Origin of the sequence: Micromonospora parathelypteridis (genome assembly GCF_014201145.1) — a bacterium.
Taxonomy (GTDB): domain Bacteria; phylum Actinomycetota; class Actinomycetes; order Mycobacteriales; family Micromonosporaceae; genus Micromonospora; species Micromonospora parathelypteridis.
Genome location: NZ_JACHDP010000001.1, coordinates 3,545,770 through 4,003,443, shown reverse-complemented (window position 1 = coordinate 4,003,443; position 457,674 = coordinate 3,545,770). Strand labels below are relative to the sequence as shown.

General features: G+C 71.3%; 419 protein-coding genes, 4 tRNA genes, 1 pseudogene and 1 riboswitch (2 of these 425 cut by a window edge). Of the genes and pseudogenes, 176 read left to right on the top strand and 248 right to left on the bottom strand.

Going from position 1 to position 457,674, the window contains the following annotated elements; genetic code table 11:
* Window positions 1-229, top strand: partial view of a gamma-glutamylcyclotransferase family protein gene (locus tag HNR20_RS18105; RefSeq protein WP_184181386.1) — the 3' portion only. Its footprint begins 227 nt before the window's first position; the window shows 229 of its 456 coding nt (coding positions 228-456); its start codon lies off the left edge, out of view; it ends in the stop codon at window positions 227-229.
* Window positions 230-304: 75 nt separating this feature from the next.
* Here the strand turns inward: HNR20_RS18105 and HNR20_RS18100 are convergent, their stop codons facing one another.
* From HNR20_RS18100 to HNR20_RS18085, 4 genes are all read right to left on the bottom strand, one after another.
* Window positions 305-1,264 (bottom strand): GNAT family N-acetyltransferase, encoded by a 960-nt coding sequence (locus HNR20_RS18100; protein ID WP_184181384.1) that lies wholly within the window; start codon window positions 1,262-1,264, stop codon window positions 305-307.
* A 71-nt stretch (window positions 1,265-1,335) separates the two neighbouring features.
* Window positions 1,336-2,070, bottom strand: coding sequence for an SCO6745 family protein (locus HNR20_RS18095; RefSeq protein ID WP_184181382.1), 735 nt, complete (start codon window positions 2,068-2,070; stop codon window positions 1,336-1,338).
* Window positions 2,071-2,171: 101 nt separating this feature from the next.
* On the bottom strand, window positions 2,172-3,155 hold the full coding sequence (locus tag HNR20_RS18090) for a hypothetical protein (RefSeq protein WP_184181380.1): 984 nt from the start codon (window positions 3,153-3,155) through the stop codon (window positions 2,172-2,174).
* 4 nt (window positions 3,156-3,159) lie between these two features.
* On the bottom strand, window positions 3,160-3,792 hold the full coding sequence (locus HNR20_RS18085) for an MBL fold metallo-hydrolase (RefSeq protein ID WP_184181378.1): 633 nt from the start codon (window positions 3,790-3,792) through the stop codon (window positions 3,160-3,162).
* A gap of 93 nt (window positions 3,793-3,885) precedes the next feature.
* Between HNR20_RS18085 and HNR20_RS18080 the strand changes: the two genes are divergently transcribed.
* Window positions 3,886-4,911, top strand: a complete 1,026-nt coding sequence (locus HNR20_RS18080) for a DUF4349 domain-containing protein (RefSeq protein WP_184181376.1) — start codon at window positions 3,886-3,888, stop codon at window positions 4,909-4,911.
* On the opposite strand, the gene HNR20_RS18075 is transcribed toward HNR20_RS18080, so the two are convergent.
* Both HNR20_RS18075 and HNR20_RS18070 read right to left on the bottom strand, forming a co-directional pair.
* On the bottom strand, window positions 4,868-6,127 hold the full coding sequence (locus HNR20_RS18075; RefSeq protein ID WP_184181374.1) for an amidohydrolase: 1,260 nt from the start codon (window positions 6,125-6,127) through the stop codon (window positions 4,868-4,870). The two genes, HNR20_RS18080 and HNR20_RS18075, sit on opposite strands and share 44 nt — an antisense overlap.
* A 446-nt stretch (window positions 6,128-6,573) precedes the next feature.
* The gene (locus HNR20_RS18070) at window positions 6,574-8,157 is read right to left on the bottom strand and encodes an acyl-CoA mutase large subunit family protein (protein WP_184181372.1); all 1,584 of its coding nucleotides are present in this window, start codon (window positions 8,155-8,157) and stop codon (window positions 6,574-6,576) included.
* Window positions 8,158-8,363: 206 nt separating this feature from the next.
* On the opposite strand from HNR20_RS18070, the gene HNR20_RS18065 reads away from it, so the two are divergent.
* Both HNR20_RS18065 and HNR20_RS18060 read left to right on the top strand, forming a co-directional pair.
* Complete coding sequence (locus HNR20_RS18065; protein WP_184181370.1) at window positions 8,364-10,424, top strand: serine/threonine-protein kinase; 2,061 nt, start codon at window positions 8,364-8,366, stop codon at window positions 10,422-10,424.
* Between the two features lie 48 nt (window positions 10,425-10,472).
* Window positions 10,473-12,152, top strand: coding sequence for a phospho-sugar mutase (locus HNR20_RS18060; RefSeq protein ID WP_184181368.1), 1,680 nt, complete (start codon window positions 10,473-10,475; stop codon window positions 12,150-12,152).
* 41 nt (window positions 12,153-12,193) lie between these two features.
* Here the strand turns inward: HNR20_RS18060 and HNR20_RS18055 are convergent, their stop codons facing one another.
* Window positions 12,194-12,871 (bottom strand): GOLPH3/VPS74 family protein, encoded by a 678-nt coding sequence (locus HNR20_RS18055; RefSeq protein WP_184181366.1) that lies wholly within the window; start codon window positions 12,869-12,871, stop codon window positions 12,194-12,196.
* A 74-nt stretch (window positions 12,872-12,945) separates the two neighbouring features.
* Window positions 12,946-13,578 (bottom strand): uracil phosphoribosyltransferase, encoded by a 633-nt coding sequence (gene upp / locus HNR20_RS18050; protein ID WP_184181364.1) that lies wholly within the window; start codon window positions 13,576-13,578, stop codon window positions 12,946-12,948.
* A gap of 135 nt (window positions 13,579-13,713) precedes the next feature.
* Here upp and deoC point away from each other — a divergent pair, with 135 nt between their 5' ends.
* The 10 genes from deoC (at window position 13,714) to HNR20_RS18000 (ending at window position 26,109) form a co-directional block, all read left to right on the top strand.
* Window positions 13,714-14,673, top strand: a complete 960-nt coding sequence (deoC, locus tag HNR20_RS18045; RefSeq protein WP_184181362.1) for a deoxyribose-phosphate aldolase — start codon at window positions 13,714-13,716, stop codon at window positions 14,671-14,673.
* A 6-nt stretch (window positions 14,674-14,679) separates the two neighbouring features.
* Window positions 14,680-16,110 carry an aldehyde dehydrogenase family protein gene (locus tag HNR20_RS18040; protein WP_184181360.1) on the top strand — a complete coding sequence of 477 codons (1,431 nt, stop codon included), beginning with the start codon at window positions 14,680-14,682 and terminating at the stop codon, window positions 16,108-16,110.
* Window positions 16,103-16,927 carry an aldehyde dehydrogenase family protein gene (locus HNR20_RS18035; protein ID WP_184181358.1) on the top strand — a complete coding sequence of 275 codons (825 nt, stop codon included), beginning with the start codon at window positions 16,103-16,105 and terminating at the stop codon, window positions 16,925-16,927. Before HNR20_RS18040 ends, HNR20_RS18035 begins: the two co-directional genes overlap by 8 nt.
* Before the next feature lie 924 nt (window positions 16,928-17,851).
* Window positions 17,852-18,349: a BlaI/MecI/CopY family transcriptional regulator gene (locus HNR20_RS18030; protein ID WP_184181355.1), complete on the top strand. Its 498-nt coding sequence runs from the start codon at window positions 17,852-17,854 to the stop codon at window positions 18,347-18,349.
* Between the two features lie 10 nt (window positions 18,350-18,359).
* Window positions 18,360-19,265, top strand: a complete 906-nt coding sequence (locus HNR20_RS18025; protein ID WP_184181354.1) for a M56 family metallopeptidase — start codon at window positions 18,360-18,362, stop codon at window positions 19,263-19,265.
* 378 nt (window positions 19,266-19,643) lie between these two features.
* Window positions 19,644-20,897, top strand: coding sequence for a cytochrome ubiquinol oxidase subunit I (locus HNR20_RS18020; protein WP_184181352.1), 1,254 nt, complete (start codon window positions 19,644-19,646; stop codon window positions 20,895-20,897).
* 18 nt (window positions 20,898-20,915) lie between these two features.
* Window positions 20,916-21,923: a cytochrome d ubiquinol oxidase subunit II gene (locus HNR20_RS18015; RefSeq protein ID WP_184181350.1), complete on the top strand. Its 1,008-nt coding sequence runs from the start codon at window positions 20,916-20,918 to the stop codon at window positions 21,921-21,923.
* On the top strand, window positions 21,920-23,596 hold the full coding sequence (cydD, locus tag HNR20_RS18010) for a thiol reductant ABC exporter subunit CydD (protein ID WP_184181348.1): 1,677 nt from the start codon (window positions 21,920-21,922) through the stop codon (window positions 23,594-23,596). The genes HNR20_RS18015 and cydD overlap by 4 nt, the downstream gene beginning before the upstream one ends.
* A complete protein-coding gene (gene cydC / locus HNR20_RS18005) occupies window positions 23,593-25,365 on the top strand; it encodes a thiol reductant ABC exporter subunit CydC (RefSeq protein WP_184181346.1) in 1,773 nt (590 codons plus the stop codon). Before cydD ends, cydC begins: the two co-directional genes overlap by 4 nt.
* Before the next feature lie 69 nt (window positions 25,366-25,434).
* A complete protein-coding gene (locus tag HNR20_RS18000) occupies window positions 25,435-26,109 on the top strand; it encodes a permease prefix domain 1-containing protein (RefSeq protein ID WP_184181344.1) in 675 nt (224 codons plus the stop codon).
* Window positions 26,110-26,132: 23 nt separating this feature from the next.
* Here HNR20_RS18000 and HNR20_RS17995 read toward each other — a convergent pair whose 3' ends face one another.
* Window positions 26,133-26,474 (bottom strand): PadR family transcriptional regulator, encoded by a 342-nt coding sequence (locus tag HNR20_RS17995; RefSeq protein ID WP_184181341.1) that lies wholly within the window; start codon window positions 26,472-26,474, stop codon window positions 26,133-26,135.
* 160 nt (window positions 26,475-26,634) lie between these two features.
* Here HNR20_RS17995 and HNR20_RS17990 point away from each other — a divergent pair, with 160 nt between their 5' ends.
* Both HNR20_RS17990 and HNR20_RS17985 read left to right on the top strand, forming a co-directional pair.
* Window positions 26,635-27,573, top strand: coding sequence for a SatS C-terminal domain-containing protein (locus HNR20_RS17990; RefSeq protein WP_184181339.1), 939 nt, complete (start codon window positions 26,635-26,637; stop codon window positions 27,571-27,573).
* 39 nt (window positions 27,574-27,612) lie between these two features.
* Complete coding sequence (locus HNR20_RS17985; protein WP_184188625.1) at window positions 27,613-30,054, top strand: transposase; 2,442 nt, start codon at window positions 27,613-27,615, stop codon at window positions 30,052-30,054.
* Between the two features lie 257 nt (window positions 30,055-30,311).
* Here the strand turns inward: HNR20_RS17985 and HNR20_RS17980 are convergent, their stop codons facing one another.
* The 4 genes from HNR20_RS17980 to HNR20_RS17965 all read right to left on the bottom strand — a co-directional run bounded on the left by HNR20_RS17980 (window position 30,312) and on the right by HNR20_RS17965 (window position 35,353).
* The gene (locus tag HNR20_RS17980) at window positions 30,312-30,905 is read right to left on the bottom strand and encodes a GTP-binding protein (RefSeq protein WP_007455465.1); all 594 of its coding nucleotides are present in this window, start codon (window positions 30,903-30,905) and stop codon (window positions 30,312-30,314) included.
* Between the two features lies 1 nt (window position 30,906).
* Complete coding sequence (locus tag HNR20_RS17975; RefSeq protein ID WP_030329021.1) at window positions 30,907-31,284, bottom strand: DUF742 domain-containing protein; 378 nt, start codon at window positions 31,282-31,284, stop codon at window positions 30,907-30,909.
* 98 nt (window positions 31,285-31,382) lie between these two features.
* Complete coding sequence (locus HNR20_RS17970; protein ID WP_030329023.1) at window positions 31,383-31,787, bottom strand: roadblock/LC7 domain-containing protein; 405 nt, start codon at window positions 31,785-31,787, stop codon at window positions 31,383-31,385.
* A complete protein-coding gene (locus HNR20_RS17965) occupies window positions 31,784-35,353 on the bottom strand; it encodes a sensor histidine kinase (RefSeq protein ID WP_184181337.1) in 3,570 nt (1,189 codons plus the stop codon). Before HNR20_RS17965 ends, HNR20_RS17970 begins: the two co-directional genes overlap by 4 nt.
* A gap of 502 nt (window positions 35,354-35,855) precedes the next feature.
* Here HNR20_RS17965 and HNR20_RS32370 point away from each other — a divergent pair.
* Window positions 35,856-36,149: a hypothetical protein gene (locus tag HNR20_RS32370; RefSeq protein WP_229686991.1), complete on the top strand. Its 294-nt coding sequence runs from the start codon at window positions 35,856-35,858 to the stop codon at window positions 36,147-36,149.
* A 3-nt stretch (window positions 36,150-36,152) separates the two neighbouring features.
* On the opposite strand, the gene HNR20_RS17955 is transcribed toward HNR20_RS32370, so the two are convergent.
* On the bottom strand, window positions 36,153-37,226 hold the full coding sequence (locus tag HNR20_RS17955) for an adenosine deaminase (RefSeq protein ID WP_184181333.1): 1,074 nt from the start codon (window positions 37,224-37,226) through the stop codon (window positions 36,153-36,155).
* Between the two features lie 149 nt (window positions 37,227-37,375).
* Between HNR20_RS17955 and HNR20_RS17950 the strand changes: the two genes are divergently transcribed.
* Complete coding sequence (locus HNR20_RS17950) at window positions 37,376-38,242, top strand: putative RNA methyltransferase (protein WP_184181331.1); 867 nt, start codon at window positions 37,376-37,378, stop codon at window positions 38,240-38,242.
* A 2-nt stretch (window positions 38,243-38,244) separates the two neighbouring features.
* On the opposite strand, the gene HNR20_RS17945 is transcribed toward HNR20_RS17950, so the two are convergent.
* From HNR20_RS17945 to HNR20_RS17895, 11 genes are all read right to left on the bottom strand, one after another.
* The gene (locus tag HNR20_RS17945) at window positions 38,245-38,925 is read right to left on the bottom strand and encodes a DUF4272 domain-containing protein (protein WP_184181329.1); all 681 of its coding nucleotides are present in this window, start codon (window positions 38,923-38,925) and stop codon (window positions 38,245-38,247) included.
* 110 nt (window positions 38,926-39,035) lie between these two features.
* Window positions 39,036-40,316 carry a thymidine phosphorylase gene (locus HNR20_RS17940; RefSeq protein ID WP_184181328.1) on the bottom strand — a complete coding sequence of 427 codons (1,281 nt, stop codon included), beginning with the start codon at window positions 40,314-40,316 and terminating at the stop codon, window positions 39,036-39,038.
* A 195-nt stretch (window positions 40,317-40,511) separates the two neighbouring features.
* The gene (locus tag HNR20_RS17935) at window positions 40,512-41,222 is read right to left on the bottom strand and encodes a cytidine deaminase (RefSeq protein WP_184181326.1); all 711 of its coding nucleotides are present in this window, start codon (window positions 41,220-41,222) and stop codon (window positions 40,512-40,514) included.
* Between the two features lie 87 nt (window positions 41,223-41,309).
* Entirely contained in the window at window positions 41,310-42,590 is a 1,281-nt protein-coding gene (locus HNR20_RS17930) for an ABC transporter permease (RefSeq protein WP_184181324.1), read from the bottom strand.
* A 3-nt stretch (window positions 42,591-42,593) separates the two neighbouring features.
* On the bottom strand, window positions 42,594-43,964 hold the full coding sequence (locus tag HNR20_RS17925; protein WP_184181322.1) for an ABC transporter permease: 1,371 nt from the start codon (window positions 43,962-43,964) through the stop codon (window positions 42,594-42,596).
* Window positions 43,965-44,040: 76 nt separating this feature from the next.
* Window positions 44,041-45,588 carry an ABC transporter ATP-binding protein gene (locus HNR20_RS17920; protein ID WP_311736896.1) on the bottom strand — a complete coding sequence of 516 codons (1,548 nt, stop codon included), beginning with the start codon at window positions 45,586-45,588 and terminating at the stop codon, window positions 44,041-44,043.
* A gap of 249 nt (window positions 45,589-45,837) precedes the next feature.
* Window positions 45,838-46,905: a BMP family lipoprotein gene (locus tag HNR20_RS17915; protein ID WP_184188618.1), complete on the bottom strand. Its 1,068-nt coding sequence runs from the start codon at window positions 46,903-46,905 to the stop codon at window positions 45,838-45,840.
* A gap of 276 nt (window positions 46,906-47,181) precedes the next feature.
* Window positions 47,182-47,523, bottom strand: coding sequence for a hypothetical protein (locus HNR20_RS17910; protein ID WP_121675294.1), 342 nt, complete (start codon window positions 47,521-47,523; stop codon window positions 47,182-47,184).
* An 80-nt stretch (window positions 47,524-47,603) separates the two neighbouring features.
* Entirely contained in the window at window positions 47,604-48,491 is an 888-nt protein-coding gene (locus tag HNR20_RS17905) for a sugar ABC transporter permease (RefSeq protein ID WP_184181320.1), read from the bottom strand.
* Window positions 48,488-50,140 carry an ABC transporter permease subunit gene (locus tag HNR20_RS17900; protein ID WP_184181318.1) on the bottom strand — a complete coding sequence of 551 codons (1,653 nt, stop codon included), beginning with the start codon at window positions 50,138-50,140 and terminating at the stop codon, window positions 48,488-48,490. Before HNR20_RS17900 ends, HNR20_RS17905 begins: the two co-directional genes overlap by 4 nt.
* Window positions 50,140-51,387: a sugar ABC transporter substrate-binding protein gene (locus HNR20_RS17895; RefSeq protein WP_184181316.1), complete on the bottom strand. Its 1,248-nt coding sequence runs from the start codon at window positions 51,385-51,387 to the stop codon at window positions 50,140-50,142. The genes HNR20_RS17900 and HNR20_RS17895 overlap by 1 nt, the downstream gene beginning before the upstream one ends.
* Window positions 51,388-51,586: 199 nt before the next feature.
* On the opposite strand from HNR20_RS17895, the gene HNR20_RS17890 reads away from it, so the two are divergent.
* Together HNR20_RS17890 and HNR20_RS17885 are read left to right on the top strand one after the other, a co-directional pair.
* On the top strand, window positions 51,587-52,633 hold the full coding sequence (locus HNR20_RS17890; RefSeq protein WP_184181314.1) for a LacI family DNA-binding transcriptional regulator: 1,047 nt from the start codon (window positions 51,587-51,589) through the stop codon (window positions 52,631-52,633).
* Window positions 52,634-52,665: 32 nt separating this feature from the next.
* On the top strand, window positions 52,666-54,297 hold the full coding sequence (locus HNR20_RS17885; RefSeq protein WP_221309837.1) for a glycoside hydrolase family 13 protein: 1,632 nt from the start codon (window positions 52,666-52,668) through the stop codon (window positions 54,295-54,297).
* A gap of 154 nt (window positions 54,298-54,451) precedes the next feature.
* Here the strand turns inward: HNR20_RS17885 and HNR20_RS17880 are convergent, their stop codons facing one another.
* The 6 genes from HNR20_RS17880 to HNR20_RS17855 form a co-directional block, all read right to left on the bottom strand.
* Window positions 54,452-54,889 (bottom strand): hypothetical protein, encoded by a 438-nt coding sequence (locus tag HNR20_RS17880; protein ID WP_184181312.1) that lies wholly within the window; start codon window positions 54,887-54,889, stop codon window positions 54,452-54,454.
* A gap of 106 nt (window positions 54,890-54,995) precedes the next feature.
* Window positions 54,996-55,364 carry a GntR family transcriptional regulator gene (locus tag HNR20_RS17875; protein WP_184181310.1) on the bottom strand — a complete coding sequence of 123 codons (369 nt, stop codon included), beginning with the start codon at window positions 55,362-55,364 and terminating at the stop codon, window positions 54,996-54,998.
* A gap of 17 nt (window positions 55,365-55,381) precedes the next feature.
* A complete protein-coding gene (locus HNR20_RS17870; RefSeq protein WP_184181308.1) occupies window positions 55,382-56,308 on the bottom strand; it encodes a YhjD/YihY/BrkB family envelope integrity protein in 927 nt (308 codons plus the stop codon).
* A gap of 79 nt (window positions 56,309-56,387) precedes the next feature.
* Complete coding sequence (locus HNR20_RS17865) at window positions 56,388-56,969, bottom strand: 2'-5' RNA ligase family protein (RefSeq protein WP_373290963.1); 582 nt, start codon at window positions 56,967-56,969, stop codon at window positions 56,388-56,390.
* Between the two features lie 13 nt (window positions 56,970-56,982).
* Window positions 56,983-58,008 (bottom strand): tryptophan--tRNA ligase, encoded by a 1,026-nt coding sequence (gene trpS, locus HNR20_RS17860; protein ID WP_184181304.1) that lies wholly within the window; start codon window positions 58,006-58,008, stop codon window positions 56,983-56,985.
* Between the two features lie 33 nt (window positions 58,009-58,041).
* Window positions 58,042-59,115 carry a hemolysin family protein gene (locus HNR20_RS17855; RefSeq protein WP_184181302.1) on the bottom strand — a complete coding sequence of 358 codons (1,074 nt, stop codon included), beginning with the start codon at window positions 59,113-59,115 and terminating at the stop codon, window positions 58,042-58,044.
* 248 nt (window positions 59,116-59,363) lie between these two features.
* On the opposite strand from HNR20_RS17855, the gene galE reads away from it, so the two are divergent.
* Together galE and galK are read left to right on the top strand one after the other, a co-directional pair.
* The gene (gene galE / locus HNR20_RS17850) at window positions 59,364-60,296 is read left to right on the top strand and encodes a UDP-glucose 4-epimerase GalE (RefSeq protein ID WP_229687045.1); all 933 of its coding nucleotides are present in this window, start codon (window positions 59,364-59,366) and stop codon (window positions 60,294-60,296) included.
* Window positions 60,293-61,462: a galactokinase gene (gene galK / locus HNR20_RS17845; RefSeq protein WP_184181298.1), complete on the top strand. Its 1,170-nt coding sequence runs from the start codon at window positions 60,293-60,295 to the stop codon at window positions 61,460-61,462. Before galE ends, galK begins: the two co-directional genes overlap by 4 nt.
* 48 nt (window positions 61,463-61,510) lie before the next feature.
* On the opposite strand, the gene HNR20_RS17840 is transcribed toward galK, so the two are convergent.
* From HNR20_RS17840 to HNR20_RS17805, 8 genes are all read right to left on the bottom strand, one after another.
* A complete protein-coding gene (locus HNR20_RS17840) occupies window positions 61,511-62,764 on the bottom strand; it encodes a sulfate adenylyltransferase subunit 1 (RefSeq protein ID WP_184188613.1) in 1,254 nt (417 codons plus the stop codon).
* A gap of 74 nt (window positions 62,765-62,838) precedes the next feature.
* Window positions 62,839-63,750 (bottom strand): sulfate adenylyltransferase subunit CysD, encoded by a 912-nt coding sequence (cysD, locus tag HNR20_RS17835; protein WP_184181295.1) that lies wholly within the window; start codon window positions 63,748-63,750, stop codon window positions 62,839-62,841.
* Window positions 63,751-63,825: 75 nt separating this feature from the next.
* Window positions 63,826-64,656, bottom strand: coding sequence for an inositol monophosphatase family protein (locus tag HNR20_RS17830; protein ID WP_184181293.1), 831 nt, complete (start codon window positions 64,654-64,656; stop codon window positions 63,826-63,828).
* A 165-nt stretch (window positions 64,657-64,821) separates the two neighbouring features.
* On the bottom strand, window positions 64,822-65,412 hold the full coding sequence (gene pth, locus HNR20_RS17825) for an aminoacyl-tRNA hydrolase (protein WP_184181291.1): 591 nt from the start codon (window positions 65,410-65,412) through the stop codon (window positions 64,822-64,824).
* Between the two features lie 88 nt (window positions 65,413-65,500).
* Window positions 65,501-66,190: a 50S ribosomal protein L25/general stress protein Ctc gene (locus HNR20_RS17820; RefSeq protein ID WP_184181288.1), complete on the bottom strand. Its 690-nt coding sequence runs from the start codon at window positions 66,188-66,190 to the stop codon at window positions 65,501-65,503.
* A gap of 345 nt (window positions 66,191-66,535) precedes the next feature.
* Window positions 66,536-67,516 carry a ribose-phosphate diphosphokinase gene (locus tag HNR20_RS17815; protein ID WP_030329105.1) on the bottom strand — a complete coding sequence of 327 codons (981 nt, stop codon included), beginning with the start codon at window positions 67,514-67,516 and terminating at the stop codon, window positions 66,536-66,538.
* Between the two features lie 58 nt (window positions 67,517-67,574).
* The gene (glmU, locus tag HNR20_RS17810) at window positions 67,575-69,110 is read right to left on the bottom strand and encodes a bifunctional UDP-N-acetylglucosamine diphosphorylase/glucosamine-1-phosphate N-acetyltransferase GlmU (protein ID WP_184181286.1); all 1,536 of its coding nucleotides are present in this window, start codon (window positions 69,108-69,110) and stop codon (window positions 67,575-67,577) included.
* Between the two features lie 110 nt (window positions 69,111-69,220).
* Window positions 69,221-69,292: transfer RNA gene (locus HNR20_RS17805), tRNA-Gln, on the bottom strand.
* 315 nt (window positions 69,293-69,607) lie between these two features.
* On the opposite strand from HNR20_RS17805, the gene HNR20_RS17800 reads away from it, so the two are divergent.
* Both HNR20_RS17800 and HNR20_RS17795 read left to right on the top strand, forming a co-directional pair.
* Window positions 69,608-70,573, top strand: a complete 966-nt coding sequence (locus HNR20_RS17800) for an acyl-CoA desaturase (RefSeq protein ID WP_184181284.1) — start codon at window positions 69,608-69,610, stop codon at window positions 70,571-70,573.
* A 223-nt stretch (window positions 70,574-70,796) separates the two neighbouring features.
* Window positions 70,797-71,498 carry a TetR/AcrR family transcriptional regulator gene (locus HNR20_RS17795; RefSeq protein WP_184181282.1) on the top strand — a complete coding sequence of 234 codons (702 nt, stop codon included), beginning with the start codon at window positions 70,797-70,799 and terminating at the stop codon, window positions 71,496-71,498.
* Between the two features lie 7 nt (window positions 71,499-71,505).
* On the opposite strand, the gene HNR20_RS17790 is transcribed toward HNR20_RS17795, so the two are convergent.
* The 6 genes from HNR20_RS17790 to HNR20_RS17765 all read right to left on the bottom strand — a co-directional run bounded on the left by HNR20_RS17790 (window position 71,506) and on the right by HNR20_RS17765 (window position 77,503).
* Complete coding sequence (locus tag HNR20_RS17790; protein ID WP_184181280.1) at window positions 71,506-71,982, bottom strand: DUF4383 domain-containing protein; 477 nt, start codon at window positions 71,980-71,982, stop codon at window positions 71,506-71,508.
* Between the two features lie 204 nt (window positions 71,983-72,186).
* Window positions 72,187-72,642 carry a DUF4383 domain-containing protein gene (locus HNR20_RS17785; protein ID WP_184181278.1) on the bottom strand — a complete coding sequence of 152 codons (456 nt, stop codon included), beginning with the start codon at window positions 72,640-72,642 and terminating at the stop codon, window positions 72,187-72,189.
* 102 nt (window positions 72,643-72,744) lie between these two features.
* Window positions 72,745-74,550 carry an ABC-F family ATP-binding cassette domain-containing protein gene (locus HNR20_RS17780; RefSeq protein WP_184181276.1) on the bottom strand — a complete coding sequence of 602 codons (1,806 nt, stop codon included), beginning with the start codon at window positions 74,548-74,550 and terminating at the stop codon, window positions 72,745-72,747.
* 112 nt (window positions 74,551-74,662) lie between these two features.
* The gene (locus HNR20_RS17775; protein ID WP_184181274.1) at window positions 74,663-75,613 is read right to left on the bottom strand and encodes a 4-(cytidine 5'-diphospho)-2-C-methyl-D-erythritol kinase; all 951 of its coding nucleotides are present in this window, start codon (window positions 75,611-75,613) and stop codon (window positions 74,663-74,665) included.
* Between the two features lie 74 nt (window positions 75,614-75,687).
* Window positions 75,688-76,557: a 16S rRNA (adenine(1518)-N(6)/adenine(1519)-N(6))-dimethyltransferase RsmA gene (rsmA, locus tag HNR20_RS17770; RefSeq protein WP_184181272.1), complete on the bottom strand. Its 870-nt coding sequence runs from the start codon at window positions 76,555-76,557 to the stop codon at window positions 75,688-75,690.
* 46 nt (window positions 76,558-76,603) lie between these two features.
* On the bottom strand, window positions 76,604-77,503 hold the full coding sequence (locus HNR20_RS17765) for a TatD family hydrolase (protein WP_184181270.1): 900 nt from the start codon (window positions 77,501-77,503) through the stop codon (window positions 76,604-76,606).
* A 234-nt stretch (window positions 77,504-77,737) separates the two neighbouring features.
* Here HNR20_RS17765 and HNR20_RS17760 point away from each other — a divergent pair, with 234 nt between their 5' ends.
* Complete coding sequence (locus HNR20_RS17760; protein ID WP_184181268.1) at window positions 77,738-78,985, top strand: hypothetical protein; 1,248 nt, start codon at window positions 77,738-77,740, stop codon at window positions 78,983-78,985.
* Between the two features lie 44 nt (window positions 78,986-79,029).
* On the opposite strand, the gene metG is transcribed toward HNR20_RS17760, so the two are convergent.
* The gene (metG, locus tag HNR20_RS17755; protein ID WP_184181266.1) at window positions 79,030-80,832 is read right to left on the bottom strand and encodes a methionine--tRNA ligase; all 1,803 of its coding nucleotides are present in this window, start codon (window positions 80,830-80,832) and stop codon (window positions 79,030-79,032) included.
* Between the two features lie 611 nt (window positions 80,833-81,443).
* Here metG and HNR20_RS17750 point away from each other — a divergent pair.
* Window positions 81,444-82,178, top strand: coding sequence for a hypothetical protein (locus tag HNR20_RS17750; protein ID WP_184181264.1), 735 nt, complete (start codon window positions 81,444-81,446; stop codon window positions 82,176-82,178).
* A 54-nt stretch (window positions 82,179-82,232) separates the two neighbouring features.
* Here the strand turns inward: HNR20_RS17750 and rsmI are convergent, their stop codons facing one another.
* Window positions 82,233-83,072, bottom strand: a complete 840-nt coding sequence (rsmI, locus tag HNR20_RS17745) for a 16S rRNA (cytidine(1402)-2'-O)-methyltransferase (protein WP_221310698.1) — start codon at window positions 83,070-83,072, stop codon at window positions 82,233-82,235.
* A 150-nt stretch (window positions 83,073-83,222) separates the two neighbouring features.
* On the opposite strand from rsmI, the gene HNR20_RS17740 reads away from it, so the two are divergent.
* From HNR20_RS17740 to HNR20_RS17730, 3 genes are all read left to right on the top strand, one after another.
* Entirely contained in the window at window positions 83,223-84,875 is a 1,653-nt protein-coding gene (locus HNR20_RS17740; RefSeq protein WP_229687046.1) for a dolichyl-phosphate-mannose--protein mannosyltransferase, read from the top strand.
* A 366-nt stretch (window positions 84,876-85,241) separates the two neighbouring features.
* Window positions 85,242-86,525 (top strand): VWA domain-containing protein, encoded by a 1,284-nt coding sequence (locus tag HNR20_RS17735; RefSeq protein ID WP_184181258.1) that lies wholly within the window; start codon window positions 85,242-85,244, stop codon window positions 86,523-86,525.
* Window positions 86,525-87,307 (top strand): peptidase, encoded by a 783-nt coding sequence (locus HNR20_RS17730; RefSeq protein WP_184181256.1) that lies wholly within the window; start codon window positions 86,525-86,527, stop codon window positions 87,305-87,307. Before HNR20_RS17735 ends, HNR20_RS17730 begins: the two co-directional genes overlap by 1 nt.
* 49 nt (window positions 87,308-87,356) lie before the next feature.
* On the opposite strand, the gene HNR20_RS17725 is transcribed toward HNR20_RS17730, so the two are convergent.
* The gene (locus HNR20_RS17725; protein ID WP_184181254.1) at window positions 87,357-87,626 is read right to left on the bottom strand and encodes a hypothetical protein; all 270 of its coding nucleotides are present in this window, start codon (window positions 87,624-87,626) and stop codon (window positions 87,357-87,359) included.
* A gap of 201 nt (window positions 87,627-87,827) precedes the next feature.
* On the opposite strand from HNR20_RS17725, the gene HNR20_RS17720 reads away from it, so the two are divergent.
* Together HNR20_RS17720 and HNR20_RS17715 are read left to right on the top strand one after the other, a co-directional pair.
* Window positions 87,828-88,484 carry a 4'-phosphopantetheinyl transferase family protein gene (locus HNR20_RS17720; protein ID WP_184181252.1) on the top strand — a complete coding sequence of 219 codons (657 nt, stop codon included), beginning with the start codon at window positions 87,828-87,830 and terminating at the stop codon, window positions 88,482-88,484.
* 203 nt (window positions 88,485-88,687) lie between these two features.
* Window positions 88,688-89,056: a hypothetical protein gene (locus tag HNR20_RS17715; RefSeq protein ID WP_184181250.1), complete on the top strand. Its 369-nt coding sequence runs from the start codon at window positions 88,688-88,690 to the stop codon at window positions 89,054-89,056.
* A 92-nt stretch (window positions 89,057-89,148) separates the two neighbouring features.
* Here HNR20_RS17715 and HNR20_RS17710 read toward each other — a convergent pair whose 3' ends face one another.
* Entirely contained in the window at window positions 89,149-90,165 is a 1,017-nt protein-coding gene (locus HNR20_RS17710) for a hypothetical protein (protein ID WP_184181248.1), read from the bottom strand.
* A 118-nt stretch (window positions 90,166-90,283) separates the two neighbouring features.
* Window positions 90,284-91,369: a Gfo/Idh/MocA family protein gene (locus tag HNR20_RS17705; RefSeq protein ID WP_184181246.1), complete on the bottom strand. Its 1,086-nt coding sequence runs from the start codon at window positions 91,367-91,369 to the stop codon at window positions 90,284-90,286.
* Window positions 91,370-91,428: 59 nt separating this feature from the next.
* Here HNR20_RS17705 and HNR20_RS17700 point away from each other — a divergent pair, with 59 nt between their 5' ends.
* Complete coding sequence (locus HNR20_RS17700; RefSeq protein ID WP_184181244.1) at window positions 91,429-92,175, top strand: hypothetical protein; 747 nt, start codon at window positions 91,429-91,431, stop codon at window positions 92,173-92,175.
* 295 nt (window positions 92,176-92,470) lie between these two features.
* Here the strand turns inward: HNR20_RS17700 and HNR20_RS17695 are convergent, their stop codons facing one another.
* The 7 genes from HNR20_RS17695 to HNR20_RS17665 form a co-directional block, all read right to left on the bottom strand.
* Window positions 92,471-95,776: an RHS repeat domain-containing protein gene (locus HNR20_RS17695; protein WP_184181242.1), complete on the bottom strand. Its 3,306-nt coding sequence runs from the start codon at window positions 95,774-95,776 to the stop codon at window positions 92,471-92,473.
* A 398-nt stretch (window positions 95,777-96,174) separates the two neighbouring features.
* Window positions 96,175-96,248: transfer RNA gene (locus tag HNR20_RS17690), tRNA-Ala, on the bottom strand.
* Window positions 96,249-96,683: 435 nt separating this feature from the next.
* Window positions 96,684-97,466, bottom strand: coding sequence for a divisome protein SepX/GlpR (gene sepX, locus HNR20_RS17685; protein ID WP_184181240.1), 783 nt, complete (start codon window positions 97,464-97,466; stop codon window positions 96,684-96,686).
* 177 nt (window positions 97,467-97,643) lie between these two features.
* Window positions 97,644-98,294 (bottom strand): GNAT family N-acetyltransferase, encoded by a 651-nt coding sequence (locus HNR20_RS17680; protein ID WP_184181238.1) that lies wholly within the window; start codon window positions 98,292-98,294, stop codon window positions 97,644-97,646.
* A gap of 102 nt (window positions 98,295-98,396) precedes the next feature.
* Window positions 98,397-99,710: a molybdopterin molybdotransferase MoeA gene (locus HNR20_RS17675; RefSeq protein ID WP_184181236.1), complete on the bottom strand. Its 1,314-nt coding sequence runs from the start codon at window positions 99,708-99,710 to the stop codon at window positions 98,397-98,399.
* Complete coding sequence (locus HNR20_RS17670) at window positions 99,707-100,669, bottom strand: UTP--glucose-1-phosphate uridylyltransferase (protein ID WP_184181234.1); 963 nt, start codon at window positions 100,667-100,669, stop codon at window positions 99,707-99,709. The genes HNR20_RS17675 and HNR20_RS17670 overlap by 4 nt, the downstream gene beginning before the upstream one ends.
* Window positions 100,670-100,678: 9 nt before the next feature.
* Window positions 100,679-102,985: a GGDEF domain-containing protein gene (locus HNR20_RS17665; protein WP_184181232.1), complete on the bottom strand. Its 2,307-nt coding sequence runs from the start codon at window positions 102,983-102,985 to the stop codon at window positions 100,679-100,681.
* 112 nt (window positions 102,986-103,097) lie between these two features.
* Here HNR20_RS17665 and HNR20_RS17660 point away from each other — a divergent pair, with 112 nt between their 5' ends.
* Window positions 103,098-103,748 (top strand): 5-formyltetrahydrofolate cyclo-ligase, encoded by a 651-nt coding sequence (locus tag HNR20_RS17660; RefSeq protein ID WP_373290964.1) that lies wholly within the window; start codon window positions 103,098-103,100, stop codon window positions 103,746-103,748.
* Window positions 103,745-103,903 (top strand): annotated as a pseudogene (locus tag HNR20_RS32720) (FmdB family zinc ribbon protein); the annotation flags it as partial. The gene HNR20_RS17660 and the pseudogene HNR20_RS32720, both read left to right, overlap by 4 nt.
* A 62-nt stretch (window positions 103,904-103,965) precedes the next feature.
* Here the strand turns inward: HNR20_RS32720 and HNR20_RS32715 are convergent.
* The gene (locus tag HNR20_RS32715) at window positions 103,966-104,247 is read right to left on the bottom strand and encodes a hypothetical protein (protein ID WP_229687062.1); all 282 of its coding nucleotides are present in this window, start codon (window positions 104,245-104,247) and stop codon (window positions 103,966-103,968) included.
* 179 nt (window positions 104,248-104,426) lie between these two features.
* Here HNR20_RS32715 and HNR20_RS17650 point away from each other — a divergent pair, with 179 nt between their 5' ends.
* Window positions 104,427-104,990 carry a flagellar biosynthesis protein FlgA gene (locus tag HNR20_RS17650; protein ID WP_184181226.1) on the top strand — a complete coding sequence of 188 codons (564 nt, stop codon included), beginning with the start codon at window positions 104,427-104,429 and terminating at the stop codon, window positions 104,988-104,990.
* 58 nt (window positions 104,991-105,048) lie between these two features.
* Here HNR20_RS17650 and HNR20_RS17645 read toward each other — a convergent pair whose 3' ends face one another.
* Window positions 105,049-105,231, bottom strand: a complete 183-nt coding sequence (locus HNR20_RS17645) for a hypothetical protein (RefSeq protein ID WP_184181224.1) — start codon at window positions 105,229-105,231, stop codon at window positions 105,049-105,051.
* Between the two features lie 104 nt (window positions 105,232-105,335).
* Between HNR20_RS17645 and HNR20_RS17640 the strand changes: the two genes are divergently transcribed.
* Entirely contained in the window at window positions 105,336-105,668 is a 333-nt protein-coding gene (locus HNR20_RS17640; RefSeq protein WP_184181222.1) for a hypothetical protein, read from the top strand.
* A 19-nt stretch (window positions 105,669-105,687) separates the two neighbouring features.
* Here HNR20_RS17640 and HNR20_RS17635 read toward each other — a convergent pair whose 3' ends face one another.
* Window positions 105,688-106,170, bottom strand: coding sequence for a DUF2231 domain-containing protein (locus HNR20_RS17635; protein WP_184188610.1), 483 nt, complete (start codon window positions 106,168-106,170; stop codon window positions 105,688-105,690).
* A 202-nt stretch (window positions 106,171-106,372) separates the two neighbouring features.
* On the opposite strand from HNR20_RS17635, the gene HNR20_RS17630 reads away from it, so the two are divergent.
* Both HNR20_RS17630 and HNR20_RS17625 read left to right on the top strand, forming a co-directional pair.
* Window positions 106,373-106,801, top strand: a complete 429-nt coding sequence (locus HNR20_RS17630) for a Fur family transcriptional regulator (RefSeq protein ID WP_184181220.1) — start codon at window positions 106,373-106,375, stop codon at window positions 106,799-106,801.
* Window positions 106,802-106,860: 59 nt separating this feature from the next.
* Entirely contained in the window at window positions 106,861-107,724 is an 864-nt protein-coding gene (locus HNR20_RS17625; RefSeq protein ID WP_184181219.1) for an oxygenase MpaB family protein, read from the top strand.
* A 20-nt stretch (window positions 107,725-107,744) separates the two neighbouring features.
* On the opposite strand, the gene HNR20_RS17620 is transcribed toward HNR20_RS17625, so the two are convergent.
* From HNR20_RS17620 to HNR20_RS17570, 11 genes are all read right to left on the bottom strand, one after another.
* The gene (locus HNR20_RS17620) at window positions 107,745-108,695 is read right to left on the bottom strand and encodes a RecB family exonuclease (RefSeq protein WP_221309833.1); all 951 of its coding nucleotides are present in this window, start codon (window positions 108,693-108,695) and stop codon (window positions 107,745-107,747) included.
* A gap of 14 nt (window positions 108,696-108,709) precedes the next feature.
* Window positions 108,710-109,324 (bottom strand): MarC family protein, encoded by a 615-nt coding sequence (locus tag HNR20_RS17615; protein ID WP_184181215.1) that lies wholly within the window; start codon window positions 109,322-109,324, stop codon window positions 108,710-108,712.
* Window positions 109,325-109,364: 40 nt separating this feature from the next.
* On the bottom strand, window positions 109,365-110,237 hold the full coding sequence (locus HNR20_RS17610; protein WP_184181213.1) for a PHP domain-containing protein: 873 nt from the start codon (window positions 110,235-110,237) through the stop codon (window positions 109,365-109,367).
* 61 nt (window positions 110,238-110,298) lie between these two features.
* Window positions 110,299-111,474 carry a hypothetical protein gene (locus tag HNR20_RS17605; RefSeq protein ID WP_184181211.1) on the bottom strand — a complete coding sequence of 392 codons (1,176 nt, stop codon included), beginning with the start codon at window positions 111,472-111,474 and terminating at the stop codon, window positions 110,299-110,301.
* 83 nt (window positions 111,475-111,557) lie between these two features.
* Complete coding sequence (locus HNR20_RS17600) at window positions 111,558-112,343, bottom strand: SigE family RNA polymerase sigma factor (protein WP_184181209.1); 786 nt, start codon at window positions 112,341-112,343, stop codon at window positions 111,558-111,560.
* Window positions 112,344-112,446: 103 nt separating this feature from the next.
* Window positions 112,447-113,322, bottom strand: coding sequence for a PH domain-containing protein (locus HNR20_RS17595; RefSeq protein WP_184181206.1), 876 nt, complete (start codon window positions 113,320-113,322; stop codon window positions 112,447-112,449).
* Window positions 113,323-113,328: 6 nt separating this feature from the next.
* Window positions 113,329-113,487, bottom strand: coding sequence for a hypothetical protein (locus tag HNR20_RS17590; RefSeq protein ID WP_172862153.1), 159 nt, complete (start codon window positions 113,485-113,487; stop codon window positions 113,329-113,331).
* Between the two features lie 116 nt (window positions 113,488-113,603).
* Window positions 113,604-114,281: a DUF6758 family protein gene (locus tag HNR20_RS17585; protein WP_311736873.1), complete on the bottom strand. Its 678-nt coding sequence runs from the start codon at window positions 114,279-114,281 to the stop codon at window positions 113,604-113,606.
* Between the two features lie 79 nt (window positions 114,282-114,360).
* Entirely contained in the window at window positions 114,361-114,984 is a 624-nt protein-coding gene (locus HNR20_RS17580; RefSeq protein WP_184181202.1) for a TrmH family RNA methyltransferase, read from the bottom strand.
* A gap of 52 nt (window positions 114,985-115,036) precedes the next feature.
* Window positions 115,037-115,573, bottom strand: coding sequence for a hypothetical protein (locus HNR20_RS17575; RefSeq protein WP_184181200.1), 537 nt, complete (start codon window positions 115,571-115,573; stop codon window positions 115,037-115,039).
* 91 nt (window positions 115,574-115,664) lie between these two features.
* Entirely contained in the window at window positions 115,665-116,180 is a 516-nt protein-coding gene (locus tag HNR20_RS17570) for a MaoC family dehydratase (RefSeq protein ID WP_184181198.1), read from the bottom strand.
* A 548-nt stretch (window positions 116,181-116,728) separates the two neighbouring features.
* On the opposite strand from HNR20_RS17570, the gene trxA reads away from it, so the two are divergent.
* From trxA to HNR20_RS17555, 3 genes are all read left to right on the top strand, one after another.
* Complete coding sequence (gene trxA / locus HNR20_RS17565; RefSeq protein ID WP_007455291.1) at window positions 116,729-117,091, top strand: thioredoxin; 363 nt, start codon at window positions 116,729-116,731, stop codon at window positions 117,089-117,091.
* Window positions 117,092-117,245: 154 nt separating this feature from the next.
* A complete protein-coding gene (locus HNR20_RS17560) occupies window positions 117,246-117,686 on the top strand; it encodes a hypothetical protein (RefSeq protein WP_184181195.1) in 441 nt (146 codons plus the stop codon).
* The gene (locus tag HNR20_RS17555) at window positions 117,683-118,642 is read left to right on the top strand and encodes an HTTM domain-containing protein (RefSeq protein WP_184181193.1); all 960 of its coding nucleotides are present in this window, start codon (window positions 117,683-117,685) and stop codon (window positions 118,640-118,642) included. The genes HNR20_RS17560 and HNR20_RS17555 overlap by 4 nt, the downstream gene beginning before the upstream one ends.
* Here the strand turns inward: HNR20_RS17555 and HNR20_RS17550 are convergent.
* Window positions 118,606-119,025 (bottom strand): thiol-disulfide oxidoreductase DCC family protein, encoded by a 420-nt coding sequence (locus tag HNR20_RS17550; protein WP_184188607.1) that lies wholly within the window; start codon window positions 119,023-119,025, stop codon window positions 118,606-118,608. The genes HNR20_RS17555 and HNR20_RS17550 overlap by 37 nt on opposite strands.
* A 93-nt stretch (window positions 119,026-119,118) precedes the next feature.
* Between HNR20_RS17550 and HNR20_RS17545 the strand changes: the two genes are divergently transcribed.
* The 5 genes from HNR20_RS17545 to HNR20_RS17525 all read left to right on the top strand — a co-directional run bounded on the left by HNR20_RS17545 (window position 119,119) and on the right by HNR20_RS17525 (window position 123,315).
* Window positions 119,119-120,165 carry an Rv2578c family radical SAM protein gene (locus HNR20_RS17545; protein ID WP_184181191.1) on the top strand — a complete coding sequence of 349 codons (1,047 nt, stop codon included), beginning with the start codon at window positions 119,119-119,121 and terminating at the stop codon, window positions 120,163-120,165.
* A 206-nt stretch (window positions 120,166-120,371) separates the two neighbouring features.
* The gene (locus tag HNR20_RS17540; RefSeq protein ID WP_184181189.1) at window positions 120,372-120,962 is read left to right on the top strand and encodes an RNA polymerase sigma factor; all 591 of its coding nucleotides are present in this window, start codon (window positions 120,372-120,374) and stop codon (window positions 120,960-120,962) included.
* The gene (locus HNR20_RS17535) at window positions 120,959-121,903 is read left to right on the top strand and encodes a DUF2092 domain-containing protein (RefSeq protein ID WP_184181187.1); all 945 of its coding nucleotides are present in this window, start codon (window positions 120,959-120,961) and stop codon (window positions 121,901-121,903) included. The genes HNR20_RS17540 and HNR20_RS17535 overlap by 4 nt, the downstream gene beginning before the upstream one ends.
* A gap of 92 nt (window positions 121,904-121,995) precedes the next feature.
* The gene (locus HNR20_RS17530; protein WP_184181185.1) at window positions 121,996-122,403 is read left to right on the top strand and encodes a CoA-binding protein; all 408 of its coding nucleotides are present in this window, start codon (window positions 121,996-121,998) and stop codon (window positions 122,401-122,403) included.
* A gap of 156 nt (window positions 122,404-122,559) precedes the next feature.
* Window positions 122,560-123,315 (top strand): hypothetical protein, encoded by a 756-nt coding sequence (locus HNR20_RS17525; protein WP_184181183.1) that lies wholly within the window; start codon window positions 122,560-122,562, stop codon window positions 123,313-123,315.
* A 6-nt stretch (window positions 123,316-123,321) separates the two neighbouring features.
* On the opposite strand, the gene HNR20_RS17520 is transcribed toward HNR20_RS17525, so the two are convergent.
* Complete coding sequence (locus HNR20_RS17520; RefSeq protein WP_184188605.1) at window positions 123,322-124,518, bottom strand: acyl-CoA dehydrogenase family protein; 1,197 nt, start codon at window positions 124,516-124,518, stop codon at window positions 123,322-123,324.
* A 176-nt stretch (window positions 124,519-124,694) separates the two neighbouring features.
* On the opposite strand from HNR20_RS17520, the gene HNR20_RS17515 reads away from it, so the two are divergent.
* Window positions 124,695-125,180: a DUF4190 domain-containing protein gene (locus HNR20_RS17515; RefSeq protein ID WP_184181181.1), complete on the top strand. Its 486-nt coding sequence runs from the start codon at window positions 124,695-124,697 to the stop codon at window positions 125,178-125,180.
* A gap of 36 nt (window positions 125,181-125,216) precedes the next feature.
* Here the strand turns inward: HNR20_RS17515 and HNR20_RS17510 are convergent, their stop codons facing one another.
* The gene (locus HNR20_RS17510; RefSeq protein ID WP_184181179.1) at window positions 125,217-126,122 is read right to left on the bottom strand and encodes an SDR family NAD(P)-dependent oxidoreductase; all 906 of its coding nucleotides are present in this window, start codon (window positions 126,120-126,122) and stop codon (window positions 125,217-125,219) included.
* A 117-nt stretch (window positions 126,123-126,239) separates the two neighbouring features.
* Here HNR20_RS17510 and HNR20_RS17505 point away from each other — a divergent pair, with 117 nt between their 5' ends.
* Entirely contained in the window at window positions 126,240-126,776 is a 537-nt protein-coding gene (locus HNR20_RS17505; RefSeq protein WP_184181177.1) for a DUF4190 domain-containing protein, read from the top strand.
* A gap of 75 nt (window positions 126,777-126,851) precedes the next feature.
* Here the strand turns inward: HNR20_RS17505 and HNR20_RS17500 are convergent, their stop codons facing one another.
* Window positions 126,852-127,808 (bottom strand): HpcH/HpaI aldolase/citrate lyase family protein, encoded by a 957-nt coding sequence (locus HNR20_RS17500; protein WP_184181175.1) that lies wholly within the window; start codon window positions 127,806-127,808, stop codon window positions 126,852-126,854.
* A gap of 128 nt (window positions 127,809-127,936) precedes the next feature.
* On the opposite strand from HNR20_RS17500, the gene HNR20_RS17495 reads away from it, so the two are divergent.
* Both HNR20_RS17495 and HNR20_RS17490 read left to right on the top strand, forming a co-directional pair.
* Window positions 127,937-128,761, top strand: a complete 825-nt coding sequence (locus tag HNR20_RS17495) for an SDR family NAD(P)-dependent oxidoreductase (RefSeq protein WP_184188601.1) — start codon at window positions 127,937-127,939, stop codon at window positions 128,759-128,761.
* Window positions 128,762-128,768: 7 nt separating this feature from the next.
* Window positions 128,769-129,044, top strand: a complete 276-nt coding sequence (locus HNR20_RS17490) for a hypothetical protein (RefSeq protein WP_184181173.1) — start codon at window positions 128,769-128,771, stop codon at window positions 129,042-129,044.
* Here HNR20_RS17490 and HNR20_RS17485 read toward each other — a convergent pair.
* The 3 genes from HNR20_RS17485 to HNR20_RS17475 are packed head-to-tail and all read right to left on the bottom strand — an operon-like array spanning window position 129,041 to window position 133,110.
* Window positions 129,041-129,706, bottom strand: a complete 666-nt coding sequence (locus HNR20_RS17485) for a response regulator (protein ID WP_184181171.1) — start codon at window positions 129,704-129,706, stop codon at window positions 129,041-129,043. The two genes, HNR20_RS17490 and HNR20_RS17485, sit on opposite strands and share 4 nt — an antisense overlap.
* A gap of 1 nt (window position 129,707) precedes the next feature.
* Entirely contained in the window at window positions 129,708-130,892 is a 1,185-nt protein-coding gene (locus HNR20_RS17480; RefSeq protein ID WP_184181169.1) for a sensor histidine kinase, read from the bottom strand.
* A gap of 4 nt (window positions 130,893-130,896) precedes the next feature.
* Complete coding sequence (locus HNR20_RS17475; RefSeq protein ID WP_184181167.1) at window positions 130,897-133,110, bottom strand: MMPL family transporter; 2,214 nt, start codon at window positions 133,108-133,110, stop codon at window positions 130,897-130,899.
* A gap of 135 nt (window positions 133,111-133,245) precedes the next feature.
* Between HNR20_RS17475 and HNR20_RS17470 the strand changes: the two genes are divergently transcribed.
* Window positions 133,246-134,046, top strand: coding sequence for an ABC transporter ATP-binding protein (locus tag HNR20_RS17470; RefSeq protein ID WP_184181165.1), 801 nt, complete (start codon window positions 133,246-133,248; stop codon window positions 134,044-134,046).
* Window positions 134,043-136,613, top strand: coding sequence for an ABC transporter permease (locus HNR20_RS17465; protein ID WP_184181163.1), 2,571 nt, complete (start codon window positions 134,043-134,045; stop codon window positions 136,611-136,613). Before HNR20_RS17470 ends, HNR20_RS17465 begins: the two co-directional genes overlap by 4 nt.
* Before the next feature lie 109 nt (window positions 136,614-136,722).
* Here the strand turns inward: HNR20_RS17465 and HNR20_RS17460 are convergent, their stop codons facing one another.
* The 3 genes from HNR20_RS17460 to HNR20_RS17450 form a co-directional block, all read right to left on the bottom strand.
* Window positions 136,723-138,123, bottom strand: a complete 1,401-nt coding sequence (locus HNR20_RS17460) for a TolB-like translocation protein (protein WP_184181161.1) — start codon at window positions 138,121-138,123, stop codon at window positions 136,723-136,725.
* Entirely contained in the window at window positions 138,120-138,644 is a 525-nt protein-coding gene (locus HNR20_RS17455) for a SigE family RNA polymerase sigma factor (RefSeq protein ID WP_229686992.1), read from the bottom strand. The genes HNR20_RS17460 and HNR20_RS17455 overlap by 4 nt, the downstream gene beginning before the upstream one ends.
* Window positions 138,645-138,740: 96 nt before the next feature.
* Window positions 138,741-139,697 carry a DMT family transporter gene (locus HNR20_RS17450; protein ID WP_184181157.1) on the bottom strand — a complete coding sequence of 319 codons (957 nt, stop codon included), beginning with the start codon at window positions 139,695-139,697 and terminating at the stop codon, window positions 138,741-138,743.
* A 106-nt stretch (window positions 139,698-139,803) separates the two neighbouring features.
* Between HNR20_RS17450 and HNR20_RS17445 the strand changes: the two genes are divergently transcribed.
* The gene (locus tag HNR20_RS17445; RefSeq protein WP_184181155.1) at window positions 139,804-140,523 is read left to right on the top strand and encodes an HAD family hydrolase; all 720 of its coding nucleotides are present in this window, start codon (window positions 139,804-139,806) and stop codon (window positions 140,521-140,523) included.
* A gap of 17 nt (window positions 140,524-140,540) precedes the next feature.
* Here HNR20_RS17445 and HNR20_RS17440 read toward each other — a convergent pair whose 3' ends face one another.
* Both HNR20_RS17440 and HNR20_RS17435 read right to left on the bottom strand, forming a co-directional pair.
* On the bottom strand, window positions 140,541-141,005 hold the full coding sequence (locus HNR20_RS17440) for a hypothetical protein (RefSeq protein ID WP_221310684.1): 465 nt from the start codon (window positions 141,003-141,005) through the stop codon (window positions 140,541-140,543).
* A gap of 115 nt (window positions 141,006-141,120) precedes the next feature.
* Window positions 141,121-141,990: a PhzF family protein gene (locus HNR20_RS17435; protein ID WP_184181151.1), complete on the bottom strand. Its 870-nt coding sequence runs from the start codon at window positions 141,988-141,990 to the stop codon at window positions 141,121-141,123.
* Between the two features lie 33 nt (window positions 141,991-142,023).
* Between HNR20_RS17435 and HNR20_RS17430 the strand changes: the two genes are divergently transcribed.
* The 3 genes from HNR20_RS17430 (at window position 142,024) to HNR20_RS17420 (ending at window position 145,188) form a co-directional block, all read left to right on the top strand.
* Window positions 142,024-143,310 carry a magnesium transporter MgtE N-terminal domain-containing protein gene (locus HNR20_RS17430; protein ID WP_184181149.1) on the top strand — a complete coding sequence of 429 codons (1,287 nt, stop codon included), beginning with the start codon at window positions 142,024-142,026 and terminating at the stop codon, window positions 143,308-143,310.
* A complete protein-coding gene (locus HNR20_RS17425; protein WP_184181147.1) occupies window positions 143,303-143,953 on the top strand; it encodes a DUF1003 domain-containing protein in 651 nt (216 codons plus the stop codon). The genes HNR20_RS17430 and HNR20_RS17425 overlap by 8 nt, the downstream gene beginning before the upstream one ends.
* Before the next feature lie 86 nt (window positions 143,954-144,039).
* A complete protein-coding gene (locus HNR20_RS17420) occupies window positions 144,040-145,188 on the top strand; it encodes an Mrp/NBP35 family ATP-binding protein (RefSeq protein WP_184181145.1) in 1,149 nt (382 codons plus the stop codon).
* A 63-nt stretch (window positions 145,189-145,251) separates the two neighbouring features.
* Here HNR20_RS17420 and HNR20_RS17415 read toward each other — a convergent pair whose 3' ends face one another.
* Both HNR20_RS17415 and HNR20_RS17410 read right to left on the bottom strand, forming a co-directional pair.
* Window positions 145,252-145,674: a twin-arginine translocase TatA/TatE family subunit gene (locus HNR20_RS17415; RefSeq protein ID WP_184181143.1), complete on the bottom strand. Its 423-nt coding sequence runs from the start codon at window positions 145,672-145,674 to the stop codon at window positions 145,252-145,254.
* Between the two features lie 76 nt (window positions 145,675-145,750).
* Window positions 145,751-147,034 (bottom strand): S1C family serine protease, encoded by a 1,284-nt coding sequence (locus HNR20_RS17410; protein ID WP_184188598.1) that lies wholly within the window; start codon window positions 147,032-147,034, stop codon window positions 145,751-145,753.
* Window positions 147,035-147,651: 617 nt separating this feature from the next.
* On the opposite strand from HNR20_RS17410, the gene HNR20_RS17405 reads away from it, so the two are divergent.
* Window positions 147,652-148,224, top strand: a complete 573-nt coding sequence (locus HNR20_RS17405) for an O-methyltransferase (protein ID WP_184188595.1) — start codon at window positions 147,652-147,654, stop codon at window positions 148,222-148,224.
* A gap of 5 nt (window positions 148,225-148,229) precedes the next feature.
* On the opposite strand, the gene HNR20_RS17400 is transcribed toward HNR20_RS17405, so the two are convergent.
* Together HNR20_RS17400 and HNR20_RS17395 are read right to left on the bottom strand one after the other, a co-directional pair.
* Window positions 148,230-149,705, bottom strand: coding sequence for a leucyl aminopeptidase family protein (locus HNR20_RS17400; protein ID WP_184181142.1), 1,476 nt, complete (start codon window positions 149,703-149,705; stop codon window positions 148,230-148,232).
* 147 nt (window positions 149,706-149,852) lie between these two features.
* Complete coding sequence (locus HNR20_RS17395; protein ID WP_007455245.1) at window positions 149,853-150,020, bottom strand: DUF3117 domain-containing protein; 168 nt, start codon at window positions 150,018-150,020, stop codon at window positions 149,853-149,855.
* 190 nt (window positions 150,021-150,210) lie between these two features.
* Here HNR20_RS17395 and HNR20_RS17390 point away from each other — a divergent pair, with 190 nt between their 5' ends.
* From HNR20_RS17390 to HNR20_RS17375, 4 genes are read left to right on the top strand one after another with little or no spacing between them, the layout of a single operon-like run.
* A complete protein-coding gene (locus HNR20_RS17390) occupies window positions 150,211-151,029 on the top strand; it encodes a PaaX family transcriptional regulator (RefSeq protein ID WP_184181140.1) in 819 nt (272 codons plus the stop codon).
* Between the two features lie 4 nt (window positions 151,030-151,033).
* A complete protein-coding gene (locus HNR20_RS17385; protein WP_184181138.1) occupies window positions 151,034-151,825 on the top strand; it encodes an enoyl-CoA hydratase-related protein in 792 nt (263 codons plus the stop codon).
* Window positions 151,826-151,884: 59 nt separating this feature from the next.
* On the top strand, window positions 151,885-153,183 hold the full coding sequence (locus tag HNR20_RS17380; protein ID WP_184181136.1) for a DUF1800 domain-containing protein: 1,299 nt from the start codon (window positions 151,885-151,887) through the stop codon (window positions 153,181-153,183).
* Window positions 153,184-153,197: 14 nt separating this feature from the next.
* Window positions 153,198-154,439, top strand: coding sequence for a DUF1501 domain-containing protein (locus HNR20_RS17375; RefSeq protein ID WP_184181134.1), 1,242 nt, complete (start codon window positions 153,198-153,200; stop codon window positions 154,437-154,439).
* Here HNR20_RS17375 and HNR20_RS17370 read toward each other — a convergent pair.
* Entirely contained in the window at window positions 154,436-155,059 is a 624-nt protein-coding gene (locus HNR20_RS17370) for a hypothetical protein (RefSeq protein WP_184181132.1), read from the bottom strand. The genes HNR20_RS17375 and HNR20_RS17370 overlap by 4 nt on opposite strands.
* A gap of 24 nt (window positions 155,060-155,083) precedes the next feature.
* Window positions 155,084-155,653 (bottom strand): DNA-3-methyladenine glycosylase I, encoded by a 570-nt coding sequence (locus tag HNR20_RS17365; protein WP_184181130.1) that lies wholly within the window; start codon window positions 155,651-155,653, stop codon window positions 155,084-155,086.
* Window positions 155,654-155,765: 112 nt separating this feature from the next.
* On the opposite strand from HNR20_RS17365, the gene HNR20_RS17360 reads away from it, so the two are divergent.
* A complete protein-coding gene (locus tag HNR20_RS17360) occupies window positions 155,766-156,683 on the top strand; it encodes a sterol desaturase family protein (protein ID WP_311736872.1) in 918 nt (305 codons plus the stop codon).
* On the opposite strand, the gene HNR20_RS17355 is transcribed toward HNR20_RS17360, so the two are convergent.
* Together HNR20_RS17355 and HNR20_RS17350 are read right to left on the bottom strand one after the other, a co-directional pair.
* Window positions 156,628-157,125 carry an SRPBCC family protein gene (locus HNR20_RS17355; protein ID WP_184181126.1) on the bottom strand — a complete coding sequence of 166 codons (498 nt, stop codon included), beginning with the start codon at window positions 157,123-157,125 and terminating at the stop codon, window positions 156,628-156,630. The genes HNR20_RS17360 and HNR20_RS17355 overlap by 56 nt on opposite strands.
* Window positions 157,122-157,730, bottom strand: coding sequence for a DivIVA domain-containing protein (locus HNR20_RS17350; RefSeq protein WP_184181124.1), 609 nt, complete (start codon window positions 157,728-157,730; stop codon window positions 157,122-157,124). Before HNR20_RS17350 ends, HNR20_RS17355 begins: the two co-directional genes overlap by 4 nt.
* 156 nt (window positions 157,731-157,886) lie before the next feature.
* On the opposite strand from HNR20_RS17350, the gene folP reads away from it, so the two are divergent.
* Window positions 157,887-158,756: a dihydropteroate synthase gene (gene folP / locus HNR20_RS17345; protein WP_184181122.1), complete on the top strand. Its 870-nt coding sequence runs from the start codon at window positions 157,887-157,889 to the stop codon at window positions 158,754-158,756.
* Between the two features lie 67 nt (window positions 158,757-158,823).
* Here the strand turns inward: folP and ndhC are convergent, their stop codons facing one another.
* Complete coding sequence (gene ndhC, locus HNR20_RS17340; protein WP_088986508.1) at window positions 158,824-159,201, bottom strand: NADH-quinone oxidoreductase subunit A; 378 nt, start codon at window positions 159,199-159,201, stop codon at window positions 158,824-158,826.
* Between the two features lie 129 nt (window positions 159,202-159,330).
* On the opposite strand from ndhC, the gene HNR20_RS17335 reads away from it, so the two are divergent.
* From HNR20_RS17335 to HNR20_RS17325, 3 genes are all read left to right on the top strand, one after another.
* Complete coding sequence (locus HNR20_RS17335; RefSeq protein WP_184181120.1) at window positions 159,331-160,782, top strand: hypothetical protein; 1,452 nt, start codon at window positions 159,331-159,333, stop codon at window positions 160,780-160,782.
* A 338-nt stretch (window positions 160,783-161,120) separates the two neighbouring features.
* Window positions 161,121-162,968: a 2-oxoacid:acceptor oxidoreductase subunit alpha gene (locus tag HNR20_RS17330; protein ID WP_184181118.1), complete on the top strand. Its 1,848-nt coding sequence runs from the start codon at window positions 161,121-161,123 to the stop codon at window positions 162,966-162,968.
* Window positions 162,961-163,995, top strand: a complete 1,035-nt coding sequence (locus tag HNR20_RS17325) for a 2-oxoacid:ferredoxin oxidoreductase subunit beta (protein WP_184181116.1) — start codon at window positions 162,961-162,963, stop codon at window positions 163,993-163,995. Before HNR20_RS17330 ends, HNR20_RS17325 begins: the two co-directional genes overlap by 8 nt.
* A gap of 70 nt (window positions 163,996-164,065) precedes the next feature.
* Here HNR20_RS17325 and HNR20_RS17320 read toward each other — a convergent pair whose 3' ends face one another.
* Window positions 164,066-164,710, bottom strand: coding sequence for an FMN-dependent NADH-azoreductase (locus tag HNR20_RS17320; RefSeq protein ID WP_221309829.1), 645 nt, complete (start codon window positions 164,708-164,710; stop codon window positions 164,066-164,068).
* Window positions 164,711-164,792: 82 nt separating this feature from the next.
* On the opposite strand from HNR20_RS17320, the gene HNR20_RS17315 reads away from it, so the two are divergent.
* Window positions 164,793-165,272 (top strand): MarR family winged helix-turn-helix transcriptional regulator, encoded by a 480-nt coding sequence (locus tag HNR20_RS17315; RefSeq protein WP_184181114.1) that lies wholly within the window; start codon window positions 164,793-164,795, stop codon window positions 165,270-165,272.
* 36 nt (window positions 165,273-165,308) lie between these two features.
* Here the strand turns inward: HNR20_RS17315 and HNR20_RS17310 are convergent, their stop codons facing one another.
* On the bottom strand, window positions 165,309-166,322 hold the full coding sequence (locus HNR20_RS17310) for a potassium channel family protein (protein ID WP_112603739.1): 1,014 nt from the start codon (window positions 166,320-166,322) through the stop codon (window positions 165,309-165,311).
* Between the two features lie 193 nt (window positions 166,323-166,515).
* On the opposite strand from HNR20_RS17310, the gene HNR20_RS32710 reads away from it, so the two are divergent.
* The 5 genes from HNR20_RS32710 to HNR20_RS17285 all read left to right on the top strand — a co-directional run bounded on the left by HNR20_RS32710 (window position 166,516) and on the right by HNR20_RS17285 (window position 170,527).
* Window positions 166,516-167,013 (top strand): helix-turn-helix domain-containing protein, encoded by a 498-nt coding sequence (locus HNR20_RS32710; protein WP_184181112.1) that lies wholly within the window; start codon window positions 166,516-166,518, stop codon window positions 167,011-167,013.
* Window positions 167,014-167,149: 136 nt separating this feature from the next.
* Window positions 167,150-167,749: a ClpP family protease gene (locus HNR20_RS17300; RefSeq protein WP_184181110.1), complete on the top strand. Its 600-nt coding sequence runs from the start codon at window positions 167,150-167,152 to the stop codon at window positions 167,747-167,749.
* Between the two features lie 28 nt (window positions 167,750-167,777).
* The gene (locus HNR20_RS17295) at window positions 167,778-168,602 is read left to right on the top strand and encodes a hypothetical protein (RefSeq protein WP_184181108.1); all 825 of its coding nucleotides are present in this window, start codon (window positions 167,778-167,780) and stop codon (window positions 168,600-168,602) included.
* 189 nt (window positions 168,603-168,791) lie between these two features.
* A complete protein-coding gene (locus HNR20_RS17290; protein WP_184181106.1) occupies window positions 168,792-169,139 on the top strand; it encodes a DoxX family protein in 348 nt (115 codons plus the stop codon).
* Between the two features lie 104 nt (window positions 169,140-169,243).
* Window positions 169,244-170,527, top strand: coding sequence for an acyltransferase family protein (locus tag HNR20_RS17285; protein WP_184181104.1), 1,284 nt, complete (start codon window positions 169,244-169,246; stop codon window positions 170,525-170,527).
* A 54-nt stretch (window positions 170,528-170,581) separates the two neighbouring features.
* Here HNR20_RS17285 and HNR20_RS17280 read toward each other — a convergent pair whose 3' ends face one another.
* From HNR20_RS17280 to HNR20_RS17270, 3 genes are all read right to left on the bottom strand, one after another.
* The gene (locus HNR20_RS17280) at window positions 170,582-171,175 is read right to left on the bottom strand and encodes a TIGR03086 family metal-binding protein (protein WP_184181102.1); all 594 of its coding nucleotides are present in this window, start codon (window positions 171,173-171,175) and stop codon (window positions 170,582-170,584) included.
* Between the two features lie 377 nt (window positions 171,176-171,552).
* Window positions 171,553-171,628, bottom strand: a tRNA-Arg gene (locus HNR20_RS17275).
* A 136-nt stretch (window positions 171,629-171,764) separates the two neighbouring features.
* The gene (locus HNR20_RS17270; protein WP_184181100.1) at window positions 171,765-172,946 is read right to left on the bottom strand and encodes a low temperature requirement protein A; all 1,182 of its coding nucleotides are present in this window, start codon (window positions 172,944-172,946) and stop codon (window positions 171,765-171,767) included.
* A 675-nt stretch (window positions 172,947-173,621) separates the two neighbouring features.
* Here HNR20_RS17270 and HNR20_RS17265 point away from each other — a divergent pair.
* The 6 genes from HNR20_RS17265 to HNR20_RS17240 all read left to right on the top strand — a co-directional run bounded on the left by HNR20_RS17265 (window position 173,622) and on the right by HNR20_RS17240 (window position 181,625).
* Complete coding sequence (locus tag HNR20_RS17265; RefSeq protein ID WP_184181098.1) at window positions 173,622-174,053, top strand: YbaB/EbfC family nucleoid-associated protein; 432 nt, start codon at window positions 173,622-173,624, stop codon at window positions 174,051-174,053.
* The gene (locus HNR20_RS17260) at window positions 174,043-174,366 is read left to right on the top strand and encodes a type VII secretion target (protein WP_184181096.1); all 324 of its coding nucleotides are present in this window, start codon (window positions 174,043-174,045) and stop codon (window positions 174,364-174,366) included. Before HNR20_RS17265 ends, HNR20_RS17260 begins: the two co-directional genes overlap by 11 nt.
* Entirely contained in the window at window positions 174,363-176,195 is a 1,833-nt protein-coding gene (locus HNR20_RS17255; RefSeq protein WP_184181094.1) for a WXG100-like domain-containing protein, read from the top strand. The genes HNR20_RS17260 and HNR20_RS17255 overlap by 4 nt, the downstream gene beginning before the upstream one ends.
* A gap of 14 nt (window positions 176,196-176,209) precedes the next feature.
* On the top strand, window positions 176,210-176,530 hold the full coding sequence (locus HNR20_RS17250; RefSeq protein ID WP_184181092.1) for a hypothetical protein: 321 nt from the start codon (window positions 176,210-176,212) through the stop codon (window positions 176,528-176,530).
* A 263-nt stretch (window positions 176,531-176,793) separates the two neighbouring features.
* Window positions 176,794-180,330: a BTAD domain-containing putative transcriptional regulator gene (locus HNR20_RS17245; RefSeq protein WP_311736871.1), complete on the top strand. Its 3,537-nt coding sequence runs from the start codon at window positions 176,794-176,796 to the stop codon at window positions 180,328-180,330.
* A 47-nt stretch (window positions 180,331-180,377) separates the two neighbouring features.
* On the top strand, window positions 180,378-181,625 hold the full coding sequence (locus HNR20_RS17240; protein WP_184181088.1) for a PP2C family protein-serine/threonine phosphatase: 1,248 nt from the start codon (window positions 180,378-180,380) through the stop codon (window positions 181,623-181,625).
* Window positions 181,626-181,631: 6 nt separating this feature from the next.
* On the opposite strand, the gene HNR20_RS17235 is transcribed toward HNR20_RS17240, so the two are convergent.
* The 9 genes from HNR20_RS17235 to HNR20_RS17195 form a co-directional block, all read right to left on the bottom strand.
* On the bottom strand, window positions 181,632-182,105 hold the full coding sequence (locus HNR20_RS17235) for an STAS domain-containing protein (RefSeq protein WP_229686998.1): 474 nt from the start codon (window positions 182,103-182,105) through the stop codon (window positions 181,632-181,634).
* Between the two features lie 106 nt (window positions 182,106-182,211).
* Window positions 182,212-185,064: a hypothetical protein gene (locus HNR20_RS17230; protein WP_184181086.1), complete on the bottom strand. Its 2,853-nt coding sequence runs from the start codon at window positions 185,062-185,064 to the stop codon at window positions 182,212-182,214.
* Between the two features lie 116 nt (window positions 185,065-185,180).
* Window positions 185,181-186,326, bottom strand: a complete 1,146-nt coding sequence (locus tag HNR20_RS17225) for an alanine racemase (protein ID WP_184181083.1) — start codon at window positions 186,324-186,326, stop codon at window positions 185,181-185,183.
* Complete coding sequence (locus HNR20_RS17220) at window positions 186,323-187,921, bottom strand: IucA/IucC family protein (protein WP_184181082.1); 1,599 nt, start codon at window positions 187,919-187,921, stop codon at window positions 186,323-186,325. The genes HNR20_RS17225 and HNR20_RS17220 overlap by 4 nt, the downstream gene beginning before the upstream one ends.
* Window positions 187,918-189,573 carry an IucA/IucC family protein gene (locus HNR20_RS17215; RefSeq protein WP_184181080.1) on the bottom strand — a complete coding sequence of 552 codons (1,656 nt, stop codon included), beginning with the start codon at window positions 189,571-189,573 and terminating at the stop codon, window positions 187,918-187,920. The genes HNR20_RS17220 and HNR20_RS17215 overlap by 4 nt, the downstream gene beginning before the upstream one ends.
* Entirely contained in the window at window positions 189,570-190,739 is a 1,170-nt protein-coding gene (locus HNR20_RS17210) for an ATP-grasp domain-containing protein (RefSeq protein WP_184181078.1), read from the bottom strand. The genes HNR20_RS17215 and HNR20_RS17210 overlap by 4 nt, the downstream gene beginning before the upstream one ends.
* Before the next feature lie 48 nt (window positions 190,740-190,787).
* Window positions 190,788-192,290 (bottom strand): MFS transporter, encoded by a 1,503-nt coding sequence (locus HNR20_RS17205; protein WP_184181076.1) that lies wholly within the window; start codon window positions 192,288-192,290, stop codon window positions 190,788-190,790.
* On the bottom strand, window positions 192,287-193,546 hold the full coding sequence (locus tag HNR20_RS17200; protein WP_184181074.1) for an MFS transporter: 1,260 nt from the start codon (window positions 193,544-193,546) through the stop codon (window positions 192,287-192,289). Before HNR20_RS17200 ends, HNR20_RS17205 begins: the two co-directional genes overlap by 4 nt.
* Window positions 193,543-194,253, bottom strand: coding sequence for a siderophore-interacting protein (locus HNR20_RS17195; RefSeq protein ID WP_184181072.1), 711 nt, complete (start codon window positions 194,251-194,253; stop codon window positions 193,543-193,545). The genes HNR20_RS17200 and HNR20_RS17195 overlap by 4 nt, the downstream gene beginning before the upstream one ends.
* Before the next feature lie 81 nt (window positions 194,254-194,334).
* Here HNR20_RS17195 and HNR20_RS17190 point away from each other — a divergent pair, with 81 nt between their 5' ends.
* Window positions 194,335-194,895, top strand: coding sequence for a GNAT family N-acetyltransferase (locus tag HNR20_RS17190; RefSeq protein ID WP_184181070.1), 561 nt, complete (start codon window positions 194,335-194,337; stop codon window positions 194,893-194,895).
* Between the two features lie 22 nt (window positions 194,896-194,917).
* Here the strand turns inward: HNR20_RS17190 and HNR20_RS17185 are convergent, their stop codons facing one another.
* From HNR20_RS17185 to HNR20_RS17175, 3 genes are read right to left on the bottom strand one after another with little or no spacing between them, the layout of a single operon-like run.
* On the bottom strand, window positions 194,918-195,616 hold the full coding sequence (locus HNR20_RS17185; RefSeq protein WP_184181068.1) for a hypothetical protein: 699 nt from the start codon (window positions 195,614-195,616) through the stop codon (window positions 194,918-194,920).
* Window positions 195,617-195,640: 24 nt separating this feature from the next.
* Window positions 195,641-196,324: a DUF305 domain-containing protein gene (locus tag HNR20_RS17180; RefSeq protein WP_184181066.1), complete on the bottom strand. Its 684-nt coding sequence runs from the start codon at window positions 196,322-196,324 to the stop codon at window positions 195,641-195,643.
* Window positions 196,325-196,338: 14 nt separating this feature from the next.
* Window positions 196,339-198,225 (bottom strand): sigma-70 family RNA polymerase sigma factor, encoded by a 1,887-nt coding sequence (locus HNR20_RS17175; protein WP_184181064.1) that lies wholly within the window; start codon window positions 198,223-198,225, stop codon window positions 196,339-196,341.
* Window positions 198,226-198,541: 316 nt separating this feature from the next.
* On the opposite strand from HNR20_RS17175, the gene HNR20_RS17170 reads away from it, so the two are divergent.
* Both HNR20_RS17170 and HNR20_RS17165 read left to right on the top strand, forming a co-directional pair.
* Complete coding sequence (locus tag HNR20_RS17170) at window positions 198,542-198,727, top strand: hypothetical protein (protein WP_184181062.1); 186 nt, start codon at window positions 198,542-198,544, stop codon at window positions 198,725-198,727.
* Between the two features lie 236 nt (window positions 198,728-198,963).
* Complete coding sequence (locus tag HNR20_RS17165; RefSeq protein ID WP_184181060.1) at window positions 198,964-199,776, top strand: RNA polymerase sigma factor SigF; 813 nt, start codon at window positions 198,964-198,966, stop codon at window positions 199,774-199,776.
* A gap of 11 nt (window positions 199,777-199,787) precedes the next feature.
* Here HNR20_RS17165 and HNR20_RS17160 read toward each other — a convergent pair whose 3' ends face one another.
* On the bottom strand, window positions 199,788-200,855 hold the full coding sequence (locus tag HNR20_RS17160; protein ID WP_184181058.1) for a DUF2855 family protein: 1,068 nt from the start codon (window positions 200,853-200,855) through the stop codon (window positions 199,788-199,790).
* Window positions 200,856-200,924: 69 nt separating this feature from the next.
* Window positions 200,925-202,139 carry a PP2C family protein-serine/threonine phosphatase gene (locus HNR20_RS17155; RefSeq protein ID WP_229687000.1) on the bottom strand — a complete coding sequence of 405 codons (1,215 nt, stop codon included), beginning with the start codon at window positions 202,137-202,139 and terminating at the stop codon, window positions 200,925-200,927.
* A gap of 272 nt (window positions 202,140-202,411) precedes the next feature.
* On the opposite strand from HNR20_RS17155, the gene HNR20_RS17150 reads away from it, so the two are divergent.
* On the top strand, window positions 202,412-203,470 hold the full coding sequence (locus HNR20_RS17150; RefSeq protein ID WP_229687001.1) for an ice-binding family protein: 1,059 nt from the start codon (window positions 202,412-202,414) through the stop codon (window positions 203,468-203,470).
* A 56-nt stretch (window positions 203,471-203,526) separates the two neighbouring features.
* On the opposite strand, the gene HNR20_RS17145 is transcribed toward HNR20_RS17150, so the two are convergent.
* From HNR20_RS17145 to HNR20_RS17125, 5 genes are all read right to left on the bottom strand, one after another.
* Window positions 203,527-205,017, bottom strand: coding sequence for a glycoside hydrolase family 130 protein (locus tag HNR20_RS17145; protein WP_184181056.1), 1,491 nt, complete (start codon window positions 205,015-205,017; stop codon window positions 203,527-203,529).
* Window positions 205,014-206,066 (bottom strand): glycosyltransferase, encoded by a 1,053-nt coding sequence (locus HNR20_RS17140; RefSeq protein ID WP_184181054.1) that lies wholly within the window; start codon window positions 206,064-206,066, stop codon window positions 205,014-205,016. Before HNR20_RS17140 ends, HNR20_RS17145 begins: the two co-directional genes overlap by 4 nt.
* On the bottom strand, window positions 206,063-207,199 hold the full coding sequence (locus HNR20_RS17135) for a glycosyltransferase (protein ID WP_184181052.1): 1,137 nt from the start codon (window positions 207,197-207,199) through the stop codon (window positions 206,063-206,065). Before HNR20_RS17135 ends, HNR20_RS17140 begins: the two co-directional genes overlap by 4 nt.
* A 107-nt stretch (window positions 207,200-207,306) precedes the next feature.
* Window positions 207,307-208,311, bottom strand: coding sequence for a glycosyltransferase family 4 protein (locus tag HNR20_RS17130; RefSeq protein WP_184181050.1), 1,005 nt, complete (start codon window positions 208,309-208,311; stop codon window positions 207,307-207,309).
* Window positions 208,308-208,481 (bottom strand): hypothetical protein, encoded by a 174-nt coding sequence (locus HNR20_RS17125; RefSeq protein ID WP_167517360.1) that lies wholly within the window; start codon window positions 208,479-208,481, stop codon window positions 208,308-208,310. Before HNR20_RS17125 ends, HNR20_RS17130 begins: the two co-directional genes overlap by 4 nt.
* Window positions 208,482-208,919: 438 nt before the next feature.
* Here HNR20_RS17125 and HNR20_RS17120 point away from each other — a divergent pair, with 438 nt between their 5' ends.
* Window positions 208,920-210,098 carry a low temperature requirement protein A gene (locus HNR20_RS17120; RefSeq protein ID WP_184181048.1) on the top strand — a complete coding sequence of 393 codons (1,179 nt, stop codon included), beginning with the start codon at window positions 208,920-208,922 and terminating at the stop codon, window positions 210,096-210,098.
* Between the two features lie 7 nt (window positions 210,099-210,105).
* Here the strand turns inward: HNR20_RS17120 and HNR20_RS17115 are convergent, their stop codons facing one another.
* The 4 genes from HNR20_RS17115 to HNR20_RS17100 form a co-directional block, all read right to left on the bottom strand.
* Window positions 210,106-211,137, bottom strand: a complete 1,032-nt coding sequence (locus tag HNR20_RS17115; protein ID WP_184181046.1) for a zinc-binding dehydrogenase — start codon at window positions 211,135-211,137, stop codon at window positions 210,106-210,108.
* An 89-nt stretch (window positions 211,138-211,226) separates the two neighbouring features.
* Window positions 211,227-211,769, bottom strand: a complete 543-nt coding sequence (locus HNR20_RS17110; protein ID WP_184181044.1) for a TetR/AcrR family transcriptional regulator — start codon at window positions 211,767-211,769, stop codon at window positions 211,227-211,229.
* A 58-nt stretch (window positions 211,770-211,827) separates the two neighbouring features.
* Window positions 211,828-212,160: a nuclear transport factor 2 family protein gene (locus HNR20_RS17105; RefSeq protein ID WP_184181043.1), complete on the bottom strand. Its 333-nt coding sequence runs from the start codon at window positions 212,158-212,160 to the stop codon at window positions 211,828-211,830.
* Between the two features lie 36 nt (window positions 212,161-212,196).
* Window positions 212,197-212,976 carry an SDR family oxidoreductase gene (locus HNR20_RS17100; RefSeq protein ID WP_184181042.1) on the bottom strand — a complete coding sequence of 260 codons (780 nt, stop codon included), beginning with the start codon at window positions 212,974-212,976 and terminating at the stop codon, window positions 212,197-212,199.
* A gap of 114 nt (window positions 212,977-213,090) precedes the next feature.
* On the opposite strand from HNR20_RS17100, the gene HNR20_RS17095 reads away from it, so the two are divergent.
* Entirely contained in the window at window positions 213,091-213,585 is a 495-nt protein-coding gene (locus HNR20_RS17095) for a winged helix-turn-helix transcriptional regulator (protein WP_184181041.1), read from the top strand.
* 13 nt (window positions 213,586-213,598) lie between these two features.
* On the opposite strand, the gene HNR20_RS17090 is transcribed toward HNR20_RS17095, so the two are convergent.
* Window positions 213,599-214,480 carry a helix-turn-helix domain-containing protein gene (locus tag HNR20_RS17090; protein WP_184181040.1) on the bottom strand — a complete coding sequence of 294 codons (882 nt, stop codon included), beginning with the start codon at window positions 214,478-214,480 and terminating at the stop codon, window positions 213,599-213,601.
* A gap of 166 nt (window positions 214,481-214,646) precedes the next feature.
* Here HNR20_RS17090 and HNR20_RS17085 point away from each other — a divergent pair, with 166 nt between their 5' ends.
* The gene (locus tag HNR20_RS17085; protein ID WP_184181039.1) at window positions 214,647-215,513 is read left to right on the top strand and encodes an oxidoreductase; all 867 of its coding nucleotides are present in this window, start codon (window positions 214,647-214,649) and stop codon (window positions 215,511-215,513) included.
* On the opposite strand, the gene HNR20_RS17080 is transcribed toward HNR20_RS17085, so the two are convergent.
* Entirely contained in the window at window positions 215,510-217,057 is a 1,548-nt protein-coding gene (locus tag HNR20_RS17080) for an MFS transporter (protein ID WP_229687002.1), read from the bottom strand. The two genes, HNR20_RS17085 and HNR20_RS17080, sit on opposite strands and share 4 nt — an antisense overlap.
* 105 nt (window positions 217,058-217,162) lie before the next feature.
* Here HNR20_RS17080 and HNR20_RS17075 point away from each other — a divergent pair, with 105 nt between their 5' ends.
* Window positions 217,163-217,642, top strand: a complete 480-nt coding sequence (locus HNR20_RS17075) for a winged helix-turn-helix transcriptional regulator (protein ID WP_184181038.1) — start codon at window positions 217,163-217,165, stop codon at window positions 217,640-217,642.
* Window positions 217,643-217,691: 49 nt separating this feature from the next.
* The gene (locus HNR20_RS17070) at window positions 217,692-219,041 is read left to right on the top strand and encodes an HNH endonuclease signature motif containing protein (protein ID WP_184181037.1); all 1,350 of its coding nucleotides are present in this window, start codon (window positions 217,692-217,694) and stop codon (window positions 219,039-219,041) included.
* 100 nt (window positions 219,042-219,141) lie between these two features.
* On the opposite strand, the gene HNR20_RS17065 is transcribed toward HNR20_RS17070, so the two are convergent.
* Entirely contained in the window at window positions 219,142-219,864 is a 723-nt protein-coding gene (locus HNR20_RS17065; protein ID WP_229687003.1) for a protein kinase family protein, read from the bottom strand.
* 361 nt (window positions 219,865-220,225) lie between these two features.
* On the opposite strand from HNR20_RS17065, the gene HNR20_RS17060 reads away from it, so the two are divergent.
* Window positions 220,226-223,249, top strand: a complete 3,024-nt coding sequence (locus tag HNR20_RS17060) for a S8 family serine peptidase (protein WP_184181036.1) — start codon at window positions 220,226-220,228, stop codon at window positions 223,247-223,249.
* A 98-nt stretch (window positions 223,250-223,347) separates the two neighbouring features.
* Window positions 223,348-225,783 (top strand): ATP-binding protein, encoded by a 2,436-nt coding sequence (locus HNR20_RS17055; protein ID WP_184181035.1) that lies wholly within the window; start codon window positions 223,348-223,350, stop codon window positions 225,781-225,783.
* A gap of 113 nt (window positions 225,784-225,896) precedes the next feature.
* Here the strand turns inward: HNR20_RS17055 and HNR20_RS17050 are convergent, their stop codons facing one another.
* Genes HNR20_RS17050 through HNR20_RS17035 form a run of 4 tightly spaced genes read right to left on the bottom strand, consistent with a single transcriptional unit; the run spans window position 225,897 to window position 231,016 of the window.
* Window positions 225,897-227,984, bottom strand: coding sequence for an alpha-galactosidase (locus HNR20_RS17050; protein ID WP_184181034.1), 2,088 nt, complete (start codon window positions 227,982-227,984; stop codon window positions 225,897-225,899).
* Complete coding sequence (locus tag HNR20_RS17045; RefSeq protein ID WP_184181033.1) at window positions 227,981-228,802, bottom strand: carbohydrate ABC transporter permease; 822 nt, start codon at window positions 228,800-228,802, stop codon at window positions 227,981-227,983. Before HNR20_RS17045 ends, HNR20_RS17050 begins: the two co-directional genes overlap by 4 nt.
* A complete protein-coding gene (locus HNR20_RS17040; RefSeq protein ID WP_229687004.1) occupies window positions 228,802-229,719 on the bottom strand; it encodes a carbohydrate ABC transporter permease in 918 nt (305 codons plus the stop codon). Before HNR20_RS17040 ends, HNR20_RS17045 begins: the two co-directional genes overlap by 1 nt.
* Window position 229,720: 1 nt before the next feature.
* Entirely contained in the window at window positions 229,721-231,016 is a 1,296-nt protein-coding gene (locus tag HNR20_RS17035) for an ABC transporter substrate-binding protein (protein ID WP_184181032.1), read from the bottom strand.
* Window positions 231,017-231,175: 159 nt separating this feature from the next.
* Between HNR20_RS17035 and HNR20_RS17030 the strand changes: the two genes are divergently transcribed.
* The 8 genes from HNR20_RS17030 (at window position 231,176) to HNR20_RS16995 (ending at window position 238,382) form a co-directional block, all read left to right on the top strand.
* Window positions 231,176-231,922, top strand: a complete 747-nt coding sequence (locus tag HNR20_RS17030) for an SDR family NAD(P)-dependent oxidoreductase (protein WP_184181031.1) — start codon at window positions 231,176-231,178, stop codon at window positions 231,920-231,922.
* Between the two features lie 35 nt (window positions 231,923-231,957).
* On the top strand, window positions 231,958-232,665 hold the full coding sequence (locus HNR20_RS17025; protein WP_184181029.1) for a FadR/GntR family transcriptional regulator: 708 nt from the start codon (window positions 231,958-231,960) through the stop codon (window positions 232,663-232,665).
* Window positions 232,665-233,810 (top strand): galactonate dehydratase, encoded by a 1,146-nt coding sequence (gene dgoD / locus HNR20_RS17020; protein ID WP_184181027.1) that lies wholly within the window; start codon window positions 232,665-232,667, stop codon window positions 233,808-233,810. The genes HNR20_RS17025 and dgoD overlap by 1 nt, the downstream gene beginning before the upstream one ends.
* The gene (locus tag HNR20_RS17015) at window positions 233,804-234,643 is read left to right on the top strand and encodes an aldose epimerase family protein (RefSeq protein ID WP_184181025.1); all 840 of its coding nucleotides are present in this window, start codon (window positions 233,804-233,806) and stop codon (window positions 234,641-234,643) included. Before dgoD ends, HNR20_RS17015 begins: the two co-directional genes overlap by 7 nt.
* Before the next feature lie 11 nt (window positions 234,644-234,654).
* Window positions 234,655-235,275 carry a bifunctional 4-hydroxy-2-oxoglutarate aldolase/2-dehydro-3-deoxy-phosphogluconate aldolase gene (locus HNR20_RS17010; protein WP_184181023.1) on the top strand — a complete coding sequence of 207 codons (621 nt, stop codon included), beginning with the start codon at window positions 234,655-234,657 and terminating at the stop codon, window positions 235,273-235,275.
* A complete protein-coding gene (locus HNR20_RS17005) occupies window positions 235,272-236,213 on the top strand; it encodes a sugar kinase (RefSeq protein ID WP_184181021.1) in 942 nt (313 codons plus the stop codon). Before HNR20_RS17010 ends, HNR20_RS17005 begins: the two co-directional genes overlap by 4 nt.
* A 79-nt stretch (window positions 236,214-236,292) precedes the next feature.
* Window positions 236,293-237,177 carry an SMP-30/gluconolactonase/LRE family protein gene (locus tag HNR20_RS17000; RefSeq protein WP_184181019.1) on the top strand — a complete coding sequence of 295 codons (885 nt, stop codon included), beginning with the start codon at window positions 236,293-236,295 and terminating at the stop codon, window positions 237,175-237,177.
* 101 nt (window positions 237,178-237,278) lie between these two features.
* A complete protein-coding gene (locus HNR20_RS16995) occupies window positions 237,279-238,382 on the top strand; it encodes an L-dopachrome tautomerase-related protein (RefSeq protein ID WP_229687005.1) in 1,104 nt (367 codons plus the stop codon).
* Window positions 238,383-238,411: 29 nt separating this feature from the next.
* Here HNR20_RS16995 and HNR20_RS16990 read toward each other — a convergent pair whose 3' ends face one another.
* Window positions 238,412-239,167, bottom strand: a complete 756-nt coding sequence (locus HNR20_RS16990) for a dienelactone hydrolase family protein (protein ID WP_184181017.1) — start codon at window positions 239,165-239,167, stop codon at window positions 238,412-238,414.
* A gap of 150 nt (window positions 239,168-239,317) precedes the next feature.
* Between HNR20_RS16990 and HNR20_RS16985 the strand changes: the two genes are divergently transcribed.
* Entirely contained in the window at window positions 239,318-240,280 is a 963-nt protein-coding gene (locus tag HNR20_RS16985; protein WP_184181015.1) for an SDR family oxidoreductase, read from the top strand.
* Window positions 240,281-240,301: 21 nt separating this feature from the next.
* On the opposite strand, the gene HNR20_RS16980 is transcribed toward HNR20_RS16985, so the two are convergent.
* Complete coding sequence (locus HNR20_RS16980; protein WP_229687006.1) at window positions 240,302-241,582, bottom strand: MFS transporter; 1,281 nt, start codon at window positions 241,580-241,582, stop codon at window positions 240,302-240,304.
* Window positions 241,583-241,654: 72 nt separating this feature from the next.
* Here HNR20_RS16980 and HNR20_RS16975 point away from each other — a divergent pair, with 72 nt between their 5' ends.
* From HNR20_RS16975 to HNR20_RS16955, 5 genes are all read left to right on the top strand, one after another.
* Window positions 241,655-242,527: a LysR family transcriptional regulator gene (locus tag HNR20_RS16975; RefSeq protein ID WP_184181013.1), complete on the top strand. Its 873-nt coding sequence runs from the start codon at window positions 241,655-241,657 to the stop codon at window positions 242,525-242,527.
* A 187-nt stretch (window positions 242,528-242,714) separates the two neighbouring features.
* The gene (locus tag HNR20_RS16970) at window positions 242,715-243,137 is read left to right on the top strand and encodes a hypothetical protein (RefSeq protein ID WP_184181010.1); all 423 of its coding nucleotides are present in this window, start codon (window positions 242,715-242,717) and stop codon (window positions 243,135-243,137) included.
* On the top strand, window positions 243,134-243,637 hold the full coding sequence (locus HNR20_RS16965) for a universal stress protein (RefSeq protein ID WP_184181008.1): 504 nt from the start codon (window positions 243,134-243,136) through the stop codon (window positions 243,635-243,637). The genes HNR20_RS16970 and HNR20_RS16965 overlap by 4 nt, the downstream gene beginning before the upstream one ends.
* Window positions 243,638-243,735: 98 nt before the next feature.
* Complete coding sequence (locus tag HNR20_RS16960) at window positions 243,736-244,095, top strand: SAV_915 family protein (protein WP_184181006.1); 360 nt, start codon at window positions 243,736-243,738, stop codon at window positions 244,093-244,095.
* A gap of 21 nt (window positions 244,096-244,116) precedes the next feature.
* Complete coding sequence (locus tag HNR20_RS16955; RefSeq protein WP_184181004.1) at window positions 244,117-244,725, top strand: winged helix-turn-helix domain-containing protein; 609 nt, start codon at window positions 244,117-244,119, stop codon at window positions 244,723-244,725.
* Between the two features lie 20 nt (window positions 244,726-244,745).
* On the opposite strand, the gene HNR20_RS16950 is transcribed toward HNR20_RS16955, so the two are convergent.
* The 7 genes from HNR20_RS16950 to HNR20_RS16920 form a co-directional block, all read right to left on the bottom strand.
* Complete coding sequence (locus HNR20_RS16950) at window positions 244,746-245,426, bottom strand: response regulator (RefSeq protein ID WP_184181002.1); 681 nt, start codon at window positions 245,424-245,426, stop codon at window positions 244,746-244,748.
* On the bottom strand, window positions 245,423-247,972 hold the full coding sequence (locus HNR20_RS16945) for a sensor histidine kinase (protein WP_184181000.1): 2,550 nt from the start codon (window positions 247,970-247,972) through the stop codon (window positions 245,423-245,425). The genes HNR20_RS16950 and HNR20_RS16945 overlap by 4 nt, the downstream gene beginning before the upstream one ends.
* Window positions 247,973-248,044: 72 nt before the next feature.
* Window positions 248,045-248,929, bottom strand: a complete 885-nt coding sequence (locus HNR20_RS16940; RefSeq protein WP_184180998.1) for a potassium-transporting ATPase subunit C — start codon at window positions 248,927-248,929, stop codon at window positions 248,045-248,047.
* A complete protein-coding gene (gene kdpB / locus HNR20_RS16935; protein WP_184180996.1) occupies window positions 248,929-251,136 on the bottom strand; it encodes a potassium-transporting ATPase subunit KdpB in 2,208 nt (735 codons plus the stop codon). The genes HNR20_RS16940 and kdpB overlap by 1 nt, the downstream gene beginning before the upstream one ends.
* 20 nt (window positions 251,137-251,156) lie before the next feature.
* On the bottom strand, window positions 251,157-252,812 hold the full coding sequence (gene kdpA, locus HNR20_RS16930) for a potassium-transporting ATPase subunit KdpA (protein WP_184180994.1): 1,656 nt from the start codon (window positions 252,810-252,812) through the stop codon (window positions 251,157-251,159).
* Complete coding sequence (gene kdpF, locus HNR20_RS16925) at window positions 252,812-252,901, bottom strand: K(+)-transporting ATPase subunit F (protein ID WP_036390805.1); 90 nt, start codon at window positions 252,899-252,901, stop codon at window positions 252,812-252,814. The genes kdpA and kdpF overlap by 1 nt, the downstream gene beginning before the upstream one ends.
* A gap of 361 nt (window positions 252,902-253,262) precedes the next feature.
* Window positions 253,263-254,303, bottom strand: a complete 1,041-nt coding sequence (locus tag HNR20_RS16920) for a TRM11 family SAM-dependent methyltransferase (protein WP_184180992.1) — start codon at window positions 254,301-254,303, stop codon at window positions 253,263-253,265.
* A 72-nt stretch (window positions 254,304-254,375) separates the two neighbouring features.
* On the opposite strand from HNR20_RS16920, the gene HNR20_RS16915 reads away from it, so the two are divergent.
* Window positions 254,376-255,170 carry a zf-HC2 domain-containing protein gene (locus HNR20_RS16915; protein WP_184180990.1) on the top strand — a complete coding sequence of 265 codons (795 nt, stop codon included), beginning with the start codon at window positions 254,376-254,378 and terminating at the stop codon, window positions 255,168-255,170.
* A gap of 12 nt (window positions 255,171-255,182) precedes the next feature.
* Here HNR20_RS16915 and HNR20_RS16910 read toward each other — a convergent pair whose 3' ends face one another.
* On the bottom strand, window positions 255,183-255,863 hold the full coding sequence (locus HNR20_RS16910) for a TetR/AcrR family transcriptional regulator (protein ID WP_184180988.1): 681 nt from the start codon (window positions 255,861-255,863) through the stop codon (window positions 255,183-255,185).
* A gap of 58 nt (window positions 255,864-255,921) precedes the next feature.
* On the opposite strand from HNR20_RS16910, the gene HNR20_RS16905 reads away from it, so the two are divergent.
* The 7 genes from HNR20_RS16905 (at window position 255,922) to HNR20_RS16875 (ending at window position 264,958) form a co-directional block, all read left to right on the top strand.
* Entirely contained in the window at window positions 255,922-257,082 is a 1,161-nt protein-coding gene (locus tag HNR20_RS16905) for an acyl-CoA dehydrogenase family protein (protein ID WP_184180987.1), read from the top strand.
* A complete protein-coding gene (locus HNR20_RS16900) occupies window positions 257,072-258,286 on the top strand; it encodes an acetyl-CoA C-acetyltransferase (RefSeq protein WP_184180984.1) in 1,215 nt (404 codons plus the stop codon). Before HNR20_RS16905 ends, HNR20_RS16900 begins: the two co-directional genes overlap by 11 nt.
* A gap of 15 nt (window positions 258,287-258,301) precedes the next feature.
* Window positions 258,302-260,461 (top strand): 3-hydroxyacyl-CoA dehydrogenase NAD-binding domain-containing protein, encoded by a 2,160-nt coding sequence (locus HNR20_RS16895; RefSeq protein ID WP_184180982.1) that lies wholly within the window; start codon window positions 258,302-258,304, stop codon window positions 260,459-260,461.
* On the top strand, window positions 260,458-261,627 hold the full coding sequence (locus tag HNR20_RS16890) for a CaiB/BaiF CoA transferase family protein (protein ID WP_229687007.1): 1,170 nt from the start codon (window positions 260,458-260,460) through the stop codon (window positions 261,625-261,627). The genes HNR20_RS16895 and HNR20_RS16890 overlap by 4 nt, the downstream gene beginning before the upstream one ends.
* A gap of 304 nt (window positions 261,628-261,931) precedes the next feature.
* On the top strand, window positions 261,932-263,191 hold the full coding sequence (locus HNR20_RS16885; RefSeq protein ID WP_184180980.1) for a DUF2786 domain-containing protein: 1,260 nt from the start codon (window positions 261,932-261,934) through the stop codon (window positions 263,189-263,191).
* Window positions 263,192-263,354: 163 nt separating this feature from the next.
* Window positions 263,355-263,711, top strand: coding sequence for a YciI family protein (locus HNR20_RS16880; RefSeq protein WP_221310661.1), 357 nt, complete (start codon window positions 263,355-263,357; stop codon window positions 263,709-263,711).
* A 32-nt stretch (window positions 263,712-263,743) separates the two neighbouring features.
* The gene (locus HNR20_RS16875) at window positions 263,744-264,958 is read left to right on the top strand and encodes an RNA polymerase sigma factor (RefSeq protein ID WP_184188563.1); all 1,215 of its coding nucleotides are present in this window, start codon (window positions 263,744-263,746) and stop codon (window positions 264,956-264,958) included.
* A gap of 111 nt (window positions 264,959-265,069) precedes the next feature.
* On the opposite strand, the gene HNR20_RS16870 is transcribed toward HNR20_RS16875, so the two are convergent.
* The 7 genes from HNR20_RS16870 to HNR20_RS16840 all read right to left on the bottom strand — a co-directional run bounded on the left by HNR20_RS16870 (window position 265,070) and on the right by HNR20_RS16840 (window position 271,146).
* Window positions 265,070-266,545 (bottom strand): alpha/beta hydrolase, encoded by a 1,476-nt coding sequence (locus tag HNR20_RS16870; RefSeq protein ID WP_184180976.1) that lies wholly within the window; start codon window positions 266,543-266,545, stop codon window positions 265,070-265,072.
* 122 nt (window positions 266,546-266,667) lie between these two features.
* Window positions 266,668-266,946, bottom strand: a complete 279-nt coding sequence (locus tag HNR20_RS16865; protein WP_221309826.1) for a hypothetical protein — start codon at window positions 266,944-266,946, stop codon at window positions 266,668-266,670.
* Window positions 266,943-267,290 carry an ArsR/SmtB family transcription factor gene (locus tag HNR20_RS16860; protein ID WP_184180975.1) on the bottom strand — a complete coding sequence of 116 codons (348 nt, stop codon included), beginning with the start codon at window positions 267,288-267,290 and terminating at the stop codon, window positions 266,943-266,945. The genes HNR20_RS16865 and HNR20_RS16860 overlap by 4 nt, the downstream gene beginning before the upstream one ends.
* Window positions 267,291-267,453: 163 nt before the next feature.
* Complete coding sequence (locus HNR20_RS16855; RefSeq protein ID WP_036390803.1) at window positions 267,454-267,627, bottom strand: CsbD family protein; 174 nt, start codon at window positions 267,625-267,627, stop codon at window positions 267,454-267,456.
* A gap of 74 nt (window positions 267,628-267,701) precedes the next feature.
* Entirely contained in the window at window positions 267,702-269,954 is a 2,253-nt protein-coding gene (locus HNR20_RS16850) for a heavy metal translocating P-type ATPase (protein ID WP_184180973.1), read from the bottom strand.
* 12 nt (window positions 269,955-269,966) lie between these two features.
* Entirely contained in the window at window positions 269,967-270,923 is a 957-nt protein-coding gene (locus HNR20_RS16845) for a DUF8832 domain-containing protein (RefSeq protein ID WP_184180971.1), read from the bottom strand.
* 13 nt (window positions 270,924-270,936) lie between these two features.
* Window positions 270,937-271,146, bottom strand: a complete 210-nt coding sequence (locus tag HNR20_RS16840; protein WP_184180969.1) for a heavy-metal-associated domain-containing protein — start codon at window positions 271,144-271,146, stop codon at window positions 270,937-270,939.
* A 97-nt stretch (window positions 271,147-271,243) separates the two neighbouring features.
* On the opposite strand from HNR20_RS16840, the gene HNR20_RS16835 reads away from it, so the two are divergent.
* The 3 genes from HNR20_RS16835 to HNR20_RS16825 all read left to right on the top strand — a co-directional run bounded on the left by HNR20_RS16835 (window position 271,244) and on the right by HNR20_RS16825 (window position 274,281).
* On the top strand, window positions 271,244-271,540 hold the full coding sequence (locus HNR20_RS16835; protein WP_184180967.1) for a metal-sensitive transcriptional regulator: 297 nt from the start codon (window positions 271,244-271,246) through the stop codon (window positions 271,538-271,540).
* 47 nt (window positions 271,541-271,587) lie between these two features.
* On the top strand, window positions 271,588-272,958 hold the full coding sequence (locus tag HNR20_RS16830; protein WP_184180965.1) for a YibE/F family protein: 1,371 nt from the start codon (window positions 271,588-271,590) through the stop codon (window positions 272,956-272,958).
* A gap of 165 nt (window positions 272,959-273,123) precedes the next feature.
* Window positions 273,124-273,254, top strand: a riboswitch (cyclic di-AMP (ydaO/yuaA leader).
* Window positions 273,255-273,258: 4 nt separating this feature from the next.
* The gene (locus tag HNR20_RS16825) at window positions 273,259-274,281 is read left to right on the top strand and encodes a coiled-coil domain-containing protein (protein WP_184180963.1); all 1,023 of its coding nucleotides are present in this window, start codon (window positions 273,259-273,261) and stop codon (window positions 274,279-274,281) included.
* A 57-nt stretch (window positions 274,282-274,338) separates the two neighbouring features.
* Here HNR20_RS16825 and HNR20_RS16820 read toward each other — a convergent pair whose 3' ends face one another.
* Entirely contained in the window at window positions 274,339-275,058 is a 720-nt protein-coding gene (locus HNR20_RS16820) for a carbonic anhydrase (RefSeq protein WP_229687008.1), read from the bottom strand.
* A 185-nt stretch (window positions 275,059-275,243) separates the two neighbouring features.
* On the opposite strand from HNR20_RS16820, the gene HNR20_RS16815 reads away from it, so the two are divergent.
* Both HNR20_RS16815 and mycP (HNR20_RS16810) read left to right on the top strand, forming a co-directional pair.
* The gene (locus HNR20_RS16815) at window positions 275,244-275,579 is read left to right on the top strand and encodes a helix-turn-helix transcriptional regulator (protein WP_184180962.1); all 336 of its coding nucleotides are present in this window, start codon (window positions 275,244-275,246) and stop codon (window positions 275,577-275,579) included.
* Window positions 275,580-275,631: 52 nt separating this feature from the next.
* Window positions 275,632-276,873 carry a type VII secretion-associated serine protease mycosin gene (gene mycP / locus HNR20_RS16810; RefSeq protein ID WP_229687009.1) on the top strand — a complete coding sequence of 414 codons (1,242 nt, stop codon included), beginning with the start codon at window positions 275,632-275,634 and terminating at the stop codon, window positions 276,871-276,873.
* A 99-nt stretch (window positions 276,874-276,972) separates the two neighbouring features.
* Here the strand turns inward: mycP (HNR20_RS16810) and HNR20_RS16805 are convergent, their stop codons facing one another.
* The 3 genes from HNR20_RS16805 to eccCa form a co-directional block, all read right to left on the bottom strand.
* The gene (locus tag HNR20_RS16805; protein WP_184180960.1) at window positions 276,973-277,281 is read right to left on the bottom strand and encodes a WXG100 family type VII secretion target; all 309 of its coding nucleotides are present in this window, start codon (window positions 277,279-277,281) and stop codon (window positions 276,973-276,975) included.
* A gap of 25 nt (window positions 277,282-277,306) precedes the next feature.
* On the bottom strand, window positions 277,307-277,615 hold the full coding sequence (locus HNR20_RS16800; protein ID WP_110564615.1) for a WXG100 family type VII secretion target: 309 nt from the start codon (window positions 277,613-277,615) through the stop codon (window positions 277,307-277,309).
* Between the two features lie 205 nt (window positions 277,616-277,820).
* Window positions 277,821-281,786, bottom strand: coding sequence for a type VII secretion protein EccCa (gene eccCa, locus HNR20_RS16795; protein ID WP_184180958.1), 3,966 nt, complete (start codon window positions 281,784-281,786; stop codon window positions 277,821-277,823).
* 166 nt (window positions 281,787-281,952) lie between these two features.
* Between eccCa and eccD the strand changes: the two genes are divergently transcribed.
* The gene (eccD, locus tag HNR20_RS16790; protein ID WP_184180956.1) at window positions 281,953-283,350 is read left to right on the top strand and encodes a type VII secretion integral membrane protein EccD; all 1,398 of its coding nucleotides are present in this window, start codon (window positions 281,953-281,955) and stop codon (window positions 283,348-283,350) included.
* 87 nt (window positions 283,351-283,437) lie between these two features.
* On the opposite strand, the gene HNR20_RS16785 is transcribed toward eccD, so the two are convergent.
* Complete coding sequence (locus HNR20_RS16785) at window positions 283,438-284,514, bottom strand: type VII secretion protein EccE (RefSeq protein ID WP_229687011.1); 1,077 nt, start codon at window positions 284,512-284,514, stop codon at window positions 283,438-283,440.
* Window positions 284,515-284,783: 269 nt separating this feature from the next.
* Between HNR20_RS16785 and eccB the strand changes: the two genes are divergently transcribed.
* From eccB to HNR20_RS16745, 8 genes are all read left to right on the top strand, one after another.
* Window positions 284,784-286,313 carry a type VII secretion protein EccB gene (gene eccB, locus HNR20_RS16780; protein WP_184180952.1) on the top strand — a complete coding sequence of 510 codons (1,530 nt, stop codon included), beginning with the start codon at window positions 284,784-284,786 and terminating at the stop codon, window positions 286,311-286,313.
* An 89-nt stretch (window positions 286,314-286,402) separates the two neighbouring features.
* Window positions 286,403-286,771 (top strand): hypothetical protein, encoded by a 369-nt coding sequence (locus tag HNR20_RS16775; protein ID WP_184180950.1) that lies wholly within the window; start codon window positions 286,403-286,405, stop codon window positions 286,769-286,771.
* A complete protein-coding gene (locus HNR20_RS16770) occupies window positions 286,764-288,077 on the top strand; it encodes a WXG100 family type VII secretion target (RefSeq protein WP_184180948.1) in 1,314 nt (437 codons plus the stop codon). Before HNR20_RS16775 ends, HNR20_RS16770 begins: the two co-directional genes overlap by 8 nt.
* A gap of 206 nt (window positions 288,078-288,283) precedes the next feature.
* A complete protein-coding gene (locus HNR20_RS16765; RefSeq protein WP_184180946.1) occupies window positions 288,284-288,643 on the top strand; it encodes a hypothetical protein in 360 nt (119 codons plus the stop codon).
* 152 nt (window positions 288,644-288,795) lie between these two features.
* On the top strand, window positions 288,796-289,593 hold the full coding sequence (locus HNR20_RS16760) for a hypothetical protein (protein ID WP_184180944.1): 798 nt from the start codon (window positions 288,796-288,798) through the stop codon (window positions 289,591-289,593).
* A 33-nt stretch (window positions 289,594-289,626) separates the two neighbouring features.
* The gene (locus tag HNR20_RS16755) at window positions 289,627-289,968 is read left to right on the top strand and encodes a YkvA family protein (protein ID WP_184180942.1); all 342 of its coding nucleotides are present in this window, start codon (window positions 289,627-289,629) and stop codon (window positions 289,966-289,968) included.
* Window positions 289,969-289,999: 31 nt separating this feature from the next.
* The gene (locus HNR20_RS16750) at window positions 290,000-290,407 is read left to right on the top strand and encodes a pyridoxamine 5'-phosphate oxidase family protein (protein ID WP_184180940.1); all 408 of its coding nucleotides are present in this window, start codon (window positions 290,000-290,002) and stop codon (window positions 290,405-290,407) included.
* Window positions 290,408-290,723: 316 nt separating this feature from the next.
* Entirely contained in the window at window positions 290,724-291,368 is a 645-nt protein-coding gene (locus HNR20_RS16745; protein WP_184180938.1) for a C39 family peptidase, read from the top strand.
* A gap of 10 nt (window positions 291,369-291,378) precedes the next feature.
* On the opposite strand, the gene HNR20_RS16740 is transcribed toward HNR20_RS16745, so the two are convergent.
* Window positions 291,379-292,707 carry an FUSC family protein gene (locus HNR20_RS16740; protein WP_184180936.1) on the bottom strand — a complete coding sequence of 443 codons (1,329 nt, stop codon included), beginning with the start codon at window positions 292,705-292,707 and terminating at the stop codon, window positions 291,379-291,381.
* A gap of 186 nt (window positions 292,708-292,893) precedes the next feature.
* On the opposite strand from HNR20_RS16740, the gene HNR20_RS16735 reads away from it, so the two are divergent.
* A complete protein-coding gene (locus HNR20_RS16735) occupies window positions 292,894-293,997 on the top strand; it encodes an AI-2E family transporter (protein ID WP_184180934.1) in 1,104 nt (367 codons plus the stop codon).
* Here the strand turns inward: HNR20_RS16735 and HNR20_RS16730 are convergent, their stop codons facing one another.
* A complete protein-coding gene (locus HNR20_RS16730) occupies window positions 293,998-294,651 on the bottom strand; it encodes a dienelactone hydrolase family protein (protein WP_184180932.1) in 654 nt (217 codons plus the stop codon).
* A gap of 170 nt (window positions 294,652-294,821) precedes the next feature.
* Here HNR20_RS16730 and HNR20_RS16725 point away from each other — a divergent pair, with 170 nt between their 5' ends.
* Window positions 294,822-295,001, top strand: a complete 180-nt coding sequence (locus HNR20_RS16725; protein WP_184180930.1) for a hypothetical protein — start codon at window positions 294,822-294,824, stop codon at window positions 294,999-295,001.
* Window positions 295,002-295,050: 49 nt separating this feature from the next.
* Here the strand turns inward: HNR20_RS16725 and HNR20_RS16720 are convergent, their stop codons facing one another.
* The 10 genes from HNR20_RS16720 to HNR20_RS16675 all read right to left on the bottom strand — a co-directional run bounded on the left by HNR20_RS16720 (window position 295,051) and on the right by HNR20_RS16675 (window position 308,563).
* Entirely contained in the window at window positions 295,051-297,429 is a 2,379-nt protein-coding gene (locus HNR20_RS16720) for a glycoside hydrolase family 65 protein (protein ID WP_184180928.1), read from the bottom strand.
* Entirely contained in the window at window positions 297,426-298,232 is an 807-nt protein-coding gene (locus HNR20_RS16715; protein WP_184180926.1) for an HAD family hydrolase, read from the bottom strand. Before HNR20_RS16715 ends, HNR20_RS16720 begins: the two co-directional genes overlap by 4 nt.
* A 59-nt stretch (window positions 298,233-298,291) precedes the next feature.
* Window positions 298,292-298,756 carry a DUF4442 domain-containing protein gene (locus HNR20_RS16710; RefSeq protein WP_184180923.1) on the bottom strand — a complete coding sequence of 155 codons (465 nt, stop codon included), beginning with the start codon at window positions 298,754-298,756 and terminating at the stop codon, window positions 298,292-298,294.
* A gap of 64 nt (window positions 298,757-298,820) precedes the next feature.
* Window positions 298,821-299,849, bottom strand: coding sequence for a hypothetical protein (locus HNR20_RS16705; RefSeq protein WP_184180921.1), 1,029 nt, complete (start codon window positions 299,847-299,849; stop codon window positions 298,821-298,823).
* Window positions 299,850-299,942: 93 nt separating this feature from the next.
* Window positions 299,943-301,241: an ABC transporter ATP-binding protein gene (locus tag HNR20_RS16700; protein WP_184180919.1), complete on the bottom strand. Its 1,299-nt coding sequence runs from the start codon at window positions 301,239-301,241 to the stop codon at window positions 299,943-299,945.
* A 122-nt stretch (window positions 301,242-301,363) separates the two neighbouring features.
* A complete protein-coding gene (locus HNR20_RS16695; protein ID WP_184180917.1) occupies window positions 301,364-303,574 on the bottom strand; it encodes a bifunctional glycosyltransferase/CDP-glycerol:glycerophosphate glycerophosphotransferase in 2,211 nt (736 codons plus the stop codon).
* Window positions 303,575-303,589: 15 nt separating this feature from the next.
* The gene (locus HNR20_RS16690) at window positions 303,590-305,548 is read right to left on the bottom strand and encodes a DUF5941 domain-containing protein (RefSeq protein WP_184180915.1); all 1,959 of its coding nucleotides are present in this window, start codon (window positions 305,546-305,548) and stop codon (window positions 303,590-303,592) included.
* The gene (locus HNR20_RS16685; RefSeq protein WP_110564637.1) at window positions 305,545-306,291 is read right to left on the bottom strand and encodes an ABC transporter ATP-binding protein; all 747 of its coding nucleotides are present in this window, start codon (window positions 306,289-306,291) and stop codon (window positions 305,545-305,547) included. The genes HNR20_RS16690 and HNR20_RS16685 overlap by 4 nt, the downstream gene beginning before the upstream one ends.
* A gap of 1 nt (window position 306,292) precedes the next feature.
* On the bottom strand, window positions 306,293-307,120 hold the full coding sequence (locus HNR20_RS16680; protein WP_184180913.1) for an ABC transporter permease: 828 nt from the start codon (window positions 307,118-307,120) through the stop codon (window positions 306,293-306,295).
* Between the two features lie 72 nt (window positions 307,121-307,192).
* Entirely contained in the window at window positions 307,193-308,563 is a 1,371-nt protein-coding gene (locus HNR20_RS16675) for an L-serine ammonia-lyase (protein WP_184180911.1), read from the bottom strand.
* Window positions 308,564-309,042: 479 nt separating this feature from the next.
* Between HNR20_RS16675 and HNR20_RS16670 the strand changes: the two genes are divergently transcribed.
* On the top strand, window positions 309,043-309,252 hold the full coding sequence (locus tag HNR20_RS16670; protein WP_184180909.1) for a PspC domain-containing protein: 210 nt from the start codon (window positions 309,043-309,045) through the stop codon (window positions 309,250-309,252).
* Window positions 309,253-309,634: 382 nt separating this feature from the next.
* Here the strand turns inward: HNR20_RS16670 and HNR20_RS16665 are convergent, their stop codons facing one another.
* From HNR20_RS16665 to pdxH, 7 genes are all read right to left on the bottom strand, one after another.
* Entirely contained in the window at window positions 309,635-310,450 is an 816-nt protein-coding gene (locus tag HNR20_RS16665) for a DUF4230 domain-containing protein (protein ID WP_373290984.1), read from the bottom strand.
* 96 nt (window positions 310,451-310,546) lie between these two features.
* Window positions 310,547-311,710 carry an acyl-CoA dehydrogenase family protein gene (locus HNR20_RS16660; protein ID WP_184180904.1) on the bottom strand — a complete coding sequence of 388 codons (1,164 nt, stop codon included), beginning with the start codon at window positions 311,708-311,710 and terminating at the stop codon, window positions 310,547-310,549.
* A gap of 44 nt (window positions 311,711-311,754) precedes the next feature.
* The gene (locus tag HNR20_RS16655) at window positions 311,755-312,060 is read right to left on the bottom strand and encodes a type II toxin-antitoxin system VapB family antitoxin (protein WP_030329612.1); all 306 of its coding nucleotides are present in this window, start codon (window positions 312,058-312,060) and stop codon (window positions 311,755-311,757) included.
* Window positions 312,061-312,247: 187 nt separating this feature from the next.
* On the bottom strand, window positions 312,248-312,850 hold the full coding sequence (locus HNR20_RS16650; RefSeq protein ID WP_184180902.1) for a nitroreductase family protein: 603 nt from the start codon (window positions 312,848-312,850) through the stop codon (window positions 312,248-312,250).
* Window positions 312,850-313,779 carry an aldose 1-epimerase family protein gene (locus HNR20_RS16645; RefSeq protein WP_184180899.1) on the bottom strand — a complete coding sequence of 310 codons (930 nt, stop codon included), beginning with the start codon at window positions 313,777-313,779 and terminating at the stop codon, window positions 312,850-312,852. Before HNR20_RS16645 ends, HNR20_RS16650 begins: the two co-directional genes overlap by 1 nt.
* A gap of 18 nt (window positions 313,780-313,797) precedes the next feature.
* Window positions 313,798-315,096: an MFS transporter gene (locus HNR20_RS16640; RefSeq protein ID WP_184180897.1), complete on the bottom strand. Its 1,299-nt coding sequence runs from the start codon at window positions 315,094-315,096 to the stop codon at window positions 313,798-313,800.
* On the bottom strand, window positions 315,093-315,722 hold the full coding sequence (pdxH, locus tag HNR20_RS16635; RefSeq protein ID WP_184188550.1) for a pyridoxamine 5'-phosphate oxidase: 630 nt from the start codon (window positions 315,720-315,722) through the stop codon (window positions 315,093-315,095). The genes HNR20_RS16640 and pdxH overlap by 4 nt, the downstream gene beginning before the upstream one ends.
* A 279-nt stretch (window positions 315,723-316,001) precedes the next feature.
* Between pdxH and HNR20_RS16630 the strand changes: the two genes are divergently transcribed.
* The 3 genes from HNR20_RS16630 (at window position 316,002) to sepH (ending at window position 319,704) form a co-directional block, all read left to right on the top strand.
* Complete coding sequence (locus tag HNR20_RS16630) at window positions 316,002-317,108, top strand: citrate synthase 2 (RefSeq protein WP_124774249.1); 1,107 nt, start codon at window positions 316,002-316,004, stop codon at window positions 317,106-317,108.
* A 203-nt stretch (window positions 317,109-317,311) separates the two neighbouring features.
* Entirely contained in the window at window positions 317,312-318,439 is a 1,128-nt protein-coding gene (gene serC, locus HNR20_RS16625; RefSeq protein ID WP_184180895.1) for a phosphoserine transaminase, read from the top strand.
* A gap of 185 nt (window positions 318,440-318,624) precedes the next feature.
* On the top strand, window positions 318,625-319,704 hold the full coding sequence (gene sepH, locus HNR20_RS16620) for a septation protein SepH (RefSeq protein WP_184180893.1): 1,080 nt from the start codon (window positions 318,625-318,627) through the stop codon (window positions 319,702-319,704).
* 54 nt (window positions 319,705-319,758) lie between these two features.
* On the opposite strand, the gene HNR20_RS16615 is transcribed toward sepH, so the two are convergent.
* Window positions 319,759-320,607 (bottom strand): alpha/beta fold hydrolase, encoded by an 849-nt coding sequence (locus HNR20_RS16615; protein ID WP_184180891.1) that lies wholly within the window; start codon window positions 320,605-320,607, stop codon window positions 319,759-319,761.
* A gap of 30 nt (window positions 320,608-320,637) precedes the next feature.
* The gene (locus tag HNR20_RS16610) at window positions 320,638-321,309 is read right to left on the bottom strand and encodes a DUF4097 family beta strand repeat-containing protein (protein ID WP_184180889.1); all 672 of its coding nucleotides are present in this window, start codon (window positions 321,307-321,309) and stop codon (window positions 320,638-320,640) included.
* 239 nt (window positions 321,310-321,548) lie between these two features.
* Between HNR20_RS16610 and HNR20_RS32920 the strand changes: the two genes are divergently transcribed.
* Window positions 321,549-322,274: a helix-turn-helix domain-containing protein gene (locus HNR20_RS32920; protein WP_184180887.1), complete on the top strand. Its 726-nt coding sequence runs from the start codon at window positions 321,549-321,551 to the stop codon at window positions 322,272-322,274.
* A gap of 33 nt (window positions 322,275-322,307) precedes the next feature.
* Here HNR20_RS32920 and HNR20_RS16600 read toward each other — a convergent pair whose 3' ends face one another.
* The 4 genes from HNR20_RS16600 to HNR20_RS16585 all read right to left on the bottom strand — a co-directional run bounded on the left by HNR20_RS16600 (window position 322,308) and on the right by HNR20_RS16585 (window position 326,365).
* Window positions 322,308-322,817, bottom strand: a complete 510-nt coding sequence (locus HNR20_RS16600; protein ID WP_184180885.1) for a hypothetical protein — start codon at window positions 322,815-322,817, stop codon at window positions 322,308-322,310.
* A 151-nt stretch (window positions 322,818-322,968) separates the two neighbouring features.
* Window positions 322,969-324,249, bottom strand: a complete 1,281-nt coding sequence (locus HNR20_RS16595) for an MFS transporter (protein ID WP_184180883.1) — start codon at window positions 324,247-324,249, stop codon at window positions 322,969-322,971.
* A gap of 72 nt (window positions 324,250-324,321) precedes the next feature.
* Window positions 324,322-324,771, bottom strand: coding sequence for a MarR family winged helix-turn-helix transcriptional regulator (locus tag HNR20_RS16590; protein ID WP_184180881.1), 450 nt, complete (start codon window positions 324,769-324,771; stop codon window positions 324,322-324,324).
* 115 nt (window positions 324,772-324,886) lie between these two features.
* A complete protein-coding gene (locus HNR20_RS16585) occupies window positions 324,887-326,365 on the bottom strand; it encodes an NCS2 family permease (RefSeq protein ID WP_184180879.1) in 1,479 nt (492 codons plus the stop codon).
* An 88-nt stretch (window positions 326,366-326,453) separates the two neighbouring features.
* On the opposite strand from HNR20_RS16585, the gene HNR20_RS16580 reads away from it, so the two are divergent.
* Window positions 326,454-326,699 (top strand): DUF2530 domain-containing protein, encoded by a 246-nt coding sequence (locus HNR20_RS16580; RefSeq protein ID WP_184180878.1) that lies wholly within the window; start codon window positions 326,454-326,456, stop codon window positions 326,697-326,699.
* Between the two features lie 36 nt (window positions 326,700-326,735).
* Here the strand turns inward: HNR20_RS16580 and HNR20_RS16575 are convergent, their stop codons facing one another.
* On the bottom strand, window positions 326,736-327,575 hold the full coding sequence (locus HNR20_RS16575) for a DUF3027 domain-containing protein (RefSeq protein ID WP_229687012.1): 840 nt from the start codon (window positions 327,573-327,575) through the stop codon (window positions 326,736-326,738).
* Between the two features lie 88 nt (window positions 327,576-327,663).
* On the opposite strand from HNR20_RS16575, the gene HNR20_RS16570 reads away from it, so the two are divergent.
* On the top strand, window positions 327,664-329,265 hold the full coding sequence (locus tag HNR20_RS16570; protein ID WP_184180874.1) for an MFS transporter: 1,602 nt from the start codon (window positions 327,664-327,666) through the stop codon (window positions 329,263-329,265).
* Window positions 329,262-329,912, top strand: coding sequence for a futalosine hydrolase (locus tag HNR20_RS16565; protein WP_184180872.1), 651 nt, complete (start codon window positions 329,262-329,264; stop codon window positions 329,910-329,912). The genes HNR20_RS16570 and HNR20_RS16565 overlap by 4 nt, the downstream gene beginning before the upstream one ends.
* Here the strand turns inward: HNR20_RS16565 and HNR20_RS16560 are convergent, their stop codons facing one another.
* The gene (locus HNR20_RS16560) at window positions 329,913-330,740 is read right to left on the bottom strand and encodes a GNAT family N-acetyltransferase (protein ID WP_184180869.1); all 828 of its coding nucleotides are present in this window, start codon (window positions 330,738-330,740) and stop codon (window positions 329,913-329,915) included. It lies immediately after the preceding gene.
* A 493-nt stretch (window positions 330,741-331,233) separates the two neighbouring features.
* Here HNR20_RS16560 and HNR20_RS16555 point away from each other — a divergent pair, with 493 nt between their 5' ends.
* On the top strand, window positions 331,234-332,082 hold the full coding sequence (locus tag HNR20_RS16555; protein WP_184180867.1) for a 1,4-dihydroxy-6-naphtoate synthase: 849 nt from the start codon (window positions 331,234-331,236) through the stop codon (window positions 332,080-332,082).
* Here HNR20_RS16555 and HNR20_RS16550 read toward each other — a convergent pair.
* Window positions 332,043-332,429 (bottom strand): cold-shock protein, encoded by a 387-nt coding sequence (locus HNR20_RS16550; RefSeq protein WP_184180865.1) that lies wholly within the window; start codon window positions 332,427-332,429, stop codon window positions 332,043-332,045. The genes HNR20_RS16555 and HNR20_RS16550 overlap by 40 nt on opposite strands.
* A gap of 27 nt (window positions 332,430-332,456) precedes the next feature.
* On the bottom strand, window positions 332,457-333,080 hold the full coding sequence (locus tag HNR20_RS16545; RefSeq protein ID WP_184180863.1) for an HAD family hydrolase: 624 nt from the start codon (window positions 333,078-333,080) through the stop codon (window positions 332,457-332,459).
* A gap of 84 nt (window positions 333,081-333,164) precedes the next feature.
* On the opposite strand from HNR20_RS16545, the gene HNR20_RS16540 reads away from it, so the two are divergent.
* On the top strand, window positions 333,165-335,651 hold the full coding sequence (locus tag HNR20_RS16540; protein WP_184180861.1) for a helicase-associated domain-containing protein: 2,487 nt from the start codon (window positions 333,165-333,167) through the stop codon (window positions 335,649-335,651).
* A 45-nt stretch (window positions 335,652-335,696) separates the two neighbouring features.
* Here HNR20_RS16540 and HNR20_RS16535 read toward each other — a convergent pair whose 3' ends face one another.
* Both HNR20_RS16535 and HNR20_RS16530 read right to left on the bottom strand, forming a co-directional pair.
* A complete protein-coding gene (locus HNR20_RS16535; protein WP_184180859.1) occupies window positions 335,697-335,933 on the bottom strand; it encodes a hypothetical protein in 237 nt (78 codons plus the stop codon).
* A 97-nt stretch (window positions 335,934-336,030) separates the two neighbouring features.
* The gene (locus tag HNR20_RS16530) at window positions 336,031-336,921 is read right to left on the bottom strand and encodes a L,D-transpeptidase family protein (protein ID WP_184180857.1); all 891 of its coding nucleotides are present in this window, start codon (window positions 336,919-336,921) and stop codon (window positions 336,031-336,033) included.
* A 171-nt stretch (window positions 336,922-337,092) separates the two neighbouring features.
* Between HNR20_RS16530 and HNR20_RS16525 the strand changes: the two genes are divergently transcribed.
* Window positions 337,093-338,772, top strand: a complete 1,680-nt coding sequence (locus tag HNR20_RS16525; protein WP_184180855.1) for a DNA repair helicase XPB — start codon at window positions 337,093-337,095, stop codon at window positions 338,770-338,772.
* Between the two features lie 22 nt (window positions 338,773-338,794).
* Here the strand turns inward: HNR20_RS16525 and HNR20_RS16520 are convergent, their stop codons facing one another.
* The 3 genes from HNR20_RS16520 to HNR20_RS16510 all read right to left on the bottom strand — a co-directional run bounded on the left by HNR20_RS16520 (window position 338,795) and on the right by HNR20_RS16510 (window position 345,665).
* A complete protein-coding gene (locus tag HNR20_RS16520) occupies window positions 338,795-339,490 on the bottom strand; it encodes a hypothetical protein (RefSeq protein WP_184180853.1) in 696 nt (231 codons plus the stop codon).
* Window positions 339,491-339,680: 190 nt separating this feature from the next.
* A complete protein-coding gene (locus tag HNR20_RS32705; protein ID WP_184180851.1) occupies window positions 339,681-344,666 on the bottom strand; it encodes a carbohydrate-binding protein in 4,986 nt (1,661 codons plus the stop codon).
* A 246-nt stretch (window positions 344,667-344,912) separates the two neighbouring features.
* Entirely contained in the window at window positions 344,913-345,665 is a 753-nt protein-coding gene (locus tag HNR20_RS16510; RefSeq protein ID WP_184180849.1) for a TIGR03089 family protein, read from the bottom strand.
* 134 nt (window positions 345,666-345,799) lie between these two features.
* Between HNR20_RS16510 and HNR20_RS16505 the strand changes: the two genes are divergently transcribed.
* Both HNR20_RS16505 and HNR20_RS16500 read left to right on the top strand, forming a co-directional pair.
* Window positions 345,800-346,897, top strand: a complete 1,098-nt coding sequence (locus tag HNR20_RS16505; protein WP_184180846.1) for a hypothetical protein — start codon at window positions 345,800-345,802, stop codon at window positions 346,895-346,897.
* 54 nt (window positions 346,898-346,951) lie between these two features.
* Window positions 346,952-349,258, top strand: coding sequence for an esterase-like activity of phytase family protein (locus HNR20_RS16500; RefSeq protein WP_184180844.1), 2,307 nt, complete (start codon window positions 346,952-346,954; stop codon window positions 349,256-349,258).
* 55 nt (window positions 349,259-349,313) lie between these two features.
* On the opposite strand, the gene HNR20_RS16495 is transcribed toward HNR20_RS16500, so the two are convergent.
* The 4 genes from HNR20_RS16495 to ligD (HNR20_RS16480) form a co-directional block, all read right to left on the bottom strand.
* Complete coding sequence (locus tag HNR20_RS16495; RefSeq protein WP_184180842.1) at window positions 349,314-350,198, bottom strand: hypothetical protein; 885 nt, start codon at window positions 350,196-350,198, stop codon at window positions 349,314-349,316.
* 5 nt (window positions 350,199-350,203) lie between these two features.
* Complete coding sequence (locus HNR20_RS16490) at window positions 350,204-350,722, bottom strand: SigE family RNA polymerase sigma factor (RefSeq protein WP_184180840.1); 519 nt, start codon at window positions 350,720-350,722, stop codon at window positions 350,204-350,206.
* Window positions 350,723-350,784: 62 nt separating this feature from the next.
* Window positions 350,785-351,699 carry a non-homologous end-joining DNA ligase gene (gene ligD, locus HNR20_RS16485; RefSeq protein WP_184180838.1) on the bottom strand — a complete coding sequence of 305 codons (915 nt, stop codon included), beginning with the start codon at window positions 351,697-351,699 and terminating at the stop codon, window positions 350,785-350,787.
* A complete protein-coding gene (gene ligD, locus HNR20_RS16480) occupies window positions 351,689-352,630 on the bottom strand; it encodes a non-homologous end-joining DNA ligase (protein ID WP_184180836.1) in 942 nt (313 codons plus the stop codon). The genes ligD (HNR20_RS16485) and ligD (HNR20_RS16480) overlap by 11 nt, the downstream gene beginning before the upstream one ends.
* An 85-nt stretch (window positions 352,631-352,715) precedes the next feature.
* Here ligD (HNR20_RS16480) and ku point away from each other — a divergent pair, with 85 nt between their 5' ends.
* The 6 genes from ku (at window position 352,716) to HNR20_RS16450 (ending at window position 358,025) form a co-directional block, all read left to right on the top strand.
* Window positions 352,716-353,744, top strand: coding sequence for a non-homologous end joining protein Ku (ku, locus tag HNR20_RS16475; RefSeq protein WP_184180834.1), 1,029 nt, complete (start codon window positions 352,716-352,718; stop codon window positions 353,742-353,744).
* Between the two features lie 73 nt (window positions 353,745-353,817).
* The gene (locus tag HNR20_RS16470; RefSeq protein ID WP_184180832.1) at window positions 353,818-354,456 is read left to right on the top strand and encodes a DUF4241 domain-containing protein; all 639 of its coding nucleotides are present in this window, start codon (window positions 353,818-353,820) and stop codon (window positions 354,454-354,456) included.
* A 146-nt stretch (window positions 354,457-354,602) separates the two neighbouring features.
* On the top strand, window positions 354,603-355,283 hold the full coding sequence (locus HNR20_RS16465; RefSeq protein ID WP_184180830.1) for an FKBP-type peptidyl-prolyl cis-trans isomerase: 681 nt from the start codon (window positions 354,603-354,605) through the stop codon (window positions 355,281-355,283).
* Window positions 355,284-355,472: 189 nt separating this feature from the next.
* On the top strand, window positions 355,473-356,300 hold the full coding sequence (locus tag HNR20_RS16460; RefSeq protein WP_184188547.1) for an SCO6745 family protein: 828 nt from the start codon (window positions 355,473-355,475) through the stop codon (window positions 356,298-356,300).
* Window positions 356,301-356,332: 32 nt separating this feature from the next.
* Window positions 356,333-356,986 (top strand): HAD family hydrolase, encoded by a 654-nt coding sequence (locus tag HNR20_RS16455; RefSeq protein WP_184180828.1) that lies wholly within the window; start codon window positions 356,333-356,335, stop codon window positions 356,984-356,986.
* 28 nt (window positions 356,987-357,014) lie between these two features.
* Entirely contained in the window at window positions 357,015-358,025 is a 1,011-nt protein-coding gene (locus HNR20_RS16450; RefSeq protein ID WP_184180826.1) for an NADPH:quinone reductase, read from the top strand.
* Window positions 358,026-358,211: 186 nt separating this feature from the next.
* Here HNR20_RS16450 and HNR20_RS16445 read toward each other — a convergent pair whose 3' ends face one another.
* Complete coding sequence (locus tag HNR20_RS16445; protein WP_229687013.1) at window positions 358,212-359,861, bottom strand: fatty acid--CoA ligase; 1,650 nt, start codon at window positions 359,859-359,861, stop codon at window positions 358,212-358,214.
* A gap of 56 nt (window positions 359,862-359,917) precedes the next feature.
* Between HNR20_RS16445 and HNR20_RS16440 the strand changes: the two genes are divergently transcribed.
* The gene (locus HNR20_RS16440; protein ID WP_184180824.1) at window positions 359,918-360,409 is read left to right on the top strand and encodes an NUDIX domain-containing protein; all 492 of its coding nucleotides are present in this window, start codon (window positions 359,918-359,920) and stop codon (window positions 360,407-360,409) included.
* Between the two features lie 35 nt (window positions 360,410-360,444).
* On the opposite strand, the gene HNR20_RS16435 is transcribed toward HNR20_RS16440, so the two are convergent.
* Window positions 360,445-361,479: an aldo/keto reductase gene (locus tag HNR20_RS16435; protein ID WP_184180822.1), complete on the bottom strand. Its 1,035-nt coding sequence runs from the start codon at window positions 361,477-361,479 to the stop codon at window positions 360,445-360,447.
* Between the two features lie 126 nt (window positions 361,480-361,605).
* On the opposite strand from HNR20_RS16435, the gene HNR20_RS16430 reads away from it, so the two are divergent.
* On the top strand, window positions 361,606-362,238 hold the full coding sequence (locus HNR20_RS16430; protein ID WP_184180820.1) for a TetR/AcrR family transcriptional regulator: 633 nt from the start codon (window positions 361,606-361,608) through the stop codon (window positions 362,236-362,238).
* 184 nt (window positions 362,239-362,422) lie between these two features.
* On the opposite strand, the gene HNR20_RS16425 is transcribed toward HNR20_RS16430, so the two are convergent.
* A complete protein-coding gene (locus HNR20_RS16425) occupies window positions 362,423-363,541 on the bottom strand; it encodes an NAD(P)/FAD-dependent oxidoreductase (RefSeq protein WP_184180818.1) in 1,119 nt (372 codons plus the stop codon).
* A 150-nt stretch (window positions 363,542-363,691) separates the two neighbouring features.
* Here HNR20_RS16425 and HNR20_RS16420 point away from each other — a divergent pair, with 150 nt between their 5' ends.
* The gene (locus HNR20_RS16420; protein WP_221309821.1) at window positions 363,692-364,540 is read left to right on the top strand and encodes a helix-turn-helix domain-containing protein; all 849 of its coding nucleotides are present in this window, start codon (window positions 363,692-363,694) and stop codon (window positions 364,538-364,540) included.
* Between the two features lie 43 nt (window positions 364,541-364,583).
* Here HNR20_RS16420 and HNR20_RS16415 read toward each other — a convergent pair whose 3' ends face one another.
* Window positions 364,584-366,260: an MDR family MFS transporter gene (locus HNR20_RS16415; protein ID WP_184180814.1), complete on the bottom strand. Its 1,677-nt coding sequence runs from the start codon at window positions 366,258-366,260 to the stop codon at window positions 364,584-364,586.
* Between the two features lie 222 nt (window positions 366,261-366,482).
* Between HNR20_RS16415 and rfaE2 the strand changes: the two genes are divergently transcribed.
* Together rfaE2 and HNR20_RS16405 are read left to right on the top strand one after the other, a co-directional pair.
* On the top strand, window positions 366,483-368,372 hold the full coding sequence (gene rfaE2 / locus HNR20_RS16410; RefSeq protein WP_184180812.1) for a D-glycero-beta-D-manno-heptose 1-phosphate adenylyltransferase: 1,890 nt from the start codon (window positions 366,483-366,485) through the stop codon (window positions 368,370-368,372).
* Window positions 368,369-369,247, top strand: a complete 879-nt coding sequence (locus tag HNR20_RS16405; protein ID WP_184180810.1) for a glycosyltransferase family 2 protein — start codon at window positions 368,369-368,371, stop codon at window positions 369,245-369,247. The genes rfaE2 and HNR20_RS16405 overlap by 4 nt, the downstream gene beginning before the upstream one ends.
* A 6-nt stretch (window positions 369,248-369,253) precedes the next feature.
* Here the strand turns inward: HNR20_RS16405 and HNR20_RS16400 are convergent, their stop codons facing one another.
* The 3 genes from HNR20_RS16400 to HNR20_RS16390 are packed head-to-tail and all read right to left on the bottom strand — an operon-like array spanning window position 369,254 to window position 371,426.
* Window positions 369,254-370,363 (bottom strand): glycosyltransferase family 9 protein, encoded by a 1,110-nt coding sequence (locus HNR20_RS16400; RefSeq protein ID WP_184180808.1) that lies wholly within the window; start codon window positions 370,361-370,363, stop codon window positions 369,254-369,256.
* 8 nt (window positions 370,364-370,371) lie between these two features.
* Window positions 370,372-370,923, bottom strand: coding sequence for an Hsp20/alpha crystallin family protein (locus HNR20_RS16395; protein WP_184180806.1), 552 nt, complete (start codon window positions 370,921-370,923; stop codon window positions 370,372-370,374).
* Window positions 370,923-371,426: a DUF2231 domain-containing protein gene (locus HNR20_RS16390; protein WP_184180804.1), complete on the bottom strand. Its 504-nt coding sequence runs from the start codon at window positions 371,424-371,426 to the stop codon at window positions 370,923-370,925. The genes HNR20_RS16395 and HNR20_RS16390 overlap by 1 nt, the downstream gene beginning before the upstream one ends.
* Before the next feature lie 168 nt (window positions 371,427-371,594).
* On the opposite strand from HNR20_RS16390, the gene HNR20_RS16385 reads away from it, so the two are divergent.
* Entirely contained in the window at window positions 371,595-372,212 is a 618-nt protein-coding gene (locus HNR20_RS16385) for a pyridoxamine 5'-phosphate oxidase family protein (protein ID WP_184180802.1), read from the top strand.
* A 47-nt stretch (window positions 372,213-372,259) separates the two neighbouring features.
* On the opposite strand, the gene HNR20_RS16380 is transcribed toward HNR20_RS16385, so the two are convergent.
* Window positions 372,260-372,841, bottom strand: a complete 582-nt coding sequence (locus tag HNR20_RS16380) for a hypothetical protein (RefSeq protein WP_184180800.1) — start codon at window positions 372,839-372,841, stop codon at window positions 372,260-372,262.
* Between the two features lie 342 nt (window positions 372,842-373,183).
* Here HNR20_RS16380 and HNR20_RS16375 point away from each other — a divergent pair, with 342 nt between their 5' ends.
* From HNR20_RS16375 to HNR20_RS32915, 3 genes are all read left to right on the top strand, one after another.
* Window positions 373,184-373,672, top strand: a complete 489-nt coding sequence (locus HNR20_RS16375; protein WP_184180798.1) for a DUF4190 domain-containing protein — start codon at window positions 373,184-373,186, stop codon at window positions 373,670-373,672.
* Between the two features lie 67 nt (window positions 373,673-373,739).
* Window positions 373,740-374,306, top strand: a complete 567-nt coding sequence (locus HNR20_RS16370) for a GNAT family N-acetyltransferase (RefSeq protein ID WP_229687014.1) — start codon at window positions 373,740-373,742, stop codon at window positions 374,304-374,306.
* A complete protein-coding gene (locus tag HNR20_RS32915; protein WP_229687015.1) occupies window positions 374,284-374,799 on the top strand; it encodes a contact-dependent growth inhibition system immunity protein in 516 nt (171 codons plus the stop codon). Before HNR20_RS16370 ends, HNR20_RS32915 begins: the two co-directional genes overlap by 23 nt.
* Here HNR20_RS32915 and HNR20_RS16360 read toward each other — a convergent pair.
* Complete coding sequence (locus HNR20_RS16360) at window positions 374,741-375,031, bottom strand: hypothetical protein (RefSeq protein ID WP_184180796.1); 291 nt, start codon at window positions 375,029-375,031, stop codon at window positions 374,741-374,743. The two genes, HNR20_RS32915 and HNR20_RS16360, sit on opposite strands and share 59 nt — an antisense overlap.
* Window positions 375,032-375,562: 531 nt before the next feature.
* Between HNR20_RS16360 and HNR20_RS16355 the strand changes: the two genes are divergently transcribed.
* Complete coding sequence (locus HNR20_RS16355) at window positions 375,563-376,306, top strand: LPXTG cell wall anchor domain-containing protein (protein WP_184180794.1); 744 nt, start codon at window positions 375,563-375,565, stop codon at window positions 376,304-376,306.
* Window positions 376,307-376,762: 456 nt separating this feature from the next.
* Here the strand turns inward: HNR20_RS16355 and HNR20_RS16350 are convergent, their stop codons facing one another.
* Window positions 376,763-377,032, bottom strand: coding sequence for a hypothetical protein (locus HNR20_RS16350; protein WP_184180792.1), 270 nt, complete (start codon window positions 377,030-377,032; stop codon window positions 376,763-376,765).
* A 632-nt stretch (window positions 377,033-377,664) separates the two neighbouring features.
* Between HNR20_RS16350 and HNR20_RS16345 the strand changes: the two genes are divergently transcribed.
* Entirely contained in the window at window positions 377,665-377,859 is a 195-nt protein-coding gene (locus tag HNR20_RS16345; protein WP_221309820.1) for a hypothetical protein, read from the top strand.
* Between the two features lie 17 nt (window positions 377,860-377,876).
* On the opposite strand, the gene HNR20_RS16340 is transcribed toward HNR20_RS16345, so the two are convergent.
* Window positions 377,877-377,950: transfer RNA gene (locus HNR20_RS16340), tRNA-Thr, on the bottom strand.
* A gap of 133 nt (window positions 377,951-378,083) precedes the next feature.
* On the opposite strand from HNR20_RS16340, the gene HNR20_RS16335 reads away from it, so the two are divergent.
* The gene (locus HNR20_RS16335) at window positions 378,084-379,838 is read left to right on the top strand and encodes a metallophosphoesterase family protein (protein ID WP_184180790.1); all 1,755 of its coding nucleotides are present in this window, start codon (window positions 378,084-378,086) and stop codon (window positions 379,836-379,838) included.
* Window positions 379,839-379,976: 138 nt separating this feature from the next.
* On the opposite strand, the gene HNR20_RS16330 is transcribed toward HNR20_RS16335, so the two are convergent.
* From HNR20_RS16330 to tmk, 6 genes are all read right to left on the bottom strand, one after another.
* Complete coding sequence (locus HNR20_RS16330; RefSeq protein WP_184180788.1) at window positions 379,977-380,816, bottom strand: PSP1 domain-containing protein; 840 nt, start codon at window positions 380,814-380,816, stop codon at window positions 379,977-379,979.
* Between the two features lie 364 nt (window positions 380,817-381,180).
* A complete protein-coding gene (locus HNR20_RS16325) occupies window positions 381,181-381,861 on the bottom strand; it encodes a hypothetical protein (RefSeq protein WP_184180785.1) in 681 nt (226 codons plus the stop codon).
* The gene (locus tag HNR20_RS16320) at window positions 381,861-382,166 is read right to left on the bottom strand and encodes a hypothetical protein (RefSeq protein ID WP_184180783.1); all 306 of its coding nucleotides are present in this window, start codon (window positions 382,164-382,166) and stop codon (window positions 381,861-381,863) included. The genes HNR20_RS16325 and HNR20_RS16320 overlap by 1 nt, the downstream gene beginning before the upstream one ends.
* Before the next feature lies 1 nt (window position 382,167).
* Window positions 382,168-382,497, bottom strand: a complete 330-nt coding sequence (locus HNR20_RS16315) for a YbaB/EbfC family nucleoid-associated protein (RefSeq protein ID WP_053659404.1) — start codon at window positions 382,495-382,497, stop codon at window positions 382,168-382,170.
* A 123-nt stretch (window positions 382,498-382,620) separates the two neighbouring features.
* Window positions 382,621-383,901: a DNA polymerase III subunit delta' gene (locus tag HNR20_RS16310; protein WP_184180781.1), complete on the bottom strand. Its 1,281-nt coding sequence runs from the start codon at window positions 383,899-383,901 to the stop codon at window positions 382,621-382,623.
* Window positions 383,901-385,991 carry a dTMP kinase gene (gene tmk, locus HNR20_RS16305; RefSeq protein WP_268240251.1) on the bottom strand — a complete coding sequence of 697 codons (2,091 nt, stop codon included), beginning with the start codon at window positions 385,989-385,991 and terminating at the stop codon, window positions 383,901-383,903. Before tmk ends, HNR20_RS16310 begins: the two co-directional genes overlap by 1 nt.
* A gap of 317 nt (window positions 385,992-386,308) precedes the next feature.
* Between tmk and HNR20_RS16300 the strand changes: the two genes are divergently transcribed.
* Complete coding sequence (locus HNR20_RS16300) at window positions 386,309-387,517, top strand: amino acid deaminase/aldolase (protein ID WP_184180779.1); 1,209 nt, start codon at window positions 386,309-386,311, stop codon at window positions 387,515-387,517.
* A 33-nt stretch (window positions 387,518-387,550) separates the two neighbouring features.
* Here the strand turns inward: HNR20_RS16300 and HNR20_RS16295 are convergent, their stop codons facing one another.
* Window positions 387,551-388,153 (bottom strand): TetR/AcrR family transcriptional regulator, encoded by a 603-nt coding sequence (locus HNR20_RS16295; protein WP_184188533.1) that lies wholly within the window; start codon window positions 388,151-388,153, stop codon window positions 387,551-387,553.
* A gap of 227 nt (window positions 388,154-388,380) precedes the next feature.
* Between HNR20_RS16295 and HNR20_RS16290 the strand changes: the two genes are divergently transcribed.
* Window positions 388,381-389,697, top strand: coding sequence for a D-arabinono-1,4-lactone oxidase (locus tag HNR20_RS16290; RefSeq protein WP_184180777.1), 1,317 nt, complete (start codon window positions 388,381-388,383; stop codon window positions 389,695-389,697).
* Between the two features lie 7 nt (window positions 389,698-389,704).
* Here the strand turns inward: HNR20_RS16290 and HNR20_RS16285 are convergent, their stop codons facing one another.
* The 10 genes from HNR20_RS16285 to HNR20_RS16240 form a co-directional block, all read right to left on the bottom strand.
* Window positions 389,705-390,805 carry a GDSL-type esterase/lipase family protein gene (locus HNR20_RS16285; protein ID WP_184180775.1) on the bottom strand — a complete coding sequence of 367 codons (1,101 nt, stop codon included), beginning with the start codon at window positions 390,803-390,805 and terminating at the stop codon, window positions 389,705-389,707.
* Window positions 390,802-391,803 carry an NADPH:quinone reductase gene (locus tag HNR20_RS16280; protein ID WP_184180772.1) on the bottom strand — a complete coding sequence of 334 codons (1,002 nt, stop codon included), beginning with the start codon at window positions 391,801-391,803 and terminating at the stop codon, window positions 390,802-390,804. Before HNR20_RS16280 ends, HNR20_RS16285 begins: the two co-directional genes overlap by 4 nt.
* The gene (locus HNR20_RS16275) at window positions 391,803-392,102 is read right to left on the bottom strand and encodes an antibiotic biosynthesis monooxygenase (protein ID WP_184180770.1); all 300 of its coding nucleotides are present in this window, start codon (window positions 392,100-392,102) and stop codon (window positions 391,803-391,805) included. The genes HNR20_RS16280 and HNR20_RS16275 overlap by 1 nt, the downstream gene beginning before the upstream one ends.
* A gap of 5 nt (window positions 392,103-392,107) precedes the next feature.
* Window positions 392,108-392,728 (bottom strand): TetR/AcrR family transcriptional regulator, encoded by a 621-nt coding sequence (locus tag HNR20_RS16270; RefSeq protein WP_229687051.1) that lies wholly within the window; start codon window positions 392,726-392,728, stop codon window positions 392,108-392,110.
* A gap of 176 nt (window positions 392,729-392,904) precedes the next feature.
* The gene (gene topA / locus HNR20_RS16265) at window positions 392,905-395,748 is read right to left on the bottom strand and encodes a type I DNA topoisomerase (protein ID WP_184180766.1); all 2,844 of its coding nucleotides are present in this window, start codon (window positions 395,746-395,748) and stop codon (window positions 392,905-392,907) included.
* Between the two features lie 360 nt (window positions 395,749-396,108).
* Entirely contained in the window at window positions 396,109-396,849 is a 741-nt protein-coding gene (locus HNR20_RS16260; RefSeq protein ID WP_184180764.1) for a hypothetical protein, read from the bottom strand.
* The gene (locus HNR20_RS16255) at window positions 396,840-397,382 is read right to left on the bottom strand and encodes a hypothetical protein (RefSeq protein ID WP_184180762.1); all 543 of its coding nucleotides are present in this window, start codon (window positions 397,380-397,382) and stop codon (window positions 396,840-396,842) included. The genes HNR20_RS16260 and HNR20_RS16255 overlap by 10 nt, the downstream gene beginning before the upstream one ends.
* A 101-nt stretch (window positions 397,383-397,483) precedes the next feature.
* Window positions 397,484-399,841, bottom strand: a complete 2,358-nt coding sequence (locus tag HNR20_RS16250; RefSeq protein ID WP_184180760.1) for a sodium-translocating pyrophosphatase — start codon at window positions 399,839-399,841, stop codon at window positions 397,484-397,486.
* Window positions 399,842-400,158: 317 nt separating this feature from the next.
* Window positions 400,159-400,596, bottom strand: a complete 438-nt coding sequence (locus HNR20_RS16245; protein ID WP_039905274.1) for an ATP-binding protein — start codon at window positions 400,594-400,596, stop codon at window positions 400,159-400,161.
* Entirely contained in the window at window positions 400,593-400,949 is a 357-nt protein-coding gene (locus HNR20_RS16240; RefSeq protein ID WP_088986718.1) for an STAS domain-containing protein, read from the bottom strand. The genes HNR20_RS16245 and HNR20_RS16240 overlap by 4 nt, the downstream gene beginning before the upstream one ends.
* A 187-nt stretch (window positions 400,950-401,136) precedes the next feature.
* Between HNR20_RS16240 and HNR20_RS16235 the strand changes: the two genes are divergently transcribed.
* The 3 genes from HNR20_RS16235 (at window position 401,137) to HNR20_RS16225 (ending at window position 404,492) form a co-directional block, all read left to right on the top strand.
* Window positions 401,137-403,509: a DNA 3'-5' helicase SftH gene (locus HNR20_RS16235; protein WP_229687052.1), complete on the top strand. Its 2,373-nt coding sequence runs from the start codon at window positions 401,137-401,139 to the stop codon at window positions 403,507-403,509.
* 100 nt (window positions 403,510-403,609) lie between these two features.
* Window positions 403,610-403,813 carry a hypothetical protein gene (locus tag HNR20_RS16230; RefSeq protein WP_184180758.1) on the top strand — a complete coding sequence of 68 codons (204 nt, stop codon included), beginning with the start codon at window positions 403,610-403,612 and terminating at the stop codon, window positions 403,811-403,813.
* 100 nt (window positions 403,814-403,913) lie between these two features.
* Window positions 403,914-404,492: an LURP-one-related family protein gene (locus HNR20_RS16225; RefSeq protein ID WP_184180756.1), complete on the top strand. Its 579-nt coding sequence runs from the start codon at window positions 403,914-403,916 to the stop codon at window positions 404,490-404,492.
* A gap of 102 nt (window positions 404,493-404,594) precedes the next feature.
* On the opposite strand, the gene HNR20_RS16220 is transcribed toward HNR20_RS16225, so the two are convergent.
* The 9 genes from HNR20_RS16220 to HNR20_RS16180 form a co-directional block, all read right to left on the bottom strand.
* On the bottom strand, window positions 404,595-405,062 hold the full coding sequence (locus HNR20_RS16220; protein ID WP_184180754.1) for an Rv3654c family TadE-like protein: 468 nt from the start codon (window positions 405,060-405,062) through the stop codon (window positions 404,595-404,597).
* Window positions 405,062-405,457 carry a TadE family type IV pilus minor pilin gene (locus HNR20_RS16215; RefSeq protein WP_184188527.1) on the bottom strand — a complete coding sequence of 132 codons (396 nt, stop codon included), beginning with the start codon at window positions 405,455-405,457 and terminating at the stop codon, window positions 405,062-405,064. The genes HNR20_RS16220 and HNR20_RS16215 overlap by 1 nt, the downstream gene beginning before the upstream one ends.
* Window positions 405,458-405,504: 47 nt before the next feature.
* Window positions 405,505-405,672 carry a DUF4244 domain-containing protein gene (locus HNR20_RS16210; protein ID WP_184180752.1) on the bottom strand — a complete coding sequence of 56 codons (168 nt, stop codon included), beginning with the start codon at window positions 405,670-405,672 and terminating at the stop codon, window positions 405,505-405,507.
* 22 nt (window positions 405,673-405,694) lie between these two features.
* Window positions 405,695-406,336, bottom strand: a complete 642-nt coding sequence (locus tag HNR20_RS16205) for a type II secretion system F family protein (RefSeq protein ID WP_184180750.1) — start codon at window positions 406,334-406,336, stop codon at window positions 405,695-405,697.
* On the bottom strand, window positions 406,333-407,583 hold the full coding sequence (locus HNR20_RS32700) for a hypothetical protein (RefSeq protein WP_308425398.1): 1,251 nt from the start codon (window positions 407,581-407,583) through the stop codon (window positions 406,333-406,335). Before HNR20_RS32700 ends, HNR20_RS16205 begins: the two co-directional genes overlap by 4 nt.
* Entirely contained in the window at window positions 407,580-408,791 is a 1,212-nt protein-coding gene (locus tag HNR20_RS16195) for a TadA family conjugal transfer-associated ATPase (protein ID WP_184180748.1), read from the bottom strand. The genes HNR20_RS32700 and HNR20_RS16195 overlap by 4 nt, the downstream gene beginning before the upstream one ends.
* Complete coding sequence (gene ssd / locus HNR20_RS16190) at window positions 408,788-409,891, bottom strand: septum site-determining protein Ssd (protein ID WP_184180746.1); 1,104 nt, start codon at window positions 409,889-409,891, stop codon at window positions 408,788-408,790. Before ssd ends, HNR20_RS16195 begins: the two co-directional genes overlap by 4 nt.
* A 220-nt stretch (window positions 409,892-410,111) precedes the next feature.
* Window positions 410,112-411,122, bottom strand: a complete 1,011-nt coding sequence (locus HNR20_RS16185; protein WP_184180744.1) for a CU044_5270 family protein — start codon at window positions 411,120-411,122, stop codon at window positions 410,112-410,114.
* Window positions 411,122-411,673: an RNA polymerase sigma factor gene (locus tag HNR20_RS16180; RefSeq protein ID WP_229687016.1), complete on the bottom strand. Its 552-nt coding sequence runs from the start codon at window positions 411,671-411,673 to the stop codon at window positions 411,122-411,124. The genes HNR20_RS16185 and HNR20_RS16180 overlap by 1 nt, the downstream gene beginning before the upstream one ends.
* Window positions 411,674-411,890: 217 nt before the next feature.
* On the opposite strand from HNR20_RS16180, the gene HNR20_RS16175 reads away from it, so the two are divergent.
* Together HNR20_RS16175 and HNR20_RS16170 are read left to right on the top strand one after the other, a co-directional pair.
* Window positions 411,891-413,084: a hypothetical protein gene (locus tag HNR20_RS16175; protein WP_184180742.1), complete on the top strand. Its 1,194-nt coding sequence runs from the start codon at window positions 411,891-411,893 to the stop codon at window positions 413,082-413,084.
* Window positions 413,085-413,426: 342 nt separating this feature from the next.
* The gene (locus tag HNR20_RS16170) at window positions 413,427-414,230 is read left to right on the top strand and encodes an HAD family hydrolase (protein WP_184180740.1); all 804 of its coding nucleotides are present in this window, start codon (window positions 413,427-413,429) and stop codon (window positions 414,228-414,230) included.
* A gap of 9 nt (window positions 414,231-414,239) precedes the next feature.
* Here HNR20_RS16170 and HNR20_RS16165 read toward each other — a convergent pair whose 3' ends face one another.
* A complete protein-coding gene (locus HNR20_RS16165) occupies window positions 414,240-414,986 on the bottom strand; it encodes a Fic family protein (protein WP_184180738.1) in 747 nt (248 codons plus the stop codon).
* A gap of 378 nt (window positions 414,987-415,364) precedes the next feature.
* Here HNR20_RS16165 and acs point away from each other — a divergent pair, with 378 nt between their 5' ends.
* From acs to HNR20_RS16145, 4 genes are all read left to right on the top strand, one after another.
* Window positions 415,365-417,329, top strand: coding sequence for an acetate--CoA ligase (acs, locus tag HNR20_RS16160; protein ID WP_184180736.1), 1,965 nt, complete (start codon window positions 415,365-415,367; stop codon window positions 417,327-417,329).
* Between the two features lie 224 nt (window positions 417,330-417,553).
* Window positions 417,554-420,349: an immune inhibitor A domain-containing protein gene (locus tag HNR20_RS16155; RefSeq protein ID WP_184180734.1), complete on the top strand. Its 2,796-nt coding sequence runs from the start codon at window positions 417,554-417,556 to the stop codon at window positions 420,347-420,349.
* A gap of 343 nt (window positions 420,350-420,692) precedes the next feature.
* Window positions 420,693-423,113: an immune inhibitor A domain-containing protein gene (locus HNR20_RS16150; RefSeq protein WP_184188518.1), complete on the top strand. Its 2,421-nt coding sequence runs from the start codon at window positions 420,693-420,695 to the stop codon at window positions 423,111-423,113.
* Window positions 423,114-423,303: 190 nt separating this feature from the next.
* Window positions 423,304-424,236 carry an alpha/beta fold hydrolase gene (locus tag HNR20_RS16145; protein WP_184180732.1) on the top strand — a complete coding sequence of 311 codons (933 nt, stop codon included), beginning with the start codon at window positions 423,304-423,306 and terminating at the stop codon, window positions 424,234-424,236.
* Window positions 424,237-424,240: 4 nt separating this feature from the next.
* On the opposite strand, the gene HNR20_RS16140 is transcribed toward HNR20_RS16145, so the two are convergent.
* Window positions 424,241-424,606 (bottom strand): UCP033725 family protein, encoded by a 366-nt coding sequence (locus tag HNR20_RS16140; RefSeq protein WP_184180730.1) that lies wholly within the window; start codon window positions 424,604-424,606, stop codon window positions 424,241-424,243.
* Window positions 424,603-427,500, bottom strand: coding sequence for an SseB family protein (locus tag HNR20_RS16135; RefSeq protein ID WP_184180728.1), 2,898 nt, complete (start codon window positions 427,498-427,500; stop codon window positions 424,603-424,605). Before HNR20_RS16135 ends, HNR20_RS16140 begins: the two co-directional genes overlap by 4 nt.
* Window positions 427,501-427,652: 152 nt before the next feature.
* On the opposite strand from HNR20_RS16135, the gene mycP (HNR20_RS16130) reads away from it, so the two are divergent.
* Window positions 427,653-428,876 carry a type VII secretion-associated serine protease mycosin gene (gene mycP / locus HNR20_RS16130; protein ID WP_184180726.1) on the top strand — a complete coding sequence of 408 codons (1,224 nt, stop codon included), beginning with the start codon at window positions 427,653-427,655 and terminating at the stop codon, window positions 428,874-428,876.
* 85 nt (window positions 428,877-428,961) lie between these two features.
* On the opposite strand, the gene HNR20_RS16125 is transcribed toward mycP (HNR20_RS16130), so the two are convergent.
* Both HNR20_RS16125 and HNR20_RS16120 read right to left on the bottom strand, forming a co-directional pair.
* Window positions 428,962-429,255, bottom strand: a complete 294-nt coding sequence (locus HNR20_RS16125; RefSeq protein WP_184180724.1) for a WXG100 family type VII secretion target — start codon at window positions 429,253-429,255, stop codon at window positions 428,962-428,964.
* Between the two features lie 22 nt (window positions 429,256-429,277).
* The gene (locus HNR20_RS16120) at window positions 429,278-429,598 is read right to left on the bottom strand and encodes a WXG100 family type VII secretion target (RefSeq protein WP_184180722.1); all 321 of its coding nucleotides are present in this window, start codon (window positions 429,596-429,598) and stop codon (window positions 429,278-429,280) included.
* A 289-nt stretch (window positions 429,599-429,887) separates the two neighbouring features.
* Between HNR20_RS16120 and eccE the strand changes: the two genes are divergently transcribed.
* The 4 genes from eccE to rarD all read left to right on the top strand — a co-directional run bounded on the left by eccE (window position 429,888) and on the right by rarD (window position 433,796).
* Window positions 429,888-431,810 carry a type VII secretion protein EccE gene (gene eccE / locus HNR20_RS16115; protein ID WP_229687017.1) on the top strand — a complete coding sequence of 641 codons (1,923 nt, stop codon included), beginning with the start codon at window positions 429,888-429,890 and terminating at the stop codon, window positions 431,808-431,810.
* 60 nt (window positions 431,811-431,870) lie between these two features.
* Window positions 431,871-432,257: a phage holin family protein gene (locus HNR20_RS16110; protein WP_184180718.1), complete on the top strand. Its 387-nt coding sequence runs from the start codon at window positions 431,871-431,873 to the stop codon at window positions 432,255-432,257.
* A gap of 127 nt (window positions 432,258-432,384) precedes the next feature.
* Window positions 432,385-432,849, top strand: coding sequence for a GNAT family N-acetyltransferase (locus tag HNR20_RS16105; RefSeq protein WP_184180716.1), 465 nt, complete (start codon window positions 432,385-432,387; stop codon window positions 432,847-432,849).
* A 29-nt stretch (window positions 432,850-432,878) separates the two neighbouring features.
* Window positions 432,879-433,796, top strand: a complete 918-nt coding sequence (gene rarD, locus HNR20_RS16100; RefSeq protein ID WP_184180714.1) for an EamA family transporter RarD — start codon at window positions 432,879-432,881, stop codon at window positions 433,794-433,796.
* A 118-nt stretch (window positions 433,797-433,914) separates the two neighbouring features.
* Here the strand turns inward: rarD and HNR20_RS16095 are convergent, their stop codons facing one another.
* Entirely contained in the window at window positions 433,915-434,634 is a 720-nt protein-coding gene (locus HNR20_RS16095) for an anti-sigma factor family protein (protein WP_184180712.1), read from the bottom strand.
* On the bottom strand, window positions 434,631-435,146 hold the full coding sequence (locus tag HNR20_RS16090) for a sigma-70 family RNA polymerase sigma factor (RefSeq protein WP_051708644.1): 516 nt from the start codon (window positions 435,144-435,146) through the stop codon (window positions 434,631-434,633). Before HNR20_RS16090 ends, HNR20_RS16095 begins: the two co-directional genes overlap by 4 nt.
* A 225-nt stretch (window positions 435,147-435,371) precedes the next feature.
* Here HNR20_RS16090 and HNR20_RS16085 point away from each other — a divergent pair, with 225 nt between their 5' ends.
* Window positions 435,372-437,498 (top strand): PhoX family protein, encoded by a 2,127-nt coding sequence (locus HNR20_RS16085; protein ID WP_184180710.1) that lies wholly within the window; start codon window positions 435,372-435,374, stop codon window positions 437,496-437,498.
* A gap of 110 nt (window positions 437,499-437,608) precedes the next feature.
* Here HNR20_RS16085 and HNR20_RS16080 read toward each other — a convergent pair whose 3' ends face one another.
* Window positions 437,609-438,391 carry an IclR family transcriptional regulator gene (locus tag HNR20_RS16080; protein WP_184180708.1) on the bottom strand — a complete coding sequence of 261 codons (783 nt, stop codon included), beginning with the start codon at window positions 438,389-438,391 and terminating at the stop codon, window positions 437,609-437,611.
* A 154-nt stretch (window positions 438,392-438,545) separates the two neighbouring features.
* On the opposite strand from HNR20_RS16080, the gene HNR20_RS16075 reads away from it, so the two are divergent.
* Complete coding sequence (locus HNR20_RS16075) at window positions 438,546-439,775, top strand: MFS transporter (RefSeq protein WP_184180706.1); 1,230 nt, start codon at window positions 438,546-438,548, stop codon at window positions 439,773-439,775.
* On the opposite strand, the gene HNR20_RS16070 is transcribed toward HNR20_RS16075, so the two are convergent.
* The 16 genes from HNR20_RS16070 to HNR20_RS15995 form a co-directional block, all read right to left on the bottom strand.
* Entirely contained in the window at window positions 439,751-440,836 is a 1,086-nt protein-coding gene (locus tag HNR20_RS16070) for a polyprenyl synthetase family protein (protein WP_184180704.1), read from the bottom strand. The two genes, HNR20_RS16075 and HNR20_RS16070, sit on opposite strands and share 25 nt — an antisense overlap.
* A gap of 90 nt (window positions 440,837-440,926) precedes the next feature.
* A complete protein-coding gene (nuoN, locus tag HNR20_RS16065) occupies window positions 440,927-442,480 on the bottom strand; it encodes an NADH-quinone oxidoreductase subunit NuoN (RefSeq protein WP_184180702.1) in 1,554 nt (517 codons plus the stop codon).
* A gap of 52 nt (window positions 442,481-442,532) precedes the next feature.
* Window positions 442,533-444,068 carry an NADH-quinone oxidoreductase subunit M gene (locus HNR20_RS16060; RefSeq protein ID WP_184180700.1) on the bottom strand — a complete coding sequence of 512 codons (1,536 nt, stop codon included), beginning with the start codon at window positions 444,066-444,068 and terminating at the stop codon, window positions 442,533-442,535.
* A 64-nt stretch (window positions 444,069-444,132) separates the two neighbouring features.
* The gene (nuoL, locus tag HNR20_RS16055) at window positions 444,133-446,061 is read right to left on the bottom strand and encodes an NADH-quinone oxidoreductase subunit L (protein WP_184180698.1); all 1,929 of its coding nucleotides are present in this window, start codon (window positions 446,059-446,061) and stop codon (window positions 444,133-444,135) included.
* A gap of 11 nt (window positions 446,062-446,072) precedes the next feature.
* Window positions 446,073-446,390, bottom strand: a complete 318-nt coding sequence (gene nuoK / locus HNR20_RS16050; protein WP_184180696.1) for an NADH-quinone oxidoreductase subunit NuoK — start codon at window positions 446,388-446,390, stop codon at window positions 446,073-446,075.
* Window positions 446,390-447,160, bottom strand: coding sequence for an NADH-quinone oxidoreductase subunit J (locus tag HNR20_RS16045; RefSeq protein WP_184180694.1), 771 nt, complete (start codon window positions 447,158-447,160; stop codon window positions 446,390-446,392). Before HNR20_RS16045 ends, nuoK begins: the two co-directional genes overlap by 1 nt.
* The gene (gene nuoI / locus HNR20_RS16040) at window positions 447,157-447,798 is read right to left on the bottom strand and encodes an NADH-quinone oxidoreductase subunit NuoI (RefSeq protein WP_184180692.1); all 642 of its coding nucleotides are present in this window, start codon (window positions 447,796-447,798) and stop codon (window positions 447,157-447,159) included. The genes HNR20_RS16045 and nuoI overlap by 4 nt, the downstream gene beginning before the upstream one ends.
* 1 nt (window position 447,799) lies before the next feature.
* Window positions 447,800-449,152, bottom strand: coding sequence for an NADH-quinone oxidoreductase subunit NuoH (gene nuoH / locus HNR20_RS16035; protein ID WP_184180690.1), 1,353 nt, complete (start codon window positions 449,150-449,152; stop codon window positions 447,800-447,802).
* 61 nt (window positions 449,153-449,213) lie between these two features.
* Window positions 449,214-451,721 carry an NADH-quinone oxidoreductase subunit G gene (locus HNR20_RS16030; RefSeq protein ID WP_184180688.1) on the bottom strand — a complete coding sequence of 836 codons (2,508 nt, stop codon included), beginning with the start codon at window positions 451,719-451,721 and terminating at the stop codon, window positions 449,214-449,216.
* Entirely contained in the window at window positions 451,721-453,037 is a 1,317-nt protein-coding gene (gene nuoF / locus HNR20_RS16025) for an NADH-quinone oxidoreductase subunit NuoF (RefSeq protein ID WP_184180686.1), read from the bottom strand. Before nuoF ends, HNR20_RS16030 begins: the two co-directional genes overlap by 1 nt.
* Window positions 453,034-454,032 (bottom strand): NADH-quinone oxidoreductase subunit NuoE, encoded by a 999-nt coding sequence (nuoE, locus tag HNR20_RS16020; protein ID WP_184180684.1) that lies wholly within the window; start codon window positions 454,030-454,032, stop codon window positions 453,034-453,036. The genes nuoF and nuoE overlap by 4 nt, the downstream gene beginning before the upstream one ends.
* A gap of 53 nt (window positions 454,033-454,085) precedes the next feature.
* Window positions 454,086-455,411 (bottom strand): NADH-quinone oxidoreductase subunit D, encoded by a 1,326-nt coding sequence (locus HNR20_RS16015; RefSeq protein WP_184180682.1) that lies wholly within the window; start codon window positions 455,409-455,411, stop codon window positions 454,086-454,088.
* On the bottom strand, window positions 455,408-456,136 hold the full coding sequence (locus tag HNR20_RS16010) for an NADH-quinone oxidoreductase subunit C (protein ID WP_184180680.1): 729 nt from the start codon (window positions 456,134-456,136) through the stop codon (window positions 455,408-455,410). The genes HNR20_RS16015 and HNR20_RS16010 overlap by 4 nt, the downstream gene beginning before the upstream one ends.
* Window positions 456,133-456,810, bottom strand: coding sequence for a NuoB/complex I 20 kDa subunit family protein (locus HNR20_RS16005; RefSeq protein ID WP_088986765.1), 678 nt, complete (start codon window positions 456,808-456,810; stop codon window positions 456,133-456,135). Before HNR20_RS16005 ends, HNR20_RS16010 begins: the two co-directional genes overlap by 4 nt.
* Window positions 456,811-456,824: 14 nt before the next feature.
* On the bottom strand, window positions 456,825-457,190 hold the full coding sequence (locus tag HNR20_RS16000; protein WP_007454588.1) for an NADH-quinone oxidoreductase subunit A: 366 nt from the start codon (window positions 457,188-457,190) through the stop codon (window positions 456,825-456,827).
* 190 nt (window positions 457,191-457,380) lie between these two features.
* Window positions 457,381-457,674: the 3' portion of a geranylgeranyl reductase family protein gene (locus HNR20_RS15995; protein WP_184180678.1), read on the bottom strand. Its footprint extends 984 nt past the window's final position; 294 of the gene's 1,278 nt are visible here — the last part of the coding sequence; its start codon lies beyond the right edge, outside the window — the gene reads right to left on this strand; the stop codon is at window positions 457,381-457,383.

Below are 457,674 nucleotides of genomic sequence, written 5' to 3'. Positions count from 1 at the left end.
CGACGAGATCGAGGGCGTGACCGCCGGCACGTACCGCAAGCTGCACGTCCGGGTCTCCACCCTCGACGGCGACGTGACCGCGTGGATCTACGTCTTCAACGGGTACGAGGGCGGCCTGCCGACCTCGTGGTATCTCTCCGAGATCGCGAACGCCGCCGAGAAGGCCGGCGCTCCGGACGACTATGTCACGGAGCTGCGGTCCCGCCCCACCGGCACCGCGTCGGCGTAGCAGCGCATATCGCACGTCTCCAGTCTGCTACCGCCGTCGACCGGATCGCCGGTCGGGCCCGACCGGGGTCGCCAATCACACACCGGCGGCCGGGACGGAAAGTTCGTACATGTCGGTCCACCGGGTCTCCCGCAGGCCCACCGACTCGTACAGCGACAGCGGCGCGGTCGGGTTGGTGAGGTCGACGCCCAAGCCGGCCGCCTGCCGCCCCTTCTCGGCGTAGCGGGCGAAGGCGCGGCGCAGCAGCGCCGCACCCACACCCCGCCGACGGTACGCGGACAGCACCGCCAGGTTCTTCACGAAGCCTTCCTGCTGGTCAAGCGCCTGATCCGAGGACTGCAACGCGCCTGCCGGCACCCCGTCCACCTCGGCGACGAACCACTCGTCCCAGGCGGTCAGGTCACCGATCCGGGCCCGCCACCGCTCGTACGACAGCGGCTCGTGATCCGGGGTGTCGGCGAACGCGGCCTCGTAGATCCGGTGGAACTCCCGCAGGTCGGCCTCGTCGTCGGGACGTACCGGCCGTACCGTCACGCCGGGCGGCGCTGCGGGCTCGTCGGGCCGGTCGGTCAGCGGCCGGCTCATCCGGACGTACCGCTTGGCCAGGGAGAACCCGGCCTCGACCAGGTCCCGTTTCCATTCGCGTTCGGGCGCGAAGACCGCGCAACGGACGGTGAGCGACGGCACCCCCCGCTCGGCGGCGCGCTCGGCGACCCGGTCCAGTTGTCGGGCCAGCAGTGGCGCCCGGACGGTCGCCGCGCGTACCGGGTCGACGTAGACCTCCACGAACTCCCGGCCGACTCCGGTCGGGTTGTCCATCGTCGCCCAACCGACCACGGTGCCATCCGGGTCGACCGCCAGCCAGGAGTCCCGGGTCGGGTCGAAGTACGGTGCGGCCAGCGACGCGGCGACGTCCTCGGCGTCGAAGTCGGGATGGCCGATGGCGAACGTGTCGGCGGCGTGCACCACCGCGAGGATCGCGGGCACGTCGTCGAGGGTGGGCCTGCGCGTTGTCCAGCCGGCGGGAAGGGTCACGGCAGAAGATCCTGGCAGCCGGGCTCGTCGGCCGCCGCCCATTTTCGAGGGGGCAGCGGGCGGGCGGTGGCTCAGGCGAGGTCGGCCCGGGTGCGGTGCAGCAGCTCCACCAGCTCGGCGCCGCCAGCGGGGCCGAGGGCCGTGAACGCTGGCGCGACGAGACGGTTGGTCACCGCCTCCGCCCACAGCCGCCGACGCACCAACGGCCCGATCGGCGGGTACGGCGGTGACCAGCCACAGGCCACCGCCCCGGCCTCCCCCTCCGGCCCGGCGAGCACAGCCTCCAACGGGGTCATCCCGGCGGCGCGCACCGCCAGCAGGTAGGCGCCGGTGAAGTGTTCGCGGAGCAGTCGCAGCCCGGCGGCGCTCCGGGCACCCGGGGAGAGATCCGGCAGCGGCACGGCCCGCCACGCGGCGAAGAGCGGCATCGCGCTGGCGTCCGCCGCCACCACCGCCCGCTCGACGAGTGCCGCCAGACGCTCGGTGGTGGGCAGGGCGTCGAGCTGCTGCGATCCCCATCGGCAGCACTCGGCGAGGCTGGCGGCGGCCACCTCGAACGGCGGGACGATCCGAGCTGCGGCGTCCCAACCGTCGGCGACCGCGTCCGGGGCGATGAAGCCGAGGGCGGCGGCGGCCGTCTCCGCCCGCACATCGCCGAGCGCGCCGGCCCGGCCACTGATGTAGAACGCCCAGCCGGAGATGCCGAGCAGCCGGGCCCGGCGCAGGGTGGTCGGATCCCGGCTGAACGCGTCGCCCAGGTCGAGCACGACGGGCTTGCTGGCGGCGGCGACCTGTTCCGGTGTCATCCGGGCGCCCTCCTCGGGCAACCCGACCCTTCGGCCACGACGCCCCGATCCAGGGTCACCCGCCGTGGACGGCCCGCACACTCGTCGTCGTCCATCGATGGTCAGTCTGCCGCGCCACCCCCCGCGTCCGCATCCCCCTCTTCGGCCGCCAGCGCCTCGACCGCCGCCTCGACCTCGCCCGCGCGACGCCGAGCCACGGTGACCGCACGCTCGGCGGCACGCCGAGCGAGCTTGGCTCGGCTGAGATCCTGCTCGGCGACCGCCCGCCGCCGCTCCAGCTCGGCCAGTTCGGCCTCGATCCCGTCGAGTACGGAGGCGCCGTCCCGCTCCTGCCCGGTCGCCTCGGTCAGCTCGGCCTCGGCGCGCTCCTGGTCGGCCTGGGCCTTGGTCAGCTCGCGGTCCAGGGCGCGGCGCTGCCGGGCTCGCTCGGCGCGGGCCGCCCGCTGCGCAGCCCGCTCGGCCTGTTCGGCGCGCTCCGCCGCCCGGTCGGTCCGGGGCGCGTCCTCCCGATGCCCTCGCTGGGCACCGGGCCGGCGGGCGGGACGTTCCTCCTCCGGCTCCTCGTCATCATCGGTGACCAGCCGTAGCTGTGGCCGGGGCACCTCACCGAAGCCGGCGTAGCTGGCCGCCCGGAGCAGGCGCCCCGCCCGCACCTGCTCGGCGACCTCGACGTCGGAGAACGCCGCGTTCAGGGTCGCCTCCACCTCGGCCAGGGGCAGCCGGCCGGCCGGTGGCGAGTCCGGCTCCGCCGCGGCGAGCTTGCGGATCTCGGCGACCAGGGCGCCGACCACCGCCCGGCGCTGCGCGGACAGCTCCCGCAGCCGGGGCCCGCGCAGCTCCCGCTGGGCGGCCCGCAGCGCGTCGGCGAGCTGAACCAGGTCGGTCACCAGCTCCGGGCGTCGAATGGCCAGCAGGTTCACCAGCCAGGCGGCCACCGTCGGGCGACGTAGCCGGGCCAACTGTCGGGCGGTGTTCTGGTCGCCGGCACGGCGGGCGTCGGCCACGGCGGCGTCCCGGGCGGCCACGAACCGGTCCGGTGGGATGCGGTAGAGCTGCTGCACCAGCTCCGCTGAGGGGCCGGGCATCGTGTCAGACGTCCACCCGGCTACCGGGCTCCAGCCGCTGGTATTCGGTGCCGGACAGCGCGGTGTACTGCCGGTCGAGCACGCCCAACCCGTTGTCGTTGAGCAGCGCGTCGTGCAGGGCGTACGCGCGCCGTGGCGCGACCGCGCGGATGAAGTCGACCACCTCGGAGAACTTCGACCAGGGGGCGTGGATCGGCGCGAAGAGCGTGTCGACGGGTGTCTCCTCGGGCACCACCAGGGCGTCACCGGGGTGGTAGACCACGTCGTTGATCAGATAACCGAGGTTGTCCACCACCGGGATGTCCGGGTGGATCACCGCGTGCCGCCCCCCGTACGCGCGGACGGCGACCCCGGCGGCGGTGAACGACTCACCGACCGTGACCGGGCTCAACATCTCGGCCGCGTCGCCCAGCGCCCCGGCGAGCGAGGCGGGCCCGTGGATCGGGAACGGCTGCCGGTCGAGCTGCAGGCGCAGCGCCGCCACGTCCAGGTGGTCGGGGTGTTCGTGAGTGATCAGCACTGCGTCCACACCGTCCAACGCCACCGTGGGGTCGCTGAACACCCCCGGGTCGACGACGAGCACTCCCCCGTCGTGTTCCACCCGGAGGCAGGAGTGGGCGTACTTGGTGAGCCGCATCGTGACTCCTCGATTATCGAATCGTGACGTCCTCAGCGCAGTCTGCCGGAACCAGCCGACGCGTGCGCCGCGTCCGAGCTATCGCCACACCGGATGACGACGATGGGAGCGGGGATGGACGGACAGGCGGTACGACGCCGCGGCACACTGCTGGCGGCGACGGCGCTGGCAGCGGCGCTGGTCCTCACGGGCTGCGCGGCCGGCGACAGCGGGTCGAAGGACACCGCGGGCACGGCGGCTGATGGCCCAGCGGCGGCGAACGGCGGCGGCGCGGACAAGGACAGCGTGATCGGGGCGCCCGAGGCCGCCGGCGCCGGAGCGCCCCAGGAGGACAAGGCCGGGGCGCCACAGGAGGGCGGTGCCGCGCCACCGGACCTGCGGATCGACCAGCGGGCGATCATCTACACCGGATCGATGCGGGTGCAGGTGGACGATGTGGACGCGACCGCCCGTGAGGTCACCGCCCTGGTCACTCGGGCCGGCGGCTTCGTCGGCGGCGACCAGCGGCGCAGTGCCCAGGCCGACGCGGTGGCGGAGTTGCAGCTGCGGGTGCCGGCCGCGAAGTTCACCGGCGTGGTGGACGAGATCGCGAAGCTCGGCCGTCAGCAGAGCCGGGAGATCAGCACCGAGGACGCCACGGAGGCGATCGTCGACCTGGACGCGCGCATCATCAGTCAGCGGGCCAGGGTGGAGAGTGCCCGCCAGCTACTGGCTCGCGCCACCTCGATCACCGACCTGGTGTCGTTGGAGAACGAACTGGGCCGCCGCGAGGCCGATCTGGCGTCGCTGGAAGCCAAGAAACGGCGACTGGCCGACCTGACCGCCCTCTCCACGATCACCGTGACGCTCGCGGGGCCGGCGGCGAAGGTCACCCCCGAGAAGGAGGAGAGCGGCTTCCTGGCCGGGCTGACCGGCAGTTGGAAAGCGTTCGTCGCCTCGTTGACCGTTCTGCTCACCGTGCTGGGGGCGCTGTTGCCGTGGCTGGTGGCATTCGGCGTACCGGTGGCGGTGTTGCTGCTGGTGCTGCGCCGGCGCCGCAAGGCCCCGGTCCTGGCGGCACCGGTCACCGCACCGGTCAGCGCACCGCCGCCAGTGCCCGCAGCGCGGTCTGCACCATGACGCGTACGCCAACGGGGATGGCCCGCTCGTCCACGTCGAAGCTTGCGCGGTGCAGGTCGACGTTGGGGCCGGAGCGACCAACACCGAGCCGGGCGAGGGCGCCGGGTACATACTCCAGATACCAGGAGAAGTCCTCGCCGCCCATGCTCTGCGGCGTCTCGGCGATCCCTTCCGGGCCGAGCGCCGCGGCGGTGGCGGCGGTCAGCACCTGGATGGCCCGGGAGTCGTTGCACACCGGCGGCCGGCCGCGCAGGTATTCCAGGTCGACCGTGGCGCCGGTCGGCGCGATCACGTCCCGCACCACCTGAGCGACGATCTTGGGAGCCTGCTCCCACGTGTCGCGATCCATCACCCGCAGGGTGCCGGAGGCGCTCGCCTCCGAGGGGATGACGTTGTAGCGGGTGCCGGCCGAGGCGTGGCCGAAGACCAGCAGCAGGCCGCTGTTGGCCGGCACCCGGCGGCTGACCAGCGCGGGCACCTCGGTGACCAGCCGGCCGAGCGCGTCGACCAGGTCGACGGTCAGGTGCGGCCGGGCGGTGTGCCCGCCCGGTCCGGAGAGCCGGACGGTGACGTTGTCGGCGGCCGCGGTGATCGGGCCGACCCGCAGGCCGACCTGACCCACCGGCAGGTTCGGGTCGCAGTGCAGCGCGAAGATCTGTACCACGTCGTCCAGGCCGCCGGCCTCGATGACCTCGAGCGAGCCGCAGGGCAGGATCTCCTCGGCCGGCTGGAAGATGAGCCGGACCCGTCCGTCCAGCTCGCCCAGGTCGGCGAGCTGGGCGAGCAGCATGCCGACGCCGAGCAGGATCGAGGTGTGCACGTCGTGCCCGCAGGCGTGGCAGACGCCCTCCACGGTCGACCGGTAGGGCACGTCCTTGGGGTCGTCGAGCGGCAGGGCGTCGATATCGGCGCGCAGCGCGACGACCGGGCCGTCCGGCCTGCCGTTGACGTCGCAGATCACACCGTTGCCCTTGGGGAGCAGCCGCGGGGTCAGCCCGGCCAGCGACAGCTCCCGGGCGATCAGCGCGGCCGTCTCGAACTCGTTGCCGGAGAGCTCAGGGTGCGAGTGGAGGTGACGGCGCGTAGCGATCAGCCCCGGTACCCGGAGCGCGAGGAGGTGATCCAACTCGCGGGGCAGAGGCTGGGACCCGGGGGGCGTCTCCGGCCAGGACGACGCCAGCTGGCCACCCGTGGGCAGCGTCAACGCACTCGTCACGTCGAATTCTCGATCACTAGAGATGGATGGATCATCGGGGACAGCAGACAGCCTAGACCTCCGACGGTGACGCTGCGCAACCTCGTTACGGTAATGATCGGACCGCGCAGCGTCACGAATGCCCTGCTGAGGGCGCTCGGAGATGTCTGGGACAGCAGGTAGATCGCGGTCGAACGCCGACATCCGCCCCTCACCTCCTACAACGCGTAACCGATCATGGCGGTCGCGAATCCCATCGGCACTCGCTGAACCCTGTTGCGAATTGTCGCATTAGTCGGGGTGGTGAACTGACACTCCGACAATAAGCCGACCACGCAGCGCAACGAGCCGGATAAGGACGCTCACATGCGTGCGCATGTGACGAGCGCACACGGTGTGCGTTCGCAATCACCCGAGGGGGTACCCGCCAGGACCGGTGGACACACCGCGTCCCCGGCCGGAGACGATCAGAAGCGGTCGGTCGGGCGGTACAGCCCCCACACCTCGCGCAGCGTCCCGCAGACCTCACCCACGGTGGCCCGGGCCCGCAGCGCCTCCTTCATCGGGTAGAGCACGTTGTCCGAGCCCTCGGCGGCGGCCCGCAGGTCGGCGAGCGCCCGCGTCACCGCGTCGGCGTCCCGCTCGGAGCGCAGCCGCGCCAGCCGGTCGGCCTGGGCCGCCTCGATCGTCGGGTCGACCCGCAGCGGCTCGTACGGGTCCTCCTCGTCGACGGTGAACCGGTTGAGCCCGACCACGACCCGCTCACCCGAGTCGATCTCCTGGGCGATCCGGTACGCGGACTGCTCGATCTCCCGCTTCTGGAACCCGGCCTCGATCGCGTCCACCGCCGAGCCGTGGTCGGCCACCCGTTCCATCAGCTCGACGGCGGCGGCTTCCATCTCGGCGGTCATCGCCTCCACCACGTACGAGCCGGCGAACGGGTCGACGGTGGCGGTCAGGTCCGTCTCGTACGCCAGCACCTGCTGGGTACGCAGCGCGAGCCGGGCGGCCTTCTCGGTGGGCAGCGCGATCGCCTCGTCGAAGCTGTTCGTGTGCAGCGACTGGGTGCCGCCGAGCACCGCGCCCAGCCCCTGCACCGCCACCCGGACCAGGTTGACCTCCGGCTGCTGCGCGGTGAGCTGCACACCGGCGGTCTGGGTGTGGAACCGCAGCATCATCGACTTCGGATCCTTGGCGCCGAAGTCGTCGCGCATCAGCCGGGCCCAGATCCGTCGGGCGGCGCGGAACTTCGCCACTTCCTCAAGCAGCGTGGTGCGGGCCACGAAGAAGAACGACAGCCGGGGCGCGAAGTCGTCCACCGCGAGCCCGGCGGCCAGCGCCGCCCGCACGTACTCCACGCCGTTGGCCAGGGTGAACGCGATCTCCTGCGCGGGCGTCGCGCCGGCCTCGGCCATGTGGTAGCCGGAGATGGAGATGGTGTTCCACTTCGGCACCTCCTTGCGGCAGTACGCGAACGTGTCCGCCACCAGGCGCAGCGACGGCTTCGGCGGGAAGATGTACGTCCCGCGGGCGATGTACTCCTTGAGGATGTCGTTCTGGATCGTGCCGTTGAGCGCCGAACCGGGCACTCCGTTCTCCTCGGCGACGAGTTGGTAGAGCAGCAGCAGCACCGAGCCGGGCGCGTTGATGGTCATCGAGGTGGAGACCTTGTCCAGCGGGATGTCGGCGAAGAGCAGCCGCATGTCCTCAATGGAGTCGATGGCGACGCCCACCTTGCCGACCTCGCCGTGCGCGATCGGCTCGTCGGAGTCGTAGCCCATCTGGGTCGGCAGGTCGAAGGCGACCGAGAGGCCCATCGTGCCAGCTCGCAGCAGCTGGTGGTACCGAGCGTTGGACTCGGTGGCGGTGCCGAAGCCGGCGTACTGGCGCATGGTCCACGGGCGCGAGGTGTACATCGTGGGGTAGACCCCCCGGGTGTACGGGAACTCGCCGGGGCTGCCCAGCCGGGTGTCCAGGTCCTCCGGAAGGTCGGCCTCCGTGTAGACGCCGTTGATCGGGAAGCCGGACTCGCTTGACCGCCGTTCGTTCATCCCCGGATGGTAGGACGCCTGACCACATCGCCGGGTGAGGGATACCGCACAGTGCGTCCTGACCGGTCGACACGAGGTGAACGACAGGGCACGTTCTGTCGCTTTCGATAAACGACCGTCGCGTCGGCTTTCGCATCGGGCGTCGGAACCAGCAAGATAGGGGGGTTGTGTCCCAGCCCCCCTCGATTTCCCCCGGTGGCTTTTCTGTGACTCAGATCCCGACGTGGAGCGGCGGACCAGTTAGTCCCGCCAACGGACGAGCAGCACCCGGCACCACCATTGGTGGCCGGTACTCGCTGCGGTCCTCGGTGGGCAACGGCGGCATGGGCACGGTGTGGCGCGCCACAGACACCCTGCTGCGCCGTGATGTGGCGGTGAAGGAGGTCGTCCTGCCTCCGGGGCTGGCCCCCAGCGACCGCGACGCCATGTACGAACGCACCCTGCGCGAGGCCCGCGCCGCCGCCGCCCTCCAGCACCCCGCCGTGGTGCAGGTGTACGACGTGGTCACCGAGGCTGGCCGCCCGTGGATCGTGATGGAGTTGCTGGACGCCCGCAGCCTCGCCGACATGGTGATCGAGGACGGGCCGGTCGCGCCCCGCGCCGTCGCCAAGATCGGCATTGCGCTGCTCGGCGCGTTGGAGGTCGCGCACGCGATCGGCGTGCTGCACCGCGACGTGAAGCCCGCCAACGTGCTGATCTGCTCGGACGGGCGCTGCGTGCTGACCGACTTCGGGGTGGCCCGGATGCCCACCGATGTGCAGCTCACCACCCCCGGCATGGTGCTCGGCTCGCCGCACTTCATCTCGCCCGAACGGGCCATGGGCCAGGAGTTCGGCCCGCCGAGCGACCTTTTCTCGCTGGGTGTGACGCTTTACACCGCGGTGGAGGGGCGGCCCCCGTTCGACAAGGGCGACCCGATCGAGACCATGCACGCCGTGGTCGAGGACCCGCCCGCCCCGCCACAGCGCAGCGGCCCGCTGACCCGCGTGCTGATGGGTCTGCTGGAGAAGGACCCGGCGCGCCGGCTGGACGTGCACACCTCCCGGGCCATGCTGCGCGAGCTGCTCGCCGGCGCGCTGGGCAGCACCGCGACCGCTGTGCACTCGGTCACCGACCCGTACGCCGTGGTGCCGGTGCAGCAGCGCCCGGTGCCCGTCCTTCCACCGCCCCAGCCGGAGCCGAAGCCGGACAACCAGATCGGCGGCCCGGCGATGCTGGCCCCGGGTGAGTCCCTGACCGACCGGCTGGCCGCGTTGCGCCGGGGCGAGCGCCCGCAGCCGCTCGGCACGGCCGGCGCCACCGGGCTCGACGAGACCAGCGCCGACGCGTTGGCCGGCCCGCTGCACACGCCCACCGGCGCGATGCCCGGCCCTGGCCAGTCGGCCATCGGTCGCACCTACGGCGGTAGCGCCGACGCCACCCAGCGGGTGGACGCCGGCGGGCACCCGGACGCCACCCAGCGGGTCAGCTACGGCAGCCCGGCCGACGCCACCCAGCAGGTCGGTTACGGCGGCGCACCGGAGGCCACCCAGCGCATCGGCGGCACCTACGGTGGCGGCAACCAGTGGTCGGTGCCGGGCACCGGCCAGCCCTGGGCCGCCTCGCCCGCCCCTTCCGGGGGCGGCGCTCTGGGCAAGGTCCGCAGCACCGGGGTCCAGCTCGTCGGCACCGTCAAGGGCTGGCCGCGCAAGGTGCAGCTCGCCGCGGCCGGAGGGTTGGCCGTCGTGCTGCTGCTCGGTGTGCTGGCGCTCTCCGGCGGGGACGACCCGCCGCCGACCAGCCCACAGGCACAGCCCGGTCCGTCCGCCTCGGCGGGCGCGGGCGTCGAGATGCAGGAACACGCCGCCCGCGGCATTCAGGTCATGGTGCCGAAGGGCTGGAAGAAGGCCACCGGCGGCTCCTACACCGACTACATCGACCCGGAGGACAGCGGCCGCAAGGTCCGCATCATCACCGAGAAGTGGTCCAGCAGCTCCACCCGGTGGGCAGAGACGGCGGAGAACGGCCTCAAGACCAGGAGCACCTCCTGCGTCAAGCCGTACGCGCAGGTCAGCGCCACCGAAACCGAGCTCGCCAGCAAGCCGGCCGCCGAATTCGAGTACACCTGCGGCGAGGGCGACGCCATGCGGCACGGCGTCTGGCGAGGTGTGGCGGAGGGCGGCAAGGCGTACTCGTTCTACCTCACCTCGACGGACACCAAGTTCGCGGAGAGCAAGCCGATCTTCGACGAGATGGTGCGGACGTTCCAGCTCACCGGGGAAGGCTGAGCCGGAGGGAACCCGCAGCGGTGATCCGCCGCCGTGCTATCAAGAGGCATGGCGGCGGACACCACTGACATCGACGACATTCGCGAGCAAGCCCAGCGTTGGCTGGCCGACGACCCCGACCCGGCCAGCCGGGACGAGCTGACGGCGGTGCTCGACGGGCTGCCGGCGAGCGCACCGGAGCTGGCCGACCGGTTCGCCGGCCCGCTGACCTTCGGCACCGCGGGCCTGCGCGGCCCGCTGCGCGCCGGCCCGAACGGAATGAATCTCGCCGTGGTCACCCAGGCCGCTGCCGGCCTGGTCGGCTGGCTCGCGGCCCAGGGCGGCACCGGTCCCCTGGTGATCGGGTACGACGCGCGGCACGGCTCCCGGCAGTTCGCCGAACGCACCGCCCAGGTGGCCACCGGCGCTGGCCGGCCGGCGCTGCTGCTGCCCCGCCCGCTGCCGACCCCGGTGTTGGCGTACGCGGTGCGGCACCTCGGCGGGGTCGCCGGGGTGATGGTCACGGCCAGCCACAACCCGCCGCAGGACAACGGCTACAAGGTCTACCTCGGTGCGGAGTTGGGCGGTGCGCTGGGCGCCGGCGCGCAGATCGTGCCGCCCGCCGACGCCGGTATCGAGGCGGCCATCCGATCGGTCGGGCCGCTGACCCAGGTGCCGCTGGGCGTACCCGGGCAGGTGCTCGGCGACGACCTGGTCGCCTCGTACGTGGAACGGGCCACCGCGGTGATCGATCCGGACGGGCCACGGGACCTGACGGTGGCGTACACACCGCTGCACGGGGTGGGCGCTGCGGTGCTCACCGCCGCCTTCGCCCGCGCTGGTTTCCCGGTCCCCGGCGTGGTGCCCGACCAGGCCGAGCCGGACCCGGCGTTCCCGACCGTGTCGTTTCCCAACCCGGAGGAGCCGGGGGCGGTGGATCGGCTGATCGCGCTGGCCGACTCCACCGGCGCTGACCTCGCCATCGCCAACGACCCGGACGCCGACCGGTGCGCGGTGGTCGTCCGCGACAGCGCCGGCGACGGCGGGCAGACCTGGCGGATGCTGCGCGGCGACGAGGTGGGCGTGCTGCTCGCCGACCACCTGATGCGCCGCGGGGTGACCGGGCTCTACGCCACCACCATCGTGTCGTCGTCACTGCTGCGGGCGATGTGCGCTGCCCGCGGCCTGGCCTACGACGAGACGTTGACCGGCTTCAAGTGGATCGTGCGGGCCGGTGGTGGAAGCGCGCCGTTGGTCTTCGGCTACGAGGAGGCGCTCGGCTACTGCGTCGCCCCGGAGCACGTCCGGGACAAGGACGGCATCACCGCCGCGCTTACCGTGGCCGAGTTGGCCGCCGGCCTCAAGACGCAGGGCCGCACGTTGATTGACCGGCTGGACGAGTTGGCCGCCGAGTTCGGTGTGCACCACACCGACCAGCTCTCCGCCCGGGTGGACGACCTGCGGGTGATCACCGACGCGATGGCCAGGATCCGGGCGGCCACCCCGACCACCCTGCTCGGGCAGTCGGTCGACAGCGTCCGGGACCTGCTACCCGAGTCGGACGTGGTGATCCTGCGGACCGCGAAGGCCCGGGTGGTGATCCGCCCGTCCGGGACCGAGCCGAAGCTCAAGGCGTACCTCGAGGTGGTGGAGCCGGTGCCCGACGGCGATGTCGCCGCCGCCCGCAACCGCGCGCAGACGGCGATCGCGCAGCTCCGCACCGAGATCGCGACCGCACTCGGCCTGTGACGTCGAGGAAGGGCCCCTTACCGAAGGGGCCCTTCCCGAGCTCAGCGGCGGGGGCCGAGGGCCTGGTCGACGGCCCTGCCCAACGCGGCGACGACCAGGCCAACCGAGGGACGGACCACCGAGTCGTCGGTGCTCACCTCGCCGGAGAAGCCCGCGCCGGTGGCGATCTCCTCCAGCCGGCGACGAGCGTCGGCGGCGGTCTCGCCGCTCACCCCGAGTGCGGACTCCATCCGCAGCACCACGACCAGGGTGGCCAGCGCGGCGGTCCGCTCGTCCGGGGCAGCCGCGCCGGTCAGCGCCTCGGCCAGCCGCTGCCGGGTCTCCGCCTCGATGGAGGTGTCCAGGACCGGGTAGCGGTGCACGTGGATGAAGCCCAGCTCAGTCTCGTCGACGTCGCGGATCACACCCTGGCTGCACAGGTCACCGAGAATGCGGTCACGCAGGCCGTGCCGCAGGCGCTGCACCCAGGAGGCCGGGGTGTGCGGGGTGTCGGCCGCGACCCGGCCCAGCACCTCGTCGGCGACCGGCTCGCCGGTGGGCGTCGGGTCGATCACCGTCAACGACCCGTTGGCGTACGCGACCCGGCCGGCCAGTGCCAGCTCGACCAGCACCGCGGCGGCCATGCCGAGGTCCAGGCTGATCCGCGGCATGGTCGCCTTGCCGGTCGTGTCGTCGTAGGCGAGGAGCAACAACTCGTCGGCAAGCGCAACACCAGTCATGGCCGGACACGGTAGCGGGTCCGCGCACCACCGCGCACGGACCCGCCCGACCCGGCACCGTCCGGGTAACGACCTCAGAAGCGGGGCATGCCACCGAACTGGCGGTCACCGGCGTCGCCGAGCCCGGGGACGATGAACATGCGCTCGTTGAGCCCCTCGTCGATCGAGGCCGTGACCAGGCGCAACGGCAGGCCGGAGCGTTCCAGTCGCTCGATGCCGACCGGCGCGGCGAGCACGCAGAGCACGGTGATGTCGGTGCAGCCACGGTCGGCCAGCAGCCGACAGCAGTGCTCCAGCGAGCCACCGGTGGCCAGCATCGGGTCCAGCACCAGCACCGGCAGCCCGGCCAGGTCCCGGGGCAGCGACTCCATGTACGCGCGCGGCTCGTAGGTCGCCTCGTCGCGGGCCAGACCCACGAAGCCCATCGAGGACTCCGGCAGCAGGCCGAGCGCGGCGTCCGCCATGCCCAGGCCGGCCCGCAGCACCGGCACCAGCAGCGGCGGGTTGGCCAGCCGGGTGCCCTCGGTGCCGGTGACCGGCGTCTGCACCGGGTACCGCTCGACGGGGAAGGTGCGCGCCGCCTCGTACACCAGCATGGTGGTCAGTTCGTGCAGCGCGGCCCGGAACGTCGAGGAATCGGTGCGCGCGTCCCGCATGGCGGTCAACCTGGACTGGGCCAGCGGGTGGTCAATGACGTGTACGTCCACGATCGCTCAACCTACCGGTCCGTCCGGCGTGGCGGTGCGGCTGCGCTCGGACCAGCGACGCCGCTCACGTCGGCGCGGCCCACCAGCCCATCGTGAGCAAGATCACTCGGCACTCCGGTGCGTAGACTTCGGGGCATGACGGCGACAACGACGTCGGCCCGGTCGGAGCTCTCCGAGCTGGGACGATCCGAGACCGCTCTGCGGACCTTCCTGCACGGCCTGCCGGGCGTGGACCAGGTCGGCGCGGAGCAGCGGGCGGCACAGCTCGGCACCCGATCCATCAAGACCACCGCCAAGGCCCAGGCGATCGACCTGGCGATCCGGATGGTCGACCTGACCACCCTGGAAGGCGCGGACACCCCGGGCAAGGTGCGCGCGCTCGCCGCGAAGGCGCTGCGCCCCGACCCGGCCGACCCGTCCTGCCCCCACGTCGGCGCGGTCTGCGTCTACCCGGCGATGGTCCCGTACGTCGCCGAGGTGCTGCGCAACTCCGGCGTGCACCTCGCCAGCGTGGCGACGGCCTTCCCGTCCGGCCAGGCACCGTTGGAGATCAAACTCGCCGACACCCGGGCCGCCGTCGCGGCCGGCGCCGACGAGATCGACATGGTGATCAACCGGGGCGCGTTCCTGGCCGGGCGGTACAAGGAGGTCTACGACGAGATCGTGGCCACCAAGGAAGCCTCCGGTGACGCCCACCTCAAGGTGATCCTCGAGACCGGCGAGCTGGCCACCTACGACAACGTCCGGCGGGCCTCCTGGCTGGCCATGCTGGCCGGCGGCGACTTCATCAAGACCTCCACCGGCAAGGTCCCGGTCGCGGCGACACTGCCGGTGACGCTGGTGATGCTGGAAGCGGTCCGCGACTTCCGCGAAGCGACCGGACGGCAGGTGGGCGTGAAGCCCGCCGGTGGCATCAAGACCACCAAGGACGCGATCAAGTACCTGGTGATGGTCAACGAGACCGTCGGGACGGACTGGCTCGACCCGGACTGGTTCCGCTTCGGCGCGTCCAGCCTGCTCAACGACCTGCTGATGCAGCGCACCAAGCTCACGACCGGCACCTACTCCGGTCCCGACTACTTCACCCTGGACTGATAGCCGATGTTCGAATACGCCCCCGCCCCCGAGTCCCGCTCGGTGGTGGACCTCAAACCCTCGTACGGGCTGTTCATCGACGGCGCGTTCGTCGACCCGACCGACGGTGACAGCTTCAAGTCGATCAACCCCGCCTCGGAGGAGGTGCTGGCCGAGATCGCCGAGGCCGGCGCGCCAGACGTGGAGCGCGCGGTGCGCGCCGCCCGGAAGGCGTACGACAAGGTCTGGGGTCCGATGCCCGGTCGGGACCGAGCGAAGTACCTGTACCGGATCGCCCGGCTGATCCAGGAACGCTCCCGCGAGCTGGCCGTCCTGGAGTCGCTGGACAACGGCAAGCCGATCAAGGAATCCCGCGACGTCGACCTGCCGCTCGTCGCCGCGCACTTCTTCTACTACGCGGGCTGGGCCGACAAGCTGGAGCACGCTGGGTTCGGCTCGAACCCACGGTCCATCGGCGTGGCCGCACAGGTCATCCCGTGGAACTTCCCGCTGCTGATGCTGGCCTGGAAGATCGCCCCCGCCCTCGCGGCGGGCAACACGGTGGTGCTGAAGCCGGCCGAGACCACCTCGCTGACCGCGCTGCTCTTCGCCGAGATCTGCCAGCAGGCCGACCTACCGCCCGGCGTGGTCAACATCGTCACCGGCGCCGGCGACACCGGCCGCGCGCTGGTCGAGCACCCCGGCGTGGACAAGGTCGCCTTCACCGGTTCCACCGACGTCGGCCGGGCCATCGCCCGGTCCGTCGCCGGCACCCGCAAGAAGCTGACCCTGGAGCTGGGCGGCAAGGCCGCCAACATCGTCTTCGACGACGCGCCCATCGACCAGGCCGTCGAGGGCATCGTCAACGGCATCTTCTTCAACCAGGGGCACGTCTGCTGCGCCGGCTCCCGGCTGCTGGTCCAGGAGAACGTGGCCGACCGCGTGCTGGAGTCGCTGAAGCGGCGGATGGCCCAGCTCCGCGTCGGCGACCCGCTGGACAAGAACACCGACGTCGGCGCCATCAACTCGGCCGCCCAACTGGAGCGGATCCGCGAGCTGTCCGACGCCGGCACCGCCGAAGGCGCCGAGCGCTGGTCGCCGCCATGCGAACTGCCCGAGCGGGGCTTCTGGTTCGCGCCGACCATCTTCACCGGCGTCACCCAGGCACACCGCATCGCCCGCGAGGAGATCTTCGGCCCGGTGCTGTCGGTGCTCACCTTCCGCACCCCGGCCGAGGCCGTCGAGAAGGCCAACAACACGCCGTACGGGCTGTCGGCGGGAATCTGGACCGACAAGGGATCCCGGATCCTGTGGATGGCCGACCGGCTGCGCGCCGGCGTCGTCTGGGCCAACACGTTCAACAAGTTCGACCCCACCTCGCCGTTCGGCGGCTACAAGGAGTCGGGCTACGGTCGCGAGGGCGGCCGGCACGGGCTGGAGGCGTACCTCAATGTCTGAGCGGGTCGCGGTACGCAAGACGTACAAGCTCTTCATCGGCGGGAAGTTCCCGCGCAGCGAGTCGGGACGGTCGTATCTCGTGCAGTCCTCGAATGTGTCACTGGCCTCCCGCAAGGACGCCCGGGACGCGGTGGTCGCCGCCCGCACAGCCGTCAAGGGCTGGGCCGGCGCGACCGCGTACAACCGGGGTCAGATCCTCTACCGGGCCGCCGAGATGCTGGAGGGCCGCCGCGAGCAGTTCGTCGCCCTGGGTGTGCCCGGCGACGAGGTGGACGCCGCAGTGGACCGCTGGGTCTGGTACGCCGGCTGGGCCGACAAACTCGCCCAGGTGTACGGCGGCGCCAACCCGGTCGCCGGCCCGTACTTCAACATCTCCGCGCCCGAGCCGACCGGCGTGATCGCGGTGGTCGCCCCGGAGCGCCCGGCGCTGCTCGGCCTGGTCAGCGTGATCGCCCCGGCGATCGTCACCGGCAACACGGTGGTGGTGGCGGCGTCGCCCTCGGAGCCACTGGCGGCGGTGACGCTGGCCGAGGTGCTGGCCACCTCCGACCTGCCCGGCGGGGTGGTCAACATCCTCACCGGCGCGATCACCGAAACCGCACCGGCGTTGGCCGCGCACATGGACGTCAACGCCATCGACCTGACCGGGGTGATCGACCCCGCGCTCGCCACCGACCTGGAGGTCAAGGCCGCGGAGAACCTCAAGCGGGTGCTCCGACCGGCCTCGGCCGACTACGACTGGTTCGCCGACCCGGGCCTGGGGCGGATGACCGCTCTGTTGGAGACGAAGACTGTGTGGCACCCGAAGGGGGTGTGATTCGGTTCTCGGCTTTGGTCTGTCCTGGGCTTGGGTTTTCCGGTGGAGCCTGACGTGGGCCTGGGTTTTCCGGGGGAGCCTGCCCACTCCGGGCGGTCAGGCTTGATCCCTGCGTGGGCAGGCTCCCCCGGAAAACCTGACGTGGGCCGGGTCCGCGTGGGTGTTCGATCTTGCTGGCCGGCGCCCTGGGTTGGGTCGCCGGTCAGCGGCGTTTCGGTGGGCCCTCACGCCATGCCGTGGCGCCGGTCCCGTGGCACCCGGTCCCCTGACGCCCGTGCCCGTGACGCCCGTGCCCGTGCCACCCAGACCCGTGACACCCGGTCCCCTGACCCAGTCCCATGACGTTCAGTCGCGTGACACCCGTGCCCGTGACGCCCAGATCCGTGACGTTCAGTCCCGTGACACCCGCGCCTGTGACGCCCGGCCCTGTGACGCCCGGCCCGTGACGCCTGGGACCTGCGGCGCCTGGGTGCGGGGCAAGATCGATCAGTCCCGTGACACCCGTGCCCGCGACGCCCGGCCCTGTGACGCCCGGCCCGTGACGCCTAAGACCTGCGGCGCCTGGGTGCGGGGCAAGATCGACACGACTTCGGCGATGTTGCTGCTTCTGGCGTGCCTGAGGCAGCAACATCGCCGATCTTGTGTGGATCTTGGCCGGCGCTGGGGCCGGGGGCAGTGATCATGGGCTTGGCAGGGGAATTGATCTCGCTGGGGTCGGTCAACTTCGTGATCGCCGCTGGACGGGGTGGGCGAGGTGGACCGGGGTGGGCGGCGTGGACCGCGGTGCGCGGCGTGGACCGGGTGGACGGCGTGGCGGGGTGCGCGGCGTGGACCGGGGTGGGCGGCGCGGCGGGGTGGGCTGGGTGGATCGGGGGTTGGTTGGCGGGGTGGGGCGGGGTCTACTACCGGGGGTAGGATTGGGGTGTGACTCGGTTGGGCGATCTTGAGCGTGCGGTGATGGACGTGTTGTGGGACGTGGTCCCCGGCACGTCGGATGGCGTGACCGTGCGCGAGGTGGCCGACGCGCTCGACGGCCGCGAGTTGGCGTACACCACGGTGATGACCGTGTTGGACCGGCTCGCCGGCAAGGGCATGGTGCAGCGCGAGCGGGAGGGTCGGGCCTGGCGGTACCGGCCAGCCGCCAGCCGCGAGGCGCACATCGCCCAACTCATGCTCGATGCCCTCGACCTGGGCGGCAGCCGGGACGCCGCGCTGGTGCGCTTCGCCCGCTCGGTCACCGGCACCGAGGCCGAGGTGCTGCGGGCGGCCCTGGGGAGCGAAGCCGGCCTGACCGGGCCGGACACCACCGCCGGTGGCACGGGCGCCGCCGGACCGGGTCGGGCCGAGTCGGGCGCCGAGTTGACCGACCGGGTGGACGGGCCGGCGGGCCGGCGACCTGCCGGCGAGGCAGCGGAGCGGTAGGACACGCGCCATGGCCTATGCCGTGCACTTCGCCGCCACCATGCTGGCCTGCTATCTGACGGCTCAGGTGCTGGCACGCTCCACCTGGACGTGGCAGAGCCCCCGGGTGGCGATCATCTGCTGGCAGGCCGTGGGGTTGGCTCTGGGCCTCTCCGCGATGGGTCTGCCGATGGCGCTCGGGCTGAGCACGTACGGCCTGCCAACCGGGAGCGCGCTGCTCGCCCTGGCCAACGACCTCGGCCATGGCCCCCTGCCGGTCGGGATCAGCACCTTCCACCTGGCCGGAGTCGGGGTGGGCTTCGGCATCGGCGCGGTGCTGGTCACCACGACCGTGCGCAGCATCCACGGCACCGTACGCGCCCAACGTCGGCACCGGGACCTGCTCTCCCTGGTCGCCCGGGACGACCCGGCCGCACCCGGCGCGCTGGTGTTGGATCATCCGAGCGCCGCCGCGTACTGCCTGCCGGGCGTGAAGCCGCAGGTGGTCGTCAGCGCCGGCACGTTGAGTCTGCTGGATCGGGCCGAGTTGGCCGCGGTGCTCAGCCACGAGCGCGCGCACGCCCACGAGCGGCACGACCTGGTGCTGCTGCCGTTCACCGCGCTGTGCCGCGCGTTGCCGTGGTTCGGCTGGGTCCGCGACGCGCACGAGCGGGTCGCCCTGCTGGTCGAGATGCGCGCCGACGACAAGGCCCGTGAGCTGCACGCGGATGCGCCGCTGGCGGGAGCACTGCGCCGGTTCGCCGCCGCTGGTCACCGGGTCACCCCGGCGGGCGCGCTGGGCATGGGCGACCGGGACCTTGACGTACGGGTGCAGCGTCTGCTGGTCAGCGACCGGCCGCCCCGGGTGCTCGGTGCCACCGCCCTCGCGGTCGCCACCATGCTTGTCGCTCTGCCGGTCACCCTCTTCCTGAGCTGACCTGACCTGCCGGCCCACACCGGCTCACCGCGGCCCACACCGCCACGCCCACCACGCCGCGCGCCCGTGCCCGCGCCCACGCCCGTGCCCACGCCCGTGCCCGTGCCCACGCTCCACGCCTGCGCCCACGCTCCACGCCTGCGCCCGCGCCCAACTCCAAGATCGCGCCCAACTCGAAGATCGCGCTCAATCCTGGATCCAGGGGCATCCCCAGGCCCGCGAGGCCACTACATCCAGGATCTAGCGCGATCTCCCCCAGGGCACAGCTACTACGTTACGTAGTAAAGTTTCCTACGACAGGGCGTAGTAGTCTGACATGTAGCCAAGCTACGTGTAGGGTGGCTACGACAAGGCAGCCAACGTTACGGAGGGCCGGCCATGGACACCCTGCTCCTCGCCCGCCTGCAGTTCGCCACCACCACCTCGATCCATTTCCTGTTCGTGGTCGTCACGCTCGGGCTGGTGACTCTGCTGGTCGGGATGCAGACCGCCTGGGTGCTCACCGGTAACCCGAAGTGGGAGCGGCTCACCCGATACTGGGGCCAGCTCTATGTGATCAACTACGTGCTCGGCATCGCCACCGGCATCGTGATGGAGTTCCAGTTCGGGCTGAACTGGAGTGGCCTGTCGCGCTACGTCGGCAACGTCTTCGGCGCACCGCTGGCCATCGAGACGCTTGTGGCGTTCTTCCTCGAGTCCACGTTCCTCGGGATGTGGATCTTCGGCTGGCACCGACTCCGCAAGGGTGTCCACCTCGCGTTGCTCTGGGGTGTGGCGATCACCGCGTACGCGTCGGCGTTCTGGATCATGGTGGCCAACTCCTGGCTGCAGAACCCGGTCGGTTACGAGGTACGCGACGGGATCGCCCACCTCACCGACTTCGGCGCGCTGCTCACCAACCCCAGTCTCGGCATGGCGTTCGGGCACGTGGTCTCGGCGGCGTTGCTGGTCGGCGGGATGGTGATGGCGGCGGTCAGCGCATGGCATCTGATCCGGCGTACCACCGACTTCGCGCTCTTCCGCACCTCGCTGCGGATCGGCGTGGTCACGTCGGCGCTGGCGATCACCATGGTGCAGGGCTTCGGCTTCGCCCAGTTCGGCCCGGTCGGCGGGGTGCAGCCGACCAAGTTCGGCGGCCAGAGCCCGGAGGCCCAGGCGCTGATCGCCGAGTGGACAGCCCGGTTCGGCCCCGGCGACTACACCCCACCGGTGCTGGCCAGCGTCGGGCTGGGCTTCATGATCCTGACCGGCTTCACGCTCGGCTGCGTCTGGCTGCTGCTGCCCCTGCTCTTCCGGGACTGGATCATCCGACTGCGCTTCCCGCTCTGGCTGGTCCTGCTGGCCCTGCCGCTGCCGTTCGTCGCGGTGATCCTCGGCTGGATCTCGCGGGAGGTCGGCCGCCAACCCTGGGTGGCGTACGGGCTGCTCCCCACCGAGCAGGCGGTGTCCCCGGTCGGCGCCCCCGTGATGCTCACCTCGCTGATCGGCTTCAGCCTGCTGCTGGGCACCCTCGCCGTCACCAACTGGGTGCTGCTCGCCCGGCACGCGGCGCGCGGCGCGGCCGACCCGCCGCTCGGCCGCCCTCCGGCGCCGCCCGGTGAGCCGGCCCACCCCGAACCCGCCCTCGTCTGAGGATCTGAGGAGAAGACCGTGGACCTCGCCTGGTACGCCCTGCTCGGCCTCTTCTTCGCCAGCTACCTGGTACTCGCCGGCTACGACTACGGCGTCGGGCTGCTGCTCGCGCGGGGCGGTGGCCCGGCCGAGCGGCGAGCGGCGCTCACCGCGCTCGGCCCGTTCTTCCTCGGCAACGAGGTCTGGCTGGTGGCCACCGTCGGCATCCTGTTCGGCGCGTTCCCGGTGTTAGAGGGTGAGTTGCTCGCCGGCGCCTATCCGGCCGTCGCCGGTGCCCTGGTCGGCGTCGTTCTGGTCACCGCCGGGGTGCAACTGCGCAGCCGGCCCACCGACGAGCGGGCCCGCGCCCGCTGGGACCGTGTCGTGATGATCGGCAGCGCCCTCGCCGCGCTGGGCTGGGGTGTGCTGCTCGCCGCGCTGCTGCAGGGCATGCCCCGCCAGACCGACGGGCACGTCGCCGGAGTGTCGCATCTGGTCACGCCCTTCGCGGCAGCCGTCGGGCTGGCCATGGTGGCCCTGGTCGCGGTGCACGGTGCGACCTTCCTCACTCTGCGACTGCCGAGGGCCGACGCCGCCGTGGTCGGCCGCACGGCCCGTCGGCTGGTGCCGGTGGCGCTCACCGCGGTCGCCCTGGCCACCGTCGTGGGCCTGCTCTCCAGCCGGGTACGCGACGCGGTCCAGCGGCCGGCTGTGGCCGTACTCCTGCCGGTGCTGCTCGTGGCGGCGCTGCTGGCGGCCCGTGCGGCGCTGGCGCGGCGGCGGCCGGGGTGGGCCCTGATCGCCACCGGCGCGGCCCTGGCGCTGCCGGTGGCGCTGGTCGGCGCGGCCCTCTGGCCCTACGTGCTGGTGTCCACGACCGATCCGGGCGCCTCGCTGACGGTGGCCGACGCGGCCGCAAGCGCACCGACACTGCGGCTGCTCGGCTGGGTGGCGCTGCCGCTGCTTCCGGCCCTACTAGGCTTCCAGGCGATGTGCTGGTGGGTTTTCCGAGGACGGACCGACGGTAGGGCACCGGTGTACTGGTGAACCGCCGTCCGTTCGACCCGCGTCTGCTGCGCCGGGTCCCCGCGGCCCGGCGCGATCTTGCCGTGCTCGCGCTGCTGGGCGTGCTCGCCGCCGGGTTGATCGTGGCGCAGGCCACCGCGCTCGCGGCGGTGCTGGCCACCGCCATCGACGGCCGACTGGACCGACCGGCGCTGGCCGGCTTCGTGGTCGCCGTCGCCGCCCGCTCCGCGCTGGTCTGGGCACAGGGCACCGTCTCGGCGCGGGTCGCCGCCACGGTCAAGGCCACGCTGCGGGCCGACCTGCTCGGCGCGGTGGGCCGACACGGCCCCGGCTGGGTGGCCGGGCAGCGAGCCGGTCAGCTCGCCACTCTGGCCGGGCGCGGGTTGGATGCGCTGGACGCGTACTTCACCGGATACCTCCCACAGCTGGTGCTCAGTGTGACGGTGCCGCTGGCGGTGCTGGCCCGGGTCGTCTTCGCCGACTGGAGCTCGGCGGTGATCATCGCGCTGACCCTGCCGCTGATCCCGGTCTTCGGGGCGCTGCTCGGCTGGCAGGCGCAGGCCGCCACCGAACGGCAGTGGCGGCGGCTCGCACTGCTCGGCGGCCACTTCCTGGACATGGTCGCCGGGCTGCCCACGCTGCGCGCGTTTGGGCGGGCCCGGGCGCAGACCGACGTGGTGCGCCGGATGGCCGACGGGCACCGGGTCGCCACCATGAAGACGCTGCGGATCGCGTTCCTCTCCGCGTTGGTGCTGGAGCTGGTCGCCACCCTCTCGGTGGCGCTGGTCGCGGTGCCGGTCGGTATCCGGTTGCTCGGCGGCGGGCTGGCCCTGCAGACCGCGCTGCTGGTGCTGCTACTCACCCCGGAGGCGTACCTGCCGCTGCGGTCCGCTGGCAGCCGCTTCCACGCCAGCATGGAGGGGCTCGCCGCGCTGGACGAGGCGCTGACCATCTCGGCCGCGCCACCGGCACCCCGGGCCGCCGAGGGCGCCGCCATCCCGGACGCGCGGCGCGAGATCCGGTTCGAGGGGGTGACCGTCGCGTACGAGCGGACCACCGCGCTGCGCGACGTGACCCTGACCATCCGGCCCGGCGAACGGATCGCCATCATCGGGCCCAGCGGCGCCGGCAAGAGCACCCTGCTCGGCCTGCTGCTCGGCTTCGTGACGCCGACCAGCGGGCGGATCACCGTGGATGGGATCGACCTCGCCACCGCCGACCCGGACGCCTGGCGCCGACAGCTCGCCTGGGTGCCGCAGCGGGCCCACCTCTTCGCCGCCTCGCTGGCCGACAACATCCGGCTCGGCGCACCGGACACCCGGCCCGACGCACTTGCCGCCGCGGTGCACGATGCCGCCCTGGACGACGTGGTGGTCGGCCTGCCGGACGGCCTGGACACCGTGCTCGGCGAACGCGGCCACGGGCTGTCCAGCGGGCAGCGGCAGCGGGTGGCGCTGGCTCGGGCATTCCTGCGGGCCGCACCGGTGGTGCTGCTCGACGAACCCACCGCCCGACTGGACACCGCCGCCGAGGCGGTGGTGCTCGACGCCACCCGCCGTCTGGTCGCCGGGCGGACCGCGCTGCTGGTCGCGCACCGACCGGCGTTGCTCGCCGACGCCGACCGGATCCTGCGCGTCGAGGACGGTCGGGTCACCGAACTGACGCCCGAGCCGACCGGAAAGGCGCCCCGATGAGCACGGCACACCGGCCAGGTCCGGCCGGGCGGGCCAGCGCCGAACGGACCGTGCTGCGGCTGGCCCGCCCGTACCTGGGCCGGCTGGTCGGTGCCGGGCTGCTCGCGGCCGCCACCGAGTTCGCCGGGCTGGCCCTGATGGCCACCGCCACCTGGCTGTTGATGAGCGCCGCCGGCCAGCCTCCACTGGACCGGCTCACCGTGGCGATCGTCGCGGTCCGGGCGCTGGCGATCAGCCGGGGCGTGTTGCGCTACTCCGAGCGGCTCGCCGGGCACGACGCGGTGCTCCGCATGATCACCGACATCCGGGCCCGGGTCTTCGCCACCCTCGCGGCCCGGCGCAGCGCCCCGCACCGCTCCGGGGACGTGCTGAGCCGGCTGGTCTCCGACGTCGAGGCGGTCCAGGACCTGCTGCTGCGGGTGCTGGTCCCGGGCTCGGCGGCGGCCCTGGTCGGCGTGCTGGCGGTCGGCGTGGCCGCGCTGATCTCGCTGCCGGCCGCCGGAGCGCTAGCCGTCGGGCTACTGGTCGCCGGTGTGGCGCTGCCCGCACTGGCCACCGCGGTCACCCGCCGCAGCGCGGCCGAGGTGGCCCCGCTGCGCGGCGCACTGGCCACCGACGCGATCGACCTCACCCACGGCGCTGCCGACCTGGCCGCGTTCGGCGCCACCGACGCCGCGCTGCGCTCCGCCGAGCAACGCGCCCGCCGGCTGGCCCGACTGGAACGTCGGCTGGCCGCCACCGGGTTCGCGGTGGACGCGGCCGGCGTGCTGACCGCCGGGTTGACCGCCGCGGCGGTGGTGTTGGCCGCGTTGGCCGCCGACGTGCCGGGGGTGCTGGTGGGCGTCCTGGCCGTCGGAGCCCTGGCGGCGGTCGAGGTGACACTGGCGCTGGTCGCGGCGGCCCGGCAGTTGACGCAACTGCGGCCCGGTCTGGCCCGGGTGGCCGCCCTGCTCGACGACGGCACGCCGACTCCGCAGCCCAAGGACGGTGTGACCGACCTGGCCGGCCCGCACGACCTGCGCTTCGCCGACGTGACCGTGCGGTACCGGGCCGGCTCGGCGCCCGCCCTGGACGGCGTCAGCCTGGACCTGCCGGCCGGGCGGAGGATCGCGGTCGTCGGCCCGAGCGGCGCCGGCAAGAGCACCCTGGCCGCCGTGCTGACCGGCACCGTTCGGCCCGTCTCCGGCCGGGTCACCCTGGACGGTCAGGACCTCTCGGCGTACGCCGAGGAGGCGCTGCCCCACGCGGTCGGCGGCCTACTGGCCGAGGCGTACGTCTTCCACGCCACCGTCCGGGAGAACCTGCTGCTCGGGCGGGCCGGGGCCGGCGAGGACGAGCTGACCGCCGCCACCTCCGCCGCCGGTCTGCTGGAGTGGGTACGCGCCCAGCCGGCGGGCTGGGACACACTGGTCGGCGAGGAGGGCGGGCAACTCTCCGGCGGCCAGCGGCAGCGGCTGGCGCTCGCCCGGGCCCTGCTCGCCGCCCCACCGGTGCTGGTGCTCGACGAGCCCACCGAGGGGCTGGACCCGACCGCCGCGGACGCGGTGCTCGCGTCCGCCCTCGCCGCCACCCCCGCCGACCACTCGGTGCTGTTGATCAGCCACCGGCTCAGCGGGCTGGCAGAGCTGGACGAGATCGTCGTCCTCGACGCCGGCCGGGTGATCCAGCGTGGTCGGCACGCCGAACTGGTCGCCGCCGACGGTTGGTACCGGGACCAGTGGCTGCTGCAGGCCGCCGCCGAACGCGGTTACCTGGCTCTCACCCCCTGACCGGCCTCCGGGGCGGACCAGGGGTTCTCCCCGACGTCGGGGCCTTGCGGTCCGTGGCAGGGTGGTGCCATGCCGCGCTGCGAAGACGTGTTGGTCGACGAACACCTGCGGGAGTTGAGCGCCCGGTTGCAGGGGCCGGCGCGACTCAAGTCCGACCTGCTGACCGAAGCCCGGCACGGGCTGTTGGACGCCGTCGAGGCGTACCGCGAGAGCGGTGTGCCGCCCACGGAGGCGCAGCGCCGGGCGGTGGTCGAGTTCGGCTCGCCGGCGCAGCTCCTCCCCTCCTGGCAGGCCGAGCTGGCGGTCGGCGCCCTGCGCGGGCTCTCGCTGCGGATGCTGGCGATCGCCGGCGTGGGGGTGGCTGCCGGCGACCTGACCTGGCGGGGGTCGAGCTGGAGTGACGGCCCACGACCCCCGGCCGGCTATGTGCTGCTCTCCAACTCGGTCGACTGGATCTGGGCCGGTTCGCTGCTGCTCGCGGTCGCCGGTCTGCTGGTCGTCGCGGCGAGCGCCCGTTCCACCCGGCCGGGCCTGGCCGTGGCGCAACGCGCGGTGGGCGCCGGCCTGACCGCCATGCTGGCGCTTGGCATGGTGGCCGGCTGCGCCCTGTTCACCTGGTCACTCAGTCTCTGGGACGCGGCGCTGCACTGGCCGCCAATGATCATCGGTGGGGTGCTGGTGGGCGGTGCCTTCTTCTCGCTGACCCGCGCGACGCGTGGCTGGCTGCTGGCCATCGCCCGCTGACCCGCGCTGCCGCCATTAGCGGGTCAGGCCGGGGTGGTGGGTGGGCTGTCGGGATCGAGGAACCGGCCCACGGTCAGCTGGAACTCGTGCCAACCGGCGCGCTCCCCGGCCAGCGCCCGCCGGCCGGAGTCGGTGAGCTCGTACGTCCGCCGTTCCCGGCCGTTGACCGTGCTCCAGGTGCTCGCCACGTACCCGGCGCGTTCCAGGCGACGTAGCGCCGGATAGATGGTGCCGGTGGGCAGATCGAGGCTGCCCTCACTGCGCGCCCGCAGCGACTCGATGATGGCGTAGCCGTGCAGCGCGCCCTGTTCGAGCACGGCGAGCAGCAGAGCGTCGAGATGGCCGTGCAACTCCTGGGCCTTCATGCGTAGCTACGCTACTTGTCGAGCGGCCGGTTCGCCACCGGCAGCCACCAGCAGGTCGAACCCGTGCGCCAAGCGGCCACCGGGGTGCGGGCATCGGTCACCCAGGGCCGCCGACTAGGGTATGTGCCCAGAGTCACTCGCCGGTCAGAGACCCCGGCGGGTGGGCAACCCGAAGCACACGGAGGTCAGCGTGGCCCGCCAGTCGCCCCAACGGCCCGACGCCGACGAGCCCGAGCTCGACGACACCACCGGCGCAGCCGAGCCAGATCAGGCGTCGGCCTCGGTCGACCGTTCACTCTGGGACGAGCTGCACATCGACCCGGTGGAGATCGCCCTGCCCGCCGGCACCGGCTTCACCCTGCGGGCGTACCGGCCCGCCAGCTCGCTGACGCCGACCGACGTGACCGAACGCGACCAGGACGACCCGTTCCTCGCCCGCCGTCAGGTCATCGAGGAGGAGGACGACGACGAGACCGTCGTCATCCTCGACGAGGAGTTGGCCGAGGAGTTCGCCGACAGCGACGAGGACGAGTCGACCCGCCGCCGCGCCGCAACCGCCGACACCGACGCTGACGACGAGGCGGACGAGGCCGTCGCCGACGAGGCGGACGACGAAGAGGTGCCGGTCTTCCTCAGCCACCGCGGCAAGCTGCTGCTGTTCAAGACCCCCGAGTCGCTTGTCAGTTTCATCCGGTCCGGTGCGCCCAACGATCTGTCCCAACTGGACAGCTGGAATGAATTGTCCGAACGGGTGGAGCCGGCAGATATCGCGCCGCTCGACGAGGACACCTACGAGCTCGACCTGGTCGTGGAGAACCTCCGCGGCGGCCACGACACGTGGGATTCGACCCTGCTGATCGAGGCCGGCGAGGTCGCACGTGACATCTCGTACGCATTGCGGCTGCCTGCGGTGCTCGACATGCTCTCCGCCGGCTCCAGCCTCGACGATCTGGACGAAGGGCTGCGTGCCACCGCCAACGGTGGGATCGGCGCTTTCATGGGTCGCCGACGGCTCAAGAAGATCGGGGCACAGACCGCGAGTTTGGGTTGGCGCACCATTGTCGGCAAGATCTCTGCGGTGGTGGACTGGCGCGACTGACCCGTACCGGGGAGCATCAGTTGCTGGCAGAGGAAACACCTGTCCCGGGAGGAGGACGACGCCGTGGCGCTCGTGCGCGTTTACTGCGGTCTGGCCTCGGCGGATCCAGCTGACCGACCGGCCTCCGCCGGCTCGACGCTGACGTCCGCTGTGGTCGACGACGCAGGCCGTCTGCTGCATGTCTGCGAGATCAGCGATGACGCCGCTGGCTACGCCCAGCTCGTCGCGCTGCTCGTGGAGCGGTCAGGCGGGCCGAGCGGTGCGGCCATCGCGGCCGACAGCGACGACCACACGGTCACCTCGCTGCTGAGCGCGGCGGGTCGACCTTTGGCTATCGCCGACGACGACTCGGTGGACGACTTCGCCGAGCGTTTCGCCGATGACGACTCGCTGGAGGAGATGCAGTCCCCTCCGGCCGAACGACGGGCCGTCGGCCTGGCCCGTGCGCTGCAGGCGGGCGCGCTCTCCGCGGTCACCCTGCCGGCACCCCGGGACCTCGCCGGCTACAAGCAGGTGCTCGCCGCGCACGCCGCGCTGGCCAGTGGCCGACACTCCGCCGCCGTGGCGCTACGCGAGGTTCTGCGTGAGCTCTACCCGGCGGCCCTGCGCGCGTACCCGGACCCGGCCGAACCGGTCTCTCTGGCCGTGCTGGACGCGCTGCCGGAGCCGGGCATGCTCGGGGGCACCGTCGCCCGGGGCCGCGAGGTGTCGGTGGCAGCGGATGCCATCGCCGCGCACCTCGCCGCAGACGGGGTCGCCGACGCCGAAGAAATCAACGAGGCCGTCACCGCCCTGCGGGTCGCCATTTCCGAGACGCCACGCCGCGCCGCGGTCAACCGTGCGCTCACCTCCGCGGTGGCCGAGACGGTCCGCCAGGCCGTCGCCTCCGTGCGCGCCTGCGACGCGGGCTGTGAGGCGCTGGTCAGCGCTCTCAGCTCACGGGTCAGCACGCCCGTGCAGGCACCTGGCCGCCGTGCCGCTGCCCGCCGTGGCGAGTCGGTCGGCGAGTTGAGCGGTCTGGCTGGCACCGGTGCCGGGCTGCGGTCGGTCCGGCCCACCCCGGCCCCCGTCGAACCCGCACCTGTCCTCGGGCGGCGCAGCCGGCCCGAGCCGGTCCCTGGTAACGCGCCGCTGGCGTCGCCCCGCCCGCTCGGACCGCCACCGGTCGCCCCGGCTCCGGTCACGCCGCCGCCGGTCGCACCCGCGCCGATGGCCCCGGCGGCGATGGCTGGTCCGCCGGCGTCCACGCTGCCCGGGCGCACCGAATCGCTCGCCAGTCGGATCGACGGTCCGACCAACCGACCGGTCTCCTCGCCGCCGCCCCCGCCGCCGGGGATCACCCCGATCGCGCCCGCACAGCGCGGCATGGTGCCTCCGGCAGAGGCCGGTGAGCCGTTCCGGCCGACGCTGACCACCGCAGCGATCAACCATGCACGGGCAGAACGGCAGCGCACGGTCATCCCACCCCGCCCCAAGACCAACGGCGACCCCCGGCAGAGCCACCTGCAACGCCCTCCGGTCGACGAGCCACCCACGGGCGGGTTCAGCGCCACCGATCTCAGCATTCCGGTGCCGACCCCCCGGCCTGGCCAGGAGTCCGCACCGCCCGGCTCCCGGGCCAACTGGCCACTGGTCAACAACCCGGAGGACCCGGCCGACAGCTCGCCGAACAACCCGGTGGCCTACTCGTACGGTGGCGGCCGCGGCATCGACGCCCCGACCGATCCTGGTCGGGCCGACGGTCGGGTCACTCCGCCCTGGCTGGCGGACGACCTGCCGCAGGAACCGCCCATGCTTCGACTGGTGGAGCCGCCGCCACTGGCTGACCGGGCGCTGCGAGAGGGGCTCAACCCGCCCGCAGATCCGCACCTGGAGACGCCGCCGCTGCGGCTGGTCGACCGGGAGCAGGCCGCTCGCAACGGCCGAGCGGCCGCTCGCACCGACCGCGCCGCGGAGCACCGCCCGCCGCCCCCGGTGGAGCACCGCCCGCCCGCAATGGAGCGCCGCCCGCCGCCGCCGGTCGAGCACCGGCCGCCGCCGGTCGCGGACGAGGGCGACGGGGACCTGCTGATCTTCGCGCAGGCCAAATCGGCCTGGTTCGTCGGGCAGGCCGAGGAGACCGACCTGGACTGGTCGACCACGGCCGACACCGGCTGGCAGGCCGCTGAGCAGGCGGCCCGCCCCGCGGTGGGCGCCGAGACCAATGCCGGGCTGCCGAAGCGCGTGCCACAGGCCAATCTGGTCCCTGGTTCGCCGCTGCGCGAGGAGCGCCCATTGCGGATAGTGCGCGATGCGGCGAGCCTCGCGGAGAACACCACCGGCTACTTCCGCGGCTGGCGTCGCGGACAGGAGATCGGCGGTTTCGCGGTGGGTGGTCGACCCGGTCGCGAGGCAGCCGGTGGCTGGGACTTCAGCCGCGACCACGGGGACCGCGACGACGACCGGGAGTACGAGTACCGCTCCGCCGGTTACCAGTCCTGACCCTTACCCCTCCGCCATACGCGAATCGCGCCCTCAGTCAGCTGACTGGGGGCGCGATTCGCGTATGGCAGGGCAGCTCCCCGACACGGAAACGCCGCCTCTCGAAGAACTCGGAAGGAACGCACCCCTAAGCGGGGGCGACGACTTCCAGCTCTCAAGAAGGCGGCGAAGGGCCACGCACCGGCGCGAGCGACCCGGCGGGCAGGCCGCGACGCCCGGTGACGGCCGAGGCCACCACCGGGCGTGCGGCGTCCCGATCAGGCCGGGGCGACAGCGCGCGTACGACGCATGGTGAGCACGTACTCGACCAGCGAGATCAGCACGTGCTTCGTCGACTCCCGGTTACGGGCGTCGCAGGCCACCACCGGCACGTCGCTCGAGATCGCCAAGGCGTCCCGAACGTCCTGCGGGTCGTGGTACTGCATCCCGTCGAAGCAGTTGATCGCCACCAGGTACGGCAGGCGTCGGTGCTCGAAGAAGTCGATCGCCGCGAAGCAGTCGGCCAGCCGGCGCGTGTCAACCAGCACGACCGCACCGATGGCGCCCCGAACCAGTTCGTCCCACATGAACCAGAATCGGGTCTGACCCGGCGTACCGAAGAGGTACAGGATCAGGTCACGGTCGATCGAGATCCGGCCGAAGTCCATGGCCACCGTGGTCGTCGTCTTGCCCGGCACCTGCCGGGTGTCGTCGACGCCCACGCCGGCGGAGGTCATGATGGCCTCGGTGGTCAGCGGCGTGATCTCCGAGACCGACCCGACCAGCGTCGTCTTACCGACGCCGAACCCACCGGCGATAACGATCTTCGCCGACGTCACGCGCCCACTCGGGTTAGGCGGGCGGTGCGACATGTCAGAGCCTGCGAAGTCCACTCAGCACCCTCTCCAGCAGTTCAGTGCCCACCGCGTCGTCGGAGTCGTCCAAAATGGTCGGCTCGTGGACTGCGACCAGGCCGTCCGTCGCCATGTCGGCGATGAGCACCCGGGCCACACCGAGCGGGAGCTGCATCCGCGCCGCGATCTCTGCGAGCGATTGCACGCGTCCGTCACACAGCGCGGCGATGTACTGGTGTTCGCGGCCCTGGCCGCCGTTGCCATTGGCAGCGGCCCGGCCGCGCACCGTCGTCTCGACGAGCGCCTCCAGCGCGATGTCGAGCCGAGGACGGGTACGACCACGGGTCACGGCGTATGGACGGACCAACGCTCCGGTCGGCTCGTCACGATCAGCCATCTCGCCGCTCACCTCCTTCGTACCCGCTACCGGCTCCCACCGGTGAAACCCGTCGTTGTCGTCGTTGCAGTCGTGCCGACCTCACGATCGGCGAGACGTCAGCCCAGCATGCCCGCAGCCGCACGCGGCTGCGGGGTCAGTGCGTCGCCCACCCGGTCGACCAGCAGCGCCATCTCGTAGCCGACCTGGCCCACGTCGGAGCTGCGGGCCGCCAGCACGGCGAAGGACGAGCCGTCCGAGATGGACATCAGGAACAGGAAGCCATTGTCCATCTCCACGACGGTCTGCAACACCGCGCCTCCCTCGAAGCAGCGGGCCGCCCCCTGGGTCAGGCTCACCAGACCCGAGGAGATCGCGGCGAGCTGATCGGCCCGGTCGCGCGGCAGATCCCGTGACGACGCGAGGAGTAGGCCGTCCGCCGAGACGGCGACCGCATGCGCGACGCCGGGCACCCGGTCAGCGAAGTTGGCCAGCAGCCAACCAAGATCCTGCGTAGTTGTCATCCTTCTTGCTCCTTCTGCCCGCTCCCGGCCACCGGGCCTGAGCCAGACTGCGAGGATTGCCCTCCCGGAGTCGCCTCCGGGCTGGTCGGGTTGTCCGAGGTGCTACGCCCTCGCTGCACGCCCCGGTGGTAGGCGGAGAGCAGGCCACGGACCGCCTCCGGGGAACGGCGCTGGACCGAGGTGGTGGGCTTCTCCACCGCACCCGGCACGAGCTGCGCCATCGGCTTGCGCTTCGGCAGGCCGGTAGTGGTGGTTTCGCTCACCGGTGCCGCGCCAGCCGCCGCCGAAGCGGCACGCCAGCCATCGTCAGCTGCGGTCTGCCAGCCGTTGGTCTGTGGTTGGGGCCGGCGGTTCGGCAGGCTCTCGGCGACGCTGGGGCGGGTGCCCTCGCTCGCTGTGGAGCCGTTGTCCCGCGGCGCTCCTCCGGCCGTCGGAGTGTCTGCCATCGGTGTGTTACCTGTCGTCCCGGGTGGTGTCTTGTGGACTGTCCGACCGGTGGCCTCGACCGTGGCGAACTGCTGGGTCGCGGAGTCGCCGTTCGTTGCCGGCTGGCCGCCAGCCGCGGGCTCCTCCGAGCCTGGGCGGCGGGTACGGAACCAGGCCGACTCCAGCTCCCGGAAGATCGGCAGCTCCATCGTCTCGTCCGCGTACCGCTGACGGTTCTGCGCCTGCGGTTGCTGCGGCGCCGGCCGACTCTGCTGAGCCGGAGCCGGAGCGGGGGCGGGTGGCCGGGTTGCGGCCGCCGGCTGCTCGCCGGGTCGCGGCACACGCGGCAGCTCCGTCGTCATGTCCAGAGCGGCGGCGAGCCGTTCCGGCACCGGCGGGGTAGCCGCGTCCCGGTCGCCACCCGGCACCGGCGGCCAGGCCGGCGGCGCGGGGACGCTGGGCGCCTGCGCGGGGGGAGCGGATCGGGGCGCGAATCCGCTGAACGACGGACTGGACGCGGGCGGCACCGAATACGGCTGAGCGGAGGCCGGCGACGCCGACACCGGCGACGCGGACACCGGCGGACCGGCGTACGGCTGCCCGGAGGCCGGGGCGGCGGACACCGGCGGACCGGCGTACGGCGCGCCCGAGTAGGGCTGCCCGGAGTACGGCTGGCCCGAGGCCGGCGACGCGGAGACCGGAGCGCCGGAGTAGGGCTGCGCGGAGACCGGCGGCGCCGAGTACGGAGCCTCGGGGCTGCTCGGCAACTGCCGAGGAATGGACGGCTGCTGACCGGTGGTCGGGCCGTCGTCCCCGGCACGGCGCTGCGGCAGCGGGTCGATCGGCTGGCCGTTGGCCGGCCGCGGGGTGAACCCGTCGCCGCCGTTGACACCGTTCGTCCCGGCCGCGCCGGTCAGATCCGACCAGGCCGGCATCGAGCGGTACGCACCGGTGTTGGCGGGGGTGCCGGCACCGTTGCGCGATGCGGGGTCGAACGGACGACCGCCGAGGGTGACCTGGTTGCCGGACTCGCTCGGGCGAGGGCCGTTGCCCAGCGCGGGCAGCGCGCCGAAGACCGGCGCGGGCCCACCGTGCTGGGGGCCGCTGGCCGACGGCAGGGCCGGAGGCTGCTGCACCCGGCCGGAGAGCGCCCGGGGCACCAGCACCGAGGTGGGCAGGGTCACGTCGGCGACCGTGCCTCGGTCGGAGCCGGGGCGCAGCTCGACCCGGACACCGTGCCGGGACGCCAGCCGGGCGACCACGACGAGGCCCATCATCCGGGACACGGCGACGTCCACCTGCGGCGGCGTCGCGAGCCGCTCGTTGAGGTCGTGCAACTGCTCGGCGCTGATGCCGATACCGCGGTCCTCGACGTAGAGCGAGGAGCGGTCGCCGACCCGGCGGGCCTCGACCATCACCTGGGAGTCGGGCGGAGAGAACGCGGTGGCGTTGTCGAACAGCTCGGCGACGAGGTGCACCAGGTCGTTGACCGCGTGCGCGGCGACCTCGATGTCACGGTCGATGACACCGAACTCGATCCGGGTGTAGTGCTCGACCTCGGACTGCGCGGCGCGCAGCACGTCGATGAGGGCGGCCGGCTCACGCTGCACACGGGTGGAGTCGGCACCGGCGAGCACCAGCAGGTTCTCGTCGTTGCGGCGCATCCGGGTGGCGAGGTGGTCGAGCTGGAACAGCTCGGCCAGCCGGTCCGGGTCCTCTTCGCCGCGCTCCAGCCGGTCGAGGTGCCCGATGAGGCGGTCGACCAGGATCTGCGAACGGCGGGCCAGGTTGACGAACATGGTCGCGACGGAGGCGCGCAGTGCGGCCTGCTCGGCGGCCGTACGGACGGCTTCCAGGTGGACGGCGTTGAACGCCTCGGTCACCTGGCCGAACTCGTCCTTGCTGCGGACCGGCAGCGGCTCGGCGATCTGGTTCGCCAGCTGCACCGGGGAGAGTTGCCCGACGACCTGCGGGTCGCGCAGTCGGGCCACTGCCTGGGGCAGGCCGTACTGGGCGACGGACAGGGCACCCTGCCGCAGCTCACGCAGTGAGCGGGCCATGGAGCGGGCGACCAGGTACGCGAAGAGGATGGCCAGCAGCAGCATGCTGAGCAGCAGGCCGGTCTCCAGGAACACCTGGCGCTGGACGTCCGAGCGGAGGTTCTCGGCGCCGGCGACCACTTCGCCGTCGAGCTTCTGCTCAACGGTGCGGATCAGCTTGGCGTTGGCCGTCATGGCGGCCTCCCACTGGTCCGCCTTGAACGGCGCGCCGCGCATGTCGCCGGTGGTGTTGCCGTCGATCCAGCCGGTGTAGTTCTGTGCCTCCCGACGGTCACCGCCCGCGACCGTCTGGTCGTGGAACTTCGCGTCCTCCGGGGTGGCGACGGCCTTGAAGCTCTGCAGCGCCTGCTGCTGACCGGTGCCGCTGGCGATGTAGTCGGTGCGCAGGGCCGGGGTGAGGCGTTGCCCACCCTTGACGCCCAGCGCGCGGTGGACCACGACCCGGCGTGCGGCGAGGAACTCCTTCTCCCGGGCGACCGCCGCGGCGGCGCGCATCCGGTCGCTCAGGTCGTTGTCGCCGGCGAGCTGCGTGGCCGAGTCCCGGATGGCGAGCAGGTCACTGATCAGACCCTCGTACGCCTGGACGGTCTCGGTGAGCGCGAGCTTGCCGTTGAACACCTGACTGCGGATGCCCGACAGGTCCTGCAGGTTCCGGTCGATGCCGTCGAGCAGAGTCTCGAGGCTGCCCGGCAGGTCCTCAACCTCGGCCCGCTGCTGCCGATAGGGGCGCGTCTCCTGGTCCACCCGGGAGTTCACCCGGTTGTAGGCCTCCTGGTACTGCGCCGTCGGCTGCGTCCCGTCCGCCCCCAGCAGCAGCACAGCGGCGGTCCGCTCGTCCTGCAGCGTGTCGACCAGGTTGCCCGAATAGCTCGACAGTCGGGCCAGGTCGCCGGCTCGGTTGGCATTGTTGAGCGTCTCCACGTGGTCGACAAGACCACTGGTGCCCACCACGACCGTGGCGATGGTCGGCACGATCATGATTAGACCGAGCTTGGACCAGATCGGCATGTCCCGGAGCCGGCTGGCCGGCCGGCGCAGCCGCGACAGGAAGGAGCCCGCCGTCTTTGGCCGTTTGCTCACGTCACCGCCCTCGCGATTACAGCTTCAACGCGTTGCCCCGGGCAACGCCCAGCGACCGACCCGGCGGGTCGGACCCCCGAGATTCCATCACGCCGGTCGACAAGAAGAAAGCCCAGGTTGTCACCTACCGAAGGTGTGATGAGATGTTGATGCGATTTGATAGCAGTCCGTCTGGCCGGAGTAACTCAAGGTAATGGAACATCCGCACCGCGTTGTCCTGCTCGCGGGCCCTTCTGGGTCCGGAAAGTCGTACATTGCACAGCAAACCGGCTTGCCGGTGCTCTGCTTGGACGACTTCTACAAGAACGGCGATGACCCTACGTTGCCGCGACGAAACGGCCAGGTGGATTGGGAATCGCCGCAGTCCTGGGATGCCCCCTCAGCAGTCGAAATCATTGCCCGACTAGCTCGTGAGGGCCGGGCTGATGTGCCGGTTTATGCAATCGGCGCAGATCGACGGGTGGCCACCCGGCCATTTGATGTCGCCGGATCGCCACTTTTCGTGGCTGAAGGGATCTTCGCCGCCGAGATCGTCGAGGAGTGCCGTCGCCGGGGACTGCTCGCCGGGGCGTACGCGCTGCGCCGACCGCGCGGGGCAACCTTCCTGCGTCGGCTGGCCCGCGACCTGTCCGAGCAGCGCAAGGCGCCCCGGGTGCTCGTCCGGCGCGGCGTCGCGCTGCTCCGGGCCGAGCCCGCGGTGCTGCGCCGGCAGACCGGGTTGGGCGCGGAGGCGGCCCGTGCCCGGGAGGTGCTGCACCGGGTGGCCGGCCTGCTCGCCGGCCACCCGCACGGCTGACCCTCAGGCCAGCAGCCTGGCGTACGCCGGCTTGATCACCTCATCGATGATCCGCAGTCGTTCGTCGAACGGGATGAAGGCGCTCTTCATCGCGTTGATCGTGAACCACTGCAGCTCCTTCCAGCCGTAGCCGAACGTCTCCACCAACAGCGCCATCTCCCGCGACATCGAGGTGCCGCTCATCAGCCGGTTGTCGGTGTTGACGGTGGCCCGGAAGCGCAGGTCCCGCAGGAGACCGATCGGGTGGTCCGCGATCGAGGCCACCGCACCGGTCTGCACGTTCGAGGAGGGGCACAGCTCCAGCGGGATCCGCTTGTCCCGGACGTACGCGGCCAGCCGGCCGAGCCCACCGTCCGGGGCGATGTCGTCGACGATCCGCACCCCGTGACCGAGCCGGTCCGCTCCGCACCACTGGATCGCCTGCCAGATCGACGGCAGACCGAACGCCTCGCCGGCGTGGATGGTGAAGTGGAAGTTCTCCCGCTGCAGGTACTCGAAGGCGTCCAGGTGCCGGGTGGGCGGAAAGCCCGCCTCGGCGCCGGCGATGTCGAAGCCGACCACCCCGGCGTCCCGGTGCCGAACGGCCAGCTCGGCGATCTCCTGTGAACGGGCGGCGTGGCGCATCGCGGTGAGCAGCGTGCCCACCCGGATGGTCAGGCCCGCCTCGACAGCCTGGGCAGTGCCTTCGGCGAACCCGGCCAGCACCGCCTCGACCACCTCGTCCAGGCTCAGATCCTGCTCCAGGTGCTGCTCCGGGGCGAAGCGCACCTCGGCGTAGACCACTCCGTCGGCGGCCAGGTCCAGCGCACACTCGCGGGCCACCCGACGCAGCGCGGGTGGGGTCTGCATGACCGCCACGGTGTGCGCGAACGTTTCGAGGTAACGCTCCAGCGAGCCGGAGTCCGCCGCGTCCACGAACCAGCGGCCGAGCGCCTCAGGATCGGTGGTGGGCAGCTCGTGGCCAACCTCGGCAGCCAGATCGACGATCGTCGCCGGCCGCAGCCCGCCGTCGAGGTGGTCGTGCAGCAGCGCCTTCGGAACCTTGACGATGTCCTCATACCGGATAGTCGCGACCATGCTCAGACCCTAGTCAGCGCCGTACCCGCAGGGGTGCGGGAGGGCACCGCAGGTCTCGAAGCCGACCCGGACCGGCCCGAACTAGGCTGAGCGGCATGGAAGCACGACGGTGACGGACCGCCCGCGACACCACCCGGCGGCGACCTGACGTGGACCCACGCATCGTCGACCGGTTGCGCTGCCCGGTCTGCGGCGAGCCCCTGGAGCAGGCCCCCGACCTGAGGTCGCTGCGCTGCCCGCGCCGGCACAGCTTCGACGTCGCCCGCCAGGGCTACGTCAACCTGCTCACCGGTCGCACCCCACACGTCGGGGACACGGCCGAGATGGTCGTCGCACGGGCGGACTTCCAGGCCGCCGGGCACTACGACCTCATCTCGGATGCCCTCGCCAGCGCCGCGACGGAGGCCGTCGCCCGGCTGGACACGACCGAGGGCTTCGGGGCGTACCCCCTGGTGGTGGATGCCGGTGCCGGCACCGGCCGGTACCTCGGCGCGGTGCTGGCGGCGCTGCCGGACGCCGTGGGCCTGGCCCTGGACGTGTCCAAGCCGGCGCTGCGCCGCGCGGCCCGCGCGCACCCCCGGGCCGCCGCGGCGCTCGCCGACACCTGGCAGCGGCTGCCGCTCGCGGACGCCTCGACCGCCGTGCTGCTGAACGTCTTCGCCCCACGTAACGGGCCGGAGTTCCACCGGGTGCTCGACCCGGCCGGCTCGCTGCTGGTGGTCACGCCCGACACCGACCACCTCACCGAGCTGGTGGGTGCCCTCGACCTGCTCCGGGTGGATCCGGACAAGGCCGACCGGGTGACCGGCAGCCTGGGCGCGCACTTCACACCGGTCAGCTCGGCGGTGCACCGGGCGGAGCTGACCCTGACCCGGCCAGAGGTCGCCACCCTGGTCGGGATGGGCCCGAACGCGTGGCACACCGAGCCGGGCGCGCTCACCGCCCGCCTGGCCGCGCTGCCCGAGCCGGTCCGGGTGACCGTGGCGGTTCGGGTGGACGCGTACCGACCTCGCTGAGCTCAGGTGGAGAGGTCGACCTCTTCCCAGCCGGGCGGCTCGTCGTGGTACGGCCCGCGCAGGATCACCGCCCACTCCAGCGCCCAGCGCCGCTGCCCGATCGCGTTCGCGTCGATCAGGCCCGGCACCCGCCGGCCGCTGCGCTCGGTCTCCAGATAGGCCCAGTCCAGGCAGTAGTGCAGGTCGAGCAGGGCGGCGGCGTCGGCCGGGTGCTGCGGCGCCGTGAGGATCCGGGAACGCCACCGGGGAAACGTCTCCCCCTCGGCGATGTGCGGCAGCCGCTCGACCAGTCGCTCGTCGACGGCCAGGGTGGGGTCGAGCTGCTTGCTCAGCCCGAGCACCCACGCAAGCGCGAAGAGCGCGTCGTGGTGCAGCACGAACGAGCGGTGATCGCCCTTGCCGCCCATCACGAACTGCCACTCCGGCGGGGTGACCATCTCGACCAGGTGCGAACCGAGCAGCCAGCTCATCGCCGCCTGCGGGGGCATCCCGAAGCAGCGGGCCAGGATCAGATGCAGCACGGCGATCCGTGCCTCGATCTCCGCCGTGGGGCGCAGGTCGATCTCGTCGCCCGGCTCCCAGACCAGCGGAAACTGGGCCGGCGGCAACGGTAGGCCCAGCCGGGACAGCTCGTCCAGGCTCGCCTCGCGCACCTCACGTGGGTCGGGGGCAGCAACGGTCACGGCGGATCTTCCTGTCTGCTCGCGCCGGCGCAAGGCCGGTTATCCCCCCTTGGCCTGCGACAATAGCGCTCCCAGGTGACCGGCACCACGCCAGGGCGGCCCGCGTCCAATCAGCCGATGCGCTCGATGACCAGCGGCGTCGACGCCGGCGCGGTCGACGCGATCCGCACCGCGTTCGCGGCCTCGGCGAGCGCCGCCGGAATCCGCGACGCGTCCTCGGCGCGCAGCTCGTACAGGGGGTCACCGGCCCGCACCGCGTCGCCCGGCCGCTTGTGCAACACCACACCGGCCGGCACGCTGACCGGGTCCTCCTTGCGGGCCCGACCCGCGCCGAGCCGCCACGCCGCAACCCCCATGGCGTACGCGTCGACGGCCGCGACGTGCCCGTCCTGCTCGGCGCGGACCACCTCGACCTCGGCGGCAGCTGGCATCGGCGCGTCCGGGTCGCCGCCCTGCGCCCGGACCATCGCCCGCCAGGAGTCCATGGCCCGGCCGTCGCGCAGCGCGGCAGCCGGATCGGCGTCCGGCAGGCCGGCGGCGTCGAGCATCTCCCGGGCCAGGGCCAGCGTCAGCTCCACCACGTCGGCCGGCCCACCTCCGGCCAGCACCTCGACCGACTCGGTCACCTCGACCGCGTTGCCGATCGCCAGGCCGAGCGGGGTGGACATGTCGGTGAGCAGGGCGACCGTCCGCACACCGTGCGCACCGCCCAACTCGACCATGGTGCGGGCCAGTTCGCGGGCCTGGTCGACGGACTTCATGAAGGCGCCCGAGCCGACCTTGACGTCGAGGACCAGGGCGCCGGTGCCTTCGGCGATCTTCTTGCTCATGATCGAGCTGGCGATCAACGGGATCGCCTCCACGGTGCCGGTCACGTCGCGCAGCGCGTACAGCTTGCGGTCGGCGGGGGCGAGCCCGGCGCCGGCCGCGCAGATCACCGCGCCGACCTCGTCCAGCTGGGCGATGAACTCGTCGTTGCTCACCGTGGCCCGCCAGCCCGGGATGGACTCCAACTTGTCCAATGTGCCGCCGGTGTGCCCGAGACCGCGGCCGCTGAGCTGCGGCACGGCAGCTCCGCACGCCGCCACCAGCGGGGTGAGCGGCAGAGTGATCTTGTCGCCGACGCCACCGGTGGAATGCTTGTCGACCGTCGGCCGGCGTACCGCCGAAAGGTCCAGCCGCTCACCGCTCGCGATCATCGCGGCGGTCCACCGGGCGATCTCCGGCCCGGTCATGCCGTTGAGCAGGATCGCCATCGCCAGCGCGGACATCTGCTCGTCGGCGACGACCCCCCGGGTGTACGCGTCGACCACCCAGTCGATCTGCGCGTCCGACAGCACACCCCCGTCCCGCTTGACCCGAATGACGTCAACAGCAGCAAAAGCACTCACTCTGTGGTTCCTTCTCACGTCGTTGTGAATCCGTCCAGGGCCGTGCCCGCCGCTCGGCGACCCTCATGATCGCGCTCGAACCAGGATGTAGTCCCCTCGTGTCGCGAGGTTGGGACTACTTCCACGATCGAGCACGATCATGGCGGCGCGGGGCGGCCTCGCGGCCTTGAGGTGCCGTCGCTCCCGGAGTTGGGGTCAGCCTGCGGACCAGCGGACCGGAATCTCCAAAGGAGGCTCACCCTCGCCGGCCCAGAAGATGGTGCCGGTGGCGTCGACCACCACCACCCGCGGTGTCCGGGCCAGTCCCCAGGTGATCGCCTCGGCCGGGTCGTCCCAGCTCGGCGCCTCCTCCAGCACCCCGGTCTCGGCACCGGCGTCGTCCCCGGCCGACCGTTCCCAGTACGCCGTCCAGACCTGCTGGCCGGCAGACATGTCCGGGTGCACGAAGACGGTGCCGCGCCCTCGCCAGGCGGCCAGCCGCTCCGGGACCACCGGCACCGGAGTCTCCCCGGTAACGGCCTCCAGGTCCTCCACGCCGAAGGCGTGTGGCAGCAGCTCGGCCATCCGCAACGGGCGGCTCTTGCTCTCGATCAGGCACTCCGGCCCGCCGTGCTCCCAGAGCAGCTGGCGACAGCGGCCGCACGGCATCAGCGGCTCGCCGGTGGCGTCGACGCAGGAGAGCGCGACGATCCGGCCGCCACCGGTGGCGTGCAGGCTGGAGACGACACCGCACTCGGCGCAGAGCGTCACCCCGTACGCGGCGTTCTCCACGTTGCAGCCGACGACCACGCGGCCGTCGTCGACCAGCGCGGCCGCGCCGACCGGGAACGTCGAGTACGGCGCGTACGCGTGCCGCATCGCGTCGGTGGCGGCGGCGCGTAACCGCGCCCAGTCGATGTCGGTCATCCCATCATTCTGCCGAAGCAGCCCAGGTCAGAAGCGGGCAGGGGTACTGATGGGAGCGAACCCTGCCCGCCGGGCACGGCTCAGGCGTCAGCCCTTGATGTACGGCTTGCCGTCGGCGGCCGGCGCCCGGACCCGGCCGACCAGCCCGGCGACCGCCAGGATGGTCGCCAGGTAGGGCAGCATGGCCAGGAACTGGCTGGGGATCGAGCTGCTGATCGCGCCCAGGTACGTGGCGAGCTGGTCGGCGAAACCGAAGAAGAGCGCGGCGAGCAGCGCGCCTGTCGGGTTCCAACGGCCGAAGATCAGCGCGGCCAGTGCGATGAAGCCCTTGCCGCCGATCATGTTCTTGGTGAACGAGTAGAGCGCCAGCGTGTAGGACGCGCCACCGATACCGGCGACCACGCCGGCCAGCAGCACGTTGCGGTAGCGCACCCGCAGCACCTTGACGCCCAGCGTGTCGGCGGCGATCGGGTGTTCGCCGACCGAGCGGGTACGCAGCCCCCAGCGGGTGCGGAACAGCCCGACGTGGATCACCAGCACCAGCAGCAGCCCGACGTAGAGGAAGATGTTGCCGCGGAACAGCGCCGGCCCGAGCACCGGAATGTCCTTCAGCAGCGGGATCTCCCAGTTGCTGAAGCGAGGCGCACTGTTGTATTTCGCCGCGTCGGTCTGCATCAGCCGCTCGTAGAGGAAGCCGGTGACACCGACCGCCAGCAGGTTCAGCACGATGCCGATGACGACCTGGTCGACCAGGTAGCGGATCGCGAAGACGGCCAGCAGCAGCGAGATGAACGCGCCGCCGAGGGCGGCGGCGACCAGACCCACCCAGACGCTGCCGGAGATGCTGCCGAAGAGTGCTCCGCTGAACGCGCCCATCAGCAACTGGCCCTCGATGGCCACGTTGACCACACCGGATCGTTCGCAGAGCACCCCGGCGAGCGCGCCGAAGATCAGCGGCAGGGCCAGGATGAACGTGCCCCGGATGATGTTGACGAGCGGCATGAAGTTCTGCCCGGTCGGCGCGGCGGAAACCTGCCAGCAGAGGAACGACAGCACGAAGCCGACGAGCCCGACGCCGAGCACGGGGAGGAACCACCGTTTCGGCACCCCGGCGAGCAGCGCCGCGCCGGCGGCGATCGCGATGATCCCGAACAGGATCGCCCCGATCGTGCCGTTGATCTCCAGTGCGGCGCCGGCGGCGTCGTCGCTGAGCGTGAACCGGGCCTGCTGGTCGGTGGCGAGCGCGCCGAAGAGCACCGCGGCCAACAGGCCGAGGCCCAGCAGCGTGAGGCCTACCTTGCGGCTCCGGGTCCAGAAGCCCTTGCGGACCGGGGCGACCGCGATCTCGGGGACAGCCATGGTGGACATCAGCTACCAGCCCTTCGCCAGGCTCGTCTGCAACCGGGCGGCGCGCGCGGCCCGGAGCTGGAAGATCGCCTTCACCAGGGCCGGCGCGGCGATGAAGATGACGATCAGCGCCTGGAGCACGGTCACCAGCTCCAGCGAGATCCCGGAGTACGACTGCATCCGGTTGCCACCGGCCTGCAGCGCCCCGAACAGCAGCGCGGCCAGCAGCACCCCCCAGGGCTTCACCCGCCCCAGCAACGCCACCAGGATGCCGTCGAAGCCGATCTGCGCGACCACCAACGGGGTCAACGCGCTGGCGGTGGAGCCCAGCACCATGTTCGAGCCGCCGAGGCCGGCCAGGATGCCGGCGAAGACCATGATCAGGATGTACGTCCGGGTGACGCTGATGCCGGCGGTGCGGGCGGCGTCCGGGTTGGCACCCACAGCCCGCAGCTCGAAGCCGAGCGTCGAACGGTTGAGCAGCCAGGCGACCGCCCAGGTCGCCAGCACGGCGAGCAGGATGCCGGCGTGCACCCGCAGGTTGTCACCGAGAAGTCGGGGCAGCTGGGCGGAGGTGTCCACCGCCTTGCTGATCGCGTCGGTGCGGTTCGGGTCCTGCACGCCGTTCTGCACGATCAACCAGGTGAGGAAGTACGTGGCGACGTAGTTGAGCATGATCGTGTTGATCACCTCGTGCGCGCCGGCACGAGCCTTCAGGATGCCGGGGATGAAACCCCAGATCGCCCCGCCCAATGCACCGGCCAGCACCGCCACCAGCAGGTGCAGCCCGGGCGGCAGGGGCAGTAGGAAACCGGCCAGCGCCGCCATGATCACGCCGATGGTGGCCTGGCCCTGGGCGCCGATGTTGAACAGGCCGCCGCGGAAGGCCAGCGCCACCGACAGGCCGGTGAAGACCAGCGGCGCGGCGTAGGTGAGCGTCTCGGAGATCGGCGCGAGCACGGCCTGCCAATCGCCGGTGCCGTTCACCCAGGCGGAGAACGCCTCGGGGTCGAAGACCGAGCCCTTGAACAGGTTCGCGTACGCCTCGCTGACCAGCGTCCAACTGGAGTTGATCGCGTCGGACGGGCGGGAGGTGATGTACGAGTAGGTGGAGAGCACCGCCGGATCAGAAATGATCATCAGCACCGCGCCGACCACGATCGCCAGCACCAGCGACAGCAGAGTCACCGTGAAGGTGTTGGCCGCCCAGAGGTTGTCGATGAACAACCGGCCCAGGCTGGGCCGCGGCTCCTGCTCCGGCTTTGGCGCCGGAGCCTTCGGCTCGGTTGCCAACTCGGCCCGTTCGGTGTTCCCGAGCGCGTTCTGCGCGGCCTGTGCCTCGCTCGCCGGCTCCTTGTCCGGCGAACCGGACTGCGGGGTGGGGTCGTTGCTCATGCCGCCACTCCGCTTCGCTGCGTGACGCCATGAGGCACCAACAACCTGAAACGGTGATTCGCTCGCTGACGCTCGCTCATGCCTCGTCCTCGTTCGCGGAGCCCGTGTCGCTCGCCGGGCTCCCGTCGGTGGCCGCGCCGTCGGCCGGCACGGCGTCCGTGCTGCGCTCGTGGGCCGCGTCCGGGCTGATGCCCGCCATCAGCAGGCCGATCTCCTCACGCGGAGTGTCCGGGCCGACGATGCCGATGATCCGACCGCGGTACATCACCGCGATCCGGTCGGCCAGCCCGATCACCTCGTCGAGCTCGCTGGAGACCACCATGACGGCGGTGCCGATGTCCCGCTCGCGGATGATCTGGCTGTGGATGAACTCGATCGACCCGACGTCGACGCCGCGGGTCGGCTGGGCGGCGATGAAGAGCTTCAGCGGCCGGGACAGCTCCCGGGCCACGATCACCTTCTGCTGGTTGCCGCCGGAGAGGGTGCCCACCGCCGCGTCGGCCGATGAGGTGCGGACGTCGAACTGCTCGATCCGCTCCTTCGCCGAGCTCGCGATCGCGTCCGGCTTGAGCGCGAGCCCCGCACCGAAGGGTGGCCGGTCGTAGATGTCCAGCACCAGGTTCTCCGCGACGCTGAACTCCTTGACCAGGCCGTCCACGCTGCGGTCCTCGGGCACGTAGCCGACACCCGCGCGGAGCACCTTCTTGGTCGTCCAGCCGTCGATCCGGTCACCGACCAGGTTGACCGTGCCGGCGAGCACCGGACGCAGACCCATGATCGCCTCGATCAGCTCGGTCTGACCGTTGCCCTGCACGCCCGCCACGCCGAGCACCTCACCGGCGCGTACGGTCAGGTCGATGCCGTCGACCGCGCGGATCTGCCGGTCGTCGTCGACGACGAGCCCGGCCACCTCCAGCACCGGCTCGCCCGGCGTGGCCGGGGACTTGTCCACGGTGAGCCGGACGTTGCGCCCGACCATCAGCGCGGCCAACTCGTCCCGGCTGGCCTCCGGTGAGGCGGTGCCGACGGTCTTTCCGCGTCGGATCACCGTGATCCGGTCGGCGATGGCCTTGACCTCGCCAAGTTTGTGGGTGATGAAGACGATCGACTTGCCGGCCGCCTTGAGTGACCGCATGACCGTCAGCAGTTCTTCGGTCTCCTGCGGGGTGAGCACGGCGGTCGGCTCGTCCAGGATGAGCAGGTCGACGTCGCGGGTGAGCGCCTTGACGATCTCGACGCGCTGCTGGATGCCGACCGGCAGGTCCTCGATCACCGCGTCGGGGTCGACCTGCAGGTTGTAGCGCTCGGACACCTCGGTGACCTCGCGCCGGGCACGGCGCCGGTCCAGGAAGCCGGCGATGCCGCCCTTGACCTGCTCGGCGCCGAGCATGATGTTTTCGGCGACGGTGAAGACCGGCACCAGCATGAAGTGCTGGTGCACCATGCCGATCCCGGCGCCGATCGCGTCGGACGGGCCCCTCAGCTTCAACGGCTTGCCGTCGACCAGGATCTCGCCCTCGTCGGGCTGGTAGAGCCCGTAGAGCACGTTCATCAGGGTCGACTTGCCCGCGCCGTTCTCGCCGAGCAGGGCGTGAATCTCTCCAGGCTCCACCGTCAGGTCGATGTGGTCGTTGGCGACCAGATCACCGAAACGCTTGGTGATGCCGCGCAGTTCGAGTCTCAGCGCAACCTCCTGGAGTGCGAGCGATGGTGCAGCCTAGCTGCCGTCAACCCGACCGGACCGGCCCGGCCGCCGTGGTGCGCGATCGGCCGCTCCGACCCCGGGTCACCCACAGGGCCAGAGCGGCCGATCGGTCGTACCTGTCCCCCGCCGACCCCTTCCGATGATCTCACCGGAGAGGCTGGCCGGTTGTCACTTGGTCGGCTGGGCCTTCGAGGTGACGGTGATGGTGCCCGCGGCGATGTCCGCCTTGATCTTGTCGATCTCGGCCTTCAGCTCGGCCGGAACCTTGCTGTCGAAGTCGTGGTACGGGGCGATCGAGACACCGTTGTTGGCCAGGGTGCCGACGAAGCCCGGCTTGGCCGGCAGCTTGTCACCGGCGGCGGCCTTGACGACCGCCTCCTTGACGGCGTCCGGGATGTTCTTGACCACGGTGGTGATGATCGCGGAGCAGTCCGGGGTGCTCTCGCAGCCGTCGACGTCCACCCAGATGGTGCTGTACTTGCCACCCGACGCCTTGGCGGCGGCGGTGGTGCCGAGGCCGGAGCCGCCGGCGACCGGCATGATGATGTCCGCGCCCTGGGCGACCAGCGCGTCGGAGACCTTCTTGCCCTCGTCCTGCTTGGCGAAGTCGTTGGTGAAGGAGCCCTTCTGGGTCTCCTTGTTCCAGCCGAGCGCCTGGACGTTCTTGCCCTTGGCCTGGTTGTAGTACGCCACGCCGTCGACGAAGCCGTCCATGAAGATGGTCACCGGCGGGATCGGCAGACCACCGTAGGTGCCCACCTTGCCGCTCTTGCTCATCCCGGCGGCCAGGTAGCCGGCCTGGAACGCGGCCTGGGCGGTGTCGAACTGCATCGGGTAGATGTTGTCCAACTCGGAGTTGGAGTCGACGATGCCGAACTCCTGGTTCGGGTTCGCCGCCGCGATCTTCTTCGTGGCGTTGCCCATGAGGCCACCGACCGCCAGGATGAAGTTGCACTTCTGGTTGACGTACTGCGTCAGGTTCGGCTCGTAGTCGGCCTCGGCCTTCGACGCGACGAACTTGATGTCGATGTTGTCGTTGGCGGCCTTGGCCTCCTGCAGACCCTTCCAGGCCGAGGTGTTGAACGACTTGTCGTCGATGCCGCCGACGTCGGTCACCATGCAGGCGCTGAACTTCTTGGCGCCACTGCCGGCGTTGTTGTCATCCTTGGGGGCCTCGCCACAAGCGGCGGCGGTGAGCGCGAGCCCACCCACCGCGAAGATCGAGGCGATCCGCATCCCACGCACCGAGCGCAAGACGTCTCCTTCCCATTGCACACCGCGCCTAGTGCGGTGGCAGCCCATCAGCCGACCTGCGGTGTGCCGCCGGCTGTCCCACGTTACGGACGGGAGCGTACGCCCGCGCCCACCCACCGGCCGACAATCGTGCACGACTGTTGAGCGCCTGTTACCCGGGTGTAACCCTTGCGTGGGGCAAGTCACTCTTCGTGCTGGTAACCGAGTGCCGAGGCGTCCGTAACGTCCGGTTTTCCGGGGCCGGTCCCTCCTCGGACGTTACCGCCAAAAGACCGCGACCGCCGCGTTGACCAGGGTCAGGCCGACAATCGCGAGGAAATGACCCCGGTTTACCACATCCCGCTTCCGGGAGAAGAAGACCATGACGAAGATCAGCAGCGCGATCACCAACTTCGTCACAAGTTTTGCTGGCGCCGGCTCGTCACCGTCGCGCAGCGGGGCGGAGAGGCCGAGCCCGGTCAGCAACTGGATCACCGCCCCCCAGAGCATGGCCGAATTGATCCGCAGCCGGCCGCTGACGTACTGGGCGATCGAACCGCCGAGCAGCAGGGCGAAGCCGATCAGGTGTACATAGAGGAGGATCAGTCTCAACGCTTCCACGCCGCCCATCCTCCCCCATCAACGACAGTTTGTAGTAGGGGGTCGGGCGGTCGGCGCGTCGGCATCGCGCCGACCGCTGCTCACCCCTTGACCGCTCCAGCGGTCAGCCCGGAGACGATGTAGCGCTGCAGGAGTTGGAAGACCAACACGGTGGGGATCGCCGTGAGCAGGGTGCCGGCCGCGAAGATGCCGAAGTTGTTGTTGCGCTCGTTGCTCTGCAACAGCCCGTACATGCCGACCGCCAGGGTCTTCGAGTCGGTGCTGGTGAGGAACACGTTGGCCATCAGGAACTCGTTGATGGTGCCGATGAAGGCCAACAGCCCGGCCACCGCCAGGATCGGCGCCACCAGCGGCAGCATGATCCGGAAGAAGACCTGGGCGTGCGACGCTCCGTCGACGGTCGCCGACTCGTCCAACTCCCGAGGCAGGGTGTCGAAGAAGCCCTTCATCAGCCAGGTGTTCACCCCGAGCGCGCCACCCAGGTAGAGCAACAGCAGACCCCACGGGGTGTTGAAGCCGATCGACGGCCACAGGTCGGTGATCGTGCCGAAGATCAGGTAGATCGCCACGATCGCCAGGAACTGCGGAAACATCTGGATCAGCAGCAGCGAGAGCAGCCCCACCCGGCGTCCGCGGAACCGCATCCGGGAGAAGGCGTACGCGGCGAGCGCGGAGAGGAACACCGACGCGAACGACGCCACCCCGGCGATCAGCAGCGAGTTGAGGAACCACCGCCCGAAGGCGGTCCGCTCGAACAGCCCGCCGAAGTTTCCGAGCGACACCCCGCCGGTCGGTACCAGGTCGGTGGTGGACAGCGTGCCGACCGGGTTGAGCGCGGCGGACAGCACGAACACGATCGGGAACAGGCTGAACAGCACGGCGAGCACGGCGACCACATGCCGCCAGCCGACCTGGGCGAACCAACGGCTACGCCGCCGGCCGGTCGTCTTCCGGTTGAGCGTCGTCACGCGTACACCTCCTCCTGTTGGCGGGTCCGCCGGAAGCTGACCGCGGAGACCACCGCGACGATGGCGAAGATGAAGAGCGAGATCGCGGCGGCGAAGCCGAACTGCGCGCCCTGTCCGCCGAAGGCGAGCCGATAGGTGTACGTGATCAACAGGTCGGTCGCGCCGTTGGTCGGGTTGTCTGCCGGGAAGGGCGCACCCTCGGTGGTCAGGTAGATCGCGTTGAAGTTGTTGAAGTTGAACGCGAACGAGGAGATCAGCAGCGGCGAGAGCGCGACCAGCAGCAGCGGCAGGGTGACCGCCCGGAAGGACTGCCAGGGTGAGGCCCCGTCGACCGAGGTGGCCTCGGTGAGTTCGCGCGGGATGGCCTGCAACGCGCCGGTGGCCACCAGGAACATGTACGGGTAGCCGAGCCAGAGCTGCACCAGGATGACCGCGAAGCGGGCCGTCCACGCCTGACCGAACCAGTCCACGTCCAACCCGAACAGACTGTTGATCAGCCCGAAGTCCGCGTTGAACATGTCCCGCCAGGCCAGCAGCATCGCGAACGACGGCATGGCGTACGGCAGGACCAGCAACACCCGGTAGAGGTTGGTGCCGCGCATCCGGGGCGAGTGCAGCGCGAGCGCGATCAGCATGCCGAGCAGGAACGTCCCGCCGGTGGAGCCGATGGCGAACGCGAAGTTCCAGATCAGGGTGCCGAGGAACGGGCCGGAGATGTTCTCGTCGGTGAGCACGCGGGTGAAGTTGCTCAGCCCGACGTTGACCTTCCAGCCCTGGGCCAGCCGCTCACCGTCGGCGGCGACGAACGCGCCAGCCTGCTCGTCGGCGGTCCAGGTTTGCCCCGTCCCGGTGTCCCGGACGCAGTCGCAACCAGCCTCGTACGCTCGCACCGCCTTGCCCTCGTACGCGCGGGACAGGCCGCTGGAGCGCAGCGCGCCACCGGCGGTCGGGACCACCAGGTCGGTGATCTCCCTGCTGCGGGAGCTGGCCTGGCCAAAGTTCAGCACGGTGTAGCCGTCGGCGGCGGTGACCTTGCCGCCCGTGGCGACCGTGACGTCGGCGGCGTCGAGTTGGCGCAGCCCACCGGTGTCGCCGACGGAGACCGCGCCGGTGCCCGGGTCGGTGACCAGGAAGACCAGCGGACCGGTGACCGGGTCGCCCTTGGTGGCGATCGACAGGGCGTACTCGGCGGACCCGGGTACCTGGGTGACCGAGGAGGACTGGATCGCGACGATCGCGTCGTCCTTGCTGCCCCGGTGCCCGTCCCCGAAGTTGGTGAAGGCGGTGCTGGCGGTGTGGAACACCGGGAAGACCTGGAAGGCGATCAGGAACAGGGTGCCTGGGACCAGGTACTTGGCGGGGATGTGCCGGCGGGTGAGATACAGGTAGAACAGCCCGGCGGTGGACGCCGCCAGCAGGGCCAGGCCGACCCACATCCCGGCGGCGATGAGCGGGAATGCCGCCCAGACCGCGACACCGGCGGTCAGGCCGAGCAGGAGCACCTTGCCGGCGAGCCCGGTCAGGGTGATCGGCGCGTCGTCGCGCGTAACCCGGGAGCGCGAGGGACGTGAGCGCGAGGGTGGGGAGCCGGCGGGCTCCCGGCCCGGCGTCTGCGTGACAGACCCCGGGCCGGACAGCGGCGTACTCATTACTTGATCTGGCCGGAGATGGTCTTGCCGGCGGCGGTGATGGTGCTGGTCGGGTCGGCCCCGCCGATGACGGCGGCCTCGGCCTTGCCGAACGGGTCCCAGATCGCGGCCATCGCCGGGATGGCCGGCAGCACCTGCCCGTTCTTACCGGCCTCCTGGAACTTGGCCAGATCCGGGTCGCTGCCCTTGACCTGGTCGAGGGCAGCGGTCAGCGCCGGCGGCCGGGGCTCGGCCTGGTAGAGCGCGACGGCCAGCTCGGGCGTGGTGGTGTAGTTGGCCACGAACTCCTGGGCCAGCGCCTTGTTCTTGCCCTTCGCGGCGACGTAGAACGCCTGCACGCCCACGAACGGCTGAGCCTCCTTGCCGCCGGCGAAGCCGGGGACGGCCGAGATGTCGTACGTGATGTTGGCCTTCTTGACGTCAGCCACCGCCCACGGCCCGGAGACCAGGTACGCGCACTTCTTTCCGGTGAAGGTGGCGATCGAGTTGGTGTCCGCGATGGAACGCTTGAGCACGCCCTCGCCCTTCTCGCCCAGCGCGCCGATCTTCTTGAAGGCCTCGATGGACTCGGGCTTGCCCACGCCCAGGTCCTTCGGGTCGTAGTCGCCGTTGGCGCCGGTGCCGAAGAGGTATCCGCCGGCCGAGCTGTACAGCGGGTAGATGTGGTACGCGTCGCCGTTCTGGCCGACCTGGAGGCAGAGCGTCTCGGTGACCTTCTTGGCCGCCTTGAGCTGCTTGCCGCTGGCGACCAGGTCCTCGATGGTCTTCGGCGCCTCGGGGGCCAGCTCGGTGTTGCGGATCAGCGCCAGGTTCTCCTGCGCGTACGGCACGCCGTAGAGCTGACCGTTGAAGGTGACCGCCTTGATGGCGGTCTCGTTGAACCCGCTCTTCTGCTCGGCGGCGAGCTGGACGGGGTCGATCGCGCCGTTCTGCACGAGGTTGCCGATCCAGTCGTGCGCGCCGACCACCACGTCCGGGCCGCTGCCCTGCTGGGAGGCGGTGACGAAGTTGGTCTGCAGGTCCTTGCTGACGGCCTGGACGTCGACGGTGACGCCGTTCTCCTGGCCGAACTTCTCGGCGAACGGCTTGAGGGCGGCGGTGCGCTTGTCGTCCGCCCAGATGACCAGTTTGCCGCCGGCGGCCTTGGGGGTTTCCTTCGCGGCCGGCTCGTCGCTGTCGCCACCACAGCCGGAGGCGGCGAGTGCCAGGGCGAAGAGGGCGACCACACCCGCGGTACGGATGCGCATCGGTACTCCTGTCGTCATGGCGGGTCCGCCGGGGGAAGGACGGCCCGCCAGTGGGAACCTCTGGAAGTTCTTGCCAACCGGCGCATAGATGCCGCGCCGCTGCTCTCGCATGTTGCGGGGACGTTAGCAAGACGTTGCAGATTATGGAAGGGATTGCAGAGCACCCCGCAAGAACTTGCCGGTGGGCTAAAGTGCCGCCATGCGCGCTCGACTGTCCGACATCGCCCAGCAGGCCGAAGTCAGCGAGGCCACGGTGTCGCGGGTGCTCAACGACCGCCCCGGCGTGGCCCCGGAGACCCGGCAGGCCGTCCTCACCGCCCTCGACGTGCTCGGCTACGAGCGCCCGGCCCGACTGCGCAAGCGCAGCGCCGGTCTGGTCGGCCTGGTGGTGCCGGAGCTGGACAACCCGATCTTCCCCGCCTTCGCCCAGGTCATCGAGTCGACACTGGCGCAGAGCGGGTTCACGCCGGTGCTCTGCACCCAGACGGCCGGCGGCGTGACCGAGGACGAGTACGTCGAGATGCTGCTGGACCGGCAGGTCTCCGGGATCGTCTTCGTCTCCGGCCTGCACGCCGACACCGCCGCCAACCACGACCGCTACCGGGCGTTGCTCGCCCGACCGTTGCCGGTCGTCATGATCAACGGGTACGTGCCCAACATCGGCGCCCCCTTCGTCTCCTGCGACGACCGGGAGGCCGCCGAGCTGGCGGTCGCCCACCTGGTCGCGCTCGGGCACCGACGGATCGGCCTGATCACCGGCCCGGATCGGTTCGTTCCGGTGCAGCGCAAGGTGTCTGGCTGGCGCTCGGCGATGACCCGACTGGCCGGCGTCGCGCAGTCCGACCTGGGTCCACTGGCCGAGCTGTCGCTGTTCGGTGTGGAGGGTGGCGAGGCGGCGGCCGGCCGCCTGCTGGACCGCGGTGTCACCGGCGTGGTCTGCGGTTCCGACCTGATGGCGCTCGGCGCGATCCGAGCGGCCCGCCAACGCGGCCTCAGCGTGCCCGGCGACCTCTCCGTGGTCGGCTACGACGACTCACCGCTGATGGCCTTCACCGACCCGCCGCTGACGACCATGCGGCAGCCGGTCACCGCGATGGCGGTGGCGGCCGTCCGGGCCCTGGTGGACGAGATCAACGGGTACGGCGCTCCGCACTCGGAGTACCTGTTCCGCCCGGAGCTGGTGGTGCGGGGATCCACCGCTGTTGTTCCGACTACCGCGCGATTGTCTTACGCAAGATCTGCTTGACTCTTGCAGCTCCCGAGCGGCATATTGCTCGGATGATCAGCACCGCCAACCCACCCCACACCGCCGACGACTGGTGGCGCTCCGCGGTCGTCTACCAGGTGTACGTCCGCAGCTTCGCCGACAGCGACGGCGACGGCACCGGTGACCTCCAGGGCATCCGGCACCGCCTGCCGTACCTGCGTGACCTCGGGGTGGACGCGCTCTGGCTGACCCCCTTCTACACCTCTCCGATGGTCGACGGCGGGTACGACGTGGCCGACTACCGGGACGTCGACCCGATGTTCGGCACTCTCGCCGACTTCGACGCGATGATCACTGACGCGCACGCCCTCGGCCTGCGGATCATCATCGACCTGGTGCCCAACCACACCTCCAGCGCGCACCGCTGGTTCACCGCCGCCCTCGCCGCCGGCCCCGGCTCGCCGGAGCGGGCCCGCTACCTCTTCGCCGAGGGTCAGGGCGCGCACGGCGAGCTGCCACCGAACGACTGGGAGAGCATCTTCGGCGGCCCGGCCTGGACCCGGATCGCGGACGGCCAGTGGTACCTGCACCTGTTCGACCCGTCGCAGCCGGACCTGAACTGGCGCCACCCGGAGGTCCGTGCCGAATTCGAGGACGTGCTGCGGTTCTGGCTGGACCGGGGCGTGGACGGATTCCGCATCGACGTGGCGCACGGCATGATCAAGGCGGACGGGCTGCCGGACGTGGGCTTCAGCACGATCACCACCGGCCAGCGTCAGGTCGAGCTGCTCGGCAAGGGCCGACTGCCCTACTTCGACCAGGACGAGGTGCACGAGATCTACCGTGCCTGGCGGCCCATCCTGGACAGCTACCCGGGCGGTCGGATGGCTGTCGCCGAGGCGTGGGCCGAGACGCCGGAGCGTCTGGCCCGCTACATCGGCCCGGACGAGCTGCACCAGGCGTTCAGCTTCGACTTCCTCGACGCCACCTGGTCGGCCGACTCGTTCCGCAAGGTGATCGACACCGCGCTGGCCGAGGCGACCGTCGTCGGCGCGCCCACCACCTGGGTGCTGTCCAACCACGACAAGCAGCGGCACGTCACCCGCTACGGCGACGGCGCCGAAGGGCTGCGCCGGGCCCGGGCCGCCAGCCTGCTGATGCTCGCCCTACCGGGTTGCGCCTACCTCTACCAGGGCGAGGAACTGGGCCTGCCCGAGGTCCTCGACCTCCCCGACGAGCTGCGCCAGGACCCGGCGTTCCTGCGCACCGGCGAAAGCCGCGACGGCTGCCGGGTGCCCATCCCGTGGAGCGGCGAGTTGGCCCCGTACGGCTTCGGGCCGGCCGGCAGCGAGTTGAGCTGGCTGCCCGCCCCGACGACCTGGCGGTCCCTGTCCGTCACCGCGCAGACCGGCGTGCCCGGCTCGACGCTGGAGCTGTACCGGGCCGCGCTGCGGATCCGCCATGCGCACCCGGCGCTGGCCCTCGACGCCGACGGGGTCACCTGGCTGGAGAGCGGGCCCGGCGTGCTGGCCTTCTCCCGCACCGCCGGCGACACCACGCTGACCTGCGTGGTCAACCTCAGCGGTGCGCCGGCCCTGATCGACGGGTACGGTCAGCCGCTCGTCGCCAGCGACGCGCTCACCGGGCAGGGCTCCGGCCATCTGCTGCCCGTCGACGCGGCCGCCTGGTTGGAACGGCGCTGAACGGGTAACTCGTACTCGACCTGGTCGTTCGCCGTGCCCCGCGCCGGCGGGCGACTGGGCTACCGGCCCCTTGTGGTGGGGGGTGAGGTGGCACCGGCGCCACGCGGAGTCCGCTCCGCGCGGCGCCGGTGCTCGTCCATGCAGGTCCGGGCCGTCACTTGGCGGTGAGCAGCGCCGCGATCCGGGTGAAGCCTTCGCGTACCTCGGCCTCGTTCGGCGGCTCGACGGGCTCACCGTGGCCCGCCTCGTCGGCGGCGGCGTCCAACTCCTCGTCGATCACGTCCTCGAAGTCGCCGTACAGGTCGGCGCCCTCGACCTGCCTCGCCTCGTCCTCGGCGGCGACCTGCGCGGCGGCGATCTCACTGCGAATCTCGTCGGCCGACAGCGCCGGCAGCAGCGGTTCCACCACCGCCATCAACTGCTCGTCGGCCACCACCGCCTCGGCGAGCGCCAACGCGTGCGGCCGCTCGTACGGCCCGCAGACCACCGGCTCCCACTCGTCGAGATCGCCGAGCGGGCCGAAGGTGATGATCCACGGCAGACCGAGGAGCGGCGAGTCGGCCGGCAGGTCCAGTGTCATGAGTGCGCCCACCGGCTCATCATGGTCCGCGAACGCGAGCGCCGACGCCTTTCGGCTCAGTTTCCGCCCGTCCGGCGCTCCAACAGCGGCAGGTCAGCCGGCGCGGCGACGCCCCGGCTCAGTCGTGCCGGGTGGCGTCGAGGGCGGCGCGGACGAGGGCGACGGCACGGTCCGGGGCGACACCCAGCCGACGCGCCTCGGCGGCGTACTCGACGGCGACCCGGTGTAGCCGGTCGACGGCGTCGTCCCGGCCGGGGGCGACGAAGGTGCCGTTGCGCCCCCGGGTCTCCAGCAGCCCGGCACCCTCCAACTCCCGGTACGCCCGGGCCACCGTGTTCGCGGCCAGTCGCAGATCGGCGGCGAGTTGTCGGACGGTGGGCAGTCGGCTGCCCACCGGCAACCGGCCGTCGCCGATCAGCTCGGCGAGTTGTCCGCGCACCTGCTCGTACGGGGGCACCGACGAGTCCTGGTCGACCGAGATCAGCACCTACACACCTTCCGTCATCAGCTCGCACCGCCCGGCGTACCGGGGTCGGTGTCCTCGTCGACCTCCCGCGGCGGGGCGGCGGCCTCCGCCAGGTCCACCACCCGCCCGTTCGAACTGGTCGCGAGGAGCGCCGCGCCGAACAGCACCAGTTGGTTGAGCAGGTAGAGGTAGAGCAGCAGACCGACGGCGCCGGCCACCACGGTGTACGCCGGGTTGCGCTCGGTGCGTACCACGTAGTACCGCCCGACCGTGTTCAGCAGCGTGATGCCGATCGCCACCAGCAGCACCACCGGGCGCAGCCGGGACCGGCTCATCCGCAGCCGGGGCACCGCGAGGAGCAACGCGGTGGCGAGCACCGCGTTGACCAGCACGCTGAGCACCGCGCTGATCGTGGTCAGACCAACCGACCCGGTGCTGCGCAGCAGGAAACGCAGCAGCGACTCCAACGCGTCCACCGCCGCCACCGAGACGCCGAGCAGCACGAAGACACCGATCATCACGCCCAGGTCGACCAGCCGCCGCACCACCAGGTTTCCCGGCTGCTGGTTGAGCTGATACATCAACCGCTGCGAGGAGCGGATCGCCTCCACCCACCCGATCCCGGTGAAGACCAGGATGACCAGGCCGACCACACCGACCGTGTTGCTGGAGTTGGCGATCTGCTCGGGGTCGAGGAAGGGCAGGTTCTCCTTGAGGAAGTCGGCCGCCGCCGCACTGACCTCATCGTTGTCCTCGAGAATGGCCCCGAAGATGGAGTACGCGACCAGGGCGAGGGCGAACACCGCGAAGAAGCCGTAGTAGGCGATGGCGGCGGCCAGTCGCCCGGCCAGCACCTCGGCGTACAGGGCGCCGGCCCGCCACACGTGATCGAAGAGCCCCGACCGGCGGCGCGCGGCGCTCACCCAGCGGTCGATGCCCGCTTCGATCCGGCCGATCACGTTCACGCGATCATCCTCGCCGATCTCCCACCGCCGTAGTGGCAACCGGCTCCCGATACTCACCAGCCGGCGCGTCGCCGGCGGCTCAGACGCCGAGGCGGAAGTCCCGACGCGGCTGCCACCGGGCCTGCCCGCTGTGCGAGAAGAGCGTGAACGCGTCGACCTCGAACATCGCGGAGAAGTCGGCCAGATCCTCGTACACCTTGTCCAGGGCCTCCGGCGCCACGTCCTGCGCCACGGTGACGTGCGGATGGTACGGGAAGCGGAGCTCGCGGTGCAGGCCTGGCGACGCGGCGATGGCGGCGGCCAGCAACTCACACTCGCTGATCCCGGCGGCAACCGCGACGAACACCACCTGGGTGACCGGCCGGAACGTGCCGGTGCCCCGCAGGTGCAGTGCGAACGGCAGGTGCGTGGCGGCGACGGCGGCCAGGTGCTGCTCGACGGCGGGCAGGTTGGCCGTCCGGATCTCGGTGGGCCCGAGCAACGTTACGTGCGCGGGCACCGCGAGCGGGTCGCCGGCCTCGACCCGCCGCCGGGTGAGCTGGGCACCCCACGGCTCGGGAATGTCCACCGCGATGCCGATCTGGATGGTGTCGCCGGCCGGCTGCACCCCGCCACTGCGATCCACGCTTCGCGCCGCCCCTCCGGCCACCGACCTGTCCACCTGTCCCGCGGAGCTACTCGCCGCGCACGGGCGGGAAGAACCCGACCCGCTCGTACGCGGACCGCAGGGTCGCCGCGGCCACCGCGCGGGCCTTCTCCGCGCCACTGGCGAGCATCTTGTCCAGCTGCGCCGGGTCGTCGAGGTAGGCGCGGGTGCGCTCCTGGATCGGGCGGACGAAGTCCGCCACCACCTCGGCCAGCTCCTTCTTCAGGTCGCCGTAGCCGCGGCCCGCGTACGCGGCCACCAACTCGTCGATGCTGCGGCCGCTGAGCGCCGAATGGATGGTCAGCAGGTTGGACACACCCGGCTTGGTCTCGGCGTCGAAGACGATCTCCCGACCGGTGTCGGTCACCGCGGACCGGATCTTCTTCGCGGACCGGGCCGGATCTTCCAGCAGGTCGATGATGCCGGCCGGCGAGGACGACGACTTGGACATCTTCGCCGTCGGGTCCTGCAGGTCGGTGATCTTCGCGGTGTCCTTGACGATGTGCGGCGCGGGCACCGTGAACGTCGGGCCGAACAGCGAGTTGAACCGCTGGGCCAGATCCCGGGAGAGCTCCAGGTGCTGGCGCTGGTCCTCGCCGACCGGCACCGCGTTGGCCTGGTAGAGCAGGATGTCGGCGGCCTGCAGGATCGGGTAGGTGAACAGCCCGACGCTGGCCCGCTCGTTGCCCTGCTTCTGCGACTTGTCCTTGAACTGGGTCATCCGGCTGGCCTCGCCGAAGCCGGTGATGCAGCCGAGCACCCAGGCCAGCTGCGGGTGCTCGGGCACCTGCGACTGCACGAACAGGGTGCTGCGTTCCGGGTCGAGCCCGACCGCGAAGAGTTGGGCGGCGGCCACCCGCGTCCGTTGGCGCAACAGGGCCGGGTCGTGCCCCGCGGTGATGGCGTGCAGGTCCACCACGCAGTAGAAAGCGTCGTGGGTGTCCTGCAGGGCCACCCAGTGCCGCACCGCGCCCAGGTAGTTGCCGAGATGGAACGAGTCGGCCGTCGGCTGGATGCCGGAGAAGACGCGCGGGCGGGCGGGAACGTCGGACATGGCGATAATTCTGTCAGCAAGCAACCGGGTCCGTCATGACGGGCCGGCGGGTCGGCCACGGCCCGCCGGTGTCGGGGTGCTGACCTCGGCTGGTTCACCCGCGCCGACCCGGCGCGTCGGGCTGGTCGCGGCCCGGCGTTGCTGCTCGGGCACTCGGACGGCGGAGACCGCGAGCCGGGCCACCCGACGGCCGTCCAACGCGAGCACTCGCAGCAGCCAGCCGCCCGGCAGGTCGGCCGTGTCGGGCGCGGCGGCGTCGGCGGGCTCACCGGGCACCGACACCTCGTCGCCGGTCACAGGAAGCCGGCCCAGCGCGGCCATCACGAACCCACCAACCGTCTCGTACGGCCCGACGGGGAGCACCACCCCGGTCCGTTCGGCGAAGTCAGCGAGGTTGAGGCGGCCGTCCACCACGGCGGGCAGGCCGGCGTGCACCGGGTCCGGAGTCGCGTCGTACTCGTCGTGGATCTCGCCGATCAGCTCCTCGATGAGGTCTTCCAGGGTGACGATCCCGGCGGTCCCGCCGTACTCGTCGACGACCACCGCCAGGTGCTGGCCCTCCCGGCGCATCTCGGTCAGCGCGGGTAGCACCCGTTTGCTGCCGGGGAGCCGCTTCACCTCCCGGGCCAGCTCACCGACGCTGACGCACGGATCGGTGTCCGGGCGCAGCAGCACGTCACGGAGGTGCACGAAGCCGACGACGTCGTCATGGGTGCCGTCGGTGACCGGGTAGCGGGTGTGCGTCTCGGCGCGTACCAGCCGGGCGGCCTCGGCGATGGTCAGTCGCGCCGGGAGGAAGACCACCTCGGTGCGCGGCATCATCACCTCGCGGATCATGCTGGCTCCGGCCACCAGGACCTCGTCGATGATGCGCCGCTCGTCCGGGTCGAGCAGGGTGTTCGCCGCGACCAGGTCCCGTAGCTCCGCCTCGGAGATGCGCTCCCGACCGGCTGCCGGGCCGGTCCCGAGGAGATCGGTGACGAGTCGGGTGGCGCCGTCCGCGGCGCGAACCAGCACCCGGGCGACGGCCCGGGCGAGCGGACCGGGGTCGCGGCGGGGCCGCACCCGCACGCGTCGCCGGAGCCCGGTACGGGCCGCTTCCCGCATGACAGAGATGGTAGACACCGTTGGCTCACCACACCGGGGATCTGCGGAGTGGACCACAGATGTTCGGCTCTGTTTAATCGTGAGAGATTATGATGGAATGGGGATGGCGGTGGCGTCGGCGAGGGTGCCGGCCACCGCTTTAGGGTGATCACCAAAGGGCCACGTCCCGGGCGGGCCAGGCAGGAGGCAACGACGTGAAACTGCTCGTCACCGGGGGCGCCGGCTTCATCGGCAGCGTGGTGACCCGAATGCTGCTCGACGCGGGTCACCAGGTGGTCGTCCTGGACGACCTGCGCACCGGCCATCGGGAGGCGCTCGCCCCGGACGCGACTCACGTCGAGGCGCCCATCCACGACGCCGCCCGCATCATCACCCCGGACGCCGGCTTCGACGGGGTGCTGCACTTCGCCGCACTGATCGCCGCCGGCGAGTCGATGGTCAAGCCGGAGCTCTACTGGCAGACCAACACCGTCGGCACGCTCGCCCTGATCGACGCGGTCCGCGCCGCCGGGGTGCCGCGAATGGTCTTCTCCTCCACCGCCGCCGTCTACGGCAACCCCACCGAGCTGCCCATCACCGAGACCGCGGTCAAGGCGCCCACCAACACGTACGGCGCCACCAAGCTCGCCGTCGACATGGCGCTCACCTCCGAGACGATCGCGCACGGGCTGGCCGCCGTGTCGCTGCGCTACTTCAACGTGGCGGGCGCCCACCTCGACGGCGACGTCGCCCTCGGCGAACGGCACGACCCGGAGACGCACCTGATCCCGATCGCCCTGGAGGTCGCCGCCGGCCGGCGGGAGAAGCTCCAGCTCTTCGGCGACGACTACCCCACCGTGGACGGCACCTGCGTCCGCGACTACATCCACGTCGCCGACCTGGCCCGGGCGCACCTGCTGGCACTGGACGCCGCCACCAGCGGCCAACACCGGATCTACAACCTGGGCAACGGCAACGGCTTCACCAACCGTCAGGTCGCCGACGTGGTCCGCGAGGTCACCGGGCACCAGTTGCCCGTCGAGGTGGCGCCGCGCCGTGAGGGCGACCCGGCCGAGCTGGTGGCCTCCTCCGCGCTGGCCCGCGACGAGCTGGGCTGGGTGCCACAGAAGCCGACGCTGCACGACATGGTCGGCGACGCGTGGGCCTTCTACCGCACGCACATCCTGGAGCAGAAGTCATGACCCGTCCCACCGGTGACGTCGCCGAGCGGGCCGCTGCCGGCTTCGCCGGGCAGTTCGGCAGCCAGGCCGCCGGCCGGTGGGCGGCTCCCGGCCGGGTCAACCTGATCGGCGAGCACACCGACTACAACGAAGGGTTCGTGCTGCCCTTCGCGCTGCCGATGCGTACGGTCGTCGCCGCCGACCGGCAGGACGGCGAGCAGTGGACGGTCTGGTCCGAGCTCTCCGACGAGACGATCACCTTCGGGGCCGACGACGTCGCCGAGGCGGGTCGGGTGACCGGCTGGGGCGCGTACGTCGCCGGGGTGGTGTGGGCGCTCCGCGAGGCCGGTCACCCGGTTCCGGGCGCCCGGATGGCGATCGCCTCCGACGTGCCGCTGGGCTCCGGGCTCTCCTCCTCGGCCGCGCTGGAGTCGGCCGTGCTGGCCGCCCTGCTCGACCTCGGTGGGCTGGACCTGTCCCCGGAACTGCAGCCCCGCTTGGCGCAGCGGGCGGAGAACGTCTACGTGGGCGCGCCGACCGGCATCATGGACCAGTCCGCGGTGATCCGCTGCCGCGCCGGGCACGCCCTCTTCCTGGACTGCCGCGACGAGTCGGTCGAGCAGATCCCGTTCGATCTGGACGCCGCCGGGCTGGCCGTGCTGGTCATCGACAGCCGGGCGCCGCACCGGCACGCCGACGGTGAGTACGCTGCCCGTCGCCGCTCCTGCGAGGCCGGCGCCAGAGCGCTCGGCGTCGTCGCCCTGCGGGACGTGGGCGTCGACCAGCTCGACGACGCGCTCGCCCAGCTCGACGACGAGGAGACCCGCCGACGGGTCCGGCACGTGGTCACCGAGGACCAGCGCGTGCTCGACACGGTGGCGCTGCTCCGCGCCGCCCGGGTCCGCGACATCGGCCCGCTGCTCACCGCGTCGCACGTCTCGATGCGCGACGACTTCGAGATCACCGTGCCGGAGATCGACACCGCGGTCGAGGCGGCGCTGGCGGCCGGCGCGCTCGGTGCCCGGATGACCGGCGGAGGCTTCGGCGGCTGTGTCCTCGCCCTGGTCGAGGCCGACCGCGCCGACGCGATCGCCGCCGCCGTCACCGCCGCGTACGCCGAGCGCGGTTTCACCGCCCCCGGCACCGTGACAGTCCTCCCGGCCCCCGGCGCCACCCGCCTCGACTGACCCCGCACCCTCCCCACGGGCTCGCCTGGAGGCCGCGGGGAGGGTAGGTCAGCTGGCTTCGACGATCATGGCGGCGCCGACCGTGCGGTTGGTGGCCTCGTCGATGATGACGAAGCCTCCGGTGGTGCGGTTGCGGCGGTACTCGTCGGCGAGCAACGGCACGGTGGTACGCAGCCGAACCCGGCCGATCTCGTTGAGCCGCAGCTCGTCGGCCGACTCGTCGCGGTGCAGCGAGTTGATGTCCAACCGGTAGTGCAGCCCGCGCACGATCGCCCGTGCCGACCGGGTGGTGTGCTTGATCGCGTAGCGGCCGCCGACTCGCAGAGGGGCCGTCTCGTCCATCCAGCAGACCATCGCCTCGATGTCCTGGGCCACCGCCGGCGCGTTGTTCGGCCGGCAGATCAGGTCACCCCGCGAGATGTCGATCTCGTCGGCCAGTCGTACCGTCACCGACATCGGCGGGAACGCCTCCGGAACCGGCCCGTCGGCGGTCTCCACGGCGGCGATCCGGCTGGTGAAGCCGGACGGCAGCACCATCACCTCGTCACCCGGCTTGAGCACGCCGGAGGCGACCTGGCCGGCGTAGCCGCGGTAGTCGGTGACCGTGGTCGACTGCGGACGGATCACGTACTGCACCGGGAACCGGACGTCGACCAGGTTGCGGTCGCTCGCGATGTGCACCCGTTCCAGGTGGTGCAGCAGCGACGGGCCCTCGTACCAGGGCATGTTCTCCGATCGGGTGACGATGTTGTCGCCACGCAGCGCGGAGATCGGCACCACGGTCAGGTCCGGGACGTCGAGTTTCGCGGCGAACGCGGTGAACTCGTCGGCGATCCGCTCGTAGACCTCCTGCGACCAGTCCACCAGGTCCATCTTGTTGACGCAGAGGACCAGGTGCGGCACCCGCAGCAGGGAGCACAGGAACGCGTGCCGGCGGGACTGCTCGACCAGGCCCTTGCGCGCGTCCACCAGGATCAACGCCAGGTCGGCGGTGGACGCCCCGGTGACCATGTTGCGGGTGTACTGGATGTGCCCAGGGGTGTCGGCGATGATGAACTTGCGCCGCGGGGTGGCGAAGTACCGGTACGCCACATCGATGGTGATGCCCTGCTCCCGCTCGGCCCGCAGACCGTCGGTGAGCAACGCCAGGTCGGTGTACTCGTCACCGCGGGCCGCGCTGACCGCCTCCACCGCGGCCAACTGGTCGGTGAAGAGCGACTTGGTGTCGTAGAGCAGCCGACCGATCAGGGTCGACTTCCCGTCGTCCACGCTGCCGGCGGTGGCGAACCGCAGCAGGTCCATCGGCCGGGCCTCCGGCCCGGCCCCGGTGACAGCCCGGGCTTCCGCATTCGCGGATGCCACGATATCGGTGCTCATCAGAAGTAGCCCTCCCGCTTGCGGTCCTCCATGGCGGCCTCACTGACCCGGTCGTCACCACGGGTCGCGCCGCGCTCGGTGATCCGGGTGGCCGCCACCTCCTCGATGACCTTCTCCACGGTGTCCGCGTCGGAACGGACCGCCGCGGTGCAGGAGGCGTCTCCCACGGTGCGGTAGCGCACCTGCGCCTTGAACCGCTCCTCACCCGCGCGGGGGCGGAAGAACTCGTTGACCGCGTAGAACATGCCGTCCCGTTCGATCACCTCGCGCTCGTGCGCGTAGTAGATCGAGGGCAGCGGGATGTGTTCCCGTGCGATGTAGTGCCAGACGTCCAGCTCGGTCCAGTTGGACAGCGGGAAGACCCGGATCGACTCGCCCGGGTGGTGCCGACCGTTGTACAGCGACCACAGCTCCGGCCGCTGATTCTTCGGGTCCCACTGGCCGAACTCGTCGCGGAAGCTGAACATCCGCTCCTTCGCCCGAGCCTTTTCCTCGTCGCGGCGGGCGCCGCCGAACAGCGCGTCGAAGCGGTGCTTCTCGACGGCGTCCAGCAGCACCGGCGTCTGGATCCGGTTGCGCATGCCGTCGCCGGACTCCCGAACGAGGCCGCTCGCCAGGGCCTCCGGCACGCTCGCCACCACGAGCTGCAACCCCAGCTCGGCGACCCGCTGGTCGCGGTATTCGAGGACCTCGGGGAAGTTGTGCCCGGTGTCGACGTGCATGACGGGGAAGGGGATGTTGGCCGGGGCGAACGCCTTCTGCGCCAGCCGCAGCATGACGATCGAATCCTTGCCACCGGAGAAGAGCAGCACCGGGCGTTCCATCTCGGCGACCACCTCGCGCATCACGAAGATGCTCTCCGCCTCCAGAGCGTCCAGGTGAGAGACCCGGTACGCCGCCGGGGTGGTCATGACACCGGCTCGATTCGCTCGCTCATCCGAATTCCAGACCTTTCCGGTCGGGCATGTCAAGAAATTGCGCTCAGGCTACCCGGAATGTCTCTGCAGCGCTGCAAGCAACCGGGTGGCGAGATCCTTGCGGCAGACCAACAGGTCAGGCAGGCGCGGATCCGCCTCGTTGTATCTCAGCGCAGAACCATCGATCCGGGAAGCGTGCAGCCCGGTGGCCGTCGCCACAGCCACCGGGGCAGCCGAGTCCCACTCGTACTGCCCGCCGGCATGGATGTACGCGTCCACCTCGCCGGTGACCACGGCGGCGATCTTCGCGCCGGCCGAGCCCATCGGCACCAGATGCGCCCCGACGTCCTCGGCCAGGTCGGTCAGGAAGACGGGCGGGCGACTCCGACTCGCCGCCAGGCGGATCTTCCGCTCGCCGGCCGTCGCCGCCTCCACCGTCATCGGCGGGTACGCCGGCGGGTAGTCCGTGCCCAGCACCCGGTGTTGTGCCGGGAGCCCCACCGCCCCCGCGACCAGCCCGTGCGGGCTCGGCGCGTTACGCGCCCAGAGCGCCACGTGCACCGCCCAGTCCGAGCGGCCCTCCTCGGAGAACTCCCGGGTGCCGTCCAACGGGTCGATGATCCACACCCGGTCCGAGGTCAACCGCGACACCGCTCCGGTGTTCACCTCGGCCGCCCAGGCCAGCCGCGAGCCCTCGTCCTCCTCGGAGAGCACCGTGTCACCAGGCCGCCACTTCGCCAACTCGGTGCGGATCAGGTCGTGCGACACCTTGTCCCCGGCCGACTTCAGCGCGCCGGTGTCCGCGAAACCCATCTCCGTGCGCAGGTCGAGCAGCGCCTGCCCGGCCCGGGAAGCCAACCATCGGGCGAACGCGCCATCGATCATCGGAGGACTGGTCATCTGCCCGCTCCCGTCGCCTCGCCGCGACCCGTGACCGCACGGACCGATTCGCCGCGACCCGCGTCGCCGGTTGCGGCACGCCGAAAGGCGCAGACTACCGGCCGACCGTGTCCGATCCGGTACGCCTCGCCCGGTCAGCGACGCTCGGGAACCCCCGTGAGCCCCTCAGCCGCCGTGGTAGAGGTTCTGCGTCGGCTCCACACCCTTGACGATCACCGACTCCACCACATCGGCCGCCCGGTCCACCAGGAAATCCAGCTCCTTGCGCTCAGCCGCGCCAAAATCCGACAACACATAGTCCGCCGGATCCTGCCGCCCCGGCGGTCGGCCGACCCCGAACCGGACCCGCGCGTAGTCCTTCGTGCCCAACGACTTCGACATCGACCGCAGGCCGTTGTGCCCGCCCTCGCCGCCGCCGAACTTGACCCGCACCTGGCCGAACCCGATGTCCAGCTCGTCATGCACCGCGATCACCTGCGTCGCCGGCACCTTGTAGAACTGCGCCAGCGCCGCCACCGGCCCGCCGGAGAGGTTCATGTACGTCAGTGGCTTGACCAGCACCAGCTTCGGCCCACCGAACCCCAGCCGCGCCTCGCTCACCTCGGCCACCGCCCGCTTGTGTCGCCCGAAGCGCGCACCCACCCGCCCGGCCAGCAGATCGGCCACCATGAACCCGACGTTGTGCCGGTTCCCGGCGTACTCCCGACCCGGGTTGCCCAGGCCGACCACCAGCCACGGCCCCGCCTCGTCCGTCACGACCCGTCCCTCCCGACGCCCATCCCACCCGATACGCCGACAGGCGCCCCCGAACACTCGGGGACGCCTGCCGCACAAAACGAACCGATCAGGCCTCGGTACGCGCCTCGGTGGTCTCTTCGCCCTCGGCGACGTCCGCGTCCTCGGAGCCCTCGGTGGTCTCGCCAACCTCGGCCTCGGCCTCGTCGGTGGCCACCTCGATCTCGGGCAGGGTCGCCTCGAGCTGCTCGGCGGTGGGGGCGGCGGTCACCGACGCGACGGTGAGCTCCGAGTCGGCGGCCAGCTCGACGCCGGACGGCAGCACGACGTCACCGGCGGTCACCAGGGTGCCCGCCTCCAGGCCCTCGATCGACGCCTCGAGGTGGTCCGGAACCTTGGTGGCGTCGGCCGTCACCGAGAGGGTGTCGTGGTCGTGCACGATCAGCGTGTCCTTCGCGGCCTCGCCGGTCAGCTGAACCGGGACCTCGACGGTGACCTTCTCGCCGCGGCGAACCAGGATCAGGTCGACGTGCTCGAAGGTGTCCCGGATCGGGTCACGCTGGATCGCCTTCGGCAGCGCCAGCACCTGGGTGCCGTCGGTGATGTCGATCGCGAAGAGCTGGTTGGCACCGCCCTTACGGATCGCGGCGGCGAACTCCCGCGACGGCAGCGCGATGTGCTTGGGCTTCTCGCCGTGGCCGTAAAGCACGGCGGGCACCTTGCCGGCCCGGCGGGTACGGCGGGCACCACCCTTGCCGAACTCGGTGCGGGGCTCGGCGCTGATCTTTACCTCGGACACGGGGAAACTCCTGATGCTTTTCGCTGCGGCGGCTTGTCGTCTGGCGGTGCTGGGGCGAGGGGCTCGCTGGGGCTCATGCGTCATGAACGACTGCCCGGAGCACCGCGTCGATGACGGTGCCTCCGTGCGGCGCTATTCAGCGGCCCGCCGGGCACCCTCGCCGTGGCAACCGCACCAGTCTACCCGAGCTGTTTCGAGGGTTGCCGGCAGTCCCCGATCACGGCTCCAGACCGGCGCGTCGGTGGTGCTCCCACCAGCGTGCCGGCCCCGTTTTCACCAGTTTGACAGCCCCGCCCCCTCCGGCGTGCCAAGTGGCGGAAACGGGGCTCACCCGCAGCGCGAGGGTCAGCTCAGGCCACCGAAGAGGGTGGTCACCGAGCCGTCGTCGAAGACCTCCCGGATCGCTCGCGCCAGCAGCGGCGCGATCGACAGCACGGTCAGCTTGTCCAACTGCTTCTCCGGCGGCAGCGGCAACGTGTTGGTCACCACGATCTCGCTGATCGAGCTGTTCTTCAACCGCTCGGTCGCCGGGTCCGACAGCAGCGCGTGGGTGGACGCGACCACGATCTCGGCCGCCCCCGACTCCTTGAGGATGTCCGCGGCCTTGGCAATCGTGCCACCGGTGTCGATCATGTCGTCGACGATCAGGCAGACCCGACCCTCCACCTCGCCGACGACCCGGTTCGCGACGACCTGGTTCGGCTTCATCGGGTCACGGGTCTTGTGGATGAACGCGAGTGGGCAGCCGCCCAGCCGGTCGGTCCACCGCTCGGCCACCCGCACCCGGCCCGAATCCGGTGCCACCACGGTCATCGGCCGGCCCGCGTACTTGTGCTCCACGTACTCGGCCAGGATGTCCATCGCGAAGAGGTGATCCACCGGGCCGTCGAAGAAGCCCTGGATCTGCGCGGTGTGCAGGTCGACGGTGAGGATGCGGTTCGCGCCGGCGGTCTTCAACAGGTCCGCCACCAGGCGGGCCGAGATCGGCTCCCGACCCCGGTGCTTCTTGTCCTGGCGCGCGTACGGGTAGAACGGCAGCACCACGGTGATCCGCTTGGCCGACCCCCGCTTCAGCGCGTCCACCATGATCAGGGTCTCCATGACCCAGGTGTTCACCCCGTGCGTGACGGACTGCACCACGAAGGCGTCCGAACCACGCACCGAGTCCTTGAAACGCACGAAGATCTCGCCGTTGGCGAACTCGTACGCGTCGGCCGGGGTCGGCGCGACGCCGAGCACCTCGCCGATCTCCTTGGCCAACTCCGGAAAGCCACGTCCGGAAAAGAGCATCAGGCTTTTGCGGTTTTCCGCGACGATGCTGCCCATGGGCCCGTCTGCTCCCGTTATGTCGGCGGTACCCGACCCGGTGGTGGTGGGTCAGGGACTAGTCGGTTGCAGTATCTCCCGTGCCGGATGCGCCGCCCACCGTCTCGGCCACCCCGTGCATTGCCTCACTGTCGCTTGCGGCGCCGGTCACCTCCGACGCACCCTCGGCACCGCGCAGCGCACGCTCGGCAGCCGCCGCCGAGACCGTTCCGGGTCGCTTGCGCGCGACCCAGCCCTCGATGTTGCGCTGCGGCGCGCGGGTCACCCCGAGCGCGCCCGGCGGCACGTCCTGGGCGATCGCACTGCCCGCCGCCACGTACGCCCCGGCGCCCACCTCTACCGGCGCGATCAGGCTCGTGTCGCAGCCGACGAACGCACCCTCGCCCACGACCGTCCGGTGCTTGTTCACCCCGTCGTAGTTAACGAAGATCGTCGCCGCGCCGATGTTGGCCTTCGCACCGATCGTGGCGTCACCCACGTACGTCAGGTGCGGCACCTTCGCACCCGGGCCGATCTCGGAGTTCTTCACCTCGACGAACGTGCCGACCTTGGACTTGTCGGACAGCCGCGCGGCCGGCCGCAGGTACGCGTACGGCCCGACGCTGGCACCCGCGCCGACCTCGGCGCCGACGGCGTGGCTGCGGACCACCGACGCGCCGGGGCCGACGATCGTGTCGATCAGCGTGACGTCCGGCCCGATCTGCGCGCCCGCGCCGACCACCGTGCCGCCGCGCAGCTGGGTGTTCTGGTCGACCACCGCGTCGCGGTCCAGCGCCACCGTCACGTCGATCCAGGTGGTCACCGGATCGAGCAGGCTCACCCCGGTGCGCATCCACACCTCGTTGACCCGGTCGCGCAGTAGCCGACGCAGCGTCGCCAGCTCCACCCGGTCGTTGCAACCCAACGTCTCGGTGTGGTCGACGGCAACGTGCACCGCCACCGGCTCACCGGCGGAACGGAGCAGCCCGAAGACGTCGGTCAGGTACTCCTCGCCCTGGTCGTTGTCGGTGGAGAGCTTGCTCAGCGCCTCGCGCAACCGCACCGCGTCGAACGCGTAGATGCCAGCGTTGATCTCACGGATCGCGCGCTGCGTGGCGTCGGCGTCGCGCTCCTCGACGATCTGCTCCAGCCGGCCGTCGGCGTCCCGGACGATCCGCCCGAGCCCGGTCGGGTCGGGCACCTCGGCGGCCAGCACGGTGGCCGCCGCGGCGGCCTCCTCGTGTGCGGTCACCAACGCGCCCACCGTCTCGGGTCGCAGCAGTGGCACGTCCCCGTTGATCACCACGACCGTGCCGGCGCCGTCCGGGACGGCCTCCAGCGCGATCCGCACGGCGTGCCCGGTGCCGAGCTGCTCGGCCTGGAGCACGGGCGTGGCGTCCGGGGCGACCTCGGTCAGGTGCTCCCGGACCTGGTCGACGCCGTGCCCGACCACCACGACGGTGCGGTCCGCGGCCAACGGCGCGGCGGCGCTCAGCACGTGACCGAGCAGCGTCCGACCGAGCAGGGGGTGCAGCACCTTGGGCAGCGTCGACTTCATCCGCTTGCCCTCACCGGCGGCGAGCACGACGACGGTACGGAGGTGGGGCTGAGGCACGACGTGGCTCCCGTCGGGACGGCGGACACTCTCGCGGCCATGCTAGCCGCGGCGCCCGGCACGATCCCCTCTTACCCCCACCCGACCCTAAAACGGACGTAGGTGGGCAGCTCGGCCGCCAGGGTTCGAACCTGAAATACGGGTACCAAAGACCCGGGTGTTGCCAATTACACCACGGCCGATCAACGATGCGAGCACCTCGCATCAGGGGGATGGGCATCCCGCGCTACACCTTAGCGCCCCGGCCGCCGGACGCCATCGTTCATACCGCCCCGCCCTGATCGAGCCGCAACCCGCGCACTCCTGCGTGGATCGCCACGACGCGTCTCCGCCGCCCTGAGCCGCCCCAACCCATCCACCGACAATACTGTCCTGACCTGCGGCTTTGGGCAGCTATGCGAGGGTGATTCGAAACTTCCCCGTGCGATCTACGGTGCCGTAAGTTACGGTGACGTAGGCGTAGCTTCGTGATCGCAATCGTCCCCCTGCGAGGTCCCATGTCCACTGCTCTGCTCGATCCCAACCCCGCCGGCACCGGCCCCAAACCACTCACCGACGGCAGCCAGTCCCCCGGAATCCTGGCCGCCCTCTGGGGTTTCGTGGTCATCCCCTTCGTCGCCCTGCTGATCGCCGTGCCGGTGGCATGGGGCGGCTGGCTGGGCTGGACCGACGTGGTCATCGGCCTGGTCTGGTACGTCGTCTCCGGACTCGGCATCACCGTCGGCTTCCACCGCTACTTCACGCACGGCTCGTTCAAGGCCAAGCGGTGGCTGCGGGTGACGCTCGCGGTGGCGGGTTCGCTGGCGGTGCAGGGCGAGATCATCCAGTGGGTCGCCGACCACCGGCGGCACCACGCGTTCTCCGATCTGGAGGGTGACCCGCACTCGCCGTGGCGCTTCGGCACCAGCTTCTGGGCGTTGACCCGGGGCCTGTTCCACGCCCATGTGGGCTGGCTGTTCCGCCGGGAGTTGTCCAACCGGGAGCGTTTCGCACCGGATCTCATCGCGGACCGTGACATCAGCCGGGTCGATCGGCTCTTCCCTGCGATGGTGGCCATCTCACTGCTCGGCCCGGCGCTGATCGGCGGCCTGGTGTCCTGGTCCTGGCAGGGCGCGCTGACCGCGTTCTTCTGGGCGGGGCTGGTTCGAATCGGTCTGCTGCACCACGTCACCTGGGCGATCAACTCGGTCTGCCACGTCTACGGCGAGCGTCCGTTCGCGATGCGCCAGGGCGACCGTGCGTCGAACTTCTGGCCGCTGGCGATCCTGTCGTTCGGCGAGAGCTGGCACAACCTGCACCACGCCGACCCCACCAGTGCCCGGCACGGCGTGCTGCGTGGACAGGTGGACATCTCCGCCCGGGTGATCTGGTTGTTCGAGAAGACCGGCGCGGCGACGCAGGTGCGCTGGCCGAAGCCGGAACGACTCGCCGCCAAGCTGGTGAAGCCGGTCGCACCCCGATAAACCGGGCGGTGCACCGGGATGCCGCCTGGCAGGATGGCCGGATGATCGAGCCACGCGGGGGGACCGGACGGCTCGGCACACGGGGGGCCGGGCCCGATCCGGGTACGGTCGGACGGCGTGGCAGGGTGGTCGGACCGCCCGCCAGTGAGGCGACGACGTGAACGGGCACAGCGGAGGCACCATTCCACGGCAGGGCGTCACCGAGCGCCAGCGAGGCGGCGACATGCCTGAGGTCAATAACGGTAACGGTGTCGGCGGCCGGCGGGCGACGCCGCCGGCTCCGGCCCCGGCAGCCAAACCCAAACCCGCCTCCCGAGTCCGCATGTCGGCGGCCCAGCGACGCGAGCAGTTGATCGCGACCGGGCGGCAGCTCTTCGCCGAGCGCGGTTTCGACGCCACCTCCATCGAGGAGGTCGCGGCCCGCGCCAAGGTCTCCAAGCCGGTGGTGTACGAGCACTTCGGCGGCAAGGAAGGGCTCTACGCGGTGGTGGTGGACCGGGAGGTCCGGGCCCTGCTGGACCGGATCACCACGGCGTTGACCGCCGGGCACCCACGGGAGCTGCTGGAGCAGGCGGCCCTGGCCCTGCTGGGCTACATCGAAGAGGAGACCAGCGGTTTCCGGGTGCTGGTCCGCGAGTCGCCGTTGATGTCCGGCACGGCCAACTTCAGCAGCGTGATGAACGACGTGGCGCACCAGGTCGAGCACATCCTGGGCGCCGAGTTCAAGAGCCGCGGGTACGACCCGAAGCTCGCCGAGCTGTACTCGCAGGCGCTGGTCGGCATGGTGGCACTGACCGGACGCTGGTGGCTGGAGGTGCGCAAGCCGCGCAAGGAGACGGTGGCGGCGCACCTCGTCAACCTTGCCTGGAACGGGTTGTCGCACCTGGAGGCGAAGCCGACGTTGATCACCGCCCGGCGTCGCTGACCACGGGTCAGCGGCGGTGCACGTCGGCCACCGGGTGTTTGCGGTGCTCCAGCTCCGCCTGGGCGTGTTCCGGTGGGCCGACCTTGTCGTAGAGTCCGGTGCCGAGCAGGATCAGGCCGAACAGCATCGACACGACCACTGTCGACATCGAAAAGTTGAGGAAGTTCGCCCCGGTCTGCAGCACGGACATCATCAGGATGCTGGTAACCAGGAACACCACCCCGGCGGTGAGGTTCATGTAGTGGCCGAGGTTGCTGCGCCGTGAAGCCCCGATGATCAGGACGACTCCGAAGACCACCGACGCGAGCGAGAACGCCAGGTTGGTGCGGAGCCCGAGGGCCCAGGTGCTGCTTCGGTCGAAGAGCGGGTTGCCGATCGTCTCGGCGACGCCCCAGACGCCGAAGACCAGGATGTAGACGCCGATCAGGCCGGAGAGGACCCGGTAGAGCGGCCGTGCCGGATGGTTCACCGGGAAGTGCGGCATACCCAGACCCCCTGAATTGACCGTTTCAGGAGGATTGTCACCCAAGCCAGAGCCAACTGTCCGCAAAACCACAATGCGGAAGGTCCGCCGGAGGCTGGACCAGGTCAGGTTTTCGCCGGAGCCCGAGCTGCGCAGGGATCAAGCCTGACCGCCCGGAGCAGCTCGGGCTCCGGCGAAAACCACGGCCGCACCCAAGAAACAAACTCAGAGAACAAGCCGAGCCTTCTGGAAAGCCTCAGCCTCGTCGTCCGACCCGACCTTGCCGTACATGCCGACCATGAGCAGCACCAGGGCGGCGGCCATCACGACCATGACGGTGGTGATGCTGAAGTTGAAGAAGTTGGCGTCGGTCCGGATGAACGCGAGACCGGCCAGGCTGACCACCATCAGGGCGTACGCCAGCCACTGGTTGATCGCCACGTCGATGTTGCGGCCGAGCGCGGTGCCGATCAGCACGACGATCCCGACCAGAACGGTGAGCAGCGAGAAGCCGAGGTTGGTGCCCTGACCGAGGACCTGGGTGTCGTCCTGGGCGAGGATCTCGTTGCCGGTGCTCGTGATGATGCCGAGCACACCGAAGACCACCAGGTACAGACCGGTCAGCCCGCCGATCGCCCGGTAGATCGGCCGCGCGGGGTGGTTGACGGGGGTGTGGGCCATGTCTGTGTCTCCAACGCCGTGGGGTGAGGTGTCGCCGACGATTGTCCCGCATGTGGCGGTGTGACGCCGCACACGGCCCCCGGGCCGGCGCGTTCGGCCCGGTCAGCTCTCGGGAAGCTCCTCGGCGAGCGTCATCCAGCTCTCCTCGATCCGCTCCCGCTCGGCGCGCAGATCCTTGAGCTGGGTGTCCAACTCGGCGACCCGGGCGTAGTCGGTGGCGTCCGTCGCGAGCTGATCGAGCAGCGTGGTCTCGCGCTGGTCGAGCTTGCTGAGCTGCCGTTCCAACCGGGTCAGTTCCTTGCGTGCCTGACGGACCTCGGCGGCGGACATGCCACTCGCGGTCGGACTGGTGGTCACAGCCGTCGGGTTGGCCCCGGCCCGAGGGCTGCCGGACCGCTCCGCGGTCCGGGCAAGGTACTCGTCCACACCGCCCGGCAGGTGCACCAGCCGGCCGTCGCCGAACATCCCGTACGCCGTGTCGGTGACCCGCTCGATCAGGTAGCGGTCGTGGCTCGCCACGATGATCGTGCCGGGCCACGAGTCGAGCAGGTCCTCCAGCGCGGCGAGGGTGTCGGTGTCCAGGTCGTTGGTGGGCTCGTCGAAGAGCAGCACGTTCGGCTCGCCGGCGAGCAGCCGCAGCATCTGCAACCGGCGGCGTTCCCCACCGGAGAGGTCACTGACCGGGGTCCAGAGCCGGCGGTCGTCGAAGCCGAACACCTCGGCGAGTTGCGCGGCCGAGACCTCCCGATCGCCGAGCTGCACCCTGCGGGCGACCTCCTCGACGGCTTCGAGCACGCGCAGGTGCCCGGGCAACTCACTGAGCTCCTGAGAGAGGAATGCGGGTCGCACGGTGGAGCCGGTGCCGAGGCGGCCACCGTCGGGGCGGGTGATGCCGGCCAGCATCCGCAGCAGCGTGGTCTTGCCAGCGCCGTTGGCACCGAGGATGGCGATCCGGTCGCCGGGACCGACCAGCCAGGTGACGTCGCGCAGGATCTCCTTGGGGCCGGCGTGCAGCTCGACGTTCTCCAGGTCGTACACCTGCTTGCCGAGCCGGGAGGTGGCCATGCGCTGCAGGGACATGGTGTCGCGCGCCGGCGGCACGTCGGCGATCAAGGCGTTCGCGGCGTCGATGCGGAACTGGGGCTTGGAGGTCCGGGCGGGCGGGCCACGGCGCAGCCAGGCGATCTCCTTGCGGAGCAGGTTCTGCCGGCGGGCCTCGGTGGCGGCGGCGACGCGTTCACGCTCGGCACGGGCGAGGGTCCAGGCGGCGAACCCACCCTCGTAGGCCCGGACGGTCTGGTCGGCGACCTCCCAGGTGTTGGTGCAGACCGCGTCCAGGAACCACCGGTCGTGGGTGACCACGACCAGGGCGCCCTTGCGGCCGACCAGGTGCCGGGCCAGCCAGTCGACACCGCCGACGTCGAGGTGGTTGGTGGGCTCGTCGAGGATGAGCAGGTCGGAGTCGCGGACGAGCAGCGCGGCGAGCGCCACCCGCCGCCGTTCGCCACCGGACATCGGGCCGACCGGCTGGTCGAGGCCGAGGTGCGGCATACCGAGGCCGTCGAGGATGGCACGGACCCCGGCGTCGCCGGCCCACTCGTGCTCGGCGCCCATGCCCTCGTCGAGCCAGGCGGTCCCGAGCACCACGTCCCGGACGGTGGAGTCGGGGGCGAGCGTGAGCTGCTGCGGCAGCCAGAGCACGCGCAGGTCGCGGCGGTGCGTCACCCGGCCGTCGTCGGGGTCCTCCTGCTTGGTGAGCAACCGCAGCAGGGTGGACTTGCCGGCACCGTTGAGGCCGACCACGCCGATCCGGTCGGCGTCGTCCAGGCCGAGCGAGACGTCCGTGAGCAGCCGCCCTGCGGCGCCGTACCCCTTGGACACCCGGTCCAGATTGACGATGTTCGCCACGTTCCACCCTTCATGATCAAAGCGTCCCGGTGCCGGCGGGCACCTGGACGCCTGACCCAAGGGTACGCGGACGACATGGATGCCCTCGCCGCGCGCCCGGTGGGACGCCTCGTCAGCCGACGCGAGCGCCGGCGACCGGGCCGTGCGCGACCCGGGCCTCCCGGCACACGCCCGCAGCAGTCAACTCGGCGGCGATCCGCTCCGCGTCTGCCCCGTCGGCAGCGAGGAACACGCAGGTCGGCCCGGAGCCGGAGACGATGCCGGTGAGCGCGCCGGCCGCCTCACCGGCCTTGAGGGTGTCGGCCAGCGCCGGGCGCATGGCCAGCGCGGCGTCCTGGAGGTCGTTGCCGAGTGTCCGGGCGAGCACCCGGGGGTCACGCTGGCGCAACGCACCCAGCAGCGCGTCGGTGCTGCCCAGCGGCGCACCGGCGGACCCGGCGTCGCGGAGCCGATCCAACTCGCGGTACGCGGCCGGGGTGCTGAGGCCGCCGTCGGCGATCGCCACCACCCAGTGCCAGGAGGTGGGGCGGGCCAGCACGGGGCTGATCGCCTCGCCCCGGCCGGTGCCCAGCGCGGTGCCGCCGTAGATCAGGAAGGGCACGTCGGAGCCGAGGTCCGCGGCGATCCCGGCTAACTCGTCGCGGGACAGCCCGGTGCCCCACAGCGCGTCGCAGGCCACCAGCGTGGCGGCCGCGTCGGCGCTACCGCCGGCCAGCCCACCGGCGAGGGGGATCTGCTTTCGCAGGTGCAGTCGGGCGTGGGGCAGCACGCCCGCGTACCCGGCGAGGGCGTGCGCCGCGCGGATCACCAGGTTGGTGTCGTCCAACGCCAACTCCCCGGTGCCTTCGCCCTCCATGGTCAGGGCGAGAGTGTCGCCCCGGCGGGCCGTCAGCTCGTCGTAGATCGAGATGGCGTGGTACACCGTGTTCAGCTCGTGGTAGCCGTCACGGCGAAGAGGGCCAACCCCGAGGTGCAGATTGACCTTCGCGGGCACCCGGACCTTCACCGGGCCGATGGCCCCGCGTCGCTCGTCCTCGCCGTCCGGTCGCCAGGCCTCGGTCACGGGGTGATGTCCCGTACGCGCAGACGAATGTCGAACAGCTCGGTCAAGATCAGCTCCTCAGGCACGGCGTCAGCCTACTTCGCGGCCCGCGTACCGGCCGGAGCCGACGCGGCGATGGCGGTGAACTGCTCGACGGTCAGTGACTCCCCCCGGGCGCCGGGGTCGACGCCGGCCGCGGTGAGGGCGGCGGCGGCCCGGTCCGGGCCGCCGGCCCAGCCGGCCAGGGCGGCCCGCAGCGTCTTGCGCCGCTGCGCGAACGCCGCGTCGACCACCGCGAAGACCTCTTCCCGGGGTACGTCGGCTCGAGGTGGTTCGCGGCAGGTGAACGCGACCAGGCCGGAGTCGACGTTGGGGACCGGCCAGAACACGTTCGGGGGCACCCGACCGGCGCCCCGGGCCTGGGCGTACCAGGCGAGCTTGACCGACGGGATGCCGTACACCTTGGAGCCGGGACCGGCGACGAGCCGGTCGGCGACCTCCTTCTGCACCATCACCAGGCCGTGCCGCAGGGTGGGCAGCACGGCGAGCAGGTGCAGCACGACGGGCACGGCCACGTTGTAGGGCAGGTTCGCCACCAGCGCGGTCGGCGGCGGATCCGCCAGCTCGGCGGGGTCGATGCGCAGCGCGTCGGCGCGGTGCACGGTGAGCCGGCCGGCATCGGCCCCGGCGTGCCGCGCGGCGGTCTCCGGCAGCGCCCCGGCGAGCACCGGGTCGATCTCCACGGCGTGGACGTGCCCGGCGACCGGCAGCAGCCCCAGGGTCAGCGAGCCGAGCCCGGGCCCGACCTCCAGGGCCACGTCGTCGGGGGTCAGGCCGGCGGCGTTGACGATCCGGCGCACGGTGTTCGGGTCGTGCACGAAGTTCTGGCCCAGCTTCTTGGTGGGCGCGACGCCCAGCCGGGCGGCGAGTTCCCGGATCTCCGCCGGGCCGAGGAGACCGGTCATGCCTGGCAGCGTAACGGCGGCGTCGGAGCCGGCCGTCGGGCCGGGCTCACCACGGGCCGAAGGCCCGGTCGCCGTTGGCGGAGATGGCCGCGCACAACTCGTCCACGTCGCTGCCGGTGGTCGCGGCCAGTGCGCGGACGGTGAGCGGGATCAGGTACGAGGCGTTCGGCCGGCCACGGTGCGGCGTCGGGGTGAGGTACGGGGCGTCGGTCTCCACCAGAATCTGGTCCAGGGGGGTGAGCGCGGCGGCCTCGCGCAACGCGTTGGCGCTGGCAAAGGTGACGGTGCCGGCGAAGCTGAGCAGGTAGCCGCGGCGGACGCACTCGCGGGCGAAGTCCGCGTCACCGGAGAAGCAGTGCAGCACCACCCGCTCGGGAGCGCCCTCGTCGTCGAGGATCCGCAGCACGTCGGAGTGCGCGTCCCGGTCGTGGATGACAAGCGTCCTGCCGTACCGCTTGGCGATGGCGATGTGTGCCCGGAAACTCTCCTCCTGCGTGGCACGCCCCTCGTCGCCGGTCCGGAAGAAGTCCATTCCGGTCTCGCCGATCCCCCGGACCCGGTCGCGGGCGGCGAGTGACTCGATCTCCCGCAGTGCCTCGTCGAGGTCGTCCAGCCGGGGCGCCTCGTTGGGGTGCAGCGCCACGGTGGCCAGCACGGCCGGGTACCGGTCGGCGGTGTCCGCGCCCCACTGGGAGGAGGCGACGTCCACCCCCACCTGGACCAGGCGGTCCACGCCGACCTTGGCGGCCAATGTGATCGCCACGGCGACCGGGTCGTCGGCCGGACCGCCGCCGGGCACACCGGCCTCGCTGACCGTGATGTCCAGGTGGGTGTGGCTGTCCAGCACCGGCCGGGGCAGCGGCTCGGGGGCGGGCGGAAACTCTCCGGCCCGCCGGGCGGCACGCTCTCGACGGGATTCAGTCGGCTCGCTCATCAGCGACAGCATCACACACCGGGCCTGTCCATCTGCCCGCCACCCGACGTTCACCTCGGCTACGTCGCGCGACTCTACCGTCGCCTCCGAGCGAGCGCGGCGAGCGAACCGGCAGGCGCGGCAGCGTGGCGCGAAGCGACGGCACGGAGCGAAGCGGAGTGCTGGCAATGAGCGGACTGAGTGCGCCACCGGGCCGACGCATCAGCGTGGCGGCCCCCATCTCACCGAGCAGAGGAAGGTGACGGCATGAGCGTCACCCCCCAGGTCGGCGGCACCGCCGGTGAACGGACCGGGCTGCACGTGGCGTTCGGAGGCGGCGTCTACCCCGCCGAGGAGATTGCCCGAGGCGCCGCGTACGAGCTGTTCAGCGCCGACGAGGTGGCCGGCTTCGAGTGGGCGCCCCGACCGGGCAGCGCCCTGCCGTGGCGCCGGTTCGTGCACGTCACCGAGGTGACCGCGGTGCACGGAGCGACAGAGCCGGCCGACGAGCCGGAGACGCCGCTGATGATGCCCGCCCACCGCGAGCGGGGCTGGGCGTACCTGCACCAGCTCAGCCAGCAGCCGGCCGCCGCGGGTGATCCGACGCTGACGGTGGCACGCGCGTCGGCCGTGGTCCGGCGGGGTACCCGGATGGTGAAGATGCTCTCTGCCCGGCAGCTCGCCGGGTACGTACGGGGCTGGCTGCCGCACGGCTTCTGCTACCGCGAGCACGATGTGGCGCATCTGCGTACGCCGGCGACGACGACGGTGCTGCGCACCGACGGTGAGGTCGGCCGGGACGGCTCTGAGGTGGCGTACGCCCTGCGCTGGCGGGCGTCCGACCCGGGCGACTACGACGTGCCGGTGGGCGAGGCACACCGTGGCCTGACCGCGCTGGCATCCCGGGACCGGCTCGGCGCGCCGGTGCTGGGCACCGGCTTCGTGCCGAGCAACGGTCAGCTCATCCCGGAGTTCATCACCCGGGACTTCGCCGACCTGCCGATGCCGGCCAACGCCGCCCTGATCGCCTACCCGGCGGAGGGCGTAGAGGTGGTGCTCTACACCTACCAGGCCGAGCAGCGCGGGTGGCTGCGGATGGTGGGCCCGCAGTGGCGGCACCTGCTGGCCGCGGTGCCGGACATCTCCCCGGACCAGGAGTACGTGCCGAACTCGGACGCCCCGCGCTCCACCCAACTGGTGGGCATGTACGGCGACAGCGAGTACGAGGCGGTGGCCGACCTGCCCGGCGGGTTCCGCGTGCTGGCGATGACCCGGGCGGCCCGTTACCCGGTGGATGCGGTGGCCCGCCGGCTCCGGTTCGCCCAGTGGCGGGGCGTGCCCTGCCTGGTGCTGCGGGAGGAGGCCGGTTGGCTGCGGATGCGACTGCGCTACCCGAACCCGGACGCGGTGGTCACGACCGGTGCGCAGTGCCACGAACGTGGCGTCTACGAGGCCTGGGCACCGGGCGCCGAGGTGACCGACGACCAGGTGATGGACACCCGGTACGCGATGTGACGTCGCGCGGCGGCAGGGGACCCCTGCCGCCGCGCGTCGTGCGTTCAGTCGGCCAGCCGGGCCAGCTCCTCGTCGACGATCGACGGGTCGAGCTTGCGGAACACCGGCTTCGGCACTGCCAACGGTCGGCCCGCCTCCAGCGACACCGACTCCCAACGCGCGCCGACGGTGTAGTCCCCGGTGAGGATCGGGTACGCCGGACCGCCGTCCAGGTCGTCGACCTGCTCGATCACCGGCATCGGCGCGTGCACGCCGGTGCCGCCGAGCAGCTCGTGCACCTGCTGCGCCGAGTGCGGCAGGAACGGGGTGAGCAGCGTGTTGGCGTCGCTGATCACCTGGAGGGCGACGTGCAGGATGGTGCCCATCCGAGGCTTGTCCGCCTCGTCCTTGAGCTTCCACGGCGCCTGCTCGGAGAGGTACCTGTTGGCCTCGGCGACGACCTTCATGGCCTCGCCGATGGCCTGCTTCTGCCGGTGCCGGCCGATCAGGTCACCGACCACGGCGAACCCGGCCCGGGCGGTGGCGAGCAGCGCCTCGTCGGCCTCGGTGAGCCCGGCCGGGTCGACCGGCGGGATCGCCCCGAAGTTCTTCGCCGCCATCGACACGGACCGGTTGACCAGGTTGCCCCAGCCGGCGACCAGTTCGTCGTTGTTGCGGCGGAGGAACTCGGCCCAGGTGAAGTCGGTGTCGTTGCTCTCCGGGCCGGCGGCGGCGATGAAGTAGCGCAGCGCGTCGGCGTCGTAGCGCTCCAGGAAGTCGCGAACGTAGATGACCACCTTGCGGGACGAGGAGAACTTGCGCCCCTCCATGGTCAGGTATTCGCTGGAGACGACCTCGGTGGGCAGGTTCAGCCGACCCAGCTCGCCCGGCTCACCGTCGCGGGAGCCCTCGCCGGAGTAGCCGGAGAGCAGCGCCGGCCAGATCACCGAGTGGAAGACGATGTTGTCCTTGCCCATGAAGTAGTAGGACTGGCTGTCCTTGCCGGCCCCGTCGGTGGACCACCACTGCCGCCAGGCCTCCGGGTCGCCGGAGCGGCGGGCCCACTCGATCGAGGCGGACAGGTAGCCGATCACCGCGTCGAACCAGACGTAGATCCGCTTGTCCGGTCGGTCGCGCCAGCCGTCCAGCGGGATCGGCACGCCCCACTCCAGGTCGCGGGTGATCGCCCGGGGCTGGAGGTCGTCGAGCAGGTTGCGGGAGAACCGCAGCACGTTGGGCCGCCACCCGTCCCGGGTGTCCAGCCACTGCCGCAGCACCTCGGCCAGGGCGGGCAGGTCCAGGAAGAAGTGCTCGGTCTCGACGAACTTCGGGGTCTCCCCGTTGATCCGCGACTTCGGGTCGATCAGGTCGATCGGGTCGAGCTGGTTGCCGCAGTTGTCGCACTGGTCGCCGCGGGCACTGTCGTACCCGCAGATCGGGCAGGTGCCCTCGATGTAGCGGTCGGGCAGGGTGCGCCCGGTGGACGGGGAGATGGCGCCCATGGTGGTCTTCGGCACGATGTAACCGTTGCGGTACATCCCCTCGAACAACTCCTGCACCACCGCGTAGTGGTTACGGGTGGTGGTGCGGGTGAACAGGTCGTAGGAGAGGCCGAGGCCGTGCAGGTCCTCGACGATCACCCTGTTGTACCGGTCGGCCAGCTCGCGCGGGGTCACCCCGTCGGCGTCGGCCTGCACCTGGATCGGGGTGCCGTGCTCGTCGGTGCCGGAGACCATGAGCACGTCGTGGCCGGCCATCCGCATGTACCGGGCGAAGACGTCGGAGGGAACGCCGAAACCGGAGACGTGGCCGATGTGGCGGGGGCCGTTGGCGTACGGCCAGGCCACTGCCGCGAGAACGTGACTCATGAGCAGCAAGCCTAGTGACCCGTCCGGGGCGCCCGCGAACCAATAGGGGGTGCCGCGCAGGCGGACCGGTCCGACCACCCCGTCCATTGGTCCGATTTGTCGCCGACACGCGGCTCAGCTGCCCATTCCGCCTCCCTGACCGGTGTGCAATGAACCTCGTGACTGGCAGACGAGCGGCACGGGACCATGAGGACCGTCCCACCGGGCCGGCGGTCGGCGACGACCCCGGCCCCGAGCCCGCCGCGCCCCGCAGCGCCGGGGTCGCGCCCCAGCCCCGGTTGGTGCCCGGCATCGACCCGGGTCCAGCACAGCGACCGAGTCCCACCCCACGGCCGAGCCCCGAACCACGGCCGAGCCCCGAACCGGAGCCGGAAGCCGGTCGGCCGGGGGAACAGCCGGCTGCGCCATCGGGACGGGCGGCCGCGCCGAGGCGCAGCGGTCCCGCGGAACTCGCCGCCACCCCGGTCCGCCCGACGCCCGCCGCGCCGGCGCCCACCCCGGCCCGTCCGGGTCCCGCGGCGCCCGTACCCAGCCCGGCCCGGCCCAGCTCGCCGGGCCCGACGGCCGGCTCGGCACCCGCCACCGCGCAGCCAAACGCGGGGGCCGTCGAGATGGAGCCGACCACCGGGGCGCCGGTGGACGCGGTGCCGAGTCGGGTGCCCGTTCGACAGCAGAGCCGCCGGCACCGGGATCGTCGGCTCCCCGGTGACACGCCGCCGGACGACGACAGCGCCTTCTGGGCACCGATCGAGGAGGTGCACTGGGACGGCACCCCGGTCCGGGAGGACCCGTCGCCGGAGCGAAACCGCAGCTTCCGGTGGCCGGGGCGCCGGTCACCCAGCCGTACGGCCCCACCGCCGGATCCGCTGCCCGGGCTCGCCGCGCTGGTGGTGTTGAGCCTTGTCGTGGCCTTCTTCGCCTGGGTCAGCGCCGGCCCGTTCTGGCTCGCGGTCGGGCATGCCCGGGTGGGCACGGTGGTGATCGACGACTGCACCGGCGGCGGACTCACCCAGCGGTGTCGAGGGATGTTCACGGCGGAGGACGGGCGGTTCATTGCGCACGGTGTGAAGGTCAGCGGCGTGCCCGCCGGAGGGGACGCGGCCGGCACGTCGCTGACGGCCCGGATGACCGGCCCGGACAGCGGCACCGCGTACGCGGACGCCGGGGTGGGCCGGCACCTGCGCTGGCTGCCCGGCCTGCTGGTGGTGCTGGGCTGCACCGCCGGCATCGTCCGGTGGACCGGGTCGGCCCGGTTGCCCGGCCGCCGGCACCGCCGCTGGGCCGTGGCCGCCGCCATCGCCGGCCCGGTGCTGATCACCGTCGGCTTCCTGGCCGCCGCCTGGTGAAGACCGACGCCCGGTGACGGCGCCTGATGGTGGCGGCGCGGCCAGGAGCGTCCGTCAGCTGTGCACGATCGTGTAGACGTCCCGGCGGCGCAGCGCGTACTCGGTGGCGACGTCGGTGATGGCGTCCCGGCGGGACCGGCCGGCGGCCTCGCGCTCGGCGACCGCCGCGCGAAGGGTCTCGTCGTCGGGGCGTTCCGGGGCGGTCACCGGTGCGCCGGCCACGACGAGGGTGATCTCTCCGCGCGGGTCCCCCTCGGCTGCCCACCGGGCCAGCTCGCCGAGGGGGCGGCGGAGCACCTCCTCGTAGGTCTTCGTGAGCTCGCGGCAGAGCGCGGCCGGCCGGTCCGCACCGAACGTGTCGGCCAGGTCGGTGAGCGCCGCGCCGATCCGGTGCGGGGCCTCGAAGAAGACGAGGGTTCGCTCCTCGGCGGCGAGCGCGCGCAGCCGGGACCGACGGGCGCCGGGGGCGCGGGGCAGGAAGCCCTCGAAGCAGAACCGGTCGCAGGGCAGGCCGGAGACAGCCAGTGCGGTGGTGACGGCACTCGGCCCGGGGGCGACGGTGATCGGCGCCCCGACCTCCAACGCGGCCCGGACCAGCCGGTAGCCGGGGTCGGAGACGCTCGGCATCCCGCCGTCGGTGACAAGTGCCACCACGTACCCGCCGAGGATGACCTCGACCAGCTCCGGCGTGCGCCGCTCCTCGTTGCCCTCGAAGTAGGAGACGATCCGACCTCCGACGGTGATGTCGAGATCGCGGGCCAGCCGGGTGAGTCGGCGAGTGTCCTCGGCCGCGACCACGTCGGCGCTCACCAGCACCTCCCGGAATCGGGCCGAGGCGTCGGCGGGGTTGCCGAGCGGGGCACCGAGCAGGATCAGGCGCCCAACTTCGGACATTTCACCCACGAATTCGTCTCCTTCATCGACAGTTGGTACCGGTATCAGGGACGACGGACGCCACCGGGCACCTTGGCAGCCTACGATCGCCGGGTGACGAGTGCGTCGACAGCGCAGAGCCCGAGCGCCGATCCTGCCAAGACGGTCGAGGTGACCGGCGAGCCCAGCCCCGACCAGGAGCCGACGGCACCGCCCGCCGGTCGCGGCAGTCTGCCCGCCCAGGTCCGGCGGCGGTTCGCCACCGTCGACAGCCAACTGGACCGGGTCTCCTGGTTGGCCACAGCGGTGGTGGTGGCCATCGCGGCGATTCTGCGCTTCGTCGGGCTGTCCAGCGTGAAGACCAAGATCTTCGACGAGACGTACTACGCCAAGGACGGCTACGGGCTGATCAGCCGGGGCGTCGAGTGGAACTACAAGGACAACGTCCCGTCGTACGTGGTGCATCCACCGCTGGGTAAGTGGTTGATCGGCCTCGGCGAGTGGGCCTTCGGCTATCAGGACGCCGAGTCGAAGGTCTCCGTCCCCGGGCACCTGTTGACCACCTCGCCGGAGTTCGGCTGGCGGTTCTCGGCGGCCGTGGTCGGCACCCTGTCGGTCCTGCTGCTGGTCCGCATCGGTCGGCGGATGTTCCGCTCGACGGTGCTCGGCTGCGCCGCCGGCCTGCTGCTCGCCCTGGACGGCTTCCACCTGGTGCTGTCCCGCGCGGCACTGCTCGACATCTTCCTGCTCTTCTTCGTGCTGGCCGCGTTCGGCGCGTTGGTGCTCGATCGGGACTCCCGCCGCCGCCGCTGGGCGCGGGCGCTCGACGACGGGCTCGACCCGAGCCAGCCGGGGCGTGCCGGCCGACCGCCGACCGGTTGGCGCACCTGGCCGTGGTGGCGGTTGGCGGCTGGGGTGCTGATCGGCTGCGCCTGCGCGGTCAAGTGGAGCGCACTGTATTTCGTGCCGGTCTTCGCACTGCTGGTGATCCTCTGGGAGGTCGGCGTCCGCCGCTCGGCGGGGGTCCGCCGGCCCTGGCGGGACACCCTGCTCGACGAGCTGCCCTGGCTGGTGCTCGCCGGCGTGCTGATGCTGGGCACCTACCTCGCCACCTGGTCCGGCTGGCTGATCACCGACGACGGCTACTACCGGCTCGCGTCGGCCTACCCGAGCGCCCCGCTCAGCGACCGCCCGGTGATCGGCCCGTTGATCAACCTCTTCGAGTACCACCGGGCGGCGTACGGCTTCCACGCCCAGCTCGACGACGCACACAAGTACCAGTCGTGGCCGTGGCAGTGGTTGCTACTCGGCCGGCCGGTGGCCTTCCACTATTCCGGTGACGGCGTCTGCGGCGCGCCGACCTGCGCCTCCGAGATCCTGCTGCTGGGCACCCCGCTGCTCTGGTGGTCGTTCCTGCCCGCCCTGGCGGCGCTGGCCTGGCTGGGCCTGGCCCGTCGGGACTGGCGGGCCGGCGCGATCCTGCTCACCGTGGCCGCCGGGCTGCTGCCGTGGTTCTGGTTCGCCCTCGACGGCCGGACGATGTTCTCGTTCTACGCCGCCCCGGTGGTGCCCTTCCTGGTGCTCGCCGTGGTGTACGTGATGGGCGCGTTGATCGCACCCGCCGGGGGTGACGTGGGTGAGGTGGCGCCGCTGGTGCCCGGTGACCCGAGTTACGAACGCCGGCTGGTGGGCAGCGTCGCGGCCGGGGCGTACGTGCTGCTGGTCGGGCTCTGCTTCGCGTACTTCTATCCGATCTTCGTCGGCAAGGTGATCCCGTACTCGGACTGGCTGTCCCGGATGTGGCTCGACGGTCGGTGGATATAAGCACCGACAGGCGACGCGCCGCACAGCGCGACGGAAAAGGGCCCGCACGCTTGAAGCGTGCGGGCCCTTTTGACAAAGACGCGCGCCCCGATCGCCTGCCACGGGGGAAGCGGGCGATTGGGGCGCGCATGAAGAGCTTAACCACCGCGCACCACCGGCACAACGGGTCGACTTAAGTCAGATTTCCGACGGATGGCGGCCGGGCCGATACTTGCTAGTGAGCAGTTGACCGAGGGTGACCTGACGTGGACCCAGAGCGCGAAAATGGCCGGTCAGAGGCGGTCGTCGGGCTGGTCGGGGCGCCAGGGCGAAGAGCTACGCCGACCCAAGTGATCATCCAAAGTGGATCTCACTACACTGCGGCCCGTGATCAACTTCAGACGATCGGCGGCCGTCCTCTGCGGACTGTTGGCGACCACCGCGCTGGCCGGGGCGGTCCCGGCGCAGGCCGACGAGGAGCCGGTGCCGGAGCCTCCCCGGGTCGAGCTGGTGCTCGACGTCAGCGGCTCGATGGGCGCCGCCGACATCGACGGACGCAGCCGGATCTCGGTGGCCCAGCAGGCCTTCAACGAGGTGGTGGACGCCCTGCCGGAGCAGACCCAGCTCGGCATCCGGGTGCTCGGCGCGACCTACCGAGGCAAGGACAAGAAGGTCGGCTGCCAGGACACGCAGCAGATCGTGCCGGTCGGCCCGGTGGACCGGTCCGCGGCCAAGGCCGCCGTGGCGACGCTGCGGCCGACCGGATTCACACCGGTCGGCCTCGCACTGCGCTCCGCCGCACAGGACCTGGGCACCGGGGCCACCACCCGGCGGATCGTGCTGATCACCGATGGCGAGGACACCTGCGCCCCACCAGACCCGTGCGAGGTGGCCCGGGAACTGGCCGCCCAGGGCACCAGCCTGGTCGTTGACACCCTCGGCCTGGCCCCCGACGAGAAGGTCCGCCGGCAGTTGCTCTGCATCGCCAGCGCGACCGGCGGCACCTACACCGCCGCGCAGAGCGCCGAGGAGCTGACCGACCGGATCAAGCAACTCGTCGAGCGGGCCGGCGACACGCACACCCGGGCCCCGACCGTGGTCGGCGGCGCGGACGCCTGCCCTTCGGCGCCGCTGCTCGCCCCCGGCGTGTACGCCGATCGGGAGGCGTTCTCCGAGCACCGCTACTACCGGGTGCCGGTACGCCCCGGGCAGGAGCTTCGGGCGTCGGTCAGCATGGCGCTGGACCGCCCCGTGAACCGGGACTACGGGGTGCTGCTGCGGGCCACCGCAGCGGACGGTCGAGAACTGGTCCGAGGCGCGGACGCCGGCAGCGGGCGGGCCGACGTGCTCTCCGCCGGGCTGCGCTGGTCGGCCACCGCCGACGATGAGGATGCCGCGGAGGCCGAGGAGACCGCCGCAGCGGTCGTCGAACCCACCACCGTCTGCCTGGTGGTCAGCAACTCGTTCGCCCCCCGCCCCGGCACGGCAGCGACCCCGGGCATGCCGGTGGAGCTGACCATCGATGTGGTCGCCGCCGCCCCCGCACCGGACGGACCGGACCTCGGCCGGGGCTGGGTGCTGCTCGCCCTGCTCACCGTTGCCGGGCTGATCACCGGCCTGCTCGCCGGCCTGCTCACCCGCTGGTGGGTCGCCACCTGGAGGGAGAACTGATGCGAACCGCACTGTTCCGGTCGCTGGCGGCGCTGCTCGCCACTGGCGGGGCCGCGCTGCTTCCCGCCGCGGCCGTCGCCGCCCCGACGCCCTCCCCCGGTGCCACGCCCGTGAACCGGGCCGGCACGTCGTTCCTCAGCGCCACCCCGATCGCCGCCGGGCAACCGGTACGGGTCGACGCCTCGATCGGCGACCACCTCTACTGGTCGTTCCCGGCGACGGCCGGTCAGGTGCACGAGATCAGTGCCACCGTCACCTTCCCGAAGGGGCGCAGCGGCGCCTCCACCTGGACGGTGGACGTCTTCGACGGGTTGCGCCGACGCCAGGCGTGCACCGCGGGGGCGCAGACCCCCACCGTGGACGCGAAGGCGACGAGCGTGGCGCTGGGCTGCACGCTGCGCGAGGTACGGCCGTGGGCGGAGCCCTGGTCGGCCGATCCGCTGCCCGGCACGTACGTCGTCCGGCTCTCCGTGATCGACCTGCCGGAGCCGGATCTGGGTGCGCCGATCGACGTGGACCTGCTGGTCGGCACCATCGCCGACCGGGGCGCCTCGGCCGACGACGGTGAGTTGGCCGCACCGCTGGTGCCGAACACCAAGGCGGGCACGGTGCTCAACGCCGTACCCCCGGTGGACCCGGAGGCCGACGACGAGAGCGACCCGCTCGCGGACTGGTTGCCGGACCTCGGTTCGCGCTGGGTCTGGACCGGCATCGGCGGCGTGCTCGCCGCCGTGGCCGGCGTCGTCGGTTTCGCGATGACCCGGCGGCCCCGGCGTCGCTGAGCCGTCCGGCCCCGCTGGTGGCCCCGCCCGGCGGCGGGGCCACCAGCGGTCAGCTACGCCGGGGGCCGCGTGGCAACCAGCCAATGAACCGGTCCTGGAGCGACATCACCGGGGCGGCGCGCAGATCCTCGGTGGCGGCGGCGAGGCAGGAGCCCAGGTAGACGCTGAGCATCGCCCGGTCACCCCCGTACTCCGCCAGCAGCCGGCTGCGTTTCGTCGCGCACGGCCACTCGTCACCGCAGGAGCGGCAGCTCCAGCAGGGGGTTTTCGGGGCGTGATCATCAGCCCGCACCCCCGGCCGTTCCGCACCATCGGTCATCGCACGTCCTTCCAGATGTCCACGGGACTGGCCGGCTGCCGTGCCCGGCCAGTGTTCGATGGTGGTCCCCCCGGAGCCATCAGGGAGAGCGGCACGCAGCCCTCCGGTGTTACATCCTTCCGGTACCTTCTCCGGTTGTGGGAGTCGGAAAGTTGACGGTTGACTCGATGCTCCATTCCTACCCACCGGTAGGCGGCGGCGATGCGTGATCTGCTGCCGTCGACGGTCGCGGTGGCCGTCGCCGGTCCGGCCGACTGGGCCAGCGAGCTGCTCCCCGCCGAGCAGGCGTGCCTCGGCGAGCAGGCCGTGCCGACCCGCCGGCGGGACTTCGCCGCTGGGAGGGCCTGCGCCCGCAGGGCTCTGACCCATCTCGGCCTGCCACCGACCGCCGTACCGGCCGCCGCCGACCGTGCGCCGGTCTGGCCCGCTGGGGTGGTCGGTGCCATCACCCACACCACCGGCTACTGCGCCGCCGCGGCGGCGCACACCACCGACATCCGGTCCGTCGGAATAGACGCCGAGCTGCACCGCGAGGTCAATCCAGGAGTACGCAGACTCGTGCTGCTGCCCGAGGAGGAGGCCAACTGCGCGCGGTTGCCCAGCGGCATCCACTGGCCGATCGTGCTGTTCAGTGCCAAGGAGACCGTCTACAAGGTCTGGTACCCGATCGTCGAGAGTTGGTTGGACTTCCACGACGCTCGGCTCGATCTTGATCCGGACGCGGGCACGTTCACGGCGCGGATCGCGCAGGCTCGGGTGGACGCCGCGACTGCCGACGACGCACCAGCATCGATCAGCGGCCGCTTCGTGGTCGCCGACGGGCTGGTCCGCACCGCCGCCGTGCTATCCCTGCGTTAGCTGGCGTGCTCACCCAGAGCGACGGATGGGCCACCGGGTCCACTGTGGCGGCCGATCCACGGCCGGACGCCGTCCAGGCCGGCCGACCTGCGCATCATCGCCATCGGTGGGACGCGATCCGGCGCGGCGACCGGGCGGTCGGCCACGCACGGTAGCGTCGGCGAAGTTCCCGAACCGCACGTTTTAAGGCGTCAAGGAGTACGGTGACCCACCCCCACCCCCAGCCCCCCGTCGGGCCGCAGTACCGCCAGCAGTCCAACCCGGAGCCGCCGACCCATCCGTTCGTGGCGACACCGCAGCCGCCGTTCTCGGGCGCCGCGTATCCGGTTGCCGGCGGTGGGCACCCGGGCGCTGGCGGCCCGGCGGCTCGCGTGCCGGGCTATCCCCTCATCGCACCGCCACCGGCGCGAACGAACGCCTCCAAGAAGACCGCCGTGGTCGTCGCGGTCACCGCGGCCGTACTCACCCTGCTCTGCTGCGCGGGCGGCATCGTGGCGCTCGTCATCGGTGCCAACCGGGCCGACGGCATCAGTTCCAACGCGATCGGGACCTCCGGCACCGGGAAGCCGTAAGACCGCGAGGTGGGGCCGGCCCCGTCAGTGGGCGTGAGGGCGAGCACCGCACGCGGTGCTCGCCCTCCGTCCTCACCTGCCCGAGCCTGAGGTCAGCAGCCCGTCCAGCGCACCGGGGTGAGACGCTCGGCATTGCGGAAGCCGACAATGGTGCCCGTGTCGGAGATGCTCCGGGCACCGATGCCCACCCCGACGCCGCCGCCCGGCAACTCCCGGGAGTTGGCACCGCGCCCGACCCGGTCGCCGCCCACGACGACACCCTTGGCGTTGACATCGTCCATCGTGCTCAACTGCTCGTCGAGCGGCGTGTACGAGCCGTCCCGGAGATCCCACCGCACCCCGAGCCGGCTGCTACCGCCCAGGTCGACGTGGCCGACCGCCCAGTGCCCCGCCGCCGCGCTGACGACGGTCGACTGACTGCCCGGGACCGTGAGTGCCTTGATCCGGCCATTCGGCCGACGGACCCAGCCGGTCCAGTATCCGAAGTCCCCGGCCATGCCGACGATGGTTCCGTTCGGCGTGATCCCGGACGGCGTGGCGTTGGCCGGGACGTCGAGCACCTCGACCGTGCCGGGCCGGGCGGCCGGCCAGCGCAGCACGAAGAACTCGTTGGTGTCCACGTCCGTGCCGTGGCCGACGATGTCGCCGGCCTTGTTGATGGCGGTGACGTCGATGCCAGTGGAGGACGGCACCACCGGCAGTTGCTCGACCTGGCCGTCGCGGTACCGCCACGGCTGGCCGTCGCCGCTCTCGGACCAGCCGTTGCCGATCACGACGCCGTCTTCGTTGATGTCGGCGGGGGTCGCCATGCTCGGTGCCTCGACCTCGGTGAGCCGATCCCCGTCCCAGAACAGCAGCAGGTACTGGTTGCCGGTCTCCTCGATCCGCAGGGCGGTGCCGGCGACGAAGCGGCCCGTCGGGTCGATCGCGTTCGCGTCGGCACGGTAGGTGTCGGTCGGGTACGGCAGCGTGCTGATCTTGCAATTGCCGAGGACCGGCCTGCCGGTCGCGGCGGTCGCCGGTGCGGCGACGGCGACGCCGAGGGAGGTGGCCAGCAGCCCGGCGGCGGCGGTGCCCGCAAGCATCCTGCGTCGAACGGTGTACGTCATCCTTGCTCCCCGTGTGGGCCCGGGTGCTCCCGGGCATCGACTGATACCCGTTCCCACTCGTGGGGAGGCTCCACGGTTGCGGCGTGTCAGGGAATAGACAGCGCAGGATCCCGCGGGGTCACCGTGCCCACGCCTGCGTGGCGGCGACGACCGGCCGTCCGGTGCGGACCGACTCTTCGATGGCGAGGCTGATCAGATGGTCCTGGCAGGCCTCGGCGAGGGGATACGGCGCCGGGCCCTCCTCTCGTGCCCACGCACCGGTGCGCGCGAGGATGTCCGCCACCGCGATGTCGTCGTCCGACATTCCACTGCCGACGAACGGATTGCGATAGACGACGTCGCCGTCGAAGCTGATGTGCTTCAGGTCGAGCCCCTCCAGGTTCAGGTCGAGACCGGTCTGCCGTCGCACCAGGGTCGACTCCACCGGTGTGGTCGGGTCGACCAGGCGCACGACCCGGTCGTCGACCAGCTCACCGAGCGAACCCCGCACCACCAGCCGACGGGCACGCAGCGGATTCCACCACTGGTTGTCGGTGAAGTCGTACAACCCCATCCGCCCGTCGAAATCGATTGTCGCGAGGGTGGTGGTGAGCTGCTGCGGGGTGCCGTCACCACTCCAGCCAGCCGGTGACAGCGGGTTGGCGAGCGGCGCGACGAAGGTCCGCGCGCTGACCTCTGCGGCGTCGAACCCGACGCCGAGCAGGCCACGGATCAGCGAGACCGCGTGGTAGAGGTGCGTCGAGGAGATCTGGACCGAGGTCGGCTCGCCGAGCACCCCGGCGCGGACCAGCTCCAGGCGGGCCGCATGCCCCGGCATCAACAGATACTGCTCGGCGACCTGCACCAGACCGCTGCCCCCGACGTCGGCCCAGAGCGAGCCCAGCCCCGCCAGGTCGGGGGCGGGTGGCGTTTCGGCGAGCACCGGTACGCCGGCCGCGACCAGCTCGCGGGTCACGTCCGGGGTCACGGGCCAGGGCACCGACACGATGACGAAGTCCGGTCGCTCGTGAGCGAGCAGTTCGGCGGTCGTGCGGAAGGTCTCCACGCCCCATTCGGCCGCCACCACGGAACCTCGTGATTCGGTACGCGTCACCACCCCGGTCACCCGGAACTGCTCCGGCAGAAGCCGAGCCAGGCGTAGGAAGAACTCCCCCCGCCAGCCGCTGCCGACGATGCCGAACCGGGTCTGGGCCGTCGTTGTCATCTGGGCTCCTCACGTAGAGGTCCGGATGCTAGCCGTTCTCCTTCGCTACGGTTGTGGTGATGACCACCGACCCGTTGCGCGCGACACCCGTGTCGGCGACCGTTGAGGTGGTCGAGCCGCGACCATCCCTGGACTACTACCTGGTCCTCGCTCCGCACGGTGACCATGAGCCAGCCGCCGATCCGGAAGGGATCGTCGTCGAGGAGTTCACCCACCACCACGATCACTCGACGACCGGTCTGGACAGCGCGGGCTGGACGCCGGCTTCCGGCTGGTGGAGTTCCGCGTCGGTGAGCCTCAGCATGCGCACCGACCCCGACGTGCTCGCTCGGGTGGTGCCCACCCGGCGTCGCGAGGCCGAGAGCGTCTACCGCGCGCTCGGCGGCGGGCACCTGCCCGACGAGACGACGCTTCGAACGTACTTCCGTGACCACCAACCGATCGCGACTGCCCCGCCGCTGCGGCTCGGCCCCGCGCAGCCACCAGCCGGCTTTCACGAGCGGCGTGTGTACCGCGTCCTGTTCGCCAAGGATCTGCTGGCCGAGCAGGTGGCGGGCCTCCGGGCGGCCTGGCAGACGCCCAAGGACGGAGCCGGCGCATCGGTCGCGAGCGGTCGTCTCGACCGGGATGGCGACCGGTTCACCTGGGACCTGCGACGGGTCGGTCACACCCTCGCCTGGTGTCTCGACGTGACCGTCCTGCTGAGGACCGCCGCCACCGGGGCGGTGGGTCCGACGCTGTCCGACCTGACGGACGTCCTGCGGGAGCACGGCCTGATACCGGTGACGACCGAACGCTTCTCCTAGGGCATGTCCTACCGCACGAAGAACAGTGTCTGGTGCTCCACGTCGAGGAACGCGATCCTCATGTGACCAGGCGTGACCCGCCCACCCCGTCGATCATGGAGTTGTGGTGCCGGCTTGATGCCATGGCGGCCGCTTTGTCACCCACCACAACTCCTTGATCGACAGACCAGTGCCGGTGGTAGCCCCGGTGAGCGCATCCTTCACGAGATCGCGTCGTGTGAGGCGGTGGGCGCGCCGCGCATCGGCCCGCCCACCGCCTACCATCAGACGGGGTAGCCCCAGTCCGGTGAGGTGCTCATGCTTTGCAGGCGACGATCGCACCCGCACTGGCGGTGAGCGCACCTACGCCCGCTGCGGCGACGCCCAGGGAGGCCCCGAGCGTCAGCGGTGCGGCGGCGGCTGCTGTGGCAACTGCTGCGGCCGTGCCCAGCGCTCCAGCCACAGACGCCCCCAGGGCTAGCAAGCAGGCGGCGCTGGGTGCGAGGCCGGTCGGGTCGACATAGTTCACCGGGTTGCTGGCGGCGTACGCGTACCGGTTACCGATGGCCGGGTTCGCCAGGAAGCTCAGGCTGTCCTGTTGGGTGAAGCGCCCGGTGTTCGGGTCGTACCAGCGCCGACCGAACTTGGTCAGGTCGTCGTGACGGGTGCCGCTGGCGAAACCGATCGCGTTGTCGATGATCTCGTTGCTGCTGCCAACCGTCTTGACCACCTTGCCGTACGGGTCGTAGGTGTAGGAGCCGGACAGTGAGCCGTCGTACTTGATCAGGGCGACCACCGAGCCCAGCCCGTCGAACACGTAGAAGTAGTGGTGGAAGGTACTACCGGTCTTGCCCCGGAAACCGACCGGCGTGCCGAGCTGGTCACGCTCGACGAAGTGCCGGCCGTAGGTGCCCGGCACGGTGTAGCTCTGCACCACGCTCTGGCCGTTCTGGTCGTTGCGGCCGAAGGAGTACTCGTACTCGAACCGGGGCGTGCCCTTCCAGCCCAGCTCGATCTGGTCGGCCCCGTTGTACGCCCAACCGAGCTCGGCGCCCCCGGCCGTGAAGCCGCGCATCAGCTGCCCGGCGGAGTTGTACTCGAAGTCGCGCAGCGCCGAACCGCCGAGCTGGTTGCCGGCCCCGTCGTGGGAGTAACCGGAGCTGGTGATCTGGTTGCCGGCGTTGTACGTCAGCGTCTGCCTGGTGACCCCGTTCACCTTCTCCGAGGTGCGGTTGCCGTTGCTGTCGTACGCGTAGTCGTAGGTCTTGCCGTCGATGTCGGTGGCCTTGGTGAGCCGGTTGCCCTTGTCGTAGGTGTAGAGGCTCACCGCACCGGCGCGGTGGTGGTCGGTCTGCCACTGCCGCAGGCCGGTGTCGTCGGCCTTGACGGTCGAGCAGGCCGAGGTGCCGACCCGCTTGGCGTAGCAGTAGGAGACGTCGAAGACGGTGCTGGCCGTGCCGCCCTGCCAGCGCTTGCTGGTGGTCCGGCTGATCCGGCCGGACTGGTCGAGGGTGTTGACGGTCTCGGCCACGGTCACCGAGGAGACCGCCAACCTGGTGGAGGTGCGCTGCCCCTCGTCGTCGTACCCGAAGGTGTAGGTGCCGTTGGCGGCCACCAGCTTGGTGAGCAGGTTGCGGGCGTTGTAGGTGTAGTACGAGCTGCCGCGCTCGTCCTGCTGCTCGATGAGGTTGCCGACCGGGTCGTAGACGTACCACAACCCGCCGACGCTGCCGGTCCGTCGGCCGGTGAGCCGGTTCAGCCGGTCGTAGAAGAAGTTCTGGTACGCGTTGCCGTCGATGCGGGCGTAGACGTTGCCGCCGCCGTCGTACTCGTAGGCGACGTCGGGGATGTCCGAGTACTTGATCCGGGTGACCCGGTCGTCCAGGTCGTACTCGTACTCCTGGGTCCGTCCGGTGCCGTCGGTCGCCGTGCGTACCCGGCCGAACTCGTCGTAGCTGAACTGACGAGCGCCGAGCGTCGTCCCCGTCGGTGGGGTGATCGAGGTCAGCTGCTTGTTGGCGTCGTACTGGTAGGTGGTCCTGTTCGTGCCGTTGCCGGGGTCGGTTGACGAGGCGATCGTGCCGTCGGTGTTGTACTCGACCATGGCCACGGCCGCCAGGGCGTCCGTCGTGGACAGCTGGTTGCCCGCCCCGTTGTACGTGTACGAGGTGCTGTTGCCCTGGCTGTCCGAGCCGGACGACGGCTGGAAGTTCGCCGTCGGGTTGGTGGGTGTCGCCACGTTCACGTAGGCGAGGGAGGCTTTCGCCCCGGTCGGCGTGACGACCTGGGTCGGCGACTGCCCACCGTTCGCCCCGTACGAGATCGTGGTGGTTGCGCCGGTGCCGCTCTGCGTCGACGCCAGGTCCAGGTTCGGGGTGTAGGAGAAGTTGCGGACCTTGCCATCGGGGTCGACCAGGCTCGTCACCCGCTTGTCGGCGTTGACCGTGTACGTGCTGCGCGGCACCGAGGTGACCGGCTGCGACTGGTTGGTGTTGGCGTCGGCGACGAGCGTCTGGGTGGCCGACGGGTACGCCCACCGGGTGGTGGCGCCCGCCGTCGGGTTCTCCGGCTGGAAGGCCCTGGTCAACGAGGTGACCCGGTGCGCCGCGTCATAGGTGATCGTGGTGGCGTTCCCGAGCGCGGAGCCCTGGATACCGCCCGAGATCATGGTGACCCGCCGCGACGAGTCGTACTCGAAACGGGTGTCCGTCCCGGTGGCGGAACGGATCTGGGTCAGGTTGCCGTTGCTGGCGTAGCTGTACTTCACGCTGCGGTACTGCCCACCGGCGACGGTCTGCTCGATCGCCGAAAGGTAGCCGTTCGAGCCGTAGAGCACCTTCGCGGTGCGGACGCCCGTGGCGCCCCGGTTGGAGGTCAACGTGGTCAACCGGCCGCTGGAGTCGTAGCTGTAGTCGGTGACGCCGTCGTTGCGGTCCTGGCTGCGGTCCAGTTGCCCGGCTGAGGTGAAGAAGAGTTTCCGGCCGCTGTCGTGCTCGACCACCTTCCACCCGGTGCCGTCGGTGGTGAGCGTCGCCTTGAACTCCTTGGCGGCGGTGTAGCCGGACCCGCTCGGGGTGAACCGCCCGATGACGCCGTCGGCCGCGACGTACGTGACGGAGTTGTCGTCCGCCTTGATCAGCCTGACGTCCACACCGGCCCGCGTACGCCAGCTGTAGCCGAGCGAGCCGGTCGGCACCTCGCTGCCGGTGAGAAGACTGTTGTAGGCCGCGCCCAGCACGAGGCTGTCCGCGATGCCCGGCAGGACCAGGTCGGTGCTACGGATGAGCAGGTTTCCCGAGCCGGTGTTGACCTGGGCGGTCAACCGGTCGGTCAGTTGGAACGTGCTGAACGTTCCGTTGCGGACCGGCCCGGTGCCGAGCGGCACGGAGATCGGTCCGGCGAGCTGGCTGACCGGAGCGTTCGACGGCCCCAGCACACGCTTGTCCGGCGAGCCGGGTGACGCGGGCTGGGCCGGTGGTGCCTGGGTGGGCTGCGCAGCCTTCTGCGGCGGCGCGGCGTGCGCCGGTGCGACCACCACACCGGATGTCGACGCCAGCAGGACGCCCAGCGCGACTCCGGTGGCCCGTCGTCGGCCACCCACCTTCGGTAGGAACTTGAGCATTCATCTCCCCCTTGACGATCCTCGAGACATGGGAAGCTCCGCGGACGCGTTGGGACGCAGCGTGTCCGCGTCAGCTGCGGCGGTCGCTCTTGGCCAGGGACGTGTGAGGGTGTCCCGTCCGTCCTGTCGGGACAGTGCGGCCTGCCGCGAGACCGAGTAGAGCATCGATGATCGTCGCCGCGGACCGAATGGCTGTTCGGGCCCGTTCGGACCTGATCGGCACAGACCGCCGGCCGGTCCGGCACCCCCCGTTGTCACCGAAATCGGCAGGTGGCGGGGAGCGGCGAGGAACGGGAGAGACGGTTGGGGTTCTTTGCCGGCCTCGAAGCCGGATCCCTTGCCGCGCAAGATCGAAAAAGGCCGTCTCCGACTAGCGGAGACGGCCTTTGTTCCTGGGGTGGAGCTGAGGGGATTTGAACCCCTGACCCCCTCGATGCGAACGAGGTGCGCTACCAGTCTGCGCCACAGCCCCCCGCCGGCGAACCGGCTTCGGTCCCACCCGGCTTACACCGGGCGGGCCGGCAGCAAGGCTAACAGGTCGCTGGCCCCCACCGCGAATCCGCCCCCGGCGCGCCACTAGAGCCCACCCAAAGATCCACTCGGCATCCCAAAATTCGGGGCATCCCGGACACCCCGACCGTCGCCCTCCCACCAGCCCGAGCTGATCAACCCGCCCATCGCCGCGCCTGGCGTTGATCGACTCCACTTCGCCGAAGTGGCGGCATCCAACGCCCGGGATACCGCCATGTCGGCGACCTGGAGTGGATCAACCCGCGTGCACGAGAGCAGGCCGGCCGCGCACGACAAGCCGCCGTGCACCAGCGCACGCCGCCCGCGAGAGCACGCCGACCCCGCGGCCGGCCCGCGCACGGCAGCACGCCGGTCGGCGTGCTGCCGCCTCATCGGGTCAGGCGCCTCGGCCGGCCTCGTAGGGGCGCCCGCGCAGCCCGCCCGACCGTCGGTACGACACCGACCCGCCGTTTACCGCCGCCGGCAGGTCGCCAGGTCGGTCCAGGCCCATCGCGGCTCGGCGTACCCCTTCACGTTGGGCGGCCAGGCGGCGTTGCGCTTCTCGGCGGGCCGCGGCACGGCGGGCCTGCTCCCGGCGCACCTCGGCCTGCCGCGCTGCCAGCCAGGCCGCCTCCCGGGCCCGCGCGAGGCGGCGTCGACGCCCAGCGAGCGCCCGACCGCGTAGGTGGACGACGTACACGGCCAGGAGCAGGAAGGTGACCGAGAAGCCGATCCAGAAGCCGGGGCTGACGAACAGCACGCCGATCAGCTCGACGACGTTGAGCAGCAGCAGAGCGGCGAGCACCCGGCGACGCCGGTACACGGCGGGGGTGTGCTGTCGGTGGGGCGGCGGGCGGCGGCGGGACCGCTTGGGTGCGGGCGGCACGGCGCGTAGCCGACCGGAGCGGCGGCCGGCCGGGGGCGCGGAGACCGGAGCGGTCAACGTTCCAGTAGTCGCGTCCTCACTGAGGGTGACGATCAGTGCGCGCGGAGGGTGGACGGGTCGCCGTCCCGGCACAGTGCGGAGCCGCCGGCGGCGCTGGAGCACCCGCGCCGTCGACTGCGCCCGCTCCGCCACCAGCCGCTCGGTGGCGTCGTACCGGCGAACCAGCGCCGGGGCCAGGGCGAGCAGGCCGGCGGCGGCGAGGACGGCGAGGAGCACCGAGGTCGGCACCCTCACCCCTCCCGTCACCGAATTCGAAGCAACCGCCACCCGACCGCAGGATCTTCCACCGATCGTGCCTGGGCGCGTGGATCGTCCGGCCGGCGAGCGCTTGCCGTAGCTTGCAGTTACTTGAGGTTACGGCGCGCCGACCGGGATACCACCGCGCCGCGCCGATCCCGTCCGTGGGACGGCTCACCGGGCGGTGGCGCGTACCCGATGCCAGCGGGCCAGCAGGCCACCCTCGGCAGCGATCTCCTCGCTCGTCATCGCGTATCCGATGTGGTCCCGCCACGCACCGTCGATGTGCATGTAGCGCACGTGGTACGACTCCTCGCGGAAGCCCAACTTCTCCACCACCCGCCGCGACGGCCGGTTCTCCGGACGGATGTTGACCTCCACCCGGTGCAGCCCGGCGGGGCCGAACGCGTGGTCCACGGCGAGGGCGAGCGCCGTCGGGATCACACCCTGGCCGGCGACCCGGGCGTCCACCCAGTAGCCGACGTAGCCGGAGCAGAGCGCCCGCCGCACGATGCTGCCCACATTGATGTGCCCGACCAGCCGATCCCGGTTGGCCTCGCGCAGGCAGACCGCGAACGGCATGCCCTCACCCTCACGGGCCGAGCGGCGCTGGTCACGATGCACCCAGCGGAACGCGGCCGGCGAGTTCAGCTCGTCCCAACCGCCGGGCAGCGACGACTCCCAGGGTGCCAGCCACGCCCGGTTGGCCCGCCGCACCTCCGACCACGCCGTGGCGTCGGAGCGCCGGTAGGGCCGCAGCAGCACCGGGCCGTCCGACAGCTCCACCGGCCAGCCCGGTGCCCGCGGGGGTCCGAAGAGGCTCACCCGCACAGTCTCCCGCGCGGGACCGTGTGGCGCGCAAGTGGACCCACCGCGTTCACCGACGACCACCTGCCGCAGACCGCGAGCGGGCCGCCCGGATCACCGTCACCGACGGCGGTCCATCAGCAGGACGTCCACGGTGGAGCCGGCGGCGGCGGTGGTGACCCGCTCGCCGAGCACCAGCAGCCCATTGGCCTCGGCCAGCCCGGAGAGGGTGAACGGCCCACCGCTGAGTGGCTGCACCGTGTACCCACCGCCGCGCCGCTCGGCGACGTGCGCGGGTCGAAACTCGCGCAGCCCCGCCGGGGACGACACGGTCTCCAGCAGGTGCGCCCGCACACTGGGTCGGAACACCGGCTCGGCGCCGGCGAGCAGTTGGATGGCGGGGCGGGCCAGCACCTCGAAGCCGATCAACGCCGCGCCCGGGTCACCGGGCAGGCAGACCACCGGCACCTCCTCGGCGCCGACCGTGCCGAACCCGAGCGCGGTGCCGGGATAGAGCGCCACGTCGGTGAACGTGACCGGCCCGGCGCGGCCACCCTCGCGGCGGGACAGGATCCGGCGCACCATGTCTCCGGGGCCGGTGCCGGTGCCCCCGGTGGTGATGATCAGATCGGCGCGCAGGGTCTGGTCCTCCAACAACCCGCGCAGCCCCTCCGGGTCGTCGTCGCAGATCCCCACCCGGTACGCCAGTGCGCCCACCTCGGCGGCGGCGGCGGTCAGCGCGTGCGAGTTCGCGTCCACCACCTGCCCCGGCTGGCTGCCCCGACCCACGTCGACCAGCTCGTCGCCGGTGGCCACGATGACCACCCGTGGACTGGGCCGGACCACCACGTGCCCGATCCCGGTGGCGGCGAAGACCGCGACCAGGGCCGGGGAGACGTACGTGCCGGCCCGGGCGAGCAGAGTGCCGGCGGGCAGTTCCTCACCGGCGCGGCGTACCCCGTACCCCCGTTTCGGGGTGCGGAAGATCTCCACCGCGGCCATGCCCTGGTCGGTCCACTCCACCGGGACCACCACGTCCGCGGCGACCGGCAGCGGCGCCCCGGCGGCCACCGAGAAGCACGAACCGGGGGTGAGCCGGACCGGCCGCCAGCTCGCGGCGCCCAGATCGCCGACCACGTTGAGCCGGATGGTCCGGCCGCCGGGCGTGCCAGAGGGGGCCGGGATGTAGCTCGGGCCCCGGCCCCCTCCCGAAATGTCCTCCCAGCGGGCGGCGTAGCCGTCTACGGCCGCCTGGTCGAAGGCCGGGAAGGCGTGCGGCGCGACGACGTCCTCGGCGAGGACGTTGCCGTGCGCCTGGGTGAGATCGAGGTCGAGTGGCGGCAGCGCGCGCAACCTGCGCAGCACGCTGCCCAGGTAGTCGGCGAGCGGCGTCAACTCGTTCGCGGCCGCCTCGGCGTCGGCCGTCGCGGTCATGTACCAGATCCGCCTGCCGCGTCGGCCTTGACGAAGTCGGCCAGCCAGGACCGGAACTCGGTGCCCAGGTCCTCGCGCTCGGCGGCGATCTGCACCACCGTCTGCAGGTAGCCCAGCGGCATGCCGGTGTCGTAACGGGTGCCGCGGTAGACGATCGCGTGCACCGGAGTGCCCTCGGTGCGCAGCAACTCCATCGCGTCGGTCAGCTGGATCTCGCCGCCGCTGCCCGGCTTGGTCCGCCGGATCGCGTCGAAGATCTTGCCCGGCAGCACGTAGCGGCCGAGCACCGCGAGGTTGCTCGGAGCGTCCTCCGGCTGCGGCTTCTCCACCATCCCGGTCACCCTGACGACCTCACCGATGTCGGTCAGCTCCGACTCGGCCGGCTCGACCGAGGCGATGCCGTACCGCTTGGTCTCGGCCGGGTCGACCTCGAAGAAGGCGAGCACCACACCGCCGGTGCGGGCCTGCAGCTCCAGCATCGCCGGCAGCAGCGGCTCCGATGGCTTGACGAACTCGTCGCCGAGCAGCACCGCGAAGGGCTGGTCGCCGACGTGTGACTCGGCGTACCCGACCGCGTGGCCGAGCCCGAGCTGCTCGGGCTGCCGCACGGTGTAGATCTCGGCAAGCTCGCTGGGCCGACGCACCGCGGCCAGCCGCTCGGTGTCGCCCTTCTCCTCCAGCCTGGTCTCCAGGTCGGGGCGGCGGTCGAAGTGGTCCACCATCGAGGTCTTACCCCGACCGGTGATCAGCAACACGTCGCCGATGCCGGCCTGGGTGGCCTCCTCGACGATGTACTGCAGCACCGGCCGGTCCACCACCGGCAGCAACTCCTTGGGCACCGCCTTGGTGGCCGGCAGGAACCGGGTGGCTAGTCCGGCGGCCGGGATGACGGCCTTGACCGCCAGGGGACGGCCAGTTGCGGCGACCGTCGATGAGGGGTTCGCTGAGTGCTCCGACATGCCGCGAGACTATCGGCCACGGCTCTGCCGCGGCGGGTGTGGCCCAGAAGACGCGCCGCCACCCGACCCCGGCCGCGCGGCGTCTGGGCCGGCTCGGGCCGCCTCCACGTCGATGTCCGCCGGTTCGTCGGCCGGGTCGGGCCGTGCGTGCGCAGGCGACCCTTCCGGTACGCCGACAGCCGGCTCCGACCGGGCGGGCCCGCCCGGCTCCCGGATGGCCTGCACGGGCTGGCCGGCGCGCGGCAGCCCGTCGGGTGGGCTCACGGCGCCCGCGAGCACCGGTATCTCCCGGGTCACCACGTCCGGGCGTGCCTCGGCGACCCGGTACGTGTCGCGGCCGGCCGCCTTGGCCGCGTAGAGCGCGTCGTCGGCGGCTTCCAGCACCTCCCGTCCGGTGCTGCCGTGGTACGGGTAGACGGCGATGCCCACCGACACGGTCACCACGACCGGCCCGGCGTACGCCTCGACGGCGATAGGTGTGTCGCGGACCGCCGCGCCCAGTCGCTCGGCCACGATCGCCGCTCCCCGCGCGTCGGTCTCCGGCAGCAACAGCACGAACTCCTCCCCGCCCTGCCGGAAGGCCAGGTCGACCTCACGGATCTCCCCCCGCACCCGCCGGGCGAACTCGGCCAGCACGGTGTCCCCCGCAGCGTGCCCGTACGTGTCGTTGACGTCCTTGAACCGGTCGAGGTCCAGGGCGAGGACGCTGAGCATCCGCCCGAAGCGGCTGGCCCGTTCCACCTCCCGCCGGATCGACTCGCGCAGGTAGCGGTAGTTCCACAGCCCGGTGAGCGGGTCGGTGAGGGAGAGCCGTTGCGCCTCCTCGTGCACCCGGACGTTGTCGACCGCCACCGCCGCATGGCCGGCGAAGGTGCGCAGGGTGACCAGGTCGTCGTCGTCGAACTCGTCGGCGCCCAACCGGTCGTAGAGGGCCAGCACGCCGAGCGCCGCCGCCGCGCCGGCCTCGTCGGGCAGCCCGGAGGATCCGGCGAGGGCGGCCGGGGCGGCGAACGGGACCGCCACGTACGTGCTGCAGCGCGGCTCAACCGACGGGGCCACGGTCGGCTCCGCCCTCCCCCGCTGCGGTTCCCCGGTGGCGGCGACGGCGCCGACCACGCCGACGCCCACCGGCACCCGAAGCGTCTGCGACCCGTCCGCGTCCCCGTCCGGCCAGCGCCCGTCCAACCCCTCGGTGCACTGTGCGACGAGCACCCCGCCGGTCTCGACCAGCAGCACGGCGCCGGCCCGCGCGCCGGTGGCTCCGATGGCGCTGTGCAGGATCACCCGCAGGATGCGTTGCAGGTCGTGCGTGCTGGCCAGGGTGTCGCCGAGCACCGCGAGGTGGCCGCGGAGCTGGTCCCGGTTGCTGGTGAGCGCCGCGACGTAGGACCCGGTCTCCCGGGTCATCCGGTTGAACGCGGCGGCCAACCGGCCCAGCTCGTCACGGCTGCGCACCGGCACACGGGCGGTCAGGTCGCCGTGGGCCACCCGGTCGACCGCGCCGGCCAACTCCGCCAGCGGTCGGGTGGTCACCCGGGCCAGCCGCCAGGCGGTCAGCACGGCGAGCAACCCGGCCACCACGACCACCCCGACCAGCGTGGCGTGCAGCCCCGGTGGCCGCTCGCTGGGTACGGAGAGCACCAGTGGCAGCGGCTGCGCGTCGGACGGCCCGATCCTCCGCACGTACCGGCCCTCGTTCGTCTCGGTGACCCGCTCGCCATCCACGGTGCTGGCGGCGGCCAGCACCGCGTCGCGTACCTCTCGGGACTCGGTCGTGTGGGTGACCCGCGCGGGGGTGTCTCCGTTGTCGAGCAGGGTGACCGCCACCCCGGTCACCGCCGCCAGCCGGGCCACGAAGGCCGGGTCGACCAGCTGCGCGGCGGTCACCGTGCCCCGCAGGGTGCCAGCGCGGTCGCGCAGGTCGACCTGGGCGGCCAGCGCGCGGATCGGGCTGGCCGAATCGGTGGTCGAGCCCGAGCAGGCCCGCCAGGGCGTCGACGGCGCGGCGGGCGAGACGTAGGTGACCTGGCCGCTCACGTCGGTGATCAGCACTGCGGCGGCCAGGCCTCGGCCGACCAGTTGAGCGGCGGCGACGGCCGGATCGGTGGTGAGAGCCACCGCGTCGGCGGTGGCGCGCAGCTGCTGGCAGAGCGCGTCGACCGAGGTACGCACGGTGGACGCCGCCACCGACAGGCGCTCGGTGGAGCGGCTGCGGTCGACGGCGGCGACGGTTGAGGCGACGAACAGCGCGCCGAGCAGGACCGGCCCGAGCACCACTACGAGGAAGGCTGCCGTCAACCGCCCGCGTAGCGTCACTCGGTCCCCCCGGAAGTTCCGCCTCCGTTGCTTGCGATGCTGACACAGTGCAACCGTGGGAGAGGCGTTGCGTCAGGAGTGTTGCGTGGCGGAATTTTCTGATGAAGCGGAAGTGACCCGTGCGGCGAAGCGGAATGCCCGCGCCGAGCTGCTCGCCCGCCGTCGGTCGCTGAGCGGCCCCGCCCGGGCCGAAGCCGCCGGGCGCGTGCAGGCCGAGCTGGTCGCGCTGGTACGCCGGCTGCGCCCGCGCCGGATGACGGCGTACGTGCCGGTCGGCTCCGAACCGGGCGGTGCTGACCTGCCGGAGGTGCTGCGGGCGGCATTACCGGCCGACGCCGAGTTGCTGCTGCCGGTGCTCCTCGCCGACCTGGATCTGGACTGGGCGGCGTATACCGGGCCGGGGGCCTTGATCGCCGCGGGTCGGGGTATCCGAGAGCCGGCCGGTGCCCGTCTCGGGGTGGCCGCCGTGGCGGACGCGGAGCTGGTGGTCGTACCGGCTGTCGCGGTCGACCGCCTCGGTCGACGGCTCGGGCGCGGCGGCGGCTCGTACGACCGGGCACTCGCCCGGGTGCCCGAGGCGACACTGACGGTGGTGCCGCTGCACGACGGCGAGCTGGTCGAGGCGCTGCCGGCGGAGCCGCACGACCGTCTTGTCCGCGCGGTCGTCACCCCCGCCGACGGGGTGCGTACGCTTGACGCCGGCCCGGGTGCGGCGCACGGTGTCGCGCCCCACACGTCCGCTGGACGAACCCGGGGCGAATGACGCACCATTGGCACTCGAATACGTCGAGTGCCAACTGGCTGAGCCCAGATCCGGAGGAGAACGTGCCCACGTACCAGTACGCCTGCACCACGTGCGGTCACCAGCTCGAGGCGGTGCAGTCCTTCTCTGACGAGCCGCTGACCGAGTGCCCGGCGTGTCAGGGGCGGCTGCGCAAGGTCTTCAACTCGGTCGGCATCGTCTTCAAGGGCTCGGGCTTCTACCGCACCGACTCGCGGGCGTCCGGCTCGGAGGCGACGGCTGGCGGCACGACCAGCAAGCCGGCGAAGTCCGAGTCGTCCTCTGGTGAGGGCTCGGGGTCATCGTCGTCCGGTTCGTCCTCGTCGTCCTCATCCTCGTCGTCGTCGGGGTCGTCGTCCTCAGGCTCGTCGTCCTCGTCGGGCTCCTCCTCGTCGGGTGGGTCGAGCGGCGGCAAGGCTCCGGCAGCCAGCTCCGCGTCCTGACCCGCCGCCCGACCCCCTCGGGTCGGGCCTCGATCCACCCGGGTTCACGGATGTCACCGACGTGCCGTAGCAGGTTGAGCCGACCGGCGGGCGTTATCCACAGGCCAGTCGGTTGTCCACAGGCACCGTCCGAGGGCCGCCTGCCTCCGGCGAAAACGGCCTAACCTGCCGCCACGGGTGTCGCTGCGACACCCGTGGACGGGAGGCGGCGGAGACGATGGGCGATCCAGACTCGGCGCGGGCGTTGCGTCCGTTGCGCCGACTCACCCTGCCCGGCGGGCGCACCCTGCTCCGGGCCGGCTTGGTCGCCACGCTGCTCGGCCTGGCCGCTGCCGTTCTGCACACTCCGACCGCCTGCCCGCCGAGCACCGCTCCCTCCGACGCGCCGGCCGGAGCGGGCGGCACGACCAGGCGGGTCGACGGAGCCGGGCCCTCGCCAACCGGCGACACGACCGCCGGAACTGGCACGACCGCCGACAGCGGCGCGAGGGATCCGCTGCCGTTGCCGAGCGGCGCTGTCGGGTTGCCGGTCCGGCTCGCCGAGCCGGCCACGCTGGCGGTGGTCCGCCCCGGCGCCCGGGTCGACCTGCTCTCGGCCGCGCCGGACGGGGCGGGCACCGAGGCGACGTTGCTCGCTCCCGCGGCGCTGGTGTTGGACGTGCTGGGCGCCGGCGCGACCGACGGGTCCTCGGCGCTCTATCTGGCGCTCCGCCCCGACCAGGCGCAACGCGCCGTCGGGCTTCCGGAAGGCACCCGGTTCGCCATCGTCGTCCGAGGCTGAACGCGAGCCCTCAGCATCGGGTGCACCACCCGGCGGCGAACTGGCCGGAGCGTCGGCGTCAGTCCCAGTGCGGGGGGCGTTCGGCGAGCAGCCAGTCGTCGTTGCCACCCGTCCGCTCGCCCCAGCCACGGTCGGTGTCGTCGGAGGTCTGCTCGGGCAGCACCACGAAATCTTCGCTCAGGTCGACGGAGCGGTCGTCGTCGCCGCGCGCGCCCTGCGTACCGGGGTCCATGGTGCTCACGAGCGGCAAGACTAGCGCAGCCGACGGCAGCAGACCGGTCGCCGACGGTGGCACGCCGGCCAGAAACGAACGGGCCGCCCACCGCGTTGGTAGCGTCGGACGGCGTGACGACCCCCAGCGGTGGCAGCACCCCGGACGACTACTGGCGACGGCCCGGCACCGGTGACGACACGGGGGCAGACCTTCCCCCCGCCGCGCCCACGAACACCCCCACGAGCGGGTACGCCGGTCCGCCGCCGAGCGTGCCGCCGCCGACCGGTTGGCGTCCACCCGTACACCTGCAGCCGGCACCGCCGCGACGGCTGCCGCCGCAGGACATGGCCGACCTGGACGTGGCTGAGCAGCGCTCGCAGCGTGTCACCTACGGCTTCGGCGCGGCGGCCGGCGTGGTGCTGGTGGTCGTGGTCTGCCTGCTCTGCTCGCGGATCATCTTCTGACCCTCGACGGGCCCGCAGGTCAGAGCGTGGTGCCCCAGACGGCCTCGGCGCCGGTGTGGCCGGTCAAGTAGACGTAGACCAGGGCGGCGATGGACAGCGCCACGGCCGCCACCGCCAGCACGGGAGTGACCAGCGCCGGCAGCCGCGGCACCCGGGGGTGACCACTGGTGATCACCAACAGCAGGATGGCCACGATCCCGAGCGGCACCACGATGCGGAACAGGATGTCGCCGTAGCGGGAGTGCTCGAAGATCTGGTCGAGGATCTGCCCCTGGAAGCCCCGGGCGACCAGCGCGTCGGTGAACGCCTCACCCGACTTGACGGCCACGAAGGCGGTCACCGGCGCGGCCACGGCGAGGAGGCCCAGGGCCCAGTCCAGCCGGTGCCGCCACCGCGGCAGCCCCACGTACGCGATGGCCAGCACCGCCAACAGCGGCACGAACACGACAACCGCGTGGACCACCAGGACGTGTACCGGTAGACCCAGGATCTCCTCGAACATCGAACCCTCCAGGTCGATCATGGTCAGGGGATGGTCAGCGTACGGTCCTCCGACCGTCCCCAGGCTCTCGACCGGAGACACGCGCGCCGCCTCGATCAGGTTCACCATCGCGGGCCGCGCCTCGGATCCTTCCGGCTGTGTCGGTGGCCACCCGGACCGGGCGACGGTTGTCGATGCTGGTCGCGCGTGCTGTCATTGGCGAATGTCCGCTGCCGAGGAGCTGCTGCGATCGAAGGGCCTGCGTGTCACGCGGCCACGCCTCGCGGTGCTCGACGTGCTGGCCGGCGGCGGCCACCTGGAGGTCGACGAGATCACCCGGCGGGTCCGCGAACGCCTCGACTCGGTCTCCACCCAGGCGGTCTACGACGTGCTCGGTGCGCTGTCCCGGGCCGGGCTGTCCCGCCGGATCGAGCCGGCCGGCGGTCCCGCCCGCTACGAGGCGCGCGTGGGCGACAACCACCACCACGTGGTCTGCCGGGGCTGCGGCGAGATCGCCGACATCGACTGCGCGGTGGGCAACGCGCCGTGCCTTGAGCCGAACGTCGCGCACGGGTTCGAGGTGGACGAGGCGGAAGTGACCTTCTGGGGCCTCTGCCCAGGCTGCCGGGCCCGCCGCCTCGCCGACGTCTGACCGGCGGCACAGGCGGCACGTGTCCGACGAGGCCGGCCCCCGCGTGGCACTCTTGGGCAGTGGACTCCGATGACCTCGGCCTCTTCGGTCCGGGTTCGGTCACGTGGAAGGTGCACGAGGAGCCGATCCTGATCGTCGCGGGCCTGCGCTCGCTCTACCTCCAGGCGTTGCACCCCCTGGCGATGGCCGGGGTCGCGCAGAACAGCAACTACCGCACCGACGCCTGGGGTCGCCTGGTCCGCACCGCCACCTACGTCGCGACCACCGTCTACGGGACCACCGCCGAGGCGGAGGCCGCCGGGTCCCGGCTGCGCCGGTTGCACGCCCGACTGCGGGCCACCGATCCCGCGACCGGCGTCGAGTTCCGGATCGACGATCCGGACCTGCTGCGGTGGGTGCACGTCACCGAGGTCGAGTCGTTCCTCAGCACGGCTCGCCGTGCTGGGCTGCCGCTCACCGACGACGAGGTGGACGGCTACTACACCGAGCAGCGGCGTTCCGCCGCTCTGGTCGGCCTGGACCCGTCCACCGTCCCGGGCAGCGCGGCCGAGGTCGCGGAGTACTACCGCGACGTACGACCACAGTTGCGGATGACCCGGGAGGCCGCCGAGACGGCGTTCTTCCTCACTGCCCCGCCGCTGCCGTGGAAGCTCAGCCTGCCGGTCCGGTTGGGGCTCACGCTCGGCCCGCCGCGCTGGGCTTACCTGGGGATCGCCGGCACCGCGCTCGCACTGCTGCCGGCCTGGGCGCGCCGCATGTACGGCGGGCTCGGCCTACCCAGCACCGCCCTGTCGGCGGATCTGACCGTGCGCGCACTGCGGCTCGCGTTCGCTGCCGTCCCCCGTCGCTACCTGGAGGGGCCGCTGATGCAGGCTGCCAAGGAACGGGCCGCCCGCCGCACCGCTGCCCCGCTGGCCGGCTGACCTGCCCCATCCGCCCAGTGTCAACCGTCGGCTGGCCGGTCCATGGCCGCCCACGGCTCCTTGCCCGGCACCTGCGCGCCGGTCGGGCAGTGCCGCCGGAAGTCGCACCAGCCGCAGCGCGGGCCGGGTGTCACCGGAAACGCCTCGTCCGCGTCGGCGCCGTCCGCGACCGCCCGTTCGGCGGCCATGATGTCGCGGGCCGTCTCCTCCGCGCGGGTCAACTGCCGGGCCAGCGACTCGACGGTGTGGTCGTGACCGGCGACCGTGCCGGTCGGCAGGTGGTGCAGCTCCACCCGACGGCACGGTCGGCGGAACACCCGCTCGGCCGCATACGCGTAGAGCGCCAACGCCTGCGAACCTCGGGCGTCGTCCGTGTCCAGCCCGGTGCGGCCGGTCTTGTAGTCGACGATGACCAGCTCCGGCCCTTCCGGCCCGGGCCGGGAATCGATCCGGTCGGCTCGGCCGTTGAACGCCAGCACGGCGGTCTTGACCGCCACCACCCGCTCCACTCCGAGCGGGTCGGCGTCCGGCTCCAGCGTCTCGACGTACGCCTCCAGCCAGCCCAACGCTCTCCGGTAGGCGGCCCGCTCCTGCTCGCCGTCGCGGTAACCCTCGCGGACCCAGGTGGCCTTGAGCAAGGTGGCCAACGCCTCGGGGCGGCGCCGGTCGGCGGGCAACGCGTACCAGTTTTTCAGGGCGGTGTGCACGCTGGCACCGAGCGAGTTGTGCGCCCACGGCGGGCCCTTTGGCGGGGTGGGCCGGTCGACGTAGGAGTAGCGGTAGCGGCGTGGGCAGTCCGCAAACGCGCCGAGCTTGCTCGGTGTGCAAACGAACAGGCGCTCCGGCATGCCCTCGAAGCCGAGCTGCTCGGCGTCGCCGGCGCGCTGTTGGGGGGCCCGGCCACCGGCCGCCGGCCGTCCCGCTGAGGAGGATCGTCGCACGCCTGCGATCCTGCCATCCGCCCCCGACATCGTCGGTGCGCCGGTCAGGTCATGTTCACGTACTGCGTGACGAAGGCGAACACCGCGTCGGCGATGAGCTGCACGGCGATCGCGGCCAGCAGCAGGCCGGCGATCCGGGTGAGCACCTCGATCCCGCCGGGGCGCAGGATCTTCACGATGCCGCCGGAGAAGCGGAGGACGATCCAGACCGCGAGCATCACGGCGAGGATCGCCACGGCGATGGCGGTGTAGTCGCCCAACCCGTCGGCCTGCTGAACGAAGAGCATGGTCGCCACGATGGCGCCCGGTCCGGCCAGCAGCGGCGTGCCCAGCGGCACCAGCGCGATGTTCGAGGTGGCGTCCGGGCTCGGGCCGTCGGTCTTGCCGGTGAGCAGCTCCAGGGCGACGAGGACGAGCAGCAGCCCACCGGCCGCCTGCAACGCCGGCAGGTCCACGTGCAGGTAGTCCAGCAGGGTCTGCCCCGCCACCGCGAAGACCACGATCACGCCCAACGCCAGCGCGACGGCCTGCCAGGCCGCGCGATTGCGGTCGCGGGCGGGCAGCGGGCCGGTCAACGCCAGGAAGATCGGCACCATGCCCGGCGGGTCAGTGATCACCAGCAGGGTCACGAAAACCTCGCCGAACAGCTTCAGATCCACGTGATCAACCTATCCGCGCCGCCATCAGGCGAAACTGAGATCAGCCGGAAGCGACCTCGGTCACCCCTTCGGCGACGATCCGCTCGTACGCCTCGACGCTGGTGCTGAAATCTCCGAGCTGGACGGTCTTGTGGGTGCCGTGGAAGTCCGAGGAGCCGGTGACGAACAGGCCCCACTCGGCGGCGAGCCCCCGTACGTGCTCCCGCTCAGCCGGGCTGTGGTCCTCGTGGTCGGCCTCCAGCCCGGCCAGTCCGGCGGCGGCAAGCTCGGCGATCAGCTCGTCGGGCACCACCCGGCCGCGCCGGGTGGCCCGGGGATGGGCGAAGACCGGCACGCCGCCGGCCGCCCGGACCAGTCGGATCGCCCGGAACACGTCGATGTCGTCCTTGGGCAGCCGGTACCGCTCGCCCAGCCAGTCCGGGCCGAACGCCTCCCGGGTGCTGCCGACCAGGCCGACCCGGATCAGCGCCTGCGCGATGTGCGGGCGGCCCACGGTGCCGCCGCCGGCACCAGCCAGGATGTCCGGCCAGCTCACGTCGATGCCGTCGGCGCGCAGCAACGCGACGATCCGTTCGCCGCGTTCTTCGCGGGCGGCCCGCACCCGTGCCAGCTCGGCAACCAGGTCCGGGTGGTCCGGGTCGAACAGGTACGCCAGCAGGTGCAGCGGCACCGCCGGCTGCGTTCCGGACCAGCGACAGGACAATTCGGCGCCCCGGATCAGGCGTAGCCCCGGCGGCAGCGCGTCCACGGCCGGCCCCCAGCCGGCGGTGGTGTCGTGGTCGGTGATCGCGAGCACGTCCAACCCAGCCTTGGAGGCAGCGCGAACCAACTCGGTGGGGCTCAGCGTGCCGTCGCTGGCCGTCGAGTGGGTGTGCAGGTCGATCCGCGGGGCGGAGCCGGTACGCGAGGTCACCGCCCGACGCTACCGAGCGACATCCGAGCCCGGCTCACGGAGGTCAGTTTGACCTCGTGGGTCAGAAGCCGGTCACCAGGACTGGCCGGTCGCCGGCTGGCACACCGGGCACCGGAGCGGGGCTGGCGGGCTTTCCCGCCCGCACCCGGCCGACGTCGACGCGGACCAGGTTGGCGGCGCCGTCGAGGTAGGAGGCGTGGGACTCGTCGCTCCAGACGACCGAGCCAGTCATCGGCGGCCCGGCCGAAACGGCGGTCGTACTCGGCCCGAGCAGCCACAGGTCGACCAGCAGTGCCCGGTTGGCCTTGCCCAACCGCCCGTTCACCAGCAGCCACCGGCCGTCGGCCGAGATCCCGCCGACTCCGTCCTGGCTGAGGTCCGGGCCGCAGCCGGTCTGTGTCGGACTCAGGTGGGTCGGGTCGAGCACGGCCAGGCAGGTCTTGTCCGGGCCGGTCGTGGCGATCTGGCCGACGAGCCGGCCGTCGGGCAGCCTCCCGTAGACGTTAAGGCTCTGCCGGTCGACGGCCTTGGTCATCGCCTGCCCGGCAGCGGGCTGCCAGAGCGTGTGACCGGCGGTGGCCGGGTCGGGTCGGACCAACACGCTGTCACCGACGAAGCGGACGGGTTCCGCGTCTGCGGGCGCCGGGGTGCGGGCCGCCCCGATGAGCTGGGTGCCGACCACCCCTGCCACCAGCAGATCGCTGCCGTCGCGCCAGGCGACCTGGCGGCTGTCTGGTGCCAGGACGATCGGGCCCGCCCCGGCCAGCAGCACCTGCACCAGGCCGTCGTTCTGCACGACCCAGAGGGAGCGACCGGCGGTGGAAGGTGTGCTGACCACCAGCCAACCGTCGCCGTCGGGCAGGAGTTGGGCGCGTTCGGCCGGCCCGACGTCGGACAGCACCAGCCGCCGTCCGTCGGCGCTGACCAACGTTTCGCTCGTGAGCTGGGCCGCGGGCGTTCCAGGCGAGGGTTCGATGCCAGGGACGCTGGCCGTCGGGATCGGCCGGATGGACGGGTCCGGGTCACCGATCACCACGATGGGTGCCCCGTCCCGCCCGGTCTCCGCACCGAGCTGGGCCATGCCGGCGCTGAGCAGCACGGTGACGACCCCCGCGAGGGCGAGGCCGGCCGCGGTGCGCCGACGCCGGATCCGGTTCGCCCGGCGAATGGCCTGGCCCGCCGGGTCGACGCCCAGCGGACGGGCAACGGCGACCTGGCGCGAGAGGGTCTCCCGCACCGCACCTTCGAGCTCGTCAGGCCGCACCTGATATGAACGCCGAGGGCCGTCCGTCAGGTTGTCGGGCTGGCCTGGGAATCCGCTCACTGTTGCTCACCGGAGCCCGTGCCGACGGGCACGGCCGCCGGGGCGGTGGGCAGCACGACCTGCGGGCCGATCGGCCGCGGCGCGGCCGGACGGGGAGTGCCCGAGCGGGGCACGGGCCGGCCAGCCGCCTGCCGTGGTCTGAGTGTCGCGGCACCACCGGTGGCCGGGGCCGGTCCGGCCGGGGCGCCCGAGCCGCCAGGTCGGGCAGCGCCGGCTCCGACCGATTGGCCGGCAGCGCCGGCAGCGACCGACCGATCGGCAGCGCCGGCCGCGGTGGCCAGGTCCGGCGCGTCGGCGCCCATCCTCCGGCGCAGCGTGGCCAGCGCTCGGGACGCCTGGCTCTTCACCGTGCCCGGTGAAATGTCCAGCATCGCGGCGGTCTGCGCCTCGGACATGTCCTCGTAGTAGCGCAGCACCAACACCGCCCGCTGCCGGTGCGGCAACTCCCTGAGGTGCCGCCAGAGCAGGTCACGGTCAAGTTGCTGCTCGATCTCGTCGACACCGGCCCGCTCGGGCAGCACCTCGGTGGGGCGTTCACCGTGCCAGCGTCGCCGCCACCAACTCGTCGACGTGTTGACCATCACACGCCGGGCGTACGGCTCGACGGCCTCGATCCCGCCGAGCCGCTTCCACGCGAGGTAGGTCTTGGTCAGCGCCGTCTGGAGCAGATCCTCGGCCGTGGCCCAGTCCCCGGTGAGCAGATAAGCGGTGCGTAGGAGCGCGGCGGAGCGGGCCGCGACGAACTCGCGGAACTGCTCCTCCAACGTGTCCTTGTTCGCCACCGCCCACCTCCGCGCCCCAGTCGTCCTGGCAGAGTGCCACGTCAGAGGCGTTCCGGTCCATGACGAAAGGTGCGCACTTGCTCCGATGTTCGGTCGAAAACCTTCACGCCCCGTCGTCGGCCTTGGCCTCGTCGGCCTCCTTGCCGAGCCGCGCCTCGACCGCCTGCGGCTCGTACATCTCTTCGACCACACGCAGGTAGAGCTCGTTCGGGTTGGGCAGATTCTTGATCTCGCGGAGCGCCTGCTCCTGGCCGGCGGACTCCAGCACGAACGTGCCGTAGTTGAGCGCTCGGCCGGTCGGCGTCTGCTCGTACTTCATGTCGGTGACCCGGACCAGCGGCATCATCGCCACCTTGCGGGTGACGATGCCGTTGACCACCATGACCCGCTTGTTGGTCAGGATGAAACGGTCATACCACCAGTCGGCGACCTTCCATGCCACCCAGCCCATCACCGCGAACCAGAGCAGCACGGCGATGGTGGTCAACGCGCCCACGGCCTGTCCGGCGAGGAAGCCGGAGAGGTAGCCGAGCACGAAGGTCGCCGCGACGCCGATGAGCAGCGGGTTGGTGAGGTGGATCCAGTGCCGCTTCCACTCGCCCCGGTAGCGCTCGGTGGGGAAGAGATAGCGGGCGACCAGCGAGCTGGGCTCGTCCTCCAGCGGCAGCACCCGCCGAGGAGTCGCACCGGTCGCGTCAGCACGCAACCCGGCCAGCTCGTCCTCGGAGATCTGCGGCTGCTGGTAGCCGGCTTCTGGATCACGGATCCAGGCCCGCCCCGAACGCCCCTGGCCGGCGTAGCCGGGCCCGTCGCCGTAGCCGACGTCGTCCGAAAGGGACGGACCGTCGGACAGGCCGGGACCGGCCCCGTAGCCCGGGCCGTCATCAGGCCCGATCCGCGGGATCGGCTCGGTGTCACGCTCGCGACGTTCCCGGTCGGGGTCGTCCGGGTCGAAGGGTGGACCGGAGGGGCTGCCCATCGGCGGCTAAGCGACGAGGCTGGTGAAGAAGTCGCCGAACCCTTGGGCGATGTCCATGACCCCGCCGCCAAGAGACTTGAACACATCCGCCGCAGAGTTTGGCCGGTAGGCGACGAAGAAGATCAAGAATGCGATTCCGGCCCAGGTGAGGACCTTCTTGACCATGGCGGGCCATCCTCTCGCGCGGCGCCGGGTCCCATTACCGCAGCGGCACCCAGAGTATCAGTTTGGTGTCGTACAGTGAATATCTGCGTCCGCCTTCCGTCAATCCAGGAGAGTCGTCACGCTCTCCCGGACAGGTACGGGGACGGTGCGCCGTACACGAGCTCGGGGGGAGTCCACTCGGTCAGGTCGTGTAACACGACTTCTTCCGCGAGCAGGTGACCCGCACTCGCCGGCCAGGCTATCGCATGGAGCCACATTCCCCGAGCTTCGCCGGCGTACGCGCTTCGATCCGTCGGAGAATTCACCAACCACAGTGGAGTGGGGCGGCCGGCGACCCTGATCCTGGCCTGCCCAACGTGGTCGGGGTGGCCCGGCCCCGGGTCGGTCAGCGCATCGGCCAACTCCGGCCCCGGATCCGGGCCGGCCAGCCCGGCGAGCCGGGTGCCCAGACCGACGCCCGGCTCCTCGGCCACGAAGACCAGATCGGCCGGACCGCCACCCAGGGGCGCCGGGCCCGCGCAGGCCACCGCGGTCGCCCGCACACCGGTCCGCTCGTCCCCGGCGTACGCCACGCCGGTGAGGGTCCAGCCGGGCGGCAGCGGCCACGGGCACCACAACGGGGTCACCGGCGGATCCCCGGTCGCGGTGATCCGCTCCACCACGCTCGCCACGATTTCCGCTCCGATGTGCTCCGGTACGTGCAGGGGCGGCACCGGGCCACAGCGCAGACACCTCGAGTCGGTGTGCATCAGATCCGGCGCCCGTACCGGGCCCCCGCATCTCGGACAACTCACCGCGACACTCACATCCCCACCGTCACCCCGAACCGCCGGTACGTCAAGCCGGAACGTCCGATTCGGCCTCGGGCGTGGTTCAGTCCGGCGGCGCGCCGGCGTGGGTACGAATCCAGGCGTGCATCGCGATGCCGCTGGCCACGCCCGCGTTGATCGACCTCGTGGAGCCGTACTGCGCGATGGAGTAGAGCTGGTCGCACGCGGCGCGGGCCGGCGCGGAGAGTCCAGGCCCCTCCTGGCCGAACAGCAGCACGCAGTCCCGGGGCAGAGCGCCGGTCTCCAGCGGACGCGACCCGGGCAGGTTGTCGATGCCGAACACCGGCAGCCGCTGCTCCGCCGCCCAGGCGACGAACTCCTCGATCGTCTCGTGGTGCCGCACGTGCTGGTAGCGATCGGTCACCATGGCGCCGCGCCGGTTCCACCGGCGTCGTCCGACGATGTGCACCTCGGCGGCGTTGAACGCGTTGGCGTTGCGGACCACCGTGCCGATGTTGAAGTCGTGCTGCCAGTTCTCGATCGCGACGTGGAAGCCGTGCCGGTGCCGGTCCAGGTCGGCGACGATCGCCTCGTGCCGCCAGTAGCGGTAGCGGTCGACGACGTTGCGCCGGTCCCCCTCTGCCAGCAACTGCGGGTCGTAACGAGGGTCGTCCGGTGGGTCCCCCGGCCAGGGGCCCACGCCCACCTCAAGCTGGTCGTCGGTCACGGTCATCAGAGGGTACGGACCGTGCCGGCGCGCATCGCCACGGCCTGCCGGTTCAGACCAGCCCGAGCGCGGCACCGAGTCGGTCCAGGAAGCGCCGGTCCGCCGGGGTGGCCGGCTGGTCAACCCGGCGTCCACCGGGGCCGGGCACCGCGCGACAGACCCGGGCCGCGACCGACTGCACCCACTGGCGGTACGCGGCCGAGTCCGCGGGATCGGCGCGTCGCCCCAGGACCCGACTCGCCGCCCGGCAGGCGGCCAGCAGGTCCACCAGATCGGTGAGCCGTTCGGAGGGCTGCGGGGTGCCGTCGTGGCGGGCGTAGATCGCGGTGACCACCGCGCGGACCAGATCGCTGTCGAAGGCTCGGCCGGCGGCCACGGCGTCCAGGCCGGCCAGACTCGCCAGGACCCCGCGTTCCGGGCGGCCCGGGCCGGAAGCCGCAGCGGCCACGAGGACCCGACCGGGCAGGCTGATGAGCAGGTCCCACTCGGCGGCGGAATAGACAGCGGTGGTCAAGGGTGCGGCTCGGCGGCCGGCAGAGGGTGGCTCTCCGGCGACGGAGTGGCTCATCGGAACCTCCGGCGCCAGCATATGCGCCGAAAACGGGAACAGGGCCCCTTCCCAACAGAACTCGCTGCGGGAAGAGGCCCTGAGTCCGGCGGCGGTCGACCCGCCGCGATGCTCAGCGCGGCTCGGGAAAGCTGGGCCGCTCCGGATCCACCCCGTCCGGTACGGCGCTGGCCGCGTACTCCCGCTTGGGGACCATGACCTTGCGCCGGAAGACGCAGACCATCGTGCCGTCCTGGTTGTAGCCGCGGGTCTCCACCGACACCACGCCCCGGTCCGGCTTCGAGCCGGACTCACGCTTGTCCAGCACGGTGGTCTCGCCGTAGATGGTGTCGCCGTGGAAGGTTGGCGCGACGTGCCGCAGCGACTCGACCTCCAGGTTGGCGATCGCCTTCCCACTCACGTCGGGCACCGACATGCCGAGCAGCAGGGAGTAGATGTAGTTGCCGACCACGACGTTGCGCTTGAACTGACTGGCGGTCGCGGCGTAGTGCGCGTCCATGTGCAGCGGGTGGTGGTTCATGGTGAGCAGGCAGAAGAGGTGGTCGTCGTACTCGGTGACGGTCTTGCCCGGCCAGTGCCGGTAGACCGCGCCGACCTCGAACTCCTCGTAGTAGCGGCCGAACTGCATCCTGGTCCCCTTCGACGGACGGCGATGGAGTTCGGCACAGCATGCCTTACCGGTGGTTAAGGAGACCGACGGGGAGCGACGGCGGCGGAAATGTCACACCGGTCACTCTCCCGGGGGGAGACGCAATGAGCGGCGGGGCCCTCCCCGGCACCCGCCGCCCACGCTCTGATGCCGAGAATTCTGCCCTACGGCAGCGTAGGTTCAACAGAGATCGAGGTCACATTTATCATTTTGTAACACTACTCTCCGTGATGGAGGGAAGGTTGATCAGCGATCTCCGCAGGCCGGATACCTCCTTGTCAAGCCCCAAGTTACCGATTCGTAGCGCTCGATCGGGTGGATCTCTTTGGAAACGCTCCCATCACGGCAGGTCACGCAAGTGCGACGTGCATTTGCGTTCCGCACGTCGGTATGAACAGACGTAGGTCGATGACCCTCGGCACCCCCGAGCAGCCCCAAGCACGTTTCGTGCCCCACCGCCCGGGAATTCGATACGGTCAGCCCTGGTTCTACGGGACGTAGATAAACCGCGGTGATCGGAGAGTGCAATGGCAACCGTTGAGCTGACCTCGACGAACTTCGACGAGGTGACCGGCAACGACGGCATCGTCCTGGTCGACTTCTGGGCCGACTGGTGTGGTCCGTGCAAGCGGTTCGCCCCGGTCTACGAGCGCTCCTCGGAGAAGCACCAGAACATCGTCTTCGGCAAGGTCGACACCGAGGCCCAGCAGGAGCTGGGCGCCAAGTTCGACATCCGGTCGATCCCGACGATCATGGCGATCCGCGACGGCGTCATCGTCTTCGCCCAGCCGGGCGCCCTTCCCGAGTCCGCGCTGGAGAACCTGATCGAGCAGGTCGAGGCGCTGGACATGGACGACGTCCGCAAGCAGCTGGCCGAGCACAACCACTGAGTCGTCTCCACGACGGCATTCGAAGGCCGGGCCCCGATGCGGGCCCGGCCTTCGTCGTCCCCGGGGACGCTCGCATGATCACCTGCCCGGGCAGCCGGAACTGACCATCGGAGGGACCCGACGCAGTCGGTACATCCCGTATCGTCACGACCTGATGGAGAACCTGACCACCCTCGGGCGCGTGACCCGGCTGGGCGCGACCGCAGTCGGTCTCGTCCTGCTGCTGGCCGGCACCTTCTGGGGCAGCGACGACGACTTCCCGTTCGGGCCGTTCCGGATGTACGCCACCTCCAATCCGCCGAACGACCCCGCCCCCGACACCCGCGTCGAGGGAGTGAACAGCACCGGGGACGTGATCGACCTCAACCAGGACGCGACCGGCATCCGCCGGGCCGAGATCGAGGGTCAGCAGGCCCGCTACGCCGCCGACCCGACGCTGCTCACCGAGGTCGCCGACGCGTACGCCGAACGCCACCCCGATGCCGCCGCACTGGTCGAGGTTCGCATCGTCATCCGCTGGCACGGCATCCGCGCCGGCCGGCCGACCGGCCAACACACCGATCAGACGGTCGTTCGCTGGCAGGCCCCACGATGAGCCGCTGGCTGACCGAGGCCGTGCCCCGGGGCCGAGTGGCCGCGTTCCGGACCCTGATCTACCTCTTCGTCGCCGCCGACCTGGTGATCTTCACCCCCTGGGTACGCACCCGGGTCAGCGTGCCCGGCGACCTGTACCAACCACTGTTGATCGGCCGCCTGCTCCCACTGCCGACGCCGACCTCGGCGCTGGTGGCGGTGATCTTCTGGTCGCTGCTGGTGCTCGCGCTCCTCGCCGCGACCGGACGGGCGCCCCGACTGCTCGGCTGGGCGGTCTGCGCGCTGTACCTGGAGTGGATGATCATCGCGATGAGCTACGGGAAGGTCGACCACGACCGATTCGGGCTGCTCGTCGCACTGGCCGTCCTGCCCACCGCCGGTCGAGCCCGCCACGGCGACACCACCCGCACCGAAGCCGGCGGCTGGGCCCTGCGCGTCACCCAGATCGCGGTGATCTGCACGTACTTCCTGGCCGCCTGGGCCAAGCTGCGGTTCGGCGGCCTGGACTGGCTGACCGGCTCGGTCCTGGCCCGCGCGATCATCCGGCGCGGCACCGAGCTGGCGGACCTGATCGCCCACGTGCCGTACCTGCTGATCGTCGCCCAGTTCGGCATCGTGGCCTTCGAGCTGCTCAGCCCCGTGGTCTTCCTACTGCCCGCCCGCTGGCGGCTCGCCATGGTCGGCTTCTTCTACTCGTTCCACGCGGTCACCATCGCGACCATCACGATCTCGTTCGCGCCGCACCTGGCCGCGATGACCAGCTTCCTGCCGCTGGAGCGGGTCCGCCCGCTGGTGTGGGCCCGACGGCTCGCCGGCCGTCCCGCGCCCGACACCTCGGGCAGCACGATCCAGGACACGGCGGGAGCCGGGGCGGCACCAGAGCCGGTCGGGGCCGGTGCGGCACCGGAGCCGCTCGGCGATCAGGCCCCGGCGCTCGGACGACCGGTCGGGCCGTAGAGCCGTTCCCGGGCCTCCTGCGGCAGAGAGCAGGCTGCCGTGCCGCCCGGCAGTCGGTGCCGGTTGCGCGCCACCCAGCGGTACACCGGCCAGGCCGCAGCGCGTACCGGCGGAAACCGCAGGCCGGCACCGGCGACGCGCCAGAGCGGGCCACTCGCGGCGAGCAGCTTCGCGATGGCGTCCGGACCCGCTGCGCGTGAGCCGTCCGCGCCGACCCACTGCACGGCCTCCTCGCACTCGTCGGCCGTGAGGCCGAGCGCGTCCAGGTCGGCGAACTGCCACGGCACCACCCGTGCGGCGGTGGGGATGCGGCTCTCGATGAACTCCGCGCAGCGCGTGCAGAACGCGCAGTCCCCGTCGTAGACGAAGGTCGACGTCTCCATGGTGTCCATCCTCCTCTCCCCGACCACCCGGACGACCACCGGTGTACGGCGGGTCACTTGCGCTCGGCTCGTACACGTGTTCGAATAGTGCCCATGCGCTGGGACAACCTCACCGCTCCCCCGGTTGAGGGAGGCCCCGAGCGGGCAGCGCCAGCGACACCACCCCTGCCGCTGGCGCTGCCCGGCGCCGTCGCCCGCACGTTCGACACCCCCGAGTTCGCCGGGATGACCTTCTATGAGGTCCAGGCCAAGTCCATCCTCAACCGGGTGCCCGGGCAGTCCCGTGTGCCGTTCGAGTGGACCATCAACCCGTACCGGGGCTGTTCTCATGCATGCGTTTACTGTTTCGCGAGAAATACGCATACCTACCTCGACCTCGACGCCGGAGCGGACTTCGACCGAAAGGTGATCGTCAAGGTCAATGCCGGTGAGCTGGTCCGGCGGGAGTTGGCCGCGCCGAGATGGCGGGGCGCACACGTGGCGATGGGCACCAACGTCGACTGTTATCAGCGGGCCGAGGGCCGTTACCGGCTGATGCCGCAGATCATCAGCGCGCTACGGGACTTCGCCAACCCGTTCTCGATTCTCACCAAGGGCACGTTGATCCTGCGGGACCTGCCGCTGCTGCGCGAGGCCGCCGCGGTGACCTCGGTCGGCATCTCCTTCTCGGTGGGGTTCGTCGACGAGCACCTCTGGCGTTCCGTCGAGCCGGGCACGCCACACCCACGCCGCCGGCTCGACGCGGTCCGGGCGCTCACCGACGCCGGCTTCTCGGTCGGCGTGCTGATGGCGCCGATCCTGCCCGGCCTCAGCGACAGCGACGAGTCGATCGACACCACCGTTTCAGCGATCGCCGCCGCCGGCGCCACCAGCGTGACCGCCCTGCCCCTGCACCTGCGTCCCGGCGCTCGGGAGTGGTACGCGCGCTGGCTCGCCCGGGAGTATCCGCACCTCGTGCCCCGCTACCGCGAGCTGTACCGGGCCGGCTCCTATGCACCGCAGGCGTACCAGCGGGAGTTGACCGCGCGGGTGCGGATCGCGGCCCGCCGGCACGGGCTGCACCGCGGCGAGCGGGGCGACAACCGCAACCTGCCCGAGCCGCCGCCACCGTCGGCAGCCGAGCAGCTGACCCTGCTCTAGCCCATGCCTGGGAGGCAGCCCCGATCTGCCTGAGCATTGATCGGTCTCACTCCCTGACCACACGTGGCTGATGACAGGACGTGAACGGGTGCGCGGCCATCACCGTCTGACCGCGGTGATGGGCTGAACATGGACGGGAACCTGGACGGCGGTGGCAGACAAGAACGAGGCATGAAGACACCGTCAAACGAGGAGACCATCGGGACATGCCTGTGACCGAGCGCTCGGACGCGTTCCTGGTTTCCGGCGCACCTGAACTGTTCGGGGAGCTGTTCGAGCGGTACGGCGGTTGGCTGTACGACTTCAGCGCCCGCCGGGTCGGACGGCAACTCGCCGAGGATCTGGTCGCCGAGACGTTCCTGGTCGCGTTCTCGCTACGTGACCGGTACGACACGTCGGTGGTCAACGCGCGCCCATGGTTGTTCGGCATCCTGACCAACCTGCTGCGCAAACATCACCGTGCCGAGGTGCGGTGGCTGCGGGCATTGGAGAAGTCAGGTACGGACCCGCTCGGTGGTTCCGGTCAGCACAACTTCGCTGACCGGGCCAACGAACGGCTCGATGCCAAGGCCGCCACGCAGGCACTGGCCGGTGTGCTCGCCGCGATGCCGCACGACCAGCGCAATCTGCTCCTGCTGCATGTCTGGGCCGGCCTGGACTATCCGGAGTTGGCCTCCGCGCTCGGCCTGGCACCGGGAACCGTCCGGTCCCGCCTCCACCGGGCCAAGGCACGCCTGCGGGTCGCGTTGCCCGCCCACTACGCACCGTCCACCTCTGTGAATGAAGGAAACGCATGAACAACAGTTCCGAACCCGACAACGCAGGCGTCGAACTACTGGTCGCCTTCCGCGAGGACCTGACCGGCGCTCCGCCGGACGCGACCGACCGGATCCGGCACGCGCTCCGCAACGGGTCCATGTACCGGCGCCCGGCCGCGAAACGCTGGTTTCTGCGCCGCCCGGCGATCGCGACCGCGAGCGCCTTCGCTCTGGCCGGTCTCGCCGCCGGTGGTGTCGCACTGAGCACGGTTGACTACAGCACCGGGCAACCGTTCGGGGCCTCCACCAGCTCGACTGACAGGTCTCGCCCGTTGCAGATGCGCGACGTCGCCTACGTCAGCGCGCAAACCCGGGCCGCACTGGACGACGCGGACAAGTACGTCATGAAGGTGCACGACGCCTACGAGGGCGGCTCGTACGACACCTGGACGGACAAGCAGACCGGGCGTTACCGGGTCGACATGTATCAGGCCGACGGCAGCCCGAACTCCTCGCTGATGACGACCGTCGCCGACGGAAAACTGAGCAGTATCCAGGTCAACCACCTCGACCGGACGTACTTCGAAGACACCGGTTCGCCGGAGGACGCGACAGGCGAAGTCATCGTTCCGAACGACCCGGCGAGCATCAGGGCCTGGCTCGACAAGGGAGACCTGGAGATCGTGGGCCATGAACAGGTGGGCGGACACGACACGGTGCACCTGCGGTTGAAGGCGGCAACGGCCACCTACACCGTGGAACTCTGGGTGGACGCAGCCTCGTTCCTGCCCTACAAGGCTGTCGCCGACAAGAGCGGACAGGTGACCGACAAGGCAGAGGTCAGCACCTTCGAGTGGCTGCCCCGCACGGACGAGAACCTGAGCCACTTCGACCTCACGCCGCCGGCCGGCTACACGAAGAGCGGCGCTGGCAAAACCACCAAGGGCGACGTGAAGGCCACCGCACCTGCCCACCCCTAGCCATCCCCGCGCGGCAACCGACGAACGGTCTTGGATTGCCGACCCGGATCTTCGCGTGACATCTGACGCGAGGTCAGCGCTACAGTCGGCGGGTGCGTACCGCTCAGCAGATCCTCGCCGACTCCGCCGTGATCGCCGTCGTGGGAGCGTCCCGCGACCCGTTCAAGGCCGCGCACGGCGTCCCGCTGCAGATGCAGCAGTACGGCTGGCGCATCATCCCGGTCAACCCGACGGTCGACGAACTGTTCGGGGAACGGGCGTACAAGACGCTCGCTGACATCCCGCACCCGGTCGACCTGGTGGACGTGTTCCGGCCGGCGGCCGACGCCGTGCAGGTGGTCCGGGACGCGGCAGCAATCGGGGCCCCGGCGGTCTGGCTGCAGTTGGGCATCGTCTCGGCCGAGGCGCGGAAAATCGCCGAGGAGGCCGGCATGGACTACGTCGAAGACCGCTGCCTGATCGTCGAACGCGCCGCCGCCAACCTGACCCGCCTCCCCTAACCCGCCCGACCCCGCCCCACCGGGCCGGGGTCGGGTCGGGGTCGGGTCGGGTCGATCATGGAGTTGTGGTGCCAGATTCGCGGATACTTGCCGCATCTATCCACCACCACAACTCCATGATCGACCTGATGGGGGCGGGGGCCGTACGGTTTGGTGGTGTCTTTTGGGCGGCTGCGCCGCGTGGCTTCGGTGAGTGACGGGCTGTGGCCCCGCCGGTTCCTGGCGCTTGCGGTCGCGGGGGTGGTGGCAGGGGTGACTGCCGGGGGTCTGCTCCGGGTGCCTCAGGTCGATTCCTTCACGGTGAGCCTGGCTGTGTGGCTGACCATCGGCGTTCGCTGGTTGACCGGACGATGGTGGCCACGGCGGGACGGCAATCTCCACTGGCGGGAGCGGGTCGCCGGCCTGGACACGGTCGAACCCGGGCTGGTGGCACGCCGGTCGCTCGCCGGCTGGGTCGACCTGGCGGCGGAGCTGTTCATGCTGACCGTGATCGGGGCGGCTCTACTGGCCAGCCTGCCCCAGCAGGGCCGATGGGTCGACATCGTCCGCCCGGTGCTCGCCGTCGGGGTCGCGGCATGGCTCGGTCGGGCGGCCTACGACGAGTCGCGGTTCACCGGCCGGCTCGCGTTGACTCCCAGTGCGATCCGGCACGGTCGCAAGGTCCTGGACTGGACGAACATCGACCGGGTCGTTCCGCACCGGCGCGACGCCCGGGTGAACGGCGTACGGCTGCGGCCGGCGGTCTGGCGGTCGCTGCAGCCCGCCCCGGTGGTTGGCGGGCGGGACACGTCGGTGCCGGAGGACCGGCTCATCGCCGCGATCGAGGAGTACCGGAACCGTCCGGCGGACCTGGCCAGGGAGCCGGCGTGGCCGGCCCGGTCGGACAACGAGCACCGGGAGACGAGCAACTGACGCGGGTCAGAGCTTGTACTCCTTGAGCAGGCCGCGGGAGATGATGGTCTTCTGGATCTCCGAGGTGCCCTCGCCGATGAGCAGGAACGGGGCCTCCCGCATCAGCCTCTCGATCTCGTACTCCTTGGAGTAGCCGTAGCCGCCGTGGATGCGGAACGCCTCCTGGACGACCTCGGCGCAGTACTCGGAGGCGAGCAGCTTGGCCATTCCGGCCTCGACGTCGTTGCGCTGGCCGGCATCCTTGAGGCGTGCGGCGTTGACCATGAGGGCGTGCGCGGCCTCGATCTTCGTGCCCATCTCGGCGAGCTTGAAGGCGATCGCCTGATGCTTGGCGAGCGGCTGGCCGAACGTCTTGCGCTGCTGGGCGTAGCTGACCGCCAACTCGAAGGCGCGGATGGAGATGCCGCAGGCGCGGGCGGCAACGTTGACCCGGCCCACCTCGATACCGTCCATCATCTGGTAGAAGCCCTGGCCCAGTTTGTCGGCACCACCGAGGATCGCCGAGTCGGGCACGGTGACGCCGTCGAGGATCATCTCGGTGGTCTCGACGCCCTTGTAACCCATCTTGTCGATCTTGCCGGGGATGGTGAGGCCGGGCGCGGTCTCGCCGAAGCCCGGCTCCTTCTCTAGGAGGAAGGTGCTCATGTTGCCGTACACCGAGTCGGCGCCGGTGTCGGTCTTGACCAGGGTGGCCACCACCGAGGAGTACGCCCCGTTGGTCAGCCACATCTTCTGCCCGTTGAGCACGTAGCGGTCGCCGTCGCGGACGGCCCGGGACTTGATGGCAGCGACGTCGGAGCCGGTCTCGGGCTCGGACATGGAGAATGCGCCCCGCACCTCGCCGGTGGCCATCTTCGGTAGCAGGCGGGCCTTCTGCTCGGCGGAGCCGTGCTGGGAGATCAGGTACGCCACGATGAAGTGGGTGTTGACGATGCCGGAGATCGACATCCAGCCCCGGGACAGCTGCTCGACCACGAGCGCGTAGGTGAGCAGTGACTCGCCGAGCCCGCCGTGCTCCTCGTCGATGGTGAGGCCGAACAGCCCCATCTCGCGCATGCCGTCGAGGATGTCGGTGGGGTACTCGTCGGCGTGCTCCAGCCGCTGGGCGTGCGGAATGATCTCCTTGTCGGCGAACTCCCGAACGGTCTCCAGGATCGACCGTTGCACATCGGTCAGGCCGGGCGTCTGGGCGAGTCGGGCCATCTCAGCCTCCGGGGATCCGCGCACTACTCGTGGGTAACTGAACGCTTGGTCAGTATCGGTCTCCGGGCCGACGAGGCCAAGGTGACCAGTCCACACAACCGCTGTGAAAAGGTTCACCGCTGCGGGTAGCGTCCGGCAAGAGGGACTTTTCCGGCACCGGCAGGAGGAGGACAGCTGTGAGCTACCCACCGCCGTCGGGACCGCCATCGGACGAGCCACCACCGTCACCCTACGAGCCACCCAGGGACCAGTCGCCGTACGGGCCACCGACGGGCGAACCATCGCCGTACGCGCCACCGACGGGCGAACCGTCGCCGTACGCGCAGCAGGGGCCGCAGCAGTCGGCGCACTGGAGCCAGCAGCCGCCGTACCCCCCGCAGGGCCCCTACGCCCAGTACGGCCCACCGCCGTCCGGGCCGGGTCGGGGCACCAACGTGCTGGCGATCCTGTCGCTGGTGTTCGCCTTCGTGTTTCCGCCGGCCGGCGCCGTCCTCGGCCACGTGGCCAAACGGCAGATCCGCACCAGCGGCGAGGAAGGCGACCAGCTCGCCACCTGGGGGCTGATCCTCGGCTACGTCTTCACCGGGATCACCGTGCTGGCCTGCTGCGGCTGGCTGGCCCTCCTCGCCATCGGCAACACCGGTGACAGCGGGGGCTACTGACCAGCGACCCGGGATGGTCCGACATGGACCGTCAGGTCAGCGGAACCGGGCCTCACGGACGCTGTTGCCGCCATCCACCACCAGCATCTGACCGGTGATGTACGAGGCGGCCGGCGAGCAGAGGAAGCTGATCGCTGCGGCGACCTCGTCCGGAGTGCCGGGTCGACCCACCGGGGTGCCCAGCCCCTGCTTGATCTCGGCCATCGTGGACGCGGCGGTATAGATGGTGCCGGGCGCCACCGCGTTGACGGTCACGCCATCGGCGATCATCTCCATCGCCAGCGCCCGGGTCAGCCCGACGACCCCGGCCTTCGCCGCGGCGTACGCGGCCTCGGTGGGCAGGGCGTTGACCGGGCCGGCCGTGGCCGCCAGGTTGACGATGCGACCCCAGCCCCGCTCGGCCATCCCACCGATGAACGCCCGACTGCACAGGAAGGCGGTGGACAGGTTGCGGTCGATCTCGCCGCGCCACTCGTCGTAGGTCAGTTGCGCGACCGGCCGCAGCACACCCTGGCTGGCCCGGCTGGCCAGGCCGGCGTTGTTGACCAGCACCTCGACGTCGCCCAACTGCTCGGCGACCGCGTCGGCCAGCGCGCCGACCTCGGACTCGTCGGTCAGGTCAGCGACGAAACCGGTCACCCCCAGCTCGCCGGCCCGCTCGTGGATGCGCCGCGTGGTGGAGACGATGGCCACTCGAGCGCCCAGGTCGGCGAGCCGCCGAGCGGTGGCGTACCCGATGCCGTCCGGGCTGCCCGCCCCGGTCACCAGGGCGACCCGCCCGTCGAGCCGCATGGTCACCGGGTCGGCCAGCGCGACCGGCTCGTCGGGGCCGGGGCTGCCCGCCGGCGTGGCCGCGCGGGCACGCCGGGCCCCGCCCGGGCGGCTGACGTCCCGTCTGGGTCGGCTGCCGGAGCGGTCCGCGGCGCGCGCGTCAAATGCCATGCCAGGATCCTGCCCGTTACGACCGGCCCGAGCAACGCGGCACCCGGTAGTGGGGGCGTCGGGTTTGGGCGGTGCTGGCTACCCTGACAGCGCACCCCGACCTGACGGAGAGTTCGTATGACCAATCCCCCACCGCCCGGCAACTGGACCGATCCAACGTGGTCGGCCCAGCCGTCGAGCCCCGCACCGGACCCGACCCTCGTGGCCGGCCAGCCGGTGCCCGCCCAACCGGGCCCCGCCGACCCGTACGCGCCGGCCGACCCGTACGCCGGGGCGCAGCCAGCGGGCCAGCCGGTGCCCGGTTACGCCGCACCCGGTTACACCGCGCCTGGATACGCCCCGCCCGGCTACGCGCCGCAGTACCCCGGCTATGGCTACCCGCCGGCGCAGAAGACCAACGGAATGGCGATCGCGGCGCTGGTGCTCGCACTGGTCGGCATCGCGTCCTGCATCACCGCGCCGGTCGGCGCGATCCTGGGGCACGTGGCTCAGAAGCAGATCCGGCTCAGTGGCGAGGGCGGGGCGGGGATGGCGAAGGCCGCCATCATCATCGGCTGGATCCTCACCGGGCTGCTCGCGCTGCTGATCGCCTTCTACGTCGTCGCGATCATCTTCGCGGTGACGACGGGCGCAACCAACGACAGCAGCTACTGACCGGCGGGCTGATCGGCGTACCGCCGATTGTCGGGCCGGTTCGACAGCCGGCGGCGGTCGTCCCGGCCCGACCGGTCACTCTGCGGGTGGGGTGAACGTCGAGGTACGGCTCATCCCGGCGGCCCGGCCCTTGGCGGCGACCACCAGCGCCATCTTGCGGGAAGCCTCGTCGATCATTTCGTCGCCGAGCATCACGGCGCCGAGCCGGCCGCCGGCCTCCGAGGTGTAGTGCTCGTACGCGTCGAGGATCAGCTCGGCGTGGTCGTAGTCGGCCTGCGCCGGCTGGTAGACCTCGTTGGCGGCGTCGATCTGACCCGGGTGCAGCACCCATTTGCCGTCGAAGCCCAGCGCCGCCGAGCGCTTGGCCACCTCGCGGAACGCGTCGACGTCGCGGATCTGCAGGAAGGGGCCGTCGATGGCCTGCTTGTCGTGCATCCGGGCGGCCATCAGGATCCGCATCAGGATGTAGTGGTACGGGTCGCCCGGATAGTCCGGGATCAACGCGCCGACCACCAGCGACTTCATGTTGATCGACGCCATGAAGTCCGCCGGGCCGAAGATGATGGTCTCCACGCGCGGCGAGGCGGCGGCGATCGTGTCCACGTTGACCAGACCGGCGGCGTTCTCGATCTGCGCCTCGATGCCGATCCGGCCGACCTCCAGGCCGAGCGTCTTCTCGATCTGGGTGAGCGTCAGGTCCAGCCAGTGCACCTGGGCGGCGTTCTGCACCTTCGGCAGCATGATGCAGTCCAGGTTCGCGCCGGCGCCCTCGACGACCTCGATGACGTCCCGGTAGGTCCACGGGGTGGTCAGGTCGTTGACCCGGACCACCCGGGTCTTGCCGGCCCAGTCACCCTCGTTCAGCGCGGCCACGATGTTCTTCCGCGCGTCCGGCTTGGCCAGTGGGGCGACTGCGTCCTCCAGGTCGAGGAAGACCTGGTCGGCCGGTAGCCCCTGCGCCTTGGCGAGCATCTTGACGCTGGAACCCGGCACGGCGAGGCAGGACCTGCGGGGGCGACCGACTGCGGCCATGGGTGCGCTCCTTCCAGCGTCCGGCGGGCATGCCGACGCCACCTGACGACAGATCCGAGACCTTAACGATCCCAAAGGGCGTTGTGACGCCACGGTAACCTCGCGCCATGACCGGGGTGAATGGACCTGTGGAAGATCTCACTGAGCGTCGACTGGTGGTGGTGACCGGGGCCAGCTCCGGCATCGGGTTGGCCGCGGCCGTGCACCTGGCCTGCCGGGGTGACCGGGTGGTGCTGGTCGGGCGGGACCCGGCACGCCTACAGGCCGCCGCCGAGCGGGTACGGGAGAACTCGGGCGAGCGTCCGGAGCTGTTCCGGGCCGACTTCGCGGTCCTCGACGACGTACGCCGGCTCGCCGAGCGGCTACGCGACGCGTACGACCGGATCGACGTGCTCGCCAACAACGCCGGGGCCATCGCGCTGCAACCGCTCACCACCGTCGACGGCTTCGAGATCTCGATCCAGGCCAACCACCTGGCCCCGTTCCTGCTGACCAACCTGCTCGCCGACCGGGTGGGCCGGATAGTGGTGACGGCCTCCGGCGCACACCGCTTCGGCACACTCGACCCGGACGACCTGAACGCCCCGCTGCGCGGCTACCGACCGATGGGCGCGTACGGCACCAGCAAGCAGGCGAACGTCCTGTTCACCGCCGAGGCGGCCCGGCGCTGGCCGGGCATTCCCGCGTACAGCTTCCACCCGGGCGTGGTGCGCACCCGGTTCGCGAACGACAGCAAGTTGGTGGCGTTCGGCATGCGGATCATGCCGTTCCGCAGCCCGGAGAAGGGTGCCGAGACCCTGGTGTGGCTGGCCAACCAGGATCGCTCGCGGCTGGTCGACGGGGGCTACTACGCCGACCGTCGGCTGCGTCGGCCGTACCGCAAGGCGGCCGATCCGCAGCTCGCCGCCCGGCTCTGGACGGCCAGCGCCAAAGCCGTCGGTATTGAGGAGTAGCGCCGCCATGCTGACGTTCGCCGCGATCGTCGAGTTTCCCGTCGGAGCCGAGGCGGCCGGGCAACGCTATGAGGACGCCGTGCTGGCCCTGCTCGGGCGGCACGGCGGCCACCTGGAACGGCGGCTGCGCGGCACCGGCGGGCAGACCGAGGTGCACGTGATCCGGTTCGACGCCCGGGCCGGCTACGAGGCGTTCCTCGTCGACCCGGAGCGGACGGCCCTGCGTTCCGCGCTCGGCGAATCCGCACCGACCACCCGGGTCATCGAGGTCCACGAGCTCTAGTCGCCACCGAACAGCGCGTCGCGAACCGGACGTACCAGCAGACCCCGTTCCAGGGCCAGGACCACCGCGTGGGTACGGTCGCTGACGTCGAGCTTGGCGAAGACGCGCAGCAGGTGTGTCTTCACCGTCGCCTCCGCGATGACCAACCGCCGGCCGATGTCGGCGTTGGAGAGACCGTCGGCCACTGCGTTCAGTACGTCCAGCTCCCGCGCGGTCAGTACCACCGGGGTCGGCCGCCGCATCCGTGCCACCAGCCGTTGGGCCACCCGTGGGGCCAGGACGGTCTCGCCGCGGGCCGCGGCCCGGATGGCGTCGACGAGCTGCTCGCGGGTGGTGTCCTTGAGCAGGTAGCCGACCGCGCCGGCCTCGACCGCGCGCTCGATCTCCACGTCGGTGTCGTAGGTGGTGAGGATCAGCACCCGGGTCGCGGCCCGGCTCGCGACGATCTCCATGGTGGCGGCCACGCCGTCGAGGACGGGCATCCGCAGATCGATGAGCGCCACGTCGGGAGCGAGGGATTCGACGAGTTCGACTGCTTCCCTGCCGTTACTCGCCTGGCCGACGATGGCGACGGTGGGCTCCGGCGCCAGTAGGGCGACGACTCCGGCGCGCATCACCGCGTGGTCGTCCACCACGATGACGCGGATGCTGTCCTCTGTCATGTCACTCCTGAGCATTGCTGGGGATGGTGGCGAGGACACGGGTGCCGTCGCCGACGGAGCTGGTGACGGTGAGTTCGCCGCCGAGTTCGGCCAGGCGCTTGCGCATGCCGTCGAGGCCGAAGCCTCGGGAGTCCTCGACCACGAAGCCGCGGCCGTCGTCGGTGATTTCCAGCTCCACACCGTCCGGGTACTGCGCCAGGACCACACCCACAGTGGAGGCGGCGGCGTGCTTGCGCACATTGGCCAGCGACTCCTGGGTGCAGCGCAACAGCGCGATTCGGGCCGTCTGGTCGCAGTCGATATCCGGCAGCTCGGCGCTGACGGTGAGCCCGGTGTCCTGGGTGAACCGGTCCAGGGTCCGGCGCAGGGTCCGGGCGACCGAGCCGGGGGCGACGCCGCTCTGCGGGGCGGAGCCGACCAGCACCCGCGCCTCGGCGAAGTTCTCGCGTGCGGTCTGCTCGATCGAGAGAAGCTGCTGGGCGCTCTTCGCCGGATCGGTGCCGATGCCGGAACGGGCCGCCTCCGCCAGCACGATGATGGACGCGAATCCCTGGGCGAGGGTGTCGTGGATCTCCCGTGCGAGCCGTTCGCGTTCGTCCGCGGCGCCCTGCCGCTGGTGGGCCTCGACCAGCCGCCGCTGGGCGCGCTCCAGCTCGGCGCCCAGCAGCTTGGCCCGTTCGTCGCTCTGCCCGGAGATGTGGTGCACCCACAGTCCGATCGCCACGCCCGCCAGGTAACCGAGAATGGTGAAGACGACGTTGCCGTTGAGGAACTGCGGGCTCCATCCCTGCCGCAGTGTCCCGGCGAACACCGTGGCCACCGCCGCGAGCCCGCTCAGCACGATCGCGGACCGCGGGCCGCGGGTGTAGATCCAGAAGTGCGGCAGCGACAACACGAACAACGAGGCGGCGCCACCCAGCGCGTAGGACATCCCCCCGAGGCCGAGGACCAGCACGACCAGAAAGGTCCGATGGACCAGTACGGGGTTGCGTGGCAGGGCCAGCACAACCCCGTAGCAGAGCCCGAGCAGCGCCAGCAGCCACAACGCCCAATCGGCTCGCACCTCGGGCTCGTGCGCCAGGGCAACGGCCGCCGGCGACAGGCCCAGGAGCACCCAGGAGACAGCGTTCCAGCGGCGGAACCTGCCTGGGGCGGACCAGCCGTGAGTCTCCTGCCGCGCAACCATGAGGTCAGCGTACTTTCGCCATCGGTCGGTCGACCGGGCCCGAACCCGGTCCCCGGCGTATCCCCCGCCCCGGCCACCAGTTGGCCTCGCCGAGCAGCAACATCAGCGCCGGCAGGATCAGCATCCGGATGACAAAGGCGTCCAGCAGTACGGCCACCGTCAGACTGAATCCGATCTGCTTCATCTCGATCAGGTGCAGCGCGGCGAAGCTGGCGAACACCGTCACCATCACGATGGCGGCGCTGGTGACCACGCCGGCCGAACTGCTGATGCCATCGATCACGGCCTGGCGGGTGGTTATACCGCTCATGGCGGCCTCTCTGATCCGGCTGATCACGAACACCTGGTAGTCCATCGACAGGCCGAAGAGGATGACGAACAGGAACAGCGGCACCCGGGAGCCGATCGACCCGGTGGAGGTGAAGTCGAACAGACCCTCTGCCCACCGGTTCTGAAAGACCAGCACGAGTACGCCGAGCGAGGCACCGGCCGAGAGCAGGTTCAGCAGGACGCCGACCACGCCGAGTGTCAGGGAACGGAACGCCCACACCGTCATCGCGAACGTGACGAGCAGCAGGGCCGCGATGATCAGCGGCAGCTTCTGCTTCTGATGCTCGGGATAGTCGGCGTAGCGGGCGACGTCACCGGTGACCGCGGTCAGCGCGCCGGGCACCCCGCCAACGGTGTTGGGGACGTACTCCTTGCGGAGCTGCCGGAGTGAGGATTGGGCCTCGTCGCTGCTCACGTAGTGCGGCACCGCCAGTTGGAGCATGGTGATCCGTCGGTCCGGCGAGGTGCGCAGCTCGGCCGTACCGCTGAACCGCGGGTCGCCCCGCACCTCCGTGGCGAGTTCACCCAGCGCCGCGGCCACCTCGTCGGCCCGGCTGGCGTCGGCGCGTACGACCACCTGGTGCATCGCCATCAGGTCCGGGAACGCCGCGTTGAGGCGGTCGTACGTCTGCATGGCGCCGATCGAACGGGAGTGCGTCTCGCGGCCCATGTCCGTCAGTTTCAAGCCCAGTAATGGCGTGGCCAGGGCCAGCATGGCGAGGACCGTGACGGCCAGCGTGGCGGCGGGGTGGTTGACGACGGGGCGCAGCACGGCGGCGGTGAGCCGACCGGCGCCGGGCCTCGGTGACTTCTTGGCCCGTACGGCCGCGCCGCGCCGGGCCGCCCTGGCCGCTCTGCGCACCGCACGGCGCTCGGCGCGCTCGCCGAGTTTGGCAAGCAGGGCGGGCAGCACGGTCAGAGAGCTGACCACGGCGACCAGGGTGACCACGATCGCTCCGGTGGCGATCGAGGAGAAGATGACGTCGTCGGCCAGGTACAGCGTCGCGCTGGAGATGGCGACGGCGAAACCGGAGAGTACGACGGCCCGTCCCGAGGTGGCCGCGGCGAGTTCCACCACCACCCGCGGGCTGAGCCGGCCGCCGCTCCTGGCCCGTTCCTCCCGCTCTCGCTTGAGGTAGAAGAGGGTGTAGTCGACGCCGACGGCCAGACCGATCATCAGGATGACGTTGGTGCCGACGCCGGCGTCCGGGAAGACGTGCGAGGCCAGCATCGCCAGACCGATGGCCGCCGCGATGGAGGAGAGCGCGAGGAGCAGCGGTACCAGCGCCATCACTACGGAGCTGAAGACCAACAGCAGCGTGATCATCGTGACCGGCAGAGCGATCATTTCGGTACGAGAGAGATCATCTCCTCGGAGCTTGTCCACGCCCTTGCTGATTGATGGGGAGCCGACCTCCTCCACCCGCAGCCCCGGGTTGGCCCGCTGCACCTCGGCGGTCTGCGCGAGCAGCGGGTCGACGTGCTTCTTGCCGTCGAGTTCCGGGCCGTTCAGCGTGACGTCAACCCGCACCGCCGATTCGTCGGCCGCACGGACCGGCTCGGCCACTGATCGGACCTCGGGGAGCCTGCTCATCCGCGCGGCGGCGTCGCGGGCGGCGGCGTCGGCCGCGACGACATCCAATCGACCGGTACCGGGCTTCGCGGTGATCAGGACGCGCTCCACCGGCCGCTGCTGCAGACCGCCCTCGGCAGCCATCGCCTCGGCCTGGCCGGCCTCGCCGATGCGGAAGTCCTCTGTGGTGGCCGGGTTGCCGCCGACGGCCACCCCGGCGCCCAGGCACAGCAGCACGAACAGGAGCCAGCCGACAATCGCGCGCCAAGGGTGTCCAGCGCTCCATCGAGCCATCCGTACGGGGAGATCTCTCATGCCTGAATGCTGGTCGCGGGCCTGCCTACGCCAACAGCATCGAGAGATGGAACCTCGGGTACGTCGACTGGTGGACCCGAGGTTCAATCAGTCGAGGCTGTCGGCGGCGGCAGGCCCACGACCAGCATTGACCCCATGAACAACAGGACGCCGGACCCGCACGCCCAGGAAGTCGTACGGCTTGAATCCGTACGCAAGGTCTACGGCGGCACGATGAACGCCGTGACCGCCCTCGACGATGTGAGCATTGGCCTGAACCGAGGCACCTTCACCGCGGTGATGGGCCCCTCTGGTTCGGGCAAGAGCACTTTCCTGCACTGCGCGGCCGGGCTCGACCGGCCGACGTCGGGATCCATCCTGCTCGACGGCGTGGATCTCGCACCGCTCGGGGAACGCGAGCTGACCAAGCTCCGCCGCGAGCGGATCGGCTTCATCTTCCAGGCTTTCAACCTGCTCCCAGCGCTGAGCGTGGTGGACAACGTCACCCTGCCGCTGCGGCTGGCCGGGCAGCGGCCAAAGCTCGCCGCGGTCGACGACGTACTCGAACGGGTCGGCTTGGGCGATCGGCGCAACAGTCGACCGGGTGAACTCTCCGGCGGGCAGCAGCAGCGCGTCGCCATCGCACGAGCGCTGATCACCCGACCCGCGGTGATCTTCGGCGACGAGCCCACCGGCGCGCTGGACACCTACACCGCGAGCGAGGTGCTGACGCTGCTGCGTGAGGCGGTCGAGCAGTCGGACCAGACGATCGTGATGGTCACCCATGACCCGGTGGCGGCCGCCCACGCCGACCGCGTCGTGTTCCTCGCCGACGGCCGGATCGTCGGCTCGCTGGATCGGCCCACCGCCGACCAGGTCGCCGCGCGCCTGACCCACCTCGGCGCCTGGGGCAGCCGGACCGTTGCCCAGCAGGCAGGACACGAGGTGCTCCGATGATCGGGATCGCGCTACGCACCCTGCGTTTCCACAAAGGCGGTTTCATCGCGTCGTTCATCGCCCTGTCCTTCGGTGCAATGATCGTGATTGGCTGCGGCGGGCTGCTCGAAACCGGCATACACAACGCGGCTCCACCCCTGCGCCTCGCCGCCGCACCGATCGTGGTCACCGGCGACCAGCGCTATGTCGATACTCAGCGCGACCTGGTGTACCCCGAACGCATCCACCTGGACGCGACGTTGGCCGACCGGATCGCATCGGTCCCCGGTGTCACCGACACGGCGAAGGACATCTCGTTCCCGGCCGCCCTGGCCCCACGCACCGGCCGGGCAGCCGGCGCGAAGGTCACCGGCCACGGCTGGTCCTCCGCCCAGCTCACGCCGTACCGGATCGCCGACGGCGCCCCACCCTCCGGGCCCGGCCAGATCGTCCTCGGTACGCACCTGGCCAAGCAGGCCGGACTGCGTACCGGCGGGCAGATCGAGCTCCTGGTCCACGGCAGCGCCAAGCGGTACGAGATCTCCGGCCTCGCCACCAGCGCCCGCGACCAGAGCGATATCTTCCTCTCCGACCCGGAAGCCGACCAGATCTCCGGACGTCCCGGCACTGTCGACTCGATCGGCGTGTTCACCACTCCCGAAGCTGATATCCGCCAGGTCGCCGAGGGCGTGCGGAAGGCAGTCGCGGGGCAGGAGCAGCCCATCGCCGTGATGACCGGAGACGAACGCGGCCGGGCCGAGAACCCCGACGTCCTCGCCGAAGGCGGCGATCTGATCCCCCTCGCCGCAGCCTTCGGCGGCCTGTCGCTGATGGTCACCGTATTCGTGGTGGCCGGCACGCTCGGATTGTCGATCCAGCAACGGCAGCGGGAGATGGCCCTGCTCCGGGCGATCGGGACCACCCCGGGCCAGCTACGCCGGCTGATCCTCGGCGAGACGATGTTCCTCGCCGTGATCGCCACCGCGCTGGCCTGCCACCCCGGCGCTCGATTCGGCCGATGGCTGCTCGGTGCCTTTGCCGACGCGGGCGTCGTGCCGGACGCCATCGAGTACCGCGCCGGATCCGTCCCGGTGATCATCGGTGTGGGCACCGCGCTGCTCACCGCGGTGGGCGCCGCGTTCATAGCGGCGAACGGGGCGGCACGCACCCGGCCGACCGAGGCACTCTCCGAAGCCTCCCTCCAACGCCGCTGGTTCAGCGGCGTCCGACTGATCGCCGGTCTTCTGTGCCTGGGCGGCGGCGCCGCCCTGGCCGTGGCCACCGCCCGGATGGACGGCCCGGACGCGGCAAGTGTGGCAACTCCGGCGGCGTTGGTGTGGACTGTCGGCTTCGGCCTGCTCGGCCCGGTACTGTCCCGGGCCATCACGGCTGGACTGCGCCGGCCGGTGCGCCTGGTATTCGGGCTCGCCGGGCATCTGGCCACCCGTAACGCGGAGGTACGCACGGCGCGGCTGGCCGCCGCGGTAATGCCGGTCATGCTCGCGACCGGCCTGGCCACCGGTCTGATCTACATGCAGACCACGCAGTCCGACGGTGCGCAGAAGGCGTTCGACGAGGGCCTGCGAGCCGATCTGGTGGTCACCTCCGACGCAGGCGGTCTGCCGCTCGGCATGGTGGACGCGATCAGGAACCAGCCCGGAGTCGCGGCTGCCTCCGCTGCGATCTCCAGCACCGGATACCTGGAGCCGACAGAGGTGGCCCCGCTCGCATCGACCGGCGGCGGGGAAGAAGGATCCGACGCGTCGCAGCCCGCGGAGCTGTCGATGCAGGGCGTCACGCCCGAGGGACTGAACCGGACGACGGCCTTCCGCGCGGCCACCGGCAGCCTCGACGCGCTGCACGGGCAGACCGTCGCCCTGCCGACCAGGTACGCCGGCGGACGGAGCATCGGCGACACGATTGCGATGCGGCTCGGCGACGGCAGCCGGGTCGCACTGAAGCTGGTGGCCACGATCGGTGGGCGGGGTGGTTACGAGACCACGCTGGTCCCGGCGTCGCTCCTGGTCGGGCACACGGACGCCGGGCTGGTCACGCAGGTCATGGTGAGCGCCGACGTCGGAACGGATCGCGTCCGGCTGGCCAGCACCCTGTCCGCGCTGGCCGAGCAGCACCCCGGCCTGCGGGTGACCCGCCGGGAAGTCCTCACCGCCGGGCAGGCAGACCAGGACGACACCCAGACGTGGATGGCGTTCCTGGTGGTTGGCGTGGTGGTCTGCTACGCGACGATCGCCCTGATCAACACTCAGGTGCTGGCGACGACCGAGCGACGGCGGGAGTTCATGCTCCAGCGGCTGATCGGGGCCACCCGGCGACAGGTGATCCAGATGATGACGCTGGAGGCGGTACTTGTCTCGTCGGCTGGCGTCATCCTGGGCGGGCTGGTCGCGGCGCTGACCCTGGTGCCGTTGAGCGTGAGCGTGCTGGGCTCGGCGATACCGGGCGGCTCCGGTTGGATCCTTCTCACCGTGGTCGCCGCCGCCCTCGGCCTGACCCTGGCCACGACGCTGCTGTCGGCCAGGGCCGTCATGCGCGGCCGGCCCGGTAACGTGGCGGGCCTCCCGGAGTAGCCCGGCCGGGCGGCCTGCGATCAGTCGTGCAGCGGAGTCGGGTCGGTCGGCAGGGCGGTGGGTGCGCCCCGGCGAGCGGCCCGGCCTCCGCCGGGCGCCTCCAGCAGGATCAGCGTGCAGATCCCGTAGCAGATGATGCTGGCCCGGGCCGGCTCGCACGCCAGCGTCGCAGCAGCGACAGCACGGGCAGGGCGACCAGGACCGCCAGGACGAACCCCACCGCGAGCGCCCAGAACGGCAGCGGCCCGTAGTCGGGACGGCCGGACTCGCGTACCGCGCCGGCGATCGCGAGGTCGGCGGCGACCGACAGGTCGGTGATGCCCTGCGGGGTGCGGAAGAGCACCTCCGGCGTGGGTGCGCCCCGCCGCAGCACCACGAGCTCCACCGCCTCCGTGGCAGGCTCGTGATAGGGGCCCCAGGCGATGTCGTGGCTCTCCGGCTGGTCGACCGCCTCCGGGCTCGGCACGCCGACCAGCGCGACCGCCTCGTCCGCCGAGCGCCAACCGAGCAGTTGCACGAAGCTGCGGGAGGGCAACGACGGGAAGGCCGCGCCGACCAACGGCGTGCCGTCGACAGTGGACCGCAGCGCCAGCGTCCAGGTGCGCCGGTAGGACGGCACCGGGCAGTCGGTGCAGGTGGACCGGTTCAGGACGGCGACCGACCGCCCGTCCGGCAGCCAGGACCCCGCGCCGGCGAGCCGGCCGCCGGCCAACGGCAGCCTGCGGTACGGCTCGGCGACACGATCGGCGCCCGCGTCGGCCACCCGGGTCAACCAGACCTCGTCGCGGACCTGAAGGGCCAGGTCACCGCCGTCCGGCGACAGCGCGGCCGTGCGTCCCGCCGGGATCCAGGCGGTGCCGACACGCACCCGCAGCACGTCCGTCCCACGTTCGCGGTCGTAGACCCCGACGTACGGAGTGCTGTAGGTGTTCGGCGGGGTGAACCAGGTTTCGTCGTCGGCGTAGACGAGACGCTTCCCGTCCGGCGCGAAGGCGAGCGGGTAGCCGTCCGCGGGACCCGGGGTGAACCTCCCGGTCTTCAGGTCGAGCAGGGACGGGCCGGCCGAGACGTACCGGCCGTCCGGGGAGAGCAACGCCTCGAAGCCCGCGACGACCGAACCAACGTCCAGCACCCGGTAGCGGTCCCCGTCGGCGGCCACCACACCCATCCGGGTCTCGAACCAGTCGGTGCGCACGGCCGGGCCACCGAAGAGCATCGCCGCCGCGCCGGGAGCCGAGTCCCGTACCGAGGCGGTCCGCAGCGGCGGGTCGACGAGCCGAGTGGGCAGGCCCGGGGTGTCGTGCCGCGGGCTGGCGGGCATCGGCAGGGCCACCGGGTGCAGCGCGTACCCGGTGCCGAGGAGCAGGACCAGGACGGCGAGCACGCCGGCGACGGCGGCCCGGCGACGGCGGTGCCGGGTCCGCGCCGCGTCGAAGAGCCCGTCCGGTACGCGTGCCGGCGGCACGTCGTCGGCGAGGCCGCGCAGCGCTTCGGAGAGCCGGGCGGTCATCGGGTCACCTCCTGCGGGGCACGGCCGACCAGCTCGGCCAGCTCGGGCGCGAGGACGCGCAGCCGGCCGAGAGCGTGCCGGGTCTGACTCTTCACGGTGCCGACCCGGCAGCCGAGCAGCGCCGCCGTCTCGGTCTCGGTGCGGTCCTCGTAGTAGCGCAGGACGAGGACCGCGCGCTGCCGCACGGTCAGCCGGGCCAACGCCGCTGACAGCACCAGCCGCAGGTCGGGATCGTCACCCGGGCCGGCCCGCTCCGGCAGCACCCCGCCCAGCCGCTCCGGTGGGCGGGCCCGCCGCCACCGCCACCAACTGGCCGCCTGGGTGCAGAGCACCCGACGCAGGTAGGCGGGTGGGTCGTCCACCCGCTCCCAGCGCACCGCGACCCGAGCCAGCGCCACCTGAACCAGGTCCTCGGCGTGGTGCCGGTCGCCGGTCAGCAGGTATGCGAACCGGGTCAGCCCGGCGGTTTCGGCCCGGACGAAGTCGGCGAAGCCGTCCCGGGTGCGGTCCTCAGTCGTCAACGGATCGCCCTCCTCACCCGGACAGACGCCGTGCGGACCCGCCGCGGAGGGAACCAGCGTCCACATTCCTCACGTCGCTTCTCCGTCGCTGTGCGATCAGTCGTGCAGCGGAGTCGGGTCGGCCGGCAGCGCGGTGGGTGCGGCCCGGCGAGCGGCCCGGCCACCGCCGAGCACCACCACCGCCACCCCGACCAGCAGCAACGCCATCCCGAGCAGCGCGTACGGGCGGGGCAGCTGCCCCAGCCAGGCCCAGCCGAGCAGGGCCGCGCCGGGCGCCTCCAGCAGGATCAGCACGCTCACCGTGGTCGCCGAGATCTTCCGCAGGGCGTAGTTGAACATCGAGTGCCCGAGTAGTTGGGCGCCGGCCACCAGGGCCAGGATGGCAAGCCAGGTCCGCCCGTCGAACCCGGTCAGCCGTACGCCGCCGATCAGGCAGACGACCAGCAGGATCAGCGCGCAGATCCCGTAGCAGATGGTGGTGTAGGTGGTGGTGCTGATGCTGGCGCGGGCCCGCTCACCGAGTGCGGTGTAGACGGCGGCGAACAGGCCGCCGGTCAGCGCCAGTACGTCGCCGAGGACGGCCTTGCCGGAGACACCCACGTCCGTCCCGGTGGCGATCGCCGCGCCGCCGACCGCGACCGCGATGCCGATCCACACCACCGGAGGGAGTCGCCGCCCCTGGGCGCGGGCGATCAGCCCCTGCCAGACCGGCTGGGTGGCGACCAGGGCGGTGGAGGTGGCGACCGAGGTGAGTTGGGCGCTCGGCACCCAGGTGGCGAAGTGCCCGGCCAGCGCGACTCCGGAGAGGACGCAGAACAGCCCCTCACGCCGGCCCACACCCACGGTCAGCCTGCGGAACTCGGCGCGGCGCCGGGCCAGCGAGACGGGGGTCAGCACGGCCACCGCGAGCAGGTTGCGCCAGAACGCGATGGCCAGCGCGGGAGCGGCGGCGTACGCGATCAACGGCGCGGACGACGACACGGCGACCACGGCGAGGCCGACCGCGCCGGTGGTCAGCAGGTCCGGGGACGGGCGGTGTGAAGGTGGGGGCACGGGACGTAATCCTCACACGTATGACGGACAGCACGGACAGTCAGCACTCCGTTACGATCACGCGGGTTCGCGCCGGTGAACCTCGACCGCCCGGAGGCGCTTCACCATGCCCGGCTACCAGGCGGTTCTGTTCGACTTCTTCGGCACCCTGACCCGTTCGGTGCAGCGTGGTGCCGCGCACCTCGGCACCGCCGAGTTGCTCGGGTGCCCCACCGACACGCTGACCGAGGTGCTGGACCGCACCTACTACGAACGGGCCACCGGCCGGCTCGGCAACGCGGAGGCGACCCTTCGCTGGGTGTGCGCCCAGGCCGGCGTACACCCCAGCGACCACGCGGTTCGGGCGGCGGTGGCGTCCCGGCACCGGGCGGTCCGCGCGGACACCTGGCTGCGGGCCGACGCGGTGCCGGTGCTGGCGGCTCTGCGGCAACGCGGCCTGCACACCGGCGTGATCAGCGACTGCACGCACGAGCTGCCGGCCTTCCTTCCCCAACTCGCGGTCGCCCCGCTGCTCGACGTGCGGGTCTTCTCGGTGCAGGTCGGCCGATGCAAGCCCGATCCGGCGCTCTACCTGACCGCCTGCCAGCGGCTCGGGCTCGCGCCGGGAGACTGCCTGTACGTCGGTGACGGCGGCAGCCAGGAGTTGACCGGCGCCGAGCGGGCCGGGATGACCGCCGTCCGGCTCGCCGCGCCGGACCTGGCCACGCACATGGTCTTCAACGCCGACCTGGACTGGCGCGGCCCCACGCTCGGCACACTGGGCGAGGTGCTCGCCCTCGTCGACACCTACGCCGAGGTCGTGGGCGTCCGCATTGGGCCAGGCTGACGAGCGGGCGGACCCGATCAGCGGCGACGAACCCGGTGCAGGCGGAACGGCTTGCGGGTAGCCCGGACCGCCGGAGTGGCACGCGGTGGCTCGGCCTGCGCGTCGGCTGACAGGTCCGCGCCGGCCAGCGGCGTACCGGCCGGGGTGAGCCGGTTCACCGCACAACCGTCCGCGGCCCAGCGGGCCACCAGGTCGGCGGTCGGGCCGGACGCGTTGAGGCGCTTCGCCGCCACCAGCGGCGCGGTGGTGTCCCACGCCTCGGTGCCCGGCTGCACCCGGCTCACCCGGGCCGGCCAGGTGACGATCCGGCCACCATGGTCGCCGCGCAGGGTCACCTGCGCCTCGGTTGCGTCGGCAAGGCCCGGCGCGGCCTGCTCGCCCGGCCCGGTGACCACCAGCAGCGCGCCCTCGAGCGGGGCGCACCAGAGCGCGAGCGCCGGCCCACCGGAAACGCTCACCCAGGCCACGGCAGCCTTCTTCATCGCCTCGTCGACCAGCGGCGTCGAGCCGAGCGCGTCGTCAGTCACCCTCGCATCCTGCCGCACCGCGACCGGCAACGCGTAGGTCGTCTGCTGCTTTCCTCCGCCAGCGGTGGCGTCAGCCCACGAATGGCGGGATGGCGATCTCACCCCGGGCCACCGGCACCACCTGACCGGCGACCGTCGCGCCGACCGCCACACCGTTCGCCGCGGTGACCGTGCATGCCAGCGCGGACGGCCGGTTCATCTCCACCCCCTGGCGGACCGCGTAGCGGGACAGCCCCTCGCCCGGCAACAGACCGGTCGCCACCAGCCAGACACCGAGGCCGAGCGCCGCCGAGCCGGTCGCCGGGTCCTCCGGGACGCCCATCCCCGGCACGAAGACCCGGGCGTGCGCGGTTTGCGCTACCGCGTCCCAGGAGAAAACGCTGACGTGCGACACCCCGTACCGCTGCGCCGCCGCCGCATTCACCTGGGCGCGGGCCAACGACTCCGGCCGTACCGGCAGGTACGGGAACTCCAGCCCACAGCCGGCGACGCGGGGTGCAGGCCCGATGTGGTCGTCCGCGACCAGGCCGGCGATCTCCAGCAACGGCTCCGGGTCCAGCTCGGGCCCGAGGGTCGGGGTGCCACCGGTCAGCGTCGCCCCGGTTGCGGTCACCTCGATCGGCAGCACCCCGGCCGCACACTCCTGGGTGACCTGCCCCACACCGAACATTCCCCGCCGGCTCGCGGTGACCGCCGCGCCGACACTCGGGTGCCCGGCGAACGGCAACTCCTCGACCGGGGTGAAGATCCTGGCCCGGTAGGTGGCACCGACCTGCGTCGGTGGCAGCACGAACACCGTCTCGGAGAGGTTGAACTCCAGCGCGAGTGCCTGCATCTGCTCGGTGGCCAGCGCCTCCGCGCCGAACACCACGGCCAGCGGGTTGCCGGCGAAGGGGCGGTCGGTGAAGACGTCCACGATCTCGTAGGCCAAGGTCGACATGTTGATAAACACTAGGCGCTTAGGCTGGTGCCCGTGAGCACGCCGACCCGGGTCTACATCGCCCGTCTCGCCGGAGTCGCCGTCTTCGACCCGAACGGCGATCAGGTGGGCCGGGTCCGTGACGCCGTGGCACGACTACGGGCGACCAAGCGACCGCCCGAGGTGGTGGGCCTCGTCGCCGAGATGCCGATGCGTCGGCGCATCTTCCTGTCCATCAACCGGATCACCTCCATCGACGCGGACGCCGTCGTGCTCGGCTCCGGCACCCTCAACCTGCGCCGGTTCGAGAAGCGCCCGAACGAGCTGCTGGTGCTCCAGGAACTGCTGGACCGGCGGGTGCAGCTCGACCCGGGCGGCCAGCCCGGCGCGGTCGTGGACGTCGCCATGGAGTGCGCCCGAGGTGGTGAGTGGTCGCTGACCCGTGTCGCCGTACGCGAGCAGACCGGGCGGCTCACCCGCCGCGGCCACCTGCACCAGGTCGAATGGGACCGGGTGCGCGGGCTCAGCGGCATCGCCGACAACCGGGGTACGGCGAACCTGCTCGCCGTCCTGGAGGACATGCGCCCGGCCGACCTCGCCAACGCTCTGCAGGACCTGCCCGACGCGCGGCGCAACGAGGTCGCGGCCGCGCTGGACGACGAGCGGCTCGCCGACGTGCTCAGCGAGCTGCCGGAGCACGACCAGGTGGAGATTCTCGCCGCGCTGGACCGGGAGCGGGCCGCGGACGTGCTGGAGGAGATGGACCCGGACGACGCGGCGGACCTGCTCAACGAGCTCCCCCCACCGGAGCAGGACGTGCTGCTGGACCTGATGGAGCCGGACGAGGCCGACCCGGTGCGTCAGCTCCTGAAGTACACGCCCGGAACAGCGGGCAGCGTGATGACCTCCGAGCCGGTGATCCTGCCGCCGGACGCCACCGTCGCCGAGGCGCTGGCCCGGATCCGGGAGCCACAGCTCTCCCCCGCCGTCGCCGCGCAGGTCTTCGTGACCCGGGCACCGCAGAACACCCCGACCGGCCGCTACCTGGGCATGGTGCACTTCCAGGCGCTGCTGCGTGAACCGCCGGCGGACCTGCTGGGCAAGGTGGTCGTCAACGACATCGACCCGCTACGCCCGACCACCCCGCTGCCGGAGATCACCCGCCGCATGGCCACGTACGACCTGGTCGCCATGCCGGTGATCGACCGCAACAGCCGGCTGGTCGGTGCCGTGACGGTGGACGACGTCCTGGACCACTCGCTTCCTCGGGACTGGCGGGACCGCGACGCCCTGACCGCCCCGGGCGCCACCGACGCGGCGCTGGACGGCGCAGATGGCTGACCAGCGGCGAGCGGAACGGCTCGACCAGCCCCGCGAGCCCCGGGGCATCAAACTCCCCCGCTTCGACGCGGAGGCGTTCGGCCGCTGGTCGGAGGGCATCGCCCGGGGCATGGGGACCGCGAACTTCATCGTCGTCATGACGGTGGTGATCACGATCTGGTTCGTCTGGAACACGTTGGCACCGGCGGACCTGCGCTTCGACCCGTACACCTTCACGTTCCTGACCCTGGTGCTGTCGTTGCAGGCCAGCTACGCGGCGCCGCTGATCCTGCTGGCACAGAACCGGCAGGCCGACCGGGACCGGGTGGCCCTGGAGGAGGACCGGCGGCGAGCCACGGCCCAGAAGGCGGACACCGAATACCTTGCCCGGGAGATCGCGGCACTGCGGATCGCGTTGGGTGAGGTGGCCACCCGGGACTTTCTCCGCTCCGAGCTGGCCCGGCTGGCCGAGGAGCTGGACGAGGCGGGGCAGCGCCGGCAGCGGCTGGAGCGCCGCCAGCAGGAGAAGGACAGCCGCCAGGAGAAGCGCAGCCAGCGGCCGACCGATGGTGTCGGCCTGGACGAGCCACGCGACGACCTGGACGGCGACTTCGTGCGGGACGCCCGGCCGGACGGCACCGGGCCGCGCCGCTCGGACGGCTGACCAGCTCCTCAGGGCGGGTCATCGATTGGCTCACACCGCCCCGGGCAACGGCGGCAGCGGATGCCCCGCGACGTAGCATTGCGGGCATGTCAGCACCCGTGAGCACCGTCGAGGACGCGATCCAGGCAGCCCTGGCCACCGTCAACGACCCGGAGATCCGCCGGCCCATCACCGAGCTGGGCATGGTCCGCTCCGCCACGATCGCTGCCAGCGGCGTCGTCCGGGTCGAGCTGCTGCTCACCGTCGCCGGCTGCCCGCTCAAGGACAAGCTGCGTACCGACATCACCGTCGCGGTCGCCGCGGTGCCCGGCGTGACCGGCGTGGAGATCGACTTTGGGGTGATGACCCCCGAGCAGCGGCAGTCGTTGCAGTCGCAGCTGCGCGGCGGGGGCGCCACCGAGGAGCCGGTCATCCCGTTCGCCCAGCCGGGCTCACGCACCCGGGTGTACGCGGTGGCCAGCGGCAAGGGTGGCGTCGGCAAGTCCAGCGTGACGGTCAACCTGGCTGCGGCGCTCGCGGCTCGCGGGCTCTCCGTCGGCGTGGTCGACGCGGACATCTACGGCCACTCGGTGCCCCGGATGCTCGGCACGGAGGCACGGCCCACCCGCGTCGAGGACATGATCATGCCGCCGCAGTCGCACGGCGTGAAGGTGATCTCCATCGGCATGTTCACCTCCGGCAACGCCGCCGTGGTGTGGCGCGGCCCGATGCTGCACCGGGCGTTGCAGCAGTTCCTGGCCGACGTCTACTGGGGCGATCTGGACGTGCTCCTGCTCGACCTGCCCCCGGGCACGGGCGACGTGGCCATCTCGCTGGCCCAGTTGCTGCCCAACTCGGAGATCCTGATCGTCACCACCCCGCAGACCGCCGCCGCCGAGGTGGCCGAGCGGGCCGGTGCGATCGCCCTGCAGACCCACCAGCGGGTGGTCGGCGTCATCGAGAACATGTCCTGGCTGGAGCTCCCGGACGGCTCCCGGATGGAGATCTTCGGTGCCGGGGGCGGTACCGCCGTCGCCGAGTCGCTGAGCCGGACCATCGGCGCTCAGGTGCCGCTGCTCGGGCAGATCCCGCTGGACACCCGGGTCCGCGAGGCCGGCGACGCGGGCAACCCGATCGTGCTGGCCGAGCCGGCGTCCCCGGCCGCGCAGGCGCTCGGCACGATCGCCGACCGGCTCGCGCTGCGCCGCGAGTCGCTGCTCGGCAAGCCGCTCGGCCTCAAGCCCGCCGGGCGCTGACCGCCTGAAACGCCATCAGCCCGCTGGCCACTTGGCCGGCGGGCTGATCACATTACGGCTCGGTCAGGTGGCGTCGTCGTAGCTGACGCGGGGCACCGGCGCCGAGGGGTTGCTGGTGGCCGTGCCGGACCGGGTCCCGTTCGACCGAAGGTCCGCGGCACTCGCCACGTCCTTCAGGTCCTCGTGCACGCCGCTGACGTCCGCACGCAGGTTGTCGTAGACCCCCTGCAACGGCTTGCGGATCGCCGCCTCGTCCTCCTCGCTGAGGAGGTGCTTGCGGATGAACGCCTTCGGGTGCAGGTCCTCCAGCTGGATGTCGGTGCCCAGCTCACGACTCAGGTCGCCGGTGGCGTTCCGGGCCATGTTGCGCAGATTGCGCACCAACCGCAGCCCGTCGGTGATGACTCCGGGCAGCCGGTCACCGAAGATCAGCAGCGCCAGGAGCAGCAGCGCCCCGATCTCCCACCAGTTCAGGTTGTCGAACATCCCGCTGGCCTCCTCTCGGCGTCAGCAGCAAGACTACGCACGCCGGACGGCGTTCGGGCAAGGGGTGAGCCGCTGTTCACTTCGCGTCCGCAGCGAGAGTTACCGACGTGTTCTGCCGGGCGGAACCCCGCCGAAACTCGACAGTCACCACCGAACCCGGCGCGAACTTGCGGACCAACGCGGTCAGGTCCGTCGGCTCGGTCATCGGCCGCCCATTGATCTTGAGGATCACGTCGCCGGCCTTCAACCCGGCGCTGTCCGCCGGACCGGAGGGCTCCACCTCCGCCAGCCGCAGACCACCCCCAGCCGCCCCGGTCGGGCCCTCCGCCCGGGCGCCGATCACCGTACGCCGGGCCTTGCCGGTGCCGATGATGTCCTGGGTCACCCTCTTGGCCTGGTTGATCGGGATGGCGAAGGCGAGCCCGATGTTGCCCGCCTCCTGCCCCTCGGCGACCAGTGACTTGATGGTGGAGTTCACCCCGACCACCCGCCCGGCGCCGTCGACCAACGGGCCGCCCGAGTTGCCGTGGTTGACCGCGGCGTCGGTCTGGATGGCCGCGTAGTAGCGCATCGGGCCACCCGGTTCGCCGGCCTGCATCGTCCGGTCCAGGGCACTCACGATGCCGGCGGTGACCGTGTTGGCCAGCGACAGTGGCGAACCGATGGCGAGCACCGGGTCACCGACCGCCAGCCCGTCGGAGTCACCGAACTCCACCGGCCGCAGCCCGGGACGACTCACCTTGATCACCGCGATGTCCGACTCCGGGTCCCGTCCGACGATGGTCGCCGACGCGGTGGTGCCGTCGTTGAAGACCACCGAGGCCTTGCCACTGCCACCGGCCACCACGTGGTCGTTGGTGATCACGTGGCCGTCGGCGGTGGCGATGAAGCCGGAGCCCTCACTGGTCCCGCCGAGGCTGCTCACCCGGACGGTGACCACGCTGGGCAGGACACGTTCGGCGACACCGGCCAACGACTCCGGCTTGCGTTGGGCCAGCGCCGGAGCTTCGGCCGGCGCACCGCCGAGCACCACCCCACCGGCGCCCCCGTGCACGGCGAACGCGTAACCCAGCGCGCCACCGAGGGTGCCGGCCAGCAGCGCGGTGATCACGGGGATGAGCAACAGGTGGCGCAGCGTAGGCCGGCCCGGCGCGTCCGGATCGGTGACCGGCTCGGGCTCGGTGCCGGCCGCCACCACACCGGGCACCACCACCGCGGTCGGCGCCGCCGGGTCCCGCCATGGATCGGCGAGCGCGTCCGACCACCAGGGCGAAGCGCCGGTCGCGCCCGGCCCGCCCGCGGCCGGTGCCGGCCAGCTCGGCGACGGCCCGTGGGGCGGCACACCCGCCACGGGCGGCACCGGCGGGTGACCGAACGTCGACGGGCCGCCAGGCGGCGCCACAGGCGTACTTCCGGGCGGCACAGCGGGCGCGTTGCCGCCAGGCAGCACAGCAGGCGGGTTGCTTGGCGGCGGCACAGCGGGCGCAGGGCCTGGCGGCACAGTGGGTGTGCTGCCGGCCGGGGCGCCAGGCGGGTTGTCGGGCGGCACAGCGGGTGTGCTGCCGGCCCCTGGTGTGGTCGGCGATCCCGGCGGGGCCCCTGCCCCGGGCGGTCCCGCCGGAGCCGGAGTCTCACCGCCCCGCCGCCACTCCCAGCCGTCGGTCACGTCGGTGCCTCCCAGTCCGTCCCCGGATCCCGCGCCGCGTCGCCCGGCCACGGGCCGGTTCGGTCGCGGCTGACGGGATACCGCCTCCAGGATTGCACGGATGCACGCGGTGGAGTCAGCGGTTGCCCCGGTGATCGCAACAGGCGGAGGCGCGGCTGCGCCTCACGACGGTCGCCTCTACGCTCACAGTGCCAACCCGCCCCCGCACCACGCACCGCCCCCGGAGGTGCCCCATCGCCACGGTCGCCGGTTCCGGCAGTTCGACGGCCCAGGCTCAGCAGTTCGCCGAGTCTTACGTCACCGAGGATCTCGTGCTCCGCACCGCCCGCAGCCTGGCCCGGGAGGTGGGCCTCGAAGCGGTCACCCCCGGCGCGGGGGCCGCGCTGAGGCTGCTGGCCGCTGCCGGCAACGCCCGCGCGGTGGTGGAGATCGGCACCGGCACCGGGGTGAGCGGGGTCTGGTTGCTGCGCGGCATGCGCGCCGACGGTGTGCTCACCACCATCGACCTGGAGGTGGAGCACCAGCGGATCGCCCGGCGGATCTTCGCCGAGGCGGGCTTCGCAGCCGGTCGCACTCGGATCATCACCGGTCGTGCGCTCGACGTGCTGCCCCGGCTCGCCGACGGCGCGTACGACCTGGTCTTCGTGGACGCGGAGGCGACCGGGTTCCACGCCTGCGTGGAAGCGGCGCTGCGGTTGCTGCGCCCGGGGGGCGTGCTCGCGCTCAACGGCGTGCTGGCGGGCGGCCGGATCGGTGACCCGGCCGCCCGGGACGCGGAGACGGTGACGGTCCGCGAGACGATCAAGGCGGTGCGGGAGTCGGAACACTGGATCCCCGCGCTGCTGCCGGTGGGGCACGGGGTGCTCGCCGCGGTGAAGTGCTGACCTGGTCAGTCGACGCTGGCCAGCCACCGCAACAGCCACCGCACGCCCCAGCCGGTGGCGCCGCGGCTGACCTCGGCGTGGTCGCCGTCCGCCCAGGACGGGGCCGACATGTCCAGGTGCAGCCAGCGGTCCCGTAGGTCGCCGGTGAACTCGCGGAGGTAGAGCGCGGCCAACACCGAGCCGGCACCCTGTGCCGGTGCGCTGTAGAGGTCCGCGATCTCGCTGCCCAGGTACTCGACGTAGTCACCGTGCAGGGGCATCCGCCACGCCAACTCGCCGGCCGCCTCGGCCGCGGCCAGCACGTCAGCGGCCAGTTGGTCGTTCTCGCTGTACAGGGCGGCGGTGCGCTTGCCCAGCGCCACCGCGTTGGCGCCGGTGAGGGTGGCCAGGTCGAGCAGCAGGTCCGGTTCGAGCTGCTGCACCGCGTACGCCAGCGCGTCGGCGAGGACCAGTCGGCCCTCGGCGTCGGAGTTGGTCGTCTCGCTGGTCATGCCGCCGTAGTGCCGGACGATGTCGCCGGGGCGGAACGCCGAGCCGCTGACCATGTTCTCGGCGAGCGGGGCCAGCGTGGTGACCCGGACCGGCAGCCGCAGCGCGGCGGCGCCGAGGGTGGCGGCGACGACCGCGGCCGCGCCGGCCATGTCCTTGCGCATCAGCTTCATCGCCGGCACCGGCTTGATCGAGATGCCGCCGGTGTCGAAGGTGATGCCCTTGCCGATCAGCACCACGTGCGTACGCGCGTCGGCTGGATGCCAGTCCAGCTCGACGAGCCGAGGGCCGCTGGCCGAGCCGCCGCCCACGGCGAGGATCCCGCCGAAGCCCTCGGCGGCCAGCTCAGCCGGGCCACGGACCCGCAGTCGCAGGTCGGGCAGGTCGGCCGCTGCGGACTCCACCTGGTCGGCGAACCACTGCGGGGTCTTCAACGAGGAGGGGGTGTTGGTCAGGTCACGGGCGAGATTGGTCATCGCCGCGGTGGTCCGGGCGGTGGCGACGGTGGCCTCGAACGCCGTCGGGTCTGCCACCAGCAGATCGACGTCGCTGAGCGCCGGAGAGTCGCCCGCTGTGGTCATCCGGAACCGGTACGGGGCGAGCAGCAGCCCTTCGGCCAACCCGCGAACCGCGGCCGGGGTCACCTCGGCCGGCAGGGCAATGGTGATATGCGTCTCACTGGCTGCGGAGCGGGCCAGAGCCGCGCCGGCCGTCCGCCAGGCCGCCTCGCCGCCATCGCCGATGCCGAGCAGCAGGAGCCGGCCGGGAGTAGCCCCGGGGCGCAGTTGGGTGTGAACCTCGCCGGCACGCCCGGTCATTCGGGCCGCCGGCACCAACGCGGCGGCCTCGTCTGCCGTGCCGGCCGGGGGTGCCACGGCGGTCGAAACGGGCTCGGCCGAGGTGTCGCCTGCCGCTGCCGAATCGGCGGGGCGGACAGGCAGGACGAGGACGTCGAGCCGGTCGGGCTCGGCGATCAGACGGATGGCGAGCACGCGGAACCGTACCTCCAGGAAAGTGTCGCGGAGCGGAAGCCAGCCCGCCTGCCCGCGCCGATGAAGACCCTGAGCCACCGGCGATACCGGTGGCTCAGGGCCCGAAGAACGTTCCGGGCGGCCTGAGCCGCCCGGAGCACTCCTTACTCAGCCGGCCGCTGCCTTCAACGCGTCACCGAGCGCGTTGGCCTCGTCGGGAGTCATCTCGACGACGAGCCGGCCACCGCCCTCCAGCGGGACCCGCATGACGATGCCCCGCCCCTCCTTGGTGACTTCCAGCGGACCGTCGCCCGTCCGCGGCTTCATCGCCGCCATGTTGTCTCCCCTCAGACCTACACCAGGGTCGGTGGGTTGCCCCACAGCCACTTCGTCACGACCACCCGCAACGGTCGCGGGGGTGTCGACCAACGATTTTCCCTGATGAACACCGCCGGACCCAAACCGGAGCAGCATTGATGTAACAGCATCTAGCTTATCTTGAGAAGGCCTGTCACAATGTGCGGTCATGCAGGCACGGTCGGCACTCTTCGACCTGTACGGCGACCACCTCCGTCCGAAGGGTGGCCGCGCACCGGTTGCCGCCCTGGTCAAGCTACTGGCGCCGCTGGGAATCGCACCGCCCGCCGTTCGCACCGCCGTGTCCCGGATGGTGCGTCAGGGCTGGCTCGAACCACTCCGGTTGGCCTCCGGACCGGGATATTCGATCACACCGAAAGCTGCCCGGCGACTCGACGAGGCAGCGGCCCGGATCTACCGAACCGGCCGGGTCACCTGGGACGGCCGGTTCGATCTGCTGGTGTTGGAGGCTCCGGGCTCCCGACGGGACCGGCAGCGACTCGCCGCCAACCTGACCTTCCTCGGCTACGGAACGCTCGACGAGCAGACCTGGGTCGCCACCCGCCCCGCCGAGGACGTCGACCTGCTCCTCGCCGAGTCCGGCATCCGATTCGAGCGGTTCACCGCCGCACACTTCTCCGGCACACCCGGGGCGATGGGCGTGGTCCGCCGGGCCTGGAACCTGAGCGAGATCGGCCACGCCTACGAACGCTTCGTCGCCGACCAGCGCCCGCTGCTCGCCGCCGTCACCGTGCGCAGCAGCGACGAGGAGGCGTACGCGACCCGGTTCCGGCTCGTGCACGCGTGGCGTACCTTCCTCTTCCGGGACCCGCAGCTGCCCCCGGCGCTGCTGCCCGAACGCTGGCCTGGCACCGCCGCGGCCAGTTTCTTCGACCGGCACGCGGCCCGCCTGCGTCCGGCCGCCGACCGGTACGTCGAACAGTGCCTCGACGCCGGCAACCGCATCGTCCGACAGAAGGGTCGTTAGACACGTGACCGAGCCGCTGCTGGTCGACCGGACCGACGCCGTCGTCACCCTCACGCTGAACCGGGCGAACGCGATGAACGCGCTCGACGTGCCGCTCAAGGAGGCGCTGCGGGACGCCCTGGCCGAGCTGGAGACCGACCGGTCCTGCCGCGCGGTCGTGCTGGCCGGGGCCGGCGGGTCGTTCAGCGCCGGTCAGGACCTGCGCGAGCACGTGTCCACCCTGGAAAACTCCGCCAGTGACCCCCTGGGCACCGTGCGGGCGCACTACAACCCGATCGCCGCCCGGCTCGCCAACCTGCCCAAGCCGGTGATCGCCGCGGTCCGTGGGATGGCCGCCGGGGCGGGCGCGTCGCTGGCGTTCCTCGCCGACATCCGCATCGGCGGCCCCACCACCAGCTTCCTGATGGCCTTCGCCAAGGTCGGCCTCGCCGCCGACACCGGCGCCTCCTGGACGCTGCCCCGGCTGGTCGGCCACGCCAAGGCGGTGGAGCTGCTGATGCTGGCGGAGCCGGTCCGCGCCGAGGAGGCCTGCCGGTTGGGCCTGCTCAACCGGTTGGTGGACGACGACGAGCAGGTGTTGCCGGCCGCCCAGGAGTTGGCCGCCCGCCTCGCCGCCGGCCCGACCGTCGCGTACGGGGCGATCAAGCGGCAACTTTCCATCGCCGACGCCGGCACCCTCGCCGACGCCCTCGCGGCCGAGGCGCAGGCCCAGGCGATCTGCGGCGCCACCGCTGACCACCGGGCGGCCACGCTCGCCTTCGTCGCCAAGCAGAAACCGGTCTTCGAGGGACGCTGAACGCGATTCGCACGCCGCCCTTACCGTCCTCGAACAGGGGCCGCCTAGCGTCGGCGCGTATGAGCGATCGTGAAGCGGTGGCGCACCTGCTGCGCCGGGCCACCTTCGGGCCGACCGCAGACGAGGTGGACGCCGCCGAGCGGGCCGGGCCGGCCGCCACCCTGGACAGGCTGCTCACCCCGGCCCGAGCCGACCGTGGTGCGGCGGCCACACCGCCGCCGGCGCTGGCTGCGGACCCGTACGCCGAGCTGACCGGCGAGTCCACCCGTGAGCAGCGGCAGCAGGCCAACGCGGAGCGGCGCAAGCAGATCCAGCAGGTCACCGGATGGTGGCTGGACCGGATGGTGGCCGCCGAGGACGGGCTGACCGAGAAGCTGCTCTTCTTCTGGCACGGGCACTGGGCGACCAGCGCGCAGAAGGTCAAGTCGGCACGGATGATGCAGGGCCAACTGGAGACGCTGCGCCGTCACGGACGTGGGCCGCTGAGCCCGCTGGTCGCCGCGATGGTGCGCGACCCCGCCCTGATCATCTGGCTGGACGGGCAGAAGAACACCCGCAAGGCGCCGAACGAGAACCTGGCCCGCGAGCTGATGGAGTTGTTCACCCTCGGCATCGGCAACTACACCGAGGCCGACGTGAAGGCCGGCGCGCGGGCCCTGACCGGCTGGGTCGTCGACCGGCGAACCGGGGCCGCCCGCTTCGAGGCCCGCCGGCACGACCCTGGCGAGAAGACCATCCTCGGGCACAGCGGCCGGTTCGACACCGAGGCGTACGCCGGCCTGCTGGCCGCCCAGCCCGCGGCGGCGACATTCGCGGCCGGGCGGCTCTGGTTCCGCTACGCCGGCACCGACATCCCGGCGCCGCAGGGCCTGGCCGGCGCGGACACCATCGCGACCCTGCGGGCGATCTTCTCGTCGCCGGCCTTCGCGCAGACCCGGGGCACGCTGGTCAAGCAGCCGGTGGAGTGGATGGTCGGCGCGCTGCGGCAGCTCGGCATCCGACCCTCCGCCCTGCCCGAGCAGCAACACAAACAACTGCTGGCCGGCCTGAACGCGCTGGACCAGGTGCCGCTGCGACCGCCCAGCGTGGGCGGCTGGCCGGCCGGGGTCGCCTGGTTGACCACCTCGGCACTGCAGGCTCGGCTGCGGACGGCCGGAATGCTCGCCGCCGCCGCGGCACCGACGGTGCTGGCCCGGCTGACCGCCGCCCCCACCGCCGGCCGACCGGACGCGCTGGCCCGGCTGCTGGTGGTCGACGGCTGGAGCGCGCGCACCCGCGCGGCACTCACCCCGCTGGCCGGCGAGCCTCGCAAGCTGCTGGCCGCCGGCCTGGTCAGCCCCGAATACACAGTCAGCTGAGCGGAGGAGTCGACATGGACACCCAGACCCGACGCAGGTTCCTGCTGACCAGCGGGGTGGTCGGCGCGGGCGCGCTGGCCGCCGGCGCCGGCGCGTACAGCCTGCGGGACCTGCTGGACACCGCCGGGGACCGCGATCCGCAGGCACGCACGCTGGTGCTGGTGACCCTCTACGGCGGCAACGACGGGCTCAACACCGTCATCCCGTACGGCGACCCCGCCTACCGGGCGGCCCGCCCCGAGCTGGCGTACCCGGACGGGGAGGTGCGGCGGTTGGACGACGGCTTCGGCCTCAACCCGGCACTGGCCGGCCTGCACCAGCGCTGGTCCGCCGGTGGTCTGGCGATCGTGCGCGGGGTCGGCTACCCGAAGCCGGACCGCAGCCATTTCCGGTCGATGGACATCTGGCACACCGCGCAGCCGGACCGGCCGGGCAACACCGGCTGGCTGGGTCGGTGGCTGGACCGGGCGGGGGGCGACCCCCGGCTGGCGGTCTCCTTCGAGCCGGCGCTGCCGCCGCTGCTGGCCGGGGAGCGGAGCGCGGGTGCCGCGGTGCCGGTGACCGACCGGAAGGCCGCCAAGGGACTCCCCGCGGAGACACTGACCGCGCTTGCGGCCGCCGAAGCGGGTGAGTCGGCGGCTCGGGGCCGGGCCGCCGCCTGCTTCGCCGACCTGCGGTCGGTGGACGAGATGATCCGCCAGGTACGCGACTCCGCCGACCCGGACACGGCGGACCCGGACGGCGAGCAGGCACCCGCGACGGCGACCGGCGGGGCACGCACCCCGCTGGACGCGCAGTTGGACCTGGTCGCGCAGTGCGTCGAGGCGGGCGTGTCCACCCGGGCCTTCTCGGTGTCGCTGGGCGGCTTCGACACCCACGCCGACGAGAAGCAGTTGCAGGCCGTCCTGCTGGGTCAGCTGGACCGGGCGTTGACCGGGTTCGCCGACCGGATGAGCCGCACCGAGGCGGGCCGGAAGGTGGTGGTGGCGGTCTACTCCGAGTTCGGCCGCCGCGTCCGGGCCAACGCCTCGGACGGCACCGACCACGGCACCGCCTCCGACGTGCTGCTGCTCGGCGCCGGCGTACGCGGCGGTTGGCACGGCGCACCGCCGAGCCTCACCGACCTCGACGACGGCGACCTGAAATACACCACCGACTTCCGGGACGTCTACGCCACGCTGCTGGAGCAGGTCCTGGGCGCCGACCCGGGCCCGGTGCTCGCCGACTGGCGGGGACGCCTGGACGGGCTTTTCTAGTCGTCCTCTTCCGGGTCCTGGTTGGCCTCCGCGCCCAGCACGAACGCCTGCATGGCCAGCTCGTCGCCGGCCGGCGAGACGAAGGCGGGCAACTCACGCGGACCCAGCTCCTGCACATACGACCAGAACAGCCGGACCGCCTCGGCCGGTGTGCCGGCCTCGATCGGCAGATCGAGGCTGACCAGCCAGGTGCGCCGCGCCGGGGGCGGGCCGAGCTGGTCGGCCAGCGCCCGGAAGGCCGCGGGATCCAGCGCGGTGACCGGCCCGTCGAGCGTCAGCAGGTCGGCCGGCACCGGCTCGTCGAAGGCCCGCCGGGTGTACGCCACGACGAGTGTCCCCGGCTCGACCGGTGACTGCGGGTCGTCGGGGTCCTCGCGGTGGCGCTGACCCGGCGCGTCGACCCGGCCGAGCGCCACCAGCCGCGGCGGCGCGTCGACCAGCACCGCCACCTGGTCTCCGGGCCCCGGTCGAGCGACGTCAGCCAGCCCGGTCAGCTCCAGCGTGTCGTGGTGCACGAGCCGCTCGGCCTCGTACCGCTCGGCTGGCAGCAGCACGGCCCAGGTGCCCACGCCGTCGGCACGGCCGGACCCACCGGCCCGGTACGCGGTCTCGGTCGTCATGCCTGCATCCCATCATGTCGCCGTTCAGAGGGTGACATGACATCCGACGATGTGATCGTCGACCATGCCGGTGGCCTGCATCAGCGCGTAGGCGGTGGTCGGGCCGACGAACCGGAAACCGCGCTTCTTGAGCGCCTTGGCCATCGCCGTCGACTCAGGGGTGATCGGCGCGAGCTCGGCGAACGAGGCGAGGCGGGCCGGCCGAGGCTCCGGTGCGAAGGACCAGAGCAGCGCGGACAATCCTTCCGGCAGCTCCAGCGCTGCGCGGGCGTTGACGATCGCCGCCTCGATCTTGGCCCGGTTGCGGACGATGCCGGCGTCGGCGAGCAGCCGGGTCACGTCGGCGTCGTCGTACCCGGCGACGGTCGGGATGTGGAACTCGTCGAAGGCCAGCCAGAACGCCGGTCGTTTGCGCAGGATGGTCAGCCAGGACAGCCCGGACTGGAACGCCTCCAGCGTCATCCGCTCGTAGAGCGCGTCGTCGCCGCGCAGCGGCCGCCCCCACTCGGTGTCGTGGTAGATGGCGTAGTCGGGGGTGCTCGACCCCCAGGCGCAGCGAGCCAGCCCGTCCGCACCGATCACCAGGTCAGTCACCTCGTACACGCTAGGGCATCGCACCGACACCCCATTGCCACCGGCGGCGCGGCTGCATATGGTGCTTGTTACCGACCGGTAGGAATGGGTCACCAGCGGTGCGGCCCGGCCGGTGACGGCGAGCGGAGGCGGCGCGATGAAGGAGTTCCCGGACGTCATCGCCTGGTCAATCCCAGCCTTCCTGCTGCTCATCGTGCTGGAGCGGGTCTCCTACCTGCTGCACCGCGACGACGACGAGGTCGGCTATGGCGGCGCGGACACCGCGACCAGCCTGGCGATGGGGCTGGGCAGCGTCTTCACCGACCTGCTCTGGAAGGTGCCGGTCGCCGCCGCGTACGCGCTGCTCTACACGCTCACCCCGCTGCGGGTGGCCGAGGTCTGGTGGACGTGGCCGCTGATCCTGCTCGCCCAGGACTTCTTCTACTACTGGTCACACCGCGGCCACCACGTGATCCGCATCCTCTGGGCCTCGCACGTGGTGCACCACTCGTCGCAACGGTTCAACCTCTCCACCGCGCTGCGCCAACCGTGGACCGGCCTGACCAGTTGGGTCTTCTACATCCCACTGATCCTGGTCGGCGTACACCCGGCGGTGGTCGCGTTCTGCGGCTCGGTCAACCTGCTCTACCAGTTCTGGATCCACACCGAGAGGATCGAGAAGATGCCGCGCTGGTACGAGGCGGTGTTCAACACCCCGTCGCACCACCGGGTGCACCACGCCTCGCAGGGCGGCTACCTGGACCGCAACTTCGGCGGCATCCTGATCGTCTGGGATCGGCTCTTCGGCTCGTTCGCGCCGGAGCGTGAGCGTTGCGTGTACGGCCTGACCAAGAACATCGGCAGCTACAACCCGGTCCGGGTGGCCTTCCACGAGTACGCCTCGATCGCCCGGGACCTCCGCGCCGCCACAACCTGGCGGCATCGCGTCGGGCATCTCTTCCGCGCGCCGGGCTGGCAGCCGGCACCGGGCGTGGTCAGGGCAGCCGGCCCTGCTCGACCAGACGGGCGAACCTCTTCAGCGCCTGGGTGAGGCCGAGCTTGGAGCCGGGCCAGAGCACCGGCCAGGCAAGTCGACCGGCTCGCCCGCCCGGCAGGTGGAACCACTCGTGCCAGACGACCTGGGTGCGGGCTCGATCAAGCTGGGTGCAGCGCAGCACACCCGGGCCGCGCAGCAACTGGCCGTAGTGCACCACGCCGATCTCGTACGGCTCGTCGACCCGGACCACCTGCATCTCGTCGCGCAGCGTGGCCCGGCCGAGCGCGGTCACGGCCTCGATCCGGCTGCCCTCGCGCCCGTCGCCCTCGACCACGCGGACGCGGGTGAACGGGATCCAGTCGGACTGACGTTCCCAGGCGAGCAGCGCGGCGAAGACCCGCTCCGCCGGGGCGTCGACGATGACCGTCGCGGTTACCTCACCGGCACCGGGTTGGGCGGCCTCACGAAGATCGTCGGCGCCCCCCGGACCGGTCACGCCGACTCCGACCGAACCGCCGCGCCGTGCTGCCCGGTGCCCTCGGTGGGCGCGCCGTCGGTCTGGTCACGATCGGCCGACTCGCCGGTGGCGGGCACGACGGCCGGCGCCACGCCGTCGGAATCCGCCGGGGACGAGGTGGCGGAGGGCAGCGGGTCCGTGCCGGTCGAGCCGACCGGGGCGTCCGCCTCGTCGGCCGGCGGCACATCCGCGCCCGACTCCGCCACGTCGACGTTCGTCACCTTGCTGGCCGACTGCTCACGGGCCTCACGCAGCGCGTCCGCGTCCTCGGTGCGGCCCTCACGCAACGCCACGACCTCCGCCTCCAGCACGCCGATCAGCTCCGACTTGTAGCCGATGTCGTAGGCGGCGCGGCGCATCGCCTGATCGACCTGGGCCATCCGGTACCCGCGCAACCCGGTGTCGAAACGGACCCCACCCACATCGGATTCGCGCAACGGCCGGGTGGTCGGCAACGCCACGGCCTGCGAATCCGGCTCGGCGGGCGCCAGGCCGGGATCACGGCCACTGACCAGCACCGTCACACCGAATATCACCGCCGCGACGGTCAACGCCACGACCAGAAGGAGCAGAAGCTGACCCATGTACTGATCGTGGCATGGCCGGGGGCCAGGAGCGACCCCGCCACCCGCCCCGATGAGGATCCGTGCCGACGCCCGCCCGGAGTCGCGGTCGGCCGACGGACTAGCGTCGGGATCGGCCGGCGCGGCGGCGACGGTGCGGATTCTCAGGAGGCGGGCATGGCCGGGGCGCTTCGGCTGGGTGGGCGCACGTTCGCCCCCGGCGAGCTGGTGGTGATGGCGATCATCAACCGCACACCGGACTCGTTCTTCGACCGAGGGGCCACCTTCGCCGCCGACAGCGCGCTGCGCGCGGTGGAGCGGGCCGTGGACGAAGGCGCGGCGATCATCGACATCGGCGGGGTCAAGGCCGGCCCCGGGGTGGACGTCGGCGTCGCCGAGGAGATCCGCCGCACGGTGGACACCATCGCCGCCGTCCGGGCCGCGTTCCCGGAGGTGGTGATCTCCATCGACACCTGGCGTGCCGAGGTGGCGACGGAGGCCGTGGCCGCCGGCGCCGACCTCCTCAACGACACCTGGTCGGGCGCCGACCCGACCCTGGCCGGGGTGGCCGCGCAGACCGGCGCGGGCCTGGTCTGCTCGCACGCCGGCGGCCTCGTCCCACGGACCAGGCCGCACCGGGCGGCCTTCGAGGACGTGGTGGCCGACGTGGTCGCGACGGTGACCGGGCTCGCCGAGCGAGCGGTGGCGGCAGGGGTACGCCCCGACGGCATCCTCATCGACCCCGCCCACGACTTCGGCAAGAACACCCGACACTCCCTGGAGATCACCCGCCGGTTGGACGAGCTGACCGGAACCGGCTGGCCGGTGCTGGTGGCGCTCTCCAACAAGGACTTCATCGGTGAGACGCTGGATTTGCCGGTGCCCGAACGGCTGGAGGGGACGCTCGCCGCGACGGCGGTCTCGGCCTGGCTGGGCGCTCGGGTGTTCCGGGCCCACCAGGTCGGCCCGACCCGCCGGGTGCTGGACATGGTGGCCTCGATCCGAGGTGACCGGCCGCCCGCGGCGACCCGCCGGGGCCTGGCCTGACCGGTTGTCGCCATAACCGACCGCGAACGGCCGGATCGACCGGCACGATCGCCGGAGGTCGCGACGCTCAGGTCCAGCGGAGGATGTTCCTACGCCAGGCATAGAGGATGCCGAGCGCGAGCACCGCCACGAACACCGCCATCTCCACCACCGTCACCAGGCCGAAGCCCGGCCGGTCGAAGACCACCGCCCAGGGGAAGAGGAACACCGCCTCGACCGCGAACAGCACATACAGGTACGCGTAGACGTAGTAGCGGATCTGCATCTGTGCCCAGTCCGCGCCGACCGGGTCGAGCCCACACTCGTAGCTGGCCCGTTTGCCGGGCGGATCGGCCGGACGCGCCGGGCGTAACACCCGATTGGCCGAGAACGCCGTAACGAAGAACAGAACGCTGGCGAGCAGCAGGAGCCCAAGCGTCGCGTACGAGCCCAGGTATCCGGTCACAGCCGGGAGCTTACCGTCCGTCCGGAAGGGCCGTCCCAAACACGTTACGGATTTGTTTCCGGGCGGGACTAGTGCACTGGGGCAACTGTTACCGAACATTGGACACCCACCCATGTCACCGGAGGACAGATGGCCCGCGTGAAGGCATCACCCGGTGACCGGGCCCAGGTGCGGCGTTCCACGCCCCTGCTGGCGACCGCGCTCGCGCTCGGCCTGCTCGCGGCGCTCGCCGTCGGGCCGGCCTGGGCCAGCGCGGCAACGCCGGACGCGGACCCGATCGTGGCGCTGACCGACCCGGTCAGCGAACCCGGGAACGACCCCGAGACCACCCCGTCGGAGGAACCGCCCCCGACCGAGGAGCCCGGCGATCCGGTACCGACCGACCCGGCGCCCGAGACCACCGCGCCGCCGCCGGAGACGACACCGCCGGCGCCGGAGACCACCGCCCCCGAGGTGCCGCCGCCACCGACCACCACCGCGCCCGTGCCGGGCGGGCCACCCACAGCAGCGCCCCCGGTGCCACCAGTTCCCCCGGTCCCGCCGGTCCCGCCGGTCCGCCCGCCCGCCCCGGGTCCGCCGGCGCCGGCGCCGAACCCGCTGGGCGTACAGGTCACCACGCAGGACGTCACCCTCACCGCGGCGTACTGGAACGCGGCCAGCACGAACACCACCTTGCAGGTCACGGTCAACAACACCGGCACGACCACGCAACGGATCCGGCTCACGTACACGCTGCCGGCCGGGCTGACCGACGCCGGGACGAAGGGCTGCACCGCCGCCGGCGGCGGCACGTACCGCTGTGGGGCCTGGACGGCCGAGGCTGGCGTCCGGTTCAGCGCTCTGCTCCGCCTGCGGGTCGACGGCGCCGCGTGGAGGCTGATGCCCCTCGCCGGCTCCGTCCAGGTCGTCGCGGACGCGTCGGGCGTGCCCGGGGAAGCGGCCGACGACCAGGGCTTCGCGGTGCTCTTCCCACCCGGCCCGCCGGTGCCCGGGATCGCGCTGGCCGCCGACGAGGTGGCCTTCGACATCAGCGGCGCCGCGAGCACCCTCGCGCTCCGGCTGGGCAACACCGGCCCGGTGGACGCCGCCGGCCAGGTCGAGGTCGTCCTGCCGGCCGGGGTGACCATCCCGACCCCACCGCCCGGCTGCTTGGTGGTCGACGAGACCCGGACCCGCTGCGAGACGGGCCCGGTGCTGGCGGGCAGGACCGCCGAGTTACGGCTGCCGGTGGAGGCGACGCCGCAGGCCCAGCGGCAAGCGCCGTTGTCCGGTGCCGTGATCGGCCAACTCGACCCGCGCAGCGGCCCGACCCGACAGGTGCAGATGAGTTTCCGGATCACCGCGGCGGCCGCGCTGGCCACGCCGGTGGTCTCACCGCCCGCGCCGACCGGCTCCCAGGGCGTACTCCCTGGCGGGGCTGCCGACGGCGACGGCGGGATGACCTCGGCGCAGCGCACCGCGATCATCCTGATCGCGGTCTCTTCGCTGCTGGTGGTGCTGGCCCTCACGCTGGCCACCACCTCGCTGCGCCGCCGGCTCTCCGGCCCGGCGGCCGAGCCCGCCGCCAACCCCGTCGACTGATCGACGGACGACCCGGTGGTGATCTGAATTACGGCGGGCGGGGCGTATCAGCGCAAACTGGGGCATTCGTCGGCCTAGTTGGGTCCCAGTCGGCGGACCTCCGGGGAGGGTTGGGGGCCGCTTGGACGTAGGCTCTCAGGTGAGGAACGACAGCGGCCGGACCAGCCTGGGGCGGTGCGGTGAAACGTTGCGTCAAGGAGGTCCCGTGGCCGGGCAAGGCGAGGTCACCATCATGTTCAGCCGCCCGCGCGACCGCGCCCAGCGAAGCGAGGTGCCGGCGTGAGCGCGAGGAGTGAGCCGGTTTTGCGAGCCCCGCAGTCGCGAACGAAGGTGGCACAGTGACCAAGCAGATCCGTCAACTCGACCGGGTGGTCATCCGGTTCGCCGGTGACTCCGGCGACGGCATGCAGCTGACCGGCGACCGGTTCACCTCGGAAACCGCGCAACTCGGCAACGACATTTCCACGCTGCCAAACTTCCCCGCCGAGATCCGGGCCCCTGCCGGCACCCTGCCCGGCGTGTCGAGCTTCCAGGTGCACTTCGCCGACTACGACATCCTCACCCCGGGCGACGCGCCCAACGTGCTGGTGGCGATGAACCCGGCGGCCCTCAAGGCCAACCTGGCCGACCTGCCTCGCGGCGCGGACATCATCGTCAACACCGATGAGTTCACCAAGCGCAACCTCGCCAAGGTCGGCTACCAGGCCAGCCCTCTGGACGACGACTCGCTGGCCGGTTACGTCGTGCACCCGGTGGCGCTGACCTCGATGACGGTCGGCGCGCTCGCCGCCTACCAGGTGTCCAAGAAGGACGCCGAGCGGTCGAAGAACATGTTCGCGCTCGGCCTGCTCTCCTGGATGTATTCGCGACCCTACGAGTCGACGCTGCGCTTCCTGGAGCGCAAGTTCGCGGCCCGCCCGGAGCTGGTCGCGGCGAACGTCGCCGCCTTCAAGGCCGGCTGGAACTTCGGCGAGACCACCGAGGACTTCGCGGTCCGCTACGAGGTCAAGCCGGCGAAGATGAAGCCGGGCACCTACCGCAACATCACCGGCAACGCGGCGCTCTCGCTGGGGCTGGTCGCCGCCGGGGTCCGCTCCGGGCTGCCGGTCTTCCTCGGCGCGTACCCGATCACGCCCGCGTCGGACATCCTGCACGAGCTGAGCAAGCACAAGCGCTTCGGCGTCCTCACCGTGCAGGCCGAGGACGAGATCGCCGCGGTCGGCGCCGCGCTGGGCGCGTCGTACGGCGGGTCACTCGGGGTGACCACCACCAGCGGCCCGGGCGTGGCACTCAAGAGCGAGACGATCTCGCTCGCGGTGGCGCTGGAGCTGCCGTTGGTGATCGTGGACGTGCAGCGTGCCGGCCCGTCGACCGGTATGCCGACCAAGACCGAGCAGGCCGACCTCAACATGGCGCTCTATGGTCGGCACGGCGAGGCGCCGGTCGCGGTGATCGCGCCCCGGTCACCATCGGACTGCTTCTTCGCAGCGCTGGAGGCGGCCCGGATCGCGCTGACCTACCGCACCCCGGTGATCCTGCTGTCCGACAACTACGTCGCCAACGGTTCCGAGCCGTGGCTGCTGCCCGACGTGGAGTCGCTGCCCGACCTGCGGGTCGAGTTCGCCACCGAACCCAACGGCGAGGACGGCACCACCTTCCTGCCCTACCTGCGCGATCCGGAGACCCTGGCCCGCCCGTGGGCGATCCCGGGCACGGCAGGGCTGGAGCACCGGATCGGCGGCCTGGAGAAGGCCGACAAGACCGGCGACATCTCCTACGACCCGGCCAACCATGACTTCATGGTGCGCACCCGGGCCGCCCGGATCGAGACGATTCCGGTGCCGGACATCGAGGTCGAGGACCCGGACGGCGACGCCCGGGTGCTGGTCCTCGGCTGGGGCTCGACGTACGGGCCGATCGGCGCCGCCTGCCGCGGGATCCGCCAGCGCGGCCTGTCCATCGCCCAGGCGCACCTGCGGCACCTCGCACCGATGCCGGCCAACCTCGGTGAGGTGCTGCGCTCGTACGACAAGGTGGTCATCCCGGAGATGAACCTGGGCCAGCTCGCCCACGTCATCCGGGCCCGCTACCTGGTCGACGCGATCAGCTACAACCAGGTCCGCGGCCTGCCGTTCACGGCCGCCGAGCTGGAGACGACGCTGGAAGAGGTGCTGAAGAATGTCTGAGCCCGTCGCTCTCAAGCTCACCGCCAAGGACTTCAAGTCCGACCAGGAGGTGCGCTGGTGCCCCGGCTGCGGTGACTACGCCATCCTGGCGGCCATCCAGCAGTTCATGCCGGAGCTGAACATCCCCCGCGAGCGGACCGTCTTCGTTTCCGGGATCGGCTGCTCGTCCCGCTTCCCGTACTACATGAACACGTACGGGATGCACTCGATCCACGGCCGCGCCCCGGCGATCGCGACCGGCCTGTCGGTGTCCCGGCCGGACCTGTCGGTGTGGGTGGTGACCGGCGACGGTGACGCCCTGTCCATCGGTGGCAACCACCTGATCCACGCGTTGCGGCGCAACGTCAACCTCAAGATCCTGCTGTTCAACAACCGGATCTACGGTCTGACCAAGGGTCAGTACTCCCCGACGTCCGAGGTCGGCAAGGTCACCAAGTCGACTCCGGCCGGCTCGGCGGATGCCCCGTTCAACCCGCTCTCGCTCGCTCTCGGGGCGGAGGCCAGCTTCGTCGGCCGGACCATCGACTCCGACCGCAAGCACCTGCAGTCGGTGCTGCGGGCCGCCGCCGAGCACGAGGGTTCGGCGTTCGTGGAGATCTACCAGAACTGCAACATCTTCAACGATGGGGCGTTCGACCAGCTCAAGGACCCGGCCACCCGGGACGACTACCTGATCCGCCTTGAGCACGGGCAGCCCATCACCTTCGGCGCTGACGGTCGGTTCTGCGTGGTGCACCCGCCGGGCGCGTTCGGCCTGGAGGTCCGGGAGACCAGTTCGGTCCGCCCGGAGGAGATCGTCGTGCACGACGCGACGGTGACCGACCCGGCGTACGCCTTCGCGCTGTCCCGGCTGCCCGGCCTGGACCTGCGCAACACTCCGATCGGGGTGTTCCGCTCGGTGGACCGGCCGTCCTACGACAGCGTGGTGCAGAGTCAGCTCGCGGCCGCCAAGGCGAAGGTCACCAAGACCCCCGAGCAGCAGCTCGCCGGGCTGCTGGCCAGCGGCGACACCTGGACGATCCTCTGACCTGAACTTCCCAGACGAGAGCGGCCGTCCCCGGATCGGGGGCGGCCGCTCTCGTCGTACCGGCGTTGGTTCAGCGCTGGGCGGAGGCCGGCGTCCAGAGGTTGTCGATCTCCTTCTCGGTCGCCGCGAGGCTCGCCTCGTGCAGCGGGATCAACTCGGCCATCGCCGGGACGGAGGGGGCCAGAGTCAGCTCGGTGCTGATGAAGCGCGGCTCCATGCCGGTCAGCGACAGGCCGTGCGGGAGCCACGGCTCGGCGTGGTCCCAGCCGTTGCGCGGGGTGCCCTCGCCGTAGCCGCCACCCCGGGTCGCCAGCACGACGAACTCGCGCTCGCCGAGCAGGCCCTGCTGGGTCGTCGGGTCGTAGGCCAGGCCGGGCAGGATCAGGTGGTCGACCCACGCCTTGACACTGCTGGGCGCGCCGTAGTTGTAGAGCGGCAGCCCGAGCAGCACCACGTCGGCCTGCTTCACCTCGTCGACCAGCCGCTCGCTGAGCTCCCAGGATTCACGCTGCGCCGGGCTGTGCTGGTCCGGCGGCGTCATCCGGGCCAGCCCGCCCGCCGCGTCCAGGTGCGGCAGCGGTTCTGCGCCCAGGTCCCGGTAGGTCACCGTGCCGTCCGGATGCGCCGCACGCCACGTGGCGACCGCGCGGGCGGTGAGCCGCCGGCTGACCGACCAGTCACCCCGAATGCTTGAGTCGATATGCAGCAGATGCATTATTCCTCCTCCAAGGATCGTCTGTGCAGCATCAACTATTTATAGCAGGCAGATGTTCCAGCGGCTCGGTAGACTGGGTCACATGTCCGCCCCGCCGCTTGACCCCTCGGAGCACCGTTCGGGCGCACTCCTGGATCACCTGGCCCGGCGGATGCGACTGCGGTCCGAGACGGTGCTGGCGCCGCTGGGCCTGCGCCCCCGGCATCTCGTCGCGCTCACCGTGCTGCGGGCCGGCGGCGGCACCAGCCAACAGGCGCTCGCCACCATCCTCGAAATGGACAGCACCAACATCGTCGGGCTGCTCAACGACCTGGAAGCGGAACAGCTGGTCGAGCGGCGCCGCTCACCCGAGGACCGCCGCCGACACGTCGTCGAACTCACCCAAGACGGGGCGAAGCGCCTCAGTGAGGCCGAATGCGCCCTCGCCGGTGCCGAGAACGAGGTGCTGGGGGCACTGGATCCCACCGAGCGGGAGACGCTCTACGAGCTGCTTCGGCGGGCCGCCGCCACGACGCCGACGGACTGCACCGCGGCGATCTGCGCGGCCGACGACCCGCTCTGACGCCGCAAACTGCCAGCCAGGGCGGCGGCGGAACGGTCAGGCGGTCGTCGCCGACTGCGGGCGGTCGTCGCGCACGTGCACCAACATGTCGCCGGTCTCGATCACCGCGCCGGCCCGGTCGGCCAGGGTGACCACCTTGCCCCGCCGCACCAGGGCGATCACCAGTGACTCCAGCTCGCGCGGCGAGCGGCCTACCTCATCCCGCTCCGCCGAACGCATCGCCAGCGCCATGCCCTGGCCCGGAGTGAGCAGATCCTCCACGACGTCGATCAGCGGCGGCGCCGAGGTGGACAGGCCGAGCAGCCGGCCCGCGGTCGCCGAGGAGACGATCACGTGGTGTGCGCCGCTCTGCTTGAGCAACGGCGCGTTCTCCGCCTCCCGTGCCGCCGCGATGATCCGGACCTGCCCGGCGGTGAGCTGCCGTACCGTCAGCGCGACCAGCACCGAAGCGTCGTCACTGTCGGTCGCGATGATCACGGCCTTCGCGTTCTTGACGTGCGCCTCGTTCAACACCGACGAGCGGGTCGCCGAGCCCTCGATCGCCACCAGCCCGGCCGAGGTGGCCTGCCGCAGGGCGGCGGCACTGCGCTCCACCACCACGATCCGCGACCGATCCAGACCGTTCTCCATCAGGGCGGAGACCGCGCTGCGCCCCTTGGTGCCGTAGCCGCAGATGATGACGTGGTCCTTCACGGCTCTCCTCCACCGCGACAGGCGACGGCCGGTCCGGTACTGCTCGGTCAGAACTTCCAGGGTGGTGCCGACCAGGATGATCAGGAAGATCACGCGGGCCGGGGTGATGAAGAGGACGTTGACCAGCCGGGCCGACGGCGCGGCCGGGGTGATGTCCCCGTAGCCGGTGGTCGAGAGCGACACGACCGCGTAGTAGAAGCAGTCGAGCAGGGTGAGGCCATCCTCGTTGACATCGCGGTAGCCGTCCCGGCCCAGGTAAACCGCGGCGACCACGGCGAAGACCAGGCCCAGGGCAGCGGCGAGCCGGAGGCTCAGCGCGCTCAGCGGGCCCCGGCGCTGCGCGGGAAAATGGATCACCGTCGAACCTGTTCCGCCACCGTCGCCTGCACGCCCACAACATAGCGGGTACTTCGTGCCCGGGACGTCCGGGTTGCACAGCGGACAACCGGCACCGGTCCAAACGGCACCGGGACCGCACGGGACCGCCGACGGGTCCGGCAGCGGGCATGATGGGAGTGTTCGCCGACGACGACCGCGAGGGTGAGGTCCCATGTCGTTACTACGACGAGTGATCGGCGGGGTGCTGCGCCGCCACCGCCAGCGTCAGGGCCGCACGCTGCGCGAGGTGGCCGCGTCGGCCGACGTCTCGGTGCCCTACCTGTCGGAGGTGGAGCGGGGCCGCAAGGAGGCCTCGTCCGAGGTGCTCGCGGCGATCTGCCGGGCGCTCGGCATCAGCCTCGCCGACCTGCTCGGGGAGGCCCGCGACGACATGCGCCGGGTCGAGCCTCGCCTTCCGTCCGCGCCGCGCGCCGTGCTGACCCACCTGGAGCGGGTCGACGCGACTCGACGCGAAATCGGCAACGCCACCCTGCTGGTGGGTCCACGCATCGGCGGGTTCGTCCTGCACCGCGGGCCGGGGGCGAACGAGCCGGCCCTCAGCGTCGACACGATGGCCTCCGCTGGTGGCTCGCGCCCCGGTCCGCGTACCGCCGCCCTGGCCGACAGCACGCAGACCCGCCTGGGCCTGCGGCGGCTGACCGCCGCATAGGCCGCGTCGGTTCTGCCGTCGGCGGATCTGCCGGCGGCAGAATCCCTGGTCCAGCCACTGCCGTCGCACGCACGCTGAAGGGGCCGGTTCACCGGGCGGTCCCACCGCCCGCCGGCGTGGCGGAAGGCGACGGCACATGATCGGGTACGACGTGCGAATGCTGGACGGCGGGCAGCCGTCCTTCGGTGACCAGGTGTTCGAGCGGCTGTTGCGTGAGCGGATCGTCTTCCTCGGCACCGAGGTGACGGAGGAGTCGGCCAACCAGATCTGTGCGCAGATCCTGCTGCTCGCCGCCGAGGACGCCGACCGGGACATCTTCCTCTACATCAACTCGCCGGGCGGGTCGGTGAGTGCGGGGATGGCGGTCTACGACACGATGCGATACGTCCGCAACGACGTGGCGACGCTGGCGCTCGGGTTCGCCGGCTCGATGGGGCAGTTCCTGCTCTGTGCGGGCGCGGCCGGCAAGCGGTACGCGCTGCCGCATTCGCGGATCATGATGCATCAGCCGTCCGGCGGGATGGGCGGAACCGCCGCGGACATCACCATCCAGGCGGAGAACATGCTGCACGTGAAGCGGACGATGCAGGAGCTGATCGCACAGCACAGTGGACGGACGCTCGACGAGATTCAGCAGGACTGGGACCGGGACCGTTGGTTCACGGCCGAGCAGGCTCGGGAGTACGGCCTGATCGATGAGGTGCTCAGCCGAGCCGAACAGCTACCGACGGTCTGATGCCGGCGGCTGCCGCGCCCTACCGTGCGTGGCGCTGCCGCCTCTCGCGGAAATCCGGTGGCGGTCGCCTATTAGGGTCACGTCTATGCGCCGACTGATCCCTACCCTTTCGATTGCTCTCGCCGTCGCCCTCATCAGTGGCTGCGGCACCAACTCCGACGACCCGGGGGCGTCCGCTCCGTCCGCCGCCCCGGCAACGTCCAAACTCGAGCCGGTCGCCGCCATCAAGCAGGGCATGGACCGCAGCCTCGCTGGACAGCTCAGCATGGAGGCCTCGGTCAAGGCCGGCAACCAGTCGATCACCCTCAGCGGGAAGATGGACCCCGCCGCCCGCATGTTCCTCATCACCGGCAAGGCCCCGGAACCGATCGAGGCGCGGCTGATCGGCGACGCCGCCTACCTCAAGTCGGACTCGCTCGAGGGTGAGAAGCCGTGGATGAAGCTCGACCTCACCAAGCTCAAGCCGAACAGCTCGCTGCGCCAGTCCTTCGACATGAAGTCGCAGACCGGCATCATCGGCGGCGTCGTGTCCGCCCAGGAGGTGAGCGACGGCCGTTACACCGGCGTCGCCGACCTGGGTAAGGCCGCCGAGGCCGCCAGCACCGAGGCCGGCATGCGGGAAGGCCTCGAGTCGTCCGCCAAGCTGGCGAAGGACCCGACGGCGATCCCGTTCGAAGCGACTCTCGACGCCGAGGGGCGCCTCACCGCGCTCTCCTACACGATTGCCACGAAGTCGCTGGGTGACCTCGTCACCGAGATGCGCATGAGCGACTTCGGCAAGCCCGTCACGGTGGAAGCACCGCCGGCCGGCGAGACCGAAGCGGCCTCCGAGGAGATGTACAAGTACTTCTGACGCGCTGGCACGTCCTGGGCGTCACCGTCGAGCGTGGGCTGCGGTTTTCCGTGGCCCACGCTTTGATTTCGTAACCGGCGCGGCGTGGTTTCGGCGTGCGGCCAGACAGTGTCTCAGGTCACAGCAGCGCAGGTAACATTCCGCAGCGCCACCCCGTCCTTGAGGCAGACAGCCACCAAGGAGGGCAACATGTTCGCCGCGTACGTCACGGTCACCATCCTCGCCTCGGTCTTCACCGGCATCGCCGCGGTCACCTACCTGATCGGCCACGACTACCCGAAGGCCCAGGCGGACATGAAGCGGATACCCCGGTCGTGGGTGCCACGGTTGGGCATGGTGCTGGCGGCCGGCTCTCTGGGACTGCTGGCCGGGTTCGCCGTGCCACTGTTGGGGACGCTCGCCGCCGCTGGCCTCGTGCTGTACTTCGTCGGTGCGCTCATCGCGCACCTGCGGGTGGGTTCCCGCCAGCTCGTGGGGTGGGCGGTGTTCTTCACCACCGTGGTGGCCGCACTGGTCGTGAACCTGGGCTACCACTGAGCAGCAGCCTGGCCCGTCCGCCACGCCACCGGGAAACCTGGCATTATGCCTGGAGCCCCAGCCGACCCCCGGTCACGCGGATGCCCCAAAGGTGCTACATCACGATGAGTTCTCCCAAAGAACGTATGCCCCGGGTTGAGTCACTGACCGGGCTGCGCTGGTTTGCAGCGTTCGCCGTGTTCCTGTTCCACGCTAACCAGATCATCAAGTTGCCCACGGTCAATGACATCAGGCTCGGCGACTTCTTCCGATTCGGTGACGCCGGGGTCACGTTCTTCTATGTTCTCTCGGGCTTCGTGCTGACCTGGTCGTTCTCCCCCTCGGTGAGCACCGGGACGTTCTACTGGCGCCGGTTCGCCCGGGTCTGGCCCGCTCTCGCGGTCAGCACCGTCATCGCCTGGGTGGCCTTCGACCAGGTCTGGCACGACTCCTGGAAACGCACCCTGCTGAGTCTGTCGCTGACCGAGTCGTGGTTCCCCCCGGCGGCCCATCTCGTCGCCAACCCGGTGGCCTGGTCGGTCTCCTGCGAAGCGTTCTTCTACCTGCTGTTCCCGTTCATCATCCGGCCGCTGCTGCGGCTGCGGCTGCCAGCGCTCGCGATCATCGCTGCGGCCGGCATGGCCATCGAGTGGGCCTACTGGTTCTTCGTGCAGGATTTCATCGACCCGAAGCAGTACTGGATCCAGCTCTCCTGGTTCATCCGTTTCCCGCCGGTCCGATTCATCGAATTCCTGCTGGGAATGATCGCCGCCGCTGCGCTCCTACGCGGATGGCGGCCACGAATCAATCTGTGGCTCGCCCTGGCAACGGTGCCGGCATCGGTGCTGCTGCTGTGGTGGGGTGCACGGCAGGGCTGGTGGGCTGCGCACTGGTCGCAGCAGGGTCTGATCCCCGCCTGTGTGCTCGTGGTGCTCGCGGCGGCGCTTCGCGACGTCTCCGGGCGGCCGTCGTTCCTCCGCAGCAAGCCGTTGGTCTCCCTCGGCGCCTGGTCCTACGCCTTCTACCTGGTCCACCTGTCGGTCATCTACTGGCTGATGGGCACGGTGAAGACCGGCCCTGCGAGCTGGATGAACCTCAAGGTGCTGCTGGTCTGGACGGTGCTGGGCATCGCCCTGGCGTGGGCCTGCTACCGATGGGTCGAACACCCGGTGGAGCGGTTCCTGCGCAACCTCTACCCGCGCCGTGTCCCGCCCGCACCGCAGGGGCCGCAAGCACCGCTGGCGCCGCACGAGGCACCCACGGTGGTCCTTCAGCGCGATGCCGTCCTGACCGGGCGCGGTGTCACGAGCCACGACATCGATCCGGCCCGGACAGGTTCGCCCGAGAGGGCGAGCAGGTATCCGGACCATGGGCACGGTCTCCCCGGAATCACGACACCTGACCGGTAATCGACGGCCCGTCGGCAGGAGAAGGCGAGGCCGGTCCGGGCCGACCGGGACGGATCAGCTCGCCGGCGTCCAGTGTGGGTCGCGGCCGAGGTAGCGGAGCAGTTCCGCCACCGGGCCGTCGTTCTCGCGGGGCTCCAGCGCGGGCGCGTAGGCGCCGTATGGGCGCAACAGCTCGACGATCGCCCTCGCCACGGGCAGGAGTTGCGCCGCGAGGTCGTCGTCAAGCGGCGACGGCTGACCGGTCGCGATCGCGATGTCCCAGGCGTGAACACCGGCGTCGAGGGCGGCGGCACCGGCCGCCGTTGCGGCGGGCAGGGCACCGTGCGGCAGCGGGGTGGGAGCCTTGTCGGCCGGGTCGACAGTGGCGAACGCGGCGGCCGAGGCGGTGAGGGTCGGCTCCACCAGCTCAGCCGGGGTGCCTGCCAGCACGCCCGACGGGGTGAACGGGTTCTCCGTCGGGCCGTTCTGCCCAGTGATCGCCGCGACGTAGGCGAGCTGGTCGCCGGCCGAGTGCTGAAGGACCTGTGCGACGTTCCACTCGGCGCAGGGAGTCGGCTGGCCGAGGTCTGCGGCGGTCAGCGCGGCGGTTACGTCGCGCAGTGCGGTGTGGGCACGGTCCAGGATCGCCCAAGAGCTGGTCGCGTTCATCGTCTCTCCTCGATAGCGGGCGGGCGGAAGCTGGTGCGATCTTGCTGGCGGTCCGGAACCGAACATGCCGTTCCGCTACCTCCCAGCGTAGCGGAACGTTCCGTTCCGCACAATGCCTACATTGATGGTGCCGCCGAAGCCCACCTACCAACTCGACCAGCGGACGCACGGTCTCGCGCTCATGGCCCGGGACGAAATGATGGCGCCCACCAGGGCCGACGCGACTCGCCAGCCATGCACAACGACACCGGCCAGCGCCCAACCAGCCGCACCGCCAGGAAGACAGCAGCGTCGGCCGCGTGCTTGCGGGGACGATTGAAATCGGATCGACAGACGTCGAGGCCCTGGCTGGGTTATTGCTGGTCAGGGCCTGCCATTGGTGCCCCCGGCAGGATTCGAACCTGCGACACACGGTTTAGGAAACCGATGCTCTATCCCCTGAGCTACGGGGGCGCGAGTGGCCAGTGTAACGACCTGCGGGTCAGCCCGCGTTGGCAGGGAGTGACCCGCGTTGACCTGCGTTGGGCGGCGAACCACCCCGACCGACAGACCGACGGTCGTCACCGCCCGGCACGGCCGGTACCGGCCCTCAGGTGCGGTCAAGGCCGATCCCGCCGGCCTGGGTTGCCCGGCGGCCTTTCGTGCTGGGCGCGAAGGCGACCGCGCCCAGCACGAGGGTCGTGATTGCCAGAGCCACCATCGGTGGCAGCCGCAGCAGAACCGGGGTCAGTGCCAGGAGGACGACGATCCCGAGCAGTGAGCCCAGCGACCAGATCCCGCTGGTGGCCTTGAACGCGATCCGGCCGCAGAGGACGAGCACCGCCCCGGCGACGATCAGGCCGGCACCCCACCGACGTTCGAGGCCCTCGGTTGACAGCCCGATGACGATTTCGTCCCCCACCGCGAGGAAGACGACGCCGGCGACGAAGGACAGGTGCCGATAGGCCGAGACCACGGCGATCCGAGCACCCTGCTTCTCGAAGGGGTTACTGAGGGCACGATGTTCCGGCAGGAAGTAGAGCCGCCACAGCGCCACCGCGTTGGCGAAGGCCAGGACGGCCGCGCCGGTGCGCGGCAGATCGAACGGGCCGCTGGCGTAGGTGGTGCCGCTGACCAGGATGAGCTCGCCCAGCGCGACGATGCTGATCTGGCCGAAGCGTTCGGCCAGGTGCTCGCCTACGACCCGGAGTTGCTCGTCGGCGACCTGCCCGACCTTCGGCACGGGCCACCCCAGGTAGGCGACGGTGAAGTCGATGCCCAGCGCCACGATCCACAATGCCAGGCGGGGGCCGGCCGGTAGGAACGCCCCGACCAGCCAGGGAATGGCGGACACCCCGAACCAGACCGCGACGACCAGGGTGCGCCGCTGCGCGGGATGCCCGCGCAGGGCCGGCAGCAGGGTCGCCGCTCGGCCGAGGTGAACGAGGACGTACGCGCCGGCGAAGAAGATGCCGTGCGTGCCGAATGCCTGGGTCACCGCGGCGGCCATCAGCAGCCCGACGAGCATCACCCCCACCACGAGCCGCTGGATCAGCGCTTCGTTGGGGTTGAACCAGTCGGTGGACCAGGCCGTGGCGACCCAGACCCACCAGACGGCGCCGAGCAGGACCGTCGTCTGTACGACGTTGAGCCAACTGGGGTCGTTCAGCAGTCGGCCCGACAGGCGCGTCAGCGCGAAGATGAACGTCAGGTCGAAGAAGAGTTCGAGGGCCGATGCCTGGCGCGATGACTCCCGTTTGCGCAGGAGCCGTGCAGGGCTGCTCTTTGCCACCGGATCGCCGCCTCGTCTGCTCGCTCGGCAGTCGTTTTTACCACGCATGGTGATCAAATAGGGTGATATGCGTAATCGCGACGAAGTGTCACCTGGTGGCCGAACGCAGGCCGGAACCGCACCGGACGACGTGATCGAGGTGCAGCCGGCCGGCTTGGCAGCCGCCCCTTCCAACGCCGCGTCCCGCCGATGCGGGCAGAAGTGTCAGTTGCGCTCATCGGTGATCCAGCGGCCTTCGCGCCTACCCGCCGCCACGACCGCAGCGGCCCAACGGGTCCGGTTGTCGCGGTGCGCAGGTGCAAAGGATTACCGGCTCGTCGCAGACGATGAACAGTGGTTGATCGATCGTGACGAGCGACGCGCGGCAATTGATTGACGTTTAGCGTCCACCTGGGATGGCAGGGAGTGGCCGGCCTTCACCCACGTGTCCTGTACCCCTGTTGGTCCAGCCCAGGACCATAGCCGGCGCACACACCGACCCCCGGTCGCGACCGGCCAGCACATCGCCAAACAGTCGAGAATTTGCTTTGCGCCTATGTCCAATTTCCGTCAGCGGAGTCGGCCGACGTAATCGGCGGACTCCACATCGGAGGGCGCTGGCGTATCGTACGTTGACCGCGCCGCACCCCGGTGTCACCTGGAGACGGCCGGCAGCCGTCACACGGGGGAGGTCTGATGGCGCAGTTTCCGGGCGGTGATTTCGACGGGGCGACCGAGCGGTTCGTCGCCTCCTGGGCGGCAGGCATCTCCGAGCGGGCCGCCCGGGCACAGGAGTTGTCGGACCGCGTCGCGGCGATGTCGGCGACCGCCGAGGGTGCACAGGGCGCGGTCCAGGTGACAGTCGCCTCGTCCGGCGCCATGACCGACCTCCGGCTCGACGACCGGGTGCTGCGCTGGCGGGCGGACGAGATCGCCGCCGAGGTGCTGACGGTGATGCGCCGGGCGCAGGGGCGGTTGCCCGCGCAGGTGGCGGAGGCCGCGGCGTCGACCGTCGGCACCGACTCCGAGACCGCGCGGGCCGTCGTCGGCAGCTACGAGTCGCGCTTCCCCGAGGTGGCCGAGGAGGCCGATCCCGGGTACCCCCCGAGGGGTGGCCGTGGGCGCTGAGGCAACCGGGTTCGAGGTCACGACGGCGGCGTTGACCCAGCACGCCCGCTCCGTCGACCGGATCGCCGAGGCGATCGACACCGCACACGACGCGGGGGCGCACGTCCGGATGGGCGCCGACGCTTACGGAAAACTGCCCATCTGCCAGGCGATTCCCTTCCTGTTGGACTTCCTCCAAGGTCCGGCCGTGGACGCGCTCGCGGCGGCGCAGGAGGCGTTGCACAGCGCGGCCGGGGCGCTCGACGCGACGGTGGACGCCTACGACGACACGGACGGGACGATCTCCGCCTCCCTCGGGCAGATGCACCGATGAGCGCCGACGTCGCGAACCCGCTGATCGCTGCCCGGCAGGACACCACCACCGCGTACAGCGGCGTCGGCATCGTCGAGAGCCTGGTCGACCTCCGCAACGGCATCGAGAACGGGTCCTGGATCGATACGACCATCGGCGGCTTCGGTACGTCGATGGAGGTGCTGGTGACCTGCGTCGACCCGATCGGGTCGATCGTCTCGTGGGGAGTCGCCTGGCTCATCGAGCACGTCGAGCCCCTCTCCGACGCCCTCGACTGGCTGGCCGGCGACCCGGACCAGATCACCGCGTACGCGCAGACGTGGCACAACGTCTCCCGGCACGTCACCGGTCAGGTCACCGCCCTGTCCGAGGCGGTGCGCACCGAGATCGCCACCTGGACGGGCCCCGCGTCCGAGGCGTACCGCCGCTACAGCGACCAGCACGTGCACAACCTCACCGGCGTGGCGGACGCCGCCGGTCTGATCGGCACCGTCGTCGAGGGCGCGGGCCTGCTGGTGGCGCTGGTCCGGGAGCTGGTCCGGGACCTGATCGCCGACTTCGTCTCGGTCCTCGCCGTCCGGCTGTGGCAGTGGCTCGCCGAGGCGGGGCTGACCCTGGGCGCGGCCACCCCGCTGGTCGCGGCGCAGGTCTCCGCGCTGGTCGCCAAGTGGGCGGCGAAGGTCGCCGAGTTGCTCACGGCGCTGGCCCGCAGCGTCAGCCGACTCCGGCCGATCCTGTCCAAGCTCGGCGAGCTGCTCGACACCCTCCGCACGGCCCTGAACGGCCTCCGGCGTACCCCCGGCGGAGCAGACCCCACCGACATGCCGGCCCCCGGCCCGGGAGCGCACGGCTACGACGACCCGGCCGGTGGTGGCCGGGGCGGTGAGTCACCGCCGCCGGCCGGGCAGGACGGGCCCGCGCCCACCGGCTCAAGCGGTGAGCCGGGACCGGTCGGCGGCGGCGGCCCGGCGCCCGGCGGAGCCGGGCCCGCCGGTGGCCCGCCGCACGACGGCGGCCGAGGGCAGGACGCCGGCCCGCCGCACGACGGCGATAGCGCACCCGGCAGCGCGGAGCCGCCGGACCCCGACGGCTCCACTACACCGGAGTCCGGGTCCACCACCGATCCAGCGGTGCCCGATCATGCCAGTGAGGCCGAGTTGCGGCTGCTCGGCAGAGAGGTGCACAGCATGACCGAACTCGACCCCGGTGGGCACGTCAACGACGCGTACGACGTCACGTTCACCGACGGCACGCACGGCGTCTACAAGCCGAATGTGCCGGAGAACGAGTTTGTCCAGGTGCGCTCCACCATCCCGGAGAATGAGTTGGCCGCCCGGGAGGTCGCCGCCTCACGTCTGGACGAGGACCTGGGCTTCGGCCTGGTGCCGACGACCGCCCGCTGGGACGGTCCGCACGGGGCCGGCTCGATGCAGGAGTTCGTGGAGAATGCGAGCCCGGGTCGTCCCGCAAACGCCTACCCTGCCGTGGAGAGCGAGCGGATGGCGGTGCTCGACTACGTCAGCGGCAACACCGACCGGCACATGGGTAACTACCTGACCGGCCCTGATGGCCGCCTGGTCGCCATCGACCACGGCTACTCGTTCCCCGAGTCGAACGCCGAGCCGCTGCGCTCGGACTTCGTTCAGCAGCAGATGAACCGTCCGCTCAGCCCTGAAACGATGGCCCAGATCCAGGCCACCGACCCTGCCGTGCTGGCCGACCGGTTGCGCGGCACCGGCCTCAGCGAGCAGGCGCTGGCCGGTGCGATGGACCGCTTCAACGAGATCCGCAGTCGAGGCATGATCACGGGCGAGGCGTGGAATGCCTTCCGTCCGCCGAGCCCTTGGTGACCGGAGGAGCCGTGGTGAACCAGGAGGCAGGCATGACCGAGCAGGCGCTGACCCGCGTGGCGCTCTACACGTTCGCCCAGCACACCAACCGGCGGGTGGCCGAGTTCCGTTGGCAGCCGGGCCAGGCGGTCTCGCTGACCGTCCTCGACCCCGAGTGGGGCGCGCTGGCACAGGACTTCTACGACAACGGCGTGCCGGTCGGCGCGGGGCGGGTGCCGCCGGAGGCCGGTCCGGAATTCATGCGTGCCCTGCTACAACGTTTCCGAATGAGCTACTACAAGTTCGTGGACGAGAGCGGCTCCGCCGGCGAATCCACCGGTACGACAAGCCGCTGACCTGGCAGATGCCATTGGCTTCGCTCTGAGCCGATGGATCCCGACCACACCGGGCCCGGTGACCGCTGCTCGAGGCGATCACCGGGCCCGCCCCCGTACCGTGTGTGTCCTACGGGGCTCAGGGTTCCGGTCGCCGCTAAGCGCTTTCGCAATCGGTGACTATGCCGTCGACGTACTCCGGCCGGCTTCGGCGGGCCGTTACTGCTGCCGCTCAACCCTGACTATGTCGATCATGACCCCGGTAAGTTCGGTCGTACGCCCGCATGATCTCGTCTACCAGGATGGTCGGGTCCGGCTCTGGACCGAGGTGCAGCAAACCGGCAGAATCGATAAAGGCAGATAAAGTGCCGGTCCGTGGGAGCTCTGGGACTCATCGACGCAGGAGTGATGTCGGTATGGATGCTTCCGCGTCTCGCGCACGAGTGGGCGAGCTGGTTGAGCGCCACCGTCGAAGGATTGGACTGACCCAGGACGCGCTCGCCGAGCGCAGCGGCGTCAGCGTCCGGGCGCTCCGCGACATTGAGAAGGATCGAGTGCGGCAACCGCACGTCGATTCACTGGAGCGGCTGGCGACGGCACTCGACCTGTCGACGGCCGACCGGGACGAACTGCGGTCCGCGGCGTGTGTCGAGAGCCGCCCCGGCGGCGACCAGCTCCGCATCGATGTGCTCGGTCCGCTCGTGGTGAGCCGCGGTGGCAGGGCTGTCGCCCTCGCCACATCAGCCCAGCGTGGGTTGCTCGGCCTGCTGGCGTTACGGCTCAACCGCCCGGTGGGCCGGGACGAGATCGTCGAGATGCTGTGGGGAGCTGCGCCGCCCAAGACCGCGGCCACACAGATCCACATGGCGATTGGGCAGCTACGCACCATGCTGGAGCCGGCCCGCGCTCAGCGCACGGTCGGTGGGCTGATCCAACTTGACCACGCCGGCTACCTGTTGCACCTGGCCGACGAGCACGTCGACCTGGCCCGGTTCACCGCTGTGCTCGCGCGGGCCCGTAGCCTGCGAAAACGTCAACCCGCCGAGGTCCTGGACCTGCTCGACCAGGCGCTGCTCTGGTGGCGAGGCCCGGTGCTGGCCGATACCAACCCCCGGTTGCGTGATCACCCGGTCGCAGCCGAAGCCAGCCAGCAGCGCCTGGATGCCGCCCTGCTGCTGGCCGACATCGCGGTCGAGCTTCGTCGATACGATCGGGCCGTGGCGCCGCTGCGTCATCTTGCCCAGGACGCGCCCTACCACGAAGGAATCCACGCCCGGCTCATCCTGGCCCTTGCCGGGGGTGGCGAGCGGGCCACGGCGCTACACCTGTTCGCCGAGTTCCGCGACCGCCTCATCGACGAACTCGGGGTGGAGCCGGCTCAGGAGATGCAGGCCGCGCACGTCCGGGTGCTGCGCAACGAGATACCCGAGAAGGATGGTGCGTCCGACGGCGACGTGCCGGCCACCCCGGTCCGCCCAACGCGGCGCGACCCATGGGTGGTGCCCTCGCTGCTGCCACCGGACATCGCCGACTTCACCGGCCGGGAGAAGCCGGTCGAGGAGGTGCGGAAGCTGCTCACAGGTAGGTCGACGGCCCTGGTGATCGTGGCGATCGCCGGGATGGGCGGGATCGGCAAGACCGCACTCGCCATCCATGTGGCGCACCTGGCCGCCAGGTCCTACCCCGACGGGCAGCTCCACGTGAACCTGCGCGGTTCGGAGCCGCACCCGTTGGAGCCGGGCGAGGTCCTGGCGCGGTTCCTACGGGCGCTGGGTGTCGACAACCGGGTGGTACCCGACGACGTGGTGGAGCGGGCCGCCCTGTACCGGAGCCGCCTGGCCGACCGGCGCGTGCTGGTCGTGCTGGACAACGCGGCCTCCGAGGAGCAGATTCGGCCGCTGCTACCCGGCGCGGCCACCTGCGGGGTGCTGGTCACCGGCCGGGCCCGCCTGACCGGGATCGAGGGTGCGCGCCGGATCGACCTGGATGTGTTCGACCCGGACAACGCCCTGCGTCTGCTGGGCCGGATCGGCGGCAGGCAGCGGATCGAGGCGGAGCACGCCGACGCGGCCGAGATCGTGCGGCTGTGCGGCGGCCTGCCGCTGGCGGTACGGGTCGCCGGTGCTCGCCTCACCACTCGGCCCGGATGGCGCCTGGCGCAGTTCGCGGGGCTGCTCGCCGACGAGCGGCGTCGGCTCGACCGGCTGGCCACCGGCGACCTGGAGGTTCGCGCGTCGCTGGAGTTGAGTTACCGGGGCCTCCCCGACACCGCCCGGCGACTGTTCCGGATGCTCGGGCTGTTCACCACACAGGACTTTCCGCACTGGCTGGCCGCTTGCCTGCTTGGCACCTCCCTCGACGACGCCACCGAGCATGTCGACGCGCTGATCGATGCCCAGTTGTTGGCCCTGGCAGCGCCCGACGAGATCGGCCAGACCCGTTACCGCTTCCACGATCTCGTGCGGCTCTACGCGCGGGAGCGCGCCGAGGCGGAGGACGGCGTGGACGGTTGTGCGGCAATGCTGGCACACGGCCTCGGGGCATGGTTTGCGATGGCCGAGCAGATGGCGACCGATGTGCCCGGTCCCTGCTACGCGCCCATCCACGGGTCGGCACCCCGTACTCCGATCGGCTTCGTCACGGACGGATCGCTGCCTCGGTTCGAGGCGCTGGACTGGTTTGACGCCGAACGGTCGGCGTTGCGCGCCTCGGTCCGTCAGGCCTGCGATCTGGGCCTGGACGAGTTGGCGTTCGGGCTGGCCGGTTGCCTGGAGAAGTACTTCGACATCCGCGGGATGTACATCGAATGGGCCGAAACCAACGAGTTGGTGCTGGAGAGCTGCCGGCGCAACGGCAACCTGCTCGGCGAGGCTGTCATGCTGCGCGGCCTCGTCGACGTGCGGACCTGGAGCAGCGGCTCCCATGCCGGCGAGGCGATGGCGGTACTACGGACGGACGGGGCCCGTCTGCTGGAGATGTTCACCGACCTGGGAGAGCGGCGGGGGATGGCGGACGCAAGCGTCATCTGCTCCTGGGGGCTCTCCGCGCAGGGCGCGGTCGAGGAGGCGATGGCGATGGCTGAACGCTCGCTGCGTCTCGCCGAGGAGACCCAGCACATCGGTGGGCAGGCCCGTGCCCACGTCGCGCTCGCGCTCGCCCACAGCGAGCAGGTTCGACTGGATCTGTCGCTCAGTCACCTCAACGCAGCTCTGGCGCTGGCCCGCACCCTGGGCAACCCGCGATACGAGTCCACCGTGCTGCAGTTCCTCGGCATCGTCCACCGGGAGGGCGGTGACTTCGACTCCAGCCGCCGAGCCCTGGCCGAGTCGCTGGAGATCACCCGGCGCTACCGCGACCACTACCCAGAGGTGTTGACGATGCTGGCGCTGGCCCGCGTACACCTGCGCAACGGTGACCCGGGGGCAGCTCGGGATGCCGCGCGGGCCTCCCTCGTGCTGGCCCGGGAGTACGCGATGACCCACCACATCGCGGACGCTCTCCAGGTGCTCGGCGAGATCGAGTTGGACGAGGGTCGGCCGAGCGAGGCGGTCGAGCACCTCGAGGAGTCGGTGCGGCTGTGGCGGACCCGTGGGTGGCCTTCGCTGCTCGCTGCCGCCCTGGCGATCATCGGCAGGGCGTACCGGGAGAGCGACCCGCTCGCCGCCGACCAGGCGTGGACCGAGGCGATCGACATTTACACCGGCCTGGGCGACAGCTCCCGCGCCCGCGACGTGGCCATCCTGCGTGAGACGCCGACCCGGGGGCGAGCCCTGGGCCTCCGACTGCCGCCAACGGATGAGGGCCAGGCGGATCCCTCGTAGCCAATCGGGCCGGGACGCCCGGAACAGCAGTTGCCTATGCTCGACGGGTGGAGGAGAACGAGCAGGCCGTGCTGGCCGAGATGCTGCAGGCGGCCGAGGAAGCCGCACCGGTCGAGGCGGTTCAAGCCGTCACTGGCGCCATCGTTGCGGCGTTGAACGCGCTCGGCGTTTCGCTGCTCATCGCTGACCTCAGCGGCCGGGCACTGGTCCGACTGACCCACCAAACGGCCATCGGTCGCGCCGGCCGGCGTCAGGGCGAGGAGACCGCCGAGGTTCTCCCCTTCGACGGCGGGCCGTACGAGCAGGCGCTGCGCCAACAGGCCGCCGTGGTGCTACCCGGCGATGACCGGTGGACGGTGCTCGCACCCGTCACCGAACGCGGCGAGGCAATTGGCCTGCTGGAGATCGACCTGCCCGACGAGCCGGACGCCGCCGTGACCGCGCGGATCGCCCGCACCGCACACGCGCTGGCGTTCGTGGTCATCGCCAACCGCCGACACACCGACCTGTTCGAGTGGGGGCAGCGCAGCGCTCCTTTCACCCTCTCCGCCGAGATCCAACGCCGCCTGCTGCCCGCCTCGTTCACGTGCGAGGCCGGCGCGTTCGCCCTCTCCGGTTGGCTGGAGCCGGCCGCGAGCATCGGAGGGGACACCTTCGACTACAGCGTGGCCCGCGACACGCTGCACGTCAGCGTCACCGACGCGATGGGCCATGGCGTGGCCAGTGCTCTGACCGCCACCCTCGGGGTGGGCAGCCTGCGCAACACCCGCCGCCACGGCGACAGCCTCATTACTCAGGCGCAGTTGGCCAACCGTGCCGTCGCCGAACACGCCAACGTTCGCGGCGCCTACGTGACGGCCGTGCTCGGCCGCATCGATCTGACCACCGGGCGTTGCGAGCTGCTCAATGCCGGGCACGTTCCGCCGATGCTGGTCCGGAAGGGGCGGGCCACGCCGCTGGAACTGCCCGCCAACTTCCCGCTGGGCATGTTTCCCGACGAGGGCTATCGCAGCGGCGAGGTCACCCTGCTACCCGGCGACCGGCTGGTCATCGTCACCGACGGAATGCGCGAACGCAACGCCGCCGACTTGGACCTGCCCGCCGCCCTGCTCCGCATCGCCCACCTGCATCCCCGTGAGGCGGTCCGGGCGCTGTCCGACGCGGTGCTGGCAACCGCCGGACCGATCCTGGCCGACGACGCCACCCTGCTCATCGTCGACTGGTACGGCGGCCACGGGCCGCGATCGAGCATTGCTGGCGCTGACACCGACCGCGCCAGCAGCCTTCCTTGGTGACGGTGATCACGACACCGCGGCGGATGCCTCCTCGGCGTCGTGCACCGTCTCGAAGATGCCGATGACCCGGTCCACCGAGGTGATCGACAACACCGTACGCACCGGCTCACTGACTCCGGCCAGGGCGAGCCGACCGTTCCGTTCCCGCAGGTCCTTGTAGGCGACCACGAGCACGCCGAGGCCACTGGAGTCCATGAATCCGACCCCGGTCAGGTCGACCACCACCACCTGGGCGCCGCTCTCCACCAGCTTGCGCAGCTGGTCACGCAGTTCGGGTGTGGTGCTCATGTCCAGGTCGCCAGCGACCTCCACCACTGTGCCGATCCGCCCCTGCCGCGTCGACAGCGTGAAGTCCACGAAACCCCCTCGATACGGCGTCACCGGCAGCTCGGCGACACTGCGCGCCGTACCAACGGTGCCAGAAATCCGCTCCGACCGCTCGTCGACGTGCGCCGCCGCCGCGTCAGCCGTCCGTCGCACCGACGCGGAGACCGGAGTGCGTCGAGACGGTGACGCCCCGCAGGCGGTTACCCGGCCTGCGGGGCGTCATCCGATCAATGGTGGAGCTAAACGCACCGGGAATCGATCAGCCCGGATTAACCGAGATGTAGTACCCGGCCTCGTCGGTCACGCTGCCGTCCGCCTTGTGCCCCTTGACGACCAGGTAGAGGCTGGTCGCCTCGGTCGGGGTCCAGGTGATCGACGCACGGCCCTGCGCGTCGGCGGCGACCGTGCCCGCGGTGCCGCCGATCGTGTACTCGAAGGACGTGATCCCGGCCGTGCCGCCACTGAACTCGAAGCGGCCTTCGACGCCGACTCCCCCGCCGGGCGTGTCCCGCGGGTACGTCTCGGAGAAGACGTGCGGCGCGGTGCCGACCTGGAACGCGTATTCGGTGACCGGGGAGAGCCGGCCGTCCGAGGTGCGACCCCGCACGGTGAGGGTGTTGAGCCCGTTACGGTCCGGCACGAGCGTGACCAGGGTGTTCCAGCTGTCCCCTCTGGGTGCGCTCAGCTCCGGGCCATCGTTGAGCCGGTAGCGGTACTCCACCACCTCCGGCGTCCAGGAGGTGCTGAGGGCGAAGTCGCCGGGCACGCCGATGCCGCCCCTCGGGTTCCACTCGTTGTACTGGCTCCACACCGAAACCCGGGTGTCGCGGACCGGGACGGTCATCTCGCGTTCCGGCGACGTCGTGCCGTCCTGAGCGATACCGGTGACCCGGGCCGAGAACCAGCCATCCCACTGCGGTGTGAACGACACGGTCGCCGTGCCGTCCGGCCCCGCCGCGATGACCTGGTATTCGCCGAAGTCCAGCGAATAGCGGAACTCCTTGGTGTCCGGTAGCGCCGAACGGAACGTCAGCGTCATCGGCTGAGCGGCCGCGCCACCGTTCGGCGGGTCGGTGACGATGACCGGTGCCTCGAACGGCTGCCAGGTGAAGCTCTTCTCGGGCGACCGGGTGCCGTCAGCCAGCAGCGCCCGGACGAGCAGCGTGTTGTCGCCGGTGTGCACCGGCGTGACGTTGATCGTCACGCTGGCACCGTAGGAGTCGACGATGGTTTCCGGGCCGCCGTCGAACCGGTAGACGTAGCCGGTCACGTTCGGCAGCTGGCTGTTCAGATAGAACTCCACTGGCAGGCCGACGCCGTCGATCCGCGTCAGGTGTTCCAGTGTCGGCGAGAACACGGACGGGACCGGATCGAGGACGCTGAACTGGTAGTAGGTCTCCAAGGACTTCGAGCCGTCCGCCTGCACCGACCGTACGACCATGGTGTGCCATCCCGCGGTCGCCGTCCACGGCACCACGGCGGTGTCGTCCGCCGCCGCCGGCACGGTCTGCAGGGTGTCGTCCAGGGCGTACTCGTAGGAAACGACGTCGGTGATGCGCGGCGTGAACGTGAACGAACCGGTCTTGCCGGCGATCGGCTCGCTGTCGAAGTTGAACTCGGCGGACTCGACCCCGGGGGCGTCGGTGACCATGATCCGCAGGGTGTCCTGCCCGATCAGTTTGTTCTTCGCGTAGCTGCTGACGACGACCTCGACCTCGCCGACCTCGGTGAAGGTGAGCTGCCCGGTCGCCTTACCGTCGACGGCCGGCACCCGGGACTCAGGGGCACCCTTGATCTGATAGCCGAAGGCGGTCGTCTCGGGCTTCGGCGCGGAGAGCGTGATCGTGCTCGGCAGCCCGACCCCACCCAGCTCGATCTGCGCGCTCGGCGCGGTGTCGGCGATCCAGAACCGGTAGGTCCTCTCCGGCCCACGGTTGCCCGCCGCATCGATCGAGTTGACGTAGAGCTCCTCCAACCAGTCCCGCTTCGGGGTGTATTCGAGGATGGCCGAACCGCCCGGGCGACGCGCCTTGATCTGACCGGAGTCACCCATCGAGTCACGCCACGCGAAGGCGACCACGTCGCGGTCGCCGTCCGCGTCGAGGCGGAACTTGCCCTTGAGACCGCTGCCGCCGCCGGGCGTTCCGCCCTCGGGGTAGAGCTTCGAGGAGACCGCCGGCGGGTTGGCCGGTGCCGCCTTGTCCATGACGATGTAGCAGACCTTGCTCCACGGGCCGGCGTCGTAGTAGTCACTGGCGCGGGCCTGCCAGGCGAGGAGCTCACCGTGGGTGTATTGACTGAGGTCCGTGACGAAGTTGTAGCTGTAGAACTCACGGCGCTGGTCCGGATGGTCGACCGGCCAGATCGCGTAGAGGATCGACGGGTAGTCGTCCTCGTCGGGGTCGTTCGCGGTAGCCCTGAACAGGGTTGACGCCGCCGCTGGCGACGGCTTGGTGACCGTGCCGCACGGCCGGTCCGGAGCCTCGAGGCGCGGGTCGGTCACAGTCGGCGGGTAGTTCGAGGTGGAGCTCAGCGTCGGCTGCTGAAAGGTGCGGCCGGCGCGCGGGTCCGTCTCCTGGGCTGCCGTGATCCGGTATTCGATGGTGATCGACTTGTCGCGCCGGCTGAGCGCGGCGTTGAGGGTCGACACCATGTCGATGCCCAGGAAGCCGGGGCAGTAGATGGAACCCGGGCCGCGGTCGGCGGAAATCAACTTCTCAAGCTCGGCGGGCGGGTTGTTCCAGGTCGTCCCGGACTTGACCGCGGAGGTACGCCACACCTCGATCGTCGCGGCGGCAGAGCAGTCGGTGACCGTGTCCTCATTGGTGTAGAGGTACGAGTTGTGCACCACCGCGCCCTTGAGCTGGGTCAGGTCGTAGGTGAAGTAGGAGCGGTAGGTGTGTGCCTTGTTTGCGCTGTCGACAAGTGTGCCGACGGGCGGCGCGACGCTCGGGTTGACGAACTTCTTCGTCGGGCTCTGCGAGTCGAGATACGCCCAGCTCGACAGAGGTGAATTGGCCGAGGTGGCGGCGAGGGCCGGCTGGCCGGTGGCCAGGACGGCGGTGGTGACACCGACCGCCATTGCCAGCATCGCTGAACCGATGCGTTTCATCTGGACGTTGACCTCCCCCATGACGGAGCCTGTGTCGGCGCCGGTCGGCGTCATCGTATCGACGGCCGCCACAGATTTTGCCCCTGCATTCCATTGTGGAACGAAGCGGACCGAGGTCACGATCCCGGCGGTCGGGCGGCCCACTCACCGGCCAGTTCCTCCGGGTCACCGGTGCGAAAGAGCGGCGGTTCGTGCAGCAGGAAGTCGCGGTGGCTGATGTTCCAGGCGTACGCGCCGGCCATGGCGAAGGCCAGCACGTCACCCACGCCGATCGGCCCGGCGGTGGTCGATCGGGACAACACGTCCTTCGGGGTGCAGAGCTGCCCGACCACAGTGACCGGCCCTCCGTCGGTGTGCGGGCCGTCAGGGCCGCGGCGCCGGTGCACGGTGAACGGCTGCGGGTGCCCCTTCGCCGCCGGTGTGCGCAGGTGGTGGGTGCCGCCGGCGACCACCACGAACCACTCGCCGTAGGAGCGCTTCACGTCGATGACCTCGGTGAGGTACGCCCCGCAGTAGGCGGTCACCGACCGGCCCGGCTCGATGCGCAGCCGCACCCCCGGGTGCGCTTCGAGGACGCCGGCCAGCGCCCGGCCGTAGTCGGCCCAGTCGAATCGCGCCGCCGGGTCGGCGTAGTCCACGGCCATGCCTCCGCCGACGTCGACCTCGACGGCGCCCATCTCCGCGGCGGCCCAGCGAACCACGGCGGCGGCGACCGTGGCGGCGAGCGGCGCGTCCAACCCGCTGGCCAGGTGGGCGTGGATTCCGCGTACGTCGATGCCTGCGGGCGGGCGGCGGACGCACTCGACCACGTCGGCCGGGTCCATGCCGAACGGGCTGGGTCCGCCACCCATGAGCAGGCTCGCGCCGGGCGCGGCGACCGGCAGGTTCACCCGCAGCAGCACCTGGGCGGACCGGCCCGAGGCGGTGGCCAGCGCGCCGAGTCGCCGAAGCTCGGCGGGCGACTCGACGTGGATGCGGCGCACGCCGGCAGCGAGGGCGGCGGCGAGGTCCGCGTCGGTCTTGCCCGGCCCGGCGTACGCGGCCGGGGGCCGGCCCGGCAGCACCTCGGCCAACCTCCGCAGTTCGCCACGGCTCGCGGCCTCGAACCCGTCGACGATCGGAGCGAGGGTACGCAGCACGCCGGGGTCCGGGTTGGCCTTGACCGCGTAGAGCAGCTCGACCTGCCGGGGCAGCGCCGCCCGGATGGCTGTGGCCTGCGCGGTCAGCGCGTCGAGGTCGTGGACGTAGACCGGTCTCGTCACCGTGGCCGGCCCAACGGGTTGGGCACCGGCACGAACGGTGCGGCCCGGTCCGCGTCACGCCGCCATCGGACCAGCAGGTTCGCCTTGGCCACCAGCGGCTCACCGTGCAGCAGCGCGCGCAGCTCGGGCGGATCGTCGAGGTCGGCGGCCACCGCCTCGACGACGGCCCGCAACTCGCGCCACAGTCGCTGCTCGATGCCCGGTCGCGCATCGGCGAGGGCCCCGCAGATGCCGCCGAGGTGATTGACGAACAGGCAGTAGACGATCCGGCGGCGGGCGTCCCGAGGGCTGTAGCGAACCTGCGGTGGGATGCCGTCCGGCCAGGTGGCCCACCGCTCGGTGTCGAGCTTGACCCCCTCCAGATCGCGCAGCAGCATGCGTACCGGGTGGCGGTTCCGGTCGAGCACGACGACCACGTTCTGCAGGTGCGCCTCGTGCACGACCCCGTGGCTGAGCCAGCAGCGCAGCACCGCCGGCACCAGCAGCCCGACGTACGCGCGCCACCAGGCCACCGGGTCCGGTGTCAGCAGCGGCGTGGCGGCCAGCGCCGCCGCCAGCAGCGGGGTGTCCCCGGGACGCAGGTGCGGGCGTAGACCGCTGCGCAGGATCGTCCCGTACGCCTCGTCCGGACCGGGCACGTCGACAGTGCGGTAGGCGGGCTCGGCGAGCAGCCCCACCCCGTCCGGCATCGGCACCCCGGCCAGCAGGTCGGTCAGGGCGACCGCGCCCGCGAGTTCGTACCGGGCGTTCTTGCGCAGGCAGTTGGTGATGCGGACGTGCAGGCTGGTCTTGACGAACAGGTCGGCGTCGGGGGCGTAGAGGGTGCGGACGCTCGCCGTCGGCCGTACCGGCACACCGGCCGCCCCCAGATCGCGCAGCCGTGGGTGCGCCGGTGGGAGGAGCGAGAGCTGCCAGGGATGCACCGGCAGGACGCGGTGCCCGACCGGGGGTCGTGGCGGGTCGAGAGCAGCCACGAGCGGATCGAACGGTCCGGCACCGGCGACAAGCTCGTCCGGTACGGCGAGCCAGTGCAGCCGGAACGACGTGCGCAGCTCCGGCGCGTACGCCCGCCAACCGTCCGGGTCACCGCTGCGCCATTTCGGGGTGGGGTGGTGCGGGTGGCCGAAGACCAGTGACTGCTCGGAGTCGACGTACGCGTCGATGGCGGGATCACCGGTGGGGGTCGGATCGTCGGCCGGTCGCTCGGCAAGTAGCCGGGCCACGGTGTCCCGGCTGGCCCGGACCTGCTCGATGAACTCGTCGTTCGCCAGGCCGGTACGGGTGGTGAGTTCCGCCGCGACCAGGCTGGCCAGGCCGTCCGCGTCCAGGTCCTCCCACCGTCCGTCGTCGGTCAGCCGCTGCACCGGGCCGGCGTAGCGGTGCGCGCCGAGCGGTGAGGATCGGGCGACGACGCAGCGCAACGTGACGCCGAGGTGCCGCAGCGGCACACGGACGGCATTGTCGACCACGCTCGGGGTGCCGTCCGGCAGGGCAAGTTCGCGGATCAGGCAGCCGAAGACGGCGTGGGCGGCGGCCAGGTCGGCGAGCTTGCCGGTGGCGCTGGCCGGCCGGGAGCGCAACTGTGCGCACGTCATCGTGTCTCCCGGAGGTAGTTCGGGCCGGTACGCAGGTAGTACTTGTTGATGTCGGCGCAGCCCAGCCGCTGTTTGGGTAACAGGGTGCCGGCGGTGAGCATCGCCTTGATGGGCAGGTGGGCGGCCCGCAGGACCCGCTCGGTGAAGGTTCGTACCGCGGGGCCGTCGCCCCAACGGTCACGGGCGGCGGCGAGGCGGGGTGCCAGCGCTTCGGCGGGTGTCGGCACGGGCAGCCCTCGGGCGGCCAGGGCGATCAGCGGCGCGGCGGCGGCCAGGTGCAGGGTGATGGTGATGAACACGTCGGCCAGCTCCTGCGGCTCGCGCGCCCACATCCGGTCGTCGTCCAGGACGAGCCCGCCCGGGCCGCCGTGCCGCGCATCGAGTCGGGCACCGTCGTTGTCCTTGTAGAGCAGGCCGACCGTGCCGTCGGGGTGTACCAGCAGGTGGATGTTCTGCGGGTGCGCCTCAAGGGCGATTCCGTGGCGTAGCCACAGGAAGACGTGCCAGTCGAGCAGCAGGTCCAGGTAGGACTCCAGCAGCGTCCCGGGCCGCTCGGGGCTGATCCGTTCGAGGACCGTGCCGGCGACCGGGTCGGCCGCGGCGAGGGCCGCGACCGGCACCACCTGGACGCCGGCCAGGTCGCGCGGGAATCGGCGCAGCAGGAAGCTGCGCCGCTCGTCGCCGTCGACGTGCGCCCAGGTGCTCTCGTCGGCATGCCGGATCCGGCCGGCGAAGGCGGGTTCCGCGCTGGCGATCCGGTCGAGCAGCGCGGCGACGGCCGCGCCGTCGGCGAGCGAGCCCGGCTGCAGCGTGCGTCGGTTGCGGGCGCCGAGGCTCGCGGTGGGCAGCGGCAGTTTGAGGTGCAGGTACGGGTCGTCGTCGAGCGCCACGGTCCGCATGGAGAGGGTGGGTCGCGCGGAGATCACGGGCAGATCCGTCACCGGTAGCGCGTCGCGTGCCGCAGTGATCGGATGCGCCGGCAACAGAAGCTGATCCGGTCGCGGTGCACGCGGCCACCACGACGGGAGTTCACCGGTGAGCCGGACGCCCTCGGCAGGTACGGCGTACCACCGCAGCGCGAAACGCGGGGCGTGCTCCGGGGCGTACCGGAGCAGTTCGTCGTCGCTGAGACCGTGCCGGCACCGGTCGGTGGGGTAGACCGGGTGGCCGTGGTGGGCGGCGAGCACGTCGTCCAGGAGCGCCGCCGGCAGACCGGTCGGGGTGATCGCGCGTGCGCTGGACACCTCGGCGAGCACCCGTGCTCGGTTGCGGGCTGCGAGCCGCCGGGCGCGCAGGTCGGCGCGGCACTCGGTGCCGAAGTCCCGCCAGCCGGCCTCGGCCTCTTCGTTGCCGTGCGGGGCGAGCACCGTCAACAGCCCTTCCAGGGTGTCCGCGCGGTGGGTGGTGCCGTTGGCGAGCACCAGCACCATCGGCGCCGTGCTGCGCAGGGTCTGCTGGAAGCCGTCCGCTCGGACCGGGATGCGCAGCAGGCCATCGGGGCGCGGCACCTGCCACCAGTCGGGCCCGTCCGGTCGGCCGGTGCTGAGGTCTGGCCCGTCCAGTCGGCCGGTGCTGAGGAGGCCGAGGTGATCCTCGCGGAGCAGGGCGTCGAGCACCCGGCCGAACACCTCCCGCTCGCAGTCGTCGGTCACTCGACGATGGTCCACTGCAGGTCGCTGCGGAAAGCGGCCATCGACTGCCGGACGGTGGCCTGGTCAGGGCCGATCGCGTGCAGCACGGCGAGGTAGTCGCGGTTCGTCCCGGTGTGCTCGGCGACGCGGCCCACCGCACGCAGCGGTCGGCAGCCCAGCCGGACATCGCCGTGCACGGTGTCCAGCCGGCCCGGTGCGGCGGTGAGCCGGCCCGAGGTTTCCGCGCAGACGTACTCGACCTGGGCGTACCGGTCGACGGTGGTGGGCAGGCTGAGGGCGGCCAGTGGCTCGCCGAGGTGCAGCCGGATGACGTGTTCGAACAGCGGCACGCCGAGCAGTTCAGCGAGGATCAGGTCCATCCGGTCGCCGATGAGGCGGTAGTTGACCTCGATCAGCCGGACCCGGCCGTCGGCGATGACGTACTCGGTGTGGCAGGCGCCGAAGCCGACCCCGAGCGCGTCGAGCCGCGCCCGCAGCTGGGTGCTCGCCGACTCCGCCGGAGGCGACCAGTGCAGGCTCTCCTCGGTGAAGGTCGGCGGCGGACCGAGGCTGGTGCGCCATCCGCCGAGGGAGGCCAGCGCGGTGCCGTCACCGAGGGTCTCGAAGGTTCGCAGCTCCCCGGCGAGATACTCCTCGACCACCAGGGCCACGTCCGGCCGCCGGCCACGGATCTCGGTGACCCGGGCGACCAGTTCTGAGTGGTCTGCCACCAGGTACGCGTCCTCGCTGGCCACCCCCTCGCGGGGTTTGACCACCGCCGGGAACATCTCGACCGGCACCTCCGGTGCGATGCCGGGGTCGATGGTGATGGTGCGTACCAGATCGAGCCCGGCAGCGGCGATCGCCCGGCGGGCCGCCGCCTTGTCCTTGCAGAGACGGGCGGCGTCGGGATCCTTGCCGGGCAGGCCGAGCTTCCGTGCGGCGATCGCGGTGGCCTCCTGAAGGTGGTCGCTATTGGACAGTAGCGCCACCGGTCGGGTTGGTGCCGTCGCCGCGACCACCGCAGTCGCGTCCCGGACCGCGCACCGCACCACGGGCGCGTCCGACGGCCATTCCGCTGGCCGGTCGGTCAGCACGGTGGCCGACAGCCCGAGCGCCGCCGCCGCCGGGAGAAACCCCTCCAGGACGGCGTCGGTGGGGTTGAGCGCGGTCAGGTACAGCCGCATACCGCCTCCGTCGTCGACGACGATTGTCGCAATTAGGGTAGCCTACCCTTATTGGGCGAGTATGGGGCGGTCTGCCCGGTGCAGCAAGCCGGCGGCGACGAGGCCACCCACCAGAACCGCGCCCGCGCCCACCAACTGTCCCGTCTCCAGCGCCGAGGCGAAGGCCACGGTGACGGCCTCCCGTTCGGCCCCTCCACGCGCGGCGGCAAGGGCGGCGGGGAACGATCCGGCACCGGCCAGCCCTGCCGGGAGCAGGGCGGCGAACCGGGCGTTCAGCACGGCGCCGAGCACCGCGATGCCGAGGCTGCTGCCAACCTCGGTCATGGTGCCGTCGACACCCGCGCCCGCACCGGCCTTCTCCGCCGGGATCGCGCTCATCACGGCCTCGACGATGGCCGGGTTGGCCAGCGCGCAACCGACACCCATGACGAGCAGCCCACCCAGCAGCACCCCGTACCCCTCCGACGGAGAGAGGGTGACCACCGCGAGACCAGCCGCGAGCAGCGTCATGCCGACGACGATGGCGGCCGCCAGGCCGAGTCGGCGGATCACCATCGCGACGACGCCGCTGACGTTGAGCAGCACGATGGACAGCGCGAAGGGCGCCATCCGCAGGCCGGCTTCCCAGGCGGGGTAACCGCGAACGAACTGCAGATGCTGGGTGAGCAGGAACAGCGCGCCGGTCGCGCCGAAGGTGATCAGCACGACCCCGGAGATCGCGCCGACGAAGCGCCGGTCCCGGAAGAAGTGCATGTCCAGCATGGGGTGGGTGATCCGCCGCTCCCAGCCGACGAAGAACCCGAGCAGGAGTACGCCGACAACCGCCGCGCCGAGCACCTCGACCGACGCCCACCCCCGCTCCGGCCCGGAGATGATCGCCCACACGACCGCGGTCAGGCCCGCGGTGGAGAGCGCCGCGCCCACCACGTCGAGGCGGCCACCGGCCGGGCCACGGGACTCGGGTATCAGCGCACGACCGACGAGCAGGCAGATCAGCACGATGGGAACGTTCATCCCGAAGATGGCGCCCCACGGCAGATGCGCGAGGATGGTGCCGCCGATCGGTGGCCCGATGGCGAAGCCCAACGCGCTGGTCGCAGCCCAGATGCCGATCGCCCGGGACCGCTCGGCGGCGTCGAAGACCTGCATCGCGACCGCGAGCGTCGAGGTGACCAGCAGCGCACCGCCAACGCCCATTCCGGCCCGGGCGGCGATCAGTTGCCCGCTGGTGCTGGCGAGCCCGGCGGCCAACGAACCGAGCCCGAACAGGACGAGCCCGGCGAGCAGCATCCGACGCCGGCCGTACCGGTCGGCGGCACTGCCGGCGGTGAGCAGCAACCCGGACAGCACCAACGCGTACGCGTTGATCATCCATTGCACCTCGGCGGTGCTGGCGCCCAACTCGGTGGTGAGCACCGGCACCGCCACGGTCAGCACTGTGTTGTCCAGCACCACGACGAGCTGCGCGACGCACAGCACGGCCAGGATGAGCCACCGCTGCGGCAGTCGTGCCGATGTCGTGGTGTCCGCGGCTGGTTGAACCGCGGTCACGCCGCAGCCTTAACGCCGTCCACCGTCGGTGGCTCTGCCGCCGAACCGGCGACCGGACCAGGCTGGTGCGGGAATCGCCGCTGGTGGGCGAGGCCGAGGGCGACGCCGGCGGCCACCAGCACGATGGCGGCGACCGCGACGGCCGGGTAGCCGACCTGGTCGGCGGCCGCGAGACCGATGGAAGCGGCCACGAACGAGCAGACCAGGCCGAACGACGACAGGACGGTGAAGTCGGTGCCGCCGGTGTCGGGCCGCGAGTAGTCCATGTTCACCGTGTAGAGCACGACGTTGGCGATGGTGTAGGCCACCATGAAGCAGCAGAGCGCGGCAACCGTCGTACCCAGCGGCGCGCGGCCGTTCATCAGCGGCAACAGCAGCAGCGTCGACACCGTGAGGGCCACGCCGCCGACCACGAGCACGCCACTACGCCCGAACCGCCCGATGCCGAGCCCCGCGACCAGACCCGCCACGATGGCCGGGGCACTGGTCACCACGCCCGTGACGACACCGATCCGACCCAACGACCACCCCGCGTCGACCAGAGCCGGCGTCACCAGGGCGTACGCCATCCCCGCACCGACGTAGACCAGTGGCACCACGCCGAACGTCCACCACCGGCAGCCCGGCTGGCCGAACACCGACAGCAGCGCCCGGTAGGCCGTGCCGACCCGGGCCACCCGATCGGTACGCGGAGGCTCCCGGAACCGCCACACCACCAGCAGGCCGACCGCCGTCATCGCGGCCAGCAAACCGATCGCCGGCGCCCACCCGAACTGGTCGTAGACCAGGACGCAGGCACCGCCGCCCAGCAGGTTGCCGAGGTAGCTGGCGGCGACCTGAATGCCGTTGCCGGTCCCCCGCGCCGACTCGGCGAGCATCCGGACGGCGACGGCGTCCACGGCGATGTCCTGCGTGGCGGAGAAGAAGACGTACGCGGCGCAGATGGCGATGATCGGGCCGAGCGCGTCGGCCGGATTGGAGAACGGCAGCAGCGCCAGCAGGGCGAGCACCAGGGCGGTCTGGAGCACGAGCAACCAGGATCGGTAGTGGCCGCGGTGCCGCGAGCCGTACCGGTCGAGGATCGGCGCCCAGAGGAACTTGATGGGCCAGATCAGGCCGACGATCTGCAACAGCGCCAGAGTGTCCAGCGAGGTGCCGCCGTCGCGCAGGATGGCGGTCAGCCCGACGGTGATGAAGCCGACGCCGAGGTACTGGGTGACGTACAGGGCGGTCAGGGTGCCGAGGCGGCCCTTCATGCCGCTTTCCAGTAGCCGAGGGAGGTCAACCGGTCCTTGTCGACGCCGAGCGTCCGCCGGATGTGTCGGGTGATGCCGCGGGTGCTGGCCGCCTCGCAGGCCACCCAGTAGTGACCCGCCCCGGTGGTCGGCAGCGCCGCGCAGACCGTGTCGACGAGGTGTTGACCGTCGTCGCGTCGAGGCACCCAGGTGACGTCGTGGTGCGCGCGGGCCCGTGGCACGAGCGCCTTCTCGCCCTCGTGCGCGTACTCCAGCCAGACCGTCGCCGGGATGTCGGCGCCGGCGTCGAGCAGGCTGTTCACCGCGGGCAGGGACGCCGCGTCGCCGACGAGGTAGAGGTGCTCGGGCGCGGGATCGGGCAGCTCGAACGCGCTGCCCTGAACGGTCGCGGTGATGGTGTCACCGACCTGGGCCGCGGTGGCCCAGCGGGTGGCGCAGCCGTCGTGGATGGCGAATTCGAGGGTGAACCGGCCGGTGGCCGGGTCGGGGTCCACCAGCGTGTACGCGCGCTGGTGTGCCCGGCCGTCGTTGTCGAACCACAGTCGGATCCACATCGTGGGGTGCACCCCGCACGCCTCCAGCAGGCCGCCTCCGTCGAGGAGAAGCCGCTGGTAGTGCCCGTCGATCGATTCGGTGCTCAACACGGTCAACCGAAAGTCCCGGCCTCCCATGGCCTTGAGGACCAGGGCCTCCCAGTTCCGTTTCACGCACCCCTCCAGGTAAGGTCATCCTTGGTTAGGGGAGGTTAACCTAAGTTGCGCCCCCGATGGAACAGAGGACAGCTCGCGATGACGCACCTGGAGAAGATCGCCGGCCTCGGTGAGTTGTCGTTGGTGACCGTGGACCCCGACCGGGACGCCGCGCTTCTGCACGACTGGGTCACCCGCCCCCGCAACTCCTTCTGGGGCATGGGCTCGCACACCCTCGAAGAGGTACACGAGACCTACACCTTCGTGGACGGCCTGCCGACGCACCACGCGTACCTGATCATGGTGGACGCGGAGCCGGTTGGCCTGTTCCAGACCTACCAGCCCGAGGCGGACCCGGTCGGCGAGCGCTACCCGGTGCAGCCCGGAGACGTCGGGATGCACCTGCTGCTCAGCCCGGACCGGCGCATCGCACGCGGCCTCACCAACGCCGTCGGCCCCGCCCTCGCCCGATTCCTGTTCGGTGACCCGGCCGCCCAACGGATCGTGGTCGAGCCGGACGTCCGCAACCACCTCGCCCTACGCCGGCTCGAGATCGAGGGCTTCACCTTCGACTCGGAGATCGACATGCCGGACAAGCTCGCCCAACTCGCGTTTCTGACGCGCGCCCGGTTCGCGGCGAGACACCCGACGCCGGCCTGACCACCGAGGCGGCCGGCGGCCGTCAACTGTTGGCGTTCAGGAAGCCGACGAGGGTCGCGGTCCACCAGGCGATCTGCGAGATCGTGGCGGCGGCGACACCGGGTAGCAGGACGGACCAGGGTGGGCGACCCTCCACCGCCACGAGTCGATCCCGGACCCGGCCGAGGAACAGCCCGTTGACGCCGACCACCAGCACCGCGAGCAGCTTGACCCAGACCAACCCGGACGACGTGTCCGGACCCAGGGCGGCCCCGCTGGCGAGGAGACCCACCAGGCCCAGCCAGATGAGCAGGTGCGCGCCGCGTGCGGCGACCAGCACGGTGCCGAGCGGTTCCCGGCGCAGCAGCCAGCGCAGGCTGAACCAGTCCACCGTCAACACCGCACCGAAGCCCACCACGAGGCAGGTCAGGTGGCAGAAGAGCGCAACCATCCGTCCACCCGGAGAGAGGGCGACGTGCGGCGCGACGAGGATCGCGAGCAGCCACCCGGCGCTGACCGTCAGCACCGACGCGACGACCGTGGCGCGGCCGGCGGCTCGACGATGGCCACCGCGCCAACCTGACGCCGGTGCCGAGGAGACCGCGCTGGGCGGCGACATGCTCCGGGTGGGGTGCGTCGCGGGCCGGATAGGGCGGGCGCGGTCCGACGTGGCGGCGCGGTGGGCGGGACGGGACACCCGGGCCGGGGCTAGGGCGTCGGCGTGCAGGTCAGACGTCCGCATCGGCCGGTCTTCTGGGCGGCATGCTCAGTTGACCGGTGCAGCCGTGGTCGCGCCAGGCCGGCCGTCCAGAGTGCTCAGCTCGGCAGCCCGCGCCTGCTGGATCCGCCCGGCGAGCGCCTTCAACTCCGGGCTTCCGCCCGCGTTCTGCTCGCCCCGGCACAGCACCACGGTCTGTGCGAGGTGCGCCCGGAGCAGAGCAGCCGCCCGGGACGACACCTCGGCGTCGGGCGCGGCGCGCAGTTCGGCGAGACTGGTGTCGGTGACCATGCCGGGCATCTGATGCCCCTCGTGGATGTTCAGCTCCGCAACGTTGCCTGCGGCCAGCAGCCCGCGCAGGTCCCGCAACTCGGCCTGATGCGCCACCCGGACGTCGGCGAGCAGGGCGCGCAGCGACGGATCCGCGTCCGCTGGTCGGGTCTCGAACTGGTCGATCAGCGCGAGCGCGCCCTCGTTCATCGGGATCAGCAGTTGAATGAAGGCGTCGTCGGTGCTGTTGAGCAGCACGGACGCGGTCGTCACCGGAGCAGCCGGCGGGGCTGCGGCCGGCGGGCCAGCGGCCGGCGGGGCCTCCGGTGCACGGTCGGTGCGGCCCCAACCCTGGGCGAGACCGACGGCCAGCGCCGTGGCGACCAGAGTCGCGACGACACCGATGATCCGCCCGACGCGCGCCCGAGACCCGGGACGCCCCGCCACGATCTGCTCGTCCATCCGTCCGCCCCTGTTCAACGGGCCGCTTGGAATGCGCGGCCGACCAGGGTTGCCTCGGTGCCGTCGGTGAACAAACCGGACCGGTCCTTGTCGGTGGCGGGCAGCCCGAACCAGGCGTATCGCTGCACGTAGGACAACTGACCGAGCATGGCGGTGGCCGCGGTGAGGAAGGCCGCCTGCTGCTCCTGGCGCGGGAACTGTGGACCGCCGCCGTCGAAGCGGATCAGTGCGAACTCGGTCAGCCAGATCGGTTTTTTGTACCGCTGGTACACCGCCTGCAGATACTGACGGAGCTGGTCGACGGCGGTGGTGGTCGCGAAGTCGGCACCGAACCAGTGCAGCGTGATGAAGTCCACCCGGTGACCGCGGGCCTGGGCGCCGGTCATGAACCTGTCCAACCAACCCTGCGGCTCCGGGCCACCCCAGGCGACCGCCGGGCTACCCAGCTTGCTCCCCGTGGCCATCAACTGCGGCCACAGGTCCAGTGCCTGCTCAACGGTCATGTTCGCCTGTTCCGCCAGGTCCGGCTCGTTGAAGGTGAGCAGATAGGGCCCGGCCGCCCTGGCTCGGGCCAACTCGGCGGCGGTGACGTTCTCCGCGCTGCGGATCATCGGCACGAACGCCACACCCTGCGGAGTGCTGATCCCCGGGTGCTGGGTGCCCCAGGTGTAGTACCAACCAGCCTTGGAACTCGCCAACGCCTGGCTGGCCCCGGCGAAGTTCCACACTCCGACGCCCTTACGCGCGGAGCTGACCGCCGGCGCGACCGGAGCCCTCGACGACGGTCGTGCGCTCCGCGACGGTGCGCTGCTCGGGGAGGCGACGGCGGTGGGCGCGGGGGACGGCGGGGCAGCCCACGAGGGTGCGGCCGGATCCTCCGGCAGGATCACCACCGCCAGGGTGATGGCGAGGACGGCGGCGGCCACCCCGGCCGCGAGGGATGGGACAAGGCCGCGAGGACGGTGCACCGCAAGGTCGACGACGCTCGGGCCGCCGCCCGCGTCGGTGGGCACACCGCCCGCCGGGGCTTGCCCGACCGTCTGCTCGGCCGACAGGCCCGGGGGTTGATGCCCGAAGGCCTGCGAGGCCGCCGGGGACGCGGCGCTCGGAAAGTGGGCGCTCAGACCCGCCGGCAGTGGCAGCAACGGCAGGCCGGCGAGCAGCCGGTCGATCGGCAGGAGGTTGGCGTTCAGTCGTCCACAGAACGCGCACTCGCGGACGTGTCGGGCCAGCCGCTTGCGCCACAGCGGGCTGGGAACGCCGTCCCACTCGGCGCTCACGGTGCGCAGGTCCGGGCAACCGGGGCGGGCGCGCAGCGCGCGTACGACGCCCCGAGCGCTCTGAATCTGCTCCTTCATCCGGTGGATCCGCACCGCGACGTGGCCGGGCGACAGCCCGAGCGCGTCGGCGACCTCGGTTCGGGCGATCTCGCCGGTCTCCTCCAGCCACCACAGCGAGAGCAGCTCCTGGTCGTCCGGGTCGAGCCAGCGGGTCGCCTCGGCGACCTCGCGTCGTTGGTCGGTGAGGCCGAGCCGGAGGATGGTCATCCCGGCGAAGTCGGAGGCGGGGTCGGGCACATTGTGGATGGCGTCGAGCCCGGCGTCGCGGTTGAGCGCGATTCGTCGGCGCTGCTCCCAGTCGCGCACCTGGCGGATGGCGATCGCCACCAGCCAGGACCGGTATGCCGTCGGGTCGTTGAGCGCGGGCAGGTACCGGATGACCCGTACCAAGGTCTCCTGGACCACGTCGTCGACGTCGGCGTGACCGCGGAGCGCTCGCCCGACGATGTTGTAGACCAGCGGAAGCGAGGCCGCGACGACCTCGTCGAGAGCGCGCTGGTCACCCTGTCTGGCCGCGACGACCAACCCGGTATCGGGTAGTGCTCGACCGGCTGACGACATGGGTGTCACTCCTTGTGTGCTCTTCCGCGCGGCGCCCACGCTGTGCGCTGACCGCCCTCAAGATCGGAGACTTGCACCAGCGGATCGGATTACAGAATTGTGTGACTGCGGTCGGTCAGATGCCACCCGGGGCCGCCGGTGGTGCATAGGGGGCGACGACGCCGGGTATGGTGCCGGGTGTCGGTGTCGCCGGGCATTCGCCCGTGCACAAGCACCCTGATCGGGCGCCAGTGTGAGCGCCGAACCGTCCCGAGGTCGCACGGCGAGAGTTGCCGAGGCCCGGACCCACTCCTTCATGGAAGACAGGAATCCCTGCATGACATCGAACGATGACGCTCGACCCGCCCTGTTTCTCGCCACGTCGAACGCCAACGGGCTCGACGGGTCCGCGGTGACCTTCGACGGCAGCGAGGAGGCCATGCGCCGGCTGCGCCACCCGTTCGCGGTGACGCCCGCCCCACAAGCCCCGATCGCACGCGACGACGCGGATCGGCGCGGCTGATCCGGCGAGCCCGCACCCGTCGTTAGCACCACTCGGGTTCATACTTTCGGCTAGTAATTAATCAATCTTTCGGGTAGTGTCCGGGTCATCATTTGAACGACATGACGCGGTGGCGAGGCCCGTGATCGTGGCCTTGCGACAGCGCATTTCGCCCGTACGTGCGCTCCGGCGGCAGCCGGTTCGGAGATCCTTCCGGTCGATTCGTTCGACGGGCGCTTGCGGGAAGGACCACCCACATGGCCATCATCGTCGAGACCGCGACCAGCACCCGCGTCGACCAGCCGAGCCACGACCAGAGCCCGGACGACCTCCTGGCCGCCCTGGCGGCGACCCCGGCGAACGACCCGCAACGCCCCGCGCTGCGGGACCGCGCCATCGAGGCATGGCTGCCGCTCGCCCGGCACCTGGCGCGCCGCTACGCCGGCCGCGGCGCACCCGACGAGGACCTGGCCCAGACCGCCTCGGTCGGGCTCATCAAGGCCGTGGACAACTTCGACCACAGCCGGGGTGTCGACTTCAGCGGGTACGCCATCCCCACCATCATCGGTGAGATCAAGCGGTACTTCCGGGATCGCACCTGGGCGGTGCGCGTGCCCCGCCGCCTCCAGGAGCTGCGTCTCTCGATCAGCGCGGCGAACAACACCCTGACCCAGACCCTCGGTCGCTCGCCGACCGTGGCCGACATCGCGTCCTACCTCGACCTGTCCGAGGAGACCGTCCTGGAAGGGTTGGAAGGTGCGCGCGCCTACCGGGCCACCTCGCTCTCCACTCCGGCCGGGGCCGACGGCAACCGGGAGCTCGGGGACACCCTCGGCGGCGACGACCACGAATTCAACCTCGTCGAGATCCGCGTCGCCCTCGGCCCGGCCCTCGCCACGCTGCCGGAGCGCGAGCGTCAGATCCTGAGCCTGCGCTTCCACGGCAACCTGACCCAGGCCCAGATCGCCGAGCGGATCGGCGTCTCGCAGATGCACGTCTCCCGGCTGATCACCCGATCGCTGGCCACGCTGCGTCAGCACCTCGCCGGTTCTGACTACAGCGCGTTCTGAGGTCAGCGCCGTCAGAGCTGGACGACGTGACCCACCCGAGGCGGCGTACGACCCGCGAGGACGTCGAGCCACGCGTGCTGGAGAGCCTCCGGTCCGGCGCCGACCTGCACGTCGAGCCACCCGCTCACGACGGCGGTGAAGCGCTGCCAGGCCTCGGTGAACCGCTGGTCGAGCCCGTCGCGGCCCCAGTCGTGGCTGCGCTTGCGCATCTGGACCGGCGCGAAGAACACCTCCTCGGCGGCGTCGGCGTTCGGCGTCTGGTTGGTGAGCCCGACCGCGATGTCCCGGACGAGCCGGTCACCGAGGTGCTGACGCAGGGCTAGACGGGTCGAGTGCGCGCCGGACAGGTCGAGGTAGACGGTCGGGACCACGTCGAGGGTGGCGACGTCGTCGTACGAGACGACCTCGTCGTAGCAGCCGAGCGAACGGGTGAAGGCCACGTTGCCAGGTGAGGTGAGCCCGACCACGCGCGGCCCGCGCCGGCGTAGTTCGAACGCGGCGGCGTACGCGGTCTTGCTCGACGCCGACGACAGCAGCAACGACTCGGCGCCGTAGAAGTCGTTGTCGACGACCTGGTCGGCCAGCATGAACGAGGTGAAGAACAACGGCCGGAAGAGGATCAGCAGATCCTCCTGGTCGGGCTGGTACGCCGGGTCGCCGATGGTCGACCGGTACGCGTTGTACGGCGACGGCAACTCGGCCCGGTGCGGGCTCGCGTCGCGGAACCCGGACGCGTCCACCCGGTCCGGCCGCACCAACAGGTGACCCGCGGGTGGGAGGTAACCGTAGACCCGCTGCCCCACCTCGACCCCGGCGACCGTCGACGCGACCACGTCGGCGAAGCCCCAGAGCGGCGGAAGGCCCCACTGCGGCCCGAGCCCCCCGGCAGCCGGCGGGAAGAACTCCCAGTAGCGCATGGAGTCGCCGAGCACCGCGTAGGTCACGTTGTTGGCGGTGAGGCCGACGCGGTCCACGCGCAGCAGCGCCTCGCCGTCGGCCAGAGCGGGCGTGGCACCATCGACGATCGTGGTCTGCCCGAGGTCGTCACGCGCGACGGCGAAGGTCCATGAGTCAGCCATGAGGTGACGCTAGACAGCAGCCTCAGCGGAGACAAGTGCACTGCGAGTGCAAAATCCCACTGGGTACGGTCAGGACCGGGTCGCGGCGAGGTCGCGAAGATGCGCGAGCGGCAGGTGCGGCGGGCGCCACTCCACGAAGAGGGCCGTGGCGTCGTCCTCAAGCTTGTCGTCCTGGTATCCGACGACGGCGCGTACCAGGCGACGCATCGTCTCCGGGCTGGGCAACCCGTCGTTGAGGGCACGGTTGACGAAGTCGACGAGCCGGTCCAGCCCGAACTGCTCCCCGTCCGCGCTACGCGCATCGGTGATGCCGTCGGTGTAGGCGAGGATGCGGTCGCCGGGGTGCAGATCCTCCACGTGCACCCGCGGGCGGCGGGCGGACAGGTGGCCCAGACCGAGCGGCAACGCGGTCGGCCCCGGCAACTCCCGAATGGCCTTGCCGTCGCGCAGCAGCATCGCGCCGGGATGACCCGCGTTGATCACGCTTAGCCGGCCGGTCTGGCGGTCCAACTCGATGAGCAGCCCGGTCGCGAAGAAGTTCGGGTGCTCGGAACGCACCCACCGGTCGATGCTGATCGCCGTGTCGACCAGGTCGAGGCCACACCGACGGGCGTTGCGGTACGCGCTGACCACCAGCGAGGCCAGGGTGCTGGCCTTGATGCCGTGCCCGCAGGTGTCGAAGAGCCCGACACTGAGCACGTCGTCGTTCAGCGCGTAGTCGAAGATGTCGCCGCCGACGTCGTAACAGGGTTCGAGGATGGCGGTGATCACCAGGTCGTCGGTGGCGAAGGTCAGCGGCGGGAGCAGGCCCCACACGATCTCGGCCGCGACCTGCATCGGGAGACGTCGCCGCATCCGCTCGACCACGTCACCGTAGAGCCGGCGGTTGACCAGGATCTGGGCGATGTTGACCGCCACCTCCCAGGCCGCCCCGTCCAGGGTCTCGTCGGCGGCCGCCGGCGAGACGATCTCCAACACGCCCATCCGTTCGCAGCCGAGCAGCAGTGGCACCCAGACCCGATCCGGGTTGTCGGGCGCGCGCTGGATGTCGAGGTTGGTGAAGGCTCGGCCGGCGAGGGTCGTCTCGATCGACAACTCGTCCCGGACGAGACCCGCGCCGAGCAGTGGCACGAGGAGGGACTGCGTGTAGTCGGCGAGATAGATCACGATCTCGCTGGCGTCGATGGCGGGAGCGGCCCGGGCGACCAACTGGGACAGTTCGTCCGGCCCACCTCGGGGTGCATTGAGCTGCAGCCAACGCACCATCTCGCCGACGTCGACCACGTTGCGCCTCCCCCTGTCCTCCCCGACCGTACGGCCACGGCAGGACGAGCGGTGAGGCTACCTTGCCCCGCCGCGTTCACTCCGTGCCGATCGCTCACTGCTGGCCGATCGGGCACCCCTTCGTCCCACCCGCCTCACCCATCTCGCGGTTTTTGCAACCTTTGCGTATTAGGTGTGCAAAAGTCCGATTGAGCAAACCCCTGGGGTTCGGTGCGGCCTCCAACCGCCGCACACCAGGCGTCTGGTGAGATGCCTTCGCGAAAGGGCACGTCGTGACAACCAAACTATTCAGCCATCGGCGACGCGCGGCCTTGTCCGCACTGGCGGCCGTTGCGGCCAGCGGCACAGCCGTCGCCGTATTGATCTTCAGTGGCACCGGCGCGAGCGCCGCCGAGGCACCGGTCGGCCTGGGAACAGCGGCGGACTTCTCCGTGCTGGCCGGCTCCACGGTCACCAACACCGGGCCGACCTTCCTCGCCCAGAGCCTCGGCGTCAGCCCCGGCGACACCAACCCCGGCTTCCCGCCCGGACTCGTCGGCGGTGAGGTCCACCTCGACGACGGCGTCGCTCAACAGGCCAAGCTCGACCTGACCACCGCCTACAACGACGCGGCCGGCCGGACTCCGTTCACCAACCTTCCGGCCGAACTGGGCGGCAGCACGCTGATCCCCGGGGTCTACCGGATCGGCGCCGCACAACTGACCGGAAACCTGACGCTCAACAGCCAGGGTGATCCGGCGGCGGTGTTCATCTTCCAGATCGACTCCACCCTCACCACCGCGCCCAACAGCAGCGTCGTGTTCATCAACGGGTCCTCGCCCTGCAACGTCTACTGGCAGATCGGCAGCTCGGCCACGATCGGCACGGGCACCCGGTTCATGGGCAACATCCTGGCCCAGACCTCGATCACCATGAACACCGGCGCCACCCTCCAGGGCCGCGCCCTGGCACAGACCGGCGCTGTCACCCTCCAGACCAACACCATCAACGCCCCCGTCTGCCTCCAGCCGACCGGAACGCCCACCCAGCCCACCGGCACACCGACCGGGCAGCCCACGGGCACGCCGACGAGCACGCCCACGGGGACACCGACCGGCACACCGACCGGGACACCGACCGGGACACCGACGGGGACTCCGACCGGCCAGCCCACGGGCACGCCGACCGGACAGCCCACCGGCCAACCCACACCCACCCGCACGAAGCTGCCGGTCACCGGCGGTAGCGGCGGTAGCGCTCTGGTGCCCGTCCTGAGCGGGATCGGCGGCGTCGCCGTCATCAGCGGCGCAGCTCTGCTGCTCCTCTACCGACGCCGGACGACCAACTCCTGACCGAGGTGCCCCGGCGGCCGGTAACCAACCGGCCGCCGGGGCAGCACCACCGAGGTTCATCCGTCCCGGTCACCCGTTGCCGGGGAGTCCACCATCGCGGCGAGGAGAGCGCCCACCGGCACGGTGGCGAAACCCACCCGGGTGTCACCTGCCCCGTACGGCAACCACAGCTCACCGTCGTGGATGACCGCCCCGCAGGAGTAGACGACGTTGGGTACGTAACCGTCCCGGTCGTTCTCGTCGGGTGACAGGAGCGCACCGGCAAGGCGCGCGACGACCCGCTCCGGTCGATGCAGGTCGAGCAGGAGCGCGCCGATCGCGTACCGGCGCATCGGCCCGACACCGTGGGTGAGGACGAGCCAGCCGGCGTCGGTCTCGATCGGAGACCCGCAGTTGCCGACCTGGATCAACTCCCAGCTTTCGCGCGGGGCGTGCAGCGGGGTCGGAGACTGCCAGCGGTTCTCGCCGTCCAGGGTGGTCAGACCGATGGTCTCCCCGTCCGCGCGGCACAACGCGAGGTGCCGGCCGCCGACGGTACGCGGAAACAGCGCGAGACCCTTGTTGCGGGCGCCCGGCCCACGCATCGGGGTCATCTCGAAGCGGCACAGGTCGTCGCTGACCAGCGCACGGGTGGCGATGCTCCGGCCGTCGTAGGCGGTGTAGGTGGCCCGGTACACCGGCCCCGACTCATCGATGAAACGGACGAACCGGGCGTCCTCCATGCCGTGGCTCTCACCAGGGGTGGCCGGCCAGAGCACCCGTTGGTGCAGAGCCGTGTCGGCGGGGAAGGCCGTGGCGTAGCTGCCGACGTTGGTACGACGCAGTTGTTCGAGGGTGCCCAACCCGGTACTGCGGGAGAGCAGATCGGGTGGCAGGTTGCCGAGCACCCGCTCGAAGGTGGCCTCGTCGTACCGCTCGGGCAGGGCGTTCAGCACCGTGGCCGTGACCTCGTTGTCGCAGTCCTCCTCGGCGAGGCCGGCAACGAGCAGGTCCCGGCGGTGCCGCACGCCCGATCGCTGCCCCAGGGCCAGCGGCCCGTCCCGGTCGGCGACGGTGAGCTGTCGCCCGGGTCCGAGGACCGCGGTGGCGAACCCGATGGACGACAGGTGTCCCTCGCCGATCTGACGCAGGCTGACCGCGACGCGCAACTGCCCGGTGGCCAGATCCGTCTGGTCGGGGTGGGCCACCATCGACGGGTTGCACAGGGCGGCGGCCTCGACGGCGTACTCGTGGCTGAAGTAGGCGCCGACCAGCAGGCGGCTGGTGGGCGAGAGATCCCCGGCCCGGGCGGCCCGGTGCCGGACGAGGTCGTAATGGTGGCGGAACGTGCCGGCCAGGTCGCGATGCCGGGGGCCGAAGCGGTCCAAGGTGTCCCGCAGCAGCCGGCCGGTCTCCTCCTCGTCCAGCTGCGCGACCCGATCGATGAGTGCCCTCGCCCGGGTGCGGACCACCGCGGCGTCCTCGCCCGGAACGAAGAGCTTGACGATGACCCGGCGTGGATCCGGGGCGAGCGTGACGTCCTGCCGGACGGCCAGACTCCGGGTCACGACCAACGCCGGGCGTGCTGCAGCGTGGAGATGAGCGCGAGGGTCGATTCGGCGCCCTGATTGAGGTTGGGTCCGTGCGCGGTCAACCCGTCGTAGCCGCCGCCGGTCTCCGGATCCCACATCGGTGCGCCGAAGTCGTTGTCGCCGAGGAACCACCCGACGGCCTGCCGCACCCCGTCGTCCCACTCGGGATCGCCGGTGACCGTGGCCGCCGTGGCGCAGGCATCGGCGAATGCGGCGACCTCGATCGGCTGCTGGTCGTGGTGCAGGCGGAGCCCGCCGTGCCGCCATCCCCGGACGGGTACGACCGACAGCCGCCCGTCCCGGAGCTGGACATCGCGCAACCAGGCCAACATCCGCAGACCATCGTCGAGGGGCGGGCCACCGTGGCGCAGCTGGCTGGCGGCGATGACCACCTCGGCGAGCGCCCCGTTGGCGTAGGTCAGCTCCTGCCGCGGCCACGGCCACCGCGGGTCGGACCCGGCGGGGCCAACCGTGCTGGCCGCGTCCGACAGCAGGGACGCCGCGGCGACGTGGCCCGGGTGCCGACGGAGCACCTCGGCCGCGCCCAGCCCGGCGAAGGCCATCGCGTGTGGGAACTTGGTGCGCCGCGTGGCACCTCGGCTGAACGCCACAAGCGCCTCCTCCCGTACCCAGGGCGCGGGGCTGCGGGCGACGGCCGTGCCCAGGCCCCACAGCGCCCGACCCCACCAGTCGCCGAGCCCTGGTTCGTCGGCCCAGTGCCGGTCGTGCCCGAGCCGGTTGCGGAAGGCGCCGTCGGCGTTCTGCGCGTGGGTCAGGAAGGCGAGATAGCACTCCGCGAGCCGGAGCAACTCCTCGCTCGGCTCCGGCTCGCGGCTGATCACGACCAGGCCGCGGGCCACGTCGTCGGTGCAGTAGCCGTGCTCGCGGCGGACGATGGCGTGCCGGGCATGCTCGAACAGACCGGTGTCGTCGCTCAGCCGAGCCAGGTGGGCGAAGCTCGGCGGGGGTGCCGTAACCCAGCGCCCACGCGTTGGTGTTCGGGGAAGGCCGGTGGTCGCGGTCACGCCGACACCGCGCTGACCGCAGGCGAGCGGGCGTCACTGAGCTTCTCGGCGAGCGCGGCGTAGCGGGCTGCCACCGCCGGCCAGCGCAGGTGCGCGGCCAGCGGGCGAACCCGGCCGGCCAACCGGGCGGTCAGGCCCGGTTCGGTCAGGACCCGCCGGATCGCCGCGGCCAGCGCCGCCGGGTTCTGGTGGGGTACGACAAGTCCCGGCCCACCGGTCAGTAACTCGACGGCGTGCGGGAACGCCGTCGCCACGACGGGTACCCCGGCGGCGACCGCTTCGATGAGTACGCCGGAGGTGACCTGTTCGCGGGAGTCGTAGGGCAGGACGACCACGTCCGCGGAGCGGATCAGAAGGCCCAGTGCCTCCTGGTCGTGGTAGATGTCCTGGTAGTCGACGGCGTGCGCGATGCCCAGCTGGGCGCCGAGCTGGTGCAGTCCGGCCCGGTACGACTCGCCGTGGTGCTCGATCACCTTCGGGTGGGTCCGCCCGGCCACCGTGTAGGTCGGCGTCGGTTCGAGATCCTGCAACCGCGCGACGGCTCGCAACGACCACTCGATGCCCTTGCCGGGGCCGAGCAGCCCCCAGGTCAGCAGGTGCGGGCGGGTACGCCGCTCGACCGGTACGCCGGCAAGCTCGGCGGCACCGTGCGGGATGACCGTCACCTTGCTGGCGGTGACGGCGTATCCGACGAGCAGCCGGTCGCGGGCGGTGTCGGTCATCGTGACGACGGCCCCGGCGGTGGCCACGATCTGCTCCAACAGGGACTTCTGGCGAGCGGAGGGCTGACGGAGCACGGTGTGCAGGACCACGATGGTCGGCACGGTGAGCCGCCGCAGCAGAGGCAGGACGTCCTCGCCATCGTTGCCGGGGTAGATGCCGTACTCGTGCTGGACGATCGCCACGTCGAAGGCGTTCAGGGCAGCCGCGGCGTCCCGCCAGCCGGCCGGGGTACGCGCCGACCAGGTGTGCACGACCCCGGGCACCGGCCGCTGGTCGTCGCCGTGGTCGGTGACCCGAACGATGCCACCGTGTGTGCCGTCGGCGGTCAACTGGGCGGCGAGGGCGGAGTTGAACGTGGCGAGTCCGCACCGGGTCGGTGGGTGGGTGCTGAGGAATCCGTAGCTGGGCATGTAACTCGGGGCCTTCCGGTTGTCGGCCGGCCCCCTGAGCAGAGGGCCGGGCCTCACGCGGTGACGGCGCACACCGGTCAGCGTGTGTGACCGGCGGAACGGTTGGTTCAGCCGTGGACGAGGTGGTCGTAGACCGCGAGATAGTCGGTGACCATCCGGTCCGCGCTGAAGCGCTGCTGCGCCCGCGCCCGGCACTCGGCCCGATCGAGGTCGGCGACCCGGGTGACCGCGTCGACGGCCTGGTCGACGGTGTGGACGAGGAAGCCCGTCACCCCGTCGTCGACGACCTCCGGCATCGACCCCCGCTTGTACGCGACGACCGGAGTGCCGCAGACCATCGACTCCACCACCGACAGCCCGAACGGCTCGTCGAAGGCGATCGGGTGCAGCAGAGCGGTGCTGCCTCCCAGCACCTCGGCACGCCGCCGTGGGCTCACCGAGCCGAGGAAGACGACCTGATCGCCGTCGATGTGCGGGGCCACCTGCTCGGCGAAGTACCGCTCGTCCTGCACGATCCCGCAGATGGTCAGGGGTCGCCCTGCGGCGCGGGCGATCTCGATCGCGGTGTGGGTGCCCTTGTCGGGGTGGATCCGACCGAAGGCGGCCAGCCCGGGGCCGGCGGCATTGGTGAACGGCAGCCCGCCGACGTCGACGCCGTGGTGCACCGTGGCGACGTAGTCGAGCTCCGGTGCCCGGTCGGCGTCGGAGATCGACACGTACGACGAGCGGGCGCGTGCGTAGGCGGGCAGGATTCCCGCGCCGGAGAAGCCGTGCACTGTGGTCAGCAGCGGCGCGTCGCAGTGCTTCGCGAACGCCAGTGGCAGCCAGTCGAGGTGGCTGTGCACCAGATCGAACTGCCCCGAGCGGGCCATCGCGTGGGAGACGTGCATCGCCTCCCACACCCGACCGTCCAGGTCCGGGTCGTCCGCGTACCCCCGTGGGCTGACGCCGTCGAGTTGGGCGGAGGTGACGGAGTCCAGTGTCGCGAAGAGCGTCACGTCGACGCCGCGGCTGGCCAGCCCTTCGGCGAGCAGGCCGGTCACCTGCTCCCACGGTCCATAGTGGTGCGGGGGCGTACGCCAGGCGATCGGTCCGAGCAGCGCCACCCTCACGGGGATGGCGCGTCGGCGAGGTCAGCCGGGTCGAGGTGCAGGGTGGCGAGTAGCCCGGAGTGCTTCGCCGGGTCCACCCGCTCGGGCAGCTCGCGCTCGACCCAGTCGGCCCTGGCCTGCTGGCCCCGGTCGCGAAGTGCGCTGACGATCCTGTGCCTGGCGATCCTCATCTGGTGCTCCCCTGGTTAAGGCGTTCAGAACGATCATTCGCGCAGACAGCGGTGTGAGCGCCTGCAAACATCCGGACCACCAGCCGTCCCGGCCGCGACGAGCGGCGAATCCGACAGCTGGGACGTGGTCGGCGATCAACCAACACGACCAGCACGTCGCGGCGATGGGGATGACGATCGATAACGCCCCTGATGGGCTGGTGGCGACGGCGTCTGGCGGCCACCGGGATCCCGGGCGACGTGTTCACCGTACGCCCTCGTGGTGCGCGGCTGCACATCCACGGGCAGCAGGGCCTGTCGAAAGAGGGCTCATCCTCGCCCTATCGGAGCGGCACGGCCGGATCCGGCACCCCAGCGAGGCCAGCCTGTGACTTTGCCCAATTTTCGGCTGAAACCTCACTAGCATTGAGGACCCGGAACGCGTAGGCGGGGCACCTGATGACGACCGACCAAGCGGTAGGGCTGACCCGCGGAGATGAGGGACCCCAGCGGGCGACGCTGCTGGAGCTCTTCCTCGATCTGGTGTTCGTCGCCGCACTCGCCCTGATCTCGCGCACCCTGGCACAGCGTCTCGACTGGGTCGGGGTCTTCGAGACCGCGGTGCTGTTGATGGCGATCTGGTGGGTGTGGGCCGCGAGCGCGCTGGCAACCGAGCTGCACCACCCAGGCCGACCCCCGATCTTCGTCACGACGGTCTGGGTCATGTTCGGGACGATCCTGATGGCGGGGGCGCTGCCCGGAGCCTTCGCCGAGCACGGCCTGGTGTTCGCGGGCGCGTACGTGGCGATCCAGGTGGGACGTGGCATCGTCGTCGTCGCGCTGGCCGGCCCATCGGCGCAGCAACTCTCGAATCGACTCCTCTTCTGGAACTGCGTGTCGGCCGTGCCGTGGCTCGCGGGCGCCTTCGTGACCGGTCCGGCGCGGGGCCTGCTGTGGGCCGCCGCGCTCGCCATCGACTACGGGGCGGCCCTGTTCCGTTACCCCACGCCGAGGCTCGGTCGACTGCCCACACCCCAGTACGCGGTGGCAGCCGACCACCTGGCGGAGCGCTACCAGCAGATCTTCACGATCGCCCTCGGCGATCTCATTCTCGTCATCACCCTCACCTACGCCGCCAGCGACCTGACGGTCGACCGCACGGCGGCACTCCTGATCGGGTTCGCCGCGACCGTGCTGTTGTGGCAGGTCTACGTCCACCGCGCCGGGGCCCTGTTGAAGGCCGCCATCGAGGCCTCCCGGGATCCGGGCGGTTTCGTGCGGTCCGCGCCCAACACCCACCTGCTCATGGTGGCTGGCGTGGTGGCCGCCTCGGCCGGCTTCGAAGCCCTCATCACCGACCCCGCCCAGAAGACGTCGCCCTGGCTGGTCGGCGTCATCCTCGGCGGGCCGGCGTTGTTCCTGCTCGGACGCGCCCGGTTCGAGTACGAGGTGTTCAGCCGCGTCTCGCCCTCCCGACTGGTCGCGCTGCTCGTGCTGGCGGTCGTGGGACCGGTCCTGCTGCTCACACCCGCGCTGGTGGCCGGCCTCACCGCCACTCTCGTGCTCGCCGGGGTCGCCGTCGGCGACAGCGTCCGGGCCCGTGGCAGCCCGCCCGAACCGCCGATGCCCTCGACGTAGTCGGAGGTCAGGGCTCCAGCACCACCTTGCCCGCTCGACTGCGGGTCTCGGCGAACACCAGTGCGGCGGTGACCTCGCTGAGCGGGTAGCGGGCGGCGATCTGCGGCACGATCACTCCTTGCCGCAACAGGTCGAGCACGATGCCGAGGTCGGTGCGTAGGCGACGCCGGAACGCGGCGCGGGCGGTGAGCTGACCGGCCCAGAAGTTGTAGAAACCGGCCCGGTGGCCGTTCGGCAGCGCGTTCCAGGTGTAGAGGCGGGTCAGCAGCTTCATGAAGACCCACACGACCGACCGGGCCGAGCCCAGTGCTCCGGCGTTGCCGTAGACGACCAGCTTGCCGCCGGGGGCGAGCAGGTCGTACGAGGTGCGTACGCCCGGGCCGGCGACCGGGTCGAAGACGGCGTCGACACCGCCCGGCGACAGCGCACGGATGCGCGCGGCCATGTCCGGGTCGCGGTAGTCCACGGGTTCGACGCCGAGTTCGCGCAGCGCGGCGTGATGCCGTGCGGCGGCGGTGCCGATGACCCGCAGGCCGAGGTGGCGTCCGAGTTGGACGAGCACCGTTCCGACGCCGCCGTTCGCCCCGTGCACGAGGATGCTCTGCCCGGCCCGCAGGTTGGCGCCCTGCAGCATCTGCCATGCGGTCACCCCGTTGACGACGACGGTCTCGGCGGCGGCGGGATCCAGATCCGCGGGTACGGGGGCGAGGACCTCGGTGTCGACCAGCGCGTGGGTGGCCCAGCCGCCGGTCTTGGTGACCGCCGCGACCCGGGTGCCGACCAGTGATTCGTCGCCGCCGGGACCGACCGCCCGGACCTTGCCGACCAGGTCGTAGCCGGGCACGAACGGGAACTTCGGCTGGCCGGGGTAGCGGTCTCGGCGCATCTGCTGCTCGGCGTACGAGATGCCGGTGGCCTCGACCTCGATGAGCGCCTGCCCCCGGGCGGGGACGGGCATGGCACGTCGGTGCAGCTGGAGCCCGTCCGGCTCCACCACGCCGGGCAGTACCACTTCGGTGATCATCGTGTCGGTCGTCATCAGCTGCTCCTTTGTTAGTAAGTGTGCACTCACACACTTATCAAGGTCGAAAAGTGGGCCGCCGTCGCGGCCCAGGGTCGGGAGTCGGGTCAGGGGTGGCGGATGCCGGCGGTCAGCGCGCGAGCCCACGGCTCGGGCACCTGCTCCAGGCCGGCGGTCACGATCAGGTGGCAGAGCTGGCCGTACGCGAAGAACTGCTGCACCTGCGCGTCGCTGGCGCCGGCCCGGTCCTGCACGAAGGTCGCGACCCGGCGGTAGCCGGCCCGCACCGCCTCGGCGATCTCCGGAATGTCCGTGACGGCCTGGGCCTGGACCTGGAAGAGCAGCAGATCGCGGTCGGCGATCAGCTCGGCGTAGGCCCCGCCCATCGCGTCGAGGATCTCCTCCGGGCTGGTGCCCGCGGCACGCTCGGCACCCTCCTCGATCGCGACGGCGATCCGTTCGAAACACGCGCCGGCGGCGGCCACGAACAACCCGAGCTTGCCGGAGAAGAGCCGGAAGACGTACGCCTCGGAGATGCCGGCGGCGGCGGCCACGGTGGTGACCGGGGTGGCGTGGAAGCCGGAACGCGCGAACGCCGACACCGCGGCCTTCAGGACGGTGGCCCGGCGGGCCTCGGCAGTCGATCGCATGTTTGTAAGTGTGCACTCACAAACTTTGCCCGTCAAGCCCGCCGGAACAGGACGTCGCTCAGGGCGCGATGCGCAGGCGCCGGATCGCGCTGTCGTCGTAGTCAGCGAAGCGGTACCGGAGCCCGGCGAACGGGCTGCCGGGGAAATCTCCGGTGATCGTCGCGGTCACGATGGTGCCGGCGGGAGTGTTCTCCACGTCGGTGATCTCGTACGACACCACCGGCACCGCACGGCGCCACCGCCGAATGGCCGCCATGCCGCGGTACTCGGTCGACTCGTCCTCGACGACGGCGTCCTCGGCGAAGAGAGCGAAGTAGTCCTCGGAGTCCGGCTGGCCGGCAAGCTCGAAGTAGCGACGAATGACAGTCGGCGTTTCTCTGTCGCTGGTCATGGCTGGTGTCCCTTCTGGACGTCGCAGTGGTTCGGTTCAGACCGTGGGAATGGTGCCGCCGTCGATGACGTGTTCGGCGCCGACGATCGCCGAGGCGCGCTCGGAGACGAGGAAAGCCACCAAATCGGCCACCTCGGCCGGCCGAGCCGGGCGGCCCAGCGGGATCCCGCCAAGGGAGTCCATCAACTGTCCGAGGGCGGTGTCGCGGTCGACCCCGTTCCCGGCGGCGAGGCGGTCGACGAGCGCGTCGGCGGCGGTGGTCTGGATGAAGCCCGGCGCAACGCTGTTGACCCGGATGCCGTACTGCGCAACCTCGTTGGCCAGGCCCTTGCTGTAGGCGGTCAGCGCCGCCTTGGCTGCCGCGTACCCCAGGGTGGCCTGGTACATCGGCTTGCGGCGCTGGATCGAGGAGAGGTGCACGATCACACCGGCACGCTTTTCGATCATGGATGGGATGAGGCGCCGGTCGAGGCGTACGGCGCCGAGGAGGTTGAGGTTCAACTCCTCCATCCAGGCCTGCTCGGTCAGCGCGGCGAAGCCACCGGCCGGTGCGTGCGAACCGCCGACCACGTGCACGATGATGTCGGCACCACCGAGGCCGAGCAGACGCTCGGCCACGGTCTCCGCGCCGTCGACACTCGACGTGTCGGCGGCGATGAACCGGTCGGCGAACTCGAAGCTGTCGGGCCTGCTGCGGGCGCTGACCCACACGTCCGCGCCCATTTCGCGCAGTCGGTCAGCGATCGCCGCTCCGGCACCCTTCGTCCCTCCGGTCACCAGGGCACGTCGGCCGTGCAGCGAGTCCCGGTCAGACATCTGTTACCCCCGTCTAGGCAGCGTGAAGCTGACGTCGTCACGACGTCGTATAGTTACTTCTGAAACAGCACCTACTGACTTCGACACTAGCACCTACTCGGGAGAGGCACAGTTGTGGCAGGAAAGATCCGCCTGGAGGACCGCGAATGCCCGCTCTCCAGCGCACTGGGCCACGTGGGCGAGTGGTGGACGCTCCTGATCCTGCATGACGCCTTTGACGGCTACACCCGATTCGACCAGTTCCAGGCCAACCTGGGCGTCTCGTCCAGCATCCTGACCAGCCGACTCAAGACCCTCACGAGCCAGGGCCTGCTGGAACGACGCCGCTACCAGACCAGGCCCGACCGCTACGAGTACGTCCTCACCGACCTCGGCCGCAGCCTGCGGCCCGTCGTCGTGGCCCTCGCCGCCTGGGGCAACTCACGCCTCGACCCGAGTGAACGCAGCATGATCCTGGTCGACCGGACCACCGGGGTGGAGGCCGACCCGGTGATCGTGGACCGCGGCACCGGGCGTCCGCTCGACGACGCCGACTTCGTCTTCGCCGCCGGCCCGGCCGCCAGCGAGACCATGCGCAAGCGCTACGAGCACATCCCCACCCAGGGGTGAGTCGTCGCGCGGCTCACTCCAGCGGGTAGAGGCGGGCCGGATCGCCTGGCCGAAGGCTGTCCGGGATGTCGTCCCGAGTGCTGGCGGCGATCGAGCCGAGCAGTGCCAACGATCGCGCGGACTCCGTACCGGGCTCGGCGTGGTAGATCACCAGGAGCTGCCCGTCAGCGCCCGCGACCGCGAGCTTGTCGCAGTACAGGTCGAGGTCACCCACCTCGGGATGGTGCAGCCGGCTGACCACGCCCTCCCGCCGACGCACCTCGTGCCGCGCCCACAACCGGCGGAAACAGTCGCTCTTGAGGGACAGCTCCCCCACCAGCGCCGTCAACCGTGGGTCGTCGGTGTCCCCGCCCGAGTCGGCGCGCATCTGCCCCACGACGCTCTGCATCGCCTGCCGCCAGTCGCGGAACAGCTCCCGCTCGGCCGGGTCCAGAAACACCGCGCGGAGCCGGTTGGCGCCCGGGGCGAGGTTCGGCGACAGTGCCCTCGCCATCGGGTTCGAGGCCAGGATGTCGAGGTAGCGGTTCTGCACGAAGGCCGGCATGGCGAGCTGCCGCAGCAGGTGCAGGATGCTGGCCGGCACCCGCTCGGCGGCCGGCCGGGCCGCCCGCCGCGACCGGGGACGGGTCAGACCGATCATGTACGCGGTCGCCTCCGGGTCCAACCGGAGCACCCCGGCGAGGGCGTCGAGGACCTGCACCGAGGGGTGCCGTTCACGACCCTGCTCCAACCGCAGGTAGTAGTCGGCGCTGATGCCGGCCAACATCGCCACCTCCTCGCGGCGCAGCCCCGGCACCCGGCGCAGGCCCACACCCGGGCCGAGCCCGACGTCCTCGGGCCGGACCTGCTCTCGACGGGCACGCAGAAAGTCGCCGAGCTGATTGGTCGCGTCCATGCCCTCGACGGTAGGCCGCTTCGCCGACCGGTGACTGGTCGTGTCACTACCAGGAACATCTCGCCCTGCCGGTCGGTCGGATGGCGGCGCACAGTCGTCAGGGCGCGGCGAGCCCGGTCCTCCCGGGACGACCGCGTACCCCCTGCGAGAGCGGATAGAGGACGACATGAGCGAGAACCTTCCCGGCGGCGCCCTGACCGTGGCCGACGGCCTCACCCTGAGCCGGATGGGCTTCGGGGCGATGCAGTTGGCCGGCCCGGGCGTCTTCGGCCCACCCCGCGACCGCGAGCAGGCGCTCGCCGTGCTCCGCGAGGCCGTCGATCTCGGTGTCCGGCACATCGACACCAGCGACTTCTACGGCCCGAGGGTGGTCAACGAGCTGATCCGCGAGGCGCTGCACCCGTACCCCGATGACCTGCACCTGGTCACCAAGGTCGGCGCGCGGCGCGGCGACGACGGCTCCTGGATCATGTCTCTTGCCCCCGACGACCTCAAGGCCCAGGTCCGCGAAAACCTCCAGCACCTCGGCCTGGATGTGCTCGACGTGGTCAACCTGCGGGTGGGCGCGACGGAGACCACCACCGACGCGCCCCTCACCGAGCAGTTCGCCGCCCTGGCGGAGTTGCGGCAGGAGGGCCTGATCCGCCACCTCGGGCTCAGCAACGTCACACTCGACCAGCTCACCGAGGCCCAGGCGATCGCGCCGGTGGTGACCGTGCAGAACCTCTACAACCTGGCCAACCGGCGCGACGACGCCCTGGTCGACAGGTGCGCGGCGGAGAACATCGCGTTCGCCTCGTTCTTCCCGCTCGGTGGGTTCACGCCGCTGCAGTCCGGCACGCTCGACGACGTGGCCGCCCGGCTCGGGGCCTCGCCGCAGAAGGTCGCCCTCGCCTGGCTCCTGCAGCGTTCCCCCACCACCGTGCTGATCCCCGGCACCTCAAGCGTGGCGCACCTGCGGGAGAACGTGGCGGCGGCCGACCTGAAGCTGCCGGCCGACGCGATCGAGGAGTTGGACGCGTTGGCTTCCTAGTGTTTGTGCGGCCGGTTGCGGACGAGCACGAGCACGAGCACGGCGGTGACGAGGAAGACGATGCCGTTGACTCGCAACCCAGCCTGGACGCCGGAGGTCAGTGCTTCCGCGAGCGCCGCGCGTACCGAATCGGGCAGCGGCTGGTCGCCGGTGGCGCCGGTGGCCGCCGCCGCCTGCACGACGGCCCGGGTGGGTTCGTCGACCTGGTGGGCGACGAGCCGGTCCGGCAGGTCGGCCAGCATCGTGGTGGTGAGCAGCGTGCCCAGCAGGGACGAGCCGAGCACCGAGCCGACCTGGCGGGCGGCGTTGACCGCTCCGGAGGCCATGCCTGCCTGGGCGGGCGCGACGCTGGCCAACGCCGCCGCTGTCGCCGGGGCCACCACCAGACCGCTGGCCGCACCGAACAACGCGAACAGCGCCCAGCGGTGACCGAATGACGCGGTCGGGCCCTGGGCCGCCAGGGCGAAGCTGGCCACCGCACCGAGGACCAGGCCGACGGTGAGCGGCGCCTTGAAGCCGGTACGACGGATCACGCGCCCGGCACCGAAGGCGACGACCACGTAGGCGCCGAAGAGCACCAGCATCCGCCAGCCGGTGTCCAGCGGGCTGAGGGCCTGGGCACGTTCGTGGAAGAGGACCAGCAGGATCGCCACGCCGGTGAAGCCGAACAGCGACACCGCGCCGACGACCATGACGGCGCTGAACGACGCGGACCGGAACAGCCGTACGTCGAGCATCGGAGCGTTGGTCCGCAGCTCGACCAGTACGAACCCGACCAGTGCGACAACCGCGATGATCCAGGCCGCCGTCACCACCGGGCTGGTGTAGCCGTCCTTGCCACCCTGGATCATCGCGTAGACGGCCGCGGCGATGGCGACGGTGCCGAGCAGCAGGCCGGGCACGTCGAGCCGGGCGGCGCTCGGCCTCGACTCGGCCACCCCGATGGCGGCGACGACGAGGGTGATCACGCCGAGCACGATCGTCGACAGGTAGACGCTGTGCCACTGGTAGTGCCGCAGCAGCGTGCCGGCGATGAGTGGGCCGATCGCGAGCCCGATACCGGAGGCCGCCGACCAGGCGGTGATGACCTCGGTACGTCGGTGCGGGTCGGTGAAGGTCGCGCCGAGGATCGCGAGGCTGTTCGGCAGGATCAGTGCACCGCCGAGGCCCGCCACCAACTGCCCGACGATGACCCAGGCCACGGTCGGAGCGCCGGCCACGACGGCGGCGCCGACGATCATCGCGATGACGCCGGCACCGAACATGCGCTTGCGTCCGTAGCGGTTACCCAGGGTGGCGGCGGACAGCACCACGCTCGCCACCATCAGGGTGTAGGCGCTGGGGATCCAGACCAGGGTGGTCGGGTCGACCTGCAGGTCCTGCTGGATCGTGGTCAGGGCGGAGACCGTCGCGGTGATCTGCAGGAACGTGATCATCGCGCCCAGGCACATGGCGATCAGGGTCACCGGGCGGGAGCCGCGGACGGATGAGCGGGCGGTGCCGGCCGATTCGGGTGCGGGCGGGGCCGCTGTGCTGGTGGTCACTGGGCGTCCTCAGGGCTGGTCGGGCTGACTTGCGTCTGCTGAAGTCAGCAGCGTCCCAGTGAAGCACCTGACTAGCTTCAACGCAAGTCAGGTACGCTTGACGGCATGGAGGACCTGAGGGACGACCGCGACTCCTGGTCGAATGCGAACTGCTCGGTGGCCCGGGCGATGGACATCGTGGGCGGCAGGTCGACGGTCCTGATCATGCGCGAGGCCCTGCTCGGCACGCGACGCTTCGACGACTTCGTCCGCCGGGTCGGCGTCGGCGAGCCCGCCATGGCCGCCCGACTCAGGGAGATGGTCGCCGCGGACCTGCTCGAACGGATCCCGTACCGGGAGCCGGGGCAGCGCACCCGCCACGAGTACCAGCTCACGCGCAAGGGCCGCGAACTGCTGCCGGTCATCACCGCACTGCGCAACTGGGGAGACACCTGGGCCGCCGACGACGCCGGGCCATCCGTCGTCGCCACCCACCACGACTGTGGCCAGCCGATCCGGGCGGTGCTCCGCTGTGCGGCCGGCCACGAGATAGAGGACGGCGAGATCGACATCAGCGCCGGGCCGGGCCGGATCCGGCGCGACTGACGCCTCGGAGCACATCGAACTTGTCGTACACCTGTTCTAATCTTGGGTCATGGTTGAGGAGTTGGCGCAGGCAGACGACGCCGTCGCCGCCTGCGTCAATGCCGCCGCCTGGGCCCTGGCCGAGCACGAGCTGATCGCCGCGCTCGATGCCGCGCACCGCCTGGAGCAACGCCTCGCCGCCGTGAAACTCGCCCTGATCCGCGAGCTCGACGCCCGCGGCACCGCCCGCGCGCAGGGCGCCTCGTCGACGCCGGTCTGGCTGCGCGACCGGCTCCGGCTCACCGTCCCCACCGCCCGCCGGCTCGTCGACCTCGCCGCCGCGCTCGACACCGGCAACCCAGGGGTACGACACGCACTGGCCAGCGCCGACATCACCCTCGACCAGGCTCGGGTCATCGCCGACACCGTCGACACGGTGCAAGCCACTGCCGGCGCCGAGGCCGCCGACAAGGCCATCGGCGTGCTGGTCCACTGGGCCGGGCAGTTCGACCCCGTCCTCCTGCGCAAACTCAGCACCCGCATCCTCGACCACGTCGCCCCCGACATCGCCGACGCCGCCGCAGCAGCAGCCCTGCAAGCCGAAGCCGCCCGGGCAGCCCGCGACAGGCACCTCACCATCTCCGAGCAGACCGGTGGCCGTTTGCGGCTCAGCGGCACCCTCGACGCCGAAGCCGCCGGCCTGCTGCGCGCCGCCATCGACCCGCTGAGCGCACCCGCAGGCTCCGACGACACCCGCACCCCCGGACAACGCCGCCACGACGCCCTCGCGGACGTCTGCCGGCTCACCCTGCGCACCGGCGAGCTACCCGAACACGGCGGCGACTCGGCCCAGATCGTCGTCACCACCAGCTACGACGGCCTCGCCCGGCAACTGCAGAACGGCACTCTGGACACCGGCCTCCCATTCGGCGCGGGCGCTCTCGACACCGGTCTCCACCTCGGCGCGGGCACCCTCGACACCGGTCTCCACCTCGGCGCGGGCACCCTCGACACCGGCCTTCAGCTGACCCCGGAAACCGTGCGCCGCCTCGCCTGCGACGCCACCATCCTGCCCGCCGTCCTCGCCGGAGCTGGCCAACCACTCGACGTGGGCCGACAACGACGGCTCATAACGGGACCCCTACGACGGGCGCTGGTCCTGCGCGACCGTGGCTGCGCCTTCCCCGGCTGCGACCGACCACCCCGCTGGTGCGACGCCCACCACATCCACCACTGGGCCGACGGCGGCCAGACCAGCCTCGACAACGCTGTGCTGCTCTGCGGCCACCACCACCGACACCTCCACCACAGCGACTGGACCGTCCACCTCGCCAGCGACGGCCACCCCGAGTTCATCCCACCCGCCTGGCTGAACCCCGAACAGGTCCCCCGCCGCAACCACTACCACCGGAGGACGTGAGCACGGCGAACACGCCTGGACACTGATCGACTTCATTCACGCTGGTCGGCCTGCCAAGCGCGCTTGGCTTACCGACGTCGAGTCAGGGTGTCGCCAGCCGTCAGGCTCGGACCAGCGCCGGCACGTCGGGATACCGCATGGCAGGTTCGACGCCGGTCGCCCGCTCCACGACGCGGCGCTGGGCACCGTTGCCGCGCCAGCCCTGGGCCGAGTCAAGGAGGTGATGCAGGGTGCGGCCGAGCAGGTGCACGGTGGTCCGCTGGTCGATCACCGCGCCGCGAACGAACTCCTCCGGAGCCATGTAGCTGCGTGAGCCGGGCAACCGATCGGCGTCGAGTACGAACGGGCCGGGTCGGTACTCGTCCAGGTCGATCAACCGCAACCGACCGGCGGCAAAGTCGTACAGGAAGCAACCGTCGTAGAGGTCGACGGCGAGCAGGCCGGCAGCGCTGACGGCGAGATGGGCGTCGAGGATCGCGTCGAGCGCCACCTCGACCTGCGGCACCGGCAGACGGTGAAACCGGGTCAGCCCGGTACGGTCCGTGCCGTGCACGGTGGCGTGGTTCAGCACGCTGCCGTCGTACCAGGGGTAGACGAGCGTCGGGCCGACCTCGCCAAGGACTGTCCGTGTTGGACTGACGATCACCGGGTGACGGACTGCGGCGTGCACCGCGCAGGCCCGGCCGAGGGATGCTCGCCCCTCAGCCGTGGTGGCCGTCTTGACGAACCAGCGCCGGCCCGCCTCCTCGACTGCGTAGGACAGGCAGCCGGAGTCCTGCGCATCGAAGACCGCGTAAGCCGACTCGATCGATGGCACGGACACCCGACGAGACTACGGCGCTCGCCTACAGACGAGGGGCGCCGCGCAGGGACAGCGCCGCGCGGGGACAGCGCCGCGCAGGGACAGCGCCGCGCAGGGACAGCGCCGCGCAGGGACAGCGCCGCGCGGGGACGGTCGGGCGGGGACGGCCGGGCGGGCGACCCAAAATGACGCGCAAAGTACCCGTTGCGTTACGAGCTTGTTTCCAAGATTACGGGCAGGTTACGAGTGCTTCTCGAAGATCGATAGCGATCCTAGGTTTCGGCCACCGTCATCAGTCGTGGCGGCCGGCACCGAACGTGGAGGCAACGACGTGCCACAACCGAACACACATCGGACCGGACGGGCCAGGCGCGGGGTCAGCATGCTGGCCGCCGTTGCGCTGACCGCGGCCGGCCTGACCAGCCTGCCCGGCAGCGCCACCGCCGCGCCGACCAGCAGTGGACCGACCGCCCGCTACCTGGTGCAGCTCGACGAGGAGCCGCTGGCCACCTACACCGGCGGTGTCCCCGGCATCGCCGCGACCAAGCCAACCGACGGCGCCAAGCTGAACCGCACGTCGGGCAGCGCGAACGCGTACCGGGATCACCTGCGCCAGAAGCGCAAGTCCGTGCTGGACCGGGTCGGCGTGCCGGCCGACCGCACCCGCGTCACCATGGAGACCGCGTTCAACGGCTTCGCCGCCGACCTGACCGGACCGCAGGCCGCCCGGCTGCGCGCCACCCAGGGCGTGCGAGCGGTGTACGAGAGCCAGAAGGTACACGCGACCACCTCGCACACCCCCGACTACCTGGGCCTGACCGGCAAGGGCGGGGTGTGGAAGAAGCAGTTCGGCGGTGACTCCCGCGCTGGTGAAGGCGTCATCGTCGGGGTCATCGACAGTGGCTACTGGCCGGAGAGCGCGAGCTTCGCACCCCTGCCCAGCCCTCGCCCCGACCAGGCCATCATCGACGCCAAGTGGAAGGGCACCTGCGACGTTGGCATCGAGGCGCCGGTCACCTGCAACAACAAGGTGATCGGAGCCCGCTGGTACAACGACAGCGGCATCGCCGACGCGTTCCCCGACGACTACTCCTCGCCCCGTGACCGCAACGGCCACGGCACCCACACGGCCAGCACCGCGGCCGGCCTCAACGGCGTGCGGGCGACGTCGGGCACCCAGGACCTGGGCACGATCTCCGGTATGGCGCCGGCCGCGCGACTGGCGATCTACAAGGCGCTGTACGACAACGGTGCGGGCGGGGCGACCGGTACCGACATCGACATCGTGCACGCCATCGACGACGCGGTCGCCGACGGCGTCGACGTGATCAACTACTCGATCGGCGACGACACCGAGCGGTTCGGCGCGGTCGACGCGACGTTCTTCAACGCTGCCGCCGCCGGGGTGTTCGTCGCCGCCGCCGCCGGCAACTCCGGCCCGTTCGCCAACACCGTCGACAACTCGACCCCGTGGCTGACCACGGTGGCCGCGAGCACCACGGACCAGCAGAACAACCGGAAGCTCACCCTCGGCAACGGCACCACCATCACCGGTGCCGGCATGGGTGAGACCGGCGTCGGGCCGGCCCGACTGGTCTTCGCGAAGGACAGCGCGCTCGACCCGGACGGCGCCTACGGCGCTGGCCTCTGCGCCGACGACACGTTGGATCCGGCCAAGGTCAAGGGCGCGATCGTGCTCTGCATCCGCGGCGAGATTCCCCGTACCGACAAGAGCATCGAGGTGGCCCGGGCCGGCGGGGTCGGCATGGTCCTCTACAACGAGGAGCTGAACTCCCTCAACGCCGACGTGCAGACCGTGCCGACCGTGCACATCAACGAGGTCGACCTGGCCACGGTCACCGCGTACGTCGCGAAGGGCAACGCCACGGCGACCATCTCGCCGAGCAAGCTGGAGATTGTCGAAGCTCCGTCGGTCGCCGCGTTCTCCTCGGCGGGCCCGTCGAACCTGAACGCCGGCGAGCTGCTCAAGCCGGACATCAGCGCGCCCGGTCAGGACATCGTCGCGGCGTTCTCCCCGTCCATCGGCGGCAATGACTTCGCCCTGGAGTCGGGCACCTCGATGGCGGCGCCGCACATCGCCGGTATCGCCGCCCTGCTGCTGGCGAAGCACCCCGACTGGTCGCCGGCGGCGGTCCGCTCGGCGCTGATGACCAGCGCCGTGGACAAGACCGACAAGGGCAACCCGATCAAGATCGGCACGTACGACGCCACCCCACTCAACTACGGCGCCGGCCAGGTCGAGCCGGGCAGCGCCTTCGACCCGGGCCTGGTGTACGACTCCAACCAGCAGGACTGGATCCAGTACCTGTGCGGGGTGTCCGCCGACCGGGGCAGCGACTACGGCCTCGACCTGGAGGGCTGCGACACGATCGGCTCGATCGAGACGGCCCAGCTCAACTACCCGTCGATCTCGTTGGGCCGGATGGTGGGCAAGCAGACGGTCACCCGTACCGTCACCAACGTCAGCGACAAGACCAGCACCTACACCTCGTCGGTGCAGGCCCCGCCGGGCTACAAGGTCAAGGTCACCCCGGCCAAGATGCAGATCCGCCCCGGCAAGTCGGCCCGCTTCACCGTGGAGGTCACCAACACCGGCGGCGCGTTCGACACCTGGGCCGACGGCTCGCTGACCTGGCGCGACCAGTTCAAGCACGAGGTACGCAGCCCACTGGTCGTGCACAACTCCGGACTGGTCGCCCCCGACGCCATCACCGGCAAGGGCACCTTCGGCAGCGTTCCGATCGCCGCCGAGGTCGGTTACAAGGGTCAGCTGATCTCGCAGCTCTTCGGCCTGACCGCGGGCACCAGCAGCACCGTCACCCTGCAGGGTGACGGACCGAGCTGGGACTGGAGCACGTCGAACAACCTGCCGGTGCCGCTGCCCGCTTCGATCAGCAGGACCACGCTGCACGTACCGGCCGGCACCCGCAGCCCGCTCATCCAGGTCACGTCGGAGCGGCCCACCTGCTCCCACATCGACTGGGACGACGAGGAGGGGGTGATGGAGTGCACCGAGTTCAGCCTCAACGTCTATGACAAGAACGGGAAGTTCGTCACCGCCACGGTCAGCGGTCGGGACGGCGCCAAGGTGACGTTGCCGGAGGGCGCCGGCGACTACATCGTCGTCGTCGAGCAGGAGTTCACCGAGAACATCCCGGCGGGCGCGAACGCGTACACCATCACCAGCTACCTGCCGGGCGCGCCGGGCACCTCCACCGGCCGGTTCACCATCGACCCGAAGCAGCGCAGTGTGCAGCCGGGCGCGACGGCGAACCTGACCCTGCGCTGGTTCGGCCTCGCGCCGGGGGAGCGCTACCTCGGGGTGCTGGAGTTCCGCAACGGTGACGGTTCCCTGAAGACCGTGCCGGTCACCGTCCAGTCCTGACGGTGTCGACCGACCGGCGGACCGGCGTGTGACTCAGGTCACCGTCGGTCCGCCGGCCGACCGTTCGTCCCACCGGGGGTGATCTGCTCGACCCCACGGTGATCGACGGCAACGAGGACAAGACGCGGGGCGGCGGGGGCCCAGTTCCCGTCCGCCCCGAACGTCTGCGCGGACCCGTCGAGTTCGTCGGACGAGCAGAGGAGCTGGCCCAGCTACGCCGGCTCGTCGAAGCCCCGCCGTGCCTGATCCTGCTGGAGGGCGAGCCCGGGATCGGCAAGAGCCGGCTGATCGCCGAACTGCTCGCCGAACTTCCCGGGCACCACCTCGTCGGCGAGTGCGACGACGTGCCGGAACCCTTTCCACTCGGTGTGCTGCTGGACGCGATCCGCGGCAGCGGCGACCGACTCGGCGCGCTCAGCCCGGTGGCCGGTGCGCTCGCACCGCTGCTGCCCGAACTGGCGGACGCGCTGCCCGACGCGCCACTCCCGTTGACCGACCCGGCCGCCGAGCGGCACCGCCTGCTCCGGGCCGTCGCCGCGGTGCTGGCCGCGCTGAGTCCCGCCACGCTGCTGCTCGAGGACCTGCACTGGGCCGACCCGGTGACCTGCGAACTCCTCGGCTACCTGAGCACCCACCCGGTCGACGGGCTGGCGGTGGTGCTGACCGCCCGCACGGCGGCGCCGGGAGGCACCACGCCGATCCACGACGCGTTGGCGCGGACACCACCGTGGAGCGTCACCCGCGTCGCGCTCAGCCCGCTGGACGCTGATGACGTACGCCGGCTGGCCGCCCGGACCCTGCGGCTCGACGACCCGCCGCAGCAACTGACGGCGACCCTGCTCGACCGCACCGCCGGCATCCCGTTCGTGGTCGAGGAGGTGCTGCGTACGCTCGCCGAGCGCGGTGGCGACCCGTTGGCCGACGACAGCGTCCCGTTCGTTCTGCGTGACGTGCTGCTCTGGCGGCTGCGCCCGCTCGACGAGGCCGCTCGGGAGGTGCTCGGCGCCGGTGCCGTGCTGGGGCTGGCACCGGACCAGCGCATCCTCGCCTCCGTGCTCAGCCTGGACCGGGTGGCGGTCGGCGCGGCACTGACCGCGGCCCACCAGGCGGGCCTGCTGCACGACGCCGGGGATGGCCTGCGGTTCCGCCACGACCTGGCCCGACAGGTGGTGTACGACCTGGTGCCCCGGGAGAACCGCGAGTGGCTGCACCTGCGCGTCGCTCGGGTGCTGGAGCGGGAGCTGCCGAGGCCGGTCGCCCAACTGGCGCACCACTATCGCCGGGCCGGCAGCGGCGCCGACTTTGTCCGCAACGCCGAAGCGGCCGCCGACCTGGCCACCGAGCGCGGCGACGACGCGACCGCCGCCAGCTTCCTGCTCCAGACGATGGACGTCGCCGAGCTTCCCCGACCGGTACGGGTACGGCTCGCCGCCAAGCTGGGCCGCTCGGCCATCGACGGGCTCAGCCAGGCCGAGGCGATCCCGGTGCTGGAACGGCTGCTCGCCGACCGACGGTTGCCGCCCGGCGCCCGCGGTGAACTGGGTCTGGTGCTCGGGCGGATGCTGCGCCAGCAGGGCGAGGCGCTGCGCGGCTACACCGAGATCGAACGTGCGGTGCCGTACCTGCGCGCACCGCGACGCAAGGCCCCGGCGCTCGCGGTGCTGGCGGCCCCGGACACCGTCGTCGGCCGGCACGTCGACGACCACCTGGCCCGCTGCGCGGAGGCGGAGAGCGCCGCGGCGGCCAGCGGGGACCCGGGGGCGCACCTCGCGGTCCGCATCGCCCGAGCCTCGCTGCTGCTGGAGTTGGGCGATCCGGCGGCCTGGGCGATCATCACCGAGCTGCGGGCGTCCGCGGAGTTGGCCGACCGGCCCCGCGAACATGCCCGGGCCTGCCTGAACTGGGCGCAGGGCGCGTTGCACGCCGGGCACCCGGAGCAGGCCGAAGCGCTCCTGACGGCCGGCCGGGCGCTGGTCGACGAGACCGGGTACGAGCGGCTGGCCTCCCTGGTCGAGGCGACCGCACTGTCGCTGGATCGGGCCGCCGGGCGGCTGGACGGACTCGCCCAGCGGCTCACCCGACTGGTGGCCAGCACCGAGCGGATGCCGGTCACCCTGCTCGACGCGCGGGCCGAACTGGCCACCGTGCTGGCCCGTACCGCCACCGGCGGCGGCGGCGGCGATCAGGTGGAGTTGGCCGAACGGGCGCTGCGGGAGGTGGTGGCCGACGCCCGGCGGGTCGGCGCGATCTGGCCGCTGGTGCAGGCACTCACGGCGCTGGCCCGGCTGACGCTGGCCGGGAGACCGGACGAGGCCATCCGGCACGCGACGGATGCGCTGTCGCTGGTACGCGGTAAGGGCATCCTGACGTGGGCAGCCGAGGCCGTGCTGGTGCTGTCCGAGGCTGCGGTCGCAGTGGGTGAGCCGGCGCGGGCCACGGCAGCGGTGAACGAGCTGGAGGCCGGGATCGCGGGCCGCGACGCTCCACTCGCCCTGGCTGCCCTACGCCGGTGCCGGGAACTCGTGCCCACCTGAGCCGACCCGGCTGGTGCGGGCGACGGGCCTGTAGCCGGTGACCGACCTGACTTCGGCCTCGGTGGGATCGCCACCGAGGCCGAAGTAGGTGTTCCAGCTGTGGTGCTCCGGCCTCAGTCGCGGGTCAGCACGATGAGGTCGGCGTCGTGGGTCGGGCTCCACTGCACGGGCAGGCCGAGCGCGCCGAGGTGGCTGCCGGAGTAGTGCCGGTCGCCGTGCCGGTAGCGGGCCGCCGGGTCGAGGCCACGCAGCGGCAACCGGACCGGGCGGGACGGCAGCAGACCGGCACCGTCGAGCCGGCCGGTGTGCCAGGCCAGCACGACCACCCGGCTCTCGTCCGGCGCGGTGTACTGCACGGCGCAGCGGGCCTGGTCAGGCCCCCCGATCAGGTGCACCTCGCCGTGCGTGATGACGTCCCGGATCTCCTTGTAGCGGGCGATCCAGCCGGCCGCCTCGGCCCGCTCGATGGGGGTCCAGGCCCGGATGTCGGCGCCGATGCCGAGCACGCCGGCCATCGCCAGGACGAACCGGAACGCGAGCGTTCGCGGGCGGGGATCGAACAGGCCGGGCGCGTCGGTGACCCAGGAGCTGAGCAGGTGCGGGGCGTTGGCGTGCAGGAAGCCGTACTGGATGGCCAGCCGGTCCAGCGGACCCGTGTTGTCGCTGGGCCAGAAGACGTCGGCTCGGGCGGCCATCGCCAGGTCGGTTCGCGCGCCACCACCGGCGCACGCCTCGATCAGCACCCCGGGATGGTCCCGACGCAGCCGCTCGTAGATCCGGTGCAGGTTGGCCACGTGCGCGCCGTCCAGGTCGAGCGGCCCACCCCCGCCCGGGCGCCCCGGCTCGGTACGCGGCCGGTTGAAGTCCCACTTCAGGTAGTCGATGTCGTACCGGCGCAGCAGACCGTCCACCGTGGAGTGGACGAACTCGGCTACCTCCGGTCGGCCCAGGTCGAGCAGGTACTGGTTGCGTACCGGGGTGAGCGGCCGACCGTCGACGGAGTAGACCCACTCCGGGTGCTCGGCGTAGAGCGTCGACTTCGGGTTGACGCACTCCGGCTCGACCCAGAGCCCGAAGTTCAGCCCGAGCGCCCGGACGTCGGCGATGAACGCGTCGAACCCGGCTGGGAACTTCGCCGGGTCGGGCGTCCAGTCACCCAGGCCCGCGGTGTCGTCGTTGCGCCCGACGAACCAGCCGTCGTCCACGACGAACGTCTCCACACCCAGCTCGGCGGCGATCCGGGCGAGCGCGAGCTGACTCTCCGCCTCGACGGCGAAGTAGGTGGCCTCCCACGAGTTGTAGAGCACCGGGCGCGGGGTGAGCCGCTCACCGGCGAGCAACCGCTGGTGGGTGTGCCAGACCCGCGCCAGCCCGTCCAGGCCCTCCGCGCTGTACGCCCCGGTGATCACCGGCAGGGTCAACCGTGCTCCCGCGGCCAGCTCCAGCGGGCCGTCGGCGAGGTGACGGCCGGCGCGTACCCGGGTCAGGCCGCCGGTGTCCCGCTCGGCGCTGATCTCCCACGAACCGGTCCAGGCCAGTGCCATCGCCCAGGCCGGCCCGGTCGGCTCGGCACTGTCCCGCACGGCCAACCAGGGCACGTGCAGGTGCCCGGGTACGCCCTGGGAGCTGCCGATGCTGAACGTGCCGTGCCCCAGGTCGACGTGGGAGAGCTGGAACTCCTGCGCCCACTGCCCCCACTGGTGGCTGAGCAGCGCGCCGTGCGGTGTCGGTACGCAGAACCCACCCGAGCCGGCCCGGACGACCCGCAACGGGCCGGTGCCGTCGTTGGTCAGTTCGACCCACCGCTGCACCACGTCGGTGCCGGCGGGCACCCGGTAGTGCACGGTGGCCCGCAGCCCGGTCACCGCGTCGGCGAAGTCGACCGCCAGCTCCCGCCCGTCGGCGTCGACCCGCACGTCGGTGTGGACGAAGCCGACCCAGCGCTCCCCGGTGGGGGTTTCGATGACCAGGTCCGCGCCAGTGAAGGGGCGATCGGCGTCGGTGGCGTACTCGATGGGGGCGGCGTCCCCGGCGGTGAGGAACGGCACCGGGCCGTCGTAGGCGACCGGCGACGGCCCGTCGGAGACGCCGTGCGGCCCCCACGCGACCAGCTCAAGCCAGCGGCCGTGCGCCGGGACGGTCACCGTGTACTCGGTGTGCACGCCGCGCAGCGTCCAACGCTGCGGCGTCGCGGCGGTCACTTGACCGCTCCGAGAGCCAGGCCGGAGACGAAGTGCCGCTGGAAACGCAGGAAGACCGCGACGGTGGGGACCGCCGCGATGACCGTGCCGGCGGCGATGACGTTCCAGGACGAGACGAACTGTCCCTGGAGGCCGAGCAGCGCCGGGGTGACCGGCATCTTGTCGTCGGTGCGCAGCACGGTGATCGCCCAGAGCAGATCGTTGAAGATCCAGGTGAAGGAGAGCGCACCGAGCGCGGCCAGCGCGGGCCGGGTCAGCGGCAGCATGACCCGGGTGAAGATCTGCGCCGTGCCGGCGCCGTCGATCGTCGCCGCCTCCTGGATCTCGCCCGGCAGGTCCCGCATGAAGCCGTGCAGAACGAACGTGTAGAAGCCGAGCCCGAAGCCGACCTGCACCGCGATCAGCGCCCAGAGCGTGTCGTACAGGCCGGTCAGCTCGCTGAACTTGGACACCGGGATGAGCAGGATCTGCGGTGGCAGCAGGTTACCGGCGAGCATCAGCAGCAGAATGGTCCGCCGGCCGGGAATCCGGAAGCGACTCAGCGCGAACGCGGCCATCGCGGCCAGGCACAGGCTCAACGCCACCGACGGGACAGTGACCAGCATGCTGTTGATCAAAGCGCGCAGTTCGCCGCCGTCGGTCCACGCCTGCCGGTAGGTGTCCAGGGTGAACGACTGGGGCAGGCTGCCCACGCCGTGCGCGGCGATGTCGTCGAACGATCGGGTGGACATCACCACGACCCAGAGCACCGGGCCCAGCCAGAGCAGCGAGAGCAGGATCATGCCGGTGTGGAAGGCGCCGGTGCGGAGCTTGTTCATCACGCTTCCTCCCGGAACGCGCGAACCAGGTAGCCGAGGATGACGGCCAGCGCGAGCACGAAGATCACGACGGCGATCGCGGAGGCGTAGCCCAGCCGCAGGCTCTGGAACGCGGTCGAGTACATGTAGGTGCTGAGCAGCTCCGAGGAGTGGTACGGCCCACCCTTGGTCAGCGACCAGACGATGTCGAACGAGCGCAGCGAGTCGATCACGATGACCGACAGCACGACGGCGTTGACCCCCTTGAGCTGGGGGATGGTGACGTGCCGCAGCCGCTGCCAGGAGTTGGCACCGTCCATCCGGGCCGCCTCGTGCAGCGCCGGGTCGATCGCCTTCAGCCCGGCCAGGAACAGCACCATCACGTACCCGATCTGCCGCCACAGGGCGGGCAGGATCACCGCGTACAGGGCGGTCTGCGGGTCGGCTAGCCAGGGCCGGATCAGGTGCTCCAGGCCAACGGCCCGCAGCAGCGTGTCGGCGATGCCGTCGGGCTGGTAGAACACCCGCCAGACCAGCGCGGTCACCACCAGCGAGAAGACGACCGGGGTGAACAGGGCGGCCCGATAGAAGCCCACCCCGCGCCGCTCCTTCTGCAGGACCAACGCCATGCCGAAACCGCCCAGCACGGAGAGGCCACCGAAGAGCACCAGCCAGATCACCGTGTTGAGCAGCGCACCCCGGAAGGTGGCGTCACCGGTCAGCTCGACGTAGTTGTCCGTGCCGACGAAGGTCGGCGGCGACATCCCGTCCCAGCGGGTGAGGGAGAACCAGAAGCCCTGGAGCGCCGGCCAGAAGACCCAGATGCTCTCGACCGCGAACGGCACCAGGACGAACGCCACCAGCAGCGGCGACAGTCGAGCCGACCGTCGCCGCCGCCGGGTGGGTGTGACCGAAGTCGTGGAGACTGTTGCTGTCACGTCAGCCCTTGAAGACCTTCTCGGCGCCGGCCTGCCACTCCCGCAGGATCGCGTCGATCTGGTCCGGCTTGTCGAGGAACTTGGTCAGTGCGGTGTCCGCGGTCGGCTGGAGTGCGTCGCTCGAGTCGCGGTTGAAGAACTGAGTCAGCTCCTTGGCCTCGTCCAGCATCGCCTTGCCCTTGGCGACCAGCGGCGAGTCGGAGGCCTTGGCCTTGGGGTTGGCCGGCAGCACGATGCCGGAGCTGGCCTTGACGTACGCCTCCTGGGCCTCGACCCCGGAGAGGTAGGTCAGCAGGGCCTTGGTGCCGTCCGGGTTGGCGGTCTTCGCGCTCGCGAAGAAGCCGTCCGTCGGGGCCTCCTCGGCCAGCGGCACCGCCGGGTCGATGATCGGGAACCGGAAGAAGTCCAGGTCGCCGAGGGCGTCCTTGGGTGCCGCGTCGGCGAAGAACGTGCCGATCAGGAACATGCCGGTCTTGCCGGCCAGCAGCGCGGTGGTCGCCTCCTGGAACGGGTACGCCTTGCCCTTGGGGTCGAAGTAGGGCAGGGCCTCGCGCCAGCGGGTGAAGACCGCCTTGACCTTGGGGTCGTCGAAGCGCTGCTTGCCGGCGAGCAGCTCGCGGTGGAACGGCGCGCCGTTGATCCGGATGTTGAGGTAGTCGAACCAGGCCGAGGCGATCCACGGGGTGTCGCCGAGACCGATGCCGATCGGCGGAACGCCCTTGCTCTTCAGCGTCTCGCACAGGGCCAGGAAGTCGGTCCAGGTCTTCGGCTCCTGCACGCCCCACTTGGCGAAGTTGGACTTGCGGTAGAAGAAGCCCCACCAGTAGTTGTTCATCGGCACGAAGACCTGCTTGCCGCTGGCCTCGGTGGAGAGGGTGCGCAGCGACTCGGGGTAGTCGCCCATCGACTTCCACACGTCGGAGACGTCCAGCAGCAGGTTCTTGCTGGCGTAGTCGTTGGCGACCGAGCCCGCGTACCAGGTGTAGAGGTCCGGCGGGTTCGCCGAGGTCAGGTACGTCGGGAGCTGGGTCCGGAAGGTCTCCGAGGCGATCGTGTTGAGGCTCGCCTTGCCCTTGCCCTGCGCGTTGAAGTTCGCAATGAGCTTCTCCATCGCCTCCTTGGCCTGGGGCGAGGAGAGGTTGGACTGGATCGTGACCGCGCCCGAGCCGTTGCTCGTCGTCGGCCCGCTCGCGGAGCTGGCGCACGCGCTGAGGAACGAGCTGGCGCCGAGTGCACCCATTCCGGCGAGCCCAAGGTGGCCCAGGAATCGCCGGCGACCGGGGTCGAAGTCGCTCACGGAGGTATCCCTTCCTCTACGACACGTAGCGTCACTGCGCGATGTGTCGTCCATGTGAATGCTGTGACGAGAAGGTTGCATCGGTCGTCGCCGGCTGTCAAGATATCTTCGTAATTAATGATTAGACGAGACCATGGCGGGGGTCAGGTGGATCAGCCTATGCGCCGGCTTGAAGGCAAAAACGCGCTGGTCACCGGCGCGATGGGCGGCATCGGCGCCGCCACTGCCCGGCGGCTCGCCGCCGAGGGGGCAGCGGTCGCACTGCTCGACGTGCACGACTCGGCCCCGCTGGCCGACGAACTGACCGCCCGTGGCGACCGAGCACTGTCCGTAGTGGTCGATGTCAGCGAGGAGAGCGACTGGGCGACTGCGGTGTCTGCCGTACGCGCCAGCCTCGGCCCCATCGACATCCTGGTCAGCAACGCGTACGCCGTGCAGGTCGCTCCGGCCCACGAGACCAGCCGGCAGTCCTGGGACCACCAGCTCGGCGTCAGCCTCACCGGCTCGTTCCTCGGCGTACGCGCCTGTCTGGACGATCTGCGGGCACGCTCGGGCGCGGTCGTGCTGATCTCCTCGGTGCACGCGCTGGTCGGGTTGCCCGGCCGGCCCGCGTACGCCGCCGCCAAGGGCGGCCTGGTCGCGCTCGGCCGCCAACTCGCCGTGGAGTACGGCCCCCAGGTGCGCGTCAACACCGTGCTGCCCGGGCCCATCCTCACCGGCGCCTGGGCGGACGTGTCCGAAGAGGACCGGAGACGCAGCGTCGCGGAGACTGTCACCAAGCGCTTCGGCACACCGGACGAAGTGGCCTCGACGGTCGCCTTCCTCGCCTCATCGGACGCCGCCTACATCACCGGCGCGAGCCTCGTGGTGGACGGCGGTTGGACAGCGGTGAAAGCCTCGGCCTGAGAGATCGATACCGACCAGCGAAAAGGCCAGGAGCATTGGCACAGTACGCACGCCGCGGCATCCATGGGCAGACCGTCGAGGCGATCGCCCGTCGCATCCTCACCGGTGAGATCGCCGCCGGCGCGACCCTGAACATCGTCGCGTTGCAGGAGGAGTTCGACGTCAGCCTGACGGCGCTACGCGAGGCGCTGAAGGTCCTCTCGGCCAAGGGCATCGTCGACGCCCGGCAGAAACGCGGCACCTTCGTCCGGCCCCGCGCCGACTGGAACCTGCTCGACGGTGACGTGATCCGCTGGCAGTTCGCCGAGGGCACCGACCAGCGGCTGCTCGACCAACTGCACGAGGTACGCGCCATCATCGAGCCGGCCGCCGCACGGCTGGCCGCCACCCGTGCGACCGAGGAAGACGTGGCCGCCCTCGACCGGGCGCTGGCCGAGATGGCCGAGGCCATCGGTGATCCGGCCGCCGCCGTCGCCGCCGACCTCGCCTTCCACCGCGCGCTCCTCACCGCCACGCACAACGAGTTGTTGGAGCGGATGGAGGTCGTGATGGAGACCGGGCTCGCCGAACGGGACCGGCTGGTGCACGGTGGCGCCGCGCACGACGACCCGGTGCCCAGCCACCGTGCGGTCGTCGACGCGCTGCGCGAGCGGGACGAGACGGCGGCCGAGACCGCTATGCGCGAGTTGCTGGACAAGGCCGTCCGGGACGTCGCGAAGGTACGGGGACAGAGGGGCAGTTAGTGAAGATCGAACGGATCGAGACCTTCCTCGTCGCGCCACGGTGGTTGTTCTGCCGGGTGGAGACCGACGACGGGCTGGTCGGGTGGGGTGAACCGGTGGTGGAGGGGCGCGCCGAAGTGGTGCGCAGTGCCGTCGAGGTGCTCTCCGAATACCTGATCGGTGCGGATCCACTCCGCATCGAGCAGCACTGGCAGGTGCTCACCAAGGGCGGCTTCTACCGGGGCGGCCCGATCCTCTCCAGCGCGGTCGCCGGCCTCGACCAGGCACTCTGGGACATCGCCGGGCAGGCGTACGGCGCTCCGGTGCACGCGCTGCTCGGTGGGGCGGTGCGCGAGAAGGTCCGGGTCTACTCCTGGATCGGCGGAGACGAGCCCAACGAGGTGGCCGACGCCGCCGCCGCGCAGGTCGCCGCCGGACTCACCGGCGTCAAGATGAACGCCTCCGGGCGGCTCTCCCCCATCCCCACGTCTGCCGAGGTGGACGAGGTGGTCGGCCGGGTCGCCGCCGCCCGAGAGGTGCTCGGCCCCGACCGGGACATCGCACTGGACTTCCACGGTCGGGCCGGCCTGGCCGCCGTACGCCGGATCCTGCCCGAGCTGGTCCCGCTGCGCCCGTTCTTCGTGGAGGAGCCGGTCCTACCCGACCAGGCCCACCACCTGCGCGACATCGTCGCCGGCACGCCGATCCCGGTAGCCACCGGCGAGCGGCTCTACGGTCGCTCCGAGTTCCTCGGCCCACTGCAGGCCGGGATCGCCGTGGTTCAGCCAGACCTGTCGCACGCCGGTGGGATCTCCGAGGTCCGCCGGATCGCCGCGCTGGCCGAGACGTACGGCGCGCTGCTCGCCCCGCACTGCCCGCTCGGCCCGATCTCCCTGGCGGCCAGCCTCCAGGTGGCCTTCGCGACCCCGAACTTCCTGATTCAGGAGCAGAGCATCGGCATCCACTACAACGTCGGGTCGGAGCTGCTGGACTACCTGATCGACCCGGAGCCGTTCCGGTTCGTGGACGGGCACATCGCCCGCCTCGAACGGCCCGGCCTGGGCATCACCGTGGACGAAGGCGCGGTCCGGAAGGCCGCCCGTACCCCGCATGCCTGGCGCAACCCGGTCTGGCAGCACGCCGACGGGTCGTTCGCCGAATGGTGACCGGCGCGAAGCCGGTGCCGCTGCGCGCGGCGTACGACGCGGCGCGCGGCGGTCGGTGGACCAGCCTGCACGGCGGCGGCCGGGAGTGGCTCTGGCGCGGCCCCGAGCCCGGCCGGGACGAGGTACGCCCCGACGACGCGTTCGTCGACGCCGGCGGGCTGGAGGAGTGCCTGCCCACCGTGCGCGGAGAACCCGACCACGGTGAGGTGTGGTCGCGCCCGTGGCGCACCGCCAGCCCGGGAACCGTGGTCATCGAGCGGCCGGCGTTCGTCCTGACCCGCCGGATCGCCGACTCCGACGGCGTGGTGGTGGCCGACTACCGACTGGCCGCCGATCCCGGTCACCGGTTCGTCTGGGCGGCGCACGCTCTGTTCGACCTCTCCCCCTCGGCCCGTCTCGACGCGCCCACCGGCACCCGGACCCGGCTGCACCCGGAGGCCGCGGCGCTCCTGCCGCCGGGTAGCTGGCCCACCGGTGAACCCTGGCTGACCGGGCCGTGGCCGGCCCCCGCCGGGCTGACCCTGGACACCCTCGGCCCGGACGACGGGACCGCGCTCGGCGCGGTGCTGCTCGACTGCCCCCGGGTCCAGGTGATCGACGGCGTCGACCGGCTGACCCTGGAGCTGGAGTGCGATGATCAGCCCCGCAGCACGGCACTCTGGCGCAACCTGGGTGGCTGGCCGACCGACCGCCCCTACCGCAGCGTCGGCGTCGAACCGATGCTCGGTGCCGCCTTCGACCTGGCCGACGCCGGCCCAGCCGACGCGGCGGTCGTCCCGCCCGCCGGTGAGGTTGCCTGGCGACTCACCATCTCCGCCCACCGCATCCACTGAGGACACCCGCGATGAACCTGCTCGACGAGCTGCGTACCCACCGGCTGCTGGCCATCGTGCGCGGCCCGGACCCGGCCGCCGCGCTGACCGCCGTGCTCACCCTGGCCGAGAGCGGCGTGGCGCTGGTCGAGGTCTCGCTGACCAGCGCCGACGCGCTCGGCGTCATCCGACGCGCCCGGGCCGCACTCGGGCCTGACTACGCCCTGGGCGCGGGCACCGTGCTCAGCACCGACGATGCCCGCGCCGCGGCCGACGCGGGTGCCGGTTTCCTGGTCACCCCGGCGCTCGCACCGAGCCTCGCCGAGGCCGGTCGACTCGGGCTTCCGGTGCTGGCCGGCGCGCTCACCCCGACCGAGGTGGTGCAGGCCAGCAGTGGCGGCGCCACTGCGGTCAAGCTCTTCCCGGCCTCCCTCGGTGGGCCCGACTACCTCGGCGCGCTGCGCGACCCGTTCCCCGGCACCGCGTTCGTGCCGGTCGGTGGGGTCGACGCGGACGGCGCTCGGCGTTACCTCGACCGGGGAGCGGTAGCCGTCGGCGTCGGCTCCCCGCTGCTCGGTGACGCCGTCCGCGGCGGCGACCCGGCGGCGCTGCGTGAGCGTGCCGCGGCCTTCCTCGCGGCGGTCGGGCAGTGACCGACCTGCTCACGCTCGGCGAGACGATGGCGGCGTTCCGCACCACCGGCCCGCTGCGGCTGGGCGGCACCGCCGGGATCTCCGTCGCCGGGTCCGAGTCGACGGTGGCGATCGGGCTGGCCCGGCTCGGCCACCGGGCCGCCTGGATCGGGGTCACCGGCGCCGACGAGCCCGGCGAGCTCATCCGCCGTACGCTGCGCGCGGAGGGCGTCGACCTGACCTGGTCCCGGGTCGACCCGACCGCGCCCACCGGGCTGATCCTCTTCGAGAACCGCGTCGCCGACATCAACCGGGTCACCTACCACCGCGCCGGGTCGGCCGGCTCCCGGCTTCGCCCGGCCGATGTGACCCGTGCCTTCGACGCGCCCGGGCCGCCGCCCCGGCTGTTGCACGTCACCGGTATCACCTGCGCGCTGGGCGTCGAGCCGTACCAGGCGGTGGTGGAGGCGGTGCGGCGTGCTCACGCGGCGGGCAGCACGATCTGCCTGGACGTCAACCACCGGCAGCGACTCTGGTCGGTCGCCGAGGCCGCCGCCGCGCTGCGGCCACTGCTGCCCTCGATCGACCTGGTGGTCGCCTCCGACGACGAGCTGGCCGTGCTGACCGACGCGACCGACCCGGTCACGGCGCTACTCTCGGCCGGCGTGACCGAGGTCGTGGTCAAGCACGGCGCCGGTGGGGCGACCAGTCACCGCGCGACCGGCACGGTGCACCGTCCAGCCCGGACGGTGCCGGTGGTGGACACCGTCGGAGCCGGTGATGCCTTCGTGGCCGGGCTGCTCTCCGCCTGGCTCGACGGCGCGGACGCGCCAGCCCGGCTGGACCGGGCCGTCACCACCGGAGCGTTCGCGGTCGCCACCAGGGGCGACTGGGAGGGCCTGCCCGACCGGGCCGAGCTGACGCTGCTCGACAACGAACCCGGCGGTACCGTCCGCTGACCGATGCGGCGGCACGGCCGCCGAACGCCGCTGACCGGTGCGGCCGCCGATCGCCGCCGGAGATCCTTGGAGGAGCGAGATGGAGCTGACCGAACCGACCGTCTGGAGCACCGACCGGCTGGAGCTGGGCGAAGGGCTGCGCTGGGTCGACGGCCGGCTGGTCCTCGTCGACCTGCTGGCCGGGCGGCTACTGGAGACCGACGGCGACGCGCCGGGACCGCTGCGGGAACTGCACCGCCTCGAGTTTCCGCTCGGCGCGGTCGCCCCGCTGGCCGACCGGCCCGGCGACTGGCTGGCCGCCGCCGGGACCGGCGTCACCCTGCTGCCCGCCACCGGAGACCCCCGACCGGTCGCCGACCTGGTCGCCGACGCGCCCGAGCCGACCCGGATGAACGACGCCGTCGCCGACCCGCACGGCCGCTTCTGGGCCGGCAGCATGACGTACGCCGCGGTGCCCGGCGGGAGCACGCTGTACCGGCTCACACCGGGCGCGGCGCCGGTGCCCGCGGTGACCGGGTTGACCATTCCGAACGGGCCGGCGTTCGACGCCACCGGCACCACCATGTATCTGGCCGACACGCCGCGCGGCGAGGTCGACCGGTTCACCGTCGACCCCGACACCGGGGCCCTGCACGGGCGGGAGCCGTTCCTGCGGCTGTCCCCCGAAGACGGCGGCCCGGACGGGATGACTGTCGACGCGGCGGGCCACCTCTGGGTCGCTCTCTGGGGCGGCGCTGCGGTACGCCGTTATCGGCCGGACGGCACGCTGGAACGGGAGATCCGGCTGCCGGCGAAGCAGCCCGCCGGCATCTGCCTGGGCGGCCCCGACCTGCGTCGACTCTTCATCGGCACCGCCCGCGTGGGGCTGGCCGTGGCCGGCCCGGTGGACGGCGCGCTGCTCGCGGTGGACGTCCCGGTCCCCGGCCTCCCCACCGCACACGCCACCGCCCCCGACGCGGGCTGACCGGAGGCATATCGGACGCCAGGGCGGGAATAGCCGCACCCGAGCACGGCAACGGGCCGGCCGGCAGGGGGCGGGACGATGGACACCGTGGAGCGGGCGTCGTGAACGGGCCGGTCGGCGACGAGCCGCTCGGCGAGTTGGAGCTGGTGCACACCTTCACCGGCCCGATGCCGACCGGGGTGAGCGTCTCGCACCGGGGCCGGATCTTCGTCAACTTCCCGAAGTGGGGCGACGAGGTGCCGGCCACCGTGGTCGAGTTGCGAGACGGCCGGGAGGTGCCCTACCCCGACCAGGCGTGGAACGACGCGTCCGGCGACGACGACGCGGGGGCGTTCGTGTCGGTGCAGAGCATCGTCGTGGACCCGGCCGACCGGCTCTGGGTGCTGGACACCGGCAGCCCGATGTTCCAGCCGACGAAGCCGGGCGGCCCGAAACTGGTCCGGGTCGACCTGGACACAGACACAGTCGCCCAGGTGATCACCTTCCCGGCGGACGTGGCGCTGCCGACGACGTACCTCAACGATGTCCGCTTCGATCTGCGGCGGGGCGAGTCGGGGGTCGCGTACATCACCGATTCGGCGGCCTCCGGGCCGAACGGGATCATCGTCGTGGACCTGGCCAGCGGGGCCGCCTGGCGGCGGCTGCAGGACCACCCGTCCACGAAGGCGGAGCCGCTGGCGATGTTCCGCCCGGTGGTCGAGGGCCGGCCGTTACTCGAACGGCCGGCGGACGGGCCGCCGAAGCCAATGACCATGGGCGCCGACGGGATCGCCATCTCGGCCGACGGCACCCGGCTGCACTACTGCCCGCTGGCGTCCCGCCGTTGGTACAGCGTTTCCACGAAGGCGCTTGCCGACCCGGGCGTCACCCAGGAGGCGGTCGAGGCGACCGTCGTCGACGAGGGCGACAAGGGCACCGCCTCGGACGGGTTGGAGTCCGACGACGCGGGGCGGCTCTACCTCACCTCGTACGAGCACAACGCTGTGCTGCGGCGGCTGCCGGACGGCGAGTACGAGGCCCTGGTCCACGACCCACGACTGCTCTGGCCGGACACGATGTCGGTGGCCGCCGACGGGTACCTCTACGTCACCGCCAACCAACTGCACCGGCAGGCGCGGTACCAGCGCGGCCAGGATCTACGACGCAAGCCGTACGCGCTGTTCCGCATCCGCATCGACGCCGGCCCGGTGCTGCTGCGCCGCTGACCGCCGCGCCGCACCATCGACCCTCGGCGTCAGGTCGTCGGCAGGGTGCGGTTCAGCAGGTCGAACAGAGCGACCCAGTGACGCTCGGTGGCCTGCTCGTGGTACATCGGGGTGTCGGCCATGGTGAAGCCGTGGTGGGCGCCCTCGTACACCTCGGAGCGGTATCGCACACCGGCGGCGTCGAGCGCCTTCTCCAGCGTGGCGATCTGCTCGGGCGTCATCGACTGGTCCTGGTCGGCGTGCCCGAAATACACCTCGCCGGTGATCGAGTCGACGCCCAGGTGCGGGCTGTCCGACGCGTCGGTGACGATGCGCCCGCCGTGGAAGCTGGCGATCGCGGCGATGCGGTCCGGGTGCGCCTCGATGGCTCGCAGCGCGTTCGTGCCGCCCATGCAGTATCCGGTGATCGCGACCGGGCCCGGCCGGACGTCGTCCCGGGCGGCCAGGAAGTCGAGGTACGCGGCCGAGTCCCGGCTGATCACGTCGGGGGTCAACGCGACGATCATCGGCATGATCTTCTCGAAGAGCGCGCCGCGCTGGTCCGGTTCACCGAGCCGGGACAGGTCGAACAGCGGTGCCCGGCCAGCCCGGTAGAACAGGTTTGGGGTCAGCACCAGGTAGCCCTGGGCGGCGATCCGCTCGGCCATCTCCACCAGGCGTGGGCGCGGGCCGAAGGCGTCCATGAAGAGCAGCACCGCCGGGAACGGGCCGTTGCCCTCGGGTCGGGTGAGGGACGAGTCCGCGACCCCGTCGTCCGTGGGAATGTCCACCGTCGTCGTCTGCACCGAGCCTCCTCGTACGCCAGTTGTTGATCGTCAAGAACGCTACTCGCTGCGCAGCCGGACTTCTTCGAGACCCGAGCCAGGGACCGCCGGTCCCTGGACAAGACCGCCCTGGGTGCTGCTCGCCCGCCGGAGCAGGCTGGTCCGCGACCGATGAAGGACACCGTCGACCTGGGGGAAGTCGTGCTCGACCTGACCGTTCCGAACCTGACTGGAAAGCTCGCCGTGGTGACCGGCGGCAGCGACGGCCTGGGCCTCGGCCTGGCCACGCGGCTGGCGCGTGCCGGCGCTGAGGTGGTGCTGCCGGTCCGCAACCCGGCCAAGGGCGCCGCCGCGCTGGAGGCCGTCCGGGCCGCCGCACCGGGTGCCACCGTCTCGACGCGGGAGCTGGACCTCGCCTCGCTGGACTCGGTGGCCGCGCTGGCCGACACGCTGCTCGGCGAGGGCCGACCGATCCACTTCTTGATCAACAACGCGGGGGTGATGACACCCCCGACCCGAAACGCCACTGCCGAGGGCTTCGAGCTCCAACTCGGCACCAACCACCTCGGGCACTTCGCGCTGAACGGACGGCTGCTGCCGCTGCTGCGGGCCGGACAGGCCCGGGTCACCACCATGTCGAGCAGCGCCGCCCGTTCCGGCCGGTTCGACTGGGACGACCTGCAGAGCACCCGCCGGTACGCGGCGATCCGCGCGTACAACGCCTCCAAGCTGGCCACCCTGCACTTCGGGCTGGAACTCGACAGGCGCAGTCGAGCCGGTGGCTGGGGCATCGTCAGCAACGTCGCCCACCCGGGCACCACCATGACGAACCTCTACGCGTCCGGTCCCAACCTCGGCCGCAGCCGGCCCTCGCTGCACCACTCCGTGATGAGCCGGCTGGCCCGCTGGGGCATCCTGGTGCACTCGGTGGATGCCGGGCTGCTCCCCGCCCTGTACGCGGCCACCAGCCCGCAGGCGCAGGGCGGCCGGTTCTACGGCCCGGACGGGCTGGGGCAGTTCACCGGCAAACCGACCGAGTTGGCCGTCTACCGCTCGGCGCGCAGCACGGATGACGCCACCCGCCTCTGGACCGTTTCCGAGCGGCTGGTGGGTGTGCAGTTCCCCGTCAACTGACAGCCGCGGGTGTCGCGACGATCATCGGTGACCAGCACCCGTCGGCCGCGCGTCGATCCGGGCCGGTCCGGGCCGAGCCTGGGGCAGGCGCCGCCACGGGACGGCGAGCAGCGCAGCGAGGATCTGGGCGACTCCCGCGACGACCAGGGTCGGGCCGGCTCCGGCCAGCCCGATCACGGCGCCGCCCGCCAGTAGGCCGACCGAGACGCCACCGTCGTGCACGAGGCTCGCCGCCGCGAATGCGGCACGTCGCTCGGCGCCCACCGTCCTGGTGCTGATCAGCCGGTTGAGCGCACCGATGCCGAGCGGCATGCCCAACCCGCCGGCCGCGGCGAGCAGCGCCAACAGCGGCAGCGAGGAGGTGACCACGGGCAGCACCAGGAAGGCCGCACCGAGCACCGCCCAGGTGGTGGAAATGGTGGTCAGCGCGGGCAGCCTGGGCACCAGCACCGGCGCTGCCACGGCTCCGGCGAGCGAGCCGAGGCCGTAGCCGGTCATCCCGGCGGACACGAGCAGGCCGGGCCGGCCGGTGCGAGCGCCCAGGATCGCCAGCCCGAGGGTGAAGGCGAACCAGGTCAGCCCGCCCACGCCGGACATGACCACGGCGAGCCGGACCTGCGGATGGCGGGCCAGCACCTGCCGCAGCCCGGGCGCGTCGACCCTGCCGACCGGGTTCGCCCCGCCGGCCTCGGTGGTGGCGCCGGACGGGACGTTCCCTTCGGCAGCGTGGACCGAGCCGCGGACGGTACACAGGATGCCCACACCCGCAGCCACACCGGCGGCTTCGGCCCAGAGCAGGTACAGCGGGTCGCCTGCGGTGACTGCCCAGCCCGCCAGCGGCGGTGCCAGGATCATCGTGCTGCGGTGCGCCAGGTCCTGCCAGGCCAGCATCCGGGCCGCGACTCCCTCGCCGAGGCCATCCCCCAGGTCGGCGAGCAGCGCGCGCTGGGCCGGCCCGGCCAGCGCGGTGGCACAACCGGTGACCAGCCCGGCCGCGACCAGGTGCGGCGCACCGACCGCGCCGAGGGCGGCGGCGACCGGCACGATCAGCAGCCCAAGCACCTGGACCGCCAGCACCGCGGCCAGGGCGGGGCCCGTGGTCAGCCGCTGCCGCAGGCCCCGGGCCCACCAGGCGGAGCTGAGCATGGGCAGGCCGACCGCGCCACCGACGAGCCCGGTGGTCCACGCCGACCCGGTCTCGCTAAGCGCCACCAGGGGCAGCGCGACAGCGGTGGTCCGCTGCCCCATCCAGGTCAGGAACGTGGTCAACAGCATGGCGACGATGTCGCGGCGGGCTCTCACCGACTCATCGTCGGTTCGGGCACCGATGCCGGGTAGCGGGCGACCCCGCCACGCAGCTCATAAGCTGAGCATATGAGCTCATTACCATCGGTCGAGGACCTGCGGCTGGTCGAGGCTGTCGGCCGGCACGGCTCGCTCGGTGCCGCCGCGCGCGAACTGCTGGTCAGCCAGCCGGCCGCGAGCACCCGGCTGGCGGCGCTGGAACGGCGGATCGGCGAGCGGCTCTTCGACCGGGACACCACTGGTGCCCGACCGACCCCGGCCGGGCAGGCGTTCCGCACCGAGGCCGCGCACGTGCTGACCCACCTCGCGGTGATCGTCGAGCGCACCCGGGCGGCGGCCCGGGCCCGCACACTGACCGTCGGCACGTTCGGCAGCCTGGCGCCGTGGCTCTTCCCTGCCGTTGAAGCGCTCGCCGACGGCACGCTGGTGCACCAGGTCACCGAACACGGGGACCGGTTGGTGGAGTGGGTCGGCGAGGGGTCGCTGGACGTCGCCTTCGTCGCCATCGCCGACCAGATGCGTCTGCCGGCAACCGTCACCGCCACGCCCGTCGCCACCGACCGACTCGCCCTGTTCAGCCCAGCGACGGTCCCCGCCGGTCGAGGCCGCCGGCCCTTCGCCGGCCGAGAGGTGGTCACCTACACGTACGACATGAGCGTCGACGCCCTGCATCGGCGCCTCGCCGAGCTGGGTGCCCGCCCTCGGTCGGCGGCCACCGCGGAGACTGCCGTGCGGATGGCACGCCAGCTCGGCTGCGCGGCCGTGCTCCCGAGCGGCCTCGCGACCGGCTACGCCCGGGATGAGGAGCGGGTCTCCGCAGTGGCCGTGCCCGGTCGGCTCACCCTGTTCATGGTCACCCGCCGGCCCACCCCGCCGGGGCTGGCCGCGCTGGTCGGCCTTCTCCCCGAACGCCTCGGCCTAAGCGCGGCACCCGCCGGGTGACCGACCCCTCGGACCACACCGCCACCACCGGCCGGCCCACCCCGGAACGCGACTGCCCACCCGCCTGACGGGGACCATGGCCGGCGGCCGGCCACCGGCGTGAACGCGGCGTCAAGAAATGGCGGTGGCCCGTCGAAACGGCGTATCGACGGGTGCACCGCAGTCGCACGGTGGTGACGATGGGTCCATGAGTCCTTGGCGGATGACACGCTGGGAACGCGGAGACCGGCCACCCGGCACCGACACGGGCGGCAGCCCCGGCGAGCAGCCGACGCCCCCCGCGACCAGGGCCGACGAGCCCACACGCCGGCACGAGGCGCTGGTCAGCGTCCGGCTCGGCCCGTCCGCGCCCGGCAGCCACCTGGTGGAGTACCTGCGGCACGAGCCCTGTGCCGTCGACGCGTGGTGGATCGCCGCGGACGTCGACGCCGTGGTGCGGCTCTCCGCCGACAGCATGACCGTCCTGCACCGCGCCGTGGCCGACCTGCGCCGCCGCGCCGGGGTCGAGGTGGCGGTGGCGAACTACATCCTCCGCGCGCTCGACCTGCACACGATGGCGGACCCGCGTACCGCGAAGGACGCTCCCACACTGGTGGTGCCCGCAGCATGAACCGCTCAGGAGTCGCCAAACGGATCGTGGTGGGCGTCGACCGGTCGTTCGCCGGGATGCAGGCACTGCGTCGCGCGGTGCAGCTGGCCCGCCACGACGGCGCGCAGTTGGACGCCGTACGCGCGTGGGTCTTCGCGCCGACCTGGCGGCCCGGCACGCTGACCTGGCGCTGGCAGGACGAGTGCGACCGGGCGGCCCAGGTCTACCTGCGCGGCGTCTTCGACGCGGCGCTCGGTGGCCTTCCCCGGGACCTGGCCGTGCGGCTGGTGGTGACCCAGGGATACGCCGGACAGGTGCTGGTCGACCACGCGCACCGCGATACCGACGTGCTCGTCCTCGGCAGCCCGGAGCGGGGTCGGTTCGGCCGCTCGCGCGGGCACGTCACCCGGTACTGCGTGGAACGGGCCGCCGTGCCGGTCATCGCGGTGCCCGCCCCGTCCTGGGCGCGGGCCGCGACGATCCGCCGCTTCGCCCACGACCTCGAACGATTCAGCCGATGACCGCCGCTTTAGCGGCACAACCGATGACCGCCGCCGAAACGACGGCTCAACCGATGACCGCCGCTGTGGCGGCACCTTTGGAAAGGACTAACCCGATCATGGACGAGGCCCCGATAATCTACGCCGTTCCGGTGCGCGATCTGCCGGGACGGCTGGTGCGGACGGTGCGAACCGGCCGTTCGCCACAGGGGCAACGGGTGGGCATCGCCTTCACCCGACCGGAGTTGCTGATCGCCGCGATGGGCACGGATCAGCCGTGGGAAGAGCTGTGCGAGTCCGCACTGCGCGGCATGCTGCGCCCGCTCGGCATCGACGTGATCCAGGTCGATCCGCTGCTGGTGGCGCCGCCGCTCGACCCGAGCGTTGGCGACCGCGCCGCGCCGACCGTGCCGGCCCGGATTCCGGCCGCGCCCGTCGACCCACGGCCCGCGGCACGCCCGGTCCCGATCGGCGTCTGACTCGTCTCCGCGGAGGTCCCCATGCTGTCCCCGATCAGCGTCCTGCCGGTCGCTCCACGCCGACCGTCGTCCGCCCCCGATCCTGACCCGCAGGTCGTCGAGATCGAGATCTCCATCGTGGTTCGATCCGGCACGACCGCCAGCGAACGGGTGGTCGAGTTCGCTGAGCGGCTCTCGGCGCTCGCCGCCGGCATGCTGGGCGAGGAGGTGTCGCCGGTTGCTCGGACCAGCGGTCTCGACAACCTGTCGGCCTCTCGCACCGACGGCGGCGCCACCCGGCGCCGCCTGTCGGTCGCCCCGCTGTCGGTCGCCCCGCAGTCGACCCGGCCCGAGCTGCTCCTGCGACCGATACGGCGGACCGCGCAGATCAATGACGAGCCGGTGACGTTCACCCGCATGGAGTACGACCTCCTGCTCCATCTGGCCCGGCACCCTCATCAGGCGCTCACCCGTGGGCAACTGTTGCGTGAGGTCTGGGGTTGCGAGCCGTACCACGGCGCACGGACCGTCGACGTGCACGTGCGCCGGCTACGGCAGAAGCTCGCCGGGCGTGGCCCGATCATCACGACGGTGCATGGCGTCGGCTACCGGCTGGACGCGGTCGAGCGGATGCGGGTCGCCGCAGACTGACGCCCGGTCGGAGCTGCCGGTCAGGGCCGGTAGCGGTAGCCCATCCCCGGCTCGGTGATGAGATGCCGGGGGCGGGCCGGGTCGTCCTCCAGCTTGCGCCGCAGCTGGGCCAGGTACTGCCGCAGGTAGTTGGTCTCGTTCTGGTATTCCGGCCCCCACACGTCCTGCAGGAGCTGACGCTGGCTGACCAGCTTGCCGGGGTGACGCAGCAGCTTCTCCAGCACGCTCCACTGGGTGGGGGTCAGTTTGACCTCGGTGCCGTCGTCCCGCAGCACGCTGTGGTCGGCCAGGTCGACGGTGTGCTGGCCGATCCGCAGAGCCGGCACCGCCTCGGTGGACGTGCCGAGGCGACGGGTCACCGCGCGGATGCGGGCCAGCAGCTCCTCCACCCCGAACGGCTTGGTGACGTAGTCGTCCGCGCCGGCGTCGAGCGCCGCGACCTTGTCCTCGCTGCCGGCCCGGCCGGAGAGCACGATGATCGGCACGGCGGTCCATCCGCGGAGGCCTCGGATCACCTCCACTCCGTCGATGTCGGGCAGGCCGAGGTCCAGCACGACCAGGTCGGGCGGGTGGCTGGCGGCGGCCTTCAACGCGGCGGCACCGGTTCCGGCGATGTCCACGTCGTACCGGCGGGCGCGCAGGTTGATTCGCAGGGCGCGCAGGATCTGCGGTTCGTCGTCGACGACCAGAATGCGCGTCATTCCTGCGGCTCCTCGGAGGTGGTCTGCGCGGCTGGCAGCCGCAGCACCATGGTGAGCCCACCGCCGGGGGTGGTCTCGGGGGTGATGCTGCCACCCATCGCCTCGGCCAGCCCCCGGGACAGGGCAAGCCCGAGACCGACACCGGTCTGGTTGTCCCGGTCGCCGAGGCGTTGGAACGGCAGGAAGACATGCTCCCACTGGTCCTCCGGGATGCCCGGCCCCCGGTCGATCACCCGCAGCTCGACCTGGCCGGCGTGTGCGCTGGCGGTGATCGTCGGGGGCTGGTCGGGCGGGCTGTAGCGCAGCGCGTTGGCGACGATGTTCACCAGCACCCGTTCCAGCAGGCCCGGGTCGGCGGTGGCGGCCGGCAGGTCGGCCGGGATGTCCGTGTCGACGGTCGCGGCCGGCGGACCAAGTTCGTCCAGCGCCAGGGGTACGGCGTCCTCCAGGCCGATCGCGGTCTCCGTGATGCCGAGGACGCCGGCCTGAAGTCGGCTCATGTCCAGGAGGTTGGCGACCAGCCGGGCGAGGCGGTCCAGCGACTCCTCGGCGGTTTCCAGCAACTCCTCGCGGTCGTGCTCGTCGAACTCGATGTCGTGGCTGCGCAGGCTGGTCACGGCCGCCTTCGCCGACGCCAGCGGCGTACGCAGGTCGTGGCTGACCGCGGCGAGCAGCGCGGTGCGCATCCGGTCCGCCGCGGCGAGGGGCCGAGCGGTGGCGGCCTCCTCGGCGAGTCGTTCCTGACGGAGCGCGACGGCGGCCTGGGCGGCGAACGCCTCGACGATGCGGCGGTCGGAGGCCTCCAACCGTCGGCCGCAGAGGACGACGGTGATCCGGTCGTCGACCGGTACCGCCGTCTCACCGCTCTCGGGGGTGCAGGGTGGCTGGTCGCCGACGCTGGCCACGACACACCAGGCGTGCTCCTCGCGGGCTCGCTCCGGGCGCCCGCTGGCGTCCTCGGCCAACTCCAGCACGCTCACCGCGCGCAGCCCGAAGGTTTCCCGGAGCTGTTCCAGTAGTGCGGGCAGTGGGCGTTCGCCGCGCAGAACGCCACCGGCGACGGCGGCGAGGGTCTGCGCGTCGGCGGCGGCGCGCGCGGCCTCCCGCGTACGGCGGGCGGCCACGTCGACGACCCAGCTCACCGCCAACGCCACAGCGACGAAGACGGCCAGGGCGAGCAGATTGTCCGCCTCGGCGATCGTCAACGTGCGGTAGGGCGGGGTGAAGAACCAGTTGAGCAGCAGGCTGCCGCCGAGCGCGGCGACCAGGGCCGGCCATACCCCGCCGACCAGCGCGACCCCGACGACCCCGGCGAGGAACAGCAGGATGTCGTTGGTCAGCGTCAGGTCGGGCAGGGTCCTCAGCAGCAGGGTGAGCAGTGGCATGCCCACCACGGCCAGCGCGAAGCCGAGCAGCCGCCGACGCCGGGACAGCGCCGCCGGGACGGCTGCTGCCCGCCGGCCCTTGCCGGCCTGTTTGTGGGTGACCAGGTGCACGTCGATCGACCCGGAGAGCGCGGTGGTGGTAACCCCGACGCCCCGGGCGAAGAGCTGCGCGAAGCGACCTCGCCGGCTGGCCCCGAGCACCAGTTGGGTGGCGTTCACGCCCTGGGCGAAGTCCAGCAGCGCGGCCGGCACGTCGGTGCCGAGCACCTGGTGGTACGTGCCGCCGAGGCTCTCCACCAGCACCCGCTGGCGGGCCAGTTGGGCGGGGTCGGCACCGGCCAGGCCATCACTGCGGGCCACGTGCACGGCGAGCAGGTCGGCGCCCTTGCTGCGGGCCGCGACCCGGGCCGCCCGGCGGATCAGCGTCTCGCCCTCCGGGCCACCGGTCAACGCGACCACGACCCGTTCCCGGGCCTCCCAGGTGGCGGCGATGCCCTGCTGGCTGCGGTAGCGGTCGAGCTGCTCGTCGACCTTGTCCGCCAGCCAGAGCAGCGCAAGCTCCCGCAGCGCGGTGAGGTTGCCGACCCGGAAGTAGTTGCCCAGCGCAGCGTCGATCTTGTCGGGGCGGTAGATGTTGCCGTGCGCCATCCGTCGGCGCAGCGCCTCGGGGGTCATGTCGACCAGTTCGACCTGCTCGGCGGCGCGGACGATCTCGTCCGGCACGGTCTCCCGCTGGGTGGTGCCGGTGATCTGGGCGACGACGTCGTTGACCGACTCCAGGTGCTGCACGTTCACCGTGGACAGCACGTCGATCCCCGCGTCGAGCAACTCCTGGACGTCCTGCCAACGCTTGTCGTGCCGAGAACCGGGCACGTTGCTGTGCGCCAACTCGTCGACCACCGCGACTTCCGGCCGGCGGGCCAGCACCGCGTCCAGGTCCATCTCGGTGAACTCGGCGCCGCGGTAGTCCATCGTGCGGCGGGGCACCTGCTCGATGTCGCCGAGCATCGTGGCGGTGTGCTGGCGGCCGTGGGTCTCCACGAAGCCGATCACCACGTCGGTGCCACGGGCGGCACGCCGCTGAGCCTCCTCCAACATGGCGTACGTCTTACCGACGCCGGGGGCGGCCCCGAGATAGATGCGCAGTTCTCCGCGTGGCACGGGGACTATCCTCCCTGGTCAGGATGGGCGGGCGGGGCCGTGCCGGTTGGCACGGCCCCGCCCGGAGTGTGCTCAGCGTGCCGCGAACTGCTTGTCGAGCGCGATGTTGAGCTCCAGCACGTTGACCGCCGGCTCACCCATGAAGCCGAGTGCTCGGCCGCCGGTGTGCTCCTCGACCAGCTTGCGGACCGCTTCCGGGTCCGTGCCGCGCTCCCGCGCGACCCGGTTCACCTGCAGCTCGGCGTACGCCGGGCTGATCTGCGGGTCAAGGCCGCTGCCGCTGGCGGTGACCGCGTCGGCGGGCACTGCCGGGTCGGCGGGCGCGTCGCCCCGGATCGGGGTGATCAGGCCGCCGTCGGCCACGTAGTCCTCGCCGGGCTGGGCGGCCTCCACCGCAACCCCCTCGTACGACGTGACGAACGGGGTGGTCGGTGCGGCCTGGTTGACGCTGACCACCCGGGTGACCCGCCCGGTCAGTCCGTCGGCGCGGAAGACCGCGAGCACGGCACCCACACCGTCGTCGGTGCAGAAGGGGCGCCGACCGTCGACGCCGTTGAGCTCGCCGACCTCCTTGCTGCGCCCGCACACCTGGGTGAGCAGGCTCTCGCTGGACTCCTCCGGGTCGGTGGCGATGGTGTCGACCACGCTCTCCGGGCCCAGGTTGCTGGCCGAGGTGGCGGTCGGGTCGTAACCGTCGGCGCCGGCGGCGGAGGGGCGGGACTGGAAGTAGCGGGCGACGGGGTTGCCGTCCGCGTCGGTGAAGTTCTGGCCGATCAGCGCGCTGCCGACCGTCGTTCCGCCCGAGGAGATGAGCGAGCCGTCGGCCTTGTGGTTGAGGCCGGGCAGCTTGCCAACCGCTACCAGGGCCAGTGGGTAGACCAGGCCGAGCAGCACGGTGAAGACGAGCACAGCGCGCAGGGCGGCGAGGTGTTGGGAGAGCCAGTTGGGTAGGCGCATCACGAAATCCCTGGGATGAACTGGATGAGCAGGTCGATGAGCTTGATCCCGATGAACGGCACGATGATGCCGCCCAGTCCGTACACCAGCAGGTTGCGGCCGAGCAGCTTCGACGCGGCGGCCGGCCGGTACCGCACACCCCGCAGGGCGAGCGGGATCAGCGCGATGATCACCAGGGCGTTGAAGATGACCGCGGACAGGATCGCCGACTCCGGGCTGGACAGCCGCATGATGTTCAGCGCGTCCAGGCTCGGGTAGATGCCGGCGAACATGGCCGGGATGATCGCGAAGTACTTCGCGATGTCGTTCGAGATGCTGAAGGTGGTCAGCGCACCGCGGGTGATCAGCAACTGCTTGCCGATCTCCACGATCTCGATCAGCTTCGTCGGGTCGGAGTCGAGGTCGACCATGTTGCCGGCCTCCTTGGCGGCCGACGTACCGGTGTTCATCGCCACCCCGACGTCGGCCTGGGCGAGCGCCGGCGCGTCGTTGGTGCCGTCACCGGTCATCGCGACCAGCCGACCGCCCTCCTGCTCCCGCTTGATCAGCGCGAGCTTGTCCTCCGGCGTCGCCTCGGCCAGGAAGTCGTCCACCCCGGCCTCGTCGGCGATCGCCTTCGCGGTGCGCGGGTTGTCACCGGTGATCATCACGGTCCGGATGCCCATCCGGCGCATCTCGTCGAACCGCTCCCGCATGCCCGACTTGACGACGTCCTTCAGGTGGATGACGCCCAGAGCGCGGGCGGGCTCACCGTCGACGTGCTCGGCGACGACCAGCGGGGTGCCGCCGGTGCTGCTGATCCCGTCCACGATCTCGCCGACCTGCTCGGTCGGGTGCCCGCCGTTCTCCCGTACCCACTTCATCACCGCGGCGGCGGCGCCCTTGCGGACCCGACGCCCCGTTCCGGCGGCCCCGGCGTCCACGCTGGCCTCCGGGGCCAGGTCGACGCCGCTCATCCGGGTCTGGGCGGTGAACGGTACGAAGGTGGCGTGCGGCATCACGCCGGGCTCGCGCTCGCGCAGCCCGAACTCGTTCTTCGCCAGGACGACCACCGAGCGCCCCTCCGGGGTCTCGTCGGCCAGGCTGGACAGTTGCGCGGCGTCAGCCACGGTCGCGGCGGTGACCCCCTCGACCGGTACGAACTCGGCGGCCTGCCGGTTGCCCAGCGTGATGGTGCCGGTCTTGTCCAGCAGCAGGGTGTTGACGTCGCCGGCCGCCTCGACGGCCCGGCCGCTCATGGCCAGGACGTTGCGCTGCACCAGCCGGTCCATGCCGGCGATGCCGATGGCGGAGAGCAGCGCGCCGATGGTGGTGGGGATCAGGCAGACCAGCAGCGAGATCAGCACCACCCCGGTGACACCGGAGCCGGTGATCGCACCGGTGTCCGGCGCGGCCGCCTGGTACGCCTTGGAGAAGATGGCCAGAGGCTGAAGGGTGACCACGGCCAGCAGGAAGATGATCGTGAGCGCGGCGAGCAGGATGTTCAGCGCGATCTCGTTCGGCGTCTTCTGCCGGTTGGCACCCTCGACCAGGGCGATCATCCGATCGATGAAGCTCTCCCCCGGCTTCTGGGTGATCTTCACGACGATCCGGTCGGAGAGCACCTTGGTGCCACCGGTGACCGCGCTGCGGTCACCACCGGACTCCCGGATGACCGGGGCCGACTCGCCGGTGATGGCCGACTCGTCGACGCTGGCGATGCCCTCGACGATGTCACCGTCGCCGGGAATGATCCCGCCCGCTTCGACCAGGACGAAGTCGCCCTGCCGCAGCTCCGGCGCGGGCACCGCCTCGTCGCGGTAGGTGTTGGCCTTCGCGCCGGGCTTCCAGTCGATCAGCCGCGTGGCGATGGTGTCCTTCTTCGCCTGCCGCAGCGTCGCGGCCTGGGCCTTGCCCCGGCCTTCGGCGACCGCTTCGGCCAGGTTGGCGAAGACCACGGTCAGCCAGAGCCAGACGGTGATCGCCCAGGCGAACACCGACGGGTCGGCCACCGCCAGGACGGTGGTGAAGGCCGCACCGACCTCCACGATCAGCATCACCGGGTTGCGCCACATGGTGGCCGGGTTGAGCTTGCGCATCGCGTCCGGCAAGGACCGGAACAGTTGCTTGGGGTCGAGCAGGCCCCCACCGACCCGGTTGCCCTGGGTCGCCGGGGTGCCGGCGGTCGGTTGCTCGCCGGTCCCGGTGGTTACGGAGGTGACGGACATGTCCTCGTTCCTCATGATGGTCAGAGCCCTTCTGCCAGCGGGCCGAGCGCGAGCGCGGGCAGGAAGGTCAGCGCGACGAGGACCACCGTGACGCCGACGACCATGCCGATGAACAGCGGTCGGTGGGTCGGCAGGGTGCCCTCGGACGCAGGGGTGGGTGCTTGTCTGGCCAGCGAGCCGGCCAGCGCGAGCACGAAGATGATCGGCAGGAATCGGCCCAGCAGCATGCACAACCCGAGCGCGGTGTCCCACCAGGTGGTGTTGACCGTGATGCCGCCGAAGGCGGAGCCGTTGTTGTTGCTGGCCGAGGTGAACGCGTACAGCACCTCGGAGAGGCCGTGCGGGCCGACGTTGAGCGCGGTGGAGTTGTTGCCGGTGGCGAACGCGGCCGCCGTACCGACCAGCACCAGGATCGGCGTGATCAGGAAGTAGAGCGAGGCGAACTTGATTTCCCGCGAGCCGATCTTCTTGCCCAGGTACTCGGGGGTGCGGCCCACCATCAGGCCAGCCACGAAGACGGTGATCACCGCGAGGATGAGCAGGCCGTACATCCCGGAACCGGTACCGCCCGGCGCGACTTCGCCGAGCATCATGTTGACCATCGGCATCATGCCGCCGAGCGAGGTGAACGAGTCGTGGAACGAGTTCACCGCGCCGGTCGAGGTCAGCGTGGTGGCGGCGGCGAAGGTGGCCGAGTTCGACACGTCGAACCGCACATCCTTGCCCTCCATGGCCGCGCCGACCGCCTGCGGCACCGTGCCGTGGCCGGCCAACTCGAAGACGTTGGTGATGGCGACGCTGGCGAACGCCAGGATGCCCATCACCGCGACGATGGCGTAGCCCTGCCGGTTCTGCCGGACCATCCGGCCGAAGACCCGGGGCAGGCTGAACGGGATCAGCAGGATCAGGAAGATCTGCAGCCAGTTCGTCCAGGTGGTGGGGTTCTCGAACGGGTGGGCGCTGTTGGTGTTGTAGAAGCCGCCGCCGTTGGTGCCCAGCAGCTTGATCACTTCCTGACTCGCCACCGGCCCACCGGTGATGGTCTGGGAGCCGCCGGTCAGCGTGCTCACGTCGGTGCCGGCCGAGAGGTTCTGCACCGCGCCGCCGATCATGAACGCGATGGCGCCGAGCACCGCGACCGGCAGCAGGATCCGCAGCGTGATCCGGGTCAGGTCGACCCAGAAGTTGCCGAGCTGCCCGGTGCGGCTGCGGGCGAACCCGCGCACCAGAGCGATCGCCACCGCGATACCGACCGCCGCAGACACGAAGTTCTGCACGGCCAGGCCGGCCATCTGCACCAGGTGGCCCATCGTCGACTCACCCGAGTACGACTGCCAGTTGGTGTTGGCCACGAACGAGACGGCGGTGTTCCACGCACCGTGCGGCACCACCGGGTCGAAGCCCAGGGACAGCCACAGGTGGTTCTGCACCCGCTGGAGCAGGTACAGGAACAGGAGCGAGATCGCCGAGAACGCCAGCACGCTGCGGGCGTAGACGCCCCAGGTCTGCTCGGCTGCCGGGTTGACCCCGACCAGTCGGAAGATCCCCCGCTCGACCCTCGACTGCTTCGTTCCGTCGACCGCCCGGAACATGTAGTCGCCGAACGGCTTGTAAACGGCGACCAGGGCGGCCACCAGCGTCAGCACAAAGATGACGCCCGCTGTTGTCATGGTCATCAGAAGCGCTCCGGAAACAACAGGGCGAACACCAGGAACGCGCCCAGGACGATCGCGAGCACCAGACCGACGGCATTGACCGCGTTCACAGCTTCTCCACCGCCCGGACCACCAGGGCGAGCACTGCGAACAGCGCCACCGTCAGGACCACGAACACCACGTCAGACACGCTGACTCCTCATACCGGAAAGGTTCGTCGCGACCGCCTTCCGGTCGCGCCGGGCAATCAAAGCCCCACCGCCTGCCGGACGACAGGGGTCATAACGCGACCATGACGGAGGCACACCTTTTCTTGACGTGGTTTTCACAGCCGCCCACCGATCAGGTGAAACGCGGCACAAACGTCTCAGGAGGGCAGCGTGGGAACACGCGCGGAAAGGGCACCAGACGCCTTGGAGGTGCGTCGGTGCCAATGCGGCCGAAGTGGCCGGTGGGGCGGCGGGGAGTCGATCAGGCCGGGCGGCGGGCCACGAGCACGTCACGCATGATCGACTGGTCCACCCGGTGCCGCAGCGCGCGGTAGGGCTCCTCGTCGACCACGGTCAGGCCGGCGTCGGCCAGCGCCGCCGCCGCGTCGTCACGGCTGGCCACGTGGGTGTTCCACGAGACACCCAGCGCACCACCCGGGCGCAGCAGCCGGGCCCAGACCGGCGCGGCGTCCGCGAGCAGCGCCAGCGGGTCACGGGTCAGCCCGTGCTCGACGGTACGACTGCCGTGCTGCACGCCGTACGGCGCGTCGGCGACCACCAGGTCGACGGTCTCCGGACGGAAGAACTCCGCCGAGCGGGTGGTGTCGGCGTTGACCACGTCCAGCAACTGCACCCGGCCAGCCTTGTGCTCCTCGCGGGTGGGCGCCAACTCGATCCGCACCCGCCGGCCGACCACCTTGCGCTCCCGCCGCACCGGCCCCGACTCCAGCACCCGGTGCTTGACCCGCTTCTGCTTCAGCCAGGTGGTGATGAACGTCCGGTACGCCTCGACGTCCTTCTGGTCGCGCTCGATCCCGGCGGCGTCGAACCCGTACATCAGAGCCTGGTTGAGGGTGGTGCCCCGACCGCAGAGCGGGTCGAGCACCCGGAACCGCCGGCTGGTCAGCTCAGCGGCCCAGTCCGAGGCGAGCAGGGTGACGTTGAGCAGCAGCTTGGTGAACTGCTCGTTGGTCTTGCCGGGGTACTTCTGGATGGTGAGCAGGTCGTCGTCGTAACGGTCCAGCCTGCTCCACTCGATCGGCCGCAGCAGCTCGCCGACGATCTCGAACAGCGCGTACCCTGCGGAGAGGTTCCCGAGCACGCTCAGGTCCCGCTCGGTCAGCCCGTCGCCGGTGAACGTGACGTAGGAGGCCCCACCGACCACCTCGGTGTCCAGCTCGCCGATCCGGCCGTCCAGCGCCGAACGGCCGAAGATCTCCAGCTCGGCCCGGGTGAGGTCGACGGCGGAGCGGGCGTACACCCGGTTGGTGGCGGGCAGGATCAGCAGGCCGTAACGCGTCATGATCCGGCGAGTATTCCACAACAGGCCCCGGTCGCCGGGAACCGGAGCGGCCGCTGGAGCGACTACCGGTACATGGGGTGTGAGCAGTGGCGGGAGGTCCTGTCCGCGCAGTTGGACGGGGAAGAGACCGTCGCCGAACTGACGGCGGTGCAGGGGCACCTCGACGGGTGTGCGGAGTGCCGGGCCTGGTTCACGGCGGCGGCCGCGGTGACCCGTCGGGTTCGTACCCGATTGGTGGCCGATGTGCCCGACCGGACCGCGGCGATCCTGGCCGCCGTCACGGCGGAGCCGGCCCGCCGGTCGAGGTGGCGGCGCATGGCCGGACGCGGCCGGCTGGTCGCCGGGCTACGCGCGGCGCTCGGGCTGCTCGGCGCGGTGCAGTTGGTGCTCGGCCTGGCCCAGGTGGGCCGGGGCGCGACAGCCGATCACCTGCACCCGACCGGCCAACACCTCTGGCACGAGTCGGCCGCCTGGAACGTGGCGGTGGGCGCCGGTTTCCTCTTCGTGGCGGTGCGCCGCAGCCCGCCGGCCGGGCTGCTGCCGATGCTCAGCGCGTTCGTCGGCACGTTGCTGCTGCTCTCGGTCAACGACCTGGCCACCGGCTCGGTGGGCGGGGAGCGGCTGGTCAGCCACGGCTTCCTGGTGGTCGGCTACCTGATCACGGTGCTGCTGTCCCGGCCCGGTCTGCGCCCCGGCGGGCCCGCGCCGCAGCGGCAGCCGGCACCGTCACGCTGGCGGTTCGGCGCCGACGAGGTGGACCGGCCGCTGCGGGTGGTTGGCCCCGAGTCGTACCCGGCACAGGCCGCCGACCGCAACGCGATCCCCGCGGCGCGCGTCGGCCAGGCCGACGAACGCCGCGCCGCCTGATCGTCGGCGGCATCAGCCCTCGGGTGGCAGTGCGGTGCGCGCCGCCGCCGGGCGCGCCGGCCGGGTCGGACCGTCACCGGCGATGACCTGCGGGATGACCTGCTCGACGATGGTCAGCAGGGTGGTGGTGAGCAGCAGGTGCACCTGGGCGCGGGTCAACGCCCCACGCTGGAGCCACTCCCGGGCGGTCGACGTGGCCAGCCCGCCGTACGCCCGGACCATCCCGCGCAACTCCTCGCGGTGCTCCGCCTCGCCGGCCAACCCGACGGCGACGAGCATGCGGTCCGCGGCGACCTCCTCGGCTTCGGCGAGCACCCGCTCCACGTCGGTGTCACCGCCCATTCCCCGAGCGGTGACGGCGGCCAACCAGGAGGTGCTGTGTCGGGACACCACGTCGAGGAACCAGGAGACGCTGGCGTCGACCCGGCTCCGCAGATCACCCTTGGGCAACCGCTCCAGGGCAACCTCGGGGATGGTCACCATGACCCGGACGACCTCCAGGTAGAGGTCCTTCTTCGCACCGAAGTAGTGGTTGACCAGGCCCCGAGCGACGCCTGCCTCCCGGGCGACGTCGGTGGTCGACACGTCCGCGTACGAGCGTTCGCCGAAGAGCCGGACCGCGCAGGCCAGGATCTGCCCGCGCCGGGCATCCGGCTCCAAACGGCGGCGGCGAGGAGCCGTCTCGACACTCATCTGCCCGACCCTATCGACCTTATTGACATGCCGCCAACAGGGCGCGAGGGTGGTGCACATGCCGACGCCCTCGCTCGATGGCTCACCCTGGCGCGAGCCGGAGCACGACGACCTTGCCGACCTGGCGCGCACCTTCTTCACCAAGGACGTGCTGCCGCACACCGACCGCCTGGAGGCGCAGGGGCATCCGGACCGCGAGCACTACCGGCGCGCCGGTGAGCTGGGGCTGCTCGGCCTGTCCGTCCCCGAGGAGTACGGCGGCGGGGGCGGCCGGTTCACCCACGAGGCCGTGCTGCTGCACGAGCAGGCGTACACCGGGGAGGGCAGCCTCGGGCTGGCCGTCCACAGCGGCATCGTCACCGGCTACCTCGTGGCGTACGGCAGCGAGGAGCAGAAGCGGCGGTGGCTGCCCGGCCTGTGCAGCGGTGAACTGGTCGGCGCGATCGCGATGACCGAGCCGGACGGCGGCTCCGATCTGCAGGCGATGCGTACCCGGGCGGTCCGCGACGGCGACGACTACCTCGTCACCGGAGCGAAGACGTTCATCACCAACGGCGGCCTGGCCGATCTGATCATCGTGGCCGTGAAGACCGACCCCGAGCAGCGGGCGGCCGGTGTTTCGCTGCTGGTCTGCGAGGTCGGTGGCGACCCGGAGGGCTTCCGTCGGGGCCGGCTGCTGTCCAAGATCGGGCTGCATGCCAACGACACCGCCGAGCTGTTCTTCGACGAGTTCCGGGTGCCGGCGGCCAACCTGCTCGGCAGCGCCGAGGGGCTGGGCTTCATCCAGCTCATGCAGCAGCTTCCACAGGAACGGCTGGTCATCGGCGTCGGCGCGGTCGCGGCGATGGAACGGGCCGTCGACCTGACCGTCGCGTACGCCAAGGAGCGCACCGCCTTCGGCAAGACACTGATGGGCCACCAGAACACCCGGATGGTGCTCGCCGAGTGCGCCACCCGCACCCGGGTCAGCCGGGTCTTCCTGGACGACTGCATCGTCCGGCACACCCGTGGCGACCTGGACGTGGCGACCGCGGCGATGGCGAAGTCCTGGCTCACCGACGGGCAGTGCGAGGTCATTGACCGCTGCCTTCAGCTCTTCGGCGGCTACGGCTACACGACGGAATACCCGATCGCCCGGATGTACGCCGACGCCCGCGTCCAGAAGATCTACGGCGGCACCAACGAGATCATGAAGGAGCTGATCGCCCGTGCCCTCTGAGGCGTACGTCTTCGACGCGGTTCGCACCCCGCGCGGACGCGGCCGGAACACCGGCGCGCTGCACGGGGTCAAGCCGATCTCCCTGGTGGTCGGCCTGATCGACGCGCTGCGCGAGCGCAATCCCGGCCTGGACGTGGGCCGGCTGGAGGACCTGCTGCTGGGCATCGTCACCCCGGTCGGCGAGCAGGGCGGTGACCTGGCGCGGGCCGCCGCGCTGGTGGCCGGGCTGCCCGACCAGGTGGGCGGGGTGCAGCTCAACCGGTTCTGCGCCTCCGGGCTGGAAGCGGTCAACTCCGCCGCCGCGCGGATCCGCTCCGGCTGGGAGCACCTGCTGCTCGCCGGTGGCGTGGAGTCGATGTCCCGGGTGCCGATGGGCTCGGACGGCGGGGCCTGGGTCACCGACCCGCAGACCGTGCTGGCCACGTCGTTCGTGCCGCAGGGCATCAGCGCCGACCTGATCGCCACCCTGGAGGGCTTCACCCGCGACGACGTGGACGGCTACGCGTTGCGATCGCAGGAGCGGGCCGCGAAGGCGTGGGCCGGCGGGCACTTCGCCCGCTCCGTCGTGCCGGTACGCGACGGCAACGGGCTGGACATCCTCACCGTGGACGAGCATCTGCGCCCGGACACCACCCGGGAGGCGCTGGGCCGGCTCACCCCGTCGTTCGCCGCGATGGGCGAGGCGGCCGGCTTCGACGCGGTCGCGTTGCAGAAGTTCCACTGGCTGGAGGCGATCGACCACGTCCACCACGCCGGCAACTCGTCCGGCATCGTCGACGGTGCGGCGCTCGTGTTGATCGGCTCGGCGGAGGTCGGCCGGGATCTCGGTCTCACTCCCCGCGCCCGGATCGCCGGCGCGGCGGTCAGCGGCGCCGACCCGACGCTGATGCTGACCGGCCCGATCCCGGCCACCCACAAGGCGCTCGCCGCCGCCGGGCTGACCGTCGACGACATCGACCTGTTCGAGTTCAACGAGGCGTTCGCGGCGGTGGTGCTCAAGTACATCCGCGACCTGCGCCTCGACTCGGACCGGGTGAACGTCAACGGTGGCGCGATCGCTCTCGGCCACCCACTCGGCGCGACCGGAGCGATGCTGGTCGGCACCGCGTTGGACGAGTTGGAGCGCCGCGACCTGCGCCGCGCCGTGGTGACCCTCTGCATCGGCGGCGGTATGGGCGTCGCCACCGTTCTCGAGCGCTGCTGACCCGGAGGACGACACATGACCAACACCATCCGGTACGACCGCAGCGCCGACGGCATCGTCACGCTCACCCTGGACGACCCGGACCAGTCCGCCAACACCATGAACCGGGCGTACGCCGCGTCCATGAGCGCGGTGCTGGACCGGCTGGAGGCCGAGCGCGACGAGCTGACCGGGGTCATCGTCACCAGCGCGAAGTCGACCTTCTTCGCCGGTGGTGACCTGCCGCAGATGGTCCGGGCCACCCGCGCCGACGCGCCGGAGCTGGCCGAGTTGCTCGGCACCATGAAACGGGACCTGCGTCGGCTGGAGACGCTGGGCCGGCCGGTGGTCGCCGCGGTCAACGGCTCCGCGCTCGGCGGCGGCCTGGAGATCGCCCTCGCCTGCCACCACCGGATCGCGCTGGACGCACCCGACAGCCGGCTCGGGCTGCCCGAGGTGACCCTGGGCCTGTTGCCCGGGGCCGGCGGTGTCACCCGGACGGTACGGATGCTCGGCCTGGCCGGGGCGCTGACGACGGTACTGCTCACCGGTCGACGGATGCGCCCAGCCGACGCCCTGGCCGCCGGGCTGGTCGACGAGGTGGTCGCCACCCCTGCGGAGCTGCTGGACCGTGCCCGGGCCTGGATCGCCGCCAACCCGCGGCCGCGCCAGCCGTGGGACCGGCCCGACTACCGGATGCCGGGCGGCACCCCGGCCAGCCGCTCGCTTGCGGCACAACTGCCGGCCTTCCCTGCCACCCTGCGCAAGCAGCTCAAGGGTGCCCGGCTGCCCGCACCCGAGGCGATCCTGGCCACCGCCGTCGAGGGCGCGCAGGTAGACCTGGAGACCGCGTTCACCCTGGAGACCCGGCACCTGATCGGCCTGCTCACCGGGCAGGTCGCCAAGAACATGATCGGGGCGTTCTTCTTCGACCTGAAGGCCGTGAACGGTGGCGCGGCCCGACCGACCGGCGTGGACGCCCCGCCGGTGCGCCGGGTGGCGGTGCTCGGCGCCGGCATGATGGGCGCGGGCATCGCGTACGCCTGCGCCAGCGCCGGCCTGGACGTGGTGGTCAAGGACGTCACGCCGGAGGCCGCCGACCGGGCCCGGGACCACGCCGAGCGGTTGCTGGCCCGCACGGTACGCAAGGGCCGCGCGACGGAGGCCGACGCCCGCGCGGTGCTGGACCGGATCACCACCACCGACCAGGTCGACGCGTTGGCCGGGTGCGACGCGGTGATCGAGGCGGTCTTCGAGGACCCGGCGCTGAAACAGGCCGTCTTCGCGGAGGTGCTGCCGGTGCTGGCACCGGGCGCGTTGCTCGCCTCCAACACCTCCACCCTGCCGATCACCGGGCTGGCCGAGGGTGTGGACCGACCGTCCGACTTCATCGGCATGCACTTCTTCTCCCCGGTGGACCGGATGCCGCTGCTGGAGATCGTGGTCGGCGAGCGGACCAGCGACGCCGCGCTGGCCCGCGCGTTCGACCTGGGCCGGCGGATCGGCAAGACCCCGATCGTGGTCAACGACGGCCGGGGGTTCTTCACCAGCCGGGTGATCGGCCGGTTCATCGACGAGGCGGTCGGCATGGTCGCCGCAGGTGTGCCGGCCGCGTCGGTGGAGCAGGCCGCGTTGCAGGCCGGCTACCCGACCGGGCCCCTGGCGCTGGCCGACGAGGTCAGCCTCACCCTGATCCAACGGATCCGCCGCCAGTTCGAGGCCGCCAGCGACGAATTCCTGCCGCTGCCGGCGCACCGGCTCATCGACGAACTGGTCGACGCGTACGACCGGCCGGGCCGCGCCACCGGCCGCGGCTTCTACTCCTACCAGGACGGCACCCGGGGACGGTTGTGGTCCGGTCTCGCCGACCTGACCACCGACGCGGGCCGGGCGGTGCCGTTCACCGACCTGCAGGAGCGGATGCTCTTCGCCGAGGCGCTGGACGCGCTGCGCTGCCTCGACGAGGGCGTGCTGCGTACCGAGACCGACGCCAACATCGGCTCGATCTTCGGCATCGGCTTCCCCGCCTGGACCGGCGGGGTGATCCGCTACGTCCGGCAGTACGCGGGCGGCCCGGCCGGCTTCGCGGCCCGCGCCACCGAGCTGGCCGGCCGCTACGGCGACCGGTTCACACCCCCCGCCGACCTGGACGACCGGCTGGCCGCCCGTACCGCCGAACCGACGGGCGTTGCGTGACGGCGGCCGGCGAGCTGGGCGGGTTGGCGCGCGGCGGGCCGCAGGGCGGGTCGACCGGGGGCGGGCCGCTCGCCGGGGTGCGGGTCGTCGAGCTGGCAAGTCTCGCCCCGGCGCCGTTCGGCTGCATGGTGCTCGCCGACCTCGGCGCGGACGTGGTGCGGGTGGACCGCCCGGGTGCCCCGGGAGCGGGACGGCTCGCCGCGCCGACCGGCGGGCCGTTACAGCGCGGCCGGCGGATCACCGCACTGGACCTGAAATCCCCAGCCGGGGTGGCGGACCTGCTGCGCCTGGTCGAGCGGGCGGACGTGCTGGTCGAGGCGTACCGGCCGGGGGTGGCCGAGCGGCTCGGCTTCGGCCCGGAGACCTGCCAGGCCCGCAACCCCCGACTGGTGTACGCGCGGATGACCGGCTGGGGTCAGGACGGTCCACTGGCAGCCCGGGCCGGGCACGACATCGACTACATCGCGGTGGCCGGGGCGTTGGAGCCACTGGGCCGCGCCGGCGAGCGCCCGTACGCGCCGATGAACCTGCTCGGCGACTTCGGCGGTGGCGGAATGCTGCTCGCCGTCGGTGTGCTGGCCGCACTGCTCGAACGGGAACGCTCCGGCATCGGCCAGGTAGTCGACGCGGCGATGGTGGACGGGTCGGCGCTGCTCACGTCGTTCCTGCACGGACTGCTCGGCACCGGCCTGTGGGCCGCGCCGCGCGGGCGCAACATGTTCGACGGCGGGGCGCCGTTCTACGACACGTACCGCACCTCCGACGGTGGATTCATGGCCGTCGGCGCGATGGAACCAGCCTTCTACGCCGTACTGCTCACCGGCCTCGACCTCGCCGACGACCCGGACCTGCCCACCCAGTACGACCCGAGCGGCTGGGACGAACTGCGCCGTCGGTTCACCGAGCGGTTCGCCGAACGGACCCGGGACGAGTGGACGGCGGTCTTCGCCGATCTGGACGCCTGTGTCGCACCGGTGCTCGCCCCCGGCGAGGCGCACCAGCATCCGCACAATGCCGCCCGGGGCACCTTCGTCGAGGTGGGCGGTGAGATCCAGCCGGCCCCGGCGCCCCGCTTCGACCGCACCCCGGCTGCCCGTCCGACCCCCGCGCCAGACCCGGAGCAGGACGTCCTGCCGGTGGAGGAGATCCTCGTCGAGTGGCGGTGACGCCCGGGGACGGGGTGCTCGGCGGGCTCTACCCGGGAGACCGGGCCGAGACGCTGGACGCGCTGACTCACGCGCTGCGCCAAGGGTCTGATCAACACGAGATCGCCGATGTTGCGCTATCCAGCAGGCCAGATACCGCACCATCCGCGATCTTGTGTTGATCAAGGCGGGATCCGTAGTCGGGCGCGACCGGGCGGGGCGTGACATCCCCGTTTCGCGACTCCCGCACGGCTCGCGGCATGATCATGGAGCCTGAAGGGGCAGCGGAGTCTGCGCAGACAGCGGAGAAGTGGAGGAGGTGCCCGTGCCGGACGCGGACGAACTCGTCGCCAACGCGCTCGCGGCGGTGCGCGGCACTGACGTACGGCAGGCCGAACGACAGCTGGACCAACTGATGGTCGGCACCGGCGCGGCGGACGGCACCACGGCGGTGGATGCCGCTCTGCTGCGTCGCCTGGTTCGCGGCCTGGGGCGGCTCTGGCCGCGCGGCTGGCAGCCGGCCGACGTGGACCGGATCACCAGCCGGCGGCTCGACGCCCGCGCGGCGCGGCTGGTCCGCGAGACGATGGCCGTCCAGCGGCGCGAGCAGTCGGATCCGGTCCCGGCCTGGTTCGACGAGCAGTTGCGCGGGTTGGTCACCGAGGTGCGGGCGGACGACGAGAACGTGCTGGCCTCCTGGTCGGTACGGGAGGCGCTGGACCGGGCCGACGCGCTCCGTGCGGCGGTGGACGTCCTCGCGCTGGTGGAGAGCCTTCCGCCGATCGCGGTGCTGCGCCCACCACCGGGCACGACCGGCGCGGCGACCGCCCGACCGGCCGGTACCCGCAGCGGGTCGCCGATGCTGGATCGGGTACGGGCGCTGCTGGCCAAGGCCGAGTCGACGACCTTCCCGGCCGAGGCGGAGGCGCTGACCGGGAAGGCACAGGAGCTGATCGCCCGGCACAGCATCGACGAGGCGTTGCTGGCCGCCGGGTCGGAGCGCGGCGACCTCCCCGGCGGGGTACGCCTGAGCACCGACACCCCGTACGCGGGGGCCAAGGCGCTGTTGGTGCAGGAGGTGGCGGCGGCGAACCGGTGCGAGGCGGTGTGGTCCGACGATCTCGGCTTCGCGACCGTGCTGGGCTGGCCGGCCGATCTGGTGGCGGTGGAGTTGCTCTACACGTCGCTGCTGGTGCAGGCCACCGCCGCGATGCTGCGCGGTCGCGCCGAACGACGGGCCGGGTCGGGGCGTCGGACGAAGGTCTGGGACGAGTCCTTCCTCAACGCGTTCGCGCTGCGGATCGGCGAGCGGCTACGTGCGGCCACCGAGGCGGCGACCAACGCGGCGGACCAGGCGGCGGCCGAGACGGCCGGGGCGGAGCGGTTGTTGCCGGTGCTCGCCGCGCGGGGCGAGGCGGTCCGGGAGCGGTTGGACACGCTCTTCCCCGGGGTGACCCGACACCGGCTCAGCGTCCGCGACGCCGAGGGTTGGTCGTCCGGCACCTCGGCCGCCGACCGCGCGTCGTTGGAGGTCGGCGGCGGGCGCAAGCCCCGACAGGTGCCCGGCCGACCCGACCGGCCCTGACCCGACCGAAGCTGACCCGACCGGCATGGCACCACCGCTGGCGCAACTTTCTGCGATTTTCTTCGGTACGCGGTAGGGAACGGGGTGTCGGCTCCGACCTTCCGGTGAGCCGCACCCCGGCCGGGGTGCGACCAAGGCTTGAGGAGATTTCGTCGTGAAGTACATGCTGCTGATCTGGAACCGTCCCGGCTTCACCGAGGAGTTGACCGAGCAGGACCGTACCGCCCTGTTCGGCGAGGTCGACGAGATCATGAAGGAGCTGACCGAGACCGGCGAGCTGATCGGCGGCCAGGCGTTGGCCAACCCGTCGCAGACGTTGACGGTGCGGCTCGTGGACGGCAACCCCGAGGTTCTCGACGGCCCGTTCATGGAGAGCAAGGAGCAGTTCGCCGGTTACCTGGCCGTCGACTGCGACAGCCCGCAGCGGGCCGCCGAGATCGCCGCCCGCTGGCCGGACGTGCGCTACGGCGGCGCGATGGAGGTCCGGCCGATCATGGACGAGGCCGGGACGGAGATGTGACCGACGACCGCACGGTCGAGGATCTGCTGCGCATGCTCGCGCCGCAGGTCCTCGGCCTGCTGGTCCGCCGGTACGGCCAGTTCGACAGGTGCGAGGACGCGGTCCAGGAGGCGCTGCTGGCTGCTGCGACGCAGTGGCCCGGCCAGGGCGTACCGGACAATCCGCGCGCCTGGCTGCTCACCGTGGCCACCCGACGGCTCACCGACGAGTGGCGCAGCGAGAGCGCTCGCCGGGACCGCGAGGTGGCGGTGGCGCTGCGCGAGCCGGCGTACGCCGGGGTGGTGCCGCCGGCCGACGCGGAGCCGGCGGCGGCGGACGCCGACGACACCCTCACTCTGCTGTTCCTCTGCTGCCACCCGGCGCTGACCGGATCGGCGCAGGTGACGCTGACCCTGCGCGCGGTCGGCGGCCTCAGCACCGCCCAGATCGCTCGGGCCCACCTGGTGCCGGAGGCGACGATGAGCCAGCGGATCCGCCGGGCCAAGCAGCGGATCGAGGCCGCTGGGGCTCGGTTCACCATGCCCGAGCCGGGTGAGCGGGACGAGCGGCTGCGCACGGTGCTCCGGGTGCTCTACCTGATCTTCAATGAGGGGTACACCGCGTCGAGCGGGCCGGATCTGCACCGGGCCGAGTTGACCGGGGAGGCGATCCGGCTGGCCCGCATCCTGCACGGGCTGCTGCCCGACGACGGCGAGGTGGCCGGTTTACTGGCACTGATGCTGCTCACCGACGCGCACCGGGCGGCTCGGCTCGGCCCGGACGGGGAGTTGGTGCCGCTGGCCGAGCAGGACCGCACCCGGTGGGACGACGCCGCCATCGCGGAGGGGATCGCGCTGATCACCGAGGCGTTGACGTGGTCGCCGCCCGGCCCGTACCAGCTTCAGGCGGCGATCGCCGCGGTGCACGCCGAGGCGCCGACGGCGGCGACGACGGACTGGCGGCAGATCGTCGCGCTGTACCGGCTGCTGGCCCGGATCGCGCCGAATCCGATGGTCACCCTCAACCAGGCGGTGGCGGTCGCCATGGTGGACGGGCCACGGGCCGGTCTCGCCCTGCTCACGTCGCTGGACGCCGACGAGCGCACCGCCGGCCACCACCGGCTCGCCGCCGTCCGGGCTCACCTGTTGGAGCTGGCCGGGGAGGCCGGCGCGGCGCGGGAGGCGTACCTCGCGGCGGCACGCGGCACGACCAGCCTGCCTGAGCAGCGATACCTGGAGCTGAAGGCCGCCCGACTGACGGGGCGATGACTCGACGACGGTCGGGCCGGAGCGGCACCCTGCTGATCGTCGGCCACTCTCGCGGACAGCACCGCGGGCGATCGGCCGCCGGGCGGGACTGACCCGCCCGGCGGCCGACGGTCAGACTTCGGGTTCGACGGCCGGGCAGCTGGTGCCGCGGGCAGGCACCACCTCGTCGATCAGGTAGGAGTCGACAGCCCGCCCCATACAAGGGCTGGTGGTGTAGCTGCCGTGCCCCCACCCCCGATAGGTGAGCAGCACGCCGTGCCTGCCCAACTGCCGTGCCACGGTGGTGGCCCAGTCGTACCCGCTGGCCGGGTCGTGCACGGTGGCGGCGACCAGCAACGGCACGGCGGTGCGGACCCGCAGGCGGTGCTGCGGGTTGGCGACCGGCTGCGGCGTGCCCAGGCAGGTCGCGAGGGCGAACAGCGCCGTCGGGTAGCGCAGGTCGGGCGCGAGTCGGGCCACCCGGCGCAGATGTCCGGCGTACTCGCGGTAGTCGCGGACGGGCAGGCTCCAGTCCTGGCAGAAGACCGCGAAGGGGTACGACGCGACGGCGTCGGCGGTCGGGCTGACGTCGGCCGAGAGCGTGGTGGTCGGCGCGGCGGAGGCGTCCATCGCGCCGAGCCACTCGGCCAGCCCTGGCCACCGCCAGGTGTCGTAGAACTCCTTGTGGGTGAGTCGGGTCAACTCGAACGGGGTCAGCACGACCCCGGGCCGCTTCGGATCGGTCAGCGTGCCGCGCTCGGCCCGCGTACGCAGCCCGGCCCAGATCGCCCGGAAGTCCCGTCCGTGCAGGACACAGGCGCTGGACCGGTCACACCAGGCCACGAACTCGTCGAACGCGCCCTCCGCGGTGACCGCCTGGCTGTCGAGGAACGCGCGGGTGTCGCCGCTGTGGTCCATCGCGGCCTCCAGCACCATGGCGCGGACCCGGTCGGGGTACAACTCGGCGTACCGCTCGCCGAGCAGGGTGCCGTACGAGCTGCCGTGGTAGGTCAACTGCCGCTCGCCAAGTGCGGCGCGGATCGCGTCCAGGTCGTGGGCGGCGCTTGTCGTGTCCACGTGGTCGTAGAGCGGCCCGGTACGGGCCCGGCAGTCGGCGCGCAGCAGAGCGTTGCCGGCCAGTGTGGCGTCGAACTGAGCCTGGTCCGCGATCAGTTGCGGTTGCCGGGAGAGCAGGTCCCGGGAACAGACCACCGGGTGACTGCCCCCGGTGCCGCGCGGGTCGAAGCTGACGATGTCGAATCGGCGGCGCAGGTCGGCGCTGAACCGGGAGCTGCCGTTCACCACCCGGTCGACTCCACTGTCGCCCGGCCCGCCAGGGCCGAAGACCAGCGAACCTTTCCGGGCGGCCCGATCGGTGGCGACCCGGCGAGCCAGCGCCAGGTCGAAGCGCTCACCCCGGGGTCGGTTCCAGTCCACCGGCAGCGACAGGGTGCCGCACTCGGCGGTGGCGTCCGTGGCGCAGGGCCGCCAGTCGATCGTCGGGCCGGGCTGTGGCCGAGCGACGGCCGGGCTCGCCGGGGTCAGGCCGGTGGCCGTGAGGGCCAGGGCGACCGCCCAGCCGACGGCAGATTTGCGTACGCGCAGCATGAGGTGCTGTCCTCTCCGTGAAGGAGCGTTACCGGTGAAACTCGCCCACTGGGCGAGGTGATGCTGCTTCCACCCGGGCCGTCGAGTAGCCGCTCGACGGCCCGGGACCTTCGTCGCCGGGGTCAGTCGACGTCGCTCAGGACGCGTTCGACCGTGGACATGCGGGTCTCCATCCCGCCCAGTCGGCCATCCATCGCGGCGAGCAGTCGGGCGTTCTCCGCCTGGGCCTGAGCGGCCGTCTCGGCGAGCCGGCGGTAGTCGTCCGCGCGGGCCGACTCGAGCCGGGCCCGCCGGGTCTTGGCAAACTGGACGACGGTCACCGTGAACACGCTGATCAGCAGGGCGAAGATCCCGATCGCGCCGACCACCTCGGTCCAGTCGTGGTCGCTCATTCCGGTCATCGGTCCGCTCCTGGTTGCTCGGCCGAGTCGGGCACGGTCAGCGTCTCGACCGCCGCCGCGATGACCTCGGGGGTGAGTGTGAGCACGAACGGCTCCACCTCGTAGTAGTTCATGGCCTTCCCGTCCTCCGACAACTCCAGGCTGGCGGTGACCAGCCCGGCCGCTGCCAGCTTTCGTAGGTGGACCTGCAACAGCGCTCGGCTGATGCCCAGTTGCCGGGCCAGCCCGCTGACGTAGGCACGCTCGCGGGCCAGCGCGGCGATGACCCGCAGCCGGTGCGGGTTGGCCAGCGACGCCAGCACCCGGACCAGGTCGTCACCGGTCAGCGGTGAAGCGCTGCTCATAACCGGCCCTCGCACATGCCAAAGGAAGTTAGCAGGTATCGGCGCGTGGCGGTGGGGGTCGATGGCGGAATCAGGGGGTTCTCAGGGTCACCCGCAGGGCCGGACACACAGAACGCCGGGCCGGTGAATGATCACCGGCCCGGCGCGCGGGTTACGTCGTACGTCAGCTCTTGAAGGCGTCCTTGATCTTCTCGCCCGCCTGCTTGAGCTTGGCCGTGGACTGGTCTGCGCGACCCTCGGCCTCGAGCTGCTCGTTATCGGTGGCGCGACCAGCGCCTTCCTTCAGCTTGCCGGTCGCGTCCTCGGTGGCGTTGTTGATCTTGTCGTCGATACCCATTGCCAACCTCCATTGCAAGCGTCGCTACAACACCAGCAGTACCCCCGCCGACGCCGGTCCAACCATTACCGCCGTCACAGTCCGCGATCGCCGGCAGCCGGACGGAACCGGCGCAGCCGCAGACTGTTGGCCACCACGAAGACCGAGGACAGCGCCATCGTTGCGCCAGCGATCATCGGGTTGAGCAGACCGGCGGCGGCCAGCGGCAGGGCCGCCACGTTGTAACCGAACGCCCAGAACAGGTTGCCCCGGATGATGCCGAGCGTGCGTCGGGACAGCCGGATGGCGTCCACGGCCGCGTCCAGGTCGCCCCGGACGAGGGTGAGGTCGGACGCCTCGATCGCGACATCGGTGCCGGTGCCCATGGCCAGCCCCAGGTCGGCCTGGGCCAGTGCCGGGGCGTCGTTGACCCCGTCACCGACCATCGCCACCGACCGCCCCTGCGCCTGCAGCCGCTTGACCACGTCGACCTTTCCGGCCGGCAGCACCTCGGCGATCACCTCGTCGATGCCCACCTCGGCGGCGATCGCGCGAGCCACGGTGGTGTTGTCCCCGGTCAGCAGGACCGGGGTGAGCCCCAGCGCCCGCAGCCGGGCCACCGCCGCCCGGCTGGTCGGCCGAACCACGTCGGCGACCGCGAGCACACCCCGGGCGCGTCCGTCCCAGGCCGCGACGATCGCCGTACGACCAGCGGCCTCCGCTTCGCTGACGGCCCGCTCGACCTCCGGCGGCACGTCGATCTCGCGCTCACGCAGCAGCCGGGCCCGACCGACCAGCACGACCCGCCCGTCGACCGTGCCCGTCACCCCCAGCCCTTCGAGGTTGGTGAAGCCCGTCACGGGGGCCAGCGACCCCGCCTCGGAGGCACCCGCCGCGACCGCTCGGGCGATCGGGTGCTCGGAGGCGGCCTCCACCGCCCCGGCGAGCCGGAGCAGCTCGGCCCGGTCCTCGCCGCTCGCCGGCACCACGTCCACCAGGGTCATCCGGCCGGTCGTGACGGTGCCGGTCTTGTCCAGCACCACGGTCTCCACCCGGCGGGTCGACTCCAGCACCTCCGGCCCCTTGATCAGCACACCGAGCTGGGCACCCCGGCCGGTGCCGACCAGCAGCGCGGTCGGGGTGGCCAGGCCGAGCGCGCACGGGCAGGCGATGATCAGTACGGCCACGGCGGCGGTGAACGCCGCGGTCGGACCGGCCCCGGTGCCGAGCCACCAGCCGAGCGTGCCGACGGCCAACGTGATGACGATCGGCACGAAGACGCCGGAGATCCGATCCGCCAGCCGCTGCACGGCCGCCTTGCCGCTCTGCGCCTGCTCGACCAGGTCGGCCATCCGGGCGAGCTGGGTGTCCGCGCCGACCCGGGTGGCGCTGACGACCAGCCGCCCGCCCGCGTTGATGGTGGCGCCGACCACGCCGTCGCCCGGGCCGACCTCGACCGGCACCGACTCACCGGTGAGCATGCTGGCGTCGACGGCGGAGGTGCCCTCGTCGACCACGCCGTCGGTGGCGATCTTCTCCCCGGGGCGGACCACGAACCGGTCACCGACGGCGAGCCGGTCCACGGGGATCAGGGTCTCCACCCCGTCGCGCAGCACCGCCACCTCCTTGGCGCCCAGTTCGAGCAGGGCGCGCAGGGCCGCACCGGCGGTCCGCTTGGATCGCGCCTCGAAGTAACGGCCGGCCAGGATGAACACGGTCACCCCGGCGGCGGCCTCCAGATAGATGTTGCCGGCGCCGTCGGTGCGGGTGATGTCGAAGCGGAACGGGTGCGTCATCCCCGGCATGCCGGCGTCACCGAAGAAGAGCGCCCAGAGCGACCAGCCGAACGCGGCCAGGGTGCCGAGCGAGACCAGCGTGTCCATGGTTGCCGCGCCGTGCCGCAGGTTCGTCCAGGCGGCCCGGTGGAACGGCAGCCCACCCCAGACCACCACCGGGGCGGCCAGGGTCAGCGACAGCCACTGCCAGTAGTCGAACTGCCAGGCGGGGACCATGGCCAGCAGGACCACCGGCACGCTCAGTGCCACCGAGACCCAGAGCCGGGTACGCGGGCCCTTCAGCGGATCCGCCGCCGGCTCGGCGGTCGGCGGGGCCGGCAGCGCGGCCGTGTAGCCGGTCTTCTGCACGGTCTCGATCAGGTCGTCCGGCGTGACGCCGTCGGTGTAGCGGACGGTCGCCTTCTCGGTGGCGTAGTTGACGGTGGCGCTCACCCCGTCCATCCGGTTGAGCTTCTTCTCGATCCGGGCGGCGCAGGCGGCGCAGGTCATCCCGCCGATCGCCAACTCGATCCGGTTCGGCGCCTCGGGCAGCGGTCTGCTGGTGGTGGTCATCGTCTGGTCCCGTCAGTTGTGCCCGTGCCCGGGGGTGCCGTGATCGGCATCCCCGGTCGGCGCGGGTCCGCTCGGGTTGCTTCCGGTCGGCGGGGCGTCGGCCGGCGGGGTGCCGGTGCTGACGGTGAACTCGGCGGTGTGCACCGCTCCGCCGTGCCGGAAGTCGAGGTAGAGCCGGTAGCTGCCAGCCGAGGGCACCTCGGCGAGGAAGGTGACGGCCGGGCCGGGTCGGGTCCGCCCGTCGCCCGGCGTCCCGTCCGGGTGCACGTGCAGGTATGCGAGGTCACCTCGGCGCAGTGCCACCAGGTGTCCGTACGCGCCCAGGTAGGGCTCCAGGTCGGTGACCGGTTGCCCGTTCCGGCTGATGGTGAGGGTGAGCGGCGACGTGCGGCCGGGCTGCGGGGCGCCGGTCAGGGTGACCGTGTAGCCGTCGACGGTGGTGCTGGTCGCCGGGGCGGGCAACGGCCGTTCGGTCAGCTCACCGGGGACGGTCACGTCCACGCCGAGGGTCAGCGGCTCACCGCCGGTCGGGGTGAAGTCGGCGAACGCCCGCCACTGCCCCGGGCCGGCCAGTGGGGTGTCGACCCGCCAGGTGCCGTCGGGGGCCAGGTCGGGGTGCACATGGCGGAAACCGGAGAGGTCCCGCCGGACGACGATCAGGTGCATCTGCTTGTCGTGCGCCACGTCGTACCGGGTCACCGGGTGGCCGTCCGGCCCGGTGATCCGGAACGCCAATTCCTCGGCCGGGGCGTCGACCGGGTCGAGGGTGTAGCCGCGGTCGGAGACGAGCAGGCCGCCGGGGAGCCGGTCGACCGCCTCGTCGGACCCTCCCGCCGGGTGGGTGGCAGCGCCGTCGTGCCGACCCTCGACGACGGGGCTGCGGTCGACCACCCGACCGATCCCGTACGTCGTGGTGAAGACCGCCGCGAGGCCGACAGCGAACGCGGCCAGTCTCGTCACCGTGCGCATGCCGGCCCCCGGCTCACGCGTCGACGAGGTCGTAGCCGGCCTCGTCGACAGCGGCCCGGACGACCTGCACGTCCAGCGGTTGGTCGCTGCTGACGGTGACCCGGCCGGCCGCGAGGTCGACCTGCACGTCACGCACGCCCGCGATGGCACCCACCTCGGCGCTCACCGCGCTGACGCAGTGCCCACAGGTCATGCCCTGCACCTGGTAAGTCGTGTTGACCATCGGATCGTCTCCCTAAGCGGTACCGGTACCCGGTGGGGGTATCCCATTAGGAAGTGCACCGTACCATACCCCCCAGGGGTAGGTTATCCTGGTCGCCATGACCTCTCCCACCCCGATCCGCGGCTACACCGCCAGCAAGGACCAGCTGCTCGCGCGGCTCCGCCGAGTCGAGGGGCAGGTCCGTGGCATCGAGAAGATGGTCGACGACGACCGCTACTGCATCGACGTGCTCACCCAGATCTCCGCGATCCAGGCCGCGCTCGACAAGGTGGCGCTGGGGCTGCTCGACGGGCACGCCCGGCACTGCATGCACGAGGGGGCGGCCGAGGGTCGGGCCGACGAGATGGCCTCCGAGATGATGGCGGCGGTCGGCCGACTGATGAAGCGCGGCTGACGCCCCCGGCCCGCTGACCCGTACCGGATCGTTGGGAGTTTCCCGCCTTGGGTTCTGACCACGCCCACCCCGCTCCACCCGCCCCACCGCGGGTACGACGGATCCTCGTCCTGACGGTGGTGCCGCTCTTCGTCGCCACCGTGCTGGCCGCGGTGCTCCTTTGGCCGCGGGGCGGGTCACCGCAGACCGATGGTGGTGCGGACGTGCCGCGCTATCCCGGCACAGTCACCCGGGTGGTGACCGAGCCGTGCCCACCGGTGGCGTCGACCCCCGAAGGCACACCGAGCGCCGGCGGCGAGCGATGCGGCACGGTCGACGTCCGGGTGGACGACGGGCCGACCGCCGGCCAGCAGGTGCGGACGCCGGTGCCCGACGGACCGGGCGCACCTCGGGTCGAGGTTGGCGACGAGGTCATCCTGGTCGAGCTGACCGATCCGACCGATCCGACCACCAGCAACTGGAACATCGCCGAGCACCAGCGCGGCACGCCGATGGTGTGGCTGGCGGTGGTCTTCGCGGCCGCGATCGTCGCGTTCGGTCGGTGGCGGGGTCTGGCCGCGCTCGCCGGGCTGGCCGCCACCTTCGGCATCCTGCTCACGTTCGTGCTGCCAGGCATCGGCGCGGGCAAGTCACCACTGCTGGTGGCGGTGGTCGGCGCGGCCCTGATCATGTTCGTGGTGCTCTATCTGACGCACGGGGTCACCGCGCAGACCTCGGTCGCGGTACTCGGCACCCTGGGCAGCCTGGTGCTGACCGGGGTGCTCGCCACCATCGCCACGGCCGCGACACACCTCACCGGCTTCGGCAGCGAAGAGGCCACCACCCTGTCGATGTTTCAGGGCGACGTGGACCTGCACGGTCTGCTGCTCGCCGGGATCATCATCGGATCACTCGGGGTGCTCGACGACGTCACGGTCACCCAAGCGGCCACCGTCACCGAGCTGGCGAACGCCAACCCCGGGCTGACCCGGTTGCAGCTGTACCGTGCGGCCACCCGGGTCGGCCGCGCGCACATCGCCTCCACTGTCAACACCATCGTGCTGGCGTACGCGGGCGCGTCGCTGCCCCTGCTGCTCCTGATCACCGCCGACTCGCGGCCGGTCGGGCAGCTCCTCACGAGTGAGTTCCTCGCGCAGGAGATCGTCCGCAGCGCGGTGGCCACACTCGGTCTGATCGCCGCCGTGCCGTTGACCACCGGGCTGGCCGCGGTGGTGACCGCCGCTGGGCGCACCGCTGCCACGCCGTCCGCCGACGGTCCCGCCTCGCGGCCCCAGCCGGACCGCGCGGAGGCACTCGCCGCGCTCATCGCACCGCGAACGGGGCACTCCGACGACCCGGATCAGGCGCACACCCCGCCCCCACCCTCCGTCACCGGACGATGGCCGGAGTCGCGCACGGGCACGGATCCGGCATGGTGAAACTCCGCAGCGTGACCAGATGAGCCACGAACCTGAGAACCGCGTCACTGGTCACGCAACGCTATGACGAAAAGACACTTTTGGTCGGCATCCAGGCGTAGCTCTGTCGGTCGACTCTCGGGTAACCTCGCTGCCGGTTACCGATGAAGGCGCGAAGCGGCGCCTGCGGTGCCACCGCCCAATCGCCAACCGGCGAACCGGGGACCCAGGTACGTGGGGTGAATCCGCGTCAGCGGTAGGGGCCACTTCCGCCCCGAACCCGTCAGCTAACCCGGTCGGCGGTCGACGGAAGGGAACATTGTGACGGCACCCCTACGCCGCTGGCTGACACCCGTGGTGGCCGTGATCGCCGCATTGACCGTGCTCGCTGGGCCCCTCCCTGCCCACGCCGCCCCGACGACCCCCACACCGTCCGGGCACGAGGAGGACAACGAGCCCCAGCTGATCACCGACGTCATCGAGCAGGCCAACCGCGACTACTCCGCCGCCAAGTCGAAGTTGGACAAGTCGAAGAAGCGGCAGCTGGAACTGGCGTTGGAGGTCAACCGGGCCAAGGCCGACCTGGACGCGCTGACCCCACAGGTCGGGCAGATCGCCGCCCAGTCGTATCGGACCGGCCGGATGGGCGCCCTCGCGATGCTGCTCGAGAGCGACGCGCCTGACATGTTCGTCCAACGCGCCGCGGCGCTCGACGAGATGAACATGGTCAACGAGCAGAAGCTCTCCGAGGTCAATGCGGTGAAGGCCCGCGCCGAGCAGGCCAAGCTGGCCCTCGACACCGAGATCCGTGAGCAGCAGAAGCAGACCGCGCTGATGGCGAAGCGGAAGAGCGAGGCAGACAAGGCGCTCTCCCTCGTCGGTGGGAAGGGCTTCACCGGCGGCCTGGTGGACGCCACCTCGCCGGTCGCCAGGATCGGGCCGGGTCGCACCGCCGACGGCGACTGGAAGGCCCAGTCGTGCAGCGAGAAGGACCCCACCACGTCCTCCGGCTGCGTCACGCCCCGCACGCTGCACGCGTACAAGGAGGTCAAGCGGGCCGGCTTCAACCGGTTCGTCGGCTGCTACCGCTCCGGCGGGCCGTGGGAGCACCCGAAGGGCCGCGCCTGCGACTGGTCGCTGCAGAAGAGCGGCTTCGCGCCGTGGCACAACGACGACACCCGGAAGTACGGCAACAACGTCGCAGCGTTCCTCATCCGTAACGCCGACCGGCTGGGCATCTACTACGTGATCTGGAACCGGCAGATCTGGTTCCCGGCGACCGGCTGGAAGTCGTACAGCGGGCCGTCGAACCACACGGACCACGTCCACATGTCGCTGCTCTGACCCGCAGGATCTTGCGTCGAGGGCCGTTCCGCGTTGCGCGGAGCGGCCCTCCTCACGTCACGCGGCGGCCGGACCGGTCGACACGTTCGGCACGTCGAGCGCCGTGAGGCCGGCCGGCACCGCGGCCACCGGGCGCACCACTCCGGCGGCGAGCCGATATGACACCCCCACCACCGCGCACCGACCCTGCGCCACCTCCTCGGCCAGCACGGGCGACTGCCCGAGCAGCGTCTCGACGGTCTGCGCGATGTGGATGTCGACGATCCCGTCGATGTCGTCCACGCCCTCGGCCTCGGCCCGGTGCAGGCTGGGCAGCACGGCGTCGACCACCGCGCGCAGGTGCCCGCGAGGTTGAGTGCCGGTAGCGGCGGACTCACGCGCCGCCTGGACGGCGCCGCACGAGTCGTGGCCGAGCACCACCACCAGCGGAGTGCCGAGCACGGTCACCGCGTACTCCACGCTGCCAAGCACCTCCGGGCCGGCGGTGTGCCCTGCCGTGCGGACCACGAACAGGTCGCCGAGCCCTCGGTCAAAGATGATCTCGGCGGCCAGGCGGGAGTCGGAGCAGCCGACGATCACCGCGAAGGGGTGCTGTCCGTCGGCCACGGCGGCCCGGTGCCCGGCGTCCTGATTGGGATGGCGTGGGGCGCCGCTGACGAAGCGCCGGTTTCCGGCGGTCAACTCCGCGTACGCCCGGGCCGGCTCGCTGGTTGCGGACGCCCCGTCGGCGCTCCGCTGCGGACCCGGCTGCCCGCCGGGCGTTCCGGGACGACTCATCCCCGCACCTCGTCTCCACGCATCTGACCTGGTCAACCGGCTCTTCGGCCGGGCCGGCGGCGGGCGCTGGCTCGGGCTCCACCGTCACACGCACCGTAAGTTGCGTCAAGGTATGCGTGATATAGATTTCATACGTTGACTCCCCGGTCGAACCTGGGCGACGCACCCGGAGAGGCGGTCACACCATGGCGAGCACTGCGACGGGCGACACCGGCGGCGGGCGGAACTGGACCTTCCTCACCAACCACGGGCACGTCCTGCTGGCCATCGCCCGCGACCCCACCGCCCGGCTGCGCGATGTCGCGGCCGAGGTCGGCGTGACCGAACGGGCCGCGCAGGCGATCGTCGCCGACCTGGAGGCGGGCGGGTACCTGCACCGCACCCGCGTCGGGCGACGCAACGAATACACCCTCAACCCGGCCGGCCGGTTCCGGCACCCCGCCGAGGCCGACCGCGAGGTCGGCGACCTGCTCGCGCTGTTCGCCGCGACACCCGCCACGAAGGTCAGCCCTCGGGCCTGACCCCCTCATCGCCGGGCCGCTGTCCGACGGGTCACAGCGGTAATCTCTGCGGGTGCGCGAATGCCCGCCGTTGAGCGCGACCAACATGTTCCGCAATACCGGCCGTGCCACCCGCGGCGTCCTCAGTGGAGCCCTGGCGGCTCTGCTCGGCGCAGCCCTGGTGGCACCCGCCCCGGCGAGGGCTGCACCGCCCAGCTGCGGCCCAACCGGCGAGGAGGGCCTGACCGCGATGCCGTGGGGGTTGCGCCGGCTGGAGCCGTCCTCGGCGTGGCCGCTGTCCCGGGGCGCCGGAGTGACGGTCGCGGTGATCGACTCCGGGGTCTCCGCCACTCACCCGCTCCTCGCCGGCCAGGTGCTGCAGGGGCGCGACTTCAACGACCTGCCGGCCAACCACGGCCAGTGCGACCTGGTCGGGCACGGCACGATGATCGCCGGCATCATCGCCGGCCGGGAGGGCACGGGCGTCCCGTTCAGCGGCGTCGCCCCGGCTGCCCGCATCCTGCCGATCCGGGTTCTGCCGAGCCTCAAGGACACCACGGACCTGCGGCTTCCCGTGGAGATCGCGGCGGCGATCGACTGGGCGGTCGAGCAGGGGGCCGACGTGATCAACCTGTCGCTGACCACAATTCCCCTCCCCGAACTGACAGCGGCCGTCGACCGTGCGCTGGCCAAGGGGGTGGTGCTGGTCGCTGCCGCTGGCAACCGGACGGAGGATCAGCAGAACAGGCCGGGGTACCCGGCCGCGTACCCCGGGGTGATCGCCGTCGGTGGGGTGGACGAGCAGGGCGGCCACGTGGGCAGCTCGATCAGCGGCGACTACGTCGACATCGCCGCACCGGGGCTGAACATCATCGGGCCGGCACCCCAGGGGCCCGGCTACCGCGCTGAGCCGACCGGTGGCACCAGCTTTGCGGCCGCGTACGTCTCGGGGGTGGCCGCGCTCGTCCGGGCCGCCTATCCGGATCTCGGCCCGCGGGAGGTCGCCGAACGGATGGAACGCACGGCCGACAACCCTCCGAAGGGCCACAACGCCGACATCGGTTACGGCGTGGTCAACCCGTACCGGGCGGTGTCGAGCCTGCTGGGCACCCGGGAGAACCCGCCTGCCGGCGCGATCCCCGCACCCGTCGTGCGCGACGACCCACTGGGCTGGCAACGCCCTGCCGCGATCTGGGCGGCGGCCGTCGGCGGGCTGCTCACCGTGCTGCTGCTGATCGCACGACCGATCGTGGCCCGGGGCCGCCAGCGTGGCTGGCGCCCTGGCCGACGCACCGACTCACCGGCTGCCGGCTGACCTTTGCCGCGGTGACGCCCAAACGCGATGCGGCTCCGGCCCGGGTGAACCGGACCGGAGCCGCAACGGCAAACACCTCAGCCTGCTCGGCGGTGCTGGTCAGCCGATACGGCCGGGACGACCGCCGCCGCCATCCCACACCTTGGAGTTGCTCATCTCGGTGCTGAGGTAGTTTTCGCGGGCGATGCCGACGGCGCCGCCGATCTCGTTCAGGATCCGGTTGATGTCCCGGACCGCCGTGTCCCACTTTGCCTGGTGCTGCTCGTAGGCAACCCGGTCCTCGCCGTCCCACTGGAGCTTGGACAGCATCGACCGCAGCGTGTCGAGCTTCTCCTCGAGGGTCTTCGAGATGGCCTGCATCTGCTGGTTGCTGCTCTCGAGGACAGCGTAGTCAACTTTGATCGTCACGATTTCCTCCTCTGCTGGCTGCGGATCACGGGTTGAGAGCAGAGTGGAACTTGTCCAGCATCTGCTGCTGCTCTTCGTCGTTGACCTGGTGCGTCGTACCCGACTGGTCGAGCAGGTCAGCGATGTTGTCCATCGCCGTCAGCAGTTTGACCGTGTCCTCGTTCCAGCGCGTCATCAACGACTGGAAGCCCGTGGACGCCTGACCCTTCCACGCCATGGCCAGGTCGTCGACCACGTTCCACAGCTTCTTGAGCTCGCCGTCGACCTCGCTGCGCGTGGACCGCACGTCACTCGCGGCGGTATGTAGAGTCGCAGCTTCGACCTCGAACGCCATGCTTCACACCCTTCCGTCATGTTGTGGTGGCGGCTTTGCCGCACCCCTCCCCCGCGGCAAGGCACCAACACCCCACCGACGGACACTCCTGAGAAGACCGTAGCGGAACCTGTCGAGCCTTCGCAGCCCTGACCGGTGGCGTTCGATGGATAGTGGTGAATCGGACCGAGATGGTCCGCCACCACCACCGAACGACCGAGCCCACTCAGGACGGCTCGGACCACGCGGTCTGGATCAGTTGCTGGCCATCGCGTCGGCGGACCAGGGTGCCCCGGCCGGGCGGTTGCGGGCTCGGTCGCAACGTACCGAAGACCGCGCCCTCCTCCCGGTTTCCGGACATCAGCAGACCCGGCGAGTCCAACTCGCGCAACCGCTGCAGCACCGGCTCGTAGAGCGCCCGGGAGACCCCACCGACCCGACGCGTGATGATCAGGTGCAGGCCGATGTCGCGGGCCTGCGGCAACAACTCGTGCAGAGCGCTGAGCGGGTTGCTCCCACCGGATGCCACCAGGTCGTAGTCGTCCACCAGGATGTACAGGTCCGGGCCCTTCCACCAGCTGCGATCGCGCAGCTGGGCGGTGGTCACGTCCGGGCCGGGCAACCGGTTGTTCAACGCGCTGCGAATCGAACCGAGCCCCTGGGCGAACGCCTGATTCGACGGGGCGTAGTCGAGCAGGTGATCCCCCTCCACCGCCCCCAGCAGGCCACGTCGGTAGTCCGCGATCACCAGCCGGGCCTGAGCTGGCGTGTACCGCTCGGTGATGCCCCTGGCGATCAGCCGCAGCAGGTTCGTCTTGCCACACTCGGCGTCGCCGAAGACCGTCAGGTGCGGCTCGTTGACCAGGTCCAGGTAGACCGGCGCGAGCGCCGACTCGTTGACCCCGACCGGCAGACCGGGTGCCGACCGGTCGATGAGCCGGGCCAGCTCGGTCACCGACATCCGGCGCGGCAGCAGCCGCACCTTCGGCGCTGGACGGCCCGGCCAGTTCGCCGCCACATGCCCGGCCAGGGACACCGACGCCTCGCTGAGGTCCTCGATGTCCCGACGACCATCGAGCCGCGAGATGGCGGTGAGGAAGTGCAGCTTGTCCCGGGTCAGGCCGCGACCGGGCGACTTCTCCGGCACGTTCGTCGCCGCCCGGCGGTCGATCTCGGACTCGGACGCGTCACCGAGGCGCAGCTCCAACTTGGTGCCGAGCAGATCACGCATGTTGATCCGGATCTCCGCCCACCGCACGGCGGTGATCACCACGTGCACGCCGAAGCCGAGACCCCGGTTTGCCAGGTTGGTGATGGTCTGCTCCAGCTCCTCGTACTCCTGGCGCAGCGTGTTCCAACCATCCACCACCAGGAACACGTCACCGAACGGGTCGTCAGCGAACTCGCCCGCGGCTCGGCGACGACGGTAGCTGGCCACCGAGTCGATGCCGTGCTGGGCGAAGCGCGCCTCCCGGTCGTCCAGGACGGCGACCACCTCAGCCACCGTCCGGCGAACCGCCTCGACGTCCCGCCGACCGGCCACCCCGGCCATGTGCGGCAGACGCTCCAGGCTGCGCAGCGCGCCACCGCCGAAGTCCAGGCAGAAGAACTGCACCTCACGTGGTGTGTGGGTGAGCGACAGCGAGGCGAGCAGCGTACGCAGCATCGTGCTCTTGCCACTCATCGACCGGCCGACGATGACCACGTTGCCACCGGCCCCGGCCAGCTCGACCATCATCGGGTCACGGCGCTGCTCGTACGGGCGGTCCACCACTCCGACCGGCACGGTCAGCCGCCCACGCCCAGGCCAGGACGCGGTGCACAGCCCGTAGGTCGGGTCGACCGCCAGCGGGCCGAGCAGCTCGCCCAGGCCGGGCGGGTCGGACAGCGGCGGGAGCCACACCTGGTGGGCCGGGCGGCCCCGCCCCTTGAGCTGGTCGATCAGCACGTCGAGCATCGCCACGGCCTTGCCGTCGGCCGGCTGCTCGGGCTCCGGAGCGGTGACCACCGGCACCTGCGGGACCTGCGCCGCGATGAAGTCGAGGCCGTACGGCACGATCCGACGCTGCACCAGCGCCTGCGACGTGGCGGCCTGCTGGCCCGGTGCCCGGTACGCCCCCGACACGTACGCCGCCCGGAACCGCAGCATCGTGCTGGTGTCGGTCTTCAGGTAGCCGTGGCCCGGCGCGTTCGGCAGCTCGTACGCGTCCGGCACACCGAGCACGATCCGGCTCTCCACCGCGGAGAAGGTACGCAGACCGATCCGGTACGACAGGTGGGTGTCCAGGCCACGCAGCTTGCCCTCTTCGAGCCGCTGGCTGGCCAGCAGCAGGTGCACGCCGAGCGAACGACCCAACCGGCCGATCATCACGAACAGGTCGATGAAGTCGGGCTTGGCGGCGAGCAACTCGCTGAACTCGTCACAGATGATCAACAGGCTGGGCATCGGGGCGAGCGGCTCGCCGGCCGCCCGGGCCTTCTCGTACTCGAAGCGGGAGACGTAGTTGCCGGCCGCCCGCAGCAGCTCCTGCCGGCGCACCATCTCCCCAGCGAGCGCGTCGCGCATCCGGTCGACCAACGGCAACTCGTCGGCCAGGTTGGTGATCACCGCGCTGGTGTGCGGCAGCGCCTCCAGCGAGGCGAACGTCGCACCGCCCTTGAAGTCCACCAGGACGAAGTTCAGCTCCTCCGACGAGTGGGTCACCGCCAACGCGGCCACCACCGTACGGAGCAGCTCGCTCTTGCCGGACCCGGTAGCACCGATCACCAGACCATGCGGGCCCATGCCCTCGTGCGCCGACTCCTTGAAGTCGAGCTCGACCACGTTGCCGTCCGGGCCGACACCGAGCGGGATGCGCAACCGGTCCCGGTGACCGCGCGGGCGCCAGGTGGTCTGTACGTCCACCGTCGCGGCGTCACCCACGCCGAGCAGGTCCGGCAGTTCCATGCTGCGGGCCAGCGGCTCGTCGCTGCTGGTCTGCTGCTGGGAGAGCCGGTAGGGGGCGATCTGCCGGGCCAGCCCCTCGGCCGCCTCGGCGCTGAGCTGGTCGGGGCGCCCCAGCGGCGACGACGTGCTGCCCCGGACCAGGTCGAGCGAGCTTCCGTCAGCCACATCGAGGCAGAGCAGCCAGCGCCCGGCGTCGCGCGGCACCGTCCCGGAGAGGTCGATCACCGTGGTGCCGAGCAACCCCGGACCCACCAGCTGGCAGGTCGGCGAGATCTCGCCACCGTCGATCACCACGACCAGGTGCGGGGCGGTGGTCAGCGGCTTGGCCTCGGGCGCGAACCGAGGTCGTCCACCCAGCTCACTGGCGAGCGACGCCTCGGCCTCGGCCAGACTGGCGAAGACCAGACGGCGGGCACCGGCGGCGTCCGTCCGGGCACTGTGGTGGGCGTGTGGAAGCCACTTCACCCAGCCCCAGGACCCCTGCCGGTCGGGTGCGGCGACCACCACGACCATGAGGTCGTCCGGGGCGTGGAAGGTCGCCAGCTGCCCGAGCGCCGCCCGGGTCAAATCGAGCACGGGCGCGCGGTCGCCGCGCAGCACCACCCGGCTGAACGCGCGCAGCGACAACGCGGTCGGCAACTCGGGCACAGTGGAGTGCGCGCGGACGAACCGGCGGAGCGCGATCGCGCTCATCGGCTCCAGGTCCTCCACCGGCTTCGTCTCCGGCGGGACGATCTCCACCGCCAGTCGCTGCGGGCCCAGCGCGATCCGCGTCTCGCCGAAGTCGTCCTCGGTGATCCGTCGCTCCCAGAGTCGCCGGGATGCCGCGATCGACCAGAGCGCGTCGGGCTCCGGGTGCCGCCACGCCATCGACGCCCGCTGCTGCTCGGCGGCGCGCCGGGTGCGCTTACGCATCTGAGCCAGGTAGCGCATGTAGTCGCGCCGTTCGGCGTTCAGCTCGGCCTTGTCCTTGCCACCGCTGTTGGCCAGTGACCCGATCGCCATCCCGAGCATCGAGACGCCGAAGAGACCACCCGCGACGTACGTCATCATCCCGCCGCCCTTGCCGGCGTAGAGGAATGCCATCGCACCGACCCCGCAGAACATCGGCAGGATCATGAGCAGCTGCCCCATCCCGCGGGGCGTTGGCTCGGGCAGCTCAGGAGGCGACTCCAGCAGCACCTCACCACGCGGTAGAGCCGGTCCCGGCTGACGCGGAAGCCGGCGGAACACCACCGTGCTCACGGCTGTCTCCTCCCCAGAAGCGGCCTTGATGACGTGCCTCCGCGGACCGTAGCCCGCGGGTGGGCATCGTACGTGCCCGTCATCGTAGGTAATCTGCCGTGGGCGCGGTGGACCCGGAGCGTGGCATCGCGGCCAGCCGATCACAGACGCACACCTGGAGGCCACTGTGGCGACGAAGACGGCGACCGGCGGATTGAGCCGAATCACCATCGTGGCTCCACGTACCCGAATGGACCTGGCGCTGCCATCGGACATCCCGATGGCCGACCTGCTCCCCACCCTGCTGCGCTACGCCGGCGAGGACATGGCCGACGAGGGCGCGCGGCACGGCGGCTGGGCTCTGTCCCGGTTGGGCGGCGCGCCCCTGGACGGCGGGCGCACCGCCGCGCAGCTCAGCGTCCGTGACGGGGAGGTGCTCTACTTCAACCCCCGGTCGGCGGCAGCGCCGGAAATCGTCTTCGACGACGTGGTGGATGCCGTCGCCACCGCGACGAACCAACGCCCCGGTGCCTGGCAGGTCGGCGCGACCCGGTCCTTCGCGGTGGTCTTCGCGGCGGCGGCGCTCGGCGCCGGCGCGCTGGCCGCGCTCTTCGCCGGGCCGCCGCACCTGCCCGGCGCGCTGGCGGCGCTGCTGGTCGCGGTGACGCTGCTGGTGGGCGCGGCGGTGCTGTCCCGGGCGGCCGGCGACAGCCGTACCGGCGCGGTGCTGGCCCTGGTCGGCCTGGGGTATGCCGCCACCGGCGGCCTGTTGCTCCTCGCTGGCGACCGGCCGCTGACCGAACTGGCCAGCCCGCACGTCCTGCTCGCGGCGACCGCCGCCGTGGTCGCCGGGGCGGTGGCCGTGCTGGCGGTCGGCGACCGGTACCCCCTCTTCTTCGCCGCGATCGGGGTGGGGGCCGCGACCGGGTTCGGCGCGCTGCTCTGCCTGCTCTTCGGCCTCGACGCGCCGGCCTCCGCCGCGGTGGTGGCGGCGGTCGCGTTCGGCATGGTGCCGGCGCTGCCGATGGCGGCCTACCGGTTGGCGAGACTGCCGGTGCCGTCGATCCCGACCGGTCCGGAGGACCTGAAGACCGACAGCGAGTCGGTCGACGGCCGGCAGGTGCTCCAGCGCAGCGAACGCGCCGACCAGTTCATGACCGGCCTGCTGTGGACCGTCTCGCTGCTGGTGCTCGGCGCGCAGCTCGTGCTGGCCCTGGACGGGCGCCTGGCGGCGGTGCTGCTGTGCCTGGTGCTGGCCCTGCTGTCGCTGCTCCGGGCACGACCGCTGCTGGGCCGCGCCCAGCGCACCCCCGTGCTGCTGACGGGCACCGTCGGGCTGGGCCTGGCCGCCGCGAGCACCTTCGCCGGGGGGTCGCTGCAGGTCCGGCTCGGTCTGATCCTCGGCGGGCTGGTGCTGGCCGCGGTCATCAGCCTGATCTACGGCCTGTCCGTCGCCGACAAGCGCATCTCTCCGGTCTGGGGCCGGTTGCTCGACATCGCCGAGATCCTGCTCATCATCTCGCTGGTCCCGCTCGCCTTCTGGGTCTGCGGCCTGTACGGCTGGATCGTCAACCTCCGGCCCTGAGCGCCCCTGACCGCCCACCGGTCGGCGCGGTTGCGCCCGCAACCGCGCCGCCGGTCAGCGTGGCCGCGTCCGCGACCGCCCCGTTGGTCAGCGCGCCTTCGGGCCGGTCGAGATGCCCAGCGCCGACGCGACCGGCGCGGTGGCGTAGACGCCCGGACCGTGCTGGCCATCCATCGGGCGGGTGGACGTGCCCGTGCGTTGGGCGACGTCTCGAACCACCTTGACCAGCGCCTCGACGTGGTTGTCCGTCGCCGCGACCCGCAGCAGCGGCGCCGCCACCCGACCGTCCACCGATACCGTGGCGGCCACCGTGTGCGACGGTGCCGAAGTCGCGGTGATCGCGTCCACCAGTGGGCCGAGCCGCACGTCGGAACGTCCGCGCAGGACCATGCACCGGTGGGTCCAGCCACCGCCGCGCAGTCCTAGCCAGGTCTCCGCCGGCGCCTCCATCCCCAGGTCCAGACCGGCCGCCGAGACGATGGCGGCGCGCAACTCCTCCCGGCCCAGCGGCCGATAGGCCAGGCCCGCGGAGGTCAGCGCCTTGCCCAGTCGACCGATCCCGGCAGCCACGGTCCGGTGCACACCGGGGAGCCCGCCGCCCCGGCTCACCGCCTCCACCCGGGCGTCGCGGACGCTGAGCCGCAGCGCCACCCAGACGGTCCGGTGCGCCGCAGGCGGGGCGCCGGGTGCCGGGTACCAGACCATGGTGTGTGCGACGACCTGGGTCCGGGAGACCGGGGCGCTGAAATCCGCGAGCACCTGCAGCACGCGGTCGACCGTCGAGGCACTCACCGAACCGGCCGTCGCACCACTGGCCGACTGCAGCGCGACAGCGGCGAACCACCCCTGGTCGTCCTGCCCAATGCCCAGCCGGGTGCCCCGGTCGGTCAACTCGATGATGCTCAACTCGGGGGCGAGCGCGGTCAACCGCGGGTCGACAGCCCTGCCGCCCAGCACGGTCGAGGCGCGCTCGCCGCGTCGCCGCATCCGCCGGCGCAGCAGCAGGTCCTCGAACCACCAACGACCACCTCGGCGGGCGAAGGTCGCCAGGACGATCAGCAGCGCGACGCCGCCCGCCGCGGGGAGCAGCCAGCTGGGCCCGGCCGACGCGGCCCAGACGCCGACCGCGCACAACTCCAGCACGACGAGCTGACCGACCAACACCGGGCCAATCCGCCCACGGCCGGGTCGGTCGGCCGACGGCGACGGCCTCGCCGCAACGTCGGACGGGTCCGTGGCCGCTCGGGCGGGTCGCGCCTGAATTTGCGTCATCGCTGACTGTCCCTCCTGCACGGTACGGCTCTGCGCCGGGTCGGTCCGGTGCCGGCCACGAACGGTGGTCCCGACGAACCATCGTCGGCCCCTTATCGTAGGGATGCCCGCGACGGCACCCCGACCTGATCGTCGCGGATCCACCCCGCCGGAGGTAAGTCATGCGGACCCGCCGCGATCAGGTGCAGGCGTACCGCTTCGTCACACGCCGGATCGTCTCCGCTTTGTTGTCGGGCGACCCGGAGACCACCAACCTGCCGATGCGACGGCTCGGCATGGCCGTCTTCGGCAGTGTCATCACCGCCGCCGTCGTGCTCGGCGGGGTGGGCGCCTACGGCCAGCTGACATCCCGCGCCGCGCCACTGAAGGACCAGAGCCTGGTCATCGAACGGGAAACCGGCGCGACGTACGTGTTCCTGCGAGGCCAGTTGCATCCGACGCTCAACTACGCCTCGGCCCGCCTGATCCTGAATGAGCCGAGCGCCGAGGTGCGGACGATGTCCCAGGCGGCACTGCGAGACCAGCCGCGCGGGGTCACCCTCGGCATCGTCGGGGCACCGGACGCCCTGCCGGACCGCAAGTCGCTGACCGGGCTGCCCTGGTCGGTCTGCGACGTGCCCGACCCGGTCGACCCCGCGCATTCGAGCACTCGTCTGGTCATCGACCGGGCGCTGCCCGGCGGTGTGCCGCTGGGTGACCGCGCGGCACTGGTCGTGGTGGATGAGCAGCGGTACCTCCTCACCAACAACGCCCGACTCCAGGTGCTCGACGGGGACCAGACGATCACCGCGCTGAAGTTGGCGGGCGCCACGCAGCTGCGGGTCGGGCAGCAACTGCTCAACGCCATTCCGGCCGGGCCGCCGCTGCGCAAGCCGTCGCTGCCCGGCGAGGGCGAGAGCAGCACGCGGAGCGTGGCGGGCCGACCGTCCACCATCGGCCAGGTGTTCAGCGCTGCCGGGCGGCACTACGTGTTGACCCGGGAGGGTCTCGTCCCGATCAGTGAGATCACCGCTCTGCTGATGGTCCGCGGCGGCGGCGCGATCACCGACATCACCCCGGATCAGGCCGGCGAGTTCTATGTCGAGCAGCGGGTGGACGAGGAGGGGCTGCCGACGACGATGCCGACCATCTTCCAGGCCAGGTCGGGTCAGACCACGCTCTGCGCGACGTACCGGGCGGGCAGCGGAGGTGGTCCGCCGATCACCACCCTGGAGGTCTTCGACCGGGCGCCGGCCGAGCTGACCGCGAGCGATCCGGGCCCGGTGCCGGCGGCCCAGACCAGGCGGGATGCCGTACGCACCGCCGAGGCGGTGCTGTTGCCCGGTGGCAAGGGCGTCATCGCGCAGGCCTCGCCCGGTGCCGGGACCAGCGGGACCGGTGCCGCCGGGTCGACGATCTTCCTGATCAGCCCGCAGGGCATCCGGTATCCACTCGGTTCGGCGGCGACGCTGGACGTGCTCGGCTACGGCGGGGTCACCCCGCTGGCGGTGCCTGGCTCACTGCTCTCGCTGATCCCGACCGGTCCGACCCTGGACTACGAGGATGCGTTGGCCGTCTTCTCACCCGACGCGCCGGCCCCGGCCGCACCGCCGCCGGCCGCGCCACCCTCGGCCGCGCCACCCTCGGCCGCACCACCGAGCGGCGGGGCGGGCGGTGGGATGCCCGCGGTATCGACAGGAGCCGACAGCTGAGCAGCGATGACGGGTCGCCCAGACCAGCTACGGTGGACTAATCTGAATACTGCTGACGGCTGTCAATCAGAACGACGGGGATGTTTGCCATGACGGGGCGTACGGAAGTCGACCTGCTGTCCCTAGAGGACTTCCAGCAGCACCTGGCGACACGGTTGAGCCAGGTCGAGTCGGTGCTGCGCAAGCTCAACACCGAGATGCAGTGCCGTCCTCCGGCGCTGGGTTCGTTCTTCGACGCCACCGACAAGGCACGTCGCTACAGCGAGGTGCATCAGTCCTATGTCGAGCAGGCCGAGAGGATCCGGCAGGCGGTGCTGGCCGCGCAGCAGGCCACCAACACGATCCTGACCAACTACCGCACCGCCGAGGCGCGTAACGCCGCCAACGCCACTGACGTCACCGCCGCGCTGAACGGGGTCGACCGGGCGTTGCAGCCGAAGGAGGACGGGCGTGTCTGAGTACACCCAGCGTTACCAGGGCAGCAGCCATCAAGAGCTGTACGACGGCGTGATGGCCGGCAAGCCCGAGCAGATCGAGGGCGTTGCCACCCAGTGGGCCGAGCTCAAGGGAATCCTGGACGGTGTCGGCCGGGATCTGGGCGGCGACCTCGAGAAGCTGGGCAACACCTGGACGGGTTCGGCAGGTCGGGAGTTCCATCGGCGACTCAGCCTGATCGTCGCCCACTCCGACGCCCTGGGCGAAGGGATGGCCGGCATCAAGCAGGGGCTGACCATGATGGCCGACCATCTGCGCAGCGCCCACAAGCAGGTCGAGAGCCCAGAGGAGACCGACGACAACGACAAGGCGATCTCCGGCACGATCAAGGGTGCGACCACCTTCGGTCTGCCCGGCGCGGTGGTCATGGGCATCATGGGTCACCAGCAGGACAAGGAAGAGCAGGAGAAGGCCCACCAGCGGATGGTGAACCTGGTGGCCGAGTTGGCCAGCAGTTACGAGATCTCCGCCTACGACCGGGTGGTCGACCCGCCCCCGCCCGACCCGGAGACCCCGAACAGCGTCAACAACGATCCGACGACGCCGCAGAGTGTCTCGGCCATCGCCAAGGTGAGCAACGGGCCCACCAGCACCGGTGTCAACGCGCACACCGGCGACGCGACCGTCGCGAAATCCGAGCGCGCTGCCCCGCCGCCGGGGGTCGGTGACACCTCGGTGCCTGGCGAGCATGGCTCGGGCACCGGTGGCACGCCGGCCGTCGCCATCGGCCCGGTCGGCACCGGCAGCGGCTCCGATGCCCCCGGCACCTACCTCGCCGGTGCGGATCCGCTGGTCGGCGGCGCGCTGCTCACTGGTGGTGCCGCCGGGTTGGCCGGGCTGTCCGGGCCGCCCGCGGCGCCCGCTGGCGCCGGCACCGGCCCCGGCCTGCTCTTCGGAGCGCAAGGCGGGGCACCGGCCGGCGGGGTGCTGCGCACCGGGGCGCTCGCCGGTTCGGGCGGCAGCAGCACGCCACCGCCCTCGGCTCGTCCGGCCGGTGGTGCGCCCCCGGCTGACGGTCGCGCCGCCAGCGGGGTCGGGCGCAGCATTGACGGCCAGCGTGGTGGGAGCGGCGGCCGGCCAGCCACGACCGGTGGCAACATCCGCCCGGGCTCCGGCCGTGGGGCGGGGGGCAACGGTGGGGTGCTCGGCGGCCAGGGTCGATCTCAGGATGACGACTCCGATGAGCGGCTGACCTGGTTGACCGAGGACGAGATGGTGTGGCAGGACGGCGGGAACGCCGCGCCGCCGGTCCTCGGCAACGGCGGCTGACCACGTCCCGCCGCGGGTGAGCCTTCACCACCGGCGTGCCGTACGAACGATGCGTGGTGCCCCGGCCGGTTCCGATCCGGCCGGGGCACCGCCCGTTCCGGGGCGTCGTCGATCGATGCGTCCACAGTGTGCATGGTGGTGGCGGTCACGCCAGACCGTGCCGTCGCCGTGCTGCGACCTGCCGGGGCGGGCGATAGGTTGGTCGGGTGTCGTCCGCAGCGCTTCTCCGCCCAGCCCGCTGGGCTGTGCTGCGCTCACTGCGTGATCTGACCCGACTGGCGGTCACGGCGCTGGTGCTCGCGGTCGGCCTCGGCGGCGCGCTCGCCGCGACCGCACCGCCTGCCCCGACGCAGCTACGACCCAGCGCCGTGAGCAGCCGGGTGGCCACTGTCAGCCCCGATGCCGCGCCGGCCACTGAGCGGGCCGGCCAGCCCGTTGCCGCCCGGCCGGCTGGCACGGTCGACGCCGCTGCGGCGACCGGTCCGATCGCCGAGGGCCCGGGGCACGCGCCGGCCATCGATCCCGGCCGTGGCGTTCCTGCCCGACGCGGCCCGCCCACCCGCTGATCTAGGCCCGGCGATCCCCGGGGCCCGATCCCGGGTCATCCGTCGCGGCAGTTGAGTCGCCGCCGACGGATCACTCCGCCATTTGGCCGACCGCCGCTGTCGGGCCTCTCCTGCCCCCGTCGATACCCGCCTTCGACCGCGAGGTGCTGATCATGCAATCCATCCTCTCCGCCGCCCTGCCCGACCTGTCCCGAGCTGCCGTCATCTGGCTGAGCCTGCTCGGGGTGGTCGGGGTCGCTGTCTCTGTTCTCCTGCTGCGGCCCGGCCGTCTCCGCTTCGACCCGGGCGCCCGGATCCGCCGCGCGGCCATGCCGAGCCAACTCGAACAGGCGCAGGAGGAGCGGGAGCAGAGCCGCTACGCGCAGGAGATCGCGGTGGCCGCAGCGCGGGCGACCACCACCGCTCAGCGCCGCCGCGCGGAGTGGGTGATCGCACAGGAGGCGGTCGAGGCAGCCTGGCAGACGTATGAGGCTGCGGAAGCGGCCGTCCGGCGGTTCGGTGCGGCAGCGGCGATGCCGCTGCCGCAGACCGCCCGAACTCCCGCCGAGTACGTGGACCGCGAGCGCTACCTGCACCGTGCCGCGCTGGATGCGTACTGGCGGCGGGAGCTGTCGGTGGAGCAGCTCAGCGAGGTCTTCGCGCACCGCGACGGCTGGGACCCGCGGCTGCACCCGGTCGAGCAGGAGTTCGTGCTGCAGCGCGCGATTCGGGACAATCTGGCAGCCCGGCACGCCGCCGCCCGCGAGCAGGAGCAGGTTGCGTGGCGGGCGGCCGAGTTGGCTGTGGCGGCGGCCCGCAGTCTGCGCGAGGAGGCACACGCTGCCACCGGGCGACGGGTCGCGGAGTCGGCGTCGGTGCTGCCGCTCAGCGAGGTTGCCCGGCCGGCGGTCGAGCAGACCCGGGAAAACAAGGTCATCGCCCGCGGGCGGGCGACGGTGGCCGCGTTCTGAGCCGCGCGGCGTCGGGTGGGTTAGCGTGACGGCATGTCCCGACAGGCGTGGGTGCTCGTGGTGATCGCCGGCATTCTGGCGATCGCCACACTGGTCGGTGCCGTGGTGTTGGCGGTGCGGGTGGTGCGTACGCGACGACTGCTGACCGGGCTCGGCGCGGGCGGCAAGGTTGCCTTCTACGGGGCGCTGATCTACACGATCTTCCCGGTGGACGTGCTTCCGGATCCGATCTACCTGGATGACATGGGCGTCCTGGCCGCCGCGCTGATCTACCTCACCCGGCTGGTGCAGAAGCGCCGGGCGGCCGGCGGCCAACTGGCCGATCAGCCGGACGCCAAGCCGGATCGGGACCGCGTCGACCGCCGCGTGCCATGATCAGGGTCGGTTCGGTGAACAGGGGACGGGCATGGCGGGCGATCATCGGTTGAATGTGCACGATGAGCGCGTTGTCGCATTCTGCGCGGAACGGCACCTCGCGACGCTGACAACGCTGCGTGCGAACGGCACCCCACACGTCGTACCGGTCGGGGTAACTCTCGACCCGGCGGCCGGCCTGGCCCGCGTCATCACCTCCGGCGACTCTCGCAAGGCCCGCCAGGTGGCCGCAGCCGGCCCGGAGGGCGCGGCGGTGGCCGTGTGCCACGTGGATGGCCGCCGCTGGCTGACCATCGAGGGCCGCGCGGTCGTCCGGGCGGATCGGGCCGCCGTGGCGGAGGCGGAGCGCCGCTACGCCGAGCGTTATCGGACCCCACGTCCGAATCCGGAACGGGTCGTCATCGAGATCACCGTGACCGGGCTGCTCGGGAGCCTCTGACCGCCGCGCTTGGGTGTCCGATTCATGCCGAATCGGGCCATCGGTCCGGGCTCCCCGGCCACCTCTGACCGTGTGACCAAACGCCAGACCCCGGCGAGGGGTCCAGCGGAATCTCGGCAAGCCGGCAGCCGTTACACCTGATCGCGACGCCTACACCCGCGGCGGAATGCTCGCCGGAGTAGAGCCGTTGCGTCCCCGGTACGCCCACGGCCGAGATCGGCCGAAGGTCGTCGCAGCTGTGCTGAGCGAGCGCCATTCCCGGTGCTGCCGTCCTCCGCCGGTCGGAGGCGCCAACCCCCTGAACGGAGACTCGATCATGAACCCGATCGTCCAGAAGAGCGGTCTGTCCGTCGTCGGCCTGCTGGTCGCGGGCGGCTGCGCCCTCGGTCCGGCGGTAGCCGCGCAGGCCGCCCCGGTGCAGGCTGCCCCGACCTCGTCGAGCCAGACCGACCGGTCCGCCGAGCGGATCCTCGGCATCGACTACCAGGCCCAGCCGAACTTCTACTACTGCGGCCCGGCCGCGACCCGGATCGCATTGTCCGCCCAGGGCAAGGCGCTCTCCCAGGACGCGGTGGCCCAGCTGTTGGGCACCACCGAGGCAGGCACCCCTTCGGCTCTGGACACCACGCGGGTGCTGAACGAGCTGACCGGCGGGAAGTACCGGACCACCGAAATTCGTGACTCGGTTGCCCGTCCCGATCAGGTCGAGCAGCTGCGCCGCGACGTGCTGGCCGCAGTCGACGCCGGGCGACCGGTGGTGGCGAACATCAAGGGCACGACGGTGGACACCGACGGCAATCCGCACTCGTACGAGGGCGGCCACTACCTGACCCTCGTCGGCTACCGGGACGGTGGCGACACCATCCGGGTCGCCGACCCGGCCGATCCGGCGCTGGGCGAGTACTGGGTGAGCCTGCCGAAGGTCGCCAACTGGATCGCCGAGCGCGGCTACTCCTCCTGACCCTGATGGTTCACCGGGCCGGTCTCTCCCTCGCGGGAAGGCCGGCCCGGCCGTCGTTGCGCCTCCGAGCGGCAGCCTGGTGCTCGCGTCGCCGAGCTCGGGCGCCTCGCGTCGGCCGGGGCCGCTTCATTTGTCGGCGTACCGGTGGCTGGATTTTGGCCTCGCCGGCGCCGGCTGCCCGGCGCACGATCCTGTTGGCGTCGTCGGGTTCATAACCACAGGCCCGGAGCAGGTCGCTGGCCGCGGTACGTAGGCCCGTGACGAGCGACTCGCCGAACGAGCCGACCCCGCTCGCGGAGGCTCGCCCGGCCAACTCGGCGCACTGCTCGATCAGCCGGCGGGTGCGCTGGGGGTCGTCACCGTACTTGCGCTCCCTGCGCATCTCCGCCACCGCCTGACCCAATCGGCCGATCGCGTCCGCCAGTTCCGGTGGGAGCGGCTCGTCGTACTGCAGCGCGGTCGTCGACCAGCGGGCCATGGCACGGCTGTCCAGCATCAACCGTTCGAGGTGATCCGCGCTGCGGGCGTACCGGTGGTACTGCTCGCGGCGGTGCCAACGGGCCGGAGCGATAGTCACCACCTCCTCCGCCCCGCTGAGCGCATCGTGCAGCCGACCCAGGTCGTCCTCGGTGCCCCGGAAGCGTTCCAGAACGCGCATCGTCCGGTCGCCGTCGCGTGTCCGGATCGCATGTGCCAACTCGCCGAGCTGCTCGCAGAGAACCGTGTAGATCGGCGCCGCGGCCCGGTCCAGCACTCGAATCGGGTTGATCGGTAACAGCAGTGCGACCACCAGCAGGCCGACGGCCCCACCGACGAGCGCATCGAAGATCCGGGGCACCTCCAGGCCGCTGTCCATCGGGGCCAGCGTGGCGATCAGCACGGCGGTACCGCCGGCCTGACCGACCAGCGGGCCGCCCTTTCCGGCAACCAGCAACGCGGCCGCAATGGCCAGCGCGACCACCACGCCGGTCTGCCACGGGCCCGAGCCGAGGATGAAACGCAGCGTGTCGCCGATGACGATGCCCAGGGCCACGCCGCTCAACAGTGCGAAGGTGCGTCGGGCCCGCTGCCCGATGGCGGTGGCGATCGTACCGACGGCGGCAGCGGGAGCGAAGACATGCGACCCGGGGCCGAGCAGGTTCTTGGCCAGCAGGGCGGCGATCGCCGCAGCCAGCCCGGCCTGCAGGGAGATCACCAGGGTGACCTCCCACTGCCGGGCCCGGATCCGCCCGGCCTGTCCGCTGCGGTGCCGCACCCGTTGGACCGCCCGGCCGCTCCGCTCGGCCGCCTCGTCGAGCCGCGACTGCTCGCGCTCGGCGGGTGAGCGGTCGTCGGCCATGGCGGCGGTTACCCCGGCGACGGCAGGGCAATCCTGCCGGTTCGGCACCCTCGACACCGCAGGCACTCGCGCTCAGCCGAGCGTGCGGCCACCCGCGACGCCGGCCCGCCATCCGGCGTTGGTGCGACAGGGGTGTCGGCGAGCGCCCGGGCGGGTACCGACTCGCCGAGATCGAGGAGGACCGACATGGCGGCAGAGGGACCCGGAGCGACGACAGGCGGCCCCGGGCCGCGCCAGACGTGGGAGGCGCTTCCCTGGCTGATCCGGACCGCGGTGTTGTGGAGCGCCTGTCTGGTGGTGATCGTCGCCGGGTTGTACCTGCTGGGCCGGATCGCCGTCCTGCTGGCGCCGCTGGCGATCGCGTTGGCCGCCACCATCTTCCTCACCGCGCTGCTCGACCCGGTACTCCTGCTGCTGCGTCGGCTGCGGCTTCCGGCGGCGCTCGCCGCGCTCTGCACCGTACTGCTGCTGCTCGGCATCCTGGTCGGCGTCGGCGCGTTGGTGTGGAACCTGACCGCCAGCCAGTTCGACCAGCTCAGCCAGGAGTTGACCCAGGGGGTCGAGCGCAGCCGGGACTTCGTGACGTCCACGTTGCCGGTCACCGACGCACAGTTGGACCGGCTGGTCGACCAGGCCCGGCAGGGGCTGAGCGGCGGCTCTCCGGACCCGGTGGCGGGTGCCCGGACCGCCACCGAGGTGTTCGGCTCCGCGCTGCTCGCCCTGGTGCTGCTCTTCTTCCTGCTAAAGGACGGCCGGTCGATGTGGCACTGGGTGCTGTCGCGGGTGTCCGGTCCGAATCAGCCCGTGATGGCCGAGGCCGGCCGGGCCGGGTGGCAGACGTTGGGTGCGTACAGCCGGGGCACCATGTTGATCGCCGCTATCGACGCGCTCGGCATCGGGTTGGCTCTGGTGGTGCTGCGAGTGCCCCTCGCCCTACCGCTGGCGCTGATCACCTTTCTCGGCGGATTCGTGCCGATCATCGGGGCGACGGTGGCCGGCGCGGTGGCGGTGCTGGTGGCACTGGCCGCGAACGGCCCCACCACCGCTCTGCTCACCCTGGCCGCCGTGGTCGCCGTGCAGCAGATCGAGGGCAACCTGCTGGAGCCGTTGATCATGAAGCGCCAGGTCCGACTGCACCCGGCCGTGATCCTGGTGGCGGTGACCGCGGGCACGCTGATCGCGGGGATAGCCGGCGCCTTCGTCAGCGTCCCCATCACCGCCGTCCTCTGGCGCGTCATCGACACCGTCCAACAGCGTCGCGCCGCCTCGGCCCTCACCTCGGCAGATTGATCATCGGCTGAGGTGGGTGGTGAACCAGGCGCCGGCCTCGTCGGCGACCTGCTCCAGCGTGCCGGGCTCCTCGAAGAGATGGGTGGCGCCGGGGATCACCCGCAGCTCGCCGACGTCCCCCAGCTCAGCCAGCGCCCGCTTGTTGAGCGTGATCACTTCCTCGTCCAAGCCGCCCACCAGCAGCAACGTCGGGGTACGCACCTGGGCCAGCGCGTCTCCGGCGAGGTCCGGCCGACCGCCCCGGCTGACCACGGCACTCACCCGATCCGCGCGGGACACCGTCGCGACCAGAGCGGCGGCGGCCCCCGTGCTGGCCCCGAACAGACCGATCGGAACGTCACCGGCCGGACGCTCCACCGCCAACCAGTCGACGATCCCGGCCAGGCGACTGGCCAGCAGCCCAATGTCGAACCGCAGTTCGGCGGTGCGGGCGTCGATCTCGTCCTCGACCGGGCTGAGCAGGTCCACCAGCACCGTGCCGAGCCCTCGTCCGTTCAGCGTGCGGGCCACCGCCACGTTGCGGGGGCTGTGCCGGGAGCTGCCGCTACCGTGCGCGAAGAGCACCACACCGCCCGGCTGAGCGGGCAGCATCAGGTCGGCGGGGAGTTGAGCGTCCCCGACCGGGATGGTCACCGTGCTGCGCTGCTCGTCCATGCCGCACCTCCGCGTGCTCGCCTGCCGCCCGGGTACCCCGCCCACCGGGCCGCACGCACCCGAGCGGCCCCCGCTGCGGGCCGCGTTTGCCGAAAGGACCATCGGGTACGCGACGAGCGACCGCAGACCGTGTCGGCGCAACTGCGCCCCGACGGATCGCGAGGATCGCCATGGGTAAGCAGCAGACGTCCCGACAGCAGCAGATGGACGAGCGGAACCGGCGCGAACAGGACGTCGAGCGCAACAAGGACTTTGGGGATCGGGCCGTCGAGGCCCGCCTGCCCGACGATCCTCGGGCGATGGCGCCCCGGGACGCGATTGGGCGTCCGTCGACCGGCGAACCCATCTGACGTGACGTAGGCGCTGACGGTCGGGGCGGGAACACTCCCACCCCGACCGTCACTGCTCGTTGACGTGTTCGGGCAGCCGCAGCAGCGGCGACCTACCCGGTGGCTGTTCGGGCGGAGGACCGGACGGCTCGGCCGGCGGCACCGGCACGGTCACCGGCTCGTCGCAGCTGACCCGCAGCACCTGGTCATGGTGGCGCAGTTCCACCACGTCGTCGGGGCTGCCATGCCGCAGCGAGTACGTCGTCTGGTGCGGCCGGACATCCACCCGCAACGACAGCCCCCGCCACTGCAGGGAGAACTCCAGCCGGTTGAGTCGGCTGGACAGGCGGGGCGCGAAGGACAGCTCGCCGTGGTGGTCCCGCAGACCACCGAACCCACTGACCAGGGCGAGCCACGCGCCGGCCAACGACGCCATGTGCACGCCGTCGCGGGTGTTCTCGTTGAGGTCGTGCAGGTCCATCAGCGCGGCCTCACGCAGGTAGGTGTGCGCCAACTCCGGGTGGCCCACCTCCGCGGCGAGCACCGCCTGGGTGCAGGCCGACAGCGACGAGTCGCGTACGGTGCGGCGCTCGTAGTAGAGAAAGTTGCGCACCTTCTCCTCGGGGGTGAACGCGTCCCCTCGCCAGTGCATGGCCAGGACCAGATCGGCCTGTTTGACCACCTGCTTGCGGTACAACTCGAAGTACGGGTAGTGCAGCAGCAGCGGATACTTCTCCGCCGGTGTGTGCGTGAAGTCCCACTCCTGGAGGCGGGTGAAGCCCTCCACCTGCTGGTGGACGTCGAGCTCCTCGTCGTACGGGACGTGCATCGAGGTGGCGGCATCCCGCCAACTGGCTGCCTCCTCGTCGCTGACCCCGAGGTGGAACGCCTCGTCCCGGTAGCGCATCACCACGTCGGCGGCCGCGAGCAGGTTCCGCTGCGCCATCAGGTTGGTGTAGATGTTGTCGTTCTTCACGGCGGTGTACTCGTCCGGACCGGTGACGCCGTCGATGTGGAACTGACCGTGCCGGTCGTGGTGGCCGATCGAGCGCCACAGCCGGGCGGTCTCCACCAGCAGCTCCAGCCCGACCTCCCGCTCGAACTGGACGTCCCCGGTGACCATCACGTAGCGGCGGATGGCGTCGGCGATGTCGGCGGCGATGTGGAAGGCAGCCGTGCCGGCCGGCCAGTATCCGGAGGATTCCGGCCCTTCGATGGTCCGCCAGGGAAATGCGGCACCGCGGAGGTTGAGCGTTTCGGCGCGTTCCCTCGCCGAGTCCAGCGTGCTGTGCCGCCACTGCAACGCGCTGCGCACCGCGCTCGGCTGGGTGTACGTGAGCACCGGCAGGACGAACATCTCGGTGTCCCAGAATGCGTGCCCGTCGTAGCCGGGGCCGGTCAGCCCTTTCGCCGAGATCGGCCGCTGCTCGGCCCGGGCACCGGCCTGAAGCACGTGGAAGAGACCGAACCGGACCGCCTGCTGCACCTCCGGATCGCCCTCGACCAGCACGTCGGCCGCGTCCCAGAACGCGTCGAGGTAGTTGCGCTGCTCCCGGTGGAGCCCGTCCCAGCCGTCCAACCGGGCCCCGGCGAGCGCCGCACCCACCTGGTCGCGCAGGGCGGGCAGCGACCGCCGGCTCGACCAGCTGTACGTCAGGTACTTGATCACCCGCAGCTTCTCGCCGGGTTGGAGCACGCAGGCGATCGTGGTCCGTACCCAGTCCTGGTAACCCTCGGACTCGATGGTGGTGTGGTCCGGGCCGTGCACCTCGTGCTCCATCGCGGCGGCGACCCGCAGCCCGGAGACCTTGGTGCGGTGGATCAGTTGCCCGCCGTCCGGGGTGGTCAGCTCCTCCTCGGCCTGCAGGGGTGACTCGAGCACCGCCGCGACCCGGGGGTCCTTGCTCTGCGCGGGCAGTGACTCGTTGGCCACCAACTCGGACTGCACGATGAGCCGCAGCGGGCCGTTGACGGCCTCCACCTCGTAGCTGATGGCGGCGACCGACCGCTGGGTGAACGAGACGAGGCGGGTGCTGCGGACCTTGACCTCCCGGCCGGCGGGCGAGCGCCAGTGCAGCTCCCGGTGCAGGGTGCCGGCTCGCAGGTCGAGGATCCGCTCGTGGGCCAGCAGCTCCCCATAGCGCACGTCGAGCGGTTCGTCGTCGACGAGCAGCCGGATCAGTTTGCCGTTGGTGACGTTGACGATGGTCTGCCCGGACTCGGGAAAGCCGTAGCCCGCCTCCGCGTAGGGCAGCGGACGCAGCTCGTAGAAGGAGTTGAGGTAGGTGCCGGGCAGGCCGTGCGGTTCACCCTCGTCGAGGTTGCCCCGCAGCCCGACGTGTCCGTTGGAGAGCGCGAAGACCGACTCGGACTGCGCCAGCACGTCCATGTCCAGCCGGGTCTCGCGGACGTGCCACGGCTCGACCGGATAGGCCCGCTCCCGGATCACGCGGGGCCCCGTTCGGTGGCCGAGTGGTGTGCGGCAGTGTTGGCGATCGGCATCGACAGGTCGGCAGTGTCGAGCAGCTCGGAGAGGTCCTTCACCACGATGTCGGCACCGTGCGCGAGCAACTCGTCAGCCTGCCCGACCCGGTCGACGCCGACCACGTAACCGAAGCCACCGGCACGGCCTGCGGCCACTCCGGAGAGCGCGTCCTCGAAGACGGCGGCTTGCGTCGGGTCGACGCCGAGCAGGCTGGCCCCGGCGATGAAGGTGTCCGGGTGCGGTTTTCCGCGCAGCCCCTGAGCCTGGGCGACCAACCCGTCGACCCTGGCCTCCAACAACGGCTCCAGCCCGGCGGCGACGACCACCTCACCCCCGTTGGCGCTCGCGGTCACCACAGCTCGGCGCAGCCCGACGGTGGCTGCCGCCTGCAGGTAGCGCACCGACCCCGGGTAGACCTCGACGCCGTCGTCGCGCAGGTGCCGCAGCAGCAGGACGTTCTTGCGGTTGCCCACGCCGTTGACGGTGTCGGCGTCCGGCGGGTCGTCCGGGGCTCCCTCGGGCAGCACGATCCCCCGAGAGGCGAGGAACGACCGGACGCCGTCGGCGCGGGGGCGACCATCGACGTAGCGGTTGTAGTCCGGGCCGGGGTCGAAGGGCTGGAACGGTTCGCCGGAGGCCGCGGCGCGCTGCCGTAGAAACTCGTCGAACGTCTGCTTCCAGGCGGCGTTGTGCACGCGGGCGGTCTGCGTCAGCACACCGTCCAGATCGAAGAGACAGGCGGTCACGTGACCAGGTAGGCCCAGCACGGTACGAATCTATCCACCCTGCCGGGTCCGCAAACCCGTTTCCGCCGCCCCCGCCCGGTTCAGTTCGGTCGCAGCGTCCAGACCACGGTCATGACCGAGGTGGATTTGCCGTCTTCGGTGGCGATCTCCACCTCGACGTCGAACTCCGGCCGCCGGCCGGACTCCAGCTCCTCGATCACATCGAGGGCCGGCCGGGCGAGTCGCGCGGTGGCCAGCACCGGGCCCATGGCGAGTTTGCGGTAGGCGATCTCGGCCCGGACGGCGAGCGGCACGGCCCGGTCGAGCAGCTGCCCGAAGGCGGCCAGCACGACCGCGCCGGAGGCGGTCTCGCCGAGGGTGAAGATGGCCCCCGCGTGCGGGCCGCCGACGTGGTTGTGGGTGGCTGGCGAGTCGGGCATCCGGACGACTGCCCGCACTCCGCCCTTCGCCTCGGGTGCCACCTCGACAAATTCGAAGCCGAGAGTACGGGCGAAGGGCACCGCATCGAGTATGCCGGCCGCCACCTGGCGGGAGTCGATGGTCATGACCTGACGTTACTCGTCAGTAATCAGGCCAGCAACCAGGGATTTTCTCGCTTGCGGCCGGCACTCAGAGGTTGGCGATCGTCCGCAGGATCTCCGCGTAGAAGTTGCCGTCGATGCTGCGGAAGAAGGCAAAATCCTGGCCTGGGTCGCCGAAGAACGGCCGCAGCGTCCACGCCAGTTGGGTGCCGACGAAGCCGAAGAGCAGGATCCAGATGTAGAGCAGGGTCATGCTGGCCGGCCGCTGCGTCGGCTCGCCCCGTCGCACCGGCGGCGTGCCCCACGGGCGTTGCGCCGCCGGGTAGCCGGGCGGCACGGGGTAGCCGGGCGGCACCGAGTAGCCGGGCGGGAACGAGGCGCCGGCCGGCTGCCCACTCCACTGCGCCGGAACGTGAGCCGGAGGCTGCGCGACGGTGGCCGCGCCGTTCGAAGCCGAACCGTCTACGGTTGCTGCGGCCGGCACGGCCACCGGCTCGGCACTCTCACTGGCGGCCGGCGCGGCAGCCGGCACCGAGCCGGCGGGCACGGCAGCCGGCACGGCCTGGGCCTGAGCGTTGACCTGGGCCGGAGCCTGGGCCGGTACGGGCGTCGGGGCGAGCAGACCGTGGTCGTTGAGCACCTGCATCCCGCCGGTCAGGAAGCGCAGCCCGACCAACGCCGACAGGGCCAGGATCGCCACGTTGAGCAGCTTGAAGAACCCGTAGTCGGGCGCGGTGATCAGGAAGAAGAGGCTGATCGGCGCGAACGCCACCGCGAGCATCGAGGTGACCGTGATCGCCACCATCACCAGCGCCAATGACTGACGCACCGACAGCCGGGCACCGAAGACCAGGTTGAACAGGTAGAGCGTGGGCAGGCAGATGGCCAGCGTGACCAGGAACAGCAGTGGCAGTTTCAGCGCCGAGGTCAGCGCCATCAGCGGGCTGTGGAAGGCACCCAGCACCGCCCCGTAGCAGGCCAGCGCGATGGCGGAGCTGGCCAGCATCCGCCCGGTCAGGGCGCTGAGATCACGCTCGGCCACGATCTGCTGCCAGATGCCCACGCGATCCCGCAGGATGCGCTCGATGACGAGCGGGCTGGGACGGTCACCCGACACGGGTGCACCCCTCTCGGTGGTTTTCACTGTGGACTGGGTGGGCAGACGGTAGGACACCAGGTGGCACGCCCGCCACCCCGCTCCGGCGAGTCGTCAGCGCCAACCCACGTCGATGCGGGCGCCCCGCTCGTCGAAGAAGTGCAGTGCGTCCATCCGTACCGAGACGGCGAGCGAGTGACCGGCGCTGACCGCCGGGTACGGAGCGAGCCGCACCGCCAGCTCCGCCGGGCGGCGGTGGTGCCGACCTGGATCGGGAAGCACGCTGGTCTGGGTGCCGCCACTCGGGACTTCCTGCGGCTCCACCGGCTTGCCGGTGAGTCGCTGCATCACCGAGCCGAACCGACGCAGGCCACGCTGACCGACCGGCGGCGTTTCGAGCGGCGCGCCCATCTCGTCGACCACGATCGCGGTCGCGCCGATGTCGAGGAACGCCAGCGACTCGTGCCCGTGGTGCTCCAGGTAGCGGATCCGCCCGCGCAGCACGTCGCCGGGGCTGTCCGGGGCGACCGGGGTGAGCGCCTCCGCTCGCATGCCGACCACGATCCGCTCACCGTGGTAGTGCGCCACGGCCCGACTGCGAATGTCGTTCCAGGGCAGGTAGAGCGACTGTTCGCCGAGGTTGAGCGTGACGTACCGGTCGAGGTGGACGTAGACCGACGCCTCGAGCAGGTTCATCCGCGGGCTGCCCAGGAAGGCGGCCACGTAGAGCGTCGCCGGCCGGCCGTACACCTGGGTGGGTGTGCCCACGTCCTGGAGCACGCCCCGACGCATGATGGCCACCCGGTCAGCCATGGTGAGCGCCTCGGCCTGGTCGTGGGTGACGTAGACCGTGGTGACGCCCAGCTCCCGGGTCAGGCCCGAGATCTCCGCGCGCAGCTCGGCGCGGAGGCCGCTGTCCAGGTTCGACAGCGGTTCGTCCATGAGGAACAGACCGGGTCGACGGACGATCGCCCGGCCCATCGCCACCCGCTGGCGCTGCCCACCGGAGAGCTGACCCGGCTTGCGGGCCAACACGTCACCGATGCCCAGCGCGCTGGCCACGTCCCCGACGCGCTCACCTCGCGGTTCCGGCTCCACCCCGGCCAGCCGCAGCGGAAAGGCGATGTTGTCACCGACGGTCATGTGCGGATAAAGCGCGAAATCCTGGAAGACCATAGCGATCTTGCGATCCCGCGGAGGCAGGTCGTTCGCCAACTCCCCGTCGAGCATGACCGCGCCCGTGGTCGGATCCTCCAACCCGGCGATCATCCGCAGAACGGTGGACTTGCCGCAGCCGGACGGCCCAAGCAGCACCATGAACTCGCCGTCGTTCACATCCAGGTTGATGCTGTCGACGGCCAGCGTGCCATCCCTGAAGACCTTGGTCACATCCTTGAGCGTGACGGTGCTCACCGACGCCTCCCCCGCTCGTTGCCGAACCCCAGAAGACTGTGACCAGGATCATCCGTTTAGCACATCGGGTGAACGTCTTATGTTCGGCAAATGACGCTGCTATTACACGACAACAGGCGCGATCAACAGCGTGATGATCGTTCGCTCGGCTCTCCCAGAAACACCTGGCGCACCACCCGCTCCGCCGCCCGCCCGTCGTCCAATGTGCAGAACCGGCCCCGGAAATGCTCGCGGGCCTTGGTCGCCGCCTCCGAGCGCACGGCGTCGGTACGGAACAGGTCGAGCAGGTCGGCGAAGGTGGTGGCCACCGCTCCCGGCGGCTCGGCCGTCACGTCGAAGTAGACACCTCGGGCCAGCCGGTACGCCTCCCAGTCCGGGGCGTAGAGCACGATGGGCCGGTCCAGCACCGCATAGTCGAACATCGCCGACGAATAGTCGGTGACCAACACGTCCGCCATCAGATAGAGATCCTCCACCCGCTGGTAGCCGCTGACATCGCGAACCCGCTCCCAGTCCTTCGGTCGGCCAGGGCGCCGATCACGATCGTGGAAGTAGTGGCTGCGCATCAGCAGCCGACCCGAGTCGCCCAGCGCCCGCACGAACCGGTCCGGATCGAACTGCGGCCGGTAACCGGGGAGGTGCTCGCGGTGCGTCGGCGCGTACAGCACGACCTGCTCGTCGGGGTCGAGGCCGAACTCCGCGCGTAGCCGGCGCACCTCGTCCGGGCCGGCGGTGACCAGGCGGTCGTTGCGCGGGTATCCCACCTCCAGGGTCGTGTACGTGGCCGGGTACGCCCGATCCCACATCTGGGTGGAGAAGCTGTTCGCGCTGACGCTGTAGTCCCACCGGTCCACCCGGCGCAGCAGCCCGGCGAAGTCCATCCGGCCCGCGCCGATCGGGTAGCGCTGCTGATCCAGGCCCATCACCTTGACCGGTGTGCCGTGGTGGGTCTGCAGGTGCACCTGCTCGGGTCGCTTCCGGACGAAGTCCGGAAAGTTGACGTTGTTGACCAACCATCGGGCGCGGGCGAGCACCCGGAAGTACGCCGGGGTGCCCGCGACCACGTACTCCACCCCGGTCGGCACGGTGTCCACCCGGTCCCGACGCACGATCCACACCCCACGCACCCCCGGCGCCAACTGGCGGGCGACCTCGTAGATCGCCGCCGGGTTGCAGGAGTACCCCCGGTACCAGTAGGCGGCGTACACCGCGAGCGTCGGATCGACCGGCCGCCGCAGCTCGGCTCGGTAGTACTCGCGCAGCAGGCCGTCGCGGGTCAACCGGGCGCCGCGCCGAGCGACCGGGCCGACCCGGCGCCGGGCGGTGCGGGCCCTCCTGCGGGCGGTGTCGCGGGCCCGGCTGGCGGCCCGCAACGCGCTGAAGGTGCGCCAGCGGCCGGCGGCGACGAGCCGGTGCTTGATCCCCTCCACCCCGTCGGGCACCGGATAGCCGCCGGGCGGCAGCCAGCGTTCGTAGTCGGCGGTGATCTGCGCGAAGAACGCCGGCCGCAACTCCGGGGCGATCCGCTGGCCGTTGCCGAGCACAGTCAGGTAGTGCCAGATCATCCGCTCGAAGACCGCCGGCCGCAGAGCGTCCGTCGCCGACCCCCACGAATCCATCAGGTGGAAGACCCGGTGCCACTGGGGGAAGACCTCGAAGTGCCGGTCCCCCCGGGTCCGGGTGATCGCGCCGGCGCGGCGTTGCCGGTAGTTGACGCAGACCCGATCCAGTACGCCGATCCGCTGCGCCGCCATCAGGACCGGGTAGCTGAACGAGACGTCCTCGTACCAGCCGGGCGCGAAGCGCAGCCCCAGGTCGACGAGGAACTCCCGGCGGACCAGCCGGTTCCACGCGGTGTGCAGCAGCCGCATGGCCTCCGGCCGGTCCCGCAGCCGGAAGGTGCCCACGCCGGGTGACTCCGGGAACACCTCAGCCATCGCGCTGCGCGTGGCGGTGTCGTTCCAGTGGGTACGGACATGATCGACCAGCAGCACGTCCGGGCGGGTGCCGCGCAACCGCTCGGCGACCTCCGTCAGGCACTCCGGCGTCAGCCAGTCGTCGCCGTCGAGGAACCACACGTACTCGCCGACGGCCCGGTCCAGCCCGATGTTGCGGGCTGGACCGAGGCCGACGTTCTCCGGCAGTCGCACCGAGTGGACCCGCTGGTCGCGGGCCGCGTACTCGTCGATGATGTCGCCGCTGGCATCCGGCGAGCAGTCGTCGACGGCGATCACCTCGATGTCGGTCTCCGGCTGACCGAGGATGGAGTCCAGGCATTCCCGCAGGTATCCCTGCACCCGGAAGGCCGGCACCACGAAACTGATCAGGGTCACCCGGCCGTCCCTCCGTCAGCGTGGCGCGGCACCTCCAGCGCCCACCGGCGCGACCGACGCCCGCGTGCTACTCGCCGGTCGGACGAACCAGGCCAGGACGACGCTCACCACGAAAACCACCAGAAGGTACGCACCGAGTGTAGCCAGCCCGACACCTGCCGTGCCGGCAATCGCCGCGAGGGCCAGCAGCGCGGAACGCCCCTCCCAGCCCAGCGTGGCCACGTGCAGAGGCGGCGCCGCCTGCCGTTTCTCCAGCCGGGCGGTCAGGTCGTAGTGGTGCACGGTGAGCACGAAGACGTACCCGAAGATCAGCCAACCCGGCACGTCGCCGACCACCCCGACCGCGATGGCGAACAGGTACTCGGCGGCCCGCAGCGCCGCCGGCACCAACCAGTCCAGCGGCCCGTTGTGCGCCGCTCCGGCGCCGAGGCCACCGACCAGCAGCACCAGCAGCGCCACCGGCACCGCCCAGCGCAGTCCGTCGGGCGCGTCGCTCAGCAGCGCCGCGACCAGCAGCACCGCCGGGCCGAGCGCGGCGATCACCGCCAGGGTGAGCGGCCCCATCGGGCGGACCACCGGCAGCCGGCGGGCCAGCGGCCCGTCGTCGCGGTGCAGGGTGGCGTCGACCGTGTCCAGCACCGGCACCCACATCCAGCGGGCGCGCAGCGTCCGCAGAGCCCCGGTGTACGCGAACGCCAACGCACCCCAGACCAGCACCGCGATCAGGCTGACCAGCGGGTTGAACAGCGCCACGGTCAGCGCGATCAGCGCCCACCGCTCACCGATCGGGAAGACGACGGTCCGCTTCAACCAGTAGGACACCGAGCCGGTGTCGGCCTGCACCCGGGTCGACGCCGCATTGAGCCGGTCACCGATCCCGCCGCCGGCACCCGTCGCCGCGCGCGGTCGACGGGCCGCCTCGTCGTGCAACACCCCGTACCAGGTGTCGGTCATGTGCCGAACGGTCTGCAACGTCATCGCGGCGATCGCGAGCGCCCACCCGTTACCCAGCCCGGCGTGGCTCACCCCGAAGCCCAGACCGGCGTAGACCAGGTATTCCTTGGCCCGGTCCGCCATCGTGTCCAGCCAGCCACCCCAGGCGCTGAAGTGCCGGGTGTAGCGGGCCAACTGGCCGTCCACGCAGTCCAGCACGAAGCCGAGGTAGAGCAGCACCCCACCGCTGACCAGCGCGGCTCGCCCACCGACCCCGAACAGCACCGCCGCGGCCAGCGCGAAGAGCACCGAGATCGCCGTCACCCCGGTCGGAGTGAGCCGAAGCCGGGCCGCCAACCGCACCACCTGGGGTGACCAGGTGCTGACGAAGTAGGTGGTGAAGAAGTCGTCCTTCTCCTTCACCGACAGCCGCAACTCGGCCCGGTCCTCGTCGACCGCGGTCACCGCCGCCTCGGCAGCGGCGAGCCCGGAGGCGTCCTCGACCCGGTGCGCGACGAGCAGGCGTACCCGCTGGGCGAAGATCAGGGTGCCGAGCGCCGCGAGGCCCGCGAAGAGCCGGTCCACGGCGGGCCCGGGGCCGCCCGCCGCCCGCGCGGCGGCCGCGAGGGTCGGGAGGTCGTCCACGCCGACCCGCAGCGCGCCGCCGAACACGCCGGTGGCGTCCCCGTCGAGGGCGTCCACCGCGCCGGCGTCGACCACCTGGCCGCGCTCCTCCCGCACGACGGCCCGCCCGGGCACCGGCGGGTCGCCGAGCACCAGCGCCACCGTGGGTCCCACCGGGCTGGTGGCCAGGTGCCGCAGTACGGCGGTGTGCGCCACCAGGTCGGTTCCGGTGATCAGAACGGAGGCGGTGGCGGTGTCGACAAGCGCGGCCAACTCGTCGAGGTCGGCGGCGAAGCGCACCTCGTCCGCCCCGGCCCGGCGTAACTGTGCGGCCAGGCGGTCGGCCAGCGACTCGCCGGTCGCGGTGGTCAGGCCCGCCGCGGGCGTACCGGCGGCGAGCACGATCGCGAGCGTCACCGCGGAACCGCGGCGTGGTACGCGTCGAGCGCCTCGGCGATGGTGCCGTCGAGCGTCAACCGGCCCGCGTCGAGGTACAACCCCCGACGGCAGAACCGGGTCAGGTCCTTTTCGTTGTGTGACACCAGCACCAGCGTGCGCCCCTCCCCGAGCAGACGATCAATTGTCGCGTAGCACTTCTTGCGGAACTCCGCGTCTCCTACCGCGGTCACCTCGTCCATCAGCAGGATCGGGTGCGGCAGGTGCGAGATGATCGCGAAGCCCAGCCGCACCTTCATCCCCGACGAGTAGTGCCGCACCGACGTGTCGATGGCCCGCTCCACCTGCTCACCGGCGAACTCGACGATCTCGTCGAAGTGCCGCTTCAGATAGCTCGTCGACAGCCCGTGCAGCCCACCGACCAGGTGCAGGTTCTCCCGCCCGGTCAGGTCGTTGGAGAAACCGGCGGACAACTCCAGCAACGGTGCCACCGCACCGTGCACCCGGATGGTGCCCTCGTCCGGGATGAGCACCCCGGCGATCAGCCGCAGCAGGGTGCTCTTGCCGGTGCCGTTGCGGCCGATCACTCCGATGGTCTCGCCGGGCTCGACGGTGAACGACACGTCGCGCAGCGGCCAGAACTGGCCCGGCAGGGCACCACGCCCACCCCGGTGGATGAACAGTTCCCGCAGCCGCAGTTGGCGGCGACGGTTGCGGACGAACCGAATGCCCAGGCCGTCCGCCTCGATGATCGGCGCGGCCATCTCAGAGTTCCTTGAGCACGGCAGGTTCCAACCGGCGGAACGACCACCAGCCGGCGGCCAGCACCAGCAGGCTGCCGACGACCGTGATGGCGAGCAGCCGGGCGTCCGGGAACTCGTCCGGGTACCAGATCGCGTGGTGCAGCTGGAAGATCCCGACCAGCGGGTTCAACTCGTACACCACCTTGAGCCAACCGGGCAGGCCGGACTCCCGGACCAGGCTGAGCGGATAGATGATCGGCGTGGCGTAGAAGAGCACCCGGATGATCAGCCGCATGAACCGTTCCACGTCGCGCATCAGCACGTTCCACGCGGACAGCAGCAGGGCGAGCCCGGTCAACAGGACGGCCTGGAGCGCCACCGCGAGCGGGAGGGAGAGCAGCGACCAGCCCGGGTGGATCCGACCGTGCACCGCGTAGATCACCGCGATGGCGATCAGGATCGGCAGGCCGGCAGCGTACTCGGCGAACCGGCCGGTGACCCGGCCGATCGGGAAGACCTGACGCGGCACGTTCATCGTGGTGATCAGCCGGGACTGGCCGGTCAGCGCGTTGGTCGCCTCGCTCAGCGCCGAACTGGTCCACATCCAGGCGAAGATCCCGGTGATCAGGAACAGCGGGTACGACCCGGCCGCCTCACCGAGGTGCCGACCGGTGTCCCGGGAGTAGAGCACCCCGAACACGAACCAGTAGATGGCGCCCATGCCGAGCGGCTCGATCAACGACCAGAAGTAGCCCAGCACCGACTGCTGGTACTTGACCGCCAGGTCCCGTCTGACCAGGATGCGCAGCGAGTTGCGGTGCGACCACAGGGCCGCGACGCCAGAGGTCACCGCGAGCCTCCCGCCTCCTGAAACGGACGACAGGTTAGCAGTCGGTGAACGAATGCCCCGAATCGGCCGGACTCAGCACTCGATCACGTTGACGGCCAGACCGCCACGCGCCGTCTCCTTGTATTTGACCTTCATGTCGGCGCCCGTCTCCCGCATGGTCTTGATGACCTTGTCCAGCGACACCTTGTGCACACCATCGCCGCGCAGCGCCAGCCGGGCGGCCGTGATCGCCTTGATGCTAGCCACCGCGTTCCGCTCGATGCAGGGGATCTGCACCAGGCCACCCACCGGGTCACAGGTCAACCCGAGGTTGTGCTCCATCCCGATCTCCGCCGCGTTCTCGACCTGCTCCGGGGTGCCACCGAGCGCCTCGGCCAACCCCGCCGCCGCCATCGAGCACGCCGAGCCAACCTCACCCTGGCAGCCGACCTCCGCGCCGGAGATCGACGCGTTCTCCTTGAACAGCACGCCGATCGCGCCGGCCGCCAGCAGGAACCGCACCACGCCGTCATCATCGGCGCCCGGCACGAACCGGGTGTAGTAGTGCAGCACCGCCGGAATGATCCCGGCCGCACCGTTGGTCGGCGCGGTGACCACCCGGCCGCCCGCGGCGTTCTCCTCGTTGACCGCGAGGGCGAACAGCGTCACCCAGTCCATCGCGTGCAGCGGGTCGGCCGTCCCGGCGTCCGCCTCCAGGCCACGCCGCAGCTCCGCCGCGCGCCGCCGGACCTTCAACCCACCAGGGAGTACGCCGTCCCGCTCGCAACCGGCCCGCACGCACTCCTGCATGACCCGCCAGATCTCCAGCAGGCCGGCCCGGATGTCCGCCTCGCTGCGCCAGGAACGCTCGTTGGCCAGCATCACCTCGCTGATCGACAGGCCGGTCGCGGTGGTCTGCGCCAGCAGTTGCGCCCCGGTCAGGAAGGGGTACCGCACTACCGTGCTGTCCGGCTTGATCCGGTCCGCGCCCGCCGCCGCCTCGTCCACCACGAAACCGCCGCCGACGGAGTAGTAGGTGCGGCTGCGCACCTCGGCGCCAGCCCGGTCGTACGCCACGAAGGTCATCCCGTTCGGGTGGTACGGCAGCGACCGGCGGCGGTGCAGCGTCAGGTCCCGATCCGGGTCAAAGTCGATCTCGTGCGCGTCCAGGATGTTGATCCGCCGCTCGGCCCGGATCCGCTCGACCCGAGGGCCGACGGTGTCCGTGTCGACCGTCTCCGGGGACTCGCCGGCCAACCCGAGCAGCACCGCCCGGTCGCTGCCGTGGCCATGCCCGGTGGCGCCCAGCGAGCCGAACAGCTCAGCCTGCACCCGCGCGGTGTCGGTGAGCAGCCCGTCGGCTTTGAGCCCGGCCACGAACGTGCGCGCGGCCCGCATCGGCCCCACCGTGTGCGAGCTGGACGGCCCGATGCCGACACTGAAAAGGTCGAAAACACTGATCATGGCTGCGCTTCCTCGCCGTCGGCCCGGTTTACGGGATCCGACCCGGTCGTGGCCACCGGTCTGGCGGCCCCGCTCGTGGCTGTGTGGTGCCGGTCACCCGGGGGTGTGGGTGCCCGATCAGCCAGCCTACCCGCCCAGCTCAGCGCCCAACCGTCCGCTTGAACGCCGGCACCTGACCGTCGTCTGCCCGCCACCGGAAGATCACGCTCGATCCAGGTTCCAGTGGTCTCCGCCCACCCCCGAGGCCACTACATCCAGGATCGAGCACGATCTTGGCGGGCTGCGGCTGCGGCTTCGGCTTCGGCTTCGGTTCGGCTTCGGCTTCGGTTCGGCCTAGGGGCGTCAGGGAGGGGCGGCCGGGGTAAAGCACCTACGGGTCCACGGGTTGCCGATCCTCCTCGGGACCGAGGGCGAGTTGGCCACCCCTGTCTACCGTGGATTGCAGACGCGGCGCACCGCCGCAGAGTGGGAGTACGACGATGAGTCGCAAATTGGTCCGACCCCGCGAGGGGCGCATGATCGCCGGTGTCTGCGCCGGCCTGGCCCGCCGATTCAACACCTCGCCGTTCATGGTCCGGCTTCTGTTCCTGCTGTCCCTGCTACTGCCCGGCACCCAGGTGATCGTCTACCTCGTGCTGTGGTTCCTGATGCCGAACGAGGACCGCTACCTGGCCTCCACCCAGCACTGACCCTCCGCCGCCCCCGGACCACGCGCTTGATCCACTCAACATCGGCGACATGGGGGTATCAGCGCACCCCGATACCCCCACATCGCGGATGTCGTGTCGATCATGGTGATCGCCAGGCGCGGCACAGCGCCGGCACGGCGGGTGGCAGGCGGCGGGCGGCGGGCGGCGGGCGGCGGGCGGCGGGCGGCGAGCGGCGAGCGGCGGGCGGAATGGGAGCGCCCGCTGCGGCGGCGGGCGGCTTTGACGGCCGGAATGCGGGCGGTTTTGACGGCCGGAATGGGAGCGCCTGCTGCGGCCGCGGGCGGCTTTTGACGGGCGGAATGGAAGCGCCCGCTCCGACGACAGTCGGAGCGGGCGCTTCGGCGTTACGGGGTGTGGCAGCTCAGGGTGCCGTGAAGGTGACCGTGATTTGCTGGTAGCCGAGGGAGCGCAGCAGCCCCTCCAGCATCTTGCGGGTGTTGTCCTGGGCTCGGGCGGCGAGCCCGCTGTCCCGGGCGGCGCTGGTGATCCGGTCCTCGGCGAGCACGTAGATCTGCTGCTGTCGGTTCGGGTCGTTGCCGACCAGGTCACCGAGCCGGTTGAGCAGACCGCGCTGCTCCGCGAAGACGTAACTCTTCTCCATGTCGAGGTTGGTCTCGCCGAGCTGCGGCGCGGGCAGCTTGATCTCGACGGACTTGCCGTCGGCGGACTGGACGACGGCACCCTCACCGATCTTGGTGAAGTCGACGTACGCCTCGACGCTGCCGGCCCCGACGAACAGGGTGCGCTCGTTGAGCAGGAAGTCTGGAACGTTGCGCCGGTCGTTCTGGGTGTCGACCACGACCTGGAAGTTGCCCTCGGCGGCCACGTAGCGGCTGAGGTCCTGGATCGACTTCAGCAGCGGCGGCTGACTGCGGTCGGTCTGCTCCTTGGCGAACGGGTTGCGGAACTCCGGCAGGAAGCCGGTCGCCTGAATGCCGAGCAGCACGACCACGGCCAGTGCGGCAGCGCCGAGCAGCAGGAGCAGGCCACGGGCCGCCCCACCACCACCGGTCGTCGGGCCGCCGGAGCCGTCAAAGTTTCCGGAGCCTCCGGAGCCGCCCGGTGTATCCGTGGTCGGCTCGGGTGTCGCGGTCGACCGCTCCTTGAGATCGTCGCCGGTCGGGTAACCGGGGAACTCCCTCGTGGGCTCGTTGATGCCAGCGTCGCGGGCCATCACGCTCACCGTCCTCGTCAGACACGTCGTCTGCCAATGACGGTACGGCCCCCGTACGACAGTCGCGCGTTGAGCGGACGAAAAACGCAAACGGGCAGGTCAGGCGAAAGCGGAGAGCCCGGTGAGCCGCTGCCCGACGATCAGTTGGTGGATTTCGGAGGTGCCCTCGTACGTCAGCACGCTCTCCAGGTTGTTGGCGTGCCTCATCACCGGGTATTCACCGGAGACGCCGTTGGCGCCGAGGATGGTGCGGCACTGCCGGGCGATGGCCAGGGCCTCCCGCACGTTGTTCAGCTTGCCCACGCTGACCTGCTCGGGGCGCAGCCGGTGGGCGTCGGCGAGCCGGCCCAGGTGCAGCGCGAGCAGTTGCCCCTTCACCAACTCGACGGCCATGTCGGCGAGCTTCGCCTGGGTGAGTTGGAAGCCGGCCAGCGGGCGACCGAACTGGGTGCGGGTGGTGGCGTACGCCAGGGTGGTTTCCAGACAGTCACGGGCGGCGCCGACCGCGCCCCAGACGATGCCGTACCTGGCCTCGGTGAGGCAGCTCAGGGGTGCCTTGAGCCCGGTCGCCTCGGGTAGTTGGGCGTCTGCCGGGAGCCGGACGCCGTCGAGCACGATCTCGCCGGTCACCGACGCGCGCAGCGACATCTTGCGGCGGATCTCCCGGGCCGTGACGCCGGGTGTGTCCATGGGGACGACGAAGCCGCGCACGCCCTCGTCGGTGCGCGCCCAGATCACCGCGACGTCGGCGATCGGCGCGTTGGTGATCCACATCTTTCCGCCGGTGAGCACCCAGTCGTCGCCGTCGCGGCGGGCCCGGGTGGCCATCGAGGCAGGGTCGGAGCCGTGGTCCGGTTCGGTCAGGCCGAAGCAGCCGATCGCCTCACCGGTGGCCATCGACTGCAGCCAGTGCTGCTTCTGCTCCGCACTTCCGTAGCGCCAGATGGCGAACATGGCGAGCGAGCCCTGCACCGAGACCAGGGATCGGACGCCGGAGTCGGCGGCCTCCAACTCCTGGCAGGCCAGCCCGTAGGCGACCGCGGAGGCGCCGGCGCAGCCGTAGCCGGTCAAATGCATGCCGAGCAGCCCGAGCTTGCCGAACTCGCGGGCCAGCTCCCGGGCGGGCACCCGGCCGTCCTCGTACCAGTCGGCGACGTGCGGCCGCACCCGGTCGTCGAGGAGTTGGCGGACGACGTCGCGGATCTGCCGCTCCTCCTCGGTGAGCGACGGATCCAGGTCGAGCAGGTCGAGCGGAGCGGTCATGGACGCCACCCTAACGAAGGTTCAGTGCGCGAAAGAAGGGCTCGTCACTCGATCGGCTCGGAGAGCACCAGCACCCGCGCGTGGATCTGGTTGCGCTGCTGGAGAGCGGCCCGCAACGCCCGGTGCAGCCCGTCCTCCAGGTAGAGCCCGCCGTTCCACTGCACGACGTGCGGGAAGAGGTCACCGTAGAAGGTGGAGTCCTCGGCGAGGAGTTTGTCGAGCGCCAACTCGCGCTTGGTGGTGATCATCTGGTCCAGGCGCAGCGGACGGGGCGGGATCTCCGCCCACTGCTTCAGGGTCAGGTTGTGCTCCGGGTAGGGACGCCCGTCCCGGACCGCTCTGAAGATCACGACGGCACGCTCCCCTCCCCGTGGCCGGGCCGACCGACAGCGCCGAGCCGGGCCGCGGCGGGCACCGCGCGGCGCGGCACCGATGACCGTGCCAGCCTAGCCGCCCAGCGCACGTTGCGTTCTGCTCCCTGATGTCAGTTTCGCTACCGCTCGTCCGATCCTCAACCGGACGAACAGGACGCCATTCTCAGCTCCACCGGCCGCGCCGCACCACCTCGTCCACTCCGCGGCGCCCACGGCGCAGCGACGGTGACCGATGGTCGGGTGCCCGGTAACCGATTGTGACGGCTCCGATGGGTTGGTACTCCGCCGGCACGCCGAACGCGTCCCGGTAGGAGGCGAGCCGCTGCGGCGCGATGCCGAAGAAGCACGCCCCCAGCCCCTCGTCCACGGCGGTGAGCAGCATCAGCAACGCCGCGAATCCGGTGTCCACGTGCCAGTACGGCACCGGCCACCGGTCGGTCGACCGGTCCGTCCAACCCTTGTCCGGCTCCGCGTAGCGCTGCAGGTAGGCCGACTCGTTCGCGTGCGGCACCACGATCAGGGGTGCCCGGCGCATCCCCGCCAGCCAACGCTCGCGACCACCGCCATCGGGTGTGGTGGCCGCCCAGAACCGCTCCCGGTCGGCCGGCTCCTCCAGCACCAGGAAACCCCAGCCCTGGGCGAACCCGGCCGACGGCGCGTGGACGGCGTGCTCGAGCAGCCGGTCCACCACGTCGGGCGGGACCGGGCGGTCCGGGTCGTAGTTGCGGACCATCCGCCGACGCCGGACGACCTCGGCGAACTCCATCAGGCTCCGGGCCGGATGCCCCAGGCACCCCGCCAGGTCGTGCCGGGCTTGAGCGTGAGCACGTCCTTGCCGGAGCGGAACGCGTCCGGTGGGCAGGTCATCGGCTCGATCGCCACCGAACGGCGGTGCCGCTCACCGGTGAGCGCATCCCCGGTGAACACCTGCCACCAGCCGAACTCGGCGTCCGCCCAGATGCTCACCCCCGCCGAACCGTCCGGCGCGGACAGGCTCACCGACGAGCCGCCGTCGGCGTCGCGGATCACCTGACCGAAGCAGAGGTCCAGCTCGGCGGCACCGATCCGGCGCGGGCTGGTCCAGTCGTACTCGGTGCCGGCCACCGGGGTCGCGCCGACCGGCAGCAGCCGGCCGTCCACCAACAGCCGGGTACGGGCCGGCAGCCGCATGACCAGGTCGTCGACCGCGACGCCCGGCAGTTGCAGGTACGGGTGCACGGAGAAGCCGAACGGCGCGACCTCCCCGCCGGTGTTGGTCACCTCGTGCTCGGCGCGCAGCCCGTCCGCACCGACGCTCCACCGGCTGACCAACCGCAGCGGCCACGGGTAGCCGGGCTGCGGCGGGAGGTCGTAGCCGACCGTCACCGCGTCCTCCGACTGCTCCAACAGACGCCACGGCACCCAGTTGACCAGCCCGTGGATGGCCACGTGCCGCTCCGGCTCGGTCAGCGGGAGCTGGTGCGTCCGCTCCCCGAACGAGTAGCGGCCGTCGCGGATCCGGTTCGGCCAGGGTGCCAGCACCTGCCCGGTGCAGCCGGGGCAGACCTCGTCGGTCTGGTAACCGTCGACCAGGTCGACACCGTCGTGCCGGTACGTCCGGAGCCCACCGCCCACCTCCACGATGACGGCCTCGTGGCCGGCGGCGGAGATGGTCCACTGGGCGCCGGAGAACGGGCGCTGATCGGGGCTTTCCATGTCGGCGACCCTAACCGGTCACGTCCGGTCGCCGCTCGACGCCGTCGCCGCCCGGTAGCGCAGCAGTGCTGGGAACGCGACCGCGAGCACCACCACGAGGACCGCCGAGGCGAGCCCACCGGCCACCCAGGCCACCCCGCCACCGAACCCGGCGGCCATGGTGCCGGCCCGCAGGTCACCCAGACGCGGGCCACCCGCCACGACGACCGTGTTGACGCCCTGGAGCCGGCCGCGCATCCGGTCCGGCGCGTAGACCAGCATCATCGACTGGCGCAGCACCGCGCTCACCAGGTCGGCGGCGCCGGCCACGGCGAGCAGCAGGACCATCAGCCAAAGCTGGTGGGCCAACCCCGCCGCGGCGATCGCGACTCCCCAGGCGACGACCGCGAGCACCAGGCCGAGCCCCTGCCGGCGGAGCCGGCCGATCCAGCCGGAGGTCAGCCCACCGATCATCGAGCCGATCGCGATGGCGCTGTAGAGCAGGCCGACCGCCCCGCCGCCGCCGAACCGCTCGTGCGCGATCTCCGGGAAGAGCGCCCGCGGCATGGCGAGGATCATCGCGATCAGATCCACCCCGAAGGACAGCAGGAGTACGGGTGTGGTGGCCAGGTAGCGGAACCCGTCGACCACGCTGGCCAGGCCGGCACGGCGGACCTGACCGTCCGCGGTCGGCTCGGGCGGCAGCGCGGGCAGACGCAGCGCCGCCCAGAGCATCGCGGTGAACAGCACCGCGTCCACGCCGTACGCGATGGGCAGGACGACCGTCGTGTCCGGCGAGGCGGAGAGGATCAGGCCGGCGACGAGCGGGCCGGCGACCGAGGCCGCGGTGAAGGTCGTGTAGTTGAGGGTGCTGGCCGCCGGCACCAGGTCGTCCGGCACGAGCCGGGGCAGCATGGCGCTGCGGGCCGGCGAGGTGATCGCGAACGCCACCGACTGCAGCGCCATCAACGCCAACAGCAGCACCGGGCTGCCCACGTTCAGCAGCGCCTGCACCAGCAGCCCGAGGGTGGACGCCCAGAGCAGCACCGACCCGCCGAGCAGCACGGCACGGCGGTCACGGGCGTCGGCGACCGCGCCACCCCAGAGCCCGAAGATCAGCAACGGTACGAAGGCCGCCACGCCCAGCAGGCCCACCCAGAACGAGTCCCGGGTCAGGGCGTACATCTCCACCGGAACCGCGACGGCGGTGAACTGGAACCCGAACATCGCCACGGTGTTGCCGAGCCAGAGCCGCCGGTACGCGGGCACGCGCAGCGGCCGTACGTCGATAGCCCAGCGACGCAGTCCGCGCGGCCGAGCCTCCTGCACACCCGTCACGGCGCCAACCGCTCGACGATCCAGCCACCCTCGTCGAGGCGACGGAAGCGGAGTCGGTCGTGCAACCGGCCGGCCCGACCCTGCCAGAACTCCACCGACTCGGGTTGGACCCGCAACCCGCCCCAGTGCGACGGGGTCGGGATCTCGGTCCCGTCGGCGAACCGCTCGGTCACCTCCTGGTAGCGCTCCTCCAGCGCCGCCCGGCCCGGGACCACCTGCGACTGCGGGCTGGCCCAGGCACCCAACTGGGAGCCGCGCGGCCGGCTGGCGAAGTACGCCTCGCTCGTCGCGCGGTCGACGTGCGCGACCCGCCCGGCGACCACCACCTGACGCTGCATGGCGAACCACGGAAAGACCAGGCTGGCGTACGGGTTAACGGACGCCTCGACGCCCTTGCGCGACAGGTGGTTGGTGAAGAAGACGAACCCCTCCGGGTCGTACCCCTTCAGCAGTACCGTCCGTCCGCTCGGCCGCCCGGCCGAGTCCGCGGTGCCCACCACCATCGCGTTGGGTTCGGGTAGTCCGAAAGCCACCGCGTCGGCGAACCAGCGGTCGAACTGGGTGTGCCAGTCCACGGCCAGGTCAGCCTCGGTCAGGCCCAGGTCCGCGGCGTACTCGTTACGCATCGCGGCCGGGGCGGGTGTGTCGCCCGTCACGTCCCCACTCCTTCTCGGCGACCCGGCCGACGCCCTCCCGCGCTGGCCAGACCGCACCGCCCAGTCTCACCGAGTAGCGCCGAGAATGCGCGTTCGAAGATGTCGCGTGCAGCACAGTCGCAGCGGGTCGCGTATCCCTTACTCAGCAGGCAGTATGTTCCGAACACATCCCTGAGGGTCGCCTAGGGCGCTCGGCCGACCGGGCCGGATGAGCTGACCGGGCGCACCGACCAGATCCAGGAGAGCCACATGGCCGATTTCAAACCCGGGCTGGAGGGCGTTGTCGCCTTCGAGACCGAGATCGCCGAACCTGACCGTGAGGGTGGCGCGCTGCGCTATCGCGGCGTCGACATCGAGGATCTGATCGGCCAGGTGTCGTTCGGCAACGTGTGGGCGCTACTGGTCGACGGCCGGTTCGGGCCGGGCCTGCCGCCGGCGGAGCCGTTCCCGGTGCCGGTGCACTCCGGTGACATCCGCGTCGACGTGCAGTCCGCGGTCGCCATGCTGGCCCCGTACTGGGGGCTCAACCAACTGCTGGACATCTCCGACGAGCAGGCCCGTGAGGACCTCGCCCGGGTCTCGGTGACCGCGCTCTCCTTCGTCGCGCAGTCCGCCCGGGGCCTCGGCCTGCCGGCGGTGCCGCAGAAGGAGATCGACAAGGCGCAGACCATCGTCGAGCGGTTCATGAAGCGCTGGCGTGGCGAGCCCGACCCGCGGCACGTCAAGGCCGTCGACGCGTACTTCATCTCGGCCGCCGAGCACGGCCTGAACGCGTCCACCTTCACCGCTCGCATCGTCGCCTCCACCGGAGCGGACGCGGCCGCCTGCATCTCCTCCGGCATCGGCGCCCTCTCCGGCCCGCTGCACGGCGGCGCCCCGTCCCGGGTGCTCAGCATGCTGGAGGCGGTGGAGCGCAGCGGCGACGCGGAGGGCTACGTCAAGGGCGTACTCGATCGCGGTGAGCGGTTGATGGGCTTCGGCCACCGCGTCTACCGGGCCGAGGACCCGCGCGCCCGCGTCCTCCGGCGCACGGCCAAGGAGCTGGGTGCGCCGCGCTTCGAGATCGCCGAGGCGCTGGAGAAGGCGGCCCTCGCCGAGTTGCAGGCCCGCCGCCCGGACCGCGTGCTGGCCACCAACGTCGAGTTCTGGTCGGCCGTCGTGCTGGACTTCGCCGAGGTGCCGGCGCACATGTTCACCTCGATGTTCACCTGCGCGCGGATGGGCGGCTGGAGCGCGCACATCCTGGAGCAGAAGCGCCTGCAGCGGCTGGTCCGCCCGTCCGCCCGCTACATCGGCCCGGAGACCCGCAAGCCGTCCGACGTCGAGGGCTGGGCGGCCATCCCCCACGGCGTCTGAGCTGTCCGTAAGGGGCCCCGCTCATCGCCTGGCGATGGGCGGGGCCCCTTTTGGCGTACACCCGGCCGTTGCCGCCGAGGTGTGGCGAAGGACTCAGCCCAGCCCTCGGGGGCCCGGCTTGCACCGATGGGTCCGAGTGCGAGGATGAGGGCCGGCAGTGTCGCCGGGCCCGCCCTCGCCCTTGCGGAAGGATCTTCAAGACCGTGGCTGACGCACCGACCATCCGGATTCCCGATGAGATCAAGCCCGCCGACGGACGCTTCGGTTGCGGCCCGTCCAAGGTCCGCCCAGCGGCAGTGTCCGCGCTTGCCGAGGTCGCGACCAGCTACCTGGGCACCTCGCACCGACAGAAGACGGTCCGCGACCAGGTGGCCCGGCTGCGCTCCGGCATCGCCGAGTTCTTCTCGCTGCCCGAGGGCTACGAGGTCGTGATCGGCAACGGTGGCACCACCGCGTTCTGGGAGGTCGCCACCTTCGGGCTGATCCGCGACCGGGCCCAGTTCGCCAGCTTCGGCGAGTTCGGTGCCAAGTTCGCCAAGTCGGTGAAGGACGCGCCGTTCCTGGGCGAGCCGACCGTCCGCAAGGCCGACGCGGGCAGCGCGCCGACCCTGGTCGCCGAGTCCGGCGTGGACGCGTACGCGACGCCGCAGAACGAGACCTCGACGGGTGTGGCCGTCCCGATCAGCCGGGTCGCCGGGGCCGACGAGGGTTCACTGCTGCTGGTCGACGCGACCTCCGGCGCGGGAGGCCTGGAGGTCAACGTCGGCGAGACCGACGTCTACTACTTCGCTCCGCAGAAGTGCTTCGGCTCGGACGGCGGTCTCTGGCTGGCCCTGATGTCACCGGCCGCGCTGGATCGCGCCGCCGAGATCAAGGCGTCCGGACGCTACATCCCCGCCTTCCTCGACCTGGTCACCGCGATCGACAACTCGCGGCTGGAGCAGACCTACAACACCCCGGCGCTGGCCACCATCTTCCTGGCCGCGGAGCAGACCGACTGGATGAACGCGCAGGGTGGCCTGACCTGGGCTGCCAAGCGCACCGCCGAGAGCGCAGCCACGGTGTACGGCTGGGCGGAGCGGTCCAGCGTGGCCAGCCCGTTCGTCGGCGACCCGGCGCTGCGCTCCAACGTGGTCGCCACGATCGACTTCGCCGACGAGGTGGACGCCACCGCGATCGCGAAGGCGCTGCGCGCCAACGGAATCGTGGACACCGAGCCGTACCGCAAGCTCGGTCGCAACCAGTTGCGGGTGGCGCTGTTCCCGGCCGTCGAGCCGGCCGACGTCGAGGCGCTGACCGCGTCCATCGACTACGTGGTCGAGCGACTCTGAGGTTCGTCACGGTCGGTGTCCGTTGAGGCTTCCACGGACACCGACCGTGATCATCGTTGCAGCTCAGTCATGACATGCGGGGTGTCGCTTCCCCCACCCCGAGGCAGATGCGCGTACGGTGGTCCGAGACGCCTGGGTGGCCGACTCGTGGCGTGCGGCCAGCGAAGCGGGACGGAGGCAACGCTATGCGCCCAGTACGCTTCGTCGCCCTCTCCGAGGACGGCCATGCCCTGGTTCTCGCCGACGAGGTCGGACGACTGCTCGCCCTGCCGATCGACGACCGGATCTCGGGGGCGTTGCACGCCGAGCCTGGCGCGCCGCCGCTGGTGGTGGCGCCGACCGCAGCCGACCCGGTCCCCTCACTGTCTCCTCGGGACATTCAGGCCCGCATCCGCTCCGGTGAGTCCGCCGAGGATGTCGCCCGGATCGCCGGGGTGCCGGTCGACCGGGTGCTGCGCTACGCCGGCCCGGTCCTGCAGGAGCGGGCGATGCTCGCCCAGCACGCCCGCCGCACCCGACTCAAGGGCGCGGAGAAGCCCACCCCGCTCGCCGAGGTGGTCAACGGTCGGCTGAGCCAGCACGGCATCGACACCGAGAAGATCTCCTGGGACGCGTACCGGCGTGACGACGGCACCTGGCGGATCATCGCCACCTGGCCGTCCGGCAAGGCCACCGCGCAGGCCATCTGGGATCTCGACAAGACCCGGCAGTCGGTCGCCCCGCACGACGACATGGCGCAGTACCTGTGCGCCGAGCGCCCCACGCCGATCCTCGGCCAGGAGCCGGCGCCGGAGCGGGGCGGGCACGGCCTGCCCGGTCCGTCGCGCGGCGAGCCGAGCCGTGGTGGGCACGGGTTGCCGGCGGCGTCCGAGCACCCGCGCCCCGGTCGGGATCCGATCCGGGCCGGCCGCGACGCGTTGCTCGCCTCACTGGACCGCCCGCTCGGCGCGTCGTCGGGTCGTGGCCTTGAGCCGCGTACCCCTGCTGCTCTTGGCGGGTCGGACGCGCCCCGGCAGCGGCCGGTCGGTGGGGGCGCAGCCGCACTGCTCGGCGGCGGCCAGGGGTCGGCCTTCGACGACGACTCGGACGCGCCCAAGGAAGTGCCGGCCGTGCCGTCGCTGGCGGTGCTGCGGCCCCGCCGGACGGGTGCCGCGGCCGCTGCGGGCGGCGAGGCCACCGATGCCAACGGCAAGCCGCGCAAGCGCCTGCCGAGCTGGGACGACGTGCTCTTCGGCAGCGGTCCGGCCGCGCGCGAGTCCTCCTGACGCTTCGCGTTGACGGGTGGCTCTTCACCACCCGTCAACGCAAGGCACCTGGCTTCACCGACTGCTGGTCGTGCCGTCGGACCCGACGGCGGCGACCTCGCGGACGGCCTCGGCGATGGCCCGGAAGTCCTTCTTGAGGATCGCGCCGTGGTTGCTGGCGACTTTCGCGCCGATCTTGATGTTCGGGTTACGGGCGGTCACCGCATCGAGGCTGGTACGGATCTGCTCCTGCTCGTCACCTCGACTGCCGAGGGACGTCCCCGAGGCGACCACATAGCGCGCCGGGACAGAGATGTTGTCCAGCACGGGGCCCAGCTCGCTCTCGCGGGAGAGCCGGCCCAGCTCGATGTTGCTGTTCGCCATCTGTTCGGCGTTCATCCGTGGAGTCAGGCCCGTCGGGCGCAACAGCGGCATGAACAGGTTCATCCGCCGGAACAGCTTGCGGATCCGCTGTTCCATGGCCTCGTCGAGCCAGTCGTACGGGAACGCTCCGTCGACCAGGACTGCGCCCAGGGCACGCTCGGGGTTGCGACTGGCCCAGTGCGCCCCGACAACCGCCCCGTAGGACCAGCCCACCACCAGGGCCTGATCCACGCCCCTGGCTGCGAGCACGGCGTCGACGTCCCGGACGGCGGCCTCGAAGGAGTAGTCGGCCGAACGCTTCGACTTCCTGCCGCGAGCCCGCTCGTCGTAGGTGATGTGTCGCCACCCCGTTCCCAGTTCAGCGATGACCCGCCGCCAGTATCCCTGGGTGGCGAACTGGCCATTGAGGTAGATCACGGGGACGCCGGGACCGCCGCTGTCGGTGACGGCCAGGGCCGTGTCGTCCACGGCCACCATGCCGGTCCACTTCGAACTGCCGGTCGACGTCGAACTGGTCGAGGAGTTGCTGCCTGTCGTCATGCTCTGCTCCTGGTCGCGTCTTGGGTCGGGTCAGACGGAGAGGCTGCGGGCGGTGATGTCGCCGTGGGAGGTGGTTGCGCGGATGTCGAGTCCGTCGGTGCCGTCGTTCTTGAGGCTGTTGCTGATGCGGCCGTAGCCGGTGCCGGCGTCCAGGGCGGCGGAGACGCCGTGGGCGGCGGCGATCGAAATGTTGCCGGACTGGGTGCTGAGCACGACCGTGCCGTGCACGGCCTCGGTGATCCGGATGTCGCCCCGCGAGGTGCTGATCTCCGCGGGGCCGTTGAGCCGGCCGACCTCGACGTCGCCGTCGATCGCGTGGAGGCGGACGCTCGCGGCCTCGTCGATCTTGATTCGCCGGTACGCGCCCTGGAAGGAGATGTCGCCGAGGCGCCCGACGCTGCGGAGCTCGGTGCTGGCGGTCTTGGCATCGACGCGGGAGCCGGCGGGCAGCTGGACGGTCACCTCCACCGATCCGGACGGGCCGACGAGCAGGTTGCCGGAGGTCGAGGCCGTGACCCGCAGGACACCGTCGGCGTAGGAGACGGTGGTCTGCTCGGCGGCCTTGGTGTCGCGGCCCTTGGAGGGGTCGGCGGGCCGGACCTCGACGGTGGTGTCGGCGCGGTCCGCGGCGATGAACTGGATGCGTCCGGCGGGGATGTCCAGGACGGCGTTGATCGGGGCGGGGGTGTCGAACTTCTGCATCGTGCTCTCCTGTGCTCGCTCGTTCTTTCTGACACCCGAAACGCTACGTTGCCTTTCGAATCTCGGCAACAGAGTCGTTGCACTGACAGAACATACCCGCAGCTAGAAGCCGTAAAATCATTGCAACTGGCCTGACGATAACGCAACGATTGCAGCTCAGTGCATTGCAATGGTCAGAAGGTGAACGCTATAGTGGGCCGGTCAGGGACCACCACGAAGGAACGCCCGAGGAGACCGTGATGCCGGGAGGCAGACTCACCCAGCAGGAACGCCAGCAGATCGCGCTGGGGCTGGCCGACAGCCTCCCCTACGCCGAGATCGCCCGACGCCTCGACCGTCCCACCTCGACGATCACCCGCGAGGTGATGCGCAACGGCGGCCCCACCGCGTACCGCGCCGACCTGGCCCACCGCGCCACCGAGCGCCGCGCCCACCGGCGCAGGCCGGCATCAGTCCGAGGCGCCGAGGCAGCCCCCCAGCCGCACGGGCGCGACGCCGAGGCCGTGGCCGAGTACGAGGAGGCGTTTACCACCGTCCTGATGGCTTCCGGCCTGACCAAGATGGGCGCGCGGGTGCTGACCTGCCTGTTCACCACTGACGCGGGCAGCCTCACCGCGTCCGAGCTCGCCCAGCGCCTTGAGGTCAGCCCGGCGTCCGTCTCCAAGGCCATCACCTTTCTGGAGGGCCAGAGCCTCGTCCGCCGCGAACGCGACGAACGCCGCCGCGACCGTTACGTCGTCGACGACGAGCTCTTCTACCAGGCGACGATCGCCAGCGCCCGAGCCAACGACCAGCTCGTCGAGATCGCACGTCAGGGTGTCGCCATCCTCGGCCCCGACACCCTCGCGGCCACCCGCCTGGAGAACGTCGCCCGCTTCCTCGACTTCATCAGCGAAAGCATCAATCGCGCTGCCGAGCAGGCCCGCGAAGTCCTCCACACCAGATCCGGGACGACCCGCGAGTAGACCGCGACGAAGAGCCACGACCGTCCGTCCCGCTCAGCGGTGCCGTTGCCAGTGCCCGGTCCGGGCCGCGGGCAGGGCCAGCCCTGCGGCGTGCAGCACGCCCTCCACGCGGACCCGCTCGATCTCCTGGTCGACGCCGGCCAACTCGGCGAGGTGCTCGGTGATGCCGAGCGCACGGCAGGCCAGCCGGAGCCTGTCGTCGTACGCCTGGAGCAGCGCGCTGTGCCAGACCATCGACCGGCCGGTGCCGCCGAGCCGTTGGCCGCCGAGGCGGCGCAGGTCGGCGGCGAGCTGTTCCAGGGGCCGCCGGTCGGTGCGGTCGAAACCGCTGAGGTCGATGTCCCGGGTCAGCGCGTCGGCCTCGATGGCCCGGTCGAGACGGGCAATGATGCGTTTCTCTCGACTGCGCTCACGCCACTCGGACCAGCCGCAGACCACCCGGTCGAGGATCTCGTCATAGCAGAAGAGCAGGGCGAGTGCCGCCGGCAGACTGGCCACGGCGAGGAACGCCAGGGCCAGCATCAGCGCGCGTCCGACTCCCACGTATCGACGCTAAGCCCCGCCGTGCCACCCCGCCAGCGGTTTGGCCGCATCCGCGTAATCCGTCCAACGAGACTCGCCCCTGACTCCGCCAGGTGTCGAGGAGGGGCCTCTCCTCCAGAATGTCCGGTAAGAAGAGGCCCCTTCCCTACCCTCAGTCGGTGGAGGTTACGTAGAAGCGGGGCATCGGGAGGACCCGGAAGCGCAGCCGGGCACCGGAGCGGCGCAGCTGCCAGGTGAGGGCGATCAGCGCGGCGGCCAGCGAGAGCAACGCGCCCATCCAGATGCTGGCCCCGGCACCGTAGTGCTCCGCGACCCAGCCGATCAGCGGCGCGCCGACCGGATTGGTGCCCAGGAAGACCAGCACCCACAGGGACATCACCCGACCCCGGAAGGCGGCGTCCACGCCCAGCTGGACCCGCTGGTTGGCGGCCTGGGCGAAGAAGACCATGAAGAAGCCGGTCGGCACCAGCAGCACCACGACCAGCCAGTACGCCGAGGCGAGACCGACCAGGGTGCCGAAGCAGGCGCAGGCGATCGCCGCACCCAGCACCAGCCAGACCGATGGGCGGCTACGCCGACCGGTGCCGCTGAGCGCGCCGCCGAGCGCGCCGACGGCCAGCGCGGTGCTGAACAGGCCGAAGGAGGCGGCGCCGGTGTTGAAGACGGTCTTCGCCAGCGCGGCCAGGGTGAGCTGGAAGTTGAAGAGCGACATGCCGATCACCGACATGACCGCCATCGGCAACAGCAGGTCGGGGCGGTGCCACACGTACCGCAGCCCGTCGATGACCCGCGCGGACGCCCGCTCGTCGCGCGGCAGCAGGGCGTCGCGTTGCAGTTCGGACGTCCGCATTCGGACCACGTTGACCAGGGGCGCGATGGAGCTGACCGCGGTGAAGAGGAAGACCGGGCCGACGTCGAACGCGGCGATGGCCAGGCCGGCGACGGCCGGGCCGACGATCCGGGCGGAGTTGAACACGGCGGCGTTCAGCGACAGCGCGTTGGGCAGCAGGGGCGTGCCGACGAGTTCGGAGACGAACGCCTGACGGACCGGGGTCTCCACGGCGTTGGCCGTGCCGAGCAGCGCGGCGAAGGCGAAGACGTGCCAGAGCTGCACCAGGTCGGTGAGGACCAGCAGGGACATGCCGGCCGCCAGCAAGCTCCAGAAGGAGTTGGCGGCGAAGAGCAGCACCCGCTTGTCGTACCGGTCGGCGAGCCGGCCGGAGAGCAGCGTGAGCAGCAGCACCGGGGTGAACTGACAGGCGGTGACCACACCGAGCGCGGTGGCCGAGTTGTTGGAGAGCTCGAGGACGAGCCAGTCCTGGGCGATGAACATCATCCAGACACCGATCAACTTGATCAGCTGCCCGGATGCGAAGAGGCGGTAGTTGCGGACCTGTAGGGACTGGAACATCGTGCTCAGCTTCGCCTGCACTCTTGGTGCGCCTCCTCCGGACGTACACGTCATCGACACGTGACGGCACGGACCCGGTGGCGCGGGCGCGGCTCAGGCGCGAGCGAGCTGCTGAAGAATCTCGGCGGCCCTCTGCAGGGTCTCCCGTTCGTCCTCGTCCAGTTCGGCCAGCCGATGGGCCAGCCACTCATCGCGGGCCCGCTCGAACTGGTCGAGCACGGCCTCCCCTCCCTCGGTCGCCGCGAGGATGACCTGCCGGCCGTCGGTCGGATGGGGTGTCCGCCGCACAAGGCCGCGGTCCTCCAACTTCCCGACGATCTTGGTCATCGTCGGTGGCTGCACCCGCTCGACGTCGGCCAGTTCCCGGGGCGTCATCGCGCCCGCCAGCCGCAGGCTGGTGAGCGCAGAGACCTGGGTGACCGTGAGGTCGCCGACCGGTCGGGCCTGGCGGACCCGCCGGTTGAGTCGAGTGATCGCATCACGCAGCTGAGGGGCCAGCTGCGCCGGTGGCACGCGTTTCGCCGTCACCGCCCGCTCCGTCACAGTAGTTAGCTTAACTAATGAGCATGGCTAACGACATCGGTTATGACCAGGCTCACGAGAGGATTCATGATGTTACGGGCGGGGAATCCGAATCGATTCCCCGCCCCGACACCCGTCAGAGCACCAGAGATTCGATGGGCCCACGCAGGAAGTACAGCACGAACAGCGCGGCCACCCCGTACAGCAACGGGTGGATTTCCCGGGCCTTACCCCGGGCCAGCTTGACCACGACGAAGGTGATCAGACCGGCACCGATCCCGTTGGAGATCGAGTAGGTGAACGGCATCAGCACGATCGTGAGGAACGCCGGGATGGCGATCTCGTAGTCGGACCAGTCGATCGTCCGGACCGCGGTCATCATCAGGAAACCGACCACGACCAGGGCGGTCGAGGCCGCCTCGAACGGCACGATCACCACCAGCGGCGCAAGGAACATCGCCAGCAGGAAGAGCACGCCGGTGACCAGGTTGGCCACACCGGTCCGAGCACCCTCCGCGACACCGGCAGCACTTTCGATGTACGACGTGTTGCTCGAGGTGCTGGCCGCGCCACCGGCTGCCGCGGCGATCGAGTCGACCAGCAGGATCTCCTTGGCGCGCGGCGGAGTGCCCCGCTCGTCGAGCAGGCCGCCCTCCTGGCCCACCGCCACCATCGTGCCCATGGTGTCGAAGAAGTCCGTGACCAGCAGCGTGAAGACGAACATCAGCACGACGACCCAGCCGGCCCGGCCCCACGAGTCGAGCACGTTGAACTTGCCGAGCAGCGACAGGTCCGGCAGGTCGACCACCGTCTTCGGCAACTCCGGCACGTTCAACGACCAGCCCTTCGGGTTGGGCTGACCGTTGACGAACGACGGGCCGATGTTGCCGATCGCCTCCACGATCACCGCCAACACCGTCGAGGCGAGGATGCCGATCAGGATCGCGCCCCGTACCCGGCGAACCACCAGCACCAGGGTGAGCAGCAGGCCCACCACGAAGACCAACATCGGCCAGCTCACCAACTTGCCGCCGATGCCCAGGCCGACCGGGACGGTGGTGTTGGCCGCGTCCGGAATCCGCCGGACGAAGCCGGCGTCCACCAGGCCGATGATGGTCAGGAACAGCCCGATGCCGACCCCGATCGCGGTCTTCATCTGCGTGGGCACGGAGCGGAACACCGCGGTCCGCAGACCGGTCAGCACCAGCACCGCGATGATCACACCCTCGATCACCACCAGGCCCATCGCGTCGGCCCAGGTCATCTCGGGAGCGATCTCGTACGCCACCAGGGCGTTGACGCCCAGACCGGCGGCGAGCGCCAACGGGAACCGGCCAACCACACCCATCAGGATGGTCATCAGGCCGGCGACCAGCGCGGTCGCGGCAGCCAGCGCGGGGATCGGGAGAGTCTTGCCGTCACCGTCGACGGCACCGCCCAGGATCAGCGGGTTGAGCACCACGATGTACGCCATCGTGAAGAACGTCGCCAGGCCACCGCGTACCTCGCGGCTCAACGTCGAGCCACGGGCAGAGATCTCGAAGAACCGGTCGAAGCCGTTACGCGGGTGAGCGGGTTTGGGAGGTGTGCCGTTGTCGGGCGGCGCTACTGCCATCAGGTCCTCGCAGGTGATCTTCCGGTTGTCGCGCGCATCGTCCCAGATCAGCGGAGGGCAGGGGAAGTAGATCGCGTACGCTTGCCGAATGCCGAACGAGCAGCCACCGCGGCCCGCACCACTGGACCCGCCGATGGTGCCGTTCGCCCTCGCCGGGCTGATCGCGTGGGCGGTGGTCGGGCTGGTCCTGCTGATCTTCTTCCGAGGTTGGCTGACCGACCACGGTCACCAGAACTGGCTCTGGATCTGCCTCGCCGGTTTCCTCTGGGGCTTCCCGGGTCTCGCCGTGATGATGCGGCACGACGCCAACCGACGCCGCCGCCGCGCAAGCTGACCTGACCACCGCGCCGGGTCACCCCGACGCGAACGATCAGGAGTGTCCGTACGGCTCCGCTGGCTCGGCTGTCTCCACCGAGCCCGGGGCGCGGCTGACCGACATGGCCTCCACCGCGCTGTCGTCGTACACCGTGGGTAGCTCTTCGACCGCGGTCTCGGCGGCCTCGATGAGCGTCTCGGAGTGGGCGCCGCAACCGTGGTCGGCACTCACCACCCGGCCGTCGTCCGGGGCGTAGAAGTTGCCGCACGCCCCGAAGGCCTGCCGCATCGCGCCAGCCAGGGGCAGGTAGAAGCCGCAGGTGCCGCAACGGGCGGCGGCCGGCGCCGCGGTGGAGATGGGCGCGGCGGGGCCGTGGTCGCCGTCATACCAGCGCTGCGCCGCGTCGACGCGGCCCTCCCGGGAGAGCACGCGCGCTCGCCCGAGGCCCAACTCCCACGCCGTCTCCTCGACCGCGGGGTCGTCGGAGAGCAGGTAACCGGGGACGAGCCGATCGTCGTCCGGCGAGGTCGGCAGCAGGTCGCCCGGACCGAGATCGCCCGGCTTGAGCCGCTCCTGCCAGGGCAGCCAGCCGGGCGCGAGCAGCGCGTCCGGGCCTGGCAGCAACACCGTCTCGCAGATGGTCACCGTCTTGCTCCGCGACACCCGGGTGACGGTGACCGCCCAGCGCCAGCCGCGATAGCCGGCGAGGCGGCACTCAAAGTAGTGGGTGACGAGCCGCTCACCCTCGGCCACGACCTGCAGGTGGTCGCCGACATCGTCAGCGTCCACCTCGGTAATGCCAGCGCGGGCCACCTCGACGGCGGCGGCGCAGACCTGGTCGAGACGGGCGGCGCGGGTGGAGGCGGGCCTGGTCACTTCCCCATTGTTCCCCATGCGCCCCGCAGGGGTGACAGGGACTCCCGGGGAACCTTTCCGCGCAGTGGTGCGGCGTACCTGGATCAGATGGGCGAGGATGGTGCACATGCCGTCGTACTCCCGCTCCGGGCGATCCGTCCTCGGGCGGACCATCGGCACCGCTATTCGCGCCGTTCGACTGCTGCTGCGCGGTTCGGTGGGCAGCGGCCGCTGGGTGACCCGACGGGCTGGTCGGGCCCGGACCCGGGGCGCCGGCGGTGAGGTCGGCATGGTTCGCCTGTTCGACCTGCACGCGGTCTCCTGTGCCGGTGACACGCTGATCGCCATCGGCCTGGCCGGGACGATCTTCTTCAACGTGCCGCTGGGCGAGGCCCGCAGCAAGGTCGCGATCTACCTGCTGGTGACCATGGTGCCGTTTGCGATGCTCGCCCCCGTGGTGGGCCCGCTGCTGGACCACTTTCGGCACGGCCGGCGGTACGCGCTGGCCGCCACGATGCTCGGCCGCGCGTTCCTGGCCTGGCTGATCTCCGACTACATCCACGGCTTCGGGCTCTATCCGGCCGCGTTCGGGGTGCTCGCGCTGTCCCGGGCGTACGGCGTGGCCCGGTCCGCCGCGGTGCCCCGGTTGCTGCCGGAAGGCCTCGGCCTCTCCCAGGTGGGTGCTCGGGCCAGCGTCTACGGCACGGTCGCGGGCGCGCTGGTGGCGCCGATCGGGTTGGCCGCGTTCTGGTTCGGGCCGCAGTGGCCGCTGCGCGTGGCGTCGGTGATCTTCCTGATCGGCATGGTGATTTCCCTACGGTTGCCGCCGAAGGCCGACTCGGAGCCACCGGAGCGGGTTCCCCGGCCGCTGCGCGCGCTGGGCCGTCGTCGTGGCGATCGTCCGCTGGGCCGGGGTCGTCCCGCCGGACGGGTGGTGATCGCCTCCCTGATCGGCGCCGCGACCCTACGCGCGGTGTACGGCTTCCTGCTGCTCTTCCTCGCGTTCGCGATCAAGAAGGGCGATCTGACCACTGTGGTGTTCGGCCGGGATCTGGGCGCCGAGTGGGCGTTGGGGGTGGTCGGCGCCGCACTCGCGGTCGGCAGTTTCCTGGCGACCGCCGTCGGCACCCGTCTGCGCATCCACCGGCCGACCGCCATCCAGTCGAGCAGCATGATCATTGTGGCTGGGGTGGCGGTGCTCGCCGTCATCCAGTTCTCGCTCCTGATGGTCGCCCTGCTCTGCCTGGTCGCCGCGCTGGTCAGCGGGGTGGCGAAGCTGGCCGTGGACGCCTCGATCCAGGAGCGCATCCCGGAACGGCTGCGAGCCAGCTCCTTCGCTCATTCCGAGACGGTGCTGATGCTCGCCTTCGTCGCCGGCGGCGGGCTCGGGTTGGTCCCGTTCAACGGCCGGATGGGCATCGCCGTCGCCGCCGGGGTCGGCGTCCTGGCCGCGATCCGGGGTGTGCTGGTCGCCGCCCGGCTGCGCGGAGAAAAGCTGGCCGGCCGGCCGCTCGGCGACGACGAGCTGACCGAAGACGAGCTGGCGGACGAGCCCGAGGCCTCCGCGCCCACCTCGCCGGCACCGGCCCAGACCAGTTCCCCGCAGTACGAGGAGCCGGGCCTGACCCCGCCGGGCTACCACATCTATCGACCGTCCTCGGCCGTCGGTGGCCCGGGTGGGGGCGCTGACGACGAGACCCGCCGCGAATCCCCCGGCTCACTTCCGTGACCGGCCTGTTGGTGGTGACGGCGGTGCCAGCCGAGGCGGACGCGGTCCGTGCCGGGCTGGCCGATGCCACCGTGACCGTCGCCCCGGTCGGCGTGGGCCCGGCCGTCGCCGGCGCCGCCACCGCCCGGCTGTTGGCGCTGGCCGAGGCCACGGGTCGCCCGTACCGTGCGGTAATCAGCGCCGGCGTGGCCGGCGGCTTCACCGGGCGGGCCGAAGTCGGCGACACGGTGCTCGGCACCGCCAGCATCGCCGCCGACCTGGGTGCCGAGTCGCCGGACGGTTTCATCCCCGTCGACGAGTTGGGCATGCCGCTCGCGCTGCTCGGTGCCGGCAGTGTGGTGCAGGCCGACCCGGGCCTCCTGGCGGCGCTGCGGGCCGCCCTTCCGGCGGCCACGACCGGCCCGGTGCTCACGCTCAGCACGGTCACCGGCACCGCCGCCAGCACCGAGGAGCTGCGCCGCAGGCATCCGGAGGCGGTCGCCGAGGCCATGGAGGGGTACGGCGTGGCGGTCGCCGCAGCGCAGGCCGGGGTGCCCTTCGCCGAGCTACGCACCATCTCCAACCCGATCGGCCCTCGTGACCGCAACGCCTGGCGACTGCGCGACGCTCTCGCCGCGCTGACCGCAGCAGCCCCAGCGCTGCGCTGACTACGGCCGAGGGGGACGGACCTCGAGCGTGAGCGCCGACGGCCGACCTGCCTGCAGCTCGAACCCGCAGGCGAGCAGAAACTCGACGTTGCCGCCGTCGGCTATCGCGTGGATGGTACGGATGTCGGCGACTGCCATCTCCCTGGCCAGCAGTTCGATCAGCTGACGCCCCAGGCCCAGGGTTCGTAGGCCGGGAGCAACGACAATGCTCTCCAATACCAGCTCACGCCGGTCGCCCCAATCCTCGCCAAGGAGGAGGTCCAAGCTTCGCTCATGGGCCCGCAACTCACCGACCGGCCCGGCCCCGGGCACCTCGGCGAGAAAGCGCCAAGAGGTGGCTGGCAGCCCATCGAACGCGCGCCGAAACCGCACCTGAGCCCGTGTCCGGTCCCGCAACCGCCGCTCGTCACGTCGTGCTCGATCGAGGTCATAGGTCAGCTCCGGGACGCGTACCGGCCACAACCGCTGCGGGAGGGTGTAGGAGTGCACCCACCAGGCGGCCGGCCAGTCCTTGAGGGTCAGGACTCGACGGACGTCGAGGTGCGCCGGGTACCGGCGGCCGGCCTCGTCCCGCAGCTCGTTGTCAGGCGCCTGCGGTGACTCGTCGACCGCCGCAGAGGAGTGGGCGTTGGGGAGTTTAAGAACAATCTCACCGCCAGCCGCACGGACCAGCCGCTCCACCGTGCGGAACGCCGGCCCGGCACCCTGCGCCGCCTCGATCCGAGCCAACGTGCTCTTCGGGACTCCGGACCTCTCGGCCAACTCGCGCTGGCTCAGGTCGGCCCGTCGACGAAGGTCCCGCAGGGGTTGCCCCCACGTCGATCGCACCCAAGTCGGCAGCCACCCGTCCATGGTTTTCCGCTCAGCTCGCGTCGTCAACAGCGCCCGTCCACCTGTGGACAACCCTGTGGATAGTGTGTCCAGCGCTGTGTACATCCCTTCGTCAGCGCCTGTAGAGCTGCCCCGTCGGTGGGGCACGACACGGGTGCACCTCGCCGGCACGGCAGTCCCCCAGGGCCCTGCCGACAGCGAGGCTCACGTGGCCGGACGGCGGGCTCAATTTGGCGCCGACAGTCGGAGAGGCCCGAAGCGTGACCTGCCCTACTCTTCCGCCGACGAGTTGCCGCCGAGTGGGTCGACGATTCGACGGCCGTCACCGCCGGCATCGCGCCCCACAGACGGGGCAGCTCTACAGGGAGCAGCAGAGACAGCGGCTGGCGGACAGGCGGCGGCTCGCGGAGAGGGCGGCGGGTGCCCGGCGGATCACAGGTGCGGGACCGCGGCGACTGACCGGGGCGGAGGCGGGGCTAACGTGAGGGGCGTGGCGCTCTCTCTGGCGATCTCGCCCTGCCCCAACGACACGTTCGTCTTCCACGCCCTGGTGCACGGGCGGGTGCCCGATGCGCCGCCGGTCGAGGTGACGTACGCCGACGTGGACGTCACCAACACGGCGGCCGAGCGGGGCGCGTTCGACCTGGTGAAGGTGAGTTTCGCGGCGTTGCCCTGGCTGCTCGACGACTACCACCTGCTGCCCTGCGGTGGCGCGCTCGGTCGTGGCTGCGGCCCGCTCGTGCTCACCCGGGGCGACCGCGACGGCGGGCCGGACCGCACCGACCTGACCGGCGCCACAGTGGCGGTGCCGGGTGACCGGACCACCGCGTACCTGCTGTTCCGGCTCTGGTCGGCCGGACGGCCGCCGGCCCGGATCGAGGTGGTTCCGTTCCACGAGATCATGCCGGGCGTCGCGGCCGGCCGCTACGACGCTGGGCTGGTCATCCACGAGGCCCGGTTCACCTACCACCGGCACGGCCTGAGCGCCCTGGTCGACCTCGGCGAGTGGTGGGAGGCCGACACCGGCCTACCCATCCCGCTCGGCGCGATCCTGGCCCGTCGTGGCGCGGTGGACCCGGAGGCTGCGGCCGGGTGGGTCCGCGAGTCGGTCCGGCAGGCCTGGGCGGACCCGGCGGCCAGCCGGGAGTACGTGCTGGCGCACGCCCAGGAGATGGAACTCGACGTGGTGGACCGGCACATCGGCCTCTACGTCAACGAGTTCACCGCGGACCTGGGCGAGGCCGGATTCGCCGCGGTGACGGCACTGCTTGACCGCGCCGCCACCGCCGGGCTGGTGCCTCAGACCTCCAGCTCGTTCGCTACGGCGTGGACCAGCTGAGCGATCTTCTGGGCGGTCTTCTTGTCCGGGTACCGACCCCGGCGCAGGTCCGGCTGGACCTTCGCCTCCAGCACCTTGATCATGTCTTCGACCAGGCCGTGCAGTTCCTCGGCCGGCCGACGGCGCAACTCCGCCATCGACGGCGGTGCGTCCAGCAGCTTGACTCCCATGGCCTGCGCGCCCCGGCGGCTGTCCACCACGCTGAAGTCGACCCGTTGGCCACCCTTGAGGTCGGTGACACCCGCCGGCAACGCCCCCTTGGGCAGGAACACGTCGCCGCCCTCGTCACTGGTGACGAAGCCGTATCCCTTGGCCGTGTCGTACCACTTCACTCGACCCGTAGGCACCTGAAAACCCCTGCTTCACTTGAGCCGCTACTGCTCCAAGGCTAGCTGGATCATGCCGTCGAGCGCCGCCGGGAATTCGCGGAGATCATCCAGCACCACGTCCGCCCCGGCGGCCCGCAGCTCATCGGGGGAGCAGGGGCCGGTCGCGACGCCGATACCGGGCACTCCGGCGGCCGCCGCCGCGACCATGTCGGCCACATGGTCACCGACGTAGTGGGTCGCGTCGTGCTCCCGCAGGGCGGTCGCCTTCTGCTCGGCGAACAGGTCACCGGCCAACTCGTCGACCGTGATGCCGAGGTGATCCAGGTGCAGCTGGGCCAGCCGACCGATCTTCGAAGTGACGACCAGCACACGCCCGCCCCGAGCACGGATCGCGTCGATGGCCTCCCGTGCGCCGGGCAGCGGGACCGTCGGGATGATCGCGTACGCCGGGTACAGCTCGCGGTACACGCGAACGGCCGACTCCACCTGCTCCGGCGGAAACCAGTGGGCGATCTCGGTACGCAGCGGCGGGCCGAGACGGGACACCGCCAGCTCCGCGTCCACCGGCACACCGGTCCTCGCGGTCAGCGCCCGGTAGGTGGCAGCGATGCCGGGGCGGGAGTCAACCAGGGTCATGTCGAGATCAAATCCGACCGTCAGGGCGTACATGCCGAGAAACGTACCCGCCGACTCGCAGCCGGCCGGACGTCCGAGAGGCGCGACAGCCCGGTGCCGGGCTAGCGTGGAAAGACGATGACCACCTCACTCGCCGACCACCTGCGGTCGCTGCCCGATGAGTCGCTGGCCGCGCTGCTCCAGCTGCGGCCTGACCTCGTCGTGCCCGTGCCGGCCGACGTCTCCGCCCTGGCCATCCGGGCCCAGTCCCGGGTCTCGGTGGCCCGCGCGCTGGACGGGCTGGACCAGTTCACCCTCCAGATCCTCGACGCGGCCCGCCTCACCCGCAGCCCGGACGACGGCACCACGGCCACCGACGCCGTACTCGCGATGGCGACCGCCGGGCCGCACCCGCCGGCACCGACGGCCATCCGAGCCGCCGTGGCTCGGCTGCGCGCGCTCTTCCTGCTGTACGGCCCGGAGCACGCGCTGCAGGTGGTGCCCGCCGTCGACGAGGTCGCCCCGTACCCCGCTGGGCTCGGCCGGCCAGCCGCGGAGCTGGACCCGCGCACGGCCGCGCTCTGCGCGGACCCGGCGAAGCTTCGACGGACGCTGCTTGCCGCCCCACCCTCGGCCCGGGCGATCCTGGACCGGTTGGCGGCCGGCCCACCGGTGGGCAGTGTGCCCCCGGGCGCGTTGCAGGCGCCGCCGCTCGGCGCGGAGGACCCGGTGCTCTCCGACCCGACCAACGGCGGCGCCCCGACCGGCTCCCCGGTGCGCTGGCTCGTCGACAACCGGCTGCTGGTCCCCGTGACGACCGGTTCGTCGACGACCAGCGGCACGGTGGAGCTGCCGCGCGAGGTCGGCCTGCTGCTGCGCCGCGACAGCGGGCCGCTCGGGCCGCTGCGCACCAGCCCGCCACCGGTGGCCGCCGCACCGCGCGAGCCGAAGGCGGTCGACTCGGCGGGAGCCGGGCAGACGATGGAGGTGGTCCGACACACCGAAGGGCTGCTGGAGCAACTCGCCGACGAGCCCGCGCCGGTGCTGCGCTCGGGCGGCATCGGTGTGCGGGACCTGCGTCGGTTGGCACGTACCGGCGGGCTGGACGAACCGACCACCGCGCTGCTGCTCGAGGTGGCGTACGCGGCGGGGCTCGCCGGCGAGCTGGAGATGCCGGGCGCGACCACCAGCCGGTACGGGGCGGACCAGCAGGTGCTGCCGACCGGCGGGTACGAGGTGTGGCGGGCCGCCTCGCTGGCCCAGCGTTGGGAGCAGCTCGCCCAAGCCTGGCTGACCATGACCCGGCAGGTGGGGCTGGTCGGCCGCCGTGACGACCGGGACCGGCCGATCACCGCGCTCTCCGCCGAGGCCGAACGGGCCAGCGTGCCGGCCACCCGACGGGCGGTGCTCAGCGTGCTCGCCGACCTGGAGCCGGCGACCGCGCCCACCCCGGAGGAAGTGCAGGACCTGCTGGACTGGCGGGCGCCGCGGCGCAGCCGGGGCCGAGACGCGGCCCACCGGGAGGTGCTGGCGGAGGCCGCCCAGCTCGGCGTCACCGGGCTGGGGGCGCTCACCTCGTACGGTCGGCTGCTGCTGGGTGAGCTGACGTCGACCGACGAGCGGGGCGGCGACGACCCGCTGGGCGTGCACGCCGATGTCGAGAGCGGGGACCCGTCCAGTGCCGCCCGAGCGCTGGACGCGCTGCTGCCCGCCCCGGTCGACCACTTCCTGGTGCAGGCCGACCTGACCGTGGTGGTGCCCGGCCCACCCGAGCCGGCGCTCGCCGCCGAGTTGGAGGCGATGACCGAACTCGAGTCGGCCGGTGGAGCCAGCGTGCACCGGGTCACCACGGCGAGCGTGCGGCGAGCACTGGATTCCGGCTACACGGCCGACGACCTGCACGACGTGTTCCGGCGACGGTCGCGTACCCCGGTGCCGCAGGGGCTCACCTACCTGGTCGACGACGTGGCGCGTAAGCACGGCGGGCTGCGGGTCGGGTTGGCCGGGGCGTACCTGCGCAGCGACGACGAGGCTCTGCTCAGCGAGGTGCTGGCCGACCGCCGGCTGGAGTCATTGGCGCTGCGCCGGCTCGCCCCGACGGTGCTGTGTACGCAGTACCAGGTCGGTCGGCTGCTGGGCGCGCTGCGCGACGCCGGGTTCGCCCCGGTGCAGGAGGACGGCACCGGCAGCACGGTGCTGGCCCGGCCACGGATCCGGCGGGCCCCGGCCCGGGTGTCGGTGACCACCCGGACGCTCGACCCGCTGGCCGCCCCGAAGCTGCCCATGCCCCGGCTGCTCGGGGTGGTGGAGCACATCCGGCGGGGTGACGCGGCGGCGCGGGCGGCCCGACGGGCACCGGCGGTGGTCCGCGGCGGGGCGGCGGGGCTGGGCGGTGGCCCGGTGCCGGCGCACACGCACAGCGAGGCCCTGGCGGTGCTCCAGCAGGCGGTGCGCGACAAGGCGCTGGTCTGGGTCGGTTACGTCGACGCACACGGGGCGACCGCGTCCCGACTGGTCAAGCCGGTCTCGATCGGCGCCGGCTACCTCCGCGCCGAGGACGAGCGGACCGAGATGCTGCACACGTTCGCGCTACATCGAATCACCGCGGCGGTGCTGGCGGACTGACCGACGCTCGCTGACCGACGGGCACCGCCGTCCGGGTGCCGTCGGTCAGCGACGACTGCGGCGGACGGTGCCGACCACCGAGATGACAAGCAACAGCGCGAAGCCGGCGCCGGCGGACTCCCCGACCGAGTCGATGAAGCCCTGCCGCAGCACCAGCCAGCCGAAGAGGAACCACCCGACGAGGAGCGTCGCGGCGACGGCGTAGGCGATCACGGTCGCGCGGGACACCTCGTCGGGTGGTGTTTGCTCATGCTCTGCGATCACGTCACGGTCGACCGTCATGCCCAGCCTCCCCGCCCGGTCCGGCCCTGGACTCCAAGGGTGACACTCGGGAGACCGGTCGGACAGGGGGTTATCCCCGCGATTCGCTCCGTGTCCGTCAGGTGCCGGGGCGGCGGCCGATCAGCACCACCCGGGTGCCGACCTTCCCCAGCTCCCACATGCGGACGGCGTCGGCGTGCAGCAGGTTGACGCAACCGTGCGAGCCGATCGACTTGTCGTGCAGGTAGGTGGTGGTCTCGTGGAAGCCCATCCCCTGGGTGAAGTGCTGCCAGTACGGCAGCCACACCTCGTACGGGTCGGACCACTCCTTCGGGTTGCGGAAGTTGACGGTGAACGTGCCGGCCGGGGTGCGGTAGCCGGACATTCCGGTGCGGGTCACCGTCGGAGGCATGATCACCTTGCCGCCACGGATCGCCCAGACGGTCTGCCGGGTCAGGTCGACGCAGAACGTGGTGCCCGTGCCGGCCTTGCAACGGGCCGGGTCGGTGGTGGCGAGGCGCTGGGCCACGTCGTACGTGGTCGGTCCAGCGCGACCCTCGACGGGGCGAATGCCGTACCTCTTCTGGAACTTCTTGATCGCGGCGCAGTCGGCGGCGGACTGCCGGCCGTCCACGGTCACGGCCCCGAACCCGCCCAACCGGGCCAGGTAGGTCTCCACCTCGCGCTGGTGCTGGCCCTGCGGACAGCCGGCGACGGTCGACGTACCGGTGCTGGGTGTCGGCTTCGGCGTTGCGCTGCGGGTGGGTTTCGACGTCGGTGTCGGTGTCGGCCTGGTGGTGGCGGTGGTGGGCGCGGCCGGCGTCGACCGGCCGCGCTGGTCCGGCCCGGGCGTGTCGCTCGCCCCCGTTGCCTGTTCCGCCGCACCGGCTGGGGCGGCTCCCCCGCCACCACCCCCGCCAGCCTGCGGATCGAACGCGCACGCACCGGCGCCGACCAGCACAACCACCACCAGGGCAACCAGCCGGGAAGTGATCCGAACACGCCTCATGGAGCCTCCCCTGGCAGTCGTCCCTTTACTAGACGTTCATAAGTGCCGTCACGGTTGCGGCCGGTGAGCATTTTTCTTCCGACATCCCACACCGTGCAACACTGGATGGTCGGCCACCGGCGGGTATGCGACCCGTCCGGCCGTAGGGCAAACCGAGGAGAGGACGCTGGCGTGAGCGGTGGACCACTGATCGTGCAGTCGGACAAGACCCTGCTGCTGGAGATCGACCACCCCGACGCGCAGGCCTGCCGGATGGCGATCGCGCCGTTCGCCGAGTTGGAGCGCTCGCCGGAGCACGTGCACACCTATCGGCTGACCCCGCTGGGCCTGTGGAACGCCCGGGCGGCGGGGCACGACGCGGAGGGTGTGGTCGACTCGCTGATCAAGTACTCCCGTTATCCGGTGCCGCACGCGCTGCTGGTGGACGTGGCCGAGACGATGGACCGGTACGGCCGGCTCCAGCTCGCCAACGACCCGGCGTACGGGCTGGTGCTGCGCGCACTGGACCGGCTGGTGCTGATCGAGGTGGCCAAGAGCAAGAAGCTCGCCGGGATGCTCGGCGACAAGATCGACGACGACACCATCCGGGTGCACCCGTCCGAGCGCGGCCGGCTCAAGCAGGCGCTGCTCAAGCTGGGCTGGCCGGCGGAGGACCTGGCCGGTTACGTCGACGGTGAGGCGCACCCGATCGAGCTGGCCGAGGCCGGCAAGGACGGGCGCAAGCCGTGGACGCTGCGGTCGTACCAGCGGGAGGCTGTCGAGGCGTTCTGGGCCGGCGGGTCGGGTGTGGTGGTGCTGCCCTGCGGCGCCGGCAAGACCCTGGTCGGCGCGGCGGCGATGGCCGAGGCGAAGGCGACCACGCTGATCCTGGTCACCAACACCGTCGCCGGCCGGCAGTGGAAGCGGGAGCTGATCGCCCGCACGTCGCTGACCGAGGAGGAGATCGGGGAGTACTCCGGGGAGCGCAAGGAGATCCGCCCGGTCACCATCGCGACGTACCAGGTGCTCACCTCACGGCGCGGCGGCGCGTTCACCCACCTGGACCTGTTCGGGGCCCGCGACTGGGGCCTGGTCGTCTACGACGAGGTACACCTGCTGCCGGCACCGATCTTCCGGTTCACCGCGGACCTCCAGGCCCGCCGCCGGTTGGGCCTCACGGCGACTCTGGTACGCGAGGACGGCCGCGAGGGTGACGTGTTCAGCCTGATCGGCCCGAAGCGGTACGACGCGCCGTGGAAGGACATCGAGTCGCAGGGCTGGATCGCCCCGGCCGAGTGCACCGAGGTCCGGGTGACGCTGACCGACGCGGAGCGGATGTCGTACGCGACGGCGGAGGCCGAGGAGCGCTACCGGATGGCGGCGACCGCCCGCACGAAGCTGCCGGTGGTGAAGGCGCTTGTCGACCGGCACCCGGACGACCAGGTGCTGGTGATCGGCGCGTACATCGACCAGTTGCATCAGCTCGGCGAATACCTGGATGCGCCGATCATCCAGGGCTCGACCACCAACAAGGAGCGGGAGCGCCTCTTCGACGCGTTCCGCACCGGCGAGATCCGCACGTTGGTGATCTCGAAGGTTGGCAACTTCTCCATCGACCTGCCCGAGGCGGCGGTGGCGATCCAGGTGTCGGGGACGTTCGGGTCGCGCCAGGAGGAGGCGCAGCGGCTGGGTCGGGTGCTGCGGCCGAAGGCGGATGGCCGGCAGGCGCACTTCTACACGGTCGTCTCCCGGGACACGATCGACACGGAGTACGCGGCACACCGGCAGCGGTTCCTGGCCGAGCAGGGGTACGCGTACACGATCGTCGACGCGGACGACGTCCTCGGCCCGTCCCTACCGTCCTTCGACTGACCGAGTTCATCAACTCGCGACGTCAGGAGGTCGGGGGTGGGCAGCGGTCGGGGAGGGTGACCACTCCGGGCCGGTGCTCGAAGGTGTCCATCGTGAACCACTCGTCCAGCTCTGGGTCGAAGAGGTTCTGCAGGCCGAACTGCAGCACCTGCCACCAGCGGCTCGGGTCGTGCTGGTCGACGTAGATGTCGCCGAGCGCGAGCGGGAACCGGAAGAACTCCCCCGGCACGGTGGAGCCCCCGACGACCCCGACCCGCCAGTGGTCGACGTGCCGGTCCTTCTCGCCCTGCAGGATCTCGGGCCCGACGAAGCGCGCGGTCTTCAGCTTGTCGTTGAAGATCTGCCGGTTGAAGAACCCCGGGACCTTGCTGCACGCGCGCGGCGGGAACAGCGGAATGTTCGGCCACTTGTAGGTGAGCGTGTAGAGCGTGTTCTCGTAGATCAGGTTCGTGAACCAGATCGGGTGCTCAGGGCCGCCGGCGATCATCTGGCTGTTGCCATCCCTGCCCTGCCAGGTGAACGGCACGTCGATGCCGAGGTCACGCACGATGTACCGGCCCGTCCCCTGGAAGTCGGCCGGGAGCAGCGGCGGACGCGGCGCACGCGCTTCGGGGGCCACCGGGCCGTCGGCGTGGGCCGCGCGGGGTAGCGGCGCCGCCGCCGGTCCCGGCGCGATCACCCCGAGGGCGAACAGGCCGCCGGCCACCGCCGAACCCACAATCCGACGTGTACGCCTCGACACCGCCATCGCCCTTCCGCCGCCCGCACAGGTGCCACCTGCCTTCGGCGAAGCGTAGGAGCAGGTGAAACGTGAGAGTTGGTGGAACGGGTGGGCTCCACCGGACGGGTGAAGAGAGCGCACCGGCCCGGGACCGAAACGGTCCCGGGCCGGCGTTACGCGAACCTGATTACTTGATCAGCTTCCAGGGGCCGTTCTTGTCACCCGGCTCCTGGCCGCGGGTCCACCACTTGGCCTCGTAGACATGACCCTTGAAGGACACCCGGTCACCGGCGTTGTACACCTTCGTGAGCGTCCAGGCCGCCGGGCTGTTGTCCGGCGGGGTCGGGGCGATCTCCTCCCAGGAACCGTTGCGGTCGCCTGGCTTCTGGTTGCGGGTGTACCACTGGGCCCGCCACTTCTTGCCGTCGTACATGGCGAACTCACCGGCGTTGAAGACACGCGACGCGGTCCAGACCGAGGTGCCGTCCTCGGTCATGGCGATTTCCTGCCACGCGCCGTTCGGATCGGCGCCCGGCTTCTGGTTCTTCGTGTACCAGGAGGCCCGGAAGACCCTGCCCTGGTAGGTCGCCCGGTCCCCGTCGTTGTAGACCGTCGACGAACTCCACTCCGCCGGCAGGTTCACCGTCAGGGTGGCGGTGGCCTCCACCGGCGTGAGGTGCTCATCGCCCGGGTACGACGCGGTCAGCGTGTGCTGGCCGCCCGCGAGGCCCACCGGAAGGGTGAACGTCGCGGCACCGTTGGTCACCGTGGCCGAACCGCGGATGGTCGTACCCTCGCGCAACTCCACCGCACCGGTGACCGGCGTGCTGCCGGCCGCGACCTTCACGGTCACCGTCGCCGCGGTGCCCCAGTTGGTCGGGGCGGCGGTGACGGTCATCGTCGGGACCTGCTTGGCGGTACGGAACACGGCCGGTTGGGCCACCGCCTCGCCACCGTCGGCGCTCTTCGCGGAGACGATCCAGCCGTACGAGGTGCCCGGCAGGAGCTTGTCCCAGGTCGTCGTGGCGACGCCGTTCGAGGTGACCTCGTCGGTGCCGACCGTGCCCGACGGCACGTACGCGGCGAGCGAGTCGGTCGTGAACGACGTCTTACGGGTGGTGAGGTCCACCGGCAGCGTCAGGTTGTCCTCCGAGCCGTTGTACCGCGGCTTGGTCTGGCTGCCGTCCTGGCGGATGTCGTACTCGGTCGCTCCGAAGTTCTTGAGCAGCGGCGAGTACGTGTCGATGTGCATCTCGGCCCGGTCCACGTCGAACTGCAGCAGGCGCAGGAAGCTCGCGCCGAACTGCAACCGGTCGGTGGCCTTGTGGTCTGCCTTGCCGTCACCGTTGACGTCGATGGTGCCGTCGGCGGCGACCTGGTTCGGCCAGAGTTCCCCGGCGGTGACCGTGTAGAACTGGTAGTCGGCGAGCAACTCGACGACGTCGTGGCTGACGGTGACGCCGATCTTCGACTTCAGGTTGGTGCCGACGCCGTGCTCGTGACCGGCGAGGACCAGGAAGACGTTCGCGTTGGTCTCGACGACCTGCTTGAAGAGCGGCGAGCCGTCCGGCGCGGAGAAGTCCGCCCCGCGACCGTCGGGGTTGGCCGACGGCTTCAGGTAGTCGTGGGAGAGCAGGATCCCGTTGCGGTCCTTGTACCGCTTGAAGATCGAGTCCGCCCACTTGGCCTCCGCCGGCGTCACGCCGTACGACAGGCCGACCGCGACGAAGTCCAGACCACCGGCGGAGAAGAGCAGGTAGTTGTTCTGGTTGTCCTTACCCGGCGTTACGGATCCGTCGGCCTTGGTCACCTCGTCCCACGCGTGGTATTCGGTGCCCTTCGGCCAGGACTTGGCCGTCCCGTAGTAGCGGTCGGCGCTGAAGGTCCGGCTGAACCGGGACGTCGGGCCCGTCTCGGCACCCAACTGGTCGTCGTGGTTACCCGCGATGACCTGGTTGACGACGCCGTTGTCGTCGAGGATCTTCTGGAATCCGGAGGCGGTCGCCAGTTCCTTCTCAACCTGCTCGTGGAGACCGGGCCGCTTCAGCGAACCGTCCGGGTTGGTGGCCAGCGGGTCGTAGTAGTCGTTCTCGATGACGTCACCGGTGTGCGCGGCGTACGCGATCTTGCGGCTTGCCGCGTTGTCGGCGATCCACTGCATCTGGTCGCGGTACGCGGCCGACCAGATCGCCTGCTCCTCGACCGTCTCGACGTCCGAGGGCTCGGCCTTGCCGTCGAAGTCGTCGTACGTGCCGCCGGCCGCACCCTCGGTGATGTACTGGGTGTCGGTGAAGTGCGCCAACGAGAAGTCGTACGAGGCAGGGTCCTCGAAGCGATCCTTGTCGTTCTGCGCCGACGAGTCGTGCGGGGACAGGTCGTCGGCGAACGGGTCCTCACCCGTGACCAGCACGTGCACGGTCCCGCTGTCGCGGTAGCCGGCCTCGACCTGCGCGGTCAGGACGGTGTCCTGCCCGGTCTGCCCCCGCGAACTGGTCAGCACGACCCACTTCTTGGTTGCCGGGTTCCATGCCCGCAGCGCCACGATCCGCGCCGGGTCGATGGTGCCCGACCAGCGCAGCGTCGGCTCCTGCTTGGTCGCCCCCAGCGGCAGGTCGTACCGCTGGAAGACCACCGCGCGGCTGGACGCGGTGTCGATCGTCGCGCCGTCGAGCGGACGCAGCGAGGTGACGTCCACGCTCTTGTCGTGCTGGACGTCGAGCGTGGTCGGCACGTCGGCCGCCTCGCCCTGGTAGCCCTCGGTCGGCAGGACCACGTCCGCCTTGGTGAAGGTGGCGGTCAACCCGACACCCTCGGCGCCGGGGATCCGGGCGGAGAGTTCCGCCGAGAGCGGGTCGGTGCCCTTGACGGTCGAGTTGAGCTCGGTCGGGACGTCCGGGATGCTCGCGCTGCTGAAACGCACCTCGCGGGTGGCGGTGTTGCCGAGCGCGTCGGTCGCCGTCAGCGTGATGGTGTGCTCCCCGGCCGGCAGGCCGTGGCCGATCTGGTCACCCTGCTTGACGGCCGCGCCGTCCAGCGTGATGGTCGGCGTACCGGCCACGCCGGTTGCGTCCTTGACCTTGATGTTGAGCGCGACGGTCGAGGTCAACCGCTGCCCGGCGGCCGGAACGCTGCTCTCGATCTCCGGCGCGGTGTTGTCGGTGGTGAAGCGCCGCGTCGAGGTCTTGTCCCCGACGACCGCCTTGATGGTGTGGGCGCCGTCCGCGATCGTCGTGGTGTCGACGTCCGCGCGCTTGCCCAGCGCCGGCAACGCCGAGCCGTCCTGCGCGGTGACGTCGAACAGGACCATCTTGGTCAGCACCGCGTTGTAGCTGCTGCCACAGGTGCCGTCACCGATGTACGTGGTCACCTGGGAACCGGCCGGGTAGCTCCCCGAGCCGATGGTGACGGTCGTCTGCGCGATCGAGCGGGTCAGCTGGGTCGCCTTCGCCCCGGTCGGCAGCAACTGGAAGTCCCGCAGGGTGAAGTCGTCGAAGTTGTCGCAGCCACCCGGCTTGGCGCTGCCGCGGTCGTTGCCGGCGACGAACTCGATGGCGTTGACGCCCGGCACCAGCCACTCGTTCGGGAAGGCGAGGTCGGCGACCTCCTTCTCCCACATGCCGATCTCCAACGGGATGCCGTTGATCAGCACCGTGTTGTCGTAGCCGTTGTCGCTGCCGTTGCCGCCGACGAACACCTTCAGGTGCGCGTCACCGCCGCTGCCGAGCGTGTCGACCGTACGCGTCGTGGGCGCGCCGTCGATGGTGAAGTGGAACTCCGCGTCCTTGTTGGCCGCGCAGGTCCCGTCGCCCAACGCCAGTGAGGCCGCGGTCGTCTCCGCCTTCGTCACGGTCGTGCCGCTGGTGGTGACGAGGTACGTGGTGCCGGCCGCCACCGTACCCGCGGTGCTCAGCGTGAGGCTCGTCGCCGCCCGGGTGAGCTTGAAGTCGTCGTGGTTGGCGCAGGTCGCACCGCTCACGGTGCCGTTGTAGTCGCCGGTGCGGACCTCGACGACATTGTCACCGAGGTGCAGGAAACGGGTCGGGAACGCGATCTTGGCGTCCTCCGCCCCGGTGGCGCCGTAGTCTCCGCCGAGGTCGACCCGGTGCCCGTTGACCAGCGCGTAGTTCTGGTAACGCGCCTCGACCGAGTTGCCGGCCTCGATGGTGAGGCCGAGGGTGGCGGTGCCAGCGGCCAACGTCTCCGCGTTCTCGGCGGGCTTGTCGTCGATGGCGAGCGACTCGACGTGCTCCTTGCCGCCGTTGGGCAGCGCGGCGATCACCGGGCGGGTGCCGCGTACGCGGGCACCGTCTCCGGGGGTCACCGCCGCCGCGCCGGCGGGGGCGTTGTTGACGTCGACGGTGACGGACGTCTTCGCGCCCGACTGGGTCGTCGCGCTGACGGTGTGCGTACCGTTGGGGAGCTTGGTGGTGTCGAGGTCGGTACGCAGGCCCGACGTGCTGCCCGGCTCGCCGGAGATGACGAAGGTCAGATCCTGGTTGAGCAGCTTCGCCGAGGTGCCGCAGGTGCCGTCACCGAAGCTGTAGCTGAACAGGTTCTGCTCGCCGTCGGCGACCACGCCGAGCAGGCTGAGGCTGATGCTGCTCAGCGCGTAGTCGTCGTAGTTGGGGCAGCGGCCACCCTCACCGTTGGGCAACTCCTCGTAGCCGACGGCGGTCTTGGTGGTCGAGTCGACCCAGTTCGCTCCGGTGTGGACGGTGACGGTGTTCGCCCCGGGCTGCAGCCAGTCACCCGGGAAGTCGAGGGTGCCGACCTGCCCGCCGGGGATGTCCGGGAGGTAGACGCGGTCCGCTTCGGCGGTGTGCGTGTTGACGGTGACGTAGTTGCGGTAGCGGGCCTCGGTGCCGTTGCCACCCATCTCGAAGGCGAAGTGGGCGGTGCCGGCGGTCTTGTCGGCGCCGATCCTGTCGCCGTCGACCGCGAGGGTGGTCACGGAATCGTTCTCCGTCACCGGCTCGACGACGACGGGGACCTTGCCCTCGACGTTCTGCCCGTCGGTCAGGTTGATCAACGGTGCGTTACCGCTGGTCGGGACCGTCTGCGCCCCTGCCAGGGTGGGGCCGAAGGCCGTCGCCGGTCCGGCGATGAGGACGAGCGCCACCGCGGACAGGAGTCCGCGTGTTCGCTTCCTACGCGCACGTGGTGCGTGCGTCATGGCGAGTTCTCTCCTTAGTGAACGGAGCGAGGTCATCGCCACCGACGTGGGAAGGCTCGCCACGACACGGCGGGGCCAACGTGCGGTAGGGGGCATGCCAGCGCTCCGGTCTACAGGTGCTGTGGCACGCCGGAGGGCGCAGCCGGTCAGTGACCCTGCCGCCTCATGACGAACGCGCCAGCCAAGCCCGGTGAGAGGCGGGCGCTGTACGGATGAACAGTTAGTTGATCAATTGAGCCGGAAGGCTCAGAGGACCCGGGTGATCTGCTCGGCTGCGACGATCGTGTCCCGCTGCGCCGGGTCGAGGTTGGCGCTGATGACCACGGACGCGCCGGCGGAGAGCGGAGCGAGCAGCCACTTCAGCGGCTGCTCGTGCTCGGCCGCGTCGACCAGCAGTCGGTCACCGGCACGCAGGTCCAGCATCGCGGCGACCTCCTGGGCGAGCGCACCCCACTGACCGTAGGTCGTGCCGTCCGCGCTGGCCGGATCCGACGGGTGGATCGCGGAGTGGTCGGGCGTCGCCTCGCCGTAGCGGAGCACCTCGGCGGACCAGTCGAGCCAGCCCAGCGGCACGTCGGCGAGTCGCCCGGGGCCGATGCCGACGAGGTAGCGGTGCGTGGCGTCCGGCACGTCCTCCAGCCAGTCGTCCTGCCGTTCCGGCGTCACGAAGACCGCGTCGAACGGCCGGTCGCCGCCCGGTTCCAGCACGGGCAGGCCCGCGGTGGCGCGAGGCCGGACCGACACCGCCAGGCCGGATGCCCACGCGCCCAACAACACCGCTGCGGTACGCCAGTGCGCCGGCAACAACACCGCTACGCGGCTGCCCGGGCCGAGCCCGCAGCCGTCCCGCAGCATGCTCGCGCTGCGCGCCGCCCAGGAGCCGACCTGCTGTGCGGTCAGGTCGACCCGCTCGCCGGTCGCCTCGTCGCGGTAACTGACCAGCGGGCGCTCGGCGTCGGCGGACTCTGCCACCAGGTCGGCCGTGACGGTTGGCTGCATCTTCACGCTCCCCGAGTGCGACGTCGGCCTCACCCTACTCAACGACTTTGGTCGAACCCGTCGTCGGCCGATGGCCGTAGCGGCTGGCCGGCTGGCTCAAGAACGGTACGAGGTGACCCCCGAGGAGAGCGCCCATGCCGTCCGAGCCCCACCCCGCGACCGCCGACCCAACCGCGACCGCCGACCGCACTGCCACTACCGACCGCCTTCCGCTGCGCCGCCGGCTCCTGCCGGTGATCGCGTTGCTGCTGCTCGCGCCCTGGGCGGCGGAGTGCTCGTGGGGTGGCTTCGCCATCGGCGACTTCCTGCTGGTGCTGCTCATCCTGAGCCCGATGTACGGCGGCGCGGCGATCCTGATCCGGGAGACCGCCCGGCACCTCGGCGCGGGTTGGCCGACGATCGTGCTGCTCGCCGCCGCGTTCGGTGTGCTCCAGGCCGGCCTGGTCGACCAGTCGCTGTTCAACCCCGGCTTCCTGGACGACACGCAGTACGCCGACTCCCGCGCCGCCGCCGAGGCGACGCTGGTGCCGGGGCTCGAATTCAGCCTCCGTCAGGCCTTCGACTACGTGGGCAATCACATCGCGCTGACCATCTGCGCGCCGATCGTGCTCATCGAGTCGTTCCTCGGGGCGGATCGCCGGCGTCGGCCGTGGCTGGGCCGGCCCGGACTCGTCGTCGTCGGTCTGATCTACCTGCTGGGCAGTCTGCTGATCTTCTCCGACAGCAGCGGCCGGAAGGACTTCGTGGCCAGCCCGCTCCAGTTGACCTTCGCCGCAACCGTGGTCCTCGCCCTCGTCGCGGCCGCTCTGCTGCCCCGCTGGCGCCACCGGAGCCCCAGACCGGCCGAGCCGGGTACGCCCGGACGCGGACGCCGTGCACCGCACCCGCTCTGGGTGGGCGTGGTGGTGGTCCTCGTCCGATTCGGCACCGACCTGACGCCGGGCTGGCCAGGGGTGGCCATCGCGCTGGCGCTCGCGGCTGCGGTCGGAGGGCTGATCGCGTACTGGTCGTCGCGCACGGGTTGGGGACAGCGGCACGTTCTCGCCGCCGGCACGGCGAGCCTGGTCACCGCGGCCGCGTTCGCGTACCTGGTGCCGCCCTACTCGCCGGCGAGCCCGGCGGCGGCCCTGGCCGGTGACGTCGCGGTCACCGTCATCACGGTCGCCCTGATCGGCGGAGCGTGGTGGCGGCTGCGCCGTGCTTCGCCGAGTGTTCATGTCGGCGCAAGCTGACGCTCCCCCACAGGTGTCAGCCTCCGTGCGGGTACGACCTAACGGAGGAAGTCCTTGACACTCAGAAGAGCATTCACCGCGCTCACCGCAGCCGGTGTCGCCGCCGCCAGCCTGACCGGGGCCACCCCCGCGTCGGCCGGCGGACACCACCACCCGGGTACGTCGCTCGCCTTCGACCGGGTCGCCACGTACCCGGTGTTCCAGAACCGTCCGGCCGGTGAGGACCCGGCGACCGCGACGGTCGCCGAGATCTCGGCGGTCAGCGAGGACGGCCGCACCCTGATCCACACCGACGCGCTGGCCCGGCGCATCGGTTTCCTGGACATCTCCCGTGCCGACCGGCCGCGCGGCCTCGGCACACTCTCCCTGGCACAGCTCGGCAACGCCGAGGACGAGCCCACCTCGGTCGCCGTGGTCGGCAAATACGTGCTGGTGGTCGTGAACACCAGCAGCAGCTACACCGAGCCGTCCGGTCGGCTCGACGTGATCGAGCTGGCCAGCCGCAAGCGGGTGGCGAGCTTCGACCTCGGTGGTCAGCCCGACTCGATCGCGATCAGCAAGGACAAGCGGTACGCCGCGATCGCCATCGAGAACGAGCGCGACGAGGAGGCCACCCCGCCCGGCGGCGAGGAGGGCGACCTGCCCCAGGCCCCCGCCGGCTTCGTGCAGATCGTCGACCTGACCGGTAAGTCCCCGGCCGGTTGGCGGTTGCGGCCGGTCGCGCTGACCGGCGCCGGCGGGAGCGCGCTGCCCGCCCTGGTCCAGGCCGGTCTCGCCGCGCCGACCGACCCGGAGCCGGAGTACGTCTCGATCAACAGCCACAACCAGTTGGCCGTGACCCTGCAGGAGAACAACGGCGTCGCCCTGATCGACCTGCCCACCGGTCGGATCACCAAGGTGTTCAGCGCCGGCACCGCCACGATCAGCGGGATCGACACCGTGAAGGACGGTGTCATCGACCTGACCGGCAGCATCACCGACGTGCCGCGCGAGCCGGACGCGGTGGCCTGGGTCGACGACCGCTACCTGACCACGGCCAACGAGGGCGACTGGCACGGCGGCACCCGCGGCTGGTCGGTCTTCGACAGTCGCACCGGGCGCGTCGCCTGGGACGCCGGTAACACCTTCGAGCGGCTCGCCGTCACGTACGGCTTCCACAACGAGGACCGGGCCGGCAAGAAGGGCACCGAGCCGGAGGGTGTGGCCGTCGCCGAGTACGACGGCGTGCGGTACGCGTTCGTCGGCTCGGAGCGCAGCAACTTCGTCGCCGTCTACGACCTCAGCCGCCCGACGGCGCCGGTGTTCAAGCAGATCCTGCCGACCACGAACGGGCCGGAAGGGCTGCTGCCCATCCCGTCACGTGGGCTGCTCGCGGTCTCCAGCGAGGAGGACGACGCCTCGGTGAACGTCCGGGCCTCGGTGTCGCTGTTCCAACTCGGCAAGGGCACGCCGGCCTTCCCGAGCATCGTCTCCGACACCGACCGGGCCGGTACGCCGATCGGTTGGGGCGCCCTCGGCGCGCTGAGCGCGGTTCCGGGCAAGCGGGACCAGCTCTACAGCGTCACCGACGCGGCGTACAGCCAGACCCGCATCCTGACCATCGACGCGAAGCGGACCCCCGCCGTGATCACCGGCGCGCTGCCGGTGAAGGACGCGGCCGGCGTGCCGGTCGGGTACGACGCGGAGGGCATCTTCGCCCGCCCGCAGGGTGGCTTCTGGCTCGCCGTCGAGGGTGCCAAGGGTGCGGAGAACAAGCTGGTCCGGCTCGACGCCGCCGGGGTGACCCGGCAGACCGTCGCGCTGCCCGCCGAGGTCGCCGCCGGCCTGGCCAAGCAGGGCCTGGAGGGAGTCACCGCGACCACCGACCGGCAGGGTCGGGAGATCGTCTGGGTGGCCGTGCAGCGGGAACTGAGCACCGACCCGGCCGGGATCGTCCGGCTCGGTCGCTACGACGTCACGGCGGGCACCTGGAGCTGGTTCGGCTACCAGTTGGGCGCCACCACCGTGCCCGGCGACTGGATGGGCCTCTCCGAGATCACCATGGTCGGCGACCGGCTCGCGGTGATCGAGCGGGACAAGCTGAACGGCCCGGCTGCCACGGTCAAGCGGATCTACACGGTGCCGCTGCCGGGTGCCGCGGCGACCGGCCCGCTGACGGTGCTGCCGAAGACCCTCGCGGTCGACGTGCTGCCCGCGCTGCGCGCCACCAACGGCTGGACCCAGGAGAAGTTGGAGGGTCTGACCGTGGCCGGCAACGGCGAGGTGTACGCGATCACCGACAACGACGCGGTCCAGGACGCGACCGGCGAGACCGTGCTCCTGCGCCTCGGCTCCAGCCGGAAGGTCTTCGGACACCGCTGATCCGTCATGCGCCTCGGCCCGGCGTCCACACTGGTGGACGCCGGGCCTCGCGGGTCTACGCCTTGACCAGCACGACGTCGGTCGGGCGCTTGACCGTCACCTCGACGCCGTAGTCGAACAGTTCGAGAGTCGAGTCGACCGTCCCGGTGTCGAGTCGGCCCTTCAGCGTCGACTGCCAGGTGAAGGTGAACGCCACCTTGGCGATCCGGCCGTCGCCGTCCAGCGTGACGTCGCCGGCCGTGCTGCTCGACCCGTCCTTGTCGGTCGTGCTGTAGGTGAAGTGCAGCGTGCCGTCCGGGTTCTCGGTGACGGTCGCGTTCTCCCGCTTCAACGCTGCGAACAGGGCGGCCGGGTCGGGCTCGGCGGCGCCCAGGACCCCGTTCCCGTCCGCGTAGAGGGAGAGCCGGTCGTACTTCCCCGGGTACTGCCCGTACCGGCCGTACGTCTCGCCCGGGCCCTTGTCCGCCGGCAGCTTGCCCAGCGGTCGTTCCCCACCCTCGTAGCGGGTGCCGTCGATCAGCAGCTCGGTCATGACCGAGTCGTCCTGCGGCGCGCGGACGTAGCCGGTGGCGGTCCTCGGGTCGAACGCGCCCTCATAGGTCAGCCCGCCCGGGCCCGAGTTGGTCAGCCGCATCCGGTAACTGATGTTCTCGCTGGCCGCGGCGGCCGAGACCAGCCGCATCGCCGGCGGGACCGACTCCGGCCGCGCGGCCTCCACGGTGACGCCGGGACTGCTCGGCGGGGAGTTCGTCGTCACCGTCACGGCAGTGCCGACGCCCAGCGCCAACAACGCGCACGTCGTACCGACCAGCGCGGTGGTCCGGCGTCGGCGGCCCCGCCGACCGCGATCGATCAGCGCCCCCACCGGAGGTGCGGAGTCCGTTGCGCCGTCGACGATGTCGTGCAGCCCTTGGACGAGACGGTCATCGATGTTGTTCATGACTATCACCTGCTTACCGGGTCGAAGGATTCTTCAAGGAGGTGGCGAAGCTTGCCCAGCGCGCGGGCGTTCTGGCTCTTGACCGTGCCGAGCGAACAACCCAGCACCTGGGCGACCTCGCGCTCGCTCAGGTCCTCGTAGTGGCGGAGCACCACCACCGCTCGCTGCTTCGCCGTCAGCGACATCAGCGCCCGGCGCAGGACGACCGCGTCCGGGCCGATGACGTCCGCCGGGGTGGCCCGGTCGGGGACGTCCGCGAAGAGACTCTCGCGTCGACGCCGCCGCCAACTGGACGTGTGGTTGTTGACCAGGGCCCGGCGTAGGTAGGCGTGTGGGTCACCGAGCCGGGACAGCCGCCGCCACCGCTCGTAGACCTTGACCAGGCTGTCCTGGAGCAGCTCCTCGGCTCGCCACCGGTCGCCGCTGAGCAGCATGGCCAGCCGGATATGTCGCTGCCACGCCACCTCGACGAACGCGACGTAGGACCGGTCCGCCGCGGAAAGTGGGTTCTGTTGGTCGGTCACGCGCCTTACACGCCGGTAGGTCACCGGAGGTTGTCACGTCTCCCGGAAGTTGTCGGCAGCCGTCAGCGCACCGGCAGTTCCGGGCCGCCGTCCAGCAGTGGAGCGAGCAGGTCGTCGTACTCCTCGACCCGGGCCAGGACCTCGGCGGCGACGAACTGGCGGACGGCCGGCTTCCGGCCGCGGGCGCCGGCCTCGACCTCGTCCCAGGTCAGCGGCGTCGACACCGATGGCACCGACTGGGCTCGCAGCGAGTACGGCGCCACCGTCGTCTTCGCCGCGTTGTTCTGACTCCAGTCGATGAAGACCTTGCCGGGGCGCAGGTTCTTCGCCATCTTCGACACGATCAGCTTCGGGTGGGCCTGCTCCAACTCCTGCGCGATCCGCCGGGCGTAGGTGGAGACGTCATCGGAGGACTGAGTGCCGGCAATCGGGCAGCAGAGCTGCATGCCCTTCTTGCCCGACGTCTTCGGGTACGACTCGACCCCGTCGAGAGCGAGGCGGTCGCGCATCAACACCGCCACCGGGCAACACTCGGCGAGCCCGGCCGGCGGCCCCGGGTCCAGGTCGACCACCAGCATGTCCGGGTGCTCGCCGACCTTCCACTGCGGCGTGTGCAGCTCCAGCGCGGCCAGGTTGGCCAGCCACACCAGGGTGGGGAGATCGTCGGCGACCACGTAGTCGATGGTCTCCCGGCCCTTGGTCGACCCGGGGGCGGGCAGATTCTCCACGCGTACCCAGTCCGGGGTCGCCGCCGGCGTGTTCTTCTCGAAGAACGACTTGTCGTCCACCCCGTTGGGGAAGCGGATCCGGGTGACCGGTCGGTCCCGCAGGTGCGGCAGCAGCACCGGCGAGATCCGCGTGTAGTAGTCGATCACCTCGCCCTTGGTGAAGCCGGCCGCCGGATAGAGCACCTTGTCCAGGTTGGACAGCTCCAGCGGGCGACCCTCGACGTCCACCCTCAGCCGCTCAGCCGGCATCGTCGACCTCCTCCGGAGGCTTGTCCGGACGCAACCGCAGCACCCGGGGGAAGCGCAGCCGGCCGTCGGGGGTGCGTTGGCCGTACTTCACCTCCACCACCACCCGGGGGCTTACCCAGATGGCGCTCCGGGCATCCTCGCGCGGCACACCCGGCGCGAACGGTGACACGCCGGAGCGCAGCGGCTCCAGCTCGGCGAGGAGTTGCCGTTCGATGGCGGCGCCGATCCCGCCGCCCACCCGACCCCGGTAGATCAACCGGCCGTCCGGGCCGGGCACCCCGACCAGCAGCCCGCCGATCCGGCGCGCGCCCGGCCGCCAGCCGCCGATGACGAAGTCGCCGGTCACCTCCAGCTTGACCTTCACCCAGTCCGGAGAGCGCACCCCCGGGCGGTAGACGGCGGCTACCCGCTTGGCCATCACGCCTTCCAGACCGTGCTCGCCGGCCGCGTCGTAGGTCGCCGGGCCGTCGGCGAACATCGGCGGCACCGCCCACCGGGCGCCGCCGAGCGCGAGCCCTTCCAGGGCCTCGCGGCGTCGCTCGTACGACCAGCCGGTCAGGTCGTCGCCGTTCAACCTCAGCAAGTCGAAGATCATGTACGTGACCGGCATGACCGCGGCCAACCGGGCCGCCTTGTTCCGGTCCCGCACGTGCATCCGCTCGGCCAACGCGGTGAACGACGGCTGACCGCCCTCCCCCAACAGCACCACCTCGCCGTCGAGCAACGCGTCGTCGACCTGCTCGGGCAGAGTGGCCAGCTCCGGGTACGCGGCGGTGATCTCCACGCCGGAGCGGGCGTACAGGTGCTGACCACCGCCGGAGATGTCGGCGAGCGCGCGGACCCCGTCCCACTTGAACTCGTACGCCCAGCCGTCACCCGCCGGGAGCGGCCCGGTCATCGCGAGCATCGGCTTGAGCGGCGCGCCGGGCACGACCCGACTGTAGTAGCAGGCCGAACACCTCGCGTCAGGTTCTTTCGGATGCGAGCATGGTCGATACCAGCGAAGGGAGCGCAGGATGCGTGCCATCTGGAAGGGAGCCGTGTCGTTCGGGCTCGTCTCGATCGGGGTGAAGCTCTACTCCGCGACCGAGGAGAAGGACATTCGGTTCCACCAGGTGCACCGTGAGGACGGCGGCCGGATCCGCTACAAGCGCACCTGCTCGGTCTGCGGCGAGGAGGTCACCTACGACGACATCGCCAAGGGCTACGACATCGGCGGCGGCGAGATGGTGATCCTCACCGACGAGGATTTCGCCGACCTGCCGCTGACCAGCTCACGCGCGATCGACGTGCTGGAGTTCGTCCCGGCCGAGCAGGTCGACCCGATCCTCTACAACAAGGCGTACTTCCTGGAGCCGGAGGGCACGGCGACCAAGCCGTACGTGCTGCTGCGCGACGCGCTGATCGACTCGGAGCGGGTGGCCATCGTCAAGGTGGCGCTGCGCCAGCGGGAGCAGCTCGCCACGCTCCGGGTCCGCGAGGGTGTGCTGCTGCTCAACACCATGCTCTGGCCGGACGAGATCCGTAACCCGGGTTTCGGTTTCCTCGACGAGGACCTCAAGGTGCGCCCGCCGGAACTGGCGATGGCCAGCTCCCTGATCGACTCGATGACCGGCGAGTTCGAGCCGGACGTCTTCACCGACGACTACCGGGCGGCGCTGCAGGAGGTCATCGACGCCAAGGTGGAGGGCCGGGAGGTCGTCCAGCCCGAGGAGGCCGAGGAGGCGCCGGCCGCCGCGGTGGACCTGATGGCCGCGTTGAAGGCCTCGGTGGAGCGCGCCAAGGCTGCCCGGGGCGAGCAACCCGCACGCGGTGGTGGCGGTGGCGGCGAGCCGACACCCATCTCGTCGGCCCGGTCGGCCAAGAAGGCGGCCGAGAAGAAGGCGGCCAAGGCACCGGCGAAGAAGACAGCGGCGAAGAAGACCGCCGAGAAGAAGACCGCCGAGCCGGCGAAGAAGACGGCCGCCAAGAAGACCACCGCGAAGAAGGCCGAGCCGGCGAAGAAGACGGCCGCGCGCAAGACCGCACCCCGCAAGAGCGCCTGACCGTACGGCAGCGACGGCGGTGTCCGCCGGGCCGGGTACGCTCCGCCGGCCGCTGGTCACCGGAGGAGCCCTCATGCCGTACACCCCTGATCTGGACCGGTTGCTGACGCCCGGTGCCCGCTTCACCGATGAGCATGGCGCGTACCTGATCGAGGCCCACCCGGTGGGCGACATCGTGTTGCCGACCGGCCGGGTGGTCGGGTGTGACCCGCTGGTCTGCCCGGAGGCCGAGCCGTTCACGGTGACCGTGCCGCCGGGGCGGCATTCCGCGCGCGCCTGGGTGGCCGTGGTGCTCCGCGAGGACGCCGAGGTGGACCGGCGGGTGGCCGCACTGGAGCTGGTGGTCTCCGACGAGCCGACCACCCGCTGGGAGCTGGCCGTCGCTGGCGACCAGGACATCGCCACGCTCGGCGCGGACGACTACTTCGGGTACGGGGTGGACGCGGGCGCCGGCACCCTCGCCGACCCGACGGCGCTCGCCGCCCTGGAGGGCTGGGACGAAGACCGGGTCGAGGAGGTCTTCATCCCGGCCGAGTTGCCCGCGTCGCCGGTCCCGGGGCTGATCACCGCTGTTCTGGACGAGGCCAGCGGCGCCAACGTGGTGACCGTGGCCACCGGCTGGGGCGACGGCTGCTACGGCACCTGGATCGGGCGGGCCGCCGACGGCCGGGTGACGTCGTTCGTGACCGACTTCATGGTGGTCCCGGAATAACCGCCCGCGCAGGCCTCGGTACTGCTGTCCTGGGCGATTTGGCGGGTCCGCGGCAGGCACAGGGGGCCGCGGTGCGGGTACCGTGTGCGTCGGCCTTCCCCCCGGCACCGGGTGCCGGCACACCTTCGCATCAGGGAGTCGACGACGTGAGCGAGCGGACGCAGCAGAACCGGTCGGCAGGCCAGGACCAGAGCCCGGCGACCAAGTCGGGCCGCCGGCTGGCCGCCCAGTTGGCAGCGAAGAAGGCGGCCGACCGGAGGCGGAAGCGCAACGCGGTGATCAGCAGCCTCGCCGCCGTCGCCGTGGCCGCGGTGCTGATCGGTGTCTTCGTGGCGATCGGCGGGGGCGACGACAAGCCCAAGACCCAGGCCGACGCGACCCCGTCCGCCTCGGCCCCGGCCCCCGACGCGGCCGGCGCGCCCCCCGCCCCGCAGCTGCCGGCAGGCGCCGACCCGGCGCTGGGCAGCAAGCCGACGGTGGAGGCGGGCAAGGGTGACCTCAAGAAGCTCACGGTCACCCCGCTGATCAAGGGGACCGGCCCGGCGGTGCAGAAGGGTCAGACCATCACCACCAACTACCTGGGCGTGTTCTACAAGGACGGCAAGGAGTTCGACTCCTCCTGGAGCTCCGGCCAGCCGGCCTCCTTCCCGATCGGCGTGGGTCAGGTCATCCCCGGTTGGGACCAGGGTCTGGTCGGCGTGACCGTGGGCAGCCGGGTGCAGCTCGACATCCCGGGCGAGCTGGCGTACGGCAACGACGCCGCCGCCGCCGGTGGGCGCCCGACCGGCCCGCTGCGCTTCGTGGTGGACGTGCTCGCCGCCCAGTGACCTGTCCGGATCGCCCCGGTTGTCGCCGGGGCGCGATGGAGTTGTTCACATGGGGCTTCCGGCCCGTCACCCAGCGGCAGTAGGTTCGGCGTCACCCCGGGCGGTTCGCCGCCCGGGGTGAGCATCCGGGACCGCAACGCGGAGGTGCATGTGACGGCGCTGGACGAGCCTGGGCGGACCGCCCGGTTGATGTGGGCGCATTTCGAGCCGGTGCACGCGGTCACCTACCTGCACCCCCGGGCCCGTGCCGCGTACGAGGCGGTCGGGTTGCGCGGCTACTGGCGGGGTTACTTCGCCGGTCGCGCCGCGCCGCTGGGTGCCGTAGAGGCCGCCCCGGTGATCGCCGTCTTCTTCAACTTCGCGCCGCCGATGGTGGCCCGCGCGCTGCCGGCGGTGTGGCGCCTGGCCACCCCGCAGGAGGCGCTGCGCGCCCGCCTGACCGGCGCGGTGCAGGCGCTCGCCGAGCTGACCTACGAGCTGCCGGAGACGCATCTGGCCGAGGCCGCCGACCTGTTGGTCCGGGCCGCCTCGGCGGTGCAGACGGGCGGCCGGGTGCTCGGCGCGGTCAACGCGGCGCAACCGGTCGGCGAATATCCCCTCGCTCAGCTCTGGCAGGCTGCCACCACGCTGCGCGAGCACCGGGGCGACGGGCACGTGGCGGCGCTGGTGGCCGCCGGGCTGGACCCGGTGGAGACGCTGGCCTGGCGGGTGGCATCGGACGGCACGGCACCGCAGTACCTGCTGGGCCGGGGCTGGACCGAGGAGCAGTGGCACGCCGCCCACGAGCGGCTGGTGCAGCGGGGCTGGCTGACCCCCGACGGCACGGCGACCGAGCACGGCCAGGCCGAGTTCCAGGCCGTCGAGGACGCCACCGACCGGGCTGCCGCGCACCCGTGGGAGGCACTCGGCCAGGACGGCACCGACCGGCTACGCGAGCTGCTGGAGCCGATTGCCCGGTCCTGCCACGCGGCGATCCCGCCGGAGAGCCCGATCGGGCTGCCCGCGCTGCCCGGCTGACCGGGCACCCACCGGTCGGGCAGGATGGGCCCGTGGCAGATGCGGTGGTCTTCGACCTGGACGGCGTGATCGTGGATTCCGAGCCGGTGTGGGAGGAGGTCCGCCGGGCGTACGTGGCGGCGCACGGCGGGACGTGGCAGCCGGACACGCAACGCCGCCTGATGGGGATGAGCACGGGAGAGTGGGCCCACTACCTCAGCGGCGAGCTGGGCGTTGACCGCACCGCGGCGCAGGTCGCCGACGAGGTGGTCGAGGAGATGACCCGGCGTTACCGGGACCACGTACCGCTGATCGCCGGCGCCGACGAGGTCGTGCGCCGGCTGGCCGCGCGGTGGCCGCTGGGGTTGGCCAGCTCGTCGCCGACCCGGCTCATCGAGGCGGCGCTGGCCGCCACCGGCCTGACCGACGCGTTCGACGCGACCCTCTCCACCGAGCAGACCGAGCGGGGCAAGCCCGCGCCGGACGTGTACCTGACCGTCGCGCAGCGCCTCGACATGGATCCGACCCGCTGCGTGGCCGTGGAGGACTCCTCCAACGGGGTGCGCTCGGCCGCCGCCGCGAGGATGCGGGTGGTGGCGGTGCCGCACGGTTCGTACCCTCTCGACCCGGACGCCGCCCGGCTGGCCGTGGTGACGCTGGGCGCGATCGGTGAGCTGACCCCGGAGCTGGTGGACGACCTGGGTTGACGCGGGCCGAGCCGGGTAGAGACCACGGATGAAGGCCATCGTGTACGAGCGCAACGGCGACCCTTCGGTGCTTGATCTGGTCGACCGGCCGGTGCCGGAGCCGGGTGCCGGCGAGGTGCTGGTGCGGATGGCGGTCTCCGGGGTGAACCCGACCGACTGGAAGTCCCGCCGCAACTCCCCGCCGAACGGCTGGCAGATCCCCGGACAGGACGGCGCGGGGGTGGTGGAGGCGGTCGGCGAGGGGGTCGACCGTGAGCTGATCGGCGAGCGCGTCTGGATCTGGGAGGCGGCCTATCAGCGGCCGTGGGGCACCGCCGCGGAGTACACGCTGGTGCCGGTCCGACAGGCGGTACGCCTCGGTGACGCGTCGTTCGAGGTGGGGGCTGCCCTGGGCATCCCGTTCCTCACCGCGCACCGCTGTCTCACCGCCGGCGAGTACATGCCGGACGCGCTGCGCGCCGGTGCGCTGGCCGACCACACCGTGCTGGTGCAGGGCGGTGCGGGTGCGGTCGGCAACGCCGCGATCCAGCTCGCCCGTTGGGCTGACGCCACGGTGGTCGCGACGGTTAGCAGTGCGGAGAAGGCGCAGCTCGCGGCGGCGGCGGGCGCTTCCTACGTCATCAACTACCGGGAACAGAACGTGGTCGAGGAGGTCCGCAAGATCGCCCCCGACGGGGTGCACACCATCGTCGAGGTGGCCCCCGCCCGCAACGCCTCGATCGACGTGCAGGTGCTGCGGCACGGCGGCGCGGTCTGCATGTACGCCGACGACGGCGGGAGCGAGGTGAGCATCCCGATCCGGGCGATGATGGCGCCGAACGCGCGCTGGCAGTTCGTGCTGGTCTACACGGAGCCGAGGGCGGCCAAGGCGCAGGGCGTGAAGGACGTGGCCGCGGCGGCCAACCAGGGTGCCGTCCGCGTCGGCGCGGACGCCGGCCTGCCGCTGCACCACTACTCCCTGGCCGATACGGCCGCCGCGCACCAGGCGGTGGAGGACTCGACGGTGGGCAAGGTGCTCATCACCACCAGCGACGCCTGATCCGGTCGCTGACCACCCAATTTCCCCGTCATCGGGACAAAGGCGAACAAGTTTCGCAACAATAACGGTGCGGGTCGCCCCGCGTGGAACGGGCGGCCCCGGCGCGGTGCGAACGCCGGGGCCGCCCCTGCGGAGGAATGTTCCAGGAGCACTCCACCCGAACAGGCGGCAGTGCTTGAGAAAACGTTACGGGGCGGAAAGCTCCTGGACGGTCAGCTCGCCCTCGGCGTACCGCGAACGGACGACCTTCTTGTCGAACTTGCCCACGCTGGTCTTCGGCACCGTGTCGATGAACGCCCAGCGCTCGGGCAACTGCCAGCGAGCCACCGAGCCGGCCAGGAAGTCCCGGAGCTCCTCCGCGGTCACCGATGCGCCCTCCCGCACGACCACGGTGGCCAACGGTCGCTCGTCCCACCGCTCGTCCGGCACACCCACCACGCACGCCTCCAGCACCGCCGGGTGGGCCATCAGCGCGTTCTCCAACTCCACCGACGAAATCCACTCACCCCCGGACTTGATCACGTCCTTGGCGCGGTCGGTCAGCATGATGTAGCCATCCGGCGAGAGCGTGCCCACGTCGCCGGTACGCAGCCAGCCGTCGCGGAACTTCTCCTCGTCCGGGGCGTCGTCACCGACGTACCGGGCGGTCACCCACGGCCCACGGACCTCCAGCTCACCCACGGACTTTCCGTCGGCGGGCAACGGCTCGCCCGACGGGCCGACGATCCGCGCCTGCACGCCCGCCGGCACCCGCCCCTGCGTGTAGCGGTACCGCCACGCCTGCTCGCCGGTCGCACCGGCCGGCGGACGCGAGACCGACCCCAGCGGGGACATCTCGGTCATCCCCCAGGCGTGGATGACGTCGATACCGTGCCGCTCGTCGAACGCGTGCATCAGCGCCGGCGGGCAGGCCGACCCGCCCACGATCACCTCGGTGAGCGACGAGGTGTCCACATCGTGAGTGTCCAGGTAGGCCAGCAGATCGGTCCAGATGGTCGGCACCGCCCCGGCCAGCGTGGGCCGCTCGGCGGCGATCATCTCGGCGATCGGCGCGGCCTGGAGGAACCGGTCCGGCATGATCAGCGACGCGCCGGAGAGAAAGGCCGCGTACGGCAGACCCCACGACATGGCGTGGAACATCGGCACGATGGCCAGCTCCCGGTCGGTCGGCCCGAGCCCGAAACCCTCCGGCATGCAGACCTGCAACGAGTGCAGGTAGATGGACCGGTGCGAGTAGGCCACACCCTTCGGGTTGCCGGTGGTGCCCGAGGTGTAGCAGAGCGCCGCGGCGTCGCGCTCGTCCACCTCGGGCCAGTCGTACACCTCGGGCCGGTCGGCGAGCAGCGCGTCCCAGTGGTGCACGGTGATCCGGGCTCCGGCCGCCGCCACCAGCGGGGCCGGGTCGCCGCCGCCGACCACCACCACGTGCCGCACCGTGGTCAACTCGCCGATCACCCGGGCCAGTAGCGGGATGAGCGTGCTGTCGACCAGCACCACCCGGTCCTCGGCGTGGTTGGCGATGTAGACGACCTGGTCGGGAAAGAGTCGGATGTTGAGCGTGTGCAGCACGGCACCCATGCTCGGCACCGCGAAGTAGGCCACCAGGTGCTCGTTGTTGTTCCACATGAACGTGGCGACCCGCTCGTCGCCGGTCACCCCGCACTCGTCACGCAGCGCGTGTGCCAGCCGCGCAGCGGCGCGGCCCACCTCGGCGTACGTCATCCGGCGGGGCTCGGCGCCGGTCCAGGTGACCACCTCGGCCGTGCCGTGCACTCCTGCGCCGTGTTCGAGGATCCGGGAGACCTGCAGAGGGGCGTCCATCATCGTGCTACGCATGGGTAACAAGCTAGTGTCGGCGGTCACACGTTGGGAACCCCCGTAAATTGTCGCAGGTGAGCATCTCCTGGGCCGACTCGTACGTGGGGCAGTTGCGCGCGCTCGCCGGGGATCGGACGCTGATGTTCGTCGGCGCCCGTGCCGTGGTCAGCGACAACGCTGGACGCATCCTGCTGATCCAACGCTCGGACAACGGCCAGTGGGCCATGCCGGCCGGGGCGATGGAGTTGGGCGAGTCGATCGCCGACTGCGCGGTGCGCGAGGTCCGCGAGGAGACCGGGCTGCGCGCGCTGCGGGTCTGCGCGTTCGCCCTCTACACCGGCCCGGACCGGACCAGCACCAACATGTACGGGCACACGTACCAGGTCTTCACGACGGCCTTCAAGGTGGAGGAGTGGGACGGGCAACTGGCCCGGGCCACCGACGAGACCACCGACGCCGGCTTCTTCCCCCGGGACCGGTTCCCCGCCCCACTCTCCGCCTCGGTCGCCGAAACGCTTGCCGACCTGGACGTCTTCGAGCAGACCAACCGGCTGATCCTCAAGTAGGTAAGCCCCGGGGTCACCGACCCCGAGGCCATGCCTCACTGCGGGTAGCGGAGCCCGGCGAAGAACCCTTCCTGGATCCAGTTCGGGTACGCGACCGGCAGCTTGGTGACCTCGTCCAGTTCGGCGAGATCCTGCGCGGTCAGCGTGAGGTCCGAGGCGGCGATGTTGTCCACCAGTTGCTCATGCTTGCGGGCCCCGACGATCACGCTGGTCACGGCCGGCCGGGACAGCAGCCAGGCGACCGCCGCCCGGGCCGGGCTGACCTCGTGCCGCTCGGCAACGCCCTTGAGCACGTCGACCACGCCGAAGGCGGTGTCGGGGTCGAACGGCGTGAAGCTGGCGTAGCCAGGCTGGGCGCTGCGGGCGCCACTGTCGGCGACGGCGCCGTCCCGGCTGACCTTGCCGGAGAGGAACCCACCGGCGAGCGGGCTCCACACGGTCAGCCCGATGCCCGCGTCGAGCGCCATCGGCACCACGTCGCGCTCGACGTCCCGACCCAGCAGGGAGTAGTACTCCTGCACCGAGACGAAGCCGGCCAGCTTCTCCCGGGCGGAGATTCCCAGCGCCTTGGACAGTTGCCAGGCGGCGAAGTTGGCGGCGCCGATGTAGCGGACCTTGCCCTGCCGGACCGCGTCGTCCAACGCGCGCAGCATCTCCTCCATGGGAGTGACCTGGTCGAAGTTGTGGATCTGGTACAGGTCGATGTGGTCGGTGCCCAGCCGGCGCAGGCTGTCCTCCAGGTTCTGCATGATGTGCAGCCGGGAGGTGCCGACGTCGTTCGGGCCGGGACCGGTCCGCGAGTGCACCTTGGTGGCCAGCACCACGTCGCGACGCCGCTTGCCGAGCGCCTTGCCGAGCAACTCCTCGCTCTCGCCGTCGCTGTAGCCGTCGGCGGTGTCGACGAAGTTGACCCCGGCGTCCAGCGCGGTGTCGACCAGCCGCTGCACCTCGGGCAACGCCAGCCCGCCAAGGGTGCCCCAGAGCGGGTGCCCGCTACCGCCGAAGGTCATCGCGCCGAGTGAGATCTCCGAGACGTAGACCCCGGTGGTGCCCAACAGCCGGTACTTCACGGTTTTCGCTCCTCGTGATGGGTTGGAGGCCAAGTCCGGGCACTCCATCGGTCACTATGTCGGACAACATGTCCGGCAACGAGCGTACGTCGCCGACCTGCCCAACGGCCACCTAAGATCTCGGCTATGCCCTCGATCACCCGCCGCCGCCCGAGCAACCCCGACGGGCGAGCCGCCGTCGAAGCACGGGTCCTGGCGGCCACCGAGCGGCTGCTTCAGGAGGGGGTCCGCTTCACCGATCTGGGTGTCCAACGGATCGCCGCCGAGGCGGGGGTGGCGCGGTCGACCTTCTACACCCACTTCCGGGACAAGAGCGAGTTGCTCATGCGCCTCGCCGGCACCATGCGGGAGAGCTCCTTCGACCGGACCGGCGGCTGGGACCCGGGCGGGCCCGGCGATCAACTCGCAGTGCTCACCGAGGTCTTCTCCGACGTGATCCGGATCTACCGGACGTACGCCCCGGTGCTGGCGGCGATCAGCGAGGTCGCCGCGTACGACGAGGTGGTCCGGGAGTACTGGACCGCCGGGCTGGAGCGGTTCGTGGCGCGCACCGTGCAGGTGCTCCGCGTCGAGCAGCAGGCCGGGCGCACCCCCACGAGCCTCGACGCGGAGACCGCGAGTCGACTGATCGTGTACGGCGGTGACCGTTTCCTCGCCGACCACGTCAGCACGACCTCGGCCGACCCCGAGACCGATGCCGCGGCCGCCCGCGAGCTGGCCGCAACCTGGTGGTACGGCGCGTACCGCCGCCCCAACTGACCCCGACCGCTCGCCCAACCCGCACGACCGGCGAGCCGGGCGCTTGATCGACACCAGGTCGCCGGTGTGGGGGCATCCCGGCGCTCGGACACCCCCACATCGCCGATCTTGAGTCGATCAAGCGGGCGCGGCCCGCGCGGGGGCGGTCAGCACGCCTGGACCGCTGCCGACCGCCGCAGATGCGCTAGCTGCGGGCCGCTGTGGGGCCGAACTGCTGGGTGAAGCGGCTGGTGAACAGGTCCGCACCCTTGTACTCGGCGACCGTCGCGGCAGGCACGACCGCCGGGCCGTCGGGCGTGGGCATCTGACCAACCCCGTGACGTGACCCGAGTGGGACCAGAATCATCGGGTACGGCATGGGCTGGTAGGTGGCCGCGAGCTGCTCGCCGCGCAGTTGCGCGGTGATGTTCTGCACCACGACCTCGGCGTGCTGCAACGCGTACGCGGCCATCTTGTCCTCGGCGACATCGGTGAGGTCGCCGACCGCGTACACGTGGTCGTGGATCTGGTCGGGCCCGACGCGGACGTTGAGGGTTTCGGTGACGGGCACCCTCCCCTGCGAGGTGAGCGTGGTGAGCCGACCGTCGGTGAGGTAGCCGGTGTTGATGCGCAGGCCGAAGGCACGGAACCAGATGTCGGCGGTGATCTCGTCGCCGTCGGTGGTGGTGACGGTGAAGGTCTCGGCCCGATTCGCCTCGGTCGCCACCGGCGCGGCCAGGGCGGTGCCCAGTCGCACCTGGATGCCCAACTCGTCGAGCTGCCGATGCAGGTCAGCACGCATCTCCGGCGTGAAGTCGGGCAGCAGTTGCTCGGCCGGATCCACGATGGTCACGTGCTTGTCCGGCCAGACCTCCTTGATCTCACCGGCCAACTCCAACCCGACCGGTCCGGCGCCGAGGATCAGCACCCGCTCCGCGCTGGCCAGTTCCTTGTGGGTCTGGCGCAGGTCGTCGAGCGCCTCGTCGATGGAGTCGGCGTCGGGTCTGGCCGGGTAGGCGTAACTGGAGCCGGTGGCCAGGACCAGATAGTCCGCCGCGACCCGCTGGCCTGAGGCCAGAGTGACCCCGCCAGGATCCACCGAGACCGCTCGGTCGCGGATCACCGTGCCCCGCGTGAGCAGCGTGTCGAAGGGGAAGAACACGTTGCCGGCCCAGTCCGGCCGGGTCAGTGCCCGCAGGGATGCCGCAACGTTGACGAACGCGTCCCGAGGGTCGATGAGGACGACATCGGCGTGCGACTCCAACGCCTTGGCGACCGCCACACCGCCGTAACCGCCGCCGACGATCGCAACCGTACGACTCATGACTTTCAACTCCTACCAGCCGAGGAATTGCGCTCGACCGCTGTCGGGCGCCGTCCTCAACGGTCGTCACCTGACAGCAGGTCAGGGAGGCCGGACTGAAGCTGGTAGTGGCAGGGACACCATCGGGATTGCCGACGTTGTTACGTTCGGATGGTGAGCGACAACGAGCTTGGGTTGTTCCTGCGCGTCCACCGTGAAGCGGTGACGCCGGCCGAGGTGGGGCTGCCCACCGGGCCGCGCCGCCGGGCCCCCGGGCTACGCCGCTCCGAGGTGGCGGCCCTCGCCGACGTGAGCGTCGAGTACGTCACGAGACTCGAACAGGGCCGCGACCGCCGACCGTCTCCGCAGGTGCTGGCCGCGATCGCCAACGCACTCCGGTTGAACTGGAGCGAACGCGTCCACCTGCACCGCCTCACCAAGGCGGCAGATCCCGCCTTCAACTGCCGGGGCCACAGCACCCCGACAGGTGAGGTACGTCCGACCGTGCAGGCGCTGCTCGACCGCCTCGAACCCACGCCGGCGGTGCTGCTCAACCAGCTCGGCGACATCCTCGCCCACACCGCCGGCTACGTTCGGCTGGTCGGACCGATCGGGTTGCTGGACGCGGCACAGCCCAACCTCGCCCGGTTCGTCCTCACCGACGCTCGGGCGCGCAGCGCGTACCCCGACTGGTACCACGTCGCCGACGAGCAGGTCGCCGCCCTCAAGCAAGGCCCGTTCCGGGCCTATCCGCCGATGGCCGCCCTGGCGGACGAGCTGACCGTCACCGCGGGCGCCGACTTCACCCGTCGCGTCGACACGGTTCCCAGCCTGGCGAAGCCCAGCGGGATCCTCCGGCTGGCCCATCCCGAGGCCGGCATGCTCCGGCTCGCGTACGAGACCCTCGAACTCCCCGCGGACGACGACCAGCGTCTGCTCGTCCATCTGCCTGCCGACGCGGCGACCTCGGCCGCGCTCGACCGCCTCAACAGCCAACCGCTACGCCTCGTGGCCGGATGACACCGACCGCCCCGGGCGGGCCCGGGGCGGTCGGTGAACGTGGTCAGATCATCGTCTGGGACTTGGCCTCCATGTCGGCAGCGGCCTCCTCCTTGGATTCGCGGGTCAGTGGCTTGCCTCCCGCGGCCGGGGCCTTACCGCCCAGCGGGTCGGCGCCGCCGGTGGCACCCTGCGGGCCCGCTCCCCGCAGGGTGTTGTTGGGCAGTGCCAGAGTGACCAGCACCGCCACGATGGCGACCAGGCCGGCGGTCAGGAAGACCAGGTGCAGCGACTCGACGAACGATTCCTGGATGGCCGCCCGCACCGCACCGGGCAACGCCATGATCGTCGCCGGGTCGTTGATCGAGATGTTCGTGCCGCCGCTGGCCGCCACCGCGGCCTGCTGCTCCGGCGGAAGCTGGGCGATCGCGCCGGGCAGCCGGTCGGCCAGCTGCGTGTTGAGCCGAGTGGAGAGCAGCGTGCCGAGGATCGCCACGCCGAACGAACCGCCCAGCGACCGGAAGAAGGTCGCCGAGGAGGTGCCGGCGCCCAGGTCCCGGACGGAGACCGCGTTCTGCACGGCGAGGACCAGCGACTGCATACACAGGCCCAGGCCGATGCCGATGATCGCCATGAAGCCGAACGCCAGCCAGAGCGAGGTGGCCACGTGCAGCTGGGTGAAGAGCAGCATGCCCACCACCAGGGTCACCGCCCCGGCCACCGGGAACCACTTGTAGCGGCCGATCCGGCTCATCGCCCGACCGGTGAGGATCGAGGTGATGATGATGCCGGCCATCATCGGCAGCATCAGCAGACCGCTTCGGGTCGGCGAGGCGCCCTTGACGATCTGCAGGTACAGCGGGATGAAGATGATCGACCCGAACATCACCAGACCGAGCACGAAGCCGGCCGAGTTGGCGAGCGCGAACGTGGCGCTGCGGAACAGCCGCAACGGCAGGATGGGCTCGGCGACCCGGGCCTCCTGCAGCACGAACAGCAGGGCGAGCACCGCACCCGCGACGATGAGGCCGATGATCACCCCGGAGCCCCAGGGGTACTCGTTGCCGCCCCAGCTCAGCGCGAGCAGCAGGCAACTCACCCCGGCGACCAGCAGACCGGCACCGAGCCAGTCGATCGAGTGGTCCCGGCGTTCGAACGGGATCAGCCGCATCACGTGGTAGCAGACCACGATGGCCAGGATCGCCAGCGGCACGTTGATGTAGAAGATCCACCGCCAGTCGGTCTCCGCGAAGTAACCACCGACCAGCGGCCCGGCCACCGACGAGATCCCGAAGACCGCGCCGAACAGACCCTGGTAGCGGCCACGCTCCCGGGGTGACACCACGTCCGAGATGATGGTGAACGCGAGCGTCAGCAGACCACCGGCACCGAGGCCCTGGATGCCCCGGGTGATGATCAGCTGAGTCATGTTCTGCGAGAGCCCGGCCAGCAACGACCCGACCAGGAACGTGCCGATCGAGAAGAGGAAGACGGGTCGGCGCCCGTACAGGTCGGCCATCTTGCCGTACAGCGGTGTCGACGCGGTCGAGGCGAGCAGGTACGCGGTGACCACCCACGAGTAGTGGTTGATCCCGCCCAGCTCACCAACGATGGTCGGCAGGGCCGTACCGACGATGGTCTGGTCGAGTGCGGCCAACAGCATGCCGGTCATCAGACCGAGCATGAGCAGCCGGATCTGCTGACGATTCAGCACCGGCGCGGCGGAGGCTTCGGTGGTCATGTGCCCTTCTATCCCGCGAGCCGCAGAACATGCGCCGGGCCCAGCAAAATCACCCTGTTGATCATGTGGTCAGCGGCGCCACCAGCGGCGATTCCTGCCGCCAACGCCCAAGACAGCCCGACCGGACAAGGAAGGGCACCTTGTGAACAACGTCAAGGTCCGGCGTTGGACACCGGCGACCGTGCAGGTTTGGCCCGGAGGGCGCGGGGGACCCGGGGAGGTATGGCAGGAGCAGCAGCGGAACAGCGCCGGCTCGCCACCGTCGTGGAGAGCTGGCTCGGACGCCCAGTCCTGATCGTCGGCGATGCCATGTTGGACGAATGGCGGTTCGCCGACTCGGACCGGCTCTGCCGGGAGGCGCCCGCCCCGGTCCTCACTCTGCGCCGACGGATCTCCGCCGCCGGTGGGGCCGCGAACACCGCGGTCAACGTCGCCACCCTCGGCGGCCGGGCGGTGCTGGTGGCACCGGTCGGTGCCGACGTGGCCGGCGACGAACTGCACGACTGTCTGGACCGCGCTGGCGTCTGGGACCGCACGGTCAACCAGCCCGGACGGCCCACCCCGGTGAAGCGGCGCATGCTGGCCGGCAACCAGATCCTGCTGCGCGAGGACTCCGGCGACCCGGACGACGCACTCGACCCGGAGGGCGTGACCCGGCTGCTCACCGCCCTGAACTGCGCCACCGAGGAACTGCGCGCCGCCGCCGGCGGGGAGGCACCGACCCTGGTGGTCTGCGACTACGGCCTGGGCGCGCTGCCCGCGCCGGTCCGCGCGTGGCTGGTCGAGCATCGCGAGCGGTACGCCACCGTCGCGCTGGACGCCCACGACCTGGCCGACTGGCGGGGCCTCGCGCCGACCGTGGTCACCCCCAGCTTCGCCGAGGCGACCCGGCTGCTGGCCCGGGCTGGCGGTGCGGCCCGACCGACTGCCGGGACCGAACTGCACCTGGAACACCCCCACGGCGACCCGGCCGATGGCCCGTCCGAACTGACCGTTGGCGCGGCCCCGGGCGGGGCACACGCCGACGACATCACCGACCGGCCGGCCTTGGAGCCGTCGCGAGCCGATCGGCCGCCGCTGGAGCCGTCGCGAGCCGATCGGCCGGGGCCGGTCGGTGAGCCCACCCCGAGCGAGGGCCGGGTGGCCCTCACCGGCGACGGGCTCAGCGTCACCGGCACCGGCGTCACCGTGAACACCCAGGCCGGGGAGGGCGTCGACCGTGCCGTCCTGGCCGAGTCGCGCCTCGCCGAGCTGCGCGCCCACACCGGCGCCGACGTGGTCGCGGTGACCCTGGACACCGAGGGCGCGGTGGTCGGTGGCGCCGATGGAGAGCCGCGACGCAGCCACAGCACCCCGGTCCCGGCGAGCCACGCCGTGGGCGCGGGTGACGCGTACCTGGCAGCGATGACGTTGGCCCTGGCCGCCGACGCGCCGCTGCCGACCGCCGCCCAGCTCGCCCAGTTGGCGGCCACCATCACCGTCTCCGACACCGGCACCTGCGTGTGCCGGCGAGAGGACCTGCTCACCGCGCTCAACCAGCCGACCGAGACCATGAGTCACCCCGCCCTGGTCGGCAGCGACGAGTTGGACGCGATCGTCGCCGAGTACCGCGAGGCGGGACGGTCGGTGGTGTTCACCAACGGCTGCTTCGACGTGCTGCACCGGGGGCACGTGCGCTACCTGGAGCAGGCCCGCGCGTTGGGCGACCTGCTCATCGTGGCGGTCAACTCGGACGGCAGCGTACGTCGCCTGAAGGGCCCGGACCGGCCGGTCAACCCGGTCGAGGACCGAGGTGCCCTGCTCGCCGCGCTCGCCTGTGTGGATCACGTGGTGGTCTTCGAGGAGGACTCGCCGGCCGCGCTGATCGAGGCGGTCCGGCCGGACATCTACGTCAAGGGCGGGGACTACCCGCCGGAGCTGGTGCCGGAGGCGCCGCTGGTGCGCCGGTTGGGCGGCCAGGTGCACACCCTGGGGTACGTGCCGGACCGGTCCACGTCGGCGATCATCGAGCGAATCCGGTCACACAGCCAGGACCGGGAGCCCGACCCGGCGGCGTACGCCGATGATCGGAAGCCCGACCCGTCGCTCAGCTCCCGCACCCAGGCGTCGTGAACCGCCCCCTCGACCCCGGCACCCCGGAGGAGTTCCGCACCGACCGGCTGGTCGACGTGCTGGTTCCGACCCGGAACCGGCCCGCCGAACTGGCGGTCACCCTGGGCGGGCTCGCCGCTCAGGACGGGGTGCCCGGCTTCGGGGTGGTCGTCAGCGACCAGTCCGACGGCGAGCCCGCGTACGCCCATCCCGCCGCGGCCACCATGGTCCGGGCGCTGCGCCACCGGGGTCACCCGGTGCTGCTGACCCGCCGGCTGCCCCGACGTGGGCTGGCCGAACACCGGGCGTACCTGCTCGCCGCCTCGACCGCCCGGTACGTCCTCAGCCTCGACGACGATGTCTGGCTGGAACCGGGTGCGCTGCACCGACTGGTCACGGCGATCGGTGAGCTGGGCTGCGGCTTCGTCGGCAACGGCGTGCACGGGCTCTCCTACGCCGACGACGTGCGGCCGGATTCGCACGGGCACTACGAGGAGTGGACCGGCCCTCCCACACCGGAGCGGATTCGACCCGACACCCCGGAGTGGAACCGCGCTCGGATCCACTCGGCGGCCAACCTGCTGCACATCACCGAGCACCTGGCGCTGCCGCCGGGCGCGTGGCGGGCGTACAAGGTCTCCTGGATCGGTGGGTGCGTGCTCTACGACCGGGCGAAGCTCGTCGCCGCGGGTGGGTTCGACTTCTGGCGTCGGGTGCAGGAGAAGCACCAGGGCGAGGACGTCGCCGCGCAGCTCGCGGTGCTGGCCCGCGACGGCGGGGCGGGCATCCTGCCCAGCGGCGCGTACCACCTGGAATCCCCCACGACGGTCACCGACCGGGACGTGGAGGCGTGGGAGGTCGTCCTCGCCGACGAGGACACCCCACAGCCGGCCTGAGCGCCGTTACTCCGCTGGGAGCAACTCGCGGGCGGCTTCCAGCACCTCGACAGCCGGTACGTCGGTGACGAACGAATCCCGGTGCGGGCACTCGCCGTCGCCGGGCCGGTGCGGGTAGATGCCCGGCGTGCAGTCCACCCCACACACCGGGCAGTGCACGGTCCAGGAGCAGATCGGCCGGTGCCGTCCGCGCAACGGGTTGGCCGTGTTGATCAAGTTGCCGACCCAGAAGATGCCCACCGTCGGGGCGCCGACCGCGGCGGCCAGATGCAGCGGGCCGGTGTCGTTGGAGACGACCAGCGCGCATTCGGCATAGCAACCCACCAGCCCGCCGAGGCTGAGCGTGCCCACCTGTGGTCGGACCGGCACCCCGGCCGCGCCGACCACCCGGTCCACCACCTCCTGCTCGGACGGCGTGCCGGTGACCAACACCTCGTAGCCGTCACCATGCAGCTCGCGGGCCACCTCGGCGAAGCGCTCGGCGGGCCAGCGGCGGCGGGTGTCGGAGGCGCCGGGATGCAGCGCCACCCGAGGTCGGCCCGCTGGTCCGAGCACCTGGACCGCCTCGGCCCGGTCGGCGTCGGTCACCGCCAGCGTCGGCACGATGGTGGTCGCCGGTGCTCCCACCAGGGCCACCACCTCCAAGTAGCGGATCACCTCGTGCTGGTAGTAGACGTAGCGCAGCCAGCGGTCCAACGGCGGCGCGTCGTCGGCGCGCAGGCCGACGGTCACCCGGGCGCCGAGGCTGCTGATCAGCGGATTGGAGTTGGCGCCGCCACCGTGGATCTGCACCGCCAGGTCGAAACCCTCACCGACGGCGGCGGCCAGGAAGTCGTCCATCGACGACTCCGGCTCGCCCGCCTCCGGCGTTCGAATGCCGGGCGCCGGGGGCACCACCAGCACCCGGTCCACCGGGCCGGGCCGGTCGCGCCAGAGCTTCGCGTGCCACGGCGCGCCGAGCAGCACGATCTCCGCCAAGGGGTACGCGGCACGCAACGCGTCCAGCGCTGGCAGGACGAACACGAAGTCGCCAAGCGCGTTGGCGCGCAGTACCGCGATCCGCTGCACGTCGGGAAGGCGCTCGGCGGTCGGGCCGAGCACGGACGGAGTGACCACGCGGCCCGCTACTGTCGATCGATCTCGCCGACGGTGTCCGGGCGGTGCAACTCCCGGTCCGCGGCGGGATCGGCCGGCATCGGCGTACCCGTGGAGAGGTCGCCGGAGCGCGGCCCGGTGCGGCCCACGGTGATGGTGCGCGGCGCGGGCCGGGTCGCCCGGGGCAACCGGACCCGGAGCAGGCCGTGGTCCATGACGGCGTCGATGGCCTCCGGGTCGACCCGCGACGGCAGGTTGATGCGGTACTCGAAGCCGCGCGTCTCGAAACCGCCGGGGATGCCCTGGTCGGCGTTGACTTCCGCCTCGGAGCGGGCCCGCACGCACAACTCGCGATCGTCCAGCTCGACGGCCACCTCCTCCGGCGCCACCCCGGGCAGTCGGACGACGACCTCCCAGCCATCCTCGGTCTCGGTCAACTCGACGTCGGACGCCCCGGCCCGACCACCGACCAACCGGCTCAGCTCGGCGCGCAGCGACTGCAACTCCCCCATCGGGTCCCAGCCCTGCTGCCGGCCTCCGCGCCAGCCCCGACCGAAGCCGCCGGACTGCTGCTCGCTCATCACACCTCTCCGATCCGCTGGGCGGCCGAGGGCGGCCGTAGCGAGCTGGGCGCGTCCAGGCCTGCGTCACGATCGACGCCCACGCCGAGCCGGTCGACCAACTCCCCGCCGAGCCAGGCGCTGATGCCGAGGATCGCCAGGGCGACCACCTCGATGGCGACGAGCGCGCCGCCGGCGGCTCGGGAGTCCGCGTTGAGCCGGACGGCCCACACGGCGGCGAAGAGCAGGATCACCGCGACGTTGGCGCCCGCGTGCAGCAGACCCACCCGCTTGGCGCGGGTGCCGGTCGGGATGGCCAGCAGGTCGAACGAGCCGGCCGCCGCCGCGAGGAGGCCGCCGATCAGGCCGACCGTGATGTTCCAGTACGCGACCTCGCCGAGGAAATCGGGACCACCGACGGTGTCGACCAGGTCGAACAGCACCGCCGTTGCCAGCAACGCCACCGGGAACATGACCAGCATCGGATGGACTGGATGACCCAGCACCTTGAGTCGGCTCTCCATGTCCCGGCCTCCACTGGTCGGCGTCCTACGGAATGGTCTCGTCTCGGCGGGCGCGTCGAGGGGGCCGTACCCCCGACGAACCAGGCACAAACCTCGCGCTGGTCACCGCGGATTAGGCTCACGAATGGTGGTGCCCGCCACCGGGTCAACGGTTGAGGGAGGATCAACGTGACGGTGGAGATCACCTCCCACGAGGAGTTGCGCAACCTGCTCGGGGTGCCGACCGCGCGGGCCGCCAACAAGGACCGCCCCCGCCTGCACGAACGGGACCGGGATTGGCTTGCCGCCTCGCCGTTCTGCCTGATGGCCACGGCCGGCGCGGACGGTAGCTGCGACGTCTCACCCAAAGGCGACCCGGCCGGGTTCGCCCTGGTGCTGGACGACACGACCATCGCGTTGCCGGAGCGGCCGGGCAACAAGCGGGCCGACGGCTACCGCAACATCCTCGACAACCCGCACGTCGGGCTGCTCTTCATGATCCCCGGGCGGACCGACACGCTGCGGATCAACGGGCGTGCCCGCCTGGTGAGCGACGCGCCCTGGTTCGACGAAATGGTGGTCAAGGGGCACCGGCCGGTGCTCGCCGTGGTGGTGGAGATCGAGCAGATCTTCTACCACTGTGCGAAGGCGTTCCTCCGGTCCGCGCTGTGGCAGCCGGAGACCTGGCAGCCCGACGTGCTGCCGTCCCGGGCCCGCCTGATCAAGGAGGTCGAGGCGCCGGTGGAGAGCCTGGCAGACCTGGAACGGCACTACGGCCCGGAGTACGCCAAGAACATCTACGCCTGATCCCCCCTTGGCGTTTCGGGCCACCCAGTGCACCACCGAATCACCAGCTAGACCTGCTGGTTGATGCGGAGGTGTACGCCGTGAGGCCGGGTCGTCTCGTCGGGATACGACGGGTCCCACTCCCCGCGACGCCACCGGTAGAAGGCGTGGGCGGGCGGGAGCGCAAGCAGGATGAGGGCGACCAGCAGCGCTGGCGACGCCATGATTCCCGACACGGCGCTTACCGGCTCGACCCACGCGGGCATCAGTTGACCGGCGATCTCATTGACCCGGGCCGCCTCGGTGCCGGCCGAGACATCGCCTTCGCCGGGTAGCAGGAAGGCCAGAACCAGCCAACCGCCCGACACCGCCACCGTCAAGCCGCCAATGACCCAGGTGGCGATCCGGGTCCAGTTTCGACCGGCAAGGTTGGCCAACGCCAGCACCAGGATGGCGAGGGCGGTCAGGGCCACGACCAAGCCGACGCCTAGGAGGAACAGCATCGGCAAGGCCCCGAAGCCGCTCGACGTGCCCACCTCCTCGTGCGCCCTCAGGTAGGTGTTCTCCTGCACCGCCTCAGCCGCCACCTGCGCGAGCCGGGCGAGGCCACTCAGCCCAAGCAGCACACTGGACCCGATAACGACGTTCACCCCTGGCCGGTTCGTATCCATCGAAGCCCCCGTCATCACGGTCGGATGCTAGCGCTGCCCGGAGACTTCGCCGATCGGCCCAACGGATGCCAGGCATCGAGTTCGGGGGACGATTCACGGCCGCATGGACACAATCGAGGCCCTGATCAGCATTCCTGCTGGTCAGGGCCGCACCCCTGGAGCCACCCGACGGGATATGGCCCCGAGCATCTCTCCCGCCCTGCCCCGCGCGTCTTGCTCGCTGATCACGGTGCGATATGCGAGAGAAGGATGCTCACGTTGGCAGCCCTGTCGATACGATCGGATGTACCGGCGGAGCGTGGGCATCGAGACGATGAACGTATGTCGTATCCGTCGCCGCACGACCACGAGCCGTCGCAGGAGCAGCCGACGCAGCCGTTCTCCGCGCCTCCTCATCCGGCACAGCCGTACGCGGCGCAGCCATACCCCGAGCAGCCGTACGCCGCGCCCCCATACTCGGCGCCTCCATACTCGGCGCCCCCGTACCCGGCGCAGCCGTACTCGGCGCCCCCGTACCCGGTGGCGCCCTTCTCGCCGGTCTTCCCGGTCGTTGTCACCCCGCCACCGACGTCCGGCCTGGCGGTCGCCTCGCTGATCGCGGGGCTCGTCGGCGTGCTCGGCGGCTGGTGTCTCTTCGGTGTCCCGTGCGTCGCGGCCGTGATCCTTGGCCACATGGCGACGGCGGCGACCAAGCGGGGCGAGCGGGGCGGACACGGGATAGCGATCGCGGGCCTGATCCTCGGCTACATCTTCGTCGTCCCCGGGGTCATCCTCACGGCCCTGTTCGGCCTCGGGTTAATCACCTCCTAGCCCTGCAACACCTCGCCCGCCGGAGGTGGCCGCAGGTCCGGTGACGGTGTCGTCCTACGCTCGACTGGTGATTGAAGCCGTCGTACTGCACACGGTCGCGATGCCCACCGCCCCTGCCCTGGCGCTGCGCCCCTGGCGCATGGACGACGTGCCCGCGCTGGTCGGGGTGTGCCAGGATCCCGCGATGCGTCGCTGGGCGACCTTCGCAGTGCAGGACGATGCTGACGCGATGCGGTGGGTACAGGCCCAGCAGCGGGGCTGGGCATCGGGAGACCGACTTGGCTTCGCGGTCCTCGAAACGGGCCACGATTCGCCCCACGGACAGTTGGTGGGCAACGTGGTCCTGAAGGAGATCGCCCCCGGCAAACCGTCGGCCGAGGTGGGCTATTGGACGGCCGCGCACGCGCGCGGAAAGGGTGTAGCGCCGCGCGCGCTGGAAGCTCTCACCGGCTGGGCCTTCGACATGCTGGGGCACGATGGACTGAAGCGTCTTGAACTCCTGCATCAGGTGGACAACCCGGCCTCGTGCCGAGTGGCGGAGAAAAGCCGGTACGACTTCGACAGAGTCCTGCCCGCAGCGCCGCCCACATTCCCGCTCGACGGCCACCTGCATGCGCGACACAGAGACGCATGAGAGCAATCACGTGACGACGATCGAGCAGCTTGAGCGGGACGTTTGGCCGGATCCCGGACCGGAAGCCACATTTCTCATCCGGCGTTGCACCGATCTGCGACGTAAGCCGCTGGCCGAGTTCACGGTCGAGGACCTGCGCATCATGCTCGGGCAAGAAATTGGCGTACCCGCCTTGCTGGCCCGCGCGGTACAAGTTCTGCTCAGCGATCCATTGGCTGAGGGCGACTATTACCCGGGTGACCTGCTCTCCAACGTGCTGCGGCTACCTGACTCGGCGTGGCCGAGCCTACGAGCGGAACGGCAGCGACTGGCAACTGTGCTGGCTGAGCTAGTTGCCAGTCCCCCTTCTCCGACCCTGACCTCAAGCCTCGCGACCCGGACCGACTGCTTCGCGACGCCATCGTGCGGTTCCTTGGTCGATGAGAGCGCAGCCGCTAGGCTCCCCGCCCGATGTAGCCGCGGGTCCATGCCCCCACGAAGCGATCCCAGGTGACCGGCCCGGCCCGGCGCAGGTAGGCCACCATCAGCGCCAGTCCGCCACCGCCGATCGAGAGGAGCAGCCAACGCGGCAACGCCCGCGATACTGGCGCGGGAGCGCAGGCGTTGGGCGTGTAGTCCACGGTCATCCGCGTCTGCAGCGGAGGGACGCGCTGCCCGGGAAACGACTTCCGGTCGATGCCGCAGAAGACCGGTCCGTCGCTTGCCTCGACCTGTAGCAGGGCCAAGACAGGTCGACCGCTGCGGTCGGCCTCAACGGAGACCACGGTGCCCGGGACCAACTCGCCGGCCGGCGGCGGCGGTCCCAGATCGGCAAACAGACCCGCCAGGAAGAGCGCCGTCGAGGTTATGACACCAAATATCGTGAATCTGGGCCATAGCGGTAGGCCGGGCGCTCGCCGCCGACTCCGGCCAAAGAGGGGCATGGCTGAGACGTTAGCCGGATCGATCAAGCCCTTCCCACGTCCCGCAGGTAGTCTCCACTGGCTTCGCTTCGGCAACCTGCCTCCACGTCAGGTCTCCGTTGACAGGCGACGAGGCCGTGGCGGGGATGCGGGGCGCGCATCACGGGCAGGCCCCGCCAACCGGCAACGCCGGCCAGAGGGACACGGCGGGAACTGCCCAGCCTGCTAAGAGTTCCTAACGAAATGATCTCGGTGGTGGGTCTTTCATCCCTTGTGGAAGGATTCCTTCTTGCGCCTCCGCCCACCGACGGTAATATCTCCATGTTTTGATCTTCAACGGGGAGGAAGACCCACATGCGATGGAAGTTTCCGGCCGGCGCCCTAGTGGCGCTGGCCTTTTTGATTCCGGCGGCACCGGCGGTGGCTCAAACCGAATCGCCAGGGCTGAACGAATCCTGCCAAACGGTCGAGCGCAAGGTGTACAAGGATATCCGCGAGCTTGTCACCATTGATCTGGATACCGCCACCAATCAAGAGCTGCGGGTGTTGACCGCCCAGATCCTGGCCACGGCAAACGCCGAAAAGTTGCCCGTTTTGCCTGGAGCAATACAGGACCGGCTGAAAGGCACGGAGGATGATCTCCGCGCATTCCTCAAGAAAGGCGTGCTTGACGCCTGGTCAGTGGCTCTGCGGATCTCGGTGGTCCGGACGTTGACTGACGCTGGCACCAACGTGGATGCGGCCGCGCAGAAGGTGCTCGGCAGCGCGGCCGTCGATGACTACCTGGCTTACCTGAACGACGGCCTCTACGCCGCACGTGCGCTTGACTGCGCGTCTCAGCCCACGCCGACGCCGAGCGCCACGCCCAGTGCGACGCCCAGCGCCACGGCCAGCGCGGCGCCCAGCGCCACGGCCAGCGCCACGACGACCGGTGCACCGACCGCTGCCTCCTCCGCCAGCCCCGGCGGCGAGGGCGGCGGGCTGCCCGTGACCGGTGCCGACACCGCGACCGTGGCCGGCATTGGCGGTGCGCTTCTGCTCCTCGGCGGCGCGGGCTACCTGATCGGACGCCGACGCCGCTCCAGCTTCGTGGCGTAGCTCGCCCGACGCGCCCGGCTCGATGGGCGCATGATCGACACGACGTCGCTGATGTGGGGGTGTCCCGCGCCTCTGATGCCCCCACATCGGCGATATGGAGTCGATCATTTCGGCGAGAGGCCGAACGTCGGACCTGGCCCGCCCGACCACGTCCACCCGGGATACCTCGCTGCCACGGTCTCTGCGGACCGGCACCACCAACGGCGGCGTGATCGACCCCGGAAAACGGCGAAGCCCAGGTCGATGACCTGGGCTTCTGTACCGAGCCGCCTGACGGAATCGAACCGTCGACCTACGCATTACGAGATCAAGGTAGGCGACCCGCAGACCTGGGCGTATGGCGTCCTAGCTGCGGAAATGCCTCTCGACATCTCATACCACTCCCCCGCCGTCCGTCGACCTCTTGCGGACTAGATGCGGACTGATGACCGCCGCGCCCGCGCCCCGCCTTGACGGTCACCGACGCACCCGCTTATGGCCCGTGACCGGCCGCCAAGTTCGGACTACGAAGACCACTGGCGCGATCAGCACCAGGACCATCCACTGGAGCGCCAGGTACATCGCAACCAGGATTTGAATGAGCACGTAGTCAAGCGCCAGCGGAACATCCGTGCTGGCCGTCGGCCCGGCGATCGGTACCCAGCTGGGCTCACGCGGCCGCCACAGAAGCCAGCGGGACGACCGGTTGCGCTGGCTGCCGCTCGCATCGTCGGGAGCTCCGTCCATAGGTCTGATTGTGGCCGAGCTGGCAATGGCAACGCACCCACAGCGCTGGCGGATCTCCGAGGAGGCTCCACGGCCTGAGGGTTAGAAGAAGATCGCGGAAGGCTGGTCGGGTGGCTGCGCACCTGGTCAGCCCGTCCGTCGTTGTCGGGTGGTGTCGGCGTCGGCAGGTGGTCTTGGCTGTACGGATGGCTGTACAGCCAACTCAGGTGGATCCAGGCTGCTCGCGGCCCTCTGAGGTATCGGCGGAGGCGTACTGCTTCAGGCTCATCGATCCTCCCTTCGTCCGCAATTCGTTTCTTTCCCGAGTGATTCGCAATCGGAAATTGCGATCGCGCTCGATTTCCTCCATTCTCCATTTTACGGCTTCTTCGTAATTTACGGGTGGCGCGAAATTCAGGAGCCAAATGAACGGGTCCTCATTGAGGACTGGGGCAGCCTTGTTGCCATTAAGAATCTCTACCCTTGCCTCGCGGAACCAAGTAGTTAGCTGCAAGCAAAGGGCGGTTATTTCTTCAAGGGCTCGGATGTAGCCGCAGCACTCGTACTCGTTGCCGCTGCCGCGCTTCCGCAGATCGCACCATCCGGCTGGCGAGTAGCTGCACTTGTCGAGAAGAGTCGATACCGGCTCTCGGATGCAGCGGATGCTCGGGCACGCGTCGGCGTCGATGACCTTGGACGTGTACGCGGGCCTGTTCGGGGACGACCTGGACGCGGTCGCCACCCGACTGGACGAAGCGTTCACGGCGCGGGGTGCGGACTATCTGCGGACCGGCACCACCGATGGCGGTGTGATCGACCTCGGGAAACGGCGAAGCCCAGGCCGATGACCTGGGCTTCTGTACCGAGCCGCCTGACGGAATCGAACCGTCGACCTACGCATTACGAGTGCGTCGCTCTAGCCGACTGAGCTAAGGCGGCAACGATCAGCAAGTGTACGGCACCCCGTGGCACCCGACCGAACGGGATACCCCCACCCGTCCGCCCTCACCAAACGGACATGTGGCTGTTTGCCGGACAGCGGATGATCGAGGGCGGGACTACGCTGCGGCGGGTGAGCGACGAACGCGACGACCACGACCGCCAGGACGAGCCGAACGAGCGCCCCGACCGAGCGCCGGCCAGCGAGCGTGCCGCCCGTCGGCCGCGCAGCACCGACCCGCTGGAGTTGGGATTCACGCCGCGCAAGCCGGTGCCGTGGCTGGCACCGTTCCTGCTGATCAGCACCGGCATCCGGACGCTGCTGGCGATGCTCTTCGGGGCGTACCTGGACAAGCGCGAGTTGCAGAACGCGTTCGGCGACGACATCTTCCGCCAGGTCGGGCCGGACGGCGGGCTGTGGCTCGACTACGTGGCCGACCTGGGTGACGGCTTCAACGCCACGTACTCGGTGGCGTACCTGCTGGCACAACCGGAACTGACGGTGGACGGGCACCGGCTGCCTCGCGCGCAGACCCTGGTGATGGGCGGCGACCAGGTGTACCCGTCGGCGGCCTATGAGGAGTACGAGAACCGGTGCAAGGGCCCCTACCAGGCCGCGTTACCGACCGCGCCGCCGGAGAAGCCCACGCTTTTCGCGGTGCCGGGCAACCACGACTGGTACGACGGCCTGACCGCGTTCCTACGGTTGTTCGTCCGCTCCCGGGACCGCAACTTCGCCGGCTGGGCCACCGGGCAGTCACGGTCGTACTTCGCCGTGGAGTTGCCGGCCGACTGGTGGCTACTCGGCGTGGATGACCAGTCCGGCTCGTACCTGGACGACCCGCAGCTGACCTACTTCGACGAGGTGGCCCGGCGGCTCGGCCCGGAAGCAAAGGTGATCATCGCGGCGCCGGCGCCGACCTGGGTCAAGGCCGCCGACAACCCCGCGGCGTACGACTCGATCGACTACTTCATTCGGACGATCATCGACCCGACCGGGGCGCAGGTGCGCCTGCTGCTCTCCGGCGACCTGCACCACTACGCCCGCTACGCCGGGGCCGACCGGCAGCTCATCACGTGCGGCGGCGGTGGCGCCTACCTCTACCCCACCCACAAGCTGCCGGAACGCCTCGAGGTGCCGCCGAGGGACACGCTGGCCCGGCGGGCCAGCCGCGCCCAGCCGTACGACCTGGTGGCCCGTTATCCCGACGCGGCCGCCTCCCGGCGCTACGGCTGGGGCATCTTCCCCCGGCTGCCGATGCGCAACCCCGGCTTCACCACCCTGCTCGGGATCCTGCACACCCTGCTGATGCTGGCGATGGCGGGTGCGACCGCAAACTGGGCCGACAGCACCGACCAGCGGCTGTTCAGCGTTCCGCTGGTGCTGATGGTGCTCGTGACGGTGCTGGCAGCGGCCCTGTTCGCCAAGCCACCGAGCGCGAGCGGCAAGCGGCACGCGCGACACTGGATTCTCGGCGTCGCCCACGGCGTCGCACATGTGGCCCTGGCTGCGGCCGGCACCTGGGCGTGGTTGGCGTTGCCGTTCTACGACTGGCCGTGGCCGCTGCCGGCGGTCGCCGCGACGGTGCTCTACGGCCCGGTGATCGGCCTGGTCGCGAGCCAGTTGGTGGCGGCGTACCTGCTGGTGGCGGGCTCGTTCGGAGTGAACGTCAACGAACTCTTCGCCGGGCAGGGGATCGAGGACTCCAAGTCGTTCCTGCGGTTGCGCATCGACGCGGACGGGACGCTGACCATCTACCCGATCGCGGTGGACCGGGTGTCCCGCGACTGGCAGGTCAACCCCGACCAGTCCCCCACCGCAAGCTGGCTGACCCCCAAAACCACCCCAACCCCCCACCTGGCCGAACCCCCCACAGTCCTCCACTAACCCAAGCCCTCAGCCGCGCACCCCCCCCCCCCCGGTTGATCATGAAGTTATTGCTCCGACACGCCGGGCGGAATGGCAATAACTTCATGATCAACGGGGGCAAGGCGCGGGGCCGGGGGCAGGGCCGGGGCCGGGGGGTTAGGGGGTGTAATGCTGGTCGTGGGCTTGGCGGGGGGCGCAGACGGAGGCGCGGGAGCAGGAGCAGCGGGAGCCGTCCGCGTCCAGCCGGACCGTCACCGCGTCGCGGGGGACGCTGTGGCCGACGACCCGGCCGTCGCCCTCGGGCGTGGAGACCCGACTGCCGACCGCCGGGGCGGTCTCCTGGAAGCGTTGGTACAGCGGATGTTCGTACTTCAGGCAGCACATCAACCGGCCGCACGCCCCGGAGATGCGTAGCGGGTTCAGTGGAAGGTCCTGGTCCTTCGCCATCCGGATGGTCACCGGCTCGAAGTCGGTGAGGAACGTCGCGCAGCACAGGTCCCGACCGCAGGAGCCGATGCCACCCTGAACGCGCGCCGAGTCGCGTGCGGAGAGCTGGCGCAGCTCGACCCGGCAGTGCAGGGTGGCGCCCAGGTCACGGACCAGCGAGCGGAAGTCCACCCGGTGCGGGGCGGTGAAGTAGACGGTGGTGCGTTCACCCCCGCCGTCGGCGGAGCCGAGCACATGGTCGACGGCCACCACCTTCATCGGCAGGCCGTGCGAGCGGATCAGCCGTTTCGCGGCCACCTTGGCCTCGGCCTTACGGCGACGCAGCGCCTCGTCCCGGTGCAGGTCGTCGTCGCCGGCCAGCCCCACCAGTCGGGGAAAGCCGTCGGTTTCCTCGGTCACCCACTGCGCGGCCCACACGCACTCCGCCACCTCGGGCCCGTCGTCGGTGGGCACCAGCACCTTGTCGCCCACCTGCGGACGCAACTCACCGGGGTCGAGGTAGTAGAGGCGTCCGTACCGGTTGAAGCTGACCGCACAGAGCATCCCCATCCCCACACCCTACGACGGTCCACGGCCCGGGGGTGCGTCGGTCGTCGTCGAACGACTACGCCCCGCTTCCATCCATGACCGTCGACTCGACCTATTGCCGGGCGGCCCGTCGTGCCGTTGCTCCTCGCCCGGACGGTTGATTCCGGGCCCGGACAGGAGACAAGTGCGCCCCGGCGGCGTTGAGTGAAGGCAGACCTGCGGGGGGTGCAGGGGGAAGACCACGGCGTCGCCGTGGGTGCCGGCTCCGGTCCGGTGCCCGTGAGCGACGCCGTGGCCTGTCCGAGGGCAACCGCAGCCGAAACACCGGGCGGCAACCGCAGCCGAAGAGGGGGCGGCAACCGCGGCCGCGCGACGCTCGGACCGGCTACCAGCCGACCCGGGTGGGTTGGTCGTAGCGGGGTCGACCATCCATCGGCGGCCGCCACGCGGTCTCGGCGAGGCTCGGTGCCCACTGACGCAGCAACGTCTCCGCGCCGTCGTACGCGACGCAGAGCACCGCCAGCACCCGCGCGCCGATCTCAGCCGCATCGGCCACACCCGGCCCGACCGGCCCGGGGCGCGTCGACGCACCGGCGGCGGTGGCAGCGACCACGGCGACCGCTTCGGCCGAGCGGAGCACGTCGGCCAACGTGCGGGCCAGAGCGAGACGGCTGCCCTCCACCCAGTCGGCGAGCGCGTCTGCGTAGCCGGCGGTGGATTCGAGCCGCCCGACCAGGCTTTCCGGCCCCTCGTCGAGGTGCCGCAGCAGCGCTGTCCGCTGTTGCCCGTACGCCGTGGCAGCCGGGCCGGACCAGAGCACCGAGTCGGTGAGCGCGGCGGAGACGTCGTCGTACCCCCGGACCAGCCGGCGCACCGCGTGCCCGGCGCCGGCGAGCGGCGCGGGGTGGAGGTCGAGGAAGCCGCGGACCGCGTCGCCCGGCAGCACCTGCATCCGGCGCAGCAGCGGCCAGACCCGGTGCCCCTCCGGGACGCCGGCGGCGATCAGCCGGTCCACCCGGCGCAGCAGGTCGAGGCCAGGCTCGGCGAGGCGGTCCAGAGCGTCCATCATGGCTCCCCGGCGAGCCGGCGGCGGGCCGCCCGATCGACCTCGGCGTAGCGGTCGGCGGCCTCCAACACGGCCGAGGCGGCGGCGGCCAGCCGACCGGCGGCGGTGCGCGCCTCCCGGGCCCGATCGTCGGTGGCGGCGGTCCACTGCCGGTGCAGCGCGCGACCGATCTCGCCGGGGCGGCCCGGGGCGTCGGCACCGAACGCGGCCTGGGCGGGGTCGCTTGCGGTGACGGTGTGGGCGATGGCAGTGAGCGTGGCGCTCGCCTCGTCCAGTCGGGCGGAGAGCGCGCGCAGTGTGTCCATCTCAGGCTCCCGCGAGCGGTCGGTAGGCGGCGAACGTCTCGTTGTGCAGCTTTTCTCGAGCCCACTCGGCGGCATCGGCCGCCGCGGTGACCGCGGCCTGCACGGAGCCGGCCACGTCTCGCGGGCTGCGGCTGTGCAGCGGGCCGAGGAACCGGACGTCGGTGATCCGCCCACCGGCGGTGACCACCACCTCGACCAGGCCGTCCGGCGACCGGACGGTCACCTCGACGGTGGACACCGCCTGGTCGAACTCGGCCTGGAGCGACTCGATCCGGCGGTATCGCCGCACCGCCTCCTCGATCCAGGCTTCGTCGATCTCCCCCCGCGGCATCGGCCGACTCCTCCCGGATGAGCCATCACTGAGCGTGCCGTCACCGTCACCACGGCACACCGGACCGTACCGCACCGCAATCGGGCGTGTCGATGGCTGTGGACAACCGCCGGAAGCTGCGGGTCAGCCCTTCCAGAGGGCGAGCATCATCGCCTCCACCGCGATCCGCGGCTTGACGTTCGTCTCGATCGCCACCCGGCAGGCGAGCACGGCTTCCAGCCGGCGCAGCGACCCCTCGGCGTCCCACTTCTGCGCGCCAGCACCGGCCAGCGCGGCGGTGTCGGTGTGCACCGGGGCGACGGGCGCGCCCAGCGCCATGGTGAGCGCGTCCCGGTAGAAGCCGGCCAGGTCGACCAGCGCCCGGTCCAGTGCGTCCCGTTGGGCGCGGGTGGCGCGGGACTTCTGCCGCTTCTCCAACTCCTTGAGCTGCCCGGCGGCACCCCGCATCGCGCCGGCCGCGCCCCGGCCGGTGCCACCCGCGCCGAGGGCGGTCTCCAGCGCCGCCCGCTCGGCCGTGTCGGCCTCGGTGACCGACGCCTCGGCCTCCGCCTCGGCTGCCTCGATCAGCGCGGACGCCGCGTCGAACGCCGCGCCGATACCGGTCAACCGGCGCGGCACCGCGAGCACCGCCTCGCGCCGTTTGCGGGCCTCCGGGTCGCGGGCCAGCCTGCGGGCCCGCCCCACGTGCCCCTGCGCGGCCGCCGCCGCCCACTGCGCCACGTCGGGCGCGATGCCGTCCCGACGAGCCAGCACCTCGGCCACCGCGTCGGCCGGCGGCTGCCGCAGGGGTACGACCCGACAGCGCGACCGGATGGTCACCGAGATGTCGTCCGGGTGGGTGGAGGGGGCGCAGAGCAGGAAGACCGTACGCGGTGGTGGCTCCTCGATCGCCTTGAGCAGCGCGTTGCCGGCGGCCTCGGTGAGCCGGTCGGCGTCCTCGATGACCACCACCTGCCAGCGCCCGCCGGACGGGGTGCTGGCCGCCCGGAGCACCAGCGCGCGCATCTCGCTGACACCGATGGAGAGCCCCTCCGGCACCACCAGCCGGACGTCGGCGTGGGTGCCGCCCATCGTGGTGTGGCAGCCAGGGCACTCGCCGCAGCCGGTGCCGTGCACGCACTGCAGAGCGGCGGCGAACGCCCGCGCGGCGACCGAACGGCCGGAGCCGGGCGGCCCGGTGAAGATCCAGGCGTGCGTCATCCCGGCGGACGGGTCCACCCCGCCGGGATCGCCATCGCCGGCCGTGCGCGCCGACTCGGCAGCGTCGGCCGGGCCGGCGGTGATCAGCGCGGGTGTCCGGTCGGCCGCGCCAACGCGCAGCACGGCAGCCGCGGCGGCGGCGGCCCGGCGCAGCTCGACCACCGCCTCGTCCTGACCGACCAGGTCGGCGAAGACCTCCGGCATCAGGTCTTGTGCTCCATCGTCACAAGCTCCGCGTCGGATAACTCAGGCTGCACCGAGGTGTCCGGGCCCTGCGCCGGGCGCGGGTGCACGATGCCGCCCGGGCTGCCGAGCATCTCCTCGACACGCCGGACCACCAGCCCGGTGAGCGCATCGGCGGGCCGGGACGCGTCGAGAACCAGGTAACGCTTCGGGTCGGCGGCCGCGAGGTCGAGGAAGGCGTACCGGACGCGCTCGTGGAACGCGATCGACTCGGCCTCCAGCCGGTCGGTGCCGGTGTTGCGGGAAGCCACCCGGGACAGGCCGGTGCGCGGCTCGACGTCCAGCAGCACCACCAGGTCGGGCTTGAGCCCACCGGTGGCCCAGGAGGAGAGCCAGGAGACCTCGTCGACGGGCAGTGTCCGGCCGGCACCCTGGTACGCCAGGGACGAGTCGACGTACCGGTCGCTGATGACCACGCCGCCCCGGACCAGCGCGGGCCGGACCACGGCGGCCACGTGGTGTGCCCGGTCGGCGGCGTACAGCAACGCCTCGGCCCGCGGCGAGGGCGCTTCGTCGCCGGAGGTGTCCAGCACCATCGACCGGATCCGCTGCCCGACCGCGGTGGCCCCGGGCTCGCGGGTGACCACGACCTCGCGCCCCTGGCCGCGCAGCCGATCGGCGAGCGCGGCGAGCTGGGTGGACTTGCCGGCTCCCTCGCCGCCCTCGAACACCACGAACAGCCCGGCGGAGACGAACGGCTCGGAGGGCATCAGCGGACGGCCCCGGATCGAGCCCCAGAGGTCGGCCAGGACGGGGACGCCCTTCTTGTCGTCCATCTGGCCGAACGCGCTGATCCCGGCAAAGATGCCGGCGGCGCCGGCGGCGAGAAGCAGCAGCCGGGTGGAGGAGATGGAGATGCCGAGGTCGGCGATCTCCAACTTGCGGGAGCCACCGACGCCGACCAGCAGGCTGCTCAGCCCGATGGCCAGGATCAGCACCAGCCGGGTGCCGATCTGCACCACGGCGAAGACCCGACCGCGTACCTCGTCCTTGATCTCGCCGCCGAGCAGGGTGGTGCCGGCCAGGAAGGCCATGCCGGCGCCGGCACCAACCAGGATCGCGCCGACGATCGCCATGGACAGGTGGATGGCGAAGGCGAGGGTCATCACGGCGGCGCTGGCCAGGACGATGCTCATGCCGAACCAGCGGCGCCGGGACATCTCCTTGACGACCATCGGGCCGAGCCCGATGCCGAGCGCGAGGCCGATGAAGATGGCGCCGAAGAGCAGGAAGAAGGCGGCGTCGCCGGCGCCGAGCGAGGCGGCGAAGAACTTGGCCGTGCCGATCACGATGCCGCCGCCGGCGAACGCGCCGAAGATGCCGAGCACCAGGCCGCGGACGAGCCGGGTCTGGCCGATGTACTTCCAGCCCTCGGCGAACTGGCGCCGCATGCTCTGCTCGGTGCGCTGCCGTTCGCCGGTCTGCGCCTGGCTGATCTCTTTGATCCCGAACGCCACCACGAGGGCGGTGGCCAGCCGGGAGAAGGAGTTGACCCAGAGCGCGAGCTGGGCGGGCTCCGCCCAGCCGAGGTCGCCGCCGGCGACGATGGCCCGGACGCTGCGGTCGAGCGCCGCGGCCACCAGCGCCGCGAGGATCGGGGTGAGGCCGTACGTGGTGATCAGCGTGAGCTGGTTGGCCGCCTCCAGCCGGGCGCGCGGGATCAGGTTGGGGACCGCGGCCTCCTTGGCCGGGATCCAGATCAGGGTGATCGACTCGATCAGGAAGGTGGCGATGGTCGCCCAGAGGACCACCATCCCGCCGCTGGCACCGGCCAGCGCCACCATCGGGATCGACGCGAACAGGACGAACCGGAGCACGTCGCAGATGACCATCGTCCAGCGTCGGTCGAACCGGTCGGCGAGCACACCGGCGATCGGCCCGAGCACCAGCGCGGGCAGCAGCCGGATGGCGATGACGCCACCGAAGGCCGCGCCCTTCGCGGTGCTGCCCTGCACCTGGGAGGCGGCGAAGACCGAGGTGGCCAGCAGGCCGAGCCAGTCCCCGAAGGAGGCCGCGCCGAGCACGATCCAGAGCCGCCGGAACGGCCGGATCCTGAGGACCGAGCGGATGGCGGCATAACCGGACGGATCAACCTGGCCGCCGCTGGGCTGCTTGGCGGCGTTGCCCGACTGGTCCCCCGAGCGCGACACGCCGGGCGACTCGCCGCTGTTCTGGCTTTCGATGGCCGTACCTCCACGTGCCGGCCCATCGCTGGGCACCCCCGGTGAAACACTCTAGACCCGGTGGGGGGCCGCCCCACCGGCGACATTCTCCTGCTCGCTGAGCCTAGGCCGCCGGAGCCACCGGCCGCAGCCCGGACGTATGCGAGGGTGTTTCGCATTTCCCGTCGGACAGTTAGCGTGCACACGTGGCCATCGAAAGCGACAAACTTCGCGAGCGCCTGAATCGGGCGACCGACCACCTCGACCCGCCGTATGCCGTGGTCGACCTCACCGCCTTCGACGCCAACTCGGCCGCCCTGGCCGATCGCGCCGCCGGCAAGCCGGTCCGGCTGGCGAGCAAGTCGGTCCGCGCCCGGGAGCTGATCAGCCGAGCCCTCGCCCGGCCAGGCTGGCAGGGCGTGATGGCGTTCACTCTGCCCGAAGCGATCTGGCTGGTCCGGGCCGGTGTGAGCGACGACGTGCTGGTCGCCTACCCGAGCGTGGACCGCGCGGCGCTCGCCGAGCTGGCAGCCGACCCGACGCTCGCCGCCGCGATCACCCTGATGGTCGACGGCACCGGGCAACTCGACCTGATCGACGACGTCCGCGCCCCCGGGCAGCGGGCCGAGCTGCGGCTCTGTCTGGATCTGGACGCCTCCTGGCGACCGCTGCGTGGGCGGGTGCACGTCGGCGTCCGCCGGTCACCAGTGCACAGCGCACGGGCGGCCGGAGCGCTCGCCGCCACCATCGCCGGCCGGGCCGGTTTCCGGCTGGTCGGGCTCATGTCGTACGAGGCTCAGATCGCCGGCCTGGGCGACGCGCCACCGGGGCAGACGCTGCTGGCTGGCGCGATCAGGCTGACCCAGCGCGGGTCGTACCGCGAGTTGCTGGCCCGCCGGGGCGCGGCGGTGGCCGCGGTACGCGAGCACGCCGACCTGGAGTTCGTCAACGGCGGCGGCACCGGCAGTGTGGCCGCGACCAGCGCCGACCCCGCGGTCACCGAGGTCACCGCGGGATCGGGCCTGTACGGGCCGACGCTGTTCGACGCGTACCGCGCCTGGCGGCCCACCCCGGCGGCGTTCTTCGCCTGCGCGGTGGTCCGCCGGCCGACGCCGGAGTTGGCGACGGTGCTCGGCGGCGGCTGGATCGCCTCCGGTCCGGCGGCCGACAGCCGACTGCCCCGGCCGTGGCTACCGGCCGGGCTCAAATTGGTCGGCACCGAGGGTGCCGGTGAGGTGCAGACTCCGCTGTCCGGCGCGGCGGCGGCCACCCTGCGCGTCGGCGACCGGGTGTGGTTCCGACACGCCAAGGCTGGCGAGCTGTGTGAACGGGTCAACGAGCTGCACCTGGTCGAAGGAGACACGGTCGTCGCGACCGTCCCCACGTACCGGGGTGAGGGGCAGGCCTTCCTCTGACGCGCCACCCACCCCGAGCCACGCGAGCGCGACTCAGGCCGGCTGGGTCGCCTCGGCCTGAACGGCGTTGGACCGGTCGCTGTCCGGGCCGTCGACCTGGCGGTGCAGGTACTCCCGGATCAGTGCCTTCGCCTCGAGCAGCACCCGCTCGTCACCGTCGGACTTCCGTCGGAACGCGAGCTTGATCAGCGCGTCCGCCGCCTCGACCGCGATCTCCAGGACGAACCGCAGCTTCGGTACGTCGGTGAGCCCGAAACGCTCGGTGAGCACCTGGGCCAACTGGTCGGCGATCACGCCGTTGTTGTCCCGCTGCTCGTCGAGCAGGTGCAGGTCGACCACGTCGCCGAAGTGCAGAGTACGGAAGCCGGGGACGGTGCGGTGCATCGTGATGTACTCGTCGATCCCCGCGTCGACGCCATCCCACCAGTGGGTCATCTCGTCGGAGGCGAACCGCTCGTCGAGGCGCTGGAGGTAGGACTCCATCGTGCGCAGGGTCAACGCCTGCACGATCGCCCGTTTGTCCGGGAAGAACTGGTAGACCGACCCGATCGCCACTTCTGCTCGCTCGGCGAGCAGGGTCGTGGTCAGCCCCTCGTACCCCACCTCGTCGACGAGTTCGGCGCAGGCATCCAACATGCGCTGCACCCGCGCGACACTTCGACCCTGCACCGGAACGCGGCGCAGCGGCCCGGTCGTGGCGGCTGGTGTGGACACTCGGCGCCACCCCCCTTCGACGGATGAACATATCTATACGTCACGAGTCCGTGACTACCGGTACAACGAGCGGATCGCAATTGCGGTATTTACCAGGTAGAACGTTCCTGATATGAAGTCAGTTCATATTCATGAATGAGGGAGCGCGCATGGCCGGCACCGCACCGCTCACCCCCGGGTGGTCCAACTGGGCCGGCAACCAGCGTGGCAGCGCCACCGCGATCCTGCGCCCCGGCTCGCCGACGGACGTCGCAGAAGCCGTCCGATCGACCGCGGCTGCCGGCGGTCGGATCCGCGTGACCGGCAGCGGCCACTCGTTCACCGCCGTCGCGCTCGCCGACGACCGCCGGATGGACCTGTCCGATCTGGCCACCATGGTCAGCGTCGACGTAGCGCAGCGGCTGGTCACCGTACCGGCGGGAATGACCCTGCACGCACTCAACGGCCTGCTCGCCCGGCACGGTCTCGCGCTGCCCAACCTCGGTGACATCGACGCGCAGACCGTCGCTGGCGCGATCTCCACGGGCACCCACGGCACCGGCGCCGCCTACGGATGTCTGTCCACCTTCGTCGAGGCGATCACCCTGGTCACCGGCACCGGCGAGGTGCTGCGCTGCTCCGCCGACGAACATCCCGACGTCCTCGCCGCCGCCCAGGTGTCACTCGGCGCTCTCGGCGTCCTGGTCGAGGTGACCCTGCGCTGTGTGGACGCCTTCGTGCTGCACGCGCATGAACGCCCGGCCGAGCTGGCCGACGTGCTCGGCGACCTGCCCGCGCTGATCGGCGGGCACGACCATGTCGAGTTCTACTGGTTCCCCTACACCACGCGGGTCCAGGTCAAGACCAACGACCAGGTGCCCGCGAACGACCGGCCACTGTCCCGCTGGCGCGGCTGGTTGGACGACGATTTCCTCGCCAACACCGTCTTCGCGGGCGCCTGCCGGCTCGGCCGGGCCGTGCCCGCGCTGGCCCCGGGGATCAGTGCGGTCTCCGCTCGCGCCCTCACCGAGCGTCGGTACACCGGGCGCTCCGACCGGGTGTTCTGCACCCCGCGTCGGGTCCGCTTCGTGGAGATGGAGTACGGCCTGCCCCGCGAGGCGCTGCCCGAGGCGCTCGCCGCGCTCCAGCGGATCGTGGACGGGCTGCCGTTCAAGGTGCTCTTCCCGGTGGAGGTGCGGTTCACCGCCGCCGACGACATCTGGCTCTCGCACGGCTACGGGCGGGACAACGCCTACATCGCCGTGCACCAGTACGTCGGCATGCCGTACGAGCCGTACTTCCGGGCCTTCGAGGAGGTGGCCACCGGACTGGGTGGCCGCCCGCACTGGGGCAAGCTGCACTACCGCGATGCCGCCTCGCTGGCCGCCGCCTACCCCCGGTTCGCGGACTTCCAGGCCGTCCGCGACCGCCTGGACCCCCATCGCGTCTTCAGCAACCCGCACCTGACCCACGTCCTCGGCGCCTGACGGCACCCTAGAGCGCGAGAACGCCCAGATCCACGGCCTGGGCCATCGTCTCGGCGCCCCTGTCGTTGAGGTGCATGCCGTCGCCGCTGTCCAGCGCGGGGCGGATGTGGTCGGGGGCGTCCGGGTCGGCGACGGCCCGCGCCACGTCGAAGACGGCGTCGAAGGCATCGGTCGTACGGATCCAGTCGTTCACCTCCCGTCGGACGGCGAGTCCGTCGGGTGTGCTGATTCCGGGCTGGGCGCCCGCGAAGGGACCGATGGTGGCGGCGAGAATCCGCAGGCCGGCGCCGTGGGCGCGGTCGGCCAGCGCGCGGAAGCCCTCGATGAGGTCGCCGGCGCTGACCGGAGGTTCGCCCAGCATGCCGGGTAGGCCCAGATCGTTGATACCGAAGTGGACCAGAACGTGGGTCACGGCCGGTGTCGAGAGGACGTCACGGTCGAAGCGTCCCAATCCGTGTTCGCCGACGGTGTCGCGCAGGAGGCGGTTCCCGGCGATGCCCTGGTTGACGACCCATCCTCGCTCGAGACGTCGGTTGAGGACGTCGACGGAACGACGGTTCGCGCCGATCGTGGTGCCGACCCCCTCGAACCAGGAGTCGCCGAAGGCCACCGCCACGGCCGTGTCCGCCGGGGCGAGCACGTCGACACCCGAGATGAAGTAACGAGCCTCGGGCTGCTCGGTCGCTGGGAAGACGGCCGACGTGACGTGCTCCCCGGTGGCTATCAGGGCGCGTTCGGCCGGCTTGTGGGAGTGGGTGGCCAGCCCGGTCGGCTCCGGAAGGTAGAGGCTCACGACCAGATCGTCGCCGGCCACCACGGGAAGGTCGACCTGATCGGTCACGGCCTCCCCGCCAGCCGGGACGACCCACCGCCCGGCGCCGCCGACGGTGAGCACGGCCCGCCGGTCGCCAACGGCCACCGTCGCCGCCCCGATGGTCAACGGGGTACGACCGAAGCGATTCGTCAGCCGTACGCGAAGAGCGGCCCCGCCGCCGGCCAGGTGCAGCACCTGGCGAACGGTCTGGTCGGCGAAGCCACGCGGTTCGCTGAACTGGAGCTGCTCGTAGGGACTGATCACCGCCGTCCGGAAACTCGCCGCCCAGATCATGGTCGTCCCGTCGATCCGTCGACGTCCACCACGACCCGGCCTCCGGCGGAAGCCCTCTCGACCAGTTCGTGTGCCTGCGCGATCTCCGCCAGCGGCAGCCGGGCGGCGATGGGGTAGCGCAGGTCACCGGCGACCAGCGCGGCTGTCAGGTCGGCCGCCGCGGCCTGGTTCGCCGGCTCCGGGAAGTCGTCGTTGCTGAGGAACCGGACCGTGATGTTCTTGAAGCCCAGCGGCCAGAACGGGATCCGCGGCTCGGCCTCCCCGGTCGCGTACGCCGCGACCACACCGCCGTACCTCAGGATCTCCAGGTTGGTCGCGAGGTTGACGTCGAAGGCCAGCTCGGCCACCCGGTCGACCGGCTCCCCACCGGTGACGTCGAGGATCCGGGCGACCAGGTCGCCGCCGGCCGAGTCCACCGCGTGGTGCGCGCCCGCCGCCAATGCCGGCTCGATCTGCTCCGGCTTGCGGACCGTCGCGATCACCGTGGCTCCGCCCCTGCGGGCCACCGCCAACGCGGCCCGCCCGACCGCCCCGAGGGCTCCGGTGACCAGGACGCGCTGGCCGGTCACCGGCCCGTCGCCGAAGATCGCCCGGTGGGCCGTGATGCCCGGGATGCCGAGTCCGGCCGCCTGCTCGTACGGCACCTCATCGGGCAGCGTCACGGCGTGCCCGGCCGGCACCACGGTGTACTCGGCCGCCGTGCCGAACGGGCGGTACGACTGGGCGAGAAACACCCAGACCCGCTCACCGACCCGTGCCGGATCGACACCCGGCCCGACGGCGTCGATCACTCCGGCCCCGTCGCCGTGCGGCACCACCCGGGGGAACGACATGGTGGACCCCCACCAGCCCTGCCGTTTACCCAGGTCACCGACGTGGATTCCAGAGACCGACACCCGGACCCGGACCTCGCCGGCACCCGGCGACGGATCGGGCAACTCACCGACCTGGAGAACCTCGCGGGCCGGGCCCTGCCGGTCGTACCAGGCTGCGCGCATCACGCACCCACCGGGTCGGTCGTGGTGCCCTCCTCGGAGCTGATCACCTCGTCGATCAGGGCGAAGAACGCCTGGATGCCGGGTCGGTTCCCGCCCCGACGCCGGGACTCGGCGAAGTCTTCGGGCGAGGCCCAGAAGACGATGTCCAGCCACTCCCCGGCCTCGAGTCGGATCAGCCGTGCGCCGAGGAAGCCGGCACGGTCGGCCTGGAAGTCGCCCAGCATCGCCGGGCGTGCGGCCAGCAGGGCATCGGTGCGCTCCGCGGGCGCCCGGAAGCGGGTGATCTCGACGGTGGTCATCGTCCTCAATCCGTTCGGGTACTGGAATCCGCGCCCTGGACGCCCAGCATCAGCCTGAGCTGGGTGAGCAGGACGTCGCGAAAGTTCGCGGGTGACGGCGTGGCAGGGTGCTGGACGCGCGAGACGATCAGACCGGCCAGAGCCGCGAGCAGGAAGTCCGTCACCGGCTCGGCGTCGTGGGCCAGCGTGAACGCGCCCTGCTCAGCGCCCTCCCGTACGGCGGCCAGGAAGGGCGCCCGGTAACGCGTCTCCACTTCGGCACTGTAGGCGCGGAGTTCGTCGTCGCGCATCGCAGATCGCCAGAATTCGACCAGAACCTGCCGGGTGCTCTCCGAGTTGTGCAGACTCCGGTCCACCAGCGCGACCAGTCGTCGCCACGGGTCGGCTTCGGCGGCGGACACGGCTTGCAGGGCATCCACCTCCCGGTCGGTGAACACCTGCATGGCTTCGATGACCATGTCCTCGCGCGAACCGAAGTAGGTCTGGAGGGTGCTGATCGCGACCCCGGCAGCCGCTGATACGTCGGCGAACCGCGTGTTCTCGTATCCACGGGCAGCGAGCACGGCTGCCACGGCGTCGAGAACGGCGGTCCGTTTCTCTCCGCCGGCACGCCTTCTACGGGTCATCGGCACGGTTGTACGGTACGGCGGTACCGATTTGACGAGTAGGCCACGACCTTGGCTTGTGACGCGACGCACCCTCAAGCCGCGCACGGCCCCATCGGCTGCCCCGGTTGTACGGCCGCCGCCGGAAAGCAGAACGGCCCCCGGAGGGGCCGTTCACCTGAACTCGTGGCGCGGGATCACTCCGTGCTGGTGGCCGCCTTGCGCGGGGCGGCTTTCTTCGCCGGAGCCTTCTTGGCCGCCGCCTTGGCGGTCGTCGCCTTGGCCGTCGTGGTCTTCTTCGCGGCGGTGGACTTGGTGGCAGCGGCCGTCTTCTTCGTCGCCGTGGCCTTCTTGGCGGGGGCCTTCTTCGCCGCCGCCTTCTTCCGCGGCGCCGGACCCTTCGCCCGCTTCTCGGCCAACATCTCGGAGGCTTCCTCGATGGTCAGCGCCTCCGGGGTCTGCCCGCGCCGCAGCGACGCGTTGACCTCCCCGTCGGTGACGTACGGGCCGAAGCGCCCATCCTTGATCACCAGCGGCTTCTCGGTCGCCGGGTCGACACCCATCTCGCGCAGCGGCGGTGCCGCGGCCCGCCGTCCCCGGGCCTTCGGGGCGGCCAGCAGAGCCAGCGCCTCGTCCAGGCCGACCGTGAACATCTGGTCCTCGGACTCGAGCGAACGGAACTCCTCGCCCCGCTTGACGTACGGGCCGTAGCGGCCGTTGTTGGCGAAGACCTCGACGCCGTCCGGCGCGACACCGATCAGCCGGGGGAGGCTGAGCAGCTTGAGCGCCTCCTCCAGGGTCAGCGAGTCCGGTGTCTGCGTACGCAGCAGCGACGACTTCCGCTCACCGCTGGACACGTACGGGCCGAACCGGCCGGACTTGAGCACGATCGGCTCGCCGGTCGCGGGGTCGTCGCCGAGCTTGCGCTCGCCGCTGCCGCCGAGGAACAGCTCGTGCACCTTCTCCGGGGTCAGCTCGTCCGGGGCCAGGCCCTCGGGGATCGGCGCCCGGTCACCCTGGGCACCGCCCTCCTCGCCCTCGGCAGCCGGTGCCGGCTGCTCGCCGCCGGGCAGCTCCCGCTGCAGGTACGGCCCGTACCGGCCGACCCGCACGACGACCTCGCGGCCGTCATCGTCGGTGAAGAGCGGGATGGAGTTGACGCTGCGGGCGTCGATGTCGCTGAGGTTCTCGGTGACCAGCTTCTTGAGCCCGCCGGAACGGGCGATGTCCTGGTCGCCGGCACCATTGGAGCTGCCGAAGTAGAACGCGGTGAGGAAGTCGACCGCGGCGTGGTCGCCGCCGGCGATCTCGTCCAGCTCGTTCTCCATGGTGGCGGTGAAGTCGTAGTCGATCAGGCGCGGGTAGTGCCGCTCCATCAGCCCGATCACCGCGAAGGCCAGGAACGTCGGGATCATCGCCTGGCCGCGCTTGGTGACGTACCCCCGGTCCTGGATCGTCTGCATGATCGACGCGTAGGTGGACGGGCGGCCGATGCCCAGCTCTTCCAGAGCCTTGACCAGCGACGCTTCGGTGTAGCGCGACGGCGGCTGGGTGTGGTGGCCCTGGGCGGCGAGCTCGTCGGCGGTCAGCGGCTGGTCCTTGACCAGGGTCGGCAGCCGGCGCTCGGCGTCCTCGGCCTCGGCGTTCTCGTCGTCGCTGGACTCGACGTACGCGCGCAGGAAGCCCGGGTCCGTGATGGTCTTGCCGGTGGCGCCGAAGTCGGCCTCCTCCGAGGAGGTGGTGACCGCGCGGATGCGGACCGACACGCTGGAGCCGACCGCGTCGGTCATCTGCGAGGCGATGGTGCGCCGCCAGATCAGCTCGTAGAGCTTGAACTCCTCGGCGGACAACTCCTTGGCCACCTCGCCCGGGGTGCGGAAGTTGTCCCCCGCCGGGCGGATCGCCTCGTGCGCCTCCTGCGCGTTCTTCACCTTGCCGGTGTAGCGGCGCGGCTCCGGCGGCACGCTGCGCTCGCCGTACAGCTCGACGATCTGTCGACGGGCCGCCGAGATGGCGGTCTCCGACAGGTTCACCGAGTCGGTACGCATATAGGTGATGTAGCCGTTCTCGTACAGGCGCTGCGCGGTGCGCATCGTCTGCTGCGACGACAGGCGCAGCTTGCGGGCCGCCTCCTGCTGCAGGGTCGAGGTGATGAACGGCGCGTACGGGCGGCGACGGTAGGGCTTCTCCTCGACCCGGGTGACCGTGAACGGCCGTCCCTCGAGTCGGGCCGCGAGGCCCCGGGCGCCGTTCTCGTCCAGGTGCACGACACCGGCACCGGGTTTCACCCGGCCCGTGGTCGGCTCGAAGTCCTTACCGGTGGCGATCCGGTCGCCGTTCAGGGCGATCAGGGTGGCGTTGAACGCGCGCGGGCCCTCGCCGGCGTTGGCCACCGCGAGGGTGGCCAGGATGTCCCAGTATTCGGCGGTGCGGAAGGCCATCCGCTGCCGCTCCCGCTCGACCACGATGCGGGTCGCCACCGACTGCACCCGGCCGGCCGAGAGCCTCGGCATGACCTTCTTCCACAGCACCGGGGAGACCTCGTAGCCGTAGAGCCGATCGAGGATCCGCCGGGCCTCCTGGGCGTCGACCAGGTCGCGGTCGATCTCCCGGGGGTTGGCGACGGCCGCCTGGATCGCCGGCTTGGTGATCTCGTGGAAGACCATCCGCTTGACCGGGACCTTCGGCTTGAGCGTCTCGACCAGGTGCCAGGCGATCGCCTCGCCCTCGCGGTCCTCATCCGTCGCCAGGAAGATCTCGTCGACCTCCTTGGCCAGCTTCACCAGCTTGCTGATCTGCTGCTTACGGTCGGCGGAGACGACGTAGAGCGCGTGGAAGCCGTTGTCCACGTCCACCCCGAGGCGGGCCCAGGGTTCCTTCTTGTACTTGGCCGGCACATCGGCGGCGTTGCGCGGCAGGTCGCGGACGTGACCGAAGCTGGCCTCCACGACGTACCCCGGGCCAAGGTAGCCCGAGATCGTCTTGGCCTTCGCCGGTGACTCGACGATGACCAGACGGGTGGTTCCAGCGTTGCTCGGCACGTCTCTCCCCGACCTCACTCCTGCTCGTGGCCTGCCGGCGCTCGGACAGCGACCGTTTTCGACCCCGCCGTCGCACCGGCGGTCCGGATGTCCAACGTAACGCGCCGCCCGCGTTTCGGGTTTCGCGGGCCGCAAACCGCCCCGGCGCGATGGTCGACTCTCGCCCCGCCGCGCTCGGAGTGCCGGACGGCGCCACCGTACACCGTGGGTAGGGCTCGAAGCGGGTCACTGTGACGATGGCGGACCCACGGCCGAGGTCCGACCCGCCCGTTTTCCGCCTGGATCGGCCCGCCGGCTGTCCGGCACCGGACACCCGGCCGTCGCCCCGGCAGGGTCGGCAACCTGGGCGAAATGACCGGTTCAGGGTCGAGTCGGCCAGCCGTCGGCGGGTGCTGCGGGAGGTGCCCCGCCGACCAGTTCGGCGAGCCGGCCCAGCCGTCGGCGGCCGGTGATCCGGAACGCCGGGCCACCCTCACCTGGGCTGACCAGCGTGCCAGCGAGCCCGGCCGCCGCGAGCGCGACTCCGATCCGCTCCCAGCACTCCGCGTCGTCCGCGCCGAGCCGCAACAGGAAGCCGCCGGGTGGCTCCGGCGTCCCGGCGGCGGCGAGCCACAGCCGCAGCCGCCGGCCGGTCAGGTGAAAGGTGGCCGGCGGGCGCTTCGCCGGACCGTGCAGCCAGGCCGCCGCGAGCGGCTTCAAGACCCGCGTGTACGACGTGCGCACGGCGTGTCGCTCGCCCTCGGTCGGCTCCCAGCTCGCCGCCAGCCCACGCGACGCCAGTTCGGCGACGAGCACGTGCACCCGCCAGGCGGCGTCCACCTGCACCGAGAGGCGGGCGGTGCCGCCCATGCGTACCACCTCGCCCGGCCCGGCGAGCAGCCCGGCCAGGTCGGCGACCGTCGGTTCGGCCGCCTCCGCGCCGAAGAAGACAAGCTGCCGGCCCGCGTCCTCGGTCTGCGCCGGGCCGGGATGGGCCGACCCACCACGGCGGCGCGAGGCGCCGGACGCCGACGTGCCTGGTGTCGGCTCGCCGGGCTCGGGGGCGGGAAACAGCGCCGGTGGCTGTGCCACCGGGGAATCGCCGAGCCCGCTCAGCGACACTCCGGCACCTCGTCGAAGGCCTGTTTCAACTCCTCGGAGTTGAGCTTGCTGGTGTCCAGCGCGCTCGCGTCGTACTCCGTGTTGAGGGTCTCCACCGCGGCCCGCACACCGTCGTAGAAGACGGTCGGCTCGCCGATGCCCAAGCCGTCGATGGTGTCGCGGGCCCGGCCGTAGGCGTCCCGCATCTTCCCCAGTGAGCTGCGGAAACCGGCGGAGATGGCCTCGCCGTTGTCGGTCTCCGGGACGCCGGCCTGCTCCACCTTGCGGCGTGCGGCCTCGCTGGCCTGCTCGGCCCCACCGAAGAGCCGCACCAGGTTCTCCTTGGCCTGTGCCGGCGTGGTCTGCGCGGTCATCTGTTCGTCCGTGCTGCTGGTCAACTTGCTGATCTCGGAGCGCCACGGGGTGAGCGCCCCGCAGACCGAGGCCGCCCAGGCCCGTGGGCTGGGGCCTCCACCGCAGCCGGCAAGGACGACGACAACCGTGGCCAGGACCACCGTGAGCTTTCCGGCGGCAGACGCCCGGCACGTACGCATGCGTTGCAGCGTACGGCCTTTGGGCAGGTGTGGCACCGGGCCGGACGGCCGGGGTCCCCGGTCGACGCGGACGTCGACCGGGGACCTGTGCCGGTGCCGGGTCAGGCGTTGACCGTCTCCGGCCGGTGATCGGTGCTGCCCGCGCCGGTGTTGCCATCGGCGTCGGAGTCCATCGCGATGCCCTTGCGCTTGCTGAACACCACCGACGCCACGATGATCAGCGTCGCGACCAGCGCGATGCCGACCCGCAGGCCGACGTTGCGGTCGTCGCCGACGCTCCAGGCCACCACGGCGGGCGCGATCAGCAGCGAGACCAGGTTCATCACCTTGATCAGCGGGTTGATCGCCGGGCCGGCGGTGTCCTTGAACGGGTCACCGACGGTGTCGCCGATGACCGTGGCGGCGTGCGCCTCGGAGCCCTTGCCGCCGTACGCGCCGTCCTCGACCATCTTCTTGGCGTTGTCCCAGGCCCCACCGGAGTTGGACAGGAAGACCGCCATCAGGGTGCCGGCACCGATCGCACCGGCCAGGTACGCCGCGAGTGCGCCGGGCCCGAGGCCGAAACCGACCGCGATCGGCGCCAGGATGGCGAGCAGGCCGGGGGTCATCAGCTCACGCTGCGCGTCCCGGGTGCAGATGTCGACGACCTTGCCGTACTCCGGGCGCTGGGTGCCGTCCATGATGCCGGGCAGCTCACGGAACTGCCGGCGGACCTCCATCACCACGGCACCCGCCGAGCGGGACACCGCGTTGATGGCGAGCCCGGAGAAGAGGAAGACCACCGCGGCACCGATGATCAGGCCGACCAGGTTGCGCGGGTTCGCCACGTTCAGCGCGTTGAGGATCTCCGTCCCGACGTCGCCCACGCCAGCGTCCGCGTACGCGGTGGTGAGCGTGTCGGTGTACGAGCCGAACAGCGCGGTCGCGGCGAGCACCGCCGTGGCGATCGCGATGCCCTTGGTGATCGCCTTGGTGGTGTTACCCACCGCGTCCAGCTCGGTGAGCGTACGAGCGCCGTGCTCGTCGATGTCGCCGGACATCTCGGCGATGCCCTGGGCGTTGTCGGAGATCGGCCCGAAGGTGTCCATCGCGACGATCACGCCGACCGTGGTCAGCAGACCGGTGCCGGCCAGCGCCACCGCGAACAGCGACAGCGTGATCGAGCTGCCGCCGAGGAGGAACGCCCCGAAGACACCGGCGCCGATCAGCAGCGCCGAGTAGACCGCCGACTCCAGGCCGATGCTGATGCCGGCCAGGATCACGGTTGCCGCGCCGGTCTGCGAGCTCTTGCCGATGTCCTGCACCGGTCGCCGGTTGGTTTCGGTGAAGTAGCCGGTCAGCGCCTGGATCGCGGCGGCCAGCACGATGCCGATCACCACCGCGCCGATGGCCACCAGCCGCGGGTTGCCGGAGGCGTCGGTGAGGCCGCCGGCGAACTCGCCGAAGGTCGCCGGCAGGTACGCGTAGGCGGCGATCGCCACCAGCACCGCGGAGAGCACAGCCGAGAGGTAGAACGCCCGGTTGATCGCGGTCAGGCCACTACGGTCGGACGCGCGCAGCCGGGTGATGAAGACGCCGACGATCGCGATCAGCACGCCGATGGTGGAGATGATCAGCGGGAAGACCAGGCCCTCCTCGCCGAACGCGGCGCGGCCGAGGATCAGCGCGGCGACCAGCGTCACCGCGTACGACTCGAACAGGTCGGCGGCCATGCCGGCGCAGTCACCGACGTTGTCGCCCACGTTGTCGGCGATGGTGGCGGCGTTGCGCGGGTCGTCCTCGGGGATGCCCTGCTCGACCTTGCCGACCAGGTCGGCGCCGACGTCGGCGGCCTTGGTGAAGATGCCGCCGCCGACCCGCATGAACATGGCGAGCAGCGCGGCACCGAAGCCGAAGCCCTCCAGCACTGTCGGCGCGTCACCCCGGTAGACCAGGACGACCAGCGCCGCGCCGAAGAGGCCGAGACCGACGGTGAGGAAGCCGACGACTCCACCGGTCCGGAACGCGATCTTCATGGCCGTTTCGCGGCCACCTTCCCGCTCTCTCGCGGCGGCGGCCACGCGCAGGTTGGCGCGGGTGGCCAGCCACATGCCGGCACCGCCGATGAACGCGCTGAACAGGGCGCCCAGCACGAAGAAGAGGGAGCGACCGATCTTCACCGCGGTCTCGCTGCCATCGGTGTCGTGCACCGGCAGCAGGAAGAGCAGGACCACGGCGATGACGACGAAGATCGCCAGGGTACGGAATTGGCGGAGCAGGTAGGCCGAGGCGCCCTCCTGGACCGCCCCCGAGATCTCCTGCATTTTGATGGTGCCCTTGCCGGCGGCCAGCACCGTCTTGGTGAGGGCGGCAGCGAAACCGAGCGCCACCAGCGCGACAACCGCGGCGATGACGACGTAGGTGACATTGCTTCCGGTAAGGGAAAGCCCGCCGCCGTCGGCGGCCAAGGTCTCGGACATCTGTGTCCTCCTGTTACCGAACACTCGCGCCGGTGAGTGGAGACGCACCGACCGACGCCTGGATGCGGACTCGCAAGCGCGCGCCAACCCACCCCAGCGGACCAGCGATGAACACCCATACCCGCTGGCTGCGGGATGGATCACTTGCTGACAACCCGGGTACTGTAGCCCTCCGCAGTGTCGGAGGTCACACGCAGGTGCCACCGTGTCGCGATGATCTTCGTCGCTGTGTTATGAAACGAAATCTGATATAGGGCCCGATCCATGAAAACGAGGCCGCACCCCCACTGGGGATGCGGCCTACGAAGCGGTTCGGGTCAGCGGCCGACCGGCCACACCATCCGCACCTCGGTGCCGATGCCCTCGTCGACCGGACGCACCTGCAGGTCCTCGACGAAGCCGGCGAGCAGCGCGAACCCGACGCCGGTGGTCAGCGCCTCATCGGTGAGCGACTCGTTGGCCAGCTCGTCTGGCGGCAGCGCGGTCAGACCGATGCCAGCCTCGATCGGCGCCCGGTCCACCACCCGCACCGCGTACGAGCCGCCGTCGGACATCTCCACCAGCACGGGGTCGGCCAGGCCGTACTGCCGGTGCAGGGCCACGGCCCGGGTGCACGCCTCACCGATGGCCAGGCGCACCTCGTCCAGCAGGTCCTCCCGGACCCCGGCACGCCGGGCGACGGCGACGCCGACCAGTCGTGCGGTGCGAACGTGCACCGGCGCGGGCGAGAACGAGAGCCTGACGGTCGCCATCACGCGCCGGCGCCCGCCGGGTCGGCGCTGATCGCCGCGTCGACCGTCGGGTGCAGCGGGAACACCTGGTCCAGTGCGGTGATCCGGAAGATCTTGAGCAGTGGCTCCTTGTCGCAGACCAGGGCGAACGAACCGCCGGCCGAGCGGAGCCGCTTGAGCGCGCCGACCAGCACGCCCAACCCGGTGGAGTCGAGGAAGTCCACCCGACCGAGGTCGACCACCACGTGACGGGCTCCACCATCGATCAACTCGAGGAGTCGTTCGCGGAGCCGGGGCGCGGTGTAGACGTCCACCTCACCACCGACCTCGAGCACCGTGTGCTCGCCCACGGTGCGGGTCGCCAGCGACAGCTCCATCGGTCCTCCTCGCCAGAGCCGTAAACTCTCGTGGGCATCTAACCACTACCGCCGGTGCGGCCTGCGGACGCCAGCGGAGCTTCCCCTTACCCTCCGGCCCGACTTTTCATCTCCGAACACCAGTGCGAGAGTGCAGGGCGTGACCTCCAACGACTTCAGCTCGCCGCAGCGCACGCCGCGCACCGGCCTGGAGTCGTCGTCCGCGGCCACCGTATCCGCTGGTCCCGGCCCCGGACCATCGCCGACGGACCTGCTGCGCCGGCTGCGCGCCCGGGGCGCCGGCGACCCGGTCACCCACGTCGAGCGGGTGCCGGCCCGTGCCGGGGTGCCTGCGCCGTGGCCGTCGTGGGCGCCGGCGGAGCTGCGCGTGGCGTTCGCCCAACGCGGGGTCGTCGCGCCGTGGCAGCACCAGGCCGAGGCGGCCAACCTGGCGTACGAGGGCAGGCACGTGGTGGTCGCCACCGGCACCGCGTCGGGCAAGTCCCTGGCGTACCAGCTCCCGGCCCTGGCCACCCTGCTCGCCGACCCCCGGGCCACCGTGCTCTACCTGGCGCCGACCAAAGCGCTCGCCGCCGACCAGCTGCGAGCCGTCGCCGCGCTGGAGCTGGAGGGGGTACGACCAGCCTGCTACGACGGGGACACTCCGCGTGCCGAGCGGGAGTGGATCCGCCGACACTCCCGGTTCGTGCTGACCAACCCCGACATGCTGCACCACGGCATCCTGCCCGGGCACGCCCAGTGGTCCGGTTTCCTGCGCCGCCTCGCGTACGTGGTGATCGACGAGTGCCACACCTACCGGGGCGTGTTCGGCTCGCACGTGGCGCACGTGCTGCGTCGGCTCCGCCGGCAGTGCGCCCGGTTCGGGGCGACCCCGGTGTTGGTGCTCGCCTCGGCGACCTCCGGTGACCCGGCGACCGCGGCCGGGCGGCTGACCGGCCTGCCGGTGACGGCGGTCACCGAGGACGCGTCACCGCGCGGCGGGGTGACCTTCGCGCTCTGGGAGCCGCCGCTGTTGCCCCCCGACTCGGGCTCCTCCACCCCGGTGCCCCCGCAGGCCACGGGCGACCACGACGACCTCCACCAGGTCCGTCGGTCGGCGCTGCGCGAGACCGCGGACCTGCTCGCCGACACGGTCGCTGAGGGGGTACGCACGCTCGCGTTCGTCCGCTCCCGCAAGGGCGCCGAGGTCGTGGCGGCCAACGCGCGCCGGTCGCTGGACGACGCGGTGCCAGGGCTCGGCGACCGGGTGGCCGCCTATCGGGGCGGCTACCTGCGCGAGGAGCGGCGCGAGCTGGAACGGGCGCTGCTGCACGGCGACCTGCTCGGCCTGGCGTCCACCAACGCACTGGAGCTGGGCGTGGACCTGGTCGGGCTGGACGCGGTGCTGATCTGCGGTTATCCGGGCACCCGGGCGTCACTGTGGCAGCAGGCGGGCCGCGCCGGGCGTTCCGGGCAGGAGGCCCTCGCTGTGCTGGTGGCCCGGGACGACCCACTGGACACCTACCTGGTGCACCACCCGGAGGCGATCTTCGGTGCGCCGGTCGAGGCGACGGTGCTCGACCCGGCCAACCCGTACGTGCTGGCACCGCAGCTCGCCTGCGCCGCCGTCGAGGCGCCGCTCACGCCGGCCGACCTAGCGCTCTTCGGCGACGGGGCGAAGGAGGCGGTCGACGAGCTGGTGGCGGCCGGGGCGCTGCGGCAGCGGCCCACCGGCTGGTACTGGCGGCACCGGGAGCGGCCCAAGGTGGACCTGCGCGGAGAGGGCGGCGCCCCGGTCGCCGTCGTGGAATCGGCCACGGGCCGGCTGCTCGGCACGGTCGACGGCGGCTCGTCGCACTTCCTGCTCCATCCCGGCGCGGTCTACCTGCACCAGGGAGTCTCGTACGTGGTCGACGATCTCGACCTCGCCGACGGCTGTGCGCTGGTGCACGCCGAGGAGCCGGACTGGTCCACCCACGCCCGCGACGTCACCGACCTGTCGGTGGTGTCGGTGCGTTCCTACGTGGACGCCGGACCGGTCGGCATGTTCCTCGGCGAGGTGGACGTGACCAGTCAGGTGGTGTCGTACCAGCGGCGGCGGATCGCCACCGGCGAGGTGATCGACACCCGGCCGCTCGACCTGCCCACCCGGGAGCTGCGGACGGTGGCGGTCTGGTTCACCCTCTCGCCGCAGTCACTGACTGTCGCCGGGGTCCAGTCGGCGGACGTACCGGGTGCGCTGCACGCTGCCGAACACGCGGCGATCGGCCTGCTGCCGCTGATGGCCACCTGCGACCGGTGGGACATCGGCGGGCTCTCCACCGCGGTTCACCCGGACACCGAAGCGCCGACCGTCTTCGTCTACGACGGGCACCCGGGTGGCGCCGGGTTCGCCGAGCGGGCGTACGGGACGGCGTCGGCGTGGCTGCGTGCCACCCGGGACGCGATCGCCGAGTGTGGCTGCGAGACCGGCTGCCCGTCCTGCGTGCAGTCGCCGAAGTGCGGCAACGGCAACAACCCGCTCTCCAAACCGGACGCGATCCGGGTGCTCGACGTGGTGTTGGCGAACCTGCCCGAGTGAGCGGGTTGCATGAATTGGCACGGCACGGGGCACAATGATATGGGAGCGCTTCCATCGATGCCTTTATTGCTGATCGCCCCTCCGTGCCCGAGGAGAAGCCGTGGCCGACACCATTGCCGAGACCGTCGACCTGCTCTACACCATCGACCAGGATCGACTCACCCTCGACCAGCAGATCGCGCTTGGGTCCGCGCTGGCCGCCCTGGCCCAGGCGGAACGTCTGGAGCAGATCAACGAGCAACTACGCGGCATTCACCAGGTCCTCAACGGGTGGGCGCTCCGCGCGACGGTCGAGGGCCGCTGACCTCTGGCAGGGGGAACGTGATCGTGGCGAGCGGAAGCGAGCCGGCACCGAGTGCCCGGTTGTGCGAGACTCCGGCGGACCAACCCCCTGAGGAGTTCAGATGCAGCTCGACAATTTGCAGAGCCAGCACCAGTTCCACGTCCGCCAGCGACTGCGCATGATGGTCAACCAGTACGAGGTCCGGGCCGTCTCCCCCGACGGCACGGAGGGTGAGCTGCTCGCGTTCGCGCAGCAGAAGCGGCTCGCGTTCAAGGAGCAGGTGACGATCTACACGGACGACTCCAAGCAGCAGCCGCTGCTCGGCTTCAAGGCCCGCCAGCGCCTCGACCTCGGCGCCACGTACGACGTGACCGACGCGGCCGGTAGCCCGATCGGCCTGTTCCGCAAGGACTTCGCCCAGTCGCTGCTCCGGTCGACCTGGCACGTCGAGCAGAACGGCCTGCCGCAGGTGACGGGCCAGGAGCGCAGCCTGCCGGTGGCTCTGCTGCGCCGGTTCGTCGACTCGCTGTCCTGGCTGCCGTACCACTTCGACTTCACCGCTGGCGGCCAGCCGGTCTTCACCGTGGTCAAGAAGTGGGGCCTGCGCGACAAGTACATCGTCGAGGTGCAGCACCCGCAGATCGACCGCCGCCTGGTCATCGCGATGGCCGTCGCTCTCGACGCGCTCCAGGCCCGCTGAAAACCCCGGCGCACCCACTCGTCGGCCGCCGGCCGGGACAGGGCCCTCTCGCCGTGGTCCCGGCCGGCAGGCCGTCGGTAGAACCCACCGACAGTCGTCGGCTCAGCCGCGTACCGGGCCGGCGCGGGCCGTCGACGCGGCGACGCGGGTCAGGCCGGGGAGCGGCCTGAACGCCACTTCGACGGTCACCAGCAGGTCCAGTCCATCGAGGCGACAACCGACCAGCCGACCACCGTTGCGGCCGGCAAGGTCGGCAGCGGACGCGCAAGCCACCGCATCGCCGTCGAGCGCCCGGGCGGCCCCGGCCAGCGCGCCGAGATCGGCTGCCACCGCCGCCCGCTGACCCGCCATCCCGGCTGCGGCGACGGCGGCACCGAACGTCCCCACCAGCACGAAGACCAGGCCTGTCGCCAGCAGCAGGACGGTCGCGCCACCTCGCTCCGCGTCCGGCGGGCCACCATCCAGCCGCTCGGCGTTCGGGCCGTGGCCGTCGCCGTGGCCGTCGCCGTCGCCATGGCCGTCGCCGTCGCCGTGGCTGTGGTGGAGTGAGCGAACGTCAGGTCGTCGCATCACCAACTCCCCTCGTCAGCGCCGGGTTCCACGGCGGCGACGGCAGTGGCGACCACGGTGATCCGCGGTAGCCGGCCGCCCAGTGTGCGGACGGGCGCTCGTACCGTCGCCTGAACCCGGTCGCCGTCGACGGACACCGCCACCTCGGCTCCCGGTGGGGCCGCACGCCCGCCGCCCGCGCTGCCGTCCGCGCCGCGGGCGGCGGCCAGCGCCGCTTCCCGGGCGGCGTGCAGGCAGCTCGCCTGGGCGCTGACGGCGTTGACCGCGGTCAGCCCAGCCAGTAGGAGCAGGAGCAGCGCCGGCAGGCCGGCCGCCAGTTCGGCGGTGAACGACCCTCGGTCCCCGCCGGCGGCCCGTGCGGCAGCGGGGAATCTCCGCCCGCTGCCAGCCGCCAGGCCAGGAGGCCCAGACCTTGGATCGCAGCCGGCCCGCCGGCGCCCGATCACTTCAGCGCCCGGTCGATGACGGCGGTCAGCGCCGACTGGACGTTGCCGGAGGTCAGCACCTTCAACAGGATCCCGGCGAAGGCGACTGCGGCGAGCGTGCCGACGGCGTACTCGGCCGTGTTCATTCCGGCGTCGCCGTGCAGGCGGGCGATGAGTTTGCGCATGGCTGTTTCCCTTCTCGATGGATCAGAGCACATCGCCGAGGACGGCGACGATCACCGGCACCAGGCCGGCGAGAATGAACGCCGGCAGGAAGCAGAGCCCCAGCGGCAGGACGATGAGCACGCCCGCCCGGCGGGCCGACGCCTCGGCAGCGGTGGCCCGGTCGGCGCGCAGGTCGTCAGCGAGCCGGGTCAGTGCACCGGCCAGGGCGGCACCACTGTTGGCCGAGCGCAACGCCGCTGCGGTCAGGCGCTCCGCGCCGGGCACCCCGTCCAGCGCGGACCACGCCTCGGCCGGGCCACCGCCGAGCAGCAGCGTGCGACCGACCCGGACCAGCCGGCCGGCGAGCGGCCCGTCCAACGCCTCGGCGACGGCCAGCACCGAGCGATCCACCGGGGCGCCCGCCCGCATCGCGGCGGCCAACAGGTCGACAGCGAGTGGCAGGTCGACGGCCTCCTGAAGCCGCCGTCTGCGTACGCCCGGCGGCTCGATCCGCCGCAGCAGGACATCCAGCAGGAACGCGGCCGGGACCGCACCGAGCAGCCCGAGCCAGCCCTCCACGACCACGGCCACAGCGAGCCCGCCCAGCGCCGCGGCGAGCCGGATCGCGTCCGGCCGCCGCCGACCGGCTGGGCTACGCCGGCTCGCTGGACCCCGCGACATCATCCGGCCCGCCCCGGCGTCGCACCCAGCCGTTCCGCCCAGAGAAGGCCCACGACCTGCAGGGCGACCGCGACAACCGCACACGCTCCGCCGACCGTGCTGTGCAGGAGCACCGCCACGGGGTCGACGCCAATCCCGTACCCGAGGCCGATCCCGCCGACCGGCAGCGCCGCCAGCAACCAGGCCGTGGCCCGGGCGCCGGCCGCCTGGGCCGCCGCGGCGGCCTGACCCCGGTCGGTCGCCCGAGCGTCCGCCTCGATCCGCTCGACGAGTTCGGCCAGCGGCGCACCGGTCCGGTCGGCCAGTCGCACCGCGGCCGAGGTCAGGCGGCGCAGCCGGTCCGACCCGTCCCGCCCGACGGCGGCGGCCTCGAGCGCGTGCTGAACGGGTAGGCCGGCCCGGAGATCCGCCGCGAGGCCACACAGCTCGTCCAGCCCACGTCGGCGGTTTCGTTCGGCGGTCCGGTTCAGTCGCCAGCGCAGCACAGCCCGTACGGCCAGTGCGCCGTACCCGCCTACCGCGACCGCAGCCACCGGGCCACCGACCACGGCACCGATTCCGCCTCCCAGCACACCGACCAGCGGCAGCACACGCCTCGTCGACCGCGAGACCCGTCCCGACGAACCCGCGCTCGGCCCGGCGGCCGTCAGGTCGACTGCGCCGACGAACCGGTCGTCACCGCGGACGACGTCCCCGCGCCCCTCAGCCGTTGCCACGCCGGTCGTGTCGTCCGGACGGTCCACCTCGACATCGCTACCGTCGATCGCGATCACGGCCACGGAGCCGCCACCATGCGGCCCTGCGTCCACGGTCGTGGCCTCCGGCCTGGCGGTGCCGGCCGGGCGCCGGGAATCCCGACGGTCCGGCGGGCGCTTCGGGCCTGCCGGACGGGTCGACCCCACCGACCCGCCCGCCACCCCGAGCCAGCTCGGACTGCCGGTGACGTCCCGGCTGGGCCAACCGAGCGCGGTCCGACTCCCGATCGAACCCGCACTGGTTCGCGGCTGGTACGCGACGCCGGCCGGGTGCCCCGGGGCCGGCAGGTCGCCGGGCCCGTCGGTCGGTCCGTCCGGCGTGCGGCCGAGTTCCCGGATCCACTCCACCAGGGCGTCATCGGGATCGGCGCCGCCACCCCCGCGTCCCGTCGTCAGCACCCGGCGTCGGCGGGCCCGGATGCTCTGCACGGGCCACGCCACCAGGGCGGCAGCGGTCAGGAGCAGCGCCGCCACCAGCATCGTTCCGCCGGTCATGCCGGGCCTGCCGATCCGGGCCACGGCTCGCTGAGGATCGGCGGCACCGCCACCCCACGCTGCCGTAGCAACGCCCCGAGTGCACGGGCGGCCAGCCCGAGCCCGCTGCCGCGTACCCAGGCGGGCACCACGGTCACCAGCCGTTCGGGCCCTTCGGGCAGCAGCAGGCAGACCGACTCCAGGACGCGTCCCCGGTCGCCACGTCGCACCTGGAACAGCACCTGCAACGCGGCAGCCACCTGGGCGTGCAGCGCGGCGCGGGGCAGCCCACCCAGCATGCCCAACGCCTCCAGCCGGGCCGGCACGTCGGACGGGGTGTTGGCGTGCAGCGTGCCAGCGCCCCCGTCGTGGCCGGTGTTGAGCGCGGCCAGCAGGTCGACCACCTCACCGCCCCGGCACTCCCCGACCACCAGCCGGTCCGGGCGCATCCGCAACGCCTGCCGGACCAGGTCACCGAGGTTGACGACGCCGGAGCCCTCCACATTGGCGGTACGCGCCTGGAGCCCCACCACGTGCGGGTGCCCCGGGCGCAACTCGGCGGCGTCCTCCACCAGCACGATCCGCTCCGTGGCCGGCACCATCCCCAGCAGCGTGTTGAGGAGGGTCGTCTTGCCCGACCCCGTGCCCCCCGTCACCAGATAGGCCAGTCGGGCAGCGACGACCGCGGAGAGCAGCGGTGCCACCGGCCGCGGCACGGTCCCGTGACGCACCAACTCGTCGAGCGTGAACGGCCGGTGCCGGAAGGTCCGCAGGGACAGGTAGGGACCCTCGGTCGCCACCGGCGGCAGCACAGCGTGCAGCCGGGTGCCGTCGGGGAGCCGGGCGTCCGCGTACGGGGAACCGTCGTCGAGCCGCCGGCCGGCGCTGGCGATCAGTCGCTGCGCCAACCGGCGCACGTCCTCCATCGAGCCAACCGGGACCGCGACCTGCTGCAGCCCCGAACCACGGTCGACCCAAACCCGGGTCCCGTTGACGAGGACGTCGGTGACCTCCGGATCGGCGAGCAGCGGGGCCAGCGGCCCGGCGCCGACGAGATCGTCGTGCACCCGGTCGGCGATCCGCAGAACGGCGGTGTCACCGAGCACCACGGCGGTTGGCTCGGCCCGTACCGCGGACACGATCGCCGCCGGTGTCACCGGGGTCGTGGCGGCGGCGATCCGCTGCCGCACCCGGGCGGCGAGGGTGCCGTCCTCAGGACGGCCGGTCATGCCACACCCGTCACGGGCACGCCGGTCAGGTCGGTGACGATCCGTTGGCAGAGGGCCGCCAATGGACCCTTGCCCGCGGCGGCCGGCGCCTCGCCGCGTTCGAGCCCACGGCAGAGCCCCGGCTCGGGGCGTAGCGTGCCGGCCAGGGGAAGCCCGAGCGCCCGTGCCACCTCGGTGGCGCGCAGCCGGCCCGGAGCGGGGCCGCGCACCACAACCGAGAGCGCAGCGCAGTGCGGGGCGGCTGCGGCCACCACCCGAGCGGCCGCAGCAGTGGCACGCAACTCGGCGGGGACGACGACGAACGCCTGGTCGCTAGCCTGCAACGCCACCACGGCCGCGTCGTCCAACTGGCGGGGCAGGTCGACCACCACGAAGTCCCGCCCGCGCCGGGCGGCGTCCACCGTCGCCGCCATCGCCGCCGCCGGCAGCGCCAGCATCTCGCCACGGTCCCAGGAGAGGACCACCAGGTCACCCCGGCTGGGCAGGGCCTGCACCAGCGCAGGTGCGTCCACCCGCCCGTCGGCACCGGTGAGCGACGGCCAACGCAAGCCTTCCAACTGCTCCCAGCCCAGCACGAGGTCGAGGCCCCCACCGAGCGGGTCGGCGTCGACCAGCAGAGTGCGCAACCGGGCCCGGGCGGCGGTCACGGCAAGACCCCCGGCGAGCACACTCGCGCCTGCACCGCCCCGACCACCGAACACCGCGACGACCCGGGCGCCGACGCCGTCCAAACGGTCCGGTCCGTGCTCGGCGAACCGATCCACCAACCACGGCTCCGCGGCGGGCAGCATGGCGACATGCTCAGCCCCGATCAGCTCGGCGATCTGCCAGCCGGGGTCGAACTGACCGGCTCGGCCGACCAGCACCAGCCGGGGCCGCCGCGGCATCCGGGCACGCAGGCACGACTGCGCCTGGTCGGCGCCGAGCAACACCAGCGGCGCGGGTTGCCAGCGGGTACGGGCGGCCGCTGGGTCGGCGGCGAGCTCCACCTCGGTGCCGCCGGCAGCGGCGAGCCGGAGCACATCGTCGAGCAGATCGTCGTCGCCGGTGACGACCAGCGGAAGCCGGCGGATCGGCGGAACCGAGGTACGGGATGGCATCGCGGCCTCCAGCGGTCGGGCTCTGGTGTGCCGCCGACCCTGCTCGGAAACCGCCCCGCAGACCGCCCCGATGTCGCCGCCTGTGGACAACTTGGTGGGCTGTGGATAACGCCCGCGAAGGCAGTTGATCTGCTACGGGCGCGGGCAACTTCACAGCTAGCGCAGCTGCGGGAAGAACAGCGGGGCCGCTCCCGAAAGGAACGGCCCCGCACGTCGATGGTCAGCCGGGCTGATTTGTCCAGGCGACATCGAGGATCACCTCGTACGAGCTGATCCGCACGGGCGACAGCGTCAACAGCTCATGGGCGAGCAATTCGCCCGTCTTCGGATCGAAGATCAGAAGAGATTGCTGGTCGTGTTCGCGGTCGTCGAAGGTGACGGCGACTCCATTGCGGCCGGCACGGTCCGTGACCTGTCCCCGCCAGCGGAAGCCGGGCACGTCGGCGAGGACCCGCAGGACCGCAGCTCGGGTCGCACGCGGCACGACGTACTGCCCGTAGAGCGTGCCGACCCACTTGCTCGCCGCCCCCGCGCCGTACTCGACCTTCAGCCGCTCCCGCAGCTCCGACGGGTCGGCCGACAGCGGCCTGAGCTCCTCGGGCGACAGCGGAGTGACGGCCGGTGCGGGAGTGCCGGTGGCTGCTGGTCGCCCAATGCTCTCGCGCTGCCAGTAGTCCCGAGACTCCTGGTCGGGGTACTGCGGCTCCAGTTGGGTCCTGATCTGGTTACCGGTCCCGTCGGCGGCCTGCCAGAGCTTCGACTCGCTAGCGAAGGCGACGTGGTGACGGCCGTCGGCCGAGGTCATCACCGGGTCGCCCCACAGCTTCGTGTGGTGATACATGTAGCGCCCGCCGCGGTGGTCGTACTCCGCGTCCTTGATCTTGTCGGCCAGGGCGCGAAGCTGCGGGCCAGCCTCCGGCGGGTCCGCGTCGAACTGGTAGGCGACCGGCACGAGGACCAGTCCCGCCGAGTTGCCGGGCCCGCCCGGTGCGTCCGGTGCCGGCCCGTCGAAAGGCTGGAGGACCGCCACGGCGCCGGCCGCGACCGCCAACGTCCCGGCCGTCAGGACCAGGCGACGCGACGGGCGTACGCGACGGCGCCCGGCGACCATTTCGGTGCCGCCGGCACGGTCGATCAGTTCGCGTGCCGAGACCGGCGGCGGCGCGACGGAGACGGACCGGGCCGGGTCGACCGGGCCGAGGAGATTACGGGTGCGTTCTGCTCCGAACATCACAGATCCTTCCGAGTGGTCACCAACACCGGGCGCCGGGCGTGAATGGGACGGTCCGACATCGCTTCGGCGAGCCGGCGGCGGGCGCGGTGCAGGCGCACCGCCGCAGCCGCCCGGGTGCAGCCAAGAACCTTGGCCGCCTCGGACACCGTCAACTCCTCCCAGCCGACCAGCCGGAGGATCTCCTGATCGAATTCGCTGAGGACGGCGAGTGCGGCCCGGACGTCAGCGACCCCGACGGTCACGTCGGCACCGGACGAGCCAGCCATCCGCGCCAGGTCGACCTCGGTGATCGGCAGCAAATCGGGAGTGCCACGGCGCGACCGCCACTGATTCGCCAACAGGCGCCGGGCCACCCCGTACAGCCAGGGCAGACTGCGGTCCGGCACCTCGCCGCGCCGACGCCAGGCCACGACGAAGACCTCCTGAGCCAGCTCCGCTGAGGCATCGCCGTCAGCGAGTCGGCGCAGGCCGTACCTCACGATGTGCGCGTACTCGGCGGCGTAGAGGCTGGTGAACCAGCCCTCGTCCCGCTTTCCCGGTGGACCCACCCGAACCCCCATAGCCTCGGCGACTCTCACCCTGGCTTGTGTCGCGCTGGGGCCGATGATTACCCCTGACAGCTTTCCCACTGCTTGACATCACCGCCGACCATCTAGCTGTGCCGCTCGGGCACGCCTGGGGCTGTGAAAGGCGTTGGGGGTGGGAGCACTCTTGCGGAGCGCACTGAGGCGGTTGACGGCGAGGCTCTACATCGGCCGGAGGCGCATGCGCCGTTACCAGGTCACAGCCATGGGCGTCTGCCTGACCGCGCTTGGGGCGGCGACTGCGTTCAGTGATCCGCCCACTGCGCTCAGCGTCGTCGCCGCGCTCGCCGGCATCGTTGTATCCAGCATGGAGATACTCTCGAACGTGCGTCGATCCCGGAAGATCCGCTTCCAGCGGCGGGAGGCGGATGATTACCGTGACCTGTTGTCACGATACGAGAAGTCCGGTCAGGTCGTCCGCACCCCTCGAGACGTAGGCATCCGGATGGCTGCGGAAACGGACTTCCTCCAAAATCATCCGGTCGAGGCGGAAGTGAACCAGGAGCCGTTCACCGTCCACCCTCATATCGAGCAGTTCTCATTGTTGTTCCTGTCTCATCGCATGCGCCGTTCGGTGATATTTGATGGCTTGACGCTGGGGCTGGACGCGGATATTCCCACTACGCCGAACATGCCTGCAATATTTCGCCCGGTTCGTTACTACCACTTTGTCTCGACCAACCTGCTGTCCCCCTACGACGTCGGTGAGGTTGGCCGTCAGGAGCCACTGCTTCGTGGTCGCAGTTTGATCTTCGATAGCCGAGGGCACCTTCGACAGCTTGCGCTCAGCAGACTTGCGAACGTGGTCGGCGTGTCCGTCTTGGCGTTCACCACCGAGGGCAAGTTGCTGCTGGCCTCTCAGACTCTCGACGTCGCCGGCAGCCCTGGCCTGGTCGCCCCGTCGGGCTCGGGCGCCCTGGAGCCTTGTGACCTGGCTGGCGGCGGGGCCGGCAGTTTTCAACGAACGATCCTCAACGGGGCGCTCAGGGAACTCCGCGAGGAGTGCCACCTCGAGCAGGAAGACTTCGAAGGCGAAGCCGAGGTGATCGGCTACGGCAGGTGGATAAGCCGAGGGGCAATGCCGGAGTTCTGCGGGCTCGCACTGCTGAACAAGTCGGCAGATCAAATCCTGCGGAAACCCATTCGACCTGATGAGCGTTCTTTTGTGGGCGACGTGGCGGCCGTACGGCTGCCTCCAGTTCTCGACTGGTCGGCGGTGAATCCACTCGACCTTCTTCCACCCACATACCGGCACGCGGCCTCTTGGCCCCTCGCCTTCGGCCTCACCTGCCTTGTCGAGAAGATGCAGGATCCGTCCTGGGATCTGGGAAAGAAGCTCAAGAGTCGCCTTGGCGGTGGATCAGAAGCGGCGTGACCTGCGCTGCCAGCGGAAAGGGACGACCCCCGTCGGGGGGAGACGGGGGTCGTCGGAGGTTCGGCTCCGGGGGGGTCGAGCCGAACCACTCAGCGGTCACGGGGGGTGCAACCGCTGAGAGTCTGTCTGTTTCGAGGATGTGAAGGCTCGTCGTACGGATAAGTCTGCCTGAGCGGGCCCGTCACGTCGAGTGGTGCCGACTCCACTCACTGCGAAAATCTCCTCGCAGAGTGTGATCACGATCACGCGGAGCGGAGTTGGTGGTGCCAGCCCGCAGGTCCGAGGGGTGGCCTGACCCCGGGCACCCGCCGACGATAGACCATCCGGCTAGACTTTCGCGCCGTGGGCCGAAGTGCCGCTTTCTTCGATCTAGACAAGACCGTCATCGCCAAGTCGAGCGCCCTGGCGTTTGGTCGGCCGTTCTACCGGGACGGGCTGATCACCCGGCGTGACGTGGTCAAGTCGGCGTACGCGCAGCTGATGTTCCGGCTGGGCGGCACCGACGAGCAGACCATGGCCCGAACACGGGACTACCTGGCTGCGCTCTGCAAGGGCTGGCAGGTGGAGCAGGTCCGCCAGATCGTCGCGGAGACACTGCACGAGCTGATCAACCCCTACGTGTACGCCGAAGCCGCCGCCCTGATCGAGGAGCACCAGGCGGCCGGGCGGGACGTGGTGCTGGTCTCGGCGTCCGGCGAGGAGATGGTCCGGCCGATCGGCGAGCTGCTCGGGGTAACCGACGTGATCGCCACCCGGATGGCGGTGCAGGACGGCCGGTACAGCGGCGAGGTCGAGTTCTACGCGGCCGGTCCGAGCAAGGTCGAGGCGGTCGGCGAGTTGGCTGCCGCCCGGGGCTACGACCTGGCCGACTCGTACGCCTACTCCGACTCGTACAGCGATCGCCCGCTTCTGGAGTGCGTCGGCCATCCCAGCGTGGTCAACCCGGACCGGCAGCTGCGCAAACTGGCCTCGGAGAACGCGTGGCCGGTGCTGGAGTTCCGGCACCCGATCCCGCTGGGCCGCCGCCTGCGGGAGCGGCCCGCCGTCCCGGTGGCTGCGGCCGCCCTGGGGGTCGGGGTGGGTGTGGCCATCGGCATCGCGTGGTACGGCCGGCACCGTCGTACCCGCGCCGCCGCCAGCGCGTGACCTGAGCGGTCAGGCGGCGGCGAGGATCTCGTCGCCGATGGCGGTGAGTTGGTCGGCGCCCACCTCGACGGCGGCCATGTAGTGGCGTAGCCAGGAGCGCAGCCCGTCCGGGGTGCCGGTGGCGAAGGCGCCGGCCGAGCCGACGTACTCGGGCTCCCGCTCACGGTGGCCGACGTCGACGGCGAGCAGGCCCCGCGGGTCGAGGCCGCTGGCGAGCAGCACCAGCCGGGCCGCCCCACGGGCCACCACGCCGGACGGCCCGGCGAACGGGCGCAGGTTCAACAACTCCCCGTGTACGACGGCGGCGAGCACCAGTGGGGAGACCTTCGTGCCACCGGCGACCAGCCCGGCCAGCCCGTCCAGGCGGGTGGCGACCACGGGGTCGACTACCGGACGGCCCAGCTCGGCTTCGGACACCATGTCCCGGGCGGCGAGCACGTGCAGTTTCGCGAGCGCCTGCCGGGGGGCCTTCGGCCAGAGTTCACTCAGGCCGGGCAGCGCCCCAGCGACCCGCAGCGCCCCCTGGAGCACCGGATCGGTGACCGTGCCGGCACGGACCGCCTCGCGTTCGTGCACGGCCCCCTCGAGGGCGGCGCTGGCCACCGCTGACCGGAGGCTGACCTCGGCCGCGACCTGTCCGCCGTGCCGGCGCAGCGCCCGGTGCCCGAGTGCCTGGTCGAACCGCTCGCGGGCACGCTCGACGGTGGCGGCGATGTCGGCGAGCGCGAGCAGGGGTGCGAGCGGGTCGGTGGTCACCCCGCCACGCTAGCGACCCGTCTAGGCCGACCGGGCCGCACCCGCCCGCATCGCGGCCCCCGCCACCGACCGCGGCTGCACCAGCCGGCGATCAGGGCAAGGTCAACACCAGGTCGCCGAAGTGGGGGTGTCCCACCCGCCTCGATACCGCGACATCGCCGACCTGGTGTCGATCAAGCGCGACGCAGACCCGCGACGCAGACCCGCGAGGCAGGCGCGCCCGGGAAGCGCGGGGGCTGGTGCGGGCTGCGACGGCCGTCGGGCGCGTAGCGGGGGCCGCTCGGCGCGACGGAGTGGGCAGCCGTCGCCGGTCGAGGGCCCCGCGACTACCCTCGTGCCATCGAGACGCAGGTCACCCCGAGGACGAGGAGTCACGGCATGAGCGAGGCATTGGCCAATCTGCTGAGTGAGACGCGCCAGTTCCCGCCGCCGGCCGAACTCGCCGCGCACGCCAACGTCACCATCGACGCGTACGCCGAGGCCGAGGGCGACCGGCTCGCCTTCTGGGCGAAGCAGGCCGACCGTCTGGCCTGGTCGAAGAAGTGGGACGAGGTGCTCGACTGGTCGAACCCACCGTTCGCCAAGTGGTTCGTCGGCGGGCAGCTCAACGTGGCGTACAACTGCCTGGACCGGCACGTCGAGGCGGGCCGCGGCGACAAGGTGGCGATTCACTGGGAGGGCGAGCCAGGCGACACCCGCACCATCACGTACGCGGATCTGCACGAGTTGACGTGCCGGGCGGCGAACGCGCTCACCGACCTGGGTGTGACCGCCGGCGACCGGGTGGCCATCTACCTGCCGATGATCCCCGAGGCGGCCGTGGCCATGTTGGCGTGCGCCCGGATCGGCGCCGCGCACAGCGTGGTCTTCGGCGGCTTCTCGGCCGACTCGCTGAGCAACCGGATCCAGGACGCCAGCGCCAAGGTGGTGATCACGGCCGATGGTGGTTACCGGCGGGGCAAGCCGTCGGCGTTGAAGCCGACCGTCGACGAGGCGGTGGCGAACTGCCCGTCGGTGGACCACGTGCTGGTGGTGCGCCGCACCGGCGAGGAGGTGGCGTGGTCGGAGAAGGACCTCTGGTGGCACGAGACGGTCGAGACCGCGTCGGCCGAGCACACCGCGCAGCCGTTCGACGCCGAGCACCCGCTGTTCATCCTCTACACCAGCGGCACCACGGCCCGGCCGAAGGGCATCCTGCACACCACGGGCGGCTACCTCACGCAGGCGTCGTACACCGCGAACGCGGTCTTCGACCTCAAGCCGGAGACGGACGTCTACTGGTGCACCGCCGACATCGGCTGGGTCACCGGGCACTCCTACATCGTGTACGGCCCGCTCTCCAACGGCGTCACCCAGGTGATGTACGAGGGCACTCCGGACACCCCACACAAGGGCCGCTTCTGGGACATCGTCGAGAAGTACCGGGTGAGCATCCTCTACACCGCGCCGACGTTGATCCGCACGATGATGAAGTGGGGCGAGGACATCCCGGCCGGCCACGACCTCTCGTCGCTGCGGCTGCTCGGCAGCGTCGGTGAGCCGATCAACCCCGAGGCCTGGATGTGGTACAGGGAGCACATCGGTGGCGGGGCACTGCCCGTCGTGGACACCTGGTGGCAGACCGAGACGGGCGCCATCATGATCTCCCCGTTGCCGGGTGTGACCGCGGCCAAGCCGGGTTCGGCGATGACCCCGCTGCCGGGCATCGTGGCTGACGTGGTGGACGACCAGGGCCAGTCGGTGCCGAACGGTGGTGGCGGCTACCTGGTGCTGCGGGAGCCGTGGCCGTCGATGCTGCGCACCATCTGGGGTGACGACGAGCGGTTCATCGACACGTACTGGTCTCGGTTCGAGGGCATGTACTTCGCTGGTGACGGGGCGAAGAAGGACGACGACGGGCACATCTGGCTGCTCGGTCGGGTGGACGACGTGATGCTGGTGTCGGGGCACAACATCTCGACGACCGAGGTGGAGTCGGCGTTGGTGTCGCACCCGTCGGTCGCCGAGGCGGCGGTGGTGGGCGCCACCGACCCGACCACCGGTCAGGCGATCGTCGCGTTCGCCATCCCGCGGGGCAGCACGGACATCACCGGCGATGCGGGCGAGCAGCTCATCGCCGACCTGCGCAACCACGTGTCGAAGACGCTCGGCCCGATCGCCAAGCCGCGGCAGATCATGCTGGTGCCGGAGCTGCCGAAGACCCGCTCCGGCAAGATCATGCGCCGGCTCCTGCGGGACGTGGCGGAGAACCGGTCACTGGGTGACGTGACCACCTTGCAGGACTCGTCGGTGATGGACCTGATCTCCTCCGGGATGACCGGCGCGAAGTCCGACGAGGACTGACGGCAGACGTACCCCGGCGGTGGGTGGCGGTCCGGACGGACCGTCACCCACCGTTGTCTTGTGTGGAGGTACGCCCCGCAGCGCTCGGACCGAACGGATAACGCATCGATCACGATCCCGCCGTGCGCGTTGATTCTCATTTAGTTTCACGCGCGTCGGGCGGTGTCGATGCGCCTCACCGCGCCCGGAGCCGGCCGACGTCCTCTGCCCGAGAACGGAGTGGCATGAACAGATCCTCCCATCCGGGGTCGCGCCGACGACTACTCGTCGCGCTACCCGTCATCGCCCTCGCGGCCACGTCACTGACCGTGAGTGGCAGCGCGGCCGCCCAGTCGTCGTCCGGCACCCCCCGGGCGGTGATCGGCGCCGATGAGCACTACATCAACTACGCCGAGCCCGAGGTGCAGCCGGACACCACCGGCCGTGAGGTCAAGGGCAAGGGCGGTGTCTACACCCCTGCCGCGGAATCCGCACGTGAGTTCGACCAGAAGCACGCCCGGGGCAACCCGGTCACCGCGCGCCAGCTGGCCAAGGACGAAGCCAAGTCGCTGAAGACGGGCAAGAACCCCCGCCAGTTCAAGAAGGCGCCGACCACCCAGACGGCGAAGCTGCTCACGCTGCTGGTGGAGTTCAACGACAAGGCGAACGACGACTTCACCGGGGTGATGGTCCCCAAGACGGTGTTCGAGGACCGGACCTGCGTCCCCGGCACCGTGCAGAACGGCCCGAAGCACAACAACATCCCGAACCCCGCGACCCTCGGGTACGAGGACAACAACTCGATGTGGGTGCCGGACTTCTCGCCGACGCACTACAACAAGATGCTCTACAGCAAGCAGGGCATCACCGAGCGCGTCCGCAAGGACCTGAAGGGCCCGGACAACAAGAAGGGCATCGACCTGTCCGGGCGCACCATGCACAACATGTACCTGGAGATGTCGAAGAACGCGTACACGGTGGCCGGGCAGGCCAGCCCGTGGATCACCGTGCCGCACTCGGAGGGCTGGTACGCGGCCAACCGCTGCTTCCAGGACGAGACCGGCGCCTGGGTGCCCGGCCGTGAGCAGTCGATGAACGGTCACCCGGACAACCCAGCCGGCGCGGGCCGGCTCGCGACCGACGCGATCGACGCGCTCGCCGCGAAGGACCCGAGCTTCCCGTGGGCGGACTACGACATCGAGGACCAGGCCGACCGGGACGGTGACGGCAACGTCTTCGAGCCCGACGGCGTGATCGACCACCTCGTGCTGGTGCACGCCGGGCAGGGCAAGTCCCGTGGCGGTGGCGCCGAGGGCGTGTACGCCGTGTGGGCGCACTCCTCCACCGTCGCCGGTGGCTACAGCATCCCGGGCACCAACCTCAAGGTGTCGAACTACATCGTGCAGCCGGAGGACGCCGGTGTCGGTGTCTTCGCCCACGAGTTCGGTCACGACCTGGGCCTGCCGGACCTCTACGACACGTCCGGCAACGCCGACTCCGACGTGGACTTCTGGGACCTGATGGCGTCGGGCTCGCACTCCGGTGAGATCTTCCAGGCGCTGCCGACGCACATGGGCATCTGGGACAAGTGGGTGCTCGGCTGGGCCGACCCGCTGACCATCCGCCCCGGGTCGAACCCCCGCGAGGTGAAGCTCGGCCAGACGTCGCGGACGCCGATCGACTCCGAGGACGGCATCAAGGTCGACCTGCCGGACAAGGTGACGACGCTGGCCACCCCGCACAGCGGCACGAAGATGTGGCACAGCAGCAACGACCAGGAGTGGGCTGACGTCAAGCTGAGTCGCTCGGTCGACGTACCGGCGGCAGCGGACTCGAAGTTCTGGATGTGGAACAACTACATCATCGAGGAGGACTGGGACTACGGCTTCGTCGAGCTCTCGACGGACGGCGGCACGTCCTGGACCGAGCAGAAGGTGTACGACGAGGCCGGCATCGTGGTCACCACGCCGGACGGCTACGCCGACCCGAACGGCCGGATGAACGACTTCGGCGGCAAGAAGTACGGCCTGACCGGCAGCACCGACGGCTGGCGGCACGACTACGTCGACCTGTCGGCGTACGCGGGCACGACCGTTCAGGTGCGGCTGCGCCTGGCCACCGACGAGGCGTTCGAAGAGCGCAACTGGTTCGTCGACGACTTCTCGGTCACCGGCGGCGGTGCCACCACGTGGAGTGACGACGTCGAGGGCGGCGACAACGGCTGGACCGCCACCGGCGGCACCTTCGTCGACACCACCGGCGCGGGCTGGAAGGTCTCCAGCGGCACCGAGGTCCACGCCCAGTACTACCTGGCCGAGTGGCGCAACTTCGACGGCTTCGACAAGGGCCTGCAGTACGCCTACGACACGATCTACTCGCACGAGGCGTGGAAGGTCGACCGGATCTCGTACAACGCGCCGGGCATGCTGGTCTGGTACCGGGACACCGCGCTCGGCGACGTCAACCACGTCACCGGGCAGATGACCGCACTGCCCAGCTACGGCGCGAAGGGCGGGCTGCTCATCGTCGACTCGCACTTCGACCCGCTCCGGCGCACGGGCGTGGCGGCTACGAAGGACCCGTCGGTGACGGACAACCTGCCCAGCCGCCCGCAGTCGGCGAACGCGGCCTTCACGCTGCAGAAGACGTACCCCTTCACGGAGTGCCTGGAGGCGGCCGGCGAGCCGTACAGCGCATACTGCACGAAGTTCAAGGCGCAGCCGCCGGTGAAGGCGTTCACCGACGCCAAGGGCTGGTACCCGGGCATCGAGATGCGCGACGGCGCTCCCTACGCCCGGGACAACGACGCGTCGGTGGTGCTGCCGTCGCGGAACAACGCGCCGTACACCACCCGGGTCACCCACCCGGACGGCAGCCCCGCGCCGGAGTTCTACGGCGTGACGCTGAGCGGTGGCGCGATCGTGCTGGGCACCGGCAACCCCGGTGACCAGGGCGTCAACTACGGCGTCTCGCTCACCATCAAGAAGGCCGCGCGGGACAACTCGTCCGCCACGATCTTCGTCACCCCGTCGAAAAAGTGACAGTTCGGCTGAGCATTAACCGATAACAGCGGGGTCGGTGGGGCCGGTGGCGAAGACGCCACCGGCCCCACTGTCGTACGCCGACCAAATTGATCGATAATAGTCGTTGTATACGGTGTCGTCCGGTCTCCGCTGGTCAGCGTGGCTGATGAAGCCCGGGTGTGTGACGGTGAAAAGCATTGCCAACAAAATCTTGCAACAAATCGACGCGGGCATCTTCCCACCCGTCGCAGCAGTGTCTATGTTCACCTTTGGTCCCACTAGTGGGATCGATATCCCACCGGCCTGTACCCCCGTTGGGCCGGTTCCCTCAAACCGGAGGTACCACGTGCGCAAAGTCGCAGTGGGTCTGCTCGGGCTCTCACTGACGGCGACGGGCCTGTTCTACGGCCCGTCCGCCTCGGCGGCGCCTCAGCCCAAACTGCCGGCGGCACCGGCCGCCGCCGAGCCGCAGGCGTTGAAGGACGAACTCCCCGACAAGCTCGAGGACAAGCGCCGCGCGCTGCTTCAGCAGGGTCTCAGCGACGTGCTGAGCGGTCGGAGCAAGCCGATCGAGCGCAATGGAAGCACGGTCGTCAAGGTCGGCGAGACGAGCGGCACGAGCGGCACCAACGCCCGCGCCGCCGCCGGCGCGAAGAAGACCAAGGATCAGTACGTCGAGCTCAAGCGCGAGCAGACCGACAAGATCTTCGTGATCCTCGCCGAGTTCGGTGACGAGCGGCACCCGTCCTACCCGGACAAGGACATGAACCCGGACATCGCCGGGCCGGCAACCTTCGAAGGGCCGCTGCACAACAAGATCCCCGAGCCCAACCGGGCCGTGGACAACTCCACCATCTGGCAGCCGGACTTCAGCCCGGAGCACTTCCGCCAGGTCTACTTCGGCACCAACCCGGGCGACGAGTCGCTCAAGCAGTACTACGAGGCTCAGTCCTCGGGTCGCTACACCGTTGAGGGTGAGGTGACCGACTGGGTCAAGGTCCGGTACAACGAGGCCCGCTACGGTCGCTCCGACGACCCGATCCCGGACCCGCCCCCCGGCCAGCCGGCGGACCCGCGGGACGATCGGGCCGTCTGTGGTGACAACGTCTGCTCGAACACCTGGAACCTGATCCAGGACGCCGCGAACCAGTGGGTCGTCGACCAGAAGGCCAAGGGCCGGACGGACGCGCAGATCGCCGCGGAGATGAAGTCCTTCGACCAGTGGGACCGGTTCGACTTCGACGGTGACGGCGACTTCAACGAGTCGGACGGCTACATCGACCACTTCCAGATCGTCCACTCCGGCGGCGACCAGGCCGACGGTGACCCGCAGCAGGGTGAGGACGCCATCTGGAGCCACCGTTGGTCGGCCTTCAACAGCTCGCCCGTCGGCCCGCCGAACTTCCCGATCGGCGGCACCCAGATCGGCAACACCGGCGTCTGGATCCGCGACTACACGATCCAGCCGGAAAACGGCGGCCGCAGCGTCTTCTACCACGAGTACGGCCACGACCTGGGCCTGCCGGACGACTACGGACCCGCGGACAACAACAACGAGCACTGGACCCTGATGGCCCAGAGCCGGCTCGGTGCCAAGAACGACGTGGGCATCGGCGACCGCGGCGGCGACCTCGGCGCGTGGAACAAGCTCCAGCTCGGCTGGCTCGACTACGAGGTGGTCGTCGCCGGGGACAAGCGCACGCTGAAGCTCGGCCCGCAGGAGTACAACTCGAAGGAAGCGCAGGCCGCGGTGGTCGTGCTGCCCCAGAGGGAATACACCTTCGACTACGGCGCGCCGTTCGAGGGCTCCAAGCAGTACTTCTCCGGTAACGAGGACAACCTCGACAGCAAGATGACGAGGACGTTCGACCTCACCGGTAAGTCCACGGCGGCACTGTCGCTCAAGGGCAAGTACAGCATCGAGGCTGGCTACGACTACCTCTACTTCGAGGCGTCGACCGACGGCGGTCAGACCTGGACCGACCTGGACGGCACGGCCAACGGCACGCCGATCGGGGTTGACGGCGCGGGCCGTCCGGCCCTCGCCGGCACCAGCAATGGCGCCTGGGCGGACATCAACATCCCGCTGACGTCGATCGCCGGCAAGGTGGCGCAGGTCCGCCTGCACTACGTCACCGACGGTGGCGTCTCCGAGGGCGGCTTCTTCGGTGACGCGATCACCGTGACCGCCGACGGTCAGACCGTTCTCAGCGACGGTGCCGAGACCGACGCGGGTTGGACCCTCGACAAGTTCCAGGTGGTCGGGGCGACCTACACCCGGCTGTTCGACAACTTCTACATCGCGGGTAACCGGTCGTACGTGTCGTACGACAAGTACCTGAAGACCGGCCCGTACTTCTTCGGCTACGCGAACACCCGCCCGGACTGGGTGGACCACTACGCGTACCAGGAGGGCCTGCTCATCTCGTACTGGAACACCCGCTGGTCCGACAACAACACGGTCGCCCACCCGGGTGAGGGTCGCAACCTGTACATCGACGCGCACCCGCGCCCGATCTACAACCTGACCGGGGCTCCGTGGCGGGCCCGCGTCCAGGTGTACGACGCACCGTTCAGCCTGAACAAGGCTGACTCGTTCACCCTGCACCTCAACAGCCAGCCGCAGTACATCCGTGGCCAGGCTGCCGAGCCGCAGTTCGACGACACCAAGAAGTACTTCTACGAGGAGCTGCCGAACCACGGCGTCAAGCTCCCCGCGACCGGTGTCAAGGTCAAGGTTCTGGAGCAGGACGGCACCTCGATGAAGATCCGGATCAGCTGACACTGATTCCGCTTCATCACGCGACGCCCGGGCAGGTCATCTGCCCGGGCGTCGCCCTTTGTCGAGCATCCGCGCCAGCCTCATCGCGCACTGACTACGCCTCCCGCCCGGTAGGGGACAACCCGGGCTTCTCCCTGTTCAACGCGACCACCAGGGCCGTCGGCGGCAACCGGGCCCTAGGCTGTCTGCCATGACCGACCAGCGCGGCGGAGTCGTCGACGAGTCCTGTGTCCTCACCGAGGGGCCGTGGACGCACCGCTTCGTTGGCGCCAACGGCACCCGGTTCCATGTGGTCGAGGCCGGCACCGGGCCGATGGTGCTCTTCCTGCACGGCTTCCCGGAGCACTGGTGGGCGTGGCACCAGATGCTGCCGGCGGTCGCCGACGCCGGCTTCCGGGCGGTCGCCGTCGACCTGCGCGGGTATGGCGCCAGCGACAAACCACCCCGGGGGTACGACGGCTACACCCTCGCCGCCGACATCGCCGGGTTGATCCGGGCCCTCGGTGAACGGTCCACGACGATCGTCGGCGGCGGCGCCGGCGGCATGGTGGGCTGGACGGTGGCCTCGTTCCACCCGGCCCTGGTCCGCCGGCTCGTCGTGCTGGGGGCGCCACACCCGCTGCGGCTACGCGCCGGCATCTTCGCCGACCCGCGCGGGCAGTTCGCCGCCTCCACCCCTGCGCTGAAGTTCCAGCTACCCCGCTACGAGCACGTCCTGACCCGGGACGGCGCGGCGGCCGTCGCGGAGATCCTGCGCCGCTGGGGCGGCCCACGGTGGGTGGCCGGGCCGGACTTCGAGGCGTACGCCGAGCGGTGCCGGGAGGCGATGTGCATTCCGCAGGCCGCGTTCTGCGCGATGGAGGGGTACCGCTGGGCGTTCCGTTCGCTGCTGCGGTTGCACGGCTACCGGTTCGTCCGCCTGATGCAGAAGCCGCTGACCACCCCGACCCTGCAACTGCACGGCGCTCTGGACGTCGCGTCGCTGCCGCGTACCGCCCTGGGCTCCGGCCGCTACGTCGTCGCCCCGTACGAGTGGCGGCTGCTCGACGGGGTGGGGCACTTCCCGCACCTGGAGGCACCGGAGTTGGTGCTCGGCGAGATCCTGCGCTGGGCGAAGAGCTAGCCGCTCAGACCCGCTGCTCCCGTAGGTCGGTGACCTCGGAGGCCGGCGCCCAACCCTGGTAGACGCCGAAGTCGAAGACCTCCAGCCGCATCGCCTCGGCCACCGGCCAGCGGCCACCGGTGTATTCCACCCGCAGCCAGGCGTCGTGCTCGCCGAGCACGATGAATGGCTGGCCCTGCCAGGTGCAGGTGGTCCGCACGTACGCCAGATCTTCGATCTCACTCGCCGGCAGCACGCGGACGTAGCGGCCCGCGCGGACCTCCTCGAAGCCCTCGCCCGGCTCGGGCTGGTAGAGGCGGATGTCGTCGCCATCCGGGCTGGCCTGGTATTCCCGGCCCTGCCAGCGGGCCACGTAACCGTCGCGCATCACGCCTCACCGACCCGTCGCCAGACCACCGCGTCGGTGTCCAGTTCCGCGACCACCCGCTCGGTGCCGTCCGCGCCGATCCGCCACAACTGCGTGCCGTGCGGAAGGCGCGCGCTGTCCACCTTGAACTCCGCCACCACGTCGCTGCTCTCCCCCGGGGCGAAGCCGTTGCCCCGGAACGGCGGCCGCTCGATGACCCAGCCCTCCATGGCCCGCATCGCCGGCTCGTTCTGACCGCCGTAGGGGATCCGGTAGAGGCTCGGCCGGTGCGCCGGCCAGCGCAGCACGTAGATCTCCTCGGCGTCGCGGGCGAACGGCGACCCGGGGTAGCTGAGGCCGAGCGCGTCGTGCACCTGAGCCGGCGTGGTCAGGTGGGCCAGCTCACCGGCCCGGTGCACGAAGCCGGAGACCCGGTCGTATCCCCGGTCCAGGTAGTAGGCGAGTTGGCTGGGCGCGATCGCCTTCTGCATGACCGTCGGGCGGGTCGGGTCGACCGCCGCTGGGGCGTACCGGGGGCGGGCGGTGGGCTCCGCCACGGCCGGAGCTTCCTCCGGGTCCACCTCCAGGTCGTCACCGAGCCCCACCTCGGCGGCCCAGTTCGCCAACGCGACGATCTGCTCCCCGGGCAACTTCGCACCGACCGGAGTGCCCGGGTTGACGGCGAACGACCAGTCCTCGTCCGGCCAACGCCGGATCAGTTGGGCGAACTTCACCCGGACCGTGTCGACCTCGCCCTCGACGTGGTCGGCGAGGCGTTCCGGCGACGTGTAGACCACGACGTACGTCTCGTCGTCGAGCTGCGCCGTACGCCAGACGAAGCCCGAGTCACCGGGGCGGCTCCCCCGCACCGAGTCCGGTGCCGCCGGCAGCAGCACCCGGGCCAGCAACAGGGTGGACAGGAAGGTGTCCGTGCTGCCGGCACCGGCAGCGCCGAGCAGGTCTTCCTCGACGGTGTTGGCCGGAACGAACTCGACCGGTGCCGGTTGGTCAGCGGGCGGGCGCTGCCCGTCGCCGTCCGCGATCGTGCTCTCGCCGCTGACGGTCTGATCCGAGCCGGTCGCGCCGACCGACGAACCGCCGAGGTCGGCGCGATCGCCACCGACCGGGCTGCCATCGCGGTGATCGGTGTCCACACCACCCAGGCCGACGCCGCCCACGCTGCCGCCGCTCAAGCCGGCGGCCGGGTGGCCGGTCTCCGCCGGGCCCGTGGAGGGCGGAGCGGATGGGCCAGGATCGGGCCGACTGGGGCTGAACGACGCGGGACCGGACCGGCTGGGACTGAAAGACGACGGACTGAACAGGCCCGGGCCGGAGTGGGCCGAACCGAACGACGGCGGGGCGGCCTCGGCGGGGCGGGGCGGCGGGGTCGCGTCGAACGGACCGCTTGCCTCGACCGGGTCGGTGAGGTCGCGGGACTCGATGATGGTGCCCTCGATGACGATGGGCGTGAAGCCGCGGCGCGGCGCGGGCGGGCCGGAGACCGGTTCCGCGACGGACGGCGACAGCTCCTCCACCGGCCCGAACCGGCTCGGCGGGATCGCCTGGGTCTCGTCCGCCGGAGGGCTGGGCCGCTGCGCGGCCCTCATCGGCGGCGGCTCGCCCGTCATCCGGAAGGCGCGGGTGGGCTCGTCTGCCACCGGACCGGGCCGGCGCGGAGGCAAGGGCTGGGTGACTTCCTCGCCGGATACCGGCGCGCGTAACCCTCGGGACGCACCGAGGTCGCCTGCCGGCTGCCGCAACGGGCGGGTGGCGTCCGGATCCGCCATCGGAAAGGCCCGTGTCGCGGTCTCCTCGGCCGGCGCGTCGGCCGGGCGGCGGCGGGGGAAGGGCTGGCTGCCCCGACCGAATCGGGTTGGTGGGGCCGCGCGGTCACCGGATCGGCCCGCGCTCGACGTCGGGTCGGACACCCGGTCCCGGGCGGGGGTGGGGTCGAAGAAGGAGCGCCGAGCGGCCTGGGGCCCGCCGTTGCCGTTGCTCGCGGCCGGGCCGTCGACGTCGCCCGGCCGATTCGCTGCCGGCCAGCCCATGCCCGGGCCCGGTTGATCTGCCGGGCCGACACCGGGACGGTCGGCGGGCGTCAATGGTGCGAACCGGGACGGCCGGCCGGTGCGGGGCAGTGTGCCGGGGCCTGACGCGCCGGGTCGGGCCGGGTCGCTCGGGTACCGCTGACCGGCGGCGGGCAGATCCTCCTCGCCGGGTCGGCGCGACGGCTCAGTGGGGCCGGGCATCCGGGGGGCCGGGCCGGGCGCCGGCGGCGCGCCCGCCGCCCGGGGCATCGCACCCCGCGCGGCCCTCCGGGGTGGGATCGGAGCGGGTGGGATCGAAGCAGGTGGGATCGAAGCGGGCGGGACGGGGGGAGGCGGGGTCGGAGCGAGCCCGGGCGGCGCCGCACCCGTCGCGGGAGGCGATCCAGCGGCTGGCCCGGCGTCCCGGCCGGACGTGCCGGTCCGGGTGCGGGCCAGGGTCTCCGCCCTCTCCAGGCGGGCGCGGGCGCCCATGGCGCGGCCGGGCAGTCGCACGTCGCCCCGGGAGAGTTGAGACACGAACCAGGCCGGTAGGTAGCCCTCGACCGGCAGACCCGGGTTGACGGCGAGCCACCACTCCTGGTTGGGCCAGCCGACCGCGAGGTCCGCGAAGGGGATGCGGCGGTTGCTTCCGGGGTGCTCGCCGAGGCAGGCCCGCAGTGCGGAGGCGGACGTGAAAGCCAGCACGTGGGTCCGGCCACCGGTGGTCCAGGTGCCCCAGCCCGCCGGTGTCTGGCCGGGCTGCGCCGGCGCGGAGACCGGCAGCAACAGGTCGCTGCGGGACAGGAGGCGGAAGTAGAGCTCCTGGTCGTTGGCGCGCAGCGCGTCGCGCATCGCCACCTCGGCCTCCGTGGCCGGCTCCCATTCGGTCACGGCCACCTCTCCTTCCGAGAACAGGCCACAGGTATCGCGTACAACCTACAAGGTGGTACCAAGATCACAATGGCTGGCCGTCAGCGGTCTGCCGGGGCGCGGGCGAGGCGATAACATCCCGTCCCGGAGCCGACACGATACGGAGGCTGTCGATGTCTCGATCGATCACGCGCCCGGTCCTTGCAGGTCTCGCCGCCAGCCTGCTGACCGTACCGGCCCTCCCGACCGTCGCCGCCACCGCCAGGGTCCGGACGGCACCGGCGTGCGCCACGCCACTCGCCCCCGTCCAACCGGTCACGGCCGCGCCGTGGCCACAGCAACGGTACGACCCCGCCCGGCTCGCGCCGCTGGCCACAGGTGCCGGGGTGACCGTCGCGGTGGTCGACTCCGGGGTGGATCGGGTGCACCCTCAGCTGGCCGGGCGCGTGCTGGCCGGCACCGACCTGCTCGACCCTGGCGGCGACGGCAGTCAGGACTGCGCCGGACACGGCACCGGTGTGGCGAGCATCATCGCGGCGGCACCCCAGCCCGGAGTCGCCTTCCGCGGCCTGGCGCCAGGTGCCCGGATCATGCCGGTGCGGGTGAGTGAGCAGCAGGTGGTGCAGGGGCGGGAGTCGGGGCGTACGGTCAGCGCCGGCGAGTTCGCCCGGGCCATCCGGTGGGCCGTCGACCACGACGCCGACGTGGTGAACCTGTCCGTGGTGCTGTACGCGGACGACCCGGAAGTCCGATCGGCCGTGCGGTACGCCGTCGAACGGGACGTGGTGCTCGTGGCCGCCGCTGGCAACCTGCACGACAGCGGGGACCCCCAACCGTTTCCCGCCAGCTATGACGGGGTGCTCGGTGTGGGGGCGATCGGGGCGGACGGTGGGCGGGCGACCTTCTCGCAGACCGGCTCGTACGTCGATCTGGTCGCCCCGGGCAGCGAGGTGCTGGCCGCGGCACCCAGGGCAGGCCATCATCAGGTCGAGGGCACCAGTTACGCGGCACCCTTCGTGGCCGCTACCGCTGCGTTGCTGCGCGAGTACCGGCCCGAGTTGAGCGCTGCCCAGGTGGCGGAACGCATCATCGCCACCGCCGATCCAGCTCCCGGCGCCGGACACGGCAGTGGGTACGGCGCCGGCGTGCTGAACCCGTACCGCGCGGTCACCGAGACCAGCGGCGGCCGCCCGGCCGACCCGCAGCCGGTCGCCGTGCTCGCCGACGACCGGGCCGACCCGGCGCTGCGCGCCCGCCAGGCCCGCCGAGCGACCGCACGGGACCGGGCCCTGCTGGTCGGTGCGGTGGTCGGCATGACCGCGGCCACCGTGACGCTGCTCGCCCTGGTGTTGCCTCGTGGTGCCCGCCGACGCTGGCGCCCGGCCGACCCGGCCTGACCCTGCGAGCGGACCGCCCCGACCCCTGAACCGCAGCGGCCGGAGCGCTGACTCGGACACGGTCAGCGCTCCCGGCTCACCGCGGTCACTGGAACAGCCCGGTGTTCTTCTTCTCGGTGTCCAGGTAGTCGGTAGCGGAGTCGTTAACCGCCAACTTGATGTCACGCAGCATCGCCTGAAGGTCCTGCGAGGCAGCCCGCCACCGCGCCTGCCGCTGCTCGTAGGCCTGCCGCGCCTCACCCGTCCAACTCGCCACCAACGGGGCCGCATCTCGTTCGAGTTGGCCGAGCTGCGAGTCGAGTGTGTTCAGCGCCTTCTGGATGTCCGCGCCGGCCTGCTGAAGCGCGGCGAAGTTGACGACCAGCACACCGTGGTCCATCGGATTCCCCTCCCGAGCGGGATCAGAGCGGCAGTTGGATGCCGCCGCGGTTGGTGCCGGCCACCCGGCTGGCCACGTCGTCGTCGGACACGTCGTACTGCCGGCCGGCGGTGCGGATCGCGCCGGCGGTCTCCCGCAGCGCCCGGTGCAGCGCCGCCTGGTCCTGTGACCACTGCTGCTTGACCTGCTCGAACGACCGGCCACCGGCACCACGCCAGGCCTGCTGCAACACCTGCAGCTCGGCCAGCAGGCCGGTCAGCATGGACTGCAACGACTGGTCCACCTGCTCGAACTTCGCGGCGGTCTGCTGCATCACCGCGGCTTCTGCCTGGGTCTGGGACACCCCCACGTCACCTCGTCTCCTCGCTCGCACCTTGGCCGTCGACGCGCCCACTCTGGGGACGCGTCGTTCGCTTGGCCCGGTCGTCGAGCACTGGTAGACGCGGGTCAGCGACGGACTTCGTGGCTGACGGTAGCGGCCTCGTAGCGGTTCTGCTACCCCCCGCGCATCCCCTGTGGACAACCACGGCAGCCATCGGTCGCTTACGATGTGCGGCAGCCACGTCGCGGCGTGTGACGGGCCGCCTGGGCGGCCGGCCGCCGACACGGTCCCCACAGGTCGAGGAGGCACGGTGCCGGCGATCACCACCGGAGGGCCGCACCCCTCGCTCCCGGCCGGGTCCGGGCCAGACGCCGTGTCGGGAGCAGTCGGGGCGGGCGAGCCGACCGGGTCGGGCAGCCCCGGCTCCGCCGGCCAGCGCACCCCTCGTCGCCGGCCGCCCGTCGCTCGCTGGGTCGCGCCGGGTCGACGGGCGGGCGCCGGAGTGCGGGCCGGCCAACTGGTCACCGCGCAGGTCGCCGTGGCGCTCGTCCTCACCGCCCTCGGCCGGCCCGCACCCGTCATCGCCGCCACCGCACTCGTTGCCGCGCTGCTGGTGATGGTCGCCGGGGTCCGACTGCGGGGCCGATGGCTCTTCGAGTGGCTGGGCACCGCGGTCGGGCACCTGACCCGACGTCGGGCGCTGGCCGGGCCGGCCGGAGCGGCGGAACTGCTCGACCTGGTCGCCCCGGGCACCGTCGTACGGTCGACGGAGCTGACCGGCGGGCCGGCGGCTGTCCTGGAGGACACCGCGGGCATGGTGGCGCTACTGGAGCTTGGCGACCCCGGCGACCTGCTCGGTGACGTGTCCCGGGCGATTCCCGCGCCCTCCGCGTTGCTACCCCCGGCCGGGCCGGACGTGCCGCCGCTGCGGGTGCAACTGCTGCTCGCCGGGGCGCCGGCACCGGTGCCGGCCGCGGGCGGCACGGTCGGCACGTCGTACCGGCAACTCACCGACGGGCGGCTCGCCGGGCACGAGCGGGCGGTGGTGGCGGTCCGGGTGCTGCGGGTGGACGGGTGGTCCGAGGAAGACCTGCGCCGCGTACTCGCCGGCACGGTACGCCGTATCGTCCGCCGGCTCGGCTCGCTGACCGCGCGGCCACTCGGCGTGCCCGCGGCGCTGCGCGTCCTGGGCGAGTTGGCCCACCACGACGGCCATCCGGTCCGGGAGTCCTGGCCGGCGCTCCGGACCGGCACCCTGTTCCAGGCCACCTTCCGGCTGATCCACTGGCCGGACGCGGGTGGTACGGGTGGACGGCGGCTGGTGCCCCGGCTGCTTGCGCTGCCGGCGACCGCGACGACGGTGTCGATCACCGCGGGTCCGGCACCGATCACCGGGGCCAGCGGAGTGCCGACCGAGCTGACCGTACGCGTGGCCGCCGAGACGGCGACCGGGCTGGCCGCAGCCGCCGAGGCGCTGAATCGTCTGGTGACCGACCTGGGCGGGGAGCTGCAACGGCTCGACGGCACACACCTGTTCGGGCTGGCCGCCACGCTGCCGTTGGCGCTGACCGCACCCGGGGCGCAGCCCCGTCCCGCAGTCGAGGACTGGGAGTTGACGCTGGGCGACGCGGGATTGATGGTCGGCACGAACCGGCACGGCAGAGCCGTCACCGTGCGACTGTTCCGGCCGGAGAGCACTCGGGTGCTGCTGGTCGGCGGAGTGCGCGCCGGCCAGTTGGTGGCCCTGCGCGCCTTGGCCCTCGGTGCCCTGGTGGTGGTGCAGACCGCTCGACCGCGCGCCTGGGAGCCGTTCGTTCGCGGGGTGGGGGTGGGCGCGCCGGGCGGGATGATCCCGCTGATCCCACCCGGTCGGCCGGTCGCCGACGGAGTGGGCACCGCGCTGCGTCCGTTGCTGCTGGTCGTCGACGCCGGGCCGGTGCCGGCCGAGGCCGAGCCGGGCCCGCCCTGGCGGGCGACCCTGGTGGTGCGGGACGAGCTGACCCCGGCGGACGTGGACGCGTTGAGCCGAGCCGACCTGGCGTTGCTGCAACCGCTGAACGCGGCCGAGGCCGCGCTGGCCGGCGCGGCGCTGGGGCTGGGCGGCTCGGCCGAGTGGCTGACCCGGATCCGGGACGACATGGTCGCCGTGGTCAACCGGCGGGCCCTGCGCTGGGCGCTGCTCACTCCCACCCCGATCGAGTCGCAACTGATCGGGCGGCCAGCGCGGGGGTGATCCACCAGGATCGCCGTCCGCCGGGTTACGTCGGTGCCAGGTCCGTGGCACGATCCCGCCATGGATTTTCTGAAAGGTCTGCTGATTCGGCTGGCCAGCACGGCGTTGGCCTTCTGGCTGTCCACATTCCTCATTCCAGGCATCCACCTGGAGTCCAACTCCGCCGTCGAGACGGTGACCACGCTGCTCCTGGTGGCGGTGATCTTCGGCGTGGTCAACGCGGTTCTCCAGCCGATCATCAAGACCGTCGGCTGCGGCTTCTACCTGCTGACCCTCGGTCTCATCGCGCTGGTGGTGAACGGGCTGCTGTTCCTGCTCACCAGCTGGATCGCCGACCAGGTCGGGCTGCCGTTCAGTGTGGATGGTTTCTGGCCGGCCGCCGTGTTCGGCGCGCTCTTCGTGAGCATCGTGACCTGGATCCTCGGCGCCGTCCTCGACCGGGACTGACCGTCCACCGGCCAGCACAAACTGGCCCGCCCGGGGCTCCGACCAAGGCCGGGGCCCCGGCGGGCCGATGACCAGAGTTCGGGAATTGGTCAGTGCGGGAGTCCATCCCGACGGTTAGCGTCGCGGGGTGTTCTCGCTGACGCGCACCGACGGCCATCTGCTCAGCACCGATCCCGCCCGGCTCGACCTGGACCTGGTGCACCTCTGGTTGTCCACCGACGCGTACTGGGCACTCGGCCGGGACCGGGAGACCGTCGCGCGGGCGTTCGCCGGTTCGCTGCCGTTCGGCGTCTACCGGCCCGGGGACGGCCGCCAGGTGGCGGTTGCCCGGGTCGTCACCGACGGCGCCAGCTTCGCGTGGCTCTGCGACGTGTACGTCGACCGCGCCTCCCGGGGTAGCGGACTGGGCGGGTGGCTGGCCGGCGCGGTCCGCGACCACCTGGCCGAGCTGGGCGTACGCCGGATCCTGCTCTGCACCAACGACGCACACCAGGTGTACGCGCGCGTGGGCTTCACGCCCCTGGACGTACCGGAGCGGTGGATGCAGCTCGACCAGCGCCCGCCGGTGACCCCGGTCACCGGAAAGGAGTAAAGCGCCGGCATGCCCCTTACGGTGGAGGCGTGACGTCACTCCGCCTGGGATACCTCTACGGGCTCGGCGCGTACCTGCTCTGGGGTTTCTTTCCGCTCTACCTCAAGCTGTTGCGGCCGGCTGGCCCGCTGGAGATCCTGGCCCACCGCATCGTCTGGTCAGTGATCTTCGTGGCCCTGCTGCTGGCCGCGCTGCGCAACGTCGGCTTCCTGCGGGCCCTGCTGCGACGCCCCTGGACGGTGGCCGGGATCGTCGTCGCCGCCGCGTTGATCGCCGTCAACTGGGGCGCCTACATCTACGGGGTCAACTCCGACCGGGTGGTGGAGACGGCGCTCGGCTACTTCATCAACCCGCTGGTCGTGGTGCTGCTCGGGGTGACGGTGCTGCGGGAGCGGCTACGTCCGGCACAGTGGGCGGCATTGGGAATCGGCGCGTCGGCGGTCGTGGTGCTCACCGTGGACTACGGCCGGCTGCCCTGGTTGGCGTTGACTCTGGCGTTCAGTTTCGCCGGCTACGGCCTGGTCAAGAAGCGGCTCGGGCTGCCGCCGGCGGAGGGGCTCTTCGTCGAGTCGGCGGTGCTGGCACTACCGGCGCTGGGTTACCTGGCCTGGCTGACCAGTCGTGCCGAATCCACCTTCGGGCACGTCTCGGCCGGGCACACCGCGCTGCTGGTGCTGGCCGGTGCGGCCACCGCGATCCCGCTGCTCCTGTTCGCCGGGGCGACCAACCGGCTGCCCCTGAGCAGCCTCGGCATGATCCAGTATCTGGCGCCGATCCTTCAGCTCGGTTGCGGCGTGCTGATCTTCCACGAGCCGATGCCTCCGGCCCGCCTCGCCGGCTTCGCGCTGGTCTGGCTCGCCCTCGTCGTCTTCACCGCCGACGCCGTCCGCAACGCCCGCCATTCCCGCCGAACCCAAGCCCCCAAACAACCAGCCCTAATCCCCTAACCCGCCCCCGACCCCACCCTGGTCCGCCGCGATCTTGCAGTTACTGTCGCCGATATCGGCGCTATGCCCCTTATGGCAGGACAGAAAGTGCAAGATCGCGAGGAAAAGAGGGACGGGGTCAGGGGACGGCGTAGGTCAGGATGGGGGTGCCGTCGGCTCGTTGGAGTTCCACGCTGACCAGCTCTGCGTCGGTGAACCTCGTGGCACCGGTGAACTGGAGTGCGTCGCCCGGTGCGGCCAGCCAGGAACCGATCTGCTCGCTGGCGCCGTTCGGGCCGCGAGCCACCAGCCGGAACGGGTACGCCTTGCCGTAGCTCGTCCGCGCGTCGTACCCGCAGCGCATGGTCACCTCGGTGCCCCACTCGGTGCCGGTGAGTCCGATGTCGGCGTGCACCGGCCCTTCGGCCGACGCCGGGCGCATGGCGACCATCGACACCTGCGGCGCAGGCGTGCTGCCCTGCGCCCCCGGAGGGCCGGACGGGCCGGTGGGCCCGGGCAGCACCACGGCGGCGCCCACGCCGACCATCAGGGCCAGCCCGGCGGCGGCCAGCGTGGTCAGCGCGTACCGGCGCCGGTCCGCGGCGCGTTCCCGACGCCGGCGACGCCGGGCCTCCTCCAGCAGCGCCGGCACCCGGGGTGGGGCTGGCGGCGGCAGGATCTGCTCCAAACCTGCCGGATCGAGACGCCCGAGCAACCCGGGCAGGACGGCGATCTCGGCGACCGCCTCCCGGCACGAGTCGCAGCCGCCAAGGTGCCGCTCGTAGGCCGCCCGATCGGCGGGGGCCAGGGCACCCAGCACGTACGCGCCATCGTCGTGCGCGAACTCGCACCGGGTCATCCCGTCACTCCCATCTCAGCCAGGACCAACCGTAGAGACCGCAGCGCGTAGTGGGTGCGGGACTTCACGGTCCCTGGTGGTACGCCCAGGCGGGACGCCGCCTCGGCCACCGACCGCCCCTGGTAGAAGCACTCCACCAGCACTTCCCGGTGGGTCGGACTGAGCCGGTTCAGCGCCTCGGCGACGGTCCACGCCTCCACCGCCCGCTCGGCCTCGTCGATCACCTCGGGCGGTTCGGGCAGGTCGTCGGTGAACACCTCGCCGACCCGGGTGGACCGCCGCCGCCAGGCGTCGATGGCCAGGTTGCGGGCGGTGGTGAAGAGCCAGGACCGTACCGAGCCGCGTCGTGGGTCCAGTGACTCCGGGTGTCGCCAGGCCCGCAGCAGTGTCTCCTGCACCAGGTCCTCGGCTCGCTGCCGGTCCCCGTTCACCAGCCGCAGGGCATGGGCGTACAGCGCCTCCGCGTGCTCGTCGTGCAGCGCGCGCAGCAGTTGGGCGTCGTGGTCGCTGATGGCGGTCTCCTCGCTTCCGGCGCGCGTCCGGCGGTGCGTCCGCTCAGAAATACGTGCAGTCACGCCGATCAGTTCAGCCCGAGGTCAGACCGGTTGGGTGGTGTGTCATCGGCAGAGGTGTTCACGCACGGTTCAGATCGTGGCCGACGAGCGCTCACCACGTCCTCCTAGCGTCCGCCTGGTACGCCGCCTGTCGTGCCACCGACTTTTCTGGAGGCCTCTCCCATGAGCGACCGTCCCCGGCTGCTCCCCCTGTTGACCGGCAACCGTCACGGCACCCGTGACGCCATGACCTGCCTGTACCGCTGCGGAAACGCCTGTGACCACCCGGTCCCGAACAACTCCGACAACGCGTACTTCGGAGACGTGGTGAACGCGGAGGTCTCGCGGCGCGGCGTGGTCCGGGCCGGCGCGGTCGGCGCGTTGGTCCTCGGCTTCGGCGGCGCGGCAGCCGGCGCGCTGGCCGGGGCGGCCCCCGCCATGGCGGCCCCCACCACCCCGGACGTCCCGGAGGCCTTCGGTTTCGGTCGTCCCAGCACCGGTGTCGGCAACGGCGCGCTCACCTTCAAGCCGATCCCGCCGAACAAGCTGGACACCCTGGTCGTTCCGAACGGCTACGACCACGCCGTGGTGATCAAGTGGGGTGACCCGGTGCTGCCGGGCGCGCCGGAGTTCAACCTGCACCACCAGACCGCTGCGGCGCAGTCCAAGCAGTTCGGTTACAACAACGACTTCGTGGGCGTGCTGCCGCTGGACAAGCAGGGCAAGCGGGCGCTGCTCGTGGTCAACCACGAGTACACCAACGAAGACCTGATGTTCCCCGGCTTCCCCGGCCTGGACGGGCTCTCCGTGGAGCAGCTGCGCACCGCCATGGCCGCGCACGGCATGTCCGTGGTCGAGTTGGAGCGGGTCGCGGGCACCGGGCAGTGGAAGCCGGTCGACAACGGCCGCCGGCCGTACAACCGGCGGGTCACCGCGCTCAGCACCAAGTTCGACCTGACCGGCCCGGCCGCTGGCTCGGCCTGGCTGAAGACCGCCGCCGACCCCAAGGGTCGTACGGTCGTCGGCACGCTGAACAACTGCGCCGGTGGCGTGACCCCGTGGGGCACTGTGCTCTCCGGCGAGGAGAACTTCAACCAGTACTTCGTCGGTGCGGACGCCGCCCCGGCCGAGCTGAAGCCGAAGCTGGACCGGTACGGCATCAGCACCGCCAGCCGCTACCCCAGCGGCAGCCGCAAGTGGGAGCGTGCCGACGAGCGCTTCGATCTGGCCAGGCACCCCAACGAGGCGCACCGGTTCGGTTGGATCGTCGAGATCGACCCGTTCGACCCGGAGAGCCGCCCGCGTAAGCACACCGCGATGGGCCGGTTCAAGCACGAGGGCGCGAACGTGATCGTCGCGAAGGACGGTCACGTGGTCGCGTACATGGGCGACGACGAGCGGTTCGACTACCTCTACAAGTTCGTCTCGGACAAGAAGTTCATGAAGGGCAACTCCTGGGCTGCCCGCAAGCACAACCTGACCCTGCTGGAGTCCGGCACGCTCTACGTGGCGAAGCTCGACCAGACCAGCGCCGCCGAGATCGACGGCTCGGGCAAGCTCCCCACCGATGGCGCGTTCAACGGCCGCGGTCGCTGGATCAAGCTGGTCAGCGGCAACCGGTCGTTCGTCGACGGGATGACCACCGCGGACGTGCTCACCTTCACCCGGCTCGCCGGCGACAAGGTCGGCGCGACCAAGATGGACCGCCCCGAGGACGTCGAGCCGAGCCTGCTCACCGGCAAGGTGTACGTGGCACTGACCAACAACACCGACCGTGGCAAGGCCGACAAGGCAGCCGCCGACGAGGCCAACCCGCGCAACGCCAACAAGCACGGGCAGATCCTGGAGCTGGTCGAGGATCGCAACGACAACGCCGCCGAGACCTTCGCCTGGTCACTGCCGATCGTCTGCGGCGACCCGACCGACTCGTCGACCTTCTTCGCCGGGTACGACAAGACCAAGGTCTCCCCGATCTCCTGCCCGGACAACGTCGCCTTCGACGCCACCGGCAACCTGTGGATCTCCACCGACGGCAACGCGCTGGGCAGCAACGACGGCTTGTTCGCCACCGCTCTGGAGGGCCCGGAGCGGGGTCACCTCAAGCAGTTCCTGACCGTGCCGCTCGGAGCGGAGACCTGCGGGCCGTTCATCACCGGCGACAACCGCTCGGTCTTCGTCGCGGTACAGCACCCGGGTGAGATCACCGGCGCCTCGGTGGAGAACCCGGCCTCGAACTGGCCCGACGGCGACTACGCCAAGCCGGGCGTGGTGGTCACCTGGCGCCTCGACGGCGGCCCGGTGGGGAGCTGACGTTACCCCTGCGGCCGGCAGGTCGCTGACGTTACTCAGGCGGTCCGGCGCTGGACCGCCACGAGAGGCCCTCTCCCAGCCTGGGAGAGGGCCTCTCGGTGTTGGTGCGGTCAGGTGTCGGCGGCGATGCCGTCGGCGACGCTGCGGGCCACGGTGAGCAGCTTGGCTCGTACCACCCGGGCGGAGGTCATCATCTCGCTGGCCGGCAAGGCGCAGGCCAGCACGACGCGGCGTTCCATGTCCTTGTCCGGCGCGACGAGCACCGCCGCGCAGGCCACCCCCTGGCGGAACTGCCCCATCTCCAACTGCATGCCGCGCCGGTCACCGGCGGCCAGGTCGGCCTCGAACGTTTCAGTGGTCGTCAGCGTGGCCGTGGTGAATGGGCGCATGCCGTACTCCCGCAGATAGCGGTGGCGCTGGTCCGCGGTGAGAGTGGCGAGCAGCGACTTGCCGAGGGCGGTCGCGTGCGCCCCCTCGTCGAAGCCGGGGACCAGGTCCTCCAGGTACGGCGAGCGGTGCCCCTCCGCAACCGCCGTGAGGGCCACCTGACCGCCGACGAAGCGACCAAGGTAGTGGCTGTAGCCGGTGTCCAGAGCAGCCCGCCGCAGCGTCTCACCGACCGCTGGAGGGCCCCGGAACGCGGTCACCAGCTCCCGGTAGCGGTCGGCCACCTCCAGCCCCACGATGTACGTGCCGTCCTCGCGACGGATCACGTAGCCCTCGTAGGCGAGCGTGCGGACCAGGTGGTAGGTGGTGGCCACGGTCAACTCGCACCGCCGGGCGATCTGCTTGACGGTCAGGCCCTTCGGGGCGCGACCGACCGACTCCAGCACCCGCAGCGCTCGGGACACGCTGCGGATCAGGTCCGAAGGTTCTGCCAAGGGGTCGCGCACAACCACCTCCGCCGCCGGGGACTTACACCATATGAAAAACAGGCCCGGTGCGAAATGCCTGTTCGGGTGGAGGATGCCAGATCACCATCCACAGGATGTGCCCCACCGGTCACGATGAGTGCTCTGAGCAGGGTTCGCGTAAGTTTGCCGGACGATGACCAACACCGTCCCAACCCCCGAGTCGACCATCGCCCGGCCCCGGCCGATCAAGGCGAGCGCCAGCGCAGTCGCCACCACCGTGGCCTGCGTACTGCCCGTCTTCCTGCTCGGTGGTCTCGCCGTGCAGATGGGCGCGGACCTGAGCTTCTCCCCGGCCGGCCTGGGTTTGGCCGTGGCCGTCTACTTCGGGGTCAGCGCGCTGGCCTCGGTGCCCTCCGGCCGCCTGGTCGAGCGGTACGGGCCGGCCCTGATGGCCCGCTGCGGCATCGTGCTGGCCGCCGGGTCGATGCTGGCCGTGGCCGCTCTCGCCCGGTCGTACCCGGTGCTGGTCGGGTTGCTGGCGCTCAGCGCGACGGCGAACGCGCTCGGCCAGTTGGCCAGCAACACCGCGCTGGCCCAGCACGTGCCGGCCCGACGACAGGGGCTCTCGTTCGGCATCAAGCAGGCCGCCATTCCGGTCTCCACCCTGCTGGCCGGCGTGGCGGTGCCCACCATCGCGCTCACCGTCGGCTGGCGCTGGGCGTTCGTGGCCGCCGCCGTCGCCGCGTTGACGACGCTGCCCGCCGTACCCCGGCAGTTGCCCGGCCTGGCGCGGCGGGCTGGCGCCTCGCGCGCGGGTCGGGCGACGACGGCGTTGGTGGTGATCGGCGCGGCGGCGACGCTGGCCTCAGCCGCCGCCAACGCGCTGGGCACCTTCCTGGTGGACTCCGCCGCGGCGCGGGGGCTGTCGCCGGGCCTCGCCGGCCTCACCCTGACCCTGGGCAGCGCGGTCTGCGTGGCGGCCCGGGTGGGTGCTGGCTGGTTGGCCGATCGCCGCGACACCGGTCACGTCGCCCTCATCGCCGCGATGCTGGTCGTCGGCGCGGCCGGCCTGGGCCTGCTCGCGTTGACCGGCCCGGTGCCGCTGATGGTCGGCGTGGTGCTCGGCTTCGGCCTGGGCTGGGCCTGGCCCGGCCTGATGAACTTCGCCGTGGTCCGGCTCCACCCACAGTCACCGGCCGCCGCCACCTCGATCACCCAGACCGGGGTGTACGCGGGCGGCTGTCTCGGCCCGCTGAGCCTCGGCCCACTCGCGGCCCACCTCGGCTACCCCGCCATGTGGACCACCGCAGCGGTGGCGATGCTGCTCGCCGCCGCCCTCATGCTCGTCGGCAGCCGCCTGTTGACCCGCGTATCCGCCGGCGCGAGCCAGGGCGTGGATCAGCTGGTGCGGTCGGCGATGTAGTCGCAGAGCGATTCGAGAGCCTGGCGGGACGGACCCTGCGGCAGCGGGGCCAGGCGTGCGCGGGCGTCCTCGGCGTAACTGCGAACGGTCTCCCGGGCCCGCTTGAGCGCCGGGCTCTCCCGGAGCAGCCCCAACGCCTCCGCGTGCAGGGCGTCGTCGGTCAGCGGGCCGGTCGCCAGGATCTCCCGCAGACGCATCGAGGACGCGTCGGAGTCGTCCGCCGCGCGGGCGTAGAGCACCGGCAGCGTCGGGACACCCTCGCGCAGGTCCGTGCCGGGCGTCTTGCCCGACTGCACCGACTCGGAGGCGATGTCCAGCAGATCGTCGGAGAGCTGGAAGGCGACGCCGATCGTCTCGCCGTACCCGGCGAGGGCCTCGACGTGCTCCACCGGGGCGCCACCGAACATGCCGCCGAAGCGGGCCGACGTGGCGATCAGCGAGCCGGTCTTCTCCGCGATCACGTTCAGGTAGTGGGCCACCGGGTCGTCGCCGGCGCGCGGACCCACGGTCTCCGCGATCTGGCCGTGCACCAGCCGGGCGAAGGTGCGCGCCTGCAACCGGACCGCTTCGGGGCCCAGATCGGCGGCGATGTCCGCCGCACGGGCGAAGAGGTAGTCGCCGACCAGGATGGCGACCGAGTTGGTCCAGCGGGAGTTCGCGCTCGGCGCGCCCCGGCGGACGGCAGCCTCGTCCATCACGTCGTCGTGGTAGAGGGTGGCGAGGTGCGTGAGCTCCATCACCACGGCGGCCGGGACCACCTGCGGGCCGCTGGGGTCACCGAACTGGGCGCCGAGCGCCACCAGCAGCGGCCGGAAGCGCTTCCCGCCGGCCTCGACGAGGTGCCGGGCAGCCTCGGTGACGAACGGGTCGGCGCTGGCCACACTGGCCCGCAGCTCGACCTCGACCGTGTCCAGCACACCCAGCACGGACGCCTCGACGCGAGGATCGACGAGGTTGAGACCGACCGCGCCAAACTGACTCGTGCTCGCCCGACCCCGTCGACCGCCGGAGCCGGAGGCACCTGAACGCTCGCCCGCCGGATTCACCACGCTATCAACCATGCCACATGCGTTCGACCTGCTCCGGGCCGGGGATACGCACTGGGGGCCGGCACGTGAACACGTGCCGACCCCCAGTGATCGAACCCTCGGTCAACGAACGAATTCGGCAGCTCCGGTGGCCAGATCGAGCAGCGGTGCCGGGGCGACGCCCAGCACCAGAGTGGCCAGCACACCGATCATCAGCGCGGCGGCGGTGAGCCCACCGGGCACCGTGACGGTCGGGGTGGACTCGCCCGGCTCGGAGAGCCACATCATCACCACGACCCGCAGGTACGGGAACGCCAGCACCATGCTGGTCAGCACACCGGCGATCACCAGCCAGGCCTGACCACCGTCCAGCGCCGGCCCGAAGATGGCGAACTTGCTGGTGAAACCGCTGGTCAGCGGGATACCGGCGAACGCGAGCAGGATGAAGGTGAACAGCCCGGCGAAGAACGGCGACCGTCGGCCCAGCCCGGCCCAGCGGGACAGGTGGGTGGCCTCCCCGTCGGCGTCGCGCACCAGGGTCACCACCGCGAACGCGGCCAGCACCGAGAAGCCGTACGCGACCAGGTAGAACATCGTGCCGGAGAGCCCGTCACGGCTCGGTGCCAGCACACCGACCAGCAGGTAGCCGGCGTTGGCGATCGAGGAGTACGCGAGCAGCCGCTTGATGTCGGTCTGGGTGACCGCCAGCACCGCACCGACCAGCATGGTCAGCACCGCCACCGCGCCGAGCACCGGCGTGAAGTCCCAGGCTGCATCGGCGAACGCGACGTGGAAGACCCGCAGCAGCGCACCGAACGCGGCGACCTTGGTGCAGGCCGCCATGAAGCCGGTGACCGGCGTCGGCGCACCCTGGTAGACGTCCGGGGTCCAGACGTGGAACGGTGCCGCCGCGGCCTTGAAGAGCAGGCCGATGGCGAGCAGCGCCATGCCGGCGAAGAGCAGCACCTGGCTGGCCGGAGACTCGCTCACCGCCGCGTTGATGGTGGCGAAGTCGACGCCGGCCGTACGGCCCGGAATGCCGGCGGTGAAGCCGTAGATCAGGGCCACGCCGAACAGGAAGAACGCGGAGGCGTACGCGCCGAGCAGGAAGTACTTCATCGCCGCCTCCTGGCTCAGCAGGCGCCGGCGACGGGCCAGCGCGCAGAGCAGGTAGAGCGGCAGGGAGAAGACCTCCAGCGCGATGAACATGGTCAGCAGGTCGTTCGCCGCCACGAAGATCAGCATGCCGCCGATCGCGAACGTGATGAGCGGGTAGACCTCGGTGAGGCCGTTGCGCCCCTCGGCCTGTCGCCGGTCGTCGGCCGACTCGGCGGTCACCGCGGCCTGGGCGACGAACGCCCCGCCCCGCTCGACCGAGCGGTCACCGATCAGCAGCAGCGCCATCGCGGCCAGCACCAGGATCGCGCCCTGGAGGAACAGCGTCGGCCCGTCCACCGCGATGGCCTGGCCGGCGGTGATCATCCGCTCGTCGGCGTTGAGGACCACCATGGTCAGCGCCGCGAGCACCGCCAGCAGAGCCAGCGTCAACTGCACCACGTGCCGCCAGCGCCGAGGCACGAAGGCCTCGACCAGCACACCGAGCAAGGCGGTGCCCAGCATGATCAGGATTGGAGAGAGCGCCGCGTAGTCGATCGACGGCAGGTTCAGCTCGGTCACGGGGCCAGCCTTTCGTTCGCGGCTGCGGGGCTCGCAAGCTCACTCCTCGCGCTCACCGGCCTGCCTCCTGGACGGTGCCCCCAACGGACGGGGCCGGGTCGGTTCTGCCGATGTCGTCCATGGTCGCCTGGACGGCCGGGTTGATCACGTCAGTGACCGGCTTGGGGAAGAAGCCGAGCAGCACGATCAGTGCGATCAACGGGGCGACCACGATCTTCTCGCGCAGGTTGAGGTCCCGGCGCATGCCGTCGACCTCGGTCAACGCCGGGTTGAGCGTGCCCTGCGTGGTGCGCTGCACCATCCACAGCACGTACGCGGCGGCCAGGATGATGCCGAGCGTGGCGATGACGGCCACCGGCTTGTTCACCGTGAAGGTGCCGATCAGCACCAGGAACTCGGAGATGAACGGCGCGGTCCCCGGCAGCGCGAGCGAGGCGAGACCGGCGAAGAAGAGCACCCCGGCGAGCACCGGGACCAACTTGCCGGCGCCACCGAAGTCACTGATCAGCGCCGAGCCCCGCCGGGAGATCAACATGCCGACCACCAGGAACAGCAGGCCGGTCGCCAGGCCGTGGTTGAGCATGTAGAGCACCGCACCGGTGCCGGCCTGCGTGGTGAACGCGAAGATGCCCACCCCGATGAAACCGAAGTGCGCGATCGAGGTGTACGACACCAGCCGCTTGAGGTCGTTCTGACCGACCGCCAGCAGCGCGGCGTAGACGATGCCGATCACGCCCAGCGCCAGCGCCCACGGTGCGAACCACTTCGACGCCTCGGGGAACAGCGGCAGGCAGTAGCGCAGGATCCCGAACGTTCCCACCTTGTCGAGCACACCGACGAGCAGTGCCGCGGCACCCGCCGGGGCCGCGCCACCGGCATCGGGGAGCCAGGTGTGGAACGGGAAGAACGGTGCCTTGATGGCGAACGCGAGGAAGAAGCCGAGGAACAGCCAACGCTCGGTGCCGGTGCTGATGTCGACCTGCGACAGCGCCTGCCAGTCGAAGGTCTTTCCGCCGACCACCCACAGCCCGATCACCGCGGCCAGCATGAACAGGCCGCCGACGAGGGAGTAGAGGAAGAACTTCACTGCCGCGTACTGCCGCTGGTGGCCGCCGTAGCTGCCGATGAGGAAGTACATCGGGACCAGCATGACCTCGAAGAACACGTAGAACAGGAAGACGTCGGCGGCGGCGAAGACGCCGATCATCGTGCACTCGAGGACCAGCAGCAGCGCGAAGTAGACGGGCACCGAACGCTTCGACGACTCCGCGTCGTGCCAGGACGCCAGGATCACCAGCGGCACCAGCACCGCGATCAGCATCAGCATCACCAGCGCGATGCCGTCGGCGGCGAAGGTGAAGCTGACGCCCCAGTTCGGGATCCACGAGTACGACTCGCGGAACTGGAACCGGTCACCGCCGGCGTTGAAGCTGACCCACATCACCACCGAGAGCACCAGCACCAGCAGCGACCAGGCGAACGCCACCTGCTTGGCCAGGTCCGGCCGGCTTCGCGGCAGGAAGGCCACCACCAGGGCGCCCACCAGTGGCGCCACGGTGAGCACCGAGAGGAACGGGAAGTTGGACATTATGCGGCCTTACCTCCGTCGTCACTGCGTGGTCCGCCGGCGCGGGCGGCCGGAAAGAGGTCGATCACGCCAACCACCCCGCCTGCACCGCCAGGAACGCCGCCATCACCAGCAGCGCGCCGGCCAGGATCGAGGTGGCGTACGAGCGGACGAAGCCGGTCTGCAACCGCCGGAGCCGACCAGAGCCACCGCCGACCGCGGCGGCTAGCCCGTTGACGAGCCCGTCGATGCCCCGGTTGTCGAGGTAGACCAGCGCCCGGGTGAGGAAGATGCCCGGCTTCTCGAAGACCGCCTCGTTGACCGCGTCGGTGTAGAGGTTGCGCCGGGCGGCGGTTACCAGCACCCCGGCCGGCTGCGGCGCGGTGGCCGTGCCAGCCCGGAACAGGAACCAGGCCAGCCCCGCGCCGAGCACCGTGACCAGCAGCGACAGGAACGTGATCACCTCGTGGGAGAGCACCCCGTGCGCCTCACCGGCGGCTTCCTCGCCGAGCACCGGGCTCAACCAGGAGGCGACCCCGCCGTTCAGGACCATCAGTCCGCCGGCCGCCACCGACCCGGCGGCCAGGAGGATCAGCGGGATGGTCATCAGCATCGGTGACTCGTGCGGGTGCTCGATGTCCTCGGTCCACCGCTTCGGACCGTGGAACGTGAGCACGAACAGCCTGGTCATGTAGAACGCGGTCAGCCCGGCGCCGAGCAGCGCGGCCCCGCCGTAGAGCCAGGCGGTCCAGTCCTCCCGCTCGAAGGCGCTCGCGATGATCGGCTCCTTCGAGAAGTAGCCGGAGAGCGGCGGGAGGCCGATGATCGCCAGCCAGCCCATCATGAAGGTCAGCCAGGTGATCTTCATGTGCTTCCAGAGGCCACCGAACCGCCGGATGTCCACCTGGTCCTTCATGCCGTGCATGACCGAGCCGGCGCCCAGGAACATGTTGGCCTTGAAGAACCCGTGTGCCAGCAGGTGGATGATCGCCAGCGCGTACGCGCCACCGCCCAGGCCGACGCCGAGGAACATGTAACCGATCTGGCTCACCGTCGACCAGGCGAGCACCCGCTTGATGTCGTCCTTCGCGGCGCCGATGATGCAGCCCATCAGCAGGGTGAGTGCGCCGACGCTGAGCACCACGAGTTGGAGCGTCGAGTTGGCGGAGAAGATCGGGTTGGACCGGGCGATCAGGTACACACCCGCCGTGACCATGGTGGCCGCGTGGATGAGCGCGGACACCGGGGTCGGGCCCTCCATCGCGTCCGGCAACCACGCCTGCAGCGGGAACTGACCGGACTTCCCGGCCGCGCCCAGCAGCAGCAACAGGCCGAGCACCAACACGGTGGTGCTCGTCATCGCGCCAACGCCGTTGAACACCTCGTCGTACTGGGTGGTGCCCAGAGTGGCGAACATGATGAAGATGCCGATGGCCAGGCCGGTGTCACCGACCCGGTTCATCAGGAACGCCTTCTTGCCGGCGGTGGCCGCGCTCGGCCGCCCGTACCAGAAGGAGATCAGCAGGTACGACGCCAGACCGACGCCCTCCCAGCCGAAGTAGAGCATCACGTAGTTGTTGCCCAGCACCAGCAGCAGCATCGCCGCGACGAACAGGTTGAAGTACGCGAAGAACCGGCGGCGGCCCGCATCGTGCGCCATGTACTCCACCGCGTACAGGTGGATCAGGAAGCCCACCCCGGTGATCAGCAGCACGAAGACCGCGGCCAGTGGGTCGAACAGCAGGCCGAAGTCGACGCGCAGGTCACCGACCGCGATGAAGTCCCAGAGGCTCAGCTCGACCGACTTGTTCTCCAGCCCACGCAACTGGAAGAAGAACGAGAGGCCGAGCACGAACGCGGCACCGATGGCGGCGACGCCCAACCAGTGCCCCCAGCGGTCGGCGCGCCGGCCGAGCAGCAGCAGGACGGCCGCGCTGAGCAGCGGGATCGCCACCAGCAGCCAGACGCTCCCGAGCAGCCCCGTGGCCTGGGCGTATTCCACAGTCTCTTCCACCGGTGGGCCCCTTAGTACTTGAGCAGGTTGGCGTCGTCGACACTCGCCGAGCGTCGCGTCCGGAAGATGGACATGATGATCGCGAGCCCGACCACGACCTCGGCCGCCGCCACCACCATCACGAAGAACGCCATGATCTGGCCGTTGAGGTCACCGTTGATCCGGCTGAAGGTGACCAGCGTCAGGTTGGCCGCGTTGAGCATCAGCTCCACGCACATGAACAGCACGATCGCGTTGCGCCGGATCAGCACGCCGGCCGCGCCGATGGTGAACAGCACCGCGGCGAGGACCAGGTAGTAGTTCGGCTCGACCGAGAAGAAGGAATCCATCAGTTGTTCGTCCCCTTCAGCGAGGTCTCCTCGGCGGTCAGCTCGCGCTGCGGAAGGATCGCCGGGGTGCTGCGGTCGGTCAGGCGGCCGTCGGGCAACCGGGCCGGGGTGGCCACCGAGGAGGAGGTCGCGAAGACGCCCGGGCCCGGCTTCGGGCCGGGGTAGTTGCCCGGGGCGAAGCGAGCCCGCATGGTCGACGGCTGGTCGATCTTGTCCTGCTTACGCCGCTCGACGTGAGCCAGCACCATGGCGCCAACCGCCGCGGTGATCAGCAGCGCCGAGGTCAGCTCGAACGCGAAGACGTACTTGGTGAACAGCAGCCGGGCGATGCCCTGCACGTTCCCCTCCGCGTTGACCTGCTCCAGGCCGACCGCGGTGGTCTTCCCCAGCGCCTGGAAGACGCCAGTGCCGACGAGGCCGGCGAAGCCCAGGCCGAGCACGATCGCGGCGACCCGCTGGCCGCGCAGCGTCTCGATCAGCGAGTCCGTGGAGTCCCGGCCGACAAGCATCAGCACGAAGAGGAACAGCATCATGATCGCGCCGGTGTAGACGATGATCTGCACCATGCCGATGAACGGACCGGCCTGGAGCACGTAGAACACGCCCAGGCAGAGCATGGTCAGCACCAGCCAGAGCGCCGAGTGCACGGCGTTGCGCGCGGCCACCATCCCGATCCCGCCGACCAGCGCGAGCGGGGCCAGGATCCAGAAGGTGACCGCCTCGCCGCCGGACACCGAGCCCGCCGCGGCGAGGACCGTAGACGTGGTCATGCTCCCTCTCCCTTGCCGGCCGCCACGCGCTGGGCGGCCTGCTCGGCGCCCGGGAACGTCACCCCGGGGTGCTCCTCGACCTGGTAGCCGCCGGGGCTCATCGGGGACTTCTCCGCACCGGCGGAGGTCCCCGGGTTGTCCAGCGCGCCGACGTAGTAGTCCTTCTCGCTGTCACCCAGCCGCATCGGGTGCGGCGGCTGCTCCATGCCCTCGAGCAGCGGCGCGAGCAACTGCTCCTTGGTGAAGATCAGGTCCTGCCGGTTGTCCCGGGCCAACTCGTACTCGTTGCTCATGGTGAGCGACCGGGTCGGGCAGGCCTCGATGCACAGCCCGCAGAAGATGCACCGGGCATAGTTGATCTGGTAGATGCTGGCGTACCGCTCACCCGGCGAGAAGCGCTCCTCGTCGGTGTTGTCGCCACCCTCGACGTAGATCGCGTCCGCCGGGCAGGCCCACGCGCACAGCTCGCAGCCGATGCACTTCTCCAGGCCGTCCGGGTGCCGGTTGAGGATGTGCCGCCCGTGATAGCGCGGCGCCGACACCGGCGGCTTGAACGGGTAGTCGGTCGTGACGACCTTCCTGAACATGTGCGAGAAGGTGACACCGAATCCCTTGAACGTTCCGGTGATCGCGCCCACGTCACACCTCCCTGGAGTCCGAGCCGGCAACGATGTTGGCCGGCTCCCGCTCGGCGACCACGCGCGTGATACGCGGGCTCGGTGGTACCTGAAGATCCATCGGCGGCAGCGGGAAGCTCCCGTACGGCCGGTTGTCGACCTGTTCCTGTGCCGTCGGCTTCGGCTGCGGCCGGCGGCTGGGCCAGAACAGCGTGGCGATCAGCAGGAGGCCGGCCGGGATGCCGACGGCGATCACCTTGCCGCGGGTGTCCCAGTCCTCGATGGACCGGAGGCCCGACAGGACCAGGATCCAGACCAGGTTGATCGGCAGCAGCACCTTCCAGCCGAGGCGCATGAACTGGTCGTAGCGCAGCCGGGGCAGCGTGCCGCGCAGCCACACGAAGACGAAGACCAGCGCGATCACCTTGCCGAAGAACCAGAGCATCGGCCACCAACCGGAGTTGGCGCCCTCCCAGATGGTGATCGGCCACGGCGCTCGCCAACCACCGAGGAACAGCGTGGTGGTGACCGCGGACATCGTCACCATCGCGACGTACTCGCTGAGCATGAAGAGCGCGAACTTCAGCGAGCTGTATTCGGTCATGAAGCCCGCGACCAGCTCGGACTCGGCCTCGGGCAGGTCGAACGGCGCCCGGTTGGTCTCACCCACGGTGGCGATGAAGAAGATGACGAAGCTGGGCAGCAGCAGGATCGCGTACCAGCCCGGTGCCGGGATCTCCCAGCCGTTGATGGTCAGCCGCGTGGCGTCGCCCTGAGCGGCGACGATCCCGCTGGTGCTCATCGTGCCCGCCGTCATGAAGACCGCCACGATGCTCAGCCCCATGGCGACCTCGTAGGAGATCATCTGGGCACTCGACCGCAGACCGCCGAGGAGCGGGTACGTCGAGCCGGAGGCCCAACCGCCCAGCACGATGCCGTAGACGCCCATCGAGGAGCAGGCCAGCAGCAGCAGCACCGCCACCGGCACGTCGGTGACCTGCAACGGCGTGTGGTGGCCGAAGATGCTCACCATCGGGCCGAACGGCACCACCGACAGAGCGGTGACCGCGCAGATCACCGAGATGGTCGGCGCGAAGAAGTAGACGACCTTGTCGGCCGCCTTCGGCAGGATGTCCTCCTTGAAGGCCATCTTCAGGCCGTCGGCGAGGGTCTGCAGCAGACCGAAAGGACCGACCTGGTTGGGACCGGGCCGCACCTGCATGTAACCGACCACGCGCCGCTCGAACCAGACACCGAGCAGGGTGGCCAGCAGACCGAAGGCGAACGCGAAGACGATCTTGCCGAGAACCAGCCACCACGGATCCCGGCCGAAGTCGGCAAGCGTCGGATCCTGGGCCAGGATTGACGGAGTCACTGTGCCCGCCTTTCGTTCGCGACTGCGAGGCTCACTCGCTGCGCTCGTTCACTCCGCGCGCTCACTGGTTACCCCCGGAGTTGAGGAGCGGACCCGGGAGGCCGGTCTCGTCGGCCGCCACGCGCCCGGCCGGGATGGCCGTACCCGTTGCGGGGACCGAGATCCGGACGACCGCGCCGGACGTCGCCCCGAGGCTGCGTCGCACGGTCGAGCCGGGTGAGTTGGTCGGCAGCCAGACCACGCCGTCCGGCATTTCGGTGAGCTCGGCCGGCAGGGTCAGTGCCCCCCGGTCGGTGCCGACCGTGACCGCGTCACCGTCGACGACACCGAGCGCCTCGGCGGTGCCCTTGCCCAGCCGGACCACCGGCGGGCGGGCGGTGCCGGCGAGGTTCTCGTCGCCGTCGGTCAGGGTGCCGAGGTCAACCAGCTGGTGCCAGGTGGCCAGCACGGCCTCCCCGTCGCCCGGGTGCGGCACCCGGCCCGGCGCCACCGACGGCGCGGCCGGCCGAGTCGTGCGCGTCGCCGGCAGCGTGCCCAGCTCGCGACGCACGCTCGGCACATCCGCGGTGCCGAGCCGCACATCGAGCAGCGCGGCCAGCGCGTCGAGCACCCGACCGTCGGTCATCGCCGCGGTGTTCAGCACCGGCTCGAACGGGCGCAGCCGGCCCTCCCAGTCCAGGAAGCTGCCGGCCTTCTCGACCACCGGGGCGATCGGCAGCACCACGTTCGCCCGCCGGGTCACCGCGCTGCTGCGCAGCTCCAGGCTGACCAGGAACGGCACCGCGTCCAGGGCAGACTCGGCCAGTCGCGGGTCGGCCAGGTCCGCCGGGTCGACACCGCCGACGACCAACGCGCCGAGCTGACCGTTGGCCGCCGCGACGAGGATGCCGTCGGTGTCCCGACCAGCCTGGCTCGGGATCACCCCGGCCGGGATGTCCCACGCCTCACCCAGCTCGGCCCGGGCGGCCGGCTCGGTGACGAGCCGTCCACCGGGGAGCAGGTTGGGCAGGCAGCCCGCGTCGACCGCGCCGCGGTCACCCGCGCGCCGTGGCACCCAGGCAAGCTTCGCGCCGGTACGCCGGGCCACGTCCGCCGCGGCGGAGAGGCCACCCGGCACACTGGCCAGCCGCTCGCCGACGATCAGGATCGCGCCCGGTGCGCTCAGCGCCTCGGCGACCGTGGCGTGCTCGGCGAGCACGCTGGCCTCCTCGCCCGGCACGACCCGGGCCAGCTTGGCACCGAGCTTCTCCAGGCCGCGGGTGGCGAACGGCGCCAGCGCGTACACCGTCAGGGTCTTCTTCAGGTACGCCTTGCGCAGCCGCAGGAAGAGGATCGGGCACTCCTCCTCCGGCTCCAGGCCGACAAGCACGACCGCCGGCGCGTTCTCCACGTCGGTGTAGGTGACGTCGGTGACCCCGGCGACCGAGCTGGCCAGGAAGTCGGCCTCCTCGCGGGAGACCGGCCGGGCCCGGAAGTCGATGTCGTTGGTGTTCAACGCGACCCGGGCGAACTTCGCGTACGCGTACGCGTCCTCGACGGTCAGCCGACCACCGGTGAGCACCGCCGTGCCCTGCCCGCTCTCCCGTGCCGCGTGCAGCCCCTCGGCAGCCACGGTGAGCGCCTCGCTCCAGGAGGCCTCGCGCAGCTCACCGGTGTGCTCGTCGCGGACCAGCGGGGTGGTCAGCCGGTCGGTGGCCCGGGTGTACTGGAAGCCCCACCGGCCCTTGTCGCAGTTCCACTCCTCGTTCACCGCGGGCTCGTCGCCGGCCAGCCGCCGCAGCACCTTGCCGCGCCGCCAGTCGGTGCGCTGCCCGCAGCCGGCCGAGCAGTGCTCGCAGACGCTCGGGCTGGAGACCAGGTCGAACGGGCGGGCCCGGAAACGGTACTGGGCGCCGGTCAGAGCGCCCACCGGGCAGATCTGCACCGTGTTGCCGGAGAAGTAGGAGTTGAACGGGACATCCCCGGCGTCGCCCTCTTCGCCGTACGCGTCGTCCCGGTAGATGTTGATCTCCTCGGCGGACGACCGGCCCATCAGGTCGATGAACTTGTCGCCGGCGATCTCCTCGGAGAACCGGGTGCACCGCTGGCAGAGCACGCAGCGCTCGCGGTCCAGCAGCACCTGGCTGCTGATCGCCATCGGCTTCTCGTACTCCCGCTTGTGCTCGTGGAAGCGCGAGTCGGTGCGGCCGGTGGACATCGCCTGGTTCTGCAGCGGGCACTCGCCGCCCTTGTCACACATCGGGCAGTCGAGCGGGTGGTTGAGCAGCAGCAGCTCCATCACCCCCTCCTGCGCCTTCTTGGCGACCGGGGAGGTGACCTGCGTGCGAACGACCATGCCGTCGGCGACGGTCTGGGTGCAGGAGGCGACCGGCTTGCGCTGCCCCTCCACCTCGACCAGGCACTGCCGGCACGCGCCGGCCGGGGCCAGCAATGGGTGGTCGCAGAACCGGGGGATCTCGGTGCCCATCTGCTCGGCGACCCGGATCAGCAGCGTCCCCTTGGGGGCGGTGACCTCGACGCCGTCGATGGTGAGCGTGACGGTCTCGGTCTGCTTGGCTACATCAGTCATCAGTGCGCCCCTACCAGGGTCTTCTCTGACAGCTTCGGTGCGGTCCGTCCCTCGATGTAGTCGAGGTAGTCCTGCTTGAAATACTTGAGTGACGAGGTCACCGAGCTGGTCGCGCCGTCACCCAGGCCACAGAACGAACGGCCGAGGATGTTGTCGCAGGTGTCCAGCAGGGTGTCCAGGTCCTCGTGGGTGCCCTGACCGGCGAGGATCCGCCGGTAGACCCGAACCATCCAGTAGTTGCCCTCGCGGCACGGGGTGCACTTGCCGCACGACTCGTGGTGGTAGAACTCCAGCCACCGGTAGGTCGCGTACACCGGGCAGTCCTGGTCGGAGAAGATCTGGGTGGCCGTGGTGCCCAGGATCGAGCCGGCCGCCGCCACACCCTCGAAGTCCAGTGGTACGTCCAGGTGCTCGGCGGCAAGCAGCGGAGTGGACGATCCTCCCGGGGTCCAGAACCGCAGGTTGTGCCCGGGCTGCATCCCCCCGGCCAGCTCCAGCAGCTCGCGCAGCGTGACGCCCATCGAGCACTCGAACTGGCCCGGGTTGGCGATCCGGCCGGACAGCGAGTAGATCATCGGCCCGGAGGACTTCTCGGTGCCCATGGACTTCCACCAGTCCGCCCCACCGAGCACGATCGGCGGCACGCTGGCGATGGTGCCGACGTTGTTCACCACCGTCGGGCTCGCGTACAGGCCGTGGGTCGCCGGGAACGGCGGGCGCAACCGGGGCTGACCCCGGAAACCCTCCAGCGAGTCCAGCAGCGCCGTCTCCTCGCCGCAGATGTACGCCCCGGCGCCGGAGTGCACCACCAGCTCCAGGTCGTAGCCGCTGCGCAGGATGTTCCGACCGAGGTAACCCTTGTCGTACGCCTCCTGGACGGCGTTGCGCAGCCGGCGCGCGGCGTGCACCGCCTCGCCGCGGATGTAGATGTAGGCGCGGTTGGCCCGGATCGCGTACGAGGCGATGATCACGCCCTCGACCAGCGCATGCGGGTCGTGGGTCATCAGCGGCAGGTCCTTGCAGGTGCCCGGCTCGCCCTCGTCGGCGTTGACCACCAGGTAGTGCGGCTTGCCATCACCCTGCGGGATGAAGCCCCACTTGAGGCCGGTGGGGAAGCCGGCGCCGCCTCGGCCACGCAGCCCCGAGTCCTTGATCAGCTGGATCAGGTCGTCCGGGTGGGCCTTGAGCGCCTTGCGCAGCGCGGCATAGCCGTCCAACTGCTCGTACGTGCCGATGCGCCAGGCGTCCGGTGACAGCCAGCGCTTGGTCAGCACCGGCGTCAGCTTGGCCAGCGTCTCCGGGCGGGGAGTGGTCACTTCTGGGCCCCCGTTTCGCTCGCGGCGGCGGGATTCGCGCCACCGGCGCTCGCCGACGCTTCGTTGAGGTTGCGCTCCTGCGGGCCAGTGGCATCACCGGCGGGCTTGCCGTCGCTGGCGGGTTCGTTGGCCGCCACACCGGCCGCCTCCGCCTTCTGCGCGTCGCGCGGGACCGGCGGCGAGGTCTCCGCCGGAACCGCGGCGGAAGCGCCGTCGCCACCCTTCACCGGGCTGGCCGGCGTGGCGGGCTCGACGGCGGGCTTCGCGGCGGCCTCGGCGGCCTTCGCCTTCGCCGCCGCCTGGTCCGCCTCGGCCTTGCTGCGGATCGGGGTGTTCGGGTCGAAGCCCGGCACCGAGACACCGTGCTGCTGCGCGAGCCGCAGCCCGCGCAGGGTGGGCTCGCCCGGGCCACCGTCGGCGACCGCGCCGTCGCGATCGTCGGCGAAACCGGCGAGTTGCACCGCCATTTCCTTGAGGGTGCAGAGCCGGGCACCGCGGGTCGGCATCGGCCGCCCACCCGCCCGCAACTCGTCGACCACACCGACCGCGGTGGACGGGTCCACGCCGTCGAAGAAGTCGTAGTTGACGGTCATGACCGGGCCGTAGTCACACGCGGCCAGGCACTCGGCGTGCTCCAGCGTGATCGTGCCGTCGGCGGTCGTCTCGTCGTGCCCGACGCCCAGGTGCTCGGAGAGGGTGTCGTAGATTTCCTGGCCACCGAGCACATTGCACATGGTGTTGGTGCAGACGCTGACCAGGAAGTCACCGGTCGGCTTCCGCTTGTACATCGTGTAGAAGGTGGCCACCGCTCCGACCTGGGCCTTGTTCAGCCCCAGCACCTCGGCGCAGAACGTGACCCCGGCCGGGGAGACGTACCCCTCTTCGGCCTGCACCAGGTGCAGCAGCGGCAGCAGCGCCGAGCGGGACCGGTCCGCCGGGTAACGGGCGATGATCTCGCGCGCCCGCTCCCGGGTCTCGTCAGTGAAAACACTCATCGGCGTCGCCTTCCCGTTCGCGACTGCGGGGCTCGCAAGCTCACTCCTCGCACTCACCTGTCACACCCGCCCATGACCGGGTCCAACGAGGCACCGCCGGCGATCACGTCGGCGATCAGACCGCCCTCGGCCATCGCCGGGAGGGCCTGGAGATTGACGAAGCTCGGCTCCCGGTAGTGCACCCGGTACGGCCGGGTGCCACCGTCGGAGACCGCGTGTACGCCCAACTCGCCGCGGGGCGCCTCGATGGCGACGTACACCTGGCCGGGCGGGACCCGGAAGCCCTCGGTCACCAGCTTGAAGTGGTGGATCAGCGACTCCATCGACTGACCCATGATCTTCGCGACGTGCTCCAGCGAGTTGCCCATGCCGTCGACACCGATGGCCAACTGCGCCGGCCATGCGATCTTGCGGTCGGCGACCATCACCGGGCCCGGACGGAGCCGGTCCAGTGCCTGCTCGACCAGCTTCATCGACTCCCGGATCTCGGCGAGCCGGACCTGGTAGCGGCCCCACACGTCACCGTCGGGGTGGGTCGGCACGTCGAACTCGTACGTCTCGTAGCCGCAGTACGGCATGGTCTTGCGCAGGTCCCACGCGAGGCCGGCGGAGCGCAGCACCGGTCCGGTGATGCCGAGTGCCACACAGCCGGTCACGTCCAGCACCGCGACGTTCTTCGTACGCTCGGTCCAGATCGGCTGACCGGAGAGGAGGTCCTCGTACTCCTTGAGCTTCTTCGGCATCATCTTGAGGAACTCGCGGATCTTGACGATCGCCTCGTCCGGCACGTCCTGAGCCACACCGCCCGGCCGGACGTACGCGTGGTTCATCCGCAGACCGGTGATGGTCTCGAAGATGTCGAGGATGTACTCCCGCTCGCGGAAGCCGTACAGCATGATCGAGATCGCGCCCAGCTCCATGCCGGTGGTGGCCAGCCAGACCAGGTGCGACGAGATCCGGTTGAGTTCCATCATCAGCACGCGGATGGTGGTGGCCCGCTCGGTCACGTCGTCCGTGATGCCGAGCAGCTTCTCGACCGCCAGCGCGTACGCCGTCTCGTTGAAGATCGGGGCGAGGTAGTCCATCCGGGTCACGAACGTCGAGCCCTGGACCCAGTTGCGGTACTCGAGGTTCTTCTCGATGCCGGTGTGCAGGTAGCCGATGACGGAGCGGGCCTCGCGGACCGTCTCGCCCTCCAGCTCCAGGATCAGCCGCAGCACCCCGTGCGTGGACGGGTGCTGCGGACCCATGTTGACCACGATCCGCTCGTCGTTGATCGGGTCGGTGCCCGCGACGATCGTGTCCCAGTCCCCGCCGGTGACGGTGAAGACCCGCCCCTCGTCGGTCTCGCGCTCGCTGGCGTAGTTCGACGTCGTCACTGGTACGACCTCCGCTTGTCCGGCGGCTGGATCTCCGCGCCCTTGTACTCGACGGGGACGCCGCCGAGCGGGTAGTCCTTGCGCTGCGGGTGGCCCTCCCAGTCGTCCGGCATGAGGATCCGGGTCAGGTTGGGGTGGCCGTCGAAGACGATGCCGAACATGTCGTACGCCTCCCGCTCCTGCCAGTCCGCCGTCGGGTAGACCGCGGTCACGCTGGGCAGGTGCGGGGACTCGACGGAGACCGCGGCCTCCAGTCGGACCCGCCGCCGGTACGTCATCGACGTGAGCAGGTAGACCACGTGCAGTCGGCGCTCGTCGGCGCCCAGGTAGTCCGCACCGGACACCGAGGAGCACAGCTCGAACCGCAGCGCCAGGTCGTCCCGCATCACCTGGCAGACCTCGGCGATCCGCTCCGGCCGTACGTGCAGGGTCAGCTCACCCCGGTCGACCACGACCTTCTCGATCGCGTCGGCGAAGGCCGGGTACGCCTCCTCCAACGCGTCGCGGACCTCGTCGAAGTAGCCCCCGTACGGCCGGGGGGCCTCCTCGATGGGCTGGCGCTGGCGGACCAGGCCGCCGTAGCCGGACACGTCGCCGGTGCCGTGGTTGCCGAACATGCCGCGCCCGGCCGGGCTGGCCGGCGGCAACTCGGCGGGGGCACCGCTGGAGGCGCCGGCCGGCACCACCGGCACCGGTACGCCGCCGTCGTTGGGCTTGTCGCTCATTTGGGGCCTACCTGCGGGTGGAGGTGGTTCTGCGCGTTCATCCAGTTCTCGATCCGCAACTGCTCCTCGCGGCCCTCGCGGACCGCCCGGGTCCACTCGGCACGCCGCGCCTTGTCACTGCGGTACGAGGAGGGCATGGAGCCGTACGGCACGACCGGAACGTCGCCGCGCTCCTGGCGGGCAGCCAGCATCTTGCGGCCGTTCGGGCCCAGCGGCTCATACATGATCTTCTCGCGGAGCTTGAGGATCGCGTCGATGAGCATCTCCGGCCGGGGCGGGCAGCCGGGCAGGTACATGTCGACCGGCACCACGTGGTCGACGCCCTGCACGATCGCGTAGTTGTTGAACATGCCGCCGCTGCTGGCGCAGACGCCCATCGAGAGCACCCAGCGGGGCTCGGCCATCTGGTCGTAGATCTGGCGCAGCACCGGGGCCATCTTCTGACTGACCCGGCCGGCCACGATCATCAGGTCGGCCTGCCGGGGCGACGCCCGGAAGACCTCCATGCCCCAGCGGCCCATGTCGTAGTGCGGACCACCGGCGGCCATCATCTCGATGGCGCAGCAGGCCAGGCCGAAGGTAGCGCCCCACACGGACGACTTCCGGGACCAGTTGACCAGCTTCTCCACCGAGGTGAGCAGGACGCCGGCGGGAAGCTTCTCCTCGATGCCCATCTGACGTTCCTTCCTCAGTCCCAGTCCAGGCCGCCGCGCCGCCACACGTAGGCGTACGCAACGAAGACCGCGACGATGAACAGGACCATCTCCACGAAGCCGAAGATCGGCAGAGCGTCGAACGAGACCGCCCAGGGGTAGAGGAAGATGATCTCGATGTCGAAGACGATGAAGAGCATCGCCGTCAGGTAGAACTTGATCGGGAACCGGCCGCCGCCGACCGGCTGCGGGCTGGGCTCGATGCCGCACTCGTAAGCCTCGAGTTTGGCCTTGTTGTAGCGACGGGGACCGGCGAAGCGGGCGGCGCCAACGGAAAACAGCGAGAACGCCGCGGCGAGGGCGAACAGCCCGATGATCGGTGCGTAAGGCGAGAGCGACATCGTTTTCTCCTGCTCGTCCTTCCCTGCCCTCGGTGCTTGACGAAAATCACACTATTCACGTCCCTCGCAGTGGCAGTCGGCGGGGGTCGATCTTTGTCGGCGCGAGGCTGTGACCAGCCCCGATGCCGTCCTACTTATACGGCTCCCGCTTTCGTTCGCGACTGCGGGGCTCGCAAGCTCACTCCTCGCGCTACACGGCTGGCGCGGCTTTCGTCATCGCATTGATGACCCGGTCCATCGCATCCCCGCCACGCGGGTCGGTCAGGTTGGCCAACAGCTTGAGTACGAAGCGCATCAGCGTCGGGTGCGGCATACCGTGTTTGGTGGCGAGCCGCATGATCTCCGGACGGCCGATCAGTTTCACGAAGATGCCGCCCAACCGGTAGTAGCCGCCGAGTCGGGCCTTCAGCTCGTTCGGGTACGCCAGCAGCGCCCGCTCCCGCTCCGGACCGGCCGGTCGGGCGAGGGCCTGGACCATGACCTC

What these genes read in the sequence shown, in the direction of transcription:
- HNR20_RS18095 (WP_184181382.1), bottom strand. Translation starts at nt 2,070, where the DNA reads ATGACACCGGAACAGGTCGCCGCCGCCAGCAAGCCCGTCGTGCTCGAC.
- HNR20_RS18090 (WP_184181380.1), bottom strand. Translation starts at nt 3,155, where the DNA reads ATGCCCGGCCCCTCAGCGGAGCTGGTGCAGCAGCTCTACCGCATCCCA.
- HNR20_RS18085 (WP_184181378.1), bottom strand. Translation starts at nt 3,792, where the DNA reads ATGCGGCTCACCAAGTACGCCCACTCCTGCCTCCGGGTGGAACACGAC.
- HNR20_RS18080 (WP_184181376.1), top strand. Translation starts at nt 3,886, where the DNA reads ATGACGACGATGGGAGCGGGGATGGACGGACAGGCGGTACGACGCCGC.
- HNR20_RS18070 (WP_184181372.1), bottom strand. Translation starts at nt 8,157, where the DNA reads ATGAACGAACGGCGGTCAAGCGAGTCCGGCTTCCCGATCAACGGCGTC.
- HNR20_RS18060 (WP_184181368.1), top strand. Translation starts at nt 10,473, where the DNA reads ATGGCGGCGGACACCACTGACATCGACGACATTCGCGAGCAAGCCCAG.
- HNR20_RS18055 (WP_184181366.1), bottom strand. Translation starts at nt 12,871, where the DNA reads ATGACTGGTGTTGCGCTTGCCGACGAGTTGTTGCTCCTCGCCTACGAC.
- deoC (WP_184181362.1), top strand. Translation starts at nt 13,714, where the DNA reads ATGACGGCGACAACGACGTCGGCCCGGTCGGAGCTCTCCGAGCTGGGA.
- HNR20_RS18040 (WP_184181360.1), top strand. Translation starts at nt 14,680, where the DNA reads ATGTTCGAATACGCCCCCGCCCCCGAGTCCCGCTCGGTGGTGGACCTC.
- HNR20_RS18035 (WP_184181358.1), top strand. Translation starts at nt 16,103, where the DNA reads ATGTCTGAGCGGGTCGCGGTACGCAAGACGTACAAGCTCTTCATCGGC.
- HNR20_RS18025 (WP_184181354.1), top strand. Translation starts at nt 18,360, where the DNA reads ATGGCCTATGCCGTGCACTTCGCCGCCACCATGCTGGCCTGCTATCTG.
- HNR20_RS18020 (WP_184181352.1), top strand. Translation starts at nt 19,644, where the DNA reads ATGGACACCCTGCTCCTCGCCCGCCTGCAGTTCGCCACCACCACCTCG.
- cydC (WP_184181346.1), top strand. Translation starts at nt 23,593, where the DNA reads ATGAGCACGGCACACCGGCCAGGTCCGGCCGGGCGGGCCAGCGCCGAA.
- HNR20_RS18000 (WP_184181344.1), top strand. Translation starts at nt 25,435, where the DNA reads ATGCCGCGCTGCGAAGACGTGTTGGTCGACGAACACCTGCGGGAGTTG.
- HNR20_RS17995 (WP_184181341.1), bottom strand. Translation starts at nt 26,474, where the DNA reads ATGAAGGCCCAGGAGTTGCACGGCCATCTCGACGCTCTGCTGCTCGCC.
- HNR20_RS17980 (WP_007455465.1), bottom strand. Translation starts at nt 30,905, where the DNA reads ATGTCGCACCGCCCGCCTAACCCGAGTGGGCGCGTGACGTCGGCGAAG.
- HNR20_RS17975 (WP_030329021.1), bottom strand. Translation starts at nt 31,284, where the DNA reads ATGGCTGATCGTGACGAGCCGACCGGAGCGTTGGTCCGTCCATACGCC.
- HNR20_RS17970 (WP_030329023.1), bottom strand. Translation starts at nt 31,787, where the DNA reads ATGACAACTACGCAGGATCTTGGTTGGCTGCTGGCCAACTTCGCTGAC.
- HNR20_RS17955 (WP_184181333.1), bottom strand. Translation starts at nt 37,226, where the DNA reads ATGGTCGCGACTATCCGGTATGAGGACATCGTCAAGGTTCCGAAGGCG.
- HNR20_RS17935 (WP_184181326.1), bottom strand. Translation starts at nt 41,222, where the DNA reads ATGACCGACATCGACTGGGCGCGGTTACGCGCCGCCGCCACCGACGCG.
- HNR20_RS17930 (WP_184181324.1), bottom strand. Translation starts at nt 42,590, where the DNA reads ATGTCCACCATGGCTGTCCCCGAGATCGCGGTCGCCCCGGTCCGCAAG.
- HNR20_RS17925 (WP_184181322.1), bottom strand. Translation starts at nt 43,964, where the DNA reads ATGAGCAACGACCCCACCCCGCAGTCCGGTTCGCCGGACAAGGAGCCG.
- HNR20_RS17915 (WP_184188618.1), bottom strand. Translation starts at nt 46,905, where the DNA reads ATGCGGATCGCCTCGATCTTCGCGGTGGGTGGGCTCGCGCTCACCGCC.
- HNR20_RS17900 (WP_184181318.1), bottom strand. Translation starts at nt 50,140, where the DNA reads ATGAGTACGCCGCTGTCCGGCCCGGGGTCTGTCACGCAGACGCCGGGC.
- HNR20_RS17895 (WP_184181316.1), bottom strand. Translation starts at nt 51,387, where the DNA reads ATGCGCATCCGTACCGCGGGTGTGGTCGCCCTCTTCGCCCTGGCACTC.
- HNR20_RS17890 (WP_184181314.1), top strand. Translation starts at nt 51,587, where the DNA reads ATGCGCGCTCGACTGTCCGACATCGCCCAGCAGGCCGAAGTCAGCGAG.
- HNR20_RS17885 (WP_221309837.1), top strand. Translation starts at nt 52,666, where the DNA reads ATGATCAGCACCGCCAACCCACCCCACACCGCCGACGACTGGTGGCGC.
- trpS (WP_184181304.1), bottom strand. Translation starts at nt 58,008, where the DNA reads ATGTCCGACGTTCCCGCCCGCCCGCGCGTCTTCTCCGGCATCCAGCCG.
- HNR20_RS17855 (WP_184181302.1), bottom strand. Translation starts at nt 59,115, where the DNA reads ATGCGGGAAGCGGCCCGTACCGGGCTCCGGCGACGCGTGCGGGTGCGG.
- galE (WP_229687045.1), top strand. Translation starts at nt 59,364, where the DNA reads ATGCTGCTCGACGCGGGTCACCAGGTGGTCGTCCTGGACGACCTGCGC.
- galK (WP_184181298.1), top strand. Translation starts at nt 60,293, where the DNA reads ATGACCCGTCCCACCGGTGACGTCGCCGAGCGGGCCGCTGCCGGCTTC.
- HNR20_RS17840 (WP_184188613.1), bottom strand. Translation starts at nt 62,764, where the DNA reads ATGGACCTGCTGCGGTTCGCCACCGCCGGCAGCGTGGACGACGGGAAG.
- cysD (WP_184181295.1), bottom strand. Translation starts at nt 63,750, where the DNA reads ATGACCACCCCGGCGGCGTACCGGGTCTCTCACCTGGACGCTCTGGAG.
- HNR20_RS17830 (WP_184181293.1), bottom strand. Translation starts at nt 64,656, where the DNA reads ATGACCAGTCCTCCGATGATCGATGGCGCGTTCGCCCGATGGTTGGCT.
- HNR20_RS17815 (WP_030329105.1), bottom strand. Translation starts at nt 67,516, where the DNA reads ATGGGCAGCATCGTCGCGGAAAACCGCAAAAGCCTGATGCTCTTTTCC.
- HNR20_RS17800 (WP_184181284.1), top strand. Translation starts at nt 69,608, where the DNA reads ATGTCCACTGCTCTGCTCGATCCCAACCCCGCCGGCACCGGCCCCAAA.
- HNR20_RS17795 (WP_184181282.1), top strand. Translation starts at nt 70,797, where the DNA reads ATGCCTGAGGTCAATAACGGTAACGGTGTCGGCGGCCGGCGGGCGACG.
- HNR20_RS17790 (WP_184181280.1), bottom strand. Translation starts at nt 71,982, where the DNA reads ATGCCGCACTTCCCGGTGAACCATCCGGCACGGCCGCTCTACCGGGTC.
- HNR20_RS17785 (WP_184181278.1), bottom strand. Translation starts at nt 72,642, where the DNA reads ATGGCCCACACCCCCGTCAACCACCCCGCGCGGCCGATCTACCGGGCG.
- rsmA (WP_184181272.1), bottom strand. Translation starts at nt 76,557, where the DNA reads ATGACCGGTCTCCTCGGCCCGGCGGAGATCCGGGAACTCGCCGCCCGG.
- HNR20_RS17765 (WP_184181270.1), bottom strand. Translation starts at nt 77,503, where the DNA reads ATGCTGTCGCTGATGAGCGAGCCGACTGAATCCCGTCGAGAGCGTGCC.
- HNR20_RS17760 (WP_184181268.1), top strand. Translation starts at nt 77,738, where the DNA reads ATGAGCGTCACCCCCCAGGTCGGCGGCACCGCCGGTGAACGGACCGGG.
- metG (WP_184181266.1), bottom strand. Translation starts at nt 80,832, where the DNA reads ATGAGTCACGTTCTCGCGGCAGTGGCCTGGCCGTACGCCAACGGCCCC.
- HNR20_RS17750 (WP_184181264.1), top strand. Translation starts at nt 81,444, where the DNA reads ATGGAGCCGACCACCGGGGCGCCGGTGGACGCGGTGCCGAGTCGGGTG.
- rsmI (WP_221310698.1), bottom strand. Translation starts at nt 83,072, where the DNA reads ATGTCCGAAGTTGGGCGCCTGATCCTGCTCGGTGCCCCGCTCGGCAAC.
- HNR20_RS17730 (WP_184181256.1), top strand. Translation starts at nt 86,525, where the DNA reads ATGCGAACCGCACTGTTCCGGTCGCTGGCGGCGCTGCTCGCCACTGGC.
- HNR20_RS17725 (WP_184181254.1), bottom strand. Translation starts at nt 87,626, where the DNA reads ATGACCGATGGTGCGGAACGGCCGGGGGTGCGGGCTGATGATCACGCC.
- HNR20_RS17720 (WP_184181252.1), top strand. Translation starts at nt 87,828, where the DNA reads ATGCGTGATCTGCTGCCGTCGACGGTCGCGGTGGCCGTCGCCGGTCCG.
- HNR20_RS17710 (WP_184181248.1), bottom strand. Translation starts at nt 90,165, where the DNA reads ATGACGTACACCGTTCGACGCAGGATGCTTGCGGGCACCGCCGCCGCC.
- HNR20_RS17705 (WP_184181246.1), bottom strand. Translation starts at nt 91,369, where the DNA reads ATGACAACGACGGCCCAGACCCGGTTCGGCATCGTCGGCAGCGGCTGG.
- HNR20_RS17700 (WP_184181244.1), top strand. Translation starts at nt 91,429, where the DNA reads ATGACCACCGACCCGTTGCGCGCGACACCCGTGTCGGCGACCGTTGAG.
- HNR20_RS17695 (WP_184181242.1), bottom strand. Translation starts at nt 95,776, where the DNA reads ATGCTCAAGTTCCTACCGAAGGTGGGTGGCCGACGACGGGCCACCGGA.
- HNR20_RS17675 (WP_184181236.1), bottom strand. Translation starts at nt 99,710, where the DNA reads ATGACCGCGACGGCCGACGCCGAGGCGGCCGCGAACGAGTTGACGCCG.
- HNR20_RS17670 (WP_184181234.1), bottom strand. Translation starts at nt 100,669, where the DNA reads ATGTCGGAGCACTCAGCGAACCCCTCATCGACGGTCGCCGCAACTGGC.
- HNR20_RS17650 (WP_184181226.1), top strand. Translation starts at nt 104,427, where the DNA reads ATGGGCGATCCAGACTCGGCGCGGGCGTTGCGTCCGTTGCGCCGACTC.
- HNR20_RS17635 (WP_184188610.1), bottom strand. Translation starts at nt 106,170, where the DNA reads ATGTTCGAGGAGATCCTGGGTCTACCGGTACACGTCCTGGTGGTCCAC.
- HNR20_RS17630 (WP_184181220.1), top strand. Translation starts at nt 106,373, where the DNA reads ATGTCCGCTGCCGAGGAGCTGCTGCGATCGAAGGGCCTGCGTGTCACG.
- HNR20_RS17620 (WP_221309833.1), bottom strand. Translation starts at nt 108,695, where the DNA reads ATGTCGGGGGCGGATGGCAGGATCGCAGGCGTGCGACGATCCTCCTCA.
- HNR20_RS17595 (WP_184181206.1), bottom strand. Translation starts at nt 113,322, where the DNA reads ATGGGCAGCCCCTCCGGTCCACCCTTCGACCCGGACGACCCCGACCGG.
- HNR20_RS17590 (WP_172862153.1), bottom strand. Translation starts at nt 113,487, where the DNA reads ATGGTCAAGAAGGTCCTCACCTGGGCCGGAATCGCATTCTTGATCTTC.
- HNR20_RS17575 (WP_184181200.1), bottom strand. Translation starts at nt 115,573, where the DNA reads ATGCTGGCGCCGGAGGTTCCGATGAGCCACTCCGTCGCCGGAGAGCCA.
- HNR20_RS17570 (WP_184181198.1), bottom strand. Translation starts at nt 116,180, where the DNA reads ATGCAGTTCGGCCGCTACTACGAGGAGTTCGAGGTCGGCGCGGTCTAC.
- trxA (WP_007455291.1), top strand. Translation starts at nt 116,729, where the DNA reads ATGGCAACCGTTGAGCTGACCTCGACGAACTTCGACGAGGTGACCGGC.
- HNR20_RS17560 (WP_184181195.1), top strand. Translation starts at nt 117,246, where the DNA reads ATGGAGAACCTGACCACCCTCGGGCGCGTGACCCGGCTGGGCGCGACC.
- HNR20_RS17555 (WP_184181193.1), top strand. Translation starts at nt 117,683, where the DNA reads ATGAGCCGCTGGCTGACCGAGGCCGTGCCCCGGGGCCGAGTGGCCGCG.
- HNR20_RS17550 (WP_184188607.1), bottom strand. Translation starts at nt 119,025, where the DNA reads ATGGAGACGTCGACCTTCGTCTACGACGGGGACTGCGCGTTCTGCACG.
- HNR20_RS17545 (WP_184181191.1), top strand. Translation starts at nt 119,119, where the DNA reads ATGCGCTGGGACAACCTCACCGCTCCCCCGGTTGAGGGAGGCCCCGAG.
- HNR20_RS17540 (WP_184181189.1), top strand. Translation starts at nt 120,372, where the DNA reads ATGCCTGTGACCGAGCGCTCGGACGCGTTCCTGGTTTCCGGCGCACCT.
- HNR20_RS17535 (WP_184181187.1), top strand. Translation starts at nt 120,959, where the DNA reads ATGAACAACAGTTCCGAACCCGACAACGCAGGCGTCGAACTACTGGTC.
- HNR20_RS17520 (WP_184188605.1), bottom strand. Translation starts at nt 124,518, where the DNA reads ATGGCCCGACTCGCCCAGACGCCCGGCCTGACCGATGTGCAACGGTCG.
- HNR20_RS17510 (WP_184181179.1), bottom strand. Translation starts at nt 126,122, where the DNA reads ATGGCATTTGACGCGCGCGCCGCGGACCGCTCCGGCAGCCGACCCAGA.
- HNR20_RS17505 (WP_184181177.1), top strand. Translation starts at nt 126,240, where the DNA reads ATGACCAATCCCCCACCGCCCGGCAACTGGACCGATCCAACGTGGTCG.
- HNR20_RS17500 (WP_184181175.1), bottom strand. Translation starts at nt 127,808, where the DNA reads ATGGCCGCAGTCGGTCGCCCCCGCAGGTCCTGCCTCGCCGTGCCGGGT.
- HNR20_RS17490 (WP_184181173.1), top strand. Translation starts at nt 128,769, where the DNA reads ATGCTGACGTTCGCCGCGATCGTCGAGTTTCCCGTCGGAGCCGAGGCG.
- HNR20_RS17485 (WP_184181171.1), bottom strand. Translation starts at nt 129,706, where the DNA reads ATGACAGAGGACAGCATCCGCGTCATCGTGGTGGACGACCACGCGGTG.
- HNR20_RS17480 (WP_184181169.1), bottom strand. Translation starts at nt 130,892, where the DNA reads ATGGTTGCGCGGCAGGAGACTCACGGCTGGTCCGCCCCAGGCAGGTTC.
- HNR20_RS17475 (WP_184181167.1), bottom strand. Translation starts at nt 133,110, where the DNA reads ATGAGAGATCTCCCCGTACGGATGGCTCGATGGAGCGCTGGACACCCT.
- HNR20_RS17470 (WP_184181165.1), top strand. Translation starts at nt 133,246, where the DNA reads ATGAACAACAGGACGCCGGACCCGCACGCCCAGGAAGTCGTACGGCTT.
- HNR20_RS17465 (WP_184181163.1), top strand. Translation starts at nt 134,043, where the DNA reads ATGATCGGGATCGCGCTACGCACCCTGCGTTTCCACAAAGGCGGTTTC.
- HNR20_RS17460 (WP_184181161.1), bottom strand. Translation starts at nt 138,123, where the DNA reads ATGACCGCCCGGCTCTCCGAAGCGCTGCGCGGCCTCGCCGACGACGTG.
- HNR20_RS17445 (WP_184181155.1), top strand. Translation starts at nt 139,804, where the DNA reads ATGCCCGGCTACCAGGCGGTTCTGTTCGACTTCTTCGGCACCCTGACC.
- HNR20_RS17440 (WP_221310684.1), bottom strand. Translation starts at nt 141,005, where the DNA reads ATGAAGAAGGCTGCCGTGGCCTGGGTGAGCGTTTCCGGTGGGCCGGCG.
- HNR20_RS17435 (WP_184181151.1), bottom strand. Translation starts at nt 141,990, where the DNA reads ATGTCGACCTTGGCCTACGAGATCGTGGACGTCTTCACCGACCGCCCC.
- HNR20_RS17425 (WP_184181147.1), top strand. Translation starts at nt 143,303, where the DNA reads ATGGCTGACCAGCGGCGAGCGGAACGGCTCGACCAGCCCCGCGAGCCC.
- HNR20_RS17420 (WP_184181145.1), top strand. Translation starts at nt 144,040, where the DNA reads ATGTCAGCACCCGTGAGCACCGTCGAGGACGCGATCCAGGCAGCCCTG.
- HNR20_RS17415 (WP_184181143.1), bottom strand. Translation starts at nt 145,674, where the DNA reads ATGTTCGACAACCTGAACTGGTGGGAGATCGGGGCGCTGCTGCTCCTG.
- HNR20_RS17395 (WP_007455245.1), bottom strand. Translation starts at nt 150,020, where the DNA reads ATGGCGGCGATGAAGCCGCGGACGGGCGACGGTCCGCTGGAAGTCACC.
- HNR20_RS17390 (WP_184181140.1), top strand. Translation starts at nt 150,211, where the DNA reads ATGCAGGCACGGTCGGCACTCTTCGACCTGTACGGCGACCACCTCCGT.
- HNR20_RS17380 (WP_184181136.1), top strand. Translation starts at nt 151,885, where the DNA reads ATGAGCGATCGTGAAGCGGTGGCGCACCTGCTGCGCCGGGCCACCTTC.
- HNR20_RS17375 (WP_184181134.1), top strand. Translation starts at nt 153,198, where the DNA reads ATGGACACCCAGACCCGACGCAGGTTCCTGCTGACCAGCGGGGTGGTC.
- HNR20_RS17370 (WP_184181132.1), bottom strand. Translation starts at nt 155,059, where the DNA reads ATGACGACCGAGACCGCGTACCGGGCCGGTGGGTCCGGCCGTGCCGAC.
- HNR20_RS17350 (WP_184181124.1), bottom strand. Translation starts at nt 157,730, where the DNA reads ATGGGTCAGCTTCTGCTCCTTCTGGTCGTGGCGTTGACCGTCGCGGCG.
- folP (WP_184181122.1), top strand. Translation starts at nt 157,887, where the DNA reads ATGGCCGGGGCGCTTCGGCTGGGTGGGCGCACGTTCGCCCCCGGCGAG.
- HNR20_RS17335 (WP_184181120.1), top strand. Translation starts at nt 159,331, where the DNA reads ATGGCCCGCGTGAAGGCATCACCCGGTGACCGGGCCCAGGTGCGGCGT.
- HNR20_RS17325 (WP_184181116.1), top strand. Translation starts at nt 162,961, where the DNA reads ATGTCTGAGCCCGTCGCTCTCAAGCTCACCGCCAAGGACTTCAAGTCC.
- HNR20_RS17320 (WP_221309829.1), bottom strand. Translation starts at nt 164,710, where the DNA reads ATGCATCTGCTGCATATCGACTCAAGCATTCGGGGTGACTGGTCGGTC.
- HNR20_RS17315 (WP_184181114.1), top strand. Translation starts at nt 164,793, where the DNA reads ATGTCCGCCCCGCCGCTTGACCCCTCGGAGCACCGTTCGGGCGCACTC.
- HNR20_RS32710 (WP_184181112.1), top strand. Translation starts at nt 166,516, where the DNA reads ATGTCGTTACTACGACGAGTGATCGGCGGGGTGCTGCGCCGCCACCGC.
- HNR20_RS17300 (WP_184181110.1), top strand. Translation starts at nt 167,150, where the DNA reads ATGATCGGGTACGACGTGCGAATGCTGGACGGCGGGCAGCCGTCCTTC.
- HNR20_RS17290 (WP_184181106.1), top strand. Translation starts at nt 168,792, where the DNA reads ATGTTCGCCGCGTACGTCACGGTCACCATCCTCGCCTCGGTCTTCACC.
- HNR20_RS17285 (WP_184181104.1), top strand. Translation starts at nt 169,244, where the DNA reads ATGAGTTCTCCCAAAGAACGTATGCCCCGGGTTGAGTCACTGACCGGG.
- HNR20_RS17280 (WP_184181102.1), bottom strand. Translation starts at nt 171,175, where the DNA reads ATGAACGCGACCAGCTCTTGGGCGATCCTGGACCGTGCCCACACCGCA.
- HNR20_RS17265 (WP_184181098.1), top strand. Translation starts at nt 173,622, where the DNA reads ATGGCGCAGTTTCCGGGCGGTGATTTCGACGGGGCGACCGAGCGGTTC.
- HNR20_RS17255 (WP_184181094.1), top strand. Translation starts at nt 174,363, where the DNA reads ATGAGCGCCGACGTCGCGAACCCGCTGATCGCTGCCCGGCAGGACACC.
- HNR20_RS17245 (WP_311736871.1), top strand. Translation starts at nt 176,794, where the DNA reads ATGATCTCGTCTACCAGGATGGTCGGGTCCGGCTCTGGACCGAGGTGC.
- HNR20_RS17230 (WP_184181086.1), bottom strand. Translation starts at nt 185,064, where the DNA reads ATGAAACGCATCGGTTCAGCGATGCTGGCAATGGCGGTCGGTGTCACC.
- HNR20_RS17220 (WP_184181082.1), bottom strand. Translation starts at nt 187,921, where the DNA reads ATGACGTGCGCACAGTTGCGCTCCCGGCCGGCCAGCGCCACCGGCAAG.
- HNR20_RS17210 (WP_184181078.1), bottom strand. Translation starts at nt 190,739, where the DNA reads ATGCGGCTGTACCTGACCGCGCTCAACCCCACCGACGCCGTCCTGGAG.
- HNR20_RS17200 (WP_184181074.1), bottom strand. Translation starts at nt 193,546, where the DNA reads ATGAAGGGCCGCCTCGGCACCCTGACCGCCCTGTACGTCACCCAGTAC.
- HNR20_RS17190 (WP_184181070.1), top strand. Translation starts at nt 194,335, where the DNA reads ATGACGCACCTGGAGAAGATCGCCGGCCTCGGTGAGTTGTCGTTGGTG.
- HNR20_RS17185 (WP_184181068.1), bottom strand. Translation starts at nt 195,616, where the DNA reads ATGCGGACGTCTGACCTGCACGCCGACGCCCTAGCCCCGGCCCGGGTG.
- HNR20_RS17180 (WP_184181066.1), bottom strand. Translation starts at nt 196,324, where the DNA reads ATGGACGAGCAGATCGTGGCGGGGCGTCCCGGGTCTCGGGCGCGCGTC.
- HNR20_RS17175 (WP_184181064.1), bottom strand. Translation starts at nt 198,225, where the DNA reads ATGTCGTCAGCCGGTCGAGCACTACCCGATACCGGGTTGGTCGTCGCG.
- HNR20_RS17170 (WP_184181062.1), top strand. Translation starts at nt 198,542, where the DNA reads ATGACATCGAACGATGACGCTCGACCCGCCCTGTTTCTCGCCACGTCG.
- HNR20_RS17165 (WP_184181060.1), top strand. Translation starts at nt 198,964, where the DNA reads ATGGCCATCATCGTCGAGACCGCGACCAGCACCCGCGTCGACCAGCCG.
- HNR20_RS17160 (WP_184181058.1), bottom strand. Translation starts at nt 200,855, where the DNA reads ATGGCTGACTCATGGACCTTCGCCGTCGCGCGTGACGACCTCGGGCAG.
- HNR20_RS17135 (WP_184181052.1), bottom strand. Translation starts at nt 207,199, where the DNA reads ATGCCCAGCTACGGATTCCTCAGCACCCACCCACCGACCCGGTGCGGA.
- HNR20_RS17125 (WP_167517360.1), bottom strand. Translation starts at nt 208,481, where the DNA reads ATGAGGATCGCCAGGCACAGGATCGTCAGCGCACTTCGCGACCGGGGC.
- HNR20_RS17120 (WP_184181048.1), top strand. Translation starts at nt 208,920, where the DNA reads ATGACGACCGACCAAGCGGTAGGGCTGACCCGCGGAGATGAGGGACCC.
- HNR20_RS17115 (WP_184181046.1), bottom strand. Translation starts at nt 211,137, where the DNA reads ATGACGACCGACACGATGATCACCGAAGTGGTACTGCCCGGCGTGGTG.
- HNR20_RS17110 (WP_184181044.1), bottom strand. Translation starts at nt 211,769, where the DNA reads ATGCGATCGACTGCCGAGGCCCGCCGGGCCACCGTCCTGAAGGCCGCG.
- HNR20_RS17105 (WP_184181043.1), bottom strand. Translation starts at nt 212,160, where the DNA reads ATGACCAGCGACAGAGAAACGCCGACTGTCATTCGTCGCTACTTCGAG.
- HNR20_RS17100 (WP_184181042.1), bottom strand. Translation starts at nt 212,976, where the DNA reads ATGTCTGACCGGGACTCGCTGCACGGCCGACGTGCCCTGGTGACCGGA.
- HNR20_RS17090 (WP_184181040.1), bottom strand. Translation starts at nt 214,480, where the DNA reads ATGGACGCGACCAATCAGCTCGGCGACTTTCTGCGTGCCCGTCGAGAG.
- HNR20_RS17085 (WP_184181039.1), top strand. Translation starts at nt 214,647, where the DNA reads ATGAGCGAGAACCTTCCCGGCGGCGCCCTGACCGTGGCCGACGGCCTC.
- HNR20_RS17075 (WP_184181038.1), top strand. Translation starts at nt 217,163, where the DNA reads ATGGAGGACCTGAGGGACGACCGCGACTCCTGGTCGAATGCGAACTGC.
- HNR20_RS17070 (WP_184181037.1), top strand. Translation starts at nt 217,692, where the DNA reads ATGGTTGAGGAGTTGGCGCAGGCAGACGACGCCGTCGCCGCCTGCGTC.
- HNR20_RS17060 (WP_184181036.1), top strand. Translation starts at nt 220,226, where the DNA reads ATGCTGGCCGCCGTTGCGCTGACCGCGGCCGGCCTGACCAGCCTGCCC.
- HNR20_RS17045 (WP_184181033.1), bottom strand. Translation starts at nt 228,802, where the DNA reads ATGAACAAGCTCCGCACCGGCGCCTTCCACACCGGCATGATCCTGCTC.
- HNR20_RS17030 (WP_184181031.1), top strand. Translation starts at nt 231,176, where the DNA reads ATGCGCCGGCTTGAAGGCAAAAACGCGCTGGTCACCGGCGCGATGGGC.
- HNR20_RS17015 (WP_184181025.1), top strand. Translation starts at nt 233,804, where the DNA reads ATGGTGACCGGCGCGAAGCCGGTGCCGCTGCGCGCGGCGTACGACGCG.
- HNR20_RS17010 (WP_184181023.1), top strand. Translation starts at nt 234,655, where the DNA reads ATGAACCTGCTCGACGAGCTGCGTACCCACCGGCTGCTGGCCATCGTG.
- HNR20_RS17000 (WP_184181019.1), top strand. Translation starts at nt 236,293, where the DNA reads ATGGAGCTGACCGAACCGACCGTCTGGAGCACCGACCGGCTGGAGCTG.
- HNR20_RS16985 (WP_184181015.1), top strand. Translation starts at nt 239,318, where the DNA reads ATGAAGGACACCGTCGACCTGGGGGAAGTCGTGCTCGACCTGACCGTT.
- HNR20_RS16975 (WP_184181013.1), top strand. Translation starts at nt 241,655, where the DNA reads ATGAGCTCATTACCATCGGTCGAGGACCTGCGGCTGGTCGAGGCTGTC.
- HNR20_RS16970 (WP_184181010.1), top strand. Translation starts at nt 242,715, where the DNA reads ATGAGTCCTTGGCGGATGACACGCTGGGAACGCGGAGACCGGCCACCC.
- HNR20_RS16965 (WP_184181008.1), top strand. Translation starts at nt 243,134, where the DNA reads ATGAACCGCTCAGGAGTCGCCAAACGGATCGTGGTGGGCGTCGACCGG.
- HNR20_RS16960 (WP_184181006.1), top strand. Translation starts at nt 243,736, where the DNA reads ATGGACGAGGCCCCGATAATCTACGCCGTTCCGGTGCGCGATCTGCCG.
- HNR20_RS16955 (WP_184181004.1), top strand. Translation starts at nt 244,117, where the DNA reads ATGCTGTCCCCGATCAGCGTCCTGCCGGTCGCTCCACGCCGACCGTCG.
- HNR20_RS16950 (WP_184181002.1), bottom strand. Translation starts at nt 245,426, where the DNA reads ATGACGCGCATTCTGGTCGTCGACGACGAACCGCAGATCCTGCGCGCC.
- HNR20_RS16940 (WP_184180998.1), bottom strand. Translation starts at nt 248,929, where the DNA reads ATGCGCCTACCCAACTGGCTCTCCCAACACCTCGCCGCCCTGCGCGCT.
- kdpB (WP_184180996.1), bottom strand. Translation starts at nt 251,136, where the DNA reads ATGTCCGTCACCTCCGTAACCACCGGGACCGGCGAGCAACCGACCGCC.
- kdpA (WP_184180994.1), bottom strand. Translation starts at nt 252,812, where the DNA reads ATGACCATGACAACAGCGGGCGTCATCTTTGTGCTGACGCTGGTGGCC.
- HNR20_RS16920 (WP_184180992.1), bottom strand. Translation starts at nt 254,303, where the DNA reads ATGACGCGTTACGGCCTGCTGATCCTGCCCGCCACCAACCGGGTGTAC.
- HNR20_RS16915 (WP_184180990.1), top strand. Translation starts at nt 254,376, where the DNA reads ATGGGGTGTGAGCAGTGGCGGGAGGTCCTGTCCGCGCAGTTGGACGGG.
- HNR20_RS16910 (WP_184180988.1), bottom strand. Translation starts at nt 255,863, where the DNA reads ATGAGTGTCGAGACGGCTCCTCGCCGCCGCCGTTTGGAGCCGGATGCC.
- HNR20_RS16905 (WP_184180987.1), top strand. Translation starts at nt 255,922, where the DNA reads ATGCCGACGCCCTCGCTCGATGGCTCACCCTGGCGCGAGCCGGAGCAC.
- HNR20_RS16895 (WP_184180982.1), top strand. Translation starts at nt 258,302, where the DNA reads ATGACCAACACCATCCGGTACGACCGCAGCGCCGACGGCATCGTCACG.
- HNR20_RS16880 (WP_221310661.1), top strand. Translation starts at nt 263,355, where the DNA reads ATGCTGCTGATCTGGAACCGTCCCGGCTTCACCGAGGAGTTGACCGAG.
- HNR20_RS16875 (WP_184188563.1), top strand. Translation starts at nt 263,744, where the DNA reads ATGCTCGCGCCGCAGGTCCTCGGCCTGCTGGTCCGCCGGTACGGCCAG.
- HNR20_RS16870 (WP_184180976.1), bottom strand. Translation starts at nt 266,545, where the DNA reads ATGCTGCGCGTACGCAAATCTGCCGTCGGCTGGGCGGTCGCCCTGGCC.
- HNR20_RS16865 (WP_221309826.1), bottom strand. Translation starts at nt 266,946, where the DNA reads ATGACCGGAATGAGCGACCACGACTGGACCGAGGTGGTCGGCGCGATC.
- HNR20_RS16860 (WP_184180975.1), bottom strand. Translation starts at nt 267,290, where the DNA reads ATGAGCAGCGCTTCACCGCTGACCGGTGACGACCTGGTCCGGGTGCTG.
- HNR20_RS16855 (WP_036390803.1), bottom strand. Translation starts at nt 267,627, where the DNA reads ATGGGTATCGACGACAAGATCAACAACGCCACCGAGGACGCGACCGGC.
- HNR20_RS16850 (WP_184180973.1), bottom strand. Translation starts at nt 269,954, where the DNA reads ATGACCACCACCAGCAGACCGCTGCCCGAGGCGCCGAACCGGATCGAG.
- HNR20_RS16845 (WP_184180971.1), bottom strand. Translation starts at nt 270,923, where the DNA reads ATGCGCACGGTGACGAGACTGGCCGCGTTCGCTGTCGGCCTCGCGGCG.
- HNR20_RS16840 (WP_184180969.1), bottom strand. Translation starts at nt 271,146, where the DNA reads ATGGTCAACACGACTTACCAGGTGCAGGGCATGACCTGTGGGCACTGC.
- HNR20_RS16835 (WP_184180967.1), top strand. Translation starts at nt 271,244, where the DNA reads ATGACCTCTCCCACCCCGATCCGCGGCTACACCGCCAGCAAGGACCAG.
- HNR20_RS16820 (WP_229687008.1), bottom strand. Translation starts at nt 275,058, where the DNA reads ATGAGTCGTCCCGGAACGCCCGGCGGGCAGCCGGGTCCGCAGCGGAGC.
- HNR20_RS16815 (WP_184180962.1), top strand. Translation starts at nt 275,244, where the DNA reads ATGGCGAGCACTGCGACGGGCGACACCGGCGGCGGGCGGAACTGGACC.
- HNR20_RS16800 (WP_110564615.1), bottom strand. Translation starts at nt 277,615, where the DNA reads ATGGCGTTCGAGGTCGAAGCTGCGACTCTACATACCGCCGCGAGTGAC.
- eccB (WP_184180952.1), top strand. Translation starts at nt 284,784, where the DNA reads ATGCGGACCCGCCGCGATCAGGTGCAGGCGTACCGCTTCGTCACACGC.
- HNR20_RS16775 (WP_184180950.1), top strand. Translation starts at nt 286,403, where the DNA reads ATGACGGGGCGTACGGAAGTCGACCTGCTGTCCCTAGAGGACTTCCAG.
- HNR20_RS16760 (WP_184180944.1), top strand. Translation starts at nt 288,796, where the DNA reads ATGCAATCCATCCTCTCCGCCGCCCTGCCCGACCTGTCCCGAGCTGCC.
- HNR20_RS16755 (WP_184180942.1), top strand. Translation starts at nt 289,627, where the DNA reads ATGTCCCGACAGGCGTGGGTGCTCGTGGTGATCGCCGGCATTCTGGCG.
- HNR20_RS16750 (WP_184180940.1), top strand. Translation starts at nt 290,000, where the DNA reads ATGGCGGGCGATCATCGGTTGAATGTGCACGATGAGCGCGTTGTCGCA.
- HNR20_RS16745 (WP_184180938.1), top strand. Translation starts at nt 290,724, where the DNA reads ATGAACCCGATCGTCCAGAAGAGCGGTCTGTCCGTCGTCGGCCTGCTG.
- HNR20_RS16740 (WP_184180936.1), bottom strand. Translation starts at nt 292,707, where the DNA reads ATGGCCGACGACCGCTCACCCGCCGAGCGCGAGCAGTCGCGGCTCGAC.
- HNR20_RS16735 (WP_184180934.1), top strand. Translation starts at nt 292,894, where the DNA reads ATGGCGGCAGAGGGACCCGGAGCGACGACAGGCGGCCCCGGGCCGCGC.
- HNR20_RS16730 (WP_184180932.1), bottom strand. Translation starts at nt 294,651, where the DNA reads ATGGACGAGCAGCGCAGCACGGTGACCATCCCGGTCGGGGACGCTCAA.
- HNR20_RS16725 (WP_184180930.1), top strand. Translation starts at nt 294,822, where the DNA reads ATGGGTAAGCAGCAGACGTCCCGACAGCAGCAGATGGACGAGCGGAAC.
- HNR20_RS16710 (WP_184180923.1), bottom strand. Translation starts at nt 298,756, where the DNA reads ATGACCATCGACTCCCGCCAGGTGGCGGCCGGCATACTCGATGCGGTG.
- HNR20_RS16685 (WP_110564637.1), bottom strand. Translation starts at nt 306,291, where the DNA reads ATGGCCGCGCCGATCATCGAGGCGGACGGCCTGGGCATTCGGTTCGTC.
- HNR20_RS16675 (WP_184180911.1), bottom strand. Translation starts at nt 308,563, where the DNA reads ATGATCAGTGTTTTCGACCTTTTCAGTGTCGGCATCGGGCCGTCCAGC.
- HNR20_RS16670 (WP_184180909.1), top strand. Translation starts at nt 309,043, where the DNA reads ATGAGTCGCAAATTGGTCCGACCCCGCGAGGGGCGCATGATCGCCGGT.
- HNR20_RS16660 (WP_184180904.1), bottom strand. Translation starts at nt 311,710, where the DNA reads ATGACCGCTCCGCTCGACCTGCTCGACCTGGATCCGTCGCTCACCGAG.
- HNR20_RS16650 (WP_184180902.1), bottom strand. Translation starts at nt 312,850, where the DNA reads ATGGAGTTCGCCGAGGTCGTCCGGCGTCGGCGGATGGTCCGCAACTAC.
- HNR20_RS16645 (WP_184180899.1), bottom strand. Translation starts at nt 313,779, where the DNA reads ATGGAAAGCCCCGATCAGCGCCCGTTCTCCGGCGCCCAGTGGACCATC.
- pdxH (WP_184188550.1), bottom strand. Translation starts at nt 315,722, where the DNA reads ATGCGTAACGAGTACGCCGCGGACCTGGGCCTGACCGAGGCTGACCTG.
- HNR20_RS16630 (WP_124774249.1), top strand. Translation starts at nt 316,002, where the DNA reads ATGGCCGATTTCAAACCCGGGCTGGAGGGCGTTGTCGCCTTCGAGACC.
- sepH (WP_184180893.1), top strand. Translation starts at nt 318,625, where the DNA reads ATGCGCCCAGTACGCTTCGTCGCCCTCTCCGAGGACGGCCATGCCCTG.
- HNR20_RS16615 (WP_184180891.1), bottom strand. Translation starts at nt 320,607, where the DNA reads ATGACGACAGGCAGCAACTCCTCGACCAGTTCGACGTCGACCGGCAGT.
- HNR20_RS16610 (WP_184180889.1), bottom strand. Translation starts at nt 321,309, where the DNA reads ATGCAGAAGTTCGACACCCCCGCCCCGATCAACGCCGTCCTGGACATC.
- HNR20_RS32920 (WP_184180887.1), top strand. Translation starts at nt 321,549, where the DNA reads ATGCCGGGAGGCAGACTCACCCAGCAGGAACGCCAGCAGATCGCGCTG.
- HNR20_RS16585 (WP_184180879.1), bottom strand. Translation starts at nt 326,365, where the DNA reads ATGGCAGTAGCGCCGCCCGACAACGGCACACCTCCCAAACCCGCTCAC.
- HNR20_RS16580 (WP_184180878.1), top strand. Translation starts at nt 326,454, where the DNA reads ATGCCGAACGAGCAGCCACCGCGGCCCGCACCACTGGACCCGCCGATG.
- HNR20_RS16575 (WP_229687012.1), bottom strand. Translation starts at nt 327,575, where the DNA reads ATGGGGAACAATGGGGAAGTGACCAGGCCCGCCTCCACCCGCGCCGCC.
- HNR20_RS16570 (WP_184180874.1), top strand. Translation starts at nt 327,664, where the DNA reads ATGCCGTCGTACTCCCGCTCCGGGCGATCCGTCCTCGGGCGGACCATC.
- HNR20_RS16545 (WP_184180863.1), bottom strand. Translation starts at nt 333,080, where the DNA reads ATGTACGCCCTGACGGTCGGATTTGATCTCGACATGACCCTGGTTGAC.
- HNR20_RS16540 (WP_184180861.1), top strand. Translation starts at nt 333,165, where the DNA reads ATGACCACCTCACTCGCCGACCACCTGCGGTCGCTGCCCGATGAGTCG.
- HNR20_RS16535 (WP_184180859.1), bottom strand. Translation starts at nt 335,933, where the DNA reads ATGACGGTCGACCGTGACGTGATCGCAGAGCATGAGCAAACACCACCC.
- HNR20_RS16530 (WP_184180857.1), bottom strand. Translation starts at nt 336,921, where the DNA reads ATGAGGCGTGTTCGGATCACTTCCCGGCTGGTTGCCCTGGTGGTGGTT.
- HNR20_RS32705 (WP_184180851.1), bottom strand. Translation starts at nt 344,666, where the DNA reads ATGACGCACGCACCACGTGCGCGTAGGAAGCGAACACGCGGACTCCTG.
- HNR20_RS16510 (WP_184180849.1), bottom strand. Translation starts at nt 345,665, where the DNA reads ATGCAGCCAACCGTCACGGCCGACCTGGTGGCAGAGTCCGCCGACGCC.
- HNR20_RS16505 (WP_184180846.1), top strand. Translation starts at nt 345,800, where the DNA reads ATGCCGTCCGAGCCCCACCCCGCGACCGCCGACCCAACCGCGACCGCC.
- HNR20_RS16495 (WP_184180842.1), bottom strand. Translation starts at nt 350,198, where the DNA reads ATGAACAACATCGATGACCGTCTCGTCCAAGGGCTGCACGACATCGTC.
- ligD (WP_184180838.1), bottom strand. Translation starts at nt 351,699, where the DNA reads ATGCCGGCTGAGCGGCTGAGGGTGGACGTCGAGGGTCGCCCGCTGGAG.
- ku (WP_184180834.1), top strand. Translation starts at nt 352,716, where the DNA reads ATGCGTGCCATCTGGAAGGGAGCCGTGTCGTTCGGGCTCGTCTCGATC.
- HNR20_RS16470 (WP_184180832.1), top strand. Translation starts at nt 353,818, where the DNA reads ATGCCGTACACCCCTGATCTGGACCGGTTGCTGACGCCCGGTGCCCGC.
- HNR20_RS16460 (WP_184188547.1), top strand. Translation starts at nt 355,473, where the DNA reads ATGTGGGCGCATTTCGAGCCGGTGCACGCGGTCACCTACCTGCACCCC.
- HNR20_RS16450 (WP_184180826.1), top strand. Translation starts at nt 357,015, where the DNA reads ATGAAGGCCATCGTGTACGAGCGCAACGGCGACCCTTCGGTGCTTGAT.
- HNR20_RS16445 (WP_229687013.1), bottom strand. Translation starts at nt 359,861, where the DNA reads ATGCGTAGCACGATGATGGACGCCCCTCTGCAGGTCTCCCGGATCCTC.
- HNR20_RS16430 (WP_184180820.1), top strand. Translation starts at nt 361,606, where the DNA reads ATGCCCTCGATCACCCGCCGCCGCCCGAGCAACCCCGACGGGCGAGCC.
- HNR20_RS16425 (WP_184180818.1), bottom strand. Translation starts at nt 363,541, where the DNA reads ATGAGTCGTACGGTTGCGATCGTCGGCGGCGGTTACGGCGGTGTGGCG.
- HNR20_RS16420 (WP_221309821.1), top strand. Translation starts at nt 363,692, where the DNA reads ATGGTGAGCGACAACGAGCTTGGGTTGTTCCTGCGCGTCCACCGTGAA.
- HNR20_RS16415 (WP_184180814.1), bottom strand. Translation starts at nt 366,260, where the DNA reads ATGACCACCGAAGCCTCCGCCGCGCCGGTGCTGAATCGTCAGCAGATC.
- rfaE2 (WP_184180812.1), top strand. Translation starts at nt 366,483, where the DNA reads ATGGCAGGAGCAGCAGCGGAACAGCGCCGGCTCGCCACCGTCGTGGAG.
- HNR20_RS16395 (WP_184180806.1), bottom strand. Translation starts at nt 370,923, where the DNA reads ATGAGCGAGCAGCAGTCCGGCGGCTTCGGTCGGGGCTGGCGCGGAGGC.
- HNR20_RS16390 (WP_184180804.1), bottom strand. Translation starts at nt 371,426, where the DNA reads ATGGAGAGCCGACTCAAGGTGCTGGGTCATCCAGTCCATCCGATGCTG.
- HNR20_RS16375 (WP_184180798.1), top strand. Translation starts at nt 373,184, where the DNA reads ATGTCGTATCCGTCGCCGCACGACCACGAGCCGTCGCAGGAGCAGCCG.
- HNR20_RS32915 (WP_229687015.1), top strand. Translation starts at nt 374,284, where the DNA reads ATGCGCGACACAGAGACGCATGAGAGCAATCACGTGACGACGATCGAG.
- HNR20_RS16355 (WP_184180794.1), top strand. Translation starts at nt 375,563, where the DNA reads ATGCGATGGAAGTTTCCGGCCGGCGCCCTAGTGGCGCTGGCCTTTTTG.
- HNR20_RS16350 (WP_184180792.1), bottom strand. Translation starts at nt 377,032, where the DNA reads ATGGACGGAGCTCCCGACGATGCGAGCGGCAGCCAGCGCAACCGGTCG.
- HNR20_RS16345 (WP_221309820.1), top strand. Translation starts at nt 377,665, where the DNA reads ATGCAGCGGATGCTCGGGCACGCGTCGGCGTCGATGACCTTGGACGTG.
- HNR20_RS16330 (WP_184180788.1), bottom strand. Translation starts at nt 380,816, where the DNA reads ATGGGGATGCTCTGTGCGGTCAGCTTCAACCGGTACGGACGCCTCTAC.
- HNR20_RS16325 (WP_184180785.1), bottom strand. Translation starts at nt 381,861, where the DNA reads ATGGACGCTCTGGACCGCCTCGCCGAGCCTGGCCTCGACCTGCTGCGC.
- HNR20_RS16320 (WP_184180783.1), bottom strand. Translation starts at nt 382,166, where the DNA reads ATGGACACACTGCGCGCGCTCTCCGCCCGACTGGACGAGGCGAGCGCC.
- HNR20_RS16315 (WP_053659404.1), bottom strand. Translation starts at nt 382,497, where the DNA reads ATGCCGCGGGGGGAGATCGACGAAGCCTGGATCGAGGAGGCGGTGCGG.
- HNR20_RS16310 (WP_184180781.1), bottom strand. Translation starts at nt 383,901, where the DNA reads ATGCCGGAGGTCTTCGCCGACCTGGTCGGTCAGGACGAGGCGGTGGTC.
- HNR20_RS16295 (WP_184188533.1), bottom strand. Translation starts at nt 388,153, where the DNA reads ATGTTGGATGCCTGCGCCGAACTCGTCGACGAGGTGGGGTACGAGGGG.
- HNR20_RS16290 (WP_184180777.1), top strand. Translation starts at nt 388,381, where the DNA reads ATGGCCGGCACCGCACCGCTCACCCCCGGGTGGTCCAACTGGGCCGGC.
- HNR20_RS16285 (WP_184180775.1), bottom strand. Translation starts at nt 390,805, where the DNA reads ATGATCTGGGCGGCGAGTTTCCGGACGGCGGTGATCAGTCCCTACGAG.
- HNR20_RS16280 (WP_184180772.1), bottom strand. Translation starts at nt 391,803, where the DNA reads ATGCGCGCAGCCTGGTACGACCGGCAGGGCCCGGCCCGCGAGGTTCTC.
- HNR20_RS16275 (WP_184180770.1), bottom strand. Translation starts at nt 392,102, where the DNA reads ATGACCACCGTCGAGATCACCCGCTTCCGGGCGCCCGCGGAGCGCACC.
- HNR20_RS16270 (WP_229687051.1), bottom strand. Translation starts at nt 392,728, where the DNA reads ATGACCCGTAGAAGGCGTGCCGGCGGAGAGAAACGGACCGCCGTTCTC.
- HNR20_RS16255 (WP_184180762.1), bottom strand. Translation starts at nt 397,382, where the DNA reads ATGCGTACGTGCCGGGCGTCTGCCGCCGGAAAGCTCACGGTGGTCCTG.
- HNR20_RS16250 (WP_184180760.1), bottom strand. Translation starts at nt 399,841, where the DNA reads ATGTCCGAGACCTTGGCCGCCGACGGCGGCGGGCTTTCCCTTACCGGA.
- HNR20_RS16240 (WP_088986718.1), bottom strand. Translation starts at nt 400,949, where the DNA reads ATGGAGCTGTCGCTGGCGACCCGCACCGTGGGCGAGCACACGGTGCTC.
- HNR20_RS16225 (WP_184180756.1), top strand. Translation starts at nt 403,914, where the DNA reads ATGCAGCTCGACAATTTGCAGAGCCAGCACCAGTTCCACGTCCGCCAG.
- HNR20_RS16220 (WP_184180754.1), bottom strand. Translation starts at nt 405,062, where the DNA reads ATGCGACGACCTGACGTTCGCTCACTCCACCACAGCCACGGCGACGGC.
- HNR20_RS16210 (WP_184180752.1), bottom strand. Translation starts at nt 405,672, where the DNA reads ATGCGCAAACTCATCGCCCGCCTGCACGGCGACGCCGGAATGAACACG.
- HNR20_RS16205 (WP_184180750.1), bottom strand. Translation starts at nt 406,336, where the DNA reads ATGATGTCGCGGGGTCCAGCGAGCCGGCGTAGCCCAGCCGGTCGGCGG.
- HNR20_RS32700 (WP_308425398.1), bottom strand. Translation starts at nt 407,583, where the DNA reads ATGACCGGCGGAACGATGCTGGTGGCGGCGCTGCTCCTGACCGCTGCC.
- HNR20_RS16195 (WP_184180748.1), bottom strand. Translation starts at nt 408,791, where the DNA reads ATGACCGGCCGTCCTGAGGACGGCACCCTCGCCGCCCGGGTGCGGCAG.
- ssd (WP_184180746.1), bottom strand. Translation starts at nt 409,891, where the DNA reads ATGCCATCCCGTACCTCGGTTCCGCCGATCCGCCGGCTTCCGCTGGTC.
- HNR20_RS16185 (WP_184180744.1), bottom strand. Translation starts at nt 411,122, where the DNA reads ATGTTCGGAGCAGAACGCACCCGTAATCTCCTCGGCCCGGTCGACCCG.
- HNR20_RS16175 (WP_184180742.1), top strand. Translation starts at nt 411,891, where the DNA reads ATGCGCCGTTACCAGGTCACAGCCATGGGCGTCTGCCTGACCGCGCTT.
- acs (WP_184180736.1), top strand. Translation starts at nt 415,365, where the DNA reads ATGAGCGAGGCATTGGCCAATCTGCTGAGTGAGACGCGCCAGTTCCCG.
- HNR20_RS16155 (WP_184180734.1), top strand. Translation starts at nt 417,554, where the DNA reads ATGAACAGATCCTCCCATCCGGGGTCGCGCCGACGACTACTCGTCGCG.
- HNR20_RS16145 (WP_184180732.1), top strand. Translation starts at nt 423,304, where the DNA reads ATGACCGACCAGCGCGGCGGAGTCGTCGACGAGTCCTGTGTCCTCACC.
- mycP (WP_184180726.1), top strand. Translation starts at nt 427,653, where the DNA reads ATGTCTCGATCGATCACGCGCCCGGTCCTTGCAGGTCTCGCCGCCAGC.
- HNR20_RS16125 (WP_184180724.1), bottom strand. Translation starts at nt 429,255, where the DNA reads ATGGACCACGGTGTGCTGGTCGTCAACTTCGCCGCGCTTCAGCAGGCC.
- HNR20_RS16110 (WP_184180718.1), top strand. Translation starts at nt 431,871, where the DNA reads ATGGATTTTCTGAAAGGTCTGCTGATTCGGCTGGCCAGCACGGCGTTG.
- HNR20_RS16095 (WP_184180712.1), bottom strand. Translation starts at nt 434,634, where the DNA reads ATGACCCGGTGCGAGTTCGCGCACGACGATGGCGCGTACGTGCTGGGT.
- HNR20_RS16085 (WP_184180710.1), top strand. Translation starts at nt 435,372, where the DNA reads ATGAGCGACCGTCCCCGGCTGCTCCCCCTGTTGACCGGCAACCGTCAC.
- HNR20_RS16075 (WP_184180706.1), top strand. Translation starts at nt 438,546, where the DNA reads ATGACCAACACCGTCCCAACCCCCGAGTCGACCATCGCCCGGCCCCGG.
- HNR20_RS16070 (WP_184180704.1), bottom strand. Translation starts at nt 440,836, where the DNA reads ATGGTTGATAGCGTGGTGAATCCGGCGGGCGAGCGTTCAGGTGCCTCC.
- HNR20_RS16060 (WP_184180700.1), bottom strand. Translation starts at nt 444,068, where the DNA reads ATGTCCAACTTCCCGTTCCTCTCGGTGCTCACCGTGGCGCCACTGGTG.
- nuoK (WP_184180696.1), bottom strand. Translation starts at nt 446,390, where the DNA reads ATGGATTCCTTCTTCTCGGTCGAGCCGAACTACTACCTGGTCCTCGCC.
- HNR20_RS16045 (WP_184180694.1), bottom strand. Translation starts at nt 447,160, where the DNA reads ATGACCACGTCTACGGTCCTCGCCGCGGCGGGCTCGGTGTCCGGCGGC.
- HNR20_RS16030 (WP_184180688.1), bottom strand. Translation starts at nt 451,721, where the DNA reads ATGACTGATGTAGCCAAGCAGACCGAGACCGTCACGCTCACCATCGAC.
- nuoE (WP_184180684.1), bottom strand. Translation starts at nt 454,032, where the DNA reads ATGAGTGTTTTCACTGACGAGACCCGGGAGCGGGCGCGCGAGATCATC.
- HNR20_RS16010 (WP_184180680.1), bottom strand. Translation starts at nt 456,136, where the DNA reads ATGAGCGACAAGCCCAACGACGGCGGCGTACCGGTGCCGGTGGTGCCG.
- HNR20_RS16005 (WP_088986765.1), bottom strand. Translation starts at nt 456,810, where the DNA reads ATGGGCATCGAGGAGAAGCTTCCCGCCGGCGTCCTGCTCACCTCGGTG.
- HNR20_RS16000 (WP_007454588.1), bottom strand. Translation starts at nt 457,190, where the DNA reads ATGTCGCTCTCGCCTTACGCACCGATCATCGGGCTGTTCGCCCTCGCC.